Here is a 381,581-nt window from a genome sequence, read left to right as displayed (position 1 = left end):
GGGAGGGGGCAGAGAAGAGAGGCGGGGGGCGCGGGAAGGCGGCGCGCCCTCTCCCCCGCCTCCCTCCTCCGGCCCTCCCCCCACCCCCGCGACCCCCCCCGCCGCCGGACGGGTGATTGCGCCCGCCCCGGTGCGCGGCACCCGCCGGGGCCGCCCCGGGCCGTCCAATACTCACGCGATGAGGCGGCACGGCCGCGCCGCCCGGACGAGGGAGGACCCATGCACCGCCGCACCGCCGCCGGGCCGGGACACCGCACCGCCGCCCCCCTGCTGGCCGCCCTGCTGCTCGCCGGGTGCACCTCCGCCGCCGCCACCGACCCCGGGGCCGCCCCCGGCTCCCCGGGCGCCCCCAGCTCCTTCGGTGCCGTGCCGACCGCGCCGCCGCAGCCCTCCCCGCAGCTGACCGACCAGCAGGTGGCCACCGCCGTCGACCGGATCGACGCCTACGTCCAGGACGCGATGCGCAGGACCGGCGTACCGGGCCTCGCCCTCGCCGTCGTCCACCGGGACAAGGTCGTCCACGCCAAGGGCTACGGCGTCCGCGAACTCGGCAAGCCCGACCCCGTGACCCCCGACACCGTCTTCCAACTCGCCTCCGTCTCCAAGCCGATCGCCTCCACCGTCGTCGCCGCGGCCGTCGGCCAGAAGGCCGCCACCTGGGACGACCCCGTCTCCGCCCACGACCCCGGCTTCACCCTCGCCGACCCCTGGACCGGCGGCCACGTGACGATCGCCGACCTGTTCTCCCACCGCAGCGGCCTGCCCGACCACGCCGGCGACCTCCTCCAGGACCTCGGCTACCCGCGCGACCACATCCTCCAGCACCTGCGCGACCAGCCCCTGGCCCCCTTCCGCGCCCACTACGCCTACACCAACTACGGCCTCACCGAAGCGGCCGTGGCCGTCGCCAAGGCCAAGGGCGAGGCCTGGGAGGACCTGTCCGCCGACCTCCTCTACCAACCGCTCGGCATGGCCGCCACGAGCTCCCGGCGCTCCGCCTACGACCACGCGACCGACAAGGCCGCGCCCCACGTCCGCACCGGCGGCAACGACAGCGGCAGCAGCGGTGGCGGCGGCGGGGGCGGCTGGCAGGTGAGCACCACCGAGAACGCCGATGCGCAGTCCCCGGCCGGCGGCGTCAGCTCCACCGCGCAGGACCTCGCCCGCTGGATGCGGCTGCAACTCGCCGGCGGCTCCTTCGAGGGCCGCCAGGTCGTCGACACGGCCGCCCTGAGCGAGACCTGGCTGCCGCACAGCCTCGCCAACCCGCCCGCCGCGCCCGCCGGCAACCCCGGCCAGTACGGCCTCGGCTGGAACGTCGGCCGCGACAACCGCGGCCGGCTGCGGCTCAACCACTCCGGCGGCTTCCTCCTGGGCGCCGCCACCGTCGTCACCCTGCTGCCCGCCGAGCGGCTGGGCATCGTCGTGCTGACCAACGGCCAGCCCACCGGGTTGCCCGAGGCGGTGGCCGAGGAGTTCCTCGACCTCGCCCAGGAGGGCCACGAGACCGTCGACTGGCTCGGCTTCCTCGGCAAGGTCGTCCCCGCCGCCCTGGTGGCCGGCACCTCGCCCACCGACTACACCAAGCCCCCGGCCGGCGCCGCCCCCGCCAAGCCCGACGCCGCCTACGTCGGCACCTACACCAACGGCTACTACGGACCGCTGACCGTGACCACCGGCAACGGCGGCGCCCTGGTGATGAGCCTGGGCCCGGACAACCTCCAGTTCCCGCTCCAGCACTACGCCGGGGACGTGTTCAGCTTCCGCACCCGCGGCGAGAACGCCGTCGGCCTGTCCGGGGTGACCTTCACCGTCGGCGGCGACGGCAAGGCCGCCAAGGCCGTGGTCGAGCAGTTCGACCACGACGGCCTGGGCACCTTCACCCGCAGCCAGCCCTAGGCCTGTCGTCGAACTCGCGGCTGCGGGGCGAGACCGCCCCTAGCCGGTGCGCGTCGCGTGCATCTCCTGGAACAGCTCGAACCCGCCCTCCGGGGAGCCCGGGGAGGCGGGGGCGGCGCTGAAGCCCTGCCAGCGGAAGGAGGTCGGCGTGACGTCGGTGAACGTCCACCGCGAGCGCCGGCCCTGGGCGTCGGTGCCCTCCTGGACCATCCCGCCGGCACCGTCGGAACGGCCGACCTGGGAGAAGTACGAGGGGAGCTTCGGCGAGATCCAGGTGATCCGCCACAGCCCGGTCGTGACGTCGTACATGCGCAGGGTGGTGCCGGGGAACCGGCCGTGGAAGTCCGGGCAGAAGAGCACGTCCTGCACCACCCGGCCGCCCAGCGCCCAGCCGAAGCGCCACTCGCCCGCCGCGGTGCGCCACCGGCCGTCGGGGAACAGGTAGCGGTTGCTGATGTCCCACGTGCCGACCAGGCGGCCGTAGAGCATCAGCGCCCGCGCGTGGTCCGGATCCGGCCCGTCCGCCGACAGCAGTTCCAGCATCGGGTCACCGGACGGGACGTCGGCGTTCAGTAGTACCCCTTGGAGCCGTCCAGCAGCTCCCGGACGATGTCGGCGTGCCCCGCGTGGCGGCCCGTCTCCTCGACGAGGTGGATCAGCATCCAGCGCAGGTTGGCGCCGCCGGCGCGGAAGTCGCGGTGGCGGCCGACGTCGTCCAGGGAGGCCGCCGCGACGATCTCGTCGCTGCGCTCGCACTGGGCCTCGTACTCCGCGAGCAGCTCGGCCAGCGGACGCCCGCCGGTGTGCCAGTCGGCGTCCTCGCCCGACCCGTCGAACACCGGGTGCCGCTTCTTGTCACCGCCGAGGAACAGCACCTCCAGCCACAGGTACTCGGTCCAGCGCATGTGGGACAGCAGGCCGGCCATCGTCATCGCCGGCGAGGCCGGCAGGACCGAGCGGTGCGCGTCCTCGTCGCCCAGCCCCTCGCACTTCCAGCGCAGGATCTTCCGCTGCAGGTCCAGCCAGCCGACGATCGCGGTGCGTTCGTCCGCCAGGAGCGGGGGCCGTTCCAGTTCCGATGCCATGGCGGTGCACCCTACCGAGCCGCCCCGCCGGACGCACCGCAATATACGGGCGCAGGCCGCCGGGCCCGTGGTGCGCGCCCGTCGGCCACCGCCACCGCCCGCCCCGAGGGAGGCGGCCCGGACCCGGCCCGAACGACAGGCGGACGTCAACCCGCCGTCATGGAAGTGCCGCCCCGCGCCGCCCGGGATGTGGTGCGACAACAGGGGGCCGGGACCGGCGAAGACGCCGGACCCGGCCCCCAGGACACCCCCGGCCGCCACCACGGAACAGCCCCGGCCCGCCACTTCGGCAGCCCCGCACGGCGATCGCGGCCGACCAGGGCCCGCGACGCCGCCACCCGTCCAGGAGGACCTCCCACGCGCATCGGCAAGAAGCTCGCCGCGACGGGCGGCGGCGTCCTCGGCGCGGGGGAGCCGAGCCGGCGAAAGAGGGCGACGGCGTCCCGCAGGCAGGCCTCCCCGGCGCAGGCTGAACGGACGACCCCCGCCCGGGTGTCAGGAGCGGGAAGTCGGCCGGGCCGGCTTCCCGCTCCGGAGCCGCTCGCCGAAGGGCAGCCCGGGCGGCCTGCTTCTCGACGGTGATGTCCTGGAAGCCGATACCGAAGGCGTCCGGGTCCTCGTCCTCCACCAGGAGGTAGCTGGTGCCGGCCCAGGCGTCGGAGAGGCGGACGCGGCGGGAGGCGGGGTCGGCCCGGTCCCCGGCGATCAGGACGACGTCCTGGTGGGTGCCGGTGTTCCCGACGACCTCGCCCAGGTGGTGGTGGCCTCGCGGCGGTCGTCGCCACGGGAGAGGAGCACGTCGCCCCACAGCCGGACCGCCACCCTGACACCGGCGGTCGGGAGGGCGCCGAGGTCGGGTTCGGAGCCGACGAGGTGAGCTCGGTGACGGAGCCGAGTGCTTCGGCCCGGTCGTCGCCGAGGCCGAGGTGGTACGCGGCGCCGTTCGACCCCGGGACGGCCGGCACACCGCTCGGCCGAGCGGCCACGCAAGGAGGGATGTGGAAGATCACCCGACCGGGCGGCGGCAGGACCCCGCCGCCCCCCCCGGGGCGGGCGGCGGGGCCGTCAACCGCGCCTGCCGGCCGCCGGGTTCGACGACCGGGGCGGGAACTTCCTAGGAGAACCAGACGGAGAGCCGGGCCGTGGTCGGGGCCACGTCGCAGAAGTAGCCGACCGCCTCCCCGCGCGCCACGTAGGCCTGGCCGGCGGCGTCGCACGCGGCGCCGCTGGGGTACATGCCGACGTAGGTGTAGCCGGTCGTCCGGGTGGTGGACGCCTGGGCGGCGGGGGCGGCCGCCAGACCGCCCGCGACCGTGAGCAGCCCGGCCAGGGCCATGCCGGAAACCGCTTTGCGAAGTGCCATGTCGGTGTCTTCCTCACTCGGGGGAGAACGCCGGAGTCCGCTTCCCGGCGTCCGGCGCAGAGCCTTCCGGAACCCCGGATTCGAGGCAATGGTAGAGACCAATTTGGCAGAAAACAGTCGATCACCGGGCCGACCGGTCCCCGGCTGCTCCCGGCGGGTCGGGCAGGGCGGCACACGCGCCCCCGCTACTGCCGGGTGCAGGTCAGGTCGGTCTGCGGCAGGCGCCCGCCGGCCAGGTAGGCGTTGACCGCGCCGTCCACGCACGCGTTGCCGTACAGCCCGTAGAGCCCGTGCCGGTCGGCGCCCCGCAGGGTGAGCAGCCGCGAGGAGGGCAGCATCCCGTGCAGCGCGACGCCGTCCCGGTAGGGGGTGCGCGGGTCCCCGGTGGCCGAGAGGATCAGCACCCGGGCGTCGCGGCGCACCTCGACGGGTGGCCCGCCCGCGACGGCCCAGAACGCGCAGGGGCTGACGTCCTCGAGCAGCGGCCCGAACAGCGGGTGAGCGGCGCGGTCCCGCTCGATCCGGCGCCAGTACACCTCCGGGTCCCGGGCAGCCGGGCCGTCCGCGCACAGGATCGCCTGGGCACTGCCGGCCGTCGCTGACCCCTGGGCGGTGAACAGCAGGCGCAGGAGGGCGGTGGTCGCGGCCGAGGGCGTCACCGGCCGGCCCGCCGCGGCCTCGGCCAGCTGCGCCATCTGCTCGGCGAGGGCCGCCCGCTGCGGGTCGGAGTCGTCGGCGAGCGCGATGAAGAGCAGCACCGGCACCTGGGTGTCGTCGAGTGCGAAGGCGTCGGCGCCGCTGCCGACCAGCAGCGGGCGGGCCGCGGCCGCCTCCACCGTGCGCAGGATCCCGGCGGCCACCTCCTCGCGGGTGCGGCCGAGCCCGTAGACGCCGTCGCGGGCCGCCGCCCAACGCGCCCAGTCGGCGAACGCGTGCTCGTTCTCCGCCACCACGTTGGGCAGCAGCGCGGGCCCGGTGTGGCGCGGGAGCGTCGCGCCGTCCAGGACCGCCCGGTCGAGGCGGCCGGGGAACAACTGCGTGTACACCGTGCCGAGGTAGGTGCCGTAGGACAGTCCGAGGAAGGAGATCCTCCGCTCGCCGAGCGCGCCCCGGACCACGTCCATGTCCCGCGCCGTGGGGACGGTGCCCGCGTACGGCAGCAGGTCGCCGGCCGCCGAACGGCACCTGGCCGCGAGGTCCCGGTGGAGGGCGACCTGACGCTCGAAGGAGGCGCGGCTCGTCCCGGCGGAGAAGAGGCCGCCGACCGGCCAGCCGCAGTCCAGCGGGGTGCTCCGGCCGACGAAGCGCGGGTCCAGGCCGACGATGTCGTAGCGGCCGGCGGTGTCCTCGAGCGCGGCGCGCACCCGCAGGGGCGCGCCGAGCGTGGGGGCGGCGGGGCCGCCGTCGTTGAGCAGCAGCGTGCCGATCCGGTGGCGGGTGTCGGTGGCCGCGATCCGGGACAGCGCCAGCGTCAGGGTGCGACCGCGGGGGTCGGCGTAGTCGAGCGGCACGGTGACGCCGGCGCAGCGGGCGCCGGCCTGCTCCAACGCGGCGCCCACCTGGTCGTCGGGGCCCTGGAGGCAGCTGTGCCAGTCGAGGCGCTGGTGGTAGTAGCGGCCGAGCCCCGGCGCGGGGGCGGTGGATGCGGGCGGCGCGGCGGCGGCCACGGTCAGGGCCGCCGCGAGGGCGAGGCCGGCCGCGGCGGCGCGGCGGCGCTGGGGGGAGGGCATGAGGGCTCCTCGACGGGTGTCGGATCCGGTCGCCAGGAGCATCCCCGGCCACCTCGCCCGGCCGCGGACGGGGCGCGCGCAACAGCCGGACGGACGCCTCCCGTCCCCCGCAATCCCCGCCGAGTCGGGAAGCACGGGGAGCCGTGGACGGACCCGCGGAAGATCACCTATCGTGTGGGCCACGCCCTGAGACGGACGGAAGGAGGCGAGTGCCGTGCAGTTCACACCATTCCAGCGCTCCCTCTTCCGCTGTCCCGGCGTGGTTCGTCAGTTCTGACCGGGAGCGCTCCGAGCAGGCCTGTATCCCGGAGGAATCCATGACCGATCCGGTCATCCGCGCGCTCTGCGCGAGCGACGCTCATCTCTTCGACGCACTCCCCGACCCCATGGGCGCCCGTGAAGCCCATCGGCGTACCCGGTTCCGCCCCGAGTGGAAGCGCGTCGCCCTGCGCGACGGCGAGGTCGTCGCACGCGGCGCCTGGTGGGGCGGCCCCGACGACCCGGAGCCCGTCAACATCAACTGGTTCGACGTCGCCGAGGGCGAGGAGCAGGCCGGGGCCGAACTCCTGCGCTCGGCCCCCTGGAAGGTCGAACTGGAGATCAACCTGCCCGGCGGATGGCGGGAGGAGGCCGGCCTGCGCGCCGGCGCCGAGGCCCGTTTCGCCGCCGCACGGGCCGCAGGGTACGAACTCCTGGCGGAACGCTTCCTGTACCGCTGGACCCCGGAGCGGGGCCTGCCCGAGCGGCCCGGACGCCTGCGCTTCAGCGCGGAACCCGACGACGCCGTGTTCTTCGACGCGTTGCGCCGCATCCACTCCGTCACCCTGGACGCCCACGCGCTCAGGGCCGTCGGGGAAGGCGGCCTCGACCAGGCCGCCCAGGAGGAACTCGACTTCTTCCACTGGTGCCCCTCCCCACGGGAGTGGTGGCAGATCGCGCGCACACCGGAGGGCGAACTGGCCGGCATCCACATCCCGGCCCACAACCCCTCCGGCCCGACCATCGGCTTCATCGGAGTCGTCCCGGAACAGCGAGGCCGCGGCTACGCCTACGACCTCCTCGCGGAGTGCACGCATCTCCTCGCCGAGCAGGGCGCGGAGTTCATCGGCGGAGCGACGGACCGGGCCAACTTCCCCATGGCCGCGAACTTCGCCAAGGCGGGCTTCCCCGTCATCCGTGAACGCATCAACTTCCTCCCGGCGGGCCGAGCCGCCTGACGAGGAGTAGCACGCGGTGAGCGGTCCGGTGCCGAAGACAGGCCCGGACCGCTCACCCGGCGTCGAACTCGCCGGCGCGGACGGCGGTGACGAAGGCCTGCCAGGCGGGGGAGGGGAACAGGAGGGCCGGACCGGAGGGGTCCTTGGAGTCGCGTACCGGTATGACGCCGGCGTATCCGTCGGCGACCTCGATGCACTGCGCACCGCCTCCGCCACTGTACGAACTCTTCCGCCAGGAAGCCTCCGTCAGGTCGACATCCACTCCAAGTCCCTCCTTACCGCACGGATGAAAGCAAGCGATTCGGCCTGACCGAGGGCCTCGACCGCCAGCCGATCGTAGCTCTTGACTAGCGCGGCAACCGACTTGGTATCGCGATCAATGTAGCCGCGCTGCTCAATTTCGCCGTAAGCGAGAACTTTACGGTTTGGCATGGTAAGGAGAGTCGCCATGTGCGTGAACGGCCGGTATTCGCCGAGGGAATACGGCGCCACCTGGATGACCACGTTGCGGCGAGTGGTCAACTGCTCAAGATGGAGGAGCTGTTCGATCATGACGTCACGTCCGCCGACGATCCGCCTGAGACAGCTCTCGTCCAGCACCACGTGCAGGAGCGGCGGCTGAGGCCGCTCCAAGATCTTCTGGCGGGCAAGCCTGAATTCGATACGTTCCTCTGCGAGCTTCTCGCTCGTGTCGTTTTGCCTGGCGTAACCCATTTCGATGGCCGTTGCGTAGGCCCGGGTCTGGAGAAGCCCGTAGATGATGTTGATCTCGATGATCCTGATCTGCTCCGCGAGGGCCTCGTAGCGGGCGTACTCCGGGAAGCCCTCCAGGATCGCGGCGTTCTTCAGCTGGTACCACATCAGCAGCATGGTGCCGCCGGTGTCGAGCGCGATGTCGGAGAGTTCGGCGAGCTTGCGACTCGGGGGCCGGTGGGCAAGTTCGATGTAGGAGAGGTGCGAGGGGGAGCACCCGATGAGCGGGGCCAGCTCCTCCTGGAGGAGGTCCTTGGCCTCTCGGAAAGCGCGCAGTTGGATTCCGAAGGGGGCCCAGGGGCTGGACTCCGGGTCGATCTTCTTCTTGTTCATGGCAGCCCTCAACTTCCGTGCGGCCCTCTGGCAAGTAGCAGGCCGCTTCCCATGCTAGGTGACCTTGCGTCAGCATGTGCACAGAACGTGAAACTCCGATCGCAGAGAGTTCCCCATGCCCCACGACCAACTCCCGCGCCTCCACGGCTACGGCGTCCGCTGGGACCCCGAGGCCGACCGCTACCGGGTCCGCAACGAGCTCACCGGCGAGTGGCTGCGCCGTCCCACCGGCGAACTGGCCTCCTTCACCTTCTTCGGGGACGCCTACAGCGCCTGGCGGGCCTTCGAGGTCCACAAGCGGCCGGGGGAGTGACCACCGTGTCCTCCACCCTCTCCCGCGCGACCGCCGAGCAGCGCAGGCAGGCCGCCGAGGTCCTCGACGACCTCACCACCGTCCTCGCCCTCGGCGGCGTCCGGCTCCCCACGCTGGAAGTCGACTGGGACACCGGCCGCCTGACGTGCAGCTACCTGCTCCACCTCACCGCCCGTCCGCTCGACCTGCTGCGCGTGGTCGACCTGCTCCGCAAGGGCCTGCGCTACGAGCGCCTCACCCGGGACGACTGAACTCCCCTGCCGCGTCGAGAAAGTGACCCGCCTCCATGCAAGACCCCCGCCTGCTCGCCAAGCCCCCCGTCTGCCGGCTCGGCTGCCTCGTCCTCATCCGCAACCAGCGCGGCGACGTCCTCCTGGTCGACCCGGACTACATGGACGGCATGATCCTGCCGGGCGGCTCCGCCCGCCCCAACGAGCCGCCGCACCTGGCCGCCGCCCGCCACCTGCACGCCGACACCGGGCTGATCGTGCGTCTGACGGACGTCCTCGCCGTCGACTTCACCCCGGCCGACCGCTACCTGCAACGCCTCAACCTCGTCTTCGACGGCGGCACCGTCCCCGACAGCACCCGGATCACCGTCTCCTCGCAGCGCAGGAGCGGTCTGCTGGGCGCCCGTTTCGTCCCCGCCGTCGACCTGCCGGACTTCATGGCGCCCTCCCAGGCCGCCCGCGCGGCCGAGGCCCTCGTCAACCGCTCCCTGCCCGTCCTCGTCCATGGCCAGCGCGCCGCCTGACCCGACCTGCCCCGACCTGCCCGGGCCCGGCGCGCAAGTTGCGCGCCGGGCCCGGGGTGTTCTCGTGGTTCGGACCTTGCGCGCAGTCGGTGCGCCGGTCCTTCAGGCCCGGGAGGACGTCACCTGCGCGGCGATGGCCCGCGCGCACTCCATCGCCTCGGCGTGCGTGGTGTCCACCTCCAGGTCGTAGACCACGCCCCGGTGGACCAGATCCGCCTGGGACGCGGCCATCCCGATGATCCGGTCGCCTCGTGCGACCTCCCGGTCCGCGGCCACCGCGCTGTCGCACCGGACGCCGACCCACAGCACCCGCAGGTCGCGCAGGGCCTTCTGCCACCGCTGCTGCGACTCCGCTCCGCCCAGGAACACCTCGTCGACGACGACCCGGGCGCCCGCACGGGCCATCGCGGCGATCCCCTCGATCCACGCCGCCTCCAGCGCCCGGAACTCCGGCCCGACGACCACCTCCCCGTCCGGTGCGAGATCGATCCCCGCATCCGACGCCTGAAGGGACGCCGGTGCCGCGGCGAGCAGCGTGTCGACCCCGAGGACAAGCCACGGATCCGGCAGAACCGCCTGAAGGCACCGGGCGATCCCGGACTTCCCCGCGCTGGAACCACCGTTGAGAACGATCACCTCAGTCATCACGACGCCACAGTAGGGGCACCCCGGCGGTCCCCGGAAAGGATTTCCGCGCAAGACCCGCCCGCCTCCTGCGACCCGGTGACCTTCCCGGTCGCCGGATCCGGCTGCCGGGCCGGCGACCGTCTCCCTTCCCCCGTAGGGCGGACGAGGGTTCTCCGAGGGTGCTTCCCGGGGCCGACCGGGATGCCCGCCGGGGCCGCCAGGCCCGAGACTCGACCCATGCGCATCACACGGGCCGGTCGGGCCGTCATGACGGTGCTCTCCACCTTCATCGTCGTCGTCTCCGCCAAGTACTTCAGCTTCGACCCGGCGGCGTACTTCGCACACCAGCGCGCCACCTACCTCAGCCACCAAGTCCCGCTCGGCATCCACGTCTTCGGCGCCGTCACGGCACTGGCCCTCGGGCCGTGGCAGTTCTCCGGGCGCCTGCGCGAACGCCTCCCGCGCTGGCACCGCCGGATCGGCGTCACCTACCTGCTCGCCTGCCTGGTCGGCGGCATCGGGGCGCTGTGGCTGGCGCCCGTCGCCTACGGGGGCGCGGTCACCGGCGCCGGCTTCGGCTGCCTGGCCGTGGCCTGGCTGGTGACCGGCGGCGCCGGGCTGCGGGCGATCCTCGCGGGCCGGGTGGCCGACCACCGCCGCTGGATGGTCCGCAGCTTCGCGCTCACCTTCGCCGCCGTCACCCTGCGGCTGATGCTGCTCGCCGCGACGACGGCCGGCCTGGACTTCCGTGCCTCCTACACCGCCATCGCCTGGCTGTGCTGGGTGCCCAACCTGGCACTGGCCTGCTGGTTCACCCGTACCCGCCGGGCTCCCGTACCGGCGTGAGCGCGCCGGCGCGCGTTAGCCCGGCCGGGCAGCGGTGTTCCCCTGCCCGGGTAACCGGCCGCCCTCCCGGGAGGCCGGCGCGGTGGTTCGGGTACGGATCGGCGTCGACGGGGGATCAGCCCCCCGTCGACGCACCCCGAAACCCTTGAACCACCAGGAGGCCTCCATGGCCCGCACCACGCCCCTGCTCCTGACCGCCGTCGCCGCCGTCGCCGTCCTGGCCGCGAGCACCGGGGCCGCCGTCGCCGACGACAAGCCCTCCGGCAAGCCCGTCGACAAGCCGGCCGTCGTCCTCCCCGACGACCAGGCCGTCATCGGCCCCTCGCCGCTGGCCGCGCACAACCAGGTCTTCGGCGACTGGGTCGACGTGGCCCCGGGCGCCAACGGGTACGCCACCGTGTCGTGTCCGTCCGGCCAGGTGCCCACCGGCGGTGGCGGGCAGACCAGCGCCTTCCGGATCTTCTTCACCGACTCCTACCCGAGCGGCGGCTCCTGGGTCGTGCGCGGCACCAACACCGGCAGCGGGACCGAGTCCCTCCGGGCGACCGCGGTCTGCACCATCCCCTGACCCGCGGGGTTGAACGGCCCGGGCCCGGCTGTCGGGCCCGGGCCGTCCCGCGTCCCGGCGTCCTGCCGCCTGGCGTTCCGCGTCCTGGTGTCCTGTGGTCACGTCGGTGACGCCAGCAGCCCCAGGTCCGAGACCGGCCCGAGGTGGGCGAGCTTGTCGGGGTTGGCCACGGCGTGGACCGCCCGCACCGCGCCGTGGGCGTCGATGTCCAGCTCGATGACGTTGAGCACCCGCTGCTCGGCGTCGTACAGCACCGCGCCCGGGCGGCCGTTGACCCGGGCGGGGGCGAGGCGCGCGCCCATGCGGCGGATCCGGCGGAAGCCGCCGACCAGCAGCCGGGCGACGCGGTGCGGGTCGGTGACCGAGCGGGCGAGCGCGCGGGCCTTGCCGCCGCCGTCGCCCTGGAACACCACGTCGGGGGCGAGCATGGCGAGCAGGGCGTCCAGGTCCCCGCCCTCGGCGACCTCGAAGAAGCGGCGGGCCAGCTCCTCGCCCTGCGCGCGCAGCGCCGGGGCAGGGGTGAGGGCCGCGTCGTCGGGCGCGTGCTGCGGCGCCAGGCGCTTCCTGGCGCGGGCGAGGATCTGACGGCAGTTCGCCTCGCTCCTGCCCACCATCTCCGCGACCTGCGGATAGCCGTACCCGAACGCCTCGCGCAGCGTGAACACCGCCCGCTCGACCGGGGACAGGGCCTCCATCAGCACCAGGAACGCCATCGACAGGGTGTCCGCCAGCTCGGCGTGCTCGGCCGGCCCGGGGCGCTCGGCGGTGGTGACGACCGGCTCGGGCAGCCACTCGCCGACGTAGGTCTCGCGGCGCACCCGGGCGGACTTCAGGTGGTTGATGCCCAGCCGGGTGACGGTCGTGGTCAGGTACGCCTTGGGGTCGGTGACGGCGGTGCCGGCCCGCTCGGCGCGGGTCAGGTGGAGGAAGGTGTCCTGGACGAGGTCCTCGGCGTCGCCGACCGAGCCCGTCATCCCGTAGGCGATGGAGAACAGCAGCGGCCGGTACCCGGCGGCTGCCGATGCCGCCGTTCCCACCGTCGGTCCCGTCATGGAATCCCCCTTTCCCGAGCGTGGCCAGCAGGCTATCCGAGGCCCGGCGCGCCCCACGCGCGGGTGGCGTGACGCAGGTCACGGCGCCCGGGCGGGCCGGGGACGTCACAAAGCGGCGGGCTGTCCTGTCTTCAAGGGCGACAACGGCACACGACCGAGGAGCACACCATGGAACCCCGCCTCGCCCCCTTCGCCAGCCCGCTCCTGGGCAAGGTCTTCAAGCACCTCATCGCGGCCAACAAGCCCATCGCCGAGTCGACCCTGCCGTACACCGTCCAGGAGCTGGTGCGGATGCGCGCCAGCCAGATCAACGGCTGCGGCGCCTGCCTGGACATGCACTACAAGGAAGCCGTCCACGCCGGGGAGGACCCGGTGCGCCTGGCCCTGGTCGCCGCCTGGCGCGAGACCGACGTGTTCACCGACGCCGAGCGCGCCGCGCTGGAGCTCGCCGAGGAGGGCACCCGCCTCGCCGACGCGGCCGGCGGGGTCAGCGACGAGGTGTGGGAGAACGCCGCCAAGCACTACGACGAGGAGCAGATGGCGGCGCTGGTCAGCCTGATCTCGCTGATCAACGCCTTCAACCGGGCCAACGTGATGATCCGCCAGCCCGGCGGCGGCTACGAGGTCGGCATGTACGGGCACTGACCGGGCCGGGTAGCGGATACGGCCGGGGGCCGCGCCGCCGAGCGGCCCCCGGCCGCCCCCCACGGGCCGGGCCCCTCACCCGAACGGGTGAAAATCGCCGGTGCGCTCCGGCCGCCGACGGCTTCTTGACCGGGTGTGCGGACGCCGGACCGGGCCGGGGACCGCGGGAAACGGAGAGGTCGATTCCCGTCCCACGGCCGCACCGGCTCCGTTACCCTTCACACCCCAGCGTCCGGCAGTCGGCGGGAGGATCCGTGGCATCCCAAGTCACCATCAATGAAGGTGTGTTGTGGGTCGGGGGTGAGGCGTATCCGCTGCGTAACATCTCCCACGTCGGCCAGAGACGCCTGGCCGTCGACAAGGCCGCCGCGTGGAGGAGGTTCATCCTCCGGAGCATCGGCTGGCTGATCGTGGGCGGCACCTTCGCCGTCGTGGCCAAGAGCGTGGGGACGATCGTGTTCCTCGCCGTCGAGGCCTTCCTGGTCTGGAAGTTGGTCTCCGCCCTGCAGAAGCCCCCGGTGTACGGCCTGGTCCTCAACACCTCCGGCACCCAGCGTGACGCCGTCTGGTCCACCCGGCAGGAGGAGATCCACCAGCTCATCCACGAGATCACCAAGGCGATCGGCAACCCCGACATCGCGCAGACGGTCATCAACGTGGAGCACGCGGTGCACGGCGACCTCATCCAGCAGTACGGCGCGGGCAACATCGGCAAGGCCCAGCACAGCGGCAGCGGGAGCATCCAGGCATGAGCGGCGACCACTTCGAGCAGCACGGCTCGGGCAACATCGGCAAGGCCGAGCACTCCGGCTCCGGGGACATCGTGGCCGGCGGCAAGAGCGTCGGCGCGGCCGCGGGAGGGCCCGCGCTGGAGTCCCTCCTGAGGGAGATCGAGAAGCTGCGCCCGCACCTGGACGAGAACGACCGCTCGGAGGTGGACTCGGCGGCCGACTCGATCGCCCGGGAGACCTCGCCGGAGCGCCGGCGCAGCCTGGTACGGGTCATCTCCGGCATCGCGGCCCTGGTCGGCGAGGTGGGCCTGCCGGTGATCGCGGCCGCGAAGGCGCTGCTGGCCAACTGAGCGGCCGGTCGGCGGCACGCGCGGGTCAAGCCGGCAAAGGCGGAGCAGGTCGACATCGACCAGCTGGTCCAGGAGATGCTGCACCGGGCCGGCGCCGGCGCCCCGGGCACGGAGACCTGGCGGCGGGTGACGAGCCTGGGCAACCGGCTGTGGCGGGAACTGCTCGCCGCCGTGGACGAGAACGGGGACCACAAGTCCACCACTACGCCACTCCCGTCCCGCCGCCGCGGTGTCCGGCGACGACCCTCCACCGGCGACAGCGATCGAAGACCCACGACATGACGATTCGATTCATACCGCCCCCGCCCGCGACGGTGTGACGCGGCTCACCTCCGCAGGGCGATGAGTTCGCGGCGCGGTCACGGTCTCCATCCGTGACCGCACCGCTTCCGCCGTGCCCGACCGAGAGGAACCGCTCATGACCGCCACCGCCACCACCCCCGCCGCCGCCAAGGGCGGCCCGGCCTCCTACTTCCCCTCCATCGAGAAGAAGTACGGCCGCCCGATCGAGGAGTGGAAGGACCTCATCCGCACCTCCCCGCTCGCCAAGCACGGGGAACTCGTCGCCTGGCTCAAGAGCGAGCACGGCCTCGGTCACGGCCACGCCAACGCCCTCGTCGCCCACACCCTCGCCGAGAAGACCGCCTGAAGCCGCCCGGCCGCCCGGCCATGGGGCTCCGGGGTTCCCGGGGCGAGGGGGATCACGGCCTGCGGGCCACGAAGACGAACTCGAGCCCCGGCCGGTCGGGCGCGTCGCGCACCTCCTCCACCACGAAGCCGCAGGCGGCCAGATCCCGCCCGACCTCCTCCCGCCCCCGGAAACGCAGCGTCGAATCCGAGGTCAGCACCTGCCCGTCCGCGGCGAAGACGTACGTCCACCGGAACGACACCAGCGGCCCGTCCACCGCGACCAGGTCCACCCAGCTCTCGACGGACCCGGCGCCCGGCACCCGAGTCACCCGGCGGGAGCGCTCGCGCGTCCACCCCTCCCACGCGCGGGCGGCCGGGTCGCGGGTCTCGAAGACCAGCCGCCCGCCCGGCCGCAGCGCCCCGAAGGCACCCCGCAACGTGCCCCGCCACGCGGACGGGCCGGTGATCGCCTGGGCGACGTTCGCCGTCATCGTCGCCAGGTCGACCCGCAGCGGCGGCAGGCCGGTGGCGTCGCCGTGGATCCACCGCACCTTCCCGGCGCCCGGCTTGGCGCGCGCGACCTCCACCGAGGCGAGCGCCGGATCGACACCCACCACCTCCACGCCGCGCCCGGCCAGCAGCAGCGCGAACACCCCCGTGCCGCAGCCGATGTCCAGCACCCGCCCCGCCCCGAACTCCTCCACCATCCGCAGATAGGCGCCGAGATCGCCGCGCCCGGAAGCCAGCGGATCATAGAGCGCGGCCAGCCGCGGATGCCCGAACTCCTCGTCGGCCATGGCACGACCGTAGGCGAGGCACCCGCCCCGGCGCCATACAGGTCTACACCACTGCGTCCCCCGCTGGCCGAAACCAGCCCACCTCCCGCCGCCCCGCCGCCCGGCTGCCCGGGTGTTCAGCAGTCCCGCGAGCGCCTCGGGCCACTCGGGCGCGGCCCGTCGGGATCCGGCCGAAGCCCCCGCCCCCGCTTGTCCGTCGGCGAACCGAGAGGGAAGAGTGGGGCGCGCCGGCCGGCGATCGTGTCCAACTCCCTTGCGAACGAGAGGACATCGTGATGACCGACGACGTGTACGAGCCCCCGATGCTGATCGAACTCGGCGACTTCTCGGACCTCACCCGGGGCTTCGACTTCGGCAACCAGTCCGACGTCCACGGCTACTACCTCGTCCCCTGAGGACCCGGCCGTGAGCGGTCACCGGCGGACCTGGTTCGTGGTCCTGCCGGACACCGAAGCAGCAGCCGCGGTGGCCGCGGTGTGGGGCACGGCCGACCGCCGTGTCCTGCACCACCCCAGCGGACGCCCCTGGATCCTCGGCCACTGGCCGGCCGGCGAGCCGGCCACCGCCCAGGCCGGACCGGTCGCCCTCGCCGTGTTCGGCACCAGCGACACCGACGCCCACCACCTGCGCCGCCACGCCGCCCACGTCCGCGACCCCTACGACGCCCACACCCTCGCCGCCGACCTGGCCGGCAGCTTCCACCTGATCGCCACCGTGCACGGCACCGTCACCGCCCGCGGCTCACTGTCCGGACTGCGCCGCCTCCACCTGGCCGAGGTCGACGGCGTCCCCGTCCTGTCCGACCGCGCCGACACCCTGGCCGCCGCGGCCGGCCTCACCCCGTCCACCGAACGCCTCGCCCTGCGCCTGGCCCACCCGCTGCCCCACCCCGCCGACACCCTGCCCCTGTGGCCCGGCATCACCCCCGTACCACCCCACCACACCGCCGAACTCGCCCCCGGCCGCCCCGCCCGCACCCGCGCCCACTGGCACCCCCCGGCCCCCGAACGCCCCCGCCGCGACGCCGCCACCGCACTGCGCCACGCCCTGCACCGCGCCGTCGCCGCCCGCACCCGCGACGGCGGACTCGTCGCCGCCGACCTCTCCGGCGGCCTCGACTCCACCCCCCTGTGCTTCCTCGCCGCCGACGGCCCCGCCGACCTGCTCACCGTCACCATCGGCTCCCTCGACCCCCACCACGACGACGCCGCCTGGGCCGACCGGGCCGCCCGCCACCTGCCCGGCCACCGACTCGTCCTGCCCGCCGAAGACCTCCCCGCGATGTTCGCCGACATCGACACCCCCGCACCCCAGGGCGACGAACCGTTCACCTGGACCCGCACCCGGGCCCGCGACGAAGCCGTCGCCCGACTCCTCGCCACCCACGGCGCCCGACTGCGGATCAGCGGCGAAGGCGGCGACGAGATCCTCCAAGCCCTCCCCGCCTACCTGCGCACCCTCCTCCCGCGCCACCCCGCCACCGCCGCCCGCCACCTGCGCGGACACCGCGCCCGCCTGCGCTGGCCCCTGCCCGCCGCCCTCGCCGCCCTCACCGACCCCCGGCCCTACCCGGCCTGGCTCGCCCACGCCGCCGACCACCTCACCCACCCCGCCCCGCCACCCACCACCCAACTGCTCGGCTGGGGAGCCGAACCCCGACTACCGCCCTGGGCCACCGCCCACACCGCCGACCTGGTCCGCGAACAGCTCAGAACCCTCGACGACACCGCACCGCCGACGCCGCTCGCACCGCAGCACGTCCAGCACCAGGCCCTGCACATGCTCCGCCACAGCGCCTCCGCCATGCGCCAACTCACCGACGCCACCGCCCACTTCGGCGTCCCCTACACCGTCCCCTACCTGGACGACCAGGTCCTCGACGCCTGCCTCGCCGCCGACCCCGCCACCCGCGGCACCCCCTTCGCCTACAAACCCCTCCTCACCCAGGCCCTCGCCCCCGACCTGCCCGCCGACCTCCTACGCCGCACCGGCAAGGGCGACTTCACCCCCGACACCCACCAGGGACTCGCCCGCCACCGCCCCCGACTCGCCGCCCTCACCGAGGACAGCGCCCTGGCCCGCGCCGGCCTGATCGACCCCGACGCCCTGCGCCGGGCCTGCCTCGGCCTCTACCCGCCCGGCACCCCCTACGCCGCCCTGGACGCCACCCTCGCCTGCGAACACTGGCTGCGCGCCCACCCCCACCCCTGACCGGAGGAACCCTGAATGGCCGCCGAGCTGCGCCCCGACGTGACGCTCACCCCGACCGACGACGGAGCCGTCGTCCTGGACGAACGCTCCGGCCGCTACTTCCAGCTCAACCGCACCGGGCTGCACATCCTGCGCGCCCTGCTGGAGGGCCGCACCGCCGACGAGACCGCCGCCGAACTCGCCGCCGGCTACCCGGTCACCGCCGACCGGGCGCGCCTGGACGTCCAGCAACTGCACGAGAGCCTGCGCGCCGCCGGGCTGGTCACCGGATGAGCCTGCACGCCCACGCCGCCCGGCTCGGCCGCCCGCCCTGGCACCACCGGCCCGCCGCCCTCGCCGCGATCGGCGCGGCGCGACTGATCGAGAAGCTCCCCCCGGCCCGCATCCGCCGGGTGATGACCGCCCTGCGACGCGGCGCCCGCCCCGCCGACCGGGCCCAGGCCCTCGCCGCCCGCCGGGCCGTGGTCGCCCTCAGCATGCGCTGCGCCGGCCAGGGCTGCCTCCAACGCTCCATCGCCGCCGCCCTGCTGTGCCGCACCCGCGGCACCTGGCCGACCTGGCGCACCGGCGTCCGCACCGCCCCGTTCCGCGCCCACGCCTGGATCGAGGCCGACGGCGAACCCATCGACGAACCCGCCGAGATCGCCCACTTCCACCCCCTGATCACCATCACCCCGCACCCCCGCCCCGGCCGCTGACCATCCGGGATGGGGGCACGCGGGAAGTCGGCCGGCCCGACTTCCCGCGCGGGGCGCAAGGGATGGCTACCGGCGGGGGACGGGGATGCCGGCGGCGCGGAGTCTGGCCTCGGTGAGGGCGGTGAGACGGGCCGAGACCGGGGCCCGGTCGTCGCGGTGGTGGTCGATCAGGCGGTACTGGACGGAGGCCCGGGCCCAGGCGCGCAGGCTGGCGGGGTCGCCCAGCAGCGACGGGTTGGCGAGGTAGTGGTCGGCCATGGCGGTGGCGAGCTCCTCGATCCTCGGGTCGTGCGCCTCCCACGCCTCGGCCTCCCGGCCGCGCTGGGCCAGGGCGACGAACTCCGGTTCGTCCAGGCGGCGTTCGAGCTGGGACAGGAAGCCGTCGAAGCCCTCCGGCACCAGCGCCCGCGCCAGCACCAGGGCCTCGCGCTGCGCCGCCACGTAGTCGGGGCCGAAGCCGAGGCCGGGCATCCGCTCCAGGACCGCGCAGGCGCGGTCGGGCAGCAGGGCCCGGTCGCCGTCGGCGAGCCGGTGCAGGGTGTCGCGGCGGGCGGTCAGCTCCGCGATCCGCTCGGTCAGCCGCCGCTCCACGTCGGCGAGGGAGTCGGCGAACCGCTCGCCGTCGGCGTCGAGCAGCGGCCCGATCTCCGCCAGCGGCACCCCGGCGGCGGCCAGCGTGCGGACCTGCACCAGCCGCAGCAACTCGTCCGACCCGTACCGCCGGTAGCCGGAGGCGTTGCGCCGCGGCTCCTCGACCAGCCCCTGCCGGTGGTAGTGCCGCACCGTCTTCACCGTGACGCCGACGTACGCCGCCGCCTGCCCGATCGTGACCCCGCCGGCTCCGCCGCCCCCGTTGTTCGTCATGCGGTCAGCCTGCCGTACGGCCGGTCCCGGCACCGAACACCTCGTCGACGAGGCGGCGCTGGGCGCCCTGGAACGCCGCCGCGATGGTCACGTCGGCGTCGTCCGTGTAGGTCAGCCCGGCGGTCAGGGTGGTGGCACCGTCCGCCGAGCCGTACATCAGCGCCGCCGAGCCGATGGTGGCGCCGTTGTGGTGGAAGAGCGTGCCGGTGTCCGTGGGCTGGACGAACAGTCCCAGGCCGTAGCCGGCCGTCGGCTCCGGCGTGCGCATCTCGGCCAGCAGGGCGGGCGGCAGCAGCCTGCCGCCCATCAGCGCGCGGAAGTAGAGGTGCAGGTCCCGGGTGGTGGAGATCATGTCGCCGCCGGCCGAGACCCAGGAGGGGTTGTGCCGGGTGACGTCCAGCGTCCGCTCCCGCCCGCCGTCCTGGTAGCGGTAGTAGCTGCGGGCGTGCGGCTCGGGCAGCTCCGGCGAGGTGCCCGGCGCCACCGTGCCCGTCAGCCCCAGCGGCTCCAGGACCAGGCGGCGCAGCTCCTCGGCGAACGGCCGCCCGCTCACCCGCTCGACCACCAGGCGGGCCAGCACGTAGTTGGTGTTGGCGTAGCTCCAGCCCGCCCCGGGTTCGAACCGCGCCGGCCGGGACAGCGACATCCGCACCAGCTCCTCGGGCGGGTAGGTGCGGAAGCGGCCGTCCACCCACTCCTTGCCCCGCCACGCCACCCCCGGCGTGAACGTCCCGTCGTGCTCCAGCTCGCCGGTGTGGTTGAAGACCCCGCTGGTGTGCTGGAGCAGCATCCGCACCGTGATCCGCCGGTCCAGCCCGAACCCGGGCAGGTGGTCGCCGGCCGGGTCGTCCAGGCCGAGCCGGCCCTCGGCGACCAGCAGGAGCACCGAGGTGGCGACGAAGCTCTTGGTGATGCTGCCGATCCGGAAGTGCCCGTCGACCGGCGGCCCCTGCTCGCCGCCCGACTCCCGGGCCCCGGCGCCGGCGACCCACTCGCCGCTCGGGTCGTTCACCCGCACCTGTACGCCGAGGAACCCGGATCCGACGATCTCCTCGATCGCCCGCCGCAGCTGCGGGCGCTCCGTTTGCCGGCCGGTGTGGTGGGTGGTGGTGGACATGGTGTTCTCCTCCGCATCGGTCAAGCCCGCGTCCGTGTCGGGCCCGTTGGGAGGAGCCTCCACCCTGACCCTGGGTCAACCTCAACCGTGTCCCGGCTCACATCCGGCCACGGCGCCGGCCTCGGCACCGGCAACGGTCCGGGCGGGGCCGTGGTGGTCCTGCCGGTGGGGCCGGCCGCCACCGCCCCCAGCGCCACGGCCCTGACCCGCCTGCGCCGTACCGGCCGGCCAGCTCGCCGTGAGGAACGCGCCCACGCCCCGGGCGAGTGTCCGCACGAACCCCTCCGCGCCCGGCAGGGGGCCGATGAGGGCGTCGCGGTGGGCGGGCGTCAGGAGGCCGGCGCGCTGGAGGCGGGGGACCATCGCGGCGTAGTCGGTGAAGGCCCAGTGGTTGGCGGCCGGGACGCGGGCGCGGCGCACCGTGCCGGGGGAGCGGGCGGCCAGCGCGGACCAGGAGCGGTCGAGTTCGTCGCGGTGCGCGAAGAGCCCGCTGCCGAGCAGGAGCAGCGGGCGGTCGGTGCCCTCCGCCGTGATCCGCAGCGGCTGCGGGGCGGCGCCCGGGGCGGCGGGCGGGTGGTCGAGGTAGCCCTCCAGGTTGACGGCGGCGCGCACGCGGCGGTCCTCGTGGAACACCTCGGTGACCGCGCTCGCCCCCGCCGAGTGCCCGTACACGGCGAGGCGGTCGAGGTCGAGGGCGGCGGCGAGGCCGGGCGGCAGCGGCAGTTCGGCGGCGCGGTGGAGCCGGTCGAGGACGAAGCGCAGGTCGGCGGTCCGGGCGTCGATCACGGTGCGCCACAGCGGCGGCCGCTCGCGGGGGTCGCCGCGCAGGACGGTGGGGCGTACCGGGTCGTGGCGGAAGGCGGTGGTGCCCGGGAACTCCACCGCGAGCGCGTCGCCCGGGTGGTCGACCAGGACCACCACCGCGCCGTGCGAGGCCAACTCCTCGGCCAGGCAGGTCCCGAGGCCGCGCGGGTCGCCGCCGCCCGGGCTGTACACCAGCACCGGCCACCGCGCCGCACGCCCCGGCGGGCCGGGGCGCACCGGAGCGTCGGGGCGGGAGTGGCTGCGGGTGGCGGCCCAGTCCACGCCCGTGGCGGGCAGCCGCAGCGGGGTCTGCGGGGCGATCAGCCCGAAGAGGTCCGCGGCCCCGGGCGGCAGCTGCGGCGCGGGGCGGGCGGGGGCGCCGGGGGAGGGGGCGGCCGGGTAGAGGAACGTCAACATCAGCTCCCGCACCGGCAGTTCGGGCTCCAGCGGGTCGGGCCGGGAGGAGTCGACCAGGTAGACGCCGCGGCAGCCCACCGGGTACCGGCCGCTCGGCGCGGGCAGGGTCGGGACGAGGCCGCCCGGGGACGCGGCGGCGCGCCCGGCGGCCGGCAGCAGCAGGGCGGCGGGCGCCGCCAGCGCGGACCGGGTCAGGGTGCGCCGGCTCAGCGGGAAGCCGCGGATGAAGTCGCGGTTCGTGTCGCGGGTGAGGCCGCGGTTCGTGTCGCGGTTCGTGTCGTGGATCATGGAGCCAGGTTCGGCCGCGCCGCCCGCGGCGGGCGATCGTTCAGGTTGAGGGCTCAGGGATGGACACCGGCCCGGGGAGGGGCGCCGTGCTGCGGATCCACTGCACCCCCGAGGACCTCGCCCGCGTCACCCTCGCCCCGCGCCCGGCGCCCCTCCAGGAGCTCAACACCGCGCTGGCCACGATGTGCCGCGCCGACGCCGACCCGCTGCACGGCCCCTGGCGCCGCCGGGCCCTGCACGCCCTGCCGCCGGCCGCCGCCGCGCTGGCCGACCTCGTCCCGGCCGGCCGCGCGCCCGGCTTCCTCGACGTGTTCGCCGACGGCCTGCCCGAGGCGCTCGAACAGGTCCGCACCGCCCCGCCCGCCTACGTCCGCACCGAACTGCGCCGCGCGTACGAGCCCGCGCGCAGCGCCCCACCGCCCTGGGTCGGCGACCTCGCCCGGGGCGACGCGGCCGCCTGGCGGCTGGTCCACCGGGCGCAGCGCGCCGCGTACGAGACGCTGCTGGCCCCGGTCTGGGACCAGGTGCGGGACCTGCACCGCGCCGAGTTCGTCCGCCGGGCGGTGCAGCTGGCCGAGGGCGGCGCGGCGGCGCTGCTCGACGGGCTGCTGCCCGGCGCGCGCCTGCGGGAGGGGGTGTGGGAACTGCCGGGTGCGCCCGGGGAGATCCACCTCGCCGGGCGCGGACTGCTCCTGCTGCCGACCTTCCACTGGTACGGGCCCGCGCTGCCCGCCGACCTCCCCGGCCGCCCGCTCGTCCTCACCTACCCGGCCGGGCCCGGCCTGCTGCCCCGGCCCGACGGCCGCACCGGAGCGCAGGCCCTGGCCGCCGTGATCGGCACCACCCGCACCGAACTGCTGCACCTGCTGGCCGAGGAGCGCACCACCACCGCACTCGCCCGGCGGCTGGGCGTCAGCGCCGCCACGGTCTCCGCCCACACGGGGGCGCTGCGCGGGGCGGGACTGATCACCAGCGTCCGCGCCGGCAAGGCGGTGCTGCACCGGCGGACGGCGCTGGGGGAGCTGCTGGCAGGAGGGTGATGCTAGGCCGGACGGGGGCGTCACGGGGTGGGCCGCCCGGTGGCGGGGCGTCCCGGGAGCCGGGGCCGCCTCCGGCACGATCAGGAAGAAGGCGGCCCCGGCCCCGGTACGGGTTCCGTACGGGCGGGGCATCGACCGCGGTGCCCGTACGGCTGCGGTCGGCACCCATTCCACGACTTCAACAGCACTTGAAGTCAAGCCCGGCCGCAGGCGGGCCCCGCCCGAGAGCGCCGCTCCGGCGCCCGGTAGCCTCGCTCCCGGCGGGGGCCTGCGGGGGAACGGACACGAACAAGACGGAGAAGACGGGCAGGGGCGGGCGGATGACCGAGCAGCACAGCTACTGGCGGGCGTCGGACGGTTCGGCGGTCAGCGCCGGCCAGGCGCACATCGTGTGGACCAGGGCGGCCTACCCCGCCCTGGTCGAGGTGGCACGCCGCTACCACGCGGTGATCAGCTACGCGGACCTGGCCGAGGCGGTCCAGGAGGCCTCCGGGGTGCGCACCCGGATCCACCAGCGGCACTGGATCGGCAAGGTGCTGTCCCTGGTGATCCGCGAGGCGCACCGGCGCGGCGACCCACCCCTGACCGCCCTGGTGGTGCACGCCACCGACGGCCGGGTCGGCCCCGGCTACCAGGAGGTGCTGGCGGTGGCCGGACAGCCCCCGGTGGCCGCCGAGATGGACCGCGAGCAGCACGCGGCCGCCGCCCGCCTGGCCTGCTACCGGCACTTCGGCGCCGACCTGCCCGCCGACGGCGGCACGCCCGCCCTGGCCCCGCGCCTGCGCGCCTCGGTCGAGCGCAAGGCCGCCGCCACCGCCCCGCCGCGCCCCCCGGCGATCTGCCCGAGCTGCTTCCTGGAACTGCCCGCGACCCGGGTGTGCGACTCCTGCGGGACCACGGTCGCCCCGTGACCGGGGGCGCAGCGCGCTGAGCGGACGGCGGTGAGCGGCACGCCGGGGCGGGCGGACGTCACACGGTGGCGGGCAGCCGCCCCGGCATCTGCCAGCCCTCGGCGAGGCGGGAGGGCGACAGGCGCCGCCCGTCGCCGAAGAACTCGCAGAACTTCATGATCAGCGGGTCCCAGCCGACCGGGTCGACGTAGTGGTCGCTGCCCGGCACCAGCAGGCCCTCCTCGACGTGGGCGCGCACCACCGTCACCTCGAAGGCGGTGCGGCCGCCGCCCGCCAGCGGCGTCGCCGCCTCCACCCGGCACTCCAGCTGCACCGGGCACTCGGCGGCGCGCGGCGCCCTCACCAGCTCGCCGGGCAGCTCGGTCAGGCCGGCGGCGGCGAACTTGCGCCGCTCGTGGCGGTAGCCCTGCTCGAGCCGGTACTCGGCGATCCGCGGATTGGCGGTCAGCAGCGCGAGGGCGTCCACGGCGTCCACCTGCGCGGAGGAGGGCAGGTTCAGTACGCACTCGCCCTCGCGCCGCAGGTTGGCGGAGGTCTGGGAGCTGTCGCCCAGGCCCAGCACGCACGACTGCCCCAGCCACCACGCCGAGGACATCGGCATGAGGTTGGCGCTGCCGTCCTCGTTGCGGGAGCCGATCAGCACCACGGGGGTGCCGAAGTACAGGACCTTCAGATCGATGACCTTGTGCACGGGAACTGCCGTCCTCGGAAACTCGGAAACGCGGGAACGCGGCGACCCCGGAAGACGCGAATCGCCGCCGGTCACCGACTCTGCCCCCGCCCGTGCGGGGGCGCTGGCGGTGATCGGACATCGCGTTCCGAGGCCGTCCGGTCCCCGAGGCCCGGTTCACGGGCCCGTCCGGTTCCCGAGGACGGACCGACCCCGCCGTCAGCCCACCGGCCCCCGGGCGGAGACCAGCCGGGCCCGGCCGTCGCGCAGCCGGTAGGACAGGCCCACCACGGCCACCTTCCCCTCGGCGATCCGCGCGGCCAGCGCCTGCGAGCGCTCCACCAGCAGGTCCACGGTCTGGCGGATGTGCTCGTCCACGATCCCGTCGCGGTCCTCGATGCCCGCCGCCCTGGCGGACAGCACGCTCGGGGTCACCCGCTCCACCACGTCCCGGACGAAGCCGCCCGGCAGCTGCCCCTGCTCCAGGGAGTCCAGCGCCGCCGCCACCGCACCGCAGGAGTCGTGCCCGAGCACCACCACCAGCGGGCAGTCCAGCACGCTCACCCCGTACTCGATGCTGCCCAGCGCCTCCGCGCCGGTGACGTGCCCGGCGGTGCGCACCACGAACAGGTCGCCCAGGCCCCGGTCGAAGATGATCTCGGCGGCCAGCCGGGAGTCCGAACAGCCGAACAGCACCGCGAAGGGCCGCTGCGCCGGGGCGAGCGCCGCGCGGCGCCCGGCGTCCTGGTTGGGGTGCTCGGGGTTGCCCGCGACGAACCGGGCGTTGCCCTGCATCATCACCCGCAGTGCCTGGGCGGGATCGGTCAGGAAGTCGTCCGTCGGGCCGTCGAGCGGGCCGGGCTCAGGGCTGGTTATCGGTGTGGAGATCATGCCAGCACCCTAGATCGCCGCAGGTGGGGTCCGCAGCCCTGGGTCAAGGGCCGGACGGCCCCACGGCCCCCACGACCCGTCGGTACCGGCGGGGTGCTGCCGGGTGTGCGGCCCGTGTCAGCCCTCGATGCCGGTGGAGGTGTGTGCGGCGCCGACCGGTTTGGACTCGGGTGAGCCGCGCTGGCGCAGGTACACGGAGAGGATGGCCATGGACGCGACCGCGAGGAGTTCGGACTGCCAGTTCTGCAGGGTGCGGTTCCAGAAGTCGGCGGACAGCACGTACTGGCCCCAGCGCACCGGTGCCTGTAGGTCGCGCAGCTGTTCGGCGTTGTAGGCGGACCAGCCCGTGATCGACTGGGACGTCCAGGAGCCGAGGAAGAACGCGGCCATCACGATGCCCAGGGACCGGGAGTAGAAGCGCAGGCGCAGTCCCCGTGCTCTGGCCCAGGCGGGTGAGTCCGCGGTGGCGTGCGGGCCGATCTTCTGTTCGCGGTCCGACTCCGTCCCGGCCTTGTCCATCTCCTTGGACTCGGGGGATCCGCGTTGCAGGAGCCAGACGGTGCCGAAGATGTAGAGGAAGAACTGCAGGTACTCCGACTGCCAGTTCTCGGTCACGTCGACGGCGAAGTCGGAACCGGTGAGGTAGCCGGCCACGTCCAGTGGCTGGAGGCCGGCGGCGACGAGCTGGTTGTTGAGGTCGGCGCGGCCGGTAGCGGCCTGCCCGGCGAGGGCGAGCAGGAAGGCCGTGCCGAAGGCGAGGGTGAGGCCGTTGTCCCTCAGGAACCGTGTGGTCCGGTTCACCGTTGCAGCGCTCCGATCGCGGTGAAGTAGGCGAGGCCGCCGACGACGGTGACGATGCACAGGACGAACAGGCTCCGCATCCCTCACGCTCCCTTGATCCCGCACTGGTACGGGCGCCGGTCGCGAGGCTTGCAGCCCGCCGCGGTGACCTTCCAGCCGCCCGGGAACGCGGACAGGAAGAGGGTGTCGCCCTCCAGCACCACGCGGGCCTGCCGCCCGAACACGTCCACGCGCCGCACCGGCCCGCCCGCGGGCAGGTCGACGCCGGCCAGGGCCGCCTCGCAGTCCTTCATCTCCTGGTCCTCCAGCTCCTCGCGCGTGGCGGGCGCGAGCGTCCGGCAGACCGCCGCGGCGTCCGAACGTCCCGCGGCGTCCTCGAACCCGGCCGCCACGGCCGCCGCCGCGTCCTCGCGCCGATCCACCCGGCCGCAGCCCGCAAGGCCGACCAGGGCGGCGACGCCCGCCGCCCGCACCCACCGCATCCGCAGCGTCATCCCCCCAGGGCAGCACGCCGGCGGCGCCGGGCCAAGGAGGCGCGGCCGGACGGGCGCGCTCCCCGTACCGGGGCGGGAGACGGCGTCTGTCGGCGGCGCTCGGTACGGTGGCCGGTGTGCCGCCCTCCTCCTCTTCCGCCGCCTCTTCCTCCCCCCGGCTGCCGCTCGACGACCTCGTACGGCTGCGCCGGGCCCGGGACCGGATGGACCGCGAGTACGCGCAGCCGCTGGACGTGCCGGCGCTGGCCCGCACCGCGCTGATGTCCTCCGGCCACTTCTCGCGCAGCTTCCGCGCCGCCTACGGCGAGACCCCGTACAGCTACCTCATGACCCGCCGGATCGAGCGGGCCAAGGCGCTGCTGCGGCGCGGGGACCTGAGCGTGACCGAGGTGTGCATGGAGGTGGGCTGTACCTCGCTGGGCTCCTTCAGCACCCGCTTCACCGAACTGGTCGGGCAGAGCCCCAGCGCCTACCGGGCCGGCGACCACGAGCAGGGCGCGGCGATCCCGGCGTGCATCGCCAAGATCCGCACCCGCCCGGCGCGGCACACGCAGGCCAAGGACAGCAGTGGCAGCGCGGGCACCGGGGGCGGCGAACGGTAGCGTGACCGGCATGAGCATCGAACTCGCGCAGTGCTTCATCGCCGTCGACGACCACGACCGGGCGCTCGCCTTCTACCGCGACGTCCTCGGCTTCGAGGTGCGCAACGACGTCGGCTTCGAGGGCATGCGCTGGGTCACCGTCGGCTCGCCCGACCAGCCCGGCGTGGAGATCGTCCTGGAGCCCCCGCTGGCCGACCCGCACGCCTCCGAGAACGACCGCCGGGCCGCCGCCGAACTCCTCGCCAAGGGCCTGCTGCGCGGCGTCATCTTCCGCACCGACGACTGCGACGCCACCTTCGAGCGGCTGCGCGAAGCCGGCGCCGAGGTCCTCCAGGAGCCGATGGACCAGCCCTACGGGGTGCGCGACTGCGCCTTCCGCGACCCGTCGGGCAACATGCTGCGCTTCAACCAGCCGCGCACCCGGTAGCCGCCCACGAGGCGGCCGCGGGGGCGGGGGCTCAGACGGGCGGGAGCCGGCGGCGCGGCAGGCAGGACGCGTTGCCCTCCGGGCTCCGTCGCCCGGCCCGGGGCGGCGGCCGCCGCACGCGGGCTCCTCGGCGGCGGCGAGGGTCGTCACGCCACCGCCCCGGCGAAGCGCAACGTCTGGACAGGCCGCGGCGGACGGGATAGAGAGGGTGTCAACCAACGTTCAGCCGGGGGGGACTTGTGAGTTTGAACGTGCTTGTGCCGCTGGCGCTCGTCGTCGCGCTGCTGTACTTCGTACCGGCAGTCGTCGCGATCGTGCGAAGTGTCCCGAACCGGGGGTCGGTCGTAGTGGTCAACGTCTTTCTCGGATGGACGGTGCTCGGCTGGATCGTTGCGTTGGCCATGGCGGCCCGGAGCGGGCCGCCGCGTTCCCACGGGTAGTCCGGGCCCGCCCCCGGACCCGAACCGCGCGGTCGAAGCGCCACCACACGATCACGTCGAATGCGCGCGCCGCCCGGGTGAGCGGCCCGCCGACCCCCGGCCGACGCTCCGGGCCCCCGCATGGTGGGCGGGGCGTCAGGCGAGGGCGGGCAGCGGGTAGTCGGGCAGGGTGATGCCGCCGGCCTTGGCGAACTGGGCGGCCAGGACGGGGCGCAGCGGCCAGCGGCCCATCCAGCGCATGGAGGCGGCGCGCAGGCGGATCATCAGGGCGCTGTCGGGGGCGTAGCCGTTCAGGCCGCCGGGCGGCAGCTCCTGGGCGCGGGCCGCGTAGGGGCGCATCAGCTCCTCGTAGCGGGTGAAGGCGGCGCGGAAGTCGCCCGCGGCGGCGGCGAGTTCGCCGGCCAGCAGGTAGGCGCCGACCAGGGCGAGGCTGGTGCCGAGGCCGGTCAGGGGGCTGGGGCTGTAGCCGGCGTCGCCGAGCAGGGCGACGCGGTGGCGGCTGTAGCGGTCGAGGTGGATCTGGCCGAAGGAGTCGAAGGCGAAGTCCTCGGCGGTGCGCATCCCGGCGAGCAGCCGGTCGACCTCCCAGCCGGCGCCGGCGAAGCGCTCGGCGAGCAGGCGCCGCTGGGCGGCGGTGTCGCGGCGGTCGTACGCCAGGGGCGCGCAGCGCAGGCCGAGGGAGGCCTTGACCTCGCCGGGCAGCCGGCCGGGGCGGGCGCCGGCGACCAGGCCGCCGGGGGCGTTGTACATCAGGAACCAGCCGTCCAGGGCGCGGGCGAGGGCCGGGTCGTGGACGGTGAACCAGGCGTGGTAGCCGCCGAGGGGGCGGTAGTGGGCGGCTCCGGGACGGCTGCCGGGGCCGCCGGCGGAGCCGTGGCCGGAGCCGTGGTCGGCGGGGAAGGCGAGGCGGCGGACGGCGGAGTGCAGTCCGTCCGCGCCGACGACCAGGGCGAAGCGGCGGGCGGGGGCGTTCTCGAAGGTGACGCTGACGCCGTCGGCGTCCTGGTCGAGCGCGGTGACGGTGTCGTCCCAGAGGTACTCGACGCCGTCGGTGGCCTCGCGCAGCAGGTCGGCGAGGTCGCCGCGGAGGATCTCGACCTCGGAGACGATGCCCTCGCCGCCGAACATGTCGACGGGTATCCGGGCGGTGGTGCGCCCGCGCCGGTCGACCAGGACCATGCCGTGCTGCTCGACGCACAGCGCGCGGGCCCGCTCCATCAGGCCCATCCGCTCGATCACGGTGCGCCCGGCACCGCGCAGGTCGACGGCCTGCCCGCCGGGGCGCGGGCCCGGGGCGCGCTCGACGACGGTGGGGGTGAAGCCGTGGCGGCGCAGCCAGTAGGCGAGGGCGGGGCCGGCGATGCCGGCGCCGGAGACGAGGACGTCGGTGTCCGGGGTGCGGTCCAGGTGTTCCATGCCACCGAATGTACGCCGTACGCATCGACGTCAACAAGCTCTGGGCTGGGGCTATTTGGCAATGGTGCACTAGTGCGGTGAGGTGCTTCGGGGCGGCCCGGACGGCACGCGGGGGCGTTCGCGCAGGCAGACGGCCCGGCCGGTGCACTAGTGCGGCACCATGGGGCGATGGAGAGCACTCGACAGACAGTCAGTTCCGGCTCGCCCCTCGAACCGCGGATCGGCTTCTCCCGCGCCGTGCGCAAGGGCAACCACATCGCGGTGGCGGGCACCGCCCCGATCGGCGAGGACGGCACGACGGTCGGCCAGGGCGACGTCCACGCCCAGACCGTCCGCTGCCTGGACATCGCCGAGGCCGCCCTGCGGGAGGCGGGCGCCACCCTCACGGACGTCGTGCGGACCCGCATCATGCTCACCGACATGAGCCGGTGGCGGGAGGCCGCGCGCGCCCACGGCGAGCGCTTCGCGCAGATCCGCCCGGCCACCACCTTCGTGGAGGTGTCGCGCTTCATCGACGAGCGGTGGCTGGTGGAGATCGAGGTGGACGCGGTCCTCGGCTAGGGCCCGGGGGCGGGCCGCCGCCCGCACGCCGCCGTCCGCGCGACGCCGCGCCCGCCCCGGTGCCGCACCGGGGCGGCCGCGGCGGCGTGCCGGGAGGTCAGGCCGCCGCCGCGGCCCGCGCCGCCCGGCGCAGCGACCCGACCACCGCCGACAGGTCCTCCTCGGCGATCGACGGGTCCGCCAGCAGCACCTCGCGGGCCGCCGCCAGCACCGGGCCGCCGCCCGCCAGGGCGAGGTCCTTGGCGGCCAGCCGCACCGGGAAGTCCGCCTCCGTGCCGTGCGCCCGGGCCACCACCCCCGCGAGCGGCCCGACCGACAGCACCTCCCGCACCTGCTCCTGCGGCACACCCGACTCCTCGGCCACCGCGAGGGCTTCGCCCAGGGCGGTGACGCAGGCGACGATCGCGCCGATCACCACCACCTTCAGCGCCGCGCCCGATCCCGGGCCGCCGCAGCGCCGCACCCGGCCCAGCCGCTCCAGGACGGGCTGCGCGCGGTCCAGGTCGGCGTCCTCGCCGCCGGCGAACACCGCCAGGTCGCCGGTGGCCGCCGGGCCCACGCTGCCGACCACCGGGGCGTCCACCAGGGCGACGCCGTCGGGCAGTTGCGCGCGCAGAGCGGCGGTGGCCCGCGGGCCGATCGAGGACATGTCGATCCACAGCGTGCCCGGCGCGAGCTCCGCCGTGAACTGCCCGGCCACCTCGGTGACGGCCGCCGGGTCGGACAGCATGGTGACGACGACGTCCGCGCCGCGTACGGCCTCGGCCGCGGTGGCGGCCTCGGTGGCCCCGGGGAGGCCCCCGGCGCGGCCGGGGGAGCGGTTCCAGACGGTCAACGGGTGGCCGGCGGCGGCGAGTCGGCGGGCCATCGGCAGGCCCATCCGGCCCAGTCCCAGGAAGGCGATCTTCTTCATGGCCACCACGCTAGGCAGCCGGGAGCCAGGCGACAAACGAATGTCCCGCATGGTACTCATGCGGGATGGACATGGCTTGGCTGGACGTCTTCCGCACCGTCGCGCACCTGGGCTCCTTCACCGCCGCCGGGGAGCGGCTGGGCTTCACCCAGTCCGCGATCTCCCGTCAGATCGCCACCCTGGAGGGCGAGTTGGGCACCCAGCTGTTCGACCGGCTGGCGCGCGGGGTGCGGCTGACCGAGCACGGCCGGGCGCTGCTGCCGCACGCCGAGGCGATGCTGGAACGGCTCGACACCACCCGGCGCGACCTGGTCGCCCTCACCGAACTCACCGCCGGGCGGCTGCGGGTGGGCGCCTTCGACAGCGCCAACGCCGCCCTCGTCCCCGGCGCCCTCGCCGCCTTCCGCGCCGCCCACCCGGGCGTGGCGATCAGCCTCACCGAGGGGCTGACCGCGCACCTGCTGGACCTGCTGACCGACGGGGCGATCGATCTCGCCCTGGTCGCCTCGTACACCGAACCCGACGACCACGGCGAGCAGTTCGACTTCCGCCCGCTGATGGCGGACCCGGTGCTGGTCGCCCTCCCGCGCGGCCACCGCCTGGCCCGGCGCCGCCGCCTGCGACTGGCCGAACTCGCCGACGAACCGTGGATCGCCGCCAGGCGCCACGCCGAGTCCACCCTCCTCGCCGCCTGCGTCCGCAGCGGCTTCCAGCCCCGCATCGAGTACGCCGTCGCCGCCTGGACCGCCAAACTCGGCCTGGTCGCCGCCGGACTGGGCGCCACCCTCATCCCCTCCCTGGCCGCCCGGGTCAGCCGCCCCGGCGTCGCCCTCGTCCCGCTGCACCCGGACGACACCCCGGTGAGGCAGGTGCACACCGTCACCCTGCGCGGCCGGCGGGTCCCCCCGGCGGTGGAGGCCTTCGAGGCGTTCCTGAAGGAGGCGGCGGGGCAGGGGCCCCGGTAGCCGGGGCGGGCCCCTCAGCCGGCCGCCGGCCGTACGCGCGGGCGCAGGCGCTCGCCCTGCGGCCCGAACACGACCAGGTACTCGGCCGGTGCGCCGGGCCCGGCGTTGGCGAGGCCGTGCGGGGTGCGGGTGTCGAACTCGGCGACCTCCCCGGCCGTGAGGACCAGGTCGTGCTCGCCGAGCGCCAGCCACAGCCGGCCGGAGAGCACGCACAGCCACTCGTACCCCTCGTGCGTCCTCTGCCGGGGCCGCGCCGGCGGGCCGTCGGGGGCGGGCAGGACGTGCTTGTGGGCGTGCACGCCGCCGACGTACCGGGTCAGCGGCAGCACCTCCTTGCCGTCCGCCGTCCGGTGCGGCGCAGGCCGGTGGGGCGGGGGCCGGAGCGCCTCCTCGGGCCCGGCGGGTGCGGGGGGCGCGGGGGGCGCGGTGGCGACGAGCTCGTCCAGCGAGACGCCGTAGGCCTTCGCCAGGTGCAGCAGCAGTTCCAGGTTCGGCTTGCGCCGGCCGTTCTCGACCCGCGACAGCGTGCTGGGGCTGACGCCGGCCGCGCGGCTGGCCCCGGTGAGGGTGTGGCCGCGCCGCTCCCGTACGGCCCGCAGCCGGGGCCCGACGGCGCCCAGCGCGCCGGCGACCTCCTCGTCGGCCATCGCGCCTCCCCCTCCCTCTCCGGCCGGGGCCCCGAACACGGCCCGGTGTCCTGCGAGTTTGCCAAAACGTCAAGGCCGTTCGCATCCCCGGGCCGCCGCGCCGCATGATCGGTGCGCAACCACGGCCACCGGACCCCGAGGAGCCTCCATGACCGAGCCGAGCCGACCGCGCCACCACACCGTCGACGCCCCCGCTGGAGGCCTGCACCTGGTCGAACAGGGCGCCGGACCGCTGGTCCTGCTCGTCCACGGCTTCCCCGAGACCTGGTACTCCTGGCGCCACCAGCTTCCGGCCCTCGCGGCGGCCGGATACCGCGCGGTCGCCCCGGACGTGCGCGGCTACGGCCGGTCCGCCAGGCCGTCCGCGACCCGGGAGTACCGGATGCGCGCCCTGGTGGAGGACAACCTCGCCCTGGTGCAGGCCCTGGGCGAGCGGACGGCGGTGATCGTCGGGCACGACTGGGGCGCGAACATCGCGGCCGCCTCCGCCCTGCTCCACCCCGAGGTCTTCCACGCGGTGGGCCTGCTCGGCGTCCCGTACACCCCGCCCGGCGGCCCCCGCCCCGGCGAGGTCCTCGCGCGGATGGGCGGGGACCAGGAGTTCTACGTCTCCTACTTCCAGGAACCGGGCCGCGCCGAGGCCGAGATCGAGCCCGACGTCCGGGGCTGGCTCGCGGGCTTCTACGCGGCTCTGTCGGCCGACACCATGCCGGCCCCGGACCGGCCCGACCCGCACTTCGTCGGCCCCGGCGGCACCCTGCGCGAACGGTTCCCCCGGGGCCGGCTGCCCTCCTGGCTCACCGAAGCCGATCTCGACCACTACGCCGGGGAGTTCGAGCGCACCGGCCTGACCGGGGCACTCAACCGCTACCGGAACATGGACCGCGACTGGGCGGACCTCGCCGACCTGAACGGATCCCCCCTCACCCAGCCGTCCCTGTTCATCGGCGGCGCCCTGGACGCCACCACCACCTGGATGGCCGACGCGATCGCCGCCCACCGGGCCACCCTCCCCGCCCTGGCCTCCTCCCACCTCCTGGACGGCTGCGGCCACTGGGTCCAGCAGGAACGCCCCCGGGAGGTCAACCGCCTGCTCACCTCCTGGCTCGCGACGCTCTCGGTGCCCCGGCCCCCGGGGTAGCCGACGAAGCGGCGCCCGCGCTCAGCAGGTGGTGTCGGCGGCCGGCAGCGCCCCCGTCGACAGGTAGGTGTCGACGGCCCGGTCGGCGCACGCGTCGTAGGCGTTGAGGTAGAGGGTGTGGACCCGGCCCGGCACGGTGACCAGGCGGGAGCCGGACAGCCGGGCGTGCAGCGCCAGGGCGCCCTGGTAGACGGCGTGGGTGTCGCCGGTGGCGTGGAGCTGGAGGGCGGGGACCGGGGTGCGGACCTCGACGGGCGGCTCCAGCGGGGCGCCGCGCCAGAACGCGCACGGGACGGGGCCGTTGTAGACCGGGCCGAACACCGGCCGGCTGGTGCGGGAGCGCTCGACGGCCTCGCGGTACCACCGGGCCGGGCGCGGCATCGCCGTGTCGCCGCACAGGATGCCGAGCGCGGCCGCGAGGTCGGCGCCGCCGGCCGGGCCCGGGTCGAGGACGACGGTCAGCAGCTCGTGCAGCACCGGGCTCACCCGCACCGGCCGGCCGTCGGCGGCGTCCAGCAACTGGCGCAGCACGTCCGCGTAGAGGGCGCTGTCGCGGTCGTCGCTCTGGCAGACCGCGAGCAGCACCGGCAGCAGCGCGCCGTCGAGCCGGAACCCGTCGACGGCGATCGGCGCCGCCTCCGCCCGGCGCACCAGGGCCTCCACGGTGGCCCGCACCGCCGCCGGGGTGGCGCCCAGGCGGTAGGCGGCGTCACGCGGCGCGGCCCAGGCGGCGAAGTCGTCCAGGGCCCGCTCGTTGGGCTCCGCCATGTCCTGGACGGTCCGCACGCCGTACCGGGCCGGGTCGAGGGCGCTGTCCAGCACCAGCCGGTCGACGCGCTGCGGGAACAACTGCGCGTACACCGCGCCCAGCAGCGCGCCGTAGGACTGCCCGAAGAAGGACGTCCGCCGCTCGCCCAGCGCGGCGCGCAGCACGTCGACGTCCCGGGCGATGTTGCGAGTCGTCAGGTGGGGCAGCAGGTCCGGGTACTTGTTCCAGCAGGCGTCCGCGTCGGCCTTCGCCAGCCGCAGGCTCTGCGCGAACCCGGCCGCGGAGGTGCCCACCGAGCGCAGCCAGCTGCCGCGCGTCAGACCGCAGTCCAGGCCGCCGCTGGCACCCACCCCGCGGGTGTCCATGCCGACGATGTCGTACCCCGCCGCCGCCTCGGGCGCCAGCCGCTCGCGCAGCGCGGCCGGCATGTCCAGCCCGCGGTTGCCGGGCCCGCCGGGGTTGGTCTGCAGGACGCCCCGGCGCCCGGCCTGGTCGGCGGCCCTGATCCGGGACACCGCCAGCGACAGGGTGCGGCCCCGCGGCTCGCGGTAGTCCAGCGGGACGCTCAGGGCCGCGCACTCGGTGCCGGCGGCCGCCAACCGCGGGTCCCGGCAGGGGGACCAGGCGAGCGGCTGGCGGCGGAAGCGCTCCAGCGGGTCGGCGGAGGCGGGGACGGAGGCGGAGGGGGCCGGGGGGAGCGAGGAGGCTGGGGCGGCTGCGGTGAGCGCGGCGGCAGCGGAGACGGCGAGGGCGGCGGCGAACGCCGGGGCGGTCTTCATGTCAGCCAGCCTAGAAGGGAGTTGAGCACGCGGGCGGGCCGGCTCCCCGAACCGCCTTGACCTCAAGCCGACTTGAGGTCCTACCGTCGACCGCGTACCGACGACCAGTCGAGGGAGCACCGGACATGACGATCACGACGTACGAACCGCAGGTCATCGCCGCCCAGCCGATCGGGGCGTGGACCGGCCAGGTCTACCACCTGGTGGTGGGAGGCCTGCGCGAGCAGCTGGCGGTGGAAGGCCTCACCCAGCCCCACTGGTGGACGCTCAACCACGCCTCCGGCCGCCCCGGCGGGTGGACCCGCGCGACCCTGGCCGAGCGGCTCGCCCCCTACGACCACCAGGACACCGCCTTCGACACCGTCTTCGACGACCTGATCGCCCGCGGCTGGCTGACCGAGGACACCGACGGGGGACTCACCCTGACCGAGGAGGGCGAAGCCGGCCGCCTGCGCGCCCACGACCGCAACCGGAAGGTCATCGAGCGCGCCCACGAGGGCGTCGGCACCGACGAGTTCGTGACCACGATCAACGTGCTGCGCCGCGTGGTGGCGAACATGGGCGGCAACGGGAACCTGCCCGACTGACGGCCCCGCCGGTGCCGGGGCGGCGGCCCGCAGGCGGTGCGAAGGGAGAAATTGACCCATGGAAACGGTCGCCGATTGCCACCTGATCATGGGTCTTTCCGGCCGTAGGTTGGACACATGACGACGACGAGGAACACCACCACCGCCACCGCCACCGCCACTGCCGCCGCCCCCGCCCCCGTGCTGACCCGCTGCGCCGAGGCGGAGACCTGCGCCGACCCGAGCGCCACCATGACGCTGCTGGCCGACTCCGCCCCGGCGGAGGGCGGTTTCACCGTCTACCGCTCCACCTTCGCCGCCGGGGCCGCCGGGGCGCCCGCGCACTTCCACACCCGGGCGTGGGAGCTGTTCTTCGTCATCGGCGGCTCGCTGCGGGTGCTCGTCGGCGAGGAGGTCACCGTGCTCGGCGCGGGCGACTTCCTGGCCGTGCCCCCGCACACCCCGCACGCCTTCGCCGCCGCCCCCGGCGCCGAGGCCGACGTGCTGTGCGTGTTCACCCCCGGAATGGAGCGCTTCGACTACCTGCGCCTGCTGGGCAGCGTCATGCGCGGCGAGAGCGACCCCGGCGCGATCGCCGCCTCGGCGGAGCGCTTCGACAACCACTACGTGGACAGCCCGCCCTGGCGCGCGGCCCTGGCGGGCGACGCCGCCTGACAGCCGCGACGCCACTCGACGGGCCGGGCGCTCGACGGGCCGGGGCCGCCCGGGTGTGGAACGGTGGTAGCCCGGGGGGTGTCCCGGTTGCGAAAGGAGTGGCCATGTCGTCGAAGCGCCGCCGCAAGAAGAAGGCCAGGGCCAGGCGCGGGGCCAACCACGGCCGCCGGCCCCAGTGCTGACCAGCGGCTGAACGGGTGAGGGCGCCCGGACGGGCCCAGCAGGCCGTCCGGGCGCGCCCGCCCGCCCGCCGCGCCTAGCCCTCCCCCCCGGCCCCTGCGCACCCGGGCCCCGGCCCCCGCCGGCCCGGGCCCGCGCTCCGAGCCGCCCGCGCCCCGCGAAGCCGCCGCGCGCCACCGCGCGGTACCGGCAGTAGTCGGCCCAGTCCGCCGCCGGAGGCCGGCTCCAGGCCCACGCCCCGCCCGTCCGCGCGCCGGGGCCGGCCGGGCAGGGGGAGTCCATCCGTGGACCGTTCGCGTCCACGCCGCCCTCGCGGTACCGGCGCAGCGCCTGGTCCAGGCTCCCGTGCGGGACCGGCCCCTGCCCGTGGGCCTGCCACTCGGCCACGCCCGCCGCGATCCGGGGCAGCACGTCGAGGACGTCCTCCCGCACGACGAAGTAGGCGCGGGCGTGGATCCGGCAGACCAGCAGCGTGTGCCAGGGGTGGTCCAGGCCGTGGAAGGCCGGGCGGGCGGACTGGTCCAGGACCTGGGTCAGCACGTGCCCGACCCCCTCCGCCCCCCCGGCGCCCCGACCAGCCCCCGGATCCGCTCGCGCTCCGCCGCCCGGGCCGCCCGCGCGCGGTGAGCCGGCCGGCTCGAGCTTTCGCCGCCCGGTGGGCCGGTGCTGCGCCGCCGGCGACTGCGCGCCGGCGACGACCGGGCCCGCCGGCAGGACGACGAGGGAGGGCGAGGCCCGTCGCCAGGTCCTTCCACGGCTTCATCACCGGCAGGGGTCCTCCCGGGTCGCACGCGCGTCTGCGCCCACACCCCGGCAATCCGCTCCCGTACCCAACTGCCCTGCGTGCCGGAGCGGTTGCGGAGCCCTTTCGCCGCCGTCCGCGCGGCGTGCCCGCGCCGCGCGGGCGGCTGCGCGATGCTGATCGCGACCGTCCCACGCCCCGTCACCGGAGAGGGTTCCCCTTGAACGACGACCTGCTGACCACGAAGATCGCCCTCGGCTTCGACCACCTGGACGCCGACGGCGACGGCCTCCTCACCGAACACGACCACGTCCTCATGGGCCGGGCCGGCGCCGACGCCCTCGGGTACGCGCGGGGCTCCGACGCCGAGCGCAGGATGATCGACGCCTACGTCGGCATCTGGCGCGACCTCCACCTGCCCCGCGCCGGCGGCGCGCAGGAGATCACCCGCGACGACTTCATCGCCTCCACCCTGACCCTGGCCGACGACCCGCGGGCCGCCGCCGCGACCATCGGCCGCCTCGCCGAGGTCTTCCTCTCCGTCGCCGACGCCGACGGTGACGGCACGGTCGACGCCGAGGAGTTCCGCGCCTTCCACCGGGCCCACTTCCCCTCCCTCGGCCGCGACCGGGTGGACGTCGCCTTCCGGCACCTGGACCGCGACGGCGACGGCACGCTGTCCCGCGAGGAGTTCGTCGGCGCGGTCCTCGAGTACTGGACCAGCCGCGACCCGCAGGCCCCCGGAAACTGGTGGACGGGCGAACACCCCCTCCGGCCGGAGTAGCCCGCCGGGCCGGTCGCGGGCGTGAACCGGGCCCGGGCGAAAGCCCGTTGGAGTCGGAAAGGGAAGACGACGCCCGATCACCACCAGGGCCCGGTGCCGGAGGTTTCTTGCATGCCGATCAACCGTAGGACCCTGCTCAGGGGCGCGGCGCTCGCGGCCACCACCGGGGCGCTGGGCGTCGCCGGCTCGGGCGCCCTGGCCTCCGCCGCCCCGGACCACCTCGTCCACCGCCCCACCGACCGGTGGATGTCGCTGCTGGGCGACAACGTGAAGCTGTCCCAGCTCACGATCCCCGGCACCCACGAGACGTGCGCGCTCTACGACGGCGGCGCCTTCGGCTTCGCCCAGTGCCAGGAGTGGCGCATCCCCCAGCAGCTCCAGGCGGGGGTGCGCTTCGTCGACATCCGCTGCCGGGTGATGGGCGACGTCTTCACCATCCACCACGACAAGATCTACCAGAAGATCAACTTCGGTGACGTGGTGAACCTGTGCATCGACTTCCTGAAGGCGAACCCCCGCGAGACGATCATCATGCGGATCAAGAAGGAGTACACCGAGGGCCAGGACTACCACTTCAGCGAGATCTTCAACTACTACATGGACGGCAGGGACGGCAAGGGCGGCTACCGGCCGTGGTTCTGGCTGCCCCGGGCCGGCTCGCTGCCCGGCGGCCTGCCCACCCTGGGCCAGGTGCGCGGCAAGATCATCCCCATCATGTCGGACTTCACCTGGGGCGACGGGCGCTACGACCCCCTGCAGTGGGGGGACGGTTCCCGGATCTGGCTCCAGGACGCCTGGAGCGACGGGTCCAGCCGCAAGGTCCAGCGGGTCAGGGAAGGACTGGACACCGCCTTCTACGGCCAGAACGACGGCAAGCTGTACATCCACTTCGCCAGCTCCAGCAGCTTCCCGGAGACCCCGTACAAGATCGCCAAGGTCGTCAACCCCTCCATCCAGGACTACCTGACGCCGCGCATCTCCCAGCGCGCGCACTACGGCGTGATCGCGATGGACTTCGTGGACGAGCGCAAGGACCTGCTGCAGATGATGGTCGACTGGAACTTCGGGCTCTGACCGGGCCCGAGCCGGACGCCGCCCCGGCCCGGGCCCGGTAGGAGCCCGAAGACGGCGGCGCACAGCGGCGATGCGGGCCCCCGTGGTCGAGCCCGAACCGCCCGACCCCGCAGCGCCGGTCAGCCGACCGGCGCTGCGCGGCGTTGTCGGCGGGCGCCGCGACGCCGGTGCGGGCGAAGACCGCCGCCGCCCCCGGCCCCGGAGACCGGATTTCTTCGGATGCCCGCCGAGGCCGTCGTCGGATCCGGCGGCCCGAACGTGTACATCAGGGCGGCAACTCCCCGACGGCGCCTGCCGCATGCCCTCCGACCGCCGACCGCCGACCCCACCGTCCCGCGCGACCGTCGCGCACCGACCTCCCGCCGACCCTTCGCCGGCCCTGCGTCGACCCTCAGACGACCCTTCCACCGGCCTTCCGCCGGCCCTCCGTCGACCCTTCGCCGGTTCTCGCCGCCCGGGCGGGCCCGGCCCGGCCGTCCGGCGGAGCGGCGGACCCCCCGACTCGACGAACCGCCCCCACCCGGGCGCCCCGTGACCGTGCCCCTCACCGCCTCCACCACGAAGGAGTCCTGATCATGCGGAAGCTCATCATCGACTTGGTCGAGCGCACCGTCGCCACGTACGCCACGGCGTTCCTCGGCCTCCTGCTGGCCGACGGCTTCGACCTGACGTCGGTCAGCGCGCTCAAGGCGGCGGCGCTGGCGGCCCTGCCCGCCGCGCTGACCGTGGTCAAGGGCGCGGTGGCCACCCGCGTCGGCGACCCGCACTCGGCCGCCCTGCTGGCCCGCGGCCGCGAGTGACCGGCCCGGCCCGCCACCAGGAGCCGTGACGGCGCGGCCCCGTGCCCGCCGCACCCCGGCGCGGGGCCGGCGCCGAACCCGGGACCTGCCCGACCGCCGTGCGCGGGACGTCGGCCCGACCGCCGTCCCGCGGCCTCCCGGCGGGGACGGTGTCGGCCGGCTGTCAGCGGGGACGGTGATCTGACGGTGGGGTGTGAGCGGCCCCCGGGACGGTGGGGACCGGGCGTGACCGGCCGTGCCGCGCGGTCGCGCCCGCCACCACACCGCTCCGAGCTCCGGGAACCGCCATGCCCTCCACACCCCCCGCACCCCAGGCCGCCGCGCGGTGGGACGTCCACCGGCCGCCCCGCGCCGAGGGCAGGAACGTCCTGGTCACCGGCGGCAACGCGGGCATCGGGTACTTCGTCGCCGAGCAACTCGCCGCCACCGGCGCCACGGTCGTCCTCGGCAGCCGCGACCGGGCGAAGGCCCAAGCCGCGCTCGCCTCCATCGGCTCGCGCGTCCCCGGCGCCAGGGTGCGCCACCTGCTCCTGGACCTGGCCGACCCCGCCTCGCTCCGGGCCTCCGTGGACGCCCTCGCACTGGACCGCCTCGACGCGGTCGTCCACAACGCCGGCGTGGCGCTCGACCACCCGCCGCGCCGCGAGACCCGCCACGGCCACGAACTGATGTTCGCCACCAACCACCTGGGCCACTTCACGCTCACCCATCTCCTCGCGCCGCTGCTCCTGGCGACCCCGGGCAGCCGGATCGTCACCACGGGCAGCTTCGCCGCCAAATCCGAACGCCTGGACCTCGACGACCTCCAGAGCACACGCGACTACCGGCCCAAGCGCACCTACGCGCGCTCCAAGCTCGCCCAGATGCTCTTCGCCGTCGAACTCGACCGTCGCCTGCGCGCCGCCGCCAGCACCACCCTGAGCGTGCTCGTCCACCCCGGCGGCGCGCTCGACCCCCTCACCCCCTCGCGCCCGCCCGTCCACGTCCGCACCACCGGCGAGCGGCTGCGCAACCTGCCGCTGGGGCTCGTCGTCCAGGGCAAGGACGCCGCCGCCTGGCCCGCCGTCCGGGCCGTGCTCGACCCGCACGTGCGCGGCGGCCAGATGTGGAGCCCCCGGGTGTTCGGACTGCGCGGCACGCCCCGGCTCGAACCCCTCTGGCACCACCTGACCGACACCGCGACCGCGGCCCGGCTGTGGACGGCGGGCTGCGAACTGACCGGCCACGACCTGACGTTCACCCGCTGAGCCCGGCGGGGCCCCGTCGGCCGCCCGGGCCCGGGCAACTGCCCGGCCCCGGGCGGACGCGACGCCCACCGTCCGGACTACGGCCCCTGCTCCTGCCGCCCGGCGACGCGCCGCCGCGTCCGCACCCTGGCCGCCGCCCCCGCCGAACCGGGCCCCGCCGCCGCCGCGCGCGGCGTGCCGGGTCGAGCCGTGCCGAACAGGGTGGAGGACGGGTTGAGCCCGGAGACCGGTCCGGGCCGTAGACGTGGACGGGGCGCCCCTGCCGGAGCGGGCGCCGCGGCGTCAGGAGGCAGACGTGCTCAGGTTCCACGGCGCATGGCGGATCACCGTCGTCGGCAAGAGCGCCGACTTCGACCAGCGGGCGGTCGTGCGCGGCGCGTACGGGCTGCGGGTGCTGCCCGGACGGGTCGGCGCCGCGATCGAGGTCGACGAGGAGAGCTGGACACTGTCCCTGGAACACCTCCTGTGGGGCCGCAGCTGGCAGCCCAACCTGCGCACCACCCCCGGACCGGTCACCGAACACGACGGCCTGCGAAGCCAGTTGCTCACCAGCAACGACTGCCACTGGCCGGGCAAACCGCTCGACTACGTCAACTTCGTGCTGCGCCTGGACCAGGCCGTCGCCCCGGCCGCGGCGCCGGTGCGCGCCGCGCGCGTGAACGAGGAGCCGGTCGGCGCACCCGTCCAGGCCGTACGCACCTCCTCCTCGGGCTGGCCCGAGCCCGCACCCGAGCCCGCACCCGAGCCCGCACCCGGGCGTGGACCCGGGCGCGGGACCGCCGCCCCCGCGGCGCGGCCGCTGTCGTCGCCGCGGTCGTCGCCGGGACAGGCCGGGCGGGCCACCCGGTAGCCCGTCGGCGGGTGCGGGGGATACCCCCAGGTCGGAGCGGCCCGCTGGCCGGATGTCGCGGACGGCGGGCACCGGGTTGGCTGGTCGCATCCGCACCAACCGAACCGAGAGGCCGTCACCCGTGCACCTCCGTACGACCGTCCGCACCGACCGCACCGCCCGTACGACCCGTACGACCCGCCGCCGCGCCGCCAGGGCCGCCGCCGTCACCGCCCTGGCCGCCGCGCTCGGCGCCACCGCCATGACCGGAAGCGCCTCGGCGATCATCAACGGCCGCGACTCCACCGAGCGCTACCCCTTCATGGCCACCCTCCCGCTCAGCGCCGCCCAACTCGCCGACGGCGCCTGCGGCGCCACCCTGATCGACCGCCAGTGGGTGCTCACCGCGGCCCACTGCGTCGTCGGCGACGAGGAGACCAAGCTGACCCTCAAGGGCACCGTGCGCATCGGCAGCGCCCACCGCGACAGCGGCGGCACCGTACGCAAGGTCGACCGCGTCGTCGTCCACCCCGGCTTCGAGTTCGGCGACGGCGCCACCCGCCCCAACCGGAACGACCTCGCCCTCGTCCGCCTCGACCGCCCCGCCCCCCAGCAGCCCGTCCGCATCGCCGAACACCCCGCCACCCCCGGCACCCCCACCCGGCTGCTCGGCTTCGGCACCGTCGTCGACACCCCCAACTTCCCGGACATGGTCTTCCCCGACCGCCTCCAGGAACTGCCCTCCCGCATAGGCGCCACCACCGACTGCGCCCCCGGCTGGGCCGACCCCACCCGCCTGTGCACCCTCAGCCGGATCCCCGAGGCCATGGCCTGCATGGGCGACTCCGGCGGCCCCCAGATCCAGCGCGGGCGCGGCGGCCGCTGGGAACTGGTCGGCACCACCTCCGGCCCCGGCGCCCCCGGCGTGCCCTGCGCGGGCGGCCCCGGCCTGTACACCGACGTGCCCGCCTACGCCCCCTGGATCCGCGCCACCCTCACCGGCAGCTGACGTCGCGAGGCTAAAGTCCCAGGTGAGAACCATCGCGCCCGAGGAGACCCCGCCATGCCGACCGACCCCACCGCAACCCCCGCCGCCGCGCCCCCGCACCCCGCGCGCCTCGGCCTGGGCACCGCGGCCGTCGGCCGGCCCGGCTACATCAACCTCGGGCGCGACGCGGACCTGCCCGCCGACCGCACCGTCGACGCCCTGCGCGAGCGCACCCACGCCCTGCTCGACGCCGCGTACGCCGCCGGCGTGCGCTACCTCGACACCGCCCGCTCCTACGGCCGCGCCGAGGAGTTCCTCGGCCAGTGGCTCACCGAACACCCCCGCGCCGCGGCCGAGGTGACGGTCGCCAGCAAGTGGGGCTACACCTACACCGCCGACTGGCGGACCAGCGCCGTCGCCGCCCACGAGGTCAAGGAACACTCCACGGCCGTCTACGACCGCCAGATCCACGAGACCCGCACCCTGCTCGGCGACCACCTGGACGTCTACCTGGTCCACTCCGTCACCCCCGACAGCCCCGCCCTCACCGACCCCGCCCTCCACCAGCGCCTCGCCGCCCTCGCCGCCGACGGCGTACGGGTCGGCCTGTCCACCAGCGGCCCCGCCCAGGCCGACACCATCCGCCGGGCCCTGGCCGTCACCACCGCCGGACGCCCGCTGTTCACCGCCGTCCAGTCCACCTGGAACCTGCTGGAGACCTCCGCCGCCCCCGCCCTCGCCGAAGCCCACGCGGCCGGCTGGCTGGTCGTCGTCAAGGAGGCCATGGCCAACGGCCGCCTCGCCGGCCGCAACGCCACCGGCCCCGACACCGCCCCGCTGCGCACCCTCGCCGACCGCACCGCCACCACCCCCGACGCCCTCGCCCTGGCCGCGGCCGCCGCCCAGCCCTGGGCCGACGTCGTCCTCTCCGGCGCCGCCACCCTCGACCAGCTCACCTCCAACCTCACCGCCACCGACCTCCACCCCACCCCCGAAGACCTCGCCGCCCTCACCGCCATGGCAGAACCGGCCGAGACGTACTGGCGCACCCGGGCGTCCCTGCCCTGGTCCTGACGCGACGACGAGGGATCCCACCGCGTGGGGGCGGGTGGCGTACGAGGTTGGGCTGTCGCTGCTGTTTGAGTGGGGTGGGTGTTCGCGTGGGAAGTCGGCGGGGCCGACTTCCCACGCGCCGGGATGGACGGTGTGCCCGCAGCCGCTTCCCCGCCCGCGCCCGGCCGCCGCTGCCTGTTGTCGGTGCCCGCCCCTACGGTGGCCGCATGATCGAGCACCCGGACCTCGCTGCCGCCCTGGCCGTCCTGCCCGTCGACCTGCCGCCCGGTCGGCTGGTCACCGAGGAGGACGGGCGGCGGCCGCTGCTGTGGATCAGCGACGGCCCCGCCCCCGGCGGGCTGTGGCGGCAGCTGCACCGCGCCCACCCGCAGAGCGGGCTGTGGCCGCTGCTGCTCACCCCGCTGGACCGCACCGGCCCCGACTACCGGCCGTGGCTGTCCGGCGAGCTGTACCCGACCGACGCCGCCGAGCCCTCCCACCACGACCCGGCCGCCCTGCTGCGCACCTGGTGGAAGCAGGTCGACGGGGACGACGAGGACGGGGAGGAGAGCGAGGACGCGGAGATCCTGGACGAGGCCCTCGCCCCCTACGGCCGCGCCTGGCCCGGCCTCGCCCCCGCCGCCGCCGTCCCCGAGGGCGCCGCCGGCACCGAGGCCCGGGAGCTGGCCGAGGTGCTGCGGCTCAACGGCGCGCGCCTCGGCCTGGTGCGGGCCGGCAGCGGCGCCGAGGCGCTGACGGTCTGCGGCTGGGGCGGCCCGGCGAACCATGCCGGCACCGGCGAGATCGCCGCCGTGCTCGCCGACTGGGAGCGCCGCTTCGGCGCCCAGGTGGTCGAAGTCGGCTTCGACACCCTGGAGTTGAGCGTCCCCGTGCCGCCCGCCACGCTCGCCGAGGCGCTCCCGCTGGCCGCCGAGCACACCGCCTTCTGCCCCGACCTGGTCTTCCAGGGCACCGGCACCCTCACCGAGTACGCCGAGGGCCTGGTGGGCGCCCACCAGTGGTCCTTCTGGTGGGACTGACCCGGTCCCGGACCGGGCGTCAGTACTCGGAGCTGGGCGCCGCCGTGACCGGCCCGAGGTCCGGTTCGTCGCGCAGCTCCACGGCCGTGCCGTGGCGTTCGAGCTCCAGCACGACCAGTTCGTTGGCCCCGGCGCGCCACAGCGGGGCGGGGGCGTAGAGGGTGCGCTGGGGGCCGGCGGCGCAGTGGCGGCCGAGGAGGAAGCCGTTGAGCCACAGCAGGCCGCGGCCCCAGTCGGGCAGGGCGACGAACGCGTCGGCGGGGCAGGGGAGTTCGGCGGTGAAGCGGTGGAAGGCCGGCTCCCCGTCGGGTGTCTCGGCGTCGTCCGTGAAGCGCAGCGCGGACAGGTCGGTCAGCGGCAGCGGCCGGATCTGCCAGTCGAAGAGCCGCTGGTGGCCGTGCGAGACGCCGCGGGTGATGCCCTTGCGGTCGTCCATCTGCGGGCCGTAGTTCACCCGGCCCAGCGCCTCCACCAGGATGTCCAGCACGACCCCGTCGGGCCCGGTGGCCAGCGGCAGCGTCGCGCGGGGGGAGTTGCGCTCCAGCGTCCCGATCGGGCGGCCGTCCGCGAAGACCTGCGCCCGGTCGGCCAACCCGTCGATGCGCAGCGGCAGTTCGGGGCGCGGGCCGGGCACGCGGGTGCGGTAGTGGATCAGGCCGCGGTCCTGTCCGACCTGCTCCATCGGCAGCGGCGCGGCGTGGCGCCGCGGCTGCGACAGCGCGTCCAGGGCCGGTGCCAGCGGCGCCCGCCCGTCGGCCCGCTCCAGCCGCTGCGGGGCCACCCGGGGCGGCGGCTCGGGCAGGTCGCCGTCCGGCAGCGGCAGGTAGCGGCCGATGACCTCGCGCAGGGCGTGGAACTTCTCGGTCAGTTCGCCGGCCTCGCCGATCGGCGCGTCGTAGTCGTAGCTGGTGACGGTCGGCTCGTAGCCGGCGTCCAGCGGGTGGGCGCCGGAGTGGTTGGCGCCGGACCACAGGCCGAAGCTGGTGCCGCCGTGCGCCATGTAGAGGCTGACGGAGGCGCCGGTGGCGAGCAGCTCGTCGAGGCAGGCGGCGGTCTCCTTCGGGTCGCGGACGTGGTGCGGCAGGCCCCACTGGTCGAACCAGCCGATCCAGAACTCCATGGCGGTCAGCGGGCCTTCGCCCTGGTGGCGGCGGAGCACCGCGAGGCGTTCGGGGGCGCGGGAGCCGAACGTGGCGGTGGCGAGGTGGCCGGGGATGGCGCCGCCCTGCTGCATGGTGTCGTGGGCGCCGTCGGTGGTGAACAGCAGGCAGTCCACGCCGCGCCGTACCAGGCCGTCGCGCAGGTGGGCGAGGTAGGCGGCGTCGTCGCCGTAGCTGCCGTACTCGTTCTCCACCTGCACCGCCACCACCGGGCCGCCCCGGCTCGCCAGCAGCGGCAGCAGTTCGGGTACCAGCGCGTCGAACCAGCCGTCCACCTCCGCCAGGTACGCCGGGTCGGCGCAGCGCAGCCGCAGCCCGTCCACCGCGAGCAGCCGGGCGGGCAGCCCGCCGAACTCCCATTCCGCGCAGATGTACGGTCCCGGGCGCAGGATCACGTCCAGCCCCAGGGCGCCGGCCAGCCGCACGAAGCGGCCCACGTCCCGCCAGCCGGTGAAGTCCACGGTGCGGTCGGGCAGTTCGTGGAAGTTCCAGGGGACGTAGGTGTCCACGGTGTTCACCCCCAGCGCCCGCACCCGCCGCAGCCGGTCCTCCCACAGCCCCGGGTGCACCCGGAAGTAGTGCACCGCCCCGGCCACCACCCGGTGCGGTGCCCCGTCCCGGACGAACCCGTCCGCGTCGTACCCGAGCATCGCGCGCACCCCGCCTTCCCACCGCAGACCCTGGCACCGCCGAGCCTAGCGAGGAACGGGCCGCGCGGGCGGTCTGTGCCCGGGTGTCGCGGCAGCCGTTCCCCCTTGACCGGGCCCGGCGCCGGGGTGGCGGGCCTTTCGGTCACTGCGGGGGCAGGCCGAGGGTGGGAAGGTGGTCGGCCATCAGGAGGGCGACGAGTTCGCGGCGGGAGCCCGCGCCGGTCTTGCGGAGGGCCGCGGTGACGTGCTGCTGGACGGTGGGCACGGTCAGGTGGAGGCGGGCGGCGATGGTCTTGGTGCTGGCGCCGCGCACCGCGTGCAGGGCGACCTGCTGTTCGCGCGGGGACAGGCCGTGGGCGAGGAGGGCCAGCGGCAGGCGCTGGACGGGGGAGACCGGGGAGGCGACGACGGCGACGCCGCCGCGGCGGCCGTCCAGCGGGGAGGCGTGCAGGGTCAGCCACTGGCCGTCGGGGGTGCACGCCCGCACCTCCACGGGGGTGCCGCGGCGGGCGGCCTGGCGGGCGGGGGTGAGGAAGCCGGTGGGCACCCCGCCGGTGTGGGCGGTGGGTTCGGCCATCCGCCCGATCAGTTCGCGGGCCGCCGCGTCCGCCGAGCGCAGCCGCCCGTAGCCGTCCAGGACCGCCACGGCCGGGGCGGGCACGGGCGGGCGGGGGCCGCGCAGGGCGGCGAGGTGGGTGTCGCGCAGGGCGGCGCCGATGGGGGAGGCGACGCGTTCGGCCAGGCGCAGGTCGGGCAGGTCGTAGCGGCCGCGGGCGCGTTCGCGCATGAACGCCGCGGAGCCCCAGCGGCCGCCGCCGAGGTCGAAGTTGATCCGCAGTTCGTCGCCGTAGCCGCAGGGGTGGAGCAACTCCCGGTAGCGCAGGCTGCGTTCGGGGCGCCCTTCGGTGGCCCGGCCGACGGTCTGCACCCGGTGGCCGGCGGTGCGGATCGCGGCGAAGGTGGTGGTGTCCTCGCCCTGGAGCTCCAGTTGGACGGCCTGCTCGAACTGCGAGAGGTCGAGGCTGTCGGCGACGGTGGAGACGGGGAACCCGGTGACCGGGTCGTTGCCGTGCCAGCAGCCGCCGTCGAAGCCGAGCGGCTTCAGCAGCAGGGCGTGCAGCTCGCGGAACAGCTCGGCCGCGGGTAACCGGCAGGCCGCCAACTCGCGGATGGATCCCAGGACTTCCCGCTCGATGTCACGTCGTTTGGCCACGGACGGAATACTACGGAAGCCGGGCCCCGCCGTCCGGTGAACGGGCCCGGAGGGACGGGCGCGGAGAGCTGGGCGAGGAGGGACGGGCGAGGATGGGAGAGCGGGGGCGGGTGCGCCACTGCTCGGCGCGCCCGCCCCCGTCCCCCCGTACCCGGCTCCCCGTCCCCTCGTCACTCGGGGAGCGAGGTCAGCTCCACAGGTTGGCCGGCTGGTCGTTGATGGCCGTCCAGAAGCGGGTGCCGGTCGGCAGGGTGCCGTTGGCCCACATCCCCCAGCCGCCGGCGTCGTGGAACTCCGCCATCCGGAAGCCGGTGCCGAAGGAGGAGGCGCACAGCTGGTCGGCGACGGCCCGGCCGGTCAGCTGGGTGCCGGCGACCGGCGCGGTGGCCTTCAGCTCACCGCCGCCCCAGGCGTGGGAGCCGGAGGTGGGCGGCATGCCGGCCGGGGCGGGCCGGCCGTCCTGCTTGATGCACAGCACCGGCAGCCGGAAGCCGGCCCAGGTGTCGCCGTTGTACGGGTCGCTCTGCCCGTCGTAGCCGACGTGCACCAGGTTGTCGGCGCGCTGCTCCAGGTTGGCCCAGGTCATGCCCTTGTGGGCGCCGATCGGGCCGAACATGGCCGTGTAGGAGGGCGTGTCGATGTCCCACTGCTGGTAGGGGCTGTCGAAGCAGTCGACCATGTAGGGCGTCCAGCCGCCGAAGTTCTTCCGCCGGTTGTCCAGGCACTGGCCGCTGCCCTCGTTCTTCAGCCGCACCCCGACCAGGCCCCACTTCGCCGTCTCGCCGGTGGCGTTGAACGGGGTGACCTGCCAGCGCTGGAGCGGCTCGTCGACGTAGCACTGGTTGGCGCTGGGGCCGTCGGTCAGGCAGGAGTTCGGGTCGACGCCGGTGCGGACGGTGAAGGAGCCGGGCCTGCCCGGGACGGGCCTGAACTCGAACTTGCCCGGGTTGTCGGACGGCGCGCAGGGGTGCATGTCGGGCTTGCCGTAGGTGGTGCCGTCGGGACAGCGGTCGGACCCCTGGTTGTACAGGACCGTCACCAGGGTGTCGGCCGAGGCGGTGCCCGGCACCAGCGCCAGGCCGCTCAGGGCGAGCACGACCGCGAGGGTGAGACTTCGGACCAGCGAACGCACGGGGATCTCCAGATCGGGGGAGACGACGGTTTGCGGTCGGCCGACCGCCGTCAGCCTGTCAGCACCCCGTCGACCGCCGGTATCCGTGTTTCCTAGGACCCCACCGGCACCCCCGCGCGGCCGAGCCCGACGACCCGGCCGATCCCACCGCCCGACCGGCTACGGCTGCGCGCGCTCGCGCCACCAGGCGACCGTCGCCCGCAGCTGCTCCTCCAGCGGCGTGGCCCGCACCGCGAACGCGGCCTCGTACGCCGAGCAGTCCACCGTGAACGGCCGGTCGAACTGGTAGCGCACCTCCCGCAGTTCGCGCAGCAGCGGGGAGAACAGCCCCGCCACGGCCAGGGCGGCCGCAGGCAGCCGGCGCACCGCGATGGGCCCGCCGCCGGCCTCGGCGGCCAGCCGCTCGACCATCGCCCGCACCGGCATCGGCGCGACCGTGGGCACGTGCCACGCCCGGCCCCAGGCCCGCTCCTCGCCGGCGATCTCGACCATCGCCCGGGCCACGTCCGGCAGGTAGGTCCAGCTGTGCGCGGCGTCCGGGTCGCCGATCACCGCGACCGGGCGTCCCCGCAGCAGACCGGGCATCACCCGCGCGGCCAGGTGGCCGCCGTCGGTGACGCCGGGGCCGAAGAAGTCCGAGGCCCGCACCTCCACCGCCCGGATCCGCCCGGCCTCGTGCAGCGCCCGCGCCTGCTCCCAGGCCGCCGCCCGCACCCGCCCCTTGGGCCCGGTCGCGGCGAGCGGCAGGTCCTCGGTCATCGCCCCCGTCACCGGCCCGTAGCCGTACAGGTTGCCGAGCATGACCAGCACCGCGCCGCTCTCCTCGGCCGCCGCGCACAGCGAGGCGGCCAGCGCCGGCCACAGCCGCACCCACTGCGGCAGCGGCGGCGCGGCGCAGCCGTGGATGGCCGCGGCCCCGCGGGCGGCCCGCGCCAGCCGTACGGGGTCGCTCGCGTCCAGGGCGAGGTGCTCGACGCCGGGGACGGCCGGCCCGGCCGGGCGGCCGGTGCGGGTGACGACCCGGACCTCGTGGCCCTGTTCGGCCAGCAGGCGGGCGGTGGCGGCCCCGGCGGGCCCGTGTCCGACGACCAGGTGGAAGCTCATCCGCCACACCCTAGCGACGCCCTCGGACGGGCGGGACGCGGGGCGCGGCGCGGGGGAACCCCGCTGGTGGGCGCGGCTGCCGGGCGCCGGATAACCGGTACGGCGATCATAAAAGTGGATCTATGCTGGCGAACGTTCATGACCCCTTCACATGAAGCAGGTTTGCTCTCGATGAAGCTGCCCCGGGTGTCCGCCGTCGTCGCGGCCGCCGTCCTGGCCCCCGCCGTCCTCCTCCCCACCACGGCCTCGGCCTCCGACACCCCGAAGCCGACCGGCGTCTCCGGCCCCGACACCGGCTCCGACTCCGTCAAGGACGCCGCACCCGAGGACGGCGACGGCCAGGAGCAGCGCGACCGCGCCGAGGTCCGGCGCATCCTCGCCGACCCGGCCAGCGGCCCCGGTGTGCGCGAGGCGGCCGACAAGGCCCTCAAGGGCGGCGCCGCCGAGCTGCGCCACTTCCTGGAGGTCGAACTCGACGAGCAGCGGGCGATCGACAACCGGGTCAGGGCCTCCCAGATCCACCACCTGGGCGGCCCGGCCGTGAAGGCGGCCGCCAAGGCCGCCCTCCGGGGCACCGACGCCGACATCACCGCATTCCTGACGACCGGCCAGTACACCGCCCGCGCCCAGGACGACCGCGCCGAGATCGAGCGCATCCTCGCCGACCCGCTGACCGGCCCCAAGGTCCGCGCGGCGGCCGAGCAGGCCCTCAAGGGCGGCGCCGCCGAGCTGCGCCACTTCCTGGAGGTCGAGCTCGCGGAGAAGCAGCGGCCCGACAACCTGCTGCGCCTCGCCCGGATCTCGGGGGGCGCCGAGGGCGCGGGGCCGGCGTTGCGCCTGGCCGCGTCCAAGGCCCTGGACGGCACCTACCAGGACGTCCTCGACTTCCTGAAGACCGGGCAGTACACCGCCCGCGCCGAGGACGACCGGGCCGAGGTCGAGCGCATCCTCGCCGACCCGGCCAGCGGCCCCGGTGTGCGCGAGGCGGCCGAGAAGGCCCTCAAGGGCGGCGCCGCCGAGCTGCGGCACTTCCTGGAGGTCGAGCTGCCCAAGCAGCGCGCCGACGACAACCGGGTCAAGCTCGCCCAGCTCATGGACGCCGGCGGCAGGGCCGTGCGGGAGGCGGCCGGCAAGGCCCTGGACGCCGGCACGAACGCGGCCGTCGAGGAGTTCCTCACCACCGGCTTCTTCAAGGCCCAGTACGAGGACGACCGGGTCGAGGTGCTGCGCGTCATCGCCGACAAGCAGACCGGCCCGCACACCGCGGCCGCCGCCCAGAAGGCCCTGGACGGCACCGCCGCCGACGTGCGGCGCTTCCTGGCCGTCGAGCTGCCGGCCCTGCGCGAGAGCGACAACCGGCTCAAGGTCTCCCAGATCGCCGAGACCGGCGGCCCGGCCGTGCGCAAGGCCGCCCTGGCCGCCCTGGAGGGCCGCAGCTACACGGACATCCTGGCCTTCCTCAAGGACGGCTGGGCCAAGGCCAGGGCCGAGGACGAGGCCGCAGCGGCCAAGCCCGGCACGGGCACGGGCACCGGCGGCTCCGGGCAGCAGCCGCAGACCGTCCAGCCCGCCGGCCTCACCGGCACCACCAGCGGCACCGGCACCACCGGCACCACCGGCACGGGCACCTCCACCGGCACCCGTACGGCCACCACCGGCTCCGGCACGCTCGCCGCCACCGGCACCGACGGGCTCGGCTGGGAGGCCGGCGGCGCCGCCGCGGCCCTCGCCGCGGGCGCGGCCCTGGTCGTGGCCGCCCGCCGCCGCTCCACCGAGAGCTGACACCCCCTCGCGTCCCCGGCCGCCCACCCCGGCGGCCGGGGACGCGCCGCGTCCAGGACCGTCCAGGACCGGCCCGGCCCGGTCGGCTCAGTCGCCGTCCCCGCTGCTGCTCCCCTGGCGGGGCCGGTTGCGCTGGTAGCTGCGCACCGCCTTCCCGGCGCCGACGGTCAGGGCCGCGACCGCGCGGGTCCAGCGCGGCCCGCCCCGGTCGGCCCACACCACGCAGACGCACCCCGCGACGACCAGGACCAGCACCCCCACCAGAACCGCACCGACCATCACGGCCACCCACCCTTCTCCCGACGTCCTGATACGTGTGACGTGCGGATCCTCCCACCCGGTTCGGCCGCGGGTGCGGAGGCTGTGCCAGGATGCGGTAGCCGAACGGCCCAGGTCACCGCACCGGCCGCCCGCAGCCCCACCCGTCAGCCGTACCCCCCAGCCGTACCCCGAGGAGTCATCCGTGGCCACTGCCAAGTTCGCCACCCTGCACACCACGGCGGGCCCGATCCGCCTGGAGCTGTTCCCGTTCCACGCGCCGAAGACGGTCCGCAACTTCGCCGAACTCGCCGAGGGCACCCGGGAGTACACCGACCCGCGCACCGGCGAGCCGGGCACGGGCCCGTACTACGACGGCACGCTCTTCCACCGGGTGATCGCGGGCTTCATGATCCAGGGCGGCGACCCGACCGGCACCGGCGCCGGCGGCCCGGGCTACTCCTTCGCGGACGAGTTCCACCCGGAGCTGTTCTTCACCAAGCCGTACCTGCTCGCGATGGCCAACGCCGGCCCGGGCACCAACGGTTCGCAGTTCTTCATCACGGTCGGCACCCCCGCCCACCTCAACCGCAAGCACACCATCTTCGGCCAGGTCGCCGACGCCGCCTCCAAGGCCGTCGTCGACGCGATCGCCGCCACCCCGACCGAGAACGAGCGCCCGCTCCAGGACGTGGTGATCACCTCCGTCGAGATCGAGCACTCCTGACCCGATGACCTCCGACGCTCCGGTCACCGCCGCCGGCCGCCCCTTCCCGCCCCGCCCGGTCCGCGGCGTACGCGCCGGCTACGTCCACCAGACCAGCTGCCCGGGCGACGTCGCGATCGTCACCGTGGACTTCGAGCCCTGGGAGGAGGGCCTGCACCTCGAGTCCGCCCCGGGCGCCACGGTCAAGGGCGGACCGGAGCCCGGGGACCTGGAACGCTTCCACGCCGCCCTGGCCGAGGGCGTGCGCGCGGAGCTGGCCGAGCAACTGCCCGGCGTTCCCGTGGCGTTGGCGCTGGTGGTGCACCACACCGTCGTCCACCTGGTGGACTCGCGCGAGCACTCCTTCCGCACCGCCGGCCGCCTGGCCGTGCGCGAGGCACTGGCCCTGCTGGACCGCGGTCGCCGACCGGCGAGTTGACGAAGCGTCAGGAACGAATTCGGGTCACGCCGGGGCCGGCGCGGCCCGGTCGCTGCGCCGGTCGCCGGCGGTGAACCCGGAGCGCTCGGCGCGGTGGATGCCGGGGACGCGCGGCGGGGTGGGTGGTCGTCCGGGGGGGATCAGTACCCCGGGGGCACCAGGCTCCAGTGCTGGACGTAGGTCCCGTGGTAGCTCTCGACGGTGACCGCGCCGCCGGTCTGTGCGCTCCCGGTGAGGTAGAGCTCGGGGTGGGCCGCGAGCGAGACCGTCATCAGGCCCCTATCCCAGTACTGCCTGTTCCACTGCTGGTTCACGTTCTTCTCGTCGCAGGTCTGGAGCGTGACGGGGCCCTTGGCGCCGTTGCCCGGCGCGGTCAGGCACGTGCCCGTCGCCTTGTTCTTCAAGAGCTGCTTCCCGGGGGTGCCGCTCAGGTTCCAGAACTGGTGGTCGTTGTTCTGTTCGCGCTCGGCCATGACGACCTTGCCGCTGCTGTCGACGTCCATGCCCTTCGTGGAGCTGTTCGGCGGCTGGACCTCGTAGCGGAGCCAGGTGGGTTCGCTCTGCTGGGGCGGCGATGCCGCCTGCGGGGCGGCCGCCGCGGCCAGGCCGGGTGTGCCGCCCAGCAGCGCGGCGGCGATGGCCGCGACCGCGAGGCGCTTGGCAGGAGACATGCTGGTCACTCTCATGCGCTGTTCCCTTGTGGGGGGTCCGAGAGGTGTGCGGGCTCTTCGGCGGATGGCGCCGGAAGCCCTGCGGCCACGGGGCCGCGCCGGGGGGATGCCCGAGGGGGCGGATCGCTCGCCGCCCCGGCTGTCGGGCTTCCCGAGGCCCGGTGGGCACGGAGATGCTTCGTGTCCACCCGACCAGGCTAGCCAGATGTCCGGCCGCCCGCAGCTTCGCGCGAACGCGCAGGTCGGGGGCGTGCCGCGGGACGCCAGGGTCTGCCTCTCCTGATGAGCGGCAGCCCGCCGGTTTCGCTCGGGCTCCACTGCCGGCGTTCGCTCCCGGCGTCGGGGTCGGTCGCCGTACGGCCGGGGCGGGGAACGCGGGGGCCGCCGCCCGCTGGAGTGCGGGCGGCGGCCGTGGAGCCGCGAGCTGACGCTAGGTCAGGAGCAGCTGCTGAACGTGGCGCTGGTGTTGGCGATGTAGAGGGTGGCGCCGCCGTTGTTGTCGGAGGTGACCGGGATGGTGATGGTGTCCTCGGCGGTCCACGGAATGCCGTGGGCGTCGAAGGTCCAGGTGCCGGTGACCTTGCGGGCGAGTTCGGCCAGCGTCACCCAACCGTACTGCTGCTGCGGGACGGAGACGGTGACGGCGTTGTTGACGCTGCGCGAGCCGTTCCAGACGTTCTGGAAGCTCAGACCGATCTTGACCGCGGCCGTCAGCGCGCCCGGGGCGCCGCCGCCGATCTCGCTGCCCATCTCGGTGCCGATGGAGTTGGACCAGCCGCTGGTGTCGGTGACGGCGAAGTTCTGCTGGACGGCGCTGCTGGTGTTGTTGAACCAGACCGAGGAGGCGCACACCCGCGGCAGCGGCGCGGCCGGGGCCTCGCTCTTGGTGGCCCACGAGCAGCTGGAGGCGTCCTTCTGGCACTGCTTGGCGCCGTGGTCGACGGCCAGGTTGCGGGCGGCCTGCTCGAAGCCGGTGGACCACCGCTGGTTGAGGGTGCCGTTGCAGGTGTACTGGTCGGTCCAGGCGTCGTCGTAGTTGCCGCCGAGCAGCAGGTCCAGGCAGGTGTTGTCGCCCTTGTGGCGGATCATGAACGAGTCGCCGCCGCCGGGCGCCGGCTGGAAGTACCAGCGCTGGCTGGCCTGCCCGGCGCAGGACTGCTGGCGCAGCGCCGGGGTGAGGAACGCCAGGTCGATGCACTTGCCGGTGTCGTTGTTGACGATGGCGAAGGTGGAGTCGGCCGGGTCGACGCTCAGCCGCCAGGACTGGTGGTAGCCGGGCGCCGAGTTGGTGACGATGTAGGCGCCGTCGCCCATGTTGCCGTTCTGGACGTCGAGTTGGCGTCCGTTGCTGAGCGACTTGATGGTCAGGCACTGCTGCGGCGAGGCGCAGGCGGCGAGCGGGGCGGGCGCGGCCGCCGGGGCGGCGGCCGGGGTGGCCGATGCGGCGTGGGCGGGCGCGGTGCCCAGGCCCAGGGCGGCGCAACAGGTCACCAGGAGGGCCGCGAACAGGCGCAGCCAGGACGCCGTACGGCCGGGGGTCGTGGTGGCGGGCAAGGGTGGAGTCCTTTCGTCGGGAACGGTGTTGCGGGAGAGGAGCGGTGCGCGCGGGGCTCAGGGCGCGGCGGCGAAGGCCGCCTCCAGGCGCGGGACGTAGTCCACGAGGTCCTGCGCCCAGCAGCCCGCGGTGTGGCCGCCGTGGCAGTCGGCGCCCCAGCCGGTGCCGTCGCCGTAGTCGACGAAGCGGTACGGCAGGCCGAGCGCGTCCAGGCGCTGCTTGAGGCGCTTGGCGGTGCCCTCGGCCCAGAACTCCATGTCGGCGGGGTTGTTGTTGCCGTTGCCGGTGTAGACGGCGATGCCGGTGTGCTCCAGCCGGGCCGCGCGGGCGACCGGGTCGGCGGCGTTCCAGCGCCAGTCGGCGTTGAAGACCGGGTACGGGGTGCCGAAGATCGCGTCGCTGGAGACGGTGGGGCCGAAGTCCAGGGCGCAGGGGTGGCCGTCGCTGGGGCCGCAGAGCACGGTGCCTGCGTTGGTCAGGGTGGCGACCACCGCGCCGCGGATGACCATCTCGTCGGCGGACAGGTCGTCGGCGCCGGACATGGTCAGGACCTGGCCGAACAGGTCGGGGCGGTCCTGGGCGTAGTGCAGGGCGCCGAAGCCGCCCATGGACAGCCCGCCGACGGCCCGGTGGGCGCGGTCGGTGCGGGTGCGCAGGTTGGCGTCGACGAACGGCAGGACCTGCTGGAGGTGGAAGGTCTCCCAGTTCTGCGCGCCGGCGGCGGTGTTCTGGTCGAGCCAGTCGGTGTACCAGCCGCGCAGGCCGCCGTCCGGGATGACGGTGATCATCGACTGGGCGGCGGTCAGCGCGGGGTAGGCCAGCGCCGGGTCGCTCGGGTTGTCCGAGGCGCCGTGCAGGAAGTACAGCACCGGGTAGCGCCGGTCCGGCTGGGCCGCGTAGTCGGCGGGCAGCAGGATGCGGATGGTGTGCGGCCCGGCGACCTGTGCCGTGGTGACGGTGACGACGAAGTCGGTGGCGCTGCCGGTGGCGGCGCCGACCTGGGTCAGCCCGAAGCCGTCCGTCAGCGGCGGCGGCCCGTCGGCCCCGGCCCGTACGGCGGGAGCGGCGGCGGACGCGGAGGCGGCGGAGGCCACGGGCGGTGCGGCGAGCGGCAGCAGGCAGGCGGCCAGGGCGGCAAGAGCCGCGCGGGCGCGCCGGAGCCGGGCAGGGTTCATGGGCGTCCTCGGCCTTCAGTGATCTGACTGATCGCCGACAACTCTCGCCAGCGGCCCCGCCCCGACGCCAGAGCCTCCGACGGCGCACCTGGGCCACTGGCGCATGTGCGCCGCCCGCGCGGGTAGGCTCTCCCGGCCCCGAGCGGGGCGGGGGGAACGCGATGCCTGGGGGGCCGTCGTGCACGACGTACTGGAACCGGAATCCGAACGCGGCCGCGTCTACCACAGCCTGGTCGGCCGGCCACGCGCCCGCGTGCCCGAACTCGCCCGGGACAGCGGCCTGGACGAGGACACCGTCCTCGCCGTCCTGCGCGACCTCGCCGACGAGGGCGTCGCCGTGGCCTTCGACACCACCGACAGCGCCGACGACCGCCACCACGCCTGGGAGGCCCTGCCGCCCGCCCGGGTCGTCGAGGCGGTGCTTCAGCACGACGCGCTGCGCCAGGCCACCGCCCGCCGGGCCGGGGCCGAACTGGAACGCCTCTACCGCTTCGCCCGCCGCGACACCGGCAGCTACGGGGCGCTGGAGGTGGTCGAGGACCCGGCCGAGGTGCTGGCCGCCAGCCGGCGCCTCCAGCTCGCCGCCCGCCACCAGCTACGGGTCATCGACGTGCCGCCGTACTCCGGCAGCCCCGCCCACTACCTCGACCAGGAGGTGCTACAGCGCCGCCGGATGGCCGCGGGCGTGGTCTACCGCGTGATCTACCAGGGGTGCGCGTTCCAGCACCCGGTGGTCGGGCCCAACATGGCCCGGATGATCGAGGCGGGGGAGCAGGCCCGGACGTTGGACGAGCCGCCGCTCAAACTCGCCATCGGAGACGACGAGTTGGGCATCGTCACCGTGCCCGCCGACGACCGCCCCGGCGTCGTCTCGCTGCTGATCCGGCCCTCCGGCCTGCTGAACGCCCTGACCGCCGTCTTCGAGACGCTGTGGCGCCTGGCGGTGCCCGCCTCCATGGCCGAGGTCGACCTGCGCGTCGACGAACGCGACCGGCGGATCCTCACGTTGATGGCCGGCGGCGCCACCGACGACGCGATCGCCCGCCGGCTGGGCCTGGGCCGGCGCACCGTGGTGCGCCGGGTGTCGACGCTGCTGGCGCACCTCGGCGCCACCACCCGCTTCCAGGCCGGCGTCCAGGCGGCGCGGCGGGGGTGGCTGTGACGGCGGCCTGAGCCGCCGTTCACACGGAGGCCGGGGCCCGGCCTCCTCGTCCGGTCAGGGCCGTCCGGAGGGCGCGTCGAGCACAGCGAGGCCGGTGGAGGTGGCGACGTGGGCGGTCGTCTGGCGGTCCCGGTGGGTGTCGATCAGGCCCGCGTTGCGCAGCGTCGTGGCGTGCTCGCTGGCGCTGGCCGTGGCGATGCCGACGAGCGCGGCGAGCTGCCGGGTCGAGCAGCCCGGGTGGCGGGCGATGGTGCTGAGCACCGCGGCCCGGGTGTGGCCCAGTACGGACCCGACGGCGTCGGCCGTCGGGGCGGCCCGGTGGGTGCCCGACGGGAGGGCCGCGAACAGCGGTGTGGCCGCGGCCCCCTGGAGCCGGGCCACCGGGTAGCTGAGGACGGGTTGCGGCGCCGCGTCGAGGTCGACGACCGGGGCCTCGACGGCGAACACCGACGGCTGGAGCAGCATCCCCCGTCCGGCCAGGTGCACGTCGGCGTCCAGGCCGGAGGCCATCGCGACCTCCAGCACGGGCGCCCGCCAGCGGATGCGCCGCGGGTTGACGCGGGCGAGGACGGCCGCGACGCCGCCGCCGAGCAGTTGGCGCGACCGCACCGCGGCGTCGGCCGCCGCCATGGCCTGGACCTCCTGCCAGTGCGGGAGGAGGGCGTGGCCGGCCAGGTGCTCCAGGCCGTCGCACAAGTGCCGTAGCAGCAGCGGGTCGTCGGGCAGCCGGTGGGCCCACGAGGGCAGGGGCTGGACCTGAGCGGTGTGCTCCAGGCTGGCCCGTAGGCGGGCGCGGGGGGTGGAGCGGACCTGTTCGATCAGCTCGACGGGTGTGGCGGCGTTCGCGCCGCTCAGGAATCCGGTGATCGGCCCGCGCGGGGGCATGAGCGCGAGGACCATGCGCGAGGCGGGGTGCAGGGAGGTGAGGGTGCGGTGGCGCCAGGCCCCGAGCCGTACGGCGTGGGTGCGTTCCTGGAGGTGCCGGGCCGCGGTGGTCAGTTCGAGGCAGGGCGCGGGTCTGTCGGCGATGCGGGTCCGCGCGAGGTCCTCCACGGTGAAGTGAATGCGTAACGGCACGTCGTCGCCCTCCCGCGAAGCCCGACCGGCTGCTGCCGGTGCTGCTGCCCGTCCTCCCGCTCTCGACGGCCATCCTCGTCCAGAGCGGGGCTCGTCGGCCAGCGGACCCGGGGCGGGAACTACGTGCTCAGCAGGCCGGGTTCGCCCAGCTGATGCGGAGCTCGCGGTCGCCGACGGGGAGGGTGAGGACCGGGTGGTCGGCGAGGTCGCGGATGACGTCGCGCCGGGCGCAGGGGCCGGTGAGGCGGCGCTCCAGGAGGTAGTGCTCGAAGCGGGACATCGGCAGATGGCGGACCGAGGCCCAGATCCGTTCGAGGGCGTCGGCGTTGAGGGTGTGGACGGCGGGCGGGCGCAGCCCCGGGACCTCGACGAGGACGTCGTGGTCGGCCCTCATGCGGTCAGCTCCGACCAGACGATCTTGCCGGTGTGCTCGCGCGGGGAGCAACCGGTGCGGGCGGAGAGCGACTTGACCAGGTACAGGCCGCGCCCGGCCTCCCCGTCGAGGGTCAGCGCACGCAGGACGGGCTCGCGGTCGCGGCGGGCGTCGTGGACCTCGATCCGCAGGCGGGCGGGGGAGGGGTTGAGGAAGAGGTCGAGGGCGAGGTGGATGAGGTGCCCCGGCGGCGTGCCGTGCACGAGGGCGTTGGTGACGAGCTCCGAGACGATCAGGAGCCCGGAATCGAGGAAGCGCGCTCCGGCGGGGGTGGAGGCGAGGAGCTCGGACAGGTGGAGGCGCCCCTCGCCGGGCGCGCGGCGGCTGCGCGGCAGCCAGGTGGTGGAGGAGTGGCAGGACATGGCGAAGGCACCTTCCAGGGACGGGGTTTGAAGCCATGTGGAAGCCGGGCGGAGGCATGGGGATGCCCGGCGGTAGACGGTCGTGGTTACTCAGGCAACCCGAAGGACTACTGGCTGTAGATTGCCCTAGCCAGACGATTGCATGCAACCGCTTCTCTCGTGCAATTGCATGCTTTCGGTCGCGAGACTGAGCCTCCGGGAGGGGTGGCAAACTATGCAAGGAAGCGAACAGCCAGGGAGTGTGACGCATGGGCAGTCCGACCGTGCTGCGGCGTAGGCTCGGTGGCGAGCTGGGCAAGTTGCGCGCATCGCGCGAGCTGAACGCCAAGGACGTGGCCGCCGCGCTGGGTTGGTCCGCCTCGAAGCTGAGCCGTATCGAGAGCGGCCTGGTGCCGTTGCAGGAGCGCGACGCTGCGAAGCTCCTGGCGCACTACGGCGTTACTTCACCCGATGAGGTGAAGCACTTCCTTGGCCTGACGCGCCAGAGCCGCCGGCAGGGCTGGTGGCATGCGTACGGGGATGCTCTGCCGGATTGGTTCCGCGCCTACGTGGGATTCGAGTCGGATGCGGCGAGGATCGCGACCTACGAATGCGAGTTGGTGCCAGGTCTTCTACAGAGCGAGTCTTATGCGCGGCACGTGATCCGGTCCATGAATCCGACCGAGTCCGCCGAAGACGTCGAGAAGCGAGTCGCATTGCGAATGGAACGCCAGCTGATTCTCGACCGCGATGAGCCGCCACAACTCTGGGCGATCATCGGTGAGGCGGTCATGAGGCGTCCGGTGGGCGGCAGTTCGACCATGGCCGAGCAATTGCACCACCTGGCCGCGATGGCGGACGAGCGGCCTAACATCACGATCCAGGTGCTGCCGTTCTCAGCCGGGGCGCATGCGGCCATGGGCGCCTCGTTCTCGGTCCTCTCCTTCGATGACATCCCCGGTAGCGTGGCCTACTCCGAGACCGCGACCAGCAGCATCTACTCGGAGCGACCGCAGGAGATCGCTCGTCACGAGGATGTGTTCCACCGCCTCATGGCGTCGTCGGTCCAGCCGGAGAAGTCCATCACATGGTTGAAGAAGGTCGCAGAGGAGTACTCCCCGTGATGCGGGATTACCGCGCCATCGAGTGGCGCAAGAGCACGTACAGCAATGGCCAAGGCAACTGCATCGAGATAGCCGACGGCCTTGCGGGCATCGTCCCCGTTCGGGACAGCAAGGACCCTGATGGCCCGGCCCTCACCTTTTCGCCCGAGGCGTGGCGGTCCTTCGTCGCGGGCATCCAGGCCGGAGACTTCCCGGTCAACAGCTGACCAAGTACCGTGGGTTGCCCCCTATCGTGCGGGGCAACCCACGGCCAGCTTAGGGCTTTAGGAGGTCACCTTCGTGACACCCCGCCTGACATGGCGCAAGAGCAGCCACAGCAATCCGAACGACAACTGCGTCGAAGTGGCCGACGGCCTTGTGGGCATCGTCCCCGTTCGGGACAGCAAGGACCCTGATGGCCCGGCCCTCGCCTTTTCGCCCGAGGCGTGGCGGTCCTTTGTCGGGGGCATCCAAGCCGGCGACTTCCCCGCAGGCTCCTGACGTACTTCTACTGGGCGGCCCCGCGTACACCGCGTGGCCGCCCAGTCCGTCAAAGACCCCTGGGGCTCCCGATCTTGCCGGACGGCCTTTCCCGCCGTGGCATCTCGACTACGCTCGCCAGGGCCAGGGCCAAGATCGACCGAGGGGGGCCACGCCATGCCGTACGAGACCGGTGCGACGGTGAGACTGACCAGGGAGGTGCAGGTCACCGAGAAGGGCACCGCCGGCCTGCCCGGGCCGCTCTTCCTGGGCGAGGGCCTGATGGGCATCGTCACGGGCTCGGCGCAGGAGGCCACCACCGCGGCCTCGGAGCATGTGGCGCTCTTCGACGAGCAGGTCCGCGGCTTCCAGTTCGACGCCTCCGCGTCCTACCTGATCAACGACCTCCGGCAGAAGGTCATCCGGGCGAGTGGGGGCGGCGCCGGCTCCGGCACCCAGACCCTGTACCGGGTGCGCTTCGAGAACGGGTTCGTCCTCGACGGCCTCGAAGAGGGCTCGCTGACCCGGGCCTGAACCCCCTGCGCCGCCGCGCCGCCGGGGGCCTGCTCAGCCCGGGTAGGTGATCGAGCCCAGCGGCGGACACGGGACGAGTTCGGTGCTGACACCCGGGCGTTCGACGAACGCCCGCGCCTCGGCGGCCCGTTGGCGCCGGGTGTCCAGGTCGTCGGCGTACCAGGCGTCGTTCCTGGCCCGGTGGTAGTCCCACGTGTCGTCGATGAGGTTGAGGCTGGTGTTGCCGGCGCTGCGTTGGAACTCCGCCTTGACGGCGGCCTGTTGGAGCGCGGTCTGTAGCGCCGCCAGGTCGATGCGGGTGATCCAGACGCCGAGGGTGTCCGGTTCGCGGGTCGGCATCGGGGCCTTGGGGAGCAGGGACACCCCGGTGTCGAGGCGGCCGAGGTTGTCGACGGTCGCGTCCTGGGACTCCTGTACCGCGATCCGCATCTCCCGGTGCAGCCAGAAGAGTTCGTCGAGGTCGGCCATGGTGATGCGCATCCGCCGGTACGCGGCCTGGAAGCGGGGGTCGTGGTGCAGCGCTCGCATGGTGGGGACGTGCAGGCCCACGCAGTCGTTGAAGCCGGCCGTCACCGCCGCGTCGAGGTGCAGGACGGCCTGGTCCGTCCGCCCGTGCGCGAAGGCCAGGTCGCCGAGGCTCGCGTGGCCCGCCGCGACGAGCCACGTGCCGTCGGGGCCGAGCGCCGTGGCCCGCGCGACGACGTCCTGGAGGCCCGAGGCGCTCCTCGCGGTCGGACCCTCGGTCACGATCGCCACCAGCAGTTCGTGGACACGGGCTGCCAGTGAGTTGACGGTGTCGGCCATGGATCTCCTCGGACCTCGGTGGTGGAGAGCGCGAAGGCGCCGTCGAGCCTGCGGCGACCCTGGTGGAGATGACGGGCGGGCGGGATGAGCGGTTCCGCTCGTGCCCGCCCGAGGTCGCGAACCCGTTCCACTCCACCTGCCGTGTTCGAATCGATGTGTCGACACTGCGTCATCACCGCAGGCAGTGGCCCATTGCGGTTCGATCACGGTGTGTCCGGTTCGTCGAACATTGGATGAGAGTGCGGGCATTTTCTGTGTTGGCAGCGGCACCGGCGGCCTCTCATAATTCCTGCCGACACGTGTGACGGAAGCCCGGGGAACCCGCTTGGGGGAGTGGTTCCCGCGAGGGGCCCGCGCGTGAGATTCCGCATTCTTCCTGGGGGGATTCCCTTGTCCGAGCCCGAGAACGAGGGCGCCACCGCCGTACCTCCGGCACCGGCCGCCGTACCGCAGCCCGCCGCCGCACCGCAGCCCGCTGCCGCACCGCAGTCGGCCCCGCGCCGGCTGCCGCGCGCCGTCGGCGTCGCGCTGGCCACCGCCGGCCTGCTCGCCGTCACCGCGGCCAGCGCCGCGGTGACCGTCGCCGTCGGCAAGCCCGCCGCCCGCCCGGCCACGGCCGCCCCCGCCCCGTCGAAGGCCGCCGCGAGCGCGAGCGCCACCGCGAGCGCGACGCCGTCGGCCGCGCCCGTCCCGGTGCCCACCGCCGCCCCGGCCGAACCCGCCCCCGCCAGCACCGTCAAGGGCACCGTCAGCGGCGGCAGGCACGAGGGCGACCTGCGCTACTTCCTGCTCCCCATCCCGGCCGGCGGCGAGTCCTACGGCCCCGTGGACGGGGTGACCATGACCGACGACGACGTCGCCGAGATCTTCGGCAAGCAGGACGGCATCATGGACATCCTCAAGTCCTACGGCTACAAGGGCGGCGCGACCCGGATGTACCGGACCGCCGACGGCAAGGCCGAAGTCACCGTCACCCTGCTGAAGTTCGGCTCCACCGCGATGGCGGGCGACTTCGTCAGGAACTACAAGATCAAGTCGATGGACCCCTTCGACATCGACGGCGACCAGGGCGGCCGCGGCTACCTGAAGACCCCCAAGCAGCAGGCGTACACCGGCTCGATGACCGGCATCTCCAGCCAGGGCGACGTCCAGTACACGATCGACGTCGACGTCAAGGGGACACCCGACAAGGCGCTGCTCAACGAGCTGATGAAGCGCCAGCGCGAGTGGCTCACCACCGGCGGCTGAGCCTGGCCCCGGCCCCGGCCCCGACCGCCCGCCCGACGCCACCTCCTTCCCTTCCTCCTCTGGAGCCACTTCCGTGACCACCGAATCCGCGGAGCCGGTGCCCGCCGCGCCCGCGGCCGCTGTTCCGCCGCCGCCCGCCGCGCCCGCCGCGCCTGCCGTCCCCGCCGAGCCTGCTGCGCCGCTCGCGGCCGAGCCCGCCCCCGCCCCGCGCGCCCCGCGCCGCCCCCGCCCCGTGCTGCTGACCGCCTGCGCCCTGGTGCTGGGCACCCTGGCCGGCGGCGGCGTCGGCTACGCCGTGCAGGCCCAGCGCCCGCCCACGCCGCTGCCGCCGCTCCAGGTCGCCCGCCCGTCGTACCCGGCCGAGACGGTCGACCCGGCCGCCCTCGCCGCCGAGCAGCCCGGGCCGCTCGCCATCGACGGCGACCTGACCAAGCTGCTGGTCGGCGCCCCCGAAGGCAGCACCCCCTGGGCGGACTACCCGGACAAGCCGAGCTGGATCTCGATCGGCGAGGTCGCCGAGCGCAGCGGCAGGTCGGCCGCGATGTTCAAGGACCTCGCCGCGAACGGCTTCCGCCGCGCGGCCGAGGTGGACTGGAAGAAGGACGACGTCCGGTACCGCGTCCAACTGGTCCAGTACACCGCGGACCACGCCGACAACGCGAAGTCCCCCACCTGGCCGCAGACCTTCGCCGAGAACGCCAACGGCGGCTACAAGGTGGACGCCGAGCCCCACCACTGGGCCGAGAGCACCGAGCAGTACTACTACGGCGAGGCCATCGCCAAGCGCGGCTCGCTGCAGATGACGATCGAGGTCTTCGGCACCCAGCCGGTGAACCCCGACACCCTCAAGGACCTCGCCAAGCGGCAGTGGGAGCGGCTCATATGAACGACGACACGATGACCGCGACTCCGGCCGCGGCCGAGGCCCCCGCCGCGCCCGACGCTCCCGCCGCGCCCGAGCCGACGCCCGGGGCCGAGGCCCCCGCCGCGCCGAGCCCCGCCTCCCGCCGCCTGCTGCGCGCCGGCGCCGCGACCGCCGCGGCCGCACTGGTCGGCGTGGCCGTCGGCGTCGGCATCATCAGGACCCAGTACGGCGACGCCCCCGCGCCGGCCACCGCCGCCCCGGCCGCCGCTCCCGTCCCCACCGCGGCCGCCACGCCGTACGGTGCCAAGTCCAACGGCAGCCACTTCGGCTCGCTGCGCGACCTGCTGCTGCCCGTCCCGGCCGGCTACCAGCTGGGCCCGGACGACAGCGGCTACGGCAACGACACCGAGCTGAACCGCGAGCAGCTGTCCGCCGAACTGGACGCCGACCTCCAGCAGCTCCCCAAGGCGAAGCGCGACACGATGCGCTCCTACTGGGAGGGTATGCACGTCAAGGCCACCGGCGTGCGCACCTACCGCGCCGACGGGGACGACCTGGTGATCGGCCTGAAGCTGCGCCAGTTCAACCAGCAGGAAGTGCAGCGGATCAACGAGTACACCGCGGTCTTCACCGGCGACACCGGCCTGTTCCGGGTCGGCCCGGCCGTCCCCGGCCACCCCGAGGCGCACTGCTACCTGATGCCGGCCCCGCCGTCCGCGCCGATCGACTACCTGGAGTGCTCGGCCGCCGAGGGCGACCTCCTGGTGATCATGAGCGCCGAGGGCGTGGCACCACTGCCCAAGGACAGGATCGTCGCCCTCTTCACCCTCCAGCTCGACCGCCTCGCCCGCCCGGGAGCGTCCGCATGACCGACCAGTCCGCCCCGCCGACCGCTCCCCAGGCCGTCGCCGTTCCTGAGGCCGTGGCCGTTCCCGCTACCGAGGACCCCGCCGTCCTCGCGGAGCGGGAGGCCCTCCGCTCCCGCCGCCGCAAGGCCGCGGTGCGCTGGAGCTGCGCGGCCCTGGTGTTCGTCCTCGCCGGCACCGGCACCGCCCTGGCGGTCACCGCGCCCGAGCGCACCGACCTGCCCGGCCTGGCCACCGCGGGCGACGGCCGTTACACCTTCGCGCCGCTGACCCTGCCGCCGCTGCCCGCCGGCAAGAGCGCCCCGGACGACAAGGGCACGTCCCCGCACCACGCGGACCTGCGCCACCTGCTGCTGCCCGCCCCCAAGGAGGCCGGCGGCTCCCTGACCGCACCCGTCTTCCCGGCCCCCACCCTCGGCCCCACCCCCTCGGGATCGCCCACCGCCTCGGGATCGCCCGCCGCCTCCCCGACGGCCCCGGCCCCGGCCGCCACGCCCGCCGCCGCCTCCGCGCCCGGCCGGTGGGTGCCCTGCGACGCGATCGCCGAGGAACAGCAGGACGCGGCCAGGATGCACTCCCTGCTCCTGGAGGAAGCCTGCCGCGCGGCCACCGTCCGGGAGTGGACCGCCTCCGACGGCACCCGCACCCAGATCCGGCTGCTGCGCTTCGGCTCCTTCCGGGAGTCCTGGGAGGCCTTCGGCGCCCTGCGCGCCAAGGCCCGCCCCAAGGCCGCACCCGACACCAGGACCACCCCCCACGACAGCTGGGACACCGTCGACGGCACCAGCCTCACCACCATGGAATCCACCACGGCCGGCCCCAACGGCGCCCCCACCGCCCGCTTCGGCTACCTCTCCGCCTCCGACATCCTCGCCGTCGTCACCATGACCAACCCCGCGGGCGTCCCCGTCACCCCCTTCCGCCAGGTCGTCACCCTCCAGGCGGATCTGCTGGCCTGACCCCGACTCACCCGACCCCACCGGGCCGGCGTCCCCACCCGGGGCGCCGGCCCGCCGTCCGTCCGGGCGCCGGTTCCTGGAACAGGATCGGGATATTTCCCGCACCGGCTCGTGAACGACCCCGCCGTACGGTGATGACGCAGCAGAGACCGGCACGAGACCGGCACCGTCATCCGAACGACCGCAGGAGAACCCATGCGCACGCGCCGCCTCGTCCTCACCGCCGCCGCTGTCACGGCGATCGCCGCCGCCGCGACGGCCTGCGGCCCGGAGAACAGCGACGCGAACCCCGCTCCCGCCGCCACCGCCGCCGCGCCCGCACCGACCACCGCCGCCCCGGCCGGAGCCGCGCCCACGAAGAGCGCCCCGCCCAAGGCCCCCGCCGCCCCGTCCGCCTCCGCCACCTCCGCCGACAAGAGCGGCTACGGCCAGGCCTGCGGCGCCAACGACCTGGTCTTCTCCGCCAAGTCCGAGAGCCAGGGCGGCGGTTACATCCTGATCAGCGCCAAGGCCAAGCCGGGCATCACCTGCACGCTCCCCGGCACCCACCCCGTCATCGCGTTCGGCTCCGGCGGCATCGAGGCCGCGCCCGTCGAGCACGGCACCGCAGAGCCGATCACCCTGAGCGGCGCCAAGACCGCCTACGCGGGCATCATGGCCAAGACCACCAAGGGCAACCAGGCCGTCGAGTTCACCGACGCCATCATCGGCATCGGCAACCCCGACCCGAACCCGGCGAGCGTCCCCGTCGGCCCCACCCCGGTCGACAAGCCGGTCGTCACCAACTGGCACACCCTGCCCAAGGACGCCGTCCCGGTGAACTGACGGTTCGTCATACGACCGCCGCTGAGAGCCGGACGGCAGCGCGAAGCCGGAGACCGGCGGTGCGCTGACGGCGGACTCCGGCACCTTCGGGAGGTCCCGCCCCGGACCCGGAGATCCAGGCCGTGCGCAGGCTCGCCCGCCGCTACGGCGACCAACTGCTCGCCGCCGACGGCAGGTTCGCCGGACTCGCCGCCACGACCGCCCCGCAGCACTGGTCCGAGGACGGCGTCCACCCCACCCGGGCCGGCCACGCCGCACTCGCGACGGCCCGGCTGCGCCTGATCATCTGACGTGCCGTCAGGCGCGCGCCGGGCCGCGTCCTCACTCCTTCAGCCGCGCCGCCACCGGGCGGTGGTCGCTGGGGGTGGCGGGCAGGGTCCAGGTCGCGGTGGCGGCGAGGTCGCGGGTGAGGACGTGGTCGATGCGGGCCAGGGGCAGGGCGGCGGGCCAGCTGAAGCCGAAGCCGGTGCGGGCCGGGGTGAGGCGGTTGGTGAGCGGAGCGAGCGCGCGGTCGTCGGCGGCGGTGTTGAGGTCGCCCAGCAGCAGGACCCGGCGCAGCGGTTCGGCGTCCAGGGCCCGGGCGAGGGCGGCGATGTCGCGGTCGCGGTGGGCGGTGGCGAAGCCGGTGGCGGTCATCCGCACCGAGCCGAGGTGGGCGACGTAGACGGCCAACGGCCCGCCGGGGGTGCGGACTTCGGCCCGCAGGGAGCGGTTCCAGCCCGGGTCGATGACCAGCCGCCGGGACTCCGTCACCGGGTAGCGGCTCCACAGCGCGACGGTGCCGGTGCGGGCGTGGTGGGGCAGCGCCCGGTCCAGCACGCCCCGGTAGGCGGGCAGGGCCGCGTCGGTGACCTCCTCCAGCGCCACCAGGTCCGGACCGGCGGCCAGCAGCGCGCGGGCGGTGCCGGCCGGGTCCGGGTTGGCGGCGTTCACGTTGTGGGTGACCACCGTCAGCCCCGGCCCGCCGGCCCCGCCCGTCGGCGCCCCGCCGGACAGCAGCAGCGGCCCGAACACCACCGCCCACACCACGGCCGGCACCCCGCCCGCGCAGGCCGCCGCCGGTGCCCGGCGCAGCGCCGCGCACAGCAGCACCGCCACCGCCACCAGACCGCTCCACGGCAGGGCGCTCTCCCAAAGACTGCCCAGGCCGAGGCCCAGGTCCGGCACCAGCCGGTGGCCGCCGAGGGCGAGCGCGGTGAGCAGGGCGAGCGCGGCGGGCACGCGCCCGCGCCGCCACGGGGGTACGGCCCGCCACGGGGGCGCGGTCCGTCGCCGGAGTGCGGTGCGCCACTTCGGGACGGTCCGTCGCCAGCGGGCCCGTGGGCCGGTCCCGGCGGGCGTCTCGGAAAGCGGGGGAGCGGTCACGGCACGCCCCCTCACCCTGCGGCGTCCGGCAGCGGCGCCGGGCAGGTCCCGCCCGGCCGGGTGAGCAGTTCGAAGTGCCAGACCTCGTTGGCGTACACCTGGCACAGCCCGTACCGGGCGCCGTGCTGGATCAGCCAGTAGTCGGCGTCGGTCGGGCCGACGTCCACCGCCTTGCCGGTGACGTGCGCGGACTTCTCCGGCGTGTTGACGAACCTCCGGGCCTGCTCCACGCTCCCGTACCGGCTCACCGCCCGGTCCAGCAGCCGCTGCTGGTAGGCCTTGCTGCGCCACCCGGAGGTGACGGTCATCTCGATGCCCTGGGCGCGGGCGTCGTCGGCCGCCCGCTGCAGGGCCTCGCGCAGCGGCCCGTCCAGGTTGCGCACGGCCGGGGCCGCGGTGTCGGAGGGGCGCAGCGTCCGGCCGTCGGGTATCTCCCCGTCCGCCTCGCCGCCGGCCCCCGCCCCCGCCGCGGCGGGCTGGACGGCGACGGTGGCCGCCAGGGAGCGCAGGACGGCCCCGGTGCCCGGCGGGTCGGCGGCGCACGCCCCCGCCCCGGCCAGCACGGCCGCCGCGACGGCGCCCGCGGCCAGCCGCCGCCGTCCGCGCCGCCGCGCCGCCGTGCCGGTCCCCGCGTCCGTCTCCGCGCCCGTCTTCGTCGGGTCCATCCCTGCCTCCCGGTGTGTTCGTCCGTTGCCGGACCATTGGAGGAGGCGCGGTGTTGCGAGGACGTCTGCGCAGGCCGATACGTTTTCGATAGGCCCCATAGGGTCCAATGGGATACGAACGGCGAAGACGGGAGAACAGCGCGTGCGGGTCCTGGTGGTGGAGGACGAGATCTACCTCGCGGAGGCGGTCCAGGCCGGCCTGCGGCTGGAGGCGATCGCCTGCGACATCGTCACCGACGGCGACGCGGCGCTGGAGCGCCTGGCCGTCCACAGCTACGACGTCGTCGTCCTCGACCGCGACATCCCCGGCACCCACGGCGACGACGTCTGCCGCAGCATCGTCCAGCGCGGCCTCGGCTGCCGGGTGCTGATGCTCACCGCCGCCGCCCGCCTGAACGAGAAGGTCGCCGGCTTCGAACTCGGCGCCGACGACTACCTCACCAAGCCCTTCGACCTCGCCGAACTCGTCGTACGGCTGCGCTCGCTGGCCCGCCGCCCGGCCCAGGCCGCCCCGCCCGTCCTGGAGTACGCCGGGCTGCGCCTGGACCCCTTCCGCCGCGAGGTCTACCGCGACGGCCGCTACGTGGGCCTGTCCCGCAAGCAGTTCGCCGTCCTGGAGGTCCTGATGACGGCGCGCGGCGGCGTCATCAGCGCCGAGGACCTGCTGGAACGCGCCTGGGACGAGAACGCCGACCCCTTCACCAACGCCGTCCGCATCACCATCTCCGGCCTGCGCAAACGCCTCGGCGACCCGTGGGCGATCCAGACCGTGCCGGGGGTGGGCTACCGCCTCACCGACCCCGGCGAGGAAGGCACCGCGCGGTGAACGAGCCCCCGACCGCCGAGCCCCCGACCGCCGGGCGCCGTACGGGCGGACGCCGTACGGGAGGCCGCCCGCGCCGCCTGACCGCCCGGATGCGCCTGACCCTCAGCTACACCCTCTTCGCGATCACCGCCGGCGTCCTCTCCCTCGCCGTGGTCTACGTCGGCATGCGCTACGTCCCCAACTACCCCCTCACCTCCTCCAACCCCCGCTACCGCTCCGACGCCCCCTCCCGCCAGGAGATCCTGGACTCCATGCTCGCCGCCAGCGGCTACGCCCTGGCCCTGCTGACCGCCGTCGGCCTGGTCGGCGGCTGGCTGATCGCCGGCCGGGTCCTGCGCCCGCTGCAGGACATCACCGGCGCCGCGCACCGCGCCGCGAGCGGGGCACTGGAACACCGCATCGCCCTCACCGGGCCGCGCGACGAGTTCACCGACCTCTCCGACGCCTTCGACGAGATGCTGGCGCGCCTCCAGCGCTCCTTCGAGGCCCAGCAGCGCTTCGCCGCCAACGCCTCCCACGAACTGCGCACCCCGCTGGCGATCACCCGCACCATCCTCCAGGTCGCCGCCGCCGACCCGGCCGGCCAGGACTGGGGCAGGCTCGTCACCCGACTCCAGGACACCAACCAGCGCGGCATCGAGATCAGCGAGGCCCTGCTCCAGCTCGCCGACCTCGGCCACGCCCCGCCCGACCTCGCCCCCACCGACCTCGCCGCCGCCACCGGGGAGGCACTGGCCGCCGTCCGCGACGAGGCCGCGGCCCACGGCGTCACCCTCACCGCCGACCTGCGCCCCGCCCCGACCACCGGCAACCCCGTCCTGCTGCGCCAGGCGGCCGTCAACCTGCTGCACAACGCGCTGCGGCACAACCTGCCCACCGGCGGGCAGGTCACCGTCGCCACCGGGCCCGACCCCGAGCGGCCCGACCGGGTGCGCCTCACCGTCGTCAACACCGGCCCCCAGCTGACGGCGCAGGCCGTGGCCACCTTCACCGAACCGTTCCTGCGCGGCCGCGGCCGCACCGCCGAAACGGACCCGGCCCGCCGCGGCCACGGCCTGGGCCTGGCGATCGTCGCCGCCGTCACCGACGCCCACCACGGCGAACTCCACCTCGCCCCCGCCCCGGCCGGCGGCCTGCGCGCGACCCTCACCCTGCCGGGCGGCGCGGCCGAGGACCGGCAGCCGTCCTGACGGACCGCTGCCGGCCCCGGCCCCGGTCCCCGGCACCGCCCGCGACGACCCGGCCGGGACGGGGGTCGACACGGTCGTGCCTGTGCCCGGTTCCGGACGACCCGGACGCCGTCGCCGCCCGCCTCGATCCGCAGGGTGGGCGCGTGCGGCCACGAGCCGCCGGTCGCGCGTATGCCCCGGCCCGCCCGGCGGTGGCGGTCGCGCCCCTGGCATCAGTCGGGCCGTCGCGGGTGGTGGTGAAGCGGCTGCGGTACTCGGTCGGTGTGGTGCCCAGGTGGCGGGCGAAGGCGCGGCGCAGCGTCTCGTCGCTGCCCGGACACCACGTTCGGCAACGTCAAGGCGGACGTCCTCGAGCACTTCGTGCCGGGCTTCGAGCGTGGCGACTTCGTGGAGGTGATCCTGGGTTCCGACTGGGCCGAGTGAGCCGGGTCGAAGCCCCTGGAGGGGCGGCATCGCCCGGCCGACGTCGCCCGTCCGGACCGGACCGGGGGAGCGGCTTCGCCTGCGGCCCGGGAGCTCGGATCCTCACCGTCGCGGCGGGAGAGGCCCTTGCCGCCCCGGAACACCCCGGGGCGGCACCGAATCGTCTTGCCGCGACGGCGGAGGACGGCGATGCTGGGCCGATGCCAGGTCAGCGGAAGCACAAGCGCCGGCGACCGGAGGGGGCCGGTCGGGCGGCCGCCCGCTTCGCGCCGGAGGCGGGCCACTGGGAAGTGCGGTTCGAGACCCACGACGAGGCGCAGTGGCACGCACACATCCGCCGCCTCCGGGCGTCGGACCCACAGATCGACTGGACGGCCGTACGGATGGACCACTTCTGCGGCCGCCTGACGCAGCCGACCTGGTACCGGCTCAGCCTCTTCGTCCCGAACCCCGCCCCGGATCCGGACCAGACCTCCGCCGGCAGCTGAGCTCCCGCCAGCCGGCTCCGAGTCACCCGAGGACGAACGGCACCCGTTCCCCGAGCGCCCCCAGCGCGGCCCGCTCGGCCTCGCTCGGGGCCCGCCGCCCGGTGCCGACCAGCAGCGCGTCCGCGTCGGACAGGGCGGCCGGGAACGGGGCCCCGGCGATCCGCTCCAGCAGCCGCCGCGCCGCGGCCGTCCCCTCGGCGGGCGGGCCGGGCACGTGCGGCAGGTGCGCGACCAGGTCCAGGTGGTGCAGCGTCCACTCCAGCACGTACGCGTCCAGGTAGTCGGCGGCGGTCAGCACCTGGCCCTGGGTGGCCACCCGCAGGCGCGGGTCGGCGAGGTCGGCGGCCCGGCCCGCCGCGGAGCCGACGTCGTCCAGGTGGAAGCGCAGCAGTGCCGGGTCCCCGTACGCGGCGGCCAGCCGTACGGTCAGCGCGGCCAGCGGGTCCCGCCCGTCCGGCGGCTCCCGGTGGACCTCCCAGTACGACGCGGCATCGCGGGTCGGCTCCTCCGGGGACGGGGTCACCAGCGTGATCAGCACGTCCTGCGCGTCGATCACCAGATGGCACACCAGATCCCGCACCAACCAGCCCGCACACCCCGACGGCTGCGCGAAGTCCTCGTCCGCAAGCCCGTCCACCGCCGCCCGCAACGCCACCCACGACCGCCCGAAGAGCCCCACCCCCGCAAGCTACCACCACGGCCCCGACGTCCCCTCCCGCCGCCGCAGCACGAGAAGTCGGGCCCGCCGGCTTCCCATCCCGACCTCCGTGCGAGCGCTCCACCCCTTCGCCGGAGGTGCCGTCCGCCCGGCGCGAGAAGTCGGCTGGGCCGACTTCCTGGTCCGCTGCGTACGGGTGCCGCAGCTGGGGGGTGGTTGGTGGGGGACGTCGGGTCGGTCGGCCCCGAGGCCGTCGCGAAGATCACCGGAGCCCACCTCGTCCCGCTGGTCCGCGCCGGGGCCCGCCTCGGACGCGGTCAGCTCGTCGAACGCCCCGAAGACCTCGCAGCGTGAACGTGCTCAGCTGACACAGTGGAGGCCGAAGCGCAGAACCGCACGGAGGACCCACACGCCCATGCCGAACCCACTCGACGCTCCAGACGCGGTGTCAGCCGCGGCTGAACCCCTGGAGGAACTGCTCGACGACTGCAACTGGGGGGTGTCGTCCATAGGCCTGTTGCATGTGGTCCCCGTGTCCGGGGTGACACCCGGTGATGACTGGCTGAAGGATCTCGCTCAAGCCGTGTGCCACCCGGGGGCCAGTGGACACCGGAGAGGACCGGCGGTCGTCCCGTTCGAGTCACCAGAGGCCTGGCGGGACGTATTCCGCCGACAGGTGGTCGACGGGTTCATGCACTCCGCCCCGAGGTCCTCGGACCCCGACGTGCGCACGCCCGCTGAGATCCGGGGGGCAGGCGAACTCGCCGACAGCGTCGCCGACCTCATCGAAGCGCATCTGGGGCCCGTCCGAAGCGCCGGCGACGTCAGCGGCCCGTACCTGGGAGACGACATCTGGTGCCGCAACCTGCTGCTGGTCACCGACGACTGGGCCACCATCCTGCATCTCGGCTTCTCCGACTGACCGGGCACGTCCCCGCCGGCTTCCGTCCGGGGGAGCCGGCCCGCCCTGTTCCAGCAGGGCCGGTCAGTCGGCCGACCGCTCCCCGGGGCGGTCCGCCGGCCCGTCCGCCGCGACCGGCAGGAGGCCGCGCTCGCCGAACACCTTCTTGGCGACGAAGGTGGCGTTGAGGGCCTTCGGGAAACCGCAGTAGGCGGCGGAGTGCAGCAGCGCCTCGACGATCTCCTGCGGCGTCAGCCCGACGTTCAGCGAGGCGTTGACGTGGACCTCCAGCTGCGGCTCGCACCCGCCGAGCGCGGTGAGCATGCCCAGGGTGACCAACTGCCGCTCGCGCGGCGGCAGTCCGGGGCGGTTGTAGATCTCCCCGAAGCCCCAGGCCACGATCTGGTGCCCGAGCTCGGGGCTGATGTCGCCCAGTGCGTCCACCACCCGCCGCCCGGCCTCGCCGTCGATGCGGTCGAGCACCTCCAACCCGTGCGTGAAGCGCTCCCGGCGGACCTCGGCCTCGTTCGCGGACATGCTCATCTGCGCTGCTCCTGTCCCGTCTCCCGGCCGCCGACCACCGGCGGCCCGACCCACGGCAGAAACCGTAGGACTTGGAGTGCACTCGAACGCAAGCCCGCCACGCCGCCCCGCCTTCGCAGGAAGATCTGCGGTCCAACCCCCCTGAAATGGCATCACTGTGCCCTATCCGGGCCGAAAGATTTCCTGTGGCCAAACCGCCCGAAGGGATGGCCCCTACGAGCCCCCCTGCACGGCGGGCGGGTAGCCGCGGGCGCGGACGAGGTCGTGGGCGAGCCGGGTGAAGGCGCGCGCGGCGGCGCCGCGGTAGGCGCCCTCGCGGTGCAGGAGGGCGACGGTGCGGGTGGGCAGGGGCGGGTCGAGGGGGACGGGGGTGAGGTGGGGGTGGTCGTGGGTGACGGCGTCGGGCAGGACGGTGGCCAGGCCGGTGCGCCGGACGATCTCGGTGAGGGCCTGGACGGAGTTGGCCTCGACCACGATGCGCGGGACGGCCCGGTGGCGGGCGAAGTAGGCGTCGACGTGCCCGCGGGTGGCGAACCCGCCGGTGAGCAGGGCGAGTTGTTCGTCCTGGAGGGCGTGGACGGGTAGCGGTGCGGGCATCGTCCGGGCGCGCTCCGCGCCGGTGACGAGGCTGAGGGTCTCGGTGAACAGAGCGGTGGCGGTGATGCCGGGCAGGTGGTCGCCGGCGAAGGCGATGCCGAGGTCGAGGTCGTCGGCGAGCAGGGCCGCCTCGATGCGGTCCTGGGTCGTCTCCGTCAGGGTGAGGCCGACGCCGGGGTGGCGGGCGTGGAGTTCGGCGGTGAGCGGCCCGACCAGGTAGGCGGTGAAGGTGGGGGTGACGCCCAGGCGCAGGTGGCCGCGGGAGAGGTCCTGGACGTCGTGGACGGCGCGTTCGGCGGCGGCCAGGTCGCGCAGCGCGCGCCGGGCGTGCTCGGTGTAGACGGCGCCGGCGTCGGTGAGCCGCACCGTGCGGCCGGTGCGGTCCAGCAGCTGCACGCCCAGGGTCCTCTCCAGCTGCTTGACCTGCTGGGAGAGCGTGGGCTGCGAGATGTGCAGCTCCTCGGCGGCGCGGGTGAAGTTGCCGTGCTCGGCCACGGCGAGCAGGTAGCGCAGGTGGCGCAGTTCGAGAAGGGCCATGGACGCGACTATAGACGCGACCAATAGCTTCCATGGCCAACAGCTCTTGGACACTATAAGAGCAGGTCATGCATGGTGGATCTCACCAGCCCGCAGGGGCCGGCCGCCACCCGAAGGGAGTGACCATGCAGGACCTCGCCGCCGGCGTCGCCCGTTTCCAGCGGGACGTCTTCCCGGCCAAGGCGGAGCTCTTCGCCCACCTGGCCACGCACCACACCCCCGACACCCTGTTCATCAGCTGCTCCGACGCCCGCGTCGTGCCCGAGCTGATCACCGGCACCGAGCCGGGCGACCTGTTCGTCATCCGCACCGCCGGCAACCTGGTGCCCGCGCACCGCCCCGAGGCCGACGGGGTGGCGGCGAGCATCGAGTACGCCGTCGCCGCCCTGGGCGTGGAGGACATCGTCGTCTGCGGTCACTCCGCCTGCGGTGCGATGACCGCCCTCGCCGAGGGCCACGACCTCAGCGGTGCCCCGGCGGTCGCCACCTGGCTGCGGCACGCGGACGCCTCCCTGGCCCGCACCGCCGCCGACGGCGGCGTCCCCGCGCTGGTGCGGCAGAACGTGCTCGCCCAGCTGGCCAACCTGGCCACCCACCCCTCGGTCGCCCGCGCCCTGGCGGAGCGGAAGGTCGCCCTGCACGGGTGGGTCTACGACATCCCCACCGGCCGCGTCGAGGACCTGACCGCCGCCGGCCGCGCCCTCGCGGCCTGACCCGCCACCGACGCGTGCCGCTTCACCCCGCCCCCTGCCCGTGAAGCGGCCGGCCCCTGAGAAACCCCGAAGCCCGAAACCCGGGAGACCCCGGAAACCCGAAAGGACGTACCGACCATGGTGCAGGCACAGTTCACCCGGACCGCCCGCGAGGCCCTGGCCGCCGAGGCCGTGGAGGCCAAGACCCGTAAGGACCTCTCCTGGAAGCGGATCGCCGAGGCCTCCGGCCTGTCGGTGGCCTTCACCACCGCCGCCGTCCTCGGCCAGCACCCGCTGCCGCAGAAGTCCGCCGAGGCCGTGGCCGAACTGCTGGGCCTGGACGAGGACGCGGCGCTGCTGCTCCAGACCATCCCGGTCCGCGGCTCGATGCCCGACCGCGTCCCGACCGACCCGACCATGTACCGCTTCTACGAGATGCTCCAGGTCTACGGCACCACCCTCAAGGCCCTGGTCCACGAGGAGTTCGGCGACGGCATCATCTCCGCGATCAACTTCAGGCTCGACGTGAAGAAGGTCGCCGACCCCGAGGGCGGCGAGCGCGCCGTCATCACCCTGGACGGCAAGTACCTGCCGACCAAGCCCTTCTGAGTCGCCCTCCGGCGGGGCGGGGAGCCGGTGGCCGGCTTCCCGCCCCGCCGGGCCGCGCGTGCGGGGGTCAGGCGCGGTGGTACTGGACGGGGGAGGTGACCTCGCCGCCGAGTTCGGCGGCGGCGTGGCGGGCCCAATAGGGGTCGCGCAGCAGTTCACGGCCGATCAGGACGGCGTCGGCGCGGCCGTCGGCGAGCACGGCCTGGGCCTGGGCGGGGTCGGTGATCAGGCCGACGGCGGCCACCGGCAGGTCGGTCTCGCGGCGCACGGCCTCGGCGAAGGGCACCTGGAAGCCGGGCGCGGCCTCGATCCGGGCGTCGGGCACGACGCCGCCGGTGGAGACGTCGAGCAGGTCGACGCCGTGGGCCTGGAGCTCCTTGGCGAGGCGGACGGTGTCCTGGGAGGTCCACCCCTCGCGGCCGTCCTGCGGGTCCTCGGTGAGCCAGTCGGTCGCGGAGACGCGGAAGAAGACCGGCAGGTCCTCGGGCCACACCGAGCGGACGGCGTCGACGACCTCCAGCGCGAAGCGGATGCGCCCCTCGAAGGAGCCGCCGTAGCCGTCGGTGCGGTGGTTGGCCGCGGGGGAGAGGAACTGGTGGACCAGGTAGCCGTGGGCGCCGTGGACCTCGGCGACCTGGAAGCCGGCGTCCAGCGCGCGCCGGGCGGCGTCGGCGAACTGCCCCACGATCCGGCGGATCTGCTCCTCGGTCAGCTCGTCGGGCGTGGTGTGGTCGGGGGAGAAGGCCTCGGCGCTGGGGCCGACCGGGGTCCAGCCGTGCTCCTCGCCCGGGGCGAGGGGGCGCCCGCGGTCGACCCAGGTGCGCTCGGTGGAGGCCTTGCGGCCGGCGTGGGCGAGCTGGATCGCGGGGACGGTGCCCTGGCTCTTCAGGAAGGAGGTGATCCGGCGGAAGGCCGCGGCCTGCTCGTCGTTCCAGATGCCGAGGTCGTACGGGCTGATGCGCCCCTCGGGGCTGACCGCGGTGGCCTCCGTGATGATCAGCCCGGTGCCGCCGGCGGCGCGGGCCGCGAGGTGGGTGAAGTGCCAGTCGGTCGGGACGCCGGCCGCCTCCCCGTCCGGGGCGGCGCTGTACTGGCACATCGCCGGCATCCAGATCCGGTTGGAGACGGTCAGGGACCGCAGGGTGAGGGGCGCGAAGAGAGAGGTGCTCATGTCGGTCGGACTCCCGGGGGGTCGGCTGGCGCCGGGCGAAAGGGTGAGTGAGCATGCAACTTTTGCAGCTGCATTTACATTCACGAACAATAGTTGCGCACGCAGGCATTCGCAAGGGTGCTCCGCCCGCACGCCCTCCCACCTGCGACAATCCCTTCCATGATCGATCCCGCAGCCGCCGGCACCCCGACCACCCCGACCGCCCCCCTCACCGTCGCCGCCGCCGCGATCATCCGGGACGGCCGGCTCCTGGTCGTCAGCAAGCAGGCCGCCCCCGACGTCTACTACCTCCCCGGCGGCAAGCCCGACCCCGGCGAGGACGCCCTCCAGGCACTGGCCCGCGAACTGGGCGAGGAACTCGGCGCGGCCCCGGTCGACCCCCGCCACCTCACCGACATCCGCGCCACCGCCGCCCTCGAAGACGTGCCCATGCTGATGACCGTCTTCACCGCCGGCCTCGACCGCGAGCCCGCCCCCGCCGCCGAACTCGCCGACCTGCGCTGGACCGACGGCCGCGAGGACACCCTGCGCCTGGCCCCCGCCGTCCGCGACCACCTCCTGCCCCTGCTGCGCGAACGCGGCGACCTGGCCTGAGGGGGCGAGACTCCGGGCCGGCGGAAAACCCGCCGGTCCAGGCCGCCGAGCCCGAGACACTCGCCCACCGGCACCGCACTGACCGCACCGCCCTCCCGGGCCCCGCACCCCGCCTGCCCGGGCTTCGGCTACGGCAACGGCCACCCCGCGCCCGTCCTCACGGAGCCGGGAACGCCCGCCGCCGGGGAGCGCCGCGCAGGGCGAACCCGCCTGCAACGAGCGCGGGTCGACGCCCCGCAACGCCGGACGGCGCCGCCCGGGGGGACCGGGCGGCGCCGTCGAGGCGGGCGAGGCGAGCTGCCGTACGAGCCGACCGGCCGTCAGCGCGCCGTCTGCGGCACGCGCTGGGCCGGGACGGCGCCGCGGGTGGCGCGCGGGGCGGAGGCGGCCGCCGGGGAGGCACCGAGGGCGGTGCCCCGGGTCTCCTCGGCCCACAGGACGCAGACCAGCAGGCCGAGGGCGGTGGTCCCGGCGGCGATCAGCATGGTCGGACCGGTGCCCAGCCCGGTCAGCGACAGCGGCAGCAGGTAGGTGCCGACGGCCGCGCCGATCCGGCTGACCGAGGTGGCCACGCCCACGGCGGTGGCCCGGATCTCGGTCGGGAACAGCTCGTTGGGGTACGTCCAGTCGAGCACGTTGGGCCCGCCGCACAGGAAGGCGTACGCGCACAGCGCCAGCAGCGCGACCGCCGCCGGGGCGGTGGGCCACACGCCCAGCAGCGCCAGCGGGACGGTCATCAGCGCGAACGACCAGATGATGACGGGCCGACGGCCGCGGGTGTCGATCAGGCGCAGCGCCGGGTAGCAGCCGAGCAGGAAGACCAGGCTGATCAGACCGGTGCCGAGGGTCTCCATCACGGTGCCGCCCGGCATGCCGAAGGAGGAGAGGATCTGCGGGCCGAAGGTGAGCATCGCGAACAGCGGGCCGACCTGGCACAGGAAGAACAGGCCGCAGAACAGGGTGCGGCGCCGGTAGGGCTGGGTCATCAGCAGGCGCAGTCCGGCGGGGCGGCCGGGCTCGGCCGGATCGGGCATCAGCTCCCGGCCGTCGACCCGGACCCCGAGGTGCTTCTCCACCACGCGCACCGCGTCGCCGACCCGCCCGTTGGCGGCCAGCCAGCGCGGCGACTCCGGCGAGCCGCGCCGGATCACCAGGAACACCACGCACAGCACCGTGGAACTCGCCAGCATCCAGCGCCAGCTGCCCGGACCGGCCAGCTCCAGGAACAGGTAGCCCACCACGTAGGCGAGCACGGAGCCGGCGTACCAGGCGACGATCTGCTGCCCCAGCAGCCGGCCGCGCTTCCTGGCGGGCAGCCACTCGGCGAGCAGCGAGGTGGCGATGGGGTAGTCGGCGGCCACGGCCATGCCGAGCACGAAGCGCAGCACGGCGATCGCCCACACCGCGTCCACCCAGAAGGAGAGCACCGAGCAGGCGACCATCACGAGCAGGTCGGCGGTGTACATCACCTCCCGGCCGATCCGGTCGGTCAGCACGCCGAAGAGCGCGCCGCCGACGAACATCCCGACCAGGGCGGCGGCGCCGATCAGGCTGACCTCGGCGGTGGACAGCCCGAGGTCGGGACGCATCCCGATCAGGGCGACGCCGACGATGCTCAGGATGTAGCCGTCGAGCAGCGGGCCGCCCGAACAGGCCAGGGCCAGCCGGCGGTGGAACGCGGTATACGGGGCGTTGTCGATGGTCTGGGACATGTGCTGGGGGTCCTCCGGAGCGTACGGCGCGCACTGCGCACCGTGCGCCGGGTAGACGGCAGGGGAAAGCGCCGCCCACCTCGGACGGCGCCATCGCCCGGTCACAACGGGCGACCGTCCACGGTTGCCCCGGTCCCACGGGGCCGCCACCGGGCCGAAGGTCGACCGGATTCACGACCAAGGTCCCGAAGCGGACAGGCCCTTCGCCCGTGTCCGGGCGGCGCCCGCCCAGTCCTGCCGGGGGCACCCGCCGTCGACGCCCGGGAGAGTGCGCCGGGCGTGACCCTTGTCACCCGAGGGCCCTGACGGCCCCTGAACTGTGACCCGTTCCACACCCGGCCGGTTCCCGTCCGTACGGGCGCGGGCGCGCTGCGTCACCCGCAACGGCCGCCGCGGCGCCGTGACGGGGCCCCGGAACGCGCCGTGACGGGCCCCGCGTCGGTTCTCCGTCAGGGCGCCAGGCCCAGCCGGGCGAGGCCCAAGTCCAGCGCCGCCTCCAGGTGGTCGGCGGAGCCGGTCGTCAGGAGGATCAGCACCCCGCCCTGCACCCCGGCCAGCAGCGCCGCAGCCTCCCGCTCGGCGTCCACTCCGGGGGCGAGCGCCCCGTCGTCCCGCAGGTGGCGGATGCCGGCGGCGAGCTGGCGCTGCCACTGCCCCAGCAGCTCGGCGGCCACCGCCCGGCCCGCGCCGGCGGCCGTACCGGCGGCCGCGCCCAGCTGGGACAGCGCCACGTGCAGCGGACAGCTGACCCCCCGCGCGCGGTAGCGGGCCAGCACCTTGTCGCGCCACCGCCACCAGGCCTCCCGGGAGGTGAGGGCGCCCAGCTCGGGCTGCTGGTCCTCCAGCACCCGGGCCGCCTCGAAGCGGGCCACGGCCAGCAGCAGTTCGTCCTTCCCGCCGGGGAAGTAGTGGAACAGCTGGCTCTTGCTGGTGGAGGTGCGGGCCATCACGTCCTCCAGGCGCAGCGCGAACACGCCCTCCGCACGGATCTCCTGGGCCGCACCCTCGACGATGCGCTGCCTGGTCGCGGCGCCCTTGCGGGTCGGCGGCAGGTGCTCCCGCACCGCGGTCACGGCAGCAGCACCAGCTTGCCGGTGGTGCGCCGGGACTCCAGGTCCGCGTGCGCCCGGGCCGCCTCGGCCAGCGGGTAGCGGCCGGTGACCCGCGCGGTGAGCCGGCCCGCCAGGACGAGGTCGAACAGCTCGCCGGTGCGCCGCACCAGCGCCTCGCGGGTGGGGACGTGGTGGTGCACCACCGGGTACGTCAGCAGGATGCTGTTCGGCAGGTCGGTGGGCCGCAGCTCGGGCACGCCCATGAAGGGGCCGTAGTAGGCGTGCACCCCGTGCGGGCGCAGGGACAGCTGGGAGGAGCGGAAGGTGTCGGAGCCGCCGCCGTCGTAGACGACGTCGGCCCCGCGTCCGCCGGTCAGCTCCCGGATCCGGTCCTCGAAGCCGCCGCCGGAGTGGACCAGCACGTGGTCGGCGCCGGCCTCCCGCGCGACCGCGGCCTTCTCCTCGCGGGAGACCAGGCCGATCACGTCGCCGCCGCGCGCCTTGACCAGCTGGGTCAGCAGCCGGCCGACCCCGCCCGCCGCCGCGTGCACCACCGCGGTGTCGCCCGGCGCGATCGGGTAGGTCTCGGTGCTCAGGTGGCCGGCGGTCAGGCCCTGCATCAGCAGGCCGCCCGCGACCTCGTCCGGCACCCCGTCGGGCACCTTGACCAGCGAGGCGGCCGGGACGGCGAGCAACTCGGCGTAGCTGCCCGGGTGGTAGAACCAGGCCACCCGGTCGCCGACGGCGAACCCGTCCACGCCCTCACCGAGGGCGGTGACGTAGCCCATGCCCTCGGCGCCCAGCACCGCCGGCGCCGCCCAGCCCGGGCCGCCCACGGCGCGGGCGCCGACGTCCATGTAGTTGACCCCGGCGGCGCCCAGGCGCACCAGCGCCTCGCCGGGGCCGGGGACCGGGTCCGGCAGCTCGGTCCAGCGCATGACCTCGGGGCCGCCGTGCTCCTCGATCCGGATCGCGTGCATGGGTGACACCTTCCTGTACGGGCCCGTCCGGGCCTGTGCGGGCCCGTCCGAGCGGGAAGAGGGGGGAACGGGAAGCACGGTAGGCAGCCGAAAATGGACCCACAAGTCCAGAAATCCTTACGGCCAGGGGATGGTCGCCCGTCACCCCGCGGCCAGCGGCACGGCGACGTCCGCGACGTGCTCCCGCGCGGCGGCCGCCGCCCGGTCCGGGTGGTACACCTCCCGGTTCGGCCCGCCCCGCCGGTACCCGCGGGCGGCGACCCAGGCACCCACCGCGTCATGGGCGGCGGCCGTCGCGGCGAAGCCCCGCCGGGGCAGGGCGGTGTACGCCTCGCGGTGCGCGGGCTCGATGCGCACCCCGAACGGCCCGTGCGGCCCGACCGCGCCCGGGGTGGGGGCGCAGACCTCCACCAGGGCGTCGCAGTCCTCGCCGACCAGCCCGTGGTAGACCGCGAACAGCGGCCCGGACAGGCACGCGTCCACCTCCCGCAGCCGCCCGAGCAGCAGCCCGGACGCCTCGGCGAGGAAGGCGGGCAGGGCGGCGGCGTCCACGTGCCGGCGCACGAACAGGACGTACTGCTCGGGCACGTCGCGCTCGGCGATCTCGAACACGGTGGTGCTCCTTCCGGCCACGACCTCCCGGGCGTAGCCCACCGCCTCCCGGCGGGCCGCGTGCTCGGCCTCCCGCTCCCGCCAGTACGCCAGCAGCTCCCGCTCGCCCGCGCCGGCGTCGTGCTCGGCCGCGTCCAGCACCACGGCGATCCGCGCCGGCGGCAGCCCGGCCGCGCGCAGCAGCGCGATCCGCCGGGCCCGCTCGACCTGCGCCGGGCCGTAGCGGCGCACCCCGGTGCGCGGGTCGACCAGGGCGGGCGGCAGCAGTCCCCGCTCGCCGTAGAGCCGCAGGGCCTTGAGGCCGAGCCCGGTCCGGGCGGCGAGTTCGCCGATGGTGATCACGTTCTCCTGCACGCCGCCCACTGTGCCCCCTGCCCCAGGGGCAGGGGCAAGCCGCACCTCCGCACGGCGGGGAGCGGCTCTCCCGCCGGATCCGCGCGCCTGTTCGCGGCGCCGAGCGGAGTGGTGCACCGGGCCGCGGACCCGAGCCCGACGGGCGGGCGGCCGGAACCGGTACCGGGCCAGCGCGCCGCGTTCGGGCGGCACGTCACGCCGGCAGCCAGGACGGCCGCTGCCGGCGGGGCCGGACGGCGGGCCCGCCCGGGCCGAGCAGGGCGCGCAGCCGGTTGGCCTCGGGGGAGCCGAGGGAGGCCAGGATGTCGTAGGCCTCCGACCGGCACGCCCGGGCCGCGCCCCCGTTCCCGTTCCCACTGCCGTCCCCGTTCCCGCTCCCGTCCCCGCTCCCGTCGCGGTCGGCGAGCGCGTCGCCGAGCGCCGCCAGGGCCAGGCCGCGCCCGCGGCGGTCGCCGTCGAGCGTGAGCACCTCGACCGCCCGGTGGGCCGCCGCCACCGCCTCCTCGCCGCGGCCCAGGGCGCGCAGCGACTCGGCGAGCCGTAGCAGCGTACGGCCGGTGCGGCGGCGGTCGTCCGGGCGCAGCAGGGAGAGGGCGTTGCGGTGGTGGCGCAGGGCCTGCTCGAACTCGCCGCGGGCGTGGGCGATCGTCCCCATCGAGTCCAGGGCGAGCGCCTGGAGCTCGTGGTCGGCGAGCCGGTGGCAGATCAGCAGGGACCGGTCGACGACGCGCACCGCCGCGTCGAAGCGGCCGAGTTCGGTGAACGCGCAGGCCAGGTCGACCAGGTCGGCCGCCACCGAGCGCTGGTCGCCGAGCCGCTCCCAGGCCGAGACCGCCGCGGCGAAGCCGCCGACCGCGTCGCCCGGCCGGCCGACCTGGACGAACAGGGCGGCCAGCGAGGCGTGGGCCAGGGCGAGCAGCGGCCCCGGCAGGCCGTGGGCGGTGCACAGGTCGCGGGCCTCCGACAGCTCGGCGAGGGCCGCGGGTTCGGCGCCGACCTCGGTCAGCAGCCGGCCGAGCACCAGGCGGGCCCTGACCTCGGCCGCCCGGTCACCCTCCAGGACGGCGGCCCGGAGCAGGACCTCGGCCGCGTGCCCGAGCGGGCGGGTGGCCTGACCGGTGTCGCACAACAGGGCGCAGCCGAGCAGGAGTTCGGCCGCCAGGCCGAGCCGGGGCGGCTCGGGGAGAGCGGCGTACTGGCCGACCAGCGCGCCGATGCCGCGGAAGTCGACGCGACCGTGCGGTGCCCCGGCTTCGGCCCCGGCCTTGGCCCGTCCCTCGCCCCGCCCGTCGACGCCCGGCCCGTCGCCGCCCAGCGCGGCGCGGGCGGCCGACGGGCCGAGCGCCGCGACGGTCTCGCCGTGACGGCGGACGAGCAGGCGGGTCAGCACGGCGGCCGGGGAATCCTCCCCCGACCCCGACCCCGGGGCCGGCTGCGGGGCGAGCTGCCGGGCGAAGGCCCGCAGCAGGTCGTGGTACCGGTAGCGGTCCGGTGGCGCGGTCTCCAGCATCGAGCAGTCCACCAGCGACTCGGCCAGCTCCTCCGCCTCCTCCTCGGGCAGGCCGAGCACGGCCGCGACCGCGCCCGGCGACAGGTCCGGCACCTCCGGCACCGCCAACAGCCGGAAGGCGCGCGCCTGTTCGGCCGTCAGCCGGTCGTAGCCGAAGCGGAACGCCGACTCGACGGCAAGGTCCCCGGCGCGCAGCACGTCCAGCCGGCGCCCGGTGCCGGACAGCTTGTCGAGCAGCCGGGCCACCGTCCAGCCCGGCCGGCAGGCCAGGCGCGCGGCGAGGATGCGCACGGCCAGCGGGAGGTGGCCGCAGAGCCGCACGAGTTCCGCGGCCGCCGCCTCCTCTGCCCGCAGCCGCTGCGCGCCGATCACCCGGCCGAGCAGGACGAGGGCCTCCCGCGGGGTGAAGGCGGCGAGTTCGACGACGTGCGCGTTGGGCAGCGAGCCGAGCCTGGCCCGGCTGGTGACGAGCACGGCGCTGCCGGGCCGGCCCGGCAGCAGCGGCCTGACCTGCTCGGCGTCCCGGGCGTTGTCGAGGACCAGCAGCACCCTCCGGCCGGAGAGCAACGAGCGCCACTGGGCGGAGCGTTCGGCGTGTCCGGGGGCCAGCGCGTGCGCGGGCACGCCGAGGGCGCGCAGAAGGGTGCCCACCGCCTCCTCGGGCCGGGTCGGGCGGCCGTCGGCCCCGTGCAGGTCGAGGTAGAGCTGGCCGTCGGGGAAGTCGGCGGCCAGCTCGTGCGCGACGTGGACGGCCAGCGCCGTCTTGCCCACGCCTCCCAAGCCCGACACGGTCGCCACCGGAACGGTGCCGGGGGCGAGCAGGACGCCGCGCAGCACCTCGGTCTGCGCCTCGCGGCCGGTGAAGTCGGCGAGATCGGAAGGGACTTGGGCGGGCCGTTCCGCCGCCTGGCGCGGCGGATCGTCCGGGCCGTCCGGACCGTCCGGGCCGTCCGGATCGTCCGGAGGGCCCTGGTGCGGGGGAGGGGCCTGGAGGGGCAGGCGGGCCGAGGCGCCGGGCCGGTGCGGATCGGATCGGGCCGGTACGGATCGGGACGGTGCGGACCGGGACGGCACGGGCGCCACCAGGGCGGCGTCGGCCGCCAGGATCCGGCGCTGCAACTCGCGCAGACCCGGCCCCGCGCTGACGCCGAGCAGCTCACGCAGCCGCCGGTCCGCCGCGCGGTACACGCCCAGGGCCTCGGCCTGCCGGCCGGTCCGGTAGAGGGCGAGCATCAGCAGTTCGGAGAACCGTTCCCTGAGCGGGTGTTCGGCCACGACCGCGGTCAGTTCGGCGACGGCCCCGCCGGGCGGCCCGGCCTCGACCTCGGCCTCCAGGCACGACTCCAGGACGGCCACCCGGCGTTCGGCCCACTCGCCGCGCTGCCGCTCGGCGTAGGGGCCGGGCAGCGCGGTCATCGGCTCGCCCCGCCACAGCCCCAGCACCGAGCGGAACACCGCGGCGGCGCGGGCGTGCTCCCCGCCGTCGAGGAGTCTGCGCGCCGCGTCGAGGAGCTCCTCGACCCGGTGGGTGTCCAGCGCCCCGGGGTCCACGGCGAGCAGGTAGCCCCCTCTGAGCGTGGTCAGTACGGCGGGCCCCAGGGCGCGGCGCAGGCGGTGGACGTACGTCCGGACCACGGTGGCGGACCCGGCGGGCGGCTCCTCGCCCCACAGGTCGTCGACCAGCTGACCGGTCGACACCGGGTGGTCGGCCCTCAGCAGCAGCGCGAGCAGCAGGCTGCGCTGCTGCGGTGATCCGAGCGCGATCTCGCCGCCGTCCCGCCACCCCCGCAGCGGCCCCAGCACCGAGAACCGTAAACCACCCACCGGCCTTCCCCCTCCGTCTGCGAACGATCCCCCGGGCGCATGCTATCCACCGCGCCGCCCCAGGCCGGGGGCGACGCGCCGGGCGCCCGATCGCCCCGCCTCGCCCCCGCCTCGCCCCCGCCTCGCCTCGCCGAGGCGCGCCGCCGGCCCGCGCCCCGCTGCCCGTCCACCGCCTGTCGACACGTTGTCGACCTCCTGTTGACAGGTGCCGCACAGGCTTGGGGCAGGACGACCGCACCGATGCGGTCGGAGAACGAGAGGAACGGACCCATGGCGATACGGAAGGCTCTGACGCGTACGGCCCTGGCCGCGGCCGGCGTCGCCGGGCTGCTCGCGACGGCCGCCCCGGCCGGCGCGACCACCGTGGACCAGAACCCCGCGCAGGCGCAGACGTTGAGCGCGGCACGCAGCACCCAGGTCTCGGTCGTCAACTGGACGGGCTGCCAGCTGCGCCTGCAGAACACCTGGCTGGACCACGGCATCTGGACGTCGGCTCCGGACGCCGTCATCAACGACGGGAACACCGGCCGCTGGCAGTCCGAGAGCAACGGCTTCCTGACCGGCACCGAGGGCCACGTCATCTACGACGCCGAGAACTGCGGGAACCCCGGGCTCAACGGCAAGCGCGTCCAGCTCCACTGGAACAACCCGTACGCCGGCAGCAACGGCTACGACTCCGCGGGTTCCGACCCGATGTTCCGGTTCGCGATGAGCGGGGGCAGCGGCAACAACGCCGCCGCGTACTGGACGATCACCGGCCCCTGACCGACGGCCGGCCTGGTGAACGGGCGCCTCACGGAACACCGTTGAACGGCGGGCCGTGACGCGCGGCCGGTGATGTGCCGGCAGTGGTGTGCGGCGGCGGTTCCCCACCCCTGGGGCCGCCGCCGCGTCCCCGCGGCCCGTCGTGGGGGTCGATGCCGTTGGCGGGCGAACCCGCCCTCGATCACGTCAGGCGCTTCCCCGGGCCGTACGGCGGGCCTGGTGCCGGGCGGCGGTGACGACGAGGGAGACGTTCTGCCCGCCGAATCCGAAGGAGTTGCTGAGCACGGCCTCCTGGGGGACGTCCCGGCGCGTGGCGACGACGTCGAGATCGATGTCGGGCCCGACGCCGGCCGCGGTGAGGTTGCGGGTCGGCGGGATGACGCCGTGTTCCACGCTGAGGACGGCGATGAGTGCCTCGATCGCGCCGGCCGCGCCGAAGAGGTGGCCGAGTGCCGCCTTGGGGGCCGTCACGGTGGCGCGGCCGAAGACCTCCCTGATCGCGTGTGCCTCGGCGGTGTCGCCGGCCGGTGTTCCGGTGGCGTGGGCGTTGACGTGGCCGATCCGCCCGGGAGCCAGGCCGGCCTGGGCGAGGGCCTTGCGCATGGCGCGGACCTGCCCGGAGCCGTCCGGGGCGGGGGCCGTGATGTGGTGGGCGTCGGCGGCGATGCCGGCCCCCGCCAGCACCGCGTGGACGTGCGCGCCGCGGCGGGCGGCGTGCTCGGCGCTTTCGAGCACCACGACGGCGGCGCCCTCACTGAGGACGAATCCGCTGCGGTCCGCGGCGAACGGCCGGGACGCGGAGGCGGGTTCGGCGGTGTATCGCGACAGCGCCTGCGCCTGGACGAAGCCGGCGACGGTGATCGGGGTGATCGCGGCCTCGGTCCCGCCCGCGATGACCACGTCCGCCTCCCCGGCGCGGATGAGCCTGGCGCCCAGGGCGATCGCCTCGGCGCCGGAGGAGCACGCCGAGACCGGCGTGTAGGACCCGGCCCGCGCGCCGTACTCGATGCTGATCAGCGCCGCCGCCGCGTTGGGCATGAGCATCGGCACCGTACGCGGCGAGACGCGCCGCCTGCCGGCCGTCTCCAGGGCGTCGTCCTCCTTCAGCAGCGTCCCCACGCCCCCGATGCCCGTGCCGACCGCCGACGCGAGCCGGTCCGGGTCCACCGGCGGGGCGCCGGCGTCCGCCCAGGCCTCGGCCGCCGCGACGAGGGCCGCCTGCTGCGAGCGGTCGAGCCGCCTGGCCCGCACCGGCGGCAGCGACCGGGCGGGGTCGACCGCCATCGTCCCGGCGGCGGTGTCGGGAAGGCCGGCGTCCTGGTGGCCGCGCAGGGCGCCGCCGCGGATGCCCGACTCGCCGGCCAGCAGGGCCTTCCAGGTGGACTCCACGTCCGCCCCGAGTGGTGTGATCGCGCCGAGTCCGGTCACGACGACCTCGGTCCGGTGCATGCCCTTCCGCCTTTCTTGTATGCCATACAAGCGAACGGGCTAGTTGTATCACATACAATTCGGGGGTGGAGAAGAAGCGAACCGAAGCCCGATCGACACCGGCCCGGTCGACGACGCCCGCCCGGTCGGCCGGTGTCTCCTCGCGCGACCGCGGTCGCGCGACGAGGCGTCAGCTGATCGAGGCGACCGCACGGCTCTGCAAGGAGCGTCCCGGCGCGGAGGTCAGCGTCGCGGAGATCGCGAACGCGGCGGGCGTCTTCCCCAACCAGGTCACGTACTACTTCGGCTCCAAGGACTCGCTGCTCGTGCACGCCGCCTTCCTCGGCCTGCTGCACGACGCCCGGCGGATCGAGCGCATCGGCCGCCAAGCCCTCGACGCGGCGACGTTCCGGCGCAACATCGCCCGCGCCGTCCTCGCCATGCCCTCGCTCCCGTCGGTCGCGCGGGCACTCGCCGCCGGGATCTCCAAGCCCGAACTCGCCCCCGTGGTCGACCGGCACCTCCAGCTGCTGTTCCGGCAGTCCGAGCGCTTCGTGGGCCAGCTGCTCGACGCCCGCGGCTGGGAGGCCCGTCGACCGCTCGACGTGGAGACCAGGACGTTCTGGAGCACCGCGCTCGGCGCGGTGCTGCTCGTCCGCGCGGGGGCGAACGGCACCGTCGCCGACCTCGACCTCGCCGGAGCGCTGACCATCCACGACGAATCCGGGCGCGGCGACTGAACCCGGGTCGAACGACGTCCGTGCGCTCCGCCTGACGGTCGGCGGGAGGGCCTCGGATCAGTGCAGGCCGGATCGCCGGGCCGGATCGCCGGGCCGGACACGGCGGCGGGCGCCCGCTCGGGTCGAGCGGGCGCCCGGAACCTGCTCGGATCCGTCCGGCCGGTGCGCCACTCGCGTCCAGCGCGCTCGTGGACGCCGCCTACCGGCCGGGACTCCTCGGAACGCAAGCTTCAGGAGGGGCAACCCCCGGGCCGTACGGAGCTGATCTGGTCGTTCAGGCCGTACTGCGTGACGTCGCCCGTGTAGTCGGCGGCGACGGGAAGGCACCGGCCGCCGAAGTTGACGTTGGTGTACACCGACCAGACACGGCCGGTGCGGTTGCGCAGCGACGACGTGATGTTGTCGAAGTCCAGCGAGCCGAGCGAGGCGCGCTCGCCGCCCAGTCCCACGACGCGGCCCTGCCCGCCGATGTCCTGGAACAGGCAGAAGTTGCCGCTCGCGCACCGGTCGTAGCCGCTCTGCGCGGGCGCCGCGACCGCCGCCGGGGCCGGCGCGGTGAGAGCGAGCCCCGCGGCCATCGACAGGCAGGCGGCCGTCCTGTGGAACTTCCCCATGTCTTCCTCCTGATGCGGTCGGGTGCCGAGCGCGGGGCGCCGGTCCGGATGGTGGGGCGCTGCCTCCCGGCTCGCCTGTGACTGTGGCAGAGGCAGGGAGCCGGACGGCGGAGATGTCCGGCGATGTCACCCGCGAGGGGCATGAGGCGGGCATTCCTCACATGAGTGGCGAACACGGCGCCCGACCGGGGCCCCAGGTGCCGCTGTCCCGCCCGGCTCCCGCCCGGCTCCGTTCGCGGCGGTCCCGTGACGGCCCGACGGCGATTTCGTGACCTTGATCCCGCCCGCCGTCGCCTCCGGGACCGATACCGTCGGCTCCGGGCGGGAGAGGCGCGGACGTCGCGTCGGGCGGAGGGGAGCGAGGGCATGGAGCGGCTGGCAGCGGACGATCCGCGGCAGGTGGGCGAGTACCGGCTGCTGCGGCAGCTCGGCGCGGGCGGGATGGGCCGGGTCTACCTGGGGCGGACCACCGGCGGGCGGACCGTGGCCGTCAAGGTGGTCCGCCCCGACCTGGCCGGGGACAGCGACTTCCGGGCCCGGTTCCGCCTGGAGGTCGAGGCGGCCAGACGGGTCGGCGGCGCCTGGACGGCACCGGTCCTGGACGCGGACACCGAGGGCGGGCGCCCCTGGGTGGCCACCGGCTACGTCGCCGGGCCCGCACTCACCTCCGCCGTGGGGGAGTTCGGACCGCTGCCCGAACCGGCCGTGCGGACCCTGGGCGTCGGCCTGGCCGAGGCGCTCGCCCACGTGCACGGCCTCGGACTGGTGCACCGGGACGTCAAACCGTCCAACGTGCTGCTGACCCTGGACGGGCCGCGGCTCATCGACTTCGGCATCGCCCGCGCCCTGGACGCCACCACCACGCTCACCCGGTCCGGCCAGGTGTTCGGCTCTCCCGGCTTCATGTCGCCGGAACAGGCGAACGGGCTGCCCGCCGGGCCGGCCGGCGACGTCTTCTCACTCGGCGCGGTGCTCGCGTACGCGGCGACGGGCACCAGGCCGTTCGGCTCCGGGGTGAGCGTGCCCGTCCTGCTCTACCGGGTGCTGCACGAGGAACCCGACCTCTCCGGACTGGACGGCCCGCTGCGCGCCGTCGTCCGGGACTGCCTGGCCAAGGACCCGGCCGCCCGCCCGACACCCGGACAGCTGCGGGAACGGCTGGACGGCGACGGCGCGGCCGCCGCCCGGCTGGGCCACGGGGACTGGCTGCCGGCGCCGCTGGCGGCGGCGGTCGGGCGCAGTGCCGTGCAACTGCTCGAGCTGGAGGGGGAGCGGGAGGCCGAGGCGCCGGCTCCGGAGCCGACGGCTGCGGGGGCGTCCGGCGCTGCTTCCGACGCTGCTTCCGGCGCTGCTTCCGGCGCTGCTTCTGGTGCGCCCGGGTTCGGGCCGCCGCCCCCGCCGGCTTTCGCCCCGCTCGCCTCCCCGGTCCCGTCGGCCTCCCCGGTCCCGGTCCCGGCGCCGTCGGTACCGGTCACCGTGCCGGGCCACCGGCCGTACCCACCGCGGGCCCGCGGCCGGCGGGGGTACGGCGCGCTGGCGGCCGTACTGGTCGGCGTCCTGCTGCTGGGCGGCGGATACCTGCTGGTCGAGCGGCTGCGGGACAAGGACCAGCGGGCCGCCGGGTCGAACTCCGGGCAGAACGCCCCGGCCGGGGGCAGGACGGCGCCCTCCGACCCGGCCTCGAAGAACAGCGAGCCGACCGACGACGGCTCCGACCCGGCCGAGGACAGGCCCGTGCCCGGCGCGTCCCCCACCGGCCAGGGCCCGGGCGCCGTCCCCGCGAAGTTCCTCGGCACCTGGGTCGGCGAGCGCAAGGCCGTCAACGGGGACGTCACCACCGTCACCCTCACCATCGCCCAGTCGGCGCCGAGCCAGGCGAAGAGCAGGATCCGCGTCGAGACGCCGACCACCGGCGCCTGGTGCGAAGGCGCGTGGACGCTCAGCGACGCCGACGAAAGCCGGGTCACCTACGCCTCCAAGACGACCGGCTACTCGCCCGGCGGGAAGTGCGTCGACGACGGGGAGACCTACCGCAAGATCATGATGCTGCCGGACGGCGCACTGCGCTACTACATGGACCTGCTGAAGAACGACCAGTTCATGGTGCTGCAGAAGAAGAGCTGACCAGCCGGAAGCGCGCCCGGACCCGGCCCCCGACGGCATCCGGAAACGACGAGTTCGTCCGGGGCTCATCTCCCAGGCACCCTCGGGCCGGAGCGTCCACCCGGGCCGCCCGGTACGCCACCCGGGCGCCCCGTACCGGCCTCCCGCAGCGCGCACCCCCGGGACCTCGGCGAAGCCGACCCCCCCACCAGGGCGCCAGCAATCAGCCCCACCCATCCCCGGGACTGCACAGGAAGTCGGTGGGGTCGACTTCCTGTGCAGGTGGCCGGGAGCACGTCCCCACCCGCCCGGGTCTCCCGATCGCCGCAGTGCCGTCAACTCCCCACCTGGCGCCGGGGGTGCGCAGGAAGTCGGTGGGGTCGACTTCCTGTGCGGGGTGGCCGGGGCCGGGCCCCGGCCACCCGGGCCTCCCGATCGCCGCAGTGCCGTCAACTCCCAACCTGGCGCCGGGTGTGCCCAGGAAGTCGGTGAGGCCGACTTCCTGGGCGGGGTGGCCGGGGCCGGGCCCCGGCCACCCGGGTCTCCCGATCGCGGTAGCGCCGTCAACTCCCCACCTGGCGCCGGGGGTGCGCAGGAAGTCGGTGAGGCCGACTTCCTGTGTGGAGAATTCGGCCTCGGGGTGGGGTGGTGGGGCGGTACTCGGCGGGGTTTGCCGCGTGGAAAGTCGGCGGGGCCGACTTCCGGGGACGGGGCTGGGCGTCGCCTACGCGGTGAGGGCGGTGACCAGCAGGGCGAACGCGGCGACGATGACGGCGACGCGGACGTAGTGGAGGCGGTCCCAGCGGGTCTGCTGCTGCTTCCAGTCGGCGGGCCGGTTGTCGGGGGTCCACGTCTTGCTCCGGTTGTTGATCGGGACCAGCAGCAGGATCGACATGACGACGCTGAGGGCCAGCAGCGCGCCGGAGGTGACGACGAGGCCGGTGCCCTGGTGCTGCCGTCCGGCGACGGCCCAGGCCGCGACGAGGCCGAGCGAGGTGATGTACCAGACCGGCATCACGGCGCCGAGCATCCGCCCTCCGTGGGCGCGGCCGAGTATGTAGCTGTCTTCCGGGAGGGCGTCGAGGATCGGGTTGACGACGAAGGCGACGGAGAACTCCACCCCCACCATCACGCCGACGATCACGGTGGTGAGGACCTGGAGTGCGTTGAGCATGGTGGGCCCGTCCTGAGATCTAGCGTTGATAGCTGACGTGTCGACGCTAGTACTACTGACGCTCGATTGTCTAGCGGTGCTAGGATCGAATCATGTCGGTACAGGAACGCAAGGAACGCGAACGGGCGGACCGCGAACGCCTCATCGTGGCCACGGCCCGCGAACTCGCCGAGCAGCAGGGCTGGGACGCGGTCACCACCCGGCGGCTCGCCGAGCGCATCGAGTACAGCCAGCCCGTCCTCTACAGCCACTTCCGCGGCAAGCGAGAGATCATCGGCGCCGTCGCCCTCGAAGGCGCCGCCGAGATGGCCGCGGCGCTGCGGGCCGCGGCCTCCGCCGCGGACGGTCCGCGCGCCCGGGTCACCGCCCTCGCCCGCGCCTACCTCGACTTCGCCGCACGCAACCCGGCGGTCTACGACGCCATGTTCCAGCTCGACGGCGGCCTGGCGTTCGCGCAGGAGGACACGCCGGAGCCGCTGAAGGACGCCTTCGCCGCCCTGCTGGAGAGCCTCGGAGAGGTCGCCGGGCACGGCGTCCACCCGGTGCTGTTCACCGAGGTGTTCTGGGCGGCCCTGCACGGGCTGGCGACCCTGACCAGGGCGGGACGGCTGCCGCCGGAGGAGGCCGAGCGGAGGACGGAGCTGCTGGTGGACCGGCTCGCCGTGGTCTGACGCACCGTCCGGCGGGGCACACGGCTGGGTGTTCAGGGGGCCGCGAATCATCGTCCGGGCCCTTTTGACGAGCGCCGGTACGCCGACGGGACACCAGGCCCCGGTCACGAGGCAGTCTTCAGCCCTTCAGCAGGGGCGGCGTCCTGGCGCTGGGGCCGGGATGGTTCACCGTGACCGGAAGGCGGCTCGTGGGACGGGCGCACGCGAACGGCTGGTATTACTGGGGGTATGCAGGAAGAGACCGCACGCTCCGCGATCGACACGTTCATCTCCGCGTTCAACGCCTCGGACGACAGCTATGTGACCGCCCTGCTCTCCCAGGCCCTGACCTCGGACGTGGTCTTCTGGGGGCCGTTGGGCCGCAGCGAAGGAATCGCGGCGGTCGAGCGGTTCGTGCTGGACATCCGGCACCACCCGGCGGGGCCCGGCACGATGGTGCGCTGCTCGGCGGTGGACATGCCCGACGAATGGGCCCGCTACCAGTGGGTCTTCACCACGCCTGACGGCGGCCCCCGCCTGGCGGGCACGGACGTCGTCCATCTGCGACGGAGCCTCATCGACCAGTTCATCGTCTTCGCGGGGGAGATCGAGCCGTCCGCCTCCTGAGCGCGTTTCCTGCGCTGGGCGGCGAGTACGTCGGGATGGCGGGCGGCAGTGTCATGCCGGCGCGGGCGGCGGTGCCGTGCCCGGGACCGCGCGGGGTGGCCGCGGTGGGGGAGCCGGCCAGGGGTGCGGAGGCGGTGGACGTCCCCCAGGCGGCCGTCGGCGGCCGGTTCGGCGTCCCCGCCGCGCCCGGCAGGAGCCTGCGGTGGTCCGGGGGCGTGAGAAGTCGGCGGGTCGACTTCCTGTGCGCGGTGGTCGGGGTCGGACCGAATCCACGGTCGGTGGCCGAGGCGGTGAGGGGCGACGCGGAGAGGTCCGGCGACTTCCGCTCCTCGAAGCCCATCCGGTGCTCCGGCTGTAGGCCTTGATGTCGTCAGGCATCAGGATGGTGCTCATGGCCGGTGATCCCTTGCACGTGTCCCTTGATGAGCTGCGCAGGTCCTTCGACGTGCTGATCCGTCACGTCGAAGGCGCCACGGCCGGCGATGCCGTCGCCCTGGACAAGGACTACTTCTGGTCGATCCCGTCAGACGAGCTGTACGACGTCGCGAAGGCGCCGGGCATCCCGACGATCGGGCAGCTCTCCGAGTCCTGGCAGCACCTGCAGGATCTGCTTGCCGATGAGGATCGTGCCCTGGGGTACCACCTGGTGTGGTTCGCCGACGTCCTGCGGGCGATCGGCCAGGACCTCGCCGCATAGGCGCCCAGCGGCATCCCTACGCCCTTGACCTCAAGCGGACTTGAGGTCCTAGCCTGGCGATCATGACGACCACAAGCACCCCGCGGAACGGCACCGCCACGCTCGGCCGGCGCCCCATCGCCCTGGCCGCCTGGAGTGCCACCGAGGCGATCCTGCGGCACTCGCAAGCCGCCCTGGCACGCATCGACGTGACCCAGCCCCAGTGGTGGGCGCTCAACAACGTCGTCCGCGCCGAGCACGGCCTCACCAGGGAGGAGATCCGCGCCGTGGCCGTGCCCTACGGCATGGGTGCCGAGGTGATAGTCCACGCCGCCGACGCGCTGGTGCACCGGGGCTGGCTCGGCATCGGCGCGGACGGCCGGTTGACCCTCACGGAACAGGGCCGCGAGGGCCTGGCAACGGCCAAGGAACACATGGACCGGGTGCGTGAGGAGCTCCTCGGGGACATCACGGAGGAGGAGTACGCGACCGCGGTCTCCGTGCTCCAGCGCGTCACCGACAACCTCGCCCCGGGGCGGTCCTGAGGGCCGGCCACCTCGTCGCACGGCCGCCCGCGCGAGTCCTGGCCCGGGTCGCCCGACTACGCCGAGGCCCCGGCCCCCGCGCTGGGGGCGAACCCGCTGCCCTGCTCGGCGAACACCCTGATCGCGGCGCCCAGGAACTCCACCATCTTGGGGTGGTGGGAATCGTGGAACGCCCTCATGGCCTCGTCCTCGGCGTAGAAGAGCGACATGCCGACGTAGGCCTCCCTGGAGGGGGTGTAGAACCGGCTGACGATGTCGAAGTGCCTGCGGACGAGCTCCTGGATCTGCTCGTCCCCGGGCAGGGAGCCGCCGTCCAGGAAAGTCGTGATCTCCCGGTACAGGACGTCCCAGTCCTGGTGGACCCGCTCCCTGTCCACATGCGCCCAGTTGTCGGTCCCGGCAAGGCTCTTCGCCTGCTCCTGGGCCAACGCTCGGCGACACTCGTCCTCGTAACTGTTCTCCACGGCACCGGTTCCCATCGTTCGTCACCTCTGGGGGGATCCCCGAGAGGCCGCCGACATGTCGACATCGACCGGCCGCCGATGATCAACTGCCGGTCCAGGCCGAACGGTGGCACACGGCCACCGGGTCGGCAAACCATTTCCCGGACCCGCCGGCACCCGTTCCGGTCAGCCGGCGGCGGAGAGGCGCCGCTCGAACGGCGAGCCGTCGGAGCGGGCCGTCCGGGCCGCTCGACCGCGCGCCACCCATACTGGTCACCATGCAGTTCACCTCCGGCGGCGCCCACGGCCCGCGATTCGACGAGAACGGGTACGACCTGGGCCTTGGCAACAACGTCTACGGCTTCCTCCCGTCAGCGGTGAGTGCCCTGGACGTCGCACAGGCCTTCCATACGGCGGGTTGGCGGGTGCGCAGGTCCAGCTGGACCGAGTTCGAGGTCGAGCACACCTACGCCGAGCTGGAGCTGTTCCCCGACGTGCCCGTGAGATTCGGGGGCGTCGTGGTCCCCGAACGGATCGACGATCTCCTGTCCGCGTTCGCCGCTCTCGGACTGTCCTTCACCGTCGAGCTGTACGACCAGGACGACAACGAAACGATCTACCAGTCGTGAGTTCCACGCAGTCTGACAGGACACCAGCCCGCGTGAGGTGCCGGAGCGGCGCGGCCCGTGGGGGAGCGGATCGTCGCCCGGCTTCAGGCCCACCCGCGGCCTGGACGATGCAGGTACTGAACGACTCGGCCGGCTCTGGATGGTCCGACACGGCAGGATCGGAATCGCCGTCTCGCTCATACTGATCACTCCAGCCGAAGTCGCATCCAAGACTGACGGCGCGTCAGCGACAGCGCTTGCGGGACTTCGGCGCCGTATGCCGGCACCAGCAGCCCTCGGCCTGCATGGGCGGCGCAGGAAGTCGGCGGGGCCGACTTCCTGCGCGCGGTGGTTGGGTCGGCCCGGATACACGGTCGGCGGCCGCGGGGGCGACGCGCAGGGGTGCGGTGCCTTCCGCTGGAGCGCGACGAGCGGACCTCGTCTTCCGGATGATCTCGAAGCGGTGTGGGAAGGGCTCCGTCCTGCTGACCTCGGACAGGAGCTTCGGCAGAGCGCACACGTTCCGGCGAGCCCCGGCGAGGTGCCCCCGAATGTCCGCGAGTTCGGTTTGGGAGGTCGTCGCGTGATCAGTGGTCTGTGAAGGAGAGGCAGACTGCGGTGGACTCGAGTACCACCTGGTCCTGGGTGAAGCAGTCGGCCTGCTTGGTAGCCACCTCGGCGCCGCAGCTTCCGCAGACGACGTTGGGTCCGGTGGTGCCGCTGGGGCCCTGGCAGCAGGCGCTCAATCGGCCCCAGCCGGAGTGTGATTCGGTGCCGACGATGTCGTCGGGATGAACCACGAAGCCGGGGATGTCGATGGTGAACTCGCTCGGCCGGAAGTTCGGGGCGTAGGTGCCGCGCGGCATCCGGGGTGGCCGTGTCCGGATGCCGGGAGTCTCGGAGGGTGGGACTGGCGACGGAACCTTGATCTTGGTGACCGGGAGGGTGAGCGGGCATCGGCAGCGGTCACACAAGAAGCGCGGCATGCCGCTGATTCTGTAGGTCCCAGATCAGCTCAACAACCCATTTCGAAGCTGTCGCGGCTCCGCCGGGCGGATGGCGTCGACGTGGTCGGCCGGGCAGATCATGACGCCTTCAGGTCCGTGCCGAGGGCTGCGGCGGCGAGCTGGGGACCGAGCGCGCGGCGTGGCCACCCGCTACGAGAAGACGCCACCGTCTTCCGAACCGGACTCCACACCGGGGAACCGCCATCCGGTTCCCCGTCGATCCGGAAGAACGGACCAGGGTGACCGGCCGATGGCGGCCATCCCACCGGCGGGGCCGACTTCCTGTGCGGCGGGGTCAGGTGTGGGCGGTGGTTCGGGCTTGGGTGCGGCAGTGGGTGAGGGCGTTCTTGAGGCGGGGGTCGGGGTTGGTGGTGGTGAGGAGTTCGCCGGCGGTGGTGAGGGTGGTCCAGTAGGTGGTGGGGTCGCCGGTGCGGGGGAGGGGGTGGGCGGCGGTGAGGGAGAGGTAGGCGGCGGTGAGGTTGCCGGTGGTGAACCAGCGGTTCAGGCCGTGCTGGTGGCCGGGGCGGATGCCGCCCATGGCGTCGATGGCGACCAGGAAGAGGCTGACGACGGCGAGTTCGGTTTCGGTGAGGGGCTTGGGGATGTCGAAGACGCCGAGGGCTTCGAGGAGTTCGCCGGTGTCGTGTTCGGAGCCGGGGCGGGGGTCGGCGAGGAGGGCGTGGTAGCACTCGTCGAGGCGGCGGATGGTTTCGGCGAGGGGGATGTCGAGGGCGAGGCAGACGGCTCGGGCGCAGGGGAGGGGCTGGTGGCCGAGGCGGGCGATGAGGGCGTAGGTGGTGGCGGGGGTGGCGCCGCGGGAGAGGGTGTGGCGGGCGAGGGTGGTGAGGTGCATGGGGGTTCGGGCTTTCAGGTGGTGACGAGGGCGGGGGTGATGAGGGCCCAGACGACCTTGCCGGTGCCGCCCGGGCGGTTGGCGCAGCCCCAGCGGTGGGCGAGTTCGTTGACCAGGAGGAGGCCTCGGCCGTGCTCGGCGTCGGGGTCGGGGCCGGGGGAGTTGAGGGTGGGGTGGTTGGTGCCGGCGTCGTGGACTTCGAGGCGCAACAGGTGGTCGGGGGTGAGGGTGAAGCGGACCTCGATGTGCTGGTCGTCGGGGGCGTCGGAGTGCTGGACGGCGTTGGCGAACAACTCGCCGAGGAGGAGTTCGGCGGTGTCGCGGTAGCCCTCGCCGGCGGTCAGACCGGAGAGGTAGGCCCGGAGCAAGTACCGGGCCAGGGGCGTGGATTCGGTCCGCGAGTCGAGGCGCGCGACGAACGTACGGGGGCGGTGGGCGGTGAGCATGGGGAGTACCTCAAGTGAGGGATGCGGGCGAACGGGGTGAGTGCGGCGGCGGAGGGCCGGATCGCGCCCATGGCGGTCCGGCCCTGGGCGTTCTACCGCCGGCCAGGGCCGCCTTGTTCAGCCGACCGGGACCGGGACACCGCGAACGAGGAGGGGAAGGCCGTCGCCGTGCTCCCAGGCGTCCCAGGCGTCCTCGACGCGGCGGGACTGGTCGTCCGGCATGACCTCGCGGAGCTTGGACCGGGGCACCCAGTGGAGCGCGCGGATCTCCTCCGGCGGCTGGTGCCGGCGGACGGTCTCAACCTGCTGGGGTGTGAGCAAGCCGCCCGCGTAGACGAAGTTGAGGCCCTCGGGGAACTCGGCGGCGGGTACGTAGTCGACGGTGAGGATCGTGCGGAGGGGCAGGACGAGGCCGGTCTCGTTTTCGAGGTGCCGACGGGCGGCCAGGTGGGGGAGTTCGTCCTGCTCGGCGCTGCCGCCGGGGAGGGTGAGGCCGCTCCGGTAGGCGGGGTCGACCAGGAGGACGGAGAGGTCGTCCGAGCCTCCGGGGTCTTCGCGCAGGGCGAAGATCTGCTGGCCCGACCGGCGGCCTGGGGGCCTGGTCATGATGCGGGTCCTGCTCAACTCTGCTCCAGATGTGAGGGGTTGAAGGTCACAGCGGTCGGCGGCGCGGATTCCCGCAGGTGCCGGGCGCGATCTCCCGGGGGCCGATCACTCGGGTCGCCCCGAGGGGCCGAAGTACCGCCTGCCCGAATTCCGCTTCCACGAAGACGCTTTCGCGTGGCTTGCCGTCTTCAAGATTGCTGAAGTGCGTGATGGCTTCGTGGAGTTGGGGGCAGGGGCGGGGGTTCGGTGCGTGGTGCATGGGGGCTCCGCAGGTTGCGCTGTGCGCCCGATGCATCACCGGGTGTAGCCATGGTGGCGTGATTGCCCCTACGATCGGAAGCCGATCTGAATCTTGAAGTTAGTCCTCGGCAAGTAGGTGAAGATCAATGAACCTCAAGGAGCTTGATCCGACATCAAGTCCGTGGGCACCCTTCGGGGTGCAACTTCGCAGGTCACGAAGGGCTGCCGGCCTCACGCAAGCCCAGTTGGCGAAGCTGCTGGGGGTTGATCCTTCCTACGTCTCCTATGCCGAACTTGCTCCGCCCGGCCGGACTCCGCCAAGCGAGAAGTTCGCACGTGATGCCGATCGCGTGCTGGAGACAGGGGGGACCCTGCTGCTGATGTGGCTCCAGGCCAAGCACTCGGCATTGCTGGAGGGCTTTCCGGAGTACGCAGCCAACGAGACGCGGGCCAGTGAGATCCGGATCTTCGAACTCGGCGTCATCCCCGGCTTGCTTCAAACGAAGTCCTACGCAGCGGCTCTTGCAAGGGCGGATGTTCGCCGAAGGGATATCACCCCCAAGCAAGCAGAAGAGAGGCTGACCTTTCTCCTCGCGCGACAGGAGGCCCTGGCGCGACGAGACCCGCCGCTCATCCATGCCGTATTGGATGAGAGCTGCCTCAGGCGGATCATCGGTGGCCCCGAGGTAATGCGGGAACAGTTCGAGCGACTGGAACAGCACTACGAACAAGGTCGCGTAGTACTTCAGGTGGCGCCGTTCAGCATGGGGGAGCACCGGCCGTTCGCCCTGCCCATGCGGCTACTAACCCTCCCCGACGGCTCTCTGTTCGGTTACTCAGAGTCTGAGGGGCGAGGCCACGTCGAACGGGATGACGACAGGCTCCGCGACTGGCGCAGGAGATACGATCGACTTCAGGTGGGGGCGCTGGCAGAGTCGGCGACTCTCGAACTGATACTCCACGCCCGGAAGGACTCTCATGGCTGATCTCGACTTGACTACCGCTTCGTGGGTGAAGTCGACGTACAGCCAGCAAGGCGGCGACTGCCTTGAGGTTGCGCGAGGCTCTCTTGAATTGATGCCTGTCCGTGACTCGAAGGACCCTCAGGGTCCGGTGTTGGTCTTCCCTGAGGAGGCCTGGAGTTCGTTCGTCGCCGCCGTCCGCAGTGGCGAGTTCGGCGAGGTCTGAGCCAGGCGTTCAGAACCGCAGGCCCGGGCCGTTCTCGGCCCGGGCCTGCGGTCCTCGGCGTATCCGGAGGGCCGCTCTGGCGCTCGGGACGGATCACAGCGGCAGGCGCCAGCCGGGCCCGTCCTCGTTGCCGACCCACACCCGCTGACCGTCGCCGGTGACGGTGATGCCGAACTGCTCCTGGTGCGGCGCTCCCACCGCCTGCCACGCCTCGACCGCGTCCTCGACCTGGTCCCACAGGCGCAGCGGGCCGCGCTGGGTGACGGTCCATCCGCCACGATCACCCGGCCGGGTGCGGGCCTGGGAACCGGTGGCGTGGTCGATCAGGATCTGCTGCCCTCCGGCGCCGATGCGTTCGGCGGAGGGCGCCGCAAGTTGGGCGACCCAGGTGCCGGTCCAGTCGGTGACAACGGCCGGGTCGATGCGGGTGGGGCGTTCGTCGCCGGGCAGCAGGGTGGGGTTCTGGCGCGGGGGTCGGTCATGGGAACGGGCGATCATGAAGCTGGTCCAGCCGGGCAGGAACCGGCCCGTCGCCTCGCCCGGTTCGGTGACGCTCAGCAGGGCGAGGCCGTAGCCGAACTGCCAGCCGGAGAAGGTGACGAGGATCTTCCCGCCCGGCCTGACCTGGTGCAGCCAGGCGTAGGGCAGGGTCCGCACCGCGCAGGTCGCGATGAGCCGGTCGTACGGCGCCCGGGCCCGGTGGCCGGCGAGGCCGTCACCGACGACCAGGTGCGGGGCGTAGCCGGCGGTCTTGAGACAGGCGGCGGCACGGTCGGCGACCTCCGGGTCGACTTCGACGCTGACGATGTTCTCCTCGCCGAGGCGGTGGGTGCCCAGCGCGGTCGAGTAGCCGGTGCCGGTGCCGATCTCCAGGACCCGGTGGCCGGCTTCGACGTCGAGCTGCTGCCACATGCGCAGGACCAGGGACGGCAGGGTGGAGGACGACGAGGGGGATCCGGCGACCGGTCCCTCGGCGTCGGCGGGTCGGATGCGGCCGTCGAGCTGGGTGATGAGGGTCTGGTTGGTGTAGACGGCCTGAAGCCAGCCGTCGCCGCCCTCGCGGACCGGCTCGTAGGAGGTCGGGAAGGAGCCGGGGACCTCGCGGAAGTAGTCGCCGACGAAAGCCTCGCGCGGCACGGCCGCCGCGGCGGCGCGCCAGAGCGGGTCGGTGAGGCCCTCGTCGGCGGTGAGCTGCCGGACGAGGGCTGCGCGCAGGTCCGCGGCGGTGGAGGTCATGCGGCGTGGCCCTTCTGGAGCTGGTCGGCGATCGCGGTGGCGATGGCGTCGGTGGTCGGGGGCGGGAAGAACGCCCACTGCCCGTTGCTGTTGCACTCCAGGAACCACCAGCGGCCGTCGGTGGTGACGGCGAAGTCGAAGGCGCCGTAGACGAGGTGGAAGTGCTCCAGGCAGCGGGCCACGGATCGGCGCACGGGTGCCGGGACGTCGATCGGGGTGTAGGTGAGCAGGTCCTGGCGGCGGCGCCAGTCCAGGTCAGGAGTGTCGATCCGGACGGCGAAGAGCTCGCGGCCCACCGCTGTCACCCGCACGTCGTGGTCCTTGGCCGGGCGGGCCTGGAACAGGTGCGGGCAGGCGGCGACGGCGTCGGTGATCTCCTCCGGGGCGACCTCGGCGACCCAGGCCTGCACCGGCCGACCGTCCTCGTCCGCGTAGGGGGAGTTCCACAGCGGCTTGTAGACCGCCCCGCCGGGCTGCGCGGCGCAGAAGGCCCGGGCCTGTTCGGGGTCGGTGGTGACGATCGTGTCGGGGACGGCGAAGCCGGCCGCGAGCGCGGCGTCGAGCTGGGCGGGCTTGTGCTCGGCGGCCCGGATCCGCCAGGGGTGGTTCACGTAGTGGGCGCCGGGCAGCACGCCGAGGACACCCCCGGCGCCCCACTGGGCCTGGGCTCGGGCGAACTCGGCGTCCTGCCCGCCCATGTCAACACCAGGACCGCCCCCTGCCGGTCACCCGCCACGGCTCAGGCCTGGTCCTGGTCGTCGGAGGTAATCGAGTCCACGTCGGTCGGCTGCGCCTGGCCGCCGCTCTGCCCGTCCCCGCCACCGCCGCCGGTGCTGGTCGGGTTGCTCTGGTCGGAGCTGGTCCCGTGCCTGCCTATCTCGACGGTGCGGCCCTGCCCGTCGAGGAAGACCGCGACCTGGGTGTCCGGGTCGATGACCGGGGTCAGCGCCGGCCGGGGCGGCGTGTCGGCGAAGGGACGCATCCGGGTGGTGCCCCGCGGGGCGGTGACGGCGTTGGACATCCTGGTTCTCCTCCACCTGATGCGTGACGCCGGCGATGCAAGCGGTGACCAACGGTCATCATGCCGCCCGGCAAGCTCCGTTGGGAGGGGTTCCGCCGAACCGGATCGCGCTGAAAACCGCCGGCCCGGACCATGCGAAGTCCGGGCCGGCCGCTCTGTCCGCTGTCCCTCTCGTCAGGGTGCGGGGACCAGGGCTTCGACCAGGCGGCGGACCAGCTCGGTGTTGCCCTCCGCCCGGACGCTGCCGTGCATCCGCAGGTGGTGGACCGCTCCGGTGATCGCCAGGGCGAGCATCGCGCAGTCGACCGCCGCCGGGACGCGGCCGAGGTGCTGCTCCGCCTCCAGGTACCGCGCCATCGCCTCCTCGACCGCGCCCGGCCCGGGCGCGCCCTCGGCCCAGGCCTGCCGGACGCGTTGGGTGACCTCGTGGCGGGACAGCGCCGCCGCGGTGATCGCCGGCCCGTTCGTGCCCAACAGGGCGAGCGCCGCGCCGGTCAGGTTCTTCCGGACGTCGCCCGCCCCCGCCATCCCGGGCAGCGGCCGGACCTCGGCGGCGATCGTCTCGAAGCGGTCCAGCACCAGCTGGGCGACGAAGTCGTCGAGGTCGGCGAAGTGGTTGTACAGCAGCCCCTTCGCGCAGTCCGCCTCCTCCGTCACCGCGCGGTTGGTCAGACCGGCGGGCCCCTCCCGGGCGAGGACGCGCTCGGCCGCCGCGAAGAGCCGCTCCCGCGCGTCCGGGATCGCTACGCCGCGTGGTGACATCGGTTTGGCCTCCGCATCGCGCTTGCCAGTATGGGCGTCTGCCCATACCTTGAATGGGCAGACGCCCATACTAGCGGTCCGACAGGAGCGATCCCATGCGCCGGCTCGTCAACTCCGCACAGTCCGAAGCCTGGAACGGCGACGAAGGCCAGTACTGGAGCGACCACCACGACCGCTGGAACGCGGTCAACGAAGGCTTCAACCCCCCACTCCTCGCCGCCGCCGCGATCAACCCCGAGGACCGCGTCCTCGACGTCGGCTGCGGCGCCGGCCAGACCACCCGGCTCGCCGCCCGCGCCGCCCTCCACGGCTCCGTCCTGGGCCTGGACCTCTCGCATCCCATGCTCGCCCGGGCCCGCGCCCTGGCCGCCGAGGAGGGCCTCGGCGACCGGACCGCGTTCGAGCAGGGCGACGCCCAGGTCCACCCGCTCCCCACCGCCGGCTTCGACGTCGCGATCAGCCGCTTCGGCATCATGTTCTTCGAGGACCCGGTCGCCGCCTTCGGCAACGTCGCCCGCGCGCTGCGCCCCGGCGGCCGGCTCGCCTTCGTCTGCGTGGCCGATCCGGCCCGGTGCGAGTGGACGCAGGTGTACGGCGCGGCGCGCGCCGCCCTGGCCGTCCCGCCGCAGGACGACACCGCGCCCACCGGCCCGGGGATGTTCTCGCTCGCCGACCCCGCCGAGATCCGCCGCGTCCTCGGCGCGGCCGGCTTCGCCGAGGTCCGCACCGAGGCCGTCGAGGCCGACGGGCGTTTCGGCCGGGACGCCGCCGACGCCGCCGGCCACCTCCTGGGCTCCGGCCCCGGACAGCACCTGGTGAACCAACTCGACGGCCCGGACGCCGCCGACCGCGCCCGGGCCGCCCTCGCCGCAGCCCTGACCCCGTACGAGCACCCCACTGGCGGCGTCCACCTGCGCACCGCAGCCTGGCTGGTTACCGCCGCCCGCCCCTGACCGCCGCCGCCCGGATGAACCCGCAGGCCCGGACCGCGCGTTACGGCGGTCCGGGCCCGGGCTCAGGAGGTGACCACACGCCACGGGTCGGGTCCCGGGGCCCGGTCGATGTACTCGTCGGAGTCAAGGACCTCCCCTGTCAGGACCGCGGCCAGGAACTCGGGCATACCGCCGTCGAAACGGACGAACTCGCTGATGCCGAAGCGCCACACCACGACCGGCCACTGGTCCGGGTCGCCGGCGGAGGTGTCTCCCGGCGGTTCCAGACCCAGCTGGGCTTCCAGCCCGTGCAAGCTCTGCGCCGGAACGCCGGACTCACTGGGGCGGCCCGATGATCCCGCGTACTTCTCCCAGAAAGTCGATCACGGGTCGGTTCCTGTCGACTTGGGGCGGTTCGCAGTCCCCTTGCCGGTTCCACCGGTGGGGCCCTGCGTGATCACACAGTGCTTGAACGCTTTAGTTCCGAGGTCGTGGTAGGGGTGCTCCAAGATCTCGGGGACTCCGGTGCTCGGACGGAGGGCGGCCTGCGGGAAAACGCGGTGGCGGACCGGGGTGGTCACTGCTACCTTTCCGGAGGCCGTGCGAGAGAACGAGGAGGTGGTACCCGTGAACGCAGTATCGACATGGGTGCTCCCCTCCGGGGTCACGGTCGGACGATAGCCTGGTCGTCCGGGAGCGCCGTCTTTTGAGCACTCCCGAAAGGCACGACCATGCACTTCACTTCCGAACAGCGTCTCGACGGCGACGTCCTCGAGCGCGAGTTCACCCTCGGCGACATCCCCGGCATCCTGTGGACGCCCGAATCCGCCTCCGCCTCCGCGTCCTCCTCCGAGTCCGCGCCGGCGCCGCTGATCCTGATCTGCCCCCCGCCGCTCGGACTGCGCCGGGTGTACCCCCGGCTGGCGGGGCGGGCCCGGCACTACGCGGCGGAGTACGGCTTCGCCTCGGCCACCATCGAACTTCCCGGGAGCGGTGACCGTCCCCGTTGGCCCGTCATCGAGCAGGCCCGCGCGGACCTGCGCCGGGTGATGGAGGCCGGCGAGCCGGTCACCGGCGAGATCGTCGACGCCCTGGTCCTCCCGCTGGTCGACAGGTCCGTCCCGGAATGGCGGGCGGTGCTCGACGCGCTCCTCGCGCTGCCCGGGATCGGCGGCCCGGTCGGGTACGAGGGGGGAATCATCTCCATCGGCGTCCGGCTGGCGGCGGTCGAGCCGCGCATCGCGGCCGCCGGCCTCTTCGCCGGGAGTCTCGTGCCCGCCGCCATCATGGAGGAGGCCCGCCAGGTCACCGTCCCGCTGCACGTCCTGTTGCAGTGGGACGACGAGGGGAACCCACGGCAGGCGTCCCTGGACCTGTTCGACGCCTTCGGCTCCCAGGAGAAGACCCTGCACGCCAACATGGGCGGGCACACCGGCGTCCCGCAGTACGAGATCGACGCCGGGGCCCGCTTCTTCGCCCGGCACCTGAGGTGACGCCGGGCCGGCCCTGAGCCCTGGGCCCGGCCGGCTCTGAGCCTGGGCCCGGACCGCGTCCACCGCGGTCCGGGCCTGCGGGTGAACTCGAACACGGCGTCACGAGCCGGCGGTGGCCGCCTCCAGGGTGGTGGCCATCACCGGGCTGGTGAAGGTGTTCGTCGCGTCCCCCGTGGACTGGTGGTAGGAGCCCCACTTGAGGTAGTTCCGGTCGCCGTCCCAGGTGGTGCCCTTGAACGTGCCCGACCCCGTGGTGAAGGTCTGCTTCACCCCGTCGAACCAGAAGTCGATGGTGCCGTCGGTGCGCCCCAGGTGGATCTTCAGCGCGTACGAGTGCCACGTGTTGTTCGTGGTCTGCGCCGTCCACAGCGAGTGCGACACGTGGTCGAGGTCCCACTCCTGGAGGCGGACGCGCCCGTTGACGATGTCGATCTCGATCGGGTGGTTGGCCGTGTCGGTGCTCGGCGAGCACTTCAGCTGGAACACGTACCGGCTGTTGGTGTCCTTGATGTCCACCTTGGACGACCAGCCCAGGTAGAAGGTGTCGCCCTCCTTCAGGTCCGGGCTGAGCGTCTCGCAGCGCTCCTCGTTCGCGGCCTGGAAGGCCCGCCACACGCTGCCCTTGACGGAGTCCTTGACGACACCGAAGTTGCCGGCCGCGCACTGGACCGCCTTGAAGGAGGACGGGCCGGTGCTGGTGCTCGGGGTCCACAGGACCGTGCCGGCCGCGCTGCTGGGCGTCACCCCGGCGCAGGTGATCGCGAACGTGCCGAGGGCGACGGCCGCGGCGGCGGCCTTGCGGCGGTGGGTCAGAAGGGACATGCCTCTCCCGGGGGATGAGTGGCCGATACGAGCGAGCAGTGATTCGACCACCCGCCGCGCCCGTCCGGCCAACGAAACGGCCGACGGATGATCCTTTTCGGACACTTCCGCCGGCCGTCCCGCCGTCCTGAACCCGGGCCCGTACCCGTCCGTTACGGGGTGGGCCGCGTCCCGTCGGAGGCGCCTTCGTCGTACGAGGAGGTGCCCTCGTCCAGCAGCGGCTCCTGCGTCTTGAGGTGCGCCGGGGCCAGCGCCCGCAGCGCGTGGTAGCCGGTGATGACGACCAGGGTGCCCAGCGCGATGCCGCTGAGGCTGAAGGTGTCGGTGAACTTCATGGTCACGTTGCCGATGCCGATGATGATGCCCGCCGCGGCCGGCACCAGGTTCAGCGGATTGCGCAGGTCCACCCCGGACTTGGTCCAGATCTGCGCGCCGAGCAGGCCGATCATGCCGTACAGGATGACGGTGATGCCGCCGAGCACCCCGCCGGGGATCGCGGCCACGATCGCGCCGAACTTCGGGCACAGGCCGAACAGCAGCGCGAAGCCGGCCGCGCACCAGTAGGCGGCCGTGGAGTAGACCCGGGTGGCGGCCATGACGCCGATGTTCTCCGAGTACGTGGTGTTCGGCGGGCCGCCGACCGCGGTGGAGAGCATCGAGCCGATGCCGTCGGCGGAGATCGCCGTGCCCAGCTTGCCGTCCAGGTTCGAGCCGGTCATCTCGCCGACCGCCTTGACGTGCCCGGCGTTCTCCGCGACCAGCGCGATCACCACGGGCAGCGCGACCAGGATCGCCGACCACTGGAAGGACGGGCCGTGGAAGGTCGGCAGGCCGATCCAGTCCGCCTTGCCGACGCCCGACAGGTCCAGGCGCCAGTGGTCGGTCAGGTGGCCGGCGCCGTCCACCGAGTGGATCTTCCCGAAGACCCGGTCGAACAGCCAGGAGATCCCGTAGCCGAAGAGCAGCCCCAGGAAGATCGCCACCCGCGACCAGAAGCCGCGCAGGCACACCACGGCCAGGCCGGTGAACAGCATCACCAGCAGCGCCGTCCACTGGTCCTGCGGCCAGTACACCGAGGCGGTCACCGGGGCGAGGTTGAAGCCGATCAGCATGACCACCGCGCCGGTGACGATCGGCGGCATCGCGGCGTGGATGATCCGCGCCCCGAACCTCTGGACCGCCACCCCCACCAGGAACAGCACCACGCCCACCACGAACACCGCGCCGGTCACCGTCGCGCTGGTGCCGCCCTGCGCCCGGATCACCGCGGCCACGCCCACGAAGGACAGCGAGCACCCCAGGTAGCTGGGCACCCGGCCCCTGGTGGCCAGCAGGAAGATCACGGTCGCCACGCCGGACATCATGATCGCGAGGTTGGGGTCGAGCCCCATCAGCACGGGCGCCACGAAGCTCGCCCCGAACATCGCCACCACGTGCTGGGCGCCGAGCCCTACCGTGCGGGGCCAGGAGAGCCGTTCGTCGGGGCGGACGACCGCCCCCGGCGCGGGCGTGCGCCCGTCACCGTGCAGCTTCCAGCGCACGCCGAGATCCATGGTGAGGTTTCGCTTTCTCTGTACTTCCGGGGAACCGTTCGCACCATTCTCCCGGCCGCAGGGGTGTCCCGGCGGTCACACGGACCCGCGTGAGCTGCGGAGACGTGGGGAGAGGCCTGACGGGCCCGGTGCTGTCGGGGATCTTACGGCCACCGTCCGCGCGCCCCGGATCCGGCCGGGGCCGGACGCCCGTTCGCGAGGCGTCACCCGTGGGGGTGTACTGCCGCGTCGCCGCCGCTCGTACCGGCGACCGGCCTGAAGACTGGCCGCATCCCGCAGGACCCACCGAAGACCGAAGGACGTGCCATGGCCGAAGAGCTGTACGCGACGCTGAAGACCAACAAGGGCGACATCGTGATCCGGCTGCTGCCCAACCACGCGCCGAAGACCGTCAAGAACTTCGTGGAGCTCGCCACGGGCGAGAAGCAGTGGATCGATCCGAACACCGGCCGGCAGAGCAACGAGCCGCTCTACGACGGCACGGTCTTCCACCGGGTCATCGAGGGCTTCATGATCCAGGGCGGCGACCCCCTGGGCGACGGGACCGGCGGCCCAGGGTACGAGTTCGCGGACGAGTTCCACCCGGACCTGGCGTTCGACAAGCCCTACCTGCTGGCCATGGCCAACGCCGGGCCGGGCACCAACGGCTCCCAGTTCTTCGTCACCGTCGGGCCGACCACCTGGCTCACCGGCAAGCACACCATCTTCGGCGAGGTCGCCGACGCCGCCAGCCGGAAGGTCGTCGACGCCATCGCGACGACGGAGACCGGGAGCAACGACCGCCCGGTCCAGGACGTGGTCATCGAGAAGGTCGTCATCGAGACCCGCTGACCGGCGACGGCACCGGGCCGGCGAGGGCACCGGGCCGGCGAGGACGCCGGGGCGTCCAGCGGCCCGCGCCCTGGACGCCCCGCAGCGCGGGTCAGCCCTCGCGCCGGCTCCACTCGTTCGCGCCCAGCGGGTAGTCGTAGCCCGGCCGCCCGGTGCCCGCACTGGTGCGGAACGGCCTACCGGCGCCCGCGTCGACGCGCACCGTGCCCCGGCGCCCGCCACTGGACCAGTCCAGGGCCAGCTCCCAGCGCACGTCGTGCGCCCGGGTGCGTGCGGTGACGTAGAAGACCTCCGGGTCGGACTCGCTGACCTTGCGCGGGAAGTCCCGCTGCCCGCGCCGGGCGGTGACCGTCGGGCTGCCGCTGTCCAGGTCGACGTCGAAGGAGGCGCTCTCCACGTCGCTGCCGCAGCCCGTCCCCATCGCGTAGTCGTTCCAGGCGAGCGGCGCGCCCTTGGTGACGACCCGTACGTGCAGCGCCTCCAGGACGACCGTGTCCTTCCCGGTGCCCTGGACGGTCAGCGCGACCCGCTGCTCGTCGGAGGCGACCGCGCCGTTGGCCGCCGCCCAGCGCGGCGCCTCCTGCTCGTTGGCGGGCGGGCCGACCTGCTGGGGCGGCCGGTCGACCAGGAAGTGCTGGTAGCACGGGTTCTCGTAGACGTAGGGGCGGGTCGCGACCTTCAGCGGATCGGGGGCGGCGGCGGTGGTGGGGGTGGTGGGGGAGGCGGCGGCCGGGGCGCCGCTGGTGGAAGCGCCCGTGCCCCCGGGGGAGGTGCCCGTCGGGGTGGAGCCGGCGGGGGCGGAGGGCGCGGGACTCCCCTCGCCCGGGGGAGCGGAGGAGACGCCCGCCGGCGAGGGCCAGGCGGTGCCCGGCTGCTCGGCGGCCGCGTTCCCGCCGCCGCTCCCGTCCCGGTTCCCGTCCCCGCCGACGGGTGCGAGGCTGAGCGCCACCGCGCCCAGCACGGCCGCCGTCGCGACCGCGGCCACCAGTACGCCGCGCCGGCCCCGGCGCGGGGCGGGACGCCCGGGCACCACGCCGACGGTGACCGGCCCGTCCGGCCCGTCCTGTACAACCGGCGTCACATCCGGTACGGACGGCGGCTCCGGCTCCCGTACGGCCGCCGTCCCCGCCGCCGTCCCCGCCTCCGGCCGGGCCCGGCGCGCCGCGTCCGCCAGGATCCAGCGCCGGTGCAGCTCCGTCAGCTCCTGCGGCGTCGCCCGGCACAGCCGCGCCAGGCGGTCCAGCGGCGCGAACCCGGTGGGCACCACGGTGCCGATGCAGTACCGGTGCAGCGTCGAGGTGCTCATGTGCAGGCGCTTGGCCAGCGCCCCGTAACTGAGCCCCGAACGCTCCTTCAGCTCGCCCAGCAGTGCCGCGAGATCATCCGCCGCCGAGCTCCCCGTCGTCCGCGGCCGTTCCATCGCACATCGCCCCCACGTCTCATCCCCGCGTTCCAGGGCCCCGGCATTCCCCCTGCTCAGGGCCCGTCCCAGTGTCCCACCGTCCCGGATCGGCCGTTGACCGTGGCGGCCGGGACGGATCACCGGGCAAGCTCCGGCCATCCAAGCACCACACCGACCCGAGCACCCAAGGGGACACGGCCACATGCCCGGCATCCGCACCTCCCGCACCCGCCTCCTGACCGCCGTCGCGGGCGTGGCGATCGCCGCGCTCTCGCTGAGCGCCTGCAACGACGACGCGGCGGACGCGGGCGGCAAGGGGACGTCGGCGGCCTCCCCGGCGCCCGCCGCCCCCGCCGCGAGCGCCCCCGCCCCCGTCCAGAGCGGAGCCTCCACCGCGACCCCCGCACCCGCCCAGAGCGGCGCCCCCGCTCCCGCCAAGCCCTCCGCGAAGGCCCCCACCGCCGCCCCGAAGCCCCCGGCGGCCGCCGACGGGAAGGCCGTCACCTGCGAGGGTTCCGTCACCAGGACCGTCGCGGCCGTGCTGCCGCGCCCGATCAACCACCTGCTGCTGACCGTCACCAACACCGGTAGCGCCCCCTGCCACCTCTACGGCTACCCGGCCGTGCGCTTCGGCGAGGCCCAGTCGGTGCCGCCGGTCATCGAGGACTCCAAGCCGCAGGCCGTCGTCACGCTGAGGCCGGGCGAGTCCGGCTACGCCTCGGTGAACCTGTCCGCCGCCGACGGCAGCGGCGGCCATGGCCGCACCGAGACTTCGCTGGCCGTTTACTTCCAGGGCGCCTCCGGCGGCGAGAGTGTCGGCGCGGGAAGCAACCCTTCGCTGCCCTCGAAGGGTCTCCACATCGACGACTCGCTCAAGGTCACCTACTGGCAGCAGGACCCGGACGTCGCCGTCACCTGGTAGTCCCGGCGCCGCTGCCCGGGGCGACGCTCTGCGATCATGAGATCGCCTGCCGTCATATGCTTGTCATATACATCTGATTAAGTCTGAGGGGGGTGCGTGGAGTTCCGACTGCTGGGCTCGGTGGCCGTGGTGGCCGCGGACGGCCGGGAGCTTCCGGCCGGATCGGCCAAACGACGCAGCCTGCTGGCCATGCTGCTGCTCCACCCCGGAGCACCCGTCACCGTCGAACGGCTCACCGAGACCCTCTGGGACGAGGAGCCGCCCCGGCACTCGCGCACCGTCATCCACAACCACGTCTCGGGGCTGCGCTCCCTGCTCACCGCCCACGACGCCCCCGCCGCCGGCGTCGAACTCGTCACCGACAACGGCGCCTACCGGCTGCGGGTGCCCGACCAGGCGGTGGACACCGTACGGTTCGAGCGCCTGGTGGCCCGCGCCCGCGCCCTGGACGACGCCGGCGAGGCCGCCACCGCCCTGCGGGAGGCACTCGGCCTGTGGCGGGGCCCGGCCCTCGCCGGCACCACGGCCGGCCTGCCGTTGCAGTGCGCCGCCCAGGCCCTGGAGGAACTGCGGCTGACCGCCGCCGAGGAACTGGCCCGCGCCCACGGCCGGCTCGGCGACCACGGCACGGCCGCGAACCTGCTGCACACCGAGGCCACCGCCAACCCGCTGCGGGAACCGCTGGTCGCCGAACTCATGCACGCCCTCGGCCGCGCGGGGCGCCGCTCGGAGGCCCTGGACTGGTTCCACCGCACCCGCCACGCCCTGGCCGAGGAACTCGGCATCGGCCCCGGGCCGGAACTCACCGACGCCTACGACCGCCTGCTGCGCACCGACGCGCCGCAGCGCACCGACGTGCCGCAGCGCGCCGACGTGCCGCCGGGCCGGTCCCACCGGGTGCCGCCCGCCCGGCTGCCCGGCGGCCAGGAGCCGCCGGACCGCCCGGCGCCCGACCGCGTCCCGCCCGCGCGGGTCGCCACCGTCGGCGGCCTGGCCTCCGTCCCCGACCAGCGGCCCGCACCCGCCGCCGTACCGGCCCCCGCCGTACCGGAACCCGTACCGTCCGCCGCCGTGCCGGAACCCGTACCGTCCGCCGCCGTGCCGGAGCCCGCGCAGCCCGCCGCCGGCCCGGAGCCCGCGCCGCCCGTCCTCGTCCGGCCCCCGGCGGTGCCCGTCGGCGAAGCCGGGCCGCAGCACACCCCCTGGCCCTTCCCCCGCCGCCCGCGCGGCTTCGCCGGCCGGGAGGACGAACTGGCCGCGCTGGACCGGGCCACCGCCGCCCCCGGCGCCGTCGCCGTGCTCACCGGCGGCGCCGGCGTCGGCAAGACCACCCTCGCCCTGTACTGGGCGCACCGCCGCCGGCAGGACTTCCCCGACGGCCGGCTCTTCGTCGACCTGTGCGGCCACAGCCCGCTGCCCGAACGCGACACCGCCGCCGTCCTGCGCGAACTGCTGCTCGCCCTGGGCCTGCCCGCCGAGCGGATGCCCGCCACCCCCGAGGCGATGGCCGCCCGCTACCGCGAACTGACCGCCACCCGGCGGATGCTGATCGTCCTGGACAACGCCCGCCGCTCCGACCAGGTCCGCCCGCTGCTGCCCGACGGCGACGACTGCGTCACCCTGGTCACCAGCCGCGACCGGCTCGGCGGCCTGGTCGCCTCCGACGCCGCCCGCCCCGTACCGCTCGCCGAACTCTCCTCCCCACAGGCCGTCACCCTGCTCGCCGCCACCCTCGGCCCCGACCTGGTCGCCGCCGAACCCGAGGCCGCCGCCCGCCTCGCCGGCCTGTGCGACGGCCTGCCGCTGGCCCTGCGGCTGGCCGCCGCCCGCCTCGCCACCGGCCCGGCCCGCGCGCTGGCCGCCCTCGCCGACGAACTCGCCGACGAGCAGGACCGCCTGGACCTCCTCGACGTCGAGGACACCAGCGTCGCCGCGGCCCTCGCCCTGACCGTCCAGCACCTGAGCCAACCCGCCGGCCGGATGCTGCGCCGCCTCGGCGCCCACACCGGCGCCACCCTCGACAGCCGCACCGCCGCCGCCCTGGCCGGCTGCCGCCCCGAGGAGGCCGCCGCCGCCCTGGCCCAACTGGCCACCGCCCACCTGATCGTCCAGATCGGCCGGGACGCCTACACCCTGCACGACCTGGTCCGCCTCTACGCCCGCAGCCTGCCCGGCGACACCGACACCGAGGTGCTGCCCCGCCTGCTCGACCACCTGCTCAACACCCTCCTCAGCGCCTGCGCCGCCGCCGAACCGGGCAGCGAACCCTGCTGCGCCCTGCCACCCGGCACCCGCCGCCCCGCCGAGGTCCGCCCCTTCCCCGACCGGGCGAGCGCCCTCGCCTGGTACGCCACCGAACGCGACACCCTGCGCGGCGCGGTCGAGGCGGCGGTCGCCGCCGGACTGCACGACCGCGCCTGGCGCCTGGTGCTGCTCCAGTGGCCGCTGATCGTCTGGCAGGTCCGGGACGGCTGGGCACCGCTGCTCGAACACGGCCTGGCCGCCGCCGAGGCCGACCGCGACCCCGGCGCCCAGTCCCGCGCCCGGGCCCTGCTGGGCTGGGTGCTGCTGGAGGAGGGCCGCCCCGAGCAGGCCCTCGTCCACCTGGAACGCGCCCCCGACCTCGCCGCCCGGGCCGGCGACGGCACCGCCCAGGCCGTCGCCCTGGTCAACCACGCCCTCGCCCTCGCCCGCCACGGCGACCGCGCCGGCCGGGCCCGGGTGAGCGGGCTGCTGCTGAAGGCCCTGTCACTGGCCGAACGGGCCGGCCGCGCCGACCTGGTGGCCCTCGCCCGCCAGCACCTGGCGGGCGAGTGCCTGGCCGCCGGCGCCGCCGAGGAGGCCGCCCACCACGCCGCCCGCGGCCTGGCCGTCGCCGAACCGCCCTTCCCGGTCACCCGCCGGGTCGTCCTGCAGACCCTCTACGGCCGCGCGCTGGCCGCCACCGGCCACACCGAGGAGGCCGCCCTCCACCTCGGCGCCGCGCTGCGCACCGCCCGTGAACACCAGTACGGGGAAGGGGAGTCGGAGGCGGGCGCGGCGCTGCGCGCCCTGTCGGCCGGCAACGCCGCGGTGGCCGCCGACCCCACCGGTGCCGTCACCGCCGCCGCCGTCGCCACCTGACGGGCAGACGGCCGCGCGGCACCGGCGGGCAGCACTGACGGGCCGACCCGCAGGGAAGGATGGACACCGGGGGGAGCCCGGGCAGCGGGCGAAGCCGGCACACCATCTGCCCGAGGGGGACGCGCGATGACCACGCCGCCGGAGCCGGACCGTCAGTCCGAGCTGCTGGAGCTGTACAAGCTCGCCGTGGAGATGGCCGACCGGGTCTCGGCCCGCCGGGGCAGCGCCAACACCTTCTTCCTGTCCGTGCAGACCGCGCTGGTCACCCTGATCGGCTTCGGGATACCCAAGCTGTCGGAGTCCCCGTGGTGGGTGGCGACGGCCGTCGCCCTGGCCGGCATCACCCTCTCCGGCGCCTGGTGGATGCAGCTGCGCAGCTACCGGGACCTCAACGGCGCCAAGTTCCAGGTCATCAACAGCCTGGAGCACAAGCTGTCCGCGCGGATCTACACCGACGAGTGGGACGTCCTGCGCAACGCCGGGGCGTCCGGCCGGCGGCACCGGCCCTACACCGAACTCGGCACCACCGAACGGATCGTGCCGATGATATTCGCGGTGGCCCACCTGATCCTGCTCACCGGCACGCTCGTCACCGGCACACTGGCCGTATGAGCCACCTCGATCCCATCGCCGAACTGATCCGCTCCTGCCTGCCGACGGAGGCCACGCCTCCCGCCGGCTCCGACGACCTCTTCCGCATCTACGCCGTGCTGCTCCAGGCCAAGGGCGAGCAGGTCACCGACGAGGACGTCCACAACGCCTGGACGGCCTGGACCCAGAGCACCGACGACAGCCACCAGGCCCTGGTGGCCTTCCGCGACCTCGACGCCCGCACCCGCGCCCTCGACGCCCCGTACACCCTCGCCATCCGCACCGCCGCCCGCCGGCTCCACGACCCCGCCGACCGTTAGCAGTCCGAAGGTCCCGCCGTGTCCGGGAGGTGCGGCGGGTGCCCGGCGCGGGGACCGGGCTCCGGGTCGTACTGGGCGAGGCCGTGGCCGAGCGACCAGTCGACCGACGCGTTCTCGGTGAGGACGACGAACACGTTGCGGGGCTCGGTGCCCGCGTACGCGTGGGCGAGTTCGGCGATCCGGCGGTACAGGGCCCGCTTGCGCCCGGCCGGGCGCCCGGCGCGCAGGGTCACGGACACGTACACGATGCCCTCGTCCCGGTCCACGCCCAGGTAACCGCCGTAGCGCAGGGTGCCGGTGACGCCGTCGTGGCCGGTCAGCACCTGGAAGTGGTCGTCGGCCGGGATGCCGATCGTCTCCTGCAGGGCCTGGTGCACGGCGCGCCCGAGGGCGTCCAGCCGCTCGGGGCCGGCCCCCAGCGCGTCGATGCGGACGAAAGGCACGGCACGGCTCCCTCCCCGAGGTTCCTGAAGGCCTTGAGACTACCCCCGTACATACCAGTAGGTACAGGAGGGGTGGTCCGGCGGCGGCCCGGGCGGGACCGCCGCCGGTTCGGGTGCCGGCTCAGGCGCCGGGCGCGGCGGCGGCCAGCTCGTCGACGGTGCCGGACATGACGGTGCGCAGGTGGCGGGTCAGGTGCTCGAGGGGCCAGTCCCACCAGGCGAGGTCCAGCAGGCGGGCGATGTCGGCCTCGTCGTGGCGCAGCCGGATCACCCTGGCGGGGTTGCCGCCGGCGACGGCGTAGTCGGGGACGTCGGAGGTGACGACGGACCCGGCGGCGACGATCGCGCCGTGGCCGACGCGCACCCCGGGCATGACGGTGGTGCCGTGGCCGAGCCACACGTCGTGGCCGATCACGGTGTCGCCGCGCCCGGGCAGGCCGGTGATCAGGTCGAAGTGCTCGGCCCAGGCGCCGCCCATAACGGGGAAGGGGAAGGTGGAGGGCCCGTCCATCCGGTGGTTGGCGCCGTTCATCAGGAACCGCACCCCCGTGGCGAAGGCGCAGAACCGCCCGATGACGAGCTTCTCCGGCCCGTAGTGGTACAGCACGTTGCGGGTCTCGAACGCCGTCGGGTCGTCCGGGTCGTCGTAGTACGAGTACTCGCCCACCTCGATCAGCGGCGAGGTGACCAGCGGCTTGAGGAGGACCACCCGGGGCTGCTCGGGGAAGGGGTGCAGCACGGTCGGGTCGGGCACGGCGGGGATCACGAGGGGGCACCGCTTTCGCGTGGACGAGGGGTCTCGGGGCGCCGGAGCGCGCCCTTCCATGATCCACCGGGCGGGGCCGGGGTCCAGCGGGTTTCCCGGCCCCGCCCGGACGCCCGCCCGGGATTCACGAAACCTCCACACGCGGTCACCGCATCGATCGGCCGGGGCGGGGTAGTCGGGGCGTTCGACCGTGCCGACTCGAGGAAGGACTCCGATGGTCACGACCACTGGTGAACTGACCGCCTCCGCCGCTTCGCCGACGAAGGACACCTCCCGCACGGCCGCCTCCGCCACGGCGGGGCTGCGCGACCTGCTGCCACCGGAACTCGCCGCGGCCGACGACCTGCGGGAGGTCCCGCCCGCCGACGCCCGCGAACTCACCCGGGTGCTGCTGCGCCGGCTCGCCGCCCTGGAGGAGGGCACCCGGGAGTACTCGTACGTGCGGGCCACCCTGGTGGAGATGAACCTGTCCCTGGTCAGGTTCGCGATCCGCCGCTTCAACGCGCACCGCGAGCCGCAGGAGGACCTGCTCCAGGTCGGGGCGGTCGGCCTGATCAAGGCCATCGACCGGTTCGACCCCGAGCTGGGCGTCGAGTTCACCACCTTCGCCCTGCCCACGGTGCTCGGCGAGATCCGCCGGCACTTCCGCGACACCACCTGGGCCGTCCACGTGCCCCGCCGCCTCCAGGAGCTGCGGATCGTCCTGGCCAGGGCCCAGGAGCGCCTGGCGCAGGACCTGGACCGGGCCCCCACGGTGGCCGAGCTGGCCGACCACCTGGAGATCTCCCAGGAGGAGGTGGTCGAGGGCCTGACCGCCGCGAACGGGCACACCGCGGGCTCCCTGGACACCAGCGCCGAGGACGACGACCGTCCCGGCTGCCTGGGCGAGCGCCTCGGCGAGGAGGACCGGGACCTCTGCCGGGTGGAGGACCTGGTCGCGCTCAAGCCGCTGGTCGGCGCCCTGCCGGAGCGCGAGCGGCTGATCCTGTCGATGCGCTTCTGCGAGGACCTGACGCAGTCGCAGATCGGCGCGCGCCTGGGGCTGTCCCAGATGCACGTCTCCCGGCTGCTCTCGCGTACCCTGCGGCGCCTGCGCGAGGGGCTGGAGGAGGACTGAGGCGGGGGCCCGGCCCCCGACCCCCCCGCTTGGCCGCGGGACGCCGCCTACGTAAGGTCGGAGGGCACGGACACGAGGGGACGACGATGACGCCATCCGACGACGACCAGCGGGCCCCCGGGCCGGCGGCCTCCCCGTACCGTGCGGAGCTGGCGGTGCGCACCCGCCCCGCGGCGGCCGGTGCGGTGGTCTGCGCCCTGGCGGGCGACCTCGACATCGAGACGCTCGCCCCCGCGGCCGACACCCTCACCGCCCTGGTCGCGCAGCGGCCCGGCGCGGTGGTGATCGACCTCGCCGGGGTCGGCTTCTGCGACTCCTCCGGCTTGAACCTCCTGCTCAAGACCCGCCTGGCGGCGGGGGAGGAGGGCGTGGAGCTGCACCTGGCCGCGGTGCCGCCCACCGTGATGCGGGTCCTCGAACTGACCGGCACCCAGGCGGTGTTCTCCATCCACGAGTCGGCCGAGCAGGCTCTGGAGACCTGAGCGCTCCCCGGCGCGCCGCGCGGCGCGCCGGGGACGTCTGCCGTAAGGGACGCGCACCGGGGGCCGGGGCAGGCATAATCCCGGGAGCGCCGGGAAACCGACCATGCGAACCGCCGTCGATCCGAAGGGTGCCCTCACATGACGATGAGCCGGGGAACCCTGGACGGTGAAGCGCACCGGGCCGGGCCGGTGCTGCCGCCCGGCGGCCAGCGCAGACGGCTGCCCCTGGCCGGGCTCCCCAAACCGGTCGCCCGGGCCCGGGCCTTCACCACCGAGGCCGTCGGCGACTGGTACCCGCCCGCCGGGGCGCCCGGCGCCCACGAGGGCGTCGGCGCGGACGTCGTGCTGCTGGTGGCGGAGCTGGTGGCCAACGCCATGCTGCACGGTGACGGCCCCCTGGAGCTGGTCCTGCACGCCACCGGGCAGCGCCTGCGGGTGGAGGTCAGCGACCGCAGCCCGGCCATGCCCGCCCTGCGCCTGCCGCACGAGCCGGCCCTGCCCGGCGGCCACGGCCTGTTCATCGTGCAGCGCACCGCCGACCGCTGGGGCGCCGAGCCGAACGGTCAGGGCAAGGCCATCTGGGCCGAGTTCGACGCCCACCGGCTGACCCGGGGCTGACGCGCGGCTGACCGGTGGCCGGGCGCGGCCGGGCGCGGAAGACGCCGGACGGCGGCCGGCCGCCGCCCCGGGCGGGGGCGACGGCCGACGGCCCCGTCCGGCCGCGGGTCAGATGGCGCGGTTGCTGTAGAACGGGCCGTAGTAGAGCGCGTACTGGTCCCGGAACACGGAATCCGGCTCCTCCGGCGCCCCGCTGTCGAGGTCGGGGCTGTGCTTGATCTCCTCCTTGGTCCGGTCCACGTACACCTTCTGCTCCGCGATCTCGATGCGGATGACGGTGCCGGCCGGCAGCAGCACCCGCTTGCCGAAGATCCACGGGCCGGTGTCCACGACCAGGTACTGCGCCCCCACCTCCTCGGACAGCTTGTCCACCTTGCCGACGGGGCCGTCCACAGCCTCCACGTGGAACCCGATGAGGTCGGTACCGGCGCTGTGGCCGCTGGTGCTGCGGAACTCCCAGATGTCGACGTTCCCGCTCATGCGTTTCTCCTTCCGTGGCCCGGGCCGGCGGGGTGCCGGGCCCGGCGCGGACGCGCGATGACCGGTTGCCCCGGACCGCCGCATCCATGCCGCCCCGTCGGACGGCGCCGGCGGCCGCTGCCCGCCTGTGCGGTCCGTCACCGGCAGGAATGGCCGCGCCCCGCCGGGAAAGGCGAGCAGGCGACCGGCGGCGCCCATCCGGGCGCCCGCCGGCGACACCCGGCGGAAGGGAAGAACGGCAGATGTGGTGGAGCCTGCTACGCCTGGCCCTGGCGAGCGCCGCGGCGGTGCTCTTCGCCTACGGCCTGGACCGGATCACGCAGTTCGCGGTACGGCGCCTGGCCGCCCGCGCGGGCGCCGCCGGCATACCCCTGGTGGTACGCCGCTGCCGGCTGCCGCTGCTGGTGCTGACGGCCTGCCTGCTCCTGCTCGGCGCCCTGCCCTGGATCGCCGCGCCGCCCGCCGCGAGCGAGGGGCTGCGCCACCTGGCGGTGATCCTCGCCATCGCCTCCGGCGGCTGGCTGTGCGCCCGGGTGGTGGCGCTGGTCGTGGACAGCACCCTGCGCCTGGCCGTGCACCGCCGCGACCCGGCCTGGGCCGGGCGCGCCCGCACCCAGGCCGACCTGCTCGGCCGGATCGGCCAGGCGATCGTCGCCGTGGTGACACTGGGCGCGGTCCTGATGACCTTCCCGGCGGTGCGCGGCATCGGCACGAGCCTGCTCGCCTCCGCCGGACTGGTCGGCGTGGTGGCGGGCGTGGCGGCCCAGAGCACCCTGGCCAACGTCTTCGCCGGCGTCCAGATGGCCTTCGGCGACCTCGCCCGGATCGGCGACGTGGTCGTGGTCGGCGGCGAGTGGGGCGAGGTGGAGGAGATCACCCTGACCGCTGTCGTGATAGCGACCTGGGACCAGCGGCGCCTGGTGATGCCCATGTCGTACTTCGTCGGCCGCCCGTTCGAGAACTGGTCCCGCCGCACCAGCCGGATCACCGGCACCGCGCTGCTCCACCTCGACCACCACGCCCCGATCCCCCTGCTGCGCAAGGAGTTCGACGCCTTCCTGGCCGGCAACGGGCTGTGGGACGGCGAGGGCAGCGCCCTCCAGGTGGTCGACACCACCCCCACCACCGTCGTCGTGCGGGTGCTGGCCACGGCGGCGGACGGCGCCGACGCGTTCGAGCTGCGCTGCCAGCTGCGCGAGCACCTCATCGGCTACCTGCGCGACCACCACCCGTACGCCCTGCCCCGGCTGCCCGTGGCACCGGCACCCGGATCCTCCCCGGACGCCGGGGCCGTCGCCGACGCGCCGCCCCCGGTGCCGCAACCGCGGGCCCGGCCCGGCGCGGACGGCGGGTGACCGGAGCCGTTCCGGGCCTCCCCGCCGTCCTCACCGGCCGTCCGTCCTCACCGGCCCTCGACCGCGCGGGCGTCGCCGGTCAGGGCGTAGCGGCGGCAGGCCAGCAGCTCCTCGCAGGTGCTGCCGAGCTCCTTGCCGAGCAGGTGCAGGACCGCTTCGGCGTCGCGGCCGCGACGTAGCCCGGCGCGACCCGCAGGGCCAGCAGGCCCAGCTCCCGGAAGCCGCCGAGCACCTGCTGCTGCGCGTCCAGACCCCGCGCGACGACGTGGCGCCAGGCCTCGACGTCGTGGCCGTCGGGGCCCCGGACGCCCTGGAGGTCGACCGGCGGCACGTCCGGGCGCTCCCGCAGCTCGGCGACGGCGTCGGCGACGGCGGCGCCGACCAGGGCGGGCTGCGGCGCCGCGCCGCCGGCTTCGGAGCGCACCCGGGCCAGCCGCTCGGTGATCAGGTCGGTGAGTTCGGCCAGCCGGCCGCGCAGGTCGACGACCGCCTGGACGGACAGCACCGGCCAGGCGTCCCAGCCGTGCGCGAGCTCCGGCCCGGCCGCGCGGCCGACGGTCTCCTCGATCGCCCCGGCCACCGCCGCGAGGTCCAGCAGCCGGTAGGCGGTGGGCCGGGAGAGGCCGAGCTCGGCCAGGGCGTAGGCGTCCCAGGAGGGGAAGCCGAGTGCCGTCCAGACCCGGGCGCGCCGTGCGGCGCGCACCCGCCGGGTCAGGACCAGGGCGGCGGTGCGCGGCTCCGCCACCGCCGCCCGCAGCTCGTCGGTCAGCCGCCGGGCCTCCGCCGTCTCCGGCGTGCCGGCCGTCGCCGCTGTCTCCGCCGGTTCCGCCGCGTCGGTCGTGGGGTCGGGTTCGGGGGGAAGTCGTCCGCTCATGTGTGTGCTCTGCCCGCTGCCGAAGGTGCGAATCAGGACGAATCGGGGCGATTCCTGTCGTCGGGGGCGGCGTCCGCGCCGCCTCCGCCCGCCGCGCCGCCCTCCGTGCCGCCCGGGGCGGCATCCCGGTCGGCGGCATCCGGGGCGGGCTCGTCGGGGAAGGAGACGTCGACCCGCTGCTCGGGACGGCGCTCCTCCTGCCGGGCGACCGAGGACAGCACCGCCTGGTCGGCCTCCGTCAGCGGCGGCTGCAACAGGCTGCGCGGCCACAGCCGCCGGGCGAGCACCACGTTCACCTCGGCCGCGTACACGGTGACCTGCGCCGCCAGGTAGAGCCAGGACAGCAGCCCGATCACCGTCGCGAAGAACCCGTAGACCTGGCTCGCGTGCCGCAGCGCGTGGGTGACCAGCAGCGCGCCGCCCGCCTGCAGGGCGGTGAACAGCGGCCCGGCGAGCGCGCAGCCCGGCCACAGCGCCCGCAGCGGGACCTCGCGCGGGGTGAGCACCCGGAAGCAGGCCAGGCACAGCGCGGCGTTCACCAGCGCCGAGACCACCAGCCCCCCGATCCGGGCGGCCGTCCCGGCCAGCGTGCCGCCGACCAGCGACGCCGCGGCGGTGCCCAGCACCAGCCCGCTGCCCAGCACCGCGAACAGCAGCAGGCTGCGCGCCAGCCGCGGCCAGTAGCCGGGCCGCTGCACCCCGGGCACGTTCCACACCTCGGCCATGGCGTGCTGGAGGACCTGCGCGATGCCCAGGGCTCCGTACAGCAGCCCGAGCGCGCCGATCACCAGCGCCAGGCCGTTGCCCTGGAGGGAGTGGACGTTCTGGCGCAGCTGGTCGCCGATGATCGGGAAGTCGGCGAGCGCGGAGTCCACGACCGCGTGCTGCGCGTCGGGGTGGCCGTGCAGGACGAAGCCGAGGACGGTGCTGAGCAGGAGCAGCAGCGGGATCAGGGCGACGAAGCCGTAGTAGGTGATCAGGGCGGACAGCAGCCCGCCCCGGTCGTCCCCGTACTTGCGCACGACGCCGATCACCAGGCCGGTGGCCCGGTGGCGCTGCTGGAAGCCGTCCACGGCCCGTAGGCCCCGCTCGATGGGATTCACACCGCGCGTCTGCCCGCGGCGCGCGGCCCGACACCCCCCGGGATTGGTCCGCCGCCTCGCGGGCACCCGCGAGGCGGACCCGCGAGGCGAGCGGGCGACGGACCACGAGGTGAGGAGCCGACGGTGAACGAGATCCCCCAGGGCGGCGCGGGCGGCGTGCCGCTGCACCACGACGGAGACGACGCCTCCCGTGACCCCCGGGCCCCGGGAGCCGGACCGGGCGCCGAGGAGCGGAGCACCGAGGAGCAGGGCGAGGCGACCACCGCCGAACCCGGCCGGGCCCGCCGGCTCGACCCCGACGAGACCACCGGGGACGGCGGCGACGGCGGGGCGGACGACGGGGACGGGGACGGGGACGGGGACGGCGCCTGACCCGTAGGGCCGCGGGCTCGAGCCGCGGGCCGGGCGCCGCCGCCCGCGGTCACGGCGTGCGGGTGACGGTGGAGGCGACCAGGTGCTCGGCCAGGCCCTCGCGGCCGAGCTCGCGGTACCAGCGGCGCTGGCGGTCGGCGCCGCTGCCCCGGTGCTCGAAGCCCCGCCACAGCGCGTCGACCCGCCCGGTGTCGCCGGTGGCCTCCAGACCGGGGGCGGCGTAGGCGCGCAGCTGCCCGACCACGGCCGCGGCCGGGCGGGCGAGGCCGTCGGCGGGGGAGACCAGATCGCCGTGCGTCCCGGTGCGGGCGGCGTGCCAGGTGGCGGCGCGCAGCAGTTCCTCGGGGGTGTCCGGGCGCGGGCGCCCGGCCCGTTCCTCCAGGACGGCCGCGGCGACCAGGCCCCGGATCAGGCCGGCGAACAGTTCGGCGTCGGCGACCGTCAGCTGCACGTCCGTCGCCCGCACCTCCACCGTCGGGTAGCGCGCGGACAGCCGGGCGTGCCAGTAGAGCTGGCCCTCGTCGGCGACGACCCCGGCCGCGCGCAGCGCCGCCACCCGCCGCCGGTGGTCGGCGGCGTCGCGGAAGGCGGGCGGCGGGCCGCTGACGGCCCACTGGTCGAAGTGGACGGTCCGCCAGCTGGCGAAGCGGGTGTCACGGCCGCGCCAGTAGGGCGAGTTGGCGCTGAGCGCGATCAGCACGGGCAGCCAGGGCCGCAGCCGTACCAGGGCGCCCACGCGCTCCTCCTCGTCGGCCACGCCGACGTGGACGTGCATGCCGTTCAGCATCAGGTCGTCGACCAGGGCGGGCGCCTGGCGCCGGGCCCGCCGGTAGCGGGTGTCGTCGGTGACCGGCACCCCGCCGGCGGGCGCGAACGGGGCCGAGCCGACCGGAACGACCCGGCAGCCGTGCTGGGCGGCGGCCGCGTTCAGCGCGGCCCGCACCCGCGCGAGGTGGCGGCCCACGGCGGCGAGGTCCTCGCAGACCGGGGTGGCGCTCTCCACCTGGACCTGGAGCAGCTCGTGCTGCGCCTCCGGCGGGCGCAGCGCGGGCGCCAGCGAGGCGGTGGCCAGGACCTCGGCGGCGCGGGGGAGCGGCGCGCCGTCGCGGGGGTCGACCAGCAGGTACTCTTCCTCGACTCCGAGTGTCAGCATGCCCGTCCGGCTACCCCGCGGGGCCGTTCGCACGCGGCCGGCGGGCGCCCGCCGTCGCCGTCCCGGCCGGCACCGACACCCTCCACCTCGCCTACGGCCCCGACACCACCGGCACCGACTGACCGACCCGGCCTCCTCCCGGGGCCCGAGCCACCGCACCCGGGCGGGCCCCGCCCGTACCGGCGACCCCCGCGGCAGGTACAACTACTGCCACCACCCAGGGGAGGAACCGAAGGTGACCGACACGACGACCCCCGCGGCCGACGCCGCCCCCCACCACGACCACTACCCCACCCTGACCGAACTCGACGACACCGCACGCCGCCTGGCCCACCAGCGGCCCGACCGGTGCCGGGTGCGCACCGTCGGCACCTCCCGCGCCGGCCGCCCCCTGACCCTGCTCACCGTCGGCCACGGCCCCCACGACATCCTGGTCGTCGCCGGCGCCCACGCCGACGAGTTCGCCGCCCGCGCCGCCGTCACCGACCTCGCCCACCACGCCCTCACCCACCCGCACCCCGACCTCGCCTGGCACTTCCTGCTCTGCCTCGACCCCGACGGTGCCCACCTCGCCGACGGCAGCCGCACCGCCCGCACCCTGCCCGACTACTTCGCCCACTACTACCGCCCCGCCGCCGAGGACCAGCCCGAATGGGCCCCCGCCATCGGCGCCGACCTCCCCGAGAGCCGCACCCTCCTCGACCTCATCGACGAACTGCGCCCCACCCTCCAGTTCTCCCTGCACAGCACCGACGTCGGCGGCACCTTCGTCCAGGCCACCAGCGACCCCGCCGCCCTCGCCCACCCCTTCGCCCGCTCCGCCGCCCACCGCGGCATCCCCGTCGAGACCGGCGCCTTCGACACCTTCCACCTCCACGAATCCGGCCCCGGCGTCTACCTGATGACCCCCCACCACATCGACCACCAGGAACGCACCACCGGCATGCTCACCCCCCACCAGGACGGCGGCGGCCGGACCGGCACCTGGTTCGCCCCCCAGCGCCACGGCGGCCAGACCGTCCTCGTCGAAGTCCCCGCCTTCACCAGCGCCCACCTCGGCGACCACCGCCCCGCCGACGCCGCCCACCGCCACCTGCGCATCACCGCCGACCGCCTGCGCCACCGCGGCACCCTCCTCACCGCACTCCTCGACGCCGCCCTGCCCCACCTGCGCAACCCCGACACCCCGCTGCTGCGCGCCGCCCGCACCCCGCTGACCGCCCTGCACCGACTCGCCGACGCCTGGGACCCCGAGGTCCACGGACACGACCTCCTGCACACCCCGATGACCCGCGCCCGCCTCACCGGCATCGACCTGTGGGCCCACCGGGTCCCGGTCCGCGCCGCCGCCCTGCTGCGCCGCGCCGTCCGGGTGGCGGGCGCCCCCGCCGCCCGCGAGGCCGCCCGCCTCGACCACCTCCTGCGGGACTGGTGCGCCCAGTACCAGCGGCGCTTCGACCCCGTCTGGCTGCCCGTCGCCCACCAGGCCGCCCACCAGGCCGACACCGTGCGCGCGGCCGTCGCCCTGCGCCACGGCGCCGGGGGGTCATGACGGCGGTGCCCCGGCGGGCGGCGGGTGGACTCGATCAGCCGGCCGTGCGCACGGCCCGGTCCCAGAGGTCCGGCCCCGCACGCAGGAGTTCGCGCACGGCCGTGGTCTCCTCGCCGGTCGCAGTGCTCCCGCAGCGGCGCGAGCGCGTGGAACGCGAGGAGGTCTCCGCGTTCGTCGACGACGAGCCCATCGGGAGCGTCGCCCTCGCCCGGCCGCCAGATCAGCGTCACGTCCCCGCTCCTGGTCGCGATGCGGTACGGGTAGTGGTCAGCCACGCGGGTCTCGCTGACGCCGTGGCGGCACCTGCCGCGGTGGCCATCCTGCCCGCGGCGCACCGCCCGTCCGGGCCGGCGGGGTGTCAGCCGAGCTGCCGCAGGGCGGCGGCGGCGAAGGCGTGGTCCTGCTCGGGGGCGGCGCCGCCGACGCCGACGGCGCCGATCAGCCGGCCGTCGCGGTGGACCGGCAGGCCGCCGGCGAGGAACAGCAGCGGGCGGTCCAGCGCGGTGGGCAGGGAGTGGAACGGGCCGTCGGGCTTGACCAGGTCGACCAGGTCGGCGGTCGGGGCGTCCAGCTGGAGGGCGGTGTAGGCCTTGCGGGTGCTGGTCTCGCCGGAGATCAGCACGGCGCGGTCGTCGCGGCGGAAGGCGAGCAGGTGGCCGCCCGCGTCCAGGACGCTGACGCTGACCGTCGCGCCGGCGGCCTCGGCGGCGCTGCGGGCGGCGCGGACGAGGGTCTCGGCGTCGGCGGTGGTGAGCGGGGCGACGGCAGTGGTGGTGCTCATGGCGGGTTCTCCGGGGTGGGGGATCAGTGGTGTACGGGGACGGGCACGGCGGCCGGGGCCGCCGGGCGGGAGCCGCGGCGCTCCAGGGCGGCGGACCACAGGGCCAGCAGCAGGGCGGCCGCGGCGAGGGCGGCGCCGACCCAGTTCGGGGCGGTGTAGCCGAGTCCGGCGGCGATGACGGCCCCGCCGAGCCAGGCGGCCAGCGCGTTGCCGAGGTTGAAGGCGCCGATGTTGACGGCGGAGGCCAGGGTGGGGGCGCCGTGGGCCTGGTCCAGGACCCGCTTCTGCAGCGGGGGGACGGTGGCGAAGCCGAGGGCTCCCACCAGCAGGACGGTGACGGCGGCCAGGACCTTGTCGTGCGCGGTGAGGGTGAACAGCGCCAGCACCACGGCGAGTCCGCCGAGGCTGGTGTAGAGCATCGGCATCAGCCTGCGGTCGGCGTAGCGCCCGCCCAGCAGGTTGCCGAGGAACATGCCGACGCCGAACAGCACCAGCAGCCAGGTGACGGAGCCGTCGGCGTAGCCGGCGACGTCGGTCATCATCGGGGCGATGTAGGTGATCGCGGCGAAGACCCCGCCGAAGCCGAGCACGGTCATCGCCATCGCCAGCAGCACCTGCGGGTTGCGGAAGGCGGCCAGCTCGCGGCGCAGGTGGGCGCCCTCGGGACGGGGCAGAGCGGGCACCAGGCGGGCGATGCCGAGCAGGCCGATCACGCCGAGCGCGGCGACACCGGCGAAGGTGGCGCGCCAGCCGACGGCCTGGCCGACGAAGGTGCCCAGCGGCACGCCGACGATGTTGGCGACGGTCAGCCCGGTGAACATGGTGGCGATGGCGCCGGCCTTGCGCTCCGGGGCGACCAGGTCGGCGGCGACGACGGAGCCGATGCCGAAGAAGGCGCCGTGGGCGAGCGAGGCCACGATGCGCCCGGCCAGCATCACCGGGAAGGACGGGGCGAACGCGGAGAGCAGGTTCCCGGCGGTGAACAGGCCCATCAGCAGCATGAGCATGGTCTTGCGGCCGATCCGGGTGCCGAGGGCGGTCATCAGCGGTGCGCCGAGGACCACGCCGAGGGCGTAGCCGGTGACCAGCAGGCCCGCGTCGGGGATGGAGACGCCGTAGTCGCCGGCGATCTCGGGCAGGAGACCCATGATCACGAACTCGGTGGTCCCGATCCCGAATGCGCCGATGGCCAGGGCGAGCAGAGCGAGCGGCATGGGCCCAACCCTTCTGTGATTGCTTGAGTGAGCTCCTTGCATGCCTCGACAATAGTTGCAGACGCGCGTTAAGTGCAAACGCGGACAGGGGGCGTGTGCGAGGGTGGCGCCGGGCGGGGCGGAAACGCGGCCGGGCCCGGCCCGTCCCGGAGCCGCGCGTGCGGTTCAGGACGGGCCGGGCCCGGGGGAGTGGAGTCGTGGGAGCTGTGGGGCCGGCCGGGGTCAGCGGGCGGGTGAGGCGGCGTCCACGGCCTCGACCGCCTTGACCAGCGAGGCCAGCTCCGGATGGCGGGCGGCCTCGTCGAGCGCCTCGCGCAGGGCGGCGTCGTTGGTCGGCCGGGCCTGCTCCAGGAGCCTCAGGCCGTCCTCGCTCACGTTGGTGTAGATGCCGCGGCGGTCGGTCGGGCACAGGTAGCGCGCCAGCAGGCCGCGGTCCTCCAGTCGGGTGACCAGGCGGGTGGTGGCGCTCTGGCTGAGCACGACCGCGTCGGCGACCTGCTTCATCTGCAGGTGCCCGCCCTCGCCGTCGTGCTGGCGGCTGAGCACGTCGAGCAGCGAGTACTCGCGCACGCTCAGGTCGTGCCGGGCCTGCAGGGCGCGTTCGATGTGGGACTCGATCCGGCTGTGCAGGAGGGACAGGGCGTTCCAACCGCTGGCGAGGGCGGTGAGTGCGGGATCCGTGGCGGTCATCGGGCCCGGCCTCCTTCCACGTGGGGCTGGGTCCAGGATAAGCCATGGATCAAAATATCGGCCAGAGCTCATATTGCGCTCATGCAAGTAATTTCCCGTGCGGCCGGTACGGGCGGGCGTGGTCGGGGGCGAGGTGCGAAGTGTCGGGCGGCGCCCCGTCGTTGAGGGGCGATGGCGCAAATGGTTCAGACCATTGACGCGAGGGGAGACCAGATCCTACGGTGTCGGGCAACCGGTCTGGCGCGGGCATGCCATATCTCGGGCAGGCCGCCGTGCGCACCCCCACGCGCACGCGCACGCCCCGCGCCGGGCGCACACTCCATCCACCCCCACGGAGGAGCACCATGCGCAAGCGCCACCTGATCGCCGCCGCCGCGGCCGCGATCGTCCTGCCGATCGCGGCCGCCCTGCCGGCCGAGTCGCACGGCTTCATCAACCTGCCGCCGAGCCGTTCCGCGCTCTGCGGCGCCAACGCCGTCCCGTGGGACTGCGGCGACATCCAGTGGGAGCCGCAGAGCGTCGAGGGCCCCAAGGGCTTCCCGAGCCGCGGCCCGGCGGACGGCACCATCTGCGCCGGCGGGGACGCCCGCTGGGCCCCGCTGGACAACCCCCGCAACGGCGCCTGGCCGACCACCAGGGTGACGGCGGGCCAGCAGCTCACCTTCACTTGGGAGATCGAGGCCCGGCACTCCACCACGAACTTCAAGTACTACCTGACCAAGCCCGGCTACAGCGCCAGTCAGCCGATCACCCGGGCCGCCCTGGACCTGACCCCCTTCCTGACCGTCCCCTACAACGGCCGCCAGCCCGCCGCCACCACCACCCACACCGCGACCCTGCCCACCGGCCGCACCGGCCACCAGGTGATCGTCGCGGTCTGGGAGATCGCCGACACCGGCAACGCCTTCTACTCCTGCACCGACGTCCAGTTCTGACCGTCCCGCCCCCTCTGTGTCCCGCCGGCGCCGCCCGACCCCGGGCGGCGCCGGCGGGACGCCCGTCCCGCACATTCCCCGCCCCGCCCGTCCCGCAGACCCCGCCCCCGCGCCGCAGAAGCCGTGAATAGGTACATTGACGACATTCGGCAGCAGTGCCAGGCTTCGCGCGTCCACGAAAGAAGGCCGACCGCCTTCGGAAAGGGTCTCCATGCGCCCCGACCTCAGCCCCGCCGTCCTCGCCGAGCTGCGCCGGCCGCGGCCCTATCCGGCGGTGTCGATCCTGATGCCCACGCACCGCCGGGAGCCGGACAACGCCCAGGACCCGGTCCGGCTGCGCAACCTGCTGGCCGAGGCGAAGGAACGCGTCCAGGCCGACCCGAAGGTCTCCCGCGCCGACCGGATCGACGTGCTGGAGCAGCTCGACCGGGCCCTGGCCGAGGTCGACCTGGTGCACGCCGAGGACGGCCTGGCGATCTTCGCCGCCCCCGGCGAGCACCAGGTCTGGTCACTCGGCCGCACCACCCCCGCCCGGGTGGTCCTGTCCGACACCTACCTCACCCGCAACCTGGTCGCCGCGCACGCCGCCGAGCGCCCGTGCTGGGTGCTGGCCGTCGCCGCCGACAAGGTGGTGCTGTGGGGCGGCACCGAGGAGCGGGTCACCGAGGACAAGGACCACGGCTTCCCGCTGGTGCGCGTCTTCGACAACCCCGACCCCGAACGGCAGGAGCAGATCGGCGACACCCCCAGCACCTTCCGCGACGAGGGGACCAAGACCTTCCTGCGCCAGGCCGACACCGAGGTCGGCAAGCTGCTGGCCGCCGCCCCCCGCCCGCTGTACGTGGTCGGCGAGGCCGCCGCGCTCGCCCTGCTGGACGCCGTCGGCCCGATCGCCAAGGAGGCCGACGCCCAGCTCCCGCACGGCGGCCTGGCCCAGGCCGACGCCGAGACCGTCCGCAAGGTGGTCGAGCCGGCCGTGCGCGCCCGCGCCGAGCGCGAGGTCGCCGAGCACCTCGCCCAGCTCGACAAGGCCCGCGGCGCCCAGCAGTTCGCGGCCGGCCTCGACGAGGTCTGGCAGAACGTCGGCCAGGGCCGGATCGCCCGCCTGGTGGTCGAGGAGGACTTCCGCACCACCGTGCGCGACGACGGCGAGCACCTGGTGCCCGCCGAGGCCGGCCAGGACGGCGCCCGGGACGACGTCGTCGACGAGGTCGTCGAACGCACCCTGGACACCGGCGGCCTGGTCGGCTTCGTCCCCGACGGCACCCTCGCCGACTCCGGGCGGATCGCCGCCGTCCTGCGCTACTGACCCGCCCTCGACCCGGCCTGCCCGCCGCCGTCCGTCTGCCCGGTGGGCGGGCGCGGGCGCGCCCGCCCACCGGGCGGAGACGACAGGTACGGAAACGAACCGGCCACACGGCGCACGGAATCCGCCGGTTTCGCGAAGCGCACGCGCAATGGTCACGAACGGTTTTCGGAGCCGTGGCGTCCGGTTCGGCGACCTCCCCTAGCCTGCCGCGCATGACACCGAGTCACCGCCCCCGCGCGGGCCGCCGCACCGGCCTGCTCGCCGCCGCCGTCGCCGCCTCGCTCGGCCTCACCGCCGTCGCCCTGAACGCCCCCAGCGCCGTCTCGGCCGAAGCCGCCCCCGCCGAAGCCCCCGCCGCCGCCTCCGCCGCGGCCGGTGCCCCGGCCCCCGGCGAGGTCGTCCTCGACGAGCACTTCTCCGCCCCCGCCCTGCCCGCCGGCTTCGCCGCCGTCGAGGGCGACTGGAAGGTGGAGGGCGGCCGCCTGGTCGGCACCTCCGTCAACTCCGGGCAGCAGAGCCGGATCACCTTCGGCCGCCACCTGGACGACTTCCGCATCGAGGCCACCGCCCGCTTCGAGACCGTCCAGGACGGCGCCCGCTGGACCGCCCTCGGCCTGGACGTCCCCGCCTCCGGCGCCACCCCCTGGTCGATCGCCACCCTGCGCACCGGCACCACCGCCGCCAACGGCCTCGAATTCGCCCAGCGCACCCCCGCCAACGCCTGGAACGTCACCGACACCGCCGCGGCCCCCACCGCCGCCGGCACCGGCCGCGACGTGCGCGTCGCCGTCGAGGTCCACGGCACCACCGCCCGCTGGATCCTCGACGGCAGGGAGGTCATGCGCACCACCCAGGTCGCCCGCAGCGCCGACGGCGGCCAGGCCCTGGTGGTCAACGGCGCCAAGGTCTCCTTCGACGACCTCAAGGTCACCGCGCTCGCCCCCGGCGGCCGGCTGCGCCCGGCCGGCTCCCCGCTGACCGTCTTCGCCCACCGCGGCGCCTCCTCCGCCGCCCCCGAGAACACCCTGGTCTCCGACGAGATCGCCCGCCGCGGCGGCGCCGAGTGGATCGAGAACGACGTCCAGCCCAGCAAGGACGGCGTCCCCTACGTCCTGCACGACGACACCGTCGACCGCACCACCGACGGCAAGGGCCGCATCCGCGACCTGACCGCCGCGCAGCTCGACACCCTGGACGCCGGCTCCTGGTTCGGCCCCGCCTACGCCGGCACCCGCGTCCCCACCCTGGCCGCCCAGCTGGAGGACCTGCGCACCCGCGGCGGCAACCTGCTGCTGGAGATCAAGGGCAAGCACAGCCGCGACGAGGTCGCCCGGATCGTCCAGGAGGTGCGCGACCACCGGATGACCGGCCGGGTCTTCGTCCAGAGCTTCGAGGCCGACGCCCTGAAGTACACCCGCGAGCTGGCCCCCGAGCTGCCGCTCGGCCTGCTGCGCGGCGCCCTCGACGCCGACCCGGTGGCCGTCTCCAAGGAGCTCGGCCTGTCCGCCTACAACCCCTCCGACGGCGCCCTCGCCGCGCGCCCGAACGTGGTGAAGGACCTGCACGCGGCCGGCGTCGCGGTCAACGTCTGGACGGTCGACTCGGCCACCCGCTGGAAGGCCCTGGAGGCCGCCGGCGTCGACGGCGTCATCACCAACCGCCCGGCGGAGCTCGCCGGTTGGAACAGCGCCTGGCTCCAGGGCGGCGCCCCCGTCCAGCCCGCCGCGCCCACCGTGGCGATCACCTCCCCGGCCGCCGGCGCCACCCTGGACCGCGCCCAGCGGCCGGTGACCGCCGTCCAGGCCACCGGCGCCGACACCGTCCGCCTCACCCTGGACGGCAAGGAGCTGGCGCCCGGCACCGCCCTGGACACCACCGCCCTCGCGCTCGGCAGGCACACCCTGCGCGCCGAGGCCACCGGCCCCGGCGGCCGCGCCGAGACCACCGCCGAGTTCACCGTCGCGGCCACCCCCACCGGCCTGGCCGCCCTGGTGCTCACCTCCGGCGCCGACCGCAACGCCGTCGCCACCCTGACCGTGATGCTCGGCCAGGGCCAGTACCAGCCGCTCGCCCACTGGGCCGAGAACCAGGCCGGCCGCGGCGTCCCCGCCGACCGGGCCGCCCTGATCGCCGCCGACGCCCGCGCCCTGGACACCGCCGCCCGCGGCTGACCCCGCGCCCGGGCCGTGGCCCCACACCGTCCACCGACGGTGCGGGGCCACGGTGCGTCAGGCCTGCGGGGGACGGTGCGCCGGACGGGCGGCGGCGGTGCGTCAGGCGTACGGGGCGCGGGCGGTACCCAGGGTTCGGCGCGGGATTGGGTAGCGCTACGCATTGTTCCCGCCCCGGCCCGGCCGGTTTCCTGGAGCCCGCCCCAAGCCGACGACCCTCACCCTCCCCGGAGGTCGCCCCATGACCCGTCGCGAACGCCTGCGGCTCTACGCCGACGAGCACTTCACCGCCCCCGACCCCGGGCTGGTCCTGCCCGCCCGCCGCAGCGGCCTGCGCCGGCCCGGCCTGGCCCGACTGGCCCGGCTCTCCCGGCTCGTCGAACGCGCCGGGCACCACCGGCACGGCTGACGGCCTCCACCGGCACCGCCGGCCCCCCGGACCGGGTCCCGCCCCTTTGAGGGAGCGGGCGGGACCCCTCACCTCAGGAGGCGTCGTCCTCGGCGGCCGCCAGCGCCTCGCCCAGCCCCGCCCGGCCCACCCCGAGCTTGCGCAGCGCGCTCGCCACATGGTGCTCGACCGTACGGGTCGACAGGAACAGCGCCCGCGCGATGTCCTGGTTCGCCGCCCCCCGCGCGGCCAGCGCCGCGACCTGCCGCTCCCGCGGGGACAGCCGCTCCCCGTAGCCGCGCCGCCCCGGCGAGGCCGCCCGGCCCAGACCCGCCTGCCGCCGCAGCCGCTGGCAGCGCGCCGCGTCCGAGGCCGCGCCCAGCGCCAGGTAGGCCCGCTCGGCGGCGGCGAGCCGCTCCCCGGCCGCCGCCCGGTCGACCCCCGCCGACACCGTCCCGGCCCGCTCCTCGGCCCGCGCCCGCTCGTACGGGCGCCCGATCCGCTGCCAGAGCCCGCCGGAGCGGACGAACTGCGCGCACGCGCCGACCGGATCCCCGTCGGCCAGCAGCAGCCCGCGGGCGAAGGCCAGCGCCGCCGACGCGGCCGGCGCGTCCCGCCCCTCCAGGTGCGCCCCCGCCTGTTCGGCCAGCTCCGCCGCACCCGCCCGGTCACCGGCCGCCAGCAGCACCTCGACCGCCACCGGCAGCAGCTCGGCGGCCCGCGGCCAGGCCCCGGCCCGGCGCAGCGCCGCCAGCGCCGGCGCGAGCGTGGCCGCCGCCCGCGCGACGTCCCCCTCCGCCAGTTGCAGCGCCGCCAGCCCCGCCGCCGCCCGCAGCGCCCCGGTCACCTGCGACTCCCGCTCCCCGTACGGGCCCGCCTCGGTGAAGTGGGCGTGCGCCACGGCGAGTTGACCGCGCGCGGCAGCCAGCCGGCCCAGCAGCAGCGCCTGCTCGACCCCGGCCATCGCGAGGTCCGGGAACTCCGCGCCCAGCGCGGCCAGCCGCTCCTCCAGCCCCTCCCAGCGCCCGGCCAGCCCGTCCAGCCGCACCAGCGCGATCCGGCTGTAGCACTCCAGGTAGGGGATCGCCGCCTGCCGGGCCAGGCGCCGGCTCTCCTCCAGCAGCAGCGCGGCCCGCCGGTCGTGGCCCAGCTCGACGGCGATCTCACCGGCGTTGTACAGCGCGCGGGTGGTCTGCCGGACGATCTCCGGGCGCTCCGAACCGCGCGGCAGCGCCTCCAGCCGCGCCCACACCGCCGGGTCGCCCTCGCGCGCCTGGAAGGTCAGCCGGGTGGCCCGCACCGCGGCGGCCACCTCCTCGTCCGGGTGCGCGGCCAGCGTTCGCTCGGCACGCTCCAGCCACTGCCGGGCGCGCTCGCCGGCGCCGTCGCGCTCGTTCATGGCCAGTGCCACCATCGCCCGGGCCGCCCGGCCCGGGCGCAGCTCCAGCTCCTCCAGGGACTCCTCCATCCGGTCGAAACCGGCCCGGTCCCCGCCGTGCACGGCCATCAGGAAGCCCAGCGAGAGGCGGATCTCGCCGCGGTCGGGCACCGGCAGCCGCGGGTCCGCGATGATCGCGGTCAGCGCCGCGGCACTGGCCACCGAGTCCACGCCGTCGGCGGCGATCCGCGCCAGCGCGAGCGCGGCCCGCCCGCGCCGCCGCGGGTCCAGGTCGGGTTCGTCCAGAAGGCGGCGCAGCAGCGCGCCGGCGCTGCCGCTGTCCCCGAGCGCCACCGCCTGGTCGGCGGCGGCCTCGGCCACCTCCTGCCAGGCCGCCCGGTCGCCCAGCGCCAGGGTGTGGTGGGCGATCTGCACCAGCGGCCTCGGCTCGCGCGCGCCCAGCGCCGCCACCGCGCGCCGGTGCAGGGCGCCGCGCCGCGGCCCGGGCAGCCGGCGGTAGGCCACCTGCTGCGCCAGGACGTGCCGGAACCCGTAGCGGGCCAGCGGCCGCTCGTTGAGCACCGCCGCCCGCAGCGCCTCGGTGAGGCCGTCCGCGGCGGCCTGCGCCTGAAGTCCGGCCACGGCGGCGAGCAGGTCCTCGCCGGCCGGCACGCCGAGCACCGCGGCCGCGGAGGCGATCGCGGCGGCCTCCGGGGACAGCGCCGCGAGCCGCTCGGTGACCGCGTCGCGCAGGCCGCGCGGCACCTCGGACTGCTCCAGGTCGGCGGCCAGGTCCGCGGCGTTGGTCAGCGCGCCGGCGCCGCGCCGCTCGCACAGCGTGATCAGGTCCTCCTCGGCGACCAGCGGCAGGCCCTCGCTGCGGTCGAACAGCACCCGGGTGAGCGCCGCCGTCGCGCGCGGGCCGAGCGCGGCCCGGGCCAGCTGGTCGACCTCGGCCTCGGCGAGCGGGGACAGCCGCAGCAGAGCGCCGCCCACCCCGGCCGGACGCCGGTAGGCGGCGCCCAGCGCGGGGGTGTCGGGCGGCAGGTCCTCGGCCCGGTAGGTGAGCACCAGGGCCAGCCCCGCCGGCACGTCCCGGGCCAGCAGCAGGAGCAGCTCGCGGGTGGCGTCGTCCACCCAGTGCAGGTCCTCGACGACCAGTACCGTCTCGCCGAGCGCGCCGAGCAGCGCGCGCACCGCCTGGACCAGCAGCCGCAGCCCCGGCGGCCCCTCGCCGGCGGCCGCGGGCAGCGGCGGGAGCCGGTCGGCGAGGTCGGGCAGCAGCGGGCGCAGCGCCCCGGCGCTGGCCGCGATGCGGTCGGCGGGCGGCAGGAACGGGCCCACGCCGCGCAGCGCGTCCACCACCGGGCCGAAGGCCAGCGGCTCGCGCAGCGGGTGGCAGAAGCCGGTCAGCACCCGGCGGCCCGCGGCGGCCGCGCCGGCCGCGGCCTCGGCCACCAGGCGGGACTTGCCGAGGCCGGCCTCGCCCTCGACCAGCACCACGGCGGGCGGGTGGAGCATCGCCTCGGTGAGGCGGTCCAGTTCCGGCCGGCGCCCGACGAACGCGAAACCGGAGCCGGGCGATCCCGGCTCGACCGGCCGACTCACGGCCGCCCGGCCGGTTCGGGTGCGCGGCGCTCGCCGAGGAGGGGTGCGAAGGCCATGGGCCCATCATGCCGTGACGGCCCGCGGCGGTACCCGCCGGGGCGCCGTCGCCGTACGGGGGTGCGGCTGGTGTTCCCGGGGTGTGGCTGTCAGGTCAGGCGGTGCGGGCGGGGACCGGCGGCCGGTGCGGCAGGACGCCCCGGCCGGGCAGGTCGAGCACCGCGCAGCCCAGCGCCTCCAGCCGGCGCACGGTGGCGCGGGCGCTGCGGTCGTCGAGCGAGAAGACGAACGGCCCGGGCACCAGCACCACGTTCACCCAGCCCTGCCCGGCCCTCTCCACCAGCCGCTCCAGGGCGGGGCGCCGGTCGCCCGAGCGCACCCCGTCGTCCACGAAGGCGCAGGGCACCGGCAGACCGCGGAACCGGGCCAGGCGCTCCAGCGCCGCGCGCTGGTACTCCAGCCCGGCCGGGTCGGCGGGGTAGCAGCGCAGGTACAGCGCGGGCCGGGCCGGGCGCGGGGGGTGGTCGAGCATGTCGTTCACCTGACCTGTTCGGTGAGGAGTGCGACGGGCCTGGGGGAGGGGCCGTCCACTCCAGCAGGCCCCGGTGAACAGTGCGGGATCAATAGGGGGCGCCACCCAATCGTGCGGCCGCCGGACGGGCCGCCGGCGGGCGCGCCCCGGCCGGCCCGGGAATCCCGGGGGCCACTCCCGGCACTCGGTCGCGGTCCGGCGCGTTGATGAAGCGTCAACCAACTGGCGTGTACGGCAGGTTCGCGGGCGTCCGCCCGGGGCCGGCCGACCCGACCGTACGACGGAGGAACCGGCATGATCGACAGGCGCACCTTCACCAGGGCCGTCGGACTCGGCGCGGGCACCACCGCGCTGTCCCTGGCCGCCCTGCCCCAGACCGCAGGGGCCGCACCGGCCGCCGGGGCCGCCGGGGCCGCTGAGGCGCCCGCCGCCGCGCCCGCCGCGCCCCGGACCGGCTTCGCCCGCCTGGCCCAGGTCCGCGCCGGCGTCCTCGACGTCGGCTACGCCGAGGACGGTCCGGCCGACGGCCCCGCCGTGATCCTCCTGCACGGCTGGCCGTACGACATCCACAGCTACGTCGACGTCGCCCCGCTGCTCGCCGCCCAGGGCTACCGCGTCATCGTCCCCTACCTGCGCGGCCACGGCAGCACCCGCTTCCTGTCCGACCGCACGACGCGCAACGCCCAGCAGTCCGCCGTCGCCCTGGACGTGCTCGCCCTGATGGACGCGCTGGGCGTCCGGCGGGCCGTGCTGGCCGGCTTCGACTGGGGCTCGCGCACCGCCGACATCATCGCCGCGCTGTGGCCCGAGCGGGTCAAGGCCCTGGTCTCGGTCAGCGGCTACCTGATCACCGACGTCCGGATGCAGAAGGAGCCGCTGGCGCCCGCCGCCGAGCACACCTGGTGGTACCAGTTCTACTTCGCCACCGAGCGCGGGCGCATGGCCATGGAGAACCGGGACAAGCGCCGCGAGCTGTGCCGCCTGGTGTGGCAGCAGGTCTCGCCGACCTGGGCCTTCGACGACGCCGTCTTCGACCGCACCGCCGCCGCCTTCGACAACCCCGACTACGCGGCGATCGTCATCCACAACTACCGCTGGCGCCTCGGCCTGGCCGAGGGCGAGCACCGCTACGACCAGCTGGAGCGCCGGCTCGCCGCCCGCCCGAAGATCGCCGTCCCCACCGTCACCCTCGACCCCGGCCGCGACCCCTTCACCGCCCCCGGCGACGGCACCGCCTACCGCGACTTCTTCACCGGCCCCTACCTCCACCGCACCCTGCCCGACGTCGGCCACAACGTCCCCCAGGAGGCACCCGAGGACTTCGTCCGGGCCGTCCTGGACGCCGACCGCCTCTGACGGGCGCTGAGTTCCTCCGAGCGCGACGACCGGTCCGCTCGGAGGATTGTCCGGAGCCCGGCGGGTGTTCGGCGCGGACGAACCCGGGCCTCGCCCTTCCCCGTGCGTTGTCCGCGGACATCGCGGGTTGTCCGCCACTCACCTGGTCCTTCGCGTCCTCTCGTGGACGGACAACCCATGCGGCTCCCAGGCTGGAGCCCCCACCGGTTCCCAGGAAGGGACTACCTGTGACACACAGCCTCGACCCGGCCGACATCGTCGTCGTGCGCGCTCCGGATGCGGAGACGGCCATCACGCGCGACGACATCAGCTGGGGGCCCGCGGACGACAACAACAACAACGACTCCGGCCGCAAGGACTGGGGCATCGACGACCTCGACTGACCCCACCCGGGCAGCGCCCGTCCGGCAGGCCCCCCGGATCGGGGAGGGGCCGCGCTCCCGGCGCAGCCCCTCCCCGAAAAGCACCGAGAGCGCCAAGACCACCAAGGACGACACGGCTTCCGGTCACCGCGTCAGCAGGACCGGCCGACCTCTGTGAGGAGACGCGAGATCCCGATGACCTCTCCGACGGACCGGGTGGGGACCGAGCCCGGCGAACGGCTCTCCCCCGACCTCTCCCGGCTTCTGCACCCGGTGTCGCTACCGAGGTTCCGCGAGGAGTACTGGGAGCGGCGGCCGCTGCACATCCCGAGGAACGACCCCGGGTACTACGCGGACCTCCTGACGCTCGACGACGTGGACGGGCTGCTGAGCCGGTCCGGCCCGGACTTCGGGAACGTCCGGGTCGTGCGCGAGGGCAAGGAAGTGCCGGTGTCCGAACTGGGCGCGCCCGGCCGCAACATGACCGCCAGCCGACTGGAGGCGCTGTACGAGCGATACCGGACCGGCGCGACCGTCATCCTGAACGCCCTCGAGCGCCGCTGGGAGCCGCTGGCGCGGCTGACCTCGACTCTGAGCGCCGAGGTCAACGCCCGGTTCCAGGTGAACGCGTACCTCACCCCCGGCGGGCAGGCCCGCGGATTCGACCCGCACTACGACAGCCACGACGTGATCGTGCTGCAGGCGTACGGCAGCAAGCGCTGGCGGCTGTACGGGGCGCCGTACGCGCTGCCGCTGGAGACCCGCAGGTACGACCACTCAGGTCAAGTGCCGGAGGTCCAGGAGGAGTTCGACCTCCAGCCGGGCAGTCTCCTCTACCTGCCCCGGGGCACCGTTCACGCCGCGACGTCCAACGACGCCGCGTCGCTGCACCTCACCATCGGTGTCCACCCGGTCCTGATACCCGCGCTGATCAACGACGCGGTCCGGGAGGTCTTCGAAGGGGACGAGCGCTTCCGCCGGAGCATGCCCATCGGGTTCGCCAACGACAAGCACCTCCAGGAGCAGGCCGAGGGGGTCCTCGCCGAGCTGGTCGAGACGCTCGCCGCCCGGCTCTCGCCCCGGGAAATGACGGAGAGGGCCGTGCAGCAGACGGTCTCGATCGCCCCGGTGGAGCTCCGCGGTCACCTGGGCGACCTGGAGAGCCTGCCACGACTGGGCCTCGACACCCGGGTGCGGCGCCGTCCGGACCTGCGGTGGGGCGTGACGTTCGGCGAGGACGCCGTCGAACTCGGGTTCCACAGCAAGACCATCCGGTTGCCGCTCCACGTGGCCGACGAGGTCAGGTTCGTGACGGAGAACGACGGGCAGGGGTTCACCGCCGGCTCGATCCCCGGCGGTCTGGACGAGCCGGGCTGCCTGCTGCTGGTGCGGACGCTGGTCCGCGAAGGATTCCTCACCCTGTCCTGACGGACGGCTGGCCGGCCGGTCGGTCGGCCGGTCGGCCGGCCCGACACGGACGCGCCCGACGCAGCGAAAGGGAGGAGCCCCCCGTGGCCGGGGACCGGAAGGACAGGCGGCACGCACCACTGGTCAGGGCCCTGGGCCTGTTCGTTCCGCACCGGTTCCGGCTCGGCGCCGTGCTGCTGCTGGTGGCGGTCGGATCGCTGACCGCGATCGCGCCGCCGTTCATGCTGCGGCAGATCCTCGACGTCGCGCTGCCCCAGGGTCGGCTCGGACTGCTGACCGCGCTGGCCGCCGGGATGCTCGCCCTGGTGGTGGCCGGCACGTGTGCCGGGGTGCTCCAGGCGTACCTGTCGGTCACGCTGGGGCAGCGGGTGATGGACGACCTGCGCACCGCGGTCTACACGCACCTGCAACGGATGTCGCTGTCCTTCTTCACGGCGACCCGTACGGGGGAGGTGCAGTCCCGGATCACCAACGACATCGGGGCCATGCAGTCGACGGTGACCGGCGCCGCCGCCACGATCGTCGCCAGTGCCACCACCGTGGTGGCCACGCTGCTGGCGATGCTCTCCCTGAACTGGCAGCTCACGGCGGTGTCCCTGGCGGTGCTCCCGGTCTTCGTCCGGATCAGCCGCAGCGTCGGCGAGGAGCGGCGCGGGATCGTCGAGCGGCAGCAGAGCCTGCTCGCCGTGATGTTCAGCCTGATCGAGGAGTCGCTGTCGGTCAGCGGCTTCCTGCTGGGCCGCACGATGGGGCGCACCGACACGCTCGTCAGGGAGTTCGCGGGGCGGTCCCGGGACCTCGCGGATCTGGCGGTCCGGTCCTCGATGGCCGGACGGTGGCGCCAGTCCACCGTCTCGATCATCGTGGCCGCGATGCCGATCGCGTTCTACTGGACGGCCGGAGCCATCGGCGGCCATGGTGGCCCGACCGTGTCCGTGGGGACCGTCGTCGCGTTCACCGCTCTCCAACAAGGCCTCTTCGGCCCGGTGGTGACGCTGCTGCAGACCGGCATCGGCATCCAGAGCTCCCTGGTCCTGTTCGACCGGGTCTTCGAGTACCTGGACCTGGAGGTCGAGGTCGCGGAGCCCAGGAACCCCGTTCCGCTCCCCGGGCGCCACGGGCACGTCCGCTTCGAGCGGGTGAGCTTCTCCTACCCGGCTTCGGGGCCCGTCCTGCGGGACGTCGACTTCGACCTGCCGGCCGGTGAGAAGCTGGCGGTCATCGGCGCCACCGGCGCGGGCAAGACCACCCTCGGCCAGCTGGTTCCGCGCCTCTACGACGTCACGGGCGGCCGGATCACCATCGACGGCGTCGACGTCCGCGACCTCAGCTTCGCCACCCTCGCCGAGACGGTCGGCATCGTCCTACAGGACACCCACCTCTTCCACACCACCGTGGCCGACAACCTGCGGTTCGCCAAGCCCGGGGCGACCGCGGGCGAGCTGGTGGCCGCCGCCCGGGCCGCCCGGATCCACGACCTGATCGAGAGCCTGCCCGAGGGGTACGAGACCATCGTGGGGGAGCGCGGGTACCGGTTCTCCGGCGGTGAGAAGCAGCGTCTGGCGATCGCCCGGACCATGCTGAGGAATCCGCCGGTCCTCGTCCTGGACGAGGCCACGAGCGCGCTCGACACGATCACCGAGAAGGCGGTCCAGCGCGCGCTGGACGCGCTCTCCGCCGGCCGTACCACGATCACGATCGCCCACCGGCTGTCCACCGTCCGGCACGCCGACCGGATCATCGTGCTGGACGGCGGCCGGGTCGTCGAGTCGGGGACCCACACGGAACTCCTCGCCCGCGCCGGACGGTACGCGGAACTCTGCCGGGCGAGCGGTTCCTCCGACACCGCCTTTCCCTGACGTGACGTCAATGGCCATGGTGTCGGCATCCGTTGGCCTCGGATCGCCGGAAGCAATCGGTGAGTCGTGCGAACCTGGCGGTGCGACGACCCAGCACGTCCCGTCCTCGAACGACCTCCGCAACCTCCTGGCGATGAAGCGGGCCTGGTCGACCACGCCCCGGCAACGGCGGAAGCGGGTCGGCCCCCCGACCGGGACGGGCGAGGGGCGCGGCGTCGGCGGGGCGTCCCGCGGCTTCGTGGGGGAGAAGCCGCGAGACGCCCGTCAACGGCCGCCGGTCACGCGGAGGTCGTCCACCGCTGCTCGGAGCCGCCGTAGCAGGGCCACTGGACGACCGGGGCGCCCGGCGTCGTGCTGGAGGCGCCGACCGCGGCGCACAGGCCGCTCGCCCGGTTGCGCATCTGGGCGAAGCCCGTGTCCGGGTTGCGGTCGAAGTACCAGGTCTGCTCGTACCCCTTGTCGCAGCCGTACTGGATCAGCTGGACGCCGGCGTTCGGCGAACTCGCCGGATCGGCCAGGCACTTGCCGCTGTTCTTGTTGACGATCTCGTACCCGCCGCCGGAGTTCGGCACAGGGTAGAGGCCCCAGTACTGCTCGGCGCCGCCGTAACAGGACCACTGGATGATCCCGGCCCCGCCCGCCGTGCTCCCGGCGCCGACCGACAGGCAGTGCTGGCTGTGGTAGTTCCAGAGCTCCACGATCTCCCCGTCCGTGAGAGAGGCGGCGGCCGAGGCCGGCGTCACCCCCGCCGCGAACGCGATCGCGGCGGCGAGCCCCGCGGCCCCCGCGCCGAGCTTCCTCCGGGTACGTGCCGTTGCGCTCATGCGTGTTCCCTCCGTGTCGGGACGTGCTGCTCACCGGGCACCGGCGTCGAAGGTGCCGGCCGTGTCGGGGGCGTCGATGGTGCCGAGGGCGTCACGCGGTGCGGATGTCCCACCACTGCTGGGACTGGAAGTTCTTGCCCCACAGCTGGGCCTGGGCGCCGTGGCCGGGGACGTTGGTGTCGCGGTCCAGCACGGTGTTGTTGCCGTTGTTGAAGCGCACGTTGTAGATGGCCAGGTCCCCGGAGGGGTGGTACCACTGCTGCTGGGTGGTGCCGTTGCACTGCCACAGCTGCACCCGGGTGCCGTTGGCGCCGCCCCCGTTGGTGTCGGCGTCCAGGCACATGCCCGGGAACCGCACGCTGCGCAGGCTGCCGTCGGTGGACAGCAGCCACTCCTGCTGGGTGGTGCCGTTGCACCCCCACACCTGGACCTTGGTGCCGTTGCCGCCGGCAGTGGCGTCGGCGTCCAGGCACTGGCCCGGGGTGGCCCGGTACAGGCTGTAGATCCGGACGTAGACGCCCGCGGCGAGGGAGCCCGACGGGGAGGGAGCCTGGGCGGCGGGCGCCTGGCCCTGCGCCCAGGCCACGTGGTGGGCGGCGGCGGCCTCGGCGGGCTGGGAGGCCTGGGCGGATGCCGCGCCGGTGGCACCGGCGGTGAGGGCTGCCACGGCGGTCGCGACGGCGGCCAGCTTCTTGTGAACGATCACGGGTCCTGGATTCCCGGTTGTCCCGGGCCCCCGAGCTGACCGCGGCGCTGGTGCCCGAGCTGCTCCGGCCGGTCAGAGGGAACCCGATGGCCAAGACGGCCGTCGAGATGGCGGTACTGGACGCCGAACTGCGCACCGCCGGCATCAGCCTCGCCCAGTACTTCGGGGCGACGCGCACCGAGCTCGCGGTCGGCGTCTCGGTCGGCATCACGGACACCGTCGACGAGCTGGTCAGCGCCGTCGACGGCTACCTCCGCGCGGGCTACGCCCGGATCAAGCTGAAGATCGAACCCGGCTGGGACATCGAGCCGCTGCGAGCGGTCCGGGAGACGTTCGGCCCGGACCTCGCCCTGCAGGTGGACGCCAACACCGCCTACGGTCCGGCGGACCAGCCCCACCTGCGCAGGCTCGACGCCTACGGGCTGACGCTGATCGAGCAGCCGTTCGCCCCGGACGACCTGCTGTCGCACACCCGGCTGGCGGCCCGCATGGACACCCCGATCTGCCTGGACGAGTCGATCACCTCGGCCCGGGACGCGGCCACCGCCATCCGGCAGGAGGCCTGCTCGATCGTGAACATCAAGCCCGGCCGGGTCGGCGGGTACCTGGAAGCCCGCCGGATCCACGACCTGTGCCTGGCCAACGGCGTACCGGTGTGGTGCGGCGGCATGCTGGAGACCGGGCTGGGACGGGCGGCCAACCTGGCGCTGGCCGCGCTCCCGGGCTTCACGCTGCCCGGCGACATCTCGGCCTCGGCCCGCTACTACACCCGCGACATCACCGACCCCTTCGTCCTCCACGACGGCCGGCTGACCGTCCCCACCGGCCCGGGGATCGGCATCGTCCCCGACCCCGACGCCCTGGAGGCCGCCACCACCTCCACGGAAGCCCTCACCGTCTGACCGGCCGTAGGGCCCCGGGCACCGCCGCGCGGCGCCCGGGGCTCCTCCCGGCCGGTCGGGCCGCCCGAGCGAAAGGAACGCATCGGTGAACGCATCGGTGAACACATCGGTGACGAGGAACGGCGAAGACCCGCACGACTCCCCGCCCCCGCCGGGAAGCCGTCACCGGCGACGGCTCGGTACGGGGGGAACGCGCCGGCCCAGGAGGGCGATGGTGGTGACGGTGATCGCCGCACTCGCCCTCGGCGTGGCGGTGGCGGCTCCGGCGCAGGCCGCACACGCCGGCGACGACCGCCCCGCCCCCGGCAGCCGGCACAAGGGCCTCGCACGGGAACTGGACCAGGCCCTCGAGCACGCCTCCGCCGATGTCGGCGACCCGGGAGTCCAGGCGGTGCTGATGAAGGACGGCCGCGTGGTCTGGTCGTCGAGCCGGGGCACGGCGGACCTGGAGTCCCGAACGCCCGTCACCGACAGGACGCTGTTCTACTACGCCAGCTTCGGCAAGCAGGTCATCGCCGCGTTCGCCCTCCACCAGGTGGAAGCCGGGGTGCTCGACCTCGACACGCCGATCAGCACGTACCTGGGGGAGGAGGTCGCGGGTTCGCACGTCGTCACGGTGCGCATGCTGCTGACGCACACCACCGGCTACCCGAACGTGTACGCCGACCCCGCTGTGGCGCCGCTCCTCCCGTTCGCGTCCCCGGGAACCGAGGACCGGTACGACCCCGACCGGCCGTGGTCGTTCGCCATGCTCAACGCGGGCATCCGCGAACCGGTCGAGCCCGGTGCGCGCGAGGACTACTCCAACACCGGCTACCTCGTGCTCGGCCGGGTGCTGAGCAGGACGGCGGGCGGTGACGAGGCGCTCGAGCGCGCCGTCCGGCGCTTCCTGGGGCGCGCGGGCGACGTCAAGCCGATGACGGAGGACCAGCTCACCCTGCAGCGGTCCGAGCGCGCGCTGCGCCGGTTCGCGCACGGCTACCTCCAGCGGGACGACGGATCGCTGACCGACGTCTTCACCGCCTACGGCGCCACGGGCATTCCCACCGACCTGTACGGCATGCCGTTCACCGACGGGCTGTTCGCCGGCACCGCCCGCGGTGCCGCCCAGTTCCTGGACGCGCTCTTCGTCCGCGACAGGCTCCTGTCGGCGAGGACCGTCGACGCGATGATCACGCCCTCACCGCAGTCGGCCGCAGCGGGCGGCAGCTACGGGATGGGCACGGACCGCGCCGTCGTGGGAGACCGGATCTGGCAGGGGCACCGCGGAAGCTACCCCGGGTTCAGCGCGCAGGGCGCGACGGACCTCCGGCGCGGAGTGACGCTCGTCGTCGTGACGAACCGGTACGCCTCGCAGCGCTCTCCCGCGGACGTCATCTGGGAGCGGCTCGCCGAGACGTACGCGAGGGCCGCACGCTGAGCCCGCCCCGGCGGTCCCGGCGGATCCGGAGGATCGGCTACCGGCGGTTCGGCGGAGTGGCGCCCGCTGCCGGATCGACGTCCGCCGCCCGCTCTCGGGCCGCCATCACGTCCTCGCCGTGCTCGAAGGCCCAGGCGCCGAACGCCCCGATCGGCTCCAGCAGCGTCCGCCCCAGCCCGGTGAGGGAGTACTCCACGCGCGGCGGCGACCCGGCGTACGCGCGGCGCTCCACCAACCCGTCGGACTGCAGCCGGCGCAGCGTCTCCGTCAGCACCTTGGGGCTGATCCCGCCGATCCGCTCGCGCAGCTCACCCGGCCGCGCGGGCGCCTCCCGCAGCGCCCACACCACCACCGCGTTCCAGGTGTTGGCGAGCAGGTCGAAGGCGAGCCGGGCACGGCAGTCGGCGAGGAAGCCCTGATCAGTGGTCACTTACCAGATGGTGCCCGAGCGGACTCCTAGTGTCGTCCCGAATTCGACGCACGCCACCACAGGAGGCTGGACTGATGAGGATCGGAATCGCCGGCACGGGCACCATGGCACGGGTACTGGGCACCCGCTGGGCGCTGGCCGGGCACGACGTCCTGGTGGGCGGGCGCGACACCGGCCGCGCCGCCGCGCTGGCGGAGCGGATCGGCGCCCGGGCGGGGACCCTGGAGGACGCGGCCCGGCACGGTCGGGACGCCGTGCTGCTGGCCGTGCCGTACGCGGCGGCGACCGGCGTGGTGGCGGCCCTGGCCGGCGCCGTACGGGGCCGCACGCTGATCGACTGCACCAACCCGGTGGCGCCCGGCTTCGTCCTGGAGACCGGCGGCGGCCCCTCGGCGGCCGAGCGCATCGCGGCCGCCGCGCCCGGCGCGTCCGTGGTCAAGGCGTTCAACCTCTGCCACGAGAGCGTGTGGGGCCTGACCCCGCCGGTCTTCGGCGGCCGCCCCCTCGCGGTGCCGCTCTGCGGCGACGACGAGGCGGCCCTCGATACGGTACGCAGCCTCGTGCGCGACCTGGGCTGCGAACCGGTCAACGGGGGAGGACTCGACCGGGCGGGCCTGCTGGAGGCGACGGCGGCGTTCCTGATCGGCCTGTGGGTGGGCGAGGGCGTGGACGCCCAGGCGATCGCCCCGCCGCTGGCGTACGCGGGGGTCGACGCCCCCTGACCGGCGAGGGGCCGGGGGGCGGCCTGTCAGGACGGTCGGAGGAGGCCGGGTGATCGTCAGGTCCTGTCGGTCGCCCCGTGGTGGTCGCTGAGAGGGCGGGTCTCCCTGTCGGCGGGCCCTTGCGGAGCGCAAGGGCCCGCCGGGCGACGAACCGTGGTCGCCGGCGCCGGGGACGGCGGTGTTCGAGCGGCTCGGTGGGGTGGCGCTGCGCAGGAAGTCGGACGGGCCGACTTCCTGCGCAGACGAGGGGTCGGTGGGGGTGGAGCATCAGGCATGGTGGTCGAACTCGCCGGATTTGAGGGCGTGGAGGAGGTCGGCGAGGGCGGTGGGGGTGGTGCGGAGGATGAGGTGGCCCTCGTCGGACTCGCGGAGTTCGACCGCCCCGGCGACCGTGCGGACCTCCACGCAGTTCTCGACGTTGCCGCTGAAGGAGGACTTCTGCCACTCGGTGTCGGTCATGTCGGGCCTTTCATAGGTTCTGTGCGATTCTGTGGATCAAGTCACGAGAGTCGGTCTCGCTCAATGCCGAAGCTTCAGTGCGATCGAAGATGTAGCGGTAGCTGTTCAGCTCGCTGACGGCATCGAGGTATTCGGGCCCTTGGGAGGACTCCCGTTCGACTGTGTCGAGTTCAGGGACTGCGCCGAAGGCGTAGGTGAGGTTCTCGGCAGCCCCAGGGAAGGTTTCGATGTCGAAGGGCACGACTCGGACGGCCAGCCAGGGCAGCTCGGAGTCTTCGAGCAGCGAGGAGAGCTGCTCTTTGAGGGTTGGAGTGCCGCCGAACCGTGTCCAGAGGACTGACTCGTAGATGAAGAGCGTCGTCGGCTTCGGGTTGCGGCGCAGGTCTGCCTTGCGTTGCATTCTGAACGCCGTGCGCGCTTCCAGCTCATGCCGGGGCAGGGGCGGGAAGACGCGCCCGAAGACGGCCGAGGCATAGCCGAGGGTCTGGCAAGGTCCTGGCATGTGAGTGAGAAGCCACAACTTGAGCTCGTGGGAAGTCTTCTCCAATTCCGCGTTCTCCAGGAAGCCGTCCGGGACCGTGCCCCGGTACTCCTCCCACCAGCCCTTGGAGCGATCCAGGACCATGGCTTCCAGCGCATCGATCAAGGGCTCGTTCATGCACTTGCAGGCAGCCGCGAAGGAGCGGAGCCGTTCGGGGCTCACGCCGACCTTGGCCGCCTCGATCTGGCTGATTTGAGTCCGGTCGATGCCGAGTGCTCTGCTCAGGTTGGTGGTCGACAGGCCGGCGGCCTCGCGCATCTTCCTGAGCTCGGTGCCGATGCGCAGTTGGCGCAGCGTTGGGTGTGCTCGTGGCGGCATTCGAACCTTCCTGGCCGGTGTGGACCAAGTCTGCCGCGCTGCTGTGCGCAGGGTCCACCTGAGGGTGAACCTATCCAGAATTGGGATCACATGTGATTCCGATGGCGTATGGTCGATGTCACATCGATCCGACGGATCGTCAGTAACGCTTGCTGGCAAGCACCGCAGAGCAGCCACGTCCATCTCCACCGGCCTGGCTCACGGCGACCCATGTTCCGCCGGTTCCTCCCCACTCACGCCTCGGGAGAACTCCCATGCGTCACATCAACACCCCCACCATCGCCATCGCGCGGCAGACCCTCCGTACCACCATGACCCGCGTCGGCTGGTCCCCCTCCACCACCTCCGACGCGCAGCTCGCCCTCTGCGAGCTGCTCGTCAACGCGTGGCGGCACGGTCACACCCCCGCTCCACTCGTCGAGATCATCTCCACCAACGGCAACCTCCGCGTCTCCGTCACGGACGAGAGCCCGATCCTCCCCGCCACCCCACCGCTGTCCCTGCTCGCCGAATCGGGGCGGGGCCTCCAGCTCGTCGCCGGGCTCACCCACCGGTGGGGCGTCGACACCCACGAGCGCGCCAAATCGGTCTGGTTCGAGCTGGACGGTGCCGCGTGATGGCGCGCCGCCACCCGATGCTGCCGACCGACCCCCGGATCCGGCACTACACCGACGACCACATCCGCACCCTCCTCGCCGAAGTCCAGGAGCGCGGACGGAAGTTCGGGCTGGTCTTCCCCTCGGCCTCCACCGACCAGACCATCGACGGCCGCGTCCTCGTCCGCTTCGACACCGCGCCGGCCTCGACCCTGCTCAACCTCCTCGTCCTGCTCCTCGACGCCGAACGCGAGATCCCGTGCGGTTCCTGATCGGGACGGCCTTCGCCGTCCTCCTCGCCCTCGCCTTCGCGACCGTCGCCCTGGGCGTCGTCACCGCCCTCCGCACGACCCCGCCCGACGAGGACGCCTGACCCACCCGTCCCGCCGGCCGGTGGAACGCCCTCTCGCCCCGGCAACGACTCGCACTGGTCGGATGATTGCGGTGGTCCCGGCCGGGCCGGGACCACCGCAACGCGGACGGGTGAGTCCGAACTTCCGCGCCGGGCGTGCCTGGCACCAGGACGGCCCGGTGCTGTAGCGCTCGATGATGATCCGGCTCGCCCGCGGCCCGCCCGCCCGCGCCCGCGCGGGCGCGGGCGGCCGCGCAGGAAGTCGGCCGGTCCGACTTCCTGCGCCAAGCTCGTGCGCGGGGTCACGTGCTGCCGCCCCTACCGCCCACCGGCCCTGCCGCGCAGGAGGTCCGCGATGCGTGCGTCGACCTGCTCGCGGGCCAGGGCCTGTTGCGACAGTGGATCTCGGTCGTGGATCACCACGCCCTGCGGGGCGTGGTGACCTGACGAACGGACAGTGGACCCGGCTTGAGCCGTGACGGCCGGGCCGGGTGCGAGCCGACAAAGCGTACGACTCCCGCCCCGCAACCGGGCCTGCCTGCGCAAACGCGGGGCTAGTCGACCCTGACCACGTACTTGCCCCGCACCCCGCCCGCCTCCAGCGCCCGGTGCGCCGCCGCCGTCTCCTCCAGCGGGAAGACCGTGTCCACCGCCGGCCGCAGCTTCCCCTCCGTCACCTGGCGGGCGAGGTCGTCGAAGAGCGCACGCCGGGGGTTGCCGCTGAAGAAGCGCACCCGGCCGCGTCCGTGGACGGCGCTGGCCGCGAGGTAGCCCAGCGAGGCGGCGGGCCGCGTCAGGTCGAGGGCGACGGTGACCATGCGTCCGCCGGGCTTCAGCATCCGCCGTACGGTCCGCAGGTCGGTGCCCGCCGTGTCGAGGACCACGTCGAACAGTCCCGGTGCCGCGGGGGACACGGCCCGGTGGTCGACGGCGTGGTGGGCGCCGAGCGTGCGGACGAAGTCGAGGTTGGCGGCGCGGGCCAGGGCCGTGACCTCGGCGCCGTACGCCCGTCCGAGCTGGACGGCGGCGTTGCCCACGCCGCCTGCCGCGCCCCGTACGAGCAGCCGTTCGCCTGGGCGCAGTGCGGCCTTGTCGCGCAGGGCCGTGATGGCCGTGGTGGCCACCGGCAGCGCGGCGGCGGCCACGAGGTCCAGTCCGTCCGGGACCCGGCCGAGCCGCTCGGGCCGTACCGTCACGTACTCGGCGGCGCTGCCGAATCCGGAGCCGCGGCCCAGGACGCCCCACACCCGGTCGCCGACCGCTACGCCGGTCGCGCGGGCGCCCAGCGCGGCGATCTCGCCGGTGAAGTCCAGCCCGATGCGCTGCGGGAACTTCCGGCCGGTGAGGAGACGGGCCCGGCCGGAACGGGCCGCCAGTTCGCCGGCGTTCACGCTGAACGCGCGCACGCGCACGAGGACCTCGCCGGGTGCCGGTCCGGGACGTGGCACCCGGCCCACGTACAGCACCTCGGGGCCGCCGAAGCGGTCGAACAGTACGGCTCTCATCGTGCGGTCGTCCATCGTCGGGTTCTCACCTTCGCCACCAGTGGCCGTGCGGGGGGTCGTGGCGCCGAGCGTAGGCTGGCAAGCGGACGGGATCGTCCACTTGACCGGAGGTGAGAGAGAGCGGTGGGGGAATCCTCTCGGATCGCGGGGCAGGACGGTCTGCGGGCGGACGCCCGGCGCAACCGGCGGCGCATCCTCTCGGCCGCCCGCCTGGTCTTCGCCGAGCACGGCATCGACGCGCCCATGGCGACCGTGGCCCGACGGGCGGGGGTCGGCGTGGCGACGCTGTACCGGCGTTTCCCGACGCGGGAGGCCCTGGTGCGGGCCGCGTTCGCGCACCAGATGGACACCTGTGCCCGGACGCTCACCGAGGCGCTGGCCGACCCCGATCCGTGGCGGGGCTTCCAGCGGCTGGTCGAGACGGTCTGCGAACTGCAACGGGAGGAACGGGGCTTCCCGGCCGCGTTCGTCGCGGCCTTCCCGGACAGCACGCGAGAACACGCGCGGCTACGGGAACAGGCCGAGCGGGACTTCCTGACCCTGGTCCGCAGGGCTCAGGCGGCGGGCGCGCTGCGGGCCGACTTCCACCCCTCCGACTTCGCCGTGGCCCTGTTGTCCCACTGCGGTCTGGTCACCGCACTGCCAGGTGACCGTGCGGCGTCCCGGCGCCTGGTGGCGTACCTGCTCCAGTCGTTCCGCGCCGAGGCGGCCCACGGAGCGCTGCCGGCGCCGAGCGCGCTGTCGCTGCGCAGCCTTCCGCTCGCGGCCGACGGGTCCCGGGGACAGCGGCCCTCCAGGGCCTGAGCTGTCGGCCTCGGGGTGGTCGTGGCCGCGCCGTACCGGGCCGAAGCCACGGAACTCGGGGGGTGTCGGCACCTCGCGGTCCTTCGATCCGGACCGCCGGACCGCCGGTCCGCCACCCACGCCTCCCGGGCGAAGCGCCCGCCCCCGCGATCAGCCGGTGGTGGCGAGGTGGGCGGTGTAGAAGGCGGTGAGCTTGTCGACGGCGGGGGCGACGTACTCCTGCCGGTCGTAGAGGTCGACGTGGCCGGCGCCCTCGATCCGGTGGAGCTCCTTGGGGCCCGTGGCGCGCTGGTGGGCCTCGACGGCCATCCAGGCGGTGACGGCGTGTTCGCCGATGATCTGGAGGACGGGGCGGGAGCCGATCAGCGGGACGGCGAGGAAGGCGTCGTGCAGGGCCATCCGGTCGACGCTCTCCCACGCGAGGGTCTTCGCGGAGCGCTCGTGCCGGCCGCGCGGGGTGCAGTAGTACGCGAAGCCGTCGGCGCCGTGCCGGCCGCCGAGCGCGAGGGCCTGCTCGGCGGTCTCCGGGAACACGCTCAACGCCCCGGGGTCCTCGCCGCGCGCGGCGGCGCTGCGGGCCGCCGCGGCCGACTCCAGCAGCGCCCGGAAGACGGCCGGGTCCTGGGTGCCGTCGGCGCCGAGGCGGAACTGGCGGGCGGGCTCGGCGGTGGACACCGCGGCCACGGCCCTGACCCGCGGGTCCGTGCCGGTCGCGGCCAGCGCGTAGGCGCCCGAGGCGCAGATGCCCAGCAGGCCGATCCGGTCGGCGTCGACCTCGTCGAGGGTCGTGAGGTAGGAGACCGCGGCCTTGAAGTCCTCCACCCGCTGGGCGGGGTCCTCCAGGCCCCGCGGCAGACCGCCCGACTCGCCCTGGTGGGCGGCGTCGAAGGCGAGGGCGACGAAGCCGCGCTCGGCCAGCAGCCGCGCGTAGGTGCCCGACGCCTGTTCCTTCACACCGGTGCCGGGGTGGCCGACCACGAGCGCCGGCCGCGGGCCCGGCGCCGGCGCCTGCGGGGTGTGGAGGTGGCCGGCGAGGGTGATGCCGGCGCTGTCGAAACGGACGGTGGTCCGGGCCATGGGGAACTCTCCATCGGGACGGTGACGGGGTCGTGACGTACCCGCACGGGGCCCGGGGGCCCCGCCCTGCCGGGCACGCCTCCACGGTCCGTCACCCGCCGCCCGCGCGGGAGAGCCGGATTCGTGCCCGGGAAAGAACCTGCCCCCTCGCACACCTGCCGCCACCGTCCCGGCGCGACGACACTGGACGCCATGACCTCGGACTCCGACCCCCGGGCGCTGGGCGCCTTCCTCAAGGCCCGCCGGGCCCAGCTGACGCCGCGGGAGTGCGGCCTTCCCGAGACGGGCGCGCCCCGCAAGGTCGCCGGGCTGCGCCGCGAGGAGGCCGCCGGGCTCGCCGCCATCAGCGTGGACTACTACACCCGGCTGGAACAGGGCCGGGTCCGGGCGTCCGCACCCGTGCTCGCCACGCTGGCCCGCGCCCTGCGCCTGGACGACGACCAGCAGAAGTACCTCTACGAACTCGCCGGCCGCACCGACGCCCGCCCGCGTCCCCGCCGGCCCGTCCAACGCCTGCGCCCGGCCATGGGACGCCTGCTCGACCAGCTCACCGGCACCCCCGCGCTCGTCCTCGGCAGACGCCTGGACGTCCTGGCCTGGAACCCCGCCGCCACGGCCCTCTACACCGACTTCGCCGCCGTCGCCGCCCACCGGCGCAACTACCTGAGGCTGCTGTTCACGGACCCGGTGGTCCGGCCCCTGCACCGCGACTGGTCCCACGACGCCCGGGAGGCCGTCGCCGCGCTGCGCATGGAAGCCGCGGCCGAGCCCGACGATCCCGCCCTGGCCCGGCTCGTCGGCGACCTGTCCCTCCAGGACGCCGACTTCCGCACCTGGTGGGCCGAGCACCGGGTCAACAGCGCCGGTCACGGCACCAAGCACTACCGCCACCACCTGGTGGGGGACCTCACCCTCGACTGCGACACCTGGGCCAGCCCCGACGGCTCCGGACAGCGCCTCATGGTCCTGACCGCCGAACCCGGCAGCCCCTCCCACGACGCCCTGCGCTTCCTCACCTCGTGGACCGCCCGGCGGCCGGACACCGAGCGTGCGGAACCCCCGGCGCGGTGAGCTTCCGGAGTGGGAAGCCGGCGGGTCCGACTTCCCACTCCGGCCACTCCGGGCACTCCCGCCGTCGTCGCCGTCGTTGCCGTGGGGCGTCAGTAACCGGCGTTCGCCCGGTCGTTGAACCAGCCGGGCAGGTTCGGCCACCACTCGCCGGCGCCCGCGTCGAAGGTCAGGCCGTCGCCGGACAGGTGCACGACCTGGCCGGAGTGGGAGGACCAGCTCCGCAGCGAGGAGACCTTGTGGTTGACCAGGACGGGGAAGACCGTCCAGGTCCCGATCGGGAACTCCCAGCAGTCGCCCGAGTAGTTGTAGTCGGTGAACACCTGCGCGTACCCCGCCTGCCCGTAGTGGGTGCAGTTGCCCGCCGCCTGGGCGCCGGGTGCGGCGGCGACGCCCAGCACCCCGGCCGCGGTGGTGGCGGCGGCGACGATCCCGGCCTTGAGCCGGGGCTTCCTGAGTATCGCGGGCATCTCGGTCTTCTTCCGTGGCGTGGTGGGTTGTTGCAGATGATGATGGCCGGTCATCACAGCACCGTCCAGGAGCTGTTCAGGGTGTGGACCACCGGCCCCTGGCCGGCTCCTGGACGGCGGCGGTGGCTAGCTGACGCTGACGGCGGACCAGGCCGCGGCGACCGCGTTGTACTCGGTGCCGCCGGCGCCGTACAGGTCGCGGGCCGCGTTGAGGGAGGCGGTGCGGGCGTCCTTGTAGGTGGTGGTGGAGGTCATGTAGACGGTCAGCGCGCGGTACCAGATCCGGGCGGCCTTCTGGTTGCCGATGCCCGTCACGGTGGAGCCGTTGCAGGTGGGGCTGTTGTAGGTGACGCCGTTGACGGTCTTGCTGCCGCTGCCCTCACTGGCCAGGTAGAACCAGTGGTTGCCGACGCCCGAGGAGTGGTGGACGTCGAGGTTGCCGACCGTGCTGCTCCAGCAGTCGGCCGAGCGGCCGTCCAGCGAGGGCTTGTCGAAGCGGCGCAGCCAGGGCGGGGTGGACTGGTCGCTGAAGAGGTAGTCGGGGGTGTCGATCGGGTTGTCGGCGTACCACTCGACCATGGTGCCGAAGATGTCGCTGGTGGACTCGTTGAGGCCGCCGGACTCGCCGCTGTAGCGCAGGTTGGCGGTGGCGGCGGTGACGCCGTGGGTCATCTCGTGGCCCATGGTGTCGAGGTCGACCTGCTCGGGGTCGGTGGTGCCGTTGCCGTCGCCGGTCATCATGCAGAAGCAGCCGTTGGACCACACGGCGTTGTCCCACCTGGTGCCGACGTGGACGAAGACGGTGGCGGCCCTGCCGTCGTTCCTGATGCCGTTGCGGCCGTGGACGTTCTTGTAGTAGTCGTACGTCCAGGCGGTGTTGGCGTGGGCGTCGACGGCGGCGGTGGAGCGGTCGGTGGAGAACTTGCGCCCGTCGCCCCAGACGTTGGTGGTGCTGGTGAACCTGGTGCCGGAGCTCGCCGTGAGGGAGCCGTAGGCGACGTTGTTGGCGTCCTTGGTGACGTGGCCGCGGACCGGGTCGGTCAGCGTGTAGCCACCGCTGATCGGGGTGGTGTCGATGCTGACCTTGCCGGTGTACTCGGAGTTCCCGGTGCCGACCGCCTGGGGATCGACGTCGTAGGCCTCGATCGGCTCGTCGGTGACGGCGTCGGTGACGACGATCCGTCCGGCGGGCTGGCCGTGGTCGCCGCTGCCCCGGACGGTGGTGCGCCAGGCGAGGCGGGGCGTGCCGTCGGCGGCCCAGACGACGAGTTCGGGGGTGCTGACGGCGTCCTGGACGCCGGGGGAGACGGCGAGCGCGTGCGCGGCGCTGGCCTGGGCGGGCACCACGGGGACGGTGGACTTCAGGGAGGGGTCGTGGGCGGCCGCCCGGCTGGAGCCGTTGAACCGGCCCTTGGCGTCCTGGTGGACGACGAGGTCGCCGCCGACCACCGGCAGGCCCTGGTAGGTGCGGTCGAAGCGCACGTGCGAGGCGCCGTCGGTGTCGAGGACGACGTCCGTGGGCACGAGGTCCTGGCTCGAACCGAAGCCGAACACCTCGGCGTTGTCGGCGACGTTGGCGACGGCCTGGGCGATCGCGGTGTCCCGCGCGCCGGGGGCGGTGGAGGCGGAGGCCGCGGTGGTGGGGATCGTGAGGGCGGCGAGGGCGGCGACGACCGCCACGGCCAGGGCCGCGAGGCGGGGGCGGGAGAAGGGGGTGGTGCTCACTCTGGCTCCAGGATGGTAGCGGTGCGTGAGAAGAGCTACCACCGAGAGTGACGACGGACCGTCAGCTCTGGCCAGAGGATCGGACATAACGTTGTCAAGTTGTGCTTTTGTGTCCAAAGTTATGGAACGGCACGAATCAACCCATGCTTCCGCCGCGGCGATCGAACGCGCCCTTGCAGCGGGTGCGCGGATCGTGGCAGGCCTGTTGCCCGCGAAGTGGCGCAGCTCACAGCCGTCCGGCGGCGGGCGTGATCGACTCGACCGATGCGCCAGTCCTCCAAGCCCCGCCGCCAACTGACGGCCAGTTGCCTCACCGCGACCGCCGCCCTGCTGCTCACGGGATGCGGCACCGTGGTGACCACCGGCTCCGGCGGCGCCCCGGAGGCCTCCGGCACCCCCGGGGCCTGCGGCACCCCGACGCCGAGGCCCACGGGCGCCGGGGCGGAGCCGACCGGGCGCGCCCAGGGCGGGGTGCGGATCACCGCCGTCGGCCCGGCCTGCGCCGAGTACGAGGTGACCAACCCGAACGGCGAACCGCACGACGTCACCGTGGTGTTCAGCCTCCGCTCGGCGGAGGGGGCCGCGCTGGACAACCTCTCCCGGACCGTCACCGCTCTCGCCCCCGGCGCCACCGAGAAGGGGCGGCTCGACCTGAACGGGACACCGAGCCGGCTCGGCGAACCCGCCCTCCCGGGCCGGCCCACCCCGCGGCCCGGCGCCCGCGCGACCAGGCCGGAGATCCTCAAGGTCCGCAGCGTCCCCACCGCCGAGGCGCCCGGCGCCGCCGGCACCTGCCCGCCCTCCGGCCTGCGGCTGTACGCCGACGAGGGCGACGCCGCGATGGGCCTGCGCGTGGTCGGCCTGCACCTGCGCAACTGCGGCACCGCCACCGTCACCCTCGACGGCTACCCCCAGGTGCAGCCGCTCGACCTCGACCGCAAGCCCCTGGACGGGGTGCGCGTCCTGCACGGCGGCGCCGAGATCGCCACCGGCACCGGCGCCGACGCCCCGCCCCAGAAGTTCGCCCTGCGCCCGGGGGAGGGCGCCGGCTCGACCCTGGTGTGGCGCAACACCGTCGACGTCGTCGGCGAACCGCTCAACGCCCCCTACGTCCGGGTGCGCGCCACCCCCGACGCGGCCCCCGTGACGGTCACCCCGGAACTCGACCTCGGCACCACGGGCCGCCTCGGCGCCGGCGCCTGGGTCAGGGAGGACGCGAACGGGCAGCAGCCGTCGACGCCCCCGAGGCCGTGACGACACTGTGATCGGACCGTCGTCAAGCGTCGCGACCAAGATCACTACCGTACGTCGGTATGCACCGCACCGATCCTGACCGGCCCCACCCCCAGCGGGTCTGGCCGCGCAACCTCGCGCTCGCCCTCGTCGCCGCCGCCGTGACCGTCGGGGCCTTCACCCTGCTGCGCCCCGGCGACGACGAGGGCGGGGCCCCGGCCGCCGCGGCCCCGTCCCCGTCCCCGTCGTCCGCGGCGCCGTCGGTCTCCGCCGCTCCGGCCGCCGCCTCCCTGCTGCCGCTCGACCAGCTCTTCCCGGCCCAGGTGAAGGCGGCCGGCGGCGAGGTCTACACCAGGGTCGGATCGACCGTCATGAAGTCCTGCGTCGAACCGGACTCGGTCGGCCCGCGGCTGATCGGCATGATCCGCGCGTCGAAGGGCTGCCTGGGCGAGCAGATCGCCCTGTACACCGACAGCGCCGAGAACCAGTACAACCTGGCCGTCTTCACGATGGCGGACCCCAAGGAGACCGTCCACCTGGTCACCACCCTGAGCATGGCCTTCGACGACTACCAGGTCGGCGCCCAGGCCCCGCCGCCCGCCTCGGGCCTGGCCACCCTGGCGCCGGACAGCGGCATGGTGCAGATGTTCTCCGGCGCGGGGCGGGCGATGGTCGCGGGCCTGGGCCAGTGGTCCGACGGCCGCGCCACCGACTACCAGACCCTCGTCGACCGGCACCTGAAGCCCCTGCAGGACGCGGTCGGCCGGAGCGTCTTCGCCCACGAGTCCGCCCGCTGACCCGGCCGGGGCCGGGCCCATGCGGAACCGGCGGCCCGTGCGGAACCGGCGGCCCGGCACGCTCCCCCGTGGCGTGCCGGACCGCCGGCCTGGAAACGGAACTCGGTGTTCCGCTCGCGGTGTTCCAGGAGGAGCATGCCAGGGCGGCACCCCCGCCGTGTTGGCACCGAGTGGACAGTTGTTGGCACCGGGTGGACTGCTCCGGCCTTCCCGCCCGCTCGTGCGTACGACGTGCTCACCCGGTGCCCGCCGTGCGAGCGTTTCCGCGCCCGCGGCCTCTACGGCTGCCCGGCCCCGGCCAGGGACCGGCGGCGGTGCTCGCGGGGGGAGAGCCCGTACGCGGCCCGGAAGGCGCGGCTGAACTCGGCGGCGCGGGGCAGGCCGCAGCGGGTGGCCACGGCGTGGACGGGCAGGGCGCGCAGCGCGGGGTCGGCGAGGTCGCGGTGGGCCCGCTCCAGCCGCCGGCGGCGGACGAAGGCGGCGACGGTCTCGCCGTCGGACTGCCGGGTGAACAGGCGGTGCAGGTAGCTGACGGAGATGTGGTGGGCGGCCGCGATCACGGCGGGCGTCAGCTCGGGGTCGTGCAGGTGGCGGGCGATGAAGGCCCGGACGTTCTCGACCAGGGCCCGCTGCCGGGTGTCGTCGGGCACCGCGGCCTCGGCGTCCAGTTCCCGGGCGAGCCAGGCGGCCACCAGGTCGACCACGACCCCGCCCAGCCGGGGCGTCTCGACGGGGCCCAGGAGGGCGGCCTGCCGGTCGAGGCCGACGAGGAACTCCGAGAGCAGCGCGCAGGTGCCCTCCCGGGAGGAGAAGCCGCGGCCCAGCAGCTCGTGCACCCGGTGCGGCGGCAGCGGCAGCAGGGCGGTGGGGAAGTCCACGCCGACGGCCTCGATCCGGCGCTCCGCGGGGGCCCGGACGCGGGTGTCGAAGGCCCGCAGGTCGAACGGGTGGGAGCTGTCGAGCATGTGCAGGTTGCCGGGCCCGAAGGTCTCGGTGCCCCCGGTGTCGCGGGTCAGGGCGAAGCCGCCGTCGAGCAGCAGGGTCAGGTGGAACACCCCCCGGTCCGAGCGCCGCACCCGGCGCGCGGTGCGCTGGAAGCGGGTCGGCGGGAAGGAGGTCCGCAGGAGGGTCACCGGCCCGAGCTCCAGGCGCCGCATCTCCGCCCGGAAGTCCTCGGAGTGGACGCTGGTCACCTCGCTGTCCCGGGTGCGGCCGACCAACTCCCGCCAGCAGTCGAACCGTTCCTTCTCGGGCATGCCCTCGCTGCGGAACACGCTCTCCGTGCTCGTGGCCACCGTCCGTCCTTCCCTTCCGGGGTCCGTCCCCTTCCCGCCCGGCCGGGCTCCCCTTCCCCACCGGGTGTCACCGGCTCCTCGCAGCCGGTGACACCGAAACCTACAAGGTCAGGGCGGGTGTGCCGCGCCCGGCCCCGGGATGCGGCCGCCCGCCGCGGGATGCCCGGTGAACCGGCCGCCGCCCGCCTGCCGTTGGCATGAACGCAGGGGCCGGGGTGGCCCCACTCCCATCCCGGACGGCAGGCGGGCCCCCGGGCCCGTACGGCCGTCGACGACACCGTGCCGCGGCCGGCCGGGAGGCACGCCGCAGCGGAAAAGGGGAACGATGAGGAAGAACCGAACGGTCGGGCGCGCCCTGTCCCTGGTCGGCGCCGCGCTGGCGCTGGCCTCGGTCACCGGGCTGATGACCGCCACCGAGGCCGCCGCCTCCGACGACTGGAGCTGCGCGCGCAACCCCCGCGGCTGGGACCACATGAACTGGGGCAGCTGCCTGCTGCCCGGCGACTCGCTGGTCTCCGCCAACGGCGCCTACCGGCTGCTCTACCAGGGCGACGGCAACCTCGTGGAGTACGACGAGCGCGGCACCGCCCTGTGGGCCACCGGCACCAACTCCGGCGGCGCCGGCAAGGTGATCATGCAGTACGACGGCAACTTCGTCGTCTACGACACCTTCAAGAACGCCCGGTGGGCCTCCAACTCCGCCTTCGGCTGCAACCCCAGCGCCAACTGGGTGCGCCTGCAGAACGACGCCAACGTCGTCGTCTACCGGCCGCACGACGACAGCAGCCCCTGGACGCCGGTCTGGTCCTCGTACAACGGCCGCGTCGGCACCTGCTGACAGCTGCCGGGCCCGGGGAGTCTGCTGAAGGCCCTGGCCGCCGGAAGGGCCGTCCCGGCCGGGACGGCCCCTCCGCCGGCATGTCCGGGGTGGACACGATGCGGCCGTGGGCGGTTCCCCGGGTGATCCGGCACCGTCCGTCGGAGCCGTCGGCGACCTCGGCGTCGTTCCGATTCGCCCTCCGTCGACGCCCGAACTCCGGTCGTCAGCGCAGCAGCACCCGCAGGCTGAGCAGTCCCCGGTGCCGCGGGTTCTCCTGCCACCGCGCGGACGCGGCCGGTTCGGCCAGGCGCAGGGCCGGGAAGCGGCGCAGCAGTTCGCTGAAGGCGACCTCGGCCTGGAGCCGGCCCAGCTGTGCGCCGAGGCAGTGGTGGATGCCGTGGCCGAACGCGAGGTGGCGGGTGGCGTCCGGGCGGGTGATGTCGAAGCGGTCGGGGTCGGCGAAGACGGCCGGGTCGCGGTTGGCGGCGAGCAGCGCGATCTGGACGAACTCGCCGGCCGGGATCGTGGTGCCGGCGATGGTCACCGGCTCGGTCGTGCGGCGGAGCGACGCGATGCCGAACGGGCTCTCGTAGCGCAGGACTTCCTCGATCGCGCCGGGAAGGAGCCGCGGATCCGCGCGCAGCGCCGCGAGTTGCTCGGGGTGGCCGAGCAGGGCGTGGACACCGTTCGCGATCAGGTTGACGGTGGTCTGGTGGCCGGCGATCGCGAGCAGGAACGCCATCGAGGTGATCTCGGCCTCGGTCAGCCGGTCGCCCTCCGCCTGGGCGGCGAGCAGGTCGGAGATCAGGTCGTCGCCCGGGTGGGTGCGCTTGTGGTCGACCAGGGCGCGCAGGTAGTCCGCCATGCCCTCGGCGGTCTCCACCGAGACCTCGCCGTCCGCCCCGCCGCCGTCCTGCGGGCCGGCCTCGACCGCGTTGCCCCGGACCTGGAGGTTCTCCCGTTCGGCCTGCGGCGCGCCGAACAGCTCGAAGACCACCGCGAGTGGCAGCGGCAGTGCGAACCCGCTGATCAGCTCGGCCGATTCGAGCCCGTCCAGCTGGTCCAGCAGTGCGCCGACGTGGCGCTCGACCATCGGCCGCAGGGCCGCCACCCGCCGCCCGGTGTACGCCTGCCGGACCAGCTTGCGAAGCCGGGAGTGCTCCGGGGGGTCGGAGTTGAGCATGTGCGTCATCAGGTCGCGGCCCGGGCCGCCCTCGGAGTTCCCGACGTGCCGGGCGAACGCCTCGGTGACGGCCTTCTTGCTCAGCCGGGGGTCGGCGAGGGCGGCCCGGCACTCGGCGTGGCCGGTGACGACCCAGCCTTCGAGGCCGGCCGCGCCGCCGAACCGGACCTTGCGGACGCCGCCCTCGGTGCGCCAGCGGCGGTACGCGGAGTGCGGGTCGGCGTAGAACCGGCCGTCGGCGAACTCCGTCCCGGTGGCCCCGCGTTCGGCGTCCCGGTGGTCGGTGCGCGGGTGGTCAGCGGGCATCGCGTGCCTTCAGGACCCGGATCTCGCTGACGCCGAGCAGGCCGAGCAGCGGCACCTTGGCAGTGCGCTGCCCGGGGTCGACGACCAGGCCGGCCTCCCGGACCCGGTCCAGCAGCAGTTCGGCGAGCGGCATCACCATGTGCCGGCCCCAGCAGCGTTCGGAGGAGTGTCCGAACGGCAGGTAGCCGGGAGTGCCGTCCGGGTCGAGGTGGTCCCAGCGCTCCGGGCGGAACTCCTCCGGGGCCTCCCACAGCGCCGGGTCGCGATGGGAGAGCAGCGGCAGGACGAGGACGTCGTCGCCCGCGCCGATCCGCGGGTCGAGCGCGGGGTACTCGGGCGATGCGCGGCGCAGGATGTTCCACGACGGCGGCAGCAGGCGCAGTGACTCGAGGATGATGTTGCGGTTCGGCGTGCTGTCGTCGAACGGTGCGCCGAGCCAGAGCGCGTTCGCGACCAGGGTGGAGATGGTGAAGCAGACGGGTGCGGCGGCTCGGCGGTACATGCCCATCGCGTACCGCCGGTCCTGGTAGCCGGGCGCCTTCGCGGCCAGCTTCCCGAGTGCGGTGAGGTCGTCGCCGGGCTTGGGGCCGCCGGGCAGTGCGGCGCCGACCGAGATCACCAACCAGGTGAGCAGCGGCGTCAGTTCGAGGTTGCGGCTCATCAGGATCCGCAGCCGGCGCGGGTCCCGGCCGAGGATGAGGTCGCGCAGGAAGAGGTGTCCGGTGAGCGGCCACGGACCGGACAGGTCGATGTTCCGCGGCAGCGGGGCCCGCAGCGCCTCGCGTACGTCGCTGCCGATCGTCCGCGTCACCGAGGACGCCTCGGTGCGGCTGATCGAACGTCCGTGCAGCGGTTTGAACGTGGGCCGTTCGATCTCGGTGGCGCGCCGGGCGGCGAGGATCCGGTCGGTGAGCTCGGGCCCGGCGACCCCGATCGTGTCGGGTTCGAGCCGGACGGCGTCCTTGCCCAGATGGTCCCTGAGCAGGGCCTCGAGCCGGGGGGAGAGCACGGTGTTCCGCGCACGGGCGGAGGCGGGTGAGAGTGCCATGTGAGGTCTCCGAGACATTGCCGGGGCCGGTCTCCGCCCCCGCCCCGGCCCGGTCTCCCGGCGGAGGCCGCGAGCGGGCGGAGGCGGGGGCGGATCAGCTGTTCAGGTACCGGAGGTACCGATCAGCCGGCTTAGTACCAGATGTACCAGGCGCTGGCCTTCAGGCTCTTCTTGGCGAAGGACGCGTCACGGATGGAGAACAGGATCTTCATCATTTGGGTCTCCCTTGGTTACCAGGTGGCTGAGTGGACGTAAGGCCGCTCTGCAGTTGCCCTACGGACCTCTCCACGCGGCCGAACCCCCATCGGGTTCACTCCGGGAGCGCTGCTCGCCGAGGAGGCCCGGGGAGCCGACCGCGCGGCCGAGGGCGCGGCCCTGGCGGCCGCCACCCCCGCCGAGCTGGCGGCGATGGCCGCAGAGGTCCCCGACATCGACCCCGGCAGCCGGAGCACGGTCCTGTGGTGGGTCGCCGCCCTGCACGCGGACGCCGAGGCCATGCGCCTGCTCGCCGCCTCCCCGAAACTGCTGGTCCGCCGCAGCGTCGCCCGGGCGCCGCGGCTGCCCGCCGACGTGGCCGAGCTCCTCGCCCGCGACGAGGACCGCGCGGTGCGGATCTTCCTGGCCGAGTCCTGCGAGGACGCCCCGCCCTGGATGCTCCTGGACATGGCGGCCTGGTGGGACGGCACCCTCTCCTTCCCCGGCCGCCCGCGCAACCACCCCAACTTCCCGCGCGAAGGCCTGCTGCGCCTGGCCGCCGACCCGAACCCGCGCCTGCGGGCCGCCGCGCTCGACGACCCCGAAACCGCCCCCGCCGACGTCGAACGGGCCGCCGCCGACCCGGACCCGCTGGTCCGTCAGGCCGCCGCCGGGCACCTGCGGCTCGCCCCGGCCACCGCGGCCGCGCTCACCGCCGACACCGACGGCAGCGTGCGGCGGCTCGCCCGCACCAACCCCGTCCTGCCCACGCGGGACCTGGTGGCGCTGCTGCTCGAACCGCGCCGCTCCGAGACCGCTGCCCGGAATCCGGCCGTCCCCGCCGCCGTCATGCACCACATGCTCGCCCTCGCCCTCGCGCACACCGCCATCCCGTCGGCGTCGTAGCCCGTCCGTGCGGCGAGGACGCCGGTGCCGGGTTCCGGTGCCGGGCAGGGCTCCTCGGGACCGCGGGACCCGACGGGGCGTCATCAGGGCGCGGGGCCAAGGCGTCGCCAGGACCGAGCCATCGGGTTCACCCCGCCACCGCCGCGGCGCCGGTGCCTTCGCGCCGCCCGGCCGCTACGCCCGGGTGGCGTCGGCGTCCTCCTCGACGTGGCGCCGGAAGTCCTCCAGGTCGTCGATCACCCGGCGGTCGACGAAACCGAGCGCCTCGGCGAGGCGCTCCCAGATCCCGTGCGGCTCGACCTCCAGCTGGAGCATCACCCGGGTGGTCCGGGCGTCCACCGGGTGGAAGGTGACCACACCCCGGTGCCGCACCGGCCCGGGGCCGCTGTCCCAGGCCATCCGCTCCCGCGCCACCAGCTCCGTCGTCACGGCCTCGAACTCCCGCGGCCCGGCCGCGGTCCGCACCACCAGGCTGGCGCCGCGGTCCGACCGGTCGACACTGACCACCCCGCGCATGAACCGCGGGAACTCCTCGACCCTCACCCAGCTCCCGTAGACCGTGTCGAGCGGCGCCGACACCTCGACGGACTCCTCGATCCGGTGCATCGCTCCTCCTCCTGACCTCTCGCCACCGGCCGCCCGCGGCGGCTCCCTGCTGCGCGGCCCGGTATGCACCCGCACCCCCGCACCCCGGCGCCCCCGCGGCCGCGCCCGGAGCCCCGCCCGCCGGCGGGTGCGCCGGTGTCGGTGCTGGTCAGGGCCGGTCGGCGGTGTATAGCCTGACGGGGCGTCGGGCCGCGCCAGGAAGACGGAAGTTCGCCGGCGAACCCTCCTCGGTGACGGCGGCGGCATCCCCCGCGGCACCGGCCGGTGCCGTGCGGACGCGACCGGCGGGCCGGCCCCCCGCGCCGGATCCGCCGACCAGGCCAGGACGTCCTGGAACAACCGCAGGGCCGGAAGGGGCAGTGACGTGGACTACGGACTGATGTCATTCGGATCGGCGCTCGGGGAGCCCGTCGCCGTCGCGGACGTGGCCTCCGAGTACACCGAGGACGTCGAGCGCGTCCAGGGGTACGGCTACCGCACCGTCCACCGCAGCCCGGACGGGGTCGGGCTCACCGACCTCGCCCTCGACGCCGCCCGGGCGGCCCTGGACGAGGCGGGCACCGACCCCGCCGACCTGGACCTGGTGGTCCTCGCGATCACCGACATCCCCGAGTACCTGTACTGGGACCCGGCCGCGGCCCTCCAGGACCGCCTCGGCGCCCGCCGCGCCGAGGCGGTCCTGGTCGGCCAGGGTTGCGTCAGCGGGATCACCTGCTTCGACCTGCTCGCCGGCCGCTTCGCCACCCACCCCGACTACCAGCGGGCCCTGGTCGTCGGGGCGCACCGGACGTGCGAGCCCTACTGGAACCGGATGTACACCAACTCGCTGCTGTTCTCCGACGGCGCCGGCGCCGCGGTGGCCGGGCGCGGCCACCCCGAACTGCGCTGGCGGGCCGCCGAGACGATCAGCGACGGCCGCTTTGCCGACCTGTTCCGGATGGAGGAGGGCGGCGCGGCCGCTCCCTTCCGCGGCGGCCGGGCGCCCGCCCCGGCCCGCGACGCCTGGGGCCTGATGGAGTTCTTCGACTACGACACGGAGCGCTTCCAGGAGTTCGTCGGCCTGATGGGCGAACGGGTGCACGAGGTGGTCGCGCGGGCCTGCAAGCGGATCGGCGCGTCCGTCCAGGACCTCGCCAGGGTGGTGCTGCTCAACGACAACCACGCCACCCTGACGAAGCTGGCCGACCGGCTCGGCGTCCCGGTGGAGCGCACCAACCTCGAAATCTCCCTGGAACGGGGCCACTTCGGGGCCGCGGACCACCTCCTCGACCTCCAGTACCACCGCGCGGCCGGGCACTTCGGCGACGGCGACCTGATCGCCCTGGCCGGCATGGGGCGCGGCATGCACTGGAGCTGCACCCTCCTGGAGTGCTGACCGGCCGGCCACCCCGGTCCGGGACCGCCGCGGCGCTGTCAGTGCCGGCCGCCATGATTCCGCCATGACCGACACCGCAGCCCCGCTGTCCTCCCCGTCCGCGTACGCCGATGCCGTCGCCACCGCCGTCCAGGCCGCCGCCGCGTACTACGCCGACGGCGCCACCCCGCTCGGGGACGACGAGTACGACGCGCTGCTGCGGGCCGTCGCCGCCTACGAGGACGCCCACCCCGGCCAGGCGCTGCCCGACTCGCCGACCGGCAAGGTGGCCGGCGGCGCCGCCACCGGCGACGTCCCGCACAGCGTGCCGATGCTCTCGCTGGACAACGTGTTCTCCGCGGAGGAGCTGGAGTCCTGGGCCGCCGGCCTCGAACGGCGCCTGGGCCGGCCCGTCGCCGCCTGGTGCGTGGAGCCCAAGCTCGACGGCCTCGCCATCGCCGCCCGCTACCGCGCCGGGCGCCTTCAGCAGGTGGTCACCCGCGGCGACGGCCTCGCCGGCGAGGACGTCACCCACGCCGCCGCCGACATCCTCGGCCTGCCCGCCGAACTCACCGAGCCCGCCGACATCGAGCTGCGCGGCGAAGTCCTGCTCACCCAGGACCAGTTCGAGCACGCCAACCGGGCGCGCACCGAGCACGGCGCCACCCCCTTCGCCCACCCGCGCAGCGGCGCCGCCGGCACCCTGCGGGCCAAGGACCGCCCCTACCGGATCGAGCTGACCTTCTTCGCCTACGACGCCGTCGGCCCCGAAGGCCTCGCCCACAGCGCCCTGCTGGAACGCCTCGCCGCCCTCGGCGCCAACACCGCCGCCGCCACCGCGGCCCGCCCGCGGCACTGCGCGGGCACCACCGAGGTCCAGCAGCGCATCGACGAGATCGCCGCCCTGCGCTCCGAACTGCCCTTCGGCATCGACGGCGTGGTGGTCAAGGCCGACCTGGCCGCCGACCGCGCCGAGGCCGGCTCCGGCTCGCGCGCGCCGCGCTGGGCGGTGGCCCGCAAACTGGCCGCCCAGCACAAGGTCACCCGGCTGCTCGGGGTGGAGTGGAACGTCGGCCGCACCGGGATCATCGCCCCGCGCGCGGTCCTCGAACCGGTGGTGATCGACGGCGTCACCGTCACCTTCGCGACCCTGCACAACCCCGCCGACATCGAACGGCGCGGGCTGATGATCGGCGACCAGGTCTTCGTCTACCGCGCCGGCGACGTGATACCCCGGGTGGAGGCCCCGGTGCTCGACGCCCGCACCGGCGCCGAGCAGCCGATCGCCTTCCCCGAGGCCTGCCCGCGCTGCGGCGACGCCATCGACACCGCCGAACAGCGCTGGCGCTGCGTGCGCGGCCGCAACTGCCAGGCCGTCGCCTCCGTCCTCTACGCGGCCGGCCGCGACCAGCTCGACATCGAGGGCCTCGGCGGCACCCGCGCCGTCCAGCTCGTCGAGGCCGGCCTGGTCGCCGACCTCGCCGACCTGTTCACCCTCACCCGCGAGCAACTGCTCACCCTGGAGCGGATGGGGGAGACCAGCGCCGACAACCTGCTCGCCGCGATCGCCACCGCCCGTACCCAGCCGCTCAACCGGGTCTTCTGCGCCCTCGGCATCCGGGGCACCGGACGGACCATGTCCCGCCGGATCGCCGCGCACTTCGGCAGCATGACGGCGATCCGCGCCGCCGACGCCGAGACCCTGGCCGGCGTCGACGGCATCGGCGCCGAGAAGGCCCGCGTCGTCGCCGGCGAACTCGCCGACCTCGCCCCGCTGCTGGACCGCCTCGCCGGCCTCGGCGTCGGCACCGCCGTCACCACCCCGACCGCCCCCGCGGCGGCGGGGGAGGGCGGCACCGGCGACGGGAGCGACGGGAGCGAGGCCGGCCCGCTGGCCGGCGAGGCCGTCGTCGTCACCGGCAGCATGAGCGGCGCCCTCGCCGACCTCTCCCGCAACCAGATGAACGAACTGATCGAACGCGCCGGGGGCAAGGCCTCCTCCTCGGTCTCCAAGCGCACCACCCTGCTGGTCGCCGGCGAGAAGGCCGGCTCCAAGCGCGCCAAGGCCGAGGAGCTCGGCATCCGCATCCTCACCCCCGAGGAGTTCGCCGCCCTGGTGGCCTCCCACCTCCCCGCCTGACCCGGCGCCGGCGGACAGCCAGGGGGCGGCCGGGGGGCTGCCGGGGGTGCCGGGCCCCCCGAGAAACCTCACCCTGCTCGCCGCCCCCGCGTCGGCCGAGACCCGGGCACTGGCCTCGACCGAGTGGCACGGCTACGTCTGCGACGACGGCTACTACCGGATCAGGACGCCGTTCAACCAGCTCGTGGAGAGGAACCAGTACAGCGCCTGGGGGCAGGCCGTCCAGAACCCCGACACCGGTGGCTACAGCCAGCAGTGGAAGCTGTGCCACTACAAGGACGACAGCCAGTCCTTCATCTTCCGCAGCCGGCGCAACGAGAACGAATGCCTGGGCATCTGGAAGCAGAACCCGGACGACAACGGCGAAGGACTGGGCGACTCCGCCGACTTCAACGTGTTCGACTGCTCGGGGTGGATCCACGGCAACCAGGTCTTCTCCCTGCTGCGCCCCGCGCCGCGGCGTACGACCCCGGGGGGACACCGGACCGGGACCGGGCTCCCGGACGCCCCGGACCCCCGGGGCCGGGGCGTGAGGGCGCCCTCGTCCCGTGCGCGGACGACCCGGCCCGGTCGCGGATGGTCGGCTGGAGGCCTCCGGGAAGCCCCGGAAAACCCCTCCCAGCGACAGGAGTTCCTCGTGAACGCGCACGATTCCCACCGCCCCGGCCGCCCCCGCCGGACCACCGCGCGCGGCCGGATCGCGCTGGCCGCCGTCGTCGGCGCGCTCGCGGTCGGGGCCGCTGCTCCCGCCGGTGCCGTCGCCGCCGACACCGGCCCCGCCGCGGCGCGGCGGCCGGACGTCGTCCAGAAGAACCTGGACGCCCTGGTACGGGACTTCGCCATGCCCGGCGCGCTGGCCGCCGTCACCGGCCGGGACGGACGCACCCGCAACTACACGGCCGGGGTGGGCGATCTGGCCACCCGGGCCAAGGTGCCGGTGGACGGCCAGGTGCGGATCGGCAGCAACACCAAGGCCTTCACCGCGGTGGTCGTGCTGCAACTCGTCGAGGAGGGCAAGGTGGCGCTCGACGAGCACGTCGACACCTACCTGCCCGGCCTGCTGCGCGGGGACGGCATCGACGGCGCGGCCATCACGGTCCGCCAGCTCCTCCAGCACACCGCCGGCCTGCCCAACTACACGAAGTACCTCGACCTCACCGGCCCGCTGGACCGGTACTACGAGCCCCGCGACCTGCTCGACCTCGCGCTCGCCCACAAGGCCGACTTCGCCCCGGGCACCGGCTGGCAGTACAGCAACACCGGCTACCTGGTCGCCGGGATGATCATCCAGAAGATCACCGGCCGGCCGGTGGGCGAGGAGATCACCCGCCGCGTCATCGACCGGATCGGCCTGCGGCACACCTACTTCCCGACCCCCGGGGACACCACCGTGCACGAGGCCCACCCCAGGATCTACCACCGGCTGACGCCCGGCGCCCCGCTCACCGACGTCACCCGCCAGGACCTGTCCTGGGGCTGGGCGGCGGGGGCGATGGTCTCCACCAACACCGACCTCAACCGCTTCTACACGGAACTGCTCGGCGGCCGCCTGCTCGGCCCGGAGCAGCTCGCCCAGATGCGCACGACCGTCGCCACCGACGGGAGCCTGGGCGAGGGCGCCCGGTACGGGCTGGGCCTGGCCTCCTACCGGCTGTCGTGCGGCCCCGGCGTCTACTGGGGCCACGGCGGCGGCCTGCCCGGCTCCGTGACCTTCGGGGGCGTCACCGAGGACGGCCGCGCCGCGAACTTCGCGGTGACCACCACGCCGTCCGAAGCGGCCGTGCCGCGGATCACCGCCGACGTGGACGCGGCCCTCTGCAAGTAGGCCGCCGGACCGCGACCGGCGCCGTAGGGGCGGGCGGGGAGACCGGCCGGCCTCCCCGCCCCAGCGGCCCTACTGCGGGTTGCCGTTGGCGGCGAGGCGGGCGCTCATCTCGGCGTGGGCGCGCGCGGAGTGGGCGTTGGCCGGGTCGTGGACCAGGCGCAGGTAGTCGTAGAGGATCCGTACGCACTCGTCGCGGGTGGAGCAGGGGGCGTCGGCGGCCAGGTCGAGGCCCCGGGTGACCTCCATCAGCCTCCCGTCGGCCGCGGCGTACACCGGGTGCCAGACGAGCCGCACCGCCGGGTCGAGCGCCATGACCACGCGCAGCTGCGGCACCTCCTGCGCGATCAGCACGCTCTCCGGGTCGTACGCCCGCAGGAAGATGTGGACGGGGCCGCGGGCACGGCTCACGAAGGCCTTGGACAGGACGTTCCACATCGGCGTCTTGAGCATCCAGTCCGACGTCAGGGTCAGCCTGTCGACCACCCCGCCGAAGGCGGTGGCCTCCAACGGGGTGTGGCCCTTGCCGAGGGCGTAGTCGCTGACCTCCCGGCCGCCCGACCACAGGGCCAGCGTCGGCGTGTCGATCTCCAGGTAGTCGCCGACGACCTTCACCAGCTCCTGGTACCAGCTGTTCGACGCCCGGTGGTCGCGCTGGGCCTGGCGCTCGGTGTACCGCGCCATGGCCTCGTCGTTGAGCCGCCCCTGCTCGGCGATGCCGCCGAGGACGAGCTGCCAGGCGACCTCCGTGACGTCCGCGGAGAACCCCGCCCGGGCCATGTCCTCGCGGAACGACCCCCACTCGCCGTGCCCGGCGGGGTCGGCGGCGTCGCGCCGCGCCTGCTCCCTGACCCCGTCAGCCGCCTGGCGCTGGAGCCGGCGGGTCACCGCCGCGTTGCCCACCGTCCTCTGGAGGTCGGCGAGTTCGGCGGGACGCGGCGCCCGTGCGGGGGCGGCCGGCGCCGACGCCCGCCGCTGCGCCGTACGCCTGGTCGGTGCGGCCCCGGACGTCGGCGCCACCGAGTGGGTCGCGGTCTCTCGCACGCTCCGGCCCTCCTGCGTCGCTGCGCGGCACGCCGACCCTACGGCCCCGGCGCGGCCCCCGCCAGGGACGAAAGGGCAGTCCCGGGGCACCGGCCGGCGCCCCGTCGGCCACCCGGGGCGGGCGGCAGGTGGAAACCGGCCTCGGCGCCACCGCCGAGGCCGGCGGTGGAGGGCGGCGGTGGCGAGGCCGTGGACGACGGCCAGGACCCGGCCCCGTGAGAACCTCGGACGTAGGACCAAATGCCGATGGCCGCGGCGCCCGCGCCCGGGTGGAATGGCCGGATGGATCACGCGCCACACCCCGAGCGGCCGTCCGCCGGCCTCACCGCCGCCGAGCGGTCCGCCTACCTCGACCGGATCGCCCTGCCCGACCCCGGCACGCCCTCCCCGCAGGCGCTCGCCCGGCTCCAGCTCGCCCACCTGCGCACCGTCCCGTTCGAGAACCTCGGCCTCCACCTCGGCGAGCGCGTCGACCTCGACCCCGGCGCCCTGCTGGCCAAGGTCGTGACCCGCCGCCGGGGCGGCTTCTGCTACGAACTCAACGGCGCCTTCGCCGGGTTGCTCACCTCGCTCGGCTACCGGGTGAGCCTGCTGGCCGCCCGCGTCTTCGACGGCGAACGCCTCGGCCCGCCGCTCGGCCACCTCGCCCTGCGGGTGGACCTCGACGAGCCCTGGCTGGTCGACGTCGGCTTCGGCCGCTTCAGCCGCCACCCGCTGCGCCTGGACGAACGCGGCGAACAGGCCGACGCCGAGGGCGCGTTCACCCTCACCCCGACCGGTGTGCACGGCGACCTGGACGTCCTGCTGGACGGCAGGCCGCAGTACCGCCTGGGCCTGCGCCCGTACGAGCTCGCCGACTTCGCCGCCACCTGCTGGTGGCAGGCCACCTCGCCGGACTCCCACTTCACCCGCTCGACGACCTGCTCGCTGCTCACCGCCGACGGCGGCCGGGTGACCGTCAGCGGCCGGCGTCTGATCACCACCACCCCGGGCGGCGGGCGCACCGAGCGGGCCCTCGCCGACGACGAGGCCCTCGCCGCCTACCGCACCCGCTTCGGGATCGCCCTGGACCGCCTCCCGGCGCTTCCGGGCCTCCCGGACCGAGCGGGGGCTGAGCGGGGCTGAGCGGGCTCCGCCCTCCCCGGTCAGCCGCCGGCCCGCCCCTCCGTCCCGGGCGGGCCGGACGGCTGCGGGCGGTCGACGCGGACGAGGTTCGGCCAGTACCGCGGTCCGTCGGTCTCGATCCGCCGCAGGACGGGATCGACGGCGGCCAGCAGCGGCCCGATCCCGTCGGCGACCTCCGTCAGGACGGCGTCGGCCTCGCCCGGCCGCTCCTCGCGCTCGGGGTCCATGACCCGCGCACAGTGCTGCCCGGCCCGCCGGGTCTGCTCCAGCGCCGCCCACCAGGGCCCGTCCAGACCGGAGTCGGGGATGTGGAGGTGGCCCAGGGCGGTCGTGGCGGCACCCTGGAGCGCGGTGCAGATCTCGGCGAAGCGGCGGCCGTCGACCCGCACCGACTCGCCCGGCTGCTCGGCCGCCGCCCGCTGGAGCGCCTGGACCTCGTCGGAGAAGGCCCGGTACCCGTCGACGAGCGCCAGGACGTCCTGCTTCCCGCCGACCAGGTACCACATCAGCAGCTGGAAGACCCGGACCCGTTCGGAGCGGGCGTCGGCCGGCCGCCGCGCCGTGGGGTCGAGCCCGCCCGCCGAACCCGACGGCAGCGCCTGCACGGCGGCGGGCCCCAGGGCCAGCGCCCCGACGAGGGCCCCGACGAGCACCACCCGCCGGACGCCGGAGCGTGCCACCCGGTCGTCCGGCGCGGCGGCGCCGCCCCGCCGGAGGAGGGCGAGCGGCAGCCGCACCAGCGCCGCGGCCAGCGCCGCCCCGAACAGCGCCGGCAGCACCGGGCCCGCCAGCACCTGCACCAGCGGCCAACCGCTCCCCGGCACCCACAGGCAGCTGTCGCCCGTGGTCCGCAACGGCCCGAGGCACCCGTCCGCCGACACCAGCAGGAACACCGCCACCAACGCGCACGCCTGGGCGACCCCCGCCGCCACCAGCGCCCCGACCAGCCACAGCCGCCGGGACACCAGCGCCACCACCACCGCCGTGACCACCATCCCGGCCCACACCGCGACCGTCAGCCACGACACGTACCGCAGCACGAACCCGCCCCCGCGCTCATCCAGCGGCGGACGGCCCGGATACAGCACCGCCTTGACCGCCAACACCCCGGCCACGCACAGCACCCCGCCCAGCAGCCCGCGGCGCAGCGCCCGGCCCAACCCCCGGTGCCCGCCGAGCAGCCACAGCAGGTACGGCAGCGCCCACAGCGCTCCCGCGGCCGCCACGAAGGCCGTCGTGCGCCCGTCCACCCCCAGCCGCGGCATCACCGTGGCGATCCACTCCAGCTCGGCCCCGTGCCGCTCCCACCCGCCGGGGAACTGCCCGACCACCAGCTCCCGCATCCCGCCCCCGCCCAGGACGTCCCCGGCGGTGTACAGGTGGCCGCTCCCCGACCACCAGGCCAGCCCGGCCGCCGCGACCAGCACCGCCCCCGCCAGCGCGGCCACCCTCGCCACCCGCCCGCGCCCCAGCCCCAGCCGGGCGCACTGCACCAGCCACGGGACGTACGCCAACGCGCCGAGCAGCAGCACCAGCAGCACGAGCGGATACGCCGGAAACCAGCGCCCGCCGGCGGTGATGTCCACGACCAGCTCGCCGACCACCAGGCCGGCGCCCAGCCACAGCCCCGCCCGCAGCCCGTCCGGCCCGGCCGTCCCGCGGTGCGCCGCGTACGCCGCCGACCGCCAGGCCGCCACCCCGAGCACCAGCGCCGTCGGCACGGCCGCCGACCACACCCCGCCCGTCCCCCCGGCGAACGGGGGCAGCAGCAGCGGGACGGCGACACCGGCCGCGCCCACCAGGAACGTCTGCAACGGCGCCAGGGTGAACAGCGCCGCCGGATCGTCCAACGCCCGGCGCCGCTGCGCCCAGGTCGGATGCGCCCCCCAGAGCCGGCCGAGCCGGGCGGCCGGGCCCGCCGGATCGCGCACGTCCCACACCCGCCGGTCGGCGCCGAGCGCGACGGCGTCCGCGTCCGCGTACAGCTCCCGGTGGCGCAGCGCGTCGGCGCGGGCCAGCACCACCAGCAGCGCCATGCCCAGCGCGGTGGCCGTCTGCCTCACCAGCGGCGCCCGCCCGGCCGGCCAGAACACCCGGTCGGCGCCCACGAAGAGCCCGAACTCCGCGCCCACCAGCGACCCGCCGACCACCACCACGAACGGCAGCGCCACCAGCAGCGCGAACACCCGCCACAGCGCGGTGACCGCGTACCCCAGGTCCACGTCCCGGTTGCGGATGTGCGCGAACTCGTGGAGCACCACCGCCCGGAACCCGGCCGGATCGCTCACCCGGGTCACCAGCAGCCCCGCGTACAGGCACACGGTGCGCCGGCGCGCGTGGCCGAACACCACCGCCCCCGAGCCGAGCCGGCCCGGGTCCACCACGAACTCCGGCACCACCGGCAGCCGGGCCAGTTCCGCCAGGCGCAGCAGCTCCGCCCGCAGCTCCCCGTCCACGGGCTCCAGCCGGCGCGAGCGCCGCCGCCAGCGGGGCAGCAGCAGGTACAGCGCGGCGGCCGCCAGCAGCACCAGCGCCAGCGCGACGGGCACCGGCCAGCGCGGGTCGTCCGGGGCGGCGGCCAGACAGGCGCGCAGCGCCGGGTCCGCCCTGGGGTCGACCCCCAGTTGCGTCAGGAAGTCCCCGCTGGGGTCGAACCCGGCGGCCAGCGAGCAGGCGTACTCCGTGGCCCGGCCCTTGCGGACCAGCTCCAGCAGGGTCGTCAGCATGTGGTGGCCGGCGGCCACCATGGACAGCAGCAGCAGGCCGAAGCGCAGCGCGGTGCCGGCGGGCAGGACGCGCGGGTCGAGGACCGGCGCGGCGGCGGGGGGCTTCGGCGGCTCGGGCGGCACCGGTGGCACCGGTGGTGCGGCGGGTGCGCTCATGCCGGCGGCTCCGGGGCGCCGGGCCCCGTCGGGGGAGCGGGCGGGGCAGCGGGTGGTTCCGGGGGAGCGGGCGGGGCGGCGGGCGCGCCCGGCTCCATGGCCAGCCGGGCCACCACGCAGTCCGCGAGCGCGCCGGCGGCCGGCTCGTCGAACCCGGCCTCGCGGGCACCCGTGCGCACCCGGGCGTGGACGGCCGCCAACTGCCGCTCGTCCAACGGCGGTACGGGCGGCTCCAGCACGGGCCGGCCGCGCCCGCGCCGCCACAGCCACAGCCGCCGCAGCCCGCCGCCCGCGCGCGCCACGCCGGCGCCGACCGCGGCCCGGCAGGCCTCGTCCACCGCCATCCACACCACCGGCGTGACCAGCGCGGCCGCCTCCGCCAGCCCGAACCCCAGCGGCTCGCCCCGCCGCCGGCGCCCGAACAGCGCCACCACCTCCTCGGAGGACAGCCTGTCCAGCCCCCGCAGCAGCGGAAGCTCCTCCGGTGCCAGCCGTGTCACCACATCCACGACGACGTCCCGAACCGATCCGGCCATCCGCCCGCCCCCCAGAGCTGATCTTTCGTCAACTGCCGACGCGTGAGCGGAACTTACCCCCATCGGAGGTCCGCTATCCAGGGGGTTTCCCGACCGTGCCCGGCGGACGGGCGCCCGGGGCCGGCAACCGCCCCACCACGGGAACACCCCGCCGTGGCGGCCGGGGGCGGGTGCCGGCAGGTTGTCCGAAGAACCGGTGGAGGTCCCTCGGCACGGCCTGTTTGATGGTCCACCTACAAGAAACGGTTCAGCTCGGACGGGAGGCGGGTGATCCGGCCCGGCCGAGCGCACAGGAGGGGGCGCGGGGTGGGGCGTGCTGGACGTCCGCAAGGGCGGTACAAGGGAGAGACCGAGCAGGCGGACGACCTGGCCCGGTTCGTCCGGGAGATGACGTCGGGGACCACCGTCCGCGAGCTCGCCCGGCGCTACCGGGCCAGCAAGACCAGCTGGGGCGAGTACCGCTCGGCGGAGCGGGACATCCCGTGGCACCTGCTCCAACGGCTGGTCCACGACCACGTGACGGACCCGCTGGCCCGGTCGGCGCTGCTGGCGCGCGCCGCCCACCTGCACGAACAGGCGACCCGGGCGGCCGGGGGCCTCCAGCCGCCCGGAGCGGGACGGTCGGCCGCACAGCAGGCGCTGGACCTGGCCCGGCAGGCGCAACGGCAGGCCGAGGCGGGCATGGCAGAGGCGGAGGACCTGATCCGGGTGCTGGTGGCGATCGTGGCCGAGCTGCGGGGCGAACTGGCCACCGGCGCCGAGGACGCGGCGGGCCCCGCCGCACCCCCACCGGCCGGCGGCGCGGCGGAGTCGCGGCGCTCCCGGCTGCGGGAGGCGACGCGCTGCCTGGAGGAGGTGCGCCGCATCCGGGACAGCGCGCGCGAGGCACGGCGCACCGCGGAACGGGAGCAGGACGCCATCGAGGCCCTGGTCGACCAGGAGCTGACGCAGGCCCGGCCGGGTGACACCCGGCCGCCGGGCGCCGAACTGGTGGTGGCCGACGGGGTGCAGGCCCACCTGCCGGTGCTGCGGCGGCTGGGCGCCGGTCTCGTGGAGGTGCGGCAGGCCCTGGCCGACCGGCACCGGGAGGTGCTGCGGATGGCCCCCGCCGCGTCCGGCCCCGCGTCCGGCCCCGGGATCGTCCGCGGTGAGCTGGTCCGCACCCCGGACAACCCCCCGACCGGCCCGCTCGCGCGCGGAGCCGCGTTCACCGGCCCACCGTACGGCGGACCCGCCGGTGCTCGGCGCCCCCGTACGGCCGGAACCGGCACGGCCCTGGCGGCGGCGGCGCTGGCCGGGGTGCTGGTGCTCGCCGGCGTCCTGGTGGGCCTGCACCTGAGCCCGGCGCCGACCCCCCTCGACACCGTCCCCCAGGCGGCCGGCACCCGGATCGTGCCGCAGGCCGGCGCGACCGGCGGCCCGCCCTCCGCGGACGGCCCCCCGGCCCCGGTCCCCGGCCCGACCACCCCGTCCGCCGCCCCCGCACCGGGCGGTACGCCGCCCCCGTCCGCCGGAGCACAGAGCACGCCCGCGACGCCCGCACCGGCCGCGGCAGCGGCCCGGACCGAAGGAGCCGGCGCCCCGCCGGAACCCGCCACCCCCTCGGCCCCGACCGGCGGCGAACGGCCCGCGCCGTCACCGGCGACCCCCACCCCGGCACCGGGGCCGCAGACCGACCCCCCGGTACCCGGCCGCCTCGGCGGGACCCCGACGACCCCGCCGGCGGGATCGGTGGCGATCCGCAACGGCAACAGCCTGCAGTGCATGGCCACCCCCGGCGGCAGCCGGGAGGAGGGCCAACAGGTCCAGCAACTGCCCTGCGGGGACTACCCCGACCACTTCTGGGAGGCCCGGAAGACCGCCACGGACACCGAAGGCGACACCTACTACCGGATCGTCAGCTACAACAGCGCCCTGTGCCTCTCCGTCCGGGACGCCAGCACCGAGGCCACCGCCCAGATCGTCCAGTCCGCGTGCGGGAACAGCCCCGGGCAGACCTGGAGGATCGAGAAGTGGCCGCACGGCATCCGCTTCGTCAACGGCAACAGCCGCCAGTGCCTCGCCGTCTCCCACGGCAGCAACGCCCCGCAGGCCCCGCTGATGCAGTACCCGTGCGGCGACTATCCGGACCACTACTGGGACTACGGCCCCCGCCGGTAGCCGGCCCGCCCCGGGCGCTACCGCGGGGGCCCGGGCCGCGCGCTCTGCCCGTGGCGAATCTGCGGCGGGCAGAGAAACCGCGGCCGCGGGCCGCAGCGGGCCGAGAGTGGAGCGGACGGCATTCCCGGCCCCGCAAGGAGCGCAGATGACCCCCCTCAGCACGTCCCCGCCCCGCGCGGCGGAGGGCGACACCACGCCCACCGCCTTCGACGACCACCTCGCCGCGCAGCTGCTCGCCCAGCGGATCGTCCTGCTCGGCACGCAGGTCGACGACGTGTCCGCCAACCGGGTGTGCGCGCAGCTGCTGCTGCTGTCCGCGGAGGACCCGCGCACCGACATCGGCCTGTACATCAACAGCCCCGGCGGCTCCGTCACCGCGGGCCTCGCCATCTACGACACCATGCGGCTCATCCCGAACGACGTCTCCACCCTGGCGATGGGATTCGCCGCCAGCATGGGCCAGTTCCTGCTCACCGTGGGCGCGCCCGGCAAGCGGTTCGCGCTGCCGAACGCGCGGATCATGATGCACCAGCCCTCGGCGGGCATCGGCGGCACCGCCGCGGACATCGAGATCCAGGCCGAGAACCTCCAGTTCACCAAGCGGGCCATCGAGCGGATCACCGCCGAGCACACCGGGCAGAGCGAGGAGACCATCGCCCGCGACGGCGACCGGGACCGCTGGTTCACCGCCGAACAGGCCAGGGAGTACGGGATCGTGGACCGGGTGGTGGAGTCGGTCGCCGACATCCGCCCGGCCGCCTCCCGCCGACGGATCGGACTGTGACATGGGCTCGTACACGGTTCCCTACGTCATCGAGCGCACCGCACAGGGCGAGCGCACCTACGACGTCTTCAGCCGGCTGCTGAACGAACGGATCATCTTCCTCGGCACCGAGATCGACGACTCGGTCGCCAACGTGGTCATCGCCCAACTCCTGCACCTGGAGTCGGAGAACCCGGAACGCGAGATCTCGATCTACCTCAACTCGCCCGGCGGATCGTTCACTTCACTGATGGCGATCTACGACACGATGACCTTCGTGCAGGCGCCGATCTCCACCTTCTGCGTCGGCCAGGCGGCGTCGACGGCCGCCGTGCTGCTGGCCGGAGGGGACCCCGGGCGACGGTTCGTGCTCCAGCACGCCCGGGTGCTGCTCGGCCAGCCGGCCAGCGGCGGCCGGCAGGGGACGGTCTCCGACCTCAGCCTCGCGGCCAAGGAGATGGTCCGCATCCGCTCGCAGGTGGAGGAGGTGCTGTCCCGGCACACCCACCACGACGCGGCGACGCTGCGCGCCGACATGGACCGCGACAAGGTGCTCACCGCCGAGGAGGCCGTCGCCTACGGCATCGCCGACCAGGTGCTGAGCCGGCGGCTCCCGTTCGCCTGACCCCGCCCGGCCGGTGCGGCGGCGGTACGCACCGCCGCCGCACCGGCCACCGGGCGCGCTCAGGCGGCCAGGCAGAGGCCGTCGTACCGAGCCGTGGGCGCCGTACGGCCCCGGCCCGCCAGGCCCTGACCGGACAGGCCCCGGCCCGCCAGGCCCTGGCCGACCCGGCTCGGGACCGCGTACCGGGCCAGCTCGTCCTGGGCCAGCGAGAGCAGGTCCCCGAGCCCCAGCCCCAGCGCCCGGGCGGCGGCCGCCAGCACCTCGGAGGAGGCCTCCTTGCGCCCGCGCTCCAGCTCCGACAGGTACGGCATCGAGATCCGGGCCGCCTGCGCGACGTCCTTCAACGTGCGCTCCTGCGCGAGCCGCTCACGCCGCAGCACATCGCCGACGACGTCGCGCCACAGCGGCTCCCTGCGCACCGGCGCCGGCGGGGCCTGGGCCGGCCGCGGGGTGCGGGACGCCCCGTCGGACGCGGGCGGCGAGGCCGGCGGACGCAGGGGGATGACGCGGGCTTCGTTCGGCGCATGAGTGCTCACCCCTTCAGCCTAGGGATCCCGGGCCCGGGGGGAAGACCGCGGCGTTCTGCCCTGGGTGAATCCGCCCCCGAGGACCGCGGACGCCCCCTCAGGGCCCCGGCGTTCACCGGCCAGGGCGCTGTCGCCCGGCCGCCGGTGAGTGGATGTCACGGTGGCCGGGCTCTGAGCGGCGGTGGGACGGGCCCGTACCACCCGGTGCTCTTCTCACCCCGATCCGCTCGGCCAAACGGGCGGGCGCCGGGACGCGGACGCCGGGGCCCCGCCACACCCGCCCGGGCCACGGCCGCCGACCTCCGCGCCCCCGCCCGCCCCCGCCGGTAGCCTGCCCGGGTGGACCCCGTGAACGTGAACGAGGCAGCCGCGACCGACCGGCCCGTGCTCTACGAACGGGCCGGGCACGTCGCCCGCGTGACCCTGAACCGCCCCCGGGTGCTCAACGCGATGGACCAGCGGATGCACGCGGAACTCGGCGCGGTCTGGGACGAGGTCGAACGCGACGACCGGGTACGGCTGGTCGTGCTGACCGGCGCGGGCGAACGCGCCTTCTCGGTCGGCCAGGACCTCACGGAACGGGCCCGCCTCGACCGCGAAGGCACCCCGCCGACCACCTTCGGATCCCGGGGCCTGCCCGGCTCGCCGCGCCTGACCGACCGCTTCTCCCTGACCAAACCCGTCCTGGCCAGGGTCCGCGGCTACGCCCTCGGCGGCGGCTTCGAACTGGTCCTCGCCTGCGACCTGGTGATCGCCGCGCACAGCGCCGTCTTCGCCCTGCCCGAAGCCGCCCTCGGACTGGTCCCCGGCGCCGGCGGGGCCTTCCGGCTGGCCCGGCAGATCCCGCTCAAGGCCGCGATGGGCTACCTGCTCACCGGACACCGGATGTCCGCGTCCCAGGCGCTGGCCTTCGGACTGGTCAACGAGGTCGTCCCCGACGAGCGGCTGGACGAGTGCGTCGACCGCTGGACGGCCGACCTGCTGCGCTGCGCGCCGCTGTCGCAACGCGCCCTGAAGGAGGCCGTGATGCGCTCGGTGGACCTGCCGCTGGAGGAGGCGTTCACGACCCGCTACCACTGGGAGCAGGTCCGCCGGGCCAGCGAGGACGCCAGGGAGGGGCCGCGCGCCTTCGCGGAAAAACGCCCCCCGGTGTGGCGCGGGCGCTGAGCGCGCCCGCGCCCGAAGTCCCGGGCCCCCCGGCCCGGCCCGCCGTCGGGCCCGGCCGGGCCGGAGGACCCCACCCCGCTCCGCCGCGGGAGCGCCGCCGGGGCCGGGTCAGTCGCCGGCCGCGCCGCCGAAGGCGGATTCGAACTCGTCGATGTCCTCCTGACCCAGCGAGATCAGCGAGAAGTCCGACGGGGTGTGACCTCCGGGGCCCTCGGAGGCGTGCCGGACCAGCCCTTCGAGCACGGCCCGCCACCGCCCGGCGAGGTCGCCGAGCTCCTCCCCGGTGAGCAGCCCGCGCGGCGACTCGAGGACGAAACGCAGCTCGGGGCCCTCCGGCAGGTCCCGCGCCGAGCCGTTGATCTCCAGCACGTGCCGCAACGGCGTCGACGCGTCGACCCCGCCCTCCGGCGACCCGTGCCCGACCGCCGGCGTCCAGGGGGACGCCCCCGCCCGCGGCCGCTCGCCCCGGGCGCCCGACTCCTCGCCCGAACCGCCGAACCGGCCCAGGTAGTTGAACCCGATCTGCGGCGCCGCCAGCGGCTCCAGCACCGGACGGGTGGCCGGGTTGGCGTACCTGAGCAGCCCGTAGCCCAGGCCGTCGCCCGGCCGCTGCCGCAGCTGCTCCTTGACCCGCTTGATCAGCCGCGCGGCGTCCGCGCCGCCCGCCCGGACCTCGGCCGGGTCGATCGGGCCCGTCTCCAGCCACGCCGGGTGGACGGCGGTGAACCAGCCGACGGTCCGCGTCAGGTCCATGTCCTCGGACAGCGGCACCCGGCCGTGCGCCTCCCGGTCGACCAGGAAGCCCTCCGGCACCGGACGGCCGCGCGCCCGCAGCCACTCCTCCAGCGCCGCGGCGAGCCCGGCCAGCAGCACGTCGTCGACTCCCGCGTGGTAGGCGGCGGGCAGGGCCGCCAGCAGCGGACCCGCCGTCCCCGCCGGGACGGTCAGCTCGGCGCTGGACAGGCCGCCCCCCACGGTGTCGGTCCGCGGGTCCAGCGGCCGCCCGGCCAGCGGCGGCTCGGCCCGGTCGAGCATCCGCCGCCACAGCGGCAGCTCGTCCACCGTCTGCTGCGCCCTGGCCCGCTCCGCGAGGGCGAGCGCCCAGCGGCGGAACGAGGTCGGCTCGGCGGCCACCGCCGCCCGCGCCGCGTCCGCGCCCCCGGCGTCCAGGGCGGCGTCCGCGAGCGCCAGGTCGGGCATCAGCACCCGCCAGGAGACGCCGTCGATCACCAGGTGGTGGGCGACCAGCAGGACGAGGCCGCCGTCCCCGGCGCCCCGGTCCAGGAGCACGGCCCGCAGCATCACGCCGTCGTGCGGCGCGAGCGCGGCCTCGGCCGCGGCGGCCTGCTCGTCGATCAGCGCGTCCAGCCGCTCCTCGTCGAGGCCGCCCGCCTCCACCCGGGTCACCAGGTCCGCCACCGGGACCGCCCAGGACGCGCCGGGCTCGGGGACCACCAGCCGTGCGTCCGCGTCCTCGCCCTCCAGGCGGGCCCGCAGCACGTCGTGGCGCCCGACGACCGCCCCGAGCACGGCGGCCAGCCGCCCGGCGGTCAGACCGGGCGGCGCGGTCAGCACCATCGCCTGGCTGCCGGCGCGCGCCGGCGAACCGGTGCGGGCCGCGATCTCGCGCATCACCGGGGTCAGCGGGACCGGCCCGCCGGGGACGTCCTCGGCGCCCTGCGCCGCGCTGTCGTCGACCGACTCGGCGACCCGCGCGAGCTCCGCGGGGGTGCGCAGCTCGAAGATCTGGCGCGGGGTGACGGTCAGGCCGGCCTTGCGGGCCCGCCCCGCCAGCAGCATCGAGGTGATCGAGTCGCCGCCGAGGGCGAAGAAGGAGTCCTCCGCCCCCACCTGCTCCAGGCCGAGCACCTCGGCGAAGAGCCGGCACAGCAGCTCCTCCGTGTCGGTGGCGGCGGCGCGTCCGGCCGCCCGACCGGAGAAGTCGGGCAGCGGCAGGGCGGCCCGGTCGACCTTGCCGTTCACCGTCACCGGCAGCGCGTCGAGCACGGTCACCGAGGCCGGGACCAGGTAGTCGGGCAGCCTCCCGGCGAGGTACTCCTCCAGCGCCCGCGGGTCGGGCGAGGTGCGCCCGCGGTCGGCCGGCACCACGTACCCGGCCAGGCGCTTGTGGCCGCCGCCGTCCTCGACCGCGACCACCAGCGCCTGCGCGACGTCCGGGTGGGCGGCGAGCACGGCCTCGATCTCGGCCGGTTCGATGCGGAACCCGCGGATCTTGAGCTGCTGGTCGGCGCGGCCGAGGAAGAGCAGCTGCCCGTCCCCGGTCCACTGCGCCAGGTCGCCGGTGCGGTACATCCGCGCGCCCTCGGGCTCGCCCTCGGCGGGGAAGGGGCAGGCGACGAAGCGCTCCGCGGTGAGCGAGGCCCGGCCCAGGTAGCCGCGGGCCAGCCCGGCCCCGGCCAGGTAGAGCTCGCCCGTCATGCCGACCGGCACCGGCTCGAGGAACGCGTCCAGGACGAACACCCGGGTGTTGTCCATCGGCCGGCCCAGCGGCACCGCGTCGGGCACCGCCTCCGGGTCGGTGAAGGGCAGCTGGGTGGCGAAGGCCGTGGACTCGGTCGGGCCGTAGGTGGTGCGCACCACCAGGCCGGGGTGGGAGCGCAGCAGTGTGCGCACGGCGTCGGCGGAGACGACGTCGCCGCCGGTGGACACCTCGCGCACCCCGCCGAAGATGTGCGCGGCCTGCTCGGCGAGCACCCGGAAGTGCCCGGCCGTGGCGTGCACGCTGGTCACCCGCTGGGCCGCGATCAGCCGGCCGCGCTCGACCGTGTCGATGTCCCCGGGGGGCACCAGCACCAGCCGGCCGCCGTGCAGCAGCGTCGTCCAGATCTCGTAGGTGGAGGCGTCGAAGGCATGGTTGGCCTGCACCAGCACCCGTTCGAGGGTCTCGGCGGACCAGCACTCGTCGAGGCAGAACGCGATGACGCTGCCGTACGTCACCGCGACGCCCTTCGGCAGCCCGGTGGACCCCGAGGTGTAGATGACGTACATCAGGTTCTCCGGCCGTACGGGCACCGGGGGGAAGGCCTCGTCCGGCCCGGCCCCGTCCTGTCCGGCCCCGTCCTGTCCGGCCTCGGCGGGGGAGTCGCCGGCCGCGGGGGCCGGCTCCAGGCGCAGTACCTCGGCGGCGCCGAACAGCGCGGCGTCGGCCAGGCCCCGCGCGGCGTTCGGCTCGTCGACCAGCACCACGGCCACGCCCGCCTGCGCCGCCACCGCGCCGAGCCGGGCGGCCGGGTGCCCGCCGTCCATCGGCAGGTAGGCCGCGCCGGTCTTCACCACCGCCAGCAGCGCGGTGACCAGCTCGGGCGAGCGCTCGGCCACCACGCCCACCAGCGTCTCCGGGCCGACGCCGAGCCCGGCCAGTCGGTGTGCCAGCCGGTTCGCCCGCCGGTCGAGGTCGGCGTAGGTCAGCTCGCGCTCCCCGGCCACCACGGCCACGGCCTGCGGGGTGCGGCGCGCCTGCTGCTCCAGGAGTTCGGCGAGCGTCGCGCCCGGCAGGTCGCGGCGGGTCGGGTTCCCGGCCCCGCCCAGGTCCTGGCGCTCGTCGCCGGTCAGCACGTCGAGCCGGCCGAGGGGCACGCCGGGGTCCTCCGCGACCTGGCGCAGGATCCGCAGCATCCGGTCGACGAGGGCGCGGGCGGTGCGCTCGTCGAACAGGTCGGGCCGGTAGTCCAGCCGCAGCTCGATGTCGTCGGTCGGGGTGACCACGACGGTCAGCGGGTAGTGCGCGGCCTCCTCGCCGCCGCCCGCGGAGATCCGCAGGCCGGCCGGGCCCGGCCCGAGGGGGGAGGGCGGCGGCCCCTGCGGCGGACCCCCGGGCCCGGGCGGACCCCCGGGCCCGGGCAGGCTCCCAGGCCCCTGCGGCAGCGGGCCGCCGCTCTGGCGCCCGCTGCGCAGCGCCGTGCCGCCCAGGCCCTCGCCCGGCGGCGAGGGGGGCTCGGGCCCCGGCGCCGGGGCCTGCCCGTCGGGCGCGGCCGGGCGCATCGACGGGGCCACCATCGGGCCGCGCGGGTAGTTCTGGAAGACCATCAGGGTGTCGAACACCGCGCCCGGGCCGCCGGCGCGCTGGATCTCGGGCAGGCTCAGCTGCTGGTGGTCCAGCAGGGCGGCCTGCTGGTCCTGCAGCGCCGTCATGGCCTCGCGGAAGGGCCGGGCCGGGTCCAGCGGCACCCGCACCGGCACGGTGTTGATGAACAGCCCGACCATCCGGTCCGCCTGCGGAACCTCGGCCGGGCGGCCGGAGACGGTCGCCCCGAAGACCGGGTCCAGCCGGCCGGACAGCTTGCCCACCAGCAGCGCCCAGGCGACCTGGAAGACCCGGTTGAGGGTGACCCCGGAGGCGCGCGCCGTCTCCCGCAGCCGCTCCGCGAGGTCGTCGCCGATCCGGTCGATCACGTGCCGCAGCATCACCGGCGGGCCGCCGCGGTCGCCCGGGCCCACCAGGGTGGGGCCCTCGGTGCCGGCCAGCATCTCCCGCCACGCCTCGCGCGCGGCGTCCTTGTCCCGGCGCACCAGCCAGGCCAGGTAGTCGCGGTACTGCGGCACCTTCGGCAGCACCGAGGGGTCGCCGTCGTTGCCGTAGAGCGCCCACAGCTCGCCGAACAGGATCGGCAGCGACCAGCCGTCCATCAGGATGTGGTGCATCGTCACCACCATCCGGTGCCGCTCGGGGCCGGCCCGCAGCAGCAGCACCCGCAGCAGCGGCGGCACGCCGAGGTCGAAGCGCCGGGCGTCGACCGCGGCCAGGCGCTCCGCCCGCGCCTCGGCCTCCTGCGCGCCCAGGTCCCCGAGGTCGGCGTAGGTCCACGGGATCCGCACGCCCTTGGCGATCACCTGCACGGTGTCGCCGGCCGCGCGGGAGCGGAAGCCGGCCCGCAGGCTCGCGTGCCGCTCCAGCAGCGCCTGCCAGGACGCCTCGAGCACGTCGGGCCGCAGCGGGCCGTCGAGGTTGAGGATCCGCTGCCCCACGTACACGTCCCGGGGCGCGTCCTGGTCGTACGAGGCGTGGAACAGCAGTCCCTCCTGCAGCGGGGACAGCGGCCAGACGTCCTCGACCGTCAACTGGGTCATCGTGCTCTCCGTTCGGGTTGGCCGGGGTTGCCCGCCGTCTCGGGCGGCGGCAGCACGCGCAGGGGCCCGCCGCCGGGCGCCAGCGGGGGCAGGTCGTGGTAGCCGTTCGCCGACGGCCGCTCGGTGTCCGGGCTCGGCGCGGGCGGGTCGGCGAACTGGGTGCGGTAGAGCTCCGCGTACAGGCCGCCGTCGCCGACGAGTTCGGTGTGCCGGCCGCGTTCGACCACGTGCCCGTCCTTGAGCACGAGGATCTGGTCGGCCTCGCGGATCGTGGACAGGCGGTGCGCGATCACCAGGGCGGTGCGGCCGGACAGGGCGGTCCACAGGGCCCGTTGCAGGGCCGCCTCGGACTCCGAGTCCAGGTGTGCCGTGGCCTCGTCGAGCACCACCACGGACGGTTTCTTGAGCAGCAGCCGCGCGATCGACAGGCGCTGCTTCTCGCCGCCGGAGAAGCGGTAGCCGCGGTCGCCCATGACGGTGTCGAGGCCGTCGGGCAGCGCGCGGACCACGTCCCAGACCTGCGCGGCCTCGCAGGCCTCGACGAGCTCCGCCTCGGTGGCGTCCGGCTGGGCGTAGAGCAGGTTGGCGCGGATGGTGTCGTGGAACATGTGCGCCTCCTGGGTCACCATGCCGACGGTGGCGTGCAGCGAGGCCAGGGTCAGGTCGCGCACGTCGTGGCCGCCGATCCGCACGGTGCCCTCGGTGGGTTCGTACAGCCGCGCCACCAGCTGGCTGATGGTGGTCTTGCCCGCGCCGGAGGGCCCGACGAGCGCGGTCAGCCGGCCCGCCGGGGCGCGGAAGCTCACCCCGCGCAGCGCGTGGGCGTCGCCGGAGCGCTCCGGGGCCGGCAGCGACAGCGTCTCCAGCGAGGCGAGGGAGACCTCCCCGGCCCGGGGGTAGCGGAAGGAGACGTCCTCGAACTCGACCTCCGGGGCCCCGTCCGGGCCGGCCGGGGGCAGTGCGACCGCGCCGGGCCGCTCCACGATCAGCGGCCGGAGGTCCAGCACCTCGAAGAGCCGGTCGAAGGAGACGAGCGCGGTCAGGTAGTTCGACTGGAGGTTGGACAGCTGGTTGATCGGCCCGAACAGCCGCGCCAGGAGGGTGGCCAGCGCCACCAGCGAGCCGATCTGGATGGCCCCGTCGATCACCAGCTCGCCGCCGACGCCGTAGACCACCGCGGTGGCGAGCGAGGCCAGCAGCGTCACCGTCACCAGCAGCATCCGCGCGTAGACGGAGGTGACCACGCCGACGTCCCGGACCCGCGCCGCGCGCTCGGCGAAGCGCCGGCTCTCGCCGCCCGGCCGGCCGTAGAGCTTGACCAGCAGCGCGCCGGCCACGTTGAAGCGCTCCTGCATGAGCGAGCCGAGTTCGGCGTCCAGCTGCATCGAGGTGCGCAGGTTGCGCTGGAGCCGGCGGCCCACGACGCGGCCCGGCAGCACGAAGAAGGGCACCGTGACGAGCACCACCAGGCCGACGACCCAGGACAGGTAGAAGATCGTGGCGATCACCAGGCCCAGCACCAGCAGGCTGGAGAGCACGTTGGACAGCAGCACCGTCACCGCCTGCTGGGCCTCCATCACGTCGGTGTTCAGCCGGCTCACCAGCGAACCGGTCTGGGTCCGGGTGAAGAACGCGAGCGGCTGGCGCTGCACGTGCTGGAAGACCTCGGTGCGCAGGTCGTAGATCAGCCCCTCGCCGATGCGCGCCGAACTGCGGCTCACCAGGAAGCCCACCAGCGCCTGGAGCACCGCCAGGCCCGCCACCGCGGCGGCGGCACCCGCCACCACGCCCCGGTCGCGGGGCACGATGCCGTGGTCGATCAGCACCTTGAACAGCAGCGGCGTGGAGACGGTGACGACGGCGTCGAACACGGTCAGGCTCAGCAGCGCGACGATCTGCCGGCGGTAGGGCCGCAGGTAGGGCAGGACCCGCCGGGAGGTGCCGGGCCTGACCCGCCCCCGGGCCGGCGCCGCCTCGTCGCCGGGGTCGGCCCGTACGGTGATCAGCGGGCCCGGGCCCATCATGGTGCGGCGACCTCCTTGCCGTTCGTGGCCGTGACCGGGGCGCCGGCCCGCGGACGCTGGTCGGTCCAGGTGCGGTCGACGTAGGCCAGGCACTCGTCGCGGGCGCCCGGGCCGTGGACGACCCGCCAGCCGGGCGGCACCTGCGCGAAGGCGGGCCACAGCGAGTACTGGCCCCGGGGGTTGACGAGCACCAGGTAGGCGGCGTCGGGGTCGTCGAAGGGGCTGGTCATCTTCTCGGTCTCCTTGTCGTTCGGGCGGCGGGGGAGGGGGCGGCCTGGTGGGGCGTCACCCGTCCGGCCGGGCCGTGAAGCGGCCCGCCTTGCCGAGCACGTCGGAGGCGTGGATGCGCAGCGCCTGCTGGACGGCGAACTCGGCCATGTACGCGCGGAAGCCGTCGGCCGGCTCCAGGGCGAGGTTCACCATGCGGCGGTTGGCGGTGACGGCCGGGTCGCGCAGCAGCTCGACGGCGTGCTCCACGGCCGCGTCGAGGTCCGCCGGGTCGACGACCCGGTCGACGAGCGTGCGGGCCTCGGGGTCGGTCGCGCGCACCCGCCGGCCGCCGAGGATGATCTGCCGGGCCAGCCGGGGGCCGGTCACCGCGGGGAGCCGGAAGTCCGCCGCGCCGGGGACGATCCCCTCCTGCGCGGCCGGCAGGCTCAGGTAGGCGTCGGAGGCCGCGAGCACGTGGTCCACCGCGAGCAGCAGCTGCATGCCGCCGCCGATCGCGAAGCCGTCCACCGCGGCCACCCACGGCATGTCGGTGAGCGGGTAGCGCCAGGACGGCTCGTCGGTGCGCAGGCCGAGCAGCAGCTTCCTGAGGTAGCCGAGCTCCCGGCGCAGCAGGAAGCCGGCGAGCGTGATCTCGCCCGCGTGCAGGCGCTTGAGGTTGATGCCGGCGCTGAACACCCGGCGGCCCGCGTAGCGCGGGTGGGTCATCTCGCCGCCGCGGATGAGCCCGATCTCGCACCCCGGGTCCAGCAGCGCGAGGTCGACCGCGGTCTCCATGTCGTCGACCTGCTGCTCGTCCTCGGCGTTGAGGCGGTCCCCGGCGCACATGGTGATCCGGGCCACCCCCGCGCGCCGCTCCAGCTCCGTGGTCTCCAGCCGCACCGTCCCGGTGGCCCGGAACTCGGCGAGCAGGTCCAGCGCGCGCCCGGTGGGCCGCAGCATGGAGTCCATCAGGTGCCCGCCGGCGGGCGGGCAGCGCAGCAGGCCGCGCAGCAGGACGCCCACGTCGGTCTCGTAGCCCAGACGCTCCCTGGGCGGGGCGGTGCGGTCCGCGCGCAGCTGCGCGGGGGTGGGCACCAGGCCGGGCACGGCCGAGGCGGCGTCCTCCACCAGGGCGTCCAGCCGCGGGCGGCGGGTGCGGCCCGCGGTGAGCCGGTCGTAGAGCGGTTCGGCGTGGCGGTCCAGGAAGGCGGTGCGCTGGGCGCGGCCGGCCTCCAGCGCCCGCTCGGTGCGGGCGCGCTGCTCGCCGGTGCGCGGGCCGGGGTCGGGGAACGGGGCGAGCAGCCGGGCGGCCCGGTCGAGGCCGTCCGCGGGGTCGCCCCGTACGGTGGCGGGCGCCGGCGGGGTGGCGGGTGCCCGGGTGTCCGCGGTGCTCACGCCGTCACCTCGTCCGCGGTCCGGGTGCGCCGCAGCGCGCGGTCGCAGGCGGCCAGGTGCGGGCCGAGCGCGTCCTCGAAGCTCATCCACTGGGCGTCGAAGGCCAGTTGGCGGCGGATCGCGAGTTCGGGGCCGGACAGGCGGCGCAGCAGCCGGGCGGCGGCCGCCAGGGCGCGCCCGGGGTCGGTGCTCACCTGGTCCACCAGGCACCGTTGCAGGGCCTCGCGGGCGGTGATCGGCACCCCGAAGAGCACCGTGCGGCGCGCCGAGGCCAGCCCGAGCTGCTGGACCAGCCGGAAGCCGGCCATCCCCGGCCAGGTGGCCTGCCCCTGGACGGACAGCAGCAGCCGCAGGTCGGGCGAGGCCACCCGGATGTCGCAGGCGAGCAGCAGGTCCAGCGCGGCGCCGCCGCAGTCCCCGCTCGCCGCCGCCAGGGTGGGCAGCCGCAGCCGTTCGAAGCGCCGTACGGCCCGCTCCCACTTGGTGACGGCGGCGACGTCGGCGGCCTTGGCCACCGCCTCGCCGGTCGGGGCGCCGGAGAGGAACAGGGTCGCGAAGTCGGCTCCGGAGGACTCCGCCTCGTCGCAGAGGTCGGACAGGGCGCGGGTCGCTTCGGCCGAGATCTCCCGGCGGCCGTCCACGTGCAGCACCGGGCCTCCGAGGAGGACGTTGACAGGCATGGCTGTCTCCCTTGCGTCGGGTTGGGTCACCACTGGATGAGCGCGGATTCGATGGTGGAACCCGGTCCCATGGTCATGAGCACGCCGTAGTCCCCGGCGCGGACCACGCCCTCCTTCAGGAGCCGGTCGTAGGAGAAGAGGAACGAGCCGCTGGAGACGTTGCCGAAGTCGCGCAGCACGGTGATGGTGTGCCGCAGGTCGTGGCGGGTCAGCCCCAGGTTGACGGCGACCGCGTCGATGACCTTCTTGCCGCCGGAGTGCACCAGCCAGTGCGCGACGTCGTCGCGGCGCAGCGACGTGCCGTCCAGCAGCCGGTCGATGACGCCCTCCACGTGCGCGCCGACCAGGTAGGGGATCTGCGGGTCCAGGAAGAAGCTGAAGCGGCCCTGGTCGCGGTCCCAGTCGTAGCGCATCGCGTCGATGGCGTCGACGATCGTGACGCTCGAGGTCCGCAGGATCCGGGGCCCCGGGAGCCGGTCGCCGGACGCGTCCGGCCCCCGGTCCTGCGGCCCGGGGTCGGCCATCACCGCCACCGCCGCGGCGCCGTCGCCGAAGAGGCTGTTGACCACGGCCGTACGCATCGTGGAGTCCATCGTGTAGGCGGCCGAGCAGGCCTCCGAGCAGACCATCACGGCCAGCCTGCCCGGGTTGGCCGCGGCCCAGTTGCCGACCACGGCCAGCGCGTTGAGCCCGGCGTTGCAGCCCATGCCGACGATGTCGGCCCGCGCGGTGTGCCAGTCCATGCCGAGCTTGCGGATCAGCAGCGCGCTCAGCCCGGGGGTGAGGAAGCCGGTCGAGGTCACGCAGCACAGGTACGCCACCTCGGACAGCGCGGCCCCGATCCGCTTCAGGCACAGGGCCAGCGCCTCCGAGCCCATGCTCACGGCCCACGCCTTGTGCTTGTCCAGGAGGTCGCCCTGGCTCTCCCGCAGCCGGGTGCCGTCGGGCGCCGCCGGGGGCAGCACCAGCGAGCGCTGCTGGATGGAGCCCAGCAGGAACACCGAGCGCACCTTGCGGTCGGTGATGCCGAACAGGTCGAGCAGCTCCTCCTGGGAGTAGTGCTCGGGTGGCACGGCGGTGCCCACGCTCAGGATGCGCGGGGCCGTGGCGGTCGGTGCCCGGTCCAGGGTCGCGGTCATGATGCGTCACTCTCCGTTCCGTTGCCGTGCTTCCCGCTGCCGTGCCCACCGCTGCCGGGCGTACCGCCGCCGGGCGTCCCGGGGCTGAGCGCCTCCACGAACCGGGCGAGCCGCTCCACGCCCTTCACCACCTGACGGATCGTCAGACAGCTGATGGCGAGCCGGATCTCCCGCTCGCCCCCGCCGTACGGATGGAAGAACTCCATCGGCGTCCAGATCACGCCGAACTCGCGGGCCGAACGCTCCAGGGCCGCCGTGCCGGTGCGGAAACCGGTGCGCAGGGTGAGGAAGAACCCGCCGTCGGGACGGTTCCACTCCACCCCGAGCTCCCGGCGGCGCCCCTCGGGCAGCCACCGGTCGAGCTGCGCGAGCGTCGCGGCCATGCAGCGGCCGTAGTGCTCGGCGGCCCGGGCGTTCAGGACGGACAGCCGCCCGTCCGCGCCGAGCAGCGCACCCGCCGCGGCCGCCTGGCTGAGCGAGGAGGTGTTGACCGTCACCATGCTCTTGACCTTCGCCAGGTCCTCCGCGAGCAGCCGCACCCGCCCGCGGGCGTCGCGCACCTCCTGGTCCGCCACCACGTAGCCGACCCGCGCGCCGGGGAACAGCGTCTTGGAGTACGTGCCGAGCTGGATGACGCACCCCGAGCCGTCCAGCGCCTTGAGCATGGGGCTGCGCGGACCCGGGCCGCTCAGCCGGTAGGGACTGTCCTCCAGGACCAGCAGCCCCTGCCGCTCGGCCAGTTCGAGCAGCGCGGCGCGGGTCGCGAGGTCCAGCGTGGACCCGGTCGGATTGGCGTGGTCCGGCACCACGTAGACGGCCCTCGGCCGGCGGCCGGCCGCACGCTGCGCCCGCACCGCCTCGTCGAGGTCCGCCACCACCAGCCGCCCGTCGCGCTCGGGCACCGCGACCACCGGGACGTCCAGCAGCCGCGCGGCCCCGATGATGCCGACGTAGCACGGGGTGACCAGGAGCAGCACGTCCTCGGGCGTCGCGAACAGCGTGCGCAGCGTCAGGAACATCGCCTCCTGCGCACCGACGGTCACCACGATCGCCTCGGGCGCGACCTCCAGCCCCTCGTCCTGCCGCAGCGAGTGCGCGACCAGCTCCCGGATCTGCCCCGCGGCCGGCCCGTACTGGTAGAACCGGCTGCGCACTTCGGCCGGCCCCGCGCCCCGGCTCTCCAGGTACGCCGCGTACCGGCGCAGGTGGGTGTGGACCTCCTCGACCTCGAAGAAGCCGTCGTACGGGCGGCCCGGGGCGAAGGACACCGCGTCGGGGTAGCTGAAGGTGATCTCGTTCAGGAAGTTCATCCGGTCGAGGACGGGATCCTCGAGGCTCGAGTGCAGTGTCGTCGAATCGAGCACCACGGTGCCCACCTTTCCGCGTACGGGCCGGAGTTCGGGCCCCGCGCCGGAGGGCGCAGGCCACGGCCCGCGGGAAGGAGGTGCGGCAGGGCACCGGTGCGGGCGAGGTGCGGCGGACGGCCTGCGGCGGGCCCGGGCCGGGCGGACGCCGTCGTCCGGCTTCCGTCCTGCGGTCGGGCACCCGCGGCGCGGCGTGCTCCCGGCCGTAAACGCGGGGCGGCGGGCGCCGCGGGCAGCGGTGCCCGGCCCGAGCCGGGGGTGGGCGCAAGGGCCGGGGGGCGTCCCGCCGGCGGTTCGCCGGGATCGTCCTCCCGCGTTCGCACATCGACCGATTTCGACTTCAACTTCATGGCGGCCCCTCGGACCCGGCCTGCGGGCCCCGGTCCCCGGCAGCGCCACTGCGCGCGCACCACCTGTCCGGTGGCGCGGGCGCGGCGCTCGAACGCGAAAACGGCCGTCGAAGGCGAGGGGGCTGAACGCGGTGGGGGATGTCCGGCATCCCGGCGCGCCCCTGTCGCCGCTTCGAACCGGCAACGGATATCAAACGGATACCTGGAGCAAGGGCCCTGTCTGCTGTTTGTCCTGTTCCAGTACGCGCCCCCGCGCCAGGACCTGTCAAGTGCCGAGCGTTTCCACCCGACTACGGTCCGCTACCGTCCGGGCGGCCGGGCGGGGCGCCGGCCGCGCCCCCGGCACCGGGTGCGGGACTTCGCGGCCGGCCCGGCCCACGGATGCGGACGGCGTCGGGCGGGCTGCCGCCGGGCGCCAACCCCCGTGGGCGGGCGGGCGGTTGGCGCCCTGCGGGCGGGGCCGGGCGGCGCGTAGGATCGGAGGCCGGCCGAGGGCGGCGGAGCGGGGCGGACCGAAGGGGGAGCGGGTGGCGAAGCGTGATGTCCGGCGGGGCGCGGTTCGGCGCGGTGTGCTGGCGCTGGCCGTCTGGTGGCTGTGGATGCCGCTGGTCGCGGCGCTGGTGTGGCTGGTCAAGCACGCCGTGTTCGGCGGGTTCGGGCAGCAGGACCAGAGCTACGTGCTGCTGCTCGAGCGCGAGTTCCTCCCGCACGGCGGGGTGCTGGACGCGGCGCCGCTGTTCTGGATCTGGGCCGCGATCGGCCTGTGCGGCACGGTGGGCGCGGTCGGGTACGTCGCCCGGGAGTCCGGGGCCGGGTACCGCGGGTGGCGGACGCGCCTGACGCTGGCGGCGGTGCTGCTGGCGCTGGCCGGCTCGCTGGTGCGGGCGGGCACCGGACTGTGGGACGACGACAAGGACGAGGGCCGCTTCTACGCGGCGGCCACCGTCCTCGACATCCCCGCCGGCGGGGCGGGCACCCCGCGCTCGGTGCTGCCGGTCACCGAGCACACCCGCGCGGGCGACGGCGGCCGCTGCGACCTGGTGGGCACCGCGGACGTGCCGGCCTGCGTGAAGACCGCGCCGATGCCGGACTTCGACTTCGAGGCGCGCACCGCCTCCTACGCGGCGGCCACCAAGGCGCTGACCGACAGCGCGGGCCTGACCTCCGGGGTCCGCCTGATGGGCCACAGCCTGCACTACCTGCCCGGCCTGCCCGGCGCCGCACCGGGCGGCGGGGTGTGGACGGCCGTCCTGGACGGCTCCGGCGAGCAGCCGATGGAGGGCGTCGCCGTCTGGGACGGTCGCTCGAACTCCGTCGCCACCTGCGCGTTCCGCGGCGAGCACGCGTTCGGCCGGGCCTTCGCCGGCACCGGGGCCGTCAGCCTGCGCAACCTGCTCGCCGAACGGTTCCCGGACCTCGTCTACAGCGACCAGGACATCTGGGGCTACTGCGACGGCGCCGACCCCCGCACCGCCGAGCCGGTGGTGGTGGTCTCGGTGGCCCGCCAGACCGGCTGGCACCGGCGCACCGTCCTGGAGCCGGCCGGGGTGCTGGTACTGCGCGGCTCGCCGGACGGCCGCCCCCACACGACGTACCGGGCGGACGTGGCGCCGGGCGAACTGCCCGGAGCCGTCTACCCGGCCTCGGTGGTCCGCTCCCAGATCCACGAGGTCCAGTGGCTCGGCGGCCGCGGCGCCAAGGACGACCGCGGCTTCGGCTACGCCCACACCTCGGCCTCGACCAACGCCGTCAACCCGGGCGAGTTCCTGCTGCGCTCGAAGGCGGACGGCCACCTGTACTACGTGACGCCGCTGGTGCCGCGGGAGAGCTCCTCGCAACTGGTGGTGGCCTTCGCGGTCCTGGAGGCCGACCGGGTCGGCGGCGGCCTCAACGACCTGCACGTGTACGTGCGCGGCGACGACAGCCCGGCGGTGAACCTGGACGTGCTGGCCAGCCGGATGGTGTCGTACATGGCGCAGCAGACCTCGATCACCATCAGCGCCGGACAGGGCGGCGCGCTGCAGGAGATCGTCCCGTTCGGGCGGGACATGTGGCGCGGCTTCGTGGACTTCAACGGGCAGACCCAGGACTACATCGACCTGTCGGGCGATGCCACGGTGACGCCCAACCTGGTCGCGCTGAGCGGCGACATCACCGCGCCGGGCGGCGGCCGTCCGGTCCCGGCGCCCACCGGATCGGCGCCGACCGGTGAGCCGTCCACCGCACCTTCCAGCGCGCCTTCCAGTGCGCCGCCGCCCGCACCCGTAGGCGGGTGCGGCGGCGATCCGGGGCAGTTGACGACAAGTCAACTCGCCGCCTGCGTCGCCGAGTTGTCCAAGACGTTGCAGGGGCGGGTGCAGGACCCGGCACCCGCCCGGCCCTGACGGCCGGGCCCGCCGCCGCCCCCGGGGCGGAGCCACCGGAACGCGCGGTCCTCCGGCCGTGCACGGACTGGACAGCGGTGCGCGAGTCGTCCAGTCTTCACCACCATGACGTTCCCTCAACACACTTCCGGTACCGCGCGTACCGCGCTCTTCGAGGCGGTCACCGCGGTCGGCGACGAGGCCGTCGCCCTGCTCGCCGACTGCCGCGGCGACACCCGGATCCCCGGCGCCGAGTGGACGGTCGCCGAGGCGGCCGCCCACCTGGCGATGGCCAACGAGCTGATGGCCGCACTGGCCGCCGGCGAGGACCGGCCGTACGGGGACGGCACCCCGGGGGCGCTGGCCGCGGCGAACGCGGCCTCGCTGGCCGAGCGGCCCGAGCGGGACCCGGCCGTGCTGGCCGGGGAAATAGCCCGGCAGGCCTGGGAGTTCGCGGCGGCGGCCGGCCCGCGCACCGGCGCCGAGCCGGTGCTGACCCCGCTCGGCCCGATGGACCTGGACACCCTCGGCGCGTACCTGCTGACCCACATGCTGGCCCACCTGTACGACGTCGCCGTCGCCCTCGGCCGACCGCACCCGGTCGACCGGCGGCGGGTCGAGCTGGCGATGCCGTTCCTGCGCACGGCCATGCCGCTGGTGACGGACGCCCGCACCGCGGCCGGCCACAGCGCCTGCTACCGGCTGCGGCTGCGGGGCCAGGGCGGGTTCGCGGTGACCTTCACGGACGGTGCCGCCGTGGTGAGCCAGGAGCCGCCGCGCCGCCCGGACTGCACGATCGTCGTCGAGCCGGTGGCGTTCTTCCTCCTCGCCCTGGGCCGCTGCTCCACCACCGACGCCATCGCCCGCGGCAAGGTCTTCGCCTGGGGCCGCCGCCCGTGGCTGGCCCCGGCCTTCCCCGGGCTGTTCACCGCGCCCTGAGCCCGCCGGCTCCGACGGGGCTCCCACCGGCTCCTATGGGTTCCGGGCGGGCCGGAAGGACGGCTACCCGGGCGGGGAGCCGTCCTCGGGGCCGCACGGGTCGGCCGGGCGGGGAGCCCGGGGTGCCACCCTGCCCTCCTCGGCCTCCCGGCAGGTCCCGCAGGTGTTCCAGTGGGGCCGGCCGGGGCCGGGGGAGCGGTGGGGGGCGAGGGTCATGTCGGAGGTGTGCCGGCCGCACAGGGTGAGGGGGCCGCAGGCGCCGGAGGCCTCCGCGGGAGCGGCGTGGGCGAGACGCACCGGGTTCTCGGGGTCCGCCGGTAGGAGGTCCGGGCCGAGGAGCCGCACGTTGGCCGGCGTATCGGGTTCGAGCACGATGACGGTGTCCATCCCCTCAACGTCGCCGCAGGAGCGCCGGGCCGCACGCGCACGGTGGCATCCGGACCAGCGGGCGGCGGACCCGGGGCCCGCGGCGGCCCGGCCGGGTTCAGCGCAGGAGGGTGGCGAGGAGCTCGGCGATGGTGGGCCCGGCGTCGGCGGGGTGACGGAGCTGTTTGCTGGTGATGACGCTGTAGTGGTTGGTGCGGCCGAGACGTTCGTGGCTGAGGTATCCGGCCTGTTCGAGGTCGGCGATGATGCGCTGGACGGCGCGCTCGGTGAGCAGGCAGCGGGCGGCGATGTCGCGCACCCGGATGCCGGGGTCGCGGGCGATCTGGACCAGCACGCGGGCGTGGTTGGTCAGGAAGGTCCACTGCCGTTCGGTCGTCGTCCCGTCGTTCATTCCACCACGATAGGCCCACGGGTTTCACGACTAGAGAAACACGACAGAGAATTCGTGCAATGGTTGACATGTCCGGCGAGCGGGCGAAGAGTGGAACGGACGCAATCCGCATCGCCCGGACAGGGCCCGGTGCGGTGGTTCCGTCTGGAGATGGTGTACGTGGACCCGATGAACAGGCAGGCGCTGGAGCGGCTCAGGTCCCTGCTGGCCGAACGTGTCAGTCCGCCCTGCGCGGGCGGGCCGCCGTGCCTGACGTCCGAGATCGTCACGATCGGTGACACCCTCGTGTGCTCCTTCACGGGGGACATGATCCTGGACAGCGAGCCCGTCGCCGCCCGCGCCCTGACCGCCGCGCTCGACCGGCGGCCGGCCCTGCTGGCGATCGACCTCTCCGGCGTGGAGCTGTTCACCTCCACCGGCCTCAACCTGCTGCTCACCACCCGCCGGCGGGCACTGGCCGACGGCGTCCCGCTCGTGCTGGTCGCCCCGTCCCAGCGGACGCTGCGGGTCATGGAGCTCACCGAGACCGCCGCGCTGTTCCCGGTCCACGCGAGCGCCGCGGACGCCGCGCGCCGGTACGCGCCGTGCGGGCGGCCCGCCGCCCTCCCGCCGCGCCCGTAGGCGCTCACAGTCGGTCGTAGACGGCGGACAGCCGCTGGAGCACCTCGGTGGCCCGGTCCAGGGCGTCGTCGTCGTAGTCGGCCAGGTCGGTGTGCAGGGCCTCGGCCAGTGCCTGCTGGCGCTGGTCGTGCCGGGCCCGGCCGGTGTCGGTCAGGGTGACCAGGACGGAGCGCTTGTCCTCGGGCTGGCGGGTGCGGGTGACGTAGCCGGCCGTGACCAGGCCGTTGACCAGCTGGGTGGTGGCGGCGCCGGTGGTCTCGGTGCCGGCGGCGAGCTGGCCGATGGTGAGGGGGCCCTGTTCGGCCAGGGTGCGCAGGGCCCGGGCGTGGGTGAGGGAGAGCGCGCCCGGGGTGCGGGTGGCGCGTCCGCGCAGCCGGGCGTCGGCGGCGCTGAGCCGGTAGGCGGCGCGGGCCAGGCGGTCGAGCGCCCGGGCGCGGTCGTCGGTGGGCGGCGGCTCGGTCATGGCGGGTCCTCCTGGGCGGGTCGACGGCGGCCCGGTTGGCGGTGGCGCCGGGTCGACGGCGGCCGGGTTGACAGCAGCCTAGCCTCAGTACTTAATGACTAAGTACTTATTCATTAAGTACTGAGGCAACTGCACCTCCAGGAGGACACCCATGACCATCCGTTCGACCGGCCAGAGCTGGGCCCTGGACATCGCCCTCGCCCAGGGCGGCTTCGACGCGCTGCACCCCGAGGCCGTCGGGACCATGGAGCAGCTGGGCCACGACCACACCGACTTCGCCAAGGTCTTCGCGCTGGTCAGGAGCGGCGCGATGCTGCCCAAGGCGTGGGCGACGGTGGCCGGCCAGGCCGAGGAGCGCGCCGCCCACCACGAGCGCGGCGGTTTCGCGCAGACCGCCGCCGACCTGTACCTGAGGGCGGCGGTGATGTGGGGCCGGGCGCAGTACTCGCTGTTCGACGCGGCCGACCCGCGCAAGGCGGCCATGCGCGAGCGCGCCAACCACTGCGTGGAGCGCCTGGGCGCGCTGCGCGAGGGCCGGGTGCGGCGGGTGGAGCTGGACTTCGAGGGCTCGCGGATCTTCGCCCTGCTGCACCTGCCGGCCGGCCGGGTCGAGAACGCGCCGGCCGTCATCCTCGGCCCCGGGATGGACATGATCAAGGAGGACTACATCTGGGCCGCCGAGCGCTACTACACCTCGCGCGGGATGGTCGCGCTGTCCATCGAGGGGCCGGGCCAGGGCGAGAGTCGCGCCGGCGGGCTGACCGTCGACCTCGCCAACTACGAGCGGGCGATCGGCCGTTACCTCGACCACCTGGCCGCACTCCCGGAGGTCGACGCCGACCGGATCGGCATGTTCGGCATCTCGATGAGCGGCTACTGGGGGTCCCGGGCGGCCGCCACCGACCGCCGCCTGGCCGCGCTCGCCGCCTTCGAGGCCGTCACCGGCGACTTCGCGACCATCTTCGAGCGCGCCCAGCCGACCTTCAAGAACAACTACATGTACATGGCCGGGTACACCGACGAGGACGCCTTCGACCGCGACCTCGCCCAGCGGATGCCCCTGGGCGACCTGGTCGCCGACATCGCCTGCCCGGTGCTCTACGGGATCGGCGAGTTCGACGAGCTCACCGACCTCGGCCAGGCCCTGGAGAGCTTCGAGCGCATCCGGGCGCCGAAGGAACTGCGGGTCTACGAGGACGAGTTCCACCCGCTCGGGGGAGTGGCGGCCGAGGTCTTCCGGTTCGGGGCGGAGTGGCTGGAGCGGGCCCTGGCCGGCGAGTTCGCCGAGCCCGGACGGGACGTGCGCCACCACGTCCACCGCGACGGCCGCACCACCGACGGCAGCGCCGACCCCACCTGGTGGCTCGGCGCCGCCCCCACCCGGCTCACCGAGGCCCGCCGCCGCTGAGCCCCGGCCCCGGGCGGGTGGTGGTCGCTAGCATCGCGCGCATGCTGGCACTGCTCCACACCTCGCCCGTCCACGTCCCGGTCTTCGACGCGCTCCGCGACCGCGAGCACCCCGGCCTGCCCCTGCGGCACCTCGTCTCCGAGGAACTGCTGACCACGGCCCTGGCCGACGGGCCCGACGCCGTCGCGGAGCACGTCGACCGCCTCCTCGCCCCCGCCGTCGCCGCCGGGGCCACGGCGGTGCTGTGCACCTGCTCGACGATCGGGGGAGTGGCGGAGGCCAGGGCCTCGGCGGTGGGCGTGCCCGTGCTGCGCGTCGACCGGCCGATGGCGGCCGCCGCCGTCGCCGTGGTACCCGCAGCGGGCCGGACGGCGACCCGCGTCACGGTGGTCGCCGCACTGGCCGGCACCGTGCGCCCGACGGCGGCCCTCATCGAGGACGAGGCCGTACGGGCCGCCCGCCCGGTCGCCCTGACCACCGTCGTGGTCGACGGCGCCTGGGAGCGCTTCGAGGCCGGCGACCGGGACGGCTACCTGACCGCGGTCGCCACCGCCGTCGAGGCCGTCGACGACGCGGACGTCATCGTCCTGGCCCAGGCCTCCATGGCGGCCGCCGCGAGCCGGACCACGACCGCCGTACCCGTCCTGTCCAGCCCCGCCCCGGGGCTGCGCGCCGCCGCCGCTGCCGCGTCACGCCCGGCCACCCGGACACCCGGCCCCCGGACCCCGTGACGCCGCCGCCCGCACGGCACCGCCCGCCCGCACGGCCCGCTGCCCGAACGGGCAGCGCATCGTGCCCCTCCACCCCTTACCCGCGACCGCCGCACCGGGTATGCAGGGAGGGCAGCGCGAAACGGCCAGCCTACGAGCGGAGTTCCATGCGCGCCCAAGAGTCGTCGAAGCAGGACCGGCAGCCGCCGCGCACCGCCAGGAGCACGGCCGCACGGCCCGCCGAGGCCGCGAGCAGCCGCACCCCCGACACGCTTCTCGGCCTGCAACGCACCGCCGGCAACGCGGCCGTCGTCCGCATGCTCCAGCGCCACCGGCACCAGCACGACGAGGACGGGCTCCAGACGGCGCCGGTGCAGCGCTCCGCCGTACACGACGTACTGCGCGCGCCGGGCAGGCCGCTGGACGAACCGCTGCGCCAGGAGATGGAGTCCCGGTTCGGCGCCGACTTCTCCGACGTCCGCCTGCACACCGGCTCCGCGGCCCGCGCCTCCGCCGCCGAGGTCGGCGCCCGTGCCTACACCTCCGGCAGCCACGTCGTCCTCGGCGACGGCGGCGGCGACAAGCACACCCTCGCCCACGAGCTGACGCACGTCATCCAGCAGCGCCAGGGTCCGGTGGCCGGTACGGACAACGGGTCGGGGCTGAGCGTCTCCGACCCCGGCGACCGCTTCGAGCGCGAGGCCGAGGCCAACGCGACGCGGGTGATGATGCGGGCACCCGAGCCGAGCGCCCACAGCGACCTCGGGGACCGAACCGCCCCCGTCCAGCGGAAGGCCGACGCCACGGCCCGGGGCGCCGGCACGACGGCCGTCCAGCGCTTCGCCGAGGTCACCACCGAGGAACTGGGAGACGTACGGGTCTCACAGACCGGCCTCTACCTCATGACCGTCGCGCCGGGGACCGACACCCACGTCATCTGGGTCGCGGAAGGCGCCCCCGCGCCCCGGTACTGCACGCCGACCGGGCAGAGCGGGCAGATCGCGGGGCGCACGTACGCGGAGTACGAGCCGTCGACGTCCTTCCTCGCGGACTGCGCCCACACCGCCGAGGAGATCATGCACCAGCAGCGGCTGGCCCTGGGACAGGACGCCAGCGAATTCGCCCTGGGCGGCAGCCAGTTCGGAGTGGGCGACCAGGAGAACGCGCAGGGCGCCGCGGCCTACGCGAACGCCCGGCCCGGCGGCCCCCACGCCGACGGCGAGGAGCGCCCGGCCCCCGGCCAGGCCTTCGCCATCGTGGAGACCGCGTGGCAGGGGAACTACGATCGGCCCGACAACACCAGCGGGTGGCCCTACCACGTGGCGGCCGTGGTCGCCGTGGACGGCGACGACCACATCACCGTGGAGCAGGCCGCGGACGGCGACGACGCGAAGGCCCGCCAGGGCTACGAGGGCATCATCGACATGTACACCGCGGGCACGGACCCCACCACCGGGCAGGCCCTCCCGCACAGCTTCCACGGACGCAACACCGGCGGCCCGGTCCAGCACTTCTCGGCCGGCGCGATCACCGTCATCCTCCAGCCGGTCGGAGTGGGCACCCTCCGAGGCGAGACCGGCCGCCGGAAACTCATGTGACCCGACCTGCCCGCCGACCCCCCCACCGACCGGCCCTCCGGCGCCACCGCCACCGGGCGTGGCATGCCGCGGTGGCGAAGGACCAGGTCCCGCCCGAGGTGTCGGCCGGGGCCAGCCGCCGTTCCGCCGTTCCGCGTTTTTGAGTATCCGTACTCAGGTGGTGCTGTCGGTGCCGGATGAGACTGTGGGGGTTCGCCGGGACTCCTGGGCCCGGCACTGCGAAGGGGGAGAGGGATGAAGCGTGCGGGTTCGGCCGCGGCCGCGGCCGCGGCGGTGGCGGCGATCGCGGTGACGACGGCGGTCCCGGCGGTCGCCGGGGAGAGCGGGGCGCTCGGGCAGGGGACGCCGGGGACGGGCGAGATCCTGCCGTACCCGGGGGCCGAGGGGTTGATCTGGATCCCGGACTGGATCGGTGACGGCGGCGCGGTCACCGGCGGCGCCTACGCGGCCGGTCCGCCCGTCACCGTCACGGTGGGCTGCCAGGGCGGCAGCGGTGGCGCGGGCGAGGTGCGGGTCACCTTCACGCCGTCCTACGGCGACACCACCCCGGTGGAGTTCACCGTGCCCTGCCCGGCCGAGGCCGTCGGCACGGGCTCGGCGGTGGTGACGGCCGAACAGGGCCGGTCCTTCCACGTCGGGGTGGCCGCGTCGGCTGCCGACGTGCACTGGGGCCTGACGGTCACCCAGCCGGACGCCTGACCACCCGGGGCGGGGCGGGATCGTCTTCCCCTCACGGGAATCCGCTCCCGCCCGGCCCTCGGCCCACCCGGCTCGCCCGGCCCACGTCGCCTGGGCCGCTCCCCGCCGCCCGGCCCGCTTCACGACGCTCCCCGGCACCCCCACCGGTGCGGCCGCAGCGCCGGCTCGCCGAGGACGTAGGTCTGCCGGACGGCGCGGTCGTCCCCGAGGGTGGCCAGGGCGAAGAGGCGTTCGCGGAAGTCCCGGGCCACCTCGGTGCGGCGCCTGAGGAGCGGGGTGGCGGCCCAGTCGAGGACGACGAAGTCGGCCTCGCGGCCGGGCTGGAAGCTGCCGATGTGCTGGTCGAGGCGGAGCGCGCGGGCGCCGCCGAGCGTGGCCAGGTAGAAGCCGCGCAGGGCGGTGAGGGTCTTGCGGTCCTGCTCCGGGACGGGGCGGGGGTAGGTGTTGGCCAGGGCGACGACCTTGTAGGCCTCGTTCATGGTCCGGAGCATCGAGTAACTGGTGCCCCCGCCCACATCGGTGCCGAGCGCGACCCGGACCCCGGCGCGGGCGGCGCCGTCCAGGTCGAACAGACCGCTGCCGAGGAAGAGGTTCGAGGTGGGGTTGAACGCGGCGCCGGCTCCGGCGTCGGCGAGCAGGGCGCGGTCCTCGTCGTCGATCCACACGGAGTGGCCCCACATGCTGCGGGGCCCCACCAGCCCGCACCTGTCGTACACGTCGAGGTAGGAGCGCGGGTCCAGGGAGTCGCGGAACTTCTCCAGCACCGCCCGCACCTCGTCGCGGTTCTCGGCGAGGTGGGACTGCACCCACAGCGGTCGGTCGGTGTGCCGGGACTCCTGGTAGAGGCGGCCGGCCATCCGGAGCGCCTCCAGGGTGGAGGTCAGGGCGAACCGCGGGGAGACGGCGTAGCGCAGCCGCCCGGTGTGGTGCCACCGGTCGATGAGCCTGCGGCACTCCTCCTCGGCTTGTTCGACGGACCCGTCGAGGTACTCCTCGGGCACCGTGCCGCCGTTGTCGTCGTCCATCAGCAGCTTGCCGGAGACCATGCGCAGCTTGCGCAGGTGCGCCTCGGCGAAGAAGGCGTCGGTGGCGTGCGGGTGGGTGGTGGTGTAGACGCACGCGGTGGTGGTGCCGGACTCCAGGAGCCGGTCGAAGAAGAACGAGGTGGCGGCCCCGGCGTACTCCCGGTCGGCGAACCGCATCTCCGACGGGTACATGAAGTCCCGTAGCCACGGCAGGAGTTGTCCGCCCGGGCTGGCGACGGAGTCCACCTGCCCGGAGTGGATGTGCGGGTCGACGAAGCCCGGTACGAGCAGGTGGCCGCGGTGGTCGACCACCCGCCCGTGGTGGACGAACTCCCGCGGGCACTCGCGGTGGTGCCCGGCCCAGACCACCAGGCCGTCGCGCACCACCAACGCCCCCGGATCGAACAGGTGGTACGCCCGGGGGTCGTCCCGGCCCTCGCCGTCCGGCATCCACGGATCGTCCGAGAAGTGCAGGACCGTCCCCAGGAACACCGTCACCCGCCGGCCGCGGCCGGTGCCCGCATCCGGGCCCGCACCGTCGTCCGCCACGGATTCCGTCGCCTCGCCGGGGCGTCCGGCACGCTCCTCGCCACCCATGTCCGTCTTCCTCGGACCGCCGGGTGGCGCGCCTTGAGCCGGGCACCGGGAAATCGCGGGAAAAGCCATCCCAACGGTTCACGCCCACCGCACCCCGCCGGGGCACCGCGGGCGGCTCCCGCTCCGGCATCCGGGTGAAATGGCGCGGCATCGCCCGGCGCGGACGGAAGCCGGGTCCGGCGCTGCCAGAATGCAATTTCCTCGAGGTCCACCTGCGCAGGCGGTGCCACCGGACAGCTGGAGCGGAACATGCGAATCATTCGGCCACGCCGTAGTCCGGAAAAGGAACCCGGCACAGGTGCGGGTTGTTTCCCGTGGACGCTCATGTACCACTCGGTGGCGTCGACGACCGAGGATCCCTATCTGATCACCGTCGATCCCGCGCGGTTCCGCCGCCAATTGCGCTGGCTGGCCACCCGCGGGCTGCGCGGGGTGTCGGTGGGCGCCCTGATGCGCTCCCACCGGGAGGGCGCCGCGGCGGGCCTGGTGGGGCTCAGCTTCGACGACGGGTACCGCGACTTCGTGGAGGAGGCCATGCCCGCACTCGCGGAGTACGGCTTCACCGCGACGGTCTACGTGGTGGCCGACCGGCTGGGCGGATACAACGACTGGGACCGCCAGGGCCCGCGCAAGCCGCTGATGACGGCGCGCCAGGTCCGGGAAGCCGCTGCCGCCGGGGTGGAGATCGGCTCGCACGGGCTGACGCACCGGCGGCTGGCAGGCCTGGGCGCGCGGGACCTCGCGGCCCAGGTCGCCGACAGCCGCCACCTGCTGGAGGACCTCACCGGCCGGGCGGTCGGGGGGTTCTGCTACCCGTACGGCTCGCTCGACGACGCCGCGGTCGAGGCGGTGGCGCACGCCGGCTACGCGTACGGGTGCGCGGTCAGCCCCGGCGCCCACGGCGGGGTCTACGCGCTTCCCCGCTGCTACGTCGGCGACCGGGACGGGCCGCTGCACCTGACCGCGAAGCTGGTGCGCGACCGCTGGCGGCGCTGACGCCGCCGACGCCGCCGATGTCGTCGGCGGCCGCTCAGCGGAGGGCGGTGGCGGGTTCCACGGCAGGTTCCACGGCGGGTTCCAGGCGCAGCCAGGACTCGTGCCACAGCAGGGCGCAGCGGCGGTCGCAGCCGGTGGCGAGCGGTTCGCCGCCGCAGCGCAGGCCGTGGAGGATGAACCAGCGCCCCCCGGTGGGGTGCTGCCACCAGGCGAGGGACCGGTGGCGCAGTTCGGTGACGCCGTGCCGGGTGCCGGCGTGGCGCTCCATCCCCGGCTGGAAGGGCACGCCGTGCAGGCGCCCGTCCGGGCCGAGGGTCGCGTGGATCTCCGCGAGGCCGCGCACCGTCGCCCACCGGGTGACGGGCCGGGCGGCGGGCACCGGCGCGGGGGAGGGCTCCAGCCATTCGTCGCGGAACAGCAGCGCGCAGTCCATCCCGCAGCCCTGGGTCCCGTCGGCGCCGTGGCAGGTGGCGCCGGCCAGGGCGACGGTGCCCGACAGGCGCCGTACGCGGTAGTGGTCGTCGATCATCCGGCGCACGACGCGGTCGACCTGGTAGACGCCGCCGCAGAACGACCACTGGCTGCGGGTGAACCACAGGCCGCGGTGGCGGTCCGCGGCGTCGAGGGTGCCGCGCACCGCGGCCTCGTCCTTCACCCGGACCCAGTCCCCCTCGGCGAAGCGGGAGGGCCGGCCGGGCGCCGGGACGTCGGCGCGGCGCTCCCGCAGGCCTTCGCGGGCGATCCGGGCGCGGCGCAGGACACCGAGCGGGGGAAGGTCGCGCAGGGGCAGGCTCTTGTACTGGCACCGGTTCGCGGCGGTTTCGCGGCGCGGCCCCGCGGTACGGGTGAACCGTGCTTCCTCGACGGTCATCGATGAAATCCCATCGGGTCGGAGATATCGGCACAGGCTAGCGCAACCTCCCTTTCCCCGGATCGGCCTCCGAGCCCTTTCGGAGCCATGTCGAGAGAAATAGCACTTAACGCACTAAGGGCCTTCCGGAGTGAAAAACGATCGTTTCCGAAGAGCCCGGGTTCATGGGTGTGTAATGCTTCCACCGCTGCCGAGGTGGAGTGGCCGAGTGGCGAGGCGGCGGCTTGCAGAGCCGTTCAGACGGGTTCGATTCCTGTCTCCACCTTCTCTCCTGTTCCTTCCGGCCCCCGGCCGCCCCGGACCGACCGCCCCGGACCGGGCCGAACCGCCGTGCCCCGGTGCTATGTTCACGGTGTCCGTCCCGCATCCGCAGGAACCTCGGGGGGTCGCCCATGACCGACACCGACCGTGACACCGACCGCGACGGCGAGCAGGCCACCCGGGCCCTGCTCGCCGAATACGCCGCCGGAACCCGCGAGTTCGACGGCCGGACCTTCACCGGCCTGCGGCTCGGCCGGCAGAACCTCAGCGACGCCGTCTTCACCGACTGCGAGTTCGACGACTGCGTCCTCGCCATGGGCACCTTCGGCCGCTGCGAGTTCCGGGGCTGCCGGCTGCGCCGCGTCAACGCCATCCGGGCCGGCTTCATCCAGGCCCGGTTCCTGCACTGCGACGTCGAACAGGCGGCCTTCCGCGGCGCCGACTTCTTCAAGGCCACCTTCCGCGGCGGGACGTTCGGCGGCGACTACCGCGAGGCCTTCCTCGTCCAGGCCGTCTTCGACGAGGTCGTCCTCCGCGGCGCCCGCTTCGACGGCGCCCACTTCGGGTTCAACGTCTTCGCAGCCACCGAGCTCGTCGCCACCACCCTGGACCCGGTGGTCGTCAACGGGCTCTGCCGGATCGACGAGCGCACCATCGCCTCCTCCTTCATCCTCAACAGCCGGGCCCTGGACGTCGCCCGCGACCGGCTCGGGGACGACCGGGCCGTCCGGGAGCTGACCCGCGACCTCGCCGGCCTGGAACGGTTCCTGGTCCGCGCCGGGGCCGACCCGAACTCCGTGCGCGCCTACCGCGACACCGCCCGCGGCGCCCGCGAGCCCGCCCGCCCCAGCGTCTTCATCAGCTACAGCTCGGCCGACGAGTCCTTCGCCGCCGAACTGCGCGAGCAGCTGGAGGCCAACGGCGTGGACACCTGGTTCGCCCCGCACGACATCCGCGGCGGCCGGACGATCCTGGAGCAGGTCACCGAGGAGATCCAGCGGCGCGGACGGATGGTCCTGGTGCTGTCCGAGGCCAGCATGGCCAGCAACTGGGTGGCCACCGAGATCGGCCGGGCCGTACGGGCCGAACGGGAGAGCGGCACCCGCAAGCTCTTCCCGATCCGCATCGTCGCCCACGAGCGGGTGCTGCGCTGGGAACTGTTCGACGCCGACGCCGGCTACGACGTGGCCCGCGCCATCCGCGAGTACCACATCCCGGACTTCCGCGGCGACGGCCTCGCCCTGCCCCAGGCCGTCAGCCGCCTGGCCCGCGACCTGCGGGAGGGCTGAGGCCCCCGGCCCCCACCCCCGCGCCCGGCCCCCCGGCCCTGGCCCTCCTCGGCCGGGGGCGCGCGGAACCGGGCCGGGGGCGCGCGCGTCCGTCCTTCACGACGGCGGCCGATGATCACCGCCGTCGGCCGCCCCTGGAAGGAGCACCGTGACGGACGGTACGTCGCAGCGCACGTCGCCCGCCCGCAGGGGCCGTCGGCGCCCGGCCGCACTGATCGGGTGCGGGGTGCTGCTGCTGGGCCCGGCCGTGCTCGCGGCGGTGCGACTGCTCGGGTGGGACGACGGCACGGTGTGGGCGCTGCCGATGGCCGGGCTGCCGTACGCGGCCCTGCTCAGCGTGTTGCTGCTGGTGGCGGTGGCGGTGCTGCGCGCCCGGTGGCTGACCGGGGCCGCGGCCGTCCTGGTGGTGCTGCAACTGTGGTGGCTGGTACCCCGGTTCGTCCCGGACGGGGCCGACGCCCCGGCCGACGCGCCCCGGCTGCGGGTGGCGACCAGCAACAACTTCATGGGGCAGGTCTCGCCGAAGTCCCTGGTCGACCTGGTCCGCGACCAGCGGATCGACGTGCTCGCGGTCGAGGAGCAGAGCGACTCCGCCGCCGACGCGCTGGACGCGGCCGGCATCCGCGCCCTGCTGCCGCACCGCGAGCGGCCGGCCGGCACCGACACCGCGCTCTACACCCGGCTGCCCGTCGGCTCCGCCGCCGACCCGGCCTGGCCGACCACCAACCTGACCGTCGACGTCGGCGGCCGCCCGGTGCAACTGGTCGCCGTGCACACCTACTACCCGGTCGGCGACGCCCGCCGCTGGGCCGAGGGACTGCACGACCTGCGCGCCGCCGCGCCCGGGCGCAACCGCAACGCCGTCCTGCTCGGCGACTTCAACGCCACCCTCGACCACAAGCCGATGCGCGACCTGATCGACACCGGCCTGACCGACACCCACGAGGAACTCGGCGCCGGCCTCCTGCCGACCTGGCCCCAGGACCACCCCGACTACCCCGTCCCGGCCGTGATCCAGATCGACCACGTCCTGCACGGGCCCGCGCTGACCGCCGTCGACGTCTCCGAGCACGCCCTGCCGCGCAGCGACCACCGCGCCGTGGTGGCCGAACTCGCCGTCCTGCGCTGAACGCCGCCGTCCTGCGCTGATCGCCGCCGGTACCGGCTGAGCGCGGGCGGCCGCCCTCAGCTACCCTCCCCCCTCGTGGACGATCACCCCGAACCCTCGACCCTGCGCGTCTTCGTCGCCCTGGCTCCGCCCGACGACGCCAAGGACGAGCTGGCCCGGGCCCTGCAGCCCACCTACGCCAGGTACCCGCGGCTGCGCTGGAACCGCATCGAGGACTGGCACATCACCCTGGCCTTCCTCGGCGAACTGCCGTCCACGGCGGTGCCGCCGCTGCGGTCGGCCCTGGCCGGCCGGGCCGCGTCGCACCCCGCCCTGCGCCTGGGCCTGCGCGGCGGCGGCCACTTCGACCAGCGACTGCTGTGGAGCGGGATCGACGGGGACCTGGAGGGACTGCACCTGCTCGCCGACGACGTCCGCGACCTGGTCCGCTCCTGCGGGATCGAGTTCAGGGACCGGCCGCTGCGCCCCCACCTGACGCTGGCACGCTCCCGCCGCGACGACCCCGTCAGCGTGCCGCTGGCCGCGGCGGGGCTCACCGGGTTCGTGGGCCGGCCGTGGCGGACCGAACGGCTCCACCTCGTCGGCAGCAACATCGGCCGCGGCCCCGGGCCGATCCGCTACCGCGACATCGAGGCCTGGCCGCTCGGCACCGCCCTCCGAACCGGCGACGACGGGGGCGCAGGCGGCGACGGAGCCCTCACCGGGCGGTAGCCGACGGGCGAGGACCGAAGCGCCCGACGGCGGCCGCGGTCAGTTCCGCCGGCCGTCGCGGGGCGCGGGGACGCGGGGCAGGACGTTCCACAGGGGCTGGCTGCCGGCGGCCCAGCGGGCGAGGGCGGTGCGGTCGACGAGGTGGACCCCGTGCTCGGCGCCCCAGCGGTGGGCGTCGCGGGAGAAACGGCCGTTGGTGACGACCACGGCGACGTGGGCGTGGTGGGAGCGCTGGTAGGTGCCGGCGAGCGCGTACAGCACTCCCACCCCCACCGGCCTGCCGCCCAGCGGGTCCTGCTTGTGCTTGCACTGCACGGCCCAGCGCCGGCCCGTCGGGTCCTCGGCGAGGACGTCCACGCCCTGGTCGTTCGCCCTCCCGACCTTGCGGGCGCGGCAGCCGTCGCGCTCGAACAGGTCACGCACCGCGAACTCGAACGCGTCCGGCTTCATGTGGTCGATCCCGCCGGGACCGCTCAGGGCCAGGTGCAACCGGGCGGCGCGCAGCCGGTGCTCGCGCGCCGCGAGGACGCGGGCCCGTACGACGGCCGCGGCGGCGCCACCGGCGGCCAGGGCGCCGACGACGAGGACCCACCAGTTGGCGGCCAGCCACCGCAGCGCGGCGGCCACCGTGCTGAGCACCAGGAACGCGACCAGGGCGTAGCCGAACCAGCTGGCGTCGTCCCGCCGCCCGGCACGACGCGAACGCGGGCGCGGACGTGGGCGCGGACGTGGGCGCCGCGCCGGAGACGCACGCCGCGCCGGAGGCCGGCGCCTAGCCATCCGCCGCTCCCGACCTCTGCACGTCGGTGTCCTTCCTTCGAGGGCTGCCGCCGCGGACGAGGCACGGGCGGAGCCGGCCGGGCGTCAGCGGGTGGCCTCGACGGCCACGCCGACGAGCTGCAGGACGGCGTGGCCCCAGGAGGTGGCGGCGATCAGGACCCCGAAGGTGACGGCGGTGAAGACGGTGAACGCCTCGTCGCCACGGCTGCGGGCCTCGGTACGGCGGCGGAGCCGGACGACGATGACGATCGCGAGGAACGCCGTGGCGCTGATCGTGTACTGCACTGCCCACCCCGACCCGATGTCGACTCTGTGTGAGGCTCCCGTCACGGGGAGCCTGCCGCATTCGGGTGAGCATGCCAGAACCGCCCCCCGCCCGGGGCAGGTTCGGCCGAATCAGGCGGACGCGAACGGTCCGGCCCGCCGCCCGCCGCCGAACCTCCCGCCACCGCCGTCCGCTGGTCCGCCGCCCCGCCCCCCGCTGCCCGGGCGGAGCGGCGGGGGCTGGCCGAGCGTGAGCATCGCCTCGGCGACCTCGCCGACCGCCGCGTGGGGGATCGCCGTGGCGGCCTCGGCGAGGACGAGCAGCCGTGCCCCGGGGATCTCGCGCGCGAGCGACTCGCCGTTGCCGATCGGGAAGAACGGGTCGCGGCGGCCGTGGACGACGAGCGTGGGCACCGCGATCCCGGGCAGGCGTTCGCGCCAGCGCGGTGCGCAGTCGAGCCCGGAGAACACCGTGCCCAGCTGGTTGGCCGTCTGGACCGGAGGTGCGGTGCCGGGGGTGCGGTCCCAGACGCGGGCGGCGGTCGCGCGGGCGGCGGCGGGGTCGTCGCCGCGGATCTCCGCGCCGGCGGCGGCGAACTCCGCGACCGCCTCGCGGTCGCTCCAGTCGGGCATCCGACGGGCGAACAGCCGGCTCATCGTCGCCCGGTCGTGGTCGGGGAGGTCGTCGTCGGGCGGGCCGGGGGCGACCGCGCGGGTGCCGACCAGGGTGAGCGCCGAGAACGCGCCCGGACGGTCGAGCACGGCCACCTGGGCGACCATCCCGCCGACGCCGATCCCCGCGAGGTGCGCGGGCCCGCCGCCGAGCGCCTTGGCGAGGGCCGCCGCGTCGGTGGCGAGGTCGCGCAGGGTGTAGCCGGGGGCTCCCGGATCCACCGTCGTCGACTCCCCGCTGTCGCGCAGGTCGTAGCGCACCGCCCGGCGCCCGCCGGCGGCGAGGCGCTCGCAGAGCGCGTCGGGCCAGGAGAGCATCGTCGGCCCGCCCGCGAGCAGGACCAGCGGTGCGCCGAGGTCACCGAACGACTCCACGCCCAGCGCGATCCCGCCGGCGTCGACGGTCGTCACCGCGTCACCGGGCGTCGTCGTGCCCGAGACCGCGGTCGGGGGCGCTCATGTCGCCCGTCCGGGGCGTGCCGTCGGCGAGCCCGTAGCGCAGGAGCACGGTGCCCTGCGGGCCGGCCACCGGCGGTTGGAGGAGCGTGAGGTTCGTGGGCACCGCGCCGCCGTCGAACACCTTCTTCCCGACGCCGAGCACGATCGGGTGCACCCACAGGTCGAGACGGTCGAAGAGCTTCTCCCGCAGGAGGGTCTGCACCAGGTCCAGGCTCCCGACGACCTTGATGTTCCGGTGCCGGTCGCGGATCCCGCGCACCGCGTCGGCCAGGTCCGGGCCGAGCAGCGTGGATCCGGCCCACGGGAGGTCGGGCGTGCCGCGGGAGGCCACGTACTTCGGGACGCGGTTGAAGAGTTCGGCGATCTCGCCCTCCTTCTGGTGCGGCCAGTACGCGGCGAAGATGTCGTACGTCCGCCGGCCGAGCAGCAGCGCGTCCGTGCCCTCGTACGCGGCGAGGATCTGCGCCCCGGTGGCCTCGTCGATCAGGGGCGCCTGCCAGCCGCCGAACGGGAACCCTTCCGGGTCCTCGTCGGGGCCGCCGGGCGCCTGCCCGACGAGGTCGAGGGTCGCGAACAGCTCGATGTGGATGAGGCCCATGTCTGCACTCCCGATGAGTTTGGTCGTCCCGGTCGAGATGTAGACCCGCCGGGACCGGAAAACTCATCGCCACGCCGACGGCCGGCTCCCGAACCCACCGACCGCCCCGCCCGGCCACCGCCGACCGCCGGCACCGACCGCCGCCTCAGCCCGCCGCCTCAGCCCGAGCCAGTTCGGCGTCGTACTGACTCGCGTCGAAGTGGAACCCCGGCAGAGGGTGGGGGTCGGGGGCGAGCGGAGACTCCTGCGGCATCTCCCAGTCCGACCACCGCGCGATCTCCCCGAACCGCCGCACGGCCAGCGTCAGGAAGCCGCAGCAGCCACCGGTGCACTCCGGGCCACAGCCGCAGCCGCAGCCGCCGCTGCCGGTCGGCGAACCCGACCAGGTGATGGGTCGACAGGTCCCGCCCCGGCTCGCGACCGACCCCCTCGGGCAGATGCACCAGCTCGGCGTTCGACCCGACGAGGTCCTCCTCGTCCGCGAGCACGAACTCGTGCTCGCGGACGTCCTCCTCCCGACGGCAGTGCAGCCGATTGTGCTCCGCAACCACGACCCGGCGACGGCCGGGTCCTCCTCGGCGGCCGGAGGCGATCCGGGTACCTGATGCGTCCTGACTGAGTAGTCGCGCTCATGTGTGCTCCGGTCCGCCCACGGTGGAATCGGTCCATGGACAGCATCCCGGCCGGCTCCGCGTCGTCACCGCCCGACCGCGACGCGTGGAGGTTCCCACTCGTCGCGACGGTTCTGCTCCCGCTCTGCCAGCTCCTCTACTGGTGCTCCGCACTGGTGCGCGCGGTCGCGGTCGACCAGTGCACGCCGCGGGGTGCCTGTGGGCGGGACTGGGGCCTGCGGTACGACGCCGCCTACGGCCTGATGGGCGTACAGGTGGTGCTCATCGCGGTCGCCTGGGCGCTGCCGCCCCGACCGCGCTGGGTTCCGTGGCGCTTCGTCGCCTCCGCCGTGAGCGTGATGTGCGGCCTGGCGTGCAGTGTGGTGATCCAGAACTTCGGCTGAGGCCTACCGGGGGCCACCCTCGCCCTCGCCACCATCGCCACCCTCGTTGCCCGCTGGCGGGGGTGCCGATCGGCAGGGGGAGGGGTCCGGTACGAGCGCGAATCCCTGCCGATCGGCACATGTGAGGGAGGGGGCGCGACGCGCAGGATCGGGGACATCAGGACGGCGGCCACCGGGGCCGTCGGAGGGAGGGAAAGCCACCATGGTCCGCACTCGTACCCGCAACCGTGCCACCGCCCGTGCCGCCAGGGCCGCCGTCGCCGGCGGGCTGGTCCTGGCGGCGCTCACGGGCGTCGCCCCGGCCTCCGCCACCGGCACCGCCACCGGCACCAGCACCGCGTCCGCCGACGCCGTCGTGTCCGACCAGCGGGAGGGACGACCCGCGCGTCCGGCGAGCGTCAGCGGCAGCGCCCGGATCTCGTACGCCTTCTCCCCGGACGACGAGATCTGGTTCACCGTCGATGCCCAGGCGGCGCCGTACACCCACCCTCTCCCGGGCACCGACGCGGCCGGCGGACTGCCCACCGACGCCCGGGGCACGGTCCGCTACTCCCACCGCGTGGCCGCCACCGGGGAGGTCCACAGCGCGGAGGCCGAGGTGGACTGCCTGAGCACCGGAGGCCCGGTCGCCACGCTGACCGCCGTGATCTCCCCCTCGGACACCGGCAACGCCAAGGAGCGGATCGGTCTGAGCATCCACCAGGGCAGCGCCCGTGAGGGCGGTCGCCTCGGGTTCTCCTGGGGCGTGGCCAACCTGGACGTGGGGGAGGACGGGAAGCCCTACCAGCCGGTGGTGGGCACCTGCATGGCTCCGGCCCCGTTCGCTCCGGTCATACGCGGCGGCTTCACCGTCCACCACACCGAGTTGGAGCCCCCGAAGCCGGCCGCCCCGTAGCGGGGCCCCGCCCCGCCGTGCTCCTCACGGCGGGGCACGCACCGGTAGCCGCTGGTCAGCTCCCGCAGGGCCACCGTTCCGCGCGTCCGCGGGCGCGCTCGCCGGCACCTGCGGGCAGGGCGTCCCCCGTCGGCGGCTCGCCGCGGCGCGTCGAGGCACGGCGCAGCCTCGCCGTCAGGCGGCGAACGCGGCGAGGAGCTTGTCGGTGAGCCGGTCGAGGTAGTCGGGGCCGGTCGGTGTGCGGACGACCGCGAGGCGCCAGTACAGGGGGCCGGCGAGGAAGTCGAGGGCGAACTCGCGGTCCACGTCGGCGGGGAGTTCGCCGCGCTCGACCGCTCGCTCCAGCAGGCGGGCGGCCTTGGGGCGGCGGGTGTCGCGGACGGCGGTCATCAGCACCTGCGCAAGCTCGGGGTTGCGGCCGCTTTCGGCGATCAGGTCGGGGATGATCTTCGACGGGAGCGGGTGGCGCAGTGCCCCGTCGATCTCGGTGAGGAAGGCGAGGACGTCGCCGCGCAGGGTGCCGGTGTCCTTGATCTCGGAGGCGTCCACGGCCACGGCGCGGACCAGGTCGAGGGTCATGTCGAGCTTGGACGGCCAGCGGCGGTAGATGGCGGCCTTGCCGGCCCCGGCCCGCTTGGCGACCGTCTCCAGGGAGAGCCGGGCGTAGCCGACCGCGGCGAGTTCCTCGAAGAAGGCGGCCGAGATCGCCTCGGTCACGGAGTCCTGGAGCACCGGCCCGCCGGGCGTCCGGCGCGCGGGCTGCTCGGAGGGGCCGGGGGTCGCGGGCGGGGGCGCGGGTGTGCTGGACATTCCCCGAAACTACACCAGACGGAACGCTTGCGTCTCGACTAGGCGCGGCTAGTATCTAGATGAGACGGAACGGTTCCGTCTCGACAATATGGGGAGTACCCATGCGATTCCTCTTCGAGGACGAGTCGTTCTCCTTCGAAACCCTCCGGGCCGCCGGATTCGCCAACTACGGCGGCGCCGACCTGGGCGAGGTCATCGCCACCGCCCGCAGCATCGGCGAGGGCGACGAGGAGGCCTGGCTGCGCGAGTGGAAAGCCACCGCCGAGCGCGTCCACGGCATCGGCAGCCGCGCCCTGGCGGCCGGGCACCGGGTCAGCGCCCGCGAAGCCCTGCTGCGCGCATCCAACTACTACCGCACCGCCGAGTTCTACCGCCGCGACGACCCCGCGAACGACCCCGAGGCCAAGAGCCTCTCCACACTCTCCCGGGAGACCTTCGCCACCGCGGCGGCCCTGATGGACACCCCGGTCGAGGCCGTGCGCATCCCCTACGAGGACACGAGCCTGCCCGGCTACCTGTTCCTCGTCGACGACTCCGGCGCCCCGCGCCCCACCGTCCTGTTCACCAGCGGCTTCGACTCCACGCTGGAGGAGGCGTACTTCGCCGTCGCCGCGGCCGCGCTGCGCCGCGGCTACAACGTCCTCGCCTACGACGGCCCGGGCCAGGGCGCGGCGCTGCGCGAGCAGCAAATAGTCTTCCGTCCGGACTGGGAGGCCGTGGTGACCCCGGTGGTCGACCACGCGCTCACCCGCCCCGAGATCGCCGCCGACCAGCTGGTCCTGTTCGGCTACAGCCTCGGCGGCTACCTGGCCGCCCGCGCCGTCGCCCACGAACACCGCCTGGCCGCCCTGGTGCTGGACGACGGCCTGTACAGCTTCGGCCAGGCCCAGGACCGGTTCATGCCGCCGTTCCTGCGCGAGTGGGTCCAGGCCGGCCGGGACGACCTCGTCGAGCCCGTCATGCGCCTGCTCATGCAGGCGAGCACCCAACTGCGCTGGGCCCTGCGCAACGGGGTGTGGACGTTCGGCGCCGCCTCGGTGGCGGACTACCTGCGCCGCGCCGCCGACTACACCCTCGACGGCGTCGCCCACCTCATCGACTGCCCCACCCTCGTCCTGGACGCCGAGAACGACCAGTTCTTCCGCGGCCAGCCCCAGCAGGTCCAGGCCGCGCTGACCTGCCCCCACACCCTCCTCACCCTGACCGATGCCGAAGGCGCGGGCGAGCACTGCCACATGGGCGCCATGTCCCGCTTCCACCAGACGGTCTTCGACTGGCTGGACACCACCCTGGCCCGGGCGGCCACGCCCGCCGGCTGACGGGTGAGGCCGCCGCCCTCCCCGCTCGCGCCGGGGACGGCGGGACGGCACCCGACGCGCAGCGGCCGGGGCCTACTTGCCCGCGCTGCTCATGGAGGCGACCGCTTCGGCGACGGTGGAACGGTAGACGCCCATCTGCGGGTTGAGGACGTGGGTGCCCTTGGGCAGCGGGAAGTTGCGGGTGTTGGCCAGGGGCATGTTGGTGCCGTCGTCGTCGACCAGGACGTTGATCTCGTCGATGCCGGGGGTGGTGCCGGCGGTGGCGCCGCTCGGGTCGAGGTCGATCGCCACGTAGGCGCTGTGGCCCGCCGCCACGGGGAAGCGCAGCGTGCCGGCGGCGAGGATCGGCTTGACGTTGTCGCTCCGGTCGCGGGCCGTGGAGTTGCCCAGGTCGACGCCCGGGGTGGCGCTCAGGCTGCAGACGCCCGTGCCGGTGTTGCGGACCTCGATCACCCACTGGCTCGCGGTCCCGGCGCGGGCCGTGGCCTGGACCGTGAGGTTCCCGATGTCGCACGGACGGGCGTCGGTGCCGGCCTCCCCGCCGCCGGGCCGGGTGGCGCCCGACGGGCTCGCGGCGGGCGGCGTCTTCGCCGGGCGCGTGGCGGTCTGCGAGGCGCCGCCGCCCGCGGTCGGCGTGCTCGCCGCCGGCCCACCGGAAGCCGGACCGGAGGCCGCCGCGGACGGCGCGGCGGACGCCGAGGTGACCGCCGGAGCCGGAGGAGCACCGGCCGTGTCGGAGTTCTCAGGCCCGCACGCGGTCAGCGCCAGGCCCGCCCCGACGACCAGGGCGGCGGAGGCGAACAGCGGACGACGGTTGCGGACGGACATGGTGACTCCTCGAAAGCGGTGTGCACTGGCGTGCTCGACAGATCAAAGGACTTCGGGGAGAGGGCAGTTGGTGGCACCGTCGGCGTCACAATCACCAGGACATGACAGGGACGGGACCGTGACATTCGACCGGGCGCGGCACGGTTGACAGCCGTCCGGCACCGGCGGCGAGGCCTCCCGGCGCCTCCCGCATCACGCACCGGCCCGCCCCCCGGCCCACGCGCAGGCCCGAACTCCGGCTCACGCGCAGGCCCGCAGCTCCGCGAGGTCCAGCGGCGGCAGCCGGGACAGTTCGGTGTCGGCGGCGGCCATGGCGGCGGTGTAGCGGGGGTCGCCGAGGAGGGCCGTGACGGCGTCGGTGATCTCCGTGCGGGTCGCGGTGGGTTCCAGCGCGCGGCCGAGGCCGTGCCGGGCGAAGGCGGCCGTGTTGCCGGGCTGGTCGGCGAGAACGCCCAGGCCCAGGACGGGCGTTGCGCCCTGGACCGCGTCGAGCAGGGAGGCCCGCCCGCCGTGGCTGACGAACAGGTCCACGTGGCGCAGCAGCGCGGGCTGCGGGACGTGCTCGACGACCGTGACGCGGGGGTCCGTGCTCGGCAGGTCCCGCGCGAGGTCTCCGGCGGACACGATCGCGTCGCAGCCGATCGCCGAGAGGGCGGCCATGACCTCCCGGTACACGTCTCCCACGACGCCGCGCAGGCCCGGCATCGCGGTGGTCAGGGTGCCCAGGCTCACGTAGACGAGTGGGCGGGAGGCGGGGAGGCCGTCCGGCCACCCGGGGCCGGCGGCGGTCCGGAACGCCGCCACGGTGCGCCGGACCGCGCGGGCCGACGCCGGGGGCGTCCCGTAGAACCAGTGGACCGGCGCGGGGGTGACCATCGGCGGCAGGACGGGGGTGTCCTGCCCGTACCGCTTGTGGAGGGAGGTCAGCGCGGGCGCGATGTCGGTGTCCCAGAAGTCCAGGAGCACCGGGCCCAGACCGTTGTCCGCCGCCCACACGGGAAGCCGCAGGACCGCCGCCGCGAGGTGCGCGCCGAGATCGCTGCACTCGGCGATCACCAGGTCGGGCCGCGCCCGCTTCCACACGGCGATCAGGTCACGGGCCTTCGCCTCGGCCCGCTCCGGCCACAGCCGGCCGAAGACGTGGCGGTTGAAGGGCGCGTTGCCCGACTCCCTCCAGATCCCGCTCGCCACCCGCTGGACGGCGGGATCGCAGGTCCAGTCCGTTCCCGCCCGGTGGAACCCCACCCCTCGCCGCCGGGCTTCGCGGCGGAACATCGGCGGCGCGTACAGCGCGACCTCGTGGCCCTGTTCGAGGGCCGGGCCGATGACGTAGTCCAGCGCCGACACGTGCGACGGTATCGGCTCGGCGGTGACGGCTATCCGTAAGGCCATGGAGACTCCAAGTGGTGCGTCGCGGGCCCACGGACCCCGGGTCCGGGAAGGCCGCGTCACGGGGCGTCAGGCGCGGGCACGGGACGACGGCGGCCTGCGCGACAGACCCGGGCCGTCCGGGTCGTCCGGACTGCCGAGGACGAGGACCTGGAAGGCCGCGCCGGCGTAGACGGCCAGGAGCCGGGCGATCCTGCGGGGCGTGCTGCGCATGGTGGGGGCCTGCTCTCGTCGGGTGCGGTCGCCGATCGGACGACCGAAGCCTGCGCGGTGATCCGTCCCAGCCGCCACACCTCGCGGCACGACAGGGAAGGTGGGACGCCGAACAGGGGCCCGACCAGCGCGGACGGGCCGGCCCTGGAACGCCGGAATGGGACGCCGAAGGGGCCCGTGGGACGGATACCGGAGGGCCCGCGGGCCGCGCGACGTACCTCGCTCCGGCACGCCTACGAACGGGCGCAGGTCACCGCCACCGCCACCACGGGCTGGTACGTGTAACGGCATGACCATCCACCGCTGCTCCCGACGCCGCGCCACGACCCTCCTGCTGGCCCTGTCCGTCGCGGTCCCGCTGCTCACCGGAGCCTCCGCCGGCGCCGACCGGGCCGAGCCCACGACCGACGCCACCTGCGTGCTGAACTCCCACGGCGTCTTCGCCTCCGCCGTCGCCCCGGGGGGCGTCGACCTGCCCGTGCCCAACACGCTCACCCTGACCGGCACGCTCTCCTGCGTGGACGCCGCGGGCACGCCCTCGGCAACCGGCACCTTCGAACGGATCGTCACCATGCCGGCCACCGAGTGCACCGGCGACGAACACGGGGACACCGCGACCACGAACGTCCACTGGACCGACCAGACCGATTCCACCTTCAGGTTCGACAAGATCGACGTGGTGAAGGTGAACGGCACCGCCTCGCTGGTCATCACCGGCGCCGTCACGGCCGACAGCGCGCGCTTCGCCGACGACACCATCAACGCGGTGGGCACCGGAACCGGCGCCGGATGCGGCACCCCGGCCGGCCAGACCACCGTCGACTCGACCATCGTGCTCCGCCTCACCCACTGAACCCTCCAGCCGCCGGCGGACCGCGCCCGTCGTCACTCGCGCGCCAGAGCGACGGCGTGCGCGAGCTGGACGCGTGAGTGCAGACCGAGCTTCCGGTAGACCCGGGTCAGCGTCGCCTCGACCGTCTTCACGCTGATGGTGAGGGCTGCGGCGATGTCGCGGTTGCTCGCTCCGTCGGCGGCGAGCCGGGCGCAGCGCTGTTCGGCCCGGGTGAGGCGGTGGCGGGCGTCGTCGTCCGGGAGGCCGGGCTCCAGCCGGTGCAGGGCGCGGGTGGCGGCGTCGGTCCAGGGGTGGGCGTCGTGGGCGGTGAAGAGGTCGGCGGCGCGCTGGGCTGCCGACCGGGCGCTCGGCCGCAGGAGCCACCGCACACCCGCGCGCCGGTGGTGCGCGACCGGTCCTCCGTTCAGGGCCCGGTGTGCGGGCGGGGCTGCGCGAACCGGTGCGCAGCCCGGTCGCCGAGGGCGGTGGCCCAGGAGGGCAGCGCGCTCTGGCGGGCCGCGTCGGCGCCGAGGACGCCGCGGCGCGGGGCGTCGCCGGCGGCGGGCAGGGCGCGGGCGGCGAGCGCGAGCAGGCGGGCGGTGGTGGCGGGGGCCAGGCCCTGTACCCGGACGCCGATCTTCGCCGCGGGGGTGAGGACCAGCTCGGGGCGGCGGCGAGCGGCGGCCCGGACGATCGCACGGGCGGCGCGCTCGGCGTCCATCGAGAGCAGCGGCGCGCTGGCCGCGGCGGCGAACCACCCGTACTCGGCCCCGGGGCGGCCGTGGAACCGCGCGGCGGTGTGCGACCCGGTGCGCATCAGCCCCGGCAGGACGGTGGTGACGCTGACGCCCGTCCCGGCGAGTTCCGCGCGCAGCCCCTGGGAGAAGCCCGCCGCGGCGAACTTGGCGGCCACGTAGGGCAGCAGGTGCGGTGCGGGGATCCGGCCGCCGACCGAGGAGACCGTCACCACCGTGCCGTCGCCGCCGGCCCGCAGGTCGGGGAGTGCGGCCAGGGTCAGGCGCAGCGGCGCGAAGTACATGGTGTCCATGGCCTGGCGGAAGTCCTCCTCGCGCAGCGCCTCCAGGGGGCCGACCTGGATGATCCCGGCGTTGTTGACGAGGACGTCGAGGGGGCCGAACCGCTCGTGCACGGCGTCGAGGAGCCGGTGCGGGGCCTCGGGGTGGGTGATGTCGCAGCTGAGGGAGGCGACGTCGGCGCCCTCGTCCCGCAGCCGCCGCTCGGCGCGCTCCAGAGCGTGGGGGTCGCGGGCGCAGAGCATCACGCGGGCGCCGTGACGGGCCAGTTCCCGGGCCACGAGCAGGCCGAGCCCCCGGGAGGAGCCGGTGACCAGGGCGGTGCGGCCGGCGAAGCGGTGTCGTGGTGCGGTCATGGCGGAGGCCTCCCGGGGTGGGCCGTGCGGGGACGCACGGGCGGGGTGCTGCTCAGGGCTTGAAGAGCACCTTGACGGCGCCGTCCTGCTTCTTCTGGAACATCTCGTACGCCGCGGGGGCGTCGGTGAGCGGGACGTGGTGGGTGGCGAAGGTGTCGACGCCCAGCGGATCGTCGTCGGTGAGCAGCGGAAGGATGTCGCCGACCCAGCGGTGGACGTTGGCCTGGCCCATGCGCAGCTGGATCTGCTTGTCGAACATCGTGAGCAGGGGCAGCGGGTCGGTCCGGCCGCCGTAGACGCCCGAGAGGGAGATGGTGCCGCCGCGCCGGACGATGTCGATGGCGAGGTGCAGGGCGTGGAGCCGGTCGACGCCGACGTGTTCCATCAGCTTGGCGGCCATGGCGCTGGGGAGCAGGTCGGTGGCGCGGGCGGCGAGCTTGGCGCCGGGCGAGCCGTGGGCCTCCATCCCGACCGCGTCGATGACCGCGTCGGGGCCGCGTCCCTCGGTGAGGTCGCGGACGGCGTCGGGCAGGTCCTTGCCGTGCTCGCGCAGGTCGAGGACGTGCACGCCCCGGCCTCGCGCGCGTTCGAGGCGTTCGGGCACCAGGTCGACGCCGATCACCTGTCCCACGCCCCGGTGCAGGGCGATCCGGCAGCTCATGTCGCCGATCGGCCCCAGCCCCAGGACGACGAGGCTGCCGCCCTCGGGTACGGCGGCGTACTCGACGGCCTGCCAGGCGGTGGGCAGGACGTCGGAGAGGAAGACGAAGCGGTCGTCCCCGGGGCCGTGCGGCACCTTGACCGGCAGGTTGTCGCCGAACGGGACGCGCAGCAGCTCGGCCTGCCCGCCGGGGACCTGCCCGTAGAGCTTGGTGTAGCCGAAGAGCGAGGCACCGCTGCCGTACTCCCGCACCTGGGTGGTCTCGCACTGCGAGTGCAGGCCCTGCCGGCAGGTGTGGCAGGTGCCGCAGGAGACGTTGAAGGGGATCACCACCCGGTCCCCGGCGCGCAGGGCGGTCACCTCCGGTCCGGCCTCCTCGACGATGCCCATGGGTTCGTGCCCGAGGATGTCCCCTTCGTCGAGGAAGGGGCCGAGGACCTCGTAGAGGTGGAGGTCGGACCCGCACAGTCCGCTGCTGGTCACCCTGACGACCACGTCGGTGGGGTCCTGGAGCACCGGGTCGGGGACGGTGTCGACTCGTACGTCCCGCCTGCCGTGCCAGGTCAAGGCCTTCATCGTCACTCCTCGTAGCGCCGGGCCGGTTCTCACCGCTCCCGGGCGTCTCTCCGCTGCCCGGTACGCGAAACGGGCACAGCGCCCCGAGGCGCCCGCGGACCCCCGCGAACCGCGCGGGGCCCCCAGCGCGCCGGTGCTCGCGGCCCGGCCGGCGGCCGTGGACACTGATCGCCGTGACTGATGCGCGCGAGACCTTGGATTACCAGACCTTCGGGCGGGCGATGCGCGAACTCGCGCAGACGATCGCCGACGACGGCTACGAGCCCGACCTCGTCCTGAGCATCGCCCGCGGCGGGGTGTTCGTAGCGGGCGGCCTGGCGTACGCGCTGGACTGCAAGAACATCCACCTGGTGAACGTCGAGTTCTACACGGGCGTGGGCACCACCCTGGAGATGCCCATCATGCTGGCGCCCGTTCCCGCCGCGATCGACTTCACCGACAAGAAGGTCCTGATCGCCGACGATGTCGCCGACACGGGCAAGACGCTCAGGCTCGTGCACGACTTCTGCCTCGACCACGTCGCCGAGGTCCGCTCCGCCGTCATCTACGAGAAGTCGCACTCCCTGGTGAAGTGCGAGTACGTGTGGAAGCGGACCGACGACTGGATCGAGTTCCCGTGGTCGGTGGACGGACCGGTCGTCAGACGCGGCGGCCAGGTGCTCGACGCCTGACCGGGCGCCGCACCCCCCGCGTCGGCGTGCTCCCCGTCCGGGACGCCACCCGCCCGGTCACCTCGCCGGCCGCCCCCCCCGGGCCGGTCAGGGCGCGGCCACCGGCTCCCCGGCACCCCCTCGGGCACGCCCGGCCGCCTGGAGCAGGCGCGACGGGAGGTAGGGCGACCGGACGTGGACGGCCCAGCCGCGGCTGCGGCGGGCGTGGCAGGCGAGACCGAGGACGCCGAGGCTGAGCGCGGCACCGGGGTCGGTGGCACGGTCGGCGACGCAGTGGTGGTCGCGGTGGGCTTCCAGGGCGTCCAGCAGGGCGAGGTTGAAGCTGGTCTCGTCGCCCTGGACCAGCTGGGAGAAGAGGACGACCGGGGGCGGGAGGAAGCCCTGGCCCCTGGTTCGTTCCAGCTCCTTCAGGGCCCGCTCGGTGGCCGGGAGCGGGTCGGCTCCGCGCAGGTGGTCGTGCAGGGCGGTGCGGTACGAGGCGAACGGGGAGCGGTCCTCGGCGGCGATCACCGGGCCGGCCAGGACGAGCGGCTCGAGGTCCTCGGGGCTGCCGGTGACCAGGGCGAAGGACAGGGCCGTCTCCCAGAAGGCCGGGCCGAAGTCCCTGTCCCGGCGGGCGGGGAAGCGCAGCCTGCGCCCGTCGATCGCCACCTCGGCCTCGGTGCCCGGCTCGGCGAGGGCGACCCGGAACACGGCGGCCCCCAGCTGGGAGGCGAGCCGCAGGTCGGCGAGCAGGGCGTCGGTGGCGTCGGCGGACTCCGCGGCGTGTGCCGACACGAGGTAGCCCTGGTAGCGCAGGGCGCCCGTGAGCTCCCACGCGTCCAGCGGCTCGCCCTCCTTGGGCGTGACGGCCTCCAGGATGCGCCGCTCGAACCGCGCCGCGCCGTCCGCGCTGAGCGCCCAGGCCGGGCTCGGCCGGTCGACGTCGACGGGCCCGGCGGCGAGCCGGGCCACGGCGTCGGGGCGCGGGTCGCGGCCCAGACCCCGCACGCGCGGGCCGGGCGTCTCGAAGCCGGTGACCAGGGCGTGGGGGAGGTAGTCGGTGTCGACCGCCGGGGTCCAGCCGTGGGTGCGGTACGCGAGGGCGGCCAGGGCGATCGGGACGAGCGGCAGCAGGCTCGCGGGCCCGCTGCCGTGCGGGCCGTCCTGGAGGAGCGCGAGGAGGGCGGCGTCGAAGGCGCCGCGGTCCCCGTCGGTCAGGGCGCGCAGCGCGCGCAGACCGGGCTGCGCGCCGGCTCCGGAAGAGGCGGCGGGCAGGCCGGCCTCCTCGAAGAAGTGGGCGACGAAGCCGTCGACGAGTTCGAGGGCGGGGGTGAGGGGCTCGTCGGGCATCAACTGCCGTGCCCAGCTGAAGGCCTCGCCGTGGGCGGAGACCTTGTCGGCGACGATCGCCAGGCAGAAGGCGTCGAGCCAGTCCCCGGCGGTGACAAGGTGGTGGGGATCGCGGTCCTGCCCGTACTCGGGGTCGTAGGACATCCCGAAGTTCGGGTAGTCGAGGAAGACGCTGAAGCTGTCGCGCGGGTAGTAGGCGGCGAAGGAGACGGCGCCGGCGGCGGCCTCGGCGGCGTCCCTGAGGACGGCCTCGGCCTCGGGGCAGTCCAGGGCGGGCCGGGCGGTGGACAGGGCCCCGAGGTAGTCGAGGAAGGAGTCGGCGATCAGCTGCCACTCCGTCGTGGTCATCAGGCCGGCGCGGGAGTAGGAGTGGACCTGCCTCCCGATCCGGTCCACGAAGCCCTCGCGGGCCCGCGCCACCCGCTCCCCGTCCACCTGGTGACGTTCGATCCGCACGGTCCTGCCCCCTTGATCGTCGACTTGGACCCCAGGGTAGGCGGCGGGTCGGACACCGCGGTCCGCCGGGTCCCGCACGCCGAACCCGTGACGCCCGCGCCGCGCCTCCTGACCCGCCGCCGTCCTCCCGACCCGCCGCGCCCGATCCTCCGTCAGGCCCGGCCGCTCCCCGTCCGGGCGGTGACCAGGCCGGACTCGTAGGCCGCGATGACCGCCTGGGCGCGGTCGCGCACGTCGAGCTTCCCGAAGAGGCTGGTGATGTGGTTCTTCACCGTGGACTGGCCGATGTCCAGGGCCCGGGCGATCGCGGCGTTGTCCAGGCCGGTGGCCATCAGCCGCCACACCTCCACCTCACGGGGCGTGAGGTTCCCCGCCGCGACGTCGGGCGGCGGCGGGGCGGCGACGGGCGCCCGGACGTAGGTGGAGATCAGCCGGGTCAGCAGGCGCGGGGCGACCGCCGCCTCGCCGGTGTGGACGGTGCGGATCGCCGCGGCGAGGTCCTCCGGCGAGACGTCCTTGGGCAGGAAGCCGTGGGCGCCGGCGCGCAGCGCGGCCACCACGTACTCGTCCATGTCGAAGGTGCTCAGCGCCAGGACCCGGCAGTGGGGCAGCGTGCGGGCCAGCTCCCCGGTCGCGGCGACCCCGTCCAGGACGGGCATCCGGATGTCCATCACCACGACGTCGGGGCGCAGCCGGTGGGCGAGGGCGATGGCCTGCTCCCCGTTCTCGGCCTCGCCCACCACCTCGAAGGCGGGGTCGGGGGAGAGGATCAGGGACAGGCCGCGCCGCACCAGCGGCTGGTCGTCCACGATGAGGACCCGGATCCCGGGCGTCACCGGTACACCGCTTCCCCGCGCAGCCCGCCGTCGACGCGCTCCCCGTCGACGGGCTCGACGCTAACGCGCTCCCCGTCGACGCGTTCGACGCTGACGCGCTTGACGCGCTCCCCGCTCTGGACGGCCGCCTCGGCCGTCTCCTCCGCCGCCAGCGGCAGCTCGGCCACCACGGCGAAGCCGCCCTCCGGCCGCGGTCCCGCCTCCAGGGTGCCGCCGTGCAGGGCGACCCGCTCGCGCATGCCGATCAGGCCGTACCCGCTGCGCACCGGTTCGTGCCCCGCGTCCTGGGACGGCCCGCCCCGGCCGTCGTCGCGCACCTCGACGGTGATCCGGTCCGTACGGTAGGTCAGCAGGACGGACGCGCTGGCCGGCCCGGCGTACTTGCGGGCGTTGGTCAGGCCCTCCTGGACGATCCGGAACACCGTCAGGCCGACGGTCGGCGGCAGCGGGCGGCTCGGCCCGCGCACGCCGAACGCGGTCGGCAGCCCGGCCCGGCGGGAGTCGTCCACCAGCCGGTCGAGGTCGTCCACCCCGGGCTGGGGCGAGGCCGGGCCGGCGTCCGGTTCGTCGCCGGCCCGCAGGACGTCCAGCAGTTGGCGCATCTCGCGCAGGGCCAGCCGCCCGGAGGACTCCAGGGTCACCAGGGCGTCCCGCACCACCTCCGGGTTGGCGAGGTTGGCGCGGGCGCCGCCGGCCATCAGCTGCATGGTGGTGATGTGGTGGGCCACGATGTCGTGCAGCTCCCGGGCGATGCGGCGGCGCTCCTCGGCCACCGCGCGGTCGGCCAGCAGCCGGCGGTTGGCCGCCACCTCCCGCTGCCAGCGGGCGACCATGAGGCCGCCGGCGGCCACGAGCACGGTGGACGCGGCGGCCGCGATGCCCGACTCCGCGGAAGGCACCGGGAAGCCGCCCTGGCTCAGCATCGTCACCAGCGCCGTCGCCACGGCGGCGCCCGCGGTGACCGGCCAGGAGCGGTTCCGGGCGACCGAGTACACCGCCACCGTCAGGACGGCGCCGAAGTGGATGCCCATCGGGGCCGACAGGTCGATCGCGCACTGGAACACCAGGACGGCGGCGAGCGCCCCCACCGGGTGGCGGCGCCGGGCGAGCAGTGGCACGCCCGCCAGCACGAGCAGCACGAAGCCCGACACGCCGACGCCGGGGGTGCCCCCCACCTCGCTGACGAGCAGGTGGCCGATCAGGTCCAGCGTGCCGACTCCGACGGCCACCAGCGCGTCCGCCTGGGTCCACGGCAGACCGTCCGTGCGGTGCGGCACCTCGCCCACGGCCGCGCCGGGGTGTTGACGCCCGTTCATCCTCATCCTCCCGGCCGACCAGCGTTGATGCCTCATTCTGGCACCGGCCCGCCCGGCCCCCGATGGTCCCTCCGGCCGAGAGCGGGCGGGCGGAGCAGGAGCACGGTCCCGGTTCCGGCCCGCAGGGGGGACCGGGGGCCCCGGCCCGGATCGTCCGCTGCCCGGACGCCCGGCCTCCCCTTCGCCTGATGGGCTGGGAGCCTGCCGGGAACCCCCGGCGACCAGGCCGACGTTCGCGTCCACCAGCCGGAGGGCACCCGTGATCCGCGCACTGACCAGATTCTCCACCAGACACGCCTGGAAGGTCATCGCCCTCTGGGCGGTGCTGGGCCTGGCACTGGCTGCGCTGAGCCCGACACTGCTCGGCCGGGTCACCCAGTCCCAGACCGGTGACTTCCTGCCGAAGAGCTACGACTCGGCCGCCGCCCTGCGGATCGCCGAGGAGCAGTTCGGGGTGAAGCCCGACGCCACCACGGTCACGGTGCTGGTCGCCCGCGGCGACGGCAAGGCGCTCACCGACGGCGACCAGCGGCGGATCGAGGCCGAGGCGGCGGAGCTCGGCAAGCGCCGGGTCACCATGCCCAGGAAGGAGGACGAGCCGGCGTTCCTCACGCCCGACCGCTCGCAGACCCCCCGGATCGCCCCCGCGATGACGGCGCCCGACCGGAGCTTCGAGCTGCTCTCCGTCGAACTGACCGGCAGCGCCGTGGACGAGGGCGTCCAGGAGGTCTACCGGACCTTCCGGGACTCCGCCCGCACGGAGTTCGCCGCCGCCGGGATGCGCACCGGGTTCACCGGCGCACTGGCCGAGACCGCCGACAGCGCGGACGACAACCGGGTCGCCGCGCGGATCGGCAGCAGCCTGGTCACCGTGCTGATCGTCCTGCTCAACGTGCTGGTGTTCCGCAGCGTGCTCGCGGCCGTGCTGCCGCTGCTCGCGGTCGCCCTGATCGGCGGCGTGGCCGCCGGAGCGGTGGCCGGCGCCGCGACGCTCACCGGCCTGCGGCTGGACGCCTCCACCCCGGGCCTGATCTCCGTGGTGCTGCTCGGCATCGGCGTCGACTACCTGCTGTTCCTGCTCTTCCGGTTCCGCGAGCACCTGCGCGCCCGGCCCGACCAGCCCGCCCGTGAGGCGGCCGCCGAGGTGGCCGGCCGGGTCGGCACCGCGATCACCTCGGCCGCGCTGACCATCGTGGCCGCCTTCGCCACCCTGGGCGTGGCGAGCTTCGGACAGTTCCGCTCGCTCGGCCCGGCGATCGCCGTCGCCGTCCTGATCATGCTGCTGGGCAGTCTCACCCTGATGCCCGCCCTGCTCGCCGCCTGCGGCCGCAGGATGTTCTGGCCCTCCCGCAGCCTGGACCGGGAGCCGCGGGCGGGCGCGGCCGCCCGCTACGGCGCCTTCGTCGCCCGTCGTCCGGTGGTCCTGCTGCTCGGCTCCGTCGCACTGCTCGGCGCCCTCGCCGCCGGGATGACCGGGCTCCGGATGGACTACGGCCAGGGCGGCGACTCCGGGACAGCGGCCGCGGCCACCGCCAAGGAGATCGCACGCGCCCTGCCGGCCGGCGTGTCCGACCCGACCACCGTCTACGTCACCGCGAACGACGGCGCCACCCTCGACCCCGCCCGGCTCGACGGCCTCACCCGCGCCCTCGCCACGACCGAGGGCGTCGGCCAGGTCGGCGCCACCGTCCTGAACCAGGACCACCGCGCCGCCCGGGTCGACCTCTTCCTCACCGCCGACCCGCAGAGCGCACGGGCCCGCGACCTGGCCTCCGGCCCGGTCCGCGCCGCCGTCGCCGCCCACACGCCCGCCGGGACGAGCGCCCACGTCGGCGGCACGGCGGCGATCTTCGCCGACATCTCCGTCGCCGTCGACCACGACCTGAGGATCGTCTTCCCGGTCGCCGCCGTCCTCATCGCCCTGATCCTGCTGCTCCTGCTGCGCAGCCTGCTCGCCCCGGTGGTGCTGATGCTCGCGGTCGGGCTGGGCTTCGCCGCCACCCTCGGTGCCGCCACCCTGCTGTTCCAGCACCTGCTGGACGAGCCCGGCGTCAACTTCACCCTGCCCCTGGTGCTGTTCCTGTTCGTCGTCGCGCTGGGCACCGACTACAACATCCTCATCACCGACCGGATCCGCGAGGAGATGCACCACCCCGGCCCGGCCCGCAGCGCCGTGGCCCGCGCCGTCCGCCACACCACGCCCGCCGTCGCCACCGCCGGCCTGGTCCTGGCCGGCTCCTTCGCCACCCTCGCCACCACCCCCGGCAGCGCCCAGATCGCCTTCGCGCTGACGCTCGGCATCCTCCTCTCCGCCGTCGTCCTCTCGCTCGCCCTGGTCCCGGCCCTGGCCACCCTCCTCGGCCGCGCCCTGTGGTGGCCCCTGCGCCCCACCCGCCCCCACACCCCCACCGCCCCCACCCCGCCCCCCACCCGCGCCCTCGTGCCCTGACCGCCCGCCCCTCCCGACCGGGCGGGCGCCCGCCCGGACGCCCGCGGAGGCCCGGCCCCCCCCCCGAGGGCCGGGCCTCCGGCGCGCTTCACGGATCGCGCTCTCATCGGGCCGACCATGCCGGTCACGTCCGCACGCCCGACGCCGGCCGAGCCGGGCTCGGCCGGCCTGCGCGGCCGAGCGGACCATAACCGGATAGCTCATCCGCTCCTGTGCTACCGTTCCAAGAAGCGGATGACTTATCCGTATCTCTGGAGTGGGGGAGCATATGCGCAAGACAGCCCTGGTCACGGCCGGTACGGCCGGTATCGGCCTGGAGACGGCGCTGGGACTGGCCGCCGCCGGCTACGCGGTCACCGTGGTCGGCCGCGACGCCGACCGGGGCGCGCGGGCGGTCGCCCGGATCGACGCGACGAACCCCGCCCACCGCGGCCGGTTCCTGTCCGCCGACCTCGGCTCGCTCGACGACGTCCGCGCGCTCGCCGACCGGATCACCGCCGACCACGCCGCCTCCGGCGACCCGCTGACCGTTCTCGTCAACAACATCGGCGCGATGTTCCCCGAGCGGCTGACCTTGGACGGCGTCGAGGCCTCGTTCCTCGTCAACCACCTCTCGCCGTACCTGCTGACCGAACGGCTGCTCCCCACCCTGACCGCCGGTGCGCCGAGCAGGATCGTGAACGTGACCTCGGGAGCGGTCGCCCTCGCCAAGCGGCGGTTCGACGCCGTCGAGCCGCCCGGCGGCTACTACGGCTTCCACTGGTACGGCCGCGCCAAGCTCGCCAACCTCGCCTACACCCTCGATCTGGCCGCGCGCCTGGACGGTACGGGCGTCTCGGTCTTCGCCGCCGACCCTGGCGGCGCCGCGACCGACATGACCAGCGGCACCATGGCCGACCCGAAGATCGTCTCGCCGGCCCTGCGGCTGCTGTGGCCCCTGGTGCGCCGCAGGTTCGAACGCTCCACCTCGGGCCCGGCCTCGGTGGCCGCCAGGCCCTCGATCGCCGCGGCCACGGACGAGACCCTGACCGGCCGGACCGGCATCCTCATCGGCGCCCGGGCCCGCCCGGTCGCGCCGCCGCGCGCGGCGGCCGACCCCCGCCTCGCCGAGGCCGTACGCCGCCTCAGCGAACGGCACGCGCCGGTCACGACCACCTGACCGCCTCCGCCGCGGCGCCGGTGGCGGGATCATCCGGATGGGCCATCCGGTTAGCATGTCCTCATGACGACGCCCCTGCGCAAGGACGCGGCCCGCAACTGGGACCGGATCGTCTCCGTCGCCCGTGCCCTGGTCGACCAGGGCGAGCCGCTACAGCTCAACGACGTCGCCCGCCGCGCCGGACTCGGCGTGGGCACCGTCTACCGGCACTTCGCCACGCCCGAGGCCCTCCTGGAGACCGTCGCCACCCCCTGCCTGGAAGCCCTGGCCGCCCACGGGGAGCGGGCCCTGGCCGACAGCGACCCCCGGCGCGCGCTCGAGGGCTTCCTGCTCCACACCGTCGAAGCCCAGGTCAGCGACGCCTCCCTGGCCCCGGTCACCGCCGCACCCGCGGACGCGCTCCCGCGCACCACGGAACTCAAGGAGTCGCTCCGAGCGGTCGGCACCGCCCTCCTGGACCGGGCCCGCGAGGCCGGAGCGGTCCGCGCCGACCTCACCCCGGCCGACCTCGTCCCGCTCATGTGCGGCATCGCCCACGCCGTCCACGTCCACGCAGGCACGCCCACCGAGCGGATCGAGACCGCCCGCCGCTACCTGGCCACCGTGCTCGGCGGCCTCCGCGCCACACCGACGAACGCCTGAGCCGCCTCCCGCCCACGCACGGCCGCGCACCGCCCACGCGCCCTTCGCACCGGAACCGGGGACCCGGCCCCGGACGTCCGACCTCCCGGGGCGCCGTCGTCCGCCGCTGGGAGGGGTTGCGGATCGTGAGGATCGTGTTGTGGGCCGTCGTCGGGGTGCTGTTCGCACTGCTACCGCTCGCCCACTGGTTGCTGCGCGCCCGTCCCACGCCGCTCCGGGCACCCGTCGCCGCCGTGCTGGTGCTCTGGCTGGGGCTGGTGCTCGCGGTGGTGTCCGACCTGCTGCACCCGCGCGGTGAGGCCGAGCTCTACCTGCTCTACACGCCGCTCGCCGAACTGGCCGTCCTGCTCGGCCTGCGGCTGGACCGGCGGATCGCCGGGCCGGGTACGGATCGCCCGACCGGCTGGTCCCGGGCGGCGGGCATCGCCTTCCACGGCCAGCTGGCCCTCGTCCTGACCGCCACCCCGCTGCTGGCGCTCGTGGCCTTCCACGAGGCGGACCTCCCGTCCGCGAAGGCGCTGCCGCAGCCGCCGCCCGGCTACACCCTGCTCGACACCGACAAGGGATGCGGCAACGGCCACGGCGCCACCTGCTGGCGCACGCTCTACCTCACGGGCCCGCCCGGCGTGCCGACGGCGCAGGCCGCCGACCGGCTCCGGCCCCGGCAGCGGTGCGAGACGAACGGCTGGCTGATCGACCGCCGCGACCTGTGCACGGAGGTGAGCACCGACGGCGCCGCGATCGTCTACCGGGTCCACCTCAGCGGCGGGCTCTAGCCGTTCCGTCCCGTGAGGTCGGGTACCCGGACCGGGGCCCGGCCGATCAGGTCCAGGGCAGTTGGCCGGCGGCCCGCCGCAGGGTGCCGCGGAGCTGTTCCATCGGGCGCTGCTGTTCGCCGTGCAGGGCGTTGAGGACCACGAGCGCGCCGGTGAACGCCGGGACGGCCCACTGGACGCAGCGCAGCTGGCGGCGGGCGCGCTCCAGGTCGACGGGGTGGTGGGCGGCCTTGTCGCGTTCGCGGGGGTCGGGGGAGGTCGCCAGGCGGACCTTCGCGCCGAGGACCCCGGCCCAGGCGGTGGTGGCGAGGGCGGCCGCGGTGCAGGCGGTCTTGGCGACCGTGGAGGAGGCCAGGCCCTGCTGGAGCGGGACGCGTGCGGCGTTGACGGCCAGCAGACCGCCGGTGCCGACCATGTGGACGCCGATCGCCACGAGGTTCACCGGCGCCCAGCGCGTCCAGCCGGTGGAGGCGATCCGGTCGGCGCCCTCCCGGGAGCCGCCTTCCGCTGCCGCCGCCTCGTTGAGGGCCACGGCACCCATCAGCGCCCCGCCGAACCACGCCGCCAGCCCCAGGTCGTGCATGCTGCGCAGGACGGTGTTCCGTTCCGACATCCCTGCCTCCTCGCTCGGGTGCCGGAGAGACCGGCACCCGCCTCACGCTTCCCGGACCGGCAGGGCGCCACCATCGGGGCTGCGCTGTTGGAGGGCAGCCCCCGAGCCCGGGCGGACGGCGGACAGCGGAGGGCCGGCCGGCCCTGGGGGAGGGGCGGGCCGGCCGGCCGGTGGGCGGCGGCGGGTCGGTCAGTCGGTGGAGATGGCCTCGAGGAGGTCCCCGGCCTTGGCGTCGGGCAGGGCGCGGGCGACGTCGGCCAGGGCGACGATGCCCACCAGCCGGTGGCCGTCGATGACGGGCAGCCGGCGCACCTGGTGGGAGCCCATGGTGCGCAGGATCTCGTTGGCGTCGTCGTCGGCGCCGATGGTGACGGCCTCGCCCTGCGCGAGTTCGCCGGCCTTCACCCGGGCGGGGTCCTTGCCGGCTCCGAGGACCTTGACGACGATGTCGCGGTCGGTGAGGACGCCCTTGAGCCGGTCGTCGGTGCCGCAGATCGGCAGGGCGCCGACACCCAGCTCGGTCATCTTCTTCGCGGCTTCCAGGACGGTCTCCTGTTCGCCGATGCACTCGGCGCCCTCGGTCATGATCTCGCGGGCCGTGGTCATGGCGTTCTCCTCTCGTCACACGGGTCGCCGGACGCACCTCGCCGGGCAGTGCGGGGCCCGCGCTGCCCCGCGGCGGCGCTGCCGGTGCCGTCCGCCTTCTCGCCAGCTCGGCTGCCCACCGGAGCCCAGGTCATGCCTCCCGGCCCGGCCTTCCCGGCAGCCGCCTGCGCACCCCGGCAGCCGCCCTGCGGACCCGGCGACCGGCGCTCGGATCCCTGGGCGTGGCCGGCCTGGCCGGGCCCCGGATGAGGCGGCGCCGTCGCGGCGGGGGCGGTGTCGGAGGTCGGGGCTACGGTTCCCGGTACGCCGGGAGCTGACGACACGGCAGCGGACGCGCGCAGCGGTGTGCTGCCCGGACGGCCGGTGACCGGTGCGCCGCCGATGTCCGCCCCGGGCCGCACGGACCGACACCACGAGGGAGCCTCCGAGATGAACGCCACCGCCGACCCCCGTACGATCCGCATCGAACACGACTACCCCGCCTCCGCCGAGCGGATCTGGGAACTGTGGACCACCGCTCCCGGCATCGAGTCCTGGTGGGCGCCGGACGGCTTCACCGTCCGGGTGGACGCCCTCGACCTGCGTCCCGGCGGCACACTGACCTACACGATGACCGCGGCGGGCGCGGAGCAGGTGGCCTTCATGGAGGGCGCGGGGCTCCCGCTGAGCACGACGTCGAGCAAGAGGTTCACCGTCGTCGAGCCGAAGCGGCGGCTCGCCTACACCACGCTCGCCGACTTCGTCCCCGGGGTGGCCCCGTACGAGTTCCTGACCGAGGTCGGGCTGACGCCGACCGGGGGCGGCGTGCGCGTGACGATGACGGTCGACGCCATGCACGACCAGGAGTGGACCGATCGGCTGGTCGCCGGGCGACGCGATGAGCTGGCGAACCTGGCGGCCCTGGTCGGATAGGACGACCTGTCCGGTGGCGCGGCGGTGGAGCGTCGCCGCCCGCGTCGCGCCGGGGGACCCTACGCTCGTCCCTGTCCGCCCGACCCGCCCGAACCGGAGCCCGGAACCGTGCGACTGCTCGTCACCTCCGACACCCACGTGCCCACCCGGGCGCGGGCCCTGCCGGCCCTGGTCCTGCGCGCCGTCGACGAGGCCGACGTGGTGTTCCACGCCGGGGACTGGGTCGACACTGCCACGCTCGACCTGTTCGAGGCCCGGGCCCGGCGGCTGGTCGCCGTCCACGGCAACAACGACGGACCGCAGCTGCGCGAACGGCTGCCGGAAGTGGCCCGGGTCGAACTGGAGGGCCTGCGCTTCGTGGTCGTGCACGAGACCGGCCCCGCCCGGGGACGTGAACAGCGGTGCCGCTCACGGTTCCCCGACGCGGACGTCCTGGTCTTCGGCCACAGCCACATCCCGTGGGACAGTCGCGGCCCGGACGGACTGCGGCTGCTCAACCCCGGCTCGCCGACCGACCGGCGCCGCCAGCCCTTCGCCACCTACCTCACCGCCCGGGCACACGACGGCCACCTCACCGAGGTGCGCCTCCACCGGCTGCCGCCGCGCTCCTGACCTGCCGGGACGTACCGGGAAGTACGCCTCCGAGGCGGCCCGCGAGCCCCACCACTTCGGCGCGCACACCGCCGCGCTGCAGTACTGGTGCGAGAAGTGGCTCAACCACTACGGGAACCCGGCCGCCGTCTTCCGGCGCACCCGCACCAGGGCCGCCCGCGCGGCGGCCTGACCCGCCCGCGCGGTCCTCCGACCGCCGCAGGCTCCCACTCGACGGCCCTCCGCCCTCCGGCGGAGGGCCGTCGCCGCGTTCCGCCTCCTGCCGGGCCACCGGTCCCGGCAGGTCCGGCAGGGCCGGGAGCACGAGTGAAGCGGGCGGCCATGTCGGCCGTACGACCGGCCTGAACTCGCCCGGTCGGGGTAAGCGCGCCCTCGACGGGCGGTCGGGCGCACGGCGCGGCCGGCCGGCAGGGCAGGAGCGCAGAGGGACAGGAGGTGACCGCTGTGTCGAGCACGCAGCTGCACCGTGCCGGACCCGCCCCGGGTGTGGACCGACCGGGCCAGGAGCCGGTGGGTGAGCTGGTGAAGCGGGCCTCGCAGCAGCTGACCGAGCTGGTGCGGGACGAACTGCGCCTGGCGCAGGCGGAGATGAAGGAGAAGGGCCGGCGCTACGGCAAGGGCGGAGGCCTGTTCGGCGGCGCCGGGCTGGCCGGATTCCTGATGGCGCAGGCGCTGGTCGCCACGGTGCTCGCCGCACTGGCGGTCGCGCTGCCGGTCTGGGCGGCCGGGCTGATCGTCACCGCGGTGCTGGGCCTGGTCGCCGCGGTGCTGGCCGTGAGCGGAAAGAAGCAGGTCGATCGGGCCGGGCCGGCCCTGCCCGAGCGGACCGTCGAGAACGTGAAGGCCGACGTGGCCGAGATCAAGGAGAGGGCACACCGATGACCCAGCCGCCGTACGACGAATCCATCGCCTCCAGCCCGGAGGAGCTGCGCGAACAGGTCGAGCGGACCCGGGCCGAGCTCGGAGGGACGATCCAGGCGCTCGCGGCGAAGACCGACGTCCGGGCGCGCGCCCAGGAGAAGGCCGCCGAGGTCAAGGAGCAGGCCGCTCACAAGGCCGGAGAACTGAAGGCCAAGGCCGCCGACCTGGCCCACCAGGCGCAGGACCGGCTGCCCGATCCGGTCAGGCACACGGCCGCCGAGGCCGGTCACCTGTGGGAGGAGAAGGTGCCCGAACCGGTGCGGGAGAAGGCCGCCCGGGGGGTGCGGCTGGCGCGGGCCAACCGCACGGTGCTGGTGGCGGCGGCGGGGGCGGCCACCGTGGTGTGGCTGGTCTGCCGCCGCCGGAGGGGGTGAGCCGGGTGAAGGCCTCGAAGATCGCCTACAAGCCGGTCGGGCTCGCGCTCGGCGCCGTCAGCGGCATGGCCGCGGGAGTGCTGTTCAAGCAGGCGTGGAAGGCGCTCGGCCACGACGAGGACGCCCCGGACGCCACCGACGAAGGCCGGTCCTGGCGGGAGGTGCTGCTCGCGGCCGCGCTCCAGGGCGCGATCTTCGCCGGGGTCAAGGCGGCCGTCGACCGCGCCGGCGCCACCGCCGTACGCCGGCTGACCGGAACCTGGCCCGGCTGAGCTCGTCGTTCCGCCTCCCCGGTCGCACGGGCGACCGCGCACCCTCCCGGTGACTGCCCGGCTGGCGCTGCTGGTGGGCCGGCCCACCAGCAGCGCCAGCCGGGCCGGCCCGGGTGCTACTTGAGCATGCGGGCCGCCTCCACCTGCTGGAGGTGGATCACGACGTCGTGCGACTGCGCGAGCCGGATCTGCGGGGCGTCCGCGATCCCGGGGTAGGTGGCGCCGATGTTCTTGACGGTGTGCGGTGCGGCGAGCCAGGCGCGGGCCTGCGCCGGGACGTCGCGCAGGTCCACCACGAAGTCGCGGTAGCGCACCCGGTCGAGGGTGTGCTCGGCGGTGCCGGGCGCGGCCGGGCCGACGGCGAAGCGGTGGACTCCGCCGTCCTGGCCGAAGGCGTTGAACGAACCGTGGTCGAAGGTGAGGCCGACACTCAGGTAGCCGTCGCCCAACTGCTCGCGCAGGAAGTCGCCCTGGACCCTCGGATACGGGCCGGGGACGTAGGACTTCAGGGCGACGTGGCCGTTGTGGGCGGCCAGCACGATCCGGTCGCCCGTCCGCTGCTGCCACCAGGCGACGTTCTCCGCCATGATCCGGTCGCGGTGGAGCATGGCGCCGGGGATGCTCTGGGGGTCGTCCCAGTCGAAGGCGTACAGGGTGGTCATCTGGTGGATCGCGGTGGCGTGCTGGAGGGCCCAGGCGTGGGCGTCGGCGTCGGCGCCCGTGCCGGGCAGCTGCTTGACCAGGTCCACCGCCCGTCCGGTGCGCTCGGCGAGCTCCTTGCGCTCGGCCATCGGCTTCGACAGGTAGTCGTCGACGTACCTCTCGGCATCGGTGGCGGGCCGCAGGCCCCGGTACAACTCGGTGAGCTGCGGGACGAGTTCGGGGCGGACCGCGGCCACGTAGGCGCTCACCCTGTCGTACAGCCCGGCACCGGCGAACCCGCCGTCGTCGCCGACGAAGCGGACCGGGTCCTCCGGGTGCCCGACGTTGTACGCGCGCATCCACTGGAGCAGATCGCGGTACTCGGCGTTGTTCCACCACCGGTAGGTGCCCTGGAACTCCTCGTCCATGATCTGCTTCAAGTCGCCCTCGCCGTGCACGAGGTAGGCGTCGAGCCGAAGTCCGGTGCTCCACGGGGCTTCGAGGGCGAAGGCCCGGAAGCCCTTCTCCTCGACCAGGTACCGCAAGACCCGGTGCTTGAGGGCGAAGAACTCGTGCGAGCTGTGGGTGGCCTCGCCGAGGCCCACGACCCTGGCGTCGCCGACCATCCGGCCGAACGGGCGCAGGTCGGCCAGGCCGCCGAGGGGCTCGGTGGTGCGCAGCGGATGGGCCACCCGGCTGAGGGCCGCCTCGGGGGAGCGGGACACGGCGTCGTCGGAGGCCGGTGCGGAGGCCGAGGTGGCCGAGGTGGGCGGGGCAGGCGGGGTGGCGGCGGAGGCGGCCGGGGCGATGGCCAGGGTGGCACCGAGCGGGACGAGCAGGGCGGCGAGCAGGGCCTTGTGCGTGATCATGGGCCCCACCCTCGCCGCGCGCGGGTGCCCCGGACCATCCGCTGCGCCCCCCGATCGGCCCGGGGGTTAGCCTCACCCGCCGATGGGCGGGGGACCAGGCTCCCGGTCCTGGCCCGCGGCGGTACGTCGTGGGCGGGACGCACACCCGCCGCCCGGTACCCGAGGAAGCCGGCCGCCGTCCGCACGGGGCCCTCCTGGCCGGGCCGGCGCCGGTCCTGGAACCGCACGGCTCCGTCACCAGCCCCGGTCGGACGGCAGGTGCGCACCGGCTCCCGCTGGTGCACACCTGCCCCGACGGCACCGGAGGAGCCGCCGGGGGGGCAGGTCACTCGCAGGCGACTCCGTCGCCGTCGCGGTCGAGCGCGGCGCGGTAGCCGGGCTCACCACGGTGCAGCGGGGCTGCGCCGGCGGCTTTCGCCGCGCTGCAGTTGGCGTAGTACGCAGTGCCGCCGCCCCCGCCGGAGGACGAGCTCGACCCGCCGCTGGAGGAGGTGCCCCCGCTGCTGCCGCCCGTCGATCCACCGGTCGAGCTGCTGCCGCCCGTCGATCCACCGGTCGAGCTGCTGCCGCCGGAGGAACCGTGGCCGGGACGGGTCTCGCAGGCGGTGCCGTCGCCGTCGGAGTCCAGGCCCGCGCGGTAGCCGGCGTCGCCCCGGTGCAGCGGGGCCGCGCCGCCCGCCCACGCGGCCTCGCAGTCCGCGAAGTACACGTCAGCCTTCGGCGGGGCGGCCTCCGGCGGAGCGGACGGCTGCGCCGGCACGGGTGCCTGGGTCGGCGTGGGAGTCGGGGTCGCGGTGGCCGTGGCGGTCGGGGTCGGCGCCGCGGTCGCGGTGCTCGGTGAAGCCGAGGCCGAGGGGGAGGGGGCGGTTGCCGTGGCCGCGGCGACCGGACGGGCGGTGTCCGGCTTCTTCGGGTCGGCCACCACGGCCGCGAACCAGATCAGGCAGTAGAGGCCGCCGACCACGCTGACGGCCACCTTCGCCGGACGCCGCCACGGCGAGGTCCACAGCAGGACCAGGCCCACCGGGGGCAGGAAGACGAGGGCGAGGACGATCACCGCGGGTCTGCGCCACCACGGGCGGGCGCCCACGGACGCGGGTGAAGGCGAGGGGGAAGAGCTGGTCATCGGTGAATCAAATCATCGGCTCTGTACGCGTCGTACCAGAATTCATCACGTTTCAGCTACATCCGCGGCCCCCGTCCGGAGTAATAAAGTGCAGGAGTGATCGAACTGGTGATCTTCGACTGTGACGGCGTGCTGATCGACAGCGAGCCGATCGGCGTCGAGGTGGACAAGGTGGCGATGGCGGCGCTCGGGCTGCCGATGGGCGAGCAGGAGATCGTGGAGCGGTTCGTCGGGCTGTCGCACGGGGCGAAGACGGCGGCGCTGGAGGAACTGCTCGGGCGGGAGCTGCCCGCCGACTGGTGGGAGGAGTACCGGCCGCTGCACACCCGGCTGACCGAGGAGCGGCTGGGCCCGGTGGACGGGATCGTCGAGGCGCTGGAGCGGATCGACCTGCCCGGGTGCGTGGCCTCCAACAGCAGTCATCGCTGGCTGCGGCGGGGGCTGGGCCTGACCGGGCTGTACGGGCGGTTCGCCGGGCGGATCTTCAGCGGCGCGGAGGACGTGCCGCGCGGCAAGCCCGCGCCGGACCTGTTCCTGCACGCGGCCCGCACGCTGGGCGCCGACCCGGCCCGCTGCGTGGTGGTGGAGGACAGCCCGCACGGCCTGAGCGCGGCGAACGCGGCCGGCATCCCCGCCTTCGGCTACACCGGCGGCGTCAACTCCGCCGACCGCCTGGCCGGTCCGGGCCGGGTCCTGTTCGGCGACATGCGCGACCTGCCCGGCCTGCTCACCGCGCACGCCCACTGACTCGACCGGGGTGCTCGGCGGGCGAGACGATCGGACATCTTCTGAAGACTGAAGGATATTCAGCGGCTCGTTCGATCTTCCTAGAGTTGAGGACACCAGGAGCCGGGCCGACAGGGACCGGACCGAGCGAGAGGCAGTCCTCCCATGCGCGCAGTCATTCAGAAGTCCTTCGGCGGCCCCGAGGTCCTGGAGGTGGTCGAGACCGAGCGGCCCGCCCCGCTCGGCGGCGAGGTCCTCGTCCGGGTCCACGCCAGTGGCGTCAACCCGGTGGACGTGGCGGTCCGTTCGGGCGCCTATCCGCTGCTCGGCGAGCCGCCGTACGGGGTCGGCTGGGACATCTCCGGCGTCGTCGAGGAGGCCGGCCCCGGGGCCCGTTTCAAGCCCGGTGACGAGGTCTTCGGGATGCCGTTCTTCCCCCGCGCCGCCACCGGCTACGCCGACTACGTCGCCGTCCCCTCGCGGCAGGTGGCCCGCAAGCCCGCCACGCTCGACCACGTGCAGGCCGCCGCGCTCCCGCTGGCCGCGCTCACCGCCTGGCAGGGCCTGGTCGACGCGGCCGGGCTGACCGGGGGCCAGCGCGTCCTGATCCACCGCGCGGCCGGCGGCGTCGGCCACTTCGCCGTCCAGATCGCCAAGGCCCGCGGCGCCCACGTCATCGCGCTGGCGAGCGAGGCCAAGCACGAGTTCGTGCGCGGCCTGGGCGCGGACGAGGTGATCGACTACCGGACCACCGACTACACCGAGGCGGTCGCCGACGTCGACATCGTCCTCGACTCCTCCTCCGAGGGCACCCGGGCCCTGGAGGTGCTGAAGCCGGGCGGCACCCTGGTCAGCATCATGGAGCACTGGAACACGGAGCTCGCCGCGAAGATCGAGGAGGCCGGCAGGCGCTTCGCGGGCGTCTCCGTCGAGCCCGACTACGCCTCGCTGGAGGCCATCGCCGCCCTGGTCGACGAGGGCCGGATCCGCCCGCACATCGCCGGGACCTTCCCGCTCGCGGAGGCCGGCAGGGCGCACGAGCTGGTCGGCTCGGGCCGGGTGCAGGGCAAGGTCGTGCTGACCGTCGCCTGAGCGCCACGCCCGCCCGCGGGGCGCGGGAGAGGGGGCCGGCCGGGGCGGGCCCCGGGACGGACGCAGGGCCAAACCCCTAAGGTGGCGGCGGACGGCGGCGGACCGTGGACAGACGGAGGACGGGGGAAGGTCGTTGGACATCCTGACCGAGGCGCTGGGCTCGATGCGGACGGGGCTGCCCACATCGGTGCGCACCGAGGGCCGGGCCCCCTGGGGCCTGCGCCTGCCACCGGTCGCCGGAGCCGGCTTCCACGTGGTGCTGCACGGCACCTGCTGGCTGATCCCGCTGGGCTGCGCGTCCAGCACCGAGCCGATCGCGCTCAACCCGGGGGACGTGGTCTTCCTGCGGGACGGCAGCGGCCACATCCTGGCCGACCACCCGTCCACCCCGGCCGAGCCCGAGCGGCCCGACCAGTACCGCCCGACCGGGCCGATCGGCACCGTGACGCTCGGCGGCGACGGCGCCCGCACCAGCCTGCTGTGCGGCAACTACCACCTGGACAAGGGCCGTCCGCACCCGCTGGTCCGCCAGCTGCCCGAGGTCGTCCACCTGACCACCGGGCACGGCCGGCACCCCGAGCTGAGCGCCGCCGTCCAACTGCTCGGGGCGGAGCTGGAGAACCCGCGCCTCGGGTCGACCGGCATCGTCCCGGCCCTGATCGACTCGCTGCTGCTCTACATCCTGCGGGCCTGGCTCGACGACCGGCCCACGGCGGCCGCGGCCGGGTGGGCGGCCGCGCTGGGCGACTCCGCGGTCGCGCCGGCCCTGGCCGCCATCCACGAGGACCCGGCGGCCCCGTGGACGGTGGAGTCGCTGGCCCGACGGGTGGGCCTGTCCCGGGCCGCCTTCGCCCGGCGGTTCACCACGATGGTGGGCGAGCCGCCGATGGCCTACCTGACCCGGTGGCGCCTGACCACCGCGGCCCGGCTGCTGCGCGAGTCGGAGGCCCCGCTGACCGCGGTGGCCGCCCGGGCCGGGTACGGCTCCGAGTACGCGTTCGCGAAGGCGTTCAAGCGCGAGTTCGGCCGGGCGCCGGGCGGCTACCGCCGCGAGCTCAGGGCCGCAGCCTGAGACGCGGGCGCCGCACTCGACCACGGCGACTTTGGTGAACGCGCCTGCACTGTAAGGGACTTGGCCTGGAGCCTGCGCCGGAGCCGCCCACCGGCGGCCGACTGGCCCGCCCGCCCGACCGGCTGCGCCGGGTCAGGCGGCGGCGCCCAGGATCTCCCGGATGCGGGCGGCGTAGGCCCGGGGGTGGGTGGTGTTCCCGTTGTGGCCGCCGGGCAGTTCCAGCACCTGGGTGCCGAGGAGGTCGGCGAGGGCCAGCGCGCACTGGACGTCGAAGACCTCGCGGGGCGTGGTCAGGCCGACGGCCGGGAGGATGCGCGTGCCGGTCCCGCGCAGGCCCGCCGGGTCGAGGGTGTCCTGGATGACCGCGCTGAAGTCGTGCCGGATGAAGTGGTCGAAGTTGGCGAGGCGCCGCTCGTCGAGGGGCTGCGGGGTCAGGTCGGCCTCCCGGTCCGGGCCGGCCGGGTCGATGCCCAGGACCCGGGCGATCTCCGGGAACGTCGCCCGCAGCCCCTCGCGTCGGTAGAGGTCCTGGAGGTGGGCCAGCTCCTGCTCGTGGCGCGCACGCCGGTCGGCGGCCAGGAGGCGGGGGGCCACGGGCTCGTGGGCGATCAGGGTGCCGATCTGCCCCGGGTGCCGCTGGGCCGCGTGCAGGCCGATGACGGCTCCGAGGCTGCAGCCGAGCATGAGCGCCGGCTCGTCGGTGAGTGCGGCGAGCAGGTGGTGGACGTCGTCGGCGTGCTCGACGAGGGTCGCGCCGCGGCCCGGCTCGGTTAGCCGGCTGCGGGACAGGCCCCGGCGGTCGTAGGTGACCACGGTGAAGGCGTCGGTGAGCCCGGCGACCAGGTCGACGCTGCGGTCGGCGTCCCCCTCGCCGCTCTGCGAGACGAGCAGCACCGGCCCGCTGCCGTCGACCTGGTAGTGCAGGACGGCACCGGCGACGGCCAGGGTGCCGGTGGTCGGGTGCGCGGTGCTGGGCATGGTGGGTCCCCCTTCGCCGGAGCCGGCGGTCCGTCCGTCACCCGGTGCTCCACCATCTTTCATCGAAAGAGATGCATCTGTCTAGATGTATCGAGGTGGATCTTTCTCGCCGTGGGCGAGGGGGTGGCCCCCGTATCCATCGGTCCCGATGAATCGAATCCGATGTATGCTCCCGGCCATGAACGGAGTGGAGCTGTTCCTGCTGGGCCGGACCCTGATGAAGCTCGGCGAGGACGCGCTGCCGGAGCCCCCCGGCGGCGCCGGCCGCTACGCCGGCAGCGCCCGGCTGGTCCTGATCGTGGCCAGCGACATCGCCGCCCACCCGGACAGCGCCGTCGGCGAGATCGCCTCCCGGACCGGCCTCCCGCAGAGTCAGGTCTCCACCGCCGTGGCGCGGCTCAAGGAGGCCGGTTCGGTGGTGACGGCCCCCGACCCCGCCGACCGCCGCCGCGTCCTGGTCCGCCAGGCCGCCGACGTGTCCGACCGCGTCGCCCGGGTCCGCGCCGCCGGCATCGAGCGGGCCCTCGCCACCGCGCTCGGCACCGAGGATCCCGAGCGGCTCGGCGAGGTCACCGCCGCCCTGGACGTCCTCGCCCGCCACCTCCTGCCCCACCGCCCGCAACGGTGACGCGTCTCCGGGGTGATCGGGTGAAGTCCCGAGCCGCGGGGAAAGGGTGTCCGACCGCGGCGCCCGCCCGCGGATCGTCGGCGTAGGGCGGGTTCCGGGTCCGGTCGCGTCCGTACTCGGACAGGGCCAGGCCCATGCAGAAGAAGGCGGGGTCCACTCGCCGATGAAGATGCCCCAGGGCTCGGCACGGTCGGGTCCGGCCGGCTCGGCCTTCGCCGAGGCCATCCAGGAGACGAACGACAGGCCGATGGAGGCGATGCCGACCAGGTAGGCGTGTTCGGACCTCAAGCCCGCCTCGTGCGGCTTCTTGATGATCATTTTCTTCCTCCCGCCGTGTCTTCGGCGCGCCTGCCGTGCGCCTCGTGACGGCGCATCGGCGGTCTGCTTCCCCCCGTCGGCAGCCCCGGCCGGTGCGCCCGGTGGCACTTCGGCCCGCAGACCGCGATCCTCGTCGAGACGGTCCTGGAGCACGAACGCCGGCGCAGGCGCTGAACACGCCCGCCGGCGCGCGCCGACGGAACCCTCGACGTCCCGGCGAACCGCACCGGCCTCGGCGACGACCCGGGGTTCGCCCCGGTACGTGGCTGCGCGAGCAGAGCAGGCCCACACCGTGGGCACGACGGTCCGGCCGACCGGCGTCCGGCCCATCCGACCACTCCCGCTCCCGGGCCCGCCGCCCACGCCCAGGGCGCCGGAGGTTTGCGGGGGCGGATCGGGGTCAGAAGAGGACCGGCGGGTGAGAGCACGGGTCCGGACGGTGGACATCCCCCCCTTCACCGTCCGGACCCGCGTCGTCGACCGGCCCGGCGCTCGTCGTCGGTACCGGCGGCGAGCCCGGCGGCGGGTCGGTACACCCGCTCCTACCGGCGGGCGGCTCGGGGTGGGCGAGAGGCGGAGAGGGCCGCAGGCCTCGCCACTCCTGTGGAGGACCTCCCGCCCGGCCCCGGTCGTCCTCTGCGTTCTGTCCCCATAGGCCCGATCAGGCGCCTGACCGTCCGTGCCGAAGGGCGTCCGCCGCACCTTCACCCGGTCCCCGGAGACCCTGCGTCGGGGGACGGCGCGAAGAGGTGGCGGTCCATCACAACGCCGGGCAGGACGTCCTCCTGGGGGCCAACGCGCACATCCAGCGGGACATGCCGTACGTCCTCGCCGCCCTCGGACTCACCGCTCCCGCAGGGGGCACGCGCAAGCCCGACTACGACCGCTTCCAGACGGTCCTGGACCGTGCCTACGGCCCCGCCGTCCAGGACGTCGCCGACCGCTACGACGTGATCGTCGCCCTCGCCGACGACCGCTGGAACCCCATCGCCGGCCTCACCGCCCGCGAACTGTTCCGCACCTGGCGCGCCCAGGCGTGGGAACACGCCCGTCAGCTCGTCGACGCCCCCGACCAGGCCGCCCGCGACCGCGTCGCCCGCACGATCGAGACGAACGCCGCGCAATGGGCACAGCTCCTGGGCACCGTCGCGGTCCCCGGTTACCGGACGATCCGCGACGACTACTGCCTGACCCGTACCGGTGGCGCGCTCGCGCCGACCGCAACCGCGGCGAGCCCTCGCCCCGCCCGGCCGTGACCTGACGCCCTGTCCGCCCCGGGGAACCGGGGCGGCGCCGGGCCACCACGCTCAGCGCGGCCGACGGTCGGTCACCGGCCCCGCCGCACGCGCGTGCAGCAGCACCGTCCCCGCGGCCACCTCGGCCCGGACCTGCGTCAGGTCCGCCACCGTCGCCACGAGCATCCCGTCGGGCAGACCGGACAGGCCGTCGCCCAGGCCGACGCAGCGCATCCCGGCCGCCCGGGCCGCTTCGACCCCGGCCCGGGCGTCCTCGAAGACCACGCACCTGCCGGGCGGAGCGCCCAGCGCCGCCGCGCCCTTGAGGTAGCCCTCCGGGTCCGGCTTGCCCCGTTCGAAGTCCTCGGCGGCGAGCAGGACGCCCGGCTCCGGCAGCCCGGCCGCCGCCAGCCGCCCCCGGGCGACCGCCCGCGTCCCCGAGGTGACGATGCCCCAGCGGCCGGGCGGCAGCGAGGCCAGCAGCGCCGCCGCCCCGGGGACGGGCCGGATCCCCTCGAAGTCGCGCTCCTCCTGCCCGGCGATGACGCCCGCCTCGTGGACCGCGTCCAGGTGCGGGGCGACCAGGCGGATCAGGTCGACGTCCCGCCGCCCGTAGGACCTCGCCACCGCCTCGTCGTCGTCCAGGCCGTGTCCCACGGCCCAGGCGCGCAGGATCCGTTCGATGAGCGGCAACGAGTCGACCAGCACGCCGTCGAGGTCGAACAGAACGCGGTCGCAGGCGATCCCGCTCATGCGGTGTCACTCATCCTTCCGTACCGGGGGTGTCGAGGCGCCAGACCTCCCCGGGGCCGCCGGCCCCCGCCCGCCGCAGCGGCAGCGGGAGCCGGTCGCGCCCGAAGAGGAGCGTCGAGGCGATCGTCCTGCCGAGGGCGCCCTCGTCGTGCCGCCGCAGCCGCGCCGACTCCTCGGGCGGCAGGTCGGGGTGGGACACCTCGACGACCCGGCAGGAGAGCTCCGCGAGGCTCGCGAGGTACAGGATCCGGGGCGCGTGGTAGTCGGAGGTCACCAGCAGGACCTCGTCCATGCCGTGCTGCCGCGCCAGTTCGCGCGTGAACAGGACGTCGTCGTAGCTGTGCCGGGTCTCCAGCCGGGCGAGCACCGGCGGCCGCCCGCCCGGCCACGCGGCCAGCCAGGCCTCGCAGTGCCGCCAGTGCGGCCGGTCCGTGGTGTTGAACTGCGCGCCGAAGCCCCCGGTGAGGACCAGGTGCGCCCCCGGGGCGTCCAGCAGTTCCACGGCGCGCCGGGTGCGGGCCCGCGCGATGGCGCTCAGCACGCCGTCGGCGTCGTTGGGCGCCGCGAGGACGACCACCGCGCGCCGCTCGCTCCGCTGCGGACCGCTCCCCGGCGCCCCCGCCGACGGCGCACCGGACGCCGGGCCGCCGCGGTGCGCGTCCAGCGCCGCCAGGTACGCCCGGAAGAGCGGACCGTCCGCGCAGGCCCGCAGAGCCGTCAGTTCGGACCAGTCGGCCGAGAGCCCCACCCCGCCCGACATGGTCAGGGAGGTACCGGTGTCGGCGCCCTCGCGGAACCGCGCCAGCAGCTCGCCCGGCAGCCGGATCCGGAGCCGGGCGGCCGGGGAGTCGCCCCACCACCGGCCCAGCAGGTCGTCGGCACCGAAGACCAGTCCGAAGGCCGTACGGGCGGCGGGGCCGCCGCCGGTCACGGTCACCTGGAGCGCGAGACGGGCCCGCCGGTGGTCCGGTGGACAGAACGGCAGCGTACCGTCCACGGCTTCGAGCAGCGGGTCCACGGTGCCTCCGGACTCAGGAGTCGGCGAACTGACGGTAGTACAGGATCGTCCGTTCCAGGTCCGACGCCCTGAACTCGGGGTGCCAGCCCAGCACGTCCCAGCCCTCGCCCTTCGCGACCAGGTCGGCGCCGCACGTCTCGCCCTTGCGCATCGGCAGGTACTCGATGCCCGCCCGGGAGCCCGTGACCTCCAGGACCATCCGGGCGACCTCGTTCACCGTGAAGGAGACACCGGTGCCGCCGTCGAAGACCTCGCGGCCACCGAAGCCGAGCGCCTCGACGAGCATCCGCCCGAGGTCCGCCGAGTGCACCAGGTCGACGGTCTGCTCGCCGTCCCCCCAGACCGGGATCGGCCGGCCGCTCCACGCCCGCACGGCGAAGGTGGGCACGATCTTCTGCACCCCGTAGTGCTTCTGCCCCTCGCCGAAGGCGTTGAAGGCGCGCACGTGGCTGACCGGCACGTCGAAGTTCGCGTGCCACGCGTAGGAGAGGTTCTGCGCGCACTGCTTGGTGGTCTGGTAGACGTTCTGCCACACCTGCGGCATGGTGATGCCGACGAATCCCGCACCGTTCGCGCGGCACGCCTCCAGCACGCGGTAGGTGCCCTTGATGTTGACGTCGATGGCGTCCTCGACGGACGAGAAGAGCTCCTCGGTGCCGAGGATCCCCGCCAGGTGGATCACTCCGTCGACGCCCGCGAGCGCGGGCCCGAGTTTGTCCTCCAGCAGGTCCACCCCGGAACTCCGGTCGACGGAAACGGCCTCGTGGCCCTGTTCCCGCAGATACCGAACGGCATATCGGCCGATGAACCCGTCGCCCCCGGTCACCGCATAGCGCATGTCATTCCTCCGCCCTCGACATGGAAAAGCACGGGTGCCTCGCATTATCTTTATGGCAGACGGCGGGCGGCCCGGAAAGGGGACACGAGGCCGCCGGCCCGTCACGCAAAAGGGACGTTTCGACCGGAAGGCAGACGGATGAGGTGGGCGGATCGTCCCGGTTGGCCCCATCGACCTCCGTACGGGCCGTGACGCACATCACGGGCGGCGTCCGTTTGACGTCACGTCCCCCCAGCCGCCACCAGACTCGCTGGGATTCCCCCGCACCATCCGCCCCAGACCGGCAGGAGCCACCGTGCGCGCAGGTGCCAAAAGGGCCGAAGGATATGTTCCGGCCCTTTTCCTCCTCTTCCTGGTGGGAATTTCCCAATCCAGTACGGGGCCGCTGCTCCCCCTCTTCGAAAAGCATTACACGTCCGGCGCGGCGAACGTCCCGTACCTGATCACCGCCTATTTCGCGGGCTGCCTGGCGGCCATGGTGATCGCCTCGGCCGTCCGGTCCGTCGGCCGCCGGGTGCTCCCGGCAGCCACCCTCGGCTACGCCGCGGGCTGCGCCGGGGTCTTCCTCTCCGGGAACCTCGCCGTCGGCCTCGCCGGCTGCGTGCTCGCGGGGTTCGGGGCGGGCAACGTCGTCCTCACGGTGAACGACGTCTTCGCCCGTCAGGACGACGGCGTGGGGATGGTCAACCTCCTCAACGGGGTGTTCGCCCTGGGCACCGTCGTCGGCCCCCTGCTGGCCGGAGCCTCCCTGGATCGGGGCCGGCCCTACGGGTTCCTCGTGGTGGCCGTGGGCGCCGTCCTCTGCCTGCGGGTGTCCAGGGTCGCCGCGTGGAGGACCCGCGAGGAGGGCTCCGACGGGCACGCGACCCGGGCCCTCGGCAGGAACGCGCTGGCGGGCTTCCTGCTGCTCTACCTGGGATACGGAGGGCTGGAGACCGGGATCGGCGCGTGGGCCGCCAAGGACATCCAGAGCCAGGGTCACACTCCGGCCGCGGCGGCGGTCATCGTCGCGGTCTTCTGGGGCGCCACCGCCGTCTCGAAGTTCGGCGCGGCGGCCCTGGCCCGCAGGGCCACCACGGCGGGCCTGGTCGTCACCGGCCTCGCCGGCACCAGCGCCGCCCTCGTCGTCGCGTCCCTGCCGCACGGCGCGGTCGCCGGGTACCTGCTCGCCGGACTGGCGCTGGGGCCGGTCTTCCCCACCGGCCTCGCCTGGCTCGCCCAGCGCGGCGGGGACCGCCGGTCGGTGGGGCTGGTCATCTCCTCGTCGATGACCGGCAGCATCCTCTTCCCGGCGGCGATCGGCTGGTTCGTGGCGTACGACGTGCGAGCCATCCCGTGGGGGCTCGCCCTCGTCGGGGCCTTCGCGGCGCTCGCGGCCGTCGCGGCACACCGCACGGCCGCCGGGGCCCGCCCCGCGGCGGCCGGCGCCGACGCGGCCGGCTGAGGCCCCGGCCCACGTGGCGGCCCGGCCCACCCCGCCGGCCCGCCGCCCCCGGGCCGACGCGCTGGAGGTCCGGCGGGGCGGCACTGGGAAGCCGACCCGAGAGCACGGCCTCGGGTTCCTGGCGGCCCCCAGGCCGCTCGCGACCCGCGGATGACCGGGGAGACGGCCTCCGCGCGCCGGGGCCGGGCGGGAGTCAGCGGCACAGGGCCGCGTCGACCGCGTCGGTCAGGTGCTTGGTGGTGGACTCGTCCGGGACGACGGTGACCGCGATGTTCACGGCGCGGCCGTCCTCCGTGACGCCGCCCCGGGTCCGGTAGGCCGCGGCGGTGCCGCCGTGGCCCCAGACGAGGCCGCCGCAGGTCAGCGGCCTGCTCTGGATCCCCAGGCCGTAGCGGACGCCGGGGCCCAGGAGCTCGGCCGGGACGGTGGCGCGCATCTGGGCGAGCTGATCGGCGGGCAGCAGGCGACCGGCCAGGAGCGCTCCGTAGAAGGTGTTGAGGTCGGTGTTGGTGGACACGACCGCCCCCGCGGCCCAGGCCATCGAGGCGTCCATCCCGGTGTAGTCGACCAGCGGCGCGTCCGGGGCGGTGCGCAGGTAGCCGTGCGGGTGGGGCTCGCGGAGGGCGGTCTCCCCGGTGGCCGGGACGTAGGTGTGGCGCAGGCCGATCCGGTCGATGACGCGCCTGGTGACCTCCTCGCCGAACGGGCGGCCGGTGACCTTCTGGACCAGCAGGCCCGCCACCAGGTAGTTGGTGTTGCTGTACGCCCAGTCGCTCCCGGGGGCGAACAGCGCCTTCTGGGCCAGTGCCCCGTCGAGGAGGTCGCGCGGCTCGAAGTAGCGGTACCGGATGGTGGTGAAGTCGGACAGCGCGGGTGCTGCCATGTAGTCCGGTAGACCGCTGGTGTGCTGGAGCAGCTGGCGGACCGTGATGTTCCGGCCGTCGACGCCCTCGCCGCGCAGGAGACCCGGCAGGTAGGCGTCCACGCTCGTGTCCAGGCCGACCTTGCCCTCGGCGACCAGCTGGAGGACCACGACGGCGACGAAGGCCTTGGTGTTGCTGCCGGCCCGGACCTGCCCGTCGACCGGGACCCGGGCCCCGGTGGCCAGGTCGCCGACACCGGCGGTGTAGGTGCGGCTGCGGCCGTCGCGGCCCTTGACGGTGGCGAGGGCGGCGGGCACCCCGTCCTCCTTCACCAGCGCGTCGAGGCGCTGCTGCACGACGTCGGGGCGCGGTGCGGCGCCGGCCGTGGTCGGGGCGAACGCGGTCAGGGCGAGCCCGGCGGCGGCCGTGGCCGTCGCGGCGTGGCGCACCGTGCGGATGCGGCGCGCCACGCGCTGTGGGGTGTGGTCGTTCATCGGGACTCCACTGCGGGGAAGCGAGGGGGCGGGTGCGAGGCGGCGCGGCACGGTGGCAGGTGTCCGGGGATCAGTGGCAGAGCGCATCGTCCACCGCCTGCCCCGCGTGCTTCGCGGTGTCCTCGTCCGGAATCACGGTCACGGCGACGTTCACGGCGCGGCCGTCGTCGGTGGCCCCGCCGGCGGTGTAGTAGCCCGGGATCGTCCCGCCGTGCCCCCAGACGACACCGCCGCAGGAGAGCGGGCGGCTCGCCAGGCCGAGCCCGTAGCGGGCTCCGGGGCCGAACGCCTCGGCGGGGACGGTGGCGCGCATCTGGGCGAGCTGGGCCGCGGGCAGCAGGCGTCCGCCGAGCAGCGCGCCGTAGAACCGGGTCAGGTCCGTGTCGGTCGAGACCATCGCGCCGGCCGCCCAGCCCCAGGACGGGTCCACCTCCGTGTAGTCGCGCAGCGACCCGTCCTCGGCGCGGTAGTAGCCCTGCGGGTGGGCCTCGTGGATCGTCATGTCCCCGGGGACGGGGAAGTAGGTGTGGCGCAGGCCGATCCGGTCGATGACGCGCCTGGTGATCTCCTCGCCGAGCGGGCGGCCGGTGACCTGCTGGATGATCAGGCCCGCCAGCAGGTAGTTGGTGTTGCTGTACTCCCACTGGGTGCCGGGGGCGAAGTGGGCCTTCTGGACCAGCGCGGCGTCGAGGAGTTCGCGCGGCTCGTAGTAGCGCTTGGGCGCGTTGAGCACGCGCTCGTGGTCCACGTACTCGGGCAGGCCGCTGGTGTGCTGGAGCAGCTGACAGACCGTGATGTTCCGGCCGTCGACGCCCTCGCCGCGCACCAGGCCGGGCAGGTAGGTGTCCACGCTCGTGTCCAGGCCGACCTTGCCCTCGGCGGCCAGTTGCAGGACGACGACGGCGGTGAACGTCTTGGTGTTGCTGGCGATCCGCACCTGCCCGTCCACCGGCACCTCGGCCCCGGTGGTCACGTCGCCGACACCGGCGGTGTAGGTGCGGGTCCGGCCGTCGCGGCCCTTGACGGTGGCGAGGGCGGCGGGCACCCCGTCCTCCTTCACCAGCGCGTCGAGGCGCTGCTGCACGACGTCCGGGCGCGGTGCGGCGCCGGCCGTGGCCGGTGCCAGGACGCCGGCCGCCACAGCGGCGGCCACGGCGGTCACGGTGACCGCCACCCCGCCGCGGCGACCGCGCAGGCGGTTCTGACGGTGGTGCGGCGGTGCGTGTTCGTTCACGGGAAATCCCCTCCGGGCAGGGCGCCGGAGCTCTTCTCGGCGCCCTCCCAGAGGACCATCCGACGGACCGTCGATCCGTCCGCGCGCAGGACGAACCGCACCCGGGAACGTGCTCCGGGCCGGGGCCGGGCAGGGGACCGTACTCCCGGGGCCCGTACGGCTCTCCATCCGCGTGCGCCTCGGCCCGGCCCCCGCCGACGGGCAGTTCCGGGCCGGGCCGAACCGCCCTGCCGGACGGGCTCGGGCCCCCGGACCGACTCCCCGGACCGACTCCCCTGACCGACTCCTCGGATCGGACGTCGGCACCCCACGCACGACCACCGCCGACCCGGACGCGGCTCCGGGCTCCTCGGCGGGTGGCACACCGCAAAGCGCTGACGGTCCACCGGTTCAGCGAGTGCGGCCTCCGGCGCCGGCGGCGTCCCGCTCACGGGTGACCGCCCTGCGGGCCAGCAGGAGGGACAGCGCCGTGACGCCGGCCCACAGCGGTCCCATGAGGAGGTGCAGGAGCCCCAGCCAGGCCACATCGCTCCAGCGGTACAGTGCCACCTGCGCGGCCAGGCTCGCGAAGCTCACCAGCGCGATCACCACGGTCGACACCGCGTAGAAGCGGTGCAGCGCCCGGTTGGCGCGCCACCCGGGCGGCCCGCCCACCACCTTGTTCGCGACCGAGCCGGCCAGCGGGCGGCCGGCCGCGAGGGACAGCAGGCAGGCCGCCGTCGCCGCGGCCGGCACCGCCATCGGGAGCAGGAAGAACCCTCGCGCCTGACCTGTCCAGAGGGCCACGCCGGCGCACCCCGTGGCCAGCAGGGCGCCGAGGACCGCGTGCGGCACGTGCCGGCGCTCGCGCAGCCGCCACCCGAGGAGCACGACGGCGGTCACCGCCGCGGCGACGGAAGCGGCGCGCGGGCCGCCGGTCCCGTTCGCCGCCAGGAACACCAGGGTCGGGGCCCCGGCCACCGCCGCGGCGGTGGCCGCCGTCCTGGCGCGCGGCGGGGTCGTCACACCGGCTCGGTTTCGTCGTCGCGGCGGCGTCGGCCGGTGACCTTCGAGGACGGCAGGCGACCTGCCGTGGAGGTCCCGGTGAGCGTGTCGCCGTCGACGGTGACGGTGAAGGTCAGGTCGAGACGCAGGGGCCTGGTGACGGACTGCTTCCAGGTCAGCCGGTCACCGTCGAGGACGATGTCCCGCAGCGGCAGGACCTCGCCCGCACTGCGGGCGGTGCCGACCAACTCCCCCTCCTCGGAACGCAGTTCGACGACGGGTCGAACCCGCCCGACGGGCGTGGCGACGGTCAGGTCCCAGACGCCCTGGATTCGGGTGGACATGAAATGCCCCTTTCTCACTCGTCATGCGCGGACGGACACGGAGCGTTCAGAAGCCGACGGGCACGGGACCGCCGGGGCGCCAGGTGGTGCCGCGGCGCTCGTGGGCGAACAACTCCTCGACGGCGTGGGCGATCCGCGGGCCCACCTCGCGCTCCAGCAGGTACAGGCCGAGGTCGAGTCCGGAGGTGACCCCGGCGGCGGTGACCAGGTCGCCGTCGTCGACCACGCGGGCGCGCACGGCGTGGACACCGGTCGCGTCGAGGAGGTCCAGGCCCAGGTGGTGGGTGGTCGCGTGGCGGCCCTGGAGCAGGCCCGCCATGGCCAGGACGAGCGCGCCGCCGCAGACCGTCGCCACGGTGATCCGCGCGTCCTCCATGGCGGCCTTGAGCAGCGCCGGCAGGTCGGTGTCCAGCGTACGAGCCAGCCGAGCCGCGACGGTGCCCTGCTGCTCCCCGTCGTCACCGGGGTCCGCGCCGTCGTCAGGATCGCCGAGGCGCCCGGAAGCGCCGGGCACGAGGACGACACCGGGACGACAGGGGTCGAGGAGGCCGGTGCTGCGCAGCGACAGGCCGCCGGTGCCGCTGACCACCTCCCGCGGGCCCTCGGCACTGACCAGCTCCACGCCGACCGCGCCTCCGGAGGCGGTTGCGCCGGCGTGGAGGACTTCGAACGGTGCGATGGCGTCGAGCGGGTCGAACCCGTCGAACAGCACGATCTGGACGTGCACGTGAGCGCCTTTCATCGGGCGGGAAGCCGGTGGTCACCGGCTTCGCCTCGATGCTAGGAGCGCCTGCGCACGGCGCGGAGGGGCTCGAATGACACGTTCCGACGGGATCTCGCCAGGAGCGCGCGCCGCCGCCCGGAGCTGGTCCCCGACCGCGTCCGGGCACCGCGTCGGTGCGGCTGCGGCGCCCCCGCGGCGCACACGGCCCCCTCAGCCGCGCTCGCGGCTGCGGAAGGCGGCGCGGTAGCCGTGCGGGGTGGTGCCGGCAACGCGCTTGAAGCGCTCGCGGAAGGCGGTCGGGGAACCGAACCCGGCCTGGTCGGCTATCCGTTCGACGGTGTGGTCGGTGTTCTCCAGGAGGAACTGCGCCCGCCGGATCCGGGCCCGCAGCAGCCACTGCAGCGGCGTGGTGCCGGTCTGTTCACGGAACCTCCGGCTGAAGGTGCGCCCGCTCATGCCGCTGCGCCGGGCCATGAGGTCGAGCGTCAGCTCCTCGTCGAGGTGGTCCTCCAACCAGGCGAGCACCGGTTCGAGCGAGGAGCCGCGCGGGACCGGTGGCTGGGGATGGACGATGAACTGCGCCTGGCCCCCTTCGCGTTCCAGCGGCGCGACGGCCAGCCGGGCCGCGTCGGCGGCCACCGCGGAGCCGAAGTCGCGGCGGACCATGTGCAGGCACAGGTCGAGCCCTGCCGAGGCGCCCGCGGAGGTGAGCAGTTGCCCGTTGTCGACGTAGAGGACGTCGGGGCGCACCTCGACGGCGGGGAAGCGCCGGGCCAGCTCGGCGGCGGCGACCCAGTGGGTGGTCGCCGCCAGTCCGTCGAGCAGTCCGGTCAGCGCGAGGTCGAAGGCGCCGGCGCAGATCGAGGCGATCCTGGTGCCCCGGGCCGCCGCCGCGCGCAACGCTTCCAGCACTTCCCCGTCCGGCGGGGGCGCGTCCTGCGCACGACCGGGAACGATCACGGTCTCGGCGTCGGCCAGCCCCTCCAGACCCCAGGGGGCGGAGATCACGAATCCCGCGGCCGGGATCTGCGCCCCGGGTCCGCACACGCGCACCCGGTAGGGGTGGCGCCCGTCCGGCAGCCGGACCCGGGTGAACACCTCCAGGGGCGTGGCGAGGTCGAACGGGATCACCTGGTCGAGTGCCAGGACCGCGACGGTGTGCACGACGACTCCTCAACTACGGACGGGGCCACGACGGATGCCCTTGCTCCACGCTCCGCGACGGCATGGTCAAAGGATCGGCGGAGTCGGGGCCGAGGCAAAACCGGATCGTCACCGGCTCTGCACGATCGATCCGCGTTTTCGTGGCGGAGCGCCGCAACTCCCGGCGTTCCCTCGCCCACTGAGAGACAGTCCCACGCGCCGCGAGTCCGCCCACGGGCCGCCCGCCGCCGGCCGGTGGGCGGCCCGGCCTCGACGGCGCGGGCGGTACGCCACGTGGGCCCGGCCGCTGCCTCCGTGTGGCGGGGCGGCCGGGCCCACGTGACCGTTCGCAGGGCCCCCGAGGGGCCCGGGCGGTGGTTCAGCGGTGCCGTGCCACGTAGGCGGGCGTCACCACGGCGATCAGTACGGCCGCCACGCCGATCTGCAGCAGGTGCCGGATCCAGTCGATTCCGCCGGTGTGCCGCACACCGAAGTAGGAGGCCGCGGCGTTGCCGAGTACCGCCCCGACCGCTCCGACGAGGACGGTCAGCCACAGCGGCACGGGCTGACGGCCCGGCAGCACCAGCTTCGCCAGCAGACCCACCATCAGGCCCGCGACCAGGGCCCACAGGATCGTCATGGTCTTCTTCCTCTCGTTCGATCCGACCTTTCCGCGACGCCCGCCGTGTGCCCCGATGCCGGGCGTTCATGCCGGTGACGCGGGGGCCGGACCTGCCGGGCCTCGTGCGCGGGACCTCGACCCGCGGGCGCTCGCCGTGCGGGACCCGTACCACCGGGCGGCGTCCGGGTGCGATGGCCAGGGAGCAGCCGACGGCCGCCCGGCCGTGGGCGAACCCACGGCCGGGCGGCCGAGTTCGGGCGGCAACCCCGTCACGGGCTCCACGGCCGCGCGTGGCGGGGGTGGTGCGCGGCGGGTTCGCTGCGGACCACGGCCGCCCGTGGGCGGCGGTGGCGGCGGGGGAGCGAGGGAGCGGTGGCGGTCAGGATCGCCGCGAGTGCGGGGGGAACGAGTAGCAGCACCATGGCCAGGGTCATCGACGCCTCCCGGGTTCCGGATCGGGACTCCCCGTCTGCCCCGCCCGGTCGGGCTCATGTCAGCGCCGATGCCGCGGCGTGACGCGGGGCCCCGTACGCAGCCGGTCAGCGCCGGAGGCCGAGCAGCTCGGCCGTCCCGGCGCGCCGGTTCCAGGCGATGGCGGCCAGCGGCACCATGAAGAGGAACGGCGTCCCGGCGTTCTGCCCGTGCATCGCGGTGAGCTGGGCGACGAACGCGAACACCAGGAAGACGATGAGCGCCGTCGCGGCCGGCCCGGCCAGCCGCCCGACCAGCAGGCCGATCGCCCCGACGAGCTCCACCAGGCCGGTCAGGTACATGAACCAGGGGCCCCAGCCGATGGCGTCGAAGACGGTGGTGGCGGCGGGGAGTGCGAGCAGCTTGGGCAGTGCGCCGGCCAGGGCGAAGAAGAGCGCGAGCAGGATCCGCAGCGTCCGGACCGTCCGGACGACGGCCCGGCGGGACTTCACGGCGGTGGCGGCACTGGACATGGCTGGTCTCCCGGGGCGGTTGTCGTCGCTTTCCCAGGTCTGACCGCCGAGACCACCGGAACTCATCGGTCCGGTGAGAGGAAATTCTTTCCTGCGGGCAGGTGGCGCCCCGGGGGTGCTGCTCGGCCGGCCCGCCTGCGGCCGGGGAGCCCGCGCGCGGAGCGTGCCCCGCGGGTGCGGGGGAGACGTGGAACGGGACGGCGCCGGGTGCCGCTCACCCCAGGGCGAACAGGGGGGCGAAAGCGGCGAACCAGAGGGCCACGAACGTGGCGACGGTCATCACGGGCACGAGGAACCGGGTCTCCAGCCTGCTGCCGGTCCGCCGTATCAGCACGAGTTCGAAGCGCTTGCGGTACGGCCAGAGCAGAGGCACCCCACGACGGGTCAGGCAGTCACCGAGCAGATGGGTCAGAGCGCCCAGACAGACCGCGTACGGAAGCCAGAGGGTGATGTCGGGGAACCAGGCGGCCACCGTGGCCGTCCCGACACCTGCCAGGCCGACGGCGGTCACCCACGCCGTCAGGCCGTGCCCGGGCGGGTGCAGGTGCAGGGCCCGCGCCGCGAGGGCGAGGAGAACGAAGGTCAGGGTGAGGGCGAAGGGGTGGCCGAGGCGGGTCACACCCAGCCGCGTGCCCCAGCCCGCCACCGCGACGAACGCGAGGGAGTGCGTGGCGTGGCGGTGGCCGCCGCACAGCCAGGACACCAGGCGGCACAGTCCCCTCGACAGCGGCCCCAGCAGGTGGGCGGGTGTCGCGTCGTGGTGGTCCAGGTCGGGAAGCAGCGAGGCCCCGGCGCACAGCAGCGTTCCGATCAGGACCTCGCTCGGCCGCGGTGCCACACCGAACAGTGCCTCCGGCAGGAACGGCGCCGTCGCCGCGAAGACGAGTGCCCCGCTGACCGCGTGTGACTGGCCCATCATGACGCCCCGTACCCCCGTTTCCCTCCGCTTCCTCGGACGGCCCCGCCCGGCGGCACCGGGTCGCACGGCGATCCGTCTGCTACCCCGCCTTCCCCCTCCCACTCCGCCCGCCCGGCGCCGGGCCCCGCGACCTGCTGCGACACCCTCGTCCGCGCCGACTGCGGATCAGGTGGAGCCGCCCGCAACGCGGTGGTGATCCTGCCCGTGCTGATCGGCGACAGCGTCCGGTCGGCCGCCGCGCAGTGGGCCGGCGCGGACGGGCGGGTGCTCGGGGCGACCCTGACCGCCCGGCCGCGGGCGGCGGGGGCCGGACGGCGGGTGCCGGGCGGAGGACGGTCCGCACGGTAGCCACGTGATCATTACGTGGAGATCACACTCTTGTGCAATCATCCACACGATGCCACCCTCTGCACTGTGACTGCTAGGGGCCCCACGACCGTGAACGCCGGTTCCGCATCCGGTGGTTGGTGGCTGCCCGCGGTCCGGGCGGCGGACCGGGCCCCGGCGGACCGGCCCGACTGGGCCGCGTTCGTCGAGCGGGCGGTGGCCGGGGCGCCGACGACCGACGCGACCGACCACGGGTTACCCGCCGGGGACCTGCCCGGCGTCAGCGGGTTCCGGCCCGTGGTGGCGCCGCTGGCCCGGCTGGCCGGGGCCGGACTGCCGACCGCGCTGCCCGCCGGGGCGGTCGACCTGCCCGCCGTACGGGCACGGTTCGTCGACGGGCTCACCGACACGCTGGCCCGGCAGGCCGCCCGGACGCTGGTCCTGGAGCTCAACGTGGCCAGGGAGGAAGGGGTGTTGGCGGGCGACTCACCCGCCGACCGCTTCCGCGACTTCGTCCGGCGGATGGCCGCACCGGCCGCGCTCCGCGCGCTGTTCGGCGAGTACCCGGTGCTGGCACGGGTCCTGGCCGGGACCTGCCTGGCCGCCACCGACGCCTTCGCGGAACTGCTGACCCGGTTCGCCGCCGACCGGCGGGAGGTGGCCGGGGCCCTGTTCCACGGCGTCGACCCCGGCCCCCTGGTAGCCGTCCGGCGCGGCGCGGGCGACGGGCACCGGGGCGGGCGGTCCGTCGCGGTGCTGCGCTTCGCCGGTGGCGGGCGGCTGGTGTACCGGCCGCGGCCGACCGCCGTCCACCGTCATCTCGCCGACGTGGTCCACTGGTTCAACACCCGGCCCGGCACCCCCGGTCTGCGGACCCCCGCCCTGCTGGAGCGACCGGGCTACGGCTGGCTGGAGTTCGTGGAGCGGCGGCCGTGCACCGAACCGGCCGAGGTGCGGCGGTTCTACCTCCGGCAGGGCGCCTGGCTCGCCCTGCTGCACGCCCTGGACGCCACCGACCTGCACGCCGGGAACCTGATCGCCTGCGGCGAGCACCCCGTACCGGTCGACCTGGAGACCCTCTTCCACCCGCCCGCGCCCGCCGACCCGGACCGGCCGGACGACGACCCGTGGCACGAGGACCCGGCGGCGCTCGCGCTCCAGGCCTCGGTGCACCGCACCGGCCTGCTGCCCCGGCTGGTCCTCGGCGACGAGCATGCCCTGGACGCCTCCGGGCTCGGCGGTGACGCCGGCGCCGGCTCCCCGAGCGCGGCCGTGCGCTGGGCGGCGGCGGGCACCGACGGGATGCGGCTGGTCCGCGGTGCGGCCGAGTTCGCCGGCGCCGAGAACCGGCCGCGGCTCGACGGCAGTGACTCCGATCCGGCCGACCACCTGGACGAGCTGCTGGCCGGGTTCCGAGCGGGCCGCCGGGCCCTCGTGGCGGGACTCGCCGACCTCACCGGCCCGCGCGGCCTGCTGAGCGCCTTCGCCGAGGACGAGGTCCGGGTGGTCCTGCGGGCCACCGAGGAGTACGCGACGCTGCTCGACGAGTCGACCCACCCCGACGTGCTGTGCGAGGCCGGGCACCGCGAGGCGCTGTTCCGGACCCTCGGCACCGGCGAGTCCGCCCGGCCCGGCCCGGTGATCGACGAGGAGGTCGCCGAACTGTGGGCCGGTGATGTGCCGCTGTTCACCACCCGCCCGGGCGGGACCGAACTGCGCGGCGGTCGGGGCCGGCCGGTCCCCGGGGCCCTGGACCGCCCCGGCCTCGACCGGGTCGCGGAGCGGCTCACCACCTTGGGGGCAACCGGTCCGGCCGAGCAGGAGTGGATCGTCCGCGCGGCCATGGCGGCCCGCTCGACCGGCCCGGCGCACGGCCGCGCCGGGCCGGGGACGCCCGCCGACCTGCCCGCCACCGCGGACCCGGCCCGGCTGCCCGCCGCCGCGGACCCCGCCCGGCTGCTCGCCGCCGCCCGGGAGATCGGCGACCGGCTGGTCGACGGGGCGCACCGGTCCGCGGACCGGGCGAACTGGCTCGGGCTCGACTTGATCGCCGACCGCTACTGGCGGCTCGCCCCGGCCGGCGCCGACCTCGGCGGCGGCTACCCCGGGCCGGCGCTGTTCCTCGCCCAACTCGCCGCGCTCACCGGCGCGGACCGCTACGCCGAGGTGGCCCGTCTGGCTCTGCGGCCGGTGCCGGCCCTGCTGGAGCGGCTCGCCGCCCGGCCCGAGGACCTGGCGCTGGTCGGTTCGGGTGCCTGGGCCGGCCTGGGCGGCCTCACCTGGGCGCTGGCGCAGGTCGGCGGCCTGCTGGGCGACCGGGAGGTGCTCGGCTGGGTCGGGCCCGCCGTCCGGCTCACCGCGGCCGCCGCCGAGGCGGAGGAGCCGTTCGGGCTGGCCGACGGTACCGCCGGCGGACTGGCGGCCCTGCTCGCGGTGCGGCGGGAGACCGGTGACGCCGAGGCCCTGGCCGGTGCCCGGCGCTGCGCCGACCGCCTGCTCGATCGACTCGACCTGTCCGAGGTGCCCGACGTGCACGGCCTGGACGAGCCGCGCGACCGGCCCGAGCGCCCGGCCCCGGGCTTCGCCACCGGAACGGCCGGCCTCGGCTGGGCCCTGCTGGCGTACGCGCAGGCGGGCGGCGGCGCCGCGTACCGGCACGCGGGGCTGTCCGCGCTGCGCTCGTCCGTGGCCGGTCGGGCACCCGGCGGGTCCTGCTGCGAGGGCGCGCCCGGCATCGCACTCGCGGTGGTCGACAGCGGGGCGCCGGCGGGCGACCCGGAGCTGGCCGCCTGGGCCGGGGCCGCCGTCGACGCGGCGGTGACGGCCGGGACGCGGCCCGACCACAGCCTCTGCCACGGCGAGACCGGCGTGCTGGAGCTGCTCGGCCGGGCCCCGGGCACCGCCGCCCGGCAGGCGCTGGCGCGCCGTTCGGCCGCCCTGCTGGACGCGCTGGCCCGCACCGGGCCGGTCTGCGGCACCCCCGGTGGCCTCGCCGTCCCGGGCCTGCTGTTCGGGCTGGCCGGGGTCGGCCACGGGCTGCTCCGGCTCGGGTTCGCCCACCGTACGGCTTCGGCGCTGCTCCTGGCGCCGAGTTCGGCGCGGCCGTCCCACGAGGACGCCGTGACCCGTCCGCGGGCGTCCCCCCAGGACGTCGCGGCACCGAACGGCGTCCACCCGGACGCCGTGATCCACGGAAGAGAAGGGTGAACTCCTTGAACCGATCCGACTCCCTGGCCAGAGCACTCGCCGAAACCACCCCCGCCGCGGGCAGACCGGCCGTCGGGCAGTCCGCCGGAACGCCCGCGCCGGAGGGCGTCCACCGGTGGAAGCGGGCCGACGGGCACGAGGGCGTGGCCGCCGACCACCCGGCCGGCGCGATCAGGCCGCACCCGGGCGGCCGGCTCGCCCGCCGCTCCGTGCTGCTGGGCGGCGGGACGGCCCGGATGGCCGAAACCGACCCGTGGACGACGATGAGCTACCACGAGGAGTAGCCGGCCCCCGCCCGTCCGGGCCCGTGTGCACACGCGTCGGCGTGACCCCCGCGGCGCGCGGCCGCCGACGCCCGGACGACCCGCCGCCCCCTGACCGGCACGTTTAGGCATGAACATGCCGGTCAGCCGGGCGGTGAATGCCTGATTCCGCTCTACCGGAGCCGTCCGGTGACCAATAGCCTGCGGCCATGCGGACCTCATCACCGGTGACCGTCGGCCGCACGGCCGAAACGTCACTGCTCCGAAGAACCCTGACACGCCTTCAGAGCGACGGCGGGCGCGCGGTGTTCCTCGTCGGCGAGGCCGGCATCGGCAAGTCCCGGCTGGTCGACGACTGCGCCGGGCGGGCCGTGGCCGCCGGACTGCCGGCCCTGCGCGGGCGCAGCAGCGCGACCGGGGCGGACACGCCCTTCCGCCCGCTGGCGGAGGCGCTGTACTCGTGCTTCCACGCCGAGGGCCCCCCGGAGGACGCCGAACTGCTGCCGTACCGGCCGGCCCTGGGCCGACTGGTGCCGGAGTGGCGGCCGGCGGCAGGGCCGGGCCACGCCGAGAGCGTGGTGGAGCTCGCCGAGGCGCTGCTGCGGCTGCTGGGCGTGATCGGCCGCCGGTCCGGCTGCGTGCTGGCCCTGGAGGACCTGCACGACGCGGACGCGGAGACGCTCGCCGCGGTGGAGTACCTGGTGGACCACCTCGACCGGGTGCCGGCGCTGCTGGTCGCCACGCTGCGGCCGGAACCGGGCAACGCGTTGGACCTGGTGCGCGGCGCGGAGCGGCGCCGGGTGGCGTCCGTCGCCGCGCTGCCGCCGCTGACCACCGCCGACGTCGAGGCGCTGGCGGCGGGCTGCCTGGGCGTGCCGGTGGGGCGGGTGCCGTCCGCCGTGACCGGCCGGCTGGCCGAGCGCAGCGGCGGGAACCCGTACCTGGTGGAGGAGTTGCTGGCCGAGCTGGTCGGCTCGGGCGCGCTGCGCCGGGACGGCGACGGCTGGCGGGTGACCGGCGACCTGGCCGCGACCGTGCCGGCCAGCGTGGTGCACGGCTGCGCCCTGCGACTGGGCCGGCTGGCCCCGCCGGTCCGCGACTTGCTGCTGGCGGCGGCCACCCTCGGCCCCCGGTTCTCGGTCGACAGCCTGCAACTCGTCACCGGGGACGACGATCCGGGCCTGTTCGCCCGGCTGCGCGCCGCGGCCGAGGCGGACTTCATCGTGCCGGACCCGGGCGCGCCCGAGGGGTACGGCTTCCGGCACGCCATCACCGCGCAGGCGGTGCTGGAGAGCGTCGCCCCGGCCGAGCGGGCCGCGCTCGCCCGCCGGGCCGCCGCCGCGCTGCGCAAGGCCGGGCCGCCGTATGCGGCCGACCACGGCCGGCTGGTGGCCCGGCTGCTCGTCGCGGCCGGCGACCACCACGGCGCGGCCCTGCTCTACGCGGAGGCTGGCCGGCAGGCGCTGGCCGAGGGCGCGTCCGCCTCGGCGGTGCGGCTGCTGGAGCGGGCCGTGGAACTGGCGGCGCCGGCCGACCGGACGGCGGCCACCGAGTCGCTGGGCTACGCGCTGGTCGAGGCCGGCCAGCTGGACCGCGCGCTCGCCCTGGCCGACACCCTGCCGACGGCCAGCGCGGCGGCGTTGAGCCCCGAACGGGAGGTCGCGCTGCGCACCCGGCTGGCCTGGGCGGCCGTGGTGGCCGAGCGGGGCCCCGACACCGTCACCCAGGTCGCGGCGGCCCGGGCACTGCTGCGCGACGGGGGCCGGCCCGAGCAGACCGCCGCGCTGGCGGTGGTCGAGGGGCACCTGGCGCTGCTGCCCGGCCGGCGGGACCGGGTGGACGACGCCGAGCGGATCGCCCGGGAGACCGCCGAGGAGGCGGAGCGGACCGGGCCGCCGGTACTGGCCTGCCAGGCCCTGCAGTTGCTCGCCCTGCTCGCGCGCGAGCGTGGCTTCGACGCGGCCGACCAGTGCCTGGAGCGGATGCTGGCGGTCGCCGAGACGCACGGCCTGCCCAACTGGCGCTTCGAGGCCCTGCTCCGGCTGGGGGCCAACGCCTTCCTGCGCACCGGCGACGCCCGCCGGCTGGAGCAGGCCGGGGAGGCCGCCCGGGAACTGGGCTCGCTGGTGCGCACCCAGCACACCGAGAGCCTGCTGGCGATGAACGCCGTCCTGTGCGGCGACCCGGCCACCGCCGAGGCCATCGTGGACCGCTGGCTGGACACCAGTCTGCGGATGGGCAACCTGGCCACCCACCGCTACCTGCGGTTGACCTCGGCGACGCTGGCCGCCCACCGCGGCCGCCGCCGGGACATGGAGCGCGAACTGCGGCTGTTCCGGCAGGCCGGGGGCGACGGCTCGCTGCTCACCCCGGTGGTGCTCGGGCTCTGCCGGGCGGTCTGCGCGCTGCTGGAGGAGGACCGGGCCGGCGCGGAGGCCGAGCTGACCGCCACCGCCGAGTGGGAGGCGCTGCACCCGAGCGTCTTCTACCTGTCCGGCCAGTACGGGCTGGCCCCGCTGCTCGCCGTACTGGCCGGCCGGGCGGACTGGGCCGCGTACGAGGCGGTCGCCGGCGCCCCGGGCGCGGAACTGGCCTGGAACCGCCCGTTCCTGGCACTGGCCCGGGCGGTCCTGCTCGGCCGGCGGGGCCGGGGGGCGGAGGCCGCCGCCGAGGTCGAGCGGCTGCGGCGGGACCCCGACCTCTTCCCGACCGCCCACCGGCTGGGCCTGCGGCTGGTCGCCGAGGCCGCGCTGGCCGACGGCTGGGGCGATCCGGTGAGCTGGCTGCGCACCGCGGAGGAGTACTTCCACGAGCTGGACGTGCCGTCCGTCGCGGGCGCCTGCCGGGTCCTGCTCCGGCAGTCGGGGGCGAGCGTCGGGCAGCGCCGCAGCGGCCGGGACCGCATCCCGGCCGCGCTGCGGGAGCGGGGCGTCACCCCGCGCGAGTACGAGGTGCTGGCGCTGCTGGTGGACCGGCCCGGCAACCAGGACCTCGCCCGGCGGCTGTCGATCTCGCCGCGCACGGTGGAGAAGCACCTGGCGAGCCTGGTGCAGAAGACCGGGGCGGCCGACCGGGGCGAGCTCTGCCGACTGGCGGCCGAGCTCGCCCCGGACCCGCGCCGGCCGTGAGCACCGGTGCACCCGGAGGGACTTGAGCACCGTGCCCCCGGGGGGACGCGGGCACCGGTGCGTCCCCGGCCGGCCGGGGACGGCGGCGCGGCGCACGGGCCGGGAACGGGCGGCGCGCCGGGCCGGCCGTTCCCGACGCCGCCACCGCGCCGCCGCCACACACCGCGCTCAGCCGTTCCCGGCCGTGCACCACTCCAGGACGGCGCGCGCGCTGTGGTACTTGTTCTCGGCCTGCCCGAAGGCGAGGCTGAGCGGTCCGTCGAGCACGGAGGCGCTGACCTCCTCCCCCCGGTGGGCCGGCAGGTCGTGCAGGAAGACCGGGGCGGAGGTGGCGGCCATCACCGCGTCGTCCACCCGGTAGGGGTCGAACAGCGAGCGCCAGTCCGGGTCGGGCTTGCTGGTGCCGGTGGTCTGCCAGCGGGTGGTGTAGACGACGTCGACCTCCGGCAGGCCGGCCATGTCGTGCCGCTGCTCGACCAGGCCGCCGCGGCGCCCGGCCCCGGCCGCGGCCCGCTCCACGTACCGGGGGTGGACGCCGTAGCCGGGCGGCGTGCGCAGGTGCAGCTCGGTGCCGGGGTAGCGGGACAGGGCCAGCGTGAGCGCGGAGGCGCTGTTGTTGCCCTCACCCGCGTAGAGCACCCGGAGCCCGTCGATCCGGCCGAAGTGCCGGTGCAGGGTGGTGAGGTCGGCGAGGGCCTGGGTCGGGTGCTCCTCGGCGCTCATCGCGTTGATGACCGCCATGGTCTGCTGGTCGGCCAGCGCCCGCAGCTCGGCCTCGGGGCCCGTCGTCCGGGCCACCAGCACGTCGAGCATCCCGGACAGCACCCGGGCGGTGTCCTCGACGCTCTCACCGGTGTTCTGCTGGAGGTCGTCGGGGCCGTAGCCGATGATCTGCGCGCCGAGCCGCAGCGCCCCGGCGGAGAAGGCCGTCCTGGTCCGGGTGGAGGTCTTGCGGAAGAGGATGCCCACCACGTGCTCGCGCAGCGGTCGGGCGTCCTCGGCGTGGCCGGCGGCGAACTCGGCGCCCCGGCGGACCAGGTCGTACAGCTCCTGGTCGGAGAGGTCGGCGATCGAGATCAGGTGGCGGCGACTGGTCACGGCGCTCACCCGGCCAGAATCGCGTCGAGGACGAGGGCGAGGCCGCGTTCCAGCGGGGCCCGGTCGATCGCCAGCGGTGGGAGGAGCTTGACCACCTCGTCGTGCCGGCCGGCGAGTTCGACCACCAGGCCGTGGTCGAAGCAGTACCGCTGGACGCGTTCGGCCCGCTCGGGGCCGCCCGCCCCGGCGAGGTCGAGGCCGAGCACCATGCCCCGGCCGCGTGCCGTGACGCCGGGCACCTTCGCGAGGACGGTCTCGCCGAACTCGCGCAGCCGCTCGGCGTTGTCGGCAAGGGCGTCGAGGAACTCCGGCTGTTCCCAGTAGTCCCAGGCGGCGGTGGCCGCGACGAAGGCGAGCTGGTTGCCGCGGAAGGTCCCGGTGTGCTCGCCGGGCTCCCAGCAGTCGAGGTCGCGGCGCAGCAGCACCAGGGAGAGCGGCAGCCCGTACCCGCCGATGGACTTGGAGAGGGTGATCAGGTCGGGGACGATGCCGGACTGCTCGAAGGCGAAGAAGGTGCCGGTGCGGCCGCAGCCGGACTGGATCTCGTCGGCGATCAGCAGGACGCCGTGGCGGTCCGTCAGGTCCCGCAGCCGGCGCAGCCAGTCCGCGGAGGCCGGGTAGACGCCGCCCTCCATCTGGAGCGGCTCGACGATCACGGCGGCCGGCAGGTCGGTGCCGGAGGACGGGTCGGTGAGCAGCCGCTCCAGGTACCCGATCGAGTCGAACGCGCCGTGCGGGCCGTCCTCGTAGGGGACGAAGGTGACGTCCTGGGCGATCGCGCCGCCGGCCCGGCGGGCCCGCCGGCTGCCGGTGACCGCCAGCGAACCCTGCGACATGCCGTGGAAGCCGCCGGTGAAGGCGACCAGGCCACGCCGCCCGGTGGCCTTGCGGGCCAGTTTGAGGGCGGCCTCCACCGCGTCGGTGCCGGTCGGGCCGGTGAACTGCACCTTGTGGTCGAGGCCGCGGGGGCGCAGCAGCACCTCGTCCATCCGGGCCAGGAAGTCCCGCTTGGCGACGGTGTACATGTCCAGGCCGTGGCTGACGCCGTCGGCGGCGAGGTAGGCGGCCAGCTTCCGCTTGATCGGCTCGGGGTTGTGGCCGTAGTTGAGGGCGCCGGCGCCGCAGAAGAAGTCGAGGAAGACCCGGCCGTCCTCGGCGTACAGTTCCGCGCCCTTGGCCCGCTCGAAGACCACCGGGAACTTCCGGCAGTAGAGCCGGACGTCGGCCTCCATGGTCTCGAAGAGGGCGTGGTCGCCGGGGGCCGGCGGCTCTCCCGGGGTGGCCGGCGCGGTCCGTTCGACGGTCATGTGTGTCCTTTCCGACGCGGCGGGGTCCGGCCAGCATTCCGGCGCGGCGCGGGCGCGCAGAAGAGAAGGACCAGCAGTCCTGCGGGCAGCGGGGCTGCCGGATTGTCGGCCGCTTCTTCCCTATGGCGTCCGGCCCGCCCCGGGCGAGTCTTCCTGTCGCGGCGCCCCGGCCGAGCGGGCGCCCGCCCCTGCGAGAGGAGAGCGGAATGGCCGACGAGAGTACCGACCCGCGCACGTACTGGGTGGTCCGCAACGACGAGGAGCAGTACTCGATCTGGCTGGCCGACCGGGAGCTCCCGCTGGGCTGGCAGCGGGAGGGCAAGGAGGGCCCCAAGCAGGACTGCCTGGAGCACATCGACACGGTCTGGACGGACATGCGTCCGCTGAGCCTGCGTCGGCGGATGGAGCAGGAGACCCGGACGGCATGAACACCGTGGTTGGCCGCGCCGACGCACCCCTGCCCGACCGGTGCGTGCACGAGTGGTTCGCGGGACGGGCGTCGGGCACGCCGGACGTGACGGCCCTGGAGTTCGGCGGACGGCGGCTGACCTACGCCGAACTGGACTCCCGGGCCAACCAGTTGGCCCATCTGCTGCGCGCCCGCGGGGTCGGGCCCGATGCCCCGGTCGCGGTGTGCGCCCAGCGGAGCCCGGAGGTGGTGACCGCCCTGCTGGCCGTGCTCAAGGCGGGCGGGCACTACCTGCCGCTGGACCCGGAGTACCCGCCCGAGCGGCTCGCCTTCATGGTGGCCGACTCCGGCGCCCGGGTCCTGCTGGTCGAGCCGGGGCTCGCCGACCGGTTCGCGGCCACCGGCCTGGACCGGGTGGCGATCGAGCCGGACTGGTCGGCGGCGGCCGGCCTGCCGACCACGGCCCCCGCCTCGGGGGCCGTACCGGACGACCTGGCCTACGTGATGTACACCTCGGGCTCCACCGGCCGTCCGAAGGGGGTCGGGGTCACCCACCGCAACGTGCTGCGGCTGGTGCACGAGGCCGACTACGCGGACCTCGACCCGGGGCAGGTGGTGCTGATGCTCGCCCCGCTGTCCTTCGACCTGTCCACCTTCGAGGTCTGGGGCGCGCTGTGCAACGGCGCCCGGCTGGCCGTGCTGCCGCAGGGCGTGCCGACCGCCGCCTCGATCGAGGAGGCGGTGCGCCGGCACGCCGTCAGCGTGGCGCTGCTGAGCACCGGGCTGTTCCAGCACGTGGTGCGCACCCGGCCCGGCGCGCTGGCGACGGTGCGCCAGGTCCTGGTGGCCGGTGACGTGGCGCCGCCGGCCGAGGTGCGGATGCTGGTGGAGCAGGGCGTGGAGGTGGTCAACGGCTACGGGCCGACCGAGTGCACGACCTTCTGCGCCGCGCGGCGCGGGGTCACCCTGGCCGAGACCCGGGGCTCCGTCCCGATCGGCCGGGCCATCACCCGGACCAGCCTGTACGTGGTGGCGGAGGACGGCGTCACCCTGCTGCCGGCCGGCGAGCCCGGCGAACTGCTGGTCGGCGGGCCGGGGGTGGCCCGGGGCTACCACGGCCGCCCGGCGCTCACCGCCGAGCGGTTCGTCCCGGACCCGTACGGCACGGTGCCCGGCGCCCGGCTCTACCGCACCGGGGACCTCGTCACCGAGGGCCCCGACGGGCAGCTGCTCTTCCACGGCCGGCGCGACCAGCAGGTCAAGATCAACGGCCACCGGATCGAACTCGGCGAGGTCGAGGCCGCGCTGAGCAACCACCCGGAGGTCCGGGCGGCGGTGGCCGCGGTCCGGCCGACCCCGGCCGGGGACAAGCAGCTGGTCGGCTACGTGGTGTCGGACACCCTCGACCGGCCGGGCCGGCCGCTGCGGGAGTACCTGGGCGGGCTGCTGCCCGAGTACCTGGTGCCGACCGCGTGGGTGCGGCTGCCCGAACTGCCGCTGAACCCCAACGGCAAGGTGGACCGGGCCGCGCTGCCGGCCCCCGGCGACGACCCGGGCCGGGCACCGGTGGCCGTCGCGCGCACGCCGGTCGAGCGGGCCGTCGTCGAGGTCTGGTCCGAGCTGCTGTCGGTGGCCGCGATCGGCGTGCACGACGACTTCTTCGAGCTGGGCGGCCACTCGCTGCTGGCCACCGAGGTGATCGCCCTGCTGGGCGAGCGCTTCCCGGTCGAGCTGCCGGTGAGCGCGGTGTTCGACGCCCGCACCCCGGCCCAGCTCGCCGAACGGCTGCGCGGGGCGATCACCGAGCGGGTCGAGCAACTTTCCGATGCAGAAGTGGAGTCGATGTTGTCTCAGGTGATCGAGGAATGAGCGCTCCGCTGACCGGCCCTCACCCCGCCGAACCCGCCGACCCGACGAACGCCAAGGGCACGACGGGCGCGACCGCGCAGGCCGAGCGGCGCCGGGCGCTGCTGGACGGCCTGCTGCGCGGCTCGGCCCGGCCCGCCCCTTCCGGCGGCGCCGCCGACGGCGCCGTCGCCCGGCTGGCCCGCGGCGGCCCGCTGCCGCTCTCCTTCGCCCAGCAACGGCTGTGGCTGCTGGAGCAGCTGCGCCCCGGCACCGCCGAGTACGTGCTGCCGGTCGGCTGGGAGCTGCGCGGCCCGCTGGACGTGCCGGCGCTGCGCCGCGCGCTGGCCGAGGTGTCGGCCCGCCACGAGGTGCTGCGCACCCGCTACCTGGAGGTCGACGGCGAGCCGCGGCAGCTGCCGCTGGACGTGGCCGCACCGGAGTTCGAGCTGGTCGACCTGGCCGTGCTGCCCGCCGCCGACGCCCGGGAGCGGCTCGGCGGGCTCGTCGAGCGACTGGCCCGCGCGCCCTTCGACCTCACGGCCGGCACCCCGCTGCGGGCCCGGCTGGTCCGGCTCGCCGAGGAGCACCACGTCCTCGTGCTGGCCTTCCACCACATCGCCTTCGACGGCCATTCGGTCGGTGTCCTCGCCGCCGAACTCGGTGCCCTGTACCCGGCGTTCGCCGAGGGGCGGCCCAGCCCGCTGACGCCGCCCGCGGTGCAGTACGCGGACTGGGCCGGCTGGCAGCGCGAGGCGCACTCGGCCGCCGCGACCGCCGGCCAGCTCGACTACTGGCGACGGAAACTGGCCGGCTCGACCGCGCTGGAGCTGCCCACCGACCGGCCCCGGCCGCCGGTGTTCGACCCGGCGGGCGCGATCCTGCCGTTCACCGTGCCGGCCGGCACCGCCCGTGCCCTGACCGCCTGGGGACGCGGGCGCGGCGCGACGCCGTTCATGCTGCTGCTGGCCGCCTTCAAGCTGCTTCTGGCCCGGCACGCCGGCCGCGCGGACGTCACCGTCGGCGCCCCGCTGGCCGGTCGCACCCGCCCGGAGGCCCGCGAGCTGCTCGGCTTCTTCGTCAACACCCTGGTGCTGCGCACCGACCTGTCCGGGGAGCCGACCTTCGAGGAGGCCGTGGAGCGGGTCCGGGAGAGCGCGCTGGGCGCCTTCGCCCACCAGGACGTCCCGTTCGAGCGGCTGGTGGACGAGCTGGGCGCCGAGCGCGACCTGTCCCGCAACCCGCTGTTCCAGGTGATGTTCGCCTACAACGGGGCGGGCACCGGCCACGGCTTCGGCGGCGCCGGGCTGAGCGCCACCCCGTACGCCACGCCGTGGCACAGCGCCAAGTTCGACCTGACGCTGCACCTGACCGAGCAGCCCGACGGCTCGCTGTCCGGCGTGGTCGAGTACGCCACCGCCCTGTTCACCCCCGAGCGGGCGGCCGTGGTGGCCGAGCACTTCACCGCGCTGCTGGAGGCGGTCGCCGCCGACCCCGGCACCACCGTCACCGGCGCCACCCTGTTCTCGCCCGTCGAGCGCGCCCGGCTGGAGCGGTGGAACGACACCGCGGTGCGCTACCCCGACGACGAACTGCTGCACTCCCTGGTCGAGCGGCAGGCCGAGCGCACCCCCGCGGCCGTCGCCGTGTGCTTCGGGACGGACGCACTCGACTACCGCGCGCTGCAGTCCCGCGCCGAGGCGCTGGCCCGCCGGCTGCGGGCGCTGGGCGTCGGCCCGGAGCACACCGTGGCCGTCTGCCTGAACCGCGGGCTGGAGCTGCCGGTGGCGCTGCTGGCCGTGCTCCGGGCCGGCGGCGCCTACCTGCCGCTGGACCCGGGCTACCCGGCGGACCGGCTGGCCCACATGCTCGCGGACTCCGCCGCCCCGGTCGTGCTGACCACCGGCGACCTCGCGGCCACGCTGCCCGCGCACCGGGCCCGCGTGCTGCTGCTGGACGCCGACGCCGACGCCGGCGAGGAGGCCGCGGAGCCGGCGGAGCCCGTGGCCGCCGCGGCCGTCGACCCGCTGCACCCGGCCTACGTCATCTACACCTCCGGCTCCACCGGCCGCCCCAAGGGCGTGGTCACCACCCACCGGGGCGTGGTCAACCGGCTGCGCTGGATGCAGGACGCCTACGGCCTCACCGAGGCCGACCGGGTGCTGCAGAAGACCCCGTACAGCTTCGACGTGTCCGTCTGGGAGCTGTTCTGGCCGCTGATCACCGGCGCGACCCTGGTGATGGCCCAGCCGGACGGCCACCGCGACCCCGGCTACCTCGCCCGGGCCATCGCCGACCAGGGCGTCACCACCCTGCACTTCGTGCCCGCGATGCTCCGCGCCTTCCTGGCCACCGTGCCCGCCGACACCCCGCCCGCCGCGCTGCGGCTGGTGCTGTGCAGCGGCGAGGCCCTGCCCGACGACCTGGCCGCGGCCTGCCACCGCCACCCGGTGACCGGCGGCGCCGCGCTGCACAACCTGTACGGCCCCACCGAGGCCAGCATCGACGTCACCGCCACCCCGTGCCGGCCCGGCGAGCGCGTCACCATCGGCACACCCGTCTCCAACACCCGCGTCCACGTGCTGGACGACGACCTCGCCCCGGTGCCGGTCGACGTCCCCGGGCAGCTCTGCCTGGCGGGCGTCCAGCTCGCCCGCGGCTACCTCAACCGGCCCGCGCTGACCGCCGAGCGCTTCGTGCCCGACCCCGACCCGGCCAACCCGGGCGGGCGGCTCTACCTGACCGGCGACCTCGCCCGGCGCAACCCCGACGGCACCCTGACCTACCACGGCCGCGGTGACCACCAGGTGAAACTGCACGGGCACCGGATCGAGCTCGGCGAGATCGAGGCCGCGCTGCGCACCCACCCGCTGGTCGCCGACGCCGTGGCGGCGCTGCACGGCACGCCCGGCGGCGAGCGGCTGACCGCGCACGTCGTCCCGGCCGACCCGGCCGCCGCGCCGGCCGCCGCCGAGCTCCAGGCCCACCTGAGGTTGTCGCTGCCCGAGCACATGGTCCCCACCGCGTGGACCAGCCTGCCCCGGCTGCCGATCACACCGAACGGCAAGCTGGACCGCGCGGCCCTGCCCGATCCGGTGCCGCAGGCCGCCGCCGAGCACGTCCCCCCGCGCACCCCGGTCGAGCACCTCGTCGCCCGGGCGTGGGCGGCGGCCCTGGACGTCTCCCGGATCGGCGTGCACGACACCTTCTTCGACCTCGGCGGCGACTCCATCCTCGCCATCCGCGCCGTCGGCCGGCTGCGCGAGCAGGGGCTCGACATCTCCGTCCAGGACCTCTTCCGGTACCGGACCCTGGGCCTGCTCGCCGAGGCGCTGGCCCCGCGGGCGGCCGGCCGGCGGGCCGAGCCCACCGCGCCCTTCGCCCTGCTCGCCCCGGGCGACCGCGAGCGGCTGCCGGGCGGCCTGACCGACGCCTATCCGCTGTCCCAGGTGCAGGCCGGGATGGCGTACGAGATGCTGGCCGGCGCGGCCCGGGGCATGTACGTCAACGTGCTGAGCTACCCGGTGCGCGAGGAGGACGACGGCTTCGCGCCCGACGCGCTGCGCGCCGCCGCGGCGCTGCTGGCGGAGCGGCACGAGATCCTGCGGACCTCGGTCGACCTGTCCGGCTACGGCGAGCCGCTCCAGTTGGTGCACGCCGTGGCGCACGTCCCGCTGGAGGTCCACGACCTGCGCGGGCTGTCCCCCGAGCGGCTGCGGGCCGAACTCGCCGCCGCCACGGCGCGCGAGCAGTCCACGCCCTTCGACCTGGCCGCGGCCCCGCTGCTGCGGCTGGTCGCGCACCGGATCGACGACCGGCGGTGGCGGCTGACCGTCGTCTACGCCCACACCATCCTGGACGGCTGGAGCCAGAACTCCCTGGTCCCCGAACTGCTGGGCTACTACCGGGCGTTGCGCGACGGCCGGGACCCGGCCCCGCTTCCCCCGCCGACCACCCGGTTCGCCGACACCATCGCGCTGGAGCGCCGCTCCCTGGAGTCCGCCGAGGACCGGGAGTTCTGGCGCGAGCGGGTGGCGCGGTACGGGCCGTGGCGGGTCCCCGAGGGCTGGTCCGCCCCGGAGCGGCACCGCGCGGACGGCGGTGACGAGGCCGTCCACCGGGTCGCCCGGGTGGGCTTCGCCGACCTGCTGCCGGACCTGCGCGCGGTGGCCACCGCGGCCGGGGTGCCGCTGAAGAGCGTGCTCTTCGCCGCCCACCTGACCGTGCTCGGCCTGTTCGGCGGGGGCACCGACGGCCCGGCCGCGTTCACCTCCGGGCTGGTCTGCAACGCCCGCCCGGAGACCTCCGACGGCGACCAGGTGCGCGGCATGTTCCTCAACACCGTGCCGTTCCCGGTGGTGCTCGACGCGGCCGACTGGCCCGCGCTGGCCCGGGCCGTCTTCGCCGAGGAGACCGCGCTCTGGCCGCACCGGCACCACCCGCTGCCCGCCGTGCAGCGCGCCTGGGGCCAGGACACGCCACTGGTCGACGTGTTCTTCAACTACACCGACATGCACGTGCTGGCCGGCGAGGGCATCGACGCCGACGAGGTCGAGGACGTGACGCCGAACGAGTTCGGCCTGTCGGTCTCCACCGTGCCCGGCACCCTCCAGCTGGAGGCCGCCGCGGACCGGATCGGCGCCGAGGAGCTCGCCCTGCTGGCCCGGGCCTACCGGCACGTGCTGGCCGGCCTGGTGGCCGACCCGCAGGCCGACCCGCGCGCCGTCACGCTGCCCCCGGCCGACCGCCGGGCCCTGCTGCCCGCCGGGCCGCCGCTCGCCGCCGACCAGGGCGGCCCGACCGTGCCGGAGCTGTTCCACCGGCAGGCCGAGCGCACGCCCGACGCGGTGGCGCTGGTCTGCGGCGAGGAGCGGATCGACTACGCCGGGCTGCGCTCGCGCGCCAACCGGCTGGCCCACCACCTGCGGGCGCTGGGCGCCGGCCCGGGCACCGTGGTCGGGCTGCTCCTGGAGCGCGGCCCCGAGCTGCTGACGGCGATGCTGGGCGTGCTCGGCTCCGGCGCGGCCTACCTGCCGGTCGACCCGAACCTGCCCGAGGACCGGATCCGCTTCCTGTTCGACGACTGCGCCAGCCCGCTGGTCGTCACCGACCGCGCGCTGGCCGCCCGGCTCGCCGCCGACGGGCCCGCCGGGCGGCGCCGGCTGGTGCTGACCGACGCCCACCGGGCGGAGATCGCCGCACACCCGGACACCGCGCCCGCCGTGCCCGCCGACCCGGCCGCGCTGGCCTACGTCATCCACACCTCCGGCTCCACCGGCCGCCCCAAGGGCGTCATGATCACCCACGGCGCACTGGCCGGCTTCCTGACCGCCATGGCCGAACAGGTCCCGGTACGGCCGGACGACGCGGTAGCCGCGCTGACCACCGTCTCCTTCGACCCCTCCGTCCTGGAGCTGTACCTCCCGCTGCTCGCGGGCGGCCGGGTGGTCCTCGCCGACACCGAGGAGGCCAGGGACCCGCTGCGGATGGCCGAGCTGCTGGACCGCGCCGGCCCGGCCGTCGTCCAGGCCACCCCGGTCACCCTGCGGATGCTGCTGGACGCCGGCTGGAGCGCCCCCGCCGGACTGCTGGTGCTCAGCGGCGGCGAGCGGCTCACCGCCGACCTGGTCGAGCGGCTCACCGCCGACGGCGCCCGGGTCTGGGACCTGTACGGCCCCACCGAGACCACCGTCTGGGCCACCGTCACCCGGCCGGGCGCAGACCCCGGCGGAGCCCCGTGGTCCGTCCTGGCCAACACCCGGCTGTACGTCCTGGACGGGCGGCTGGAGCCGGCCCCGGACGGCGTGGTCGGCGAGATCCACCTGGGCGGCTCGGGCCCCGCCCGGGGCTACCTCGGCCGGCCCGGCACCACCGCGGGCGCCTTCCTGCCCGACCCCTACGCCGGGGTGCCCGGCGCCCGGATGTACCGCACCGGCGACCTCGGCCGCCGGCGCCCGGACGGCGGCGTGGAGCTGCTCGGCCGGGCCGACCACCAGGTGAAGATCCGCGGCCACCGGATCGAGCCCGGCGAGATCGAGACCGCGCTGCTCTCCTGCCCGGAGGTGCGGGCCGCCGTGGTCCAGCCGGTGACCCTGCCGACCGGCGAGGTCGAGCTGGTCGCCCACCTGGAACCGGTGCCCGGCGCCAGGGTGCCCGGCCACGGCGAACTGCGCGACCGGCTGCTGGCGACCCTGCCCGACTACATGGTCCCGGCCGCCTTCTCCGTCCTCGACGCGCTGCCCCTGACCCCCTCCGGCAAGGTCGACCGCCGCCGCCTGCCGACCGTCGGACCCGGCGCGGACGTCCAGGAGTTCGTCGAACCCAGGACCCCGGACGAACGGACCGTCGCCGCCGCCTGGCGCGAGATCCTCGGCCACCCGCGGATCGGCGCGCACGACAACTTCTTCACCCTCGGCGGGCACTCCGTGCTGGCCACCCGGATCGCCCTGCGGCTGCGCGAGGCGACCGGCCGGGACGTGCCGGTGCGGGCGGTCTTCGACCGCGCCACGGTGGCCGCGCTGGCCGCCGCGCTGCCCGACTACCCGGAGGCGGGCGCGGCCGCCGCGCTGCCGCTGCTGGGCTCCCGCCGGGCCCGCCGGGGCGGTGCCCGGTGACCGCCGTCGCGGCCGGGCGGCCCGACGCCGAGGACCTGCCGCTGCACCGCAACCGGGACTTCGTCCTGCTGTGGACCGGCTCGGCGCTGTCCATGCTGGGGTCGACGGGTGCCACCGTCGCCTACCCGCTGCTGGTGCTGGCCGTCACCGGCTCGGCCGCCGACGCGGGGCTCGCCGGGTTCACCGCGCTGCTGCCGCTGCTGCTCTTCCCGGTGCCGGCCGGGGCGCTGGTGGACCGGGTGGACCGCAAGCGCCTGATGATCTGGTGCGACGTCGTCCGGGGGGCCGGCGCGCTGAGCATCGTGCTCGCGCTGGCCCTCGACCGGCTGACCCTGGCACAGATCCTGCTGGTCGGCTTCGTCGAGGGCACCCTGACGGTCTGCCACGAGCTGGCCTCGCACGTCGCCGTCCCGCACCTGGTGTCGAGACGGCGGCTGACCGAGGCGCTGTCGCGCAACGAGGCCCGCGAACGGGCCGCGATCACCCTGGGCACCCCGCTGGGCGGCGCGCTCTTCGGGGTGGCCCGGGCCCTGCCGTTCCTGCTGGACGCGATCAGCTACGTGGTGTCGGTGGTGACGCTGCTGCTGATCCGCAAGGACTTCCAGTCGGCGCCCAGCACGGCGAAGGAGACCGCCGACACCGACACCGACGCGGACGCCGGGCCGCCCGCCAAGCCGCTCGCCGAGCTGGCCGCCGGGTTCGCCTGGCTGTGGCGCCAGCCGTTCCTGCGCACCGCCGCCCTGGCCGTCGCCGGCAGCAACCTGCTGTTCCGGGCACTGTTCCTGGTCGTCGTGGTGCTCGCCGACGAACGCGGCGCCTCCCCCTCCGGCATCGGCGTCCTGCTGGGGGTCGCGGGCGCGGGCGGCGTGCTCGGCTCCACCGCCGCCGCCTGGTGCCGGCGGCGCCTGCCGCTGCCGGCTGTGGTGATCGGCGCCAACTGGGCCTGGGCCGCGCTGGCGGTCGGCCTGGTCCTCGCCGACGACCTCTGGCTCACCGGCGCGCTCTACGCGCTGATGTGGTTCGTCGGCCCGATCTGGAACGTCGCCGTCGCCACCCAGCAGCTCTCCACCACCCCGGACCACCTCCAGGGCCGGGTGTCCGGCGCCAGCTCGGTGCTGTCCGGCGGAGCGCTGCCGCTCGGCTCGCTCGCCGGCGGCCTGCTGCTCCAGTGGTACGGCACCGGGACGGCCCTGACCGCGCTCGCCGTCTGGATGGTGCTGCTGGCCGCCGCGGTGACGCTCAGCAAGGCCGTCCGCCGGGGCCCGGCCGCCCCCGACGACCCCCCGGCGAGCGGCTCGGCGCTCCCCGCCCCGACGGACGCACCCGCCTGAGCCCGCCCCCGTCCTCTCCCCGACGCTCTCACCAGGAGTCCCGCCATGACCCGTACCCCAACGACCTCCCCGGCCCGGGCCGGCCGCGACCCGCGCGCGGGCGTCCGGTGACGGCGCCCCCGGCCGTCGGGGCGGCCGGCGGTGTGCTGTCCACCGTCGGCGCCACCCCGCTGGTCGAACTCCTCCGGATCTTCCCGGACAGCGGCTTCCGCACCTACGCCAAGCTGGAGTCGCACAACCCCGGCGGCAGCATCAAGGACCGCGCCGCGCTCAACATGCTCGTCGACCGGGTCCGCTCCGGCGCCCTCACCCCCGGCAAGTCCGTGGTGGTGGAGTCGAGTTCCGGCAACCTCGGGATCGGCCTGGCCCAGGTCTGCCGGTACTTCGGACTGCGCTTCGTCTGCGTGGTGGACGGCCGCACCAACCAGCAGAACATCGCCGTGATGCGGGCCCTGGGCGCCGAGGTCGAGGTGGTGACCGAGTGCGACCCGGACACCGGCGAGTACCTGCCGGTCCGGCTGCGCCGGGTGCGCGAGCTGGTCGCCGGGATCCCGCACGCCTACTGCCCGGACCAGTACGCCAACCCGCTGAACGCCAGGGCGCACCGGCAGACCATGCGGGAGATCGTCGACGAGCTGGACGGCCGGGTCGACTACCTGGTCTGCGCCACCAGCTCCTGCGGCACCCTGCGCGGCTGCGCCGAGTACGTGCGCGAACGCGGCCTGTCGACCCGGATCGTGGCCGTCGACGCGGTCGGCAGCGTGATCTTCGGCGGGACCGCCGGGCCCCGGCTGATCCCCGGCCACGGCGCCTCGGTGCGCCCCGCGCTCTTCGGCGCGGACCTGGCCGACGAGGTGGTGCACGTCGACGACCTGGACTGCCTGGTCGGCTGCCGCGCGCTGGCCCGCCGGGAGGCGATCCTGGCCGGCGGCTCCTCCGGCGCGGTGCTCAGCGCCCTGGACCGGATCCGCCCCCGGGTGCCGGCCGGGTCCGTCTGCGCCGTGGTCCTGCCCGACCGGGGCGAGCGCTACCTGGACACGATCTACAACGACGACTGGGCGGCCAAGCACTTCGGCGACGCCGCCGACCTGTGGAAGGACCCTTCGATGGAGGCGGCAGCATGCTGATCCTGGGTGCCCGCGACGTACGACAGGCCCTCGACGGACGGGAGCGGGAGGTGCTGGCGGCCGTCCGCGAGGCCTACGTCCGGCACGCGCGGGGCGAGAGCGCGATCCCGCACTCGGTGTTCCTGCGCTTCCCCGAGGACGAGCGCAACCGGATCATCGGCCTGCCCGCCTACCTGGGCGGTGAGCAGCCGGTGGCCGGGATGAAGTGGATCTCCTCCTTCCCCGGCAACCTGGAGCTGGGCCTGGAGCGCGCCTCGGCGGCGATCATCCTCAACTCGATGCGCACCGGGCACCCCGAGGCGCTGATCGAGGGGTCCCTGGTCTCGGCCCGGCGCACCGCCGCAAGCGCCGCGCTGGCCGCCGCCACCCTCGCCGGTGAGCAGCCCGACACCGGGGCGGCCCTGATCGGCTGCGGCGTGATCAACTTCGAGGTGCTCCGCTTCCTGCGGGTGGTCCTGCCCACCCTGGACACCGTCACCCTGTACGACCGGGACAGCGCCCGGGCGGAGGAGTTCGCCGCCCGCTGCGCGCGGGAGCAGCCGGGCCTGAAGACCGTCGTGGTGGACCGGCCCGAAGACGCGCTGGCCGCCCACCCGCTGGTCAGCCTCGCCACCACCGCCGCCGCCCCGCACCTGTCCACCGGGCCCTGCCGGCCCGGCACCCTGGTCCTGCACGTCTCACTGCGCGACCTGACGGTGGAGTCGGTGCTCCCGGCGGTCAACGTGGTGGACGACCCCGACCACGTGTGCCGGGCCGCGACCTCCCTGCATCTGGCCGAACAGCAGGCCGGCAACCGGGAGTTCATCACCGCCACGATCGGCGGCCTGCTTGCCGGGCCGGCCCCGCGGCCGCGCGACCCGCGGCGCACCACGGTGTTCTCCCCGTTCGGCCTGGGCATCCTCGACCTCGCGCTGGCCGACCTGGTGCGGCGCGGCGCCGAGGCCGGGGGCGGCGGCACCCGGCTGGACGACTTCCTGCCCGGCGGCGCGCCGTGACCGCCCGGCCCGCCGTCCTGGCTCCGTCGGAGCTGCGGAGGTACCTGGCCGACGCGACCGGCCCCGACCGGCCGTACCCGCTGGAGCAGTGCGTCCACCAGCTGTTCGAGCACCAGGCCCGGCTCACCCCGGACGCGGTCGCGCTGGCCTGCGAGGGCGTCGAGCTGGGCTACGCCCGGCTCAACGAGCGGGCCAACCGGCTGGCCCACCGGCTGCGGGCGGCCGGGGCCGGGCCGGAGTCCCTGGTCGGCGTCCGGCTGGAGCGGGGGATCGACCTGGTGGTGGCGCTCCTGGGGGTGCTCAAGTCGGGGGCCGGGTACGTGCCGCTCGACCCCGAGCACCCGCCGCTGCGCACCGCCGCGGTCCTGGCCGAGAGCGGTGCGGTCCTGCTGGTCACCGACGCCGGGGCGGCGCGGGGCGCCGAGCACGCCGGGGTGCGCCCGGTCGTCCCCGCGGACGAGCCGGGCTGGCCCTCCCACGACCCGGAGCCCGCGGCCGGGCCGGACCACCCGGCGTACGCGATCTTCACCTCCGGCTCGACCGGCCGTCCCAAGGGCGTCGTGGTGCCGCACCGGGGCGTGGTCAACCGGCTGCTGTGGATGCGCGACGACTGCGGACTGGTCGGCGGCGGCCGGGTGCTGCAGAAGACGCCGGCCACCTTCGACGTGTCGGTCTGGGAGTTCTTCGGCCCGCTGGCGGTCGGCGGCACGCTCGTCCTGGCCCGCCCCGGCGGCCACCGGGACCCGGCCTACCTGCACCGGGTGCTGGCCGAGGAGCGGGTGGACACCGTGCACTTCGTCCCCTCGATGCTGCGGGAGTTCCTGGCCGACCTGCGGGCCCGCCGCGTCCACGGCGGCCCGCCCGAACTGCCCGCCCTGCGCCGGATCGTGTGCAGCGGCGAGGCGCTCGGGCCGGACCTGGTCCGCGAGGTGCACGAGTTGCTGGACTGCGAACTGTTCAACCTGTACGGGCCCACCGAGGCGGCGGTGGACGTCACCGCCGAGCGCTGCCTGCCCGGCGCCCCGGTCACCATCGGCCGGGCGGTCGCCAACACCCGGACGTACGTCCTCGACCCCGACGGGGTGCCCGTACCGCCCGGCACCGACGGCGAACTCTGCCTGGCCGGCGTCCAGCTGGCCCGGGGCTACCTCGGCCGGCCCGGCCTGACCGCCGCCGCCTTCCGGCCCGACCCGTACGGCCCGCCCGGCGCCCGGCTCTACCGCACCGGGGACCTGGCACGCCGCCGGGTGGACGGGCGGATCGAGTACCTGGGCCGGCTCGACCACCAGGTGAAGATCCGCGGCCTGCGGATCGAACTCGGCGACGTGGAGGCCGCGCTGGCCTCCCACCCGCAGGTGCACGCCGCCGTGGTGGCCGCGCACCCGGCCGCCACCGGCGGCAGCCGGCTGGTCGGCTACCTGGTCGGTGCCGTCCCCGACGCACCCGACCTCACCGAGCTGCGCAAGCACCTGGGCGAACTGCTGCCCGACTACATGGTCCCCACCGCCTGGGTGCGGCTGCCCGAACTGCCGCTCACCGCGAGCGGCAAGACCGACCGCAAGGCGCTGCCCGCCCCCGACGACGGCCGCCCGGAGCTCGCCACCGCCTACCTGGCGCCGCGCACCCCGACCGAGCGGGCCCTGGTCGACGTCTGGGAGCAGGCCCTGGGGGTCGCCCCGATCGGCGTCCGGGACCGCTTCCTCGACCTGGGCGGCCAGTCCCTGATCGCGACCCGGATCTGCTCCCGGCTGCGGGCACTGACCGGCGCCGCGCCTTCCCCCGCCGACCTGCTGGCCCGGCCCACCGTGGAGGAACTGGCGGCCCTGCTCGACGCGGCCGCACCGGCCGCCGCCCCTGGGGCCGGCCGCACCGTCCCGCCACGCCCGCCCGGCCCGGTGCCGCTCTCCTCCGAGCAGCACCGGCTCTGGTTCCTGGACCGGCTCACCCCCGGCAGCACCGAGTACACCATGTACGACGCGCACCGGCTGCGCGGCCGGATCGACCCGGCCGCGCTGCACGAGGCGCTGCGGGCGACCGTCCGCCGGCACGCCGCGCTGCGCACCACCTTCGAGGCCACCCGCGGCGTGCCGCACCAGGTGGTGCACCAGGACCTGCCGGTCGTCCCGGAACTGCTGGACCTCACCGGCACCCCGCCCGGGGAGCGCGAGGAACGGGCCCGCCGGGCCGTCCGGGAGCAGGTGGCCCGGCCCTTCGCCCTGGACCGGGGCCCGCTGCTGCGCCTGGTCCTGCTCGCCCTGGGACCGGAGGACCACGTACTGCTGGCGGTGACCCACCACATCGTCTCCGACGACTGGTCGATGGGCGTGTTCTGGCGCGACCTGTCCGAGTGCTACCGGGCCGCGAGCGCCGGCCGCGCGCCCCGGCTGCCCGACCTGCCCGTCGACTACCCGGACTACGCGGCCTGGCAGCGCGCCGGAGCCGACGACGCGGACCGCGCCGAGGAGGACCTCGACCACTGGCTGCGCCACCTCCGGGCGCCGCTGCCCGTCCTGAAACTGCCCGCCCCGGGGCCGCCCGGCGACGACGCCCGGCCGCCGCTGCGCGGACGCCGGGACGCCGTGGTCGACTTCACCCTGGCCCCGGCCGCCACCGCCGCGCTCAACCGGACGGCCGGCGCGGCCGGCGCCACCCCGTTCATGGCGCTGCTGTCCTGCTTCTCCGCCGTGCTCACCGCGGCCGGCGGGACGGAGGACCTGGTCGTGGCCACCTTCACCGCCAACCGCCCGGTCGCCGAACTCACCGACCTGGTCGGCCTGTTCGTCAACACCCTGGCGCTGCGCACTCCGGTCGGGCGGCGCGAGCCGTTCACCCAGGTGCTGGCCCGCACCCGGGCCACCGCACTCGCCGCCTACCGCCACCAGGGCCTGCCCTTCGACCGCGTGGTGACGGCGCTGCGCCCGCCGCGCGACCCGAGCCGCAACCCGGTCGCCCAGGCCGGCTTCCAACTGCTGGGCCCGCTCACCGGCCGGATCGACCTGCCCGGGGTCACCGCCGAACCGTACGACCACGGGCAGGGCGGGCACCCCTTCGACGTGCGGGTCGACCTGCGCGAGAACGGCGGCGCCCTGGACGGCCGGCTGCACTATCCGGAGGGCCTGCTGACCGCGACGGCCGCCCGCGACCTGGCCACCGCGTTCACCGCCTTCGTCGCGGCCGCGGGCGAGCGCCCCGGCCTCCCGGTGGAGCGGCTCGGCTGACGGCACACCCACCGGCCCGACGGCGGCCGGGCCCCCGCACCGGTGCGGGGGCCCGGCCGCCGTCGGCGTGCCCGCGCACCGGACCGCGGCCCCCGGCACGGCACACCCTCCGGGAAAGGGCCCGCAGCGGGGGAGGGCCCGGGCGCAGGAGGCGGAAGAGAAGGACACGCAGCGGGCCCGGTGGAGGCGCTGCCGACAGGGCTGCCGGTAGTTCTCTCGCCGCACCCGGCCCGGCCCGAGAGGCTGAGGCGCATGACTGCGAACCCGTCACCCCCGTCCGTGACCGCGGACCCCTCGGGAGAGCGCGCCGTGGAGTCCGCCCTTCCCTTCGTCCTGTCGGCGGACGCGCCGGGTACCCCCGTGGCCGAGTACCTGCCCGCCGCCCGTCCTCTCCTCCGCCGGCGGCTCCTGGAGCACGGCGCGGTCCTGCTGCGCGGTTTCGACGTCGGCGGGGTCGACGGGTTCGCCGGCGTGGTCGCCGCGGTGTCCGGCGAGCCCCTGGCCTATACCGAGCGCTCCTCGCCCCGCAGCACCATCAAGGGCCGGGTGTACACCTCCACCGACTACCCGCCGGCCGAGGAGATCTTCCTCCACAACGAGAACTCCTACCAGGCCGCCTGGCCCCGGACGCTGTTCTTCCACTGCGTGCGGCCGCCGGAGACGCTCGGCTCAACCCCGCTCGCCGACGTCCGCCGGGTCCACGCCGCGATCGACCCGGCGGTGCGCGAGGAGTTCGCGGCCCGCGGCTGGATGGTGGTGCGCAACTTCACCGAGGGCTTCGGGGTGGCCTGGCAGCAGGCCTTCGGCACCGAGGACCGGGCCGAGGTGGAACGGTACTGCGTCCGCAACGGCATGACCGCCGAGTGGACCGCGACCGGCCTGCGGACCCGGGCCCGGCGGCAAGCCGTGCACCGGCACCCGGAGACCGGTGAACCGGTCTGGTTCAACCACTTCGCCTTCTTCCACGTCACCACGCTGGGACCCGAGGTCTGCGACGGCCTGCGGGAGATGTACGGCGAGGCCGGCCTGCCCACCAACACCTACTACGGCGACGGCGCACCGGTGCCCGACGAGGTGGTCGCCCACCTGCGGGACTGCTACCGCGCGGAGCAGCGCCGCTTCGACTGGCAGCTCGACGACGTGCTGGTGGTCGACAACATGCTGGCGGCCCACGGCCGCGAGCCCTTCACCGGACCGCGGCGGATCGCCGTGGCCATGGCCGAGCCCTGGTCCGCGGCCGACGCCGCCCAGGCCCGTACCGCCCGTACCGCCCGTACCGACTCGCCGGGGGAGGCGTCCGATGGCACCCGATGAGACCGGCTCCCCGCTCTCCTTCGCCCAGGAGCAGCTGTGGTTCGTCGACCAGCTGCGCTCGGGCGCCTCGACCGAGTACCTGCTGCACGAGACGATCCGGCTGCGCGGCCCGCTGGACGAGGCCGCGCTGACAGCCGCGCTGACCGAGGTCGCCGCCCGGCACGAGATCCTGCGCACCCGGTACGCCGCGGTGGACGGCGCCGGCTCCCAGCTCGTCGACGACCCGTCCCCGGTCGAGCCCCGCCGGGTGGACCTGACCGGCCTGCCGGCGGTCGAACAGCGGGACCGGCTGCGGGAGCTGAGCGTCACCGAACGGCGGACCCCGATCGACCTGCGCGCCGCGGCGCCCTGGCGGCTGACCCTGGTGCGGCTCGGCGAAGCCGACGCGGCCCTGCTGGTGACCGTCCACCACATCGCCTTCGACGCCGGCTCCTGGGTCCTGCTCGCCCGTGAACTCGACGCCCTGTACGGCGCGTTCCGGACCGGCGAGCCGTCCCCGCTGGAGCCGCCGGCCCTGCAGTACGCGGACTACGCCGAGTGGGAGCGGGAGCGCTGGGACGCCGACGCCGAGCGGATGGAGCGCCGCCGCGGCTACTGGCGGGAGCGGCTCGCCGGGCTGGAGCCGCTGGACCTGCCCGCCGACCGGCACCGGCCGGCGCAGTGGGACGCGGCCGGCGCCGACGTCACCTTCACCGTGCCCGCCGAGTGCGCCGCCCGGCTCACCGAGCTCGGTCGCGACCACGGCGCCACCCCGTTCATGGTGTACCTGGCCGCCTACCAGCTGCTGCTGGCCCGGCACGCGGGCCGCGAGGACGTGGCCGTGGGGGTGTCGGTCTCCCGCCGCGACCGGCCCGAGCTGGAACAGCTGCTCGGCATGTTCCTCAACACCGTGGTGCTGCGTACCGACCTGTCCGGCTCGCCGAGCTTCCACCAGCTGCTCGGCCGGGTCCGGGAGGGCGTCCTGGACGCCTACGACCACCAGGACGTGCCCTTCGACCGGGTGGTGGCGGACCTCGCCCCCGAGCGCGACCAGTCCCGCAACCCGGTCTTCCAGGCCGCCTTCGCCCTGCACACCACCGACGCCCAACCGTTCCGGCTCGCCGGCCTGGACGTCGACCTCGTCCCGGCGACCGTCACCACCTCCCCCTTCGACCTCTCGTTGCACCTCTCCGAGGAGGCGGACGGCTCGCTCAGCGGGCGCCTCTTCTACCCCACCGCCCTGTTCGACGCCGACCGGATCGAGCGGATGGCCGGCCACCTGCTGCGGCTGCTGACCGAACTGGCCGAGCACCCGGACACGCCCGTGCAGCGGCTGGAGCTGCTCACCGAGGACGAGTGCCGGGCGCTCCGGGCCTGGAACCGCACCGAGGCCGACCCCGACCGGCTGTGGTCAGGCCCGTCCCTGCCCGAGCTCTTCCTCGCCCGGGCGGAGGCCACCCCGGACGCGGTGGCCGTGGTGGCCGGCCCGCTGGAGCTGACGTACGCCGAACTCGCCGACCGGACAAGGCGGCGGGCCCAACGGCTGCGCGGGCTCGGGGTCACCCCGGAGACCCCGGTCGGGGTCGCCCTGCACCGGGGCGCCGACCTGGTCACCGCGTTGCTCGCGGTGCTCACCGCGGGCGGGGTGTACGTGCCCCTCGCCCCCGACCACCCTGCCGACCGGCTCGCCTACCTGGTCGAGGACGCCGGGGTCGGCCTGGTGCTCACCGAGGAGTCGCTGCGCGACCGGCTGCCCGACGGGCCCCGGCTGGTGCTGTTGGACGGCGACGGGTCCGAGCCCGCGGAAGCCCTCGCGGCACCCGTGCCCGTCGACCCCGCGGGCGCCGCGTACGTGATGTACACCTCCGGCTCGACCGGCCGCCCCAAGGGCGTGGTGGTGCCGCACGCGGCCATCCGCAACCGGGTGCTCTGGTCGGTCGAGCACCTCGATCTCGGCCCCGGCGAGCGGCTGCTGCAGAAGACCACGATCGGCTTCGACGCCGCCGTCTGGGAGTTCCTCTCCCCGCTGGTGAGCGGCGCGACCGTGGTGATGGCCCCGGCCGACGCCCACCGCGACCCGGCCGTGATGGCCCGGGCCGCCGCCGAACACGGCGTCACCGTGCTGCAACTCGTCCCCTCGGTGCTGCGGCTGCTGCTCGCCGAGCCCGCCCTGGCCGACTGCACCGCGCTGCGCGTGGTCTGCTCCGCAGGGGAGCCGCTGCCCGCCGACCTCTGCGAGCGGCTGCGCGCCCTGCTCGACGTCCGGGTGGTCAACACCTACGGCCCGACCGAGTGCGCGATCGACTCCACCGCCTGGCCGCACGACGGCACCCAGCGCGACGGCATCGTCCCGATCGGCCACCCGCTCACCGGGGCCCGGGTCCACGTGGTCGACGCCCAGGACCGGCTGGTGCCGGTCGGCGTGCCCGGCGAGCTGTGCGTGGCCGGTGTCGGCCTGGCCCGCGGCTACCTCGGCCGGCCCGGCCTCACCGCGGAGCGCTTCGCGCCCAACCCGTACCCGCTGACCCCCGGCGAGCGCTGGTACCGCACCGGGGACCTGGTCCGCCGCCGGGCGGACGGGGCGCTGGAGTTCCTGGCCCGGCTGGACGAGCAGGTCAAGGTCCGCGGGGTGCGGATCGAGCCCGGGGAGATCGAGGCGGCGCTCGCCCTGCACCCGGCCGTCCGGGCCGCCGCGGTGGCCGCCGACCGGTCGGCCGCCGGGGACCTGGAGCTGACCGCCTACGTGGTGCCCGCCCCCGGCGCGGCCACCACCGTCGAGGAACTGCGCGCCTACCTGGCCGCCCGGCTGCCGGAGGCCATGGTGCCCTCCGCCGTCCTGACACTGGACGAACTGCCGCTCACCCCCAGCGGCAAGGTCGACCGCAAGCTGCTGCCCTCGCGCGAGGGCCGGCAGCGCGACGCGAGCCGCCCCTGGACCGCCCCGCGCACCGCCACCGAGCGGGCCGTCGCCGAGGCGATGGCCGAGGTGTTGGAGGTGGACCGGGTCGGCGCCGAGGACGACTTCTTCGCCCTCGGCGGCCACTCGCTGGTGGCGATCCGGATGGTCCTGCGGCTGCGCCGGGCGCTCGGCGCCGACCTGACCGTCGGTGACCTGTTCGGCGCCCGCACCGTCGCCGCGCTGGCCGCCCGGGTCGACGCGGCCGGCGCCACCGCCACCGACGCCGGGCCCGCCATCCGGCCGGTGCCGCGCACCGGCGGGCTGCCGCTCTCCTTCGGCCAGCAACGCCTCTGGTTCCTCGACCAGCTGGAGCCCGGCAGCGACGAGTACCTCGTCCCGCTCGCCGCACGGCTGCGCGGCCCGCTGGACGTCGACGCGCTGCGCGGCGCGGTGGATGCCGTCGCCGCCCGGCACGAGGTGCTGCGCACCCACTACCTGCCCCACGACGGCGACCCCCGCCAGGTGATCGACCCGCCGGGCCCGGTGCCGTTCTGGCTGGTCGACCTCGCCGCCACCCCCGACGCCGAGGCGCAGGCGCACGAGCTGGTGGCCAAGGCCGGCAGCCGCCCGTTCGACCTGGCGGCCGAGTGGCCGGTGCGCGTCACCGTCGTGCGCATCGCCCCCGACGACCACCTGCTGGCCCTGACCCTGCACCACATCGTCTGCGACGGCTGGTCGACCGGTCTGCTGCTCGCCGACCTCGACCGGGCCTACCGCGCGCTCGCGGCGGGCGGGCCGTCGCCGTTGGCCACGCAGCCGGTGCACTACGCGGACTTCGCGGTCTGGCAGCGCGAGCGGGAGGACGCCGGCGAGCTCGCCGGACAGCTCGACCACTGGCGGGAGCGGCTGGCGGGCCTGGTGCCCGTCGAACTGCCCACCGACCGGCTGCGGGCCGCCGTCCGGGACACCCGGGGCGCCACCTTCGACACCACCGTGCCGGCCGGGCTCGGCCGCGAGCTGACCGAGCTGGCCCGCCGCAGCGGGGTGACGCCGTTCGTCCTGCTGCTGACCGCCTTCCAGCTGCTCCTGGGCCGCCACACCGGGCGGGAGGACGTCGCGGTCGGCACCCCCGTCGCCGGGCGGACCAGGCCCGAGACCGAGGACCTGGTCGGCTTCTTCACCAACACCCTGGTGATCCGCACCGACCTGGCCGGCGATCCGCGGTTCACCGACCTCCTGCAGCAGGTCCACCGGGCCTCCGCCGACGCGCTCGCCCACCAGGACGTGCCGTTCGAGCACCTGGTCGACGCCCTGCGGCCGGACCGCGACCTCTCCCGCAACCCGCTGTTCCAGGTGATGTTCGAGCTCCAGCACGCCGACGACCTGCCCACCGCCATCGGCGGGGCCGCGGCCGAGTGGATCGACGCCGGGCCCTCCGTCGCCAAGTTCGACCTCACGGTGACGGTCACCCAGCACGAGGACGGCCTGCTGCGGGTCTGGTTCGAGTACGCCACCGCCCTGTTCGACCGGACCACCATGGACCGCCTCGCCGGGCACTACCTGACCCTGCTGCACGCCGTCGCCGCCGCCCCCGACGCCCGGATCGGCGACCTCGGGCTGCTCACCGCGCAGGAGCGCCACCAGCTGCTCGAACGGTGGCCGGACCCGGACGGCCACCGCACCGCCGCCCTCGACCCGGCCGAGGACCACGGGCTGTGCGTGCCGCAGCTGATCGAGCGCGCGGCCCGCCGCACCCCCGGGGCCGTCGCGCTGATCGCCGGGCAGGAGCGGATCGACTACGCCGAGCTGAACGCCCGGGCCAACCGCCTCGCGCACCGGCTGCGCCGGCTCGGCGTCGGGCCGGAGACGGTGGTCGCCTCCTGTCTGGAGCGCAGCGTGGCCGCCGTGGTCACCCTGGTGGCCGTGCTCAAGGCGGGCGGCGTGTACGTCCCCCTCGATCCCCGGCACCCGGCCGAGCGGCTGGCCTTCATGCTCGACGACGCCGGCGCCGACCTGGTGGTCACCGTCACCGAGTTCGCCGACCGCACGGCCGGCGGCCGGCACCGGACCGTCCTGGTCGACGACAAGCCCGGGCCTGACGGCGGGCGGACCGGGCCGGCGCACGCCACCGACCCGACCCCCGGCCCGGACGCGGACCCGACCGCCGGCGCCGACACCGACCCGGTGCCGCTGGCCGGGCCCGGCAACCTCGCCTACGTCATCTACACCTCGGGCTCGACCGGCCGTCCCAAGGGCGTGATGATCGAGCACCGCTCCTACGCCCACCACTGCCGGGTGATCGCCGACGCCTACGGCATCGCCCCGGGCGAGCGGGTCGTCCTGCTCTCCGCGCTCACCTTCGACGTCGCGATGGACCAGATCGCGGCCACCCTGGTCGCGGGCGCCACCATCGTGGTCGGCGACCCGGTCTTCTGGACGCCGGCCGAACTGCCCGCCCGGCTCGCCGAGTACGGCGTGACCGTCCTCGAGATCACCCCCGCCTACTACCGGGCCGTCCTGGACTCCCCCGACCTCGGGCGGCTGACCGCGCTCAAGCTGATGAACGTCGGCAGCGACGTCGTCACCATCGACGACGCCCGCCGCTGGGCGGACACCGGCCTGCCCGGGCGCTTCCTGTGCAACTACGGGCCCACCGAGGCCACCGTCACCTGCCTGCTGCACCGGGTGGACGCCGCCGAGGAAGCCGGCCGGCAGGCCTCCGCCGCGCTGCCGATCGGACGGCCGGTGGCCGGCACCCGGGCCCACGTCCTGGACGCCGACCTGCGGCCGGTCCCGGTCGGGGTGCCCGGTGAACTCTGCCTCGGCGGGGTGCGCCTGGCCCGCGGCTACCACCGCCGGCCCGGCCTGACCGCCGACCGCTTCGTCCCCGACCCGCTCGCCACCGCGCCGGGGCAGCGGCTCTACCGCACCGGCGACCTGGTCCGGCGCCGCCCGGACGGTGCCATCGAGTTCCTCGGCCGGATCGACCGCCAGGTCAAGCTGCGCGGCCTGCGGATCGAGCTCGGCGAGATCGAGGCGGCGCTGGCCCGGCACCCCGCGCTGCGGGAGGCCGTGGTCGTCGCGGCGCACACCGCGCCCGGCGAGCGGCAGCTGGTCGCCTACCTGGTCGCCCGGCCCGGCGCGGAGGTCCCGCCGGTCGCCGACCTGCGCGCCCACCTGCGCGACCTGCTGCCCGAGTACATGATCCCCGCGCGCTGGACCCCGCTGGCGGAGTTCCCGATGACCTCCAGCGGCAAGGTCGACCGCAAGGCCCTGCCCGACCCCGCCCCGGCCGGCCCCGAGCGGACGGCCGACCACCTGCCCCCGGAAGGCCCGGTGCAGGAGGCCCTCGCGGCCATCTGGTCCGAGGTCCTCGGCCTGCCCGGCGTCGGCGCCCGGGACGACTTCTTCGCCCTCGGCGGCCACTCCCTGCTCGCCACCCGGGTGCTCGCCGCCCTGCGGGAGGCCTTCGCGGTCGACCTGCCGCTGCGCCGACTGTTCGAGGCCACCACGGTGGCCGACCTGGCCGAGGCGGTGGAGGAGGCCGTCGAGGCCGACATCGACCGGCTGACCGATGACGAGATCGAGGACCTCCTGTCCCGGAAGGGTGTTCTGTGAGCGAGTCCGTTGACCGCGCCGCCCGGCGCGCCGAGCTGCTGCGCCGCCGGCTGGAGGGCGGGGCCGCGCCCCGCCCGGCCGACCGCATCGGCCGGACCCCCCGCACCGGCCCCCTGCCGCTCTCCTTCGCCCAGCGCCGGCTCTGGATCCTGGACCGGATGCGGCCCGGCGGCACCGAGTACCTGATGACCACCGCCCTGCACCTGCGCGGCCCCCTGGACCGCCGGGCCCTGCACGCCGCGCTGGACGCCCTGCCGGCCCGGCACGAGGTGCTGCGCACCCGCTACCCGGTGATCGGCGACGAACCCGTCCAGCTGGTCGACGAACCGGCCCCGGTGGAGCTCGACGAGCTGGACCTGAGCGGGCTGGACCGCACCGCCGCCGAGGCCCGGATCGATGCCCTGACCAGCTCCGAGCGCCGCCCGGTCGACCTCGCCACCGGGCCGGTGCTGCGCGCCGCCCTGGCCCGGCTCGGCGAGGACGAGCACGCGCTGCTGCTGACCTTCCACCACATCGCGGCCGACGGCTGGTCGGAGGACCTGCTGGTCACCGAGTTCACCGCCCGCTACGCCGCGGCCTCCACCGGCGCCCCGGAGGCCAGCGGGGGAGTCGCGCCCCTCCAGTACGCGGACTACGCCGTCTGGCAGCGGGAGCGGCTCGCCGCCGAGCGGTCCGAACGGCAACTGGCCTTCTGGCGCGAGCGGCTGACCGGTCTCGCCCCGCTGGAGCTGCCCACCGACCGGCCCCGGCCGCCGGTCTGGGACTCGGCCGGCGCCCAGGTGCCGGTGGCCGTCCCGGCGGACGTCGCCGGCAAGCTCTCCGCGCTGGCCCGGGAGCACGGCGCCACCCCGTTCATGGCCCTGCAGGCCGCCTACGCCGTGCTGCTCGGCCGTTGGAGCGGGCAGCGGGACGTGGCCGTCGGCACCCCGGTGGCGGGCCGGGACCGCACCGAACTCCAGTCCATGGTGGGCCTTTTCCTCAACACCCTGGTCCTGCGGACGGACCTGTCCGGTGCCCCGTCCTTCACCGAGCTGCTGCGCCGGGTGCGCGAGGGCGCCATGGACGCCTACGCCCACCAGGAGCTCCCGTTCGAGCTGCTGGTGGACGAGCTGGTCCCGGAACGCGACCCGTCCCGCAACCCGCTGTTCACCACGATGCTGCTGTGGGAGGACGCGGCGACCGCCGCCGACGTGCCGGCCGGCGGACTGACCGTCGGCCGCCTGCCGGTCGGCGAGAGCAGCGCCAAGCTGGACCTCACCCTGGGCCTCACCGAGCAGCCGGACGGCTCGCTGGCCGGCGGGATCACCTACGCCTCCGCCCTGTTCGACCGCGCCACCGTCGAACGCTTCGCCGCCCAGCTGGCCGAGCTGCTGGCGAGCGCCGTCGCCGCGCCGGAGCTGCCCGTCGACGCCCTGGAGGTGCTGCCCGCGGCCGAGCGCACCCTGCTACTGGAGACCTGGAACGACACCGCCCGCGACTACCCCGCCGGGACCCTCACCGCCCTGGTCGAGGACCGGGCCCACCGCGCCCCGGACGCCGCCGCCCTGCGCGACCAGGGCGTCACCGTGTCCTACGCGGAGCTGAACACCCGGGCCAACCGGCTGGCGCACCGGCTGCGCGCCCTCGGCGTGGGCCCGGAGTCCGTGGTCGGGGTGCGGCTGCACCGCGGCGCCGAGCTGGTGGTGGCGCTGCTCGCCGTGCTCAAGGCGGGCGGCGCCTACCTGCCGCTCGACCCGGACTACCCGGCCGAGCGGCTGGCCTTCATGCTGGCCGACTCGGGCACCCGGGTGGTGATCGGCCACGCCGGCCACCCGGCCGGGGCCCCGGGAGCCGACGGCGACGCGGTCCTGGTCGACGTCGCCGAGGACCTGTCCGGCCTCCCCGCCGAGGACCCCGCCCCGCTCGCCGGGCCGGCCCACCCGGCGTACGTCATCTACACCTCCGGCTCCACCGGCCGCCCCAAGGGCGTCGTGGTGGAGCACCGGGCGATCGTCAACCGGCTGCACTGGATGCAGGAGGCCTACCGGCTGGGCTCCGACGACCGGGTCCTGCACAAGACGCCGACCAGCTTCGACGTCTCGGTGTGGGAGCTGTTCTGGCCGCTGGTCACCGGGGCGACCATGGTGCTCGCCAAACCCGGCGGCCACCGGGACCCGGCCCACCTCGCCGAACTGGTCGCCGCGGAGCGGGTGACCACCCTGCACTTCGTGCCGTCCATGCTGCGCGAGTTCCTCGCCGCGGACCTGCCCGACCTGCCCGACCTGCGCCGGATGGTCTGCAGCGGCGAGGCCCTGCCGAGCGAGCTCGCCGAGGCGGTGCACCGGCGGATCGGCTGCGAGCTGCACAACCTGTACGGCCCGACCGAGGCCGCGGTGGACGTCACCGCCCTGCGCTGCCTGCCGGGCGAGCCGGTCACCATCGGCCGGCCGATCGCCAACACCCGCACCTACGTGGTGGACGCCGGGCTGCGGCCGGTCCCGATCGGCGTGGCCGGCGAACTGCTGCTCGGCGGCGTGCAGTTGGCCCGCGGCTACCTGGCCAGGCCGGGCCTGACCGCGGAGCGCTTCGTCCCCTCCCCGTTCGCCACCGCCCCCGGCGAGCGGCTCTACCGCACCGGCGACCTCGCCCGGCTGCGGCCCGACGGCGCGATCGAGTACCTCGGCCGGCTCGACGACCAGGTGAAGATCCGCGGCCAGCGGGTCGAACCCGGCGAGATCGAGGCGGCCCTGGCCTCCGCGCCGGGCGTGGCCGCGGCGGCCGTCACCGTCCACGACGGCCGGCTGGTCGCCCACCTCGCCCCGCGCACGGTGGACGCGGCCGCGGTGCGCGCGCACCTGCACGACCGGCTGCCCGCCCAGCTGCACCCGGCCCACTGGCTGCTGCACGACGCCCTGCCGCTCACCCCCAGCGGCAAGACCGACCGCCGGGCCCTGCCCGCCCCCGACGGCAGCCGCTCCGCGCTCGCCGGGGACTACGTCGCACCCCGGGACGCCCTGGAACGAACCCTCGCCGAGGCGTTCGCCGACGCCCTGGACCTGGACCGGGTGGGCGTCCTGGACAGCTTCTTCCAGCTCGGCGGCGACTCCATGCGCGCCATCCGGGCGGTCGGCGCCCTGCGCGCCCGGGGCGTCCCCCTGGAGGTGCAGGACGTCTTCACCCGGCAGACCGTGGCCGACCTCGCCGAGGCGGTGACCGCGCGCACCGGGGAGGAGGACCGGGAGCCCCGGGACACCCTCGTCCGGCCGTTCGAGCTGCTCGGCGACGCCGACCGCGAGCGGCTGCCGGAGGGCCTGGTCGACGCCTACCCGATGGGCCAGGTCCAGGTCGGCATGGTCTTCGAGATGCTGGCCGACCCCGAGCGCAACACCTACCAGAACGTCAGCACCTTCCAGGTCGTCGACGACGGCCCGTTCTCCGAGCAGGCCCTCCGGGAGGCGGTGCGGCGGGTGGTCGCCCGCCACGAGATCCTGCGCACCTCCTTCGACCTCTCCGGTTACTCCGAGCCGCTCCAACTGGTGCACCCGGCCGACGCCGTCGAGCTGCCCGTCACCGTGCACGACCTGCGCGACCTGACCCCCGAACAGCAGGGGGAGGAGGTCCGGCGGTTCCGCGCCGAGGCCCGGCGCACGCCCTTCGACGTGAAACGGGCCCCCCTGCTGCGCTACCACGTCCACCGCACCGGCGACCGGGAGTGGCTGCTCACCCACGTGGAGTGCCACGCCATCCTGGACGGCTGGAGCCACCACTCGGTCATCGCCGAACTGCGGGCCTCCTACCGGGACTTGCGCGACGACCCGGGTACCCCGCCGGCCACGGCACCCGAGGTGCGCTACGCCGACTTCATCGCGCTGGAGCGCCGGGCGCTGCGGTCCGCGCAGGACGCCGAGTTCTGGCGCCGGCGGATCACCGGCTTCGAACGGCTCCGGCTGCCCGCCGACACCGCGCCCGAGGAGGCGGCGCTGCCCGCCACCGAGGTGCGGCTGTCCTGGGCGCACCTGGAGCCCGACCTGCGCCGCCTGGCCGCCGCGTCCGGGGCCTCCCTCAAGAGCGTGCTGTACACCGCGCACCTGACGGTGCTCGGACTGCTCAGCGGCCAGCGCCGCTTCTTCGCCGGGGCGGTGACCAACGGCCGGCCCGAACTGGCCGACGGCGACCAGGTGCGCGGCATGTACCTCAACACCGTGCCGTTCGCCGTCGACCTGCGGGCCGCGAGCTGGCGGGAGCTGGTCGGCTCGGTCTTCGCGGAGGAACTGGCGCTGTGGCCGCACCGCCGCTACCCGCTGCCCGCCATGCAGCAGTCCTTCGGCGACGGCTCCCCGCTGGTCGAGGTCGTCTTCGGCTACCTCGACTTCCACGTGCTGGACGACCACGCCGAGGACATCGGCGACGTGACCGACGACAGCCCGAACGAGTTCACCTTCGACGTCTGGACCTTCCCCGGCGAGCTGCGGATGACCTGCCGCCCGGGCTGGCTGGGCCGGGACCGGCTGTCGGCCGCCGCCGAGACCTTCCTCGGCGTGCTCACCGCGATGGTGACGGACCCGGAGGGCGACCCTCGGACCTTCCGGGCCCCCGCCCTGGAGCGGCCGACCACCGAGCCCCGGACCGCCCGGCCGCTGCCCGAGGTGACCGTGCCCCGGCTGATCGACGAGCGCTCCGACCCCGCGGCCGTCGCCCTGGAGGACGGCGAGCGGCAGCTGACCTACCGTGAGCTCCAGGAGCGGTCCGACCGTCTCGCCCACCTGCTGCGCTCGCTCGGCGTCGGACCGGACGTCCCGGTCGCGGTCTGCCTGGAGCGCGGCATCGAGGCCGTCGTCACGATGCTCGGCGTCCTGAAGGCCGGCGGGTACTACCTCTGCCTGGACCCGGCGTACCCGGACGCCCGCATCGAGTTCGTCCTGACCGACGCCGGAACCACCGTGCTGGCCACCACCGCCCGCCACGCCGGCCGCTTCGCCGACCGCCCGGGCCTGCGGACCCTCGTGCTGGACCCGGAGTGGACGGCGCTGGACGGCCAGCCGGAGGGCCGGCCCGAGGTGCCGCTCCTGCCCGACCACCTCGCGTACACCACCTACACCTCCGGTTCGACCGGACGGCCGAAGGGGGTCCAGATCACCCACCGGGCAGTGGTGCGGCTGGTCCACGACGCCGACTACGCCGACCTCGGCCCGGACGAGGTGCTGCTTCAGCACGCCCCGCTCGCGTTCGACGCCTCGACCTTCGAGGTCTGGGGAGCGCTGTGCAACGGCGCCCGCCTCGCCGTCAGCCCGCCCGGCGCCGCCGACGCGGACGGACTGGCGGAGGTGCTGCGGCGGCACGGGGTGACCAGCCTGTTCCTGACCACCGGCCTCTTCAACCACCTGGTCGAGACCCGGCCCGAGGCGCTCGCCGGCCTGCGCAACCTGCTCACCGGCGGCGACGCCCTCTCGCCCTCCCACGTCCGCACCGCCCTCGCCCACGGCGCGCCGGTGGGCAACGTCTACGGGCCCACCGAGTGCACCACCTTCAGCACCGTCCGGCCCGGCCTGACCGCGGCCGACGCCGAACGCGCGCTGCCGATCGGCAGGCCGATCACCGACACCGTCGCCGCCGTGGTCGACGAGGAGCTGAACCCGGTGCCCTTCGGGGTGGTCGGCGAACTGCTGCTCGGCGGTCCCGGTCTCGCCCGGGGCTACCTGGGCCGACCGGACCTGACGGCCGAGGCCTTCGTCCCCGACCCGACCGGGGCCCGGCCCGGGGCGCGGATGTACCGCACCGGGGACCTCGTGCGGCGCGACCCCGACGGCACCCTGCACTTCATCGGCCGCCGCGACCACCAGGTGAAGATCCGCGGGCACCGCGTCGAACTCGGCGAGGTGGAGGCCGCCCTCGGCGAGCTCCCGGGGGTCCGGGCGGTGGCGGCCTCCGCCCGGCCGGGAGCGGACGGGAACCGGAACCTGGTCGGCTACCTCGTCCCGGAACCCGACGCGACCGACGCCGCCGGCGGCCTCGACCCCGTCGCGCTGCGCGCCCTGCTGCGGCAGCGGGTCCCGGACTTCCTGGTCCCCTCGGCCTGGGTGGTCCTCGACGCCCTGCCGCTCACCGCCAACGGCAAGCTCGACCGGGCCGCGCTGCCGGAGCCCTCCGGCGCCGTCGCGGCCGAGGGGTTCATCGCTCCGCGCACCCCGACCGAGCGGGCCGTCGCGGAGGTCTGGGCCGAAGTGCTGGGCCTGCCGAAGGTCGGGGTCCACGACGACTTCTACGCCCTCGGCGGGCACTCGCTGGCGATCCTGCGGATCACCGCCCTGCTGCGCGAGCGGCACGGCGTCGAGCTGACCGTGCGATCCTTCACCGAGCACCACACGGTGGCCGGGCTGGCCGCCGCGGCCGGCGGGGACGGCTCGCAGGCGCTGCTGTGGCTGCGGCGCACCGGCAGCCGGCCGGTCCTGGTCTGCGTCCACCCCGGCGGGGGCAGCGCCCACTGGTACCGGCCGCTGGTCGAGCACCTCGACCCCGACCAGCCGGTCCTCGCCTTCGCCTGGCCGGGTCTGCAGGCCGCCACCGGGCCGGCGCCCTCGACGGAGCGGATGGCCGAGCGCTACCTCGCCGAACTGCGGGCCGCCGTGCCGCACGGGCCGTACCGGCTGTTCGGCTGGTGCGGCGGCAGCGGCATCGCCAGCGAGCTGGCGCACCGGCTGACCGCCGAGGGCGAGGAGGTCGTCCTGCTGCTGCTCGACCCCGGTCTGGACAGCCACGACAGCCCGCAGCTGTGGCGGGAGTTCCGGCTGATCGAGAGCTGTGTCGAGAAGCTGGAGGCACTCGCCGCCGCCCCGCCGGAGCAGGACACCTCGGAGCTGCGGCGCGAGACCCTGGAACTGCTCGACCACATCGTCGACGACGTCGACCCGGAGACCGGCATCGTGCTGCCCGAGCACGGGGCCGACGAGGTGTGGCTGCCGTCCGCCCGGATCTGGCGCGAGGTCATGGAGATGTGCCTCACCTACCGCCACCGCCGGTACGCCGGGGGGCTGCACCTGATCGCCAGCGACGAACTCGCCCAGGGGCGCCACGAGGTGGCCTACGGCACCGAGTTCGCCGACTACCTGGCGCGCTGGCGGGAGCTGGCGGCCGGCGAGGTGACCGTGCACCGGATGGCGGGCGACCACTTCGGGGTGGTGAAGCCGCCCCTGGTCGGCGAGCTGGCGGCGGTGATCGAGCGGGTGATCGCCCCGGACGCCCGGGAGTGACCGGCGGCCGGGCCGGCGGGGCGCCGCAGACGGCGCCCCACCGGCCCGGCCGGGGCCGTCCTAGATCAGCCCGGCCCGGACGGCGTGCGCCACCGCGTGGGCCCGGTTGCGGACCTGGAGCCGGGCCATCAGGTCGTACAGGGCGTTCTTCACGGTGTGCTGGGAGCAGGACAGCGTCCGGGCGATCGCGGCGTTGTCGTGGCCCTCCGCCACCAGGGCGAGCACCAGGGACTGCCGGGCGGTCAGCGGAGTGCCCGGGCGCGGGGCGCCCGCCTCCTCCGTCCCGGTGGGGAACAGCCGCAGCACCACGCCCTGCGGGATCATCCCCTCCCCGTGTCGGGCGGTGCGCACGGCGGCGGCGAGCCGGTGCGGGGCGGTGTCGCCGGCGCACAGCATGGTCCGGGCGCCGGAGCGCACGGCCCGCAGCACCCCGCCCGCGGTGAAGCGTTCGGCGACCAGCAGCACCCCGGGCCCGGCCCCGGGCCCTCCCGGCGGCGGGCAGATGCCGAGGGCCTCCTCGACCGTCCCGCCGACGGCGACCGTGACCGCGCCCGGTGGTCCGTCGACGGGGCGGCTGCCGAGCAGTTCCACGCCGGCCCGTCTCAGCGCGCCGGCCAGGGCCTCGTACCCGGCGAGGTCGGCGGCCCGGAGGTGGGCGCGCAACCGGTGGCCCGCGCCGGTCCGTGCCCGGTCGGCCGGCGCGTCCGGGCACGAGGCGTCGGTCAGGGTCCCGGCCGGGGCCTCGGCCACCGCCGCGCCGCTCACAGCAGGCCCCCGCGCAGCGCGAAGGCGACGGCGTGGGCGCGGTTGCGCAGCCGGAACCGCTGCGTGATGTCGCGCAGCACGGTCGTCACGGTCCGCACGGAGTAGTTCAGTTCGCGGGCGATCTCCTCGGTCTCCCGGCCGTTCGCGACCAGTTGCAGCACGGTGCGTTCCCGGTCGCTGAGGCCCGGTCCGCCGGCGTACGGGCGGACGCCGCCCTCCCGGTGTTCGAGCAGTTCGTCGAGCAGGTCGGCGGACATGGTGCAGTCGCCGCCCGCGGCGGTGAGCACGGTGCGCACCAGGCGGTCGACGCTCACCTCGCGGCGGCGCAGCAGTCCGGCCACACCGGCGGTGATGGCCTGGCGCGCGTCGGCGGCGTCCAGTTCGGTGGCCACCAGGACCACTTCGGGCCGCTGGAACCGTTCACGGGTGGTGGTGACCAGGTCCAGGGCCGTGCGGTCCACCTGGTCGACGATCACGACGGCGACCTGGGCGGGCTCGTTCGGGAGCGCCAGCGTGACCTCCGGGCTGTTGCCCAGGGTGCTGGCGGCTCCCGCCTCCAGGACGGGATCCAGTGCGACTACGCAGACGGACAGGGCGTTCCCCATGGAGCGGCTCCTCGATCGGCGCGGCGAGTCCTCTTGGGCCTTGAGCATCGGTCGAGCCCGGCGGGAGCCGCATGGGGGATCGGCCCCCGCATTCCGTCCACGGCCGAGGCGGCCCCTGCCCGCTACCCGGGGAAGGCCTCGGCGCCCCTGGGGGACACCGTCGTGCGCGGTGCTTCCCGGGCCGGGCGCACGCCGGCCCGGGGCCGCATGGGGGGATCGCCCCCAGGTTCCCGGCGGCCCGGGCCGGGACGGCCACCACCCGCCGCCGTCCTCGCCGCCCAGCCTCCCGCCGGTGTCGAGCCCGCCGGTGTCGACCACCCCGCCGGTGCTGCTCCTGGACCCCGGCGTGCTGCGCCCCGGCCGACCGCGAGCGGGTCCTGTCATCGCCCCCCCGCGCACCGCCGTCCTCCTGGACCCGGTCCACGGTCTCGGCGAAGGACCCCCGGGGGTGGCTATCGGGTCGCCGCCCCGGGGCGCCCGTAGGCCGGTGTCCGTCGATCCGCGCGGGATTTCGGCGTCCGGCCTATTGTCAGGAAACTTTACTTTTCACTACGCTCTCGGCGGCGGCTTGGCGCGGCGCCCCTCGATCGGGGCGTGACGCGCTCAGCGAGAGCTCTGACCCGGCCGCCGTGGTGGTGAGGGAACCACCGCTCGACCGGCGGGGATCGCGTGCGGGCCCCGCCGGAGTCCAGCTCTCGCCGTCGTTCGAGGTCAGGGAGTTCAGGGATGCGTCCCCAAGTCTCGGTAAGGCCTGTTCACATCGGAGTCTTCGCCGCGGTGCTCGTGCTGGTCGGCGGACTGCTGCTCGGCTGGTCCGGGCGGGCGGGAGCGGCGGCCGATCCGCTGCTCTCGCGGGGCAAGGCCGCCACGGCCTCGTCCACGGAGGGCTCGTCCTACGCGGCGGGCAAGGCGTTCGACGGGAACACCGGTACCCGGTGGGCGAGCGCGGAGGGGAAGGACCCGCAGTGGCTGCGGGTCGACCTCGGGGCGAACGCCACCGTCTCGCGGATCAAGCTCTCCTGGGAGGACGCGTACGCGAAGGCGTACCGGCTGGAGGTGTCGGCGGACGGGGCCACCTGGACCGCCGTCGCCGAGGAGAAGGCCGGCAACGGCGGCACGGACGACTGGACCGGGCTGGCCGGCAAGGGCCGCTACGTCCGGATGTACGGCACGGCCCGCGGCACGTCCTACGGGTACTCGCTGTTCGAGATGGAGGTCTACGGGGTCACGGACACCACGCCCTCGCCGACCGCCACGCCCTCGCCGACCGGGACCGCCCCGGGCGGGGCGTTCACCGTCGTCGCGGCCGGTGACATCGCGGCACAGTGCACCGCCTCGGACAGCGGCTGCGCGCACCCGAAGACCGCCGCCCTCGCCCAGAAGATCGACCCGAAGTTCTACCTGACGATGGGTGACAACCAGTACGACGACGCCCGGCTGTCGGACTTCCGCGCCTACTACGACAAGAGCTGGGGCGCGTTCAAGGCGAAGACCCACCCCGTCCCCGGCAACCACGAGACCTACGACCCGGCCGGCTCGCTCTCCGGGTACAAGGCGTACTTCGGCAGCATCGCCTACCCGCAGGGCAAGAGCTGGTACAGCTTCGACGAGGGGAACTGGCACTTCGTCGCCCTCGACTCCAACGCCTTCGACCAGAGCGCCCAGATCGACTGGCTCAAGGCCGACCTCGCGGCCAACACCCGCAAGTGCGTCGCCGCCTACTGGCACCACCCGCTGTACTCCTCCGGCGGGCACGGCAACGACCCGGTCTCCCGGCCGGTGTGGCGGATCCTCTACGACGCCCGGGCGGACCTGGTGCTCAACGGGCACGACCACCACTACGAGCGGTTCGCCCCGCAGGACCCGGACGGGAAGGCCACCGCCGACGGGATCGTCGAGATCGTCGGCGGGATGGGCGGCGCCGAGCCGTACCCGATCGAGCAGGTGCAGCCGAACAGCCAGAAGCGGATCAGCGGCGACTACGGCGTGCTGAAGCTGGACTTCACCGACTCCGGGTACGGCTGGAGCTTCGTCGGGACGGACGGCAAGGCCAAGGACACCAGCCCGACCTACAGCTGCCACTGATGATGTACCTGGCCACCACGGACCGTCGTTCGGACGCGCCGCCCCGCCCCGCCGGGGTGGGGCGGCGCGTCCCGGGCACGGTCGTCGCGCTCGGCGCGGTCAGCCTGGTCACGGACGTCTCCTCGGAGATGGTCACCGCCGTGCTGCCGCTCTACCTGGTCCTGGGCCTCGGCCTCTCACCCCTCCAGTTCGGCTTCCTCGACGGACTGTTCAACGGAGCCACGGCACTGGTCCGGCTCCTCGGCGGGCGGCTCGCCGACCGCGGCTCCGGCCGGCACCGGACCGTCGCCGGGGCGGGCTACCTGCTGTCGGCGCTCTCCCGGCTGGGCCTGCTGATGGCCGGCGGGGCCGCCGGCGGGATCGCCGCCGCGTTGGCCGCGGACCGGCTCGGCAAGGGCGTGCGCACCGCACCCCGGGACGCGATGATCACGCTCAGCGCACCGCCGGAGACCCTCGGCCGGGCGTTCGGCGTGCACCGGGCGATGGACACGACCGGGGCGCTGCTCGGCCCGCTGGTCGCCTTCGTGGTGCTGTGGGTGACGGCGGACGCGTACGACGCGGTGTTCGTGGTCAGCTTCGCCACCGGCCTGCTCGGTGTGGTGGTGCTGGGCCTCTTCGTCCCGGCCGACCCGTCGGCCCCGCCGCCGCGGGCCGCATCGACCCGCCCGGTCCCGCCCGCTGCCCCGGCCGCGGAGCCGGCCGCTGCCCCGACCGCTGCCCCGACCGCCGCCCCGGCCGCGGGGCCGAACGCCGCGCCCGGCCCGGCCGGCACGGCGGCCCGGTCGACCTCCGACCCCGCCTTCCGGCGGGTGGTCGCGGCCGCCGCGCTGCTTGGCGCCGCGACCGTCGGCGACTCCTTCCTCTACCTCCTGCTCCAGCGCGGCCTCGACCTGTCGGCCGCGCTCTTCCCCCTGCTGCCGCTCGGCGCGGCGGCCTGCTACCTGCTGCTGGCCGTCCCCGCCGGGCGGATCGCGGACCGCGCCGGACGGCGGATCCCGTTCCTGCTCGGCCACGGCGCGCTGCTCGCCGCCTACCTGACGCTCCTGGCCCCGTCGGGCCTGCCGACCGCCGTGCTGGTCCTGGTCCTCCTCGGCGTCTTCTACGCCGCCACCGACGGCGTGCTGATGGCGCTGGCCGCGCCAGTGCTCCCGGCCGCCGGCCGGGCGAGCGGCCTCGCCGTCCTGCAGACCGGACAGGCCCTGGCCCGTCTGGTCGGCGCGGCCGGGTTCGGCGCGGCCTGGACGTGGTGGGGGCCGCGCACGGCCCTCGTCGCGGCCGCCCTCGCCCTGGCCGCCGCACTCCCCGCCGCCTGGCGGATCCTCCCGGGAAGGAAGGCGCGCCGATGAAGTCGCGAACGGTCCTGCTGGTCCTCGCCGTCCTCGTCCTCCTGGGCGGCTCCCTCGGCTACGTGGTGCACGCCCGCCAACGCGACGGCGGACCGCAACTCGTCGCCGCGGACCTCTCGTTCACGCTCGACCAGCCCGGTCTCTACTACCGCGACAACGCCACCGGCCGCGTCGCTCGCAGCCCGGGCGGCGAGCCCGGCGGCCCGTCCTGCGCCCGCTTCTACGCCGCGGGGGACCGCGCCCTGTGCCTGCGCGCCCTGCCGGGCACCCCCGCCCGGACCCAGGCCGTGGTCTACGACCGGCGGTTCACCGAGCTCCGGTCGGTGATCGTCCCCGGGATCCCCAACCGGGCCCGGGTCTCGCCCTCCGGCCAGGTGCTCTCCTGGACCACCTTCGCCGTCGGCGACTCCTACGCGGCGGACCGCTTCTCCACCCGCACGTCGATCCTCGACCTGCGCACCGGCTACCTGATCAAGTCCGTCGAGGAGATCCCGCTGACGATCGGCGGCACCCGCTACCACGCCGCCGACGTCAACTACTGGGGCGTCAACTTCGCCGCCGACGACAACCGCTTCTACGCCACCGTCTCCACCGCCGGCCGCACCCACCTCGTCGAGGGCGACCTCAAGGCCTGGTCGGCCCGCACCCTGCGGGAGAACGTGGAATGCCCCTCGCTCTCCCCGGACGGCACCCGGATCGCCTTCAAGAAGAAGGTCTCCGCCGACCCCGCCGCGCCCTGGCGCCTCCACGTCCTCGACCTGGCCGACCTCCACGAACACCCGCTGGCCGAGACCCGCAGCGTCGACGACCAGGCCGCCTGGCTCGACGACGCCACCCTTGCCTACGCCCTTTCGGCCCGGGCGGGCAAGGCCCCCGACGTCTGGGCCACCCCCGCCGACGGCACCGGCACGCCCCGGCTCCTGCTCCCCGGTGCCTCCTCCCCGGTCACCGTCGCGCCCCCGCCGGCCTAACCGGTCACGGGTGCAGCAAGCCCCCCCGGAAGGTCGGCAACACCGACGCCCGGCGTCGGCGCACCATCCGGTCGGTCGTCTTGAGGCCGGCGAGCGGTGTGGTTACGGCACCTCAGACGGCTGCTGGCCTTCGGGCGCAGCGTGGTCTTCCCGCGGGTGCAGCACCTGGGAGGGCGATGTGTAGGACCTGGCCGGGCCAGGCGTGGTTGCAGTCGCGGCCTCGGCGATCTCGCGAACGCGAGCCAAGGTGATTCCGGTTCCCTTTTCGACGGCGAGGGGGTGGTCGGTGGGTTCGAGCTCGATGAGGGGGCGCTGACCGGCGGGCCTGGTGTGGAGGTGGGTCTCTAGCACTGCCTGCCGCGCCACGGTACCTCGCAAGACTGAGGATCCCCGGCGGGCAGGGGCTTGTTAGCGTCGGATCCAGTCAGGCAGGAGCGGCACGGCTCTTCGTGCTCCGGCTTCATTCGTCCAAGGGGGAAGTATGAAACGACGTCTCGTCGGTGGTCTGCGGCGTGCGGGGGCGGTGGCGGCGGTCGCCGCTGTCGCGCTGGTTGGCTCGGCCGGAGCCGCTTCGGCGGCCAGCGGCGGAGCGTACGCGTCCGGGACCGGGGTCTTCGGGTCCGCGAACTGGGAGTGGACGACGAGCGGGTGGAAGAACGGCAACGCCGCGGTGCGGGACACCGCGTGCGACGGGGAGCCGGTGTTCATCCACTTCCAGGTCCGCACCAGCTCTTCGACCTACACCACGCCGAAGCGGTGGAACCAGCAGGGCTGCGGGGAGACGTCGTCCTGGGGCGGTCTCACCTATGACGCGGGCTACTACGTCACCAGCGTGCGGGTGGTGACCTGCGTCGACACCAGCACCCCCCGCTGCTACTACAGCGGCTGGCAGGACAACCCGCTCACCTAGGATGCGCCGGCGGCCCCCGACCCCGTGGCGGAGCCGGGGGCCGCCGTGCCGAGGCGCTGCCTTCCGGCCGGGGCCGGCCGCGAGGTCCTGCCGCCGGCCGCCCTGGTCCTGGAGGCCGGCCGCGAGCGCGACCGCCCGGCGCCAAGCGGCTCGCCCCATCGGAGCAGAAGTACGATGCCAGGCTCAGCGAGATCGCCGGAGCGTAGGAGCGCGCTGCCGGGAGCGCTGCGGGCGGTGCGAAGGCGAGGACAAGCGGGCTTCCTGCTCGCCGTAGGGCCGCACCTGCCCCGCCCGAACGGCGAGCGCGGCACCGGTCCGGCCGGTCCACCGGCCGTCGGGGCCGAGCGCGTTGCGGAAGACGGCGGCGCCATCGCGCCGCACCACGCCGAGGTGGTCCACCAGGCACTGCTCCTCGACGGCCTGGACGCACTCCAGCACGGCGGCCGGGCACCGGTCGTGCCCGGAGGCGGTGGTGAACCGGCCCGGCCGGGTGCAGCCCCGGCTGACCTCGGCGTAGCGCAAGGCGGTGCCCTGGCGGCTGTCGGCCGCGCGCACGTCCAGGACCAGCAGCTCGACGCGGTACCCGGCCCGGCGCCACGCGACGGCGTCGGCGAGGAACGCCTCCGCGCTGCCGGGGGCGATCTCGATCACCGCGTTCGCGCGCCGCTCGCGCACCAGCGCCTCGGCCCGGGCCTGCCACGCCTTGTAGTCCGCGCGGATCCGGGCGCAGGCGGTGCGCGGATGCTCGCGCAGCAGCCGGAAGTAGTCCGGGTGGGCCGCCTTGAACATCCCGCCGGAGATCCATACCGGCCGCCGCTCGCGCAGCGCCCGGCGCACCATCATCGTCGCCTGGGTCTTGCCCGCGCCGGGGGCACCCATGACGTACACGACGACGGGCCGCTGCTGCGACACGATCTCCCCGAGGTCGGGGACGACCAGGTTCTGGAACGTCCACTCGTGCTCGTCGGCGGACAGCCGGTGGTAGTCGACGCCGGGCGGCCCGGCGATCGGCTGGCCGGTGCGCCGCACCGGCTCGGCCAGCGTCTGAATCAGCGCGAGCCTCGGTCTGGCCCTGGTGGCCAGGGCCGGACCGCTACCACCGGTGATAGCGCTTTGGCTTACCCGGCCGTGTCCGGGCTGCGAAGATGGTGATCATGACTAACCCCCGCAGGCTCTCCCTGCGCTTCTCCGAGCCCGCCGACGACGCCTCCGTGCCCGCCCAGTCCGGCGGGCGCCGACTGCCGCCGGTCGAGCAGGGCGCCGACTTCCGCCAGCCGCCCGGCGAGACCGACGCCGTGACCGCTACGGCCTGGCGTTCGCTCGCGGCCGGCGGTCTGACCTTCTCCGACCCGGACCGGCAGATCTGACCGGCCCGACCATTCCCGCCGTAGGCCCGTGATCCGCGCCGGTTTCAAATTTGGGCCCTCATATGAGGGCCCCAAAGTAGAAGCCCCCGCCGCTGGCCTGCGGGTTTCTACCAGCCGTCCATCGCCCGGACGTCGCCGGAGATCGCGTAGTGGCGGCAGGCGAGGATCTCCCGACCCCGACCCCCATCCCGATGTCGTTGGCAGCCCGGGCGAGGACGTCCTCGGCCTGGCGGTCGGAGAAGTGGGCCGGGCAGACCTCCAGTGCGAGGAGGCTGATCCGGTGCTGGGCCGCGTGGTGCTGGACGACCAGGTCGCGGCCGGCGCTCACGTGGCCGCGCCAGGCCTCCTCGGTGAAGCCGTGCGGGGCCGGGCCGGTCTCCAGCTCGGCGGCCGGGACGTCGGGGCGGACGCGGACTTCGGCGACAGCAGCGCGACGATCCCGCTGACCAGCTCGGCCGGGAGCCCGGCACCACCGGCATCCTGGTGCGCGTCGGCGAGGCGGTCGGCGATCAGGTCGGTGAGCTCGGCGTCGCGGCCCTTGAGGTCCTGCCCGGTGTCCTCGATCGCCTCGGCGACGGGGTCGGGCTGCATGACGTCCAGGTGTCCGCCCGGCTACAGTCCCGCCCCGTGACCGATGCCTCCCGTCGTACCTCTGCAGATGACGACGCGCTGCTGGAGAGGTTGCGTGCTAGCGATTGACAACCCGGTCCTGCTCTGGGAGCCGACGGCTGGGAACCCGACTGGCGTGAGAATCCTCATGACGGCTTGTGCTACGCGGCACCGTCGCTGCGCCAGTGGCTGTGGACCTGGGTGGAGGGAGGCGACGTGTGGGACGAAGCGCTCGAACCCGAAGGTGTGGGCGTCGACCGCTACGGCGGGCCCCCGCTCGAGCGGGGGCCCGCCGCAGCACGACGGGGTGTCGGTTGCGGCTCCTGGAGGTGTGGCCCTCGGTGCATGTGGTTACGAGGGCCAGCCGCCGTACGGCACGGTGATGAGTTCCATGGCGTGGCCCGCCGGGTCCATGAAGTACACGCCGCGACCGCCGTCGTTGCGGTTGATCGTGCCGGGTTGCTGCCGCCGGGGGTCGGCGTAGTGTTCCACGCCGCGCTGTTCGATCTGTGCGTACGCCGCGTCGAACTCCTCTTCGGAGACCAGGAAGGCGTAGTGCTGGGGGGTGATGCTGTCCGCGGGGACGGTGGCGAAGTCCAGTGTGACGCCGTTGCCCAGGCCGACGGCGATGAACGGGCCCCACTCGGCGGTGATCTCGAGGTTGAGCAGGTCCGCGAAGAACTCAGCGGACTCCCGGTTGTTCCGGGCGTGGACGATGGTGTGGTTCAACTCGACTGACAAGGAATGCCTCCGAGGGCATGTCCCGACACCTCCATGCCTCACCCAGCCGGTGACCGACACGCGATGTTGCCGTGGACCCTAGCCTTGATCCACTCGGTGGGTCAACAGCAGTCGGTCGACCAGTCCGTCGACGTAGCCCGGCGCGAGCGGGACCATGCCGAACAGGACGCGGACGTACATCGGGGCCAGGACGTGGTCGAGCACGTCGAGCGCGTCGAGCGCGTCGGGGGTGTCCTCGCCGCGCTCGCGGGCGCGGTCGAGCACGGACTGCAGTTGCCGGGTGCGTTCGGCGCGGAGCTCCTGGCCCGCCCGTACTCCCTGCTCGCCGCTGCCGGACAGGGCGACGGCCAAGTGCAGCACCGCCGGGCCGTCGGGTCCGGTGATCTCGTGGGCCACCTGGGCCGCGTACGTGCGCAGGTCGCCGGCCAGGCTGCCGGTGTCGGGCATCGGTGAGCGCGCGTTGAGGCGGGTGAGCGCCACGTCGGTGAGCAGCTTCTCCAAGCTGCCCCACCGGCGGTAGATGCTGCTGTCCGCCACGCCCGCGCGAGCCGCGACCTCGCCGACGGTGAAGTTGCCGTAGCCGCGTTCGCCGATCAGCTCGGTGACGGCCTGGTGCACCTGGGCGCCGACGCGGGCGCTGCGCCCGCCGGGGCGCCGGGCTTGCTGTCGCTCGTTCACACCATCACCTTAACGCAGTCAGCGCTTGCTTTTGTGGTGCCGACTCCCTACAGTCCTCTAACGCAGTCGCTGACTGCTTTAGGCGGCCGGGGTGTCCCGGCCCCCGCTTCGCATCCGGCCGGATGCGGGCAGCGATCGAAAGGGGAGGCCTTTGACGGCAGCACATGCAGGGACGAGCAGGCGACCGGACCGGGCCGTGCTGCTCGCGGTGACCTGCCTGGGCCAGTTCATGGTCCTGCTCGACAACACGGTCGTCGGAGCGGCGCTGCCCGACATGCAGCAGCGGCTGCACACCCAGTTGACCGGTCTGCAGTGGATCGTCGACGCGTACGTCCTGCTGGTCGCCATGCTGCTGCTGTCCGGAGGGATCTTCGCCGACCGGTTCGGCCGCAAGCGGGTGTACCTGACCGGCGTGGCGGTGTTCACCGCGGCTTCCGTGCTGTGCAGTTTCGCGCCCTCGCTCGGCTGGCTGGTCGCCGGCCGGGTGCTGCAGGGCGTCGGGGCGGCGGCGCTGAGCCCCGCTTCGCTGGCCCTGCTCGCCGCCGCCCATCCCGTGCCGCAGGAACGGATCAGGGCGATCGGGCTGTGGGCCGGTCTCAGCGGGATCGGCCTGGCTGCGGGCCCGGTGGTCGGCGGCGTGCTGACGGACGCTTTCGGCTGGCCCGCGATCTTCCTGGTCAACCTGCCCGTCGGCGCGGTCCTGCTGCTGGTCGGCCTGCGCCACCTCGACGAGTCCCGCAATCCGGGCGCCCCCGCAGTCGACGTCCCGGGGACGGTGCTCTCCGTGCTGGGCGTGGGGACGCTGACCTACGGGCTGATCGAGGGCGGCGCCCGCGGCTGGCTGTCGCCGGTGGTCCTGGGGAGCTTCGCCGCCGCAGCGGTCCTCCTCGCCGCCTTCGTCGCCGTGGAGGCGCGCGCTTCCGCTCCGATGCTGCCGCTGCGGCTGTTCCGGCAGCGGCTGTTCACCGTCTCCAACACCGCCATGGGCGTGGTGGGGTTCGCGCTCATGGGCTCGTCGTTCTTCTTCTCCCAGTTCTTCGTGTCCGTCCAGGACAGCTCGGTCCTGCGCGCCGGCCTGCAGACCCTCCCCGCCACCCTCGCCATGGTGCTCGTCAGCCCGTACGCGGGCCGACTCGCCGCCCGGTACGGCTTCCGCGCCGTGGTCACCACCGGTCTGGCCCTGGCGGGCCCGGGGCTGCTGGCGCTCGGCACGGTGCACGCCGACACCGGCTACGGGAACGTGTGGTGGCGGCTGGCAGTCGTCGGCACCGGCTTCGGCCTGGCCCTGTCCCCGCTGACCGGCGCCGCCATCCAATCGGTCGGCCCGCAGGAGGGCGGCCTCGCGTCGGGCATCAGCAGTACCACCCGGCAGATCGGCGCGGTCCTCGGCGTGGCGCTGCTGGGAGCGATCGTCCGCACCCGGCAGTCCGGCGGCGCCCCCTTCGAGACCGGCCTCGACGACGCCTTCCTCGCCGCCGGCGCCGTCACCTCCGCCACCGCCGTGCTCACCGGTCTGTGGCTGGCGAAGGCCAAGCCCGCGGCGCCCGGGCCCGCGGAAGGCCCCACGGCCCCGCAGCGCTCCACCGCCCTCGGCCCCGGCACGGTCACCGCCTCGGGCAAGGCGTCCGCCGGCAGCCCGAGCTAGACCGGAACCCCTCCCCGTCCGTCTCCGCGCGCCCGGTTGCCCCCTTCCGAAGGAGAAGCACCTTGTCACCCGATCCGACCACCCTCCACCCGCTGCCCGCCCACGAACGCGTGGTGTTCCTCAAGCCCCTCGTCACCTCTCCGACCATCGACGTCGGCGAGTACACGTACTACGACGACCCGGACGGCGCCACGGAGTTCGAGCGCCGCAACGTCCTCTACGCCTACGGCCCCGAGCGGCTGGTCATCGGCAAGTACTGCGCGATCGCCTCCGGCACGCGGTTCCTCATGGCCGGCGCCGAGCACCCGACGACGGGGGTGTCCACCTACCCGTTCACCATGTTCGGCGGCCGGTGGGCCGAGGAGACCCTGGACATCGTCACCGCCATGCCCAGCCGCGGTGACACGGTCGTCGGCAACGACGTCTGGTTCGGCTACCAGGCCACCGTCATGCCCGGCGTGCGCATCGGGGACGGCGCGATCATCGCGGCCGGAGCCGTGGTCACCGCCGACGTCCCGCCCTACACGATCGTCGGCGGCAACCCGGCCAGGACGATCCGCCGACGCTTCGACGACGCCGACGTCGAACGGCTGCAGCGCGCCGCCTGGTGGGACTGGCCCACGGACCTCGTCACCGAACACGCCCGCACCATCATGGCCGGAACCCCGGCCGACATCGCCCGCATCGCCGCCGAGCACGCCCTGGAGAAGCCCCTGTGACCCATGCGACCCATGCGACCATCGAAGAGCAGCCGGTGTCCGACGCCGCGGCCGGACCTTACTCCCTCACCACAGGACCGGACGGCGCCCTGTAGTTCACTCCGGTCCACAGCGGCCGGATCGGCCGGATCGTCCCCGGCGAGGAACCGACGAGCCACCGGCTCGACCCCGCCTGCGGACCGACCGTCATCACCCCCGGCCCGGACCGCGCCCTGTGGTTCACCGAGTACCGGGCGAACCGGATCGGACGGATCACCACCGCCGGCGCCGTCGACGAGTTCGACGTGCCCACCCCCGGCTGCGGCCCCTTCGGCATCGCGGCAGGACCCGACGGCGCACTCTGGTTCACCGAGACCGCCGCCGACCGCATCGGCACCATCACCCCCGACCGCACCGTCATGACGTACGACCTGCCCACCCCCCGCTCCGAACCCCACGGCATCACCGTCGGCCCCGACGGCGCCCTGTGGGCCGCGCTCGAGATCGGCGCACTCGCCCGCGTCACCCCGGTCGGCGAAACCGCCTGAACCGGCCCTCCCTCCCCTTCACCGTCAACAGCGGTCGCCCGTGCGGCGATCGGAGAGGAACTCCCGTGAAATACGCACTCGTGGTCTTCGAGACGGACGAGTCCCGCCGTCGCATCCGGGCCGACCGGGCCGCATACCGCAAGGAGTACGAAGGCTGGATCGGCGGCCTCGCCGCAGCCGGGAAACTGGTCGGCGGCGACGCCCTGGAAACCGAGCACACCGCCCCCGCGACGGTGCGCACCACGGCCGACGGGGCGACGACAGTCACCGACGGGCCCGCGCACATCGGCGAGGAGACCCTCGGCGGCTGGTTCATCGTCGAGGTCGCCGACCGCGCCGAAGCCCTCGAACTGGCCAGAAGCCTGCCCACCCCGGAGACCGTCGAGGTCCGCCCGATCCTCGAATCCGCCTGAACAACACGGCTCCGCGGCAACGGGAGCGGCTGGAACGGGAGGCCGAAGAGCAAGCTGGAGGCTGCCCGGGCCGCGAACGCCTTGTTGCGCCCGTGCAGGACGTGCCGGGGCCCGATCAGCGGGGAGGAGGCCTCGCTGCTGGTGCTGGCCGAGAAGGGGCCGGTCAGTACCCGTCCGGAGTGCCCGCAGTGCGTCAGCGACGAGGAGGTGGAGCAGCTGGGTCCGCTGGTGTTGCTCGCCGTCCCGTCCCGGTTCGGCCTGGTTCTTCTGCGAGCCCGCCGCCCGGCCTGGCCGCCGCTTCCCGCTCCCGCCTGCCGCCATCCGGCCGCTTCGCTAGTCCCGTTCACGGTGGGGCCCCAGGGGTCGCCGTCCGGCTGCTGCACGGTCCCCTCGACGTCGGCATGCGCCCGTCCGCCGCCCGCTGTCCCGGCCCGGTCCGCCAGCCGCCAGGCCGCGGTCCCGGTCCGGCCGCTGCATCCCGGCCACCCGTCCGGGGCCCCAGCGGCCGCCACCCGGTAGTCGCCGGCCGGTGCCCGTCCGCCGTCCCGGCGCCGGCGTCGCCGGCGTCGCCGCCGTCCGTCGCCTTGGCCGGTGGTGCTCACCCGCTGCGCTCCACCCGGCTGCCGTCCGGCCGCCCTCTTCGTGCCAGCTGCGCGCTGCTGTTGCTGTCGCCGTCCTCGCCCCGCTGTCCTCCCGCCCGCGCCGTCCGGCCGTTGCCCGGCCGCCGCCCGGCTGCTTCGCTGGTCCTGCTCACGATGGGCCGCTTCCGGCCACCGCCCGGTTGCTGTCGTACGGTCCCGTCGACATCGGCGTGCGCCCGGCCGGGCCGCGGCCGGTGGGTTCGCCTCATCGAAGGCTGAGCGGTGCGGCTGCCGGGAGCGACGCGGCTGTAGGAAAGCCGGCGGGAACGCGCGGGGATCCGGCCCCCATCAGCACCGTTGGGGAGGCGGGGCCCGGTCATTGCACGGACCGGGGCACCTTCGAGAACTTCGCTTCCAGTCCTTGGGGCGTCAGACGTGCAGCGCGCCATCCAAGACCGTGACAGCGTTCCCGCTGAGGTGGACGCGCTCGCCGCGCAGAGCGGTGCGCACCAGGCCGCCGCGTGGGGACACCTGGAGGCCTGTGAGCTCCTCGCGGCCGAGTCGTGCCGACCAGTACGGGGCGAGCGTGGTGTGGGCGCTGCCGGTTACCGGGTCCTCGGGGATGCCCCTGGCCGGTGCGAAGAAACGGGAGACGAAGTCGTGGCCCAGGCCGGTCTCGGTGGCGGGGGCCGTGACGATGACGCCGCGCAGGCCCTCGCGGTTTGTCAGGTCGGCGACGGCGTCGAGGTTCGGCGTGAGAGCCCGGACGGTAGCCTCATCCGGGAAGACCGCGAGCAGGTCGCCGAGGCCGTCGGAGCGGAAGGCGGCCTCGGGGCCGGCTCCCAGGGCTTTGTCGAGTTCGTCCGGCATGGGCACCGCGATACCGGGGGCCGCCGGGAAGTCGAGCGTGATGGCACCCTGCGCATCGGCGTGGGTGACGAGAACGCCGTGGTTCCGGCTCAGGAACCGAACGGCTCCGACAAGGCCCCTCGCAGTGCGTAGCGCGTGCGCGGTGGCGAGCGTGGCGTGGCCGCACAGGTCGCCCTCGACTCGCGGGGTGAACCACCGGATGGCCCAGTCGGCTTCGGTCGAAGCGGACAGCGGAAGGGCGAACGCAGTCTCGGAGTGGTTCATCTCGGTCGCGATCCGCTGCATCCACGCGGCGTCGGGCCACTGTCCGGCCGGCAGCAGGCACACGGCGGCCGGGTTACCGGAGAAGGGACGATCGGTGAAGGCGTCGACGACGTAAAGGTGCATGTCGGGGACCGTAGCTGCACCAGGAGCAGTGCCGCCAAGGCCAATCGGAAGCTGGTGGACTGACGTGCCCTCGGCGCGGAACCGGGGCGAGTCAGTCTTCGCTGAGACCGTCGAAGTTCGATGAGACGGGACGGCTACCGCCCCGAAGCGGCGTCCTCGATGGCGGCGCGCAGGCGGGTGTGGACGGCGTCGGCGGCCTCGCGGGTGGCCGGGGCCCGGTCCTTCATCGAGGAGCGCAGGCGCGTCGGGAACGTCCGCTGCTACGGCCTGACCGCGAAGGCCATCGGTCGCAGGTCCAAGATCGTCCCCCTCCGCTCCGTCGGATAGCCGACAACGCCTCCGTGCCCGTCCCGTCTCCCATCCAGGCCGGGGCGGTGTGACGGAGCACGCTAGTTTGCGAGTGGCCGAGGGGTAGGCCCTGTTCAGGGGGTTCGTGGAGCAGGCCGGTTTGCGAGTTCGGAGCGCGGCAGTCTGCGAGCACGGGCGCGGGAGTGCGGCCAGCGGTGACCGTAGGTAGTACTCGCCCGCAGGTCTGACGGTCAGACAGCCCGGAGTCGAGGGACGTCAGGTTGCTCTGGCTGGGCTTCTGCAACGACCGTGAGGGGGGAAGGGGCCTCGATGTCGGCAGTCTCCTCCGCCTCGCGGCTTAAAGGTCCTGACAAAGGCGTTGGACGTGCCTGTGAGTGATCAGGCAGGTGGCGGGGCCGAGGAAGCCCTCGTGGATGTCGTCGCGTCGTTCCCAGTGGATGCGTAGGCGGCGGAAGCTGCCGGTGTGCGGTACGAACAGGATCCCGCACAGCGCCTGCCGGTCCGGCACGCGCGGCCGCCCCGGCTTCAGCTTCGGACCCGGTTCGGGCAGCAACGGCTCGACCGGCCCCCACAGTTCGTCCGACACGATCCACGGACGAGACTCCCTCTTCCCCACGGATGGACCAACGAGCCGATCACCGGCCAGTCACACGTCACGAGGCTTCTGTTAGGACCTTTGAGGCCGGGGCGGCTTGGAGCCCGGGGTCCGGCTTTCGGCGGCGGCACCACCGTGGCCGTCGCCCGGTTGTACGGTGGCGGGGCGACGAGGAGGCGGGGACGGTGCAGCGTGTGGGGCCGCTGGTGCGGGTGAGCGACGGACCGGGTGGGCTGGCGGTGTGGGGAGTGGCCGAGCCGGAGCGGTGGGCGGTGGACGTCCATGTGATCGTGGAGGCGGGCGAGGACGTCAGAGCGGTGGATCTCGATCTGCTCGGGGAGGTGCTGGCGCACCTGGAGCAGGTGGTGGAGGAAGCCCGGCGATTCGTCTGCACGGCGTGGGATGTCACGGAAGACCAGGCCGCGCTGGACGCACCGGAGGTGAACGTCTACGCCGACGGCTGGATGCTGCGGTTCGCGGAGGGGGCGCTGCCGGCCTGCGAGCCGTTCGGGGTCGGGGTGTGGTTCGACGGGCTGCGGCCGGTGAGGGTGGAGGACCTCGGCGAGGCGGAGGAGGTCACGGACTGGTGACGGAGCGCCGTCGTCTGCGAGCAGTGCCGGCAGCTTGCGAGCCGGTCCCCACACCCCTGTTGACCTCGACCTCTTCCGGGCTGCGCACTCTCGCTACCCCTCTCACTCGCACACTGCGGCGCTCTGTCACGGGTGCGGGGGTGGGAGCGTGATCGGCTACCAAGAAGGGCGGGAGGAGATGACGGGAAGACAGCAGAAGGCCGTGGTCGTGCTCGGCGCCGGTCGGCAGCCACGTACTCGGCAACGTGGTCAAGAGCCGGGCGGCACACGGTCGCCGCGCCGACGCCGTCACGCATCATGGTGGGCGTAGCCGTTCCGCCACGCCCACGCGGCGACCTCCACACGGTTGCGAGCCGACAGCTTGGCCTGGATGTTGGTCAGGTGCGTCTTCACAGTGCCCACGGTGATGTGAAGCGCCTCGGCGAGCTCGGCATTGGTCAGCCCCTGGGCCACCAGGCGGACCACCTCGAACTCGCGCGGCGAGAGAGCAGCTTCCGCGCCTTGTGGGGGGGACGTCCGCATCATCCGCTCCAGCAGACGGACGGTGATGGCGGGGCTGATGAGCGAGTCGCCGACCGCCGCCGCACGTACCGCCTCGACCAGGAGGCGGGGGCCGGCGTCCTTGAGGACGAAGCCGCAGGCGCCGGACTGAAGGGCCCGAGTGACGTACTCGTCGTCATCGAACGTCGTCACCATGACGACCCTCGGCGTGTGGAGCGCGCCGGGCCGGGTCAGGGCCCGCAGGGCGTCGAGCCCGTCGAGGCGGGGCATGCGGATGTCCATGAGGACGACGTCGGGACGGTGGCGTGCGGCCAGGGCGACGGCCTGCACGCCGTCCTCGGCCTCGGCCACGACGGTGATGTCATCCTCCACGGACAGGATCATGGCCATGCCCGTGCGGACGATGGCCTGGTCGTCCACGATCATGGTCCGGATCACGCGGCGTCCGCCCGATGAAACGGGAGGGACAGTGGCAGGCGGGCGTGGACCTGCCAGGTGCCGTCGCTCCCGGCACCTGTTCGCAGGCTGCCCCCCGCGCTGGTCACCCTCTCCTTCAGGCCCGTGAGGCCGTAACCGGGCGGGGCCGTGGGCCCGGCCACTCCGTCGTTGTCGACCGAGACGGCGACGTGCCGCTGTTCGGCCTGCACCCGCACGGCCACCGTGCGGCAGGCGGGAGCGTGCTTGCGGATGTTGGTCAGGGCTTCCATCACCACGCGGTGGACGACGGCTGCCACGTCCGCCGGAAGCTGCTCAGTGGGTCCGTCCTCGACAAGTCGCACGGACACACCGACGGGACCGAAGCCCGCTACCAGTGCGCGTACGGCGGTCATGCCGCCGGGCGGGGTGACCGGGGCACCCGGATCGTCCGCCCTGAGCGCGCCGACCATGCTGCGCAGGGACACGAGCGCTTCCGCGCCGGTGTCCTCGATGCGCCGCAGGGCGGCCGGCACGAGGTCGGGCCGCTTGTCGGCGATGGCGCCGGCGCCCTGGGCCTGGACCACAATGCCCGTCACGTGGTGGGCGACGTAGTCATGGAGGTCCCTGGCCAGTCGCACGCGTTGTTCGAGGCGGATGCGGTACTCCCGTTGCCGCCGGTCGGCCACGACGAGTCGGGCGGTCACGGCGGCGCCCGCGACGGCCACGGCGACCAGCGTCAGGACGAAAGCGGCGATGACGCTGCCCTCGCGGACCTCCACCGCGAGGGGGCGCGACACGACGGCGGCGATCAACGCCACCGTTCCCACAGCCGCGGGGGCGGCTGCACCGCGCCGGGCCGTGAACGCCAGCACGATCAGCAGTGCGACAGGCTCGAAGGCGCCGTACGCCGTGGACGCGCCGTGGTCCGCGCGCAGGTGCACCGCCGTGGTGAAGGCCAGCGATGCCACCGCGGCGCAGAGGCCCGCACAGGCCGTGCTCCAGGGACCGGCGCCACGCAGCGTGATGAAGGGCAGTACGAGCAGGACGACTGCCGTTGTCATCGCCGACAGCCCCAGCAGCAGACCGGTGACCGGTTGGTGGAAGGTTCCCCACCGCAGGTCGAGTCCTGCGGCGGCCGCCGCGAGGAGGAGCAGGGCTGACCACCGCAGTGTGACCGCACCGCGCAGGAGGGCCGGGGGCCGAGGTCGAGGGGAGGACATGCAGTGAAGGGTAAGACAGCCGGCTCGCCTCGCCTTCTGCCGAAAGTCGTAAGTATCGCCCGAGAAACCTGTCTTTCGCGGGATCCGCACAGTGACCGGCGTCCGGGAAGGTTGCCACCGATACCCCGTCGGACCCCGGAGCGACTGACGCATGAATGTGAACCTGACCATCGAAGCGACGTACGTCCTGGGCCCCGCCCTCGCCGCCTTCCTCGCGGTGGCCGCCGTGCGCCACCACCGTGCGCGGCCCGGCTGGACGGGCCGGCACGTGGTACTGCGCGCCGCCGCGTGTCTCTACGCGGCGGCCGTGCTGTCGATCACGGTCTTCCCCCTGGAGGTGACCTGGGGCACGTACGCCAACCAGATGCCGTGGTGGAACCAGATCAACTTCGTTCCTCTGGTCACCGCCGACATGACCGCGGTGCCCAACATCCTGATGTTCGTGCCGCTCGGCGTCATGCTGCCTCTCCTCACGCGCGTCAGCAGCACGCTCCGGGCCGTCGGGGTGAGCGCGCTGACGAGCCTGTGCATCGAGTCGACGCAGCTGCTGTCGTACGTGCTCTTCAACAACGGCCGCGCCGTCGACATCAACGATCTGCTCGCCAACACCCTGGGCGGGCTGTTCGGCTACCTCCTCGTGCGCCTCTCCCTCGGCAGGCCCTCGGCACGTGAGCTGCTGCGGCGCTTCGCACTGCCCGGATCCGCCGCGGGGCGGCCGGTCGTGGCGGCGGCCGCTTGACAGTAGCGTCCGGGTGCCGGTCGAAGAAGTCCTCGGCCTGCTCGTGCAGGAAGTCGGCCTCCTCGTCCAAGGTGACCAGCATCGCGACGAGCGCGCGAACGTTCAAGCACCGCATCCGCTGGGCCTGCACCCGCATCAACCGCCCGGGCGGTCGCTTCGGGGACCTGCCAGCGGGCCTGTCGGGCCGTCGGCAGGGTGCGCAGAGCGGCGTTGCGCCGGGCGGTCCGTACGGCGGGAAGACTGTCGGTGCGTTCGCGACCCCGGGCGGAGCGACGGACGGGTTCTTCCGTGGGGAGCGCCGCGGCCCGCATCGCTTCGATCAGGTCCGGGTCGGCGGCCATCGCTTCGGTGCGGATCGCGGAGAGCGAGCGCCGGACGTCGGTGGGCAGGGTGAAGGGGCCGCACATCTCGTCGACCGCGGCGGGCAGACCGGCGAGGGCTTCGCGCAGGGCGGGGTCCGGGCTCGGCAGGGCGGTGGTGTGGGAGATCGGGGGCGCGAGAGCAGGACCGGGTGCGGGCAGCCGGGCATGTCCGGAACGGCGACCACCAGCACTGCGGCCAGGCCGAACGGGCGGGGCCGGAAGAGCCGGTGGGGCCTGAGCGTCGACCCTGCCGAATGCACCGCGATCCAGCGCATCACCGCCATCTGCGACAACCCCTCGATCACTGTCACCCACGCCCGCTGACCCCATCACCGGAGACAGGCCCGCTGCGCGCCCGGGGCCCGGACAGCGGGCCAGCCCGGTCGGTGAGCGGTGTCACTTGCCCCGAGGGACCGCGCGGCCGAAGACCTCGTTGACCTGCGCCGCGGCATCCTGACGGATCGTGGCGAGGGAGACTGCGGCCATCACGGCGAAGGTCCAGCGCAGGCTGGTGGCCGTTCCCGGACTGTCCGCCACGAACGGGACCATCGGCAGCAGGACCGCGGCCGCGGCGAACACCGCGGCCGGCGCGGCGCGGCGGCGTCGGTCCAGGCCGCCGCGACCCGCAGCACCTACGGATCGTCGGCAGCCGGGTCGGTGTCCGACCGCTGGCCGGGCATTCGACGGGCGCAGACGGGATCTCTTCCGCCCGCCTCCTCCAGTAACCCGGGGGTAGCCGGTGCCGGTCGGCTGCGGGGTGCGGCGTCCGTATCGGGCCATCAGTCCAGGGCGGCCAGCTTGCCCAGCAGCACGGCTCTCTCAGGGGCGTTGTTGCACAGGCGGATGGCCAGTTCCAGCTCGGCGCGGGCCTCGGCGGTGCGGCCGAGCCGGACCAGCAGCTCGCCGCGCACGCTGGGGAGCAGGTGCGAGCCCGACAGAGGGCCGGAGACGAGCAGGTCGTCGACCAGGGCCAGTGCATCGCCCGGTCCACTGGCCATGGCGACGGCCACGGCCCGGTTGAGCTCGACCACAGGTGACGGGGCGACCCGGCCGAGCGCCTCGTACAGGAGCACGATGCACTCCCAGTCGGTCTCGGCCACCGAGGGCGCCGTTGCATGGCAGGCGGCGATCGCGGCCTGCAGACCGTACGGCCCCAGACCCCGGCCGAGCGCGGAGGCCCGGCCGAGGGCGGCCAGGCCGCGGCGGATCGCGGAGCGGTCCCATCGGCGGCGGTCCTGGTCCTCCAGCAGCACTGCCTTCCCGTCCGGGCCGGTTCGCGCCGGGAAGCGCGCGGCGGTGAGCTCGAACAGCGCGAGCAGCCCGTGCACCTCTGGCTCGCCCGGCAGCAGGGCGGTCAGCGTCCGGGCCAATCGGACGGCCTCGTAGGCGAGATCCGGGCGTAGGAGGTCGTATCCGGCGGTCGCGGTGGAGCCCTCGGTGAAGATGACGTACAGGACGCTCAGGACGGCACCCAGCCGCGCCGACCGGTCCTTGGGGGGCGGCAGTTCGAAGGGGACGCGGGCGGCGGTAATCGTCTTCTTGGCGCGGGTGATCCTGGCCTGGACGGTCGGTACGGGCACGAGGAAGGCCCGGGCGATCTCCTCGCTGGACAGGCCGGCCACCACGCGCAGTGTGAGCGCGACCTTGGCCTCGGGTGAGAGGACCGGATGGCAGGCGATGAACATGAGCGCGAGGACGTCGTCGTCGACCCGGTCCGGATCCCACGGCAGGTCGTCCGGCACCGCGGACGGGGCCTGCGCGCCCGGGCTGAACTCGCCCTCGGCCAGCGGGCCCGCCAGCAGGGCGTACCGATCGTCGAGCGCCGACCTGCGGCGGAAGGCGTCGATGGCCCGCCGCCGCCCGGTCGCCAACAGCCAGCCCACCGGGTCGGCCGGCGTGCCGTCCCGCGTCCAGGCGACGAGCGCCTCCGCGACCGCTTCCTGGGCGACGTCCTCGGCGAGCGCGAAGTCCCCGGTGTAGCGGGCCAGGGCAGCGACGATCCGCGCGGACTCGATCCGCCAGACGGCCTCGACGGCCCGCCGCGCCGCCTCCGTGACCGGCGGGCCGTCGACTGCTTCCGGCATCAGAGCTGGCCGGTCCGCTCGCGCCACGCCCGCTCCTTAACGATCCACTCGTTGTCCTGCGGGAACTCGTCGATGCCCGGCACGCGGCGCACCTCGCACTTCGAACCGGGGACCGCCGGCAGACGCTTGGCCCACTCGACCGCCTCCTCCTTCGAGGCAACGTCGATCAGGTAGAAGCCGCCGAACAGCTCCTTCGTCTCGCCGTACGGCCCATCGGTGACCACCGGCGTCTCGCCGGCGAAGTCCACCACCACACCCTGCGACGGGTCGTCCAGGCCCTCGGCGGCCACGAGCACGCCGGCCCGGATCAGCTCCTCGTTGAAGCGGCCCACGGTCTCGAGCATCTCCTCGAACGGCGTGGACGTCATCTTCGCCATCGACTCGTCCGTACCCCGCATGATCAGCATGTACTTCGCCATCGTCGGCCTCCTTGATCAGGGATCGTCCCTCGACCCTCTCAGCCCAAGGTCGAACGGCGCAGCCACAGATCGACACGACCGAAGAATATTTCTCAGACCCTCGCACCGTCCGGTGTGGGCAACAGCCGGGACGCGGTTGGACGGGCGGCGGGGTTCTGGCCGTACCTCACCACGATCCAGGCGGTACTACCGCAACTCACACCGGAGGGATCGATCACCCTGCTCAGCGCCATCACCGCGCGGACCGGCATGTCAGAAACCGCCGGTATCGCCGCCCTCAACGGCGCCGTCGAGGCCCTGATCAGGCCGCTGGCTGCGGAACTCGCTCCGATACGGGTGAACGCCGTCTCTCCCGGGCTCGTCGACACGCCCTGGTGGAACGGCCTGCCGGAGGACGCCAAGCGCGAGTACTTCGCACAGGCGGCCGCCGCCCTGCCAGTCCGCCACATCGCCTCGGCACAGGAGATCGCCGAGGTCGTGGCCCTGGCCGCCACCAATGCCAACCTCACCGGCACCATCATCGAGACCGACGGGGGCGCGCGTCTGGTCTCGCTCGGCTGACCCGCTCACCGCGCCGTGCAGCGCTGGCTCAAGGGCCAGGGCACCCGAAGCCGGCCGCCGAGAAGGCCATCGGGACCAAGGTCGGCGACGGCTGGCAGCCGCGGGTGAAGCAGCGGGTAGGCCGCGACGCCGAGAAGAACGGCTCTACATCCAGGCGACCTTCGGCTACCGCGGGGCCGGCGGCTCCACCGACGACCCGCGCCAGCGCACGATCACCCAGAAGACGCCCGGCTCGGTGGCCCAGCGGCTCTAGGCCGCCCGAGACGCCGGGGCCAGCCAGGACGAGCAGGGGCGGATCCTCGCCGAGGGCCTGCGCGAGCACTACTTCAAGGACAACGGGCACCGCGCCCGCGGCCTCGACGTCGAACTGAACGACATCGCCTGGATGGACGTCGAGCTGTAGCACCCGCTCCAGCGGCCGCCGTGTCGCCGGAATTGTGACTGAGTGCTCCAGTTGGCCACTCCGAACTTCATGGCCGGCCTCGGGGTACGGGTCGCTTCGGCGTGGTGAGGTCGTGTTCCGCGAAAACGGCCGGACCAGGCGGCCAAGTCGCATTGGCCGCCTGGTCCGGTCGTGGTTCCGGGGCTGCGGAATCGGCTTCGGGTACCTACCGCCCTGGCAGGCCCTCGGCCCGAGGCGCCCTGCTGGCGTCGCGGGTTCTACGCGGGGGGCCGCGGAGTCAGCGATTCGGGGTAGAACTGCTCGACGCGGTCGCGCTTGGTGTACATGTCCCAGTAGAGCTCCGCGAGGTCGTCCGGGTCGGCGACCGGGAAGTGCGGGCCGTCGGCCGACTTGAAAGCGGCCTGGGCCGCCGCGGCCACCTCACTGCGGGCGATCAGGGACGCGATGGTCAGAGCGCCGACGTAGATACCCGTGTCCGTCAGCTCGGCGTTGAGGGAGTGCAGCACACCTTCATCCCGCCGGGCGAGGAGCTTGGGCCGCAGACGGGATCGTAATGGAACATGTCGAAAGGCGGAGACGCTCCTCCGCCCTTCGGGCGGAGGAGCGTCGAGTAAGGGCAAGCAGCGTTCAGCCGGCCTTCGCCGGTTCCTCGGCCCGCGCCCGCGTCGAGGCGAGGCGGTAGGAGTCGGTGCCCGTCGCGATGATGGTGCCGTTGAAGGTGAGACGGTCGACGATCGCCGCGCAGAGGCGGGGATCGGTGGTCCAAGAAGCGAGAAGGTCGTCTCCCCGGGGAGAGTCGACACACGGAAAACCCGGAAACCATGACCCCAGCCTTCCGGAGAAAGGCGGCCGACGACGCGTGTTCCCCCGTTCCCCATGCTCACCGGCCCTGGGCCGTCGGCCAGCGGGCGGAGAACACCGCCGCCTAGCCCAGCCCCGAGCTTGACTCGTCCGCTCGTTTCGGAACCGCGCTACCGAACACCCAGATTAGCGAATCAGCCATATCTCATGGAAAATATCCATGCCAAATTGATATAATGCCGTGCATGGCACTCAGTACGTTGGAAACGCTGCGGCTCACCATCGCCGCGATCCGGCAGCGCACCGGCGAGAGTCAGCGCGAACTCGCCGCCGCCCTCGACCTGACCCAGGACAAGGTCAGCCGCCGTCAGTCCGGCGCCCAGCCCTGGTCCCTGGACGAGGTCGACGCCCTGGCCCGCCACTGGGGCATGCGACCACTCGACCTGCTCGCCGGCCCCACCCACGCCGCCCAGCACCTGACCTGGCCCCCCGGCACCGCCGCACCAGCACCACAGTCGGACGCGGCACCGGTCCCGACAGCCTTCGCCGCCCCCACCCCGGTCCCGGTACCCACCGCCACCCCGGCGCCCAGGCAGGACCCGCCACGGCGCGAGACACCCCGCCGACACATGGAGCCCTACACGCCCCTGACACCCATCCCGGACGGCTGGGCGCCCCCCACGGGGTACGCCACCACGACTCAGACCTCTGCAGCCGACCAGGCCTCGCCCACCTCGGCGGCACCGGCCGTTCCGACCACCTCGGTCGCTCCGGTCGCTGCACCCACCCCCGCCTCCGCCCCCGTTCCGGTGCCTACCGTCGCCGCGGCCGTCCCTGTCGGTGCGGACTACGACCGGGGCCCGGACCGCGAACCCGTTCTCCACCCCGCTGCGCCGTGCGAGCAGTGCGGACGCCCGGTGGCGTACCGGATCGGCGGCCACCCGCTCCACCTCGGCGGCTGGTGCGCCCCCACGCCCGGGGCTGCCCCCGCCTCCGGCCCCGTCCCGGCCACCCCCGCGACTTCGGCGGCCCCGCCCGCCCAGGCCACCGTCCAGCAGCCGCCCCCCATCGCCGCCCTCGACACCCCGACCGCCGGCGTCGAGACCGCCCCTGCGCCCGCCGCCCCGATGCCGCTCGCTGCACCCCGCCCGGGTGCGGCGTCGTCCGCGCGTGCCCGCGAATACGCCGGTACCGGCCGCGAGCTCGGCTACTACCTCGACATGATCACCTCGGCCGTCGAGCGAGCCCTGGAAGAGCACGACGGCGACGTCGAAGCCGCCAGCGCCGCGCTCGAAAAGCGCGCGATCCCGGCCGCGATGGAATTGTTCGACGCGACCCGGGTCGGTGCCGCGTACGAGCACACCGCCTATCCGGAGCGCCTGGAATTCCTGTCGAAGAAATCCCGGAACGGCGCCGACGAAATCTGGGAGGGCCGCCACAAGTGGGAGAACGCCCCACTCATGGCCGCTCTCAAGGCCGGCGCCGACCCGGTGGACGTGGACGTGCTGGACACCAACGCCGCCTACTGCTCCGCCCTGAAGACGCACCTGCCGATCGGCGCGCTCCAGCACCGCCCCGAGGGCGGCTGGGACCCGAAGCGCTCCGGCGTCTACCTGCTGCCCCAGCGCCCCACCTGGGATCACCCGCACCTGCCCGACCCGATCGGCAACCGCCGCGAGACCGGGCCGGTGCTCCTGGACGAGGCCACCGTGCGGCTGCTGATCCGCTGCCACAAGCTGGGCCTGGCCGGCGCCCCGCACATCACCGAGGCCTGGACGTCCGGCGCCTCCGAGAACCTGCTGGAGAAGTTCCGCCGGGTCCTCACCCAGGCCCGGGAAAACGCCATCGCCGACGGCGACACGGTCACCGAGAAATACGTCAAGGCCATGTACGCGAAATTCGCCTCGACCATCGGAGAATCCACCTACAACCGCGACATCCGCCGCCCCGACTGGATGCACATCATCCGCTCCCAGGCCTTCGCGAACCTCTGGTACAAATCCCACCGTGCCCACAAGGCCGGACTCACCATTGTCGCGCTGCGCGGTACCGACGAATTGCACGTCACCGGCGGCGAATGGCGAAAGGCCAACGGCGGCGTCTTCGAGGAGGGCCGCCTCACGACGCAGCTGAAACTCAAGGGCCAGTACACCCTGCCCCGCACCCGGAACCGGAGCGCCTAGAAAATGTCGACCGACGGCTGGAAGAACTTCGGAAAATACGGCGCGGCGGACGACCCCGGGAACGTCCACGGGAAAATCGCCCTCGGCCGCGCCCTGGAGGACGCCATCGAGCGCATGATCGTGGAAGGCGGCATCAAGTCCCCGCCCACCACCCGCCGCGGCCTGATGGCCCGCATGCGCTACCTGATGGAACACCGGGGCGGCCGCCAAGCGCTCGCCGAAGCCCTCGCCGACGCCGGCAGCAGCGCCAACCCGGCCACCCTGCGCGCCTGGACCAAAGGCACCCGCCACCCCCGCCCCGTCAACCTCGAAGCCATCGACACCGCCTACTGGACGCTGCGCGCCCGCAACGTCCTGGCCAACCCCCAGATCCTCAAGGACCACCTGAACAACGGCGGCCGCGGCACCAAAGTGGAGATCCACCCGATCAACCAGCAGGTGGTCGAGGAACCCCGCCGCCGCGACAACCTCCGCGTGCGCCCCCTCCAGGTCCGCTACGTCTGGGACGACGCCGTCGACGCCCTCACCACCGGCGACGCCGACGCCCTCGAAGACATCTGGGACGACATCATCGGCGACCTCGACTCCGACTGGGGCGCGTACACCTACGTCTCCCACATCGGCCTCGGCGCCTGAACCACCCGCCACCACCGGTGCCGCGCCCACCCCACCGGCGCGGCACCAGCCCCATACCCCCAGCTCAGCCCCCACTCGGTGGCGTCACGGCATCACGACGCCGTGACGCCACCCCGCTCGCGCTAACCGACGTGACCGCGCTCTCCGTCCCCGGCCCTGCTTTCCGCGACCTGGTCGAATCGAACCCCGAGGCGTCGCGCGCCGTCCTCCGGATCTTCGCGATGCAGCGGTACGCCGCAGACCAGGCCTACGCCGAGCAGCTCTCGTAGCCCGGAGAGGCCGGCTGCGGCCGGGCGGGTGCAAGGCCTGCTCGGCCGCGCCTCCGTCCGGCCCTGCAGCGCGGCGAAGGACGGGACGCCGGAGCGCATCCTCCGTCAGCGCGTCGGCGGCCTCAGGGAACCGCTCGGTGAAGTCCACGCCGGAGCGGCCGAGCAGCCGTACCGGGGCCGCCTCGGGCACGTACGCAACGGCGAGCGGCGAGCGGCGACCGGCAGCCGGTCGCCCAAGTCGTCCCCGGCGGCGGTGCCGGGGACGACGGCATGATCGGCGAAGGCCTCCAAGGCGTCGGCGAGATCGGGCGTCCGATGATCACTGCTTCTGGTGGGCGAGGTGGAAGTACAGGCCGCCGACCGCTGCAGCAATCCACGGAACCCACCGCCCGTCGGCCGGGAGCTCTACAGTGCGACGAAGCGGCGCGGCCCGTCGACGGTCACCACCCGGCCGAAGCGCAGGCCCGGGAAGTGCGCGGCGACCAGGACGTCGTCGGTGTCCGCCGCCTCGTCGGCGATCCGGTTGCGGACAGCGGAGGCGGCGGCCGGGTCGACGTCCCACACCACCTGCCAGTCCCGCTCGGAGAGCTGGACCACCGAGTGGACGACGTCGCCGAGCAGCAGCGCCCGGCGCCCGCCCCCGGAGACCACGTAGACCGTGGATCCGGGGGTGTGGCCGGGGGCGTGCCGGGCGTCGAGGCCGGGGGCGACGGTGAAGTCCTCGTCGAACAGCTCCAGTCGCTCCTCGACCGGGGCGAGGGCGGCGGCGGCCCGGCCGTCCGCAGCCGGGCCGCCGCCGCTGACGAAGTGCTCCCAGTCCGCGCGGTGGAGCCGGTAGGCGGCGTTCGGGAAGAACGGCCGGCCCCGGTACGAGGCCCAGCCGATGTGGTCGAAGTGGAGGTGGGTGAAGACGACGTCGGTGACGTCCTCCGGGGCGATCCCGTACCCGGCGAGCGAGTCGGGCAGGCCGCCGCCGACGTACCGGCCGTCGTCGTGGGCGCCGACGCCGGCGTCGACCAGGACCACCCGGTCGCCGGTGCGGACGCAGAAGCCGCCGAGCGGCAGCTCCAGAGTGCCGTCCGGGCGGAGGTGTTCGCCATGGCAGTCCCAGGGGTCGGCCACCCCGGGGCGCCCGAGGATGTCACGGGCCGTCTCCACGCCGGTGCCGTCATGAACGGGCAGGATCTCAATCTCGCCTATGCGCATGATCGTCCCCAACCCGCCCGCGCCATGCCGTGTTCCCGTACGAACGAGAACACGGCGGCCCCGCCCGGCTCTCCACCCTGCGCCGGATGCGCAGAGGCCTGCACGACGCCGCCGTCCTCCGCTTGCCGCGCTGCTTCCGCTGCCAGCATCAGCCCACGACTGGCGGCTGCGGGGCCGCGGTCCGGGGCCGCTGCGCCCCGCCGGGCGCCCGCCGTCGTCCCGTTCCGGCTGCCGCCTGGTCGCCGTCCCCGCCCGGGGCCGCTGCGCTCCACCGGGTAGTCGCCAAGCCGTTGTTCCGGCCGCTGCACGGTCCGCCGTTCGTTTCGGCCGCCGTCCGGCTGCTGCTGCACGGTCCCGCCGTGGCCGTGGCCGTATCCGCCCGGCCGTCCTCCCGTCCGCACTGTGCCGCTTCCAGTCGCCGTTGCCGTGCAGCGGGCGTCCTGGCCGTTCCCTGGTTGTCCCGCGTCGTCCGCTGTCGTGCGGTCCGCCGCCCCGGTGGCTGCTGCTGGTCCTGTCACCAGGACCGCGTGGAACGGCTGGAGCGGGAGGCCGAAGAGCGGCTGGAGGCCGCCCGCACGGTGAATGCCGCGGTGCGCCCGTGCTGGACGTGCCGGGGCTCGATCGGCGGGAAGGAGGGTTCGCTGCTGGAGCTGCGGGAGAAGGCCCGGCCGGACCGGCTGGAGTGCCCGACGTGCGAACAGGACCGTGCCGTCAAGGACTTGGGCCCGCTGGTGCTCCCCGCCCCGACCAAACGCGAGCTGGTGGCCACGCTGGTCTCCATCCCGGATGACCCGTGGTGGGAGGACCGCGTGTTGCACGCCAAGCTCTACCCAGCGAAGGGCGGGGTGTGACCTGTTGGTTGTGGTGGGTGTGGAATGGCCTCTCGTGGCGTGTTGTCTGGACCTTTGGTTGTGCCTGTTGGCGCTGTCGGGGGGTGTGGTGACTTTGTGTGGTGGCGGGGTGGGGTGGCTCGGGGCCAGTGGGGCGTTGTGGGCTGTTTTCGTGGGTGAATTCCGCCGTTAATTCCATCTGGTTGTTTTGGCGGATTGGCTGCCGGGTGTGGTGTGAATTCGGAGTCGGAATTGAGGTAGCTGGGGGTTGGTGTTCGGTTTGGTGGGGCGTCCGGGTCTGCTGCGCCCCTGCTCGGGCGCCGCCGTCCCCGCCGGGGGCCGTGCCCGCCATGCTGCGCCGTCGTTCCGGGCCTGCTGTGCCTGGCCTGGTTCTGTGCCGCCGTCCGGGGCCGTGAGGTGGCCAAGAACGTGGGCTGGTAGGTGGGCGGAGGAGATACGGGCGAAACCGCCGCTTCCTCTCCCCGGAGCCTCCTACAGTGGCCTTATGAACATTCGCTGGGGTGGCTCGGTCTGGGAACTGATGCTGGTGAAGCGCGCGGTCGGGACAGCCCTGTCGAACTCGGCGAGCGGCGGGTACAGCACGCTCCTGCGCGACGGCGCCCGTAAGTTGGTCGGCCATGCTGACCTGCTCAACGGGAGACGAGCCGTCGCCGGGCTTGTCACGGTCTCCGCAGTAGCGGGCGGTGCGCTCACCGTCGCGACCATGAAGGTGACGCCGCACCTCAAGACGAAGTTCCGCTCTGCGGACCAGGACACGGCAAAGCAGGCGGCAGAAGCCACCTCCGACACCCCTGTTGAGGAGCTGGAAGCTCTCCAGGGGCCGCGGCTACGCGTTGTCTGACCATCGGGCGTATCTCCTTCAACGCCCCTGATAGGGGTGCCGGTAGCGGTCAACCTTCGTTGATGCACCCTCAAGATCCGCCGGCCGACGCCGTGCCCTGCCGCTGTGCCGTCCGTTCCGGGACCGCCTCGCTGTGGGCCGGGCCCGCTGTCGGCCGGGTCTGCTGGCCCCGTGCTCGGCGGCTGCCGTCCCGTGTCCGCCGTCCGGGCCCCGCCCTGTCCGGGGTGGCCGTCTGGGTCCTCTGCGCCGCCGCACAGGCCCCGTGCCGCCGTCCGGGCCGTGCCCGCCGCTGCGTCCTTCGCTGGGTGGCTGGGTGGCCGTCAGGCCGCCTCAGAGGCTGTTCTGGTGGTGGCCGGCCGGGGAGGCCTTCCCGGTGTGGTCCGGGGCGGTGTGAGTGCTGCCGCGTTGCCTGTCGCGTTGGGGTGCTGTCGTGTGGTGTGACGTGGGCGGATGCCCCTGTTCCCCTGTGTGTGGTCTGGGCGTGACAGGTGGGTGCGACGGGGTGCGGGGGCGGGGCCGCGGCTGCTGCTGCGTGGCGGCGGTCGGGAAGGTCGGCCTTCCCGACGGCCTGGTCCTCGTGGTGCTCGGAGGCCGGTGGCGAGCGGCCGGGTGGCCGGGTGGGAGGTGCAACGCGGTGTTGCGCTGGGGTGCAACACGGGGCAGTGTTGCGGGTCTGACCAGGCGCTATGCGGCTGAGACCGTCAGCGCTAGTTGGCGAAGGTCAGCGACGGTTGGCGATCTCGCGCGTTGGCTACAGATTGTGATCAGCTGCGGCGCCAAAGGGGCCGCTAGCCGGCCCGGGCTGGACCCGGCGTGGTGCGCTACCGGAAGGCCCGGGCGAGGGTGCAGGCGACGGTCGCCACCGGGGGCAGGAAGCGGGCTGCGGCCTCCCCCAGCAAGTGGGCGTGCAGGGCCCGTTGGTGGGCGGCGCCGACGAGCAGCAGGGCCGCGGCGGACGGGTCCAGCGCGGCAGGGAGCCGGCCGGTTGCCTGGCGGGCCCGGACGGCGTCGGCGACCGCCCCGAGGGCGAGGTGCGGGCCGACCTCGCCGCCGCGTTTGGCGAGCAACCCGCGCAGCTGGGCGTCGGACTGGACGGCGCCCAGGATCGGCATGATCCGGCGGTAGAACCGTTCGAGGCGGGCGAGCAGGGCGGCGAGGTCGGCCTCCAGCTCGGCGCCGGGGTCGGCCTCCGCGGCCTCCGGGGCGGTCGCGGGCCCGGCGGCACCCTCCGGCGCGCCGAGGACGGCCGTCGCGTCGGCGAACGCGGGCAGGTGCAGTCCGATGACGGCCTGGAGTAGGCCCAGCCGGTCGCCGAAGTGGTAGAAGATGCTCGACTCCGCGACGCCTGCCCGGCGGGCGATCTCCTTGGTGGACAGCGCCAGCCCGGCCTCCCCGAGCGCCTCCTCGGTCGCCTTGAGCAGCGCCTCCCGCACCCCGGTCGAGGGCCGACCGCTTCGCGCCTGAGCCATCTCCGGCCTCCGTCTCTCCCTGTCGCCCCGACTTCTTGAGTAATCGCTCAGGAGCAGGTTAACTTACTGATGGATCGCTCAGTAAGTCGCTCGGCGATCCGCTCGGATCCGTCTCGGGAGGGGACCCATGACCACCGTCGAATACCGCAAGAACGCCGTCCGCCGCCTCTACAAGGCCCTCGAAGCCGGCGACGTGGACGTCGCCGACGAGCTGTTCACCGCGGACTTTGCCACCAGCGAGGGCAAGCATCAGAACGTGCGGGGCCCTCAGGGCTTCAAAGACGCCATCCGAGAGGTGCACGCCACCCACACCGACCCGTCGTTCGAGATCCTCGACCTGCTCGGCGAGGGCGACGACGTCGTCGTCCGCTGGCGCATGACGGCCACCCACACCGGCCCGCTGATGGGCGTCCCGGCCACAGGCAAGCGCGTCAGCACGGAGGCCTTCGCCCTGTTCCGCTTCGTCGGCGACCGCATCAGCGAGCGGCACGCCGTCATCGACCGGCTCGGCCTGGTGCAGCAGCTCAAGGGCGAGTGACCGGACACCGCCCACACCGCCGACGGGCGGCGCACATCCGGCTGATCTGCCAGCAGTCAGGTTGCGCCGCCCTGGCCCCGCTGCTCAGCCTGCCCGCCTGCTGCGCCGCCGTCCCGGGCCTGCTGCGCCCTGCTCGGCCGCCGCCTTCTCGCCCCGGGCCTGCTCCGCGGTCGTCCTGTTCGTCGGCCTCTGCCGGGGCCGCAGGCCCTGCCCAGGTGCTGTCGCCTCCCTTGTCCGGCTCGGACCGCTGTCGCCGTCCGTTCCCAGCCCGGAGCCCCCGGATCCCCCTTCCTCGGCCCGCGCCGCGACAGCACGCCAGCACCACTTGCTCTCCCCACGGCCCGGCGCAGCCGGAGCCCACCCCGGCCCTGCTCGGTGCCGTCGGTTGTCGGTGGCCGTGGTTAGGGTGACGATCATGAATCTGGCGGCAGTGATGATCACGGTGGATTGTGCGGAACCGCAGGAGCTGGCCCGGTGGTGGGCCACTGCGTTGGGAGGGCAGATCGCCCAGGACCACGGCGACTTCGTCATTGTCAAGGCCGAGCCGGTGGCACTGGGTTTCCAGCGGGTGGCCGAGGAGCGGCGGGGCAAGAACCGGGTGCACGTCGACTTCGCTGCCGCGCCCGGAACGAGCCTGACGGTGGAGGTGGCGCGGCTGGTCGCTCTGGGTGCGAGTGTCGTCGGCGAGCACAGCGTCCCGGGCCTCACCTGGACCGTGCTGCAGGACCCGGCCGGCAACGAGTTCTGCGTCCACTGAGAGCAGTGCCACCGTGCTGGTCGCAGCCGTTCGGCGATGACTGCGACCAGCACGGCCGACCACGGTGGACGGCCGCGCTTGCGCACCTCGTTCCCGGCCACCGAGGACCCGGGCGCCGGGCACGGCCGGTCGCCGGTCAGCGGACCGGTTCGCCCCACCCCCTGGGGCCGCCAGGCTCCCCGAGAGCCGCAGGCGACCCTGTCCACGGTGACGCCGCAGGCGACACCGAGGACCACCCTGCCAAGGGGCCGCCAGGCCCCACCCCCGGCCGAAGGCCCCGCACCGCCCGGCGCCGCGCCCCGCTGCTGCGCCCGGACCGGCTGTCCTGGCCCAGGGGTGCCCGGCCTGTCCGGCCATCTCGGGGCGGCCCTGGCCGTCGTCCTGGTCCGGTGTTCGGTTTGGTGTCGCCACCCAGGAATTGGCGGGTGACGCTGGGTGGGATTTTCTGCGTGGTCTGGTGATGAACGACCTTTGGGTCGCGGTGTCTGGGCGTCACTTGTTTTCAGCGGTCGGTTTCGGCTTCGTGCTGGTCAGAGCTCGGCGTCGCTGAAGGGCGGTGTCGCCTTCACGCCGAAGAGGGGTGTCGTAGACCGGTGAAGCCGTGGGGACATCCGCTACCGGCCGCCCGCCCGCTGCGCCGGGTCGGAGGCTGGTGCTGCTCGGTCCTGCTCGGTTGTGTCGTACCAACAGTTTTGAAGTCGCTGACTTCTCTCTGATGCCATTGAACTGGGGTTCTGCAAAAACTGGGACAAAGAGCCTTATGGGCTCTGAGCTGTGGCTTTCCTCGTGATGGTGTCGACGAATGGGCGTTGACCTGGGATTCTGCAGAAACTGGGATGAGCGTCAGTTGATTCGGGGCGATCTATAGGGCGATATGGGTCGGCCGAGCGCGCCGAATCTGGTCTTGATCAAGAAGGGTTGGCGCAGGCGGGCCTGGACGTTTTGCTGGGTCGGTGGCTTCGGTCGGGTGCTGGACGGGTACGCCGCCCCCGCTTGGATTCGCCCGCTGGGTGTCCTCGCTCGCGCTGTCTGAGGCTGGCCCCCATCCTTGCCGCGGCGCGCTGGCCGGGCGGAAGCCTTCCACGGGTCCGTGCAGCTTTCGCCGCAGGATCGAGCCACACAGCGACCATGCCGCCGGTCACCCGGACCACCAGCGGCCGGAGATCGGCCGCTTCTAACAACCCCCGCCCCTCTTGCCGCGACGCCGCCTTGGTCCACGATCCTGCCGCGCCGCAGCGCCGTCCCGACGGTGGTTCATATCAATCCGGATATGTACGCGCATACTGCGAGTCGGCGACGCTTCTGCACTGCGGAGCTAGCCCGCGGGTGTGGCCGGGACGACCAACTCGCCGTCCCGCCGGTACAGCGGGATCTGGAACGGCTGCCCGTCCTTGTCCAAGGGCTTCAACCCTCCGTGCACGCTAGCCCGTGCTACTGCAGGTGGCCCGGCAGGTGGGGTCGGCGCGCCCTGTCTACAGCAATGCCCGCCTACGGAAGATGTCGTCCAGACGGTGCTCGCTGGCGCCGGGTTCGCCGTGACCCGGCTCGACGCCGGATTCGGAGCCGGACTGCCAGCCGCTCGGACCCACCCACCCCAAACGACCTCGAACCACCCCCATGGCCAGCCACCTCACCCTGATACTGGCCCAGTGCCCACCCATACGGAGACCAACGTCCGCATCCCGTACTGCGCACTGGACGCCCTCACCGAGACAGCGGAACGACGGGGTACCTCACGGGACGAGACGGCCCGTCAACTCCTTGCTAACCACGTCCAGACACAGGAAGCTCTCGACCAGGACGAGCGACTCACCCACATCTCTACCGTGCTGCGCTATCCGCGGCCGCCGCGCTGGCGAGGCGAACCAAGGGAGGACTATCGCCTACGTCTTCGAGTCCCGGCGGACCTCCTCAAGCGAGCCCGCGAGGTGTCGCTGGTCCTGCCCGGCCAGCACCGGCGCGCCCACCGCGACTACCAGAGCCGGCAGCTGACCGACGCGGTGATGACCGCCATCTGGCGGGCCGAGCCCTTCATCGACGGCTTCCTCGAAGGCCTCCGCCCAGTGCTGCGCCACCGATCCGCGCTCGGGCTGTGGCGGATGACCACTGCCTTGACCAGCACCGAGCCGGAGAAGGACCTCCTGATCCACGCCATGACCGTCCAGGCGGGGATGATGCGGAAGACCGACACGGCTCTTAGCGCCTGGTATCAGCACTTGCTCCGAGTCGCGGAGGTCCTGGACCAGGACGTGGCCTGGCACTCCCACGCTCGCTTCGAGACAGCCACTTACCTTGCCCGCCGACTGCTTGCCGGACCACGCGCCGACGCCGGCGAGCAAGCCCTCTTCAACCAGGACGAGTCGTGGCACACGTGGTGCCACGAAGCGATCAAGAAGGGCGGCAGACCCCTGCGGAGGTGGGGAGCATCGTCGCGATACGACTGGTCAGGGCGCGGCGGAACGGCAGTGTGGAGGGCCAGCCGCAAGGTCGAGGTGCAGGACTTCGAGCAGTGGCTGATCGACCGCGAGCAGGGCGACCCGGCCGAGCGCGCGGCAACCTTCCCGGGCTGGCTGATCCGCACGCCTGCCACCTGGCATGCCCAAGCACCCCACACCCGCTCCGGCCACCTGCCCCAGCCATACGCGGCCTGGGCAGCCGAGGGCAAGGTACTGGTCTTCCCATACAAGAGCCGGCAGGCCGTCTGGCCGCTGCAGCGCACAGCCCACCAGCCCGGTTGGGAGCCCGTTCCTGGCGTACAGCCATTGATCGCCGCAGCCGCCGATCTGCGACCCGACCAGGTCGCCGGCTTCATCGAGGCATCGCTCGTCGACTGGAACCACGAGTTCGAAGAAGAGCCCGCCCTCGACATCGCTCTGCGGCTGCCCGTCGACAAGGCGTTCGCCTTCGGCCTCATCACCGCCGAGGAACAGCAAGACACCGAAGCCCAGGCCCGAGCCGCAGCCCGCGAGGCCATGGACACCGTCATCGCCGACTTCAAGGCGGGCGGCCTCGACCAAGACCGGCTCCAGCGTCTCCAAAACGCCCGCGACGACATCGCGTTCAGGCATCTCGCCCGGCAGTTCAGCAGGCACATCAAGGGCCGGAACCCGAATGGCAGCTACATCGGATCGCAGTTCGCAATGACCGTTAGCACCTGGCGGTGGCCTGGGACGTCCGTGGCCGCCGAGCTCCTCACCCCACCCCGCCCCACCTCACGCAGTGGCTCGCCACAAACGCACACAGCCGGAGCAAGCTGCTCCTCGCAGACTCGATGCAGGCGGCATGGAACCAGGCATTCGGCAACACCTTCGTCCCGCGCGACCTCCATGGGAGGCTGTCTGATGCCGACCCCTTCGATCCCGAACATGCCCTGCTGGACCTCGAGGACACTGCCCAGCAGCTCACTCGGTTCACTCGCCACGATCCAGCACACGACCCCTTTGCAGGCCTGGCCGCGCACGTGACCGATCAGGAGCAGGCGGCGCCCCTGACTGAGCAATGACCCGCCGACCAGCTGACGACGGGGCGTCAGGGAGACCACCCGGCCCGCGCTTCCACCCCCCAACACGCCCAGGGGACACAGCAGGACGGTACGTCTGGTGTGACACCCACAATTACTGATGGGTACCCACCACACGACATCACTCCCGCAAAGTGGGTGCAGATCCGAGCGACAGGCCGGATCCGCAACACCACGTACACCAGTCCGGTGCGCCCATCTCAGGGGGAAAACCCACATGCAGCCCGCCCACCGACCCATGGTCACCGCAGTTTCCGCCGGTACCAGCGGCACCGCCTTGGCACTCACCAGTGCTCCCTGGTGGCTCACCGCCGCCGCCTTCGGCTGCTTCACCCTCGGCCTGGCCGTGGTCGCCATCCAGTCGGCTTTCCCCCAGGACTCCGCGCACCGGCTCGCCTGGTGGCGCGACCGCCGACACCACCAACGACTGCGCCACCAGGCCACCCGCCCCAACGACGCGAACACCCCCAAGCAGACCAGCCTCAACTGAAACCCCGCCCCTCCTTGGTGCTGCGGGTAACCCCCACCCGCCTGCAACACTCCAGCCCGACCAACCCGCTGACCCCCCAGCGCTTCTCCCAGCCTGGGCGCCCTTTTCAACGTCACGATGGTCTGTCGGCCACCGAGACCAAGGGGCCGGGTGGCCTGTAGCCCGATGGGCGGGGGCGAGGCTCTCGGTGGTCCTGTGGCCTGTGATCCGGTGTCTTTCTGGGTGCCGACGGGATGATCAGGTTTCTTGGCTGCTGGCCCCTTCTGCTGATCCACTGTCAGGGAGCTGACTTGCTTCGGCGAGGTCGCGGTCGCGGGCTTGGCGCAGTCCTTCGAGGAGGCGCTCCTGATCTGGGGCGGTGCTGGTGCCGGCCGGGTGATCGAGGACGCTGTAGACCTCGGCACGGTCGATCAGGGTGTCGAGGCTTGCCAGGGTGTCGGCGTCGAGTGGAGCCCAGGGAGAGTGGGGCAGGCGAACGATCTTGGTGAGTAGCGGCAGAAGCTGCCAGGTGTCGTTGTCGAGGCGTTCGCGGATCCAGGCCCGAGCGGTTACGTGGTCGATGTGGCGCCAATTCCAGATGAGGTCGACGTCGGGTTCGGTGAGGTGGTCAGCGGGGCGTGATCCGGGCGCTGTCAGGTGCTGGCGCAACCGCGCTACCAGGCTGGTACGCGCTTCCCGGACCCAGGCGTCGCCTTCTTGGGCGAAGGCAGGCTTGGTGCTGCTGGGCTCTGTGGCGTCGTACAGGACTCGGCTGGCGAGCATGGTCCCCTGTGGGGTACCGGCCATGCGATGCAGGACGTCTGCTCGCGTGTTGGACGGGAGGTTACGGAATAGGTCTTGAGCGAGGAAGCGCGCGTTCACGTCGGCCCCGAGCAAGCCTTCGGCTTGTGCGGTCAGCGAACCGAAGCGGGCCGCCAGCTCGAGCAGTAGCGCGGCGGAAGGCACCGGTGTTCCGGCATCCAGGCGCTGCCTGATGCGCCGGCCGATGCGCTGAGTGTCGTTGTCCAGTCGTAGGAGGAGCTCGGCCGCCTCCGGACCGGGGGTACTGGCAGCTAGCTGGTCGAGGCCCGTGCCGAGAATGGTTTCGGAGAGGTCGTCGTCCGGAATGCCGAAGGCGACGTACCTGTCGAAGTAGTCGTTGCTGCCAATGCCACGACGTCGCGCGGTGCCTGACGCGTCGCCTCCGTCGCCGAGTGCCTGCCCGAGCGGAGGGAAGAGCATGGCCAACAGGCCGAGCACTCCTTCGATGTGGTCAGAGACGACGCCGGCGTTCTCAAGCCGCTCGCGCCATCGCTGGGCGCGCTCTCCAGGCTGGCCCGGACGTCTGACGGCGGGATCGAAACTGCTGCCGGTGAGTTCGGCGCGGTGGCGATTCAGCAGCCGGTAGACCCCGGGCTCACTGGTGCGCAGGAAGGTGACGAGGAGGAAGTCGACGAGGTCGACCTCGCCGGCGAGCGTGCGAAGCGACGTGGCAGCCTGGCCGAAGTAGCGCTTGATCGCACGTGGTGTGCGCAGCCTGTCCTGCAGGTACTGGAAGTAGGCGGTTGCGAGTCGCTGCGTTTCAGGCTCCGTCAGTGACAGCTGATGCGCCTCGAGCAAGGCGTCCAGGGACTGGTCGACAAGTGCCGAAGCGTCGCGTTCACGGAAGGCAGGCAGGTCCAGCCTGACCTGGATGATTTTCTCCAGGAACTCGCTGGCCCGGTGCTGCGAGTTGCCCACCAGGTCGCTGCGCCGAAGGACGTCGAGGAGGGTCTGCTCGTCGAAGCTGATGAGGTAGTAGACGTTCGGCAGGTTTCCGACCAGACGCACCAGCTTGAAGACCAGGAGCAACTCCTGTGGTGTCAGCCTGTCCAGGTCGTCCATGACGACGAGAACAGGGCGTTCTGCCTTGCGCAGTGCTTCGCTGGCAGTCGCCTTGGCAGCTGATGGACTGGTATCTCCGCTGATCCGGTCGGAGAGAGCTTTGATGGCCTCGCTGGGGTCCAGGCCAAAGAGCCCACCCACCTTGCCGAGGGGGCTGATGGCCTGGCCGAAGTTCCCGATCTTCTTCCGCGTCTCCGACCACTGGTCGTCCTTGGGCAGCGCGCCGCGGATCTCGCTGAACAGGGCCATGGTGAGGGTGTCTAGGTCTGGGTAGAGCCACGGGTTGAGCTCGGCCACAGACCATGAAACCCCGTCAGCCGGAGCTTGCCGGAGGTTCCGGAGCACCATCTGCAGGACGGATGACTTTCCGGACCCCCACAGCCCGATCAGCGCGAGCACGCCGGACTCGCTCTGACTCCGGACTTCGTTCAGGAGACCGACGGCGTGGTGCGCGTACTTCTGGTGTCCCAGCAGGTCAGGTGCGTCAGGGCTGCCGTCGACCGGGTCGTCGTTGAAGAAGGTGTTGGCCATGCGCACATCCTGCTCCTTGAGAGGCCCTCGCGAGGGGGCTGATTGCCCTCAAAGACCTGCAGTTATCGGCCTGGTGGGTGTGGCTGGTGACGTCGAGGCACACTGATGGTCGGCGTGGAAGGTTCTTCCAGTTGGTGTTGGGCGGCCAGCCAGCGGTGTTGTGACGGTGTCAGGGGCTGCAGTAGACGGTGAAGTCGCCGGCGGTGACGTGCCGGACGTACTGCTCTGCTCCGGCTAGGACGAGCAGCTGGTCGTGGGTGGCCAGGCTGGCCTGGAGGCCGGGTTGGGCGATGACGGTGTGGAAGCGCGGGCGCAGGGTGCGTGCGATGTCGCGGATCGCGAGGAGGTCCCTCGGGTCGCCGACCTCGTACGGGGAGACGCCGTTGGTGCGGTCCACGTACTTCTGGACGCGGTCGCGTAGGTGGTCTAGCAGGGGGATGACGTCGCCGCGCCGCCACTTGGCGCTGCGCACGGCCTGGCCGCAGACCTCGTACAGGTCGTCGATACGCCGACCGGCGGCGGCCTTGGTGTACTTGCAGTGCACCAGTGTGATGTCGAGGTAGCGGCTGTCGGTGACCCGCAGGCCGACGAGGTCGGCTGCCTCGCCGGAGCCGTCGTCGTCGATCAGGACGTCGAAGACCGTCGATGCGCGCAGATACGCGGACATGTGGAACTGGATGGAGTCCGGGCGCCGCTCGGGCCGCTGGGACTCCTTGGTGAGGTCCACGCCCTGCCAGTCGAGCGGCACGAACTTGCTCGTGTCGAAGGGGCTGCGGGTGTAGCCGGGGTTGATCAGGCGGCCCTCGTCGTCGATGAGGCGGTCGCCTTCCAGGAACAGCTCGGGCCGGTTGGCGTTGAGCCACGCCTGCAGTGGCACCTCCCTCGCGCCGCGGGAGCTGCTTTGTACCTGCGCGTCGGTGTCCAGCGGCCGGTAGACGAGCCGCTTGTTCTCGTAGTCGCACTGGTAGGGGATCCGCCAGGAGCCGGTCACGAGGGAGAAGCGGAACGGCCCGGTAGGGGAGTGGTCGTCGACCTCGAAGTCGACGTCCACCAGCGGGTAGGAGCGGCCCTCGTGGTGGATGTTGAGTCGCCTGCCGGCGCCGGTGTAGACCTGCCAGGGCCACTGGACGGCGAGCAGGACGTACTCCGGCCGCTCGTCGATGTCCTCGGGGATGATGAACCCGTCGACGATCCGCTCGAGGTTGATGGTGCTGTCCAGGAGCTTGCTGCCCTGGTGGTCGCACCAGTCCGTCCACGCCTTGAGATTCGGGGCGGTTGTCGGGGTCCAGAACCGCCCCGCGTATGCGGCGCTGATGGAGACGCTGTCGCCGTTCTCGAATCCGGACGCGGCGATGTGGGTCTGGCTCTTGTGTTCCTGGGAGGTGTCGAAGCCCTGGGAGACGTCGCTGCCGACGTGCAGGGAGAACCTGGTGAAGTGGTTGCTGACGTCCTTGAGCCCGACGTTGCTGGGGATGAGCCGGTCGATCTTGGCCAGCACCCGGTAGGTCTGGGTTCCGTTGATCATCTCGCAGTCCGGGCCCAGAACCGCCTCGGCGAGCTCCTTGTAGGTGCCGGACTTCTCCGAGCCGTGGATGTACAGCAGTCGCCGTGTGACGTCGAAGTACAGGACGTAGAGCTCGTAGACGACCTGCTCGAGGGTCTGCGGTGCTCCCCAGCGGACGGTACTGCGGTGTTCGACGACGAACCAGACGACCGGGTTGTCCTGGCCGCCGGTGGCGAGGGTGTTGTCGAGGACCTGGGCGTTTCCGCGGAACAGGGCGAGCGCCGCCTCGGGTATCCACTGCGGACTGGGCGCGCGGTAGGCGACGGCGCTCATCTTCGGTTCCAGGACGCTGACCGTGACGTCTTCCGGAGCGTCGGTGAACGTGGCGTCGAAGGCGCCGATCTCCTCGGCGTTCGAGGTGGCGCTGTCGGTCAGGTCCTGCAGCAGCAGGTTCCAGTCGGCGTCCTCCCGCAGCAGCTGGCGCAGCGGCGGGGTGGCGTCGGGCTCGTGTGCCACGAACAAGGTGGCCTCGCCCAGGCCTTCCCGGGCCCGGGCGAACCGGCCGATGAACTGCAGCATCGGGCTCAGGCTGCGGCGGGCAGCGTGCATGGCGGCGATCTTCAGCGCCGGCTCGTCGAAGCCTTCTCCGAGCATGTCGACACAGACGATGATGCGGCAGCTGCGGTTCTTCAATGCCTGCATGGCCGCAGTGCGGCGTCGGGTTCCCACGTTCTGGTGCACGACCGTCGGCGTGAACTCCGGGGCCAGCACCCGGTAGATCTCGCCGATCTCCTCCGCCTTCGCGATGCTCTCGGCCCGGACCATCATCAGGTGGTCGAACCCGGCAGCCCGATCACTGCGCAGTTGGCCCACCGCGGCTTCCGCCAGCTCCCGGTCGGTGTCGCGCTGCCCCAGGACGGCGCGGTAGTTGATCCGCCCGAAGATGCCGTCCCGCTGCGCCTCCCTGAGAGGGAAACGGAAGATGATGCGACCGGGAAGGCGGAGGCCGTCCTCCCGGAACGGGGTGGCGGTGAACAGGAGGACGGGGCGGCCGGCGAACGTGTCGATCACGCGGGTCCAGGTGGCGGCGGGGGCATGGTGGGCCTCGTCCACGATCAGGTGCGAGAACGAGCCCAACAATGCTGCCCGCACGGCCGGCGAGCACCTGTTGAGCACGTAGGGGGTGGCGACGACGACGTTGCACGCCTGCGCGAACCGGGCCGCCTCGCCTGGGTCCTTGAACGAGTGCTCCAGCCGACCCACACACGGTCGCAGCGCGTCGGCAGCCACGATCTGCTCGCGTTGCAGGATGCCCAGAGTCTCGAACTTCCCGCCGAGCTGATCCCGCAGTGCGTTGCTGGGCACCAGTACAAGGAGACGCTCCACATCGGCGGCCGCCAACACGGCCAGCATGGTCTCCGTCTTGCCCGCCCCGGTCGGCATCACCACGACGCCCGGGTCGGGCAGTCCCGAAGCCCAGTGCGCCATGACGGCGTGCAGGGCGCCGAGCTGCGGGCGGCGCAGACTGCCCGGCTCACCGTGTGGCCGGTATCCGATGGATCCGCGAAGCGACTGCCTGACCGCATCAGGCCCGGTTTGGGACCGCTCCCCGATCCACGTCACCTCGCCCGACGGCGCGCCCGCCGGGATCACGGCCGTCAGCACGCCCACCCCGTCCGGCGTGTCCTCCGTTGCCTCTACAGAGGGCCAGCTGCCGAACACTGCGTGCAGCCGTATTCCACCGTCCGCCTCCTCGACATTCAGCTCCCCTGCGGGGACCAGGAGCTGGCGGACGGTGTTCTTCTCCCACTTCGTGGGCTCCGCCCATACCTCACTGCTCGTGTACATGCGTCGCGCCTCCCAGCGTGGCCGTCCGATGTGTGACCGCAGGGAGGGCCCGGGCATCCGTTACAGGGGCGGACCCTGCCCTGCAGCGATGGTGTGCAGGCGGCCCGGCGCCGCCCGTAAAAATCCGCCCCCGCCGGCCTCGACCGCCCGCCCGCAGGCCTGCGTGCCCGTCGGGTGGGCAGGGATAGGTCAGTAGGCCGGGTCGTCGTAGCCGGTCAGGATCGAGTCGAGCAGGTCTTGGTCGATCTTCTCGGTTCCTTCCAGGATGCTGGTCTGGGCGGCCTGGCAGATGAGTTGGTCCAGGACGTGCATGGAGCCGTCGGTCCGCTTGTGGAGGTAGGCGGCGAGGTCCCGCAGAGTTCCGGGCTTGTGCTTGTAGAGGCGAAGGTTGTCCTCGACCTTGCCCAGCACCCGGTGCCACTGCTCGGGCTCGGCCTCCGTGTAGGGGACGGGCCGAACCCACAGCGTCGGAATGGCACTGTGGGCCCTCGGCCTGTCCGTGCCCGCGGCCGGGGCCAGGCTCCTGTGGTCGCCGTACCCGGCCCGGACGATCTCCCGCGCACCGATGCCGCAGAACAGGAACGTGACGCGGGGCAGCCGGTCCTGAAGACGGAGAAGGTAGTCGAACGCGGTCTGCCGCTCGCTGCTCCTGATGTATTCGATCCCGTCGACCACGACCAGGCGGGTGCCGGCGCGTTGCATGATCCGCACGATGGGCTCGGTCATGTCGACCGGCCGGTGGTTCATCGTCTCGGGGGAGCGTGAGCGTTCCACTCCGAGGAAGTCCGCGAACGGCAGCGACCAGTGCAGATCGTCCGTGCGCTCGTGCGGCACGTTGATGTACACCACCGGATGCCGGTCCGGGTCCGGCTCGTACAACTTCTCGACCAGGGCGTGGAATCCGAGGGCGATCAGTGCTGCCAGCGTCGACTTTCCGCTCAGGCGAGGGCCGTCGACGACGAAGTTCGGCCCGCGTCCGTTGCCGGTGGTCAGGTTCTTCAGCAACATCCCGCGGGCCTGCTTCAGGGCAATGTCCACGTCGTCGGTCTGCACCGGCAGCAGTCGGCCGTGGTAGACCAGCCGCGGGTCCGACAGCGTCACCTTTGTGCCGAGCGGGGCGCAGTCCTGCAGGTCGGGTGGGCTGTAGGTGCGCCGGGCCTGGGCCCGGAAGCCCTCCTTCGTGGTGAGCGGGCCCGGGTCGAACGGGCCGCCCGGCAGCAGGGAGGCTCTGGCTGGCGCGGGTGCGGTGCGCTGCCGTGTGGTGTCGTTCACGAATCGTCCCCGTCGTTGGAGCCGGCAGCCGTCCCCAGGGCGGGGCCGGAGGTGTTGGTCAGTGCGGGCAGGCCGCTGAGGAAGAGATCGGCGATGCCACCCGTGGAGCCGCGCCGCTGGGCCACCAAACGCCGCCGCGTCCCAGACCTTGCCTCCATTTCCGTTCCCGTGTCCGTGGGCGGGTCTGTGTCCGGCGACGGTCGCCCGTCCGCGCCGGGGTCAGCGGCCGGCTTGCCCACGCCCACGCCTACGGCCGCGGTCGCGGTCGCGGGCAGGTTGGTGTCGCCGGGCAACAGTTGCTGCCCGGTGCCCCGATCGGGGAAGAGGAACTGTGCGGGGTTCTCCAGCGAGCGGGCCGGCACGATCGCGGCTGGGTCGGGGACTGTGATGCCGGCGTACCTGTCCGGGTCCGGCGGGCGCACCGCCGGCTGAGGCCCGGTGAAGGGCCGGCCCGGCCGCCGCCACCGCCGGGCCGCCCCCGTACGCCGCCCGGGCCGCGCGGCGGGCGCCTCGTCCAGGGGCCCGCGCCGCGCACGTTCCCGCAACTCCGAGACGGCCAGGGCGATGTCGCGCTCCCGCTGCTCGTGCTCCTCCGGGCCGCCGGCCTCGAGGAAGGCCTGCTCCGCGGTCTGCCACAGGTACTGCGACCACTCGCCGTCGATCAGGTCCTGGTGGATGAACTCGGCCCGCACCCACGGGTCCTTGCCGAGCTGCTCCTGGCGCTGGTCGAACAGCCACACATAGCGCGGCGCGTACGGGTCGAAGCGGATCGGCCACTTCTTGCCCTGTCCCCGCACCCCGGATGGCTTCTTGTTGTACTCCTGGAGCGCGACGCTGTTGTAGGTGCGGTTGCCGACCCGCACGCCCTTGTCGTCGACCTGCCGCCACTCGCAGAGCAGCAGCTTGCGGTCCTGCGACGGCGACAGGGGCAGCGGCGCGTACCCCTCGCAGGACACCAGCGCCGCGTACATCTGGTTGGGGGTCAGCACCAGACCGGGCAGGTTCGGGCTGCGCAGCCCCTCGTGGCGGTGCTGCTGCCAGTGCAGCGCGATCCACTCGTTGAGCAGGTCCTGCAGCTCGTTGAGCCGCCACATCGGCCCCTCGGTCACACACTTGCCGCGCCGCGCCAGGTCCCGCGCCGTGTAGGCGGCCACGTACTGGCTGAACAGCTTCTTGAGGGCGGAGAACGTCGCCTCCACGATCGCCTTGTCAGGGCCGGTGTTGTCACGCGCCGACCGGATCGAGATCCCCAGCGAGGTGCACACGTCCTCGAAGTGCTCGCTCTGGTAGATCTTTCCCTGGTCGATGACGACCATCTTCGGGCGGATCACCGGCCGCGCCGCGGCCCCGGCCATCCGCGGGTCGCAGGCGACCTGATCCGCGTAGGGCAGATCCGACAGCTCCGCCGTGCTGAGGGGTGACCATCCGGGTCGGCCCGGCATGGGGGCGAGCGCCTGGGCGAGCATGAGGGTGGCGTCGAACGAGGTGGTCGCCCGTCCGCCCAGCCGCTTGCCCTTGTACCCGCGGCCCGGGGCGCGGGGCACGATCAGCGCTCCGATGATGCTGCGGCTGGCCACGTCCACGGCCGCGGTCAGTTCGACCTGGACCGGGTAGCCGTCGTCGCCGATCGCAAGCACGTCCAGGCCGGTCGAGTCGATCTGCACCATCTCGCCGAGCATCAGGGCCCGTGTGGGTGTCCACGGCGGCTCGGGGGAGCTTTCCGCCTCCCTGCGGCGGCGCACGGGCCCGCGCAGGGAGCCCGTGCGGGTGCCGAGGTTCTTCAGGAGCCGGTAGAACCCGGTGCGGGAGATCCTCAGGTTCTCTTCGGGGTAGGCCGCGCGCAAGCCGGCCTGCAGCCGCTCGTGCAGGCGGTTGCCCCAGCCGGAGGACTCCTCGACGCCGTCCTTGAGCTCCTTCAGCAGCAGGGCGACCACCCGCTCGTCGGTGTTCCCGTAGAGCTTTCCGGCGACGACGTTCACCAGGGCCGCCACCCCCTGGGCCGCATACTCCTTCAGGCGCCGGTCCAAGGTCGCCACCGACACCTTGCGCCAGCCCAGGGCCCTGAGTTCACGCTCCTTGGCGGCCAGCCGCCGGCTGCGGGAGACGAGGGCAGGGTCGTACTCGGGCCTGGGCCGCGCATCGGGCGCGGCACCCGGCGGCAGGCCGTCCTCCGCCTCGCGCAGGTGCCGCTCCCACGCGCGGACCTCCGCGAGTTCGGCGTCGGTGAGCAGGGACAGGACGCTGACGTCGGGGATCCGGGCGCCGGGCTGCTCCGTGCCAGCGTGGTCCAGGACCGCGAAGTCCGGGGCGCCGACGACGGCCGACAGCAGCGCGACCGCGTCCTCCCCGCCCTCGTTGAGGGCGCTCAGGTGGACCCGGCTGCCCTGCAGCGCGGACACCAGGTACGCGGCGCCGTGCCAGTGGACCGTCGCGCCCGGCTCCAGGCCGGCGCGCCGCCCGTCATGGTCCCTGTCCTCAGCGCTGCCGGTTCGGCAGGTGCACTCGGATGCCGTGGCCGTCATGCGACCACCCGGCCTGCGGCTGCCCCGGCCCAGGCGAGGGACACCGGGATCAGGGCCCGGTCCCGGTCGAAGGACAGGTCCCCGGTCCACAGCAGGTGCCAGGCATGGGCGAGGGCCGTAACCGGAAGCCCCGCGGCGGCGACTCCCGCGGTGATCGGCCGCGGCACGGAGAACGCGGAGAGCAGAGTGTCGCGGACCGTCGCGTCGTACAGTTCGGGGAACCGGTGCGCGGACACCACCCGCAGCCACTCCCGGCGGACTCCCGTCGGGACGTCCAGCGGGACGACCTTCCACCCGGCGGCGGCTGCGACACGCGCGAGCACCTCCGCCTCCCGCGCCTGCCCGTCGCCGTCGCGGGCGGGGTGCACGACCACCAACCGCTCCCCGCGTACGGTCCGCGCGAAGAACGCGGGCTCCACCGCCCCGTGCGAGGAACCGTCCTGCCAGCAGATCTGCGTCGCGGTCGCGGAGAACCACTGCACCGAGGAGTCGAAGTCCAGCAGCGCCGCAGCCCACATCAGCCGCTCGCTGCCGCAGACCACCAGGTCCCTGGTGGTGGCCGCCCAGTAACGGGTCAGGATCGATGGCCTGCCGTTGTAGGCGTGGGGTTCGCGCAGCGCCTCGCAGCGCTCCAACGGCACTCCGCGCATCTCTGTCGGCGCGGCCTCGCGCTCCCGGCCGTCCGGACCCCGATAACGCACCTGTACCTGCACACGATGCCTTTCCCGCCGCCGGGCCGAAGCCCCGGCCGTGCCTGCGCCGCGGCATCCAGCCGCCGCGGCACGCCCCACAGCTATCACACCTCGCCACCCGCCGGAACAAAGACATCCACTACCCGTGCGAAAGCCCTCCACCTCGGGTCACAGGTAGGGCCGGTCGAAGGCTCCGGCACCCAGGTCGCCCGGCAGGCAGCTCAGTTGCGCCACGGACGCCAGCGCGCCGACCGCCGCGTGCGGGGCGGCCAACGGCGGCCGGCCCCCCGGCTCGCACGCCGCCGTGGATGTTCGCGGCGGATGCCGGGCCATCCAGGTGGTCAGAACCGAATGGAACGCCCCGCCCAGTTCGGCCACCGCCTGCGTGTGCCAACGCTGGTACTCCTCCCACGTCAAGGTCCCCTCCAGCCGGTGCCGCTCGCTGCGGGCCAGGACCCGCGCGACCTGCACCGCCTTCGGATACGCCAGGAGCGGCGCCGCACGCCGTTCCCCGAGCCGGTCCGCGGCCTCGGCGAACCAGCGGGGTGCCCACCCGTGCGATGAGCGCACCCGGTGGTCGGCCATCATGGCGAACGCGTCCGCCACCAGCGCCCGGCCCGCCGCTCCCATCCGCAGGCCCAGACGCGTCAGCCGGCGGTGGGCGTCGAGGATCTGCGGCCACGGCCGCAGATCGATCCACGGCCAGGCCGTGTCGCGGGAGTTGTCCGTCCACCGGGCGTGCTCACCGCACACGTGCCAGGTGTCGGGCACCATCAGCCACGCCGGCTCGGCGATCCCGCGTCGGGCCGCACACAGCGCGCACGCCCGCACCAGGTAGCCGTCCGTCACGGCCCACGGCCACTTCCACACCGGGTCCGCCCCGGAGTTCGCAAGCAGGTACTCCTCGCCCAGGCTCGCCAGGGCCCGCTGCAGCACGGGCAGCGGCCGGCCGGCGAGCCGCGCCAGGCGCTCGGCCGCAGGCCGGCTCAGGTAGAGCTCGGTCAGGTGGGGACCGACCACCCGGCTCCTGCCCTCACCCACGATCTCCAGCAGGTAGTCCACGCCCAGGCCGTTGCGCTCGGCGAGCCGGGTCACATACGAGCCGGTCGACTCGCTCGGCAGGAACCGCACATGCAGCGGCAACTCCCGCAGGTCCGAACAGCGACCACGCTCCTGCACGTTCACATCGCTCCCCGGGGCGGACGGCCGGCTCGCCACGGTAACGCATTCCGGTCGTATGATCCCGAGAAGATCGAGGCGTCCGAGAGGGCGGGCGGTGCGGTCGAGCGGATCACCGCACAGGAGCCCGCAGCGGGGCAGCCGGCCCGCCGCTCTCCCGCCCCGCACGTCGCAACACCCGCGAAGGAACCACCCCCTCAGTGTCCAGGGAACCGCGCACACTGCGTGAACACCAGCAGCAGGCGATCGACGCCGCGACGCTGACGCTGGGAATCCTGCCGAGGGCGACGGTGATCGCCGCGTGCGGCACCGGCAAGACCCTGATCGCGATCCGCGTCGCCGAGCACTTCGCGCACCAGGGCAACATCCTGGTCCTCCTGCCCACCCTCGACCTGGTCGTCCAGACCATCCGCCGCTGGCGCGAGGACAGCAGCATCCACCGTATGACCGCGGTGTGCTCCATCGGCCGCACCACCTACCCGGACCTCGCCCGGCACGTCGTCTTCACCACCAACCTCAAAGTCCTCGCCTCCCGACTCGCCGCGCACCCCGGACCCGCCGTGGTCTTCGCCACCTACGCCTCCCTGGAAGTCCTCGAACGCGTCCACCAGCGGCACTACCTGCCCGAGTGGTCAATCGTCGTCGCCGACGAAGCGCACCACACCAGCGGCGACCGCACCAAGGACTGGGGAGCGGTCCACGCCGACGATCGACTGCCCGCAGCCCGGCGCCTCTACATGACCGCCACCCCGCGCCTGTGGACCGCGACGAACACCAACAGGCGCAAGCACAAGCACAGAAGTCCTGCCGACGTCGCCTCCATGAACGACGCCAGCATCTACGGACCAGTCGTCTACCGCCTCACCCTGGCCCAGGCCATCGACCGCAAACTGCTGGCCGACTACCGCATCGTCGTGCCGATCATCCGCGACGAAGACCTCCGAGAAATCCTCCACAGCGCCGAAGCCGCCCCCGAAAACGACGGACTGCGGCTGGCCGCCCTGCAAGTGGGCCTCCTCCAGGCCGTCGCCGACTACGGACTGCGCCGCGTGATCACCTTCCACAGCCGCATCGCAGCATCCGATCAGTTCGCCATCAGCCTTCCCGCCACCGCCGCCGCCATCAACGAACAGAGCGCGCCGCCGCGCATCTGGTCCAAAGCCGTCCACAGCAACCAGACCCCCCGCCGACGCGCCCAGCTCCTGCGCCAGTTCGACAACATGCCCCTGCTCGGCAGCACGGCCCGAGGCCCGCTGGACCACCAGTTCGCCGTCCTGGCAAACGTCAAGACCCTCGGGGAAGGCGTCGACGTCCCCGACGCCGACGGCGTCCTGTTCGCCGACCCCAAGCGCAGCGCCGTCGACATCGTCCAGTCCCTCGGGCGCGCCCTGCGCCAGCCCCCGGGCTCCGGCAAGATCGCCACCCTGGTCATCCCGGTCTACCTCGCCCCCGGCCAGTCCACCCAAGAAGCCATGCGGTCATCGCACTTCTCCGTCCTGTGGGACGTCCTCACCGGACTGCGCGACCACGACGACCGCGTCTTCCACCGCCTCACCGGCATCCGCCGCCGCCTCCAGGACCCCGTCCTCCCCGGCCCCGAACGTGCCGACGAGATCGCCCCCCTTCTCGACCTGCGCACCCACCACATCGAGAGCGGCGAATGGGCGGACGGCTGGAACGCGGCCGTGCGCTTCGTCGACCGGCACGACCACTTCGACGTGCCCAGCGATTACCGCGACCCTTCGTCGGGCTTCCCCCTCGGCTGCTGGGTCGGCCGCCACCGCACCCACTACAAGGCCGGGACACTGCCCATCGAACGGGCGGTTGCGCTCAACGCCCTCGGCATCTCCTGGCCCCACCCGCCGGACAGCTTCGAGCACCACCTGGAACTGGCCACCGCGGCGGCCTCCCGGACCGGAAGCCTCGCCTTCGACCCGACGATCCCCGGCAGTGACCCCACACTCGGCGCCTGGCTCGCCCGCATGCGCAGACAAGCGAGCGCCGGCCGCCTGGAAACCGAACGCATCGACGCCCTCAACGCCGTCGACCCGTGGTGGAACCCCGCGTGGAGCCTGCGCTGGCAGCACACCTACATTCACCTGCGCCACCGACTCGCGACCACCACCTGGACGATCCCGTACCACCCCCAGGCCGACAGCGACACCGGCTGGGAGGGCTGGCTCGACCGCCAGATCAACCGCCGCGACGACCTCCATCCGGGGCAGCGGCACCTCCTGGACCACCTCGCCCGCACCCGCCCCGACGCCCACCCCCACACGATCCTGCTCTCCCGCCCCGCCACCGCACTCGCCTTGGCCTTCAACCGCGGACTGCGCGCCGCCCGGCAGTACCACCAGCGCGAAGGCCACCTGAACGTGCCGCCCGCCCACTGCGAAACCGTCGGCTCCAACCGGGTCCACCTCGGACGCTGGACCCGCCAGTGCCAACGCGACGCCGCCCAACTGACCAGCCGACAGCTCACCGCCCTGCGAGCCCTCGGCATCCACCCGGACCCGCAGTTCCTCGAAGCCCCCACCGGCCCCGCCCTCCCGCAACAGGCCCACCCCGCAGAACCCCCCGCCCCCCTGCCGGCCATGCCCCCCACCCCGCAGATGCCCCCGCAGCGCCCCCGCACGGAGCCCGCCGACACCACGACCGGCAACAGCAAGGACACGACACCGCCCACTTCCGGCACAGACCCCCACCAGGCCGCCACCCGGCCACACCCCGCCATCCGGCCGCCCGCGCCCAGGCCGACAGCATCCCAGGACACGTGGGCCCGCATGCTCGCCGAAGCCGCCGCCTTCTCGGCACAACACGGCCACCTCAACCCCGCCGCAGGCGAACTCGCCCGCTGGCTCTCCCGACAGCGCCACCTGCACTCCACCGGCCGCCTCGCCACCACCCGCCGAAACGACCTCGACGCCCTCGGAATGATCTGGAACAAGCACGAAGGCGCCTGGGAACGCGGCTACGCCCACGCCCGCGCCTACGCCGCCCGCACCGGCCACCTGGCGATTCCCGCCACCGAGCAGGTCGACGGCTACAACCTCGGCACGTGGACGCGGCGCCAGCGAAAGGCCGACCTCACCGCGGACCAGGAAGCGCGCCTCACCGCACTCGACCCGCTCTGGCGCCTGGAACCCGACTGGCAGCGCTCCTACCGCCGCCTCGTCGCCTACCTGGCAGCAGGCGGCCGCCTCACCGGGCCCGTGAACCGCGCCGGCACAGCCGGCGACGAGCACTTCCGCCCCGGCGCGTGGCTACGCAAGCAGACCCGACACGCCGACACCGGCAACCTCAACGCACACCAGATGACGCTCCTGAACTCCCTCGGAGCCTGGCGGACCCTCCCCACACCCGGCAAACCAGCCCCAAACCCCGAGGCGCAGAACAGCACAGGCCGTCAACAACCCCCACACCACCGGCCGCTGGCCGAACCACCAGCCGTGCCCGGCCAACGACCGGAACCCCCCACGAACCGGCCAGCCCGCAGACCGCCGTCCGACCCCACCCCCACCCACCACCTCCCCGCAGAATTCCGCTGGCACATCGAGGCAGCACGAGCCTTCCGGCACAGAGAGGGCCACCTCGACGTCCCACCTGGATTCGTCGAGCGCATCGAACACGCAGAGGTCCGCCTCGGAACCTGGATCGCCCGCCAACGCGCCAAAGTCTTCCAAGGACAACTCCCAGCCCTGCTGATCACAGAACTGGAAGCCCTGGGCATGGTGTGGATACGCAAGTGATGCACGAAGAATGCGTTTCACGAATGCGCAAACTTTCCCAGTGTCCAGATGTATTGGACATCGGGACCGTATAGTGGTGGCGTGACGTCGACCGCGGATCTGCTGCGCAGCACACTGGGGGACAGTGCCTACCGGGCCCTGGAGACTCTGGCCGGCGCGGGCGGGCCCCTGTCCGGCCGCGCCGTGGCCAAGGCGCTCGGCGTGTCCCCGACCACGGCGACGACCGCGCTCGGCAAGCTCCGGGAGGCCGGATACGCGGCCTCCAGCCAGATCGGCCGCGCCAACCAGTGGCACCTCAACAGTGAAAGCGCCGTGCTGCGCACTTGGCTGGAGGAGAGCCGGGCGGGCGCCGACGGCACCTGGGCCCCGGGCTCCGGCGGGGTGAGCCCCTACGCGACCGGCGGCGGGGGCGTCACCTTCGAGCGCAAGGTCGCTGTCCAGTACCTCGCCCACTTGCTCCTCGGTGACGGCGCGGCCGAGCTCGGCGACAGCCGACTGGTGGTGGGGGTGGACTTCCAGCAGTCGCCTTCCCATGCGGTAGACGATCTCGTCGTCCACGCGGCCCGTGCCGACGAGGCCGAGCCTTCGCTGGTGCTCGCCGTCGCGGTGCGGCGCGCACCCGACCTCGTGCAGAGCAGCGAGCCGAGCAGGAAGCTCATCGCCACATTCGTGGAGGAGACCGCCAACGCGCCGAGCGGCGGCCCCGAACACCGGGCGGCACTGGTCGTCGCGGGCCGCCAGGACCACGCAGAGCAGCTCGCCGTCCTCGCAGCCGAAGCCTCCGTGCAGAAGGACGCCCCCAGCTTCTTCGGCCTCATCCGCACCCATCGGAAGTTCCCGGCCGAGGTCCGGACACGCCTCACACACATCGAAAAGCTCGTCGAGTCCGCACTCGCGAAACCCGGGGCACCCGGCCCCGGCCCGCAGCTCGTCGAGCAGCGCACCTGGGAGATGCTGTCGCGGCTGATTGTGCTCATGCCCCGACTCGAGACACCGGACGAGCTGGACTGGGCCGCCGTCACGAACTCCCTGGTCCCCGTCGCCCGCGGCACGGACCTCTACGGGGCCACCCGCCTGCTGGAGCGGCTCGTCGCCCTCGCCGACGAATACCCGCCGAAGGCCGCCACCGTCGACCTGAGCCTCCTGCGGCGCGATGCGCACGAGGTCCTCGACTCGACCGCACGCCGCCACCGGCAGGGCTGGCGGATGCTCGACCACCTCCACGAACGCGCGCTCGCTTCGGTGCGCGAGGAGATCACCACCGAGAGCGCCGACCGCACCGTGCGCCTCGACCGCAGCGACACCGCGGGCCAACTCCTCCAGCTCGTGGAGTCCGCGGCGGCGGTCGTCGTGCGCGGCGAATCCGGCGTGGGCAAGAGCACCCTGGCCGTCCGCGCCCTCACCGACGCCGCCGCGGACTCCGACTCGGTGCAGACGGTGTGCATCAACCTGCGGCACCTGCCCGAAACCACGCTGGAGTTGGAGACCGCACTCGGCACCCCGACGGCCACCCTCCTGCGCGAGCTCAGCGCGCCGCTGCGCCTCCTGGTGATCGATGGCGCGGACGCCATCGCCGAAGGAAAACTGGACCTCTTCCGTCACCTGGTCGACGCGGCGCACCAGGCCGGCCTCACGACCGTCGCCATCACCGCGAACGACGCCCAGCAGGTCGTGTGCGACACCGTCGCCGACTGCATCGCCGCCGACGTCGCCGGCCTCGAGGTACAGCCCCTGACCGACGCCCAGGTGACCGAAGTCGCCGCGGTCTTCACCGAACTGTCGGCCCTCGCAGCAGACCCCCGCTCACGTGAACTGCTGCGCCGACCCATCGTGGTGGACCTTCTCGTCCGCGGCGGTGTCAACGGCACACTCCTCAGCGACGCCGACGCCATGCAGCAGGTGTGGGCGCGCCTGGTACGTCGTCAGGGCCATCCCGAGCGCGGCACCCCGGATGCCCGGGACATCGCGCTCCTGCGCCTCGCCGCCCTGGAACTCGGCCAAGGAGATGCCCTGGAGGTCGTGGGCGCGATCGACCCCACGGCGCTCGCCGGCCTCCGACAGGACGGCCTGCTCCGCACGGACCCGGACGACCCGTTCGCCATCGGCCCGCAGTTCGCGCACGACGAGATCCGGCGGTACGCGATCGCCCGGCTCTTCCTCTCCGCAGGCGATCCCACCGCGAAACTCATCGAGGCCGGCGTGCCGCGATGGGCGCTCGGCGCCGCACGACTCGCCTGCCAAGCCCGGCTCGCCGCCCCCGACACCCCGAAGGCACCCCTGCGCGGCAGGCTCGCCCGCCTGCAGCAGGCCTTCGACGACCTGGTCGCCCACGGCCACGGCGACCGCTGGGCAGACGTGCCCGGTGAAGCACTCCTGACGCTCGGAGCACCCGATTCGGTCCTGCGCGACGCATGGCCGCACCTGACCGCTCACCCCGACACCGGCCTGCAGCGACTCATCCGGCTCGTGGACCAGCGCCTGCACAACGAAACGGGCCTGGTGCGGATCACCGCCGTCGAACCGCTCGTCGCCCTGCTGCTCGACGACGACGAGCCGTGGCAGCGGGGCGAGCACGTGCAGGGCCTCCTGCGCGACTGGCTCCGCGCCGTCGTCGTCAGCGGCCAGCCCGCCGGCTACCCACCGCGCGTCAGGCTGCACGACCGCCTGGTCGCCGCCTGCGCCGCAGCCGACCGCCAGTTCAAGGACACGCAGCAGGCACGCCCCCCGGGCGAGGCCGAAGCAGAGCAGCGCTTCCTGGAGGAGCAGCGGCTGCGCCTGGTGGGCGGCGGACACCGCCGTGCCCGCCGCGCACACAACGAGCTGCCACGGGAGATCACCGACGAGCTCATGGTCGAGCTGCTGGCCCTGCTCGGCCCGGACCTCGGCGAGGACGGCGAGGCCGTCCTTCGCCGCGTCGCCCACCACGCACCGGCGTGGGCCGGCCCAGCCGTGGAGGAGCTGTTCACCGGCCGGGCGCTGGCGAGCTACCGGCGAGGACTCCTCGCCGAGCTGACCGAGGCCTACTACCTCGACGACGGGGAGGACGGCTGGGCTGGTTTCCACGACGAAGGCATCCGCAGCCACCAGGCGCGCAGTTTCGGCGTGAGCCCTCTTGCGGCCTGGTACCGCGGCCCTTTCATGCCGCTGTTCCAGTCCGACTTCCGCAACGGCGTCTCCGTCCTCAACCGCATGCTCAACCACGCCGCGCTCGCCCGTGAACGGACCCTGGCCGATCTCCGCCGCCGGGGCGTCCACCAGGACGACGATCACGACAGCTACGGCGTGGAACTCGATGTCGCCGGAGCCACGCGCACCTACTTTGGAGACGGCCAGGTCTGGCTCTGGTACCGCGGGAGCGGCGTCGGCCCCTACCCCTGCATGAGCGCGCTGCAGGCACTGGAGCGGGTGTGTGACCAACTGGTCGACGCCAACGTCCCCCTGGCCACCCTGGTGGCGATCCTGCTCGAGGACTGCGAGAACCTCGCGATGCTCGGCCTCGTCGTGGGCCTGCTCGTCCGCCACCTGGAGCACACGGACCGCCTGCTGGACCGCTTCCTCACCGAGCCGCTCATCTGGAAACTGGAGTTCGCCCGCGTCGTCGGCGAACAGAGCGGACTCGCGGCCGCCACTGACGGAGTGTCCGCCCCCGAGCGACGCAGCTGGTCGCTGCGGGAGACAGCCATGATGATCGTCTTCCACGCCGACAGCAGGCGCGCGGACGAGCTGCGCCTGCTCGGGCAGGGACTCATCGACACGGCCCGACGTCTGATGGAGGAAGAGTTTGGCGACATCCACGAGACGCAGGTCGTCCAGGAGCAGCTCGCCACCGTCCGCAGCTGGGCGAGCCACCTCGACCGCTGCACCTACAAGGTGCAGCATGTGGACGGGGGAGTGGAGATCGAGAGCACACCCCCCGACGATGTCGTCGAAGCGCTGCAGGCCAGGCACGCCGAATCCGCCCGCACCCACCAGGTCATGCGGCTGAACGTCCGCTACTACGTCAACCCCAAGAAGGGGAAGAACGAACCTGTTGACGCAGCCGACCTGGCCGCCGATCTGGAAGTAGCCCGGGAACTTCTCGGCGACTCCCCGGAGCACAACCCCGCCGGCCAATGGGATGCACCTGCCGCAGTTTCTGCGGCAGCGCTCACGGCACACACCGTGAACGGCGTCGACCTGCCCGTCGACGCACTCCGCTTCGCCGCCGAGACCCTCCTGCGCATCGGCGAGGGCACGCCGGCACCGCGCCCCCACGAGTACGAGGGAACGTACTTCGAACAGGGCGCGGACCGTGCGGCCGCAAGGGCGCTTCCGCTTCTCCTCCTGCCCGCCGCCGCGCCACTGCGCGCCCACATCGACGACGAAGACGGCCCCACGACCTACGAGCGGGCCATCGCCGCAGCACGGACGCTGGCCCGCTCCACGGCCTACGAGGTCCGACTCCACCTGGCCCGCGGCCTGGACCACGTCTGGCAGTCCCCCTGCGCACCCGAGAACGGCGCCTGCCGCCACCACGAGGCAGCGCTCCAACTGGTGACCGACACGATGCACGACTGCCTCCTCGGAGACTGGGACCCGGCCGCCGGCCGACGCAAGGCCGTGCCACTCGACGATCCGGTCGCCCGCTCGCTCGCGGCAGCCGCCGACACCGCGATCTACACGGGCGGGCTCGACGCGGCGATCAGGGCCCTCGGCCCGGCGGCGTCGGCACCGATCTGTGTCGCGGCCCCGGCCCAGGAACTCCTTGCCGTGCTCCTCACCACGCACCGCCGCTCGCTCCTCGCCGCCGAACGCGACCCGGACAGCCGCGGCACCAACGCCCTGGTCGCAGCGCGAGCGCTGCTCACCCTGGCGAACACCGGCAACGACGGGCCGCTCTTCCAGCACATCGACGCCTACGCCGACAACGCAGCACAACTCTCGAACTTCCTCGACGCGCTGTCCTCGGCCGCCGAGGAGTCCGCAGACCGGGCGGCCACCGCACACCGGCTCTGGCCGACACTGATCACCCATGTCATCGCCCTGCACACCCAAGGACACACGCCCTTCGCCGACCGCCGCAGCTACCGATCCTCCCTGGCCTCACTGCTTCCCAGACCGACCCCCGAAGTCGCCTACCTCTACCGGGAGGTACACAGCCACCCCATCGTCTGGTGGGATCCACTGGCCTGGCAGAGCGCGGTCGCCCCATGGGTGTCCCTGGCCCGAGGCCGGTCCGCATGCGTGGACCGGCTCATCGGATTCATCAGCCCCCTACCGGCCGACCAGCAGGCACGTGTGGGCCTTCCGTGGGTCGCCGACCTCGTCCTGGCCGCCCCCGGCCAAGAGACCACACGCGCGTTCCTCCTCACGTCATGGCTGATCGAGCTGCGCCAACCTGTCGTCGACACAGGCATGACGGCGGATTGGCAGCGCGTGGTCGACGCACTGGTAGTTGCCGGAGTGTCCCGCCTCGCGCCCTACTCGGAATGACCTTGCCGGTGCCGATACGACGGCCAGGCGACGGACTGGGCCGAGTACGGCGCCACCGGCGCAGACCAATGGTGCGCCATCGCCCGGAACACCCGAGCGGCCCGGGCGGGCAGGGCAGGCACGCCCCGGCTGCTGCCACGAGGACCGCAGCGCGGCAGGCAGCCCCGCAACGAGCCACAAAGAACAGCCCCCGCTGGCGTTGATTGCCGGGATCTCGCCGCCGGGCGACTGCGAAACCCCCACATACACAGGGACGGCCGCGCCTCGACAACGACGTGGTGAGAGACCGTCACAATGCCCGGGCGTGTGCGGACAACTCCCCTCTGTCCACTCCGGTCAGAAAGCACCGAGGCACTGGACCGGATTTCTGACGGAGGCGCACAGGTGCTCCCGCAGTATCGGCAGGGCCTGTGCGACACAGGTGCTGTCCCCGCCGGCGGTCGGGTCGTTGCCCTGGCCGACGAGCAGAACAGCCAAAGTCTGCGCGACGGCCTCCGGGAGAGCGGTTCCGGGAGCGCGGGTTGCGGTGAGCATCCCTTGCGTGGCGTAGGTGTCGCTCGTGTCCGCTACTGCGCGGCATGTCAGTGCCCGGGTGGCGGCGACGCGGACGGTGGTGTCGGGGTCGGTGAGAAGGCCGATGAGGGCGAGGCTGTCCTGCGGCTCGTCGACGAGCTGCAGGAAGACGGCGGCGTCAGCGCGTTCGAATGAGTCCCCGGTGAGGAGGTGCGCCGCCCAGGCCTTCCGCTGTTCGACGGACAGGATGCCGAGACCGGCCGCGAGCCAGGCCATCGCACCACCAGTGGGTGTCACTCCCCACGGCGCGTCGCCGACCCCGCCCGGCGGCGTACACCACTGGGCTGCGGCGGCCGCGAGCACCTCTCGGACGTGGGTCGGAACACGGTCGATGTTCTGGGCGAGGTCGAAGCAAGCCTGACGCCGGTAGACACCGTGGGCCTCATTCAGTCCGATCAGGTCCGTAACCGGTGTCCAGTTCGCGGCGGCGGGGTGGGCGAGGTGGACGGCGATCAGCTGATCGGCCGTATGCGATCCGTTGCTCATGAACGTGCCGTCCCGTACCTGCGCGATGAGTTCCCGCAGGCGAGATGACAGGTGAGCCACCATGCGGGGCGCGACGCCGGCGTCGAACGAGGAGGCGCCGCAGAGCAGGGCGACGGCTACGGGATCGCCGTGGTCGCAGGCGTGCTGCAGCAGCACCGTGCGGGCATCGGGGTTAGTGCCGATCCGCCCGAGCATGATCAGCGCCGTGCCCCGGTCCGCATCCAGGTGCTGCTCGGCCATCGTCCGCCACGAGGCCCCGGCGTCCGCCTCGGACAGGACCTCCTCGTCCAGTCCGACCACCACTTCCCGAAGAGGCTGCCGGATGGCGACGGAGCCCAGCCCAATCGTGAGGACCCAATCCCGGACCCTCCGGTGAGCAGCAGCGGTGGCGGCGGGCAGCAGCCCTGCCACCGACTGCAGCACCGTGAACTCGACGGTCAGGGTCTGCCGTACCTTGTCGGGCACAGCTGTCGTCCCGGTCAGCAGGGACAAGCAGTGTTCGACGGCGGCGTCCGCCACCTCGGGGGGAAGGAGATCGCCGGCCTGCTGCCACAGCTCCATGCTGGTACGGAACACCCGCTCGGGCCATACCGTACGGGGAACCTCGGCGGCGGCCTTCGCCAGCTCGGCCAGCGGCCCGGTCGCCCTCAACCGGGCCGCCGCACGTCCCAGCGACGCGGCGTCACCGCTGACCCACAGCAGGTTCACGGCCGCGCCGGCCACGTCGTCGTCGATGCGGCCGGACCGGGTGTTGTCCATGAGGACCTGGCGTCCGAGCAGCGCGGTGCAGACACGCCAACTGCCCACGTGGGCGCACAGCGAGGCGTTCCAACGGGCAGCCTCCAGCGAATCGTCCACCTCCTGGGCCGACCGGACGACATCGCCCTGCTCCCAGGATTCGAACGAGTGGTCGCTCGCCCAGCTCAGGGAACGGGCCAGGGTCTGGCTGCGCCACCACGAGACAGCGGTGTCGGAGGTGGTGATGAGTTCTTTGAGGTCCCGATCGGGTCGTTCGGACCTGCGGAAGACGATTTCGGCGGCCGCCGCCGCGAGTGCTGACGCGGTGGGATCTGCGGGTGCGGTCAGTAGCACCAGCTGTGCTGTGGCCGCGTCCCGCAGAGCTGCCTCGTTGTCGTCCAGCTCGTCGTGGACGCGGGAGCGCTGCACCAGGAGCCAGGCATGGTCCGTCGGCGAGCAGTCGTCCTTCTGCAGCTCCGCGTTCAGCACCGTCAGGGCGCGGGCTGCCTGGTCGTTCTCCAGCAGGACACAGACGGCCACCACGATGGCGGCCGCGCGTCCTGCAGGGGTGGGGGCGCTAGGCGCGGGCTCGGCGGGTTTCGGGGTGCCGGCTTTGCGCCTCGGGGGCTTGGGAGTGTTCGCCACCGCCAGGGCGGCTTCGGCGGTGCCTTCTTGAACGGCGTCCGCGAACGCGCCCACCAGCCGCCAGCGCCAGTCGGGGCTGGCTTTCGCCTCCACCAGTGACGGCACCGTGGGGTTCTGCTTTGAGAACAGGTCCGCATCCGTGAAACGGAACTGTGCCAGTAGCGCGGTGTATTCATCCGCACCGATGGGATGGCTGCGGCCCGTGTTGCGGTGTGGCGCGATCAGCCGGAGCGCGATCAGGGCGTGCCGCAGCCGGTCCCCGGCCGGCACGGCCGTCCCGTCGACGAGCCAGGCACTTCCCTCCCAGGACGTCCGCTCCCGTTTGCTGGCCGCAACCTCCAGCAGAGCGGGGAGACAGCCCGCATCGAGGACCTGATCCCGGGGAACGAGAAGCTTGAAGCCTTTCCCGGTGCTCTGCACGTCCTGCGGCAACGCCTGCGCCCAGTAGGAGGTTCCGGAACCCAGATCGTGCAACACGATGATCACCGGAAGGCTGTGACGTGTCCAGCTGTCGAAGTGCTCCGAGTCCTCGTCCCGGTACCACCAGCCGGTCACAGTGCCGGTGCCGTCTTTCTCCGGCGATCCGAAGTAGGAACCCTTCTGGTCGACGTGAGAGCTCTTGACCTGAACACCCATCAGGAGGCCTGTGTCGAAACGGCGTGTGTCTCGCATCATGACCAGAAGATCCAGGCCCAGGTCGAACTCTGTCGGCACATCGAGAGGGGCCTGGTTGAGTCCGGCCAGCTGGGACCGCACCCGCAACTCGCCAGCGTTTCCCGCCCCGCTGGTGGTTCCCGCGCGCATCCGTCCGCTCCCTTGCCGCCGACCTTGAGTCATTACACGCTACGGCAGTTCGGCAGCTAGAACCGCACGCCGGGCGTACGTGCGAAGCAGCCGGAAGGGCCTCGGAGGGGCCGTCACCGGCAATGGCGGAGAACCGGGCCGGGACCGCTCTGGCGGTGTGGGTACCACCAGCCTTCGAACCGGGCCACCGGCGGCGTATAAGACCGGGGAGTCACCCCGTCCATGAGCAGCGCGGCCCGAACTCTGCGCCGCAATTTCACACATGAGCGACTTCACTCACTGGCATGCCTGCTGACCAGCACGACGTGATGCCGCGCGGGCAGCCCAGCGGCCACGGCGAGAGTGCGCCGCACTCCAGCACAGCAGGTCCGGTTGCGGTCAGACGGCCGACAGAGGAACTCAACCAGGGCCAGGCGTCCGACGAGAGCAGCGGCCCGTGGCCCGCGGCCCCTGCGCGTGCAGGGAGGCCTCCAGCCTTCCCTTCCGAACTTGTGCCCGAGGCGCCCGGGCGTGTGAGGGAAGGGAACGTCGGGCCGCGCCCAAGCCGATGCGCGACGCCTCGAGGGACGGGAACACAGGTCGCCGCGACAGCTCACACGTGCACAACTCGTCAGCACCGGTGCGCCGAAGCGACGGCAGGCCTATGACGCTGAGCGGTCTGCCGAACGAGGCGGCAGGAACACCCTGCGGGAGACTCCCGGGACGACCCAAGGGCCCGTGTTGCGCATGGTTGGCCTGTCAGGCGACAGGGCTACGGTGTCGCCAGCCGCAGATGCAGTCCCGCAGAAGCCAACGGGACGGGAGAAGGATGTGAGCGTTCGTGCACGTGGACCGGTTCTGTACCGAGGAAGGCCGGTCCCCGAGCCTGGACCCGCACGGCTTCTTCATCGAGGGACGTCGCCTGATGCCCACCGGCAGGCTTCTGGACGGCGTGGTCGCGCTCTCCGACGTCCTCACGCAGTCTGCGGTCCTCCTGGGCGAGGCCGGAGCGGGCAAGACCCACGCGCTGACCGCGCTCCTCCAAGAAGCCTCACCGCAAGACCCGCCCCGTTGGGACGCCCGAGCCTGGGTGGACATGGGCCAGGTCGACCGGTGGGAAGACTTCACCCGCAAAGCGGCCCCAGTCCTTGACCGACTCACCCCACCGGGCCGGCCAGCCACACCGTCCAGGCACCGGTTCCTGCTCGTCATCGACGGCGTCGACGAGTGCAGAGCCAAACCCAAGCACATCGCCGGCTGGATCGAGGACCTCGCCCGCAACTACGACTGCCGTGCCCTGCAGGTGCTCATGGCCTGCCGCAGCACGGCATTCACAGCCACCCTGCGGCACGCCATGACCAAGGCGTTCGGCATCACCACAGCACACGTCCTGGCACCCCTGCGCCGCCAGGACGTCCACACCGCGGCCGCAGCCCGCAACACCGATCCCAAGGCCTTCACCCGCGCCGTCACCGACGCAGGCGCAGAAGCCCTCGCCCGGATGCCGCTGACCCTGAACCTGCTCCTCGACCTCTACCAGGCAGACCGCGGCCTGCCCCTCGGCCGAGCGGAGCTGTACCGTCGCGCACTGCCGCTGACCGTCATGGGACAGGGCGACGGCCGAGACCCCGACGATCTGGACGGCAGCGCCGAGCAGCGCCTCGCAGTGGCCAGCCGAGTCGCCTGCCACCTGCTGCTCACCGGCGCTCCCGCAGTGAGCCTCACACCCCAGCCACTCCTGCAGGGCCGCCACCTCGCTGTCGACAACCTCGCCACTCCGGAGATCACCCAGTCCCTCGTGCGAAGTGTGCTGGAAAGTCCGCTGTTCACCGGCGCCGGCCCGGGACTGGTCAGGCCCGTCCACGCATCCATCGCCGCCTACCTGGCCGCCTGCCACCTCCTCGACCGCGACCTGCCTCAGCCCCAGTTGCAGAGCCTCCTCGTCCAGCGCGGCGAAGGCAACGCGCCCGGCATCCACGGCGACCTCCACGAACTCGCCGCATGGCTCATCGCGCTCCGCCCGGCTCTCGGCCCATGGCTGATCGACGCCGACCCCGAAGCGATCGCCGCCTACAGCTCCTACATCGCCGACCCGGCCTGCCAACGCCTGGTCGTCGACCGCATCCTGGAACGGGCCCGCGAAAGCCGGCTGAACCTCGACCCGTGGTGGTCCGGGCCGACCTCTCGCTTCAATCATCCCGGCCTCGCCGCACAGCTGCGCCCCGTTCTCACCGCCCCGGCAGCCCCAGACGGGACGAGTACCGAACCCAGCTCCGAGGAACTGAAATTCGCCCTGGCAACCGTGGTCGACAGCAACCTCACGGAACTGCTCACCGAAGTGTCAGCTCTGGCCGCCGATCCACAGCGCCCCCCCGAGCTGCGAAGCCAGGCGGCAGCGGTGGCTGCCAGCATGGACCGCCCGGCGGCCGCGGCGCTCCTCAATCCGATCCTGAGCGAACTGCGTGTGCACCCGGAGCGGGACCCGGCCCACCTCCTGCGAGGCCGGGTGCTGAACGCCGTCTGGCCGGAGCAGCTCTCCGCAGGCGAGCTCCTGACCGAGCTCGTGCCACCGTCCGCGAACAGCAGCGTCAACTACGAGATGTTCTGCGTGTCACTGCCGAGCCTGCTCGCCGAGGCGGACGTGGAGCCGTTCCTCCACTGGGCCACCGAAGCCCTGACCGGCGCCCCGCCCGCACCTGCCGCAGCCGACAGCAACAGCAGCCCCACTGCTCACCAGTGGTCCACCTGGGCACACGCCGACGACATGACGCAAGACCTCCTCGACCGGGCCGTGACCGGACCCGGCGCAGCCGCCAGGATCCCCGCCACAGCGCGATGGCTCCACCCCCTGCTGCGCACCCACCCCACGCTGGCCGTGCCACTGCCACTGTGCACCCCCGACACCGCGCCCGGCGCAGGCGAGGCGAGGCATCTGCGCCGCCTGCTGGCCCTGGAGCTCCTCGGCCTGGCCCAGGACGAGGAGGACGCCCACCTCGCAGCCGACGGCTGGACACCCAGACCCGCCTCTTCCACCCTCACCCGGCGCATCCTTCAAACGCGCCGTACCGCGGCCGGGCCGGTAGCGGAGCCGCGCGAAGGACTCCTCGACCCCGCCGACCTGCCCTGGTTGCTCGAAATGGAACGCGACCTCGACGACCACGCAGCCTCCCTCCTGCGCCCCCTCATTTCCCGCTGCTGGCCCCCGAACGACCCGGTGGCTCAGGAAGCAGCGTGGGCCACACGCGGGACACGGATCTGGGCCACGCTCTTCGCCCCGCACTTCGACCCCGTCCCCCTGCACGGACCCCACACAGACATGCTCCGCGAACGGGCACTACGCGCAGCGAAGAGAAGGCCCGCGCCCCGACAGTGGGACGGCTACGACACGTGGGTCGGCGAAGCCACCGACCTCCTCCACAGGGCCGAAGCCGGCGACGCCGAAAGCTTCTGGCAGCTCTGCCTGGTACTGCGACGGGACCCCGACACCGGCCGCGACACCGGAGACCTCCACCCCGACCTCACCGCCCTTCCCGCAATAGCCGTCCTCCCCGCAGACGCGGAGCACCGACTGTTGGCCGCGGCCCACCACTACCTCGACGCGCCCGACACCGCCGGGACCCGATGGATCGGTACCGACAAGATCCCCTGGAGAGCCTGGGCCGGCGTCCTCGCCCTCACCGCCCTCCACACCCACCCCACAGCCCACCCCCACACCATCACCCCCGCCCACTGGCGTCGCTGGGCACCAGCGCTCCTGTCCCTTGCGCCGACGGCCAACCCAACGGACACCCGGACGACGCACCTGCTGCGCCACGCCACCCTGCATGCCGCCGACCAACTCCACGACACCTTCTTCGCACTCCTCGACACGGCGATCACCCGCCAGGAGTTCTGCGACACCCTGCCCCTTGCCCAGCACATCAGAACCACCCACTTCGAGACCCGCCTCACCGCAGCCGTCCCCGACTGCCTCGACCGGGCCCTGCAGGACGCAACCCAGCACACCGACCCAGGCCACCACGCCATCCACCACACCCTCACCACCCTGCTGCGCCTGACCTGCGACCTGCCCGGGCCCGGGGCCGAGACCGTGCTGGCGGACCTGGACGGGAAGCTGAGGGCCATCGGAGAGGGCCGCAGGTCCCCGCTCGCGGTGGAACTCCTCGCTTTCCTCCTGCAGACGAGTCCTGCCCGGGCCTGGCCGACCGTCGCAGACTGGCTGAGGGCCGGCCCGGAGTCCTTCGAACCCCTCGAGCGACGCATCCTGGACCGCGGCCGCACACAGTGGCTCGACGAGCTGACGGAGCAGCAGGCCGCCGACCTCGCCGACCTCCTGATCGACCGGTACCCGTACGCGACGACGCGCCCTTCGCGACAGTCCCGATGGGTCGGGCACGAGGAGGACGGCCCAGAACACCGCGACACCGTCGTCCAACACCTCGCTGCCAGGGGAACGCCGGACTCAGTGGTCGAGCTCCGCAGCCTCGCCCACTCGCACCCCCACGCCAAACCGCTCGCCCGAGCCCTGCGCACGGCCCAGCGCAACCACCGCGAGCGGACCTGGTCCCGGCCCACCTCCCGCGAACTCCACGCCCTCCTGCAGGACTCCCGGCGACGCCTGGTACGCGACGGCGCCGATCTCACCGACCTGGTGCTCGACGCCCTCGCCACGCTGCAGCACGACCTGACCCACGGGACCTTCCCCGCAGCGCTCATGTGGAACGACACCACTCCTGAGATCGTCAACGGCAAACCCACCCGCCGGCGCCTGCGCTACCCCAAGGAGGAGAACCTCATCTCCGACTACCTCGCCCACCACCTCACCACCCGGCTCGTGGACAGCAAGATCGTGATCGGACGCGAGGTACAGATCAACAGGACCATCGGCGGCGCCGGCGACCGCCTCGACCTCCTCCTCCAGACGGTGACCACCGACCCCGCCCCCGACACCCCGGCGATCCCCACCCTCGTCATCGAGGTCAAGGGAAACTGGCACGACCAACTACACAGCGCGATGCAGACACAGCTTGCCGACGACTACATCCCCACCCTGAACGCCACCCACGGCCTCTACCTCGTCGCCTACTTCCCCGCATCCCAATGGACATCAACGGACCGCAGAATGCCCACCGCGCTCCGCAGCCAGACACCCGACACCCTGCGCAGAGCCCTGCAGGAAAAGGCCGCAACACTGAGCACGGAACGGGGCACTGACATACGAGCCGCGCTGCTCGACTTCAGCCTTCGTGAAACAGCGGACCGCAACCGCAAGGCCGCAGCAGGCCCAGGACAGTAGCGAGAAGCCCGGTGCCACCGACGGTGAGTGCTGCTGCCCACCATCGGTGACCCGGATGCGTATCCCCGCAGACCGGTCCGATGCCTTCATGCGCGGGTTGGGGGTGGACGCGAGCCGCTGCTCGATGGCACGCGTTGTCAGCCACGTACGGCGTCTTGGCTCCGGGTGCGTCGGGCCGATGTGGTTGCTGCCGTGGAACCCGCCTGCAACTTGCCTGAGAGAGCAGCCGCCGACCGTGTCCCACCTCGAGGCGTCGCTGCCGCTGTCTGATCCGGCGCATCGTCAGTCTTCCCTCCGTTGCTCTCACTCGATGGAGTGATTGGATCGGGCGCTCGCCTGGGTCCCTTTCGTGGAGACATGGCAGGTCAGAGCTCCGGTGCGGCCTTCGTGGATGCGACACGCCCGGAGTGCGTGCGTTGCTCGTGCGCCCCAGCTGTCACGCATGATCTCTCTCGTCACTTAGTGCGCTCTGTCAAGAACACTCAGTAAAGTGTGATGGAGGAGATGTGGCGGTGCTCGATACTGCCCTGAGTCGGCGCAGGACGAAGATCCTGACTGCGGCTATTCGCGCGGCTCACGCGTGGACGGTCCGGCACGAGGAATCCCGTGCCTGGCGTGAAATCATGAGTATGGCGGGAGTGGTCAACTCCCTGTGCCCGCAGCAGCGGGCGCTGACCCCTGCGGAGTTCGTCGACTGTCTGAGTCGGCCGATGAGCCGCCTGGCTCCGGACGTCTTCGAGAACGATCCGCTGGGGAGCCTGACCGTCCTGGAGTGGGACGAGCTCAGCGACGATGTCTGGTCCGATGGCTGCACCGCCATCATGGAACTCCTGCACAAGGGCGACCAGGGACGCGGCTGGCTGCCGAGCTGGACCTGGACCCGGCAGGAGGCCGTGCAGAACGAGGCCTTCCTCGCGATCAAGACCGGAGCCGACGACCGCCTGTACGTGGCCCGCCGCCGATTCGTCGTCGAGCACCCGGTCGGGGGAGCGGGGGAGATCGCCGACCTGTGCATGGAAGCCGGCATCGACATGCCCGTCCGCTACACCCCGCTGCCCGCCGACCGCGTCCACGACGGCCGCTGGTGGTGGCCCTGCCCCGTGTGCAAGTGGCCGATGCGCGTCAACGGCTCCCAGGTCCGCTGCACCTACCAGTACCACCACGCCCACTACAGCATCCGCACCGGCGCGACCGCCGACGGCCGGCCCAGGCTGCAGCCCCGCGACCCGCGCGTACCGCGGACTCCCGCCGCACGCGAACGCCGCCTCCAAGGGCCCCAGCGGACCGTATGCGTCGAGCACGCGGTCTGGCGGTTCATCGTCGTCCCCGGCGTCGAGGAACTCCGCCTCTTCCTCAAATGGCACGGCAAGACACCACTGGAAGTCGTCCTGTGGCCCGGCCGCGACCTCTACGACGTCGAATTCACCCTCGCCTGCCTCGGCTGGTCGCTGGCGGTCGACCTCAAGGACGTGGCCAGCGCAAGCGCACTGGCCGACAAGATCAGGGACAAGCCCCTGGCCGCGAAAACCATCGTGATCCCCGACCACCGCGGCCACGGCCAGAAACTCGAACTGCAGGACCTCCTGCCCGACTACACCGTGTGGCTCGTCGAAGACGTCAACAGGGAAGTCGCCAAGCAACTGGCACGAGCGCGGAAGAAGGCCAAATGACCACCACCGCACCCCCACAGACGAAGCGCCAGGAACACCTCCTTCCCCGACTCCTCGCCTGCGCACTCGCCTGCGCCCAGGCCCACTTCCGCGCACCCGACGCCGCGACCCTCACCGCCGCCCACTACCTGCTCACGGGAAAGTACGACGCTTGGAGCGGCTACCCCGCCCTGAAGACGGACGACCAGCGGCGCCTTGCCAGGATGCTGCGCCACCGGGACAACGACGTCGCGAACGACAGCTCCTTCCGCTCCCACGCCGTCGAGCAGCTAGAACAGGACAAGGTGCCCGGGGTCCGGCTCCTTGACGACCGCGAACACGTCCGCTTCCACCACGGCATCGCGCCCCGCGCGTTCGCCGACCGACTCCTCGACGAGATGGACACCATCGCGGCCGAGGGGCTGCGCCCGCAACCCATCGCCCTGGTCGGCGAACACACCAATACCCTGAACGTCCCAATGGCCCAGGGCCTCAGAGCCCCGATCCTGGCCTCCTATACCTTCGGCGACGAGCACGTCCCGGAACACCGGCCGCCCGCCCTGCCCCTCGCCACAGCAGAGGACCTGCCCGAAGCCGTCCTGGACATCTCCGAGTTCCTCAGCCTCAGCAGCCGCCTGGACGACAAGTCCCGCACCGCGTTCCGGGAACAGACCCTCAGGCCGTTCTTCGAGCGCATGCGCGACCGCAACGGCCGGCGCCTGGAAGGGAAACTCGAACTGCGGGCCGGCCCCACCCAGGTGCTGAGCGCGCCTACAGGCTCCGGCAAGAGTGTCATGATGCGAGGCACCGCCACCTGGGCGCTGGAATCGGGACTCACACTCGCCATCGTCGTCGACACCAACTCGGCCGCCCTCAAGATCACACGACAGATCGAGGAGGACCTCGAGGCGTCCGGCGCCCTCACCAAACTCGGCCTCGAGCCCGGTGAGGCCGTCGTTCCGCTCATGTCGCCCAACAGCCTCGCCCGCGAACTGGAGCGTACGGTCCGCAACTCCAAGGACCGCGACTACGTCGACTGGGTGTTCGCCCGGATCGGATACTCCTGCCAACTGCCCGCACTGGCAGCCGTGGACGAGGAGGTGGACACCTGGTCGCCCGGCAGCGAACCATGCCGAAACCTCACCCCGGTGCGTCCGCCCCGGCAGGACGACTACCGCACCATGCCGCAGCCGAAGGTGTGCCCCTTCCGTCAGGATTGCGGCAAGTTCCGGCTCACCCGCACGGCGACCACCGCCCGCATCATCGTCACCACCCACGCGAACCTCCACCAAGGGCGGATGCACATCCCCCTGGAGCTCGCCGACGGAACGGTCAGCGAACGCGTCTCGGTCGAGGAACTCATCCTGCGCCGCTGCCAGATCGTGGTGATCGACGAACTGGACGCGTTCCAGTCGACCGTCCTCGCCCACGCGGGCCGGGGCCTGACCCTCGCCTGGGGGGACCGCTCGCACGACCGGCCGCTCCTCGACATGGACGGGCAACTGGTCGCCGCGTTCCACCGCCTGCCCGGAGCACTGGAGGAACGCGCCCGGCTGAACGTCTCCGGATGCCGCAGACTGGCCGAGACGTACTCCATGCACCTGGCCAGAGGCGACCTCGGCCGCAGCGACCACGTCCCGGACGAGCCCACCGCGCGACCCAGCCGCCGCCTGCGGCGCGACGCCGGCCGCCGGTGGATCGTGCCGCAGCGGTGGGACTCCTGGCTGGCCTCGACGCTCGCCCCCCTCCTCGACAACGACCCCGCACAGATCGGGTCCACCCCGCCGCCCGCCGGCACGAGCAGCCACACGGTCCTCCTCGAAGCGGTGTGGGGGAAGACCGACACCCACCTGCTGCCCGAACACCTCCGCGACCTCGCCACCGCCGCCCGCGCCATCGTCGGCCACCAGGACGAAGCTGGCGCCCTCGATAACGCCCGCCAGCGCCTCGACGACCTCCTGCGGACCTGGCTTCCCTCAGCGAAAACCCGCCTCGACGCCATCGACCGGCTGGTCCGCCGCATGTTCCTGATCCCGCTGAGAGACATGCTCTACCGATTCGTCTACGACGCCCCCCAGCTCAAACTCGCCGGAGTGAGCGCAGCGGAAGAGATCGCCTCCGCCCTCGGTGGATACGACGCCTGGCGTGCTGTCCCGCACGGCCCGCTCGGCCGACTGGTCTTCGCCTTCACCGAGGACGTCAACACCGACGCCCCGCAGAACACCCGCCTGTCCGCCGTCGCCTTCGGCGGCGACCCCCACCGCTACATCACCGACATTGGGCAGACCACCGCACTGGCACACGCCGGACACCGCCGCATCGTGCTCGGCCTTTCCGCCACCGCTTACCTGCCCGGCGCACACCGCCACCACGTCCACACCAAGCCGTCCTTCGTCGTCCCCGACGAGGGCAGCGAAGTCGTCATCGACCTCAGGGCGATCCCCGGAGAGAACACCGCCGAACTCCTGCGGATCTCCGGCCTCTCCGGGAAGAAACGACGCCAGGCCACCTATGAACTCGGCAAACGCCTCTGGAGCGAACTCAAACGCGAACTCGAGCAACTCCAGGCCACGAACCCCAAAGGCATCCAGGACACCATCCTGCTCGCCACCACCTCCTACGTCAGCTGCCACGACCTCGCCGACGGCCTGACCGACGCAGGGGCATCTCCGGGCCTCCTCGCCGTAGCCGTCCGCCCCGACCCAGATCCGAACATCGCCACGACAGTCCGCCAGCGCCACTGGACCGAGATCCCGGCAGACCAGTTGGAGGACTTCGGCGGCATGCCGCAGGCCCGCATCCTCATCGCGCCGATCCAACGGGCCGAACGCAGCCTGAACATCCTCGCCCCCGGCGAACACCGCTCCCGCATCGGATCGATCTGGCTCGCGGTGCGCCCCATGTCCATCGTCGACGAACCCGACGAACTGCTCGCCCACGTCGGCGCCCGCGCCCTCGACGACCGCAGGGCCCACCACCAGCCCTGGACCGTCCTCGCCGAGGCCAAAGCCACTGCCAGCGCCTACTTCGACGAACTCCTGGCAGGGGAACGCTACTTCAAGGCACTGCCGAAACGCGCCAAGCTCGCCATCACCGCAGAACTCGTAGCCTCCATCATCCAACTGGTCGGCCGCGCCCGACGGGGAGGAACCCCAGGACGCCTGCACCTCGTAGACGCCGCGTTCGTCGACGGCAAGGGGAACTCCGACCTGCCGACCCTCCTGCGCGAGCTGCGAGCTGCATGGAGGCGCAGCGGTGAACTCGGCACCGTCGTCGCCACCAACAAGGCATCGACCGACGGGTTCTTCACCTTCGCCGACCAACACGCCATCCACCGCGCAGACCTGGACACCGTATGCTGACGACCCTCGCCTACACCCTGGACCCCAAGCGTCTGGGAAAGGTCGTGCTCTACTCCCTCAGCGAGGACTTCGCCGTCGCCTGGAGCCACCTTCCCAGCTACCGCGACCACGACGGCGCCCGGCCCGTCCGCCCAGCCTACGCAGCCCTCGCCACGGCCCTGTCCGCAGTCACCAACCAGCCCGTGGTGATCATGCCGGACACGCTCGGACAGCCCGACGCCGAAACCGCCGTACCGACGATGCTCGCCACGACCAAGCCCATCGACCGCCGCCTGCTTCACCGCGCGGTCCGCGCTTGGGAGCGGCACATCCGCGGCGGAGACGACGCCAACACCCTCGCCCCGCTGCTCGGACAATGCGAAGAAGTCCGAAGGAACCTCGCCGACTTCATCACCGACGCTTCAACTGGTCGCCCCCTGGCCCCCCAATGGTTCTTCCGCGTCGCAGCTTGGAACCTCGCCGCGGCCCTCGCCAAGCACCGCTTCCACCTCCCCCCGCCCCCACCCCGGCTGAAGACCTCCGTCGGCGAGGAAACAGAACCGGAGGAGGAACCTGATGCCGCTGCGTCATCAGCAACCGGCGAAGACCCCCAGCCGGACACCCCTGCATCGCCCGGGCCGCACCTGGAGTGGCTCATGGACACCAACGGCAGCCTCCTGGCCTGGAACCACGTCCTGACCAACACCGCCGGGCGCCGCCAGACCACCGGCGCCGCCATGCACAAACTCGACTTCCGCGTCGTCACCCTGCCCGGCGAATCCCGCATCGCCGTCCACATCCTGCCCACCTCCAGCCGCCTGGCCACCCACTGGGCCAGCACCCGCACCGCCTTCGTCGCCCGAGGCAAGAGCACCGTGCTCCGCCTGCCCGTCGGCCACCGCCGTACTGAAGACGGATGGCAGCCCTACATCCGCGGCTACACCGCCCAGGTCGTCGACGCCTGCGAACTCGAAGGCATCACCCTGTGCAGCAACGCAGAACTCGCGGCCATCGGCGGCCCCGTCCGCGCACTCGTCCCCGCACCCACCGACCACCCCCTCGGCAAGGGAACAGGAACCCGTTTCAATCTCGCCCTCGCCCGGCACATCAACGCCGCCCTCGGCGCCAAGTACAGCCTCGAGCAGGTCACCTACACCCGAACCGGCCACCAGGTCACCCGCACAGCCAAAGGCCCCGTCCTGCGCGAGGACCTCGATAAGGCACTCGCCGGCACCGGGCACCAGCACGTGCGCATCCTCGCTCTCTACGACCACGAATACACCCGCGACCGGATGACCGCAGCCCTCACCCCCTACGCGGACACCCCAGACGACATCGAACACTGGCAAGACGAACAGGACTGCCCTCTGACCGGAAGGGTCAGCGTCCGGCTGCGCCGGCTGCCCGCGCTCACCGCCACCACCCGCCCCGATTGGGACCGCGAACTGGCCTTCCTCGATGACCTGCCCGCCGCAGGACTGAGCGGCGTCTGGGTCGAAACCCTCTGGAACCCCAAGAAGAAGACCACCCGCCGCGACCAGGGCGCCGATTACGACCCCAAGCGCGACCTGCGCCGGCACTTCCACCAACGCGGCATGGTCTCCCAGTTCATCGCGCAGAAGGAGCGTCTCAAGCCCAAGGACGACACCACTGAGGACAGCCTCCACACCGACAGCACCGGCCACACCGACACCGCCCCCGACACAGGCCTCGACCAGGCAGAGCCTGCCAAGGCCTCCCGCGCGCGGCCGCGCCTGGACTACCCCGCCATCAACGGGCTGAGCGACCTCCTGCTGCGACTCGGAGCCGTCGACCGGCGCATGGCCGACGCCGTCGGCCTGGACCACCCCGCCGTCCTCGTGGGACTGCACCTGCGCCAGCAACGCAGCAGCACCCGCACGCTCGGCTCCGCCGACAAGACCCAGATGGTCGAAGTCCTCACCGCCCTGCACACACACCCCGACCCCGACGTGCCGTGGCGCCTGGAGATGTACAGCCGCCGACACCACGCATGGCTGCCCGTTCCCGATGCGGAAGCGGCCTTCGGCTCAGGACCGATCGGCATCGACGGGCACGCCCGCCACCAGGACGGCGCCCAACTCGTGCGCGAGGAGATCCGTGCCGCCCTCAGGATCCTCCCCGGCACCACCCCTGTCGTGATCTTCGTCGACGCCGAGGCCTGCCGCACGATCTGGCCGGGACTCCAGCACGCCCGCCTCGGCGAGGGCGCCCTGCCGAGCGACACCCTCCAAGAGGAGGGCCGCGTCGCTGCCACCGTCTGCGTCAACACCTCCTACAGCGAAGTCCCCACCCCCGTCGACCGCGCGGACGGCCGACGTCGAGACCCCCACCGCCCCGCAACACCGGACGAGTGGCTGCACCAGCGCACGACCACCACCGGCGTCACCAGCTGGTACCTGGCCCAGGCCTCCCGGACCTACAGCGGATTTGGGCAGACCTCCGTCAACGGGTCCCAGCACACGCGGTTCACTATCCCCGAGCACCAGCGCACCGCGCTCCTGGCCAAAGACTGGAGCAGCTTCACAGCCATCCAGATCACCGTCCCCGAGCCTGGACCGTACCCGGCGGAGAAACTCGCCGCTCTTGCTGCCGCCCTGTGCCACCAGTCCCTGGTCTGGGACTCCCGAACCCGCCACCCCGCCCCCCTCCACGTTGCCGGATGCGTGGATCGGAATCACGCCGAGTACCGGGGAGCCACTTTCACTGACCAGGGACCAACCGATGAGGAGAACGCTGATCAGTCATGAACCTGCAACTTCGGGCAGTGATCCAGTGATGGCATTCCGGTTGCCCAGCCCGCTGATCTGGATGCTCCGTCGCGGGAGTCTCACTGTGCTTTGACAGTCCGGGAGAGTCGCGGGCAAGGTCGGGCGAGCCAACTGGCGGTCGGGGCGGGTGCGGGCTCAGGCTGCGTCCGGAAGCGAGCTGCGCCGGGTCGGGCCGAAAACGTGGTCGAAGGCGAGGGCACGGTCGGTGGGGACGAGGAGGTAGGGCGCGCCGGAGCCGGCGGTGGTCCGCGGTCCGTGGATGTCCGTGCCGAGGGCGTCGCTGGGGGTGAGGAGGTCGAGGTTGTCGAAGGCGTAGTACAGCGGCAGCCGGGTCCAGGCGACGAGCTGGAGATGGGCGGTGACGGCGGCGTTCTCAATGGCGTGCCGACTGCTGGTCCGGCTGGTCATTCGGCTCTTGCAGTCGATCATGACGACCTGCCTGTCACGGGCCGCGATGAGGTCGGGTGTCCAACGAAGGAAGCTGTCGGTGTTGCGGAGGGCCAGGCGGACGGGTTCGCCCATGACTCCCTGGCCCCAGGGGCTGACATCCCAGCCGCGATGGTTGAGTTCCTCGGTGACGCGTCGCTCGTGGGCGTCACCGATCGCCTTCCTGTCATGAAAGCTCGGCATGCTGGAAGTGTGGCGCGAGCCGACCCTGACGAAACGACAGGTGCTCCCGGCCCGCACGGGTTCGGCCAGGCCCCTTCGTTGTCCGTGGAGGTCCATGGTTGTCCATGGTTGTCCGCCGTGGTTCACGCCGTCCCACTGTGAGCCGCTGGCGGCGGCCCCAACACGACCGGATTCAGTCCATGCCCGGTCGCTTTTCGACGGGCTGATTGTGTAATCAGGGACTGACGGCCTGTCAGGGGAGGGCGCCATGATGGCGGGATGGCCAAGCGATCCAAGACCGACCACGCTGGGGCGACCGCAGAGCTCGCCGAGGCCGGCTGCGAGCCGGTAGACCAGTACCCAGGCGTGACATCGAAACCGTTCAATGTCCGATGCCTCATCGAGGGGTGTTCAGGGGGGGAGACGCCCTTCCCGACCTACCTCAGCCAGGTGCGTGCGTTGCGCGGCGACTCTGCCTGTCAGTACTGCCGGGACCGCCGCAGGGCGAACGAGCGCCGTGCCGACATGATCTCCAGGGGCCTGATCCTTCCGATGGAGATCATTCGCGATGTGAAGCAGCCAGTTCGTGGATGGTGCATGCGCTGCTGGAACGTGGTCGACAAACCGAGGCTAGACAACATCCGCTCCGGCCAGCGCGGATGCGAGTACTGCAGCGGGAAGATGAAGTTCCCGGACGAGAAGGCGCGGAAGCTGGCCCGATCATGGGGCTACGAGCCGGATCCTGCCATCCCCTACGAGAACGACGCCGCCAAGTGGCCCGGCACATGCCTTGCCAAGGGGCACTTCTGTGCGCCCAACCTGAACATGCGATTCCAAAGCGGACCGTGCGCTGCGTGTGCTGAGTACGGATTTAAGCCCGACAGGCCAGCCTTGCTCTACCTGGTGGTCAAGCTCGATCTCGGTGCGGCCAAGATCGGCATATGCGAGGACCACCCGAAGAACAACCGACTGTATGAGCACCGTCGCAACGGCTGGACACTCCGTAAGACCATGGGGTTTCCCGTCGGGCGGGATGCGAACGTGCTGGAGCAAGCCACGGTGAAGTCCTGGCGGGCCCGCGGTTGGATGCCGGTCCTGGACAACGGCCTCGCCTACAACGGATACAAGGAGACGGTCTCGCTCCGGGCCATCTCCGAGGCCGAAATATGGGCTGAGGTCTGCGAGGCGGCTGGTCGGACAGACGCTGAATCCCCGGCCACGCCACCACAGCTGGCACCAGTGGGTATCTGAGCAGCGACAAGTCCGGAAGCGACACCGCTCACGAAGCCCGGGCGGAGCCGTCATTGCGGACTCTCGCCGCAGCCGAGCTCAAAGCCACCTGGGGCCGGGGGCGGAACTGTGGGGGAGCAGCGGACCAACCCATTTGGAAGCAGCTGCCAGCTGTTGAGGAGGCCAGCGGCGCCGACCTCGTCCAGAGCATGCCGGAAGGCCTGCCCGCTCAGTCCGCAGCCACGGGCGGCGGATTCCGGCTCCAGAAGGTGCGACGTGCCGGAGGGCTCCGCCCAGGCCGCGACCGTCAGCGCGGCCAGTCGCACGGAAACCCTGAGCGTCGCTGCTCTGCGGTCGGAGAGAACATGCAGGGCCCACTGGCCGGCTCGTGTGCGGCCGCGGGTGCCAGCGAGTTCGGGGACGAACACGGCCGGGCCGCCGCAGGGCCTGCCGAGGTAGTGCAGCCACCGGGCCTCCTGCAGCTCGGCCAGCGCTCCGGCGGGCGCGTGCAGGCGCAGCGACCTGGTGATTCCGGGCGGTGGGGGTGCGAGGCCGGTGGGCCGTACGCGCAGCGCGCACAGCACGGCGAGCAGCCGTGCCTCGCTGCTCGTCCCGGACGGCAGGGAGGCGCCGGTGTAGGCGAGTGCGGCCCGGGCGGCGAGCCGTTGCTCGGCGGCGGTGCGGGCCTCCCCACCGCGCGGCCGCCTGCGTGCCGGCCCGGGTGCCGGTGCCGCCGTCGTCGGGTGCGTGGGCACGCGCGCGGCGTGCGGGATGGCGCCGGCACAGGTCTCGCACGCGTCGGCCAGGTGCCAGGACCGGCCGTCGGGGCTGCGGAACAGCGCGACATCCACGCACTCGCTCTCGTATGACTACTGGAACCAGTCGCCCCGTTTCGCCTACGGGCCCTCAGTCGGGCAGACCGAGCCGCAGGCTCGTCGACGTCGAAACCCGGCGACTCCGCCCGTCCGCTCCCGACCCGCTGACAGCCGCCGCAAGCTCCCACTCGCGTCCTTGCACGGACCTGTCTGCGTTCCGGCGACGATGTACCATTACATATCTGATCGGCAGACAGCACACCGGAACCACAGACGACCTGCTCGAATCCCGCAGCTCACCGCACACCCTATTTTATGTATCGCACATGCTAGGGTTTGCGTTACATTCTTGGCTGCTGTTCCTGCTGCGCCGTTTGGAGTCCCTGGTGCCTGCCGCGTCCGTTCCGCCGCCCGATCCCATCACCGCCGGTCCGGGAGTGCCAGCCATGTCGCTGGGCGTGCACAAGGCCCGGTCGCTGCTACCCCAGCTCATCCGGGACGCCGAGCAAGGCACCATCACCGAACTCACCCGGGGCGAGGGGGAACGGGCCCTGCTCGTCTCCGCCCACCTGGCCACTACGGCAGGCCTGGCCACGGCCGACTCGCCGGCCTTCGGTATCGCCGAGGCCCGCCCCGTCCTGGGCGACCTGGTCGCCCAGGCCGCCGCCGGTACCCCGCAGGTGCTGCTGCGCCACAAGCGGCCTGTAGCCGTTCTGGCCTGTGCCACCGCCCTCTTCCCGGCCACTGCGACACCGCCACCGTCCAGTGCGTCCGCGGTGCCCCCCACTGCAGCGGTCATCGCACCCGCCCCGCCGATCACCGCTCCCGCCGCCTCACCGGAGGCCGTGGCCGTGCAGACCCCGGCCGCCGGGTCTCGCCCCGCGAGCGCCCCCCTCGCAACGGCCACCGGGCCCGCTGCCGCCTCTCTCGCTCCAGTTGCTGGGCCCGCTGCAGCCACCGAACCCGCCTCGTCCGACGGTCCGTCAGCTGCGGCCGCTGCGCCTGCGTCCGCGCCTGCGTCCGCGCCCGCCGCCATGGTGCCGTCGGCCCCGCGCCGTCGGCTTGCCCCGCTGGGGGCGGCCCTGGACACCCTGCTCCCCGCCACGGCTACGGCCGGGGGCGCCGAGCAGGCTTCGTCGGTGGGTCTGCCGACCGGCATCCCCACCCTGGATACCGCGCTGGGCGGTCTGCAGCCGGGCCGGTTCTACCTGGTCGCCGGTACCCCCGGCGCCGGGGCGAGCCTGCTGGCGATCAGCGCAGCCCGTGCCACCGCGCTCGACCAGCACCGCACCGTCCTGTACGCGGCCTCCGGGCTGACCCGGGCCGACATCGCCGCCCGAGTGATCGCCGCGCACACCCCGGTCGACTACCGCCGCCTGCGCGCCCAGACCCTCGACGACACCGAGCGCCAGGCCGTTGCCCAGACCGCCGAACTCCTCGCCGCGGCCCCGCTGCTGATCGACGACGGTACCGGCCTGGACGCGGAGGCGATCACCACCACCGCCGCGGACGTCCCCGAGCTGGCCCTCGTCGTGGTCGACCGCCTCCAGACCGCCCCCGACCCCCGCCTGCCGCTGTCCGGTGCGCCCGCCCTCGCCGACGCCGGCCAGGCCCTGGCCCACCTCGCCCGCACCCGCCACCTCCCAGTGCTCGCCGCCCTCGACACCGACAACCCCGACCTCATCCACGCCCTGGCCGCCGACGTCACCCTCACCCTCACCCCCGACAGCGCCCCCACCACCTTCGGCACCGGCGGCGGCCGTGTCCGCCTTGCTGTTGCCGAACGCGACCTCGGCCACCTCGCCACCCTCACCCTGGCAGCCGACCCGGCCCACGCCCGCCTCACCGACCCCACCCCCGACCACGAGGCCGCGCCCGGCGCGTCCTCCGCGACCCCGGCCGCTGCGTCCGGCGCTCCCGCCGCGCCCTCTGCCGGCCCCGCCGCGTCCTCCCAGCAGGCCCACCCGGACCCCGCCGCGCCCGCTGTGCCCGCAACCGGACCCGCCCAGGCAACGGAGGTTCCCCAGACACCCGACACGACCACCGAAGGCCTCCCGGAGCCCGCTACGCCGCTTCCTGGCACCACCCTGGCCGCCGAGGCAGCCGAGGGCGCCCACGGCCCGTCCCACGCGCCCGCCGTGCAGAGCCCTGCCGCGGATGTTCCTGCCACCTTCGAGACCGGCAACCAGCCGCTGCGCCCCGCCCGTTCCGGCAGCGCCCGGGCGGCCGCCGCCCGCGGCACCGGCTACTCGGACCGGGACTACAGCTACTACCTCGACATGATCAGCTCGGCGGTCGACCAGGCCCTGGAGGAGCACGGCGGCGACACCGAGGCCGCGATCGCCGCGCTGGAGAACAAGGCCATCCCGAACGGGATGGAACTCTTCGACGCGACCCGCGTCGGCGCCACCTACGAACACACCGTCTATCCCGAGACCCTGGACTTCTTGCGCAAGAAGTCCCGCAACGGCGCCGACGACATCTGGGAGGGCCGCCACAAGTGGGAGAACGTCGTCCTGCTCGACGACCTGCGCAAGGGCCGATTGCTGCCGGTGGCGGTCGATGTCCTGGACACCAACGCCGCCTACTGCACCGCCCTGAAGACCCACCTTCCGATCGGCGCCCTGCAGCACCAGCCCGACGGTGGTTTCGACCCGAAGCGCTCCGGTATCTACCTGCTGCCCAAACGCCCCATCTGGCAGCACCCCCACCTGCCCGACCCGATCGGAAACCGCCGCGAGAGTGGCCCGGTGCTTCTCGACGACGCCACCGTTCGCCTGCTGATCCGCTGCCACAAGCTCGGCCTCGCCGACGCCCCCCACATCACCGAAGCCTGGACCTCCGGCGCCAGCGAAAGCCTGCTGGAGAAGTACCGCCGCGTCCTGACCCTCGCCCGCGAGAACGCCATCACCACCGCCGACACCGTCACCGAGGCCTACGTGAAGGCGATCTACGCCAAGTTCGTCTCCACCATCGGCGAATCCACCCACAACCGCGACCTGCGTCGCCCGGACTGGATGCACATCATCCGCTCCCAGGCATTCGCCAACCTCTGGTACAAGGCCCACCGCGCCCACACCCACGGCCTGACCATCGTCGCCCTGCGCGGCACCGATGAACTCCACACCACCAGCGACAGCACCGACTGGCGCACCGTGTTCACCGAGGGTCGCCTCACCACCCAGATGAAGCTCAAGGACCAGTACACCCTCCCGCGCACCCGAAAGGCCGCCTGAACGTGTCGACCGACGGATGGAAGAACTTCGGCAAGTACGGCGCCCATCTGGACCCCGGCAACGTCCACGGCAAGATCGCCCTCGGCCGCGCCCTCGAAGACGCCCTCGAGCGCATGATCATCGAAGGCGGCATCAAATCCCCGCCCACCACCCGCCGTGGCCTGCTCGCCCGGATGCGCTATCTCACCACCACCACCGGCGGCACCCAGGCCCTCAGCGACGCCGGCATCACCGCCACCCCCCCCGCACCATCCGAGCCTGGACCCACGGCACCCAGCGCCCCCGCCCCCACAATCTCGAAGCCATCGACACCGCCTACTGGAACCTGCGCGCCCACAACGTCCTCACCAATCCCGGCGGCTTCAAGCAGCACCTCAACAACGCCGGCCGCGGCACCCGAGTTGAGATCCACCCCGTCAACCAGGACTTCGTCGACCAGCCCCGCCGCCGCGACAACCTCCGCCTGCGCACCATCCAGGTCCGCTACGTCTGGGACGAGGCCGTCGACGCCATGGTCGACGGCGACGAGACGAAGCTGGAGGAGATCTGGGACGACGTCATTGCCGACCTCGACTCAGACTGGGGCGCCTACACCTACGTCTCCCACATCGGCCTCGGCGCCTGAACACCACCACCTCAAGCACTGATGACAATCCCCGAACGGTCACCTCCACTACGGAGCCCCAGGTATCCACCCCACTTACAGTTCCGCCCCGTGACCGATGCCCTCCGTCGCACCGCTGCAGACAACGACGCACTCCTGGAACGGCTGCACAACCTCGCGTGGGGCACCGGAACCACAGGCGATCCCCACGGCTGTCTCCCGGACCAGCCGTTTCCCCCGCTCACGAACGCCGAGGTCGAGCAAGTGGAGCGGCAGCTCGGTCACGAGCTGCCGCCACTGCTCCGACGCATCTACACCGAGATCGGCGACGGGGGATTCGGCCCGGAAGGCGGCCTCGCCTCGCTGACACCGCGCCACATCCCTTACCGGCACAGACCGGACTGGCCCTGCGCAACCTCCCTCCACACGCGAGGGCCAAAGTACGGGCGGCCGCCGTCATGGCTCTTCCTGACAGGCGGCGGCTGCAGCATGCAGTGGCACGTCTCGCTGATCGCGATCGACAACCCCGTCCTGCTCTGGGACGCCGACGGCTGGGAACCCGACTGGGGCGAAAACCCCCACGACGGCCTGTGCTACGCCGCACCGTCACTGCGCCAATGGCTGTGGACCTGGGCGGACGGAGGCAACGTGTGGGACGAAGCACTCAAGATCATTTAGGTGCTGCGACCCCGAGCGCCTTGACGATCTTCCCACCAAGCACCGCACGTCCCAGCCGGACAGACGGGCCCATCCGGCGCCAACGCCCCACCTCGTCCCACCCTGCCGCTGCGCCCCACACCCCGCTGCACCGCCCCTTTCCGGCAAGGCCAGAACGCCGCCCTCCGCGTACCCCCGCTGCGCCGACCTGCCCCGGCCGGTGCAACGGCGCTCCGGTGTAGCACCCCGGAGCCTGCCGGGACGGCGGCTGCGCCGCTTCTGGGACAGCTGTCCGAGCGGTCTGCCACACTCGTCCCGTGGCGGTGGATCCGACGAAGCTGCGAGAAGCGGTCAGCACTGTCGTGTGGGGGCTCCATTCCTGTACCCACCGGGAGTTGACCGAGCTGGGGCCCGAGCTCAGGCTACCGATACCCGCGGCAGACACAGGCTCGAAGAGCCAGCGCCTGGAAGCCTGCCTCAAGGCACTCCCGGACGACGGCGGCCTCCTCCAGACCGCGCAGCGCCTCCTCGACTCCCCGCAGGTGTCCGTCCGCGGGAAGGAGCGGTTCGCCCTCGAGGACGCCGTCTGGGACGCCGGAACGGTCATCGAGATCCCGGGCCGGGTGCGGCGCGAGCTGGCCGCCGCTATCAACCTCGACGAACTGCTCTACCGCCAGGACAGGTTCGAGCGCGCACTGGAACGGTTCTGGCACCTGGACGACGACCCGATGGCGCTGTGGACGGGATCGTCGACGACGAGCCTGCGGGCCCGGATCCACCAGCACGTGTTCCGCAACCGAGAGGACTGGTCGGCGGAGGAACTGTTCGAGCAGCTCGGGGTCTTCGAGGCCGGCTCCGCCAGGTTCACCCGCTTCCTCGAAGCCCTGGTCGACCCGGTAACCCTCCCAGACGCTGGCGCCCAAGGCCGCCTCGTCGAGACGGTCAACACGGCGCTGGCACCGATCGCAATCCGCCTCGAGCAGACCGGCGAGCGCGACGGCTACCCACACTTCCAGCTCCTGCGCACCGGCCCCGGCGCCGCCCGCCGGCCGAAGACCTTGATCTTCGCCACCACCGCCAAGCCCGACATCCGCTTCCTGAGCGTCGTCGACAACGATCTCGAAGTCCTGCAGGGGACAGACCAGGTCCTCGTCTACGACCGACTCATCGGCCCGGACGGCATTCGCTGGTGCGACCTGCAGCAGTGGTGGCAGGAGAAAACCGGCACCGACGACACCGAGCAGGCCAAGAAGGACCTCTACAACCGCCTGCTGGCCTCCATGCCCAGCGAGGACGTCTCTCCCCAGCGCGACCTCTACCGGCTCTATCACCGCATCTACGGCGCCCGCGCCTCGACCCTGCCCGTCCTGCTCCCCGAGGTCTGGCTGCACTGGGACCACAAGACCGTCCAACAGCGCGGCGTCGAAGCCCTGCTGAACCACCGTATGGACTTCCTCATGCTCCTACCGGGCGGCCACCGCGCCGTCCTGGAAGTCGACGGTCGCCACCACTACGCGACCGCCAAGGCGTACGAGGACACTGTCCGCGGCGACCGCGACCTCAAGCTCCGCGGCTACGAGGTCTACCGATTCAGTTCCACCGAACTCAGCAACCGACACCACGCTGGCCTCCTCCTCGAGCAGTTCTTCACCACCCTCTTCACCCACCACAACCTCACCATCCCGCCGGCGGAGCCCCACCACACGACCCCCAACACCTGACGCCCGAACCCGGCCGGGAACCTAGGCCAGGCGCACCCACTGGCTGGGCCCGCGTCAGCCCTCAACACCAAGCAACTGCCCACGAGTTCATCGCGGCCCTGCTGCGCCCCGTTGCCGACAACCGGCCGCGGCGAAGAACAGCCGTGTGCGATACAGAACCCGCCCGGTCGATCAATTCTGTATCGCCGACACCTTGTCTCAGTGGCATTACACATGAGGACCCGCAAGCCGTCGACATCCCGTTACATAACATCGGCCGACCAACTCTCATTCTCTAGTTGCCAAGTAGAGTGGTCTAAACCAAAGGGAAAGGTTTAGACCTGACTTCAGCCTAACGGAGGGTCACGAAAACCTCTGCAGTGGAGGAAACGCCATCGCCTGGCTGCCTCTCACAGACCGCTCGTTCCGCCGGAGGCGGAACGAGTCCGGCGGGCGCTGAGAACGCTAGAATGAGGCCGCACAGCAGCCACGGAACACCCGTCCGAAGCTGATCCCCATGAAACTAGCAGGTCAGAGCCAAGCTCTGAGCGAACCATCCGCTGAGGAACCTGGTTCGCATTACAGAGATCGGAATCGGGCCGGCGGTGACCGCCACCACCCACTGCATCGAGCCGTCCGACCCCACGCCGCTCCAGCCAGTTGGCGTC

At 74.1% G+C, this 381,581-nt stretch carries 344 protein-coding genes, 1 tRNA gene and 6 pseudogenes; 187 read left to right on the top strand and 164 right to left on the bottom strand.

Annotated elements, in window-relative coordinates:
* The first annotated feature begins 219 nt into the window (after nucleotides 1–219).
* A complete protein-coding gene (locus tag ACZ7RU_RS12780) occupies nucleotides 220–1,899 on the top strand; it encodes a serine hydrolase (RefSeq protein ID WP_470340918.1) in 1,680 nt (559 codons plus the stop codon).
* A gap of 39 nt (nucleotides 1,900–1,938) precedes the next feature.
* Here the strand turns inward: ACZ7RU_RS12780 and ACZ7RU_RS12775 are convergent, their stop codons facing one another.
* From ACZ7RU_RS12775 to ACZ7RU_RS12760, 4 genes are all read right to left on the bottom strand, one after another.
* Entirely contained in the window at nucleotides 1,939–2,442 is a 504-nt protein-coding gene (locus ACZ7RU_RS12775) for a hypothetical protein (protein WP_470340917.1), read from the bottom strand.
* Between the two features lie 26 nt (nucleotides 2,443–2,468).
* Nucleotides 2,469–2,984: a DinB family protein gene (locus ACZ7RU_RS12770; RefSeq protein WP_470340916.1), complete on the bottom strand. Its 516-nt coding sequence runs from the start codon at nucleotides 2,982–2,984 to the stop codon at nucleotides 2,469–2,471.
* Between the two features lie 1,114 nt (nucleotides 2,985–4,098).
* The gene (locus tag ACZ7RU_RS12765) at nucleotides 4,099–4,347 is read right to left on the bottom strand and encodes a hypothetical protein (RefSeq protein ID WP_470340915.1); all 249 of its coding nucleotides are present in this window, start codon (nucleotides 4,345–4,347) and stop codon (nucleotides 4,099–4,101) included.
* A gap of 185 nt (nucleotides 4,348–4,532) precedes the next feature.
* Entirely contained in the window at nucleotides 4,533–6,077 is a 1,545-nt protein-coding gene (locus ACZ7RU_RS12760; protein WP_470340914.1) for an alpha/beta hydrolase, read from the bottom strand.
* Between the two features lie 317 nt (nucleotides 6,078–6,394).
* Here ACZ7RU_RS12760 and ACZ7RU_RS12755 point away from each other — a divergent pair, with 317 nt between their 5' ends.
* Entirely contained in the window at nucleotides 6,395–7,294 is a 900-nt protein-coding gene (locus ACZ7RU_RS12755; RefSeq protein WP_470340913.1) for a GNAT family N-acetyltransferase, read from the top strand.
* A 52-nt stretch (nucleotides 7,295–7,346) separates the two neighbouring features.
* Here ACZ7RU_RS12755 and ACZ7RU_RS12750 read toward each other — a convergent pair whose 3' ends face one another.
* Both ACZ7RU_RS12750 and ACZ7RU_RS12745 read right to left on the bottom strand, forming a co-directional pair.
* A complete protein-coding gene (locus tag ACZ7RU_RS12750; protein WP_470340912.1) occupies nucleotides 7,347–7,556 on the bottom strand; it encodes a DUF397 domain-containing protein in 210 nt (69 codons plus the stop codon).
* Nucleotides 7,541–8,380 carry a helix-turn-helix domain-containing protein gene (locus ACZ7RU_RS12745; protein WP_470340911.1) on the bottom strand — a complete coding sequence of 280 codons (840 nt, stop codon included), beginning with the start codon at nucleotides 8,378–8,380 and terminating at the stop codon, nucleotides 7,541–7,543. The genes ACZ7RU_RS12750 and ACZ7RU_RS12745 overlap by 16 nt, the downstream gene beginning before the upstream one ends.
* A gap of 115 nt (nucleotides 8,381–8,495) precedes the next feature.
* Between ACZ7RU_RS12745 and ACZ7RU_RS12740 the strand changes: the two genes are divergently transcribed.
* The 3 genes from ACZ7RU_RS12740 to ACZ7RU_RS12730 are packed head-to-tail and all read left to right on the top strand — an operon-like array spanning nucleotide 8,496 to nucleotide 9,447.
* Nucleotides 8,496–8,693 carry a hypothetical protein gene (locus tag ACZ7RU_RS12740; protein ID WP_470340910.1) on the top strand — a complete coding sequence of 66 codons (198 nt, stop codon included), beginning with the start codon at nucleotides 8,496–8,498 and terminating at the stop codon, nucleotides 8,691–8,693.
* Nucleotides 8,694–8,698: 5 nt separating this feature from the next.
* Entirely contained in the window at nucleotides 8,699–8,944 is a 246-nt protein-coding gene (locus ACZ7RU_RS12735) for a hypothetical protein (protein WP_470340909.1), read from the top strand.
* A gap of 35 nt (nucleotides 8,945–8,979) precedes the next feature.
* Nucleotides 8,980–9,447, top strand: a complete 468-nt coding sequence (locus ACZ7RU_RS12730; protein WP_470340908.1) for an NUDIX domain-containing protein — start codon at nucleotides 8,980–8,982, stop codon at nucleotides 9,445–9,447.
* Between the two features lie 102 nt (nucleotides 9,448–9,549).
* Here the strand turns inward: ACZ7RU_RS12730 and cpt are convergent, their stop codons facing one another.
* Nucleotides 9,550–10,092: a chloramphenicol phosphotransferase CPT gene (gene cpt, locus ACZ7RU_RS12725; RefSeq protein ID WP_470340960.1), complete on the bottom strand. Its 543-nt coding sequence runs from the start codon at nucleotides 10,090–10,092 to the stop codon at nucleotides 9,550–9,552.
* Between the two features lie 219 nt (nucleotides 10,093–10,311).
* Between cpt and ACZ7RU_RS12720 the strand changes: the two genes are divergently transcribed.
* Nucleotides 10,312–10,920: a DUF2306 domain-containing protein gene (locus ACZ7RU_RS12720; protein WP_470340907.1), complete on the top strand. Its 609-nt coding sequence runs from the start codon at nucleotides 10,312–10,314 to the stop codon at nucleotides 10,918–10,920.
* A gap of 166 nt (nucleotides 10,921–11,086) precedes the next feature.
* Entirely contained in the window at nucleotides 11,087–11,488 is a 402-nt protein-coding gene (locus ACZ7RU_RS12715; protein ID WP_470340906.1) for a hypothetical protein, read from the top strand.
* 98 nt (nucleotides 11,489–11,586) lie between these two features.
* On the opposite strand, the gene sigJ is transcribed toward ACZ7RU_RS12715, so the two are convergent.
* Nucleotides 11,587–12,540: an RNA polymerase sigma factor SigJ gene (sigJ, locus tag ACZ7RU_RS12710; protein WP_470340905.1), complete on the bottom strand. Its 954-nt coding sequence runs from the start codon at nucleotides 12,538–12,540 to the stop codon at nucleotides 11,587–11,589.
* Nucleotides 12,541–12,708: 168 nt separating this feature from the next.
* On the opposite strand from sigJ, the gene ACZ7RU_RS12705 reads away from it, so the two are divergent.
* From ACZ7RU_RS12705 to ACZ7RU_RS12690, 4 genes are all read left to right on the top strand, one after another.
* Nucleotides 12,709–13,185: a carboxymuconolactone decarboxylase family protein gene (locus tag ACZ7RU_RS12705; protein ID WP_470340904.1), complete on the top strand. Its 477-nt coding sequence runs from the start codon at nucleotides 12,709–12,711 to the stop codon at nucleotides 13,183–13,185.
* 254 nt (nucleotides 13,186–13,439) lie between these two features.
* Nucleotides 13,440–13,937: a DUF6232 family protein gene (locus ACZ7RU_RS12700; protein ID WP_470340903.1), complete on the top strand. Its 498-nt coding sequence runs from the start codon at nucleotides 13,440–13,442 to the stop codon at nucleotides 13,935–13,937.
* Entirely contained in the window at nucleotides 13,934–14,266 is a 333-nt protein-coding gene (locus ACZ7RU_RS12695) for a hypothetical protein (RefSeq protein WP_470340902.1), read from the top strand. Before ACZ7RU_RS12700 ends, ACZ7RU_RS12695 begins: the two co-directional genes overlap by 4 nt.
* 418 nt (nucleotides 14,267–14,684) lie before the next feature.
* Nucleotides 14,685–14,915, top strand: coding sequence for a DUF4287 domain-containing protein (locus tag ACZ7RU_RS12690; RefSeq protein ID WP_470340901.1), 231 nt, complete (start codon nucleotides 14,685–14,687; stop codon nucleotides 14,913–14,915).
* Between the two features lie 52 nt (nucleotides 14,916–14,967).
* Here ACZ7RU_RS12690 and ACZ7RU_RS12685 read toward each other — a convergent pair whose 3' ends face one another.
* Entirely contained in the window at nucleotides 14,968–15,693 is a 726-nt protein-coding gene (locus ACZ7RU_RS12685) for a class I SAM-dependent methyltransferase (protein ID WP_470340900.1), read from the bottom strand.
* A 275-nt stretch (nucleotides 15,694–15,968) separates the two neighbouring features.
* On the opposite strand from ACZ7RU_RS12685, the gene ACZ7RU_RS12680 reads away from it, so the two are divergent.
* The 4 genes from ACZ7RU_RS12680 to ACZ7RU_RS12665 are packed head-to-tail and all read left to right on the top strand — an operon-like array spanning nucleotide 15,969 to nucleotide 18,602.
* A complete protein-coding gene (locus ACZ7RU_RS12680; RefSeq protein ID WP_470340899.1) occupies nucleotides 15,969–16,088 on the top strand; it encodes a lasso RiPP family leader peptide-containing protein in 120 nt (39 codons plus the stop codon).
* Between the two features lie 10 nt (nucleotides 16,089–16,098).
* Nucleotides 16,099–17,904 carry an asparagine synthase-related protein gene (locus ACZ7RU_RS12675; protein ID WP_470340898.1) on the top strand — a complete coding sequence of 602 codons (1,806 nt, stop codon included), beginning with the start codon at nucleotides 16,099–16,101 and terminating at the stop codon, nucleotides 17,902–17,904.
* A 15-nt stretch (nucleotides 17,905–17,919) separates the two neighbouring features.
* Entirely contained in the window at nucleotides 17,920–18,177 is a 258-nt protein-coding gene (locus ACZ7RU_RS12670; RefSeq protein ID WP_470340897.1) for a lasso peptide biosynthesis PqqD family chaperone, read from the top strand.
* On the top strand, nucleotides 18,174–18,602 hold the full coding sequence (locus tag ACZ7RU_RS12665) for a lasso peptide biosynthesis B2 protein (protein WP_470340896.1): 429 nt from the start codon (nucleotides 18,174–18,176) through the stop codon (nucleotides 18,600–18,602). The genes ACZ7RU_RS12670 and ACZ7RU_RS12665 overlap by 4 nt, the downstream gene beginning before the upstream one ends.
* 66 nt (nucleotides 18,603–18,668) lie before the next feature.
* Here the strand turns inward: ACZ7RU_RS12665 and ACZ7RU_RS12660 are convergent, their stop codons facing one another.
* The 3 genes from ACZ7RU_RS12660 to ACZ7RU_RS12650 form a co-directional block, all read right to left on the bottom strand.
* A complete protein-coding gene (locus ACZ7RU_RS12660; RefSeq protein ID WP_470340895.1) occupies nucleotides 18,669–19,466 on the bottom strand; it encodes a MerR family transcriptional regulator in 798 nt (265 codons plus the stop codon).
* Nucleotides 19,467–19,470: 4 nt separating this feature from the next.
* Nucleotides 19,471–20,583, bottom strand: coding sequence for a serine hydrolase domain-containing protein (locus ACZ7RU_RS12655; protein ID WP_470340894.1), 1,113 nt, complete (start codon nucleotides 20,581–20,583; stop codon nucleotides 19,471–19,473).
* 81 nt (nucleotides 20,584–20,664) lie between these two features.
* Nucleotides 20,665–22,092: an alpha/beta hydrolase gene (locus ACZ7RU_RS12650; protein ID WP_470340893.1), complete on the bottom strand. Its 1,428-nt coding sequence runs from the start codon at nucleotides 22,090–22,092 to the stop codon at nucleotides 20,665–20,667.
* A gap of 86 nt (nucleotides 22,093–22,178) precedes the next feature.
* On the opposite strand from ACZ7RU_RS12650, the gene ACZ7RU_RS12645 reads away from it, so the two are divergent.
* Nucleotides 22,179–23,132: an ArsR/SmtB family transcription factor gene (locus tag ACZ7RU_RS12645; RefSeq protein WP_470340892.1), complete on the top strand. Its 954-nt coding sequence runs from the start codon at nucleotides 22,179–22,181 to the stop codon at nucleotides 23,130–23,132.
* 320 nt (nucleotides 23,133–23,452) lie between these two features.
* Nucleotides 23,453–24,043, top strand: coding sequence for a hypothetical protein (locus tag ACZ7RU_RS12640; protein ID WP_470340891.1), 591 nt, complete (start codon nucleotides 23,453–23,455; stop codon nucleotides 24,041–24,043).
* A gap of 58 nt (nucleotides 24,044–24,101) precedes the next feature.
* Here ACZ7RU_RS12640 and ACZ7RU_RS12635 read toward each other — a convergent pair whose 3' ends face one another.
* The 4 genes from ACZ7RU_RS12635 to ACZ7RU_RS12620 form a co-directional block, all read right to left on the bottom strand.
* Nucleotides 24,102–24,734, bottom strand: a complete 633-nt coding sequence (locus tag ACZ7RU_RS12635) for a flavin reductase family protein (protein ID WP_470340890.1) — start codon at nucleotides 24,732–24,734, stop codon at nucleotides 24,102–24,104.
* 198 nt (nucleotides 24,735–24,932) lie between these two features.
* Nucleotides 24,933–25,511 carry a carbonic anhydrase gene (locus ACZ7RU_RS12630; RefSeq protein WP_387754900.1) on the bottom strand — a complete coding sequence of 193 codons (579 nt, stop codon included), beginning with the start codon at nucleotides 25,509–25,511 and terminating at the stop codon, nucleotides 24,933–24,935.
* A gap of 210 nt (nucleotides 25,512–25,721) precedes the next feature.
* Complete coding sequence (locus tag ACZ7RU_RS12625) at nucleotides 25,722–26,405, bottom strand: DUF6766 family protein (protein WP_470340889.1); 684 nt, start codon at nucleotides 26,403–26,405, stop codon at nucleotides 25,722–25,724.
* A gap of 83 nt (nucleotides 26,406–26,488) precedes the next feature.
* Nucleotides 26,489–26,899, bottom strand: a complete 411-nt coding sequence (locus tag ACZ7RU_RS12620; protein WP_470340888.1) for a hypothetical protein — start codon at nucleotides 26,897–26,899, stop codon at nucleotides 26,489–26,491.
* A 158-nt stretch (nucleotides 26,900–27,057) separates the two neighbouring features.
* On the opposite strand from ACZ7RU_RS12620, the gene ACZ7RU_RS12615 reads away from it, so the two are divergent.
* From ACZ7RU_RS12615 to ACZ7RU_RS12605, 3 genes are all read left to right on the top strand, one after another.
* On the top strand, nucleotides 27,058–27,501 hold the full coding sequence (locus ACZ7RU_RS12615) for a helix-turn-helix transcriptional regulator (RefSeq protein ID WP_470340959.1): 444 nt from the start codon (nucleotides 27,058–27,060) through the stop codon (nucleotides 27,499–27,501).
* 10 nt (nucleotides 27,502–27,511) lie between these two features.
* The gene (locus tag ACZ7RU_RS12610; RefSeq protein ID WP_470340887.1) at nucleotides 27,512–27,928 is read left to right on the top strand and encodes a VOC family protein; all 417 of its coding nucleotides are present in this window, start codon (nucleotides 27,512–27,514) and stop codon (nucleotides 27,926–27,928) included.
* Between the two features lie 251 nt (nucleotides 27,929–28,179).
* Complete coding sequence (locus ACZ7RU_RS12605) at nucleotides 28,180–28,368, top strand: superinfection immunity protein (protein ID WP_470340958.1); 189 nt, start codon at nucleotides 28,180–28,182, stop codon at nucleotides 28,366–28,368.
* Between the two features lie 135 nt (nucleotides 28,369–28,503).
* Here the strand turns inward: ACZ7RU_RS12605 and ACZ7RU_RS12600 are convergent, their stop codons facing one another.
* Complete coding sequence (locus ACZ7RU_RS12600; protein WP_470340886.1) at nucleotides 28,504–29,784, bottom strand: FAD-dependent monooxygenase; 1,281 nt, start codon at nucleotides 29,782–29,784, stop codon at nucleotides 28,504–28,506.
* A 168-nt stretch (nucleotides 29,785–29,952) separates the two neighbouring features.
* Here ACZ7RU_RS12600 and ACZ7RU_RS12595 point away from each other — a divergent pair, with 168 nt between their 5' ends.
* Nucleotides 29,953–30,345 carry a RidA family protein gene (locus tag ACZ7RU_RS12595; RefSeq protein ID WP_470340885.1) on the top strand — a complete coding sequence of 131 codons (393 nt, stop codon included), beginning with the start codon at nucleotides 29,953–29,955 and terminating at the stop codon, nucleotides 30,343–30,345.
* A gap of 97 nt (nucleotides 30,346–30,442) precedes the next feature.
* Here ACZ7RU_RS12595 and ACZ7RU_RS12590 read toward each other — a convergent pair whose 3' ends face one another.
* Entirely contained in the window at nucleotides 30,443–31,258 is an 816-nt protein-coding gene (locus ACZ7RU_RS12590; protein ID WP_470340884.1) for an NAD(P)-dependent oxidoreductase, read from the bottom strand.
* 65 nt (nucleotides 31,259–31,323) lie between these two features.
* On the opposite strand from ACZ7RU_RS12590, the gene ACZ7RU_RS12585 reads away from it, so the two are divergent.
* The gene (locus ACZ7RU_RS12585; protein WP_470340883.1) at nucleotides 31,324–32,223 is read left to right on the top strand and encodes a LysR family transcriptional regulator; all 900 of its coding nucleotides are present in this window, start codon (nucleotides 31,324–31,326) and stop codon (nucleotides 32,221–32,223) included.
* A gap of 14 nt (nucleotides 32,224–32,237) precedes the next feature.
* Here the strand turns inward: ACZ7RU_RS12585 and ACZ7RU_RS12580 are convergent, their stop codons facing one another.
* Complete coding sequence (locus tag ACZ7RU_RS12580) at nucleotides 32,238–32,870, bottom strand: helix-turn-helix domain-containing protein (RefSeq protein WP_470340882.1); 633 nt, start codon at nucleotides 32,868–32,870, stop codon at nucleotides 32,238–32,240.
* 148 nt (nucleotides 32,871–33,018) lie between these two features.
* Between ACZ7RU_RS12580 and ACZ7RU_RS12575 the strand changes: the two genes are divergently transcribed.
* A complete protein-coding gene (locus tag ACZ7RU_RS12575; protein WP_470340881.1) occupies nucleotides 33,019–34,011 on the top strand; it encodes an alpha/beta fold hydrolase in 993 nt (330 codons plus the stop codon).
* 21 nt (nucleotides 34,012–34,032) lie between these two features.
* On the opposite strand, the gene ACZ7RU_RS12570 is transcribed toward ACZ7RU_RS12575, so the two are convergent.
* On the bottom strand, nucleotides 34,033–35,559 hold the full coding sequence (locus ACZ7RU_RS12570; protein ID WP_470340880.1) for an alpha/beta hydrolase: 1,527 nt from the start codon (nucleotides 35,557–35,559) through the stop codon (nucleotides 34,033–34,035).
* Nucleotides 35,560–35,684: 125 nt separating this feature from the next.
* Between ACZ7RU_RS12570 and ACZ7RU_RS12565 the strand changes: the two genes are divergently transcribed.
* The 11 genes from ACZ7RU_RS12565 (at nucleotide 35,685) to ACZ7RU_RS12515 (ending at nucleotide 45,537) form a co-directional block, all read left to right on the top strand.
* Nucleotides 35,685–36,146 (top strand): MarR family winged helix-turn-helix transcriptional regulator, encoded by a 462-nt coding sequence (locus ACZ7RU_RS12565; RefSeq protein ID WP_470340879.1) that lies wholly within the window; start codon nucleotides 35,685–35,687, stop codon nucleotides 36,144–36,146.
* Between the two features lie 117 nt (nucleotides 36,147–36,263).
* A complete protein-coding gene (locus tag ACZ7RU_RS12560) occupies nucleotides 36,264–36,800 on the top strand; it encodes a cupin domain-containing protein (protein WP_470340878.1) in 537 nt (178 codons plus the stop codon).
* A 104-nt stretch (nucleotides 36,801–36,904) separates the two neighbouring features.
* Nucleotides 36,905–36,982 carry a hypothetical protein gene (locus ACZ7RU_RS12555; RefSeq protein WP_464336931.1) on the top strand — a complete coding sequence of 26 codons (78 nt, stop codon included), beginning with the start codon at nucleotides 36,905–36,907 and terminating at the stop codon, nucleotides 36,980–36,982.
* A 960-nt stretch (nucleotides 36,983–37,942) separates the two neighbouring features.
* Nucleotides 37,943–38,506 (top strand): EF-hand domain-containing protein, encoded by a 564-nt coding sequence (locus ACZ7RU_RS12550; protein WP_470340877.1) that lies wholly within the window; start codon nucleotides 37,943–37,945, stop codon nucleotides 38,504–38,506.
* 111 nt (nucleotides 38,507–38,617) lie between these two features.
* Complete coding sequence (locus tag ACZ7RU_RS12545) at nucleotides 38,618–39,580, top strand: phosphatidylinositol-specific phospholipase C (protein ID WP_470340876.1); 963 nt, start codon at nucleotides 38,618–38,620, stop codon at nucleotides 39,578–39,580.
* Nucleotides 39,581–40,155: 575 nt separating this feature from the next.
* On the top strand, nucleotides 40,156–40,380 hold the full coding sequence (locus ACZ7RU_RS12540) for a holin (protein WP_470340875.1): 225 nt from the start codon (nucleotides 40,156–40,158) through the stop codon (nucleotides 40,378–40,380).
* Nucleotides 40,381–40,667: 287 nt separating this feature from the next.
* Complete coding sequence (locus ACZ7RU_RS12535; protein WP_470340874.1) at nucleotides 40,668–41,627, top strand: SDR family NAD(P)-dependent oxidoreductase; 960 nt, start codon at nucleotides 40,668–40,670, stop codon at nucleotides 41,625–41,627.
* A gap of 295 nt (nucleotides 41,628–41,922) precedes the next feature.
* Nucleotides 41,923–42,477 carry a hypothetical protein gene (locus tag ACZ7RU_RS12530; protein ID WP_470340873.1) on the top strand — a complete coding sequence of 185 codons (555 nt, stop codon included), beginning with the start codon at nucleotides 41,923–41,925 and terminating at the stop codon, nucleotides 42,475–42,477.
* A gap of 121 nt (nucleotides 42,478–42,598) precedes the next feature.
* Nucleotides 42,599–43,465, top strand: a complete 867-nt coding sequence (locus tag ACZ7RU_RS12525) for a S1 family peptidase (RefSeq protein WP_470340872.1) — start codon at nucleotides 42,599–42,601, stop codon at nucleotides 43,463–43,465.
* 54 nt (nucleotides 43,466–43,519) lie between these two features.
* Nucleotides 43,520–44,518, top strand: coding sequence for an aldo/keto reductase (locus ACZ7RU_RS12520; RefSeq protein WP_470340871.1), 999 nt, complete (start codon nucleotides 43,520–43,522; stop codon nucleotides 44,516–44,518).
* A gap of 206 nt (nucleotides 44,519–44,724) precedes the next feature.
* Nucleotides 44,725–45,537 (top strand): DUF4253 domain-containing protein, encoded by an 813-nt coding sequence (locus ACZ7RU_RS12515; RefSeq protein ID WP_470340870.1) that lies wholly within the window; start codon nucleotides 44,725–44,727, stop codon nucleotides 45,535–45,537.
* Between the two features lie 19 nt (nucleotides 45,538–45,556).
* Here the strand turns inward: ACZ7RU_RS12515 and ACZ7RU_RS12510 are convergent, their stop codons facing one another.
* The 4 genes from ACZ7RU_RS12510 to ACZ7RU_RS12495 all read right to left on the bottom strand — a co-directional run bounded on the left by ACZ7RU_RS12510 (nucleotide 45,557) and on the right by ACZ7RU_RS12495 (nucleotide 50,796).
* Nucleotides 45,557–47,347: a glycoside hydrolase family 35 protein gene (locus ACZ7RU_RS12510; protein ID WP_470340957.1), complete on the bottom strand. Its 1,791-nt coding sequence runs from the start codon at nucleotides 47,345–47,347 to the stop codon at nucleotides 45,557–45,559.
* 142 nt (nucleotides 47,348–47,489) lie between these two features.
* Entirely contained in the window at nucleotides 47,490–48,560 is a 1,071-nt protein-coding gene (locus ACZ7RU_RS12505; RefSeq protein ID WP_470340869.1) for a helix-turn-helix transcriptional regulator, read from the bottom strand.
* Between the two features lie 187 nt (nucleotides 48,561–48,747).
* Entirely contained in the window at nucleotides 48,748–49,692 is a 945-nt protein-coding gene (locus ACZ7RU_RS12500; protein ID WP_470340868.1) for a hypothetical protein, read from the bottom strand.
* Between the two features lie 159 nt (nucleotides 49,693–49,851).
* Nucleotides 49,852–50,796, bottom strand: coding sequence for an NAD-dependent epimerase/dehydratase family protein (locus ACZ7RU_RS12495; protein ID WP_470340867.1), 945 nt, complete (start codon nucleotides 50,794–50,796; stop codon nucleotides 49,852–49,854).
* A 171-nt stretch (nucleotides 50,797–50,967) separates the two neighbouring features.
* Here ACZ7RU_RS12495 and ACZ7RU_RS12490 point away from each other — a divergent pair, with 171 nt between their 5' ends.
* The gene (locus ACZ7RU_RS12490; protein ID WP_470340866.1) at nucleotides 50,968–52,578 is read left to right on the top strand and encodes an ALF repeat-containing protein; all 1,611 of its coding nucleotides are present in this window, start codon (nucleotides 50,968–50,970) and stop codon (nucleotides 52,576–52,578) included.
* 87 nt (nucleotides 52,579–52,665) lie between these two features.
* Here the strand turns inward: ACZ7RU_RS12490 and ACZ7RU_RS12485 are convergent, their stop codons facing one another.
* Nucleotides 52,666–52,857, bottom strand: coding sequence for a hypothetical protein (locus ACZ7RU_RS12485; protein WP_470340956.1), 192 nt, complete (start codon nucleotides 52,855–52,857; stop codon nucleotides 52,666–52,668).
* Between the two features lie 184 nt (nucleotides 52,858–53,041).
* Between ACZ7RU_RS12485 and ACZ7RU_RS12480 the strand changes: the two genes are divergently transcribed.
* Together ACZ7RU_RS12480 and ACZ7RU_RS12475 are read left to right on the top strand one after the other, a co-directional pair.
* Complete coding sequence (locus ACZ7RU_RS12480) at nucleotides 53,042–53,563, top strand: peptidylprolyl isomerase (RefSeq protein WP_470340865.1); 522 nt, start codon at nucleotides 53,042–53,044, stop codon at nucleotides 53,561–53,563.
* 4 nt (nucleotides 53,564–53,567) lie between these two features.
* The gene (locus ACZ7RU_RS12475) at nucleotides 53,568–53,981 is read left to right on the top strand and encodes a hypothetical protein (RefSeq protein WP_470340864.1); all 414 of its coding nucleotides are present in this window, start codon (nucleotides 53,568–53,570) and stop codon (nucleotides 53,979–53,981) included.
* Nucleotides 53,982–54,121: 140 nt separating this feature from the next.
* Here ACZ7RU_RS12475 and ACZ7RU_RS12470 read toward each other — a convergent pair whose 3' ends face one another.
* The 3 genes from ACZ7RU_RS12470 to ACZ7RU_RS12460 form a co-directional block, all read right to left on the bottom strand.
* Nucleotides 54,122–54,652: a ricin-type beta-trefoil lectin domain protein gene (locus ACZ7RU_RS12470; protein WP_470340863.1), complete on the bottom strand. Its 531-nt coding sequence runs from the start codon at nucleotides 54,650–54,652 to the stop codon at nucleotides 54,122–54,124.
* 435 nt (nucleotides 54,653–55,087) lie between these two features.
* Nucleotides 55,088–56,206, bottom strand: coding sequence for an RICIN domain-containing protein (locus ACZ7RU_RS12465; protein WP_470340862.1), 1,119 nt, complete (start codon nucleotides 56,204–56,206; stop codon nucleotides 55,088–55,090).
* A 57-nt stretch (nucleotides 56,207–56,263) separates the two neighbouring features.
* Complete coding sequence (locus tag ACZ7RU_RS12460; RefSeq protein WP_470340861.1) at nucleotides 56,264–57,382, bottom strand: alpha/beta hydrolase; 1,119 nt, start codon at nucleotides 57,380–57,382, stop codon at nucleotides 56,264–56,266.
* A gap of 178 nt (nucleotides 57,383–57,560) precedes the next feature.
* Here ACZ7RU_RS12460 and ACZ7RU_RS12455 point away from each other — a divergent pair, with 178 nt between their 5' ends.
* Nucleotides 57,561–58,544 carry a helix-turn-helix transcriptional regulator gene (locus tag ACZ7RU_RS12455; protein WP_470340860.1) on the top strand — a complete coding sequence of 328 codons (984 nt, stop codon included), beginning with the start codon at nucleotides 57,561–57,563 and terminating at the stop codon, nucleotides 58,542–58,544.
* A gap of 54 nt (nucleotides 58,545–58,598) precedes the next feature.
* On the opposite strand, the gene ACZ7RU_RS12450 is transcribed toward ACZ7RU_RS12455, so the two are convergent.
* From ACZ7RU_RS12450 to ACZ7RU_RS12440, 3 genes are all read right to left on the bottom strand, one after another.
* Nucleotides 58,599–59,621 carry a DUF5937 family protein gene (locus ACZ7RU_RS12450; RefSeq protein ID WP_470340859.1) on the bottom strand — a complete coding sequence of 341 codons (1,023 nt, stop codon included), beginning with the start codon at nucleotides 59,619–59,621 and terminating at the stop codon, nucleotides 58,599–58,601.
* A 127-nt stretch (nucleotides 59,622–59,748) separates the two neighbouring features.
* Complete coding sequence (locus ACZ7RU_RS12445) at nucleotides 59,749–60,015, bottom strand: hypothetical protein (RefSeq protein WP_470340858.1); 267 nt, start codon at nucleotides 60,013–60,015, stop codon at nucleotides 59,749–59,751.
* A complete protein-coding gene (locus tag ACZ7RU_RS12440; RefSeq protein ID WP_470340857.1) occupies nucleotides 60,012–60,416 on the bottom strand; it encodes an ATP-binding protein in 405 nt (134 codons plus the stop codon). Before ACZ7RU_RS12440 ends, ACZ7RU_RS12445 begins: the two co-directional genes overlap by 4 nt.
* A gap of 248 nt (nucleotides 60,417–60,664) precedes the next feature.
* Here ACZ7RU_RS12440 and ACZ7RU_RS12435 point away from each other — a divergent pair, with 248 nt between their 5' ends.
* From ACZ7RU_RS12435 to ACZ7RU_RS12420, 4 genes are all read left to right on the top strand, one after another.
* Nucleotides 60,665–61,519 carry a helix-turn-helix domain-containing protein gene (locus tag ACZ7RU_RS12435; protein WP_470340856.1) on the top strand — a complete coding sequence of 285 codons (855 nt, stop codon included), beginning with the start codon at nucleotides 60,665–60,667 and terminating at the stop codon, nucleotides 61,517–61,519.
* Entirely contained in the window at nucleotides 61,519–61,725 is a 207-nt protein-coding gene (locus ACZ7RU_RS12430; protein ID WP_470340855.1) for a DUF397 domain-containing protein, read from the top strand. The genes ACZ7RU_RS12435 and ACZ7RU_RS12430 overlap by 1 nt, the downstream gene beginning before the upstream one ends.
* A gap of 73 nt (nucleotides 61,726–61,798) precedes the next feature.
* Nucleotides 61,799–61,999: a DUF397 domain-containing protein gene (locus ACZ7RU_RS12425; RefSeq protein ID WP_470340854.1), complete on the top strand. Its 201-nt coding sequence runs from the start codon at nucleotides 61,799–61,801 to the stop codon at nucleotides 61,997–61,999.
* Nucleotides 62,000–62,155: 156 nt separating this feature from the next.
* On the top strand, nucleotides 62,156–62,512 hold the full coding sequence (locus tag ACZ7RU_RS12420) for a hypothetical protein (protein WP_470340853.1): 357 nt from the start codon (nucleotides 62,156–62,158) through the stop codon (nucleotides 62,510–62,512).
* Nucleotides 62,513–62,545: 33 nt separating this feature from the next.
* On the opposite strand, the gene ACZ7RU_RS12415 is transcribed toward ACZ7RU_RS12420, so the two are convergent.
* Nucleotides 62,546–63,316, bottom strand: coding sequence for a hypothetical protein (locus tag ACZ7RU_RS12415; RefSeq protein ID WP_470340852.1), 771 nt, complete (start codon nucleotides 63,314–63,316; stop codon nucleotides 62,546–62,548).
* A 390-nt stretch (nucleotides 63,317–63,706) separates the two neighbouring features.
* Between ACZ7RU_RS12415 and ACZ7RU_RS12410 the strand changes: the two genes are divergently transcribed.
* The 6 genes from ACZ7RU_RS12410 to ACZ7RU_RS12385 all read left to right on the top strand — a co-directional run bounded on the left by ACZ7RU_RS12410 (nucleotide 63,707) and on the right by ACZ7RU_RS12385 (nucleotide 68,369).
* The gene (locus ACZ7RU_RS12410; protein ID WP_470340851.1) at nucleotides 63,707–64,564 is read left to right on the top strand and encodes a hypothetical protein; all 858 of its coding nucleotides are present in this window, start codon (nucleotides 63,707–63,709) and stop codon (nucleotides 64,562–64,564) included.
* A 73-nt stretch (nucleotides 64,565–64,637) separates the two neighbouring features.
* Entirely contained in the window at nucleotides 64,638–65,450 is an 813-nt protein-coding gene (locus ACZ7RU_RS12405) for a hypothetical protein (RefSeq protein WP_470340850.1), read from the top strand.
* Nucleotides 65,447–66,298: a hypothetical protein gene (locus tag ACZ7RU_RS12400; protein ID WP_470340849.1), complete on the top strand. Its 852-nt coding sequence runs from the start codon at nucleotides 65,447–65,449 to the stop codon at nucleotides 66,296–66,298. Before ACZ7RU_RS12405 ends, ACZ7RU_RS12400 begins: the two co-directional genes overlap by 4 nt.
* Complete coding sequence (locus ACZ7RU_RS12395; RefSeq protein WP_470340848.1) at nucleotides 66,295–67,254, top strand: hypothetical protein; 960 nt, start codon at nucleotides 66,295–66,297, stop codon at nucleotides 67,252–67,254. The genes ACZ7RU_RS12400 and ACZ7RU_RS12395 overlap by 4 nt, the downstream gene beginning before the upstream one ends.
* Nucleotides 67,255–67,449: 195 nt before the next feature.
* Nucleotides 67,450–68,079 (top strand): DUF4232 domain-containing protein, encoded by a 630-nt coding sequence (locus ACZ7RU_RS12390; RefSeq protein WP_470340847.1) that lies wholly within the window; start codon nucleotides 67,450–67,452, stop codon nucleotides 68,077–68,079.
* A gap of 122 nt (nucleotides 68,080–68,201) precedes the next feature.
* Nucleotides 68,202–68,369 carry a hypothetical protein gene (locus ACZ7RU_RS12385; RefSeq protein ID WP_470340846.1) on the top strand — a complete coding sequence of 56 codons (168 nt, stop codon included), beginning with the start codon at nucleotides 68,202–68,204 and terminating at the stop codon, nucleotides 68,367–68,369.
* Nucleotides 68,370–68,400: 31 nt separating this feature from the next.
* On the opposite strand, the gene ACZ7RU_RS12380 is transcribed toward ACZ7RU_RS12385, so the two are convergent.
* The gene (locus ACZ7RU_RS12380) at nucleotides 68,401–69,300 is read right to left on the bottom strand and encodes an endonuclease/exonuclease/phosphatase family protein (protein ID WP_470340845.1); all 900 of its coding nucleotides are present in this window, start codon (nucleotides 69,298–69,300) and stop codon (nucleotides 68,401–68,403) included.
* Nucleotides 69,301–69,455: 155 nt separating this feature from the next.
* Complete coding sequence (locus ACZ7RU_RS12375; RefSeq protein ID WP_470340844.1) at nucleotides 69,456–70,109, bottom strand: M15 family metallopeptidase; 654 nt, start codon at nucleotides 70,107–70,109, stop codon at nucleotides 69,456–69,458.
* Between the two features lie 142 nt (nucleotides 70,110–70,251).
* Between ACZ7RU_RS12375 and ACZ7RU_RS12370 the strand changes: the two genes are divergently transcribed.
* The 4 genes and pseudogenes from ACZ7RU_RS12370 to ACZ7RU_RS12355 all read left to right on the top strand — a co-directional run bounded on the left by ACZ7RU_RS12370 (nucleotide 70,252) and on the right by ACZ7RU_RS12355 (nucleotide 73,036).
* Nucleotides 70,252–70,935 (top strand): response regulator transcription factor, encoded by a 684-nt coding sequence (locus ACZ7RU_RS12370; protein ID WP_470340843.1) that lies wholly within the window; start codon nucleotides 70,252–70,254, stop codon nucleotides 70,933–70,935.
* Nucleotides 70,932–72,125, top strand: a complete 1,194-nt coding sequence (locus tag ACZ7RU_RS12365) for a sensor histidine kinase (RefSeq protein WP_470340842.1) — start codon at nucleotides 70,932–70,934, stop codon at nucleotides 72,123–72,125. Before ACZ7RU_RS12370 ends, ACZ7RU_RS12365 begins: the two co-directional genes overlap by 4 nt.
* Nucleotides 72,126–72,437: 312 nt before the next feature.
* Nucleotides 72,438–72,548: pseudogene (locus ACZ7RU_RS12360) on the top strand (HD domain-containing protein); the annotation flags it as partial.
* Nucleotides 72,549–72,748: 200 nt separating this feature from the next.
* Complete coding sequence (locus tag ACZ7RU_RS12355; protein WP_470340841.1) at nucleotides 72,749–73,036, top strand: hypothetical protein; 288 nt, start codon at nucleotides 72,749–72,751, stop codon at nucleotides 73,034–73,036.
* 22 nt (nucleotides 73,037–73,058) lie between these two features.
* On the opposite strand, the gene ACZ7RU_RS12350 is transcribed toward ACZ7RU_RS12355, so the two are convergent.
* Nucleotides 73,059–73,715, bottom strand: a complete 657-nt coding sequence (locus ACZ7RU_RS12350) for a maleylpyruvate isomerase N-terminal domain-containing protein (RefSeq protein WP_470340840.1) — start codon at nucleotides 73,713–73,715, stop codon at nucleotides 73,059–73,061.
* Between the two features lie 394 nt (nucleotides 73,716–74,109).
* Here ACZ7RU_RS12350 and ACZ7RU_RS12345 point away from each other — a divergent pair, with 394 nt between their 5' ends.
* Nucleotides 74,110–74,616, top strand: a complete 507-nt coding sequence (locus tag ACZ7RU_RS12345; protein WP_470340839.1) for a hypothetical protein — start codon at nucleotides 74,110–74,112, stop codon at nucleotides 74,614–74,616.
* Nucleotides 74,617–74,679: 63 nt separating this feature from the next.
* Here the strand turns inward: ACZ7RU_RS12345 and ACZ7RU_RS12340 are convergent, their stop codons facing one another.
* Both ACZ7RU_RS12340 and cynR read right to left on the bottom strand, forming a co-directional pair.
* A complete protein-coding gene (locus tag ACZ7RU_RS12340; protein WP_470340955.1) occupies nucleotides 74,680–75,132 on the bottom strand; it encodes a carboxymuconolactone decarboxylase family protein in 453 nt (150 codons plus the stop codon).
* A 219-nt stretch (nucleotides 75,133–75,351) separates the two neighbouring features.
* A complete protein-coding gene (gene cynR, locus ACZ7RU_RS12335) occupies nucleotides 75,352–76,272 on the bottom strand; it encodes a transcriptional regulator CynR (protein WP_470340838.1) in 921 nt (306 codons plus the stop codon).
* Nucleotides 76,273–76,397: 125 nt separating this feature from the next.
* On the opposite strand from cynR, the gene ACZ7RU_RS12330 reads away from it, so the two are divergent.
* On the top strand, nucleotides 76,398–76,985 hold the full coding sequence (locus tag ACZ7RU_RS12330; protein WP_470340837.1) for a carbonic anhydrase: 588 nt from the start codon (nucleotides 76,398–76,400) through the stop codon (nucleotides 76,983–76,985).
* 117 nt (nucleotides 76,986–77,102) lie between these two features.
* Nucleotides 77,103–77,573: a cyanase gene (cynS, locus tag ACZ7RU_RS12325; RefSeq protein ID WP_470340836.1), complete on the top strand. Its 471-nt coding sequence runs from the start codon at nucleotides 77,103–77,105 to the stop codon at nucleotides 77,571–77,573.
* A 67-nt stretch (nucleotides 77,574–77,640) separates the two neighbouring features.
* Here cynS and ACZ7RU_RS12320 read toward each other — a convergent pair whose 3' ends face one another.
* Entirely contained in the window at nucleotides 77,641–78,744 is a 1,104-nt protein-coding gene (locus ACZ7RU_RS12320; RefSeq protein ID WP_470340835.1) for an NADH:flavin oxidoreductase/NADH oxidase, read from the bottom strand.
* 159 nt (nucleotides 78,745–78,903) lie between these two features.
* On the opposite strand from ACZ7RU_RS12320, the gene ACZ7RU_RS12315 reads away from it, so the two are divergent.
* Nucleotides 78,904–79,338 carry an NUDIX hydrolase gene (locus tag ACZ7RU_RS12315; protein WP_470340834.1) on the top strand — a complete coding sequence of 145 codons (435 nt, stop codon included), beginning with the start codon at nucleotides 78,904–78,906 and terminating at the stop codon, nucleotides 79,336–79,338.
* Between the two features lie 320 nt (nucleotides 79,339–79,658).
* Here the strand turns inward: ACZ7RU_RS12315 and ACZ7RU_RS12310 are convergent, their stop codons facing one another.
* From ACZ7RU_RS12310 to ACZ7RU_RS12290, 5 genes are all read right to left on the bottom strand, one after another.
* On the bottom strand, nucleotides 79,659–81,050 hold the full coding sequence (locus ACZ7RU_RS12310) for an MFS transporter (protein WP_470340833.1): 1,392 nt from the start codon (nucleotides 81,048–81,050) through the stop codon (nucleotides 79,659–79,661).
* Between the two features lie 449 nt (nucleotides 81,051–81,499).
* Nucleotides 81,500–82,102 carry a TetR/AcrR family transcriptional regulator gene (locus ACZ7RU_RS12305; RefSeq protein ID WP_470340954.1) on the bottom strand — a complete coding sequence of 201 codons (603 nt, stop codon included), beginning with the start codon at nucleotides 82,100–82,102 and terminating at the stop codon, nucleotides 81,500–81,502.
* Between the two features lie 17 nt (nucleotides 82,103–82,119).
* Nucleotides 82,120–83,082, bottom strand: coding sequence for a quinone oxidoreductase family protein (locus tag ACZ7RU_RS12300; RefSeq protein ID WP_470340832.1), 963 nt, complete (start codon nucleotides 83,080–83,082; stop codon nucleotides 82,120–82,122).
* Between the two features lie 141 nt (nucleotides 83,083–83,223).
* Nucleotides 83,224–84,048, bottom strand: a complete 825-nt coding sequence (locus ACZ7RU_RS12295; protein ID WP_470340831.1) for a MerR family transcriptional regulator — start codon at nucleotides 84,046–84,048, stop codon at nucleotides 83,224–83,226.
* Between the two features lie 193 nt (nucleotides 84,049–84,241).
* Nucleotides 84,242–87,382 carry an AfsR/SARP family transcriptional regulator gene (locus ACZ7RU_RS12290; protein WP_470340830.1) on the bottom strand — a complete coding sequence of 1,047 codons (3,141 nt, stop codon included), beginning with the start codon at nucleotides 87,380–87,382 and terminating at the stop codon, nucleotides 84,242–84,244.
* A gap of 270 nt (nucleotides 87,383–87,652) precedes the next feature.
* Here ACZ7RU_RS12290 and ACZ7RU_RS12285 point away from each other — a divergent pair, with 270 nt between their 5' ends.
* Complete coding sequence (locus ACZ7RU_RS12285) at nucleotides 87,653–88,147, top strand: aegerolysin family protein (RefSeq protein WP_470340829.1); 495 nt, start codon at nucleotides 87,653–87,655, stop codon at nucleotides 88,145–88,147.
* A gap of 186 nt (nucleotides 88,148–88,333) precedes the next feature.
* On the opposite strand, the gene ACZ7RU_RS12280 is transcribed toward ACZ7RU_RS12285, so the two are convergent.
* The gene (locus ACZ7RU_RS12280; RefSeq protein WP_470340828.1) at nucleotides 88,334–89,596 is read right to left on the bottom strand and encodes a beta-ketoacyl-[acyl-carrier-protein] synthase family protein; all 1,263 of its coding nucleotides are present in this window, start codon (nucleotides 89,594–89,596) and stop codon (nucleotides 88,334–88,336) included.
* Between the two features lie 65 nt (nucleotides 89,597–89,661).
* Here ACZ7RU_RS12280 and ACZ7RU_RS12275 point away from each other — a divergent pair, with 65 nt between their 5' ends.
* Entirely contained in the window at nucleotides 89,662–90,315 is a 654-nt protein-coding gene (locus tag ACZ7RU_RS12275; protein ID WP_470340827.1) for a TetR/AcrR family transcriptional regulator C-terminal domain-containing protein, read from the top strand.
* 230 nt (nucleotides 90,316–90,545) lie between these two features.
* On the opposite strand, the gene ACZ7RU_RS12270 is transcribed toward ACZ7RU_RS12275, so the two are convergent.
* Complete coding sequence (locus ACZ7RU_RS12270; RefSeq protein ID WP_470340826.1) at nucleotides 90,546–90,929, bottom strand: peptidase inhibitor family I36 protein; 384 nt, start codon at nucleotides 90,927–90,929, stop codon at nucleotides 90,546–90,548.
* Between the two features lie 366 nt (nucleotides 90,930–91,295).
* Between ACZ7RU_RS12270 and ACZ7RU_RS12265 the strand changes: the two genes are divergently transcribed.
* Complete coding sequence (locus ACZ7RU_RS12265; protein WP_470340825.1) at nucleotides 91,296–93,053, top strand: serine/threonine-protein kinase; 1,758 nt, start codon at nucleotides 91,296–91,298, stop codon at nucleotides 93,051–93,053.
* Nucleotides 93,054–93,756: 703 nt separating this feature from the next.
* Here the strand turns inward: ACZ7RU_RS12265 and ACZ7RU_RS12260 are convergent.
* Entirely contained in the window at nucleotides 93,757–94,206 is a 450-nt protein-coding gene (locus ACZ7RU_RS12260) for an anthrone oxygenase family protein (protein ID WP_470340824.1), read from the bottom strand.
* Between the two features lie 92 nt (nucleotides 94,207–94,298).
* On the opposite strand from ACZ7RU_RS12260, the gene ACZ7RU_RS12255 reads away from it, so the two are divergent.
* The 4 genes from ACZ7RU_RS12255 to ACZ7RU_RS12240 all read left to right on the top strand — a co-directional run bounded on the left by ACZ7RU_RS12255 (nucleotide 94,299) and on the right by ACZ7RU_RS12240 (nucleotide 96,704).
* Nucleotides 94,299–94,877, top strand: a complete 579-nt coding sequence (locus tag ACZ7RU_RS12255) for a TetR/AcrR family transcriptional regulator (protein ID WP_470340823.1) — start codon at nucleotides 94,299–94,301, stop codon at nucleotides 94,875–94,877.
* Between the two features lie 228 nt (nucleotides 94,878–95,105).
* Nucleotides 95,106–95,483, top strand: coding sequence for a nuclear transport factor 2 family protein (locus ACZ7RU_RS12250; protein ID WP_188305834.1), 378 nt, complete (start codon nucleotides 95,106–95,108; stop codon nucleotides 95,481–95,483).
* Between the two features lie 391 nt (nucleotides 95,484–95,874).
* Entirely contained in the window at nucleotides 95,875–96,180 is a 306-nt protein-coding gene (locus ACZ7RU_RS12245; protein WP_470340822.1) for a hypothetical protein, read from the top strand.
* Between the two features lie 62 nt (nucleotides 96,181–96,242).
* Nucleotides 96,243–96,704: a MarR family winged helix-turn-helix transcriptional regulator gene (locus ACZ7RU_RS12240; RefSeq protein ID WP_470340821.1), complete on the top strand. Its 462-nt coding sequence runs from the start codon at nucleotides 96,243–96,245 to the stop codon at nucleotides 96,702–96,704.
* 56 nt (nucleotides 96,705–96,760) lie between these two features.
* Here the strand turns inward: ACZ7RU_RS12240 and ACZ7RU_RS12235 are convergent, their stop codons facing one another.
* Nucleotides 96,761–97,183 (bottom strand): TipAS antibiotic-recognition domain-containing protein, encoded by a 423-nt coding sequence (locus tag ACZ7RU_RS12235; protein WP_470340820.1) that lies wholly within the window; start codon nucleotides 97,181–97,183, stop codon nucleotides 96,761–96,763.
* Nucleotides 97,184–97,425: 242 nt separating this feature from the next.
* Here ACZ7RU_RS12235 and ACZ7RU_RS12230 point away from each other — a divergent pair, with 242 nt between their 5' ends.
* Nucleotides 97,426–97,776: a hypothetical protein gene (locus ACZ7RU_RS12230; protein ID WP_470340819.1), complete on the top strand. Its 351-nt coding sequence runs from the start codon at nucleotides 97,426–97,428 to the stop codon at nucleotides 97,774–97,776.
* A 566-nt stretch (nucleotides 97,777–98,342) separates the two neighbouring features.
* Here ACZ7RU_RS12230 and ACZ7RU_RS12225 read toward each other — a convergent pair.
* The 4 genes from ACZ7RU_RS12225 to ACZ7RU_RS12210 form a co-directional block, all read right to left on the bottom strand.
* Nucleotides 98,343–98,741, bottom strand: coding sequence for a hypothetical protein (locus ACZ7RU_RS12225; protein ID WP_470340818.1), 399 nt, complete (start codon nucleotides 98,739–98,741; stop codon nucleotides 98,343–98,345).
* A 316-nt stretch (nucleotides 98,742–99,057) separates the two neighbouring features.
* Entirely contained in the window at nucleotides 99,058–99,615 is a 558-nt protein-coding gene (locus tag ACZ7RU_RS12220) for a hypothetical protein (protein ID WP_470340817.1), read from the bottom strand.
* Between the two features lie 14 nt (nucleotides 99,616–99,629).
* On the bottom strand, nucleotides 99,630–100,061 hold the full coding sequence (locus ACZ7RU_RS12215) for an ATP-binding protein (protein ID WP_470340816.1): 432 nt from the start codon (nucleotides 100,059–100,061) through the stop codon (nucleotides 99,630–99,632).
* Between the two features lie 117 nt (nucleotides 100,062–100,178).
* On the bottom strand, nucleotides 100,179–100,667 hold the full coding sequence (locus tag ACZ7RU_RS12210; RefSeq protein ID WP_470340815.1) for an NUDIX domain-containing protein: 489 nt from the start codon (nucleotides 100,665–100,667) through the stop codon (nucleotides 100,179–100,181).
* A 386-nt stretch (nucleotides 100,668–101,053) separates the two neighbouring features.
* On the opposite strand from ACZ7RU_RS12210, the gene ACZ7RU_RS12205 reads away from it, so the two are divergent.
* Both ACZ7RU_RS12205 and ACZ7RU_RS12200 read left to right on the top strand, forming a co-directional pair.
* Complete coding sequence (locus ACZ7RU_RS12205; protein ID WP_470340814.1) at nucleotides 101,054–101,893, top strand: helix-turn-helix domain-containing protein; 840 nt, start codon at nucleotides 101,054–101,056, stop codon at nucleotides 101,891–101,893.
* Nucleotides 101,886–102,095 (top strand): DUF397 domain-containing protein, encoded by a 210-nt coding sequence (locus ACZ7RU_RS12200; RefSeq protein ID WP_470340813.1) that lies wholly within the window; start codon nucleotides 101,886–101,888, stop codon nucleotides 102,093–102,095. The genes ACZ7RU_RS12205 and ACZ7RU_RS12200 overlap by 8 nt, the downstream gene beginning before the upstream one ends.
* Nucleotides 102,096–102,188: 93 nt before the next feature.
* On the opposite strand, the gene tgmC is transcribed toward ACZ7RU_RS12200, so the two are convergent.
* From tgmC to ACZ7RU_RS12180, 4 genes are all read right to left on the bottom strand, one after another.
* Nucleotides 102,189–103,331: an ATP-grasp peptide maturase system methyltransferase gene (gene tgmC, locus ACZ7RU_RS12195; protein ID WP_470340812.1), complete on the bottom strand. Its 1,143-nt coding sequence runs from the start codon at nucleotides 103,329–103,331 to the stop codon at nucleotides 102,189–102,191.
* Complete coding sequence (locus ACZ7RU_RS12190; RefSeq protein ID WP_470340811.1) at nucleotides 103,328–104,029, bottom strand: MvdC/MvdD family ATP grasp protein; 702 nt, start codon at nucleotides 104,027–104,029, stop codon at nucleotides 103,328–103,330. Before ACZ7RU_RS12190 ends, tgmC begins: the two co-directional genes overlap by 4 nt.
* Before the next feature lie 41 nt (nucleotides 104,030–104,070).
* On the bottom strand, nucleotides 104,071–104,352 hold the full coding sequence (gene tgmA, locus ACZ7RU_RS12185) for a putative ATP-grasp-modified RiPP (protein ID WP_470340810.1): 282 nt from the start codon (nucleotides 104,350–104,352) through the stop codon (nucleotides 104,071–104,073).
* 174 nt (nucleotides 104,353–104,526) lie between these two features.
* Nucleotides 104,527–105,114, bottom strand: coding sequence for a TetR/AcrR family transcriptional regulator (locus ACZ7RU_RS12180; RefSeq protein WP_470340809.1), 588 nt, complete (start codon nucleotides 105,112–105,114; stop codon nucleotides 104,527–104,529).
* Nucleotides 105,115–105,209: 95 nt separating this feature from the next.
* On the opposite strand from ACZ7RU_RS12180, the gene ACZ7RU_RS12175 reads away from it, so the two are divergent.
* On the top strand, nucleotides 105,210–106,067 hold the full coding sequence (locus tag ACZ7RU_RS12175) for a class I SAM-dependent methyltransferase (RefSeq protein ID WP_470340808.1): 858 nt from the start codon (nucleotides 105,210–105,212) through the stop codon (nucleotides 106,065–106,067).
* 62 nt (nucleotides 106,068–106,129) lie between these two features.
* Here ACZ7RU_RS12175 and ACZ7RU_RS12170 read toward each other — a convergent pair whose 3' ends face one another.
* Nucleotides 106,130–106,360 carry a hypothetical protein gene (locus tag ACZ7RU_RS12170; RefSeq protein ID WP_470340807.1) on the bottom strand — a complete coding sequence of 77 codons (231 nt, stop codon included), beginning with the start codon at nucleotides 106,358–106,360 and terminating at the stop codon, nucleotides 106,130–106,132.
* A gap of 417 nt (nucleotides 106,361–106,777) precedes the next feature.
* On the opposite strand from ACZ7RU_RS12170, the gene ACZ7RU_RS12165 reads away from it, so the two are divergent.
* Complete coding sequence (locus ACZ7RU_RS12165) at nucleotides 106,778–107,539, top strand: dienelactone hydrolase family protein (protein WP_470340806.1); 762 nt, start codon at nucleotides 106,778–106,780, stop codon at nucleotides 107,537–107,539.
* Between the two features lie 99 nt (nucleotides 107,540–107,638).
* Here the strand turns inward: ACZ7RU_RS12165 and ACZ7RU_RS12160 are convergent, their stop codons facing one another.
* Both ACZ7RU_RS12160 and ACZ7RU_RS12155 read right to left on the bottom strand, forming a co-directional pair.
* Complete coding sequence (locus ACZ7RU_RS12160; protein WP_470340805.1) at nucleotides 107,639–108,361, bottom strand: heparin lyase I family protein; 723 nt, start codon at nucleotides 108,359–108,361, stop codon at nucleotides 107,639–107,641.
* Nucleotides 108,362–108,513: 152 nt separating this feature from the next.
* Nucleotides 108,514–109,914, bottom strand: coding sequence for a uracil-xanthine permease family protein (locus tag ACZ7RU_RS12155; RefSeq protein WP_470340804.1), 1,401 nt, complete (start codon nucleotides 109,912–109,914; stop codon nucleotides 108,514–108,516).
* Between the two features lie 306 nt (nucleotides 109,915–110,220).
* Between ACZ7RU_RS12155 and ACZ7RU_RS12150 the strand changes: the two genes are divergently transcribed.
* Nucleotides 110,221–110,745, top strand: a complete 525-nt coding sequence (locus tag ACZ7RU_RS12150) for a peptidylprolyl isomerase (protein ID WP_470340803.1) — start codon at nucleotides 110,221–110,223, stop codon at nucleotides 110,743–110,745.
* A 91-nt stretch (nucleotides 110,746–110,836) separates the two neighbouring features.
* Here ACZ7RU_RS12150 and ACZ7RU_RS12145 read toward each other — a convergent pair whose 3' ends face one another.
* On the bottom strand, nucleotides 110,837–112,165 hold the full coding sequence (locus ACZ7RU_RS12145) for a helix-turn-helix domain-containing protein (RefSeq protein ID WP_470340802.1): 1,329 nt from the start codon (nucleotides 112,163–112,165) through the stop codon (nucleotides 110,837–110,839).
* A gap of 184 nt (nucleotides 112,166–112,349) precedes the next feature.
* Here ACZ7RU_RS12145 and ACZ7RU_RS12140 point away from each other — a divergent pair, with 184 nt between their 5' ends.
* The 4 genes from ACZ7RU_RS12140 (at nucleotide 112,350) to ACZ7RU_RS12125 (ending at nucleotide 117,103) form a co-directional block, all read left to right on the top strand.
* Nucleotides 112,350–113,069, top strand: a complete 720-nt coding sequence (locus ACZ7RU_RS12140; protein WP_470340801.1) for a DUF4232 domain-containing protein — start codon at nucleotides 112,350–112,352, stop codon at nucleotides 113,067–113,069.
* 96 nt (nucleotides 113,070–113,165) lie between these two features.
* Nucleotides 113,166–116,192: an AfsR/SARP family transcriptional regulator gene (locus ACZ7RU_RS12135; RefSeq protein WP_470340800.1), complete on the top strand. Its 3,027-nt coding sequence runs from the start codon at nucleotides 113,166–113,168 to the stop codon at nucleotides 116,190–116,192.
* 126 nt (nucleotides 116,193–116,318) lie between these two features.
* A complete protein-coding gene (locus tag ACZ7RU_RS12130; RefSeq protein WP_470340799.1) occupies nucleotides 116,319–116,804 on the top strand; it encodes a RipA family octameric membrane protein in 486 nt (161 codons plus the stop codon).
* Entirely contained in the window at nucleotides 116,801–117,103 is a 303-nt protein-coding gene (locus tag ACZ7RU_RS12125; RefSeq protein WP_470340798.1) for a DUF7701 domain-containing protein, read from the top strand. The genes ACZ7RU_RS12130 and ACZ7RU_RS12125 overlap by 4 nt, the downstream gene beginning before the upstream one ends.
* On the opposite strand, the gene ACZ7RU_RS12120 is transcribed toward ACZ7RU_RS12125, so the two are convergent.
* Both ACZ7RU_RS12120 and ACZ7RU_RS12115 read right to left on the bottom strand, forming a co-directional pair.
* Nucleotides 117,100–117,546 carry a tautomerase family protein gene (locus ACZ7RU_RS12120; protein ID WP_470340797.1) on the bottom strand — a complete coding sequence of 149 codons (447 nt, stop codon included), beginning with the start codon at nucleotides 117,544–117,546 and terminating at the stop codon, nucleotides 117,100–117,102. The genes ACZ7RU_RS12125 and ACZ7RU_RS12120 overlap by 4 nt on opposite strands.
* A gap of 121 nt (nucleotides 117,547–117,667) precedes the next feature.
* Nucleotides 117,668–118,309, bottom strand: coding sequence for a CatB-related O-acetyltransferase (locus ACZ7RU_RS12115; protein ID WP_470340953.1), 642 nt, complete (start codon nucleotides 118,307–118,309; stop codon nucleotides 117,668–117,670).
* 217 nt (nucleotides 118,310–118,526) lie between these two features.
* Here ACZ7RU_RS12115 and ACZ7RU_RS12110 point away from each other — a divergent pair, with 217 nt between their 5' ends.
* The 3 genes from ACZ7RU_RS12110 (at nucleotide 118,527) to ACZ7RU_RS12100 (ending at nucleotide 120,529) form a co-directional block, all read left to right on the top strand.
* Nucleotides 118,527–119,429 (top strand): SigB/SigF/SigG family RNA polymerase sigma factor, encoded by a 903-nt coding sequence (locus ACZ7RU_RS12110; RefSeq protein WP_470340796.1) that lies wholly within the window; start codon nucleotides 118,527–118,529, stop codon nucleotides 119,427–119,429.
* 86 nt (nucleotides 119,430–119,515) lie between these two features.
* Nucleotides 119,516–119,911, top strand: a complete 396-nt coding sequence (locus tag ACZ7RU_RS12105; RefSeq protein ID WP_470340795.1) for an STAS domain-containing protein — start codon at nucleotides 119,516–119,518, stop codon at nucleotides 119,909–119,911.
* A gap of 138 nt (nucleotides 119,912–120,049) precedes the next feature.
* Entirely contained in the window at nucleotides 120,050–120,529 is a 480-nt protein-coding gene (locus ACZ7RU_RS12100) for an ATP-binding protein (protein ID WP_470340794.1), read from the top strand.
* A 108-nt stretch (nucleotides 120,530–120,637) separates the two neighbouring features.
* Here the strand turns inward: ACZ7RU_RS12100 and ACZ7RU_RS12095 are convergent, their stop codons facing one another.
* Complete coding sequence (locus tag ACZ7RU_RS12095) at nucleotides 120,638–121,009, bottom strand: PRC-barrel domain-containing protein (RefSeq protein ID WP_470340793.1); 372 nt, start codon at nucleotides 121,007–121,009, stop codon at nucleotides 120,638–120,640.
* Nucleotides 121,010–121,251: 242 nt separating this feature from the next.
* On the opposite strand from ACZ7RU_RS12095, the gene ACZ7RU_RS12090 reads away from it, so the two are divergent.
* Nucleotides 121,252–122,364 carry a mechanosensitive ion channel family protein gene (locus ACZ7RU_RS12090; protein WP_470340792.1) on the top strand — a complete coding sequence of 371 codons (1,113 nt, stop codon included), beginning with the start codon at nucleotides 121,252–121,254 and terminating at the stop codon, nucleotides 122,362–122,364.
* 79 nt (nucleotides 122,365–122,443) lie between these two features.
* Here the strand turns inward: ACZ7RU_RS12090 and ACZ7RU_RS12085 are convergent, their stop codons facing one another.
* A complete protein-coding gene (locus ACZ7RU_RS12085; protein WP_470340791.1) occupies nucleotides 122,444–123,238 on the bottom strand; it encodes a hypothetical protein in 795 nt (264 codons plus the stop codon).
* A 32-nt stretch (nucleotides 123,239–123,270) separates the two neighbouring features.
* The gene (locus ACZ7RU_RS12080; RefSeq protein WP_470340790.1) at nucleotides 123,271–124,341 is read right to left on the bottom strand and encodes a YihY/virulence factor BrkB family protein; all 1,071 of its coding nucleotides are present in this window, start codon (nucleotides 124,339–124,341) and stop codon (nucleotides 123,271–123,273) included.
* 123 nt (nucleotides 124,342–124,464) lie between these two features.
* On the opposite strand from ACZ7RU_RS12080, the gene ACZ7RU_RS12075 reads away from it, so the two are divergent.
* Nucleotides 124,465–124,713, top strand: coding sequence for a hypothetical protein (locus ACZ7RU_RS12075; protein ID WP_470340789.1), 249 nt, complete (start codon nucleotides 124,465–124,467; stop codon nucleotides 124,711–124,713).
* 49 nt (nucleotides 124,714–124,762) lie between these two features.
* Here the strand turns inward: ACZ7RU_RS12075 and ACZ7RU_RS12070 are convergent, their stop codons facing one another.
* Entirely contained in the window at nucleotides 124,763–125,866 is a 1,104-nt protein-coding gene (locus ACZ7RU_RS12070; protein WP_470340788.1) for a carboxylate-amine ligase, read from the bottom strand.
* Between ACZ7RU_RS12070 and ACZ7RU_RS12065 the strand changes: the two genes are divergently transcribed.
* Both ACZ7RU_RS12065 and ACZ7RU_RS12060 read left to right on the top strand, forming a co-directional pair.
* Nucleotides 125,857–125,988, top strand: coding sequence for a hypothetical protein (locus ACZ7RU_RS12065; protein WP_470340787.1), 132 nt, complete (start codon nucleotides 125,857–125,859; stop codon nucleotides 125,986–125,988). The two genes, ACZ7RU_RS12070 and ACZ7RU_RS12065, sit on opposite strands and share 10 nt — an antisense overlap.
* A gap of 113 nt (nucleotides 125,989–126,101) precedes the next feature.
* Nucleotides 126,102–127,418: a M14 family zinc carboxypeptidase gene (locus ACZ7RU_RS12060; protein WP_470340786.1), complete on the top strand. Its 1,317-nt coding sequence runs from the start codon at nucleotides 126,102–126,104 to the stop codon at nucleotides 127,416–127,418.
* A 358-nt stretch (nucleotides 127,419–127,776) separates the two neighbouring features.
* On the opposite strand, the gene ACZ7RU_RS12055 is transcribed toward ACZ7RU_RS12060, so the two are convergent.
* The 3 genes from ACZ7RU_RS12055 to ACZ7RU_RS12045 all read right to left on the bottom strand — a co-directional run bounded on the left by ACZ7RU_RS12055 (nucleotide 127,777) and on the right by ACZ7RU_RS12045 (nucleotide 130,103).
* Nucleotides 127,777–128,199, bottom strand: coding sequence for a GlcG/HbpS family heme-binding protein (locus ACZ7RU_RS12055; protein WP_470340785.1), 423 nt, complete (start codon nucleotides 128,197–128,199; stop codon nucleotides 127,777–127,779).
* A 23-nt stretch (nucleotides 128,200–128,222) separates the two neighbouring features.
* A complete protein-coding gene (locus ACZ7RU_RS12050) occupies nucleotides 128,223–129,413 on the bottom strand; it encodes an MFS transporter (RefSeq protein ID WP_470340784.1) in 1,191 nt (396 codons plus the stop codon).
* Between the two features lie 222 nt (nucleotides 129,414–129,635).
* Nucleotides 129,636–130,103, bottom strand: a complete 468-nt coding sequence (locus ACZ7RU_RS12045) for a MarR family winged helix-turn-helix transcriptional regulator (RefSeq protein ID WP_470340783.1) — start codon at nucleotides 130,101–130,103, stop codon at nucleotides 129,636–129,638.
* Between the two features lie 344 nt (nucleotides 130,104–130,447).
* Between ACZ7RU_RS12045 and ACZ7RU_RS12040 the strand changes: the two genes are divergently transcribed.
* From ACZ7RU_RS12040 to ACZ7RU_RS12025, 4 genes are all read left to right on the top strand, one after another.
* Nucleotides 130,448–131,038: a lytic polysaccharide monooxygenase gene (locus ACZ7RU_RS12040; RefSeq protein ID WP_470340782.1), complete on the top strand. Its 591-nt coding sequence runs from the start codon at nucleotides 130,448–130,450 to the stop codon at nucleotides 131,036–131,038.
* A 211-nt stretch (nucleotides 131,039–131,249) separates the two neighbouring features.
* Nucleotides 131,250–132,347 carry a baeRF3 domain-containing protein gene (locus tag ACZ7RU_RS12035; RefSeq protein WP_470340781.1) on the top strand — a complete coding sequence of 366 codons (1,098 nt, stop codon included), beginning with the start codon at nucleotides 131,250–131,252 and terminating at the stop codon, nucleotides 132,345–132,347.
* A gap of 212 nt (nucleotides 132,348–132,559) precedes the next feature.
* Nucleotides 132,560–134,518, top strand: coding sequence for a glycerophosphodiester phosphodiesterase family protein (locus ACZ7RU_RS12030; RefSeq protein ID WP_470340780.1), 1,959 nt, complete (start codon nucleotides 132,560–132,562; stop codon nucleotides 134,516–134,518).
* Nucleotides 134,519–134,759: 241 nt separating this feature from the next.
* The gene (locus ACZ7RU_RS12025; protein ID WP_470340779.1) at nucleotides 134,760–134,927 is read left to right on the top strand and encodes a hypothetical protein; all 168 of its coding nucleotides are present in this window, start codon (nucleotides 134,760–134,762) and stop codon (nucleotides 134,925–134,927) included.
* Between the two features lie 73 nt (nucleotides 134,928–135,000).
* Here the strand turns inward: ACZ7RU_RS12025 and ACZ7RU_RS12020 are convergent, their stop codons facing one another.
* Together ACZ7RU_RS12020 and ACZ7RU_RS12015 are read right to left on the bottom strand one after the other, a co-directional pair.
* On the bottom strand, nucleotides 135,001–137,892 hold the full coding sequence (locus ACZ7RU_RS12020) for an ATP-binding protein (protein WP_470340778.1): 2,892 nt from the start codon (nucleotides 137,890–137,892) through the stop codon (nucleotides 135,001–135,003).
* Between the two features lie 151 nt (nucleotides 137,893–138,043).
* A complete protein-coding gene (locus ACZ7RU_RS12015) occupies nucleotides 138,044–138,421 on the bottom strand; it encodes a recombinase family protein (protein WP_470340777.1) in 378 nt (125 codons plus the stop codon).
* Nucleotides 138,422–138,715: 294 nt separating this feature from the next.
* On the opposite strand from ACZ7RU_RS12015, the gene ACZ7RU_RS12010 reads away from it, so the two are divergent.
* From ACZ7RU_RS12010 to ACZ7RU_RS11995, 4 genes are all read left to right on the top strand, one after another.
* Nucleotides 138,716–139,777: an alpha/beta fold hydrolase gene (locus ACZ7RU_RS12010; RefSeq protein ID WP_470340776.1), complete on the top strand. Its 1,062-nt coding sequence runs from the start codon at nucleotides 138,716–138,718 to the stop codon at nucleotides 139,775–139,777.
* Between the two features lie 227 nt (nucleotides 139,778–140,004).
* A complete protein-coding gene (locus ACZ7RU_RS12005; RefSeq protein WP_470340775.1) occupies nucleotides 140,005–140,160 on the top strand; it encodes a hypothetical protein in 156 nt (51 codons plus the stop codon).
* A gap of 174 nt (nucleotides 140,161–140,334) precedes the next feature.
* Nucleotides 140,335–141,567, top strand: coding sequence for a cupin domain-containing protein (locus ACZ7RU_RS12000; RefSeq protein ID WP_470340774.1), 1,233 nt, complete (start codon nucleotides 140,335–140,337; stop codon nucleotides 141,565–141,567).
* Nucleotides 141,568–141,650: 83 nt separating this feature from the next.
* Complete coding sequence (locus ACZ7RU_RS11995) at nucleotides 141,651–143,426, top strand: ABC transporter ATP-binding protein (protein ID WP_470340773.1); 1,776 nt, start codon at nucleotides 141,651–141,653, stop codon at nucleotides 143,424–143,426.
* Between the two features lie 278 nt (nucleotides 143,427–143,704).
* On the opposite strand, the gene ACZ7RU_RS11990 is transcribed toward ACZ7RU_RS11995, so the two are convergent.
* Entirely contained in the window at nucleotides 143,705–144,250 is a 546-nt protein-coding gene (locus ACZ7RU_RS11990; protein WP_470340772.1) for an RICIN domain-containing protein, read from the bottom strand.
* A gap of 91 nt (nucleotides 144,251–144,341) precedes the next feature.
* A complete protein-coding gene (locus tag ACZ7RU_RS11985; protein ID WP_470340771.1) occupies nucleotides 144,342–144,956 on the bottom strand; it encodes an RICIN domain-containing protein in 615 nt (204 codons plus the stop codon).
* A 17-nt stretch (nucleotides 144,957–144,973) separates the two neighbouring features.
* Between ACZ7RU_RS11985 and menC the strand changes: the two genes are divergently transcribed.
* Both menC and ACZ7RU_RS11975 read left to right on the top strand, forming a co-directional pair.
* A complete protein-coding gene (gene menC / locus ACZ7RU_RS11980) occupies nucleotides 144,974–145,858 on the top strand; it encodes an o-succinylbenzoate synthase (protein WP_470340770.1) in 885 nt (294 codons plus the stop codon).
* Between the two features lie 211 nt (nucleotides 145,859–146,069).
* Entirely contained in the window at nucleotides 146,070–147,278 is a 1,209-nt protein-coding gene (locus ACZ7RU_RS11975) for a serine hydrolase domain-containing protein (RefSeq protein WP_470340769.1), read from the top strand.
* Between the two features lie 37 nt (nucleotides 147,279–147,315).
* Here ACZ7RU_RS11975 and ACZ7RU_RS11970 read toward each other — a convergent pair whose 3' ends face one another.
* On the bottom strand, nucleotides 147,316–147,708 hold the full coding sequence (locus ACZ7RU_RS11970; protein WP_470340768.1) for a winged helix-turn-helix transcriptional regulator: 393 nt from the start codon (nucleotides 147,706–147,708) through the stop codon (nucleotides 147,316–147,318).
* Between the two features lie 74 nt (nucleotides 147,709–147,782).
* On the opposite strand from ACZ7RU_RS11970, the gene ACZ7RU_RS11965 reads away from it, so the two are divergent.
* On the top strand, nucleotides 147,783–148,430 hold the full coding sequence (locus tag ACZ7RU_RS11965; protein ID WP_470340767.1) for an NADPH-dependent F420 reductase: 648 nt from the start codon (nucleotides 147,783–147,785) through the stop codon (nucleotides 148,428–148,430).
* Between the two features lie 267 nt (nucleotides 148,431–148,697).
* On the opposite strand, the gene ACZ7RU_RS11960 is transcribed toward ACZ7RU_RS11965, so the two are convergent.
* Together ACZ7RU_RS11960 and ACZ7RU_RS11955 are read right to left on the bottom strand one after the other, a co-directional pair.
* On the bottom strand, nucleotides 148,698–148,889 hold the full coding sequence (locus tag ACZ7RU_RS11960) for a DUF397 domain-containing protein (protein WP_470340766.1): 192 nt from the start codon (nucleotides 148,887–148,889) through the stop codon (nucleotides 148,698–148,700).
* A gap of 10 nt (nucleotides 148,890–148,899) precedes the next feature.
* Nucleotides 148,900–149,748: a helix-turn-helix domain-containing protein gene (locus ACZ7RU_RS11955; protein WP_470340765.1), complete on the bottom strand. Its 849-nt coding sequence runs from the start codon at nucleotides 149,746–149,748 to the stop codon at nucleotides 148,900–148,902.
* A gap of 254 nt (nucleotides 149,749–150,002) precedes the next feature.
* Between ACZ7RU_RS11955 and ACZ7RU_RS11950 the strand changes: the two genes are divergently transcribed.
* Together ACZ7RU_RS11950 and ACZ7RU_RS11945 are read left to right on the top strand one after the other, a co-directional pair.
* Nucleotides 150,003–150,365 carry an ATP-binding protein gene (locus ACZ7RU_RS11950; RefSeq protein ID WP_470340764.1) on the top strand — a complete coding sequence of 121 codons (363 nt, stop codon included), beginning with the start codon at nucleotides 150,003–150,005 and terminating at the stop codon, nucleotides 150,363–150,365.
* Entirely contained in the window at nucleotides 150,365–150,616 is a 252-nt protein-coding gene (locus ACZ7RU_RS11945; protein ID WP_470340763.1) for a hypothetical protein, read from the top strand. Before ACZ7RU_RS11950 ends, ACZ7RU_RS11945 begins: the two co-directional genes overlap by 1 nt.
* 634 nt (nucleotides 150,617–151,250) lie before the next feature.
* Here ACZ7RU_RS11945 and ACZ7RU_RS11940 read toward each other — a convergent pair.
* Complete coding sequence (locus ACZ7RU_RS11940; protein WP_470340762.1) at nucleotides 151,251–152,216, bottom strand: NAD(P)-dependent alcohol dehydrogenase; 966 nt, start codon at nucleotides 152,214–152,216, stop codon at nucleotides 151,251–151,253.
* Nucleotides 152,217–152,324: 108 nt separating this feature from the next.
* Here ACZ7RU_RS11940 and ACZ7RU_RS11935 point away from each other — a divergent pair, with 108 nt between their 5' ends.
* Nucleotides 152,325–153,005, top strand: a complete 681-nt coding sequence (locus tag ACZ7RU_RS11935; RefSeq protein ID WP_470340761.1) for a TetR/AcrR family transcriptional regulator — start codon at nucleotides 152,325–152,327, stop codon at nucleotides 153,003–153,005.
* Between the two features lie 150 nt (nucleotides 153,006–153,155).
* On the opposite strand, the gene ACZ7RU_RS11930 is transcribed toward ACZ7RU_RS11935, so the two are convergent.
* Nucleotides 153,156–154,082 (bottom strand): alpha/beta hydrolase, encoded by a 927-nt coding sequence (locus tag ACZ7RU_RS11930; RefSeq protein WP_470340760.1) that lies wholly within the window; start codon nucleotides 154,080–154,082, stop codon nucleotides 153,156–153,158.
* A 192-nt stretch (nucleotides 154,083–154,274) separates the two neighbouring features.
* Here ACZ7RU_RS11930 and ACZ7RU_RS11925 point away from each other — a divergent pair, with 192 nt between their 5' ends.
* Complete coding sequence (locus tag ACZ7RU_RS11925; protein WP_470340759.1) at nucleotides 154,275–155,153, top strand: helix-turn-helix domain-containing protein; 879 nt, start codon at nucleotides 154,275–154,277, stop codon at nucleotides 155,151–155,153.
* Nucleotides 155,154–155,242: 89 nt separating this feature from the next.
* Here ACZ7RU_RS11925 and ACZ7RU_RS11920 read toward each other — a convergent pair whose 3' ends face one another.
* Complete coding sequence (locus ACZ7RU_RS11920; protein WP_470340758.1) at nucleotides 155,243–155,620, bottom strand: hypothetical protein; 378 nt, start codon at nucleotides 155,618–155,620, stop codon at nucleotides 155,243–155,245.
* Nucleotides 155,621–155,746: 126 nt separating this feature from the next.
* Complete coding sequence (locus ACZ7RU_RS11915) at nucleotides 155,747–157,345, bottom strand: M4 family metallopeptidase (RefSeq protein ID WP_470340757.1); 1,599 nt, start codon at nucleotides 157,343–157,345, stop codon at nucleotides 155,747–155,749.
* A 264-nt stretch (nucleotides 157,346–157,609) separates the two neighbouring features.
* Here ACZ7RU_RS11915 and ACZ7RU_RS11910 point away from each other — a divergent pair, with 264 nt between their 5' ends.
* Together ACZ7RU_RS11910 and ACZ7RU_RS11905 are read left to right on the top strand one after the other, a co-directional pair.
* Nucleotides 157,610–158,599, top strand: a complete 990-nt coding sequence (locus tag ACZ7RU_RS11910; RefSeq protein WP_470340756.1) for a DUF4232 domain-containing protein — start codon at nucleotides 157,610–157,612, stop codon at nucleotides 158,597–158,599.
* Between the two features lie 59 nt (nucleotides 158,600–158,658).
* Entirely contained in the window at nucleotides 158,659–159,375 is a 717-nt protein-coding gene (locus tag ACZ7RU_RS11905; RefSeq protein WP_470340755.1) for a hypothetical protein, read from the top strand.
* A gap of 278 nt (nucleotides 159,376–159,653) precedes the next feature.
* Here the strand turns inward: ACZ7RU_RS11905 and ACZ7RU_RS11900 are convergent, their stop codons facing one another.
* On the bottom strand, nucleotides 159,654–160,631 hold the full coding sequence (locus ACZ7RU_RS11900; protein ID WP_470340952.1) for an AraC-like ligand-binding domain-containing protein: 978 nt from the start codon (nucleotides 160,629–160,631) through the stop codon (nucleotides 159,654–159,656).
* Between the two features lie 364 nt (nucleotides 160,632–160,995).
* Here ACZ7RU_RS11900 and ACZ7RU_RS11895 point away from each other — a divergent pair, with 364 nt between their 5' ends.
* Complete coding sequence (locus tag ACZ7RU_RS11895) at nucleotides 160,996–161,508, top strand: hypothetical protein (protein ID WP_470340754.1); 513 nt, start codon at nucleotides 160,996–160,998, stop codon at nucleotides 161,506–161,508.
* A 205-nt stretch (nucleotides 161,509–161,713) separates the two neighbouring features.
* Here ACZ7RU_RS11895 and ACZ7RU_RS11890 read toward each other — a convergent pair whose 3' ends face one another.
* The 3 genes from ACZ7RU_RS11890 to ACZ7RU_RS11880 form a co-directional block, all read right to left on the bottom strand.
* Complete coding sequence (locus ACZ7RU_RS11890) at nucleotides 161,714–162,979, bottom strand: cytochrome P450 family protein (RefSeq protein ID WP_470340753.1); 1,266 nt, start codon at nucleotides 162,977–162,979, stop codon at nucleotides 161,714–161,716.
* Entirely contained in the window at nucleotides 162,969–164,027 is a 1,059-nt protein-coding gene (locus tag ACZ7RU_RS11885; protein WP_470340752.1) for a cytochrome P450, read from the bottom strand. Before ACZ7RU_RS11885 ends, ACZ7RU_RS11890 begins: the two co-directional genes overlap by 11 nt.
* 131 nt (nucleotides 164,028–164,158) lie before the next feature.
* Nucleotides 164,159–164,239 carry a tryptorubin family RiPP precursor gene (locus ACZ7RU_RS11880; protein ID WP_470340951.1) on the bottom strand — a complete coding sequence of 27 codons (81 nt, stop codon included), beginning with the start codon at nucleotides 164,237–164,239 and terminating at the stop codon, nucleotides 164,159–164,161.
* A gap of 196 nt (nucleotides 164,240–164,435) precedes the next feature.
* Here ACZ7RU_RS11880 and ACZ7RU_RS11875 point away from each other — a divergent pair, with 196 nt between their 5' ends.
* The gene (locus tag ACZ7RU_RS11875) at nucleotides 164,436–165,128 is read left to right on the top strand and encodes a hypothetical protein (protein WP_470340751.1); all 693 of its coding nucleotides are present in this window, start codon (nucleotides 164,436–164,438) and stop codon (nucleotides 165,126–165,128) included.
* 174 nt (nucleotides 165,129–165,302) lie between these two features.
* Here ACZ7RU_RS11875 and ACZ7RU_RS11870 read toward each other — a convergent pair whose 3' ends face one another.
* Nucleotides 165,303–165,734 (bottom strand): SRPBCC family protein, encoded by a 432-nt coding sequence (locus tag ACZ7RU_RS11870; RefSeq protein ID WP_470340750.1) that lies wholly within the window; start codon nucleotides 165,732–165,734, stop codon nucleotides 165,303–165,305.
* A gap of 379 nt (nucleotides 165,735–166,113) precedes the next feature.
* Here ACZ7RU_RS11870 and ACZ7RU_RS11865 point away from each other — a divergent pair, with 379 nt between their 5' ends.
* The 3 genes from ACZ7RU_RS11865 (at nucleotide 166,114) to ACZ7RU_RS11855 (ending at nucleotide 171,053) form a co-directional block, all read left to right on the top strand.
* Nucleotides 166,114–167,109, top strand: coding sequence for a 3-oxoacyl-[acyl-carrier-protein] synthase III C-terminal domain-containing protein (locus ACZ7RU_RS11865; protein WP_470340749.1), 996 nt, complete (start codon nucleotides 166,114–166,116; stop codon nucleotides 167,107–167,109).
* 64 nt (nucleotides 167,110–167,173) lie between these two features.
* The gene (gene ligA / locus ACZ7RU_RS11860; RefSeq protein WP_470340748.1) at nucleotides 167,174–169,228 is read left to right on the top strand and encodes an NAD-dependent DNA ligase LigA; all 2,055 of its coding nucleotides are present in this window, start codon (nucleotides 167,174–167,176) and stop codon (nucleotides 169,226–169,228) included.
* A gap of 46 nt (nucleotides 169,229–169,274) precedes the next feature.
* Nucleotides 169,275–171,053 carry a serine hydrolase gene (locus ACZ7RU_RS11855; protein ID WP_470340747.1) on the top strand — a complete coding sequence of 593 codons (1,779 nt, stop codon included), beginning with the start codon at nucleotides 169,275–169,277 and terminating at the stop codon, nucleotides 171,051–171,053.
* A gap of 69 nt (nucleotides 171,054–171,122) precedes the next feature.
* Here the strand turns inward: ACZ7RU_RS11855 and ACZ7RU_RS11850 are convergent, their stop codons facing one another.
* Nucleotides 171,123–172,094: a hypothetical protein gene (locus ACZ7RU_RS11850; protein ID WP_470340746.1), complete on the bottom strand. Its 972-nt coding sequence runs from the start codon at nucleotides 172,092–172,094 to the stop codon at nucleotides 171,123–171,125.
* A 282-nt stretch (nucleotides 172,095–172,376) separates the two neighbouring features.
* Between ACZ7RU_RS11850 and ACZ7RU_RS11845 the strand changes: the two genes are divergently transcribed.
* Nucleotides 172,377–173,219: an arylamine N-acetyltransferase family protein gene (locus tag ACZ7RU_RS11845; RefSeq protein ID WP_470340745.1), complete on the top strand. Its 843-nt coding sequence runs from the start codon at nucleotides 172,377–172,379 to the stop codon at nucleotides 173,217–173,219.
* Nucleotides 173,220–173,239: 20 nt separating this feature from the next.
* Here ACZ7RU_RS11845 and ACZ7RU_RS11840 read toward each other — a convergent pair whose 3' ends face one another.
* Both ACZ7RU_RS11840 and ACZ7RU_RS11835 read right to left on the bottom strand, forming a co-directional pair.
* Nucleotides 173,240–176,101: a M48 family metalloprotease gene (locus ACZ7RU_RS11840; RefSeq protein ID WP_470340744.1), complete on the bottom strand. Its 2,862-nt coding sequence runs from the start codon at nucleotides 176,099–176,101 to the stop codon at nucleotides 173,240–173,242.
* Nucleotides 176,098–176,610 carry a hypothetical protein gene (locus tag ACZ7RU_RS11835; protein WP_470340743.1) on the bottom strand — a complete coding sequence of 171 codons (513 nt, stop codon included), beginning with the start codon at nucleotides 176,608–176,610 and terminating at the stop codon, nucleotides 176,098–176,100. Before ACZ7RU_RS11835 ends, ACZ7RU_RS11840 begins: the two co-directional genes overlap by 4 nt.
* A 333-nt stretch (nucleotides 176,611–176,943) precedes the next feature.
* Here ACZ7RU_RS11835 and ACZ7RU_RS11830 point away from each other — a divergent pair, with 333 nt between their 5' ends.
* From ACZ7RU_RS11830 to ACZ7RU_RS11820, 3 genes are all read left to right on the top strand, one after another.
* Nucleotides 176,944–178,797: an RICIN domain-containing protein gene (locus ACZ7RU_RS11830; RefSeq protein WP_470340742.1), complete on the top strand. Its 1,854-nt coding sequence runs from the start codon at nucleotides 176,944–176,946 to the stop codon at nucleotides 178,795–178,797.
* A 145-nt stretch (nucleotides 178,798–178,942) separates the two neighbouring features.
* The gene (locus ACZ7RU_RS11825; protein WP_470340741.1) at nucleotides 178,943–179,581 is read left to right on the top strand and encodes an ATP-dependent Clp protease proteolytic subunit; all 639 of its coding nucleotides are present in this window, start codon (nucleotides 178,943–178,945) and stop codon (nucleotides 179,579–179,581) included.
* Between the two features lies 1 nt (nucleotide 179,582).
* Nucleotides 179,583–180,185, top strand: coding sequence for a ClpP family protease (locus ACZ7RU_RS11820; RefSeq protein ID WP_401112017.1), 603 nt, complete (start codon nucleotides 179,583–179,585; stop codon nucleotides 180,183–180,185).
* Nucleotides 180,186–180,244: 59 nt separating this feature from the next.
* Here the strand turns inward: ACZ7RU_RS11820 and ACZ7RU_RS11815 are convergent, their stop codons facing one another.
* Nucleotides 180,245–180,721, bottom strand: a complete 477-nt coding sequence (locus ACZ7RU_RS11815; RefSeq protein ID WP_470340740.1) for a helix-turn-helix domain-containing protein — start codon at nucleotides 180,719–180,721, stop codon at nucleotides 180,245–180,247.
* 330 nt (nucleotides 180,722–181,051) lie between these two features.
* Here ACZ7RU_RS11815 and dpgD point away from each other — a divergent pair, with 330 nt between their 5' ends.
* Complete coding sequence (dpgD, locus tag ACZ7RU_RS11810; RefSeq protein WP_470340739.1) at nucleotides 181,052–181,879, top strand: enoyl-CoA-hydratase DpgD; 828 nt, start codon at nucleotides 181,052–181,054, stop codon at nucleotides 181,877–181,879.
* Between the two features lie 108 nt (nucleotides 181,880–181,987).
* On the opposite strand, the gene ACZ7RU_RS11805 is transcribed toward dpgD, so the two are convergent.
* The 7 genes from ACZ7RU_RS11805 to ACZ7RU_RS11775 are packed head-to-tail and all read right to left on the bottom strand — an operon-like array spanning nucleotide 181,988 to nucleotide 193,725.
* Entirely contained in the window at nucleotides 181,988–186,967 is a 4,980-nt protein-coding gene (locus ACZ7RU_RS11805; protein ID WP_470340738.1) for an amino acid adenylation domain-containing protein, read from the bottom strand.
* On the bottom strand, nucleotides 186,964–188,991 hold the full coding sequence (locus ACZ7RU_RS11800; protein ID WP_470340737.1) for an ABC transporter ATP-binding protein: 2,028 nt from the start codon (nucleotides 188,989–188,991) through the stop codon (nucleotides 186,964–186,966). Before ACZ7RU_RS11800 ends, ACZ7RU_RS11805 begins: the two co-directional genes overlap by 4 nt.
* Nucleotides 188,988–189,221 (bottom strand): MbtH family protein, encoded by a 234-nt coding sequence (locus tag ACZ7RU_RS11795; RefSeq protein ID WP_470340736.1) that lies wholly within the window; start codon nucleotides 189,219–189,221, stop codon nucleotides 188,988–188,990. The genes ACZ7RU_RS11800 and ACZ7RU_RS11795 overlap by 4 nt, the downstream gene beginning before the upstream one ends.
* A gap of 55 nt (nucleotides 189,222–189,276) precedes the next feature.
* The gene (gene dpgC, locus ACZ7RU_RS11790; RefSeq protein WP_470340735.1) at nucleotides 189,277–190,596 is read right to left on the bottom strand and encodes a (3,5-dihydroxyphenyl)acetyl-CoA 1,2-dioxygenase DpgC; all 1,320 of its coding nucleotides are present in this window, start codon (nucleotides 190,594–190,596) and stop codon (nucleotides 189,277–189,279) included.
* The gene (gene dpgB / locus ACZ7RU_RS11785) at nucleotides 190,593–191,276 is read right to left on the bottom strand and encodes an enoyl-CoA-hydratase DpgB (RefSeq protein ID WP_470340734.1); all 684 of its coding nucleotides are present in this window, start codon (nucleotides 191,274–191,276) and stop codon (nucleotides 190,593–190,595) included. Before dpgB ends, dpgC begins: the two co-directional genes overlap by 4 nt.
* A 26-nt stretch (nucleotides 191,277–191,302) precedes the next feature.
* The gene (dpgA, locus tag ACZ7RU_RS11780; RefSeq protein WP_470340733.1) at nucleotides 191,303–192,415 is read right to left on the bottom strand and encodes a 3,5-dihydroxyphenylacetyl-CoA synthase DpgA; all 1,113 of its coding nucleotides are present in this window, start codon (nucleotides 192,413–192,415) and stop codon (nucleotides 191,303–191,305) included.
* A complete protein-coding gene (locus ACZ7RU_RS11775) occupies nucleotides 192,412–193,725 on the bottom strand; it encodes an aminotransferase-like domain-containing protein (RefSeq protein ID WP_470340732.1) in 1,314 nt (437 codons plus the stop codon). Before ACZ7RU_RS11775 ends, dpgA begins: the two co-directional genes overlap by 4 nt.
* A gap of 931 nt (nucleotides 193,726–194,656) precedes the next feature.
* On the opposite strand from ACZ7RU_RS11775, the gene ACZ7RU_RS11770 reads away from it, so the two are divergent.
* Nucleotides 194,657–196,513, top strand: a complete 1,857-nt coding sequence (locus ACZ7RU_RS11770) for a hypothetical protein (protein ID WP_470340731.1) — start codon at nucleotides 194,657–194,659, stop codon at nucleotides 196,511–196,513.
* Nucleotides 196,514–196,618: 105 nt separating this feature from the next.
* Nucleotides 196,619–197,431, top strand: coding sequence for a maleylpyruvate isomerase family mycothiol-dependent enzyme (locus tag ACZ7RU_RS11765; RefSeq protein ID WP_470340730.1), 813 nt, complete (start codon nucleotides 196,619–196,621; stop codon nucleotides 197,429–197,431).
* Nucleotides 197,432–197,494: 63 nt separating this feature from the next.
* On the opposite strand, the gene ACZ7RU_RS11760 is transcribed toward ACZ7RU_RS11765, so the two are convergent.
* Together ACZ7RU_RS11760 and ACZ7RU_RS11755 are read right to left on the bottom strand one after the other, a co-directional pair.
* Nucleotides 197,495–197,818, bottom strand: coding sequence for a hypothetical protein (locus tag ACZ7RU_RS11760; protein ID WP_470340729.1), 324 nt, complete (start codon nucleotides 197,816–197,818; stop codon nucleotides 197,495–197,497).
* A gap of 97 nt (nucleotides 197,819–197,915) precedes the next feature.
* Nucleotides 197,916–198,209, bottom strand: coding sequence for a helix-turn-helix transcriptional regulator (locus ACZ7RU_RS11755; RefSeq protein ID WP_470340728.1), 294 nt, complete (start codon nucleotides 198,207–198,209; stop codon nucleotides 197,916–197,918).
* A 150-nt stretch (nucleotides 198,210–198,359) separates the two neighbouring features.
* Here ACZ7RU_RS11755 and ACZ7RU_RS11750 point away from each other — a divergent pair, with 150 nt between their 5' ends.
* The gene (locus ACZ7RU_RS11750) at nucleotides 198,360–198,830 is read left to right on the top strand and encodes an STAS domain-containing protein (RefSeq protein ID WP_470340727.1); all 471 of its coding nucleotides are present in this window, start codon (nucleotides 198,360–198,362) and stop codon (nucleotides 198,828–198,830) included.
* 4 nt (nucleotides 198,831–198,834) lie between these two features.
* Here ACZ7RU_RS11750 and ACZ7RU_RS11745 read toward each other — a convergent pair whose 3' ends face one another.
* On the bottom strand, nucleotides 198,835–199,293 hold the full coding sequence (locus tag ACZ7RU_RS11745) for a MarR family transcriptional regulator (protein ID WP_470340726.1): 459 nt from the start codon (nucleotides 199,291–199,293) through the stop codon (nucleotides 198,835–198,837).
* 151 nt (nucleotides 199,294–199,444) lie between these two features.
* Here ACZ7RU_RS11745 and ACZ7RU_RS11740 point away from each other — a divergent pair, with 151 nt between their 5' ends.
* The 4 genes from ACZ7RU_RS11740 to ACZ7RU_RS11725 all read left to right on the top strand — a co-directional run bounded on the left by ACZ7RU_RS11740 (nucleotide 199,445) and on the right by ACZ7RU_RS11725 (nucleotide 203,708).
* Complete coding sequence (locus ACZ7RU_RS11740) at nucleotides 199,445–200,701, top strand: alpha/beta hydrolase (protein ID WP_470340725.1); 1,257 nt, start codon at nucleotides 199,445–199,447, stop codon at nucleotides 200,699–200,701.
* A gap of 41 nt (nucleotides 200,702–200,742) precedes the next feature.
* Nucleotides 200,743–201,432: an aspartate/glutamate racemase family protein gene (locus ACZ7RU_RS11735; protein WP_470340724.1), complete on the top strand. Its 690-nt coding sequence runs from the start codon at nucleotides 200,743–200,745 to the stop codon at nucleotides 201,430–201,432.
* A gap of 146 nt (nucleotides 201,433–201,578) precedes the next feature.
* Entirely contained in the window at nucleotides 201,579–203,009 is a 1,431-nt protein-coding gene (locus ACZ7RU_RS11730) for an eCIS core domain-containing protein (RefSeq protein ID WP_470340723.1), read from the top strand.
* A gap of 234 nt (nucleotides 203,010–203,243) precedes the next feature.
* Nucleotides 203,244–203,708, top strand: coding sequence for a hypothetical protein (locus ACZ7RU_RS11725; RefSeq protein WP_470340722.1), 465 nt, complete (start codon nucleotides 203,244–203,246; stop codon nucleotides 203,706–203,708).
* 119 nt (nucleotides 203,709–203,827) lie between these two features.
* Here ACZ7RU_RS11725 and guaD read toward each other — a convergent pair whose 3' ends face one another.
* Nucleotides 203,828–205,330, bottom strand: a complete 1,503-nt coding sequence (gene guaD, locus ACZ7RU_RS11720; RefSeq protein ID WP_470340721.1) for a guanine deaminase — start codon at nucleotides 205,328–205,330, stop codon at nucleotides 203,828–203,830.
* Nucleotides 205,331–205,666: 336 nt separating this feature from the next.
* Here guaD and ACZ7RU_RS11715 point away from each other — a divergent pair, with 336 nt between their 5' ends.
* Nucleotides 205,667–206,326, top strand: coding sequence for a polysaccharide deacetylase family protein (locus ACZ7RU_RS11715; protein ID WP_470340720.1), 660 nt, complete (start codon nucleotides 205,667–205,669; stop codon nucleotides 206,324–206,326).
* A gap of 34 nt (nucleotides 206,327–206,360) precedes the next feature.
* Here the strand turns inward: ACZ7RU_RS11715 and ACZ7RU_RS11710 are convergent, their stop codons facing one another.
* Nucleotides 206,361–207,197, bottom strand: a complete 837-nt coding sequence (locus ACZ7RU_RS11710) for a hypothetical protein (protein ID WP_470340719.1) — start codon at nucleotides 207,195–207,197, stop codon at nucleotides 206,361–206,363.
* Nucleotides 207,198–207,391: 194 nt separating this feature from the next.
* On the opposite strand from ACZ7RU_RS11710, the gene ACZ7RU_RS11705 reads away from it, so the two are divergent.
* From ACZ7RU_RS11705 to thpR, 4 genes are all read left to right on the top strand, one after another.
* Nucleotides 207,392–207,462: transfer RNA gene (locus ACZ7RU_RS11705), tRNA-Cys, on the top strand.
* A 127-nt stretch (nucleotides 207,463–207,589) separates the two neighbouring features.
* On the top strand, nucleotides 207,590–208,747 hold the full coding sequence (locus tag ACZ7RU_RS11700) for a toll/interleukin-1 receptor domain-containing protein (RefSeq protein ID WP_470340718.1): 1,158 nt from the start codon (nucleotides 207,590–207,592) through the stop codon (nucleotides 208,745–208,747).
* A 148-nt stretch (nucleotides 208,748–208,895) separates the two neighbouring features.
* Nucleotides 208,896–209,876: an endonuclease/exonuclease/phosphatase family protein gene (locus tag ACZ7RU_RS11695; RefSeq protein ID WP_470340717.1), complete on the top strand. Its 981-nt coding sequence runs from the start codon at nucleotides 208,896–208,898 to the stop codon at nucleotides 209,874–209,876.
* A 75-nt stretch (nucleotides 209,877–209,951) separates the two neighbouring features.
* Nucleotides 209,952–210,587 carry an RNA 2',3'-cyclic phosphodiesterase gene (thpR, locus tag ACZ7RU_RS11690; protein WP_470340716.1) on the top strand — a complete coding sequence of 212 codons (636 nt, stop codon included), beginning with the start codon at nucleotides 209,952–209,954 and terminating at the stop codon, nucleotides 210,585–210,587.
* Nucleotides 210,588–210,626: 39 nt separating this feature from the next.
* On the opposite strand, the gene ACZ7RU_RS11685 is transcribed toward thpR, so the two are convergent.
* From ACZ7RU_RS11685 to ACZ7RU_RS11670, 4 genes are all read right to left on the bottom strand, one after another.
* Complete coding sequence (locus tag ACZ7RU_RS11685; protein ID WP_470340715.1) at nucleotides 210,627–211,226, bottom strand: restriction endonuclease; 600 nt, start codon at nucleotides 211,224–211,226, stop codon at nucleotides 210,627–210,629.
* Nucleotides 211,227–211,451: 225 nt separating this feature from the next.
* Entirely contained in the window at nucleotides 211,452–211,652 is a 201-nt protein-coding gene (locus ACZ7RU_RS11680; RefSeq protein ID WP_470340714.1) for a hypothetical protein, read from the bottom strand.
* Nucleotides 211,653–211,763: 111 nt separating this feature from the next.
* Complete coding sequence (locus ACZ7RU_RS11675) at nucleotides 211,764–212,714, bottom strand: alpha/beta fold hydrolase (protein ID WP_470340713.1); 951 nt, start codon at nucleotides 212,712–212,714, stop codon at nucleotides 211,764–211,766.
* A gap of 4 nt (nucleotides 212,715–212,718) precedes the next feature.
* Nucleotides 212,719–213,360, bottom strand: a complete 642-nt coding sequence (locus ACZ7RU_RS11670) for a dihydrofolate reductase family protein (RefSeq protein ID WP_470340712.1) — start codon at nucleotides 213,358–213,360, stop codon at nucleotides 212,719–212,721.
* 326 nt (nucleotides 213,361–213,686) lie between these two features.
* On the opposite strand from ACZ7RU_RS11670, the gene ACZ7RU_RS11665 reads away from it, so the two are divergent.
* From ACZ7RU_RS11665 to ACZ7RU_RS11655, 3 genes are all read left to right on the top strand, one after another.
* Entirely contained in the window at nucleotides 213,687–213,965 is a 279-nt protein-coding gene (locus ACZ7RU_RS11665) for a hypothetical protein (RefSeq protein ID WP_470340711.1), read from the top strand.
* Nucleotides 213,966–214,027: 62 nt separating this feature from the next.
* On the top strand, nucleotides 214,028–214,375 hold the full coding sequence (locus ACZ7RU_RS11660) for a hypothetical protein (protein ID WP_470340710.1): 348 nt from the start codon (nucleotides 214,028–214,030) through the stop codon (nucleotides 214,373–214,375).
* A 202-nt stretch (nucleotides 214,376–214,577) separates the two neighbouring features.
* Entirely contained in the window at nucleotides 214,578–215,270 is a 693-nt protein-coding gene (locus ACZ7RU_RS11655) for a hypothetical protein (protein WP_470340709.1), read from the top strand.
* Nucleotides 215,271–215,444: 174 nt separating this feature from the next.
* Here ACZ7RU_RS11655 and ACZ7RU_RS11650 read toward each other — a convergent pair whose 3' ends face one another.
* Entirely contained in the window at nucleotides 215,445–216,080 is a 636-nt protein-coding gene (locus tag ACZ7RU_RS11650) for a TetR-like C-terminal domain-containing protein (protein ID WP_470340708.1), read from the bottom strand.
* Between the two features lie 101 nt (nucleotides 216,081–216,181).
* Here ACZ7RU_RS11650 and ACZ7RU_RS11645 point away from each other — a divergent pair, with 101 nt between their 5' ends.
* Entirely contained in the window at nucleotides 216,182–217,399 is a 1,218-nt protein-coding gene (locus tag ACZ7RU_RS11645; RefSeq protein ID WP_470340707.1) for an alpha/beta hydrolase family protein, read from the top strand.
* A gap of 72 nt (nucleotides 217,400–217,471) precedes the next feature.
* Here the strand turns inward: ACZ7RU_RS11645 and ACZ7RU_RS11640 are convergent, their stop codons facing one another.
* The 3 genes from ACZ7RU_RS11640 to ACZ7RU_RS11630 form a co-directional block, all read right to left on the bottom strand.
* The gene (locus tag ACZ7RU_RS11640) at nucleotides 217,472–218,227 is read right to left on the bottom strand and encodes a DUF4232 domain-containing protein (protein ID WP_470340706.1); all 756 of its coding nucleotides are present in this window, start codon (nucleotides 218,225–218,227) and stop codon (nucleotides 217,472–217,474) included.
* A gap of 240 nt (nucleotides 218,228–218,467) precedes the next feature.
* Nucleotides 218,468–219,619 carry a glycosyltransferase gene (locus ACZ7RU_RS11635; RefSeq protein ID WP_470340705.1) on the bottom strand — a complete coding sequence of 384 codons (1,152 nt, stop codon included), beginning with the start codon at nucleotides 219,617–219,619 and terminating at the stop codon, nucleotides 218,468–218,470.
* A gap of 66 nt (nucleotides 219,620–219,685) precedes the next feature.
* Complete coding sequence (locus ACZ7RU_RS11630; RefSeq protein ID WP_470340704.1) at nucleotides 219,686–219,829, bottom strand: hypothetical protein; 144 nt, start codon at nucleotides 219,827–219,829, stop codon at nucleotides 219,686–219,688.
* Nucleotides 219,830–220,118: 289 nt separating this feature from the next.
* On the opposite strand from ACZ7RU_RS11630, the gene ACZ7RU_RS11625 reads away from it, so the two are divergent.
* Nucleotides 220,119–220,682, top strand: coding sequence for a hypothetical protein (locus ACZ7RU_RS11625; protein ID WP_470340703.1), 564 nt, complete (start codon nucleotides 220,119–220,121; stop codon nucleotides 220,680–220,682).
* A 32-nt stretch (nucleotides 220,683–220,714) separates the two neighbouring features.
* Here ACZ7RU_RS11625 and ACZ7RU_RS11620 read toward each other — a convergent pair whose 3' ends face one another.
* Genes ACZ7RU_RS11620 through ACZ7RU_RS11610 form a run of 3 tightly spaced genes read right to left on the bottom strand, consistent with a single transcriptional unit; the run spans nucleotide 220,715 to nucleotide 223,288 of the window.
* The gene (locus tag ACZ7RU_RS11620; protein WP_470340702.1) at nucleotides 220,715–221,050 is read right to left on the bottom strand and encodes a helix-turn-helix domain-containing protein; all 336 of its coding nucleotides are present in this window, start codon (nucleotides 221,048–221,050) and stop codon (nucleotides 220,715–220,717) included.
* A gap of 35 nt (nucleotides 221,051–221,085) precedes the next feature.
* Nucleotides 221,086–222,051 (bottom strand): SDR family NAD(P)-dependent oxidoreductase, encoded by a 966-nt coding sequence (locus ACZ7RU_RS11615; protein WP_470340701.1) that lies wholly within the window; start codon nucleotides 222,049–222,051, stop codon nucleotides 221,086–221,088.
* 52 nt (nucleotides 222,052–222,103) lie between these two features.
* A complete protein-coding gene (locus ACZ7RU_RS11610; protein WP_470340700.1) occupies nucleotides 222,104–223,288 on the bottom strand; it encodes a zinc-dependent alcohol dehydrogenase in 1,185 nt (394 codons plus the stop codon).
* A gap of 173 nt (nucleotides 223,289–223,461) precedes the next feature.
* Here ACZ7RU_RS11610 and ACZ7RU_RS11605 point away from each other — a divergent pair, with 173 nt between their 5' ends.
* Entirely contained in the window at nucleotides 223,462–223,959 is a 498-nt protein-coding gene (locus ACZ7RU_RS11605; protein ID WP_387754723.1) for a phosphoribosyltransferase, read from the top strand.
* A gap of 87 nt (nucleotides 223,960–224,046) precedes the next feature.
* Here the strand turns inward: ACZ7RU_RS11605 and ACZ7RU_RS11600 are convergent, their stop codons facing one another.
* From ACZ7RU_RS11600 to ACZ7RU_RS11590, 3 genes are all read right to left on the bottom strand, one after another.
* The gene (locus ACZ7RU_RS11600; RefSeq protein WP_470340699.1) at nucleotides 224,047–225,747 is read right to left on the bottom strand and encodes an immunity 49 family protein; all 1,701 of its coding nucleotides are present in this window, start codon (nucleotides 225,745–225,747) and stop codon (nucleotides 224,047–224,049) included.
* A 152-nt stretch (nucleotides 225,748–225,899) separates the two neighbouring features.
* Nucleotides 225,900–226,583: a response regulator gene (locus ACZ7RU_RS11595; RefSeq protein ID WP_470340698.1), complete on the bottom strand. Its 684-nt coding sequence runs from the start codon at nucleotides 226,581–226,583 to the stop codon at nucleotides 225,900–225,902.
* Nucleotides 226,580–227,899 carry a sensor histidine kinase gene (locus tag ACZ7RU_RS11590; RefSeq protein WP_470340697.1) on the bottom strand — a complete coding sequence of 440 codons (1,320 nt, stop codon included), beginning with the start codon at nucleotides 227,897–227,899 and terminating at the stop codon, nucleotides 226,580–226,582. The genes ACZ7RU_RS11595 and ACZ7RU_RS11590 overlap by 4 nt, the downstream gene beginning before the upstream one ends.
* A gap of 259 nt (nucleotides 227,900–228,158) precedes the next feature.
* Here ACZ7RU_RS11590 and ACZ7RU_RS11585 point away from each other — a divergent pair, with 259 nt between their 5' ends.
* From ACZ7RU_RS11585 to ACZ7RU_RS11570, 4 genes are all read left to right on the top strand, one after another.
* Entirely contained in the window at nucleotides 228,159–230,348 is a 2,190-nt protein-coding gene (locus ACZ7RU_RS11585) for an MMPL family transporter (RefSeq protein ID WP_470340696.1), read from the top strand.
* Nucleotides 230,349–230,616: 268 nt separating this feature from the next.
* A complete protein-coding gene (locus ACZ7RU_RS11580; RefSeq protein WP_470340695.1) occupies nucleotides 230,617–231,507 on the top strand; it encodes an SDR family NAD(P)-dependent oxidoreductase in 891 nt (296 codons plus the stop codon).
* A gap of 63 nt (nucleotides 231,508–231,570) precedes the next feature.
* Complete coding sequence (locus ACZ7RU_RS11575) at nucleotides 231,571–232,149, top strand: TetR/AcrR family transcriptional regulator (RefSeq protein WP_470340694.1); 579 nt, start codon at nucleotides 231,571–231,573, stop codon at nucleotides 232,147–232,149.
* A 125-nt stretch (nucleotides 232,150–232,274) separates the two neighbouring features.
* Nucleotides 232,275–232,925, top strand: coding sequence for a hypothetical protein (locus ACZ7RU_RS11570; RefSeq protein WP_470340693.1), 651 nt, complete (start codon nucleotides 232,275–232,277; stop codon nucleotides 232,923–232,925).
* 46 nt (nucleotides 232,926–232,971) lie between these two features.
* Here ACZ7RU_RS11570 and ACZ7RU_RS11565 read toward each other — a convergent pair whose 3' ends face one another.
* Both ACZ7RU_RS11565 and ACZ7RU_RS11560 read right to left on the bottom strand, forming a co-directional pair.
* Nucleotides 232,972–233,538: a hypothetical protein gene (locus ACZ7RU_RS11565; protein ID WP_470340692.1), complete on the bottom strand. Its 567-nt coding sequence runs from the start codon at nucleotides 233,536–233,538 to the stop codon at nucleotides 232,972–232,974.
* Nucleotides 233,539–233,727: 189 nt separating this feature from the next.
* A complete protein-coding gene (locus tag ACZ7RU_RS11560) occupies nucleotides 233,728–234,144 on the bottom strand; it encodes a CBS domain-containing protein (protein ID WP_470340691.1) in 417 nt (138 codons plus the stop codon).
* A gap of 429 nt (nucleotides 234,145–234,573) precedes the next feature.
* On the opposite strand from ACZ7RU_RS11560, the gene ACZ7RU_RS11555 reads away from it, so the two are divergent.
* The 5 genes from ACZ7RU_RS11555 (at nucleotide 234,574) to ACZ7RU_RS11535 (ending at nucleotide 237,235) form a co-directional block, all read left to right on the top strand.
* The gene (locus ACZ7RU_RS11555; protein ID WP_470340690.1) at nucleotides 234,574–235,056 is read left to right on the top strand and encodes an SRPBCC family protein; all 483 of its coding nucleotides are present in this window, start codon (nucleotides 234,574–234,576) and stop codon (nucleotides 235,054–235,056) included.
* A 108-nt stretch (nucleotides 235,057–235,164) separates the two neighbouring features.
* Nucleotides 235,165–235,668: a metallophosphoesterase family protein gene (locus tag ACZ7RU_RS11550; RefSeq protein ID WP_401112213.1), complete on the top strand. Its 504-nt coding sequence runs from the start codon at nucleotides 235,165–235,167 to the stop codon at nucleotides 235,666–235,668.
* 510 nt (nucleotides 235,669–236,178) lie between these two features.
* On the top strand, nucleotides 236,179–236,550 hold the full coding sequence (locus ACZ7RU_RS11545; protein ID WP_470340950.1) for a phage holin family protein: 372 nt from the start codon (nucleotides 236,179–236,181) through the stop codon (nucleotides 236,548–236,550).
* Nucleotides 236,547–236,963: a DUF3618 domain-containing protein gene (locus ACZ7RU_RS11540; RefSeq protein WP_470340689.1), complete on the top strand. Its 417-nt coding sequence runs from the start codon at nucleotides 236,547–236,549 to the stop codon at nucleotides 236,961–236,963. Before ACZ7RU_RS11545 ends, ACZ7RU_RS11540 begins: the two co-directional genes overlap by 4 nt.
* Before the next feature lie 5 nt (nucleotides 236,964–236,968).
* Nucleotides 236,969–237,235 (top strand): DUF4235 domain-containing protein, encoded by a 267-nt coding sequence (locus ACZ7RU_RS11535; protein WP_470340688.1) that lies wholly within the window; start codon nucleotides 236,969–236,971, stop codon nucleotides 237,233–237,235.
* Between the two features lie 116 nt (nucleotides 237,236–237,351).
* Here the strand turns inward: ACZ7RU_RS11535 and ACZ7RU_RS11530 are convergent, their stop codons facing one another.
* Both ACZ7RU_RS11530 and ACZ7RU_RS11525 read right to left on the bottom strand, forming a co-directional pair.
* Nucleotides 237,352–238,746, bottom strand: coding sequence for an erythromycin esterase family protein (locus tag ACZ7RU_RS11530; protein WP_470340687.1), 1,395 nt, complete (start codon nucleotides 238,744–238,746; stop codon nucleotides 237,352–237,354).
* Nucleotides 238,747–239,071: 325 nt separating this feature from the next.
* The gene (locus ACZ7RU_RS11525) at nucleotides 239,072–239,872 is read right to left on the bottom strand and encodes an excalibur calcium-binding domain-containing protein (RefSeq protein ID WP_470340686.1); all 801 of its coding nucleotides are present in this window, start codon (nucleotides 239,870–239,872) and stop codon (nucleotides 239,072–239,074) included.
* Nucleotides 239,873–239,968: 96 nt separating this feature from the next.
* Here ACZ7RU_RS11525 and ACZ7RU_RS11520 point away from each other — a divergent pair, with 96 nt between their 5' ends.
* The 3 genes from ACZ7RU_RS11520 to ACZ7RU_RS11510 all read left to right on the top strand — a co-directional run bounded on the left by ACZ7RU_RS11520 (nucleotide 239,969) and on the right by ACZ7RU_RS11510 (nucleotide 242,762).
* Nucleotides 239,969–240,619 (top strand): HAD family hydrolase, encoded by a 651-nt coding sequence (locus ACZ7RU_RS11520; protein ID WP_470340685.1) that lies wholly within the window; start codon nucleotides 239,969–239,971, stop codon nucleotides 240,617–240,619.
* A 144-nt stretch (nucleotides 240,620–240,763) separates the two neighbouring features.
* The gene (locus ACZ7RU_RS11515; RefSeq protein ID WP_470340684.1) at nucleotides 240,764–241,690 is read left to right on the top strand and encodes an NADP-dependent oxidoreductase; all 927 of its coding nucleotides are present in this window, start codon (nucleotides 240,764–240,766) and stop codon (nucleotides 241,688–241,690) included.
* A gap of 133 nt (nucleotides 241,691–241,823) precedes the next feature.
* Nucleotides 241,824–242,762 carry a cupin domain-containing protein gene (locus ACZ7RU_RS11510; protein ID WP_470340683.1) on the top strand — a complete coding sequence of 313 codons (939 nt, stop codon included), beginning with the start codon at nucleotides 241,824–241,826 and terminating at the stop codon, nucleotides 242,760–242,762.
* A gap of 132 nt (nucleotides 242,763–242,894) precedes the next feature.
* Here ACZ7RU_RS11510 and ACZ7RU_RS11505 read toward each other — a convergent pair whose 3' ends face one another.
* Nucleotides 242,895–243,740 carry an alpha/beta fold hydrolase gene (locus tag ACZ7RU_RS11505; RefSeq protein ID WP_470340682.1) on the bottom strand — a complete coding sequence of 282 codons (846 nt, stop codon included), beginning with the start codon at nucleotides 243,738–243,740 and terminating at the stop codon, nucleotides 242,895–242,897.
* Nucleotides 243,741–243,918: 178 nt separating this feature from the next.
* Here ACZ7RU_RS11505 and ACZ7RU_RS11500 point away from each other — a divergent pair, with 178 nt between their 5' ends.
* Together ACZ7RU_RS11500 and ACZ7RU_RS11495 are read left to right on the top strand one after the other, a co-directional pair.
* Nucleotides 243,919–244,368 (top strand): MarR family transcriptional regulator, encoded by a 450-nt coding sequence (locus ACZ7RU_RS11500; protein ID WP_470340681.1) that lies wholly within the window; start codon nucleotides 243,919–243,921, stop codon nucleotides 244,366–244,368.
* Nucleotides 244,369–245,435: 1,067 nt separating this feature from the next.
* Entirely contained in the window at nucleotides 245,436–245,942 is a 507-nt protein-coding gene (locus ACZ7RU_RS11495; RefSeq protein ID WP_470340680.1) for a DUF5995 family protein, read from the top strand.
* A gap of 51 nt (nucleotides 245,943–245,993) precedes the next feature.
* Here ACZ7RU_RS11495 and ACZ7RU_RS11490 read toward each other — a convergent pair whose 3' ends face one another.
* The 3 genes from ACZ7RU_RS11490 to ACZ7RU_RS11480 are packed head-to-tail and all read right to left on the bottom strand — an operon-like array spanning nucleotide 245,994 to nucleotide 248,530.
* The gene (locus ACZ7RU_RS11490; RefSeq protein ID WP_470340679.1) at nucleotides 245,994–246,674 is read right to left on the bottom strand and encodes an HAD-IA family hydrolase; all 681 of its coding nucleotides are present in this window, start codon (nucleotides 246,672–246,674) and stop codon (nucleotides 245,994–245,996) included.
* A gap of 10 nt (nucleotides 246,675–246,684) precedes the next feature.
* The gene (locus tag ACZ7RU_RS11485) at nucleotides 246,685–247,692 is read right to left on the bottom strand and encodes a YdcF family protein (RefSeq protein WP_470340678.1); all 1,008 of its coding nucleotides are present in this window, start codon (nucleotides 247,690–247,692) and stop codon (nucleotides 246,685–246,687) included.
* Between the two features lie 13 nt (nucleotides 247,693–247,705).
* On the bottom strand, nucleotides 247,706–248,530 hold the full coding sequence (locus ACZ7RU_RS11480; RefSeq protein WP_470340677.1) for an NAD-dependent epimerase/dehydratase family protein: 825 nt from the start codon (nucleotides 248,528–248,530) through the stop codon (nucleotides 247,706–247,708).
* 295 nt (nucleotides 248,531–248,825) lie between these two features.
* Here ACZ7RU_RS11480 and ACZ7RU_RS11475 point away from each other — a divergent pair, with 295 nt between their 5' ends.
* A complete protein-coding gene (locus ACZ7RU_RS11475) occupies nucleotides 248,826–249,974 on the top strand; it encodes an MFS transporter (RefSeq protein WP_470340676.1) in 1,149 nt (382 codons plus the stop codon).
* Nucleotides 249,975–250,167: 193 nt separating this feature from the next.
* Here the strand turns inward: ACZ7RU_RS11475 and ACZ7RU_RS11470 are convergent, their stop codons facing one another.
* From ACZ7RU_RS11470 to ACZ7RU_RS11425, 10 genes are all read right to left on the bottom strand, one after another.
* Complete coding sequence (locus ACZ7RU_RS11470; RefSeq protein WP_470340675.1) at nucleotides 250,168–251,331, bottom strand: serine hydrolase domain-containing protein; 1,164 nt, start codon at nucleotides 251,329–251,331, stop codon at nucleotides 250,168–250,170.
* A gap of 70 nt (nucleotides 251,332–251,401) precedes the next feature.
* Complete coding sequence (locus ACZ7RU_RS11465; protein WP_470340674.1) at nucleotides 251,402–252,565, bottom strand: serine hydrolase domain-containing protein; 1,164 nt, start codon at nucleotides 252,563–252,565, stop codon at nucleotides 251,402–251,404.
* A 390-nt stretch (nucleotides 252,566–252,955) separates the two neighbouring features.
* The gene (locus tag ACZ7RU_RS11460) at nucleotides 252,956–253,570 is read right to left on the bottom strand and encodes a DUF3159 domain-containing protein (protein WP_470340673.1); all 615 of its coding nucleotides are present in this window, start codon (nucleotides 253,568–253,570) and stop codon (nucleotides 252,956–252,958) included.
* Nucleotides 253,567–253,893, bottom strand: coding sequence for a hypothetical protein (locus ACZ7RU_RS11455; protein ID WP_470340672.1), 327 nt, complete (start codon nucleotides 253,891–253,893; stop codon nucleotides 253,567–253,569). Before ACZ7RU_RS11455 ends, ACZ7RU_RS11460 begins: the two co-directional genes overlap by 4 nt.
* Nucleotides 253,894–253,939: 46 nt before the next feature.
* Complete coding sequence (locus tag ACZ7RU_RS11450) at nucleotides 253,940–254,620, bottom strand: DJ-1/PfpI family protein (RefSeq protein ID WP_470340671.1); 681 nt, start codon at nucleotides 254,618–254,620, stop codon at nucleotides 253,940–253,942.
* Nucleotides 254,621–254,827: 207 nt separating this feature from the next.
* Nucleotides 254,828–255,781, bottom strand: coding sequence for a GlxA family transcriptional regulator (locus ACZ7RU_RS11445; protein WP_470340670.1), 954 nt, complete (start codon nucleotides 255,779–255,781; stop codon nucleotides 254,828–254,830).
* Between the two features lie 358 nt (nucleotides 255,782–256,139).
* On the bottom strand, nucleotides 256,140–256,400 hold the full coding sequence (locus ACZ7RU_RS11440; RefSeq protein ID WP_470340669.1) for a GlsB/YeaQ/YmgE family stress response membrane protein: 261 nt from the start codon (nucleotides 256,398–256,400) through the stop codon (nucleotides 256,140–256,142).
* A gap of 251 nt (nucleotides 256,401–256,651) precedes the next feature.
* A complete protein-coding gene (locus ACZ7RU_RS11435; protein ID WP_470340668.1) occupies nucleotides 256,652–256,816 on the bottom strand; it encodes a hypothetical protein in 165 nt (54 codons plus the stop codon).
* A 105-nt stretch (nucleotides 256,817–256,921) separates the two neighbouring features.
* Nucleotides 256,922–257,326 (bottom strand): DoxX family protein, encoded by a 405-nt coding sequence (locus ACZ7RU_RS11430; RefSeq protein ID WP_470340667.1) that lies wholly within the window; start codon nucleotides 257,324–257,326, stop codon nucleotides 256,922–256,924.
* Between the two features lie 214 nt (nucleotides 257,327–257,540).
* Nucleotides 257,541–258,245 carry a metal-dependent hydrolase gene (locus tag ACZ7RU_RS11425; protein WP_470340666.1) on the bottom strand — a complete coding sequence of 235 codons (705 nt, stop codon included), beginning with the start codon at nucleotides 258,243–258,245 and terminating at the stop codon, nucleotides 257,541–257,543.
* 189 nt (nucleotides 258,246–258,434) lie between these two features.
* Between ACZ7RU_RS11425 and ACZ7RU_RS11420 the strand changes: the two genes are divergently transcribed.
* From ACZ7RU_RS11420 to ACZ7RU_RS11405, 4 genes are all read left to right on the top strand, one after another.
* A complete protein-coding gene (locus ACZ7RU_RS11420) occupies nucleotides 258,435–258,593 on the top strand; it encodes a hypothetical protein (protein ID WP_470340665.1) in 159 nt (52 codons plus the stop codon).
* A 90-nt stretch (nucleotides 258,594–258,683) separates the two neighbouring features.
* Nucleotides 258,684–261,779: a type 2 lanthipeptide synthetase LanM family protein gene (locus ACZ7RU_RS11415; protein WP_470340664.1), complete on the top strand. Its 3,096-nt coding sequence runs from the start codon at nucleotides 258,684–258,686 to the stop codon at nucleotides 261,777–261,779.
* Nucleotides 261,780–261,784: 5 nt separating this feature from the next.
* Entirely contained in the window at nucleotides 261,785–262,063 is a 279-nt protein-coding gene (locus ACZ7RU_RS11410) for a hypothetical protein (RefSeq protein WP_470340663.1), read from the top strand.
* Nucleotides 262,064–262,251: 188 nt separating this feature from the next.
* On the top strand, nucleotides 262,252–265,170 hold the full coding sequence (locus tag ACZ7RU_RS11405) for a helix-turn-helix transcriptional regulator (RefSeq protein WP_470340662.1): 2,919 nt from the start codon (nucleotides 262,252–262,254) through the stop codon (nucleotides 265,168–265,170).
* Nucleotides 265,171–265,338: 168 nt separating this feature from the next.
* Here ACZ7RU_RS11405 and ACZ7RU_RS11400 read toward each other — a convergent pair whose 3' ends face one another.
* Together ACZ7RU_RS11400 and ectB are read right to left on the bottom strand one after the other, a co-directional pair.
* Nucleotides 265,339–266,268 carry an ornithine carbamoyltransferase gene (locus ACZ7RU_RS11400; protein WP_470340661.1) on the bottom strand — a complete coding sequence of 310 codons (930 nt, stop codon included), beginning with the start codon at nucleotides 266,266–266,268 and terminating at the stop codon, nucleotides 265,339–265,341.
* Nucleotides 266,269–266,273: 5 nt separating this feature from the next.
* On the bottom strand, nucleotides 266,274–267,575 hold the full coding sequence (ectB, locus tag ACZ7RU_RS11395; RefSeq protein WP_470340660.1) for a diaminobutyrate--2-oxoglutarate transaminase: 1,302 nt from the start codon (nucleotides 267,573–267,575) through the stop codon (nucleotides 266,274–266,276).
* Between the two features lie 206 nt (nucleotides 267,576–267,781).
* On the opposite strand from ectB, the gene ACZ7RU_RS11390 reads away from it, so the two are divergent.
* The 10 genes from ACZ7RU_RS11390 to ACZ7RU_RS11345 all read left to right on the top strand — a co-directional run bounded on the left by ACZ7RU_RS11390 (nucleotide 267,782) and on the right by ACZ7RU_RS11345 (nucleotide 298,150).
* Nucleotides 267,782–268,003: an MbtH family protein gene (locus ACZ7RU_RS11390; RefSeq protein ID WP_470340659.1), complete on the top strand. Its 222-nt coding sequence runs from the start codon at nucleotides 267,782–267,784 to the stop codon at nucleotides 268,001–268,003.
* Nucleotides 268,000–269,853, top strand: a complete 1,854-nt coding sequence (locus ACZ7RU_RS11385; protein ID WP_470340658.1) for an amino acid adenylation domain-containing protein — start codon at nucleotides 268,000–268,002, stop codon at nucleotides 269,851–269,853. The genes ACZ7RU_RS11390 and ACZ7RU_RS11385 overlap by 4 nt, the downstream gene beginning before the upstream one ends.
* On the top strand, nucleotides 269,850–276,443 hold the full coding sequence (locus tag ACZ7RU_RS11380) for an amino acid adenylation domain-containing protein (RefSeq protein WP_470340657.1): 6,594 nt from the start codon (nucleotides 269,850–269,852) through the stop codon (nucleotides 276,441–276,443). The genes ACZ7RU_RS11385 and ACZ7RU_RS11380 overlap by 4 nt, the downstream gene beginning before the upstream one ends.
* Complete coding sequence (locus tag ACZ7RU_RS11375) at nucleotides 276,440–277,774, top strand: MFS transporter (RefSeq protein WP_470340656.1); 1,335 nt, start codon at nucleotides 276,440–276,442, stop codon at nucleotides 277,772–277,774. Before ACZ7RU_RS11380 ends, ACZ7RU_RS11375 begins: the two co-directional genes overlap by 4 nt.
* Before the next feature lie 107 nt (nucleotides 277,775–277,881).
* Complete coding sequence (sbnA, locus tag ACZ7RU_RS11370; RefSeq protein WP_470340655.1) at nucleotides 277,882–278,901, top strand: 2,3-diaminopropionate biosynthesis protein SbnA; 1,020 nt, start codon at nucleotides 277,882–277,884, stop codon at nucleotides 278,899–278,901.
* On the top strand, nucleotides 278,895–279,896 hold the full coding sequence (gene sbnB / locus ACZ7RU_RS11365; RefSeq protein WP_470340654.1) for a 2,3-diaminopropionate biosynthesis protein SbnB: 1,002 nt from the start codon (nucleotides 278,895–278,897) through the stop codon (nucleotides 279,894–279,896). The genes sbnA and sbnB overlap by 7 nt, the downstream gene beginning before the upstream one ends.
* Nucleotides 279,893–283,114: an amino acid adenylation domain-containing protein gene (locus tag ACZ7RU_RS11360; protein ID WP_470340653.1), complete on the top strand. Its 3,222-nt coding sequence runs from the start codon at nucleotides 279,893–279,895 to the stop codon at nucleotides 283,112–283,114. Before sbnB ends, ACZ7RU_RS11360 begins: the two co-directional genes overlap by 4 nt.
* Before the next feature lie 309 nt (nucleotides 283,115–283,423).
* A complete protein-coding gene (locus ACZ7RU_RS11355; protein ID WP_470340652.1) occupies nucleotides 283,424–284,428 on the top strand; it encodes a TauD/TfdA family dioxygenase in 1,005 nt (334 codons plus the stop codon).
* A complete protein-coding gene (locus ACZ7RU_RS11350) occupies nucleotides 284,415–290,924 on the top strand; it encodes an amino acid adenylation domain-containing protein (protein ID WP_470340651.1) in 6,510 nt (2,169 codons plus the stop codon). The genes ACZ7RU_RS11355 and ACZ7RU_RS11350 overlap by 14 nt, the downstream gene beginning before the upstream one ends.
* A complete protein-coding gene (locus ACZ7RU_RS11345; protein ID WP_470340650.1) occupies nucleotides 290,921–298,150 on the top strand; it encodes an amino acid adenylation domain-containing protein in 7,230 nt (2,409 codons plus the stop codon). The genes ACZ7RU_RS11350 and ACZ7RU_RS11345 overlap by 4 nt, the downstream gene beginning before the upstream one ends.
* Before the next feature lie 60 nt (nucleotides 298,151–298,210).
* Here ACZ7RU_RS11345 and ACZ7RU_RS11340 read toward each other — a convergent pair whose 3' ends face one another.
* Nucleotides 298,211–298,915, bottom strand: coding sequence for a helix-turn-helix transcriptional regulator (locus ACZ7RU_RS11340; protein WP_470340649.1), 705 nt, complete (start codon nucleotides 298,913–298,915; stop codon nucleotides 298,211–298,213).
* Nucleotides 298,912–299,520, bottom strand: coding sequence for a response regulator transcription factor (locus ACZ7RU_RS11335; RefSeq protein ID WP_470340648.1), 609 nt, complete (start codon nucleotides 299,518–299,520; stop codon nucleotides 298,912–298,914). The genes ACZ7RU_RS11340 and ACZ7RU_RS11335 overlap by 4 nt, the downstream gene beginning before the upstream one ends.
* Before the next feature lie 726 nt (nucleotides 299,521–300,246).
* On the opposite strand from ACZ7RU_RS11335, the gene ACZ7RU_RS11330 reads away from it, so the two are divergent.
* The 3 genes from ACZ7RU_RS11330 to ACZ7RU_RS11320 are packed head-to-tail and all read left to right on the top strand — an operon-like array spanning nucleotide 300,247 to nucleotide 303,922.
* Entirely contained in the window at nucleotides 300,247–301,605 is a 1,359-nt protein-coding gene (locus ACZ7RU_RS11330; protein WP_470340647.1) for a discoidin domain-containing protein, read from the top strand.
* 2 nt (nucleotides 301,606–301,607) lie between these two features.
* Nucleotides 301,608–302,951, top strand: coding sequence for an MFS transporter (locus tag ACZ7RU_RS11325; protein WP_470340949.1), 1,344 nt, complete (start codon nucleotides 301,608–301,610; stop codon nucleotides 302,949–302,951).
* Nucleotides 302,948–303,922, top strand: coding sequence for a TolB family protein (locus ACZ7RU_RS11320; RefSeq protein WP_470340646.1), 975 nt, complete (start codon nucleotides 302,948–302,950; stop codon nucleotides 303,920–303,922). The genes ACZ7RU_RS11325 and ACZ7RU_RS11320 overlap by 4 nt, the downstream gene beginning before the upstream one ends.
* 216 nt (nucleotides 303,923–304,138) lie before the next feature.
* Here the strand turns inward: ACZ7RU_RS11320 and ACZ7RU_RS11315 are convergent.
* A pseudogene (locus tag ACZ7RU_RS11315) lies at nucleotides 304,139–304,270 on the bottom strand (DUF2199 domain-containing protein); the annotation flags it as partial.
* Between the two features lie 133 nt (nucleotides 304,271–304,403).
* On the opposite strand from ACZ7RU_RS11315, the gene ACZ7RU_RS11310 reads away from it, so the two are divergent.
* Complete coding sequence (locus ACZ7RU_RS11310; RefSeq protein WP_470340645.1) at nucleotides 304,404–304,832, top strand: hypothetical protein; 429 nt, start codon at nucleotides 304,404–304,406, stop codon at nucleotides 304,830–304,832.
* Nucleotides 304,833–305,015: 183 nt separating this feature from the next.
* On the opposite strand, the gene ACZ7RU_RS11305 is transcribed toward ACZ7RU_RS11310, so the two are convergent.
* Nucleotides 305,016–305,861 (bottom strand): zeta toxin family protein, encoded by an 846-nt coding sequence (locus ACZ7RU_RS11305; RefSeq protein ID WP_470340644.1) that lies wholly within the window; start codon nucleotides 305,859–305,861, stop codon nucleotides 305,016–305,018.
* A 125-nt stretch (nucleotides 305,862–305,986) separates the two neighbouring features.
* On the opposite strand from ACZ7RU_RS11305, the gene ACZ7RU_RS11300 reads away from it, so the two are divergent.
* A complete protein-coding gene (locus ACZ7RU_RS11300) occupies nucleotides 305,987–306,199 on the top strand; it encodes a hypothetical protein (protein WP_470340643.1) in 213 nt (70 codons plus the stop codon).
* 324 nt (nucleotides 306,200–306,523) lie between these two features.
* Here the strand turns inward: ACZ7RU_RS11300 and ACZ7RU_RS11295 are convergent, their stop codons facing one another.
* From ACZ7RU_RS11295 to ACZ7RU_RS11285, 3 genes are all read right to left on the bottom strand, one after another.
* Entirely contained in the window at nucleotides 306,524–306,790 is a 267-nt protein-coding gene (locus tag ACZ7RU_RS11295; RefSeq protein ID WP_470340642.1) for a hypothetical protein, read from the bottom strand.
* A 369-nt stretch (nucleotides 306,791–307,159) separates the two neighbouring features.
* Entirely contained in the window at nucleotides 307,160–307,549 is a 390-nt protein-coding gene (locus tag ACZ7RU_RS11290) for a VOC family protein (protein WP_401112358.1), read from the bottom strand.
* A gap of 78 nt (nucleotides 307,550–307,627) precedes the next feature.
* Nucleotides 307,628–308,227 carry a TetR/AcrR family transcriptional regulator gene (locus tag ACZ7RU_RS11285; RefSeq protein ID WP_470340641.1) on the bottom strand — a complete coding sequence of 200 codons (600 nt, stop codon included), beginning with the start codon at nucleotides 308,225–308,227 and terminating at the stop codon, nucleotides 307,628–307,630.
* Nucleotides 308,228–308,423: 196 nt separating this feature from the next.
* Between ACZ7RU_RS11285 and ACZ7RU_RS11280 the strand changes: the two genes are divergently transcribed.
* From ACZ7RU_RS11280 to ACZ7RU_RS11260, 5 genes and pseudogenes are all read left to right on the top strand, one after another.
* Nucleotides 308,424–309,872 (top strand): MFS transporter, encoded by a 1,449-nt coding sequence (locus ACZ7RU_RS11280; RefSeq protein WP_470340640.1) that lies wholly within the window; start codon nucleotides 308,424–308,426, stop codon nucleotides 309,870–309,872.
* Nucleotides 309,873–309,934: 62 nt separating this feature from the next.
* Nucleotides 309,935–310,591 carry a CatB-related O-acetyltransferase gene (locus ACZ7RU_RS11275; RefSeq protein WP_470340639.1) on the top strand — a complete coding sequence of 219 codons (657 nt, stop codon included), beginning with the start codon at nucleotides 309,935–309,937 and terminating at the stop codon, nucleotides 310,589–310,591.
* Nucleotides 310,592–310,698: 107 nt separating this feature from the next.
* A pseudogene (locus ACZ7RU_RS11270) lies at nucleotides 310,699–310,998 on the top strand (Vgb family protein); the annotation flags it as partial.
* Nucleotides 310,990–311,118, top strand: a complete 129-nt coding sequence (locus ACZ7RU_RS11265; RefSeq protein WP_470340948.1) for a hypothetical protein — start codon at nucleotides 310,990–310,992, stop codon at nucleotides 311,116–311,118. The pseudogene ACZ7RU_RS11270 and the gene ACZ7RU_RS11265, both read left to right, overlap by 9 nt.
* Before the next feature lie 65 nt (nucleotides 311,119–311,183).
* Complete coding sequence (locus ACZ7RU_RS11260) at nucleotides 311,184–311,531, top strand: YciI family protein (RefSeq protein WP_470340638.1); 348 nt, start codon at nucleotides 311,184–311,186, stop codon at nucleotides 311,529–311,531.
* Nucleotides 311,532–312,129: 598 nt separating this feature from the next.
* Here the strand turns inward: ACZ7RU_RS11260 and ACZ7RU_RS11255 are convergent.
* From ACZ7RU_RS11255 to ACZ7RU_RS11240, 4 genes and pseudogenes are all read right to left on the bottom strand, one after another.
* The gene (locus ACZ7RU_RS11255) at nucleotides 312,130–312,285 is read right to left on the bottom strand and encodes a hypothetical protein (protein ID WP_470340637.1); all 156 of its coding nucleotides are present in this window, start codon (nucleotides 312,283–312,285) and stop codon (nucleotides 312,130–312,132) included.
* Nucleotides 312,286–312,541: 256 nt separating this feature from the next.
* Nucleotides 312,542–313,369 carry a PhzF family phenazine biosynthesis protein gene (locus tag ACZ7RU_RS11250; protein WP_470340636.1) on the bottom strand — a complete coding sequence of 276 codons (828 nt, stop codon included), beginning with the start codon at nucleotides 313,367–313,369 and terminating at the stop codon, nucleotides 312,542–312,544.
* Nucleotides 313,370–314,015: 646 nt separating this feature from the next.
* Nucleotides 314,016–314,132: pseudogene (locus tag ACZ7RU_RS11245) on the bottom strand (IS5/IS1182 family transposase); the annotation flags it as partial.
* A gap of 60 nt (nucleotides 314,133–314,192) precedes the next feature.
* Nucleotides 314,193–314,264: pseudogene (locus ACZ7RU_RS11240) on the bottom strand (hypothetical protein); the annotation flags it as partial.
* Nucleotides 314,265–314,458: 194 nt separating this feature from the next.
* On the opposite strand from ACZ7RU_RS11240, the gene ACZ7RU_RS11235 reads away from it, so the two are divergent.
* Entirely contained in the window at nucleotides 314,459–314,863 is a 405-nt protein-coding gene (locus ACZ7RU_RS11235; RefSeq protein ID WP_470340635.1) for a hypothetical protein, read from the top strand.
* 288 nt (nucleotides 314,864–315,151) lie between these two features.
* Here the strand turns inward: ACZ7RU_RS11235 and ACZ7RU_RS11230 are convergent, their stop codons facing one another.
* Nucleotides 315,152–315,790, bottom strand: coding sequence for a response regulator (locus ACZ7RU_RS11230; protein WP_470340634.1), 639 nt, complete (start codon nucleotides 315,788–315,790; stop codon nucleotides 315,152–315,154).
* An 8-nt stretch (nucleotides 315,791–315,798) separates the two neighbouring features.
* On the bottom strand, nucleotides 315,799–317,001 hold the full coding sequence (locus tag ACZ7RU_RS11225; protein ID WP_470340633.1) for a sensor histidine kinase: 1,203 nt from the start codon (nucleotides 316,999–317,001) through the stop codon (nucleotides 315,799–315,801).
* A gap of 151 nt (nucleotides 317,002–317,152) precedes the next feature.
* Between ACZ7RU_RS11225 and ACZ7RU_RS11220 the strand changes: the two genes are divergently transcribed.
* Together ACZ7RU_RS11220 and ACZ7RU_RS11215 are read left to right on the top strand one after the other, a co-directional pair.
* On the top strand, nucleotides 317,153–317,740 hold the full coding sequence (locus ACZ7RU_RS11220) for a VanZ family protein (RefSeq protein ID WP_470340632.1): 588 nt from the start codon (nucleotides 317,153–317,155) through the stop codon (nucleotides 317,738–317,740).
* A gap of 71 nt (nucleotides 317,741–317,811) precedes the next feature.
* On the top strand, nucleotides 317,812–318,426 hold the full coding sequence (locus tag ACZ7RU_RS11215) for a hypothetical protein (protein WP_470340631.1): 615 nt from the start codon (nucleotides 317,812–317,814) through the stop codon (nucleotides 318,424–318,426).
* A 72-nt stretch (nucleotides 318,427–318,498) separates the two neighbouring features.
* Here the strand turns inward: ACZ7RU_RS11215 and ACZ7RU_RS11210 are convergent, their stop codons facing one another.
* From ACZ7RU_RS11210 to ACZ7RU_RS11200, 3 genes are all read right to left on the bottom strand, one after another.
* Nucleotides 318,499–318,639, bottom strand: coding sequence for a hypothetical protein (locus tag ACZ7RU_RS11210; protein WP_470340630.1), 141 nt, complete (start codon nucleotides 318,637–318,639; stop codon nucleotides 318,499–318,501).
* A 242-nt stretch (nucleotides 318,640–318,881) separates the two neighbouring features.
* Nucleotides 318,882–320,213, bottom strand: coding sequence for an RNA polymerase sigma factor (locus tag ACZ7RU_RS11205; protein WP_470340629.1), 1,332 nt, complete (start codon nucleotides 320,211–320,213; stop codon nucleotides 318,882–318,884).
* The gene (locus ACZ7RU_RS11200; protein ID WP_470340628.1) at nucleotides 320,186–320,605 is read right to left on the bottom strand and encodes a YciI family protein; all 420 of its coding nucleotides are present in this window, start codon (nucleotides 320,603–320,605) and stop codon (nucleotides 320,186–320,188) included. Before ACZ7RU_RS11200 ends, ACZ7RU_RS11205 begins: the two co-directional genes overlap by 28 nt.
* Nucleotides 320,606–320,719: 114 nt before the next feature.
* Here ACZ7RU_RS11200 and ACZ7RU_RS11195 point away from each other — a divergent pair, with 114 nt between their 5' ends.
* On the top strand, nucleotides 320,720–321,166 hold the full coding sequence (locus ACZ7RU_RS11195) for an SDR family oxidoreductase (protein ID WP_470340627.1): 447 nt from the start codon (nucleotides 320,720–320,722) through the stop codon (nucleotides 321,164–321,166).
* 28 nt (nucleotides 321,167–321,194) lie between these two features.
* On the opposite strand, the gene ACZ7RU_RS11190 is transcribed toward ACZ7RU_RS11195, so the two are convergent.
* The 3 genes and pseudogenes from ACZ7RU_RS11190 to ACZ7RU_RS11180 form a co-directional block, all read right to left on the bottom strand.
* Nucleotides 321,195–321,572 carry a hypothetical protein gene (locus ACZ7RU_RS11190; protein ID WP_470340626.1) on the bottom strand — a complete coding sequence of 126 codons (378 nt, stop codon included), beginning with the start codon at nucleotides 321,570–321,572 and terminating at the stop codon, nucleotides 321,195–321,197.
* Nucleotides 321,573–321,826: 254 nt separating this feature from the next.
* Nucleotides 321,827–322,075, bottom strand: coding sequence for a hypothetical protein (locus ACZ7RU_RS11185; RefSeq protein ID WP_470340625.1), 249 nt, complete (start codon nucleotides 322,073–322,075; stop codon nucleotides 321,827–321,829).
* 121 nt (nucleotides 322,076–322,196) lie between these two features.
* Nucleotides 322,197–322,331: pseudogene (locus ACZ7RU_RS11180) on the bottom strand (IS21-like element helper ATPase IstB); the annotation flags it as partial.
* Between the two features lie 284 nt (nucleotides 322,332–322,615).
* On the opposite strand from ACZ7RU_RS11180, the gene ACZ7RU_RS11175 reads away from it, so the two are divergent.
* From ACZ7RU_RS11175 to ACZ7RU_RS11165, 3 genes are all read left to right on the top strand, one after another.
* Complete coding sequence (locus ACZ7RU_RS11175) at nucleotides 322,616–324,553, top strand: helix-turn-helix domain-containing protein (RefSeq protein WP_470340624.1); 1,938 nt, start codon at nucleotides 322,616–322,618, stop codon at nucleotides 324,551–324,553.
* A gap of 3 nt (nucleotides 324,554–324,556) precedes the next feature.
* Entirely contained in the window at nucleotides 324,557–325,189 is a 633-nt protein-coding gene (locus ACZ7RU_RS11170; protein WP_470340623.1) for a hypothetical protein, read from the top strand.
* Nucleotides 325,190–325,320: 131 nt separating this feature from the next.
* Entirely contained in the window at nucleotides 325,321–325,458 is a 138-nt protein-coding gene (locus tag ACZ7RU_RS11165; RefSeq protein WP_470340622.1) for a hypothetical protein, read from the top strand.
* Between the two features lie 405 nt (nucleotides 325,459–325,863).
* Here ACZ7RU_RS11165 and ACZ7RU_RS11160 read toward each other — a convergent pair whose 3' ends face one another.
* Complete coding sequence (locus tag ACZ7RU_RS11160) at nucleotides 325,864–326,664, bottom strand: MBL fold metallo-hydrolase (protein WP_470340621.1); 801 nt, start codon at nucleotides 326,662–326,664, stop codon at nucleotides 325,864–325,866.
* A 527-nt stretch (nucleotides 326,665–327,191) separates the two neighbouring features.
* Between ACZ7RU_RS11160 and ACZ7RU_RS11155 the strand changes: the two genes are divergently transcribed.
* Nucleotides 327,192–327,515 carry a hypothetical protein gene (locus tag ACZ7RU_RS11155; protein WP_470340620.1) on the top strand — a complete coding sequence of 108 codons (324 nt, stop codon included), beginning with the start codon at nucleotides 327,192–327,194 and terminating at the stop codon, nucleotides 327,513–327,515.
* A 484-nt stretch (nucleotides 327,516–327,999) separates the two neighbouring features.
* Nucleotides 328,000–328,356: a hypothetical protein gene (locus ACZ7RU_RS11150; RefSeq protein ID WP_470340619.1), complete on the top strand. Its 357-nt coding sequence runs from the start codon at nucleotides 328,000–328,002 to the stop codon at nucleotides 328,354–328,356.
* Between the two features lie 821 nt (nucleotides 328,357–329,177).
* Here the strand turns inward: ACZ7RU_RS11150 and ACZ7RU_RS11145 are convergent.
* Nucleotides 329,178–329,825, bottom strand: coding sequence for a helix-turn-helix domain-containing protein (locus ACZ7RU_RS11145; RefSeq protein ID WP_470340618.1), 648 nt, complete (start codon nucleotides 329,823–329,825; stop codon nucleotides 329,178–329,180).
* Between the two features lie 127 nt (nucleotides 329,826–329,952).
* On the opposite strand from ACZ7RU_RS11145, the gene ACZ7RU_RS11140 reads away from it, so the two are divergent.
* The 4 genes from ACZ7RU_RS11140 (at nucleotide 329,953) to ACZ7RU_RS11125 (ending at nucleotide 335,130) form a co-directional block, all read left to right on the top strand.
* Nucleotides 329,953–330,363, top strand: coding sequence for an ester cyclase (locus tag ACZ7RU_RS11140; RefSeq protein ID WP_387760677.1), 411 nt, complete (start codon nucleotides 329,953–329,955; stop codon nucleotides 330,361–330,363).
* Nucleotides 330,364–330,778: 415 nt separating this feature from the next.
* Nucleotides 330,779–331,120, top strand: a complete 342-nt coding sequence (locus ACZ7RU_RS11135) for a VOC family protein (protein ID WP_470340617.1) — start codon at nucleotides 330,779–330,781, stop codon at nucleotides 331,118–331,120.
* Nucleotides 331,121–332,769: 1,649 nt separating this feature from the next.
* A complete protein-coding gene (locus tag ACZ7RU_RS11130; protein ID WP_470340616.1) occupies nucleotides 332,770–334,584 on the top strand; it encodes a hypothetical protein in 1,815 nt (604 codons plus the stop codon).
* Between the two features lie 333 nt (nucleotides 334,585–334,917).
* Nucleotides 334,918–335,130 (top strand): hypothetical protein, encoded by a 213-nt coding sequence (locus tag ACZ7RU_RS11125; RefSeq protein WP_470340615.1) that lies wholly within the window; start codon nucleotides 334,918–334,920, stop codon nucleotides 335,128–335,130.
* A gap of 237 nt (nucleotides 335,131–335,367) precedes the next feature.
* Here ACZ7RU_RS11125 and ACZ7RU_RS11120 read toward each other — a convergent pair whose 3' ends face one another.
* The 6 genes from ACZ7RU_RS11120 to ACZ7RU_RS11095 all read right to left on the bottom strand — a co-directional run bounded on the left by ACZ7RU_RS11120 (nucleotide 335,368) and on the right by ACZ7RU_RS11095 (nucleotide 346,547).
* Nucleotides 335,368–337,524 (bottom strand): KAP family P-loop NTPase fold protein, encoded by a 2,157-nt coding sequence (locus tag ACZ7RU_RS11120; protein ID WP_470340614.1) that lies wholly within the window; start codon nucleotides 337,522–337,524, stop codon nucleotides 335,368–335,370.
* A 169-nt stretch (nucleotides 337,525–337,693) separates the two neighbouring features.
* Nucleotides 337,694–340,876, bottom strand: coding sequence for a DEAD/DEAH box helicase (locus ACZ7RU_RS11115; RefSeq protein WP_470340613.1), 3,183 nt, complete (start codon nucleotides 340,874–340,876; stop codon nucleotides 337,694–337,696).
* A 189-nt stretch (nucleotides 340,877–341,065) separates the two neighbouring features.
* Nucleotides 341,066–342,148 (bottom strand): P-loop NTPase family protein, encoded by a 1,083-nt coding sequence (locus tag ACZ7RU_RS11110; RefSeq protein WP_470340612.1) that lies wholly within the window; start codon nucleotides 342,146–342,148, stop codon nucleotides 341,066–341,068.
* On the bottom strand, nucleotides 342,145–344,670 hold the full coding sequence (locus tag ACZ7RU_RS11105) for a Mu transposase C-terminal domain-containing protein (protein WP_470340611.1): 2,526 nt from the start codon (nucleotides 344,668–344,670) through the stop codon (nucleotides 342,145–342,147). The genes ACZ7RU_RS11110 and ACZ7RU_RS11105 overlap by 4 nt, the downstream gene beginning before the upstream one ends.
* Nucleotides 344,667–345,320 (bottom strand): hypothetical protein, encoded by a 654-nt coding sequence (locus tag ACZ7RU_RS11100; RefSeq protein ID WP_470340947.1) that lies wholly within the window; start codon nucleotides 345,318–345,320, stop codon nucleotides 344,667–344,669. Before ACZ7RU_RS11100 ends, ACZ7RU_RS11105 begins: the two co-directional genes overlap by 4 nt.
* Nucleotides 345,321–345,530: 210 nt before the next feature.
* Complete coding sequence (locus tag ACZ7RU_RS11095; protein ID WP_470340610.1) at nucleotides 345,531–346,547, bottom strand: TniQ family protein; 1,017 nt, start codon at nucleotides 346,545–346,547, stop codon at nucleotides 345,531–345,533.
* Between the two features lie 194 nt (nucleotides 346,548–346,741).
* Between ACZ7RU_RS11095 and ACZ7RU_RS11090 the strand changes: the two genes are divergently transcribed.
* On the top strand, nucleotides 346,742–350,290 hold the full coding sequence (locus tag ACZ7RU_RS11090; protein ID WP_470340609.1) for a helicase associated domain-containing protein: 3,549 nt from the start codon (nucleotides 346,742–346,744) through the stop codon (nucleotides 350,288–350,290).
* 81 nt (nucleotides 350,291–350,371) lie between these two features.
* Entirely contained in the window at nucleotides 350,372–355,762 is a 5,391-nt protein-coding gene (locus ACZ7RU_RS11085; RefSeq protein ID WP_470340608.1) for a hypothetical protein, read from the top strand.
* Nucleotides 355,763–356,098: 336 nt separating this feature from the next.
* Here ACZ7RU_RS11085 and ACZ7RU_RS11080 read toward each other — a convergent pair whose 3' ends face one another.
* A complete protein-coding gene (locus tag ACZ7RU_RS11080) occupies nucleotides 356,099–359,008 on the bottom strand; it encodes a DUF4365 domain-containing protein (RefSeq protein WP_470340607.1) in 2,910 nt (969 codons plus the stop codon).
* A gap of 820 nt (nucleotides 359,009–359,828) precedes the next feature.
* Between ACZ7RU_RS11080 and ACZ7RU_RS11075 the strand changes: the two genes are divergently transcribed.
* From ACZ7RU_RS11075 to ACZ7RU_RS11060, 4 genes are all read left to right on the top strand, one after another.
* Nucleotides 359,829–364,283 carry an NACHT domain-containing protein gene (locus ACZ7RU_RS11075; RefSeq protein ID WP_470340606.1) on the top strand — a complete coding sequence of 1,485 codons (4,455 nt, stop codon included), beginning with the start codon at nucleotides 359,829–359,831 and terminating at the stop codon, nucleotides 364,281–364,283.
* A 506-nt stretch (nucleotides 364,284–364,789) separates the two neighbouring features.
* On the top strand, nucleotides 364,790–365,953 hold the full coding sequence (locus ACZ7RU_RS11070; RefSeq protein ID WP_470340605.1) for a restriction endonuclease-related protein: 1,164 nt from the start codon (nucleotides 364,790–364,792) through the stop codon (nucleotides 365,951–365,953).
* On the top strand, nucleotides 365,950–369,294 hold the full coding sequence (locus ACZ7RU_RS11065; RefSeq protein ID WP_470340604.1) for a DEAD/DEAH box helicase family protein: 3,345 nt from the start codon (nucleotides 365,950–365,952) through the stop codon (nucleotides 369,292–369,294). The genes ACZ7RU_RS11070 and ACZ7RU_RS11065 overlap by 4 nt, the downstream gene beginning before the upstream one ends.
* Nucleotides 369,288–372,041 (top strand): RNaseH domain-containing protein, encoded by a 2,754-nt coding sequence (locus ACZ7RU_RS11060; RefSeq protein ID WP_470340603.1) that lies wholly within the window; start codon nucleotides 369,288–369,290, stop codon nucleotides 372,039–372,041. Before ACZ7RU_RS11065 ends, ACZ7RU_RS11060 begins: the two co-directional genes overlap by 7 nt.
* 156 nt (nucleotides 372,042–372,197) lie before the next feature.
* Here the strand turns inward: ACZ7RU_RS11060 and ACZ7RU_RS11055 are convergent, their stop codons facing one another.
* On the bottom strand, nucleotides 372,198–372,692 hold the full coding sequence (locus ACZ7RU_RS11055; RefSeq protein WP_470340602.1) for a hypothetical protein: 495 nt from the start codon (nucleotides 372,690–372,692) through the stop codon (nucleotides 372,198–372,200).
* Nucleotides 372,693–372,950: 258 nt separating this feature from the next.
* Between ACZ7RU_RS11055 and ACZ7RU_RS11050 the strand changes: the two genes are divergently transcribed.
* A complete protein-coding gene (locus tag ACZ7RU_RS11050) occupies nucleotides 372,951–373,922 on the top strand; it encodes a hypothetical protein (RefSeq protein WP_470340601.1) in 972 nt (323 codons plus the stop codon).
* Nucleotides 373,923–373,972: 50 nt separating this feature from the next.
* On the opposite strand, the gene ACZ7RU_RS11045 is transcribed toward ACZ7RU_RS11050, so the two are convergent.
* A complete protein-coding gene (locus ACZ7RU_RS11045) occupies nucleotides 373,973–374,752 on the bottom strand; it encodes a hypothetical protein (RefSeq protein ID WP_470340600.1) in 780 nt (259 codons plus the stop codon).
* Between the two features lie 410 nt (nucleotides 374,753–375,162).
* Here ACZ7RU_RS11045 and ACZ7RU_RS11040 point away from each other — a divergent pair, with 410 nt between their 5' ends.
* The 3 genes from ACZ7RU_RS11040 to ACZ7RU_RS11030 all read left to right on the top strand — a co-directional run bounded on the left by ACZ7RU_RS11040 (nucleotide 375,163) and on the right by ACZ7RU_RS11030 (nucleotide 380,934).
* Nucleotides 375,163–377,952, top strand: coding sequence for a DnaB-like helicase C-terminal domain-containing protein (locus tag ACZ7RU_RS11040; protein WP_470340599.1), 2,790 nt, complete (start codon nucleotides 375,163–375,165; stop codon nucleotides 377,950–377,952).
* 715 nt (nucleotides 377,953–378,667) lie between these two features.
* Nucleotides 378,668–379,234 carry an SMI1/KNR4 family protein gene (locus ACZ7RU_RS11035; protein ID WP_470340598.1) on the top strand — a complete coding sequence of 189 codons (567 nt, stop codon included), beginning with the start codon at nucleotides 378,668–378,670 and terminating at the stop codon, nucleotides 379,232–379,234.
* A 374-nt stretch (nucleotides 379,235–379,608) separates the two neighbouring features.
* Nucleotides 379,609–380,934 carry an AbiJ-related protein gene (locus tag ACZ7RU_RS11030; RefSeq protein WP_470340597.1) on the top strand — a complete coding sequence of 442 codons (1,326 nt, stop codon included), beginning with the start codon at nucleotides 379,609–379,611 and terminating at the stop codon, nucleotides 380,932–380,934.
* The last annotated feature ends 647 nt before the right edge of the window (nucleotides 380,935–381,581 follow it).

It is taken from the genome of Kitasatospora sp. NPDC114501 (assembly GCF_055633695.1).
Note: the sequence above shows the minus strand (reverse complement) of the source record. Positions and strands in the feature narration are given on the sequence as shown.

Coding starts and splice junctions, on each gene's coding strand:
- ACZ7RU_RS12240 (WP_470340821.1), top strand. CDS start 96,243: ATGACGACCACAAGCACCCCGCGGAACGGCACCGCCACGCTCGGCCGG.
- ACZ7RU_RS12280 (WP_470340828.1), bottom strand. CDS start 89,596: ATGCACCGGACCGAGGTCGTCGTGACCGGACTCGGCGCGATCACACCA.
- ACZ7RU_RS11320 (WP_470340646.1), top strand. CDS start 302,948: ATGAAGTCGCGAACGGTCCTGCTGGTCCTCGCCGTCCTCGTCCTCCTG.
- ACZ7RU_RS11760 (WP_470340729.1), bottom strand. CDS start 197,818: ATGGACACCGTCATCGTGCTCGAACCCGATACGCCGGCCAACGTGCGG.
- ACZ7RU_RS12415 (WP_470340852.1), bottom strand. CDS start 63,316: ATGGCCGACACCGTCAACTCACTGGCAGCCCGTGTCCACGAACTGCTG.
- ACZ7RU_RS12695 (WP_470340902.1), top strand. CDS start 13,934: ATGAGCGGCGACCACTTCGAGCAGCACGGCTCGGGCAACATCGGCAAG.
- ACZ7RU_RS11265 (WP_470340948.1), top strand. CDS start 310,990: ATGACGTACGACCTGCCCACCCCCCGCTCCGAACCCCACGGCATCACC.
- ACZ7RU_RS11430 (WP_470340667.1), bottom strand. CDS start 257,326: ATGTCCAGTGCCGCCACCGCCGTGAAGTCCCGCCGGGCCGTCGTCCGG.
- ACZ7RU_RS11350 (WP_470340651.1), top strand. CDS start 284,415: ATGGCACCCGATGAGACCGGCTCCCCGCTCTCCTTCGCCCAGGAGCAG.
- ACZ7RU_RS12070 (WP_470340788.1), bottom strand. CDS start 125,866: ATGCTGACACTCGGAGTCGAGGAAGAGTACCTGCTGGTCGACCCCCGC.
- ACZ7RU_RS12265 (WP_470340825.1), top strand. CDS start 91,296: ATGGAGCGGCTGGCAGCGGACGATCCGCGGCAGGTGGGCGAGTACCGG.
- ACZ7RU_RS12580 (WP_470340882.1), bottom strand. CDS start 32,870: ATGGCCGACGAGGAGGTCGCCGGCGCGCTGGGCGCCGTCGGGCCCCGG.
- ACZ7RU_RS12610 (WP_470340887.1), top strand. CDS start 27,512: ATGAGCATCGAACTCGCGCAGTGCTTCATCGCCGTCGACGACCACGAC.
- ACZ7RU_RS11175 (WP_470340624.1), top strand. CDS start 322,616: ATGGCACTCAGTACGTTGGAAACGCTGCGGCTCACCATCGCCGCGATC.
- ACZ7RU_RS12045 (WP_470340783.1), bottom strand. CDS start 130,103: ATGACCGCCACGGATCCCGCACTCACCGCCCTCGCCAGCGGTTGGAAC.
- ACZ7RU_RS12595 (WP_470340885.1), top strand. CDS start 29,953: ATGGAGAGCACTCGACAGACAGTCAGTTCCGGCTCGCCCCTCGAACCG.
- ACZ7RU_RS11900 (WP_470340952.1), bottom strand. CDS start 160,631: ATGCCCGAGAAGGAACGGTTCGACTGCTGGCGGGAGTTGGTCGGCCGC.
- ACZ7RU_RS11200 (WP_470340628.1), bottom strand. CDS start 320,605: ATGGCGAAGTACATGCTGATCATGCGGGGTACGGACGAGTCGATGGCG.
- ACZ7RU_RS12590 (WP_470340884.1), bottom strand. CDS start 31,258: ATGAAGAAGATCGCCTTCCTGGGACTGGGCCGGATGGGCCTGCCGATG.
- ACZ7RU_RS12230 (WP_470340819.1), top strand. CDS start 97,426: ATGCAGTTCACCTCCGGCGGCGCCCACGGCCCGCGATTCGACGAGAAC.
- ACZ7RU_RS12330 (WP_470340837.1), top strand. CDS start 76,398: ATGCAGGACCTCGCCGCCGGCGTCGCCCGTTTCCAGCGGGACGTCTTC.
- ACZ7RU_RS12340 (WP_470340955.1), bottom strand. CDS start 75,132: ATGTCCGCGAACGAGGCCGAGGTCCGCCGGGAGCGCTTCACGCACGGG.
- ACZ7RU_RS12105 (WP_470340795.1), top strand. CDS start 119,516: ATGACGCCATCCGACGACGACCAGCGGGCCCCCGGGCCGGCGGCCTCC.
- ACZ7RU_RS12155 (WP_470340804.1), bottom strand. CDS start 109,914: ATGGATCTCGGCGTGCGCTGGAAGCTGCACGGTGACGGGCGCACGCCC.
- ACZ7RU_RS11725 (WP_470340722.1), top strand. CDS start 203,244: ATGAAGCGTGCGGGTTCGGCCGCGGCCGCGGCCGCGGCGGTGGCGGCG.
- ACZ7RU_RS12780 (WP_470340918.1), top strand. CDS start 220: ATGCACCGCCGCACCGCCGCCGGGCCGGGACACCGCACCGCCGCCCCC.
- ACZ7RU_RS12225 (WP_470340818.1), bottom strand. CDS start 98,741: ATGCCGCGCTTCTTGTGTGACCGCTGCCGATGCCCGCTCACCCTCCCG.
- ACZ7RU_RS11950 (WP_470340764.1), top strand. CDS start 150,003: ATGCGTCACATCAACACCCCCACCATCGCCATCGCGCGGCAGACCCTC.
- ACZ7RU_RS11640 (WP_470340706.1), bottom strand. CDS start 218,227: ATGTCCGTCCGCAACCGTCGTCCGCTGTTCGCCTCCGCCGCCCTGGTC.
- ACZ7RU_RS11515 (WP_470340684.1), top strand. CDS start 240,764: ATGCGCGCAGTCATTCAGAAGTCCTTCGGCGGCCCCGAGGTCCTGGAG.
- ACZ7RU_RS12560 (WP_470340878.1), top strand. CDS start 36,264: ATGACGACGACGAGGAACACCACCACCGCCACCGCCACCGCCACTGCC.
- ACZ7RU_RS12600 (WP_470340886.1), bottom strand. CDS start 29,784: ATGGAACACCTGGACCGCACCCCGGACACCGACGTCCTCGTCTCCGGC.
- ACZ7RU_RS12085 (WP_470340791.1), bottom strand. CDS start 123,238: ATGAGCGGACGACTTCCCCCCGAACCCGACCCCACGACCGACGCGGCG.
- ACZ7RU_RS11170 (WP_470340623.1), top strand. CDS start 324,557: ATGTCGACCGACGGCTGGAAGAACTTCGGAAAATACGGCGCGGCGGAC.
- ACZ7RU_RS12470 (WP_470340863.1), bottom strand. CDS start 54,652: ATGTCTCCTGCCAAGCGCCTCGCGGTCGCGGCCATCGCCGCCGCGCTG.
- ACZ7RU_RS12180 (WP_470340809.1), bottom strand. CDS start 105,114: ATGTCACCACGCGGCGTAGCGATCCCGGACGCGCGGGAGCGGCTCTTC.
- ACZ7RU_RS11295 (WP_470340642.1), bottom strand. CDS start 306,790: ATGCAGCCCGACCCCGTCGCCGAGGCGATCGAGGACACCGGGCAGGAC.
- ACZ7RU_RS12520 (WP_470340871.1), top strand. CDS start 43,520: ATGCCGACCGACCCCACCGCAACCCCCGCCGCCGCGCCCCCGCACCCC.
- ACZ7RU_RS12585 (WP_470340883.1), top strand. CDS start 31,324: ATGGACATGGCTTGGCTGGACGTCTTCCGCACCGTCGCGCACCTGGGC.
- ACZ7RU_RS11065 (WP_470340604.1), top strand. CDS start 365,950: ATGACCACCACCGCACCCCCACAGACGAAGCGCCAGGAACACCTCCTT.
- ACZ7RU_RS12680 (WP_470340899.1), top strand. CDS start 15,969: ATGACCGACGACGTGTACGAGCCCCCGATGCTGATCGAACTCGGCGAC.
- ACZ7RU_RS11490 (WP_470340679.1), bottom strand. CDS start 246,674: ATGAGCGGGATCGCCTGCGACCGCGTTCTGTTCGACCTCGACGGCGTG.
- ACZ7RU_RS12235 (WP_470340820.1), bottom strand. CDS start 97,183: ATGGGAACCGGTGCCGTGGAGAACAGTTACGAGGACGAGTGTCGCCGA.
- ACZ7RU_RS12190 (WP_470340811.1), bottom strand. CDS start 104,029: ATGGGCGGGCAGGACGCCGAGTTCGCCCGAGCCCAGGCCCAGTGGGGC.
- ACZ7RU_RS12445 (WP_470340858.1), bottom strand. CDS start 60,015: ATGAGGGCCGACCACGACGTCCTCGTCGAGGTCCCGGGGCTGCGCCCG.
- ACZ7RU_RS12255 (WP_470340823.1), top strand. CDS start 94,299: ATGTCGGTACAGGAACGCAAGGAACGCGAACGGGCGGACCGCGAACGC.
- ACZ7RU_RS12390 (WP_470340847.1), top strand. CDS start 67,450: ATGCGCACGCGCCGCCTCGTCCTCACCGCCGCCGCTGTCACGGCGATC.
- ACZ7RU_RS11625 (WP_470340703.1), top strand. CDS start 220,119: ATGACCATCCACCGCTGCTCCCGACGCCGCGCCACGACCCTCCTGCTG.
- ACZ7RU_RS12015 (WP_470340777.1), bottom strand. CDS start 138,421: ATGCTCGACCACCCCCCGCGCCCGGCCCGGCCCGCGCTGTACCTGCGC.
- ACZ7RU_RS11750 (WP_470340727.1), top strand. CDS start 198,360: ATGGTGTACGTGGACCCGATGAACAGGCAGGCGCTGGAGCGGCTCAGG.
- ACZ7RU_RS11610 (WP_470340700.1), bottom strand. CDS start 223,288: ATGAAGGCCTTGACCTGGCACGGCAGGCGGGACGTACGAGTCGACACC.
- ACZ7RU_RS11310 (WP_470340645.1), top strand. CDS start 304,404: ATGAAACGACGTCTCGTCGGTGGTCTGCGGCGTGCGGGGGCGGTGGCG.
- ACZ7RU_RS12490 (WP_470340866.1), top strand. CDS start 50,968: ATGAAGCTGCCCCGGGTGTCCGCCGTCGTCGCGGCCGCCGTCCTGGCC.
- ACZ7RU_RS11325 (WP_470340949.1), top strand. CDS start 301,608: ATGTACCTGGCCACCACGGACCGTCGTTCGGACGCGCCGCCCCGCCCC.
- ACZ7RU_RS11700 (WP_470340718.1), top strand. CDS start 207,590: ATGACCGACACCGACCGTGACACCGACCGCGACGGCGAGCAGGCCACC.
- ACZ7RU_RS11865 (WP_470340749.1), top strand. CDS start 166,114: ATGTCATTCGGATCGGCGCTCGGGGAGCCCGTCGCCGTCGCGGACGTG.
- ACZ7RU_RS12150 (WP_470340803.1), top strand. CDS start 110,221: ATGGCCGAAGAGCTGTACGCGACGCTGAAGACCAACAAGGGCGACATC.
- ACZ7RU_RS11735 (WP_470340724.1), top strand. CDS start 200,743: ATGCTGGCACTGCTCCACACCTCGCCCGTCCACGTCCCGGTCTTCGAC.
- dpgB (WP_470340734.1), bottom strand. CDS start 191,276: ATGCCTGTCAACGTCCTCCTCGGAGGCCCGGTGCTGCACGTGGACGGC.
- ACZ7RU_RS12570 (WP_470340880.1), bottom strand. CDS start 35,559: ATGAAGACCGCCCCGGCGTTCGCCGCCGCCCTCGCCGTCTCCGCTGCC.
- ACZ7RU_RS12400 (WP_470340849.1), top strand. CDS start 65,447: ATGAACGACGACACGATGACCGCGACTCCGGCCGCGGCCGAGGCCCCC.
- ACZ7RU_RS11880 (WP_470340951.1), bottom strand. CDS start 164,239: ATGAAGATCCTGTTCTCCATCCGTGACGCGTCCTTCGCCAAGAAGAGC.
- ACZ7RU_RS12145 (WP_470340802.1), bottom strand. CDS start 112,165: ATGGAACGGCCGCGGACGACGGGGAGCTCGGCGGCGGATGATCTCGCG.
- ACZ7RU_RS11100 (WP_470340947.1), bottom strand. CDS start 345,320: ATGCGCGGAGTGCCGTTGGAGCGCTGCGAGGCGCTGCGCGAACCCCAC.
- ACZ7RU_RS12210 (WP_470340815.1), bottom strand. CDS start 100,667: ATGACCAGGCCCCCAGGCCGCCGGTCGGGCCAGCAGATCTTCGCCCTG.
- ACZ7RU_RS12495 (WP_470340867.1), bottom strand. CDS start 50,796: ATGAGCTTCCACCTGGTCGTCGGACACGGGCCCGCCGGGGCCGCCACC.
- cpt (WP_470340960.1), bottom strand. CDS start 10,092: ATGACTGAGGTGATCGTTCTCAACGGTGGTTCCAGCGCGGGGAAGTCC.
- ACZ7RU_RS11775 (WP_470340732.1), bottom strand. CDS start 193,725: ATGAACTTCCTGAACGAGATCACCTTCAGCTACCCCGACGCGGTGTCC.
- ACZ7RU_RS11405 (WP_470340662.1), top strand. CDS start 262,252: ATGCGGACCTCATCACCGGTGACCGTCGGCCGCACGGCCGAAACGTCA.
- ACZ7RU_RS11105 (WP_470340611.1), bottom strand. CDS start 344,670: ATGACGGCCACGGCATCCGAGTGCACCTGCCGAACCGGCAGCGCTGAG.
- ACZ7RU_RS11145 (WP_470340618.1), bottom strand. CDS start 329,825: ATGGCTCAGGCGCGAAGCGGTCGGCCCTCGACCGGGGTGCGGGAGGCG.
- ACZ7RU_RS11050 (WP_470340601.1), top strand. CDS start 372,951: ATGGCCAAGCGATCCAAGACCGACCACGCTGGGGCGACCGCAGAGCTC.
- ACZ7RU_RS12420 (WP_470340853.1), top strand. CDS start 62,156: ATGCCGTACGAGACCGGTGCGACGGTGAGACTGACCAGGGAGGTGCAG.
- ACZ7RU_RS11765 (WP_470340730.1), top strand. CDS start 196,619: ATGACGTTCCCTCAACACACTTCCGGTACCGCGCGTACCGCGCTCTTC.
- ACZ7RU_RS11530 (WP_470340687.1), bottom strand. CDS start 238,746: ATGATCACGCACAAGGCCCTGCTCGCCGCCCTGCTCGTCCCGCTCGGT.
- ACZ7RU_RS11650 (WP_470340708.1), bottom strand. CDS start 216,080: ATGTCCAGCACACCCGCGCCCCCGCCCGCGACCCCCGGCCCCTCCGAG.
- ACZ7RU_RS12770 (WP_470340916.1), bottom strand. CDS start 2,984: ATGGCATCGGAACTGGAACGGCCCCCGCTCCTGGCGGACGAACGCACC.
- ACZ7RU_RS11470 (WP_470340675.1), bottom strand. CDS start 251,331: ATGAACGACCACACCCCACAGCGCGTGGCGCGCCGCATCCGCACGGTG.
- ACZ7RU_RS12440 (WP_470340857.1), bottom strand. CDS start 60,416: ATGTCCTGCCACTCCTCCACCACCTGGCTGCCGCGCAGCCGCCGCGCG.
- ACZ7RU_RS12250 (WP_188305834.1), top strand. CDS start 95,106: ATGCAGGAAGAGACCGCACGCTCCGCGATCGACACGTTCATCTCCGCG.
- ACZ7RU_RS12215 (WP_470340816.1), bottom strand. CDS start 100,061: ATGCTCACCGCCCACCGCCCCCGTACGTTCGTCGCGCGCCTCGACTCG.
- ACZ7RU_RS11730 (WP_470340723.1), top strand. CDS start 201,579: ATGCGCGCCCAAGAGTCGTCGAAGCAGGACCGGCAGCCGCCGCGCACC.
- ACZ7RU_RS11140 (WP_387760677.1), top strand. CDS start 329,953: ATGACCACCGTCGAATACCGCAAGAACGCCGTCCGCCGCCTCTACAAG.
- ACZ7RU_RS11525 (WP_470340686.1), bottom strand. CDS start 239,872: ATGACCAGCTCTTCCCCCTCGCCTTCACCCGCGTCCGTGGGCGCCCGC.
- ectB (WP_470340660.1), bottom strand. CDS start 267,575: ATGACCGTCGAACGGACCGCGCCGGCCACCCCGGGAGAGCCGCCGGCC.
- ACZ7RU_RS12030 (WP_470340780.1), top strand. CDS start 132,560: ATGACACCGAGTCACCGCCCCCGCGCGGGCCGCCGCACCGGCCTGCTC.
- ACZ7RU_RS12100 (WP_470340794.1), top strand. CDS start 120,050: ATGACGATGAGCCGGGGAACCCTGGACGGTGAAGCGCACCGGGCCGGG.
- ACZ7RU_RS11795 (WP_470340736.1), bottom strand. CDS start 189,221: ATGACCAGCCCCTTCGACGACCCCGACGCCGCCTACCTGGTGCTCGTC.
- ACZ7RU_RS11990 (WP_470340772.1), bottom strand. CDS start 144,250: ATGAGCGCAACGGCACGTACCCGGAGGAAGCTCGGCGCGGGGGCCGCG.
- ACZ7RU_RS12565 (WP_470340879.1), top strand. CDS start 35,685: ATGACGATCACGACGTACGAACCGCAGGTCATCGCCGCCCAGCCGATC.
- ACZ7RU_RS12395 (WP_470340848.1), top strand. CDS start 66,295: ATGACCGACCAGTCCGCCCCGCCGACCGCTCCCCAGGCCGTCGCCGTT.
- ACZ7RU_RS11425 (WP_470340666.1), bottom strand. CDS start 258,245: ATGATGGGCCAGTCACACGCGGTCAGCGGGGCACTCGTCTTCGCGGCG.
- ACZ7RU_RS11910 (WP_470340756.1), top strand. CDS start 157,610: ATGCGCCAGTCCTCCAAGCCCCGCCGCCAACTGACGGCCAGTTGCCTC.
- ACZ7RU_RS12205 (WP_470340814.1), top strand. CDS start 101,054: ATGAACCTCAAGGAGCTTGATCCGACATCAAGTCCGTGGGCACCCTTC.
- ACZ7RU_RS11645 (WP_470340707.1), top strand. CDS start 216,182: ATGCGATTCCTCTTCGAGGACGAGTCGTTCTCCTTCGAAACCCTCCGG.
- ACZ7RU_RS11555 (WP_470340690.1), top strand. CDS start 234,574: ATGAACGCCACCGCCGACCCCCGTACGATCCGCATCGAACACGACTAC.
- ACZ7RU_RS12655 (WP_470340894.1), bottom strand. CDS start 20,583: ATGTCCACCACCACCCACCACACCGGCCGGCAAACGGAGCGCCCGCAG.
- ACZ7RU_RS11745 (WP_470340726.1), bottom strand. CDS start 199,293: ATGACCGAGCCGCCGCCCACCGACGACCGCGCCCGGGCGCTCGACCGC.
- ACZ7RU_RS11150 (WP_470340619.1), top strand. CDS start 328,000: ATGAACATTCGCTGGGGTGGCTCGGTCTGGGAACTGATGCTGGTGAAG.
- ACZ7RU_RS11560 (WP_470340691.1), bottom strand. CDS start 234,144: ATGACCACGGCCCGCGAGATCATGACCGAGGGCGCCGAGTGCATCGGC.
- ACZ7RU_RS11335 (WP_470340648.1), bottom strand. CDS start 299,520: ATGGGGAACGCCCTGTCCGTCTGCGTAGTCGCACTGGATCCCGTCCTG.
- ACZ7RU_RS11135 (WP_470340617.1), top strand. CDS start 330,779: ATGAATCTGGCGGCAGTGATGATCACGGTGGATTGTGCGGAACCGCAG.
- ACZ7RU_RS12260 (WP_470340824.1), bottom strand. CDS start 94,206: ATGCTCAACGCACTCCAGGTCCTCACCACCGTGATCGTCGGCGTGATG.
- ACZ7RU_RS12485 (WP_470340956.1), bottom strand. CDS start 52,857: ATGGTCGGTGCGGTTCTGGTGGGGGTGCTGGTCCTGGTCGTCGCGGGG.
- ACZ7RU_RS12300 (WP_470340832.1), bottom strand. CDS start 83,082: ATGCACGCGATCCGGATCGAGGAGCACGGCGGCCCCGAGGTCATGCGC.
- ACZ7RU_RS11825 (WP_470340741.1), top strand. CDS start 178,943: ATGACCCCCCTCAGCACGTCCCCGCCCCGCGCGGCGGAGGGCGACACC.
- ACZ7RU_RS12705 (WP_470340904.1), top strand. CDS start 12,709: ATGGAACCCCGCCTCGCCCCCTTCGCCAGCCCGCTCCTGGGCAAGGTC.
- ACZ7RU_RS11840 (WP_470340744.1), bottom strand. CDS start 176,101: ATGAGCGCACCCGCCGCACCACCGGTGCCACCGGTGCCGCCCGAGCCG.
- ACZ7RU_RS11945 (WP_470340763.1), top strand. CDS start 150,365: ATGGCGCGCCGCCACCCGATGCTGCCGACCGACCCCCGGATCCGGCAC.
- ACZ7RU_RS11955 (WP_470340765.1), bottom strand. CDS start 149,748: ATGCCGCCACGAGCACACCCAACGCTGCGCCAACTGCGCATCGGCACC.
- ACZ7RU_RS12510 (WP_470340957.1), bottom strand. CDS start 47,347: ATGCTCGGGTACGACGCGGACGGGTTCGTCCGGGACGGGGCACCGCAC.
- ACZ7RU_RS12660 (WP_470340895.1), bottom strand. CDS start 19,466: ATGACGAACAACGGGGGCGGCGGAGCCGGCGGGGTCACGATCGGGCAG.
- guaD (WP_470340721.1), bottom strand. CDS start 205,330: ATGGGTGGCGAGGAGCGTGCCGGACGCCCCGGCGAGGCGACGGAATCC.
- ACZ7RU_RS11960 (WP_470340766.1), bottom strand. CDS start 148,889: ATGACCGACACCGAGTGGCAGAAGTCCTCCTTCAGCGGCAACGTCGAG.
- cynR (WP_470340838.1), bottom strand. CDS start 76,272: ATGGCCCTTCTCGAACTGCGCCACCTGCGCTACCTGCTCGCCGTGGCC.
- tgmA (WP_470340810.1), bottom strand. CDS start 104,352: ATGTCCAACGCCGTCACCGCCCCGCGGGGCACCACCCGGATGCGTCCC.
- cynS (WP_470340836.1), top strand. CDS start 77,103: ATGGTGCAGGCACAGTTCACCCGGACCGCCCGCGAGGCCCTGGCCGCC.
- ACZ7RU_RS11965 (WP_470340767.1), top strand. CDS start 147,783: ATGAGGATCGGAATCGCCGGCACGGGCACCATGGCACGGGTACTGGGC.
- ACZ7RU_RS11630 (WP_470340704.1), bottom strand. CDS start 219,829: ATGCGCAGCACGCCCCGCAGGATCGCCCGGCTCCTGGCCGTCTACGCC.
- ACZ7RU_RS12035 (WP_470340781.1), top strand. CDS start 131,250: ATGCGCCCCGACCTCAGCCCCGCCGTCCTCGCCGAGCTGCGCCGGCCG.
- ACZ7RU_RS12270 (WP_470340826.1), bottom strand. CDS start 90,929: ATGGGGAAGTTCCACAGGACGGCCGCCTGCCTGTCGATGGCCGCGGGG.
- ACZ7RU_RS12175 (WP_470340808.1), top strand. CDS start 105,210: ATGCGCCGGCTCGTCAACTCCGCACAGTCCGAAGCCTGGAACGGCGAC.
- ACZ7RU_RS11755 (WP_470340728.1), bottom strand. CDS start 198,209: ATGAACGACGGGACGACGACCGAACGGCAGTGGACCTTCCTGACCAAC.
- ACZ7RU_RS12140 (WP_470340801.1), top strand. CDS start 112,350: ATGCCCGGCATCCGCACCTCCCGCACCCGCCTCCTGACCGCCGTCGCG.
- ACZ7RU_RS11160 (WP_470340621.1), bottom strand. CDS start 326,664: ATGCGCATAGGCGAGATTGAGATCCTGCCCGTTCATGACGGCACCGGC.
- ACZ7RU_RS11440 (WP_470340669.1), bottom strand. CDS start 256,400: ATGACGATCCTGTGGGCCCTGGTCGCGGGCCTGATGGTGGGTCTGCTG.
- ACZ7RU_RS11505 (WP_470340682.1), bottom strand. CDS start 243,740: ATGCCCAGCACCGCGCACCCGACCACCGGCACCCTGGCCGTCGCCGGT.
- ACZ7RU_RS11590 (WP_470340697.1), bottom strand. CDS start 227,899: ATGAACGGGCGTCAACACCCCGGCGCGGCCGTGGGCGAGGTGCCGCAC.
- ACZ7RU_RS11615 (WP_470340701.1), bottom strand. CDS start 222,051: ATGACCGCACCACGACACCGCTTCGCCGGCCGCACCGCCCTGGTCACC.
- ACZ7RU_RS12245 (WP_470340822.1), top strand. CDS start 95,875: ATGGCCGGTGATCCCTTGCACGTGTCCCTTGATGAGCTGCGCAGGTCC.
- sigJ (WP_470340905.1), bottom strand. CDS start 12,540: ATGACGGGACCGACGGTGGGAACGGCGGCATCGGCAGCCGCCGGGTAC.
- ACZ7RU_RS11845 (WP_470340745.1), top strand. CDS start 172,377: ATGGATCACGCGCCACACCCCGAGCGGCCGTCCGCCGGCCTCACCGCC.
- ACZ7RU_RS12665 (WP_470340896.1), top strand. CDS start 18,174: ATGAGCCTGCACGCCCACGCCGCCCGGCTCGGCCGCCCGCCCTGGCAC.
- ACZ7RU_RS12685 (WP_470340900.1), bottom strand. CDS start 15,693: ATGGCCGACGAGGAGTTCGGGCATCCGCGGCTGGCCGCGCTCTATGAT.
- ACZ7RU_RS11975 (WP_470340769.1), top strand. CDS start 146,070: ATGGTGGTGACGGTGATCGCCGCACTCGCCCTCGGCGTGGCGGTGGCG.
- ACZ7RU_RS11575 (WP_470340694.1), top strand. CDS start 231,571: ATGACGACGCCCCTGCGCAAGGACGCGGCCCGCAACTGGGACCGGATC.
- ACZ7RU_RS12125 (WP_470340798.1), top strand. CDS start 116,801: ATGAGCCACCTCGATCCCATCGCCGAACTGATCCGCTCCTGCCTGCCG.
- ACZ7RU_RS12010 (WP_470340776.1), top strand. CDS start 138,716: ATGATCGACAGGCGCACCTTCACCAGGGCCGTCGGACTCGGCGCGGGC.
- ACZ7RU_RS11060 (WP_470340603.1), top strand. CDS start 369,288: ATGCTGACGACCCTCGCCTACACCCTGGACCCCAAGCGTCTGGGAAAG.
- ACZ7RU_RS11115 (WP_470340613.1), bottom strand. CDS start 340,876: ATGTACACGAGCAGTGAGGTATGGGCGGAGCCCACGAAGTGGGAGAAG.
- ACZ7RU_RS11655 (WP_470340709.1), top strand. CDS start 214,578: ATGGTCCGCACTCGTACCCGCAACCGTGCCACCGCCCGTGCCGCCAGG.
- ACZ7RU_RS12715 (WP_470340906.1), top strand. CDS start 11,087: ATGGCCCGCACCACGCCCCTGCTCCTGACCGCCGTCGCCGCCGTCGCC.
- ACZ7RU_RS12690 (WP_470340901.1), top strand. CDS start 14,685: ATGACCGCCACCGCCACCACCCCCGCCGCCGCCAAGGGCGGCCCGGCC.
- ACZ7RU_RS11925 (WP_470340759.1), top strand. CDS start 154,275: ATGACCTCGGACTCCGACCCCCGGGCGCTGGGCGCCTTCCTCAAGGCC.
- ACZ7RU_RS12540 (WP_470340875.1), top strand. CDS start 40,156: ATGCGGAAGCTCATCATCGACTTGGTCGAGCGCACCGTCGCCACGTAC.
- ACZ7RU_RS11220 (WP_470340632.1), top strand. CDS start 317,153: ATGAATGTGAACCTGACCATCGAAGCGACGTACGTCCTGGGCCCCGCC.
- ACZ7RU_RS11250 (WP_470340636.1), bottom strand. CDS start 313,369: ATGCACCTTTACGTCGTCGACGCCTTCACCGATCGTCCCTTCTCCGGT.
- ACZ7RU_RS12720 (WP_470340907.1), top strand. CDS start 10,312: ATGCGCATCACACGGGCCGGTCGGGCCGTCATGACGGTGCTCTCCACC.
- ACZ7RU_RS11905 (WP_470340755.1), top strand. CDS start 158,659: ATGCACCGCACCGATCCTGACCGGCCCCACCCCCAGCGGGTCTGGCCG.
- ACZ7RU_RS11330 (WP_470340647.1), top strand. CDS start 300,247: ATGCGTCCCCAAGTCTCGGTAAGGCCTGTTCACATCGGAGTCTTCGCC.
- ACZ7RU_RS11805 (WP_470340738.1), bottom strand. CDS start 186,967: ATGACCCAGTTGACGGTCGAGGACGTCTGGCCGCTGTCCCCGCTGCAG.
- ACZ7RU_RS12165 (WP_470340806.1), top strand. CDS start 106,778: ATGCACTTCACTTCCGAACAGCGTCTCGACGGCGACGTCCTCGAGCGC.
- ACZ7RU_RS12355 (WP_470340841.1), top strand. CDS start 72,749: ATGCCAGGTCAGCGGAAGCACAAGCGCCGGCGACCGGAGGGGGCCGGT.
- ACZ7RU_RS12745 (WP_470340911.1), bottom strand. CDS start 8,380: ATGAACAAGAAGAAGATCGACCCGGAGTCCAGCCCCTGGGCCCCCTTC.
- ACZ7RU_RS11800 (WP_470340737.1), bottom strand. CDS start 188,991: ATGATGGGCCCGGGCCCGCTGATCACCGTACGGGCCGACCCCGGCGAC.
- ACZ7RU_RS12630 (WP_387754900.1), bottom strand. CDS start 25,511: ATGATGCAGGGCAACGCCCGGTTCGTCGCGGGCAACCCCGAGCACCCC.
- ACZ7RU_RS11740 (WP_470340725.1), top strand. CDS start 199,445: ATGACCATCCGTTCGACCGGCCAGAGCTGGGCCCTGGACATCGCCCTC.
- ACZ7RU_RS11710 (WP_470340719.1), bottom strand. CDS start 207,197: ATGACCGTCGAGGAAGCACGGTTCACCCGTACCGCGGGGCCGCGCCGC.
- ACZ7RU_RS12050 (WP_470340784.1), bottom strand. CDS start 129,413: ATGCCGCTCGCTCTGCTCGCCCTGGCCATCGGCGCATTCGGGATCGGG.
- ACZ7RU_RS11885 (WP_470340752.1), bottom strand. CDS start 164,027: ATGGCACTCTCACCCGCCTCCGCCCGTGCGCGGAACACCGTGCTCTCC.
- ACZ7RU_RS12730 (WP_470340908.1), top strand. CDS start 8,980: ATGCAAGACCCCCGCCTGCTCGCCAAGCCCCCCGTCTGCCGGCTCGGC.
- dpgA (WP_470340733.1), bottom strand. CDS start 192,415: ATGACCGCGACCCTGGACCGGGCACCGACCGCCACGGCCCCGCGCATC.
- ACZ7RU_RS11930 (WP_470340760.1), bottom strand. CDS start 154,082: ATGGCCCGGACCACCGTCCGTTTCGACAGCGCCGGCATCACCCTCGCC.
- ACZ7RU_RS11230 (WP_470340634.1), bottom strand. CDS start 315,790: ATGATCGTGGACGACCAGGCCATCGTCCGCACGGGCATGGCCATGATC.
- ACZ7RU_RS12110 (WP_470340796.1), top strand. CDS start 118,527: ATGGTCACGACCACTGGTGAACTGACCGCCTCCGCCGCTTCGCCGACG.
- ACZ7RU_RS11480 (WP_470340677.1), bottom strand. CDS start 248,530: ATGCGCTATGCGGTGACCGGGGGCGACGGGTTCATCGGCCGATATGCC.
- ACZ7RU_RS12430 (WP_470340855.1), top strand. CDS start 61,519: ATGCGGGATTACCGCGCCATCGAGTGGCGCAAGAGCACGTACAGCAAT.
- ACZ7RU_RS12130 (WP_470340799.1), top strand. CDS start 116,319: ATGACCACGCCGCCGGAGCCGGACCGTCAGTCCGAGCTGCTGGAGCTG.
- ACZ7RU_RS12515 (WP_470340870.1), top strand. CDS start 44,725: ATGATCGAGCACCCGGACCTCGCTGCCGCCCTGGCCGTCCTGCCCGTC.
- ACZ7RU_RS12775 (WP_470340917.1), bottom strand. CDS start 2,442: ATGCTGGAACTGCTGTCGGCGGACGGGCCGGATCCGGACCACGCGCGG.
- ACZ7RU_RS11635 (WP_470340705.1), bottom strand. CDS start 219,619: ATGGCCTTACGGATAGCCGTCACCGCCGAGCCGATACCGTCGCACGTG.
- ACZ7RU_RS12345 (WP_470340839.1), top strand. CDS start 74,110: ATGCCGAACCCACTCGACGCTCCAGACGCGGTGTCAGCCGCGGCTGAA.
- ACZ7RU_RS11455 (WP_470340672.1), bottom strand. CDS start 253,893: ATGTCCACCCGAATCCAGGGCGTCTGGGACCTGACCGTCGCCACGCCC.
- ACZ7RU_RS11040 (WP_470340599.1), top strand. CDS start 375,163: ATGTCGCTGGGCGTGCACAAGGCCCGGTCGCTGCTACCCCAGCTCATC.
- ACZ7RU_RS11890 (WP_470340753.1), bottom strand. CDS start 162,979: ATGCCCGCTGACCACCCGCGCACCGACCACCGGGACGCCGAACGCGGG.
- ACZ7RU_RS12220 (WP_470340817.1), bottom strand. CDS start 99,615: ATGCACCTCACCACCCTCGCCCGCCACACCCTCTCCCGCGGCGCCACC.
- ACZ7RU_RS11895 (WP_470340754.1), top strand. CDS start 160,996: ATGAGGAAGAACCGAACGGTCGGGCGCGCCCTGTCCCTGGTCGGCGCC.
- ACZ7RU_RS12575 (WP_470340881.1), top strand. CDS start 33,019: ATGACCGAGCCGAGCCGACCGCGCCACCACACCGTCGACGCCCCCGCT.
- ACZ7RU_RS12545 (WP_470340876.1), top strand. CDS start 38,618: ATGCCGATCAACCGTAGGACCCTGCTCAGGGGCGCGGCGCTCGCGGCC.
- ACZ7RU_RS11940 (WP_470340762.1), bottom strand. CDS start 152,216: ATGGACGACCGCACGATGAGAGCCGTACTGTTCGACCGCTTCGGCGGC.
- ACZ7RU_RS12755 (WP_470340913.1), top strand. CDS start 6,395: ATGACCGATCCGGTCATCCGCGCGCTCTGCGCGAGCGACGCTCATCTC.
- ACZ7RU_RS12555 (WP_464336931.1), top strand. CDS start 36,905: ATGTCGTCGAAGCGCCGCCGCAAGAAGAAGGCCAGGGCCAGGCGCGGG.
- ACZ7RU_RS12000 (WP_470340774.1), top strand. CDS start 140,335: ATGACCTCTCCGACGGACCGGGTGGGGACCGAGCCCGGCGAACGGCTC.
- ACZ7RU_RS12375 (WP_470340844.1), bottom strand. CDS start 70,109: ATGGACCCGACGAAGACGGGCGCGGAGACGGACGCGGGGACCGGCACG.
- tgmC (WP_470340812.1), bottom strand. CDS start 103,331: ATGACCTCCACCGCCGCGGACCTGCGCGCAGCCCTCGTCCGGCAGCTC.
- ACZ7RU_RS12650 (WP_470340893.1), bottom strand. CDS start 22,092: ATGATCCACGACACGAACCGCGACACGAACCGCGGCCTCACCCGCGAC.
- ACZ7RU_RS11540 (WP_470340689.1), top strand. CDS start 236,547: ATGACCCAGCCGCCGTACGACGAATCCATCGCCTCCAGCCCGGAGGAG.
- ACZ7RU_RS12055 (WP_470340785.1), bottom strand. CDS start 128,199: ATGAGCACCACCACTGCCGTCGCCCCGCTCACCACCGCCGACGCCGAG.
- ACZ7RU_RS11500 (WP_470340681.1), top strand. CDS start 243,919: ATGAACGGAGTGGAGCTGTTCCTGCTGGGCCGGACCCTGATGAAGCTC.
- ACZ7RU_RS11300 (WP_470340643.1), top strand. CDS start 305,987: ATGACTAACCCCCGCAGGCTCTCCCTGCGCTTCTCCGAGCCCGCCGAC.
- ACZ7RU_RS12535 (WP_470340874.1), top strand. CDS start 40,668: ATGCCCTCCACACCCCCCGCACCCCAGGCCGCCGCGCGGTGGGACGTC.
- ACZ7RU_RS12670 (WP_470340897.1), top strand. CDS start 17,920: ATGGCCGCCGAGCTGCGCCCCGACGTGACGCTCACCCCGACCGACGAC.
- ACZ7RU_RS12435 (WP_470340856.1), top strand. CDS start 60,665: ATGGGCAGTCCGACCGTGCTGCGGCGTAGGCTCGGTGGCGAGCTGGGC.
- ACZ7RU_RS12760 (WP_470340914.1), bottom strand. CDS start 6,077: ATGCCCTCCCCCCAGCGCCGCCGCGCCGCCGCGGCCGGCCTCGCCCTC.
- ACZ7RU_RS12740 (WP_470340910.1), top strand. CDS start 8,496: ATGCCCCACGACCAACTCCCGCGCCTCCACGGCTACGGCGTCCGCTGG.
- ACZ7RU_RS12200 (WP_470340813.1), top strand. CDS start 101,886: ATGGCTGATCTCGACTTGACTACCGCTTCGTGGGTGAAGTCGACGTAC.
- ACZ7RU_RS11670 (WP_470340712.1), bottom strand. CDS start 213,360: ATGGGCCTCATCCACATCGAGCTGTTCGCGACCCTCGACCTCGTCGGG.
- ACZ7RU_RS11380 (WP_470340657.1), top strand. CDS start 269,850: ATGAGCGCTCCGCTGACCGGCCCTCACCCCGCCGAACCCGCCGACCCG.
- ligA (WP_470340748.1), top strand. CDS start 167,174: ATGACCGACACCGCAGCCCCGCTGTCCTCCCCGTCCGCGTACGCCGAT.
- ACZ7RU_RS12310 (WP_470340833.1), bottom strand. CDS start 81,050: ATGTCCCAGACCATCGACAACGCCCCGTATACCGCGTTCCACCGCCGG.
- ACZ7RU_RS11565 (WP_470340692.1), bottom strand. CDS start 233,538: ATGTCGGAACGGAACACCGTCCTGCGCAGCATGCACGACCTGGGGCTG.
- ACZ7RU_RS11385 (WP_470340658.1), top strand. CDS start 268,000: ATGAACACCGTGGTTGGCCGCGCCGACGCACCCCTGCCCGACCGGTGC.
- ACZ7RU_RS12765 (WP_470340915.1), bottom strand. CDS start 4,347: ATGGCACTTCGCAAAGCGGTTTCCGGCATGGCCCTGGCCGGGCTGCTC.
- ACZ7RU_RS12025 (WP_470340779.1), top strand. CDS start 134,760: ATGACCCGTCGCGAACGCCTGCGGCTCTACGCCGACGAGCACTTCACC.
- ACZ7RU_RS12475 (WP_470340864.1), top strand. CDS start 53,568: ATGACCTCCGACGCTCCGGTCACCGCCGCCGGCCGCCCCTTCCCGCCC.
- ACZ7RU_RS12095 (WP_470340793.1), bottom strand. CDS start 121,009: ATGAGCGGGAACGTCGACATCTGGGAGTTCCGCAGCACCAGCGGCCAC.
- ACZ7RU_RS12090 (WP_470340792.1), top strand. CDS start 121,252: ATGTGGTGGAGCCTGCTACGCCTGGCCCTGGCGAGCGCCGCGGCGGTG.
- ACZ7RU_RS11225 (WP_470340633.1), bottom strand. CDS start 317,001: ATGTCCTCCCCTCGACCTCGGCCCCCGGCCCTCCTGCGCGGTGCGGTC.
- ACZ7RU_RS11875 (WP_470340751.1), top strand. CDS start 164,436: ATGGCCGCAGAGGTCCCCGACATCGACCCCGGCAGCCGGAGCACGGTC.
- ACZ7RU_RS12160 (WP_470340805.1), bottom strand. CDS start 108,361: ATGTCCCTTCTGACCCACCGCCGCAAGGCCGCCGCCGCGGCCGTCGCC.
- ACZ7RU_RS12640 (WP_470340891.1), top strand. CDS start 23,453: ATGACCGAGCAGCACAGCTACTGGCGGGCGTCGGACGGTTCGGCGGTC.
- ACZ7RU_RS11580 (WP_470340695.1), top strand. CDS start 230,617: ATGCGCAAGACAGCCCTGGTCACGGCCGGTACGGCCGGTATCGGCCTG.
- ACZ7RU_RS11080 (WP_470340607.1), bottom strand. CDS start 359,008: ATGCGCGCGGGAACCACCAGCGGGGCGGGAAACGCTGGCGAGTTGCGG.
- ACZ7RU_RS12320 (WP_470340835.1), bottom strand. CDS start 78,744: ATGAGCACCTCTCTCTTCGCGCCCCTCACCCTGCGGTCCCTGACCGTC.
- ACZ7RU_RS11390 (WP_470340659.1), top strand. CDS start 267,782: ATGGCCGACGAGAGTACCGACCCGCGCACGTACTGGGTGGTCCGCAAC.
- ACZ7RU_RS12040 (WP_470340782.1), top strand. CDS start 130,448: ATGCGCAAGCGCCACCTGATCGCCGCCGCCGCGGCCGCGATCGTCCTG.
- ACZ7RU_RS12620 (WP_470340888.1), bottom strand. CDS start 26,899: ATGACGCTGCGGATGCGGTGGGTGCGGGCGGCGGGCGTCGCCGCCCTG.
- ACZ7RU_RS11435 (WP_470340668.1), bottom strand. CDS start 256,816: ATGACCCTGGCCATGGTGCTGCTACTCGTTCCCCCCGCACTCGCGGCG.
- ACZ7RU_RS12460 (WP_470340861.1), bottom strand. CDS start 57,382: ATGAACCCTGCCCGGCTCCGGCGCGCCCGCGCGGCTCTTGCCGCCCTG.
- ACZ7RU_RS11055 (WP_470340602.1), bottom strand. CDS start 372,692: ATGCCGAGCTTTCATGACAGGAAGGCGATCGGTGACGCCCACGAGCGA.
- ACZ7RU_RS11820 (WP_401112017.1), top strand. CDS start 179,583: ATGGGCTCGTACACGGTTCCCTACGTCATCGAGCGCACCGCACAGGGC.
- ACZ7RU_RS12315 (WP_470340834.1), top strand. CDS start 78,904: ATGATCGATCCCGCAGCCGCCGGCACCCCGACCACCCCGACCGCCCCC.
- ACZ7RU_RS12285 (WP_470340829.1), top strand. CDS start 87,653: ATGGCGATACGGAAGGCTCTGACGCGTACGGCCCTGGCCGCGGCCGGC.
- ACZ7RU_RS11920 (WP_470340758.1), bottom strand. CDS start 155,620: ATGCCCGCGATACTCAGGAAGCCCCGGCTCAAGGCCGGGATCGTCGCC.
- ACZ7RU_RS11870 (WP_470340750.1), bottom strand. CDS start 165,734: ATGCACCGGATCGAGGAGTCCGTCGAGGTGTCGGCGCCGCTCGACACG.
- ACZ7RU_RS11660 (WP_470340710.1), top strand. CDS start 214,028: ATGGACAGCATCCCGGCCGGCTCCGCGTCGTCACCGCCCGACCGCGAC.
- ACZ7RU_RS11120 (WP_470340614.1), bottom strand. CDS start 337,524: ATGGCCAACACCTTCTTCAACGACGACCCGGTCGACGGCAGCCCTGAC.
- sbnB (WP_470340654.1), top strand. CDS start 278,895: ATGCTGATCCTGGGTGCCCGCGACGTACGACAGGCCCTCGACGGACGG.